Here is a 447,439-nt window from a genome sequence, read left to right as displayed (position 1 = left end):
TGATTATTTTCAGAAGCTTTCGAAGATTTCTTCAACAACTTCAACCACTTGCGCTTCTGATCTCTCATCAGCGGGAGGCGAATTCTACAGCGTTACACGCTGCTGTCAACACCTCTTTTTCAACTTCTTTTTGGCTTCGATGAACTGAAGCAACTTGCTGCCGAAAACTTCATAACTCGTTGTTTACCAAGGAGTTTTCCGTTTCGACTGCGCCGGAAGTGGGGCGAATTATAGGCTTCCAGAATCTGCCGTCAAGGCTTAATTCAGCTTTTCTATCAATAAGTTAGGATTGATCAAAAAAACGAGCATTCTCTAGAAGAACACTCTTCGTGCTTCTATATAGAGGGAATAGCTCAGATGACACCTGCCGCCTTCAACGCAGCCACATTAGCTGCCCCCAACCCCAGAACCCCCTGCAACACCTGAAGCGTGTGCTCCCCCAATAGAGGAGGCGCACTACGGTACTCCACAGGTGTCTTGGACAAACGTATCGGGCTGGCAACCTGAGGCACCATCCCCGCCAGCGCATGAGGCAGCTCCATCGCCAAGCCCCGCGCCTTGACCTGAGGATCAGCAAATACCTGCGCCAGATCATTGATCGGTCCGCACGGCACACCCACTCTCTCCAACCCTGCCACCCATTCAGCAGTCGTCTTGAAGACCGTAGCCTGGCGGATCAATGGAATAAGCACCGCACGATTAGCTACTCGAGCCCTGTTGGTGGAGAAACGCGCGTCATCCGCCCACTGTGGCTGCCCAGCGACTTCGGCGAATTTACGGAATTGGCCGTCATTACCCACGGTGAGGATGAAATCCCCATCAGCCGTGGGAAAGTCCTGATAGGGCACTATATTAGGATGGGCGTTCCCCAGGCGCTTCGGCGACGCTCCGGTTGTCAGGTAATTCATCGCCTGGTTAGCCAGGCAAGCCACCTGTACATCCAGCAGTGCCATATCGATATGTTGACCACCACCATCGTGATCGCGATGCGCCAGCGCCGCCAGGATCGCCACGGTTGAATAGAGCCCTGTCAGGATGTCCGTCAGGGCGACACCAACCTTGACCGGCCCGGCCCCCTCTTCCCCCTCAGGCTTGCCCGTCAGACTCATGAGCCCACCCAGCCCCTGAATCATGAAGTCATAGCCGGCACGCGTTGCATAGGGCCCCGTCTGGCCAAACCCGGTGATTGAGCAATAAATCAGCTCCGGGTTGGTCTCCTTGAGCGATTCATAGTCCAGGCCATAGGCTGCAAGCCCCCCCACCTTGAAGTTCTCGATCAAGATATCCGACTTGGCAGCTAGATCGCGCACCAACTTTTGCCCCTCCGGTCGCGTGAAGTCGATAGTCACCGACTCTTTATTGCGGTTAGCCGAAAGGTAATACGCTGCCTCACTGGTGTTTTCGCCATCAGCATCTTTCAGGAAGGGCGGCCCCCAGGCGCGCGTGTCATCACCACTGCCGGGTCTTTCGACCTTGATCACCTCGGCCCCAAGGTCTGCAAGGATCTGCCCGGACCAGGGTCCCGCCAGTACTCGCGACAAATCCAGTACCCGCAGATGCGAAAGCGCGCCCATGCCCATGCTCCTATTAATAGAACGCCTGAAGACCGGTTTGTGCGCGCCCCAGAATCAAGGCATGCACGTCATGGGTCCCCTCGTAGGTATTGACCACCTCCAGGTTGACCAGGTGACGCGCCACCCCGAACTCATCGGAGATGCCGTTGCCACCCAGCATGTCCCGGGCCATACGCGCAATGTCCAAGGACTTGCCACAGGAGTTACGCTTCATGATCGAGGTAATTTCAACCGCCGCCGTACCCTCATCTTTCATTCGGCCCAGACGCAGGCAACCTTGAAGCGCCAGGGTGATCTCGGTCTGCATATCGGCCAGCTTCTTCTGGATCAACTGCGTGGCGGCTAATGGCCGACCGAACTGCTGACGATCAAGGGTGTACTGACGCGCCGTGTGCCAACAGAACTCCGCAGCTCCCAGCGCCCCCCAGGAAATCCCGTACCGTGCCGAATTAAGACAGGTAAAAGGGCCTTTCAAACCACGCACATCCGGAAAAATATTCTCTTCTGGCACGAATACGTTATCCATGACGATTTCACCGGTGATGGAGGCCCGCAGGCCGACCTTGCCGTGAATGGCAGGTGCGCTCAGGCCTTTCCAACCCTTCTCCAGGACGAAGCCACGGATATCGCCCGCATCGTCTTTGCCCCACACCACAAACACATCTGCGATCGGACTGTTGGTGATCCACATCTTCGCGCCGGTCAGGCTATAGCCGCCATCCACTTTGCGCGCCCGGGTAATCATCGCGCCTGGGTCGGAGCCATGGTCGGGCTCGGTCAGGCCGAAGCAGCCGATCCATTCGCCAGAGGCCAGCTTCGGCAGGTACTTTTGCTTCTGCGCTTCAGTGCCAAACTCATTGATCGGCACCATGACCAGTGACGACTGCACACTCATCATCGAGCGATAGCCGGAATCGACACGCTCCACTTCACGCGCAATCAATCCATAGCTGACGTAGTTCAAGCCACTGCCACCGTACTGCTCGGGAATCATTGCACCCAGCAAACCGGTTTCCCCCATCTCACGGAAGATCGCCGGGTCAGTCTTTTCATGACGGAAGGCTTCGAGCACACGCGGGGCCAGCTTGTCCTGAGCAAATTGCTCAGCGCTGTCGCGCACCATGCGCTCTTCTTCGGTGAGCTGTTGATCCAGCAGCAGCGGATCGATCCAGTTGAAGCTTGCCTTGCCAGCCATGAATAAGTCCTCGCGCAAAACATCAGAAGTCGTAGATGCAGACTAGGCCGGGTCGGCCCAGAGGGCAAACGAGGTTTCCGCATAGCCTTGTGCTAATTTCTCACTTCGTAACACTCAACCAGGCCAGAAATGCGCTTTATCTGTGAGGGCAATGTACATGCGCAGAAAAATTCCCAGCACCACCGCGCTGATAAGCTTTGAAGCAGCAGCCCGTCACGAGAGCTTTACCAAGGCGGCGCAAGAGCTTTCGATCACCCAGGGCGCCATCTGCCGACAGATCGCCAGCCTAGAGGAGTTTTTAAGTGTCGAACTGTTTCGCCGCTCACGACGCGGTGTGAAGTTGACGGAGGCTGGCCTGTCTTATAGCCGCAGAGTGGCAACACAGCTAGACGCTGTGGAGCGAGACACCCTGTCCGTCATGGGCCAGCAGGGGGCCAACGCCATCGAACTGGCAGTGGTGCCGACTTTCGGCACGCAATGGCTGATCCCGCGCCTCAAGGACTTTCAACGTAAGCACCCGGAAGTAACGGTCAACCTGACCAACCGCACGCGCCCCTTCCTATTCGCCGACACGGAGTTCGACGCTGCAATCTATTTCGGCGATGCCGATTGGTCCGGTACAGAGTCCCACAGACTCATGGGCGAAAACCCTATACCCGTGTGTAGCCCACGCTTACTCGGTGGCCGCACGCATTTCACCCCCCAAGAGATCGCCGAACTGCCGCTACTGCAGCAGACGACACGTCCCTATGCCTGGCGCCAATGGTTCAACGCTCGACAGCTGAACGTTCCCCGCGACATGACAGGCCCTAGATACGAGCTATTCTCGATGTTGTCCCAAGCGGCCATGCATGACATGGGCGTTGCGCTGATTCCGCCCTTCCTCATCCAGCGGGAGCTGACGGAGCAGCAGTTGGTCATTGCCAGCACTGAAGCGTTGAGCAGCGAAAAGGCTTATTACCTGATGATTCCCGATAAAAAGGTCGAGTCAGCCTCATTACACGCTTTCAGGGATTGGCTGGTCGACCAATCACAGCGCTACAGTCCCAGTATCTGAGGGAAATACCTCAAATTATTGACCCTGTAGTCAGTTAATTATTAATCCTACAGATATAAATATATGTCGCATTTGAACAGACTGTACCCATGAAGCAAAAACACCGCTACAAGCCATGATTTTCATGGCTTGTAGCGACACCTACCAGCCAATAACCGACTATTCACGCCAAAGATGGAAAAAGCAGCGAAAGACACCTGCAGCCCTTTAATTACTTGTATTTAATGAGGTTATTCCGTGGTGTTGCGACAATCAGTCACAGGGTGACTTGTAGTTAATTTTTCGTCACCCGTCATAATCCCTTGAAGGCCGTAAAGTTCGCCTGCAAAATGCCGCGCCCCGCTGTCATTTCAGCGGGACCGTGCTGATCGGCCGCCCCAGTTGCACCACTCGCGGTGCACTGGCCTTTTTACAAAAAGATCAAAAGCAAAAAGATCATGCAGGAGATTTGACGTGCACATTGGTGTTCCTCTCGAAACCCAGACCGGTGAAACGCGGGTGGCTGCCACCCCGGAAACCATCAAGAAGCTGATCGGCCAGGGCCATAAGGTCACTGTACAAAGCGGCGCAGGCATTAACGCCAGCATCGTCGACAGTGCCTATGAAACGGCAGGCGCAACCATTGGCAGCGCCAACGATGCATTTGGCGCAGAGCTGATACTCAAGGTGGTTGCCCCCAGCGACAGCGAACTGGCGCTGATCAAAAGTGGCACCGTGTTGGTGGGCATGCTCAATCCGTTCAGCAACGAAACCATCGCCAAGCTCGCAGAGCGCGGCATCACCGCTTTCGCCCTCGAAGCCGCGCCGCGCACTTCACGGGCCCAGAGCCTTGATGTGCTGTCTTCGCAAGCCAACATCGCCGGTTACAAGGCCGTGTTACTGGCCGCTCATCACTACCCGCGCTTCATGCCGATGCTGATGACCGCCGCCGGCACCGTAAAAGCTGCACGTGTGCTGATCCTCGGCGCCGGCGTTGCGGGCCTGCAGGCCATTGCCACGGCGAAACGCCTGGGTGCGGTGATCGAAGCGTCCGACGTACGCCCAGCGGTTAAAGAGCAGATCGAATCCCTCGGTGCAAAATTTGTCGACGTTCCCTACGAAACCGATGAAGAGCGTGAATGCGCCGTCGGTGTCGGTGGTTACGCACGCCCGATGCCGACCAGCTGGATGCAGCGCCAGGCGCTGGCCGTACACGAACGCGCCAGGCAGGCCGACATCGTCATCACCACAGCGTTGATCCCAGGCCGTAAGGCTCCAACCCTGCTCAGTGCCGATACCGTGGCGCAAATGAAGCCCGGCTCAGTGGTCATCGACCTCGCCGCCGCCCAAGGCGGCAACTGCCCGCTGACCGTCGCGGACCAGGTGGTGGTGGAAAACGGCGTGATCATCTGCGGCCCGACCAACCTGGCGGGCGCTGTCGCCGCCGACGCGTCGGCGTTGTATGCACGCAACCTGCTGGACTTCCTGAAGCTGGTCTTCACCAAGGAAGGGCAGTTTGAAATCAACCTCGAAGACGACATCGTCGCCGCGTGCCTGATGTGCCGCGACGGCCAAGTCATCCGCAAAAACGCCTAAGCAGGGATTCAGTCGATGGAAGAGCTTATCTCCCCCGGTATCTACAACCTGATCATCTTTGTGCTGGCGATTTATGTCGGTTACCACGTGGTCTGGAACGTAACACCCGCGCTGCACACGCCTTTGATGGCAGTGACAAACGCGATTTCCGCAATCGTGATTGTGGGCGCCATGCTGGCCGCAGCCCTCACCGTGACGCCGCTGGGCAAGACTATGGGCACCCTGGCGGTAGCCCTGGCGGCGGTTAACGTATTCGGTGGTTTCCTGGTTACGCGTAGGATGCTTGAGATGTTCAAGAAGAAAGCCCCGAAAGTAAAAGAAGAGGCGCCGAAGTAATGAGCATGAATCTCGTGACGACGCTCTACCTGATCGCGTCGATCTGTTTCATCCAGGCCCTCAAAGGCCTGTCGCACCCCACCACCTCGCGACGCGGCAACCTGTTCGGCATGCTCGGCATGGCGCTGGCGGTGCTTACTACTGTGGGCCTGATCTATAAACTGGGCGCCGAACTTGCGACTGCTGGCATCGGCTATGTGATTGTGGGCCTGTTGGTCGGCGGTACAGCCGGTTCGATCATGGCCAAGCGTGTTGAAATGACCAAGATGCCGGAGCTGGTGGCGTTCATGCACAGCATGATCGGCCTGGCAGCGGTGTTTATTGCGATTGCCGCCGTGGTTGAGCCGCAATCCCTGGGTATCGTCAAACACTTGGGCGATGCGATTCCTGCGGGCAACCGCCTGGAGTTGTTCCTCGGTGCCGCCATCGGTGCAATCACCTTCTCCGGCTCGGTGATCGCCTTCGGCAAGCTGTCGGGCAAGTACAAGTTCCGCCTGTTCCAGGGCGCACCGGTACAGTTCGGCGGCCAACACAAGCTGAACCTGCTGTTGGGCCTCACTACGCTGGGCCTGGGATTGGCGTTCATGTTTACCGGCAACCTCACCGCTTTCGCGCTGATGCTGGCCCTGGCCTTCGTGCTCGGTGTGCTGATCATCATCCCGATTGGCGGCGCCGACATGCCGGTGGTGGTGTCGATGCTCAATAGTTACTCCGGCTGGGCGGCGGCGGGCATCGGCTTCTCGTTGAACAACTCGATGCTGATCATCGCCGGCTCCCTGGTGGGCTCGAGCGGCGCGATCCTGTCGTACATCATGTGCAAGGCGATGAACCGCTCCTTCTTTAATGTGCTGCTCGGCGGTTTCGGCAATGCGCCGGACGCCGGTACTGCTGCCGGTTCTAAAGAAGCACGCCCGGTGAAGTCCGGTTCGGCCGACGACGCGACCTTCCTGCTGACCAACGCCGACACCGTGATCATCGTCCCAGGCTACGGCCTGGCGGTGGCACGGGCACAGCATGCACTGAAGGAACTGACCGAAAAGCTGACCCACCGTGGCGTGACCGTGAAATACGCGATCCACCCGGTGGCAGGCCGTATGCCCGGGCATATGAACGTGCTGCTGGCCGAAGCCGAGGTGCCCTACGATCAGGTGTTCGAAATGGAGGACATCAACTCCGAATTCGGCCAGGCCGATGTGGTGCTGGTGTTGGGTGCGAACGACGTGGTCAACCCGGCCGCCAAGAACGATCCGAACTCACCGATCGCCGGCATGCCGATCCTGGAAGCGTTCAAGGCCAAGACCATCATCGTCAACAAGCGCTCGATGGCCAGCGGTTATGCCGGGCTGGATAACGAACTGTTCTACCTGGACAAGACCATGATGGTCTTCGGTGACGCCAAGAAGGTCATCGAAGACATGGTCAAGGCCGTCGAATAACACTGCTTCAGCGCAATACTCCAAACCCCGGCCTCGCGTAGGCTGGGGTTTTTTATTGCTGCATGAAACCCGACCAAAGGCTCTAAATCGCTGCCTTGCATTCGACCATGGTAGCGGGCCGAAATCTTTTGAAATCACTACACTGCCCACCTTGCTTCCGCAGCCTGAGATAAAAATTCATGTACCGTGATCGTATCCGCTTGCCTTCGTTGTTGAACAAGGTCATGAGCGCGGCAGACGCCGCCGCACTGATCGAGGACGGCATGACCGTCGGCATGAGCGGCTTCACCCGCGCCGGTGAAGCCAAGGCCGTCCCCCACGCCCTGGCCGAACGCGCCAAGACTTCGCCTCTGAAAATCACCCTGATGACCGGCGCCAGCCTGGGCAATGACCTGGACAAGCAGCTGACCGAAGCCGGCGTGCTGTCGCGACGCATGCCATTCCAGGTCGACAGCACCCTGCGCAAGGCGATCAACGCCGGCGAAGTCATGTTTATCGACCAGCACCTGTCGGAAACCGTCGAGCAGCTGCGCAACAACCAGCTCAAACTGCCGGACATCGCGGTGATTGAAGCCGTCGCGATCACTGAGCAAGGGCACATCGTGCCCACCACCTCCGTAGGCAACTCGGCCAGTTTCGCGATTTTTGCCAAGCAGGTGATCGTCGAGATCAACCTGGCGCACAACCCGAACCTGGAAGGGTTGCATGACATCTATATCCCGACCTACCGGCCGACCCGTACGCCGATCCCGCTGGTGAAGGTCGACGACCGCATTGGCAGCACCGCAATTCCGATCCCGCCGGAGAAGATCGTCGCCATCGTGATCACCAACCAGGCCGACTCCGCCTCCACGGTGACGCCGCCTGACAGCGACACCCAAGGCATTGCCAACCATCTGATCAACTTCCTCAAGCAAGAAGTGAACGCCGGGCGCATGACCAACAAGCTCGGCCCGCTGCAGGCGGGGATCGGCAACATTGCCAACGCGGTGATGTGCGGCTTGATCGACTCACCGTTCGAAGACCTGACCATGTACTCGGAAGTGCTGCAGGATTCCACGTTCGACCTGATCGACGCCGGCAAGCTGAGCTTCGCCTCCGGCAGTTCGATCACCCTGTCGGAGCGACGCAATGCCGACGTGTTCGGCAACCTGGAGCACTACAAGGACAAACTGGTGCTGCGCCCGCAGGAAATCTCCAATCACCCTGAAGTGGTGCGGCGCCTGGGCATCATCGGTATCAACACCGCGCTGGAGTTCGATATCTACGGCAACGTCAATTCCACGCATGTGTGCGGCACGCGGATGATGAACGGCATTGGCGGCTCCGGTGACTTCGCGCGCAATGCGCACCTGGCGATCTTTGTCACCAAGTCAATTGCCAAGGGCGGCGCGATTTCCAGCGTGGTACCGATGGTCAGCCATGTGGACCACACCGAGCATGACGTGGACATTCTCGTCACCGAAGTGGGCCTTGCCGATTTGCGCGGCCTGGCACCACGGGAGCGCGCACGGGTGATCATCGACAACTGTGTGCATCCGGCCTACCGCGACGCGCTCAATACCTACTTTGAGGCCGCGTGTGCCATCGGCGGGCACACACCGCATATCCTGCGTGAAGCCCTCAGTTGGCACATCAACCTTGAAGAGACCGGGCACATGCTCAAGGCTTGATCGATACAGATCCGGGCTGATGCAAATACAGTTTCATCAGCTCGGAGATCCAATGGGCATCCTCGTAAAAAACTGTACTGCTGTACTGGTCAATTCCTACTGAAATATCTCACGTTTTTCCTAAAAAACACCTATTTCGCACCTTTAAGGTGCAGATAGGTACAGTTGCCCCATTTTCGTACCGTACAGCCTGATTAAACAGTTAACTGGCCTCTCACAATACAGGTGAACTGTATCTAGAGAGTCTTGCGTCGGAGGAGGATCATTGGCATCAGTTAAACCACTACCTAATCCCGCCACAAGCGGAAGGATGTCATCATGGAACGTACACTCAGTTCCGAACTGTTCTTCGAAGATAAAGCTGTAAACACCAACGCTTCCCTGCCTTTGCGCGTTCTCGCCAACCTGATGTTGTGGCAGCGCCGCATCTCCAGCCGCCACCAATTGGCTCGCCTGGATTCGCGTCTGCTGGCTGACGCCGGTATCAGCGAAGCTCAACGCTACGAAGAGCTGAGCAAGCCGTTCTGGCGCTGATAGGCGCCCGCTGGCCCTGACCCGCCGGGTCCACCGCCAGCACCCAGATTTGTCAAAACAAAGCCCGCCCCGGATAACCGGAGGCGGGCTTTGTTGTTTCTGCGACATGGACTTGAAACTGCAGAATTTCTTTCGATAGGTACAGTTTAATAAACAACAAAATTGACAAGCACAGTTAAATGATTGGCTTCCGAATAGACAGGCGCGAGGCTAATATCCACTCACCACGTGGCGAACCTTGTAGAGCGTGCGTCTGATGCTCACAGTCCCAGTCCGTTCGCGGTGGCCGCTTCGCGCCACCTTATTATTCGTCTACAGGAGTTACCCTCATGTCCCGTCTTCGCCTGCTGTGCACTGTCGCTGTGTTGACCCTGGCTGCCAATGCCAATGCGAGCAGCTTTATCATGACCACCGACTCGATCGTCGGCGCACTTAAAGCCACCTCCGACGCCAGTTCCGATGCTACTTCTTCCCTGCGCGACAACAAGGTCGTCCAGGCCGCGCGTGACGATGCTGCAAGCTTTGTCGCCAGCGAAGGCGCCATCCGTGGCGTGAAGCTGGAAAGCGCCCTCGCGCAGATTCGCCAACAAGCGCCGCAACTGAACACCGCAACCGATGCACAGCTGGCACAGGCCATCCTGGCGATCTGATCCGCAGCAACCAGAAGGGGGCGCCAGCCGCTCCCGGATGCCTGCGCGCTGGCTCTCGCCCGGGCATTGCGCTAGCCTTGACGCTCGCTTTCAGTTGTCGAGTCCCATGGCTTTTTCATACCGCCTGTTGATTGTCCCTATATTGTTTTCCGCCTGCTGGTCACCCGTGGCTTCGGCCCTTGATGTGTCCACCCAGAGCACTGTTGTCAGCGTGTACGCCACCAGCAAGGTGACCTCTGCACCGTTCGACAACAAGTTGGTCATGGCCGCCCAGGATGATGCTGCCGCTTTCATTGCCACTGACGGAAAATGGCGGGGCGCACGCCTGGAGTCCGCACTGGATTATCTGCGCCGCACCCAACCAAAACTTCATGCAAGCGACCTTGAACTGGCGCAAGCAATTCTCGTCCAATAATCATCTTTGTATTTGGAGTCACCGCAATGCGTAGCCCGTTGATCGTCGCCGCCCTCGGCCTGCTGTTTTTGGCCGATGTCGCCCAGGCGCAAACCTTGAAGGCCACCAGCAACATCGTCGTGCGTGCTTCGGCGCGCACTATTGATTTCACCTCGGACACCACCACCTCCATCCGCGATTCCAAAATCGTGCGCGAAGCCCACGATGATGCCGCCAGTTTCGTCGCCACCAACGGCCAGATCCGTGGTGCGCAGCTCGAGGCTGCGTTCGACACCCTGCGCACCCGCGTACCACAAGCCCGTGATGCCAGTGACCAGACCCTCGCCGAAGCTATTCTCGCTCTGTGAGGCGTATCAAAGCCTGGCTTCTGGCCGGAGCTGTGCTGCTGTGTGCAACTACAGCCCAGGCCAGCCTGCAATTGCGGCTCAAGACCGATGGCTTGAGCCCCGCTGAACAGCAGGCCAGCCAGGCATTGCTCGATGATGCCATGCGCGCCTTGCCGCCACGCTTCATCGAGCAGTTGGATCGCCGCATCGATGTCGGCTGGACCGACAAGATGCCAGCAAACGCTTACGGCCAAGCCTCTCTTGTGTCCGAACTGGACTTGAACCAAAACCTGCTCGCCAGCCTGACCGACGGCAGCGCCGCCACCCAGAAAACCAATCGCCCACACGGCACTGTGCGCCGGGAAATGCTCGCCACCGTGCTGCATGAACTGACCCACATCTATGACCGTGCGCGCCTATGGTCCAAAGATGAACGCGCCCTGATCCAACGCTGCAGCCGTCAGAACAACATCACCGGCTTGATCGGTTTGCCCGACCAATGCCGTGGCCAGAACGGCCGTCGCTTTACCCTAAGTGACGATCCGCGCCTGCTGGACCTCGCCGGCTGGCCGCAATACGTCGGCCGCCGCGGCGAACGCGAACAGCACAATAATCAGGTGGTGCGCAGCCCGGATATCTACGAAACCACCAGCCCGTTGGAGTTCGTGGCGGTCAACATGGAGTATTTCCTCCTCGACCCCAGCTACGCCTGCCGACGCCCCGCGCTGTTCCGCTATTACAAGGAACATTTCGGCTGGGCACCGCCCGTGCAGGACACCTGTGCCACGACCTATCCGTTCCTGAACGCCGGTAACGATTTCGCCAAGACGCCCCTGGGCCAGATTGACCCGGAACGGGTGTATGAAATCGATTATCTGCTCGCCGAGGCCAACCAGAATCTGGTCAGCCGCTGGGGCCATAGCATGCTGCGCCTGGTGATTTGCGCCCCAGGTCGCCCGCGTGGCCCGGATTGTCGGCTGGACCTGGACCGACACCTGGTGTTGTCCTACCGCGCCTTCGTCGGCGACGTACAGTTGTCGAGCTGGGATGGCCTGGTCGGCAAGTACCCGTCGCGGCTGTTCGTACTGCCGCTGGCCCAGGTCATCGACGAATACACCAAGACCGAACTGCGTGGCCTGGCGTCGGTGCCGCTGAAGCTCAACCGTCAGGAAATCAACGACACCGTCGAACATGCCGCTGAAATGCACTGGAGCTATGACGGCAACTACTTCTTTATCTCCAACAACTGTGCTGTGGAGAGCCTGAAACTGTTGCGCAGTGGCAGCGCCAACCCGCAATTGACCGGCCTGGACAACATCACCCCCAACGGTTTGCTCGAGGTCCTCAGCGCGCGCGGCCTGGCCGACACCAGCGTGTTGAATGACAAACGCGAGGCACTGCGCCTGGGGTATCACTTCGACTCGTTCCGCGAGCGTTACCAGGCCATGTTCGATGTGCTGCGCAAGCGCCTGCCGATCAAGCAGACCCAGGTCGAAGACTGGTTGGCTCTGGATGCGCAAGCGCGTCGCCAGTGGTTCAGCCAGGCCGACCTGCGCACCAGCGCCGCGCTGCTGCTGCTGGAGCAGGCCAGCTATCGCAGGCAACTGATGCTCGCCCAGGACGAGGTCAAACAGCGCTACCTCAATGCTCGCGAGCTGAAAAACGGTGGCATGGAGAAAGCCAACAACACACTGCAACAAATCCTCGCCAACAGTGGCTTTCTCAGTCGCCCGGCCGAGTTGCTGGACAGTGGCGGCTATGGCCTGCCGCAGCCTTCGGAAGCCAAGCGCCTGGAATCGGAAAGCGCCGAGCGCCAGAAGCAACTGCAGTCGTTGACCGGCGAGTTGGATAAGGAGGTGAGGGCGCTGCTCGATCCCTCCCGCGCTGCCGAGATTGCCGCCAGTGAAGCCAACCTCAAGCAAGTCGGTGAACACCTCCGAGTGCTGCATAAAGCCGCCGGTGGCCTCGAACTGCCCTGAATTTTATTAGCAACCACCTTCCAAATGTGGGAGCTGGCTTGCCTGCGATGACAGTGGCACAGCCATAAGAGATATTGGCTGACACACCGCTATCGCAGGCAAGCCAGCTCCCACATTTTGTTCTGCGCCAACCTGAAGAATGGTGCCTGCCCTTCATCAGCTGTTTTCTCAGCGAAAGCTGGCTGAAAGCTTCCCCGTCTAGGATCGCCCTCACTGCCGGCAACAGACCGGCTGTTAACAACAACAATGGTGATTCCCGATGTCCGCTCGTACCCGCCTGTTCGCTGCAACTCCCCCCGTACGCCTCGTGCCTTTCGTTCTGCGCTGACCCTCACCCGGTTTGCCATTCCCTAGCCGCGCTACGCCTGGAGTATCCCTATGCTGACTTTCCTTGGCTTTGCCATGGTCATCACGTTCATGTTCCTGATCATGACCAAGCGCCTGTCCGCGCTGATTGCCCTGATCATCGTGCCCATCCTGTTCGCGTTGTTCGGCGGTTTCGCGCCGAAGATCGGCCCGATGATGCTCGAAGGCATCACCAAGCTCGCGCCGACCGGCGTGATGCTGATGTTCGCCATCCTTTACTTTGCCTTGATGATCGACTCCGGCCTGTTCGACCCGGCCGTGCGCAAGATCCTCAAGATGGTCAAGGGCGACCCGCTGAAGGTCTCGGTCGGCACCGCCGTGCTGGCCCTGGTGGTATCCCTGGACGGTGATGGCGCCACTACCTACATGATCTGCGTCGCCGCCATGCTGCCGTTGTACCAGCGCATCGGCATGAGCCCGCGGATCATGGCGGGCCTGATCATTCTCGCCGGTGGCGTGATGAACATGACCCCTTGGGGTGGCCCTACGGCCCGCGCCGCCAGTGCGTTGCATGTGGACCCCTCGGACATCTTCGTTCCGATGATCCCGGCCATGGCCGCCGGCGTCGTGGCGATCCTGGTGATTGCCTACATGTACGGCAAGCGCGAGCGTGCGCGCCTGGGTGAACTGCACCTGCAAGGTGACGAGATTGACCACAGCGAAATCAGCGTGTCGCAGTTCCCTGACGCTCGCCGCCCGAAGTTGATCTGGTTCAACGGCGCCCTGACCCTGGCGCTGATGTGCACCCTGATCGCCGGCTTGTTGCCGTTGCCAGTGCTGTTCATGGTGGCGTTCAGTATCGCGATGATCGTCAACTACCCGTGCCTGCAACAGCAGAAAGACCGCGTCGCGGCCCACGCCGGCAGCGTATTGGCGGTGGTGGGGCTGATCTTCGCCGCCGGCATTTTCACCGGCATCCTGTCGGGCACCGGCATGGTCGACGCCATGTCCAAGAGCCTGCTGGCGGTCATCCCCGAGGCCATGGGCCCGTACCTGGCGGTGATCACCGCGCTGGTGAGCATGCCGTTCACCTTCTTCATGTCCAACGATGCGTTCTACTACGGCGTGCTGCCGGTACTGGCCGAAGCCGCCAGCCACTACGGCATCACCGCCGTGGAAATGGCCCGCGCGTCGATTGTCGGGCAACCGGTACACTTGCTCAGCCCGCTGGTACCCTCGACTTACCTGCTGGTGGCCCTGGCCGGTATCGAGTTCGGCGATCATCAGCGCTTCACCCTCAAGTGGGCAGTGCTGGTGTGCCTGTGCATAATGTTCGCTGCATTGCTGATGGGGATTTTTCCGCTGTTCAGCACTCTATAATCGTACCGACTCACTCACCGCGCGGCGCTGCAGCTGACGCGGTATAACATTTGCTCAAAGGAATACACATGGAATGGCTGACCAATCCGGAAATCTGGATTGCCTTCTTCACCCTGACGGCCCTAGAGATCGTCCTGGGCATCGATAACATCATCATGATTTCGATCCTGGTCAGCCGCATGCCCAAGCATATGCAGGCGCGCACCCGGATCTTCGGGCTGGCGCTGGCCATGGTCACGCGCATCCTGTTGCTGCTGTCGATCACCTGGGTCATGCAACTGACCGCAGACCTGTTCGTGGTGCTTGGCCAGGGCATTTCCGGCCGTGACCTGATCCTGTTCTTCGGCGGCCTGTTCCTGCTGTGGAAAAGCTCCCAGGAGATGTACCACGCCCTGGAGGGTGAAGACGAAACCCACGACGAGCCCAAGGGCGCCGGTGGCAAGTTCATCTACACCATCATCCAGATCGCGATCATCGACATCGTCTTTTCTCTGGACTCGGTGATCACCGCCGTCGGCATGGTTTCCCATGTGCCGGTAATGGTGGCTGCAATCGTCGTGGCCGTACTGGTGATGATGCTGGCCGCCGGCACCATCAGCGAATTCATCGACAAGCACCCGTCGCTGAAGATGCTGGCGCTGTCGTTCCTGCTGGTGGTGGGTACCGTGCTGATCGCCGAATCCTTCGACGTGCACGTGCCAAAAGGCTACGTCTACTTCGCCATGGCGTTCTCCCTGGCAGTGGAGGCGGTGAACATCAAGATGCGCACCGCCATGGCGAAAAAGAAAAAACAGCAGGATCCAGTGAAACTGCGCAAGGACATGCCGGGTCAATAAACCTGACCCCGCTGCTGAAATGGGGCGCTTGCGCCCCATTTTTTTTCATCTGCAAAAAACTGATGTCATGACAGTTTTGTTTCAATCCCGACTTTAGCTATGCGATGCTGGCGCAGAGCCCATTCGCCAACTACAGCTTAAGTACAAGACGTAGAGCGGCACGCGGCAACTTTCCTTCGCTCCTTCTGGAGCGCACCCACACGGGGGGCCGAGCATGCTGACCTTGCTCAATCTGCTTTCCGCCGTGACCCTGCTTATCTGGGGCACGCATATCGTCCGTACCGGCATCCTGCGGGTCTACGGCTCCAATTTGCGCCAAGTCATCGGGCAGAACATGTCCAAGCGCTGGCTGGCCTTTGTCGCCGGCATCCTGGTAACAGCCATGGTGCAAAGCAGTAACGCTACCGCGATGCTGGTGACGTCCTTTGTCGGCCAAGGGCTGATGAGCCTCACGCCGGCCTTGGCCACCATGCTTGGCGCCGACGTTGGTACTGCGTTGATGGCCCGGGTGCTGACCTTCGACTTGTCCTGGCTGTCGCCGCTGCTGATCTTCCTCGGGGTGATTTTCTTCCTGTCGCGCAAACAGACCCGCGCCGGGCAGTTGGGCCGGGTCGGAATCGGCTTGGGACTGATCATCCTCGCGCTGCAATTGATCGTCGAAGCCGCCGGGCCGATCACCCATGCCCAGGGCGTGAAAGTCATCTTCGCCTCGCTGACCGGCGATATCTTGCTGGACGCCCTGGTCGGCGCGCTGTTCGCCATGATTTCCTATTCCAGCCTTGCAGCTGTGCTGCTCACGGCAACCCTGGCCGGCGCCGGCGTGATCGGGTTGCATGTGGCTATCGGCTTGGTGATCGGCGCCAACATCGGCAGCGGCGTGCTGGCCTTTCTCAGCACCAGCATGCAAAACACTGCCGGGCGCCAAGTGGCCCTGGGCAGCTTGTTATACAAATTGATTGGTCTGTTGCTGATCATTCCCGTGCTTGACCCACTCGTCCTCTGGATGGATGGCCTGGACTACAGCGCCCAAGGCATGGTCATCACCTTCCACCTGCTCTACAACGTCACGCGCTGCTTGATTCTGCTGCCCACCATTGGCCCTATGGCGCGGCTGTGTGCCTGGCTGCTGCCCGAGCGCGAAGAAACCAATGGCAAGGCCAAACCACGCCACCTTGACCTGGCCGCGCTCACCACGCCGAGCCTGGCCTTAGCCAACGCCGCGCGAGAAACCCTACGCCTGGGCGACCTGATCGACAATATGCTCACTTCGATGCAAGAGGTCCTGCGCGGCAACCAAACCGCAATTACTCAGGAGATGCGCAGCCTCAGCGATGACGTCGAGGCGCTCTACAGCGCGATCAAACTCTACCTGGCGCAAATGCCCCGTGAAGACCTCAGCGAACAAGACAACCGCCGTTGGGCGGAAATCATCGAGCTGTCGATCAACCTGAAACTGGCGGGTGACCTGATCGAGCGCATGCTGCGTAAAGTCCAGCAGCAGAAAACCTCGCAACGCCGGCAATTTTCCGAAGTGGGCCTGGAAGAACTCAGCGGCTTGCACAGTCAGCTGATTTCCAACCTGCGTCTGGGGCTCTCGGTATTTCTCAGTGGCGACCCGGAAAGCGCCCGCCAATTGCTGCGTGAAAAGCGCCGCTTTCGCGCCCAGGAACGTCGCCTGGCCCACGCCCACGTCAGCCGCCTGCAACGCAAGATCGTGCAGAGCCTGGAGACCAGCTCACTGCATCTGGAGCTGATTGCCGACATGAAACGCTTGAATTCGTTGTTTTGTAGCAGCGCTTATGTAGTGTTGGAAACATCCGACACTGGCGCACTCTCCGCCGAAGATATTGCCGACATCACCCATTCACCCTGAACGTACGACGGCGAGTGAAGTCAGTTAACAATGGACCTTATTCGCCAGGAAGCTTGTTATGCGTCGCCTGTTACTCGCCTGCCTGCTCCTGGGCTCGGCACATACCTTTGCCTTTGACCGCCTGCAAGTCGAAGGCTACACCTTGCCCAACGGTCTGCAACTGCTGCTCAAGCCGGGCACCGAACGCGGGCACGTAGCGATTCGCCTGGTAGTGGGCGTGGGCCTGGATGACTTCGGCTGCGAAGACAAAGAACTGCCGCACCTGCTCGAACACTTGCTGTTCAGCGGTATCGACGGCGGCGCAGAAGGCGACCTCGAAGACCGCATGCAAGCCCTGGGCGGCGAGTGGAACGCCTACACCAGCAACGCCGACACCACTTTCGTGATCGAGGCCCCTGCGCAAAACCAACGCAAGGTACTGGACCTGTTACTGGCCATCCTCACCCGCACGCAACTGACCGACGCCAATATCGATGCGGCCAAGCGGGTGGTCGAACGTGAAGACGGGGGCCATTACTCCCATTTGCAACGCCTGCTGGACCGCCAGGACCTCGGCCACAACGCCAGCAACCAACTGGCCGTCGAACTGGGCCTTAAATGCGCCGAACGCGCCGAGGCCAATCACCTGACTCGCGATCAGTTGGAAGCGGTGCGCAAGAACTGGTACGCGCCGAACAACATGACCCTGATCGTCGTCGGTGACCTCGACAAACTGCTGCCCGCCTACCTGGAACGTACCTACGGCCAACTCGACCCGGTGGAGCCCAGCGAACATCGGCCGCTCCCGGCGATCCGGCACACTGCCGCCAGCCACCGCGACCTGATCCACGGCTGGGTCGGCGATGGCGCCAAGCTGCACTGGCTGTTCGCCGAGCCGGTACTGGATGACCAGCATGACGAAACCTACAACCTGCTCAAGGATTACCTGGACTGGGCGCTGTACCGGCAACTACGCCTCAAGCACGGCTTATCCTATGGCCCGTGGACTGAACGCGAAGTGCTCGGCGGCGTCGGTTTCCTGAGCCTGAATGCCGACCTCGAACGGGAAAATCTGCCCGAGGCCGAACAGGTGCTGCAAGACCTCAAGGCAAAACTGCTCAAGGACGGTCTGGACCCAACGGTATTTGCCCGCCTGCAACACGCGGCCATTGCCCGCCAGGCCTGGGCTGTACAGGGTAACAGCGCGCTGGCGGACTATTATTGGAGTGCCTCCGGCGACTACGCCGATGGTCATTTCAGCGACCCGGTCAAACGCATCAAGGCCGTGAGCCTGGCGCAAACCAACCAGGCCATGCGCGAGGTCTTCAAGCAACCGGGTTATTGGCGCACCGAAAAGCCGTTGTTGAGCTATGACGCCCTGACCTGGATCGGCGCGGGCATACTGGGTCTGATCGCCATAACGTTGTTTGGCGTTCGGCGTTATCGCCAACGGATCGTGGAATGAGACACCGGACCCAGGGCTAAGACGTTATTCTGTCTGGGATTTTTCATACAAGACTGCGAACCGCCGAATGCCAAACCTGACCCACTTAATCCAGCGCATCCTCGAACTGATGAAGCGCTACCCAGGGGTGATTGCACTCGGCGGTTTCATCTCGGGCGTGGGCAGCTTTATCCTGGTGGACCGCCAACAGGGCATGGCCAGCTGGATCGCGGTGATCATGCTGGTGAGCTGGCTGTGGCTGATGCTGGAAAACAGCTTCACACAGCTGTTCACCAAGCTCTTCAAGCGCGAAATCCCTGAACCACTGCTGCGCTACGCCACCCAGATGATCCACCAGGAAAGTCTGTTTTTCGTACTGCCGTTCTTCTTCATCACCACAGCCTGGAACAGCGGCCAATCGGTGTTTACCGGCCTGCTCGGCGCGGCTGCGCTGGTGTCGATCATCGACCCGCTGTACTACAAGTGGCTGGCGCCCAAGCGTTCGCTGTTCCTCGCGCTGCATACCCTGACCTTATTCGCCGCACTGTTGACCGCGTTGCCGATCATCCTGCACCTGACCACTGCCGAGAGCTACAAACTGGCGCTGGGCGTGGCGATGGCCCTGTCGATTCCCAGCCTGGCCGTTAGCCTGCCGCTGCGCAGTCTCAAAGGCTGGGCGATGCTGCTGGGCGTCACGGCCGCCATTGGCTGCGCCGGCTGGTTCTTGCGCAGCTGGGTGCCGCCCGCCACCCTGTGGATGACCGAAGTGGCGATCAGCACCCAGCTGCAAGACCGCACACCCGGCGATCACCTCAAGGAAGTCACTGCCGCCCAACTGCGCAGTGGGGGGCTGTACGCCTACACCGCTATCAACGCACCGCGCGGGCTGGATGAGCGGATCTACCATGTGTGGAAATTCAACGGCCAGGAAGTCGACCGTATTGCCCTGGATATCCATGGCGGTCGCAAGGAGGGCTACCGCGCCTGGACCCACAAGCAGAATTTCCCAGGTGACTCCGCAGGGCGCTGGCAGGTCCAGGTGCTGACCGAAGACGGGCAAGTCATCGGTGTATTGCGCTTCAAGGTGATAGACACAGCACAAGCGGACAACCCAAAGTAGGCCAGTGTGTGCTATTACGTAGCCATTGTGGATAGCCATACAAGCTCGGAGCTTATGACCACTCGCACGACGGCCGGCACGGCCCATCTTGATACGTCCAGCACCCCACCTTTGCTCCGGATTACCGGCGACTGGACGCTTGCCCACTACGCCAACCTGAAGAAGCTGTCGGATACGCTCGACGGCCAGTACGACGCTGGCGCCCGCATCGACCTCAACGGCCTCGGCGCATTGGATACCGCCGGCGCCTCGCTGCTGGTGGAGCTGCTGGGGCCGGAGCGTATCGAACAGTCCGCCGAGCAGACCGATTGCAGCCTGCCAGCCGCGGACCGTGCATTGCTCAAGACGGTCTACCGTTCCCTGAATGATTTCTGCGTGCCGACCAAAGAGCCGGAAGAGGCTGTCGGCATCCAAGTACTGGCGCGCATTGGCCGTGCCGTGGACACCGTCTGGCAAGACGCGATGAAGCTGCTGGGCTTTATCGGCCTGATCCTCGAAACTTTCGCCCGTGGCATCTTGCGGCCCAAGCGCTGGCGCCTGACACCGATGGTCGCGCATATCGAACAGACCGGCCTCGACGCAGCGCCTATCGTAGCTTTGCTGACCTTCCTGGTCGGCGCGGTGGTGGCGTTTCTCGGCGCCACGGTGCTCAAGAGCTTCGGCGCGACGATTTTTACCGTGGACCTGGTGGCGTTCTCCTTCCTGCGGGAGTTCGGCGTATTGCTCACTGCAATCCTGATTGCTGGCCGTACCGCCAGTGCGTTCACCGCACAAATCGGCTCAATGAAGGCCAACGAAGAAATCGACGCCATCCGTACCTTGGGCCTGGACCCCATGGAGCTGTTGGTATTGCCACGGGTCCTGGCGCTGCTGGTGGCGCTGCCGATGCTGACCTTCCTGGCGATGCTCTCGGGCATCGTCGGCGGTGGCGTGGTGTGTGCGGTGGCCCTGGATATTTCACCGGCGATGTTCCTCTCGCTGCTGCAATCGGACATTGGCGTGCAGCACTTTCTGGTAGGCATGGTGAAGGCGCCGATCTTCGCCTTCCTGATCGCGGCCATTGGCTGCCTGGAAGGCTTCAAGGTCAGCGGCAGTGCCGAGTCAGTTGGCGCGCACACCACTTCCAGCGTGGTGCAATCGATCTTTGTGGTGATCGTGCTGGATGCAGTCGCCGCGATGTTCTTTATGGAGATGGGCTGGTGAGTCGTCTACACCGTGCGCCCACTGAGGCGGTGATTGAAGTGCGCGGCTTGTGCAACCGCTTTGGCAGCCAGAGCGTACACGAGAACCTCGACCTGGATTTGTACAAGGGCGAAATCCTGGCGGTGGTCGGCGGCTCCGGCAGCGGCAAGTCGGTGCTGTTGCGCAGCATCGTCGGGCTGCGGCGCCCCAGTGAAGGTGAAGTGCGGGTGTTCGGCAAGAACCTGCCGAGCCTGCCTGAGCATGAACGCTCGCTGGTGGAACGGCGCTTTGGCGTGCTGTTCCAGAAGGGCGCGCTGTTTTCCTCGCTGACCGTCACCGAGAATGTTGCCCTGCCGTTGATTGAACACGCCGGCCTCAGCCGTGCCGACGCCGAGCACTTGGCGGCGGTCAAGCTGGCGCTGGCCGGGCTGCCACTGTCGGCGGCCGACAAATACCCGGCCTCATTGTCCGGCGGCATGATCAAGCGCGCGGCCCTGGCCCGTGCACTGGCATTGGACCCGGACATCCTGTTCCTCGATGAACCCACCGCTGGCCTCGATCCGATTGGCGCCGCGCAGTTCGACCAACTGATCCTGACCCTGCGCGACGCGTTGGGCTTGAGTGTGTTCCTGGTCACCCATGACTTGGACACGCTGTACACCATCACCGACCGCGTGGCGGTGCTGGCGCAGAAGAAAGTGCTGGTGGCCGACGCCATCGATGTCGTCTCGGAAATCGACGACGCCTGGATTCACGAATATTTCCACGGCCCCCGGGGCCGCGCGGCATTGGATGCCGCTCAATCGCTCAACGAGGTATGACATGGAAACCCGAGCCCATCACGTGATGATCGGACTGTTCAGCGTAATAGTGGTGGTCGGCGCGATGCTGTTTGGCCTGTGGCTGGCCAAATCCAGCGTCGACAGCGCCTTCCAGGATTACGAAGTGATCTTCAACGAGGCGGTCAGCGGCCTATCACAAGGCAGTGCGGTGCAGTACAGCGGGATTAAAGTGGGCGACGTCACCAGCCTGCGCCTGGACCCCAAAGACCCGCGCCGCGTCCTGGCGCGCATCCGCCTGGCCGGGCAGACGCCGATCAAGGAAGACACCCAGGCCAAGCTGGCGCTGACCGGCATCACCGGCACCTCGATCATCCAGCTCAGCGGCGGCACCCCGCAGAGCCCGGAGCTCAAGGGCAAGGGCGGCAACCTGCCGGAAATCATCGCGTCGCCATCGCCCATCGCGCGCCTGCTCAATAACAGCAACGACCTGATGACCAGCGTCAACCTGCTGCTACACAACGCCAACCACATGTTCTCCCGGGAAAACGTCGAACGCCTGAGCAACACCCTGGATAACCTGCAACAAACCACCGGAGCCATCGCCGAGCAACGTGGCGATATCAAGGTGGTGATGCAGCAACTGATGCAGGTGAGCAAACAGGCCGGTGCCGCCCTAGAGCAAACTACCGTGCTGATGCGCAGCGCCAATGGCCTGCTCAACGAGCAAGGCAAGCAAGCCTTTGGCAGCGCCGAGCAGGCGATGAAATCCCTGGAGCAAAGCACCGCCACCATCAACAGCTTGCTGACCAACAACCAGGATTCAGTGAACAGCGGCATGCAGGGCCTTAACGAACTGGCGCCGGCGGTGCGCGAGCTGCGTGAAACCCTTGGCTCGCTGCGCGCCATTTCCCGCCGACTGGAAGCCAACCCCAGCGGTTACCTGCTGGGCAGTGACAAGAACAAGGAGTTCACGCCATGAAGCGTGCTTACCAAATAATCGCCCCTGTGATCTTGGCACTGGCCAGCGGATGCTCGATCCTGCCCAAGCCGGACCCATCGGACGTGTACCGCCTGGTGTCCACTCAGCCAACCACCCAAGGCACACCGGTGAATTGGTCGCTGCGCGTAGCCAAACCCCAGACCAGCGAGTTTCTCGACAGCCCACGCATTGCCGTGGTGCCTGACGGCAACCTGATCAGCAGCTATGCAAACTCACGCTGGAGCGACCCGGCGCCGGTGCTCTTACGCAATCGCCTGCTGGACGGCTTCCAACGCGACGGGCGAGTGACGTTGTTGAGTACCGACGAGACCAACCTGCAAGCCGACTATGAGCTGGGCGGGCAGTTGCAGGCGTTTCAAAGTGAGTACCATGGCAAAGCGGTGGAAGTCGTGATTCGCCTCGACACGCGGTTGGTGCGCGGCAGTGACCAGCGGATTATTGCCAGCCGGCGGTTTGAAGTGAGGCAGCCGGTGAGTGGTACCCAGGTGCCGGCGGTGGTGGCTGCTTTTGGCCAGGCTGGGGATCAGTTGAATAAGCAGGTGGTGGATTGGGTGGTGAGTCAGGGCAATACCGCACTGAAACCTTGAGGACCTCATCGCAGGCAAGCCAGCTCCCACATTTGACTGTGTTCACACATCAAACTGTGGGAGCTGGCTTGTCGGGTCGCCGCATCGCTGCGATAGCGATTGTGGCCTTAACCAAAAAACCAGTAGCACACCGCGATAGCCGCCACCACGCCAGCAAACTCCGCCAACAACGCACATCCCACCGCATGCCGCGCTCGCTGGATGCCTACCGAGCCAAAGTACACAGCCAACACATAAAACGTAGTTTCCGTACTACCCTGAATCGTCGCCGCCACCAACGCCGGGAAGCTATCCACCCCCTGGGTCTGCATGGTCTCGATCAGCATCGCCCGCGCCGCACTGCCGGAGAATGGCTTGACCATCGCCGTTGGCAGCGCGTCGACAAAGCGCGTGTCCATGCCGGTCCAGGCCACCACATGGCGAATCCCCTCCAGGCCGAAATCCAGGGCCCCCGAAGCACGCAGCACGCCAACGGCACACAGCATCGCCACCAGATAGGGCAGCAGGTTCTTGGCTACATCGAAGCCTTCCTTGGCGCCTTCGACAAAGGCCTCATACACCTTGACCTTGCGCAGGGCGCCGATCACCAGAAACAACATGATCAAGCCAAACAGCGTGAGGTTGCCCAGGATCGACGACAAACCGGCCAACGCCGTGGCAGACAAGGTCGCCAGCAGCGCCATGAAGCCGCCCAGTACCAACGCACCGGGGATCAGGTACGCCAGCACCACCGGGTCCCACAACCGCAGGCGCTGCATCACCGCCACCGACAGCAGGCCCACCAGGGTCGACGCGCTGGTGGCCAGCAGGATGGGCAGGAATACCAGGGTCGGGTCTGCGGCGCCTTGCTGGGCGCGGTACATGAAGATGGTCACCGGTAACAGCGTCAGCGAGGACGCATTAAGCACCAGGAACAGGATCTGCGCGTTACTCGCGGTGTTGGGGATGGGATTGAGTTCCTGCAGCGCCTTCATGGCCTTCAAGCCGATGGGCGTGGCGGCGTTGTCCAGGCCCAGGCCGTTGGCAGCGAAGTTGAGGGTGATCAAGCCGATGGCGGGGTGGCCGGCGGGCACTTCCGGCATCAGGCGGCGAAACAGCGGGCCAAGGGCCTTGGCCAGCCAATCGACGATCCCGGCTTTTTCGGCGATGCGCAAAAAGCCCAGCCACAAGGTCAGGGTGCCGAACAGCAGCACCATGACTTCCACCGACAATTTGGCCATGGCGAAAATGCTTTCCACCATCGCTGCGAAAATCCCGGCGTTACCGCCCACCAGCCATTGCGCCAGTGCTGACACCATTGCCACGACAAAGAAGCCAAGCCACAGGCCATTGAGCATCAGTTAAATCCCCCGAAAGATGGGGCGAATGATAACGGGGCTGGCAGAAACGACAAACCCCGGAATTTTCCGGGGTTTGTGTCAGCACAATCGAGCGATCAGCCGCGAGTGATCTCGCTGGCCGGCAGCGCTTCCTTGCTGCGCCAGTGCGGCAGGGAATTCCAGTAGCGCTCGCCCTTGGCATCATCGTACATGCCTTCCCAGCGGGAGATAACCAGTACGGCCAAGGCATTACCGATCACGTTCAGTGCAGTACGCGCCATGTCCATCACACGGTCGACACCGGCAATGAACGCCAAGCCTTCCAGGGGGATGCCCACACTGCCCAGGGTGGCCAGCAATACCACGAAAGACACACCCGGCACGCCGGCGATACCTTTGGAGGTCACCATCAGGGTCAGGACCAGCATCAGTTGCTGGCCGATCGACAGGTCGATGCCATACAGCTGTGCGATAAAGATCGCGGCGATGCTCTGGTACAGGGTCGAACCGTCGAGGTTGAACGAGTAACCGGTCGGCACTACGAAGCTGCAGATCGCCTTCGGCGCGCCGTAGGCTTCCATTTTCTCGATCACACGTGGCAATACGGTTTCGGAACTGGCGGTGGAGTACGCCAGCACCAGCTCATCCTTGAAGATGCGCATCACTTTCAGGATCGAGAAGCCAAACAGGCGAGCGATCAAGCCCAGTACCGCAAAGGCAAAGAACAGGATGGCCACGTAAACCAGGATCACCAGCTTGGCCAGCGGCAGCAGCGAGGCAAAGCCAAAGTTGGCGACGGTCACCGCGATCAAGGCAAAGACGCCGATAGGGGCGTACTTCATGATCATGTGGGTAACTTTGAACATGCTCTCGGAAACGCCCTGGAACATGGTCACCAGGGGCTCGCGCAGCTCAGGCTTGAGGCTCGACAAGCCCAGGCCGAACAACACGGAGAAGAAGATGATCGGCAGCATTTCGCCACGGGCCACCGCCGCAAAGATATTCGATGGGATCAGGTTGAGGATGGTCTCGATAAACGCGTGTTCATGCTGTACCTCGGCGGCGGTCGCCTGGTACTTGGAGATATCGACGGTACCCAGGGTACTCATATCGATGCCGGTGCCCGGGTGGAACAGATTGGCCAGCAACAGGCCGACCACGATGGCGATGGTGGTGACCACTTCGAAGTAAAGGATGGTTTTGACGCCGATACGTCCGAGCTTTTTCGCATCGCCTACACCGGCAATGCCGACGATCAGCGAGGAAATCACAATCGGGATCACGATCATCTTGATCAGGCGGATAAAGATATCGCCTGCCGGCTGCAACACATTGCTGATCCACCAGGCCTTTTCAGCACTGAAATGGTTGAGCACTGCACCGATTGCGATCCCCAGTACCAAACCGATGAGGATCTGCCAGGCGAGGCTTAGCTTTGCCTTCTTCATGTCATTACCCTTACTTCAAGTGGACTTAAGGCGAATGCGCCAGCTGGAACGCCCGAAAGCGAAAAAGTGTGAGCATCAGCCTCCATGGAAGGTCACCGCAGCGTGGCCGAAATGGCTTACTGGCAGGCGAAAAAAGGCGCAACTATTCCCATGCAAGGGGGCGACGTCTAATGCCGTAAACGCCTACCCTATGCCGAATCGGCATGGCTTTTTTTGAAAATTATTGTCCGAATGGTCAGTTCGAATACGCCATTCAGGCGGGTGAATATGCCGTGAAGCTGCCAAATCAGGCTCGCTCAGCGAAGCAGGACGACGTGACGTGATTGGCAGAAATGCGTGAGAAATCCACCACCTAGCGCCAGAAAAGTCCTATGGCGAAGGCGAAAATTTCTAGATAGATGGTCACGCCGACATACCCAGTAATGGTTGGCGTGAAGCAAAAAGTAAAATCGCGGCTATGGGAGGCATGAAGTGAGGGCATGAGAGTCATAAGCCCGCCGCAAGTTCAGCAAGCTTGAGGACTTGTGAACTTGCGTCGCAGCTTTTCGCCTGACCCGGCCCTTGCGCAGGCACTCCCTGTACCCGTAGGTCGCGCCGATCTCGGTTGATCAGAGCAACCCGGCCCCCTGGTCATGCATCACTCTTGGCGAGCGATGCAGACAGAAAGAAGCGTAGGAGCTTCTTTCTGTAGATTCAGGCTCCGCCTCATACGGAACCTAGTACCAATTCGGATCTTTCTTCAGTTGTTCCATCAACAGCTTTTGCATGCCTTCATCCGGCTTACCAAGGAAACGGTAATCGGCATGCCGTGTCGGGGACTTATCGGCCGGCAGACCGGCTGGGACTTCCACCAACATCGCGTAGGCATCTTCCTTATCGAAACTGAAGGCCACGATAAGGCGCTTGTTCAAGCAGGTATCCGCAGTTTCGCAAAGCGGCCCCACCAGATACTTGTCACCGTCCTCTTCAACAGCATTCATTTGTTCGGCCGTACCCGACAGGTTCATCACCCATTCCGGCAGGCGCTGTTCTTTCTTCACCACGTCTTGCCAGGTCTCACGGTACTGCGGGTCCGCGCTGAGCAATTGGTTAGCCCGGGACTGGCCGTCATTGGCGGCCATCGCCAGGCTGCTGCCGCCCAAGAGCAGGGCGGCAGCAATGGCTTTAAACGGCAGAATGGTCATATTCAGCCTCGGCCTTTACGACCAAAGAAGAACGAAGCGATAAACATCACCAGGAAGACGACAAAGAGAATCTTGGCGATACCCGTGGCGGTGCCCGCGATACCACCAAAGCCCAGGACTGCAGCCACAATGGCGATGATCAGAAATGTGATTGCCCAACTCAACATGGTGATTCTCCTTATGCTTCTATAGGGGTAACAGCGGTAGTGCCGTACAGCCGCTCAATTCAAGCGACCTTGTCTTGCCTAGAACACCCAGCGCTCTTGGGTCGGCAGTTCGTCCAGGGTGGAATCCTGATCGACCAGGCTCAATTGCGGGGCAGTTACATTAGCGCTGGCGCTGCCAATGGAACGGAAGTGGGTCTGGGTCATGGCCGGACGTTCAAATTGCGGGGCTGGCTTCGCACTCTGCTGCCAATGCTGCATCTGCTGGCCAGCAATCAGCGTGACCATCAATGCCAAACTGGCAAGCAGGCCCTGCTGCACACGAAGCGGAGATACACGCAATGGGCTGAGGCTTTGGCGAGTCATGCTGCTTATCTCCCGCATTCTGATTATTCGTTCATGACACTCTTGGGAGAGGTATTGCAGAGTGCATGCCAGCTTTATTGCAAAATAAAACTCAATAAAATCAAATAGTTAAATACACCACATAGATCTATCGCCTCGCATCCTGCACGATGCCCCGGCGTTGCCCGTGCGAAATGCACGATGGCCAATGGTCGGGTCGAGGGATCTAACCCACCCACCTCGTTGCCGAAGTGGCGGGAAGGCATGAAAACGCCATCAGCCGGATCCTGTGCAGCAGGCGTGCAGATATCTGCACGGACACGTCTTTTATGAATCAGAATAAACCATGCAACTTGCCCGATTATTCCGGGACTAAACATCATCACTTTTTTATAGTTAAGGAGCGCGGGACAGATGGGATCAGCCAAGGAACTTCAAGGCCGCATTCTTTTAGTGGATGACGAATCCGCGATCCTGCGCACCTTCCGTTATTGCCTGGAAGACGAGGGCTACACCGTAGCCACCGCCAACAGCGCCGCCCAGGCTGACACGCTGATGCAGCGCCAGGTGTTTGACCTGTGTTTCCTCGATTTGCGCCTTGGAGAGGACAACGGCCTGGATGTACTGGCCCAGATGCGTATCCAGGCACCGTGGATGCGTGTGGTAATTGTCACTGCGCATTCCGCCGTGGATACCGCCGTAGACGCGATCCAGGCCGGTGCCGCCGACTATCTGGTCAAGCCCTGCAGCCCGGATCAGTTGCGCCTGGCCACCGCCAAGCAACTGGAAGTGCGCCAGCTTTCGGCGCGCCTGGAAGCCTTGGAAGGTGCGGTGCGCCAGACCAAGGATGGCCTGGACTCCCACAGCCCATCAATGATGGTGGTGTTGGAGACCGCGCGCCAAGTGGCTGGCACCGACGCCAACATTCTGATCCTCGGCGAGTCCGGCACCGGTAAAGGTGAGCTGGCCCGGGCCATCCATGGCTGGAGCAAACGCTCGAAAAAATCCTGCGTGACCATCAACTGTCCATCGCTGACCGCCGAACTGATGGAGAGCGAGCTGTTCGGCCACAGCCGCGGCGCGTTCACCGGTGCCAGTGAAAGCACGCTGGGCCGGGTCAACCAGGCGGACGGCGGCACCCTGTTTCTCGACGAGATCGGCGACTTTCCGCTCACATTGCAGCCAAAATTGCTGCGTTTCATTCAAGATAAAGAGTATGAGCGTGTGGGCGACCCCGTTACCCGGCGCGCCGATGTACGTATCCTTGCAGCCACCAACCTGAATCTGGAAGACATGGTGCGCGATGGCCGCTTCCGTGAAGACTTGCTGTACCGCCTCAACGTCATCACCTTGCACCTGCCGCCGTTGCGCGAACGCAGTGAAGACATCCTGGCCCTGGCCGACCGCTTCCTGGCACGCTTCGTCAAGGAATACGCCCGTCCCGCTCGCGGCTTCAGTGATGATGCTCGAGAAGCGCTGCTCAACTACCGCTGGCCCGGCAATATTCGCGAGCTGCGTAACGTGGTGGAACGCGCCAGCATCATCTGCCCGCAGGAGAAGGTCGAGATCAGCCACTTGGGGATGGCCGAACAACCGACCAACAATGCGCCGCGTATCGGCGCCGCACTGAGCCTGGACGAACTGGAAAAAGCCCACATCGGCGCGGTACTCGCTACCAGTGACACCTTGGACCAAGCAGCCCGCACCCTCGGCATCGATGCGTCGACCCTGTACCGCAAACGCAAACAGTACAACCTGTGAGCAGGACTTTATGAAGCTCGCGATGAAACTGCGCACTCGTTTATTCCTGAGTATCTCAGCGCTGATCACCGTGGCCTTGCTGGGGTTGATCCTGGGCTTGGTCAGCGTCATGCAAATGGCCAAGACCCAGGAATCGTTGATCCGCAGCAACTTCATCACCCTGGATCTGGGGCTCAAGTTGCGCCAGAGCCTGGGCGACCAGCTGATTATGATGCTGGAGAAACGACCCGACCCCGAGGCCCTGCAAGCCTCCAAGCGCCACTATTTCGAGCTGCTGGACGAAGGCGTCACCCATGAGCAGCTCGATGGAAGAAGCCATGGTTTCAGCCAGGCACGGGCCGATTACCAGAACCTGCTCGAGGCGTTTGACCAATCTCAACAAGCCTCACCACCTGCAGGCAGCAAGGAAAAGCTGACTGAAACCTTCAACGTGTTGCGCAACGGCCTGATCGCCGATCACAAGCGGGCGCTGGAAAATATCAGCACCAGCGAGCATAAATCCCGCGAGCGGGCGCTATTGATCGCCAGCCTCCTCGGATTGGTGGGGCTTGCGGTGCTGATCATCGGCTTCGTCACGGCCCATGGCATCGCGCGGCGTTTCGGTGGCCCCATCGAGGCGCTCGCCAAGGCCGCCGACAAGATCGGCCAGGGCGATTTCGAGGTTACGCTGCCTATCTCTTCGGCGGCGGAAATGAATCAGTTGACCCGCCGTTTCGGCATCATGGCCGAAGCATTACGCCAACATCAGGCAACCAACGTTGATGAGTTGCTGGCCGGTCAGCAGCGCCTGCAAGCGGTACTCGACAGTATCGATGACGGCTTGCTGATGATTGATCGCCAAGGCTGCCTTGAGCACCTCAACCCCGTCGCACAGCGCCAACTGGGCTGGGATGAGGAACGACTCGGACAAGGGCTGGGCGAAGCCCTGGGCCGTGCGGAAATGGATGAACAACTGCAACTGGTGCTGCGCGGCGGCAATCTGGAGCGGGCGCCGGACGACCTGGAGGTGGAAGTCGAGGGCGAGCTGCGTCTGCTGACTTACAGCCTGACGCCTGTCAGCCATACACAGGGACATATTCTCGGCGCGGTGATGGTGCTGCATGACGTCACCGAACAACGCGCCTTCGAGCGGGTGCGCAGCGAGTTCGTGCTGCGCGCCTCCCATGAGCTGCGCACACCGGTGACCGGCATGCACATGGCCTTCGGCCTGTTTCGCGAACGAGCCAAATTCCCGACGGATTCCCGCGAAGCAGACCTGCTGGATACGGTCAATGAAGAAATGCAGCGCCTGATGCAACTGATCAACGATCTGCTCAATTTCTCGCGCTACCAGAACGGCCTGCAAAAACTCACCCTTGGGTCCTGCGATGTGACCGACCTGCTGGAGCACGCACGGGCCCGGTTCGTCGAACCTGCCAACGCGCAGAGCATTGAGTTGCTGGTGGAAACCCAGCCTGACTTACCGCGCCTGTATGCCGATCAAGTGCAACTGGAGCGTGTGCTCGACAATCTGCTGGGCAATGCCCTGCGCCATACCGCCGAAGGCGGGCAGATTCGCCTGCAGGCGCGACGTCATGGCGAGCGGGTGATTATCAGCGTTGAAGATAACGGTGAAGGCATCGCCTATGGCCAGCAAGGGCGCATCTTCGAGCCCTTTGTGCAGGTCGGCCGCAAGAAAGGCGGGGCGGGCCTGGGGTTGGCACTGTGCAAAGAGATCGTGCAACTGCACGGCGGCCGCATGGGCGTGTATTCACGGCCGGGGCAGGGCACGCAGTTCTATATGGCCTTACCGTTGTAGGAACGAGCTGCCTCGCGAAAAGGCATGAACGACGCGGGCTGCCTGACAGTGCAGCGTTATCGTTAAGGTGCTTCGCGAGCAAGCTCGCTCCTACATGTACACAATCAGCGCTGGTTCAGGGCCCGCAGGATCGCGGCGCTTTCAGCATCCGGGGTGCCGTCGAACAATGATGGACGAAAGCGCATCTGGAACGCTGCGATCACATGGCGCGTGGCTACATCCAGCTCCCCGGTCTGCGGCGTCTGGTAGCCCAGGCGAGCCAATTCTTCCTGGAACCAGGTAATGCTTGGCAGCTGTGCGGCGTACTGCACCTGGAATCGGGCCACCGCCTGGGCATCCGGCCAAATGGCCAGGCCTTCTGCAGCCAAGCGCTTCCAAGGGAACAACGGGCCCGGGTCCAGCTTGCGCAGCGGGGCAATGTCGCTATGCCCAATGATGTTCTTGGGGTCGATGCCATTTCGCTTGCTGATGTCCTTGAGCAGCACGATCAGTGATTTTACCTGCGCCTCGGAGTACGGATACCACACGCGCCCCGTCGGCGTATCGCTGAACCCTGGGTTGACGATCTCAATACCGATGGAGCTGGAGTTGAGCCAGGTGCGTCCCATCCACTCGCTTTCACCGGCATGCCAGGCGCGCTGGCTTTCATCCACCAGCTTGTAGATGGTGCCTGAGGCGTCGTCGCCGATCAGGTAATGGCTGCTGACCTGGCCATGGGTCAACAACGCCAGGGAGCGTTCAAGGTTGGTGGAGGTGTAATGCACGACAACGAACTGTATGCGGTTGTCGTGGTTCACCGAAGGATGGCTGGTGTTCAGGCGCGGGCCGCTGGCGCAGCCGGTGAGCAGCAGAAACGCAAAAGCGATATACAAAGATTTCATGGCAGAAGCATTACACTGAAAGTCGATAATGCAACAGTGTAACGTAACGTGTATGCCCAGGCGGTCAAATCACAAAATGGAACATCTTTTATGCCGCCTGTACCTGGTTCCGTCCCGCCGCCTTCGCCCTATACAGCGCTTCGTCGGCGCGCTTGAGTGCCAGGTCGCTGCGCTCGCCGGGCTGAAACTGCGCCACGCCCATGGACACCGTGATTGTCACCGGTTCGCCCTTGAAGTGGAAAGGGCACGCGGCAATGGCCCCGCGCAACACTTCACCCACGGCCAAGGCATCTGCCAGCGTTGAATCGGGCATCAGCAGCACGAACTCTTCGCCGCCGAAGCGTGCGATGAAGTCGGTGGGCCGCAGGCGCTTGCTCAGCACATTGGCAATGATCTTCAAGACCTTGTCGCCCGCCAGGTGACCGTAGCCGTCGTTGATACGCTTGAAGTGATCCAGGTCGAGCATGGCTAGGGAGAGGCTGTTTCCACGCTGATGCCAGGCGTTGACCTCATAATCGAGGCGCTCGCTCCACGCGGCTCGGTTGGGCAAGCCAGTAAGCGGGTCGAGCAAGGCCTTCTGGCGCTGCACTTCCAAGTGCTCGCGGTAACCCAGGGCTTCCTGTTCCATGTTGGCCACCCGCTCCGCCAGGCCCTTGAGGCGTGCGGCCACTTCCTGTTCGCGCTGGTCGCGCTGCTGCTGATGGGCGTCCATGGTGCCGAGCAAGCCCTCGAGGTGGCTTTCGAGCACTTGCTTGAGGCTGTCCAGGTCGGCGGCGTCCTGCACGCTGCTTTGCAGCCCGTCGACCTGTTCACGGATCTGCGTATCCAGTTCCCGCGCAGCCAGGCTGCTATCGGCGTGGTCTTCGCTGGCGACCTGCAGGTGGCCCTGGAATGCCTCGAGGCGCTCGTTGAGCTGCTTGAGATAAGCCTCGAACTCATGCTGGCCGCTGTCAGTGATCGCCAGCATCAGCACCGCCAAGTCATCGAGGATCGGCAGCAGTTCGTACCAGTTCAGGCCATGGGCGAGGCGCTCACGCATGGCCTCGGCCTGAGGCCGGTGACGCTCGGGCAGCGACAGGTCTTCCAGCAAGCCGAGTAAAGTGTCTTCGATGTGCTTGGCCACCGAGCTGTAGGACGGTTCGGGCGAATCAGGCAGGGCGTATATCCCACCTGATGGCAGGTCGTCTGGCTCGGGGCCTTCCAGCACGGGCGGCAGGGACAGGCTGCCGATGGTGGTTTCATCGGGTATGTCGACTTGAACCTGCGGTGCTTCGATAAAGGCGGCGAGGGCACTTTCATGCGCAGGCTCCGCAATCGGTGGCTCCTGCTCGTCGGGCTCAATTACTGGCACAGTCGCTACCGTGGGTTGCCCTTGAGCGGGGACCTCGAATACAAATGTGTCACTGGTGGCCTCTTCCACCTTGGCCTGCGCAACAGCCTCTGGCTTAAAGGCGACGGGTGTTTGCGGCGCTGGCGCAAAGGCACGCAAGGCTTGTGTCAATTCGTCCGCTTGCGTGGGCTCTTGGGGCTCAGGCACGGGTTTTGGCACTACAGGCTTTGACGGCGCCACTTCTAGTGGAGCCAGTGGCGCGACGTCAGCCTCTGGGGCTTCACTCGAGGCGTCTTTACTACCAAACAAACGCTGCAGCAGGCCCGGCCCCGGCCGTGCGGTTTCGCTCTCAGGCTCCAGGTTATTCAGCGCCTGGCCTTGCAGGCTGCTCAGCTCACTGAGCAACAGCGGTATCTCCCGCGCTTGCCCGACGCGGCCATCGAGCTGCTTGGCGAAGGTTTTCAGCGGCCGCGCCACCTCGCGGGGCAGCGGGAGCTTTTGCAACTGGGCAACCAAGGCGGTGAGCGCGGTGCTGATCTGGTCGACCCGGGTTTCGCGACGCTGCTCGGAATCGAGCACGGCCTTTTCCAGGCGTGGCAGCAAGGCGGCGAGGGCAGCGTCCATATCGTCAGTACGCACGACGTCACGCATTTCCTTCATGCATTGATCGACGGCGCGATCGGTGCCTTCAGCGGCAAGCGTGCTGCGTACCAGCCCGCGGCGCAGCAGGTCGAGACGGGCAGCCCAGCGGCGTTCGAGCTTGTCTTGCTGCTCGATGCTCTTGAGGTATTTCTCTTTCCAACGCTGGGCGTCGTCGCTCATGCAAGGGGCCCGCTGGTGCCTGGGCTCAACGCGGGGAATGCATCAGCCGTGAGCGAACCCGGCAGACGAATCTCTACTGCGACCGGCAGGTGATCGGAAATAGGCTGCGCCAGTACCTGCACGCTTTCGAGCGTAAGGGTCGGGCTGAGCAAAATATGATCAAGACATCGCTGTGGGCGCCAGCTGGGGAACGTGGCCTCGACTTGCGGCGCCAATAGTCCAAGGTCGCGCAGCGGGGAATTCTGCAACAGGTCATTGGCATGGGTGTTCATGTCACCCATCAGCACCTGATGCTTGTAGTTGCCAATCATGTCACGCACGTAGGCCAGCTGCAGATTGCGCGTGCGCCCGCCGAGCGCCAGGTGCATCATCACCACCACCAAGGCCTCCGGGCCCTCGCCGAAACGCACGAGGATCGCCCCGCGCCCTTTGGGGCCTGGCAACGGATGATCTTCGATGGCGGTGGGCTTCAGGCGGCTGAGCACACCATTGCTGTGCTGCGCCAGGCGCCCGAGGTTGCGGTTGAGTTGCTGGTACCAATAGGGGAAAGCACCGAGCTGGGCAAGGTGTTCCACCTGATTGATATAACCGGAGCGCATGCTGCCGCCATCGGCTTCCTGCAAGGCGACCAGGTCAAAGTCATTGAGCAGGGTGCCGATTTTCTGCAGGTTACCGGCCCGACCATTGTGGGGTAGCAGGTGTTGCCAGCCTCGGGTCAGATAGTGCCGGTACTTCTCGGTACTGATACCGACCTGGATATTAAAGCTGAGCAGGCGCAGACGGCTGTCCGGCGGCAGCCCCGTGGACTCCAGGTGGTGCTCGTTGACCTGCGGGTCATGCAGGCCAACAGCGCGTTCGGTACGCCAGCGGCGCATAACGGGCCCCTTACTTGGCTGCCCGCTCTTTGGCGATCAGCTGGTCGGCGACATTGAGGGTCTGCTCAGGACCACCGGTAGTGCCCAGGTCGAAACGGTACTTGCCGTTGACGATCAGTGTCGGAACGCCTTGCACGCCATACTTCTGTGCGAGTTCCTTGGCCTGCTTGATCTGGCCCTGGATGGCGAAGGAGTTGAAGGTGGCCAGGAACTTGTCCTTGTCGACACCCTGGGTGGCGACGAAGTCAGCCATTTCGTCCGGTTTGGTCAGGCGCTTGCCTTGTTTCTGGATTGCTTCGAAGACGGCGTTGTGGACCTTGTGCTCCACGCCCATGGCTTCCAGGGTCAGGAACAGTTGACCGTGCGCGTCCCACGGACCACCGAACATGGCAGGAATACGCTTGAAGTTAACGTCCTCCGGCAGTTTTTCCGCCCATGGATTGATGGTTGGTTCAAAAGCGTAGCAATGCGGGCAGCCATACCAGAACAGCTCCACCACTTCGATCTTGCCTGGCACCGAAACCGGAACCGGGTTGCTCAGTTCGACATAGGTTTTACCGGCTTCAAGCGGCACATCAGCAGCTTGTGCGGTCATGCCGAAGAGGCTGGCAGTGACGAGAGCGGCGCTGAGGATCAGATTACGCATGCTTTACTCCTGGACAAATAAAGTCGCCTCACGCGACCTTTGTTGTGACAGGTCTACGCGGGCATGAGTTCGTTAGTGTAACGGCAGCGGCCACAAAAAAGGGCGGCCTGGGCCACCCTTTTTATGCTTGCATCGCGGGATTAATCGAGTGTTAACGTTGCGTGCAACTTAATGCAGGCCCTGGATGTAACTGGAGACAGCTGCGATGTCTTCGTCGCTCAGCTTGCGAGCGATGGTGCGCATGATTGCCGCGTCGCCGTCGTTAGCTCGTCCAGCCTCTTCCTTACGGAAGTCGGTCAACTGTTTGGCGATATAGGTAGCATGCTGACCACTCAAATGCGGGAAGCCGGCGGAGGCTATGCCAGCGCCGTTCGGCGAGTGGCAACCCGTGCAGGCAGGCAGGCCCTTTTCCAGATCGCCACCACGGAACAACTTCTCTCCGCGGGCGACCAGTTTAGGATCAGCAGCTCCCACACTGCCTTTCTGGCTGGCAAAATACGCCGCGAGGTCCGCCAGGTCCTGATCGTTGAGGTTGGTCAACAAACCGGTCATTTCCAGCACCGTGCGCTTGCCATCCTTGATGTCGTGCATCTGCTTGCTCAGGTAGCGTTCACCCTGGCCCGCCAGTTTGGGAAAGTTCGGCGCCGGGCTGTTGCCATCCGGCCCGTGGCAGGCACCACACACGGCGGCCTTCGCTTGACCGGCAGTGGCATCACCTTTGACGGGGCCCTCTGCAGCGACGGCAGCGCCTGTGATGCCCAAGGTCAACAGCAGACTCACGATCAGTTTGTTCATCAGCTAATCCAACTACGGCTAAGGGTTTAAGAGTTATCTACCGGGTTTACTCACCATCAACTCAATGACGGCCTGGTAATCCTCAGTACTGCAGTCCATGCACAAACCACGCGGCGGCATTGCCTTGAAACCCTGGGTCATGCGTGGCAACAGCATGACCACGCAAACTCGGTTGTACAGCGCTTGCGGATCCTGTGTAGCCTGAGCGCCATAAAGCGGGTCCAGGACACCAGAAGCGGCAACCATTGAGGCCATACATCGACCTTTTCAGGGTTTGAGAGCGTTTTGCGTTCTAATGCGCAATAAAGGTCTATCGCTCCCGTGAACTTCATCCTTCGCTGGGACAAAGCACACACAAAATCTGCGGCATTATATACTGGCGCTACTGAAACGGAAACGACACCGCTTGCCGCACCCTTTTTCGGCACCGCCCACATCGGAAATCTCATGCAACTCAAGAATCCCATCCTCGGCCTGTGCCAACAGTCCACGTTTATGCTCAGCGCCGCCAAAGTGGACCAATGCCCCGATGACGAGGGCTTTGAAGTCGCCTTTGCCGGCCGCTCCAACGCCGGTAAATCCAGCGCACTGAACACCCTGACCCACGCCAGCCTGGCACGCACCTCGAAAACCCCGGGCCGCACGCAACTGCTCAATTTCTTCAAGCTAGACGATGATCGGCGTCTGGTCGACCTGCCGGGCTACGGTTATGCAAAAGTACCCATCCCGCTGAAGCTGCACTGGCAGCGTCACCTCGAGGCTTACCTGGGTGGTCGCGAGAGTTTGAAGGGCTTGATCCTGATGATGGACATCCGTCATCCAATGACCGACTTCGACCTGTTGATGCTCGACTGGGCGGTCGCCAGCGGCATGCCGATGCATATCCTGCTGACCAAGGCCGACAAGCTCACCTACGGCGCAGCCAAGAACACCTTGCTCAAAGTGCAGTCCGAAATCCGTAAGGGCTGGGGCGACGCGATCAGTATCCAGCTGTTCTCAGCGCCAAAACGCATGGGGCTGGAAGAGGCTTACACCGTACTGGCCGACTGGATGGAATTGGCGGACAAGGGCGCAGAAGTTACCGAGTAACTTTCCTGCGGGCAAAAAAAACCCCGGACTTCGTATGGGGAGGGAAGTTCGGGGTCCAAGTTCCGGACCGCTAGGGCGGGGTCCAGATATCTGCCAACACTTAACACAACATAGGAGCATTGAAGGGCTTCACCACCCATTCAGTAACTCTGAGTCGCAATTCACGGGTTAAGTTCCGGCTGGCCCGAAAAACTATTGGAAATAACTGACGGCGATTTCCGATCTAAAGTGCTGCACCACCCCACGCAGTGGTGGTGCAACTGCAGGATCAGTGCGCTTCGTCCCAGTTGTCGCCCACGCCCACATCCACCACCAACGGCACATCCAGCTGTGCCGCGGCGCTCATATGTTCGCGAATCTTCTCGCCGACTTGCGCCACCAAGTCTTCCCGCACCTCAAGTACCAGTTCATCGTGCACCTGCAGGATCACCTTGGCATCCAGGCCCGATTCGGTCAGCCAGCTATCCACCAACACCATGGCTTTCTTGATGATGTCCGCCGCCGTGCCCTGCATCGGCGCGTTGATCGCCGTGCGTTCTGCTGCAGCGCGCTCCTGAGGCTTACTGGAGTTGATATCCGGCAAGTACAGCCGGCGCCCGAAGAACGTTTCCACATACCCCTGGTCGGCAGCCTGGGCACGGGTGCGCTCCATGTACTCGCGAACTCCGGGATAACGGGCAAAGTAGACATCGATATAAGCCTTGGCAGTCTTGGTATCGACGCCGATGTCCTTACCCAGCTTCTGGGCACCCATGCCGTAAATCAGGCCGAAGTTGATCGCCTTGGCGCTGCGGCGCTGGTTGGACGTGACCTCATTCAACTCAACCTTGAACACTTCGGCCGCCGTGGCCGTGTGCACGTCCAGGTCATTGCGGAAGGCATTCATCAAGCCTTCGTCCTTGGACAGATGCGCCATGATCCGCAGTTCGATCTGCGAGTAGTCCGCCGCCAGCAGCTTGTAGCCCTTGGGCGCGACAAACGCCTGGCGAATGCGCCGCCCCTCGGCGGTGCGCACCGGGATGTTCTGCAAGTTCGGATCGCTGGAGGACAAGCGCCCGGTCGCCGCGACGGCTTGATGGTAAGACGTATGAATACGCCCAGTGCGTGGGTTGATCTGTTCCGGCAGGCGGTCGGTATAGGTACTTTTGAGCTTGCTCATGCTGCGGTACTGCATCAGCACCTTGGGCAGCGGGAAATCATCTTCGGCCAGTTTGGCCAGTACTTCCTCAGCCGTGGATGCCTGGCCCTTACCGGTTTTTTTCAGCACCGGCATGCCGAGCTTCTCATACAGGATCGCCCCGAGCTGCCTGGGCGAACCCAGGTTGAATTCTTCACCGGCGATCTCGTACGCCTGGCGCTCCAGCTCAACCATCTTGTTACCCAACTCGATGCTCTGGATGCCGAGCAGGTCCTTGTCTACCAGTGCGCCCTGGCGCTCGATGCGTGCCAGCACCGGCACCAGCGGGATCTCGATGTCCGTCAGCACACTGGCCAGGCTCGGGATCGCCGTCAGCTGCGCGTACAGGTGCTGGTGCAGGCGCAATGTCACATCGGCATCTTCGGCCGCGTAAGGGCCGGCTTGCTCAAGGGCGATCTGGTCAAACGTGAGTTGCTTGGCACCTTTGCCGGCGATGTCCTGGAAACTGACCGTGTCGTGGTCCAGGTACTTCTTCGCCAGACTGTCCATATCGTGCCGCGTCGCGGTGGAATTGAGCACGTAGGATTCGAGCATGGTGTCGAAGGCGATGCCGCGCACGGTAATGCCCTGGGCAGGGTCGCCACCAATGGCGCAGTTGGCCAGGATGTTCATGTCGAACTTGGCGTGCTGGCCCACCTTGAGCTTGGTCGGATCTTCCAGCAGCGGCTTCAAGGCCAGCAGCACGGTGTCGCGGTCCAATTGATCCGGCGCGCCGATATAGGAATGGGTCAGCGGGATGTAGGCGGCTTCATGGGGCTGCACAGCAAACGAGACCCCAACCAATTGCGCCTGCTGGGCGTCGATGCCGGTGGTTTCGGTGTCGAAAGCAAACAACGGCGCATCGTGGAGTTTTTTCAGCCACACGTCGAAGGTGGCCTGGTCCAGAATGGTGGTGTAAACCGCCTCTACCGGTACCGATATAACAGCCTCGACCGCCATTTCGGCGGCAGGCGCAACCTCGCTCGCCGATTTGAGCTCGACACGCTTGGCATCGCGCTGGATTTCGTCGTACCAGCTCTTGAACTCAAGCAACGTGTACAGCTCCAGCAGCTTTTCGCGATCCGGTTCGATCAGGTGCAAATCATCCAACCCAATATCCAGCGGCACATCGACCTTGATCGTCGCCAACTGATAGGACAGGAATGCCATCTCCTTGTGCTCTTCCAGCTTGGCCGGCAAGGTCTTGGCCCCACGGATAGGCAGGGTCGGCACAATATCGAGCTGCTCATAAAGCTCTTTGAGACCGCCATTGACCCCTACCAGCAAGCCCGAAGCGGTCTTCGGGCCAATGCCCGGAACGCCTGGGATGTTGTCGGAGGAGTCTCCCATCAACGCCAGATAGTCGATGATCTGCTCCGGAGCGACGCCGAATTTCTCCTTTACGCCCTCGACGTCCATCGAGCTACCGGTCATGGTATTGACCAAGGTAATGTGCCCGTCGACCAGCTGCGCCATGTCCTTGTCGCCGGTAGAAATCACCACTGGGCGGCTTGCGGCCGCGCTGCTGCGGGCCAGGGTGCCGATCACGTCATCGGCCTCGACGCCCTCGACGCACAGCAACGGGAAGCCAAGAGCGATCACGCTTTGATGCAGCGGCTCGATCTGCAGACGCATGTCATCAGGCATGCTCGGGCGGTTGGCTTTGTATTCGGCGTACATCTCATCGCGAAACGTCCCACCCTTGGCGTCGAAGACCACCGCAAATGGGCTGTCCGGGTACTGCTTGCGCAGGCTTTTGAGCATGTTCAACACGCCCTTGACCGCACCGGTCGGCAGGCCTTTGGAGGTGGTCAGCGGTGGCAGCGCGTGGAAGGCGCGGTACAGATAAGAAGAACCGTCCACCAGGACGAGGGGCGATTGGCTCATGAGCAGGATCAACCTTTTCGGCGGGTCAGGCGCTAGAATAGCCGGACCAATGAAAACAAAGGGACAAGGTTATCATGCGTACATTCAATCGCCTGCTGCTGACCGGTTTGATTGCACTCGCTCCGATGGCTGCCATGGCGGCAGACAGTGCCCCTGGGGGTGATCCGGAAGTTACCATTCGCACGGAAGGCGACAAAACTATCCAGGAATACCGCCAGAACGGCTTTCTGTACGCGATCAAGGTCACCCCGAAGGGCGCACCACCGTACTTTCTGGTACGTGCGGACGGCACCGACGCGAACTTCATCCGCTCTGACCAGCCGGATATGCTGATCCCGTCATGGAAGATCTTCGAATGGAAATGATTTCTTAATTTTAACCGGCGCTGCCCACCGCAGCGCCCGTAACGGCAGTTTTAACCATGTCTGTGTTCACCCCCCTGGCTCGGCCCGAGCTGGAAACTTTTCTCGCACCCTACGGGCTCGGCCGCCTGCTTGATTTCCAGGGGATTGCCGCCGGCAGCGAAAACACCAATTTCTTCATCAGCCTGGAACAGGGCGAGTTCGTCCTGACCCTGGTTGAACGCGGCCCGGTGGCGGAAATGCCGTTCTTCATCGAACTGCTTGACGTGCTCCACGATGCTGATCTGCCGGTGCCTTACGCTCTGCGCACCACCGATGGCATCGCTTTGCGCGAGCTCAAGGGCAAACCGGCCTTGCTGCAACCGCGCCTGGCTGGCAAGCATATCAAGGACGCCAACGCCCAGCATTGCGCCCAGGTTGGCGACCTGCTCGGCCACCTGCACCTGGCCACCCAGGGCGCAAAGGTACTGGAGCGCAAGACCGACCGCGGGTTGGATTGGATGCTCAGTGAGGGCGCGCAGCTGATTTCGCACCTCAACGAGGCCCAGCAACGCCTGTTGCGCGATGCGCTGGCCGAGATCGACGCTCACAAAGCCGACATCCTCGGCCTGCCACGGGCGAATGTGCACGCCGATCTGTTTCGCGATAACGCGATGTTTGAAGGCACGCACCTGACAGGCCTGATCGACTTCTACAACGCCTGTTCGGGGCCGATGCTCTACGACGTGGCAATCGCCTTGAATGACTGGTGTTCGGATGCCGACGGCGTGATTGACGGTCACCGCGCGCGAGCACTGCTGGGCGCCTACGCGGGGCTACGGGGGTTTACCGCGAAGGAAGCCGAGCTATGGCCGACCATGCTGCGCGTGGCGTGTGTACGGTTCTGGCTGTCCCGACTGATCGCGGCCGAGTCATTTGCCGGGCAGGATGTTCTCATTCACGATCCCGCTGAGTTCGAACACCGTCTGGCTCAACGCCAGCAGGTCAGTGTCCACCTGCCATTCGCGCTCTAAAGAAGATCTGCTCGGTCAAAAATGTGGGAGGGGGCTTGCCCCCGATTATGGTGGGTCAGTCACTGATGTATTCACTGACACTCCGTCATCGGGGGCAAGCCCCCTCCCACATTTGAACCTCATTGAAGCTTAGAGCGACTCCAGGCAACCGGCCAGGTCATTGCCGAGCTTTTCCAGCACCTGCTCATAACCTTGCGCGGTAGCTGGCGTATAGCCACCCAACGCATCCAACTCCGCCAACTTCACCGGCAACCCGGCCACCAGGGTTTCGGCCAAGCGAGGTCGCAACGGCGGCTCGCTGAACACGCAAGTCTTGCCCACTTCCTGCAAACGCGCGCGCATCGCCGCTACGTGCTGCGCGCCCGGCTGTACTTCGGCGGCCACGCTGAACACGCCCGCATGCTTCAAGCCGTACGCCTCTTCAAAGTAATCAAAGGCTTCGTGGAACACGAAGTAAGGTTTGCCATCAACCCCCGCCAAACGCTGCTTCAGGCGCGCATCCAGCGCATTCAGGCGTTCTTCGAAGGCTTTGGCATTGCTCTGATAACGCTCGGCATTGGCCGGGTCGGCGGCGCTGAGGTCGGCCGCCATCCGTGCGGCGATCACGCGCGCATTGATGGTCGACAGCCACAGGTGCGCATCCACACTGCCTGGGCGGTGATCGTGGTCATGTTCGTCGGCTTCGTCAGCATGAGAATGGCTATCTTCGCCGAAAATGCGCAGCTTCATGCCCGGCAGGTCCTGCACAGCTACCGTTGCTGCCGTACGGCCTTTGAGCACACGCGGCAAAAACGTCTCCATGTCGGGCCCGATCCAGTACAGCAGGTCCACCGACTGCACGCGCCGTACGTCGGATGGGCGCAAAGCGAAGTTATGCGGTGATGCGCCCGGCGGCAGCAACACCTCTGGAACGGCTACCCCGTCCTGCACAGCAGCGGCAATCAGCTGCAACGGCTTGATGCTCGTCAGCACCTTGACCTCGGCCTGGGCGGCACTCGCAACGAACAAACTGGTGACAAATACGACAAAAACGGCAAAAAGTCGGGACACGATGACCACTCGATGGCGTAGGAACGGGTAACATAATAACGTCTCTATCAAATATCTGTCGCCGCTCATGCCAAAAACACCGCTTGCCAGCCGTCCCCACGACCACTCTCACTGCGTGCACACCGCATTGTCGGAGGCCGATACCCTGTGCGCGCAGAAAGGCTTGCGCCTGACCGCCTTGCGTCGCCGGGTGCTTGAGCTGGTATGGCAGAGCCACAAGCCGCTGGGCGCATACGACATTCTTGGCGTACTCAGCGAGCAGGACGGCCGTCGCGCCGCGCCGCCTACCGTATACCGCGCGCTGGATTTCCTGTTGGAAAACGGCCTGGTGCACCGTATCGCCTCGCTCAACGCCTTCGTCGGCTGCAACCACCCGGAGCATTCGCATCAGGGTCAGTTTCTGATCTGCCGCGAGTGCCACGCCGCCATCGAGCTTGAACAAAAAAGCATCAGTGACGCCATTATCAAAAGTTCTGCCGAGGTCGGCTTCAAGGTCGAAGGGCAAACGGTCGAAGTAGTCGGCCTGTGCGCGGGCTGCCAGGGGGCTTGATGAGCAATGCCTTAATCCGCCTGGAGCAGGTCGGTGTCACATTCGCCGGGCAAAAGGTGCTGGACAACATCGCACTGAGCGTGGAGCCGGGGCAAATCGTCACCTTGATCGGCCCCAACGGCGCCGGCAAGACCACTCTGGTACGCGCCGTACTTGGCCTGCTCAAGCCCGACAGCGGCAGTGTGTGGCGAAAACCCAAGCTGCGCGTGGGCTATATGCCGCAAAAGCTGCATGTGGACCCGACATTGCCGCTGTCCGTATTGCGCTTCCTGCGCCTGGTGCCTGGTGTCGACCGCGCCCGAGCACAGGCCGCGCTCAAGGAAGTGGGTGCCGAGCAAGTGATCGACAGCCCGGTACAAAGCATCTCAGGCGGCGAAATGCAGCGTGTGCTGCTGGCCCGCGCCCTGTTGCGCGAGCCAGAGTTGCTGGTGCTCGATGAACCCGTACAAGGCGTTGACGTCGCCGGCCAGGCCGAGCTGTACAGCCTGATCACCCGCTTGCGCGACCGCCATGGCTGCGGCGTGCTGATGGTCTCCCACGACCTGCACCTGGTGATGAGCACCACCGACCAGGTTGTCTGCCTCAACCACCACGTATGCTGCTCCGGCCATCCGGAGCAGGTCAGTAACGACCCGGCTTTCGTCGAGCTGTTCGGCAAGAATGCCCAGAGCCTGGCGATCTACCACCACCATCACGACCACGCCCATGACCTGCATGGTGCCGTCGTCGATACTCCCCACATTCACGGAGATAGCTGCAAGCATGGCTGATTTTCTGCTCTACGCCCTGCTGGCAGGCTTGGCTTTGGCATTGGTGGCGGGCCCATTGGGCTCGTTCGTGGTCTGGCGGCGCATGGCCTATTTCGGCGACACCTTGTCCCATGCCGCGCTGCTGGGCGTGGCCATGGGCTTCTTGCTGGATGTAAGCCCGACCATCGCCGTGACCGTGGGCTGCCTATTGCTGGCGGTGCTGCTGGTGACTCTGCAACAGCGCCAGCCGCTGGCCTCCGACACGTTGCTGGGCATCCTCGCGCCGAGCACCCTGTCCCTGGGCCTGGTGGTGCTGAGCTTCATGCATGAAGTGCGCATCGACCTGATGGCTTATCTATTCGGGGACTTGCTGGCGATCAGCCCGACCGACCTGGCCTGGATCCTCGGCGGTAGCGCGGCCGTGCTGACCCTGCTGCTGACCCTGTGGCGACCGTTGCTGGCGATCACCGTGCATGAAGAGCTGGCCACGGTGGAAGGCTTGCCGGTGCCTGCCCTGCGCATGGCCCTGATGTTGTTGATTGCGGTGGTGATTGCTGTCGCGATGAAGATAGTCGGCGTATTGTTGATCACGTCGCTGCTGATCATTCCCGCCGCCGCCGCCCAGCGCCATGCTCGCTCCCCGGAGCAGATGGCAATCGGCGCCAGCTTCCTGGGGATGCTGGCAGTGTGCGGGGGCCTGGCGCTGTCATGGTTCAAGGACACCCCGGCCGGACCGTCGATTGTGGTGACGGCGGCCGCCCTGTTTCTGCTGAGTTTTGTCCTGCCCCGTCGAGGGGTGTAGACTTGCTCGCTTTTTGCGCAAATAGAGAGTCGCAGGAATGAAGCCGTTCACCTCCCGTTATCTGCTCCTTGCCGCATTTTCCCTGCTGCTGGGCGCCTGTCAAAGCACACCGCCCGCCGCCCCCGAGGCGCCGGACGCACGCGCTGCGGCTATCGCACAGCTGGAGCAAAACCTGGCCAGCAACGAGCTGGCCACCGCCGAAGACCAGCTCGCGGCGTTGCAGGCGCAATCGCCCAACGACCCAGCCCTTGAGCCTTACCAGCGCCAACTGGCCGAAGCCTACTTGCAACGCAGCCAGATCGTGCTGCAAAAAGGCGACGTCAACGCTGCCGCTACGGCCCTGAGCCGTGCCCGCGCCTTGATGCCCAAGGCCCCTGCGCTGACCGGTGGCGTCAACAGCGCCATCAGCCATGCGCGCAAAGCCGAACTGGATCAGGCAGAGGCAGCATTGAAAGCCGCTGAAGCCAAGCCTGCCGCCAAGGTCATCGACCCGGCAGCGCCGAGCACCACCGTGGCGCTGAACCTCGCGGATGTCGAAGACATGCGTCATCAGTTGGACGCAATCGCCACGGATGTGGTGAATTACCAGTGCGATGTCAGCATCCAGGTGCCACGCACCCAGGATTACCCGTGGCTGGCCACGCTACTGACCAAGCGGGTGAAGCGGATTGATTCGGAGTATGACCTGAAGATTCACCGGCAAATCCTGAAACACATTCCGGCGCAGGTTGTGCTGATTCCTCGCAAGGCGGACTAAAAGCATCGCAGGCAAGCCAGCGCCCACATTTGAACGGTGTGGGAGCTGGCTTGCCTGCGATGACGACCTAACAAACAACCGATAATTTAAGCCGGAATCGCCTTGGATTTCGGCTCACGCTCCCACACCCGATGCTGGGCAATCGCCGCAAAGAAGGCCTTGAACGCCTTGGCATCCGCGCCCACGATCAACCCTGCATCCGCCTCCAGTTTCAGCTGATCCAGCAAGGGTTTCACATCACTGGCTACCGCAATCGCCTTCAGGTGTTTGTAGGCTTCCAGTACGTAATGCAACGCCACACCATCACCGCTCAGCGCCTTCACCGACTCTTTACCGCCCGGGATAAACACTGCGTCGAAGGCAATGGACGGCATGCCTTCCATCGAGGCGTCTACCGGTAGCGTCTTGCCATCTGCGGTAGTCACAGGCGCCGACGTCGGCCCCAGCAATTTAGCATGGGCGCCTTCAGCCTCCAGCGCGGCCTTAAGCGCGTCAATCGCCACACCATCAACGCCGTTAGCCGCCAGAATCGCCACTTTGCGCGTCTTGATATCGCCCGACAGCAAGTTCACCTGGCTCAACGCTGGTGATTCTTTCAGCGATGTCTCACGCGCAGGGACTGTGCCTTTGGTCGGCGCCGGCACGCCCAGGTTTTGCGCAACGCGCTTGGCCAGTTCCAGATCGATATTGGCCAGAATCTCATTCACCTGGCGCGCACGGATAAACTCACGCTCCACCTTGCCCAACTCGAAGCTATAGGCCGCGATGATGTGCTCCTTCTCGTGATGGCTCATGCTGTTGTAAAACAGCGTGGCCTGGGAGAAGTGATCACCAAACGACTCACTGCGCTCGCGCACTTTGTTAGCGTCGACACGCTCGTAATAGGTTTCGAAGCCACCATCCTGTGGCGCAGGCGGGGTTTCTTTCGGCCAACCGCCGTCGATCGAGTTCGGCTCGTACGAAGCACGGCCTTTGTCGATGACCGTACGATGCTGGGCGTCGCGCTGGCTATTATGGAAAGGCACCACAGGTCGGTTGATCGGGATCTCGTGGAAGTTCGGCCCGCCCAGACGGCTGATCTGGGTATCCGTATAGGAAAACAGACGGCCTTGCAGCAGCGGGTCGTTGGTAAAGTCGATACCCGGCACGATATGACCTGGGCAGAACGCGACCTGCTCTACCTCAGCGAAGAAGTTATCCGGGTTGCGGTTGAGTACCATCTTGCCCAGAGGCGTGATCGGCACCAGCTCCTCGGGAATAATCTTGGTCGGGTCGAGCAGGTCGAAATCGAACTTGTGTTCGTCTTCTTCCGCCACGATCTGCACGCCCAGTTCCCACTCAGGGTAGTCGCCGCTTTCAATCGATTCCCACAAGTCACGACGGTGGTAGTCGGTATCTTTACCGGCAAGTTTCTGCGCTTCGTCCCACACCAGGGAGCAGGTGCCTACCTTCGGCCGCCAGTGGAATTTGACGAAGCTGGATTTGCCCTCGGTATTGATCAGGCGGAAGGTGTGCACGCCAAATCCCTGCATGGTCCGCAGGCTCTTCGGAATGGCCCGGTCAGACATGGCCCAGATCACCATGTGCGCCGACTCCGGCTGCAGCGAAACGAAATCCCAGAACGTATCGTGGGCCGAGCCACCGGTAGGAATCTCGTTGTGGGGTTCAGGTTTTACCGCATGCACGAAGTCAGGAAACTTGATCGCGTCCTGAATGAAGAACACCGGCATATTGTTGCCGACCAGGTCAAAGTTGCCTTCCTCGGTGAAGAACTTCACGGCAAAGCCACGTACATCACGTACGGTATCGCCCGAGCCGCGCGGGCCTTGCACCGTGGAAAATCGCGCGAACACCGGGGTCTTATGCTCCGGGGTACGTAAGAAACCCGCCTTGGTCAGTGCCGAATGGTCCCCATAGGATTGGAAATAACCGTGGGCGCCAGTACCGCGAGCATGCACGATGCGCTCCGGGATACGTTCATGGTCAAAATGCGTGATCTTTTCACGCATGATGAAGTCTTCCAGCAGCGAAGGGCCACGAGCGCCGACTTTGAGGGTGTTCTGGTTATCGGCAATCTTTACGCCTTGGTTGGTGCGCAGGGCCTGGCCGGTCGCATCGGAACGAAATTCTTCCAGGGCCTGCAGCTTGGCGTTGGTGTTGCCACGGTCCAGCGTATCGGTACCCGCGACTTCACTCTTGGCCGGGGTGGCTGGCTTGTTGATACTCATCAGTCAAAACTCCTTATTCAAAGTGGCCAGAGCGGTCCCCGGCTCGTATGAGCAAAACCCCAGGCACGGCACCTGGGAAATCGAGTTGCTTAAGTAGTGACTGACTTGGTTTTGTACCGTTCCTTTTTTATGACCTTTGATCGCGTTATTGCCAAATGACTGGATGAATACGAAATAAATGCTAAGAAACGCTATACGGACAGGCTAAAATGCGCGCCCGGCTAACCGCTGATCCCTTTTCAATGCGCCCCACAAGGTTCGCTACGTGATCGAGTTTCAAAACGTTCATAAAACCTACCGCGTCGCCGGTAAGGATATCCCCGCACTGCACCCCACCAGCCTGCGCGTCGAGAACGGCCAGGTGTTTGGCCTGATTGGCCACTCGGGTGCAGGTAAGAGCACTCTGCTGCGCCTGATCAACCGACTCGAGGAACCGAGCGGCGGTCAGATCACCGTGGATGGCGAAGAAGTCACCGCCATGGACGCCAACGGCCTGCGCCGTTTTCGTCAGCAGGTCGGCATGATCTTCCAGCACTTCAACCTGCTGGCGTCCAAGACCGTCGCCGACAACGTGGCGCTGCCGCTGACCCTGGCCGGTGAGCTGTCGCGCAAGGCCATTGACCAGCGCGTCGCCGAACTGCTCGCCCGCGTCGGCCTGTCGGACCATGCCAAGAAGTACCCGGCCCAGTTGTCCGGTGGCCAGAAGCAGCGCGTCGGCATTGCCCGCGCCCTGGCGACCAAGCCAAAGATTTTGCTGTGCGACGAAGCCACCAGCGCCCTCGACCCGCAAACCACCGCGTCGGTCCTGCAGCTGCTGGCCGAGATCAACCGCGAGCTGAACCTGACCATCGTGCTGATCACCCATGAAATGGATGTGATCCGCCGCGTGTGCGACCAGGTCGCCGTGATGGACGCCGGGGTGATCGTCGAGCAAGGCTCGGTGGCCGACGTGTTCCTGCATCCCCAGCACCCGACCACCAAACGCTTCGTGCAAGAAGCCGAGCAGGTCGACGAAGGCGAGCAGCGCGACGACTTCGCCCATGTACCAGGCCGTATCGTGCGCCTGACGTTCCAAGGGGACGCGACCTACGCGCCATTGCTGGGTACCGTCGCCCGAGAAACGGGTGTGGACTACAGCATCCTTGCCGGCCGTATCGACCGCATCAAAGACATCCCTTACGGGCAACTGACCCTCGCCGTCACTGGCGGTGACATGGAAGCCGCGTTTGCGCGCTTCACCGCCGCAGACGTTCACATGGAGGTCCTGCGCTGATGGACGTTTTCCTGAGTTTCTTTGCCAACATCGACTGGTCCGAAATCTGGCTCGCCACCGGCGACACCATGACCATGCTGTTCGGCTCGCTGTTCTTCACCGTGCTGCTGGGTTTGCCCCTGGGCGTGCTGCTGTTCCTGACCAGCCCGCGCCAGCTGTTCGAACAGAAAGGCCTGTATGCACTGCTGTCGCTGATCGTGAATATCCTGCGCTCGCTGCCTTTTATCATCCTGTTGATCGTGATGATCCCGCTGACAGTACTGATCACTGGCATATTCATGGACCAAGGTACCTCCCTGGGCGTGGCGGGAGCGATTCCACCACTGGTCATCGGCGCAACGCCGTTCTTTGCGCGCCTGGTGGAAACCGCCTTGCGTGAAGTGGACCGCGGCATCATCGAAGCCACCCAATCCATGGGCGCCAGCACCCGCCAGATCATCACCAACGCCCTGCTGCCCGAGGCCCGCCCCGGCATTTTCGCGGCAATTACGGTAACGGCGATTACACTGGTTTCCTACACGGCCATGGCCGGTGTCGTCGGTGCCGGTGGCCTGGGTGACCTGGCGATCCGCTTCGGCTACCAGCGCTTCCAGACCGATGTAATGATCGTCACCGTGGTGATGCTGTTGATCCTGGTGCAAATTCTGCAAACCGTCGGCGACAGGCTGGTGGTGCACTTTTCTCGAAAATAACGGCCATTGCCGGCCCAGAGCCGGCAGATGCCCGAACAAGGAGCTTGCTGGATGAAAAAACTACTGGTTGCCTTCGCTGCCGTTGCCGCGTTTTCCGCCCATGCCGAGACTATCAAGGTCGCTGCCTCGCCGGTGCCCCACGCGCAGATTCTCGAATTCGTGAAGCCTGCCCTTGCCAAAGAAGGCGTGGACTTGCAAGTCAAAGTCTTTACCGACTACGTGCAACCCAACGTGCAAGTCGCCGAAAAGCGCCTGGACGCCAACTTCTTCCAGCACCAGCCGTACCTGGATGAATTCAACAAAGCCAAGGGCACTCACCTGGTAAGCGTTGGCGGCGTGCACCTGGAACCCCTGGGCGCCTACTCCAGCAAGTACAAGAAACTGGACGAGCTGCCAAGCGGCGCCAACGTGGTAATCCCGAACGACGCCACCAACGGCGGTCGTGCGCTGTTGCTACTGGCCAAGAACGGCCTGATCACCCTGAAGGACCCGACCGACATCCTGTCGACCATCAAGGACATCACCGCGAACCCGAAAAACCTGAAATTCCGCGAACTGGAAGCCGCCACCTTGCCGCGCGTGCTGACCCAGGTCGACCTGGCGCTGATCAACACCAACTACGCCCTGGAAGCCAAGCTGGATCCATCCAAGGACGCCCTGGTAATCGAAGGCAGCGACTCGCCTTACGTGAACATCCTGGTGACCCGCGAAGATAACAAGGATTCGGACGCGGTGAAGAAGCTGGTTGCAGCCCTGCACACACCTGAAGTGAAAAAATTCATCGAAGAGAAGTACAAAGGCGCGATCAAGCCAGCGTTCTAATCCGCCTCAATCTCCAAAACACTGAAGATCAAAATGTGGGAGGGGGCTTGCCCCCGATAGCGGTGGGTCAGTCAACATCTTCATCGACTGACACCCTGCTATCGGGGGCAAGCCCCCTCCCACATTTGCTTTGTGTTGTTTTTATTTGCGCTGTAGCAAGGCTGGCAACTGCGCTACCAGCTTCTGGTTGTTCAGCGGCGCACGGATAAACCCACGCTGGGTACCGTCCGGACCGATCAACGCCAGGTTGCCGCTGTGATCCACGGTGTAGTTCGGCTTGCTCGTATCCGCCGGAATAAAAGGAATACTCACCGCATTCGAGACCTTCTGCACATCTTCCACATTCGCGCCGGTCAGCCCTTCGAACTGCGGATCGAAGTAGCCCAGGTACTGCTTGAGCTGCGTCGGGGTATCGCGGTTCGGATCGACGCTGACCAGGATCACCTGCAACTTACCCACAGCCTCTTTGGGCAGCTCGCTCTTGATCTGGCGCAGTTGGGCGAGGGTGGTCGGGCAAATATCCGGGCAGAAGGTGTAGCCAAAGAACAGCAGGCTCCACTTGCCTTTCAACTCATTGACCAGCACCGGCTGGCCGTCCTGGTTGGTCATGCTCACCGGCGGTAACTGGCGGCTTTGCGGCAGCAGGATAATGCCGGCGTCGATCAGCGCAGTGGGGTCGCCCTGGCCTTTGCCCGAGAGCACTTTGTTAACGGTCAGGCCCATGATCAACGCCACCAGGGCCACGAGGATGAAGACGGTTTTTTGAGTTCGAGTCATAGGTTCAACAGTAGGTAGTGGTCTACGAGCAGGGCGATAAACAACAGGAACAAGTACCAGATAGAGTACTTGAACGTGTTGATCGCCGCGTGCGGCTGGCTGCCACGGTACAGCACCCAGGCCCATTGCAGAAAGCGCGCTCCCAATACCAAGGCACAAGCCAGGTAGAGCGGGCCGCTCATATGAATGACGTAGGGCAACAGGCTCACCGCCAGCAAAGCGAAGGTATACAGCAGGATATGCACCTTGGTGTAGTGCTCGCCATGGGTGACCGGCAGCATCGGAATGTCAGCCATGGCGTATTCCTCTTTGCGGTGGATGGCCAGGGCCCAGAAGTGTGGCGGGGTCCAGGCGAAGATAATCAGTACCAGCAGCAAGGGTTCGGCGCTGACATGTCCCGTAACGGCAACCCAACCCAGCAGCGGCGGAGCAGCACCGGCCAGGCCACCGATGACGATATTCTGCGGCGTCGCGCGCTTGAGAAAACCGGTGTAGATCACTGCGTAACCGAGCAGCGAGGCCAACGTCAGCCAGGCTGCCAGCGGGTTGGTGAACGCCAGCAATAGAGCCAAGCCGGCAACAGCCAGTAACAATGCAAAGGCTAACGCCGCAATCGGCGACACACGCCCCTCAGCCATCGGTCGTTTATGGGTTCGCGCCATCACCGCATCAATCCGCCGATCGACCACGTGGTTCACCGCCGCCGCTGCGCCGGCACATAGGGCAATGCCCAGGTTGCCGAAAACCAGCACTGTCCACGGCACCCCGGCGCGGGTGGCAAGGAACATGCCCACCAGCGAGGTGATCAGCATCAGCACCACCACTTTCGGCTTGGTCAGCTCCAGGTAGTCACGCCAGATCGTCTGGTAGCGACGTGCGCCGATCAAGGTCGCCATGGCATCTCTCCTTTAAGGGTGATCAGGCCCGAAACCCGTTTGCGCGGGCTGAAACGCCAGCCGAACGGTAGCGGGTGGCGAACTCGGACCAGGCTGGTACGCGCATGGTAATTGACCAATACCAGGGTCAGTAACAACGCCGCTCCACCCGCGTTATGCCCCACTGCCACCGGCAGCGGCAGGCCGAAAGCCACATTGCTCACCCCCAGGCTGATTTGCGCAGCCAGGGCGATCAACAGCAAACCCGCCAGCCGCGTCATGCCCACGACACGCAGTTGCCAGGCCAGGCCCAGCAGCACCAAGGTCACCAGTACGGCGCCGATGCGATGGGTCAGGTGGATCGCCGTGCGCGCCTCGCTGTCGAGCTGGCCGCCCAGGTAATTGGGGCCGATGTGCTGGGTCAGATGAAAGCCATTGGTAAAATCCGCTGCCGGCCACCATTGGCCGTGGCAGGTTGGCAGGTCGACACAGGCCACGGCCGCGTAGTTGGAACTGACCCAACCGCCCAGCGCGATCTGCCCGATCACCAGCACCAGGCCCGCCGTCGCCCAATATTGCAGGCGCTTGGGCACGACTAGCGCAGGCAGCACGCCAGATAAACGCAGGGTCAGCAAAAACAGCAGGCTCAAGGTCGCAAAACCACCCAGCAGGTGCCCGGTGACGACTTGCGGCCACAACTTCAAGGTCACCGTCCACATGCCAAAGGCGGCCTGGGCGAATACCACCGCCAACACAAACAAGGGTAATTTCACCGGCTGGCCCGGGTCACGCCGATGGCTCCACGAGCGCGCCGCCAGCAGCGCGATCAATAGCCCCAGGCTGCCAGCGAAGTAGCGATGGGTCATCTCGGCCCAGCCTTTGTCAGCCTCTACCGGTGTGTCGGGAAAATGCAGTTCGGCATGGGCCAGTTGGGCTTCGCTGTTGGGCACGCTGATAAAACCGTAGCAACCCGGCCAGTCCGGGCAACCCAGGCCGGCATGGGTCAGGCGCGTGTAGGCACCGAGCAGTACGACAATCAGCGCCAGTAACGTGGCAAACAGCGCGAGGCGAAATCCAGGCTTGGCCATGACGATGCCCTTATCCGATATTCGATAGTTTCAGCAGCAGGCGCAGGTCGTTGAGCAAGTCCTTGCCCTTGACCTTGGCGTCGTAGCGCAGCACCAGGTTGCCGTGGGGGTCGACGATCCACAGTTGCGCCTCTGCGGGGGCGGCAGCGCTCTTGGTAAAGGTCGGCAGATCCAGCGGGTAACGCTGCAGTTGTGGGTATTCGGCCTTGAGCTTGGCGTCGTATTGCGCAGCGACAGGCTGCGCGCTGGCCAGGGCGTGGCTGGCACGGGAGGCGTCGCGACCGAGGCCGATCTGCAGTTGCCGAGCGAGGTAGACCAATTGCTGGCAATCGGCAGCGCACGTGGCAGGGGCAGTAACCAGCAGCTGCCAGCGATCTTCATCTGCCTGTACACCGATGTCGGCACGGGTCTGGCCGTTGCCAATCAGTTCGCCGTGGTAGCTGCGACTGTCCGGAACCCAGAATTGCAGTTTGTACATCAGGGTCGCCAGCACCATCGGGCCGACCACCATGAGCAGGATCAGGACCAGTTGCCAGCGACCTTTGCGGCGGTCAGGCACCTCAGACATGTTGGGTGGATTCATGGCCGCTCCCATGGGGCTTCTCCTTTTTGTTGTGCCATCCGAAGTAGAGGTAAAGCACCAGCAACGCCAGTGCCATGGCAAACCACTGCACCGCATAGGCCAAGTGTTTTTCCGGGCCCATGGCGACGATTGGCCAAGTGGTGTCGTACGTACCAGGACCCGCTTCAGCGCGCAGTTCATAGGCAAAACCGCTACGCCCCAACTCGTCCCACAGCGCGGCGGGGTGCAGCGCTGTGAGCAGACGTGGCCATTGCGCGCTCGCAGGGTCGGCATGCAGCTGGAAAGTCTCGCCGGGGGCGACATACACCCAGGCGTCGAGATTCAGTGCCTGTCCGGGGGTGGAAAAAGCCGGCGGTGTACGCCGGTCAGGCCATGGCAGCCAGCCGCGGTTGAGCAATAACCATTGGCCGCTGGCCTGGTCGTGGAAGGGCTGCAGCAGTTCGACACCCGCCTTGCCGTCGCGCATACGGTTATCCAGCAGCACACTGTGCTCGGCATCGAATTGACCACGAAGATGGACGCGGCGAAAGGCAGGGTCGGCCATGTCATTGAGCTGCACGCTGCTCACCGGCTCGGCGGCGCGGCGCTCGGCATAGCTGTCCACCAGTAGCTGTTTTTCATGTCCTCGAGCCAGTTGCCAGAACCCCAGGCTCACCATCAATGGCAGCAACACCAGTACCACCAGCGTCGGCGCGATACCCGGACGAAAGCGCTGCATGGCACTGGCTATACTGGATCTCATCGCCCCTCCCCCTATAGTCCTGGAGCCAGACCATGCTCAAAGCAGCCATTGCCCTGATGCTGATCGCGACTGTCGTGAGCCTGTTCAGTGGCTTGTTCTTCCTGGTCAAGGACGAGGGCAACTCCAACCGCCTCGTCACTGCCCTGACCGTGCGCGTGGTACTGGCCGTGATCACCGTGAGCTTGATCGCCTGGGGCTTTTTCAGCGGCCAACTGGTCTCTCATGTGCCGTGGTAACCCGCCTCACAGCACATAGACGAAGAAAAACAGCCCGATCCACACCACATCGACAAAGTGCCAATACCAACTGGCCGCCTCGAAACCAAACTGATGCTCGGCGTTGAAATGCCCGCGCAGGATGCGCATCAGCATCACAAACAAAATGATGGTGCCGATGGTCACGTGGGCACCGTGAAAGCCCGTGAGCATGAAGAAGGTCGCGCCGTACACGCCAGAGCCCAGGGTCAGGCCCAGCTCTTTATAGGCGTGGATGTACTCCTCAGCCTGGAAACCGAGAAATGCCAGGCCCAGCAGCACAGTGATCGCCAGCCAGATCTTCAGCGCACCGCGATGGCCTTTGCGTAGCGCATGGTGAGCGATGGTGATGGTCACGCTGGAGCTCACCAGCAGAATGGTATTGACCAACGGCAGGCCCCAGGGGCTGATGGTGCCTTTGGGCGCCGGGTAGAGCTTGGGATCGGGGTTGTTGAGCAGCGGCCAGGCAAATTCGAAATTCGGCCACAGCATATGGGCGACGCCTTTGGGGCCTTCGCCCGCCAGCCAAGGGCCCGCCCACACGCGTACATAGAACAGCGCACCAAAAAAGGCGATGAAGAACATCACCTCGGAGAAGATGAACCAGGTCATGCCCCAGCGAAACGAGCGATCCATCTGCGCGCTGTACAACCCGGCGCGACTTTCCTTGATCACCGCGCCGAACCAGCCGAACAGCATGTAGGCCAGCAACAGCCCGCCGACGAAAAAGATCCACGGGCCATGGGATTCCGGGCGCGCCGCCTTTAAGTCGTTGAACCACACGGCCAGGCCATACACGGTGACCAGCAGGCCAATTGTGGCAATTATCGGCCATTTGCTTTGCGCTGGTACGTAGTACGTATCATGAGTCGACATGTATTCGCTCTCCTGATTGAGGGGGCAAACAGTAGCTAGCCGCCGCTGTTCGCGGCCACCGGCGCTTGCCGCGCAGTGATATCAAACAGCGTGTACGCCAGGGTCAAATGCTTCACATCCTTGGGCATGGCGCGGTCGACGATAAAACGCACCGGCATTTCAATACGCTCGCCTGGCTGCAGCACCTGCTGGGTAAAGCAAAAACACTCGGTCTTGTGGAAATACATCGCCGCCTCGGCCGGGGAAATGCTCGGGATCGCCTGGGCCGTCATCGGCTTATCGGTGGGGTTGTAGGCCACGAACAGCATCTCGTTGACCGCCCCGGGGTTGACCACGATTTCATCGGCCTTGGAATGAAATTCCCAGACCATGTCGATGGCATTGGTTGACAGAAACTGCACCCGCACCTGGCGCGAAGGGTCAACGATTTGCTCACCCTCGTACTGCCCGGCGGTCTTGCCGTTGATGCCGAACGCCCTGCACATCACGTCGTAGATCGGCACCAGGGCGAAGCCGAAGGCGAACATCGCCAGCACCAGGATCAGCAGGCGGGTGACCAGGCGTTTGAGGGGCACGGAGTCAGCCATGACGATCACCCGAGACGAACCAGGAAAGTGTGGGAGGGGGCTTGCCCCCGATTGCTGCCCCACAACCAATAATGATGTCGGCTGGCACACCGCTATCGGGGGCAAGCCCCCTCCCACAAGGTATCAGCGATGACGTGTTCATTTGACCTCCGGTGGCGTGGTGAAGGTGTGATACGGCGCGGGCGACGGCACGCTCCATTCCAGCCCTTCGGCGCCATCCCACGGCTTGGCGGGTGCCGGTGTGCCGCCACGGATGCACTTGATCACAATGAACAGGAAGAAGATCTGCGTAGCACCGAACATGAAGGCGCCCACGGATGAGACCATGTTGAAGTCGGCGAACTGCAGGTTGTAGTCCGGTATCCGGCGCGGCATGCCAGCCAGCCCCACGAAGTGCATGGGGAAGAACGCCAGGTTCATGCCCACGAAGGACAGCCAGAAGTGCAACTTGCCCAGGGTTTCGTCGTACATGTGGCCGGTCCATTTCGGCAGCCAGTAGTAGGCCGAGGCGAAGATCCCGAAGATCGCGCCGGGCACCAGTACGTAATGGAAGTGCGCCACCACGAAGTAGGTGTCGTGGTACTGGAAGTCCGCCGGGGCAATTGCCAGCATCAGCCCAGAAAAACCGCCGATGGTAAACAGGATCACAAAGGCGACCGCAAACAGCATCGGCGTCTCGAACGTCAGCGAGCCTTGCCACATGGTGCTGACCCAGTTGAACACCTTCACCCCCGTGGGCACGGCAATCAACAGCGTGGCGTACATGAAGAACAACTCACCCACCAGCGGAATGCCTACCACGAACATGTGATGCGCCCACACGATGAACGACAGGAAAGCAATACTGGCGGTGGCGTACACCATCGAGGTGTAGCCGAACAACGGCTTGCGCGAGAAGGTCGGGATGATCGAGCTGACGGCACCAAAGGCCGGCAGGATCATGATGTACACCTCAGGGTGGCCGAAGAACCAGAAAACGTGCTGGAACAGCACCGGATCACCGCCGCCAGCCGCGCTGAAGAAACTGGTGCCGAAGTGGATATCCATCAGCATCATGGTCACGCAGCCCGCCAGCACCGGCATCACCGCAATCAGCAGGAACGCGGTGATCAGCCAGGTCCATACGAACAGCGGCATTTTCATCAGGGTCATGCCCGGCGCGCGCAGGTTGAGGATGGTGGCAACCACGTTGATCGCGCCCATGATCGAACTGATGCCCATCAGGTGGATGGCGAAGATGAAGAACGTCACGCTCTCCGGTGCGTAGGTGGTGGAGAGCGGCGCATAGAAGGTCCAGCCGAAATTCGGCCCGCCACCGGGGCTGAACAGGGTGGACACCAGCAGAAGGAATGCCGCCGGCAGCAGCCAGAAGCTGAAGTTGTTCATGCGCGGCAAGGCCATGTCCGGCGCGCCGATCATCAACGGGATCATCCAGTTTGCCAGCCCGACAAAGGCTGGCATCACTGCGCCGAACACCATGATCAGGCCATGCATGGTGGTCATTTGATTGAAGAACGCCGGCTCGACGATCTGCAGGCCCGGCTGGAACAGCTCGGCACGGATCACCATGGCGAACGAGCCGCCGAGCAGGAACATGGTGAAGGCGAACCACAGGTACATCGTGCCGATGTCTTTGTGATTGGTGGTCAGCACCCAACGCATCAAGCCTTTGGCGGGGCCGTGGGCGTGGTCGGCATGACCATGGTCGATCACAGTGCTCATGGCCGTTCTCCTGCAAGCGAGTCAGCGGGGCGATTCAGGGCATTCGCAACGAAGGTAGTCATTTGCTTTCCGCCTGTTTCAGAGCCAGCACGTCTTTGGGCGTGACCATGTCGCCTTTGTTATTGCCCCAGGCATTACGCTCGTAGGTCACGACAGCAGCGATATCCACTTCCGAAAGTTGTTTGCCGAAGGCCGCCATCGCGGTACCGGGCTTGCCGTGATAGACAATGCCCAAGTGATCGGCTGCTGGGCCGGTGGCGATTTTCGAGCCCTTGAGCGCGGGGAACATCGGCGGCAAACCTTGGCCTTCAGCCTGGTGACAAGCCACGCAGGTGGTGTGGTAGACCTTGTCGCCACGGGCTACCAGCTCATCCAGCGTCCACTCTTTGGAGGTCAGCTCCTTGAGTTTGGCGGCCTCTTCCTTGCGCTCGCCGAGCCAGGTGTCGTAGTCGGCCTTGGATTTGACCTCGACCACGATGGGCATGAAGCCGTGGTCCTTGCCGCACAGCTCCGCGCATTGGCCACGGTAGATGCCCGGCTTCTCGATACGGGTCCAGGCCTCGTTGACGAAGCCTGGGATGGCGTCGCGCTTGACCGCAAAGGCCGGCACCCACCAGGAGTGGATCACATCGGCGGCGGTCACCAGGAAGCGCACCTTGGCGCCCACCGGCAACACCAGCGGCTGGTCGACCTCCAACAAGTAATGTTCGCCTTTGGTCGCCTGGTTATGGATTTGCTCGGCGGGCGTGGCCAGGTTGCTGAAGAACTCCACATCCTGGCCCAGGTACTTGTAGTGCCACTTCCACTGGTAGCCGGTGACCTGGATATCGATATCCGATTCACTGCTGTCGTAGATGTTAATCAGGGTCTTGGTCGCCGGAATGGCCATGGCCACCAGGATCAGCAGGGGCACCACGGTCCAGAGAATCTCCACGGTAGTGCTCTCGTGGAACTTGGCCGCAACCTGGCCCGTGGACCGGCGGTGCAGAATCATCGACCAGAACATGGCGCCAAACACGACGATGCCGATCACCACACAGATCCAGAAGATGGTCATGTGCAGGTCAAACACGGCGTGACTGACTTCAGTAGCCCCTGGCGCCATATTCGTTGTCCAGGCGGCGTGCGCCTGGCCGAATACCGACCACAACAGTAGGCCCATCCAAACGTGTGGATGTCGCGTCATTGCGGGTTCCCCTTTATGTTTCTTGTTATCCCGCCGGTTTGCACCTGCGGCGAAGGGAGCGGCTTCCATACTGCTTACAACCGCCAAGCCTTGCCTGCGTCATGCAGTTGGGCGTCATCAGCTAATTGCGTACAAAACCGAGTATAGACAGCCAGGGCAACCCCGCAATGTGTAGGGGCAAATGAGCTAAAACAGACAGCTGGGCTCAATAATCCCAGGAGCGCAAACGTTTATCCGACGAACGATGGCATTTCGATATAACACACCTGCATAACCATGAAATAATTATGACAAATGCGTCTTAGGCGCCCGTATAAACGAACTACCTTATCCTCTCCCTTTTCCTATACCTGTTTCACTGGAGCCTTCATGAACACCGCCGCATTGCGCGAGCAGATTTCCCGTGCCCATCAACACGAAGCCAGCACTGGCCAGCTTGCCACACAGCTGGAAAAACAATTGCCGCACCTGCATTCGGCCATATCCTTGGCTGACGGTGATAGCAACATTGTCATGACGCGCTTTGTCACCGCTTATATCGATCTGGTTCCCGATTTGCTGGACGCCGCCAATGACGTGGCCCGCGAGGCCGGAATTGAAAGCCAAATCAAGCCGGTGCTGAAAATCGCCGAACACTTCTTCCTGCAACCGCCCGCGATCATGGCTGGGCACGAGGGCCTCGACGGCCTGCTGGACGAGGCTTACCTGGCCCATCGTCTGGTGGAGGAGGTCAACGATCTGTATATCAAACATTTCGGCCAGCCGTTGATTCCCGCGGATACCACCGTGGCCAATGTGATTGCTCACCGATTGATCGGCGAAACATTTGCCAACCAGTTGGATGAAGCCGTACACCACGCGGTAGATGAAATGCTTAACGAAGACAGCTTTGCGCTGGAGTCGGTCGAGGCGTACCGCGAGACACTGAAGAGCCCGAGCACCGAAGCGGCATGGAAACGCTGGCCGTGCCTGTCGCGCCAGCTTGGGGTTGAACTGACGCTGGATCAGCCGGCGTAAATCGTCCGGTTTACAAAGATCAAATGTGGGAGGGGGCTTGCCCCCTCCCACATTTTTTGATCCGGTTTCGTCAGGTAGTAGACGGCGCCGAACCTATCCCCACCGTTGTGCGTACCCGGCCTTCCAACCGGCGCTTGAGCCCACGCGCCTCAATCACCAGCGTCGAGCCCTTGGCCGCATTGGCCCGGCCCCACTCCTCCAGTAACTCCAGGCAAGAGTGGTCGATATAACTCAGGTTACTCAGCGGCACGTGCAACGTGGTCCCCGCAGGCACCGTCGACAGCACCTGAGTCAACGCCGGCACTTTCAGAAAGGTCGCCGCACCCGTCAAGCGCAGCTCCATCTCACCCTCTTGAGGCAGGTCGATCAGACTGACTTTCAATCGCGAAGCCTTGAAGGCCAGTTTAAGCAACGTCAACCCAAAGCCCACCAGCACACCGGTCAGCAAGTCGGTAAAGATGATCGCCAGCGCCGTAGCCGCATAGGTAAACATCGGCATCCGCCCATAGCGCCCCAGTGCCTTGAACGCCTTGACGTCCACCAGCTTGATCCCGGTGTACACCAGCACACCCGCCAGGCTTGCGACCGGAATGCTTTGCAGCACGCTCGACAGCAAAAGTACAAAGCCCAGCAGCCACAGGCCGTGGAACATCGCCGATAAACGCGTGGTAGCACCGGCCTGGACGTTGGCCGAGCTGCGTACAATCACGCCGGTCATCGGCAAGGCGCCAACCAGGCCGCAAAGCATGTTGCCGACACCCTGGGCAGACAACTCCTTATCGAAATCGGAGCGCTGGCCGCTGTGCATACGGTCGACCGCTGCGGCAGACAGCAGGGTTTCGGCACTGGCAATAAACGCGACGGCAAACGCCGCGATCAACAGCTGTGGGTCTGCCAGATTGAGCAGGTCGCTGGGGCGCAGCCAGTCGATGGCATCCGCGAGATTTTCCGGGACTTCCACACGCTTTACCTGCAAAGCCAGCACCAGGCTGGTGACGGTCGCAAGGCCCACGCCGAGCAAGGCGCCCGGCACGAACCGTAGCCGTTGCGGACGGAATTTATCCCACAGGTACATCACCAACATGGTCGACAGGCCGAGCAGGCCGGCTTGCCAACCCAGCCCGCCGCCGAGGGTCGGAATTGCTTCAGCCACAGCCGCCGGGAAACCTGCCAGGTTATCCAGCCCAGACGGCTTGGGCGCCCCATCGAGCATCACATGGATCTGCGATAACACAATCAATACGCCGATCCCCGCCAACATGCCGTAGACCACAGCCGGTGCCGTGACACGAAACCAGCAGCCCAGGCGTAGACGCCCGGCCACCAGTTGCAGGAAACCCGCCAGCAACAGGATCGGCCCCAGCATCAGCATGCCGTGTTGGCGCACCAGCTCGAACACCAGCACCGCCAGACCCGCTGCCGGGCCGCTGACCTGCAGCGGCGACCCTGCCAACCAGCCCACCACCAGGCCACCGATGATACCGGTGATCAGCCCTTTGGCCGGCGGCATGCCGGACGCGATCGCGATCCCCATGCACAGGGGCAGGGCGACCAGAAACACAACCACGGAGGCGAGCAGCTCCCGCGGCAGTACAGCTTTCAATTGAGCAGCACGCATGATGGCTCTCCCGAGGCATTCGCCGGGCACGGCAAAGCCTGGCTGCATCCATGGCAGCCACCGCTTTACCCGGCGGGGAAGTGTTTTAGAAGCGCGCTCTAGGCGTCGCGGACGGGATCGGCTCGGTGCCGTTCAACGGTCGAAACGCTGCCTTTTCCGCATCGTAGGCCCGAATTTCGCTGGTCTCGATGTTGTAGATCCAGCCATGGATAAACAGATGACCATTGGCCATGCGCGAAGCCACCGAAGGGTGGGTGCGCAAATGCTGCAACTGGGCGATGACGTTTTCTTCGGTCAACACCTTCATGCTCTCGCCTTCATTGGCGCAGTCGCAGTTGTCATGGACCATGGCCTTGGCGACCTCGGCGTGACGCAACCAGGCCCTGACCGTCGGCATCTTTTCCAGGCTATCGGGGTTGAGTACCGCGCGCATGGCGCCGCAGTCGGAGTGCCCGCACACGATGATGTGCTGTACACCCAGGGCGAGCACCGCGTACTCGATGGCCGTGGATACGCCACCGTTCATCTGGCCGTAGGGAGGCACCACGTTACCGACGTTACGGGTTACGAACAGGTCGCCGGGGGAGCTTTGGGTAATCAGCTCGGGCACGATGCGCGAATCGGCACAGGTAATGAACATCGCCCGCGGGCTCTGCGCCGTGGCGAGTTTCTTGAAGAGTTCTTCCTGCTGGGGGAAGACGTCGTGATGGAAATGCAAAAAGCCGTCAACGATATGTTGCAACGCTGCATCGGCGGACTCCGCCCCAGGGGCTGAAACCGACGCAGCCAACGGCTGTTTATCCTTGTCACTCATGATTCATCCTCTTGATTAATGCAGGGGAGTGTTCACCACCATTCGACGCCGGGTGAGTGGAATAGTTGAGACCCACACAACCCACGGCGGCGACTTATGAGTCACTCGCTGAACAAGGTAACCGCCGAAACTTAACTCAAACTGAATGAACCGCTCTAGCTCGGGGCTTTCAGTGATATCAAAACGCGACCACTCATACAGTAATGGTGCTGTCTTATTCATCAGTCTACAACAATGCCATTTGCCTGCCCGGCGGACAGAACGCCGCGCAATCCAGATTGAAACCTTCACGACGATTCAGCCCCAGGCGCTTGATCGCCTTGCTGAAGCGTTGCGCCAGCAGGTCCGCAAATGGTCCTTCACCACGCATTCGCACACCGAAGCGGCTGTCATACACCTGGCCACCGCGCACCTGGCGCACCAGGCTCATGACATGGGCGGCACGCTGAGGATAATGGGCCGCCAGCCATTCCTCGAACAGCGGCGCAACCTCCAACGGCAAGCGCAGCATCATATACGCCGCGCTTTGTGCCCCGGCCGCGTGAGCCTCGGCAAGCAGGCTCTCCAATTCGCTGTCGTTGATCATCGGAATCATCGGCGAACACAACACGCCCACCGGGATACCCGCCTCGCGCATGACCCGAATCGCCCTCAGCCGCGCCTTGGGCGCCGCCGTGCGTGGCTCCAGGATGCGCTTGAGCTCATCGTCCAGGCTGGTGAGGCTGATCATCACTGCCACCAGGCGTTGGCGGGCCAGCTCGGTCAGCAGGTCGAGATCGCGCAATATCAACGACCCCTTGGTGATGATAGTCACCGGGTGCCGGTAGCGCAGCAGCACTTCCAGGGTTTGCCGAGTGATCTTGTATTCACGCTCGATAGGCTGGTACGGATCGGTATTGGAGCCCAGGTTGATCGGCGCGCACACGTAGCCAGGCTTCGACAGCTGCTGTTCCAGCACATCAGCCGCGTTGGTCTTGGCGATCAACCTGGTTTCGAAGTCCAGCCCCGGGGACATGTCCCAATAGGCATGACTGGGCCGCGCATAACAGTAGATGCAACCATGCTCGCAGCCGCGATAAGGGTTGATGGAACGATCAAAGGGCAAGTCCGGCGAGTTATTGCGCGTGATGATGGTCTTGGCCGTTTCAATACGCACTTCGGTGCCTTGGGTCTCGGGCACCTCCTGATACCAGCCGTCGTCCTCAGCCACGCTGACAGTAGGTGCAAACCGGTTGTGCAGGTTGGTGGCCGTGCCCCGACCCCGGGGCGGCAACGCAGTAGACATGAAAACGCCTCGATACTGTTTTTATATACAGTATCGAGGCGTGAGCTTTCTGACCAGTGCCGTTGGGCGGCCAGGGAGAGGTCAGTGCTTTTGCGTCACCTGCCCCAAGTCATCCCCCGAGGTCGTGCGCATAGTGCTTTTGCGCAGGTCCGCCACCTCACCGGCATCGATCGGTGCCCCTTTGTTGCCCCAGCTGCCACGGATAAAACCGACCACATCCGCCACTTCCTGGTCCGACAGGCGCCAGGCGAAAGCCGGCATGGTGAAGGTCGATGGCGCCGTATGGGTCGCAGGCAAAGTACCGCCGTTCAACACGATGTTGATCAACGATGTGGCATCCGCCGTCTGCAATACCGGGTTGCCCGCCAGTGCCGGGAACACACGCGTATAGCCATGGCCATCGGTACGGTGGCAGGCCGCGCAGTTATCGATATACACCGACGCGCCTGGCTTACTGTCATCGCCTTTCCAGAGCGCTTGGGCTACCTGCTTGTCGTACTGGTGTGGCTGGTCCTTGGGATCGACCGCCGGCAGGCTCTTTAGGTAACGGGCGATAGCGGTCAGGTCGTCCTGCGACATGTACTGCATGCTATGGACGACAACATCGCTCATGCCACCGAACACCGCGCTGCGGTCACTGCGACCGGTCTTGAGGAACTGCACCAATTGCTCCTCGCTCCAGCTGCCCAGGCCATCCTTGTGGTCACCGCGCAGGCTTTTCGCGATCCAGCCTTCCAACGGTGCACTGCCGGACAGGAAGGCGTTGCCATCAGCGGCACTCAGGGCTTTTTCCTGCATGGTAAGGGCACGAGGCGTATGGCAGGCGCCGCAGTGGCCGAGGCCTTCAACCAGATAAGCACCACGATTGATCACCGGATCAGCAGCGGTTTGCGCCTGATGCTCCTCGACCGCTGGCGCGAACATCCAGCGCCAAGCCGCCAACGGCCAGCGCATGCTCAAGGGCCAGGGAATATCGCTGTCCTTGTTCTCCTGGGCAACCGGCTCAACGCCCTTCATGAAATACGCATACAACGCCTGCATATCGCTGTCGCTGACACGCGCATAAGACGGATAGGGCATTGCCGGGTAAAGCGTACTACCGTTCTTGGCGACGCCATGGCGCACGGCCTTGTCGAAGTCCTCGAATCTATAGTCGCCCAGGCCGGTCTTGTCCGGGGTGATGTTGGTGGAATAGATCACGCCGATGGGGGTTTCCATGGGCAGGCCTCCGGCGAAGGGTTTGCCACCCTTGGCGGTATGGCAGGCCACGCAGTCACCGGCACGCGCCAGGTATTCACCCTGCTTGATCAAGTCGGTTTCGGCAGCACTGACCGAGCAACTGCTGAAGAGCGCCAGGGAGGCGATAACGAATGCTTTCATGGTTATCGCTCCTTATGCCTGAACCAGTGGGCCAGGGTTTTTCAGATACTGCTCGCGGATCGCTCGAGCCGACCAATAGGTCAACGCTGCTACCAGCCCCGTAGGGTTGTAGCCCAACCCTTGTGGGAAAGCAGACGCACCCGGGACAAACACGTTGTGTACATCCCAGCACTGCAGGTAGCGGTTCAAAGCACTGGTTTTTGGATCGGTGCCCATGATCGCGCCACCGTTAAGGTGGGTGGTCTGGTATGAGGCGGTATTGAAGTGCTCGCCGACTTTTTTACCCAACACCGCGATGGCCTTGGGGTTCATGGCTTGGGCGACCTTGCCCATTTTCTCGATCATGAAGCGGTTCATCTTGATGTCGTTTTCTTGCCAGTCGAAGGTCATGCGTAGCAGCGGCAAACCGTAGGCATCGCGGTAAACCGGATCCAGGTCCAGGTAGTTACTGCGGTAGGACTGATGGGCGCCGTGGGCATCCATCGACACCTGATGGGTGTAGTAATCGGCGGTGGCGCGCTTCCAGGCGCTGCCCCAGGCCGGCGTGCCCGGCGGGTTGGAGGTACCGGCAATCGGCCGGCTGCCGGCCTGGTTGACCCACATCGGCGAGCCACCCACGAAGCCGTGGGGGCCGTGGTCGAAGTTGTCGGCATTGAAGTCGTCGATGGCCACGCCATTGCCGCCCGCGCCGATGAAGTTGTTGGTGTGAGTGTCCTTGTCGAAGAACGCCTTGATGGTGCCCATGTTCTGGTAGGCGAAGTTGCGGCCCACCACGCCCTCATTGGTGATCGGGTCGTAGGGCTTGCCGATGCCCGACAGCAGCATCAGGCGCACGTTATGGAACTGGAACGCGCCAAGAATCACCAGGTCTGCCGGCTGCTCGCATTCGCGGCCCTGGGCGTCGATATAAGTCACGCCGGTGGCTTTTTTCCGGGTGCTGTCGAGGTTGACCTTAAGCACGTGGGAATTGGGCCGCAGCTCGAAGTTTGGCACTTGGCGAAGGGCCGGCAGGATGTTCACGTTCGGTGACGCCTTGGAATACATGTAGCACACGTAGCCACTGCAAAAACCGCAGAAATTGCACGGGCCCATCTGCGCGCCGTAAGGGTTGGTGTAGGGCCCCGAAGTATTGGCCGACGGCAGGTTGTAGGGTTTGTATCCCACTTCAGCCGCGGCTTTTTGAAACAGCTGTGCGGAGACCGTATTTTTCTGCGCCTCCAACGGGAACGGGTTGGAGCGATCCGGCGCATACGGGTTGCCCCCACGACCTTCGCCTACCAACTGCCCCTTGACGGTCCACGCCTGACCGGAGGTGCCGAAGACTTTTTCCGCATAGTCGAAAAATGGCTCCAGCTCTTCGTAGCTGACACCGAAATCCTGGATGGTCATGTCCTTGGGAATAAAATTCTTCCCATAGCGCTCTTCGTAATGGCTGCGCATGCGCAGTTCGATGGGGTCGACACGAAAATGCACACCTGACCAATGCAGGCCCGCCCCCCCTACGCCGTTACCCGGCAAAAACGCACCGAGCTGACGATTGGGCAGGGCAACATCATTCACGCTATGGCGAATGGTCACCGTCTCTTTGGAGATATCCTGGAACAGCTTTTTACGCACGCTGTAGGTCAATTCGTCGATGACCTGGGGATAGTTGCCGTCCGGATAGGTGTCCTGCATCGGGCCGCGCTCCAGCGCTACCACGTTGAGGCCCGCTTCCGTAAGCTCCTTGGCCATGATCGCGCCGGTCCAACCGAAGCCAACAATCACCGCATCCACTTTCTTCATGATGGTCGCCACGTTTATGCCCTCTCGCCGCGAATGGAAACAGCCGGGAAGGGGTATTGCTCGTTGCGTTCCACCCAATCCATGAAGTCGGCGCGTGCGCCCGGGAAGCCGATCATGGTCCAGCCGACCATGCCCTTATTGCCGCCGTGGATGGGATCGCAGAAGAAACCCTCCTTGGTGTTTTGCAGCAACAGGTTGAAGAATATCTTCGCTGGCACTGCCTCGAAATGCGCTGCGACTTCACTGCCGCCAGCCTCCAAGCGCCGCAGCATATCGTCCCGGGTAGCGCTGTCTTGCGCAGCAAAAACTTTACCGTTGAACGCCTTCGACCATGCATCCGTCGCAGCAATACCCAGGCGGTAGATTTCCTTGGGCACTAATTTGCTCTGCCAGCCCATCTCCGGCGCTGCATCGGCATTGAACGGTCCCTGCATGTACCACAGCGCGCCACTGGCGTACGGCGTGTTCATCTGACGGTCAATGTATTCCGGCGCGCCAGCCTCCAAGGCACCAGGCCCCTGGGCGTCGGCGGGAATCAAGCGCTCCACGGCGGCATTGATAAACGCCCATTCCTCAGCCGTGAAATAGCTCGGTTCATAGGTCTTTTCGTTTGGCGCAGGCTTGACCGGCGCTGCCTGGGCAGGCTCCGGCGTGGCCATCAGCATCGAACCGCCAAGGCCGGTGCTGGCAACCGTGACCACCGGGATCAAGGTCAAGGATTTGCGTAGAAAGTCACGCCGGGGGTTGTCTTGATCTTGATCAGACATGGGTACACCTCATCATGTGGGCACGGGTTTGGCAGCCGCTTCTGAGAACGGTTTGTCTTTTTTTAGCGGCACACTGGATCCAACCGATCCTATGAGATAGAGCGCAGCCGCAATCAATGGTTACAAATGATAGCAGGCTAAGGATGTAGAGGAGAGATTCAGCGACCTAAGTCGCATAAAAAGTGGAAGAGGGCTTGCCCCCGATAGGGTCGTGTCAGCCAAGTTGTGCATGGCTGAAACGCCGCTATCGGGGGCAAGCCCCCTCCCACATTTTGGTACGCGTACGGGTTGTCAGTCTTTCTTCAACTTGGGGTTGGGAAAGAACTGCACGGCTTGCACTTTTGGATCCGCAGGTGCTTTCAACGCAGACGTATTGACCCGCGTACCCAATTCCTTGGGCACAGACAAGCCTTGATCATTGAGCGTATCGGTATAGCCGCAGGCCACGCATTCACGGTGCGGCACGCTGTCTTCGGTCCACATCTTCAACTTGTCCGGCTCGCTGCACGCCGGGCAGACCGCCCCGGCGATAAATTGTTTTTTGGTCATCACAGGCCCTTCACTCATGCTGCCGCGTCCTCACTGAGGCCGCTGTGGCGCAAGAGTGCGTCAATCGACGGCGCCCGTCCGCGGAAGTCGACGAACAACACCATCGGCGCCTGGGACCCCCCACGCGCCAGGATCGCTTCGCGGAAGGCGCGACCGGTCTGGGCGTTGAGCACTCCGTCTTCTTCGAACTTGGAAAATGCGTCCGCGGACAGCACTTCCGCCCACTTGTAGCTGTAGTAACCCGCCGCATAACCACCGGCAAAGATGTGCGCGAAGCTGTTAGGGAAGCGGTTGTAGGCCGGTGGACGCATCACCGAGACTTCGTCACGCACGCCTTCAAGGACCTGCGCCACGCTGCGGCCATCGCCATGGGTGGCGTGCAGCTCGAAGTCAAACAGCGAGAACTCCAGCTGGCGCACCATCATCAGGCCGGACTGAAAGTTTTTCGCGGCGAGCATTTTTTCCAGCAGGTCCTGGGGCAGCGGCTCGCCGGTTTCATAGTGGCCGGAAATCAGTGCCAGGCCCTCGGGCTCCCAGCACCAGTTCTCCATGAATTGGCTCGGCAACTCCACCGCATCCCACGCCACGCCGTTGATACCGGATACGCCGGCATGTTCGACGCGGGTCAGCAAGTGATGCAGGCCGTGACCGAATTCGTGAAACAACGTGGTGACTTCATCGTGGGTCAGCAGGGCAGGCTTGCCGCTGTCGGCTGGAGTGAAGTTGCACACCAGGTTGGCTACGGGGCTTTGCAACACGCCATCGACGGTGCGGCGGCGGTCACGGGCTCCGTCCATCCAGGCACCGCCGCGCTTGTTGGCGCGAGCGTACAGATCGAAGAAGAAGCGCCCGACGTGCTCGCCGTTTTCCTTGATTTCGAACAGGCGGACATCCGGGTGCCAGGTGTCGAAGCCTTTTAGCTCGGCGATCTCAATGCCATACAGGCGCTGAACGATGGAAAACAGCCCACCCAGCACCTTGTCGATGGGGAAGTAGGCGCGCAGGGCTTCCTGGGACACGCTGTAGCGCTGCTCACGCAATTTTTCGCCGTAGAAACCGCTGTCCCAGCTCTGCAGGTCGGCGCAGCCTTGTTCGGCGGCGTAAGCCTTGAGCTGCTGCAGATCCTGGGCGGCAAACGGCTTGCTGCGCTTGGCCAGGTCGCGCAGGAAGCTCAGCACCTGGTCACTGGACTCGGCCATCTTGGTCGCCAGGCTCAGCTCGGAGAAGGATGCAAAACCCAACAACTGGGCCAGTTCCTGACGCAGGTCGAGGATCTGCTCCATCACCGGGCCGTTATCGTTCTGGCCCGCGTTCGGGCCTTGATCCGACGCACGGGTACAGTAGGCGGCGTACACCTCCTCACGCAAGGAGCGGTCCTGGGCGTAGGTCATTACCGCGTAGTAGCTGGGAAACTCCAGGGTGATCAACCAGCCATCAAGGCCCTTGGCCTGGGCCGCGGCGGCCATTTGCGCCTTGGCCGAGTCGGTCAGGCCGGCGAGGGTGGCTTCATCGGTGACGTGCTTGGTCCAGGCCTGGGTGGCGTCCAGCAGTTGGTTGGAAAATTTGCTGCCCAGCTCGGAAAGCTTGCTCTGCACTTCGGCGTAGCGCTTTTGCTGCTCCGGCGGCAGGTCGATGCCCGACAGGCGGAAATCGCGCAGGGCGTGTTCCAGGATGGTTTTCTGCGCCACGTCGAAACCGGCAGCCTCTGGGCTGTTGGCCAAGGCTTCGAAGGCCTGGAACAGTTCGCGGTTCTGGCCCATTTCGGTGGAGTAGGCGCTCAATGCCGGCAAGCAAGCCTCGTAGGCTTCGCGCAGCTCGGCGCTGTTGCACACGGCATTGAGGTGGCTGACCGGGCTCCAGGCAGCGCCAAGACGATCATTGAGTTCATCCATGGCAAGGACCAGACCGGCCCATGTCGGATTTTTACCCTGGCTTTGCAGGATCTCTGCGATTGCCACACGGTTGTCGGCGAGGATCTGTTCGATGGCCGGCTGGACGTGCTCGGCACGGATCGCCGAGAACGGCGGCAGGTCGTAGGGCTGCAAAAGAGGGTTGTTCGCGCTCACGGTTGGCACCTTGGCTGAAGAAACATGTAAGAACAAAGATGGGGCCATCTTAATTACAATCAACACCCACCGCAGCTATCAGCAGAAGAGAGAGAGGCTATCGTGACCCTTCGCACCTATCAGAATCACACGCCAACCCTGGGTACAGGGGCTTTTGTCGATATTTCGGCGGTGGTGATCGGCGATGTCGAAATCGGCACCGACAGCTCGGTATGGCCGCTGACAGTGATACGCGGCGACATGCACCGCATCCGCATCGGTGCACGGACCAGCGTGCAGGACGGCTGCGTGCTGCACATTACCCATGCAGGGCCGTTCAATCCTGACGGTTTCCCGCTGCTGATCGGTGACGACGTGACCATCGCCCACAAGGTCATGCTGCATGGCTGCACCGTGGGTAACCGCATCCTGATCGGCATGGGCAGCATCGTGATGGACGGTGCCGTGGTCGAGGACGACGTGATCATCGGCGCCGGCAGCCTGGTGCCGCCAGGCAAGAAACTCGACAGCGGCTTCTTGTACGTGGGCAGCCCGGTTAAACAGGTCCGCGCCCTGACTGACAAGGAGCGTGCCTTTTTCACCTACAGCGCCGCGAACTACGTGAAACTCAAGGACCTGCACCTGGCTGAAGGCTTCGATCAATGATCCTGAACCACTCCACCGTGCTGTTCGACCTGGACGGCACCCTGACCGACCCGCGTGAGGGCATTACCCGGTCGATCCAGTATGCCCTCGGCAAGTTGGGCATCGACGAGCCCGATCTGACCAAGCTCGAACACTTCATCGGTCCGCCCTTGCTGCAGGCGTTTATGCAGTTCTACGGCTTCGACGAGGCCAAGGCCTGGGAAGCGGTGAATTTCTATCGCGAACGCTTCAAGGTCACCGGGCTGTATGAAAACCGCGTATTCGACGGCGTCATGCCATTGCTGGAAGAGCTGAACAGCCAGGGCCGCCAGCTATACGTAGCCACCTCCAAGCCGTGGGAATTTGCCCGTGAGATTGCGCGGCATTTCGACTTCGCCAAGCACTTCAAGGTGATCTACGGCAGCGAGCTGGACGGCACGCGCACCAACAAGGTCGAGTTGATCGCCCACTTGATGCGTGAGCAAGGGCTGGACCCGGCCACCACCTTGATGATCGGTGATCGCAAGCATGACCTGATCGGCGCACGCAGCAACGGGCTGGATTCGGCGGCGGTGGGGTATGGATTCGGCAGTTTTGAGGAGTTGAATGCCGAGGCACCGACCTGGCATTTCGAAACGTTGGCGCAGATGCACCAGGCGTTTTTGCAGCGTCCTTGAGACCGCTTTCGCAGGCAAGCCAGCTCCCACAATTGACCGATTTTCAACATGAGAATGCGGTCAGCTGTGGGAGCTGGCTTGCCTGCGAAGAGGCCCTAGCGGCCAACCTTTTCCAACTGCCGCAACGCCGCCTTGCGCTGCTCCACCGGCAACCCACCCAACCGCTCCACCGCCGCATAAAACCTCACCCATTCCCCGCCTTCCTGGGCAAACAACGCCGCAAACGCCGGCACCCATTGGTCATACAACCCAAACGGCAACAGTCGGGCATTGTTCATCGGCTGGTTGATCCAGGCGTCATAACGCTTGTCGCCGCCCCATTGGCTATCACGCATCTGCCGGTATTCACTGCGCAAGCGCTCGAACTGCGCCGCTTTGGCCCGTCGCATCGCGTCCGCTGCCAACGGCTGCGCATACAGCGCTTCCAGGCGTTTGCGGGTTTCGAGAATCAGCCGGATAAACTGGTCGCGCTGCTTCAACGCCGCATCGCTGACGGGCGCCAGGCCCCGTGCCGCCCGCCATTGACGAGTGCCTTCCTGCTCGACGAAGCTGGCATAGGACTCATTGAACTCGGTGTCGTCTTTTACGTAAAAGCGTTGGTGGGCCAGTTCATGAAAAATCAGCGTGGCCAGGCGCTCATCGCCCCAGCTCATCATCGAACTCATGATCGGGTCGTTGAACCAACCCAAGGTGGAATAGGCCTCGACGCCACCAATCGACACGTCCATGCCCCGTTGCCGCAACAGCGCCGCTTCGCCACGCGCCGCACCCTGGCGGTAGTAGCCGCGATAGGCGACGCATCCGGCAATGGGAAAGCAGTGGTTTTCAGCGGACAGGGAAAACTCCTGCGTGGCAAAGACATTCCACACCACATAGGGCCGACCGATGTCGGCATATAGCCGGTAACTTTGGTTGTCGGGCAGATGCAGGTGCTCACTGGCAAAGGCTCGGGCTTTCTGCGATTGAACCAGATGCTCGCGCAGCAATGGCGGGCGAGAGGGGTCGGCAATGATCTCGGCAACCGGTTCCCTGGCCCGCAACAATTGCCACTGGCCGCTCGCCAATTGGCTGTAATAACTGACGCTGGAACAACCACTGAGTAGCACAACCATCAACCCTGGAAGAAAACGCCTGATCATGCCCCGACTGCTCCTGGCTGATTAATTCGCCAAACTATCGCGCTTGTATGGAATTTTTCTACGGCGCGGCGTGTTTATACTCAAACCTCTCCCTGCGTTGAGTACCTGCCATGCGTCAGTTTCTGTTTCCCGTCGCCGCCCTGTTCCTCAGCGCCTGCACTTCGACGCCGCTCCCGCCAGTCGACCCGCAGCAGGCCTGGGTCGACTTCACTACGCCGACACCCGGTTCCAAGTTGGTCATGGCCCAACGCCTGGATGGAAAGAACCTCGACGACGGGCGCTTTTTCCAGATGCCCCCCGGCCCTCACGAGCTGATGGTGCGCTTTGACTTTGAAGTGCCCGCCGGCGGTGGTTTGGGTGGCCTCAGCCAGATGATGTATCGAACCTGCTTCATGACCTTGCAGTACGACCACTTCCAGGCCGGCCAGCGCTATATGCTCGAAGGCCGCTCGCTGGCGTTCACGCCCAATATCCGGCTGTATGACTCAGCACGGCAGCTGCTGGCCGAAGAACGCAGCGTGAACTGCATCTGATCAGTCGTTGTTCTTCTGATAGATGATGCGCTTGGTGCCGTTTTCGCACGAACCGACAATCATGGCTTCGTCATGATTCTTGGCTTCTTCGGCAGTGATGATTTCCAGGGTATAGGACGGAATCGCCTTGGCCTGGAGCTGTACTTCAATTTCCTTCCTGAGCTCTTCACAATCTTTTGGAGCGGCCACGGCCGAAGTGGCCAATACAGCGCAGATGATCGCCAAGGCAAAACGTTTCATGTGTGTAGCTCCCTGAATGCATGCGCACGAGTGTGCGCCTAAGGCTGCATAGGCTATAGGACCACATAGGGGAAACACGAGTTCTGATTTAACGCATAACTATATGAGGAGGGGGCTTTTGCCCGATAAAGGTGTATCCGTCATCCAACTATCGGCTGACTCACCGTTATCGGGGCAAGCCCCCTTCCACAAGGAAGTGCTGAGTTAGTTAACCAGGGTGCCATCCAGGGTGATGGTCGCATTCAGCACCTTGGACACCGGGCATCCTTCCTTGGCCTTTGTGCTCAGTTCATCGAACTGCGCCTGGCTGGCGCCGGGGATCTTGGCTTTCAGGATCAGATGCACCGCAGTAATCGCAAAGCCGCCATCGACCTGATCCAGGGTCACTTCGGCCTGGGTGTCGATGCTGTCGGCCTTGAGTCCGGCATCGCCGAGAATCATGGAAAACGCCATGGAAAAGCAGCCGGCATGAGCCGCGCCGATCAGTTCTTCTGGGTTGGTGCCCTTGCCGCCCTCGAATCGGGCCTTGAAGCCGTAGGGCGCTTCGCGCAGTACGCCGGTTTCCGTGGAAATGGAACCCAGGCCGGTCTTCAGATCACCTTCCCAATGCGCGGATGCCTTTTTAACGATGCTCATAGCTTTCTCCTCGAACGGTGGTTTTGTCTCAGTAAGGGTTCTGAGGATAGACGCCACGGCAAAGTTCACTCGTAAGAAAAACCTAGTGATTAAGTAGGAAAATTCTCGCGTACTATTGAAACTCGGGTATATGCCCTCATTGCATAGGGCATGCACATGCCGCGGCAGGTTTTGGCTCGATTAAAAAAGCCTGTGCGCCCCTTTGGAGAAGCAGGCTTATGAAATCGCTGTCCGACGTAAAATTTTCGACCCTCGACCTGGTGCCCGTGCGCGCCGATGGCAACCCAGCGCAGTCGCTGCGCAATTCCCTGGACCTGGCCCAGCACGTTGAAAAATTCGGCTACCACCGTTTCTGGGTAGCTGAGCACCACAATATGGACGGCATCGCCAGTTCGGCCACCTCGGTACTGCTCGGCTACCTGGCCGGCGGCACTTCGACCATCCGCGTGGGTTCCGGCGGAGTCATGCTGCCTAACCATGCGCCGCTGGTGATCGCCGAGCAGTTCGGCACCCTGGAAAGCCTCTACCCTGGCCGTATTGATCTGGGTCTGGGCCGTGCGCCCGGCTCCGACCAGATGACCGCCCGCGCCCTGCGCCGTGAACGCTCAGGCAGTGCTGATGATTTCCCCGAGGATGTGGCCGAATTGATGGCCTACCTGGGCCCACGTACGCCCGATCAACGGGTGATCGCCGTACCGGGTACAGGCACCAACGTGCCGGTGTGGCTGCTGGGTTCAAGCTTGTTCAGCGCACAATTGGCCGGTGAGCGGGGTTTGCCCTACGCCTTCGCATCCCATTTCGCACCGCGCTTGATGCATGAGGCGATTCGCGTGTACCGCAATCACTTCAAGCCGTCGGCAGTGTTGGACAAGCCCTACGTGATGCTCGGCATTCCTCTGGTGGCGGCGGATACCGATGAACAGGCCGATTATCTGGCCACCTCGGTGTACCAGCGCATCCTCGCGCTGATGCGCGGCCAGAGCCTGGTGCAGCGCCCACCAGTGAAAACCATGGATGGCCTGTGGTTGCCCCATGAAAAAGACGCGGTCGCAAGCTTCCTCGGCCTGGCCATGGTCGGCAGCCCGGCGAAGATCCGCGCCAAGCTGGAGGTGTTGATCGAGCAGACCGGCGCCGATGAGCTGATCTTCACCAGTGACCTGTACGAGCACGCTGACCGGATTCATTCCTACGAGTTGCTGGCACAGGTGATGAAAGGCTGAACCCAGACGAAAAAAAAACCGACGCACCTGCGTCGGTTTTTTATGTCTGCAACACGGGATTAACCGCGTTTATAGACGATTTCCTTGGTGCCACCTTCGCAGGTGCCGACCACTTGAGCGTCGGTCGAAGCGCCTTTATCCACTACTTCCAGCGAATAACCCGAAGCGCCCTTGGCGTCAATTTTCGCTGCTATTTCGCTTTTCAGCTCTTCACAAGGCTTGCCCGCCGCCAGGGCCGTGCCCGCAATGCTCAACAAACCTACCGCCAACAGAAACTTCTTCATCCGTTACTTTCCTTGCGCTGATCCAAAGAGCGTGCCGGCGCTCATTGCGTCGGCACCCGTTGTTTGTAGCGCAGGTTATGGCAATCGGCCAGCGGTCAAAGTTCAACTCAGCCGATCAACTACTGGCAATTCGGAATCCCACCTTAAGCGTGACCTGGAAATGCGCAGCCTTGCCATCCTTGATGTGACCGCGGGTTTCGGTCACCTCGAACCACTCCAGATGCTTGATGCTTTTGTTGGCTTCAGCCAGGGCATTGTTGATCGCGTCTTCGATGCTGGTGGTGGAAGAACCCACCAGTTCGACTTTCTTGTAGGTGTGATGATCAGTCATGGCATTTCTCCTAGGGGGTCGTTAATCAAGACTAGCAGTGAATGTTCTTACTGCTTCTGGCGACCGCTGGGAGGCGAAAGTTCAGAATTACTGCACTTTCTGAAACCGCCGCAGTCGGTATCTACACACGCCACTCAATCACTTCAGGAGATGTTCACATGGCCAACACTTCTTTACGCAAAGCGTCGCTGGAAAGCATGGAAGCCGAGATCTCGAGCCTTCTCAAGTCCCTTGAAAGCCTCAAGGATGATGCATCCGATGAGTCGCGCAAAACGCTGAAGGCCCTGAAAAGCAATGCCGAGAACGCCCTCAAGCACTCTCGTCATCTGATCAGCGATGCCTATGAAGAAAGCAAAGTCAAAATCCGCGAAACCGGTGTTGCGACCCGGGACTACGCACAAGAGCATCCATGGACCACCGCCGGAGTCGCCGTTGGCGCGCTGGGTCTGCTGGCGGCTTACCTGCTGTGCAAGCGCGGCGACTGATTTACCGGCTATAGCGGTTGGCGCATCAGCTCAGCCTTGAGCCATTGCGCCAATTGCCCGGCGCGCCCGTCCGCGGCGCGCTTGGGTAGCCACAACGCCAGGTGCGCCGGGGTTTCGCTGAAACCCCACGGCGCCACCAGGCGACCCGCACGCAGGTCCTCTGCCACCAGCGGTTCTGGCGCAATCGCCACGCCCAACCCTGCAACTGCCGCTTCCAGCAAATAATACAAATGCTCAAATCCCTGGCCGAATTTCAACGCGCCCGGCTCGATACCCTGTTGACGCGCCCAACTGGGCCAGGCTTGGGGCCGCGACGTGGTGTGCAACAGCGCTTCATCAGCCAAGGCCGACGCCGGTGCCAGGCGCAACTGTTCATAACCATCAAAACGCGGGCTCATGACCGGACCGATGCGTTCGCTGACCAGTTCATAAACCTGCATATCCGCCGGCCACGGCGGCTCGGCAAATACCAGCAGCGCGTCCAACCCAGGGCGACGAGGGTCAAGGTCACCTTCGCCGGCAGACAGGTGCAAGCGCAAGTCCGGCAAATCCGCATTCAAGCGCCCCAGGCGCGGAATAAACCAACGCGCCAGCAAACTGCCCGAACAACCGAGTACGAAAGGCGCATCGGCGCTGCTCTGGGTGAGCTCAGCGCACACATCCCGCAAACGCTCGAACGCCTCGGCGCTGGCATCTCGCAGCCTTACGCCCGCATCTGTGAGTTTAAGGCCTCGTCCGTCCTTGACGAACAGGCTTACCCCCAAGTGCTCTTCAAGCACTTTCAACTGGCGGCTCACCGCGCCATGTGTCACATGCAATCGCTCGGCGGCCTGGCTGACGCTGTTGACGCGGGCGGTGGCTTCGAATGCGCGCAAGGCATTGAGGGGTGGAAGGTCGCGGCTCATCTGTGAGTTTCCCTGACAGGTTGAGGCGATCTTATCGGTTTTCAGGCTACAGCGTCAGGGGTAGAGTGGCCGTCATTGCCTCTTAAACACATTCTTCCCTGGAGCGTCCCATGACTCAGTCCCAGACCGATCTACGCAACGGCCCTGACGCCAACGGCCTGTTTGGTGCATTCGGTGGTCGCTACGTCGCTGAAACCTTGATGCCGTTGATTCTCGAGCTGGCCCGTGAATACGAAGCGGCCAAGATTGATCCGGCGTTCAACGAAGAACTGGCCTACTTCCAGCGCGACTACGTCGGACGCCCCAGCCCGCTGTACTTTGCCGAACGCCTGACCGAGTTCTGTGGCGGCGCCAAGATCTACCTCAAGCGCGAAGAGCTGAACCACACCGGCGCGCACAAGATCAACAATTGTATTGGCCAGATCCTGCTGGCGCGGCGCATGGGCAAGAAGCGCATCATCGCCGAGACCGGCGCCGGCATGCACGGCGTGGCAACCGCAACCGTGGCGGCGCGCTTTGGCCTGCAATGCGTGATCTACATGGGCACCACCGACATCGAGCGCCAGCAGGCCAACGTGTTCCGCATGAAGCTGCTGGGCGCCGAAGTAATTCCGGTGGTCGCCGGCACCGGCACTCTGAAAGATGCGATGAACGAAGCCCTGCGTGATTGGGTAACCAACGTCGACAGCACCTTCTACCTGATCGGCACCGTGGCAGGCCCACACCCTTACCCGGCGATGGTGCGCGACTTCCAGGCCGTGATCGGCAAGGAAACCCGTACCCAGCTGCAAGCCCAGGAAGGCCGCCTGCCGGACAGCCTGGTGGCGTGCATCGGCGGCGGTTCCAACGCCATGGGCCTGTTCCACCCGTTCCTGGATGACACCAGCGTCGAGATCATCGGTGTTGAAGCCGCAGGCCATGGCATCGAAACCGGCAAGCACGCCGCCAGCCTCAATGGTGGCGTACCGGGCGTGCTGCACGGCAACCGCACCTTCCTGCTGCAGGACGACGACGGCCAGATCATCGACGCCCACTCGATTTCCGCCGGCCTCGACTACCCCGGCATCGGCCCTGAGCACGCCTGGTTGCATGATATCGGCCGCGTCCAGTACACCTCGGTGACTGACGACGAAGCCTTGGACGCCTTCCACAAATGCTGCCGTCTCGAAGGGATTATTCCTGCACTGGAAAGCGCCCACGCCCTGGCAGAAGTATTCAAGCGGGCACCGACCTTGCCGAAGGATCACCTGATGGTGGTCAACCTGTCCGGCCGTGGCGACAAAGACATGCAGACCGTGATGCACCACATGGAACAGTCTCAGCAGGAGAAACACTAAATGAGCCGCCTGCACACCCGCTTCGCGCAACTCAAGGAACAAAACCGCGCTGCCCTGGTGACTTTCGTCACCGCCGGCGACCCGGGTTATGACACCTCGCTGGCGATCCTCAAAGGCCTGCCGGCCGCCGGCGCCGATGTAATCGAGCTGGGCATGCCCTTCACTGACCCGATGGCTGACGGCCCGGCCATTCAACTGGCCAATATCCGTGCGCTGACCGCTAAACAGAACCTGGCGAAAACCCTGCAAATGGTCCGCGAGTTCCGCCAGGACAATAACGACACCCCGCTGGTGTTGATGGGCTACTTCAACCCGATTCACAAATATGGCGTGCCGCAATTCATTGCCGATGCCAAGGCAGCTGGAGTCGACGGCCTGATCGTGGTCGACATGCCGCCTGAGCATAACGGCGAGCTGTGCGACCCGGCCCAGGCCGCTGGCATCGATTTTATCCGCCTGACCACCCCGACCACCGATGACGTACGCCTGCCTACCGTGCTCAACGGCAGCTCCGGCTTTGTCTATTACGTGTCGGTGGCCGGTGTGACCGGTGCCGGTGCCGCCACCCTGGAGCACGTCGAAGAAGCCGTGAACCGCCTGCGTCGCCATACCGACCTGCCGATCAGCATCGGCTTTGGCATCCGCACGCCTGACCAGGCAGCAGCCATTGCGCGTCTGGCCGACGGTGTGGTGGTGGGGTCGGCGCTGATTGATCACATCGCCAGCGCCGAGAATGACCAGCAAGCCATTGATGGGGTATTGAGCTTGTGTGCGGCGCTGTCGGAAGGTGTGCGTAACGCTCGCAAGTAAAATTCTTCCAGCCGAGCGCCTCTCGGCTGATCAGCTAGGCTTCAAGGGAGGCGGGCATGTCGCCCGCCTCCTTTTAACGCGCTTCATGCCCTTTGCCGTCTAACCACCCTCGCAGGCCACGCAGTCCTTGCCCCCGGTCGTTAAGTTAGCCGCATCAGAAGTCATCTTTGTCTCTTCAGGAGCACATCATGGCATTTGATCTCGTCACCCCTTCAGACCGCCGTCATTCAACATTACAAAAAGGTTTCAACCTGCGCTGGCCGCTCGGCAACGTGCAGGGCCAGTCCTCGCCCAATGGCGCCAACCTGATCTACCTCTGTCACAGCTCGCAAGACATCATAGACGCCGCCGCGCAGGCATTGGCCCAACCCAACGGACGCATTACCGTGCGCAGCGGGGGGCATTGCTACGAAGGTTTTGTCGCCAACAAGATGCCCGACAGCCCCGATGAGGTGCTGTCGATCCTGGATATCAGTGCGCTGAACCGAGTGGTCTACGACGCTGCCGGGCAAATCGGTTCCGATCTGGACCCCGACGCAACTGAACGCTATAGCTTTCGCCTGGAAGCCGGTGCCCAAAACTGGGATGTCTACGTGGCGTTATACAAACTGGCCAACAAGACCCTGCCAGGGGGGTCGTGCTATTCGGTGGGCCTGGGCGGGCACATTTGCGGGGGCGGCTATGGGCTGTTGTCACGCAAATACGGACTGGTGTGTGACTGGCTGAGCGGCGTGGATATCCTGGTGCCCGATAGCGAAGGTAAGGGCCTTGTATCGCGCCATGTCTGCCGGGACAGCATCGGCCACGAACTGGACTTGTTCGCCGCGTGCTGCGGTGCAGGTGGCGGACAGTTCGGTATCATCACCAGTTATTACTTCAAGGACCTGCCTGCTGCACCGAAGGAAGTGCTGTGGCTGGTGTTGGAATGGGACTGGTCAGTACTGACCAAACCCGCACTCGACAACCTGCTGGTCGCCTATCAGTCATGGTTTGCCAACAATCAAGACAACCCGGACACTTGGGGGCTGGCGACCAAGCTCGAGATGCGCCACCGACACACGGGCAACGTTACCTTGGGCATTCACTATGTGGACAAGGATGGCGAACTGAACGACCGGGTGCCCTTCGATGACTTTGTCAGCAGGATGCTTACAGCCATTGGCCTTCCCGCTACAGAGTCGCTGGTGCCGTTTCATGTCATCCATCTGCCGCCCGGCACCGCCACCGGTCGTACCATCGACTCAGTCCCAGCGGCGAAGGCAGCCGAGCAGCGCCTGGATTGGCTGGTGTGCCAACAGACGTTGAATGGCTCAGGGGACAACCAGCGGGGGCGCTATAAGTCGGCTTACCAAAAGGGTTCATTCACCTCGCAGGTACTAGACGCCATCTGGACCACACTGAACTGGCCAGACCCAGGCAAACACCTGACGCAAAGCCTTATCCAGATCCAGTCTTTCGGCGGCCAGATCAATGCCGTCAGTGACGCAGTCCGTGATCAATCGTCGGCCGCGCAGCGCGCCTCATACCTCAAGTGGCAACCGCAATGTTACTGGCGCGATGACAGCCCCGTCGCGGACAAAGCTCATGCGGACTGGATCCGGGGGCTGTACATCAACGCGTTCGCCGATGATCAAGGCGTACCGGTCAACAACGAGTTCGAAGGTTGCTACATCAACTACCCCGATCTCGACATGACCTACATCGGAGGCGTCCCGGCCATTGATAAGAAAAATCCTGATTGGTACAAGATCTTTTTTCCCAAGCCGTACATCAAAGACCGCTTGTTGCGCACCAAGCAGCACTGGGACCGGCACAATATTTTCCGTAACGAAATGTCGGTGCCGTGCGACTCAAAAAAAGGGCGACCCTAAGGTCGCCCCATTCACAGCTCGATCCGCTCGACTCTGCCTACGAGCAATATGTAGGAAAGCGCACCAAGCAATGCCAGTACCGCAATATAGGTAATCGCCGGCGCAAACGAATCGCCGCTGGCCAGAAAGCCAATCACGATAGGCGTGGCAATCGCTGCCAGGTTACCGATGAAGTTGAACACGCCCCCGGTCAGCCCCAGCAACCGCGCAGGCGCCAGGGTCGACACCAATGACCAGGTGATCGATGCCAGGCCATTGCCGAAAAACGCTACCGCCAGGAACGCGATGACCCACGCTGTGGAGTCCACGTAGTTGGCGCCGATGATCGCCGTAGAAATCAGCAGGCCGCTGATGATCGGCAGCTTGCGCGCAAAGCCCACCGAGGCTCCACGGCGAATCAGCCAGTCGGAAAACACCCCCGAACACAGCACGCCCACAAACGCGGCGAGGAACGGCAATGATGCCAGCAAGCCTGACTGGATGAAGTCCATGCCGCGATACTTCACCAGGTACGTCGGGAACCAGGTCAGGAAGAACCACAGCGTGGAGTTCAGGCAGAACTGGCCCAGGTAGATGCCCCAGAGTTTGCGCTTGCTCAGTACGATACCCAGGTCGACCCAACTGAAGGGCGCCTTGGCGGTTTGTGCCTGCATGTCCACCAGGCCGCCGCCATCACGGATCAACTGGATTTCAGCCGCATTGGCGCCCTTGAAATCCTTCGGCTCACGGTACACCGCGTACCAGATCGCCGCCCACAGGATGCCGACGCCCCCAGTGACGACAAACACCATGTGCCAGCCGTATTGGTGTTGCAGCCAGGCCAGGACCGGCGTGAGGAACGCAAGGCCAACGAATTGCCCGGAGGTGTAGACGCCAATCGCGGTCGCGCGCTCGCGCTCAGGGAACCAGGTGGTGACCACACGACTGTTGATCGGATAGGCCGGTGCTTCCAGTGCGCCCACCGCCATGCGCAACACGAACAGCGCGATGAAGCTGGCGGCGAAACCGAGCATGACGGTGGCAATCGACCACAGCAGCAGGGCGACCGTATAGAGAATACGCGGCGGCACGCGGTCTACCAGCCAGCCGCCCGGGATTTGCATGGCTGCGTAAGTCCAGCCGAACGCCGAGAAAATCAGCCCGACCTGCACCGGGTCGATGCCCAGGTCGCTGGTCAGCGCCGGGGCGGCAATCGACAGGTTGCTGCGGTCGAGGTAGTTGATCACCACCGTAATGAACAGCAGCACCATGATGAAGTAGCGCTTTCTGCTGGGCGTCACTAAAGAAGCCTGGCCGGTGAGGGATTCAGGGTGCATGGGGTTGCCTCTTCTTATGTTTATTGAGGATAGGGCTTACTGAAGGAACCGGATCAAATGTGGGAGGGGGCTTGCCCCCGATGGCTGAGTGTCAGTCGACATCTCCGGTGGCAGATTTACCGCTATCGGGAGCAAGTCGAATCGTCGCACCGCCCCTCCCACATTTTTGAACCGCAGTTGCGTCAGTCAGAAATCACCACTCGGCAAAGCTGCCATCGGCATGACGCCAGATCGGGTTGCGCCAACGATGGCCGATAGCCGCACGCTCAATCACATATTCCTCGTTGATCTCGATGCCAAGGCCCGGCCCGTTCGGAATCTTCACAAAGCCCTGGTCATAGTCGAATACGCCCGGGTCACGCACGTAGTCGAGCAGGTCATTGCTCTCGTTGTAGTGAATGCCCAGGCTCTGCTCCTGGATAAACGCGTTGTAGCAAACCGCATCCAACTGCAGGCATGCCGCCAACGCGATTGGGCCGAGCGGGCAATGCAGGGCCAAGGCCACGTCGTAGGCTTCGGCCATGTTGGCAATCTTGCGAGTCTCGGTAATACCGCCCGCGTGAGAGGCGTCCGGCTGGATGATGTCGACATAACCTTCGCTGAGTACGCGCTTGAAGTCCCAACGCGAGAACAGGCGCTCGCCCAAGGCAATCGGCGTACTGGTCAGCGGTGCCAGTTCTTTCAACGCCTCGTAGTTTTCACTGAGCACCGGCTCTTCGATGAACATCAGCTTGTACGGATCGAGCTCTTTCATCAGCACTTTGGCCATCGGCTTGTGCACACGGCCATGGAAGTCGACGCCGATACCCACGTTAGGGCCGACTGCATCGCGTACGGCCGCGACGTTGGCCAGGGCCAGGTCGACTTTTTCGAAACTGTCGACGAACTGCAACTCCTCGGTGCCGTTCATTTTTACCGCGGTGAAACCACGGGCCACGGCGTCTTTGGCGGCGCGGGCGGTGTCGGCAGGGCGGTCGCCGCCGATCCACGAATACACGCGGATCCTGTCGCGCACCTGGCCACCCAGCAGATCGCTGACCGAGACGCCGAGGGCCTTGCCCTTGATATCCCACAGCGCCTGGTCGATGCCGGCGAGGGCGCTCATGTGTACGGCACCGCCACGGTAGAAGCCGCCGCGATAGAGCACGGTCCAGATGTCTTCGATATTGCGTGGGTCTTTGCCGATCAGGTAGTCGGACAGTTCTTCGACAGCGGCCGCGACGGTGTGAGCGCGGCCTTCGACCACAGGCTCACCCCAGCCAGTCACACCCTGGTCGGTTTCGACCTTGAGGAAGCACCAGCGCGGCGGGACGATAAAGGTCGTCAGTTTGGTGATTTTCATCTCTTGTCTCTCTTATAGATGCAGCGCCTGTAGGCGCGGAACTTGATATCAGCTCAGGGCTTTCCAGGCGGCGACATAAGCCTGGGCATGGCTCGCGACCTGATCCACTGTCATTCCCGGCTTGAACAGCCCGGAACCCAACCCAAACCCCTTGGCGCCGGCGTCGATGAACACCTGCATGTTGTCCGGGGTAATGCCGCCCACCGGCAGCAACAAGGTGTCCGCCGGCAGTACCGCCAGCCATGCCTTGATCACTGCCGGGCCGACTTGCTCGGCCGGGAACAGCTTCAATACATCGGCGCCTTCGGCCAATGCAGCGAACGCTTCGTTGGGCGTCGCTACCCCTGGTGACAGGTACAAACCCTTTGCCTTGGCGACACGCAAGACCTTGGCATCGCTATGAGGCATGACGATTACCTGGCCACCCGCAGCCTTGACCTGCTCGACCTGTTCCGGCGTCAACACCGTGCCGGCGCCGATCAGGCAATCGGCGGGCAGGCTGTCGCGCAGTGTGCGGATGCTGGTGTACGGGTCGGGCGAATTGAGCGGGACTTCGATCACACGAAAACCCGCGTCGTACAGCACCTTACCGATAGCCTGGGCTTCATCCGGGCGTATGCCGCGCAGGATTGCGATCAAACCGTTTTGCGCGAGTGCTTGCTTGAGCATGTCAGGCCTCCGTTACAGGTTGAATGAGCCCAGCCGCCACGGCCAATTGCCACAGGCCGCGTTCGGTGGCTTCCTGCGCCAGGCTCACATGGGCAAAACCGCAAAGGGCGAGGGCGCGTTGATAGCGGGCGCAGAGGGGGGCCGCGCCCACCAGGATGATTGGTTTGTGTTTGGCGCTGTCTGGCAAGCCGGCGAGTTCGTGGCCGATCAGCAGGCCGGAGAGGTAGTCGGGCTGCTGCTCGGGCGCCAGTTCAGCGGTCAGCCCCAGGGTGCGGGCACTGAACAGCGTCGACAGCACGCCACGCTCGCTGTCTTTTGAAAGCGCCACCTGCACACCGCGATCGAACGCCACGGCCTGGAATTGCTCGCACGGTTGCTGGGTGCGGCCCAGGATGCTGTGCTTGCTCAATACCGCAAACAGTTCGCCGGTCATGAAAGTGTCGAAATGGGTAATGCGACCTTCGACCACCTCGACCCATTTGGAATGGCTGCCAGGCAACCCAATCAGCACCTGGGCCCCAAGGCCTTGCAGCACGCCGAGCACCTGGGTTTCTTCGCCGCGCATCACATTGGGCAGGCCAACCTGTTCGATTACCCCCGGCACGATATGCACATCCATCCCGCGCAAGCTACGCACGCAGTGCAGCGCCTGGCCGAGGCTGGCGACGTCCACAGGGGTACTGCGATAAGCCGCCTCGCTCCAACCCTGGGCGCTGCCGACCATGCCGCAGGCGATCACCGGCAGGCTCGGCTGGGCGTCGAGCCAATCGCCGCAGGCGTCATCGAACGCCAACTCAAAACCGTCAGCACAGTCAACGCCGGCGATCTTCCGGGGTTCGCTGGGCAAATGCATGATGCCCAAGGCCAGCGAGCGTTGTTCCAGCACCACACCTGCGGAGCCGAGTTTGTAAGCACGAAGGGAGCTGGTCCCCCAATCGAGCGCGATCAATTGCGCCTGCATCGCTTCACCTGAAATGAGTGGGTGCTGAAAAAAGCAGATGGGCGAATATAAACCTACGACCAGTGATATCTCAATATATAAATATCAATCCCATATAGTGAGACAAGACAAGATAAGTCCTACAGCTCTCCCGGATTTCTGCGACAGAGACGCAAGGCTTTATCTGATAAGGAAGGTTAAAAAATCGACAAATCCAACTCGCGCATGGCACCCATCCAAATCGCGTAGTCGGTGTGGTCCTTCAAGTCATCGCCGGTTTCAGGGTGCAGGAACACCACCAAACCATTGCGGTGCAGCGCCAGCCACGGCAACACCACACCAATGTATTCCGGCTCGAACGCCAGCTGGCAGCTCCAATCCGGGTGCGGGCCCACCGGCTTCTCGTGCACACGGCCCATGCGCAGGGGAAACAGCCTGGCCGCGTCTTCACATAGGGTACGGGCCTGTTCGATAGTGCTGGCATCGAAGTAGATGTGGGCGTGGTAGCCCTTGATACGTTGCATGACGGACTCCGGATCCAATATGCGCCGATCCTAGACCGCAATCGATGGCAGGGCCAGCCCGGTCAACGACTGCGCACTGCTGGCCTGTTCAGCGACCAGCCACTCGACAAAGCGCTCGACCAACTGCCCCCGGCGTTTGCGCTGGGGTTGCACCACGTAATAGCCAAACCGCGAGGTCACGGTGTCGCTGATCGGTCGACACAGCCAGTTTTGCTCCAGCAGGTTATCCACCAGGTGGCGCCAGCCGATGGCCACACCCTGGCCGGCAATCGCGGCCTGGATCAGCAAGGTGTGGTTGTCGAAACGCAACTGACCAGGGGTCGGCGCGGCCGTGATACCCAGTTCACGGAACACCCCGCTCCAGTCGAACCACCGGCTGTTGTTTTCCTGGCGCAGGTGCAACAACGGGCAATCTTGCAAGGCCTGCACGGTCAGCGGTGCTGCCTGGTCCTTGAGCCATTGCGGACTGCACACCGGGAACACTTCCTCGTTGAACAACCACAGGCTGTCGCCCTGCTTGAAGCGGCCATCGCCGAACAACACCGCCACATCGATATCGCTGCGCAGGGTGGCGTGGTTGCGCTCACTGGTCACCAGGCTGACATCCACCTGCGGGTTGGCCTGGTGGAAGCGGTGCAGGCGCGGCATCAGCCAATAGGCAGCGAAGGCGAAGTCGGTGGCCACTTGCAGCACTTCATGCTGGTCTTGCTGGGAAATGGCGCCGAGGCCCTGGTTGATGCTCTGCAAGCCGCTTTGCACATGCTCGAACAGCAACGCGCCGGCGTCGGTCAGTTCGATACCGCGATAAATGCGGTCAAACAGGCGGATCGCCAATTGCTCTTCAAGACGCTTGATCTGCTGGCTGACGGCCGGTTGAGTAGTGCCCAGCTCCATCGCGGCGGCGGTGAAACTACGATGCCGCGCTGCCGCTTCAAAGGCACGCAGCAGGTCGAGAGAGAGGTTACCCAGCGCGTTATACATAAGCTCAACTTATCCTAGACATTGCTTTGCATGGGCTTTACCCCATGTTTAATGGGCCGCATGCTCATTCGCATAAATACCGCCTATGGAATGCTGAGAAACCATGAAGCGCAAGAACATTCTTTTCATCATGGCCGATCAAATGGCCGCGCCAATGCTGCCGTTCTACGGGCCGTCCCCGATCAAGTTGCCCAACCTCAGCCGCCTCGCCGCTCAAGGCGTGGTGTTCGATGCTGCCTATTGCAATAGCCCGTTATGCGCGCCGTCGCGCTTCACCCTGGTCAGCGGCCAGTTGCCGAGCAAGATCGGCGCCTACGACAACGCCGCCGACTTCCCCGCCGATGTGCCGACCTATGCCCACTACCTGCGGCGCCTCGGCTACCGCACCGCGCTGTCGGGAAAGATGCACTTCTGCGGCCCCGACCAATTGCACGGCTACGAAGAGCGCCTGACCAGCGACATCTACCCCGCCGACTATGGCTGGGCAGTGAACTGGGATGAACCGGACGTACGCCCCACCTGGTACCACAACATGTCCTCGGTGCTGCAAGCCGGCCCGTGTGTGCGCACCAACCAGCTGGATTTCGACGAAGAGGTGGTGTTCAAGGCCCAGCAGTACCTGTTCGATCATATTCGCGAGGACGGCGACCAGCCGTTCTGCCTGACCGTGTCGATGACCCATCCCCACGACCCCTACACCATTCCCAAGCCGTTCTGGGATCTGTACGACGACGCCGACATCCCTTTGCCTGCAACGCCGGCGCAAGGAGATTTGGATCCACACTCCCAACGGCTACTCAAGGTCTATGACTTGTGGGACAAACCGCTGCCTATGGACAAGATCCGCGATGCGCGCCGCGCCTACTTCGGGGCGTGCAGCTACATCGACAGCAACGTCGGCAAGCTCCTGCAAACCCTGGAAGACACCGGCCTGGCCGAGGACACCCTCATCATCTTCTCCGGCGACCACGGCGATATGCTCGGCGAACGCGGCCTCTGGTACAAAATGCACTGGTTCGAAATGGCCGCCCGCGTACCGCTGCTGATCAGTGCGCCGGGGCAGTTCGCCGCTGGCCGCGTCACTCAGGCCGTGTCCACCGCTGACCTGTTGCCGACCCTGGTAGAACTGGCCGGCGGCGAACTGGACCCTCGCCTGCCACTGGACGGCCGTTCGCTGGTCCCACACTTGCAGGGGCAGGGCGGGCACGACGAAGTGTTTGGCGAATACATGGCCGAAGGCACTATCAGCCCGTTGATGATGATCCGCCGGGGCGCCTACAAATTCATCTACAGCGAAGACGATCCTTGTCTACTGTTCGATGTGCACAACGACCCGCACGAGCGGGAGAACCTCAGCGAGTCACCGGAACACCGGGTGTTGTTCGAAGCGTTTTTGCGTGAAGCGCGGGCTAAATGGGACATACCGGCGATCCATCAGCAGGTGCTCGCCAGTCAACGCCGTCGTCGCCTGGTGTTCGAGGCGCTGACCCAAGGCAAGCTGAAGAGCTGGGACCACCAGCCACTGGTGGACGCCAGTCAGCAGTACATGCGCAACCATATCGACCTCGACGACCTGGAGCGCAAGGCACGTTATCCACAACCCTGCCAAAACCAATAAATAAACAGAGGGAAGGCCATGCAAAAGTTGACTGTGGTGCTAAGCGTAGCGGTACTCGCCTTAAGCAGCGCCCATGTGTACGCGGACGCCCGTTGTGAAGCGGTAAAAATGGCCGATCCGGGCTGGAGCGACATTGCCGCCACCAACGCCATCACGGGTTTCCTGCTGATGGGCATGGGCTACAAGCCCAAGGTCGACACCCTGGCGGTGCCGATTATCTTTGGCGGGCTCAAGGACGGCCAGGTGGACGCGTTCATGGGTAATTGGATGCCCGCGCAGCAGGGCTTCTATGACAAGTTCGTGGCCAACGGCGAGGTGGTGCAGTTGGCGAAAAACCTCGAGGGCACCGAGTTCACCCTCGCCGTGCCGGATTATGTATGGGACGCCGGGGTGCATGACTTTTCAGACCTGAACAAGTTTGCCGACAAGTTCGACAAGAAAATCTACGGCATCGGCTCTGGCGCGCCAGCGAATATCTCGCTGCAGGAGATCATCAAGAAAAATGACTTTGATCTCGGCCAGTGGAAGCTGATCGAATCCAGCGAACAGGCGATGCTCGCCGAAGTCTCGCGGGCGGTGAAGAGACAGCGTTTCGTCACCTTCCTCGGCTGGACTCCACACCCGATGAACGTGCAGTTGAAAATGCGTTACCTCAAGGGCGGCGAAAAGTACTTTGGCGACACCGGCAGCGTGTATACCTTGACCCGCAAGGGTTACGCACAAGCCTGCCCGAATGTGGGAAAACTGCTCACCAACCTGAGTTTTACCCAGGAGATGGAGAACAGCATCATGGCTGAGGTGGCCAATAACAAGGTCAGCAATGCCGAGGCGGCAAAGGCGTGGATCAAGGCCAACCCGGCGGTGCTGGACAAGTGGCTCGACGGCGTGAAAACCATCGATGGCCAGGATGCATTACCGGCGGTAAAAGCCAAACTCTAAGAGGCGCCGCGATCCAAATGTGGGAGGGGGCTTGCCCCCGATGACGGCCTATCAGCTATGAATGTATGGGCTGAAACACCGCTATCGGGAGCAAGCCCCCTCCCACAAGGAGCCGGTGTGTACTGATACCCTGAGTCAAACCTTTTCAGCCGAGTTATAAATGCCCCGGCCCAACCGCCATACACTCTTCCCCTTCCTCAGCTGGCTCCCGCGCCAAACCCGCGCCAGCGTCGGCCGGGATGCGATCGTCGGCCTCAGTGGCGCCGTGCTTGCCCTGCCGCAGTCGATTGCCTACGCACTGATCGCCGGCCTGCCACCGGAATACGGGCTCTATGCCGCGATCATCCCGGTATTGATCGCCTGTCTGTGGGGCTCATCCTGGCACCTGATTTGCGGGCCTACGGCAGCCATTTCCATTGTGCTTTATGCCAGCATCAGCCCATTGGCCGTGCCAGGTTCCCAGGACTACATCACCCTCATCCTGTTGCTGACCTTCCTCGCCGGGGTATTCCAGTGGCTGCTCGGCTTGCTGCGCTTCGGCGCGCTGGTGAATTTTGTCTCCCATTCGGTGGTGCTGGGTTTCACCCTGGGCGCGGCCGTGGTCATCGCCCTGGGGCAGTTGCCCAATCTGATGGGGCTGGATTTGCCGAGCCAGGCCACAGCCATCAATAGCCTGCTGACGCTGATCGACCATGGCGCAGAATGGGACCACGCGTCCCTCGCCCTTGGGCTTGGCACTTTACTGGCCGGTGCATTACTCAAGTATCTGGTGCCAAGCTGGCCAACGCTGCTGATCGCCCTGGCCCTAGGCAGCCTTGCGGTATGGCTGTGGCCGGCACTGTTCGGGCATGTGGCGCTGGTCAGTGCATTTATCGGCAAGCTGCCGCCGTTCAGCCCGTTGCCGATGGACCTGGACCTGGTGTTACGCTTGCTGCCCAGCGCCGTAGCGGTGGGGATGTTGGGGTTGGTGACCAGCCTGTCGATTGCCCGTTCGCTGTCAGCCCGCTCGCAACAGTTGCTCGACGCCAACCAGGAAGTGCGCGCCCAGGGTTTATCCAACATCGTCGGCGGATTTTTCTCCGGTTACCTGTCGGCGGGCTCCTTCACCCGCTCGGGCCTCAGCTACGAGGCGGGCGCCTGCTCGCCGTTGGCGGGGGTGTTTTCCGCCCTCTGGGTGGCGTTATTCGCGTTATTTGGCGCAGCGTTGATCGCGCATATCCCGATCCCGAGCATGGCGGCGAGCATCCTGCTGATTTGCTGGGGCCTGATAGACCACCGGGGCATTCGAGCATTATTCCGAGTCAGTCGCGCCGAATTCGTGGTGATGAGCCTGACGTGTGTCGCCACCTTGCTGCTGGAACTGCAAACGGCCATTTATGCGGGGGTGCTGGCGTCGCTGTTTTTCTACCTCAAGCGCACCTCGCAACCACGGGTTCAGCAATGGCGCGACGGTGAGGAGGATGTGTTGCGGGTGGGCGGCTCGATCTTTTTTGGTGCCAGCCATTACCTGCAAGTGCGACTGCAAAGCCTGCAGGGCGAGCGGGTGGTGATCGAGGCGCAGCAGATCAACTTTATCGACTATTCCGGGGTGGAGATGCTGCATCAGGAGGCGCGGCGGTTGGCGGGGTTGGGCCGTAGCTTGACGTTGCGTGGGGCCAGGCCGCAGGTGGTTGAGGAATTGATGAAGCTGGAGGGGTCGGATAACTGCCCCCTCCATTTCGAAGACTAAACCCGATCAACTGTGGGAGCTGGCTTGCCTGCGATAGCGGTGGATCAGCCAGCACATGGGTAACTGACCTATTGCTATCGCAGGCAAGCCAGCTCCCACATTAATTGTGCCCACATCAGCGTGTGGGATCAGGCCAATTGACGGCGCAGTTCGGCTAACACCGGCGCCGAATCCGGGCGCACGCCGCGCCACAGGAAGAAGGCTTCGGCCGCCTGTTCCACCAGCATGCCCAGGCCGTCCATTGCCACCGCTGCGCCGTGTTCCGTGGCCCAACGGCAAAATGCGGTGGGTTCCTTGGCGTACATCATGTCGTAGCAGAACGTCTTGCCCGGTTCGACCAGGCTGCCGGCAATCGGCGGTACATCGCCTGCCAGGCTGGCCGAGGTAGCGTTGATGATTACATCCACCGGCTCACGCAACCAGTCGAAACCACTGGCAGACACCGGGCCCAGGTCATCGAACAGCTCAGCGAGCAGCTCGGCCTTTTCCACGGTGCGGTTGGCAATGATCAACGATGAGGGTTGCTGCGCCAGCAACGGCTCCAGTGCACCGCGCACCGCACCGCCGGCACCCAGCAACAGGATGCGCTTGCCATGCAGGTTAAGCCCTGCGTTCACCGTCAGGTCGCGCACCAGGCCGGCGCCGTCGGTGTTGTCGCCCAGCAATGTGCCGTCAGTCAATTTGCTCAGGGTGTTCACCGCCCCGGCGCGCTGGGCACGCTCGGTCAAGGTGTTGGCCAGACGGTAGGCTTCTTCCTTGAAGGGTACGGTCACGTTGGCGCCACGGCCCTGTTGGAAAAACTCACGGGCGCAATGGGTAAAACCCTCCAGCGGCGCGAGCAAGGTGCTGTAGTCCAGTTGTTCGCCGGTCTGCTCGGCGAACATACGGTGAATCAGCGGCGATTTGCTATGGCCGATGGGGTTGCCGAACACGACATAACGATCCATCACACCGCCGCCTTGGGCGCGACGGCGCCGAGCCAATCGCGGTCTTGCAGGAAATAGTCGGTAAGGCGCGCTTCTTCGCTGCCGACCTCGGCCTTCCAGTCATAGCTCCAACGTACCTGGGGTGGCAGCGACATCAGGATCGACTCGGTGCGCCCACCCGATTGCAGGCCAAACAAGGTGCCACGGTCATAGACCAGGTTGAACTCAACGTAGCGGCCGCGGCGGAACTCCTGGAACTGGCGCTGCTGCTCGGTATAGGCCATAGCCTTGCGGCGCTGCACAATCGGCAGGTAAGCGTCGATATAGGCATCGCCGATGGCGCGAATGAAGGCAAAGCAGGTGTCGAAGCCCCACTCGTTCAAGTCATCGAAGAACAGGCCGCCGATACCACGAGGCTCATTGCGATGCTTGATGTGGAAGTAGGTGTCGCACCAGGCTTTGTAGCGCGAGTACACGTCCGGGCCAAACGGCGCACAGGCCTGCTCGGCCACGCGGTGCCAGTGGACGCAATCTTCTTCATTGCCGTAGTACGGGGTGAGGTCAAAGCCGCCACCAAACCACCACACCGGTTCTTCGCCGTCTTTTTCTGCGATGAAAAAGCGCACGTTGGCGTGGGAAGTCGGTACATGCGGGTTGTGCGGATGGATCACCAACGACACGCCCAGGGCCTCGAAGCCGCGACCGGCCAGCTCAGGGCGATGGGCGCTGGCCGACGGTGGCAGGCCACTGCCAAACACGTGGGAAAAGTTGACGCCGCCCTTTTCGATCACCGCACCGTTCTCGATCACACGGGTGCGACCGCCGCCCCCGGCAGGCCGGGTCCAGGCGTCTTCGATAAAGCGAGTGTCCGTCTCGAAGGTTTCCAGGGCGCTGCAAATGCGATCTTGCAGGTCAAGCAGGTAGGCTTTAACAGCCTCGGTGCGGGTAGTCATGGCATCACCTTGAATCGGGCAAAGCTACGCGAGGCCATTGGGCGTCGGCGGCAAATGGGCGCACAGGATACCACTGCATTCCATTGCGCCGCAGTTGACGAAGGTCAAGCTTAGGAGTGGGATAGGGGGCTACGCGAATGCAACCTCAGGAGAAATGCAAATGGCCAAACGTATCCAGTTCAGCGCCCATGGCGGCCCCGAAGTTCTCGAATATGTGGACTACACGCCGGCGGAGCCTGGCCCGCAGCAGGTTCGCGTGCGTAACGAGGCGATCGGCCTGAACTTCATCGATACCTATTTGCGCAGTGGCCTCTACGCACCGCCCGCCCTGCCATCGGGCCTGGGCGCGGAAGGCGCCGGTGTGGTGGATGCCGTTGGCAGTGAAGTCACCCAGTTCAAGGTCGGCGACCGCGTTGCCTACGGCAGCGGCCCGCTGGGGGCCTACAGCGAGTTGCATGTGCTGCCCGCCGCAAACCTGGTGCACTTGCCGGAGGACATCAGCTTTGAACAGGCCGCCGGCGCTATGCTCAAGGGCCTGACCGTGCAGTACCTGCTGCGCCAGACCTACGAGCTGAAAGGCGGCGAGACTATCCTGTTTCACGCCGCTGCCGGTGGCGTCGGTTCCTTGGCCTGCCAATGGGCCAAGGCCCTGGGTGTGAAGTTGATTGGTACGGTCAGCTCCCCGGAAAAGGCCGCCCTGGCCAAATCCCTCGGTGCCTGGGAAACCATCGACTACAGCAAGGAAAACGTCGCACAACGCGTTCTGGAATTAACTGACGGCAAGAAGTGCCCAGTGGTGTACGACGGCGTCGGCAAGGATACCTGGCTGGCCTCCCTGGACAGCACGGCGCCAAGGGGTTTGGTCGTAAGCTTTGGCAACGCGTCAGGCGCGGTAGATGGCGTGAACCTGGGCATCCTGTCGGCCAAGGGCTCGCTGTACGTAACCCGGCCGACGCTGGCGACCTATGCCAGCAACCCGCAGGCCTTGCAGGCGATGGCGGATGACCTGTTTTCGATGATAAAAAGCGGCAAGGTGCGCATTGATATCAACCAGCGGTTTTCGTTGGCGGATGCAGCCAAGGCGCAGACAGAGTTGTCGGGGCGCCGTACGACCGGCTCAACAATCCTGTTGCCATAAGCGAGTCATCGCGGGCAAGCCCACCCCCACATTTGATCTGTGTCCGTCATGACAACGCGGCCAACATGTGGGAGGGGGCTTGCCCACGATGGCCGCACCTCGGTCTTAGGAGGGCCGCACCACATCCCCCGTCACCAGGTCACGAATCAGGCTCGGGTTCTTGCGCCCACCCAGGGCGCCACCCAACACCAGGTCCAGTTGCCCGCGGAAATACTGCTCCACGCGAATCCGCGTGCGTGCCGCCGGACGACCTTGAGGATTGGCCGACGTGGAAATCAGCGGCCCGACCTGCGCGCACAAATCCCGCACCAACGGGTGGTCCGTGACCCGCAAGGCCACCGTGTCATGCATGCCTGTGACCCATTCCGGCAGCAAGTCCTGATGGGGCACCAGCCAGGTGTTAGGTCCAGGCCAGGTGCTGGCCATGCGTTCGATCCAGGTGTCCGGGAAGTCTTCAAACAGAAAGTCGAACTGACGGATATTGTCCGCCACCAGGATCAGGCCCTTGTCCACTGACCGGTTCTTGATCGCCAGCAGCCGATCCACCGCTTCTTCATTCCACGGGTCGCAGCCCAGGCCCCAGACCGCTTCGGTCGGATAGGCAATCACCGCGCCTGCGCGAATTTCCCGTGCGGCTTCCAGCACACGCCACCTGTTGACCATTGTTTACTCTCCGAACTAAAGCTCTGGGCAGTTTACCGATCTTCGTTACAAAACCCAGCTCCAAAGAACTGACGGCTACAAAAGCTGGCAACGCGCAAGCCAGCGTCCGCTTTCGCAGGTCACCTGGCCCTCAAGCTCCAGTTCCGTAAGGGCTGCCAGCACGTGAGACAACGGCCGACCGCTGGCAATCGCCAGGGCTTCGCTGCTATGCGGCGCCGCATGCAAAAGCGCTACCAGTGGGTGAATAACCGGCAGCGGCGCGGGACGCGACACCGCTTGCCAACCGCGCAAGCCTTCAAGAATGTGTTCGATGGTTTCCACCAGCACTGCGCCATCGCGAATCAGCTGATGACAGCCCTTGGCCCCGGGATGATGGATGGAACCCGGGATCGCATACACCTCACGCCCTTGTTCCGCCGCCAGCCGCGCAGTGATCAGCGAACCGCTGGCCATGCTGGCTTCCACCACCAGGACGCCCAGCGAGAGCCCGCTGATAATCCGATTGCGCCGTGGGAAATTGCCGGCCTGAGGCGGCGCATCCAGCGGAAACTCGGAAACCACCGCGCTGCCCTGGGCAATCATTGCCGCCGCAAGCTTACGATGGCGCTGTGGATAAAAATTTTCCAGGCCCGTGCCGAGCACGCCGATTGTATGGCCGCCCACATCCAGTGCCGCCTGATGCGCCGCGCCGTCTATGCCCAATGCGAGACCGCTGGTGATGACAAAACCGGCGCTCGCCAGGCTGCGGGAAAACGCAGCGGCCGTGTCCATTCCCGGGCGCGACGCCCGCCGACTACCGACCATGGCCAACTGGGGTTTTTCCAGAATGCCTGGATTACCCGCGACAAATAACAGCGGCGGCGCGTCATCGATCTGGGCGAGCAGTGCAGGGTAGTCAGGCTGGTCCCACATCAGCAAATGCTGGGCCGGGTGGCCCAGCCACGCCAACGCCTCACTGGCGCCGTCACGAATTTGCGGGCTACGCCGGGCATCAGCACTGATGGCGGGCAAGCCGAGGGAACGCCAGGCACTGGCAGGAGCACTGATGGCCTTGGAGGCACAGCCGAAGGCTTCAATCAACGTATGAAAACGCTTCGGGCCCAGTTCCGGCAGCCTGTGCAAGCGTAGCCGGGCTTCCAGTTCTGCCGGAGAGATTTCACTACTGTTTATCGGATTCATTTGATCATCCTTGACCGGAACAAGCTGTGGATAACTCTGTTGGTAACTTATTTAGCAGGCTATTTATTGTGATTGTTGAGCGACCTCAAAACGGTCCCTTATCGCCAGGGCGCGTGAAGCACTGAGCACCAGGGCATAACTGAGCTTTTCATAGGTGCGAAAGACCTGCAGGGTGCCGGCCCGCTCATCGGGAAGTCGGGTCGGCACGCCCGTAAGGGCGTCTCGCACAGTGGCGCCAGTCTTGATCACCGTGAGCAATTGGCCTTCTACCAGGCCATCGCGACGTCCCTTGTTCAGGGTCACGGCATCCAGCACGCCGAACTGAGTGATGCCCCTGGGAATATCGATAATTTGCCCTTCGATGAAGGGAGCTGATTTGGCTGCTTGCAGGTTGGCCAGCTCGACAGGCGGTTCGGCACGGAGCAAACGGTCGCCCGGGCGGATTTCCTGGGTCACCCTCTGTACCGTCAAGGTGGTGAGGTTGTCGGCGAGCAAAAAGCGCGCGGTGCCGATGTCATTGGCGTTGATTCCCAGTAGCTCCTGGGTGTCAGGGTCGATGTAGGCCTTGCCCCGACGAAAGATCCCATAGCTGGGCTGGGCCGGGTCCAAGCTACCGCGAGCATGTATACGCTCGCCGTTGGCGCCCAGCACACGACCGCCTTGTACCGCGACAATGTAAGGTGCGTTGTCCAGGTCCTGGGGTGAATCGAGAATACGGTTATGCAGCAGGAAGTGCTGGATAGCCTGTTGCGGCACCTGGCCCAGGCGCTCGGTGGGCTGCGCAATCAGTGCCGTGGCAAGCGGGGCCCATAGCAGCAAGACGAGTAGCGATTTCCTCATGGGGTCAATCTCCTTTATTATGTGCGTTCGCGTGAAATGTCATGGCCTTCGCGGCTTCCGAGCGTTTCACACCGGCCGTGTGGGTCCATCCCACCGCCGATTGGTCTCTACCTCACATGTGCAGCAATTACGCTTATGGCTATTTTGAACATCCTCGAATTTCCCGACTCGCGCCTGCGCACGATCGCCAAGCCGGTGGCCGTAGTGGACGACAAGGTTCGTCAGTTGGTCGATGACATGTTTGAAACAATGTATGAAGCCCCGGGCATCGGCCTCGCCGCCACCCAGGTCAACGTGCATCTGCGCGTCGTAGTCATGGACCTGTCGGAAGATCGCAGCGAGCCTCGGGTATACATCAACCCCGAGTTCGAACCGCTGACCGAAGAGATGGGCGAATACCAGGAAGGCTGCCTGTCGGTGCCGGAGTTCTACGAGAACGTCGAACGCCCGCTGCGCGTGAAGATCAAGGCCCTGGACCGTGATGGCAAGCCGTTCGAACTGGTTGCCGAAGGCCTGTTGGCGGTATGCATCCAGCATGAATGCGACCACCTCAACGGCAAGCTGTTTGTCGATTACCTGTCCACGCTCAAGCGTGACCGGATCAAGAAAAAGCTGGAAAAAAAGCATCGCCAGCAAGCTTGATACCCTTCTTCCAAAGGCTTGCTGCGGCAAGCCTTTTTCTTTTGTGACTGCTTTTAACCGAGAACGCCCATGACCGAGCCATTGCGCATTGTTTTTGCCGGCACCCCTGAATTCGCCGCCGAACACCTCAAGGCGCTGCTTGCCAGCCCTTATGACATCGTCGCGGTGTACACCCAGCCGGATCGACCGGCCGGTCGTGGGCAAAAACTGATGCCGAGCGCGGTGAAGCAATTGGCACTGGAGCACAATATCCCAGTGCTGCAGCCACCGACCTTGCGCAATGCCGAGGCCCAGGCCGAAATGGCCGCGCTGAAACCGGACCTGCTGGTGGTGGTGGCCTACGGCTTGATCCTGCCCCAGGCGGTGCTGGATATCCCGCGCCTGGGTTGCATCAACAGTCATGCTTCACTGCTGCCACGCTGGCGCGGTGCGGCGCCGATTCAACGCGCCGTTGAAGCCGGCGACAGCGAGAGCGGCGTGACCGTGATGCGCATGGAAGCCGGCCTGGACACCGGGCCGATGCTGCTCAAGGTCACCACGCCGATCACCGCCCAAGACACCGGCGGCAGCCTGCATGACCGCTTGGCTGAACTGGGCCCGCCCGCCGTGATCCAGGCCATCGCAGGCCTTGCGGCCGGCACCCTGCAAGGCGAAATCCAGGACGACAGCCTGGCCACCTACGCCCACAAGCTGAACAAGGACGAAGCGCGCATCGACTGGAGCCGCCCGGCCGTGGAACTGGAGCGCCTGGTCCGTGCCTTCAACCCATGGCCGATCTGCCACAGCACTTTGAACGGCGAAGCCTTGAAAGTGTTGGCCGCGACCCTGGCCGATGGCAAAGGCACTCCCGGCGAAATCATCGGCGCCAGCAAAGATGGTCTGCTGGTGGCTTGTGGCGAACAGGCGCTGTGCCTGACTCGCCTGCAATTGCCCGGCGGCAAAGCGCTGAACTTCAGCGATTTGTTCAACAGTCGCCGTGAGAAATTTGCCCTGGGCACCATCCTTGGGGTGGCCGCTCAATGAACCCACGTCTGGCCGCCGCCAAGGCTCTCGCTGCTGTCCTCAACGGCAAGGCTTCGCTGAACAGCTCACTGCCAACCCAGCTGGATAAAGTCGAAGACCGCGACCGCGGCTTCACCCAGGACCTGGCCTTTGGCACCGCCCGTTGGCAGCCTCGGTTGTCTGCGCTGGCGGCAAAGCTGCTGCAAAAACCGTTCAAAGCCGCGGACGCTGACGTCGAGGCGCTGTTGCTGGTGGGCCTCTACCAGTTGCTCTATACCCGAGTGCCGGCCCACGCCGCCATTGGGGAAACCGTCGGTTGCGCCGACAAACTGAAAAAGCCTTGGGCCAAGGCCCTGCTCAATGCCGTGCTGCGCCGCGCCCAGCGCGAGAGCGATGCGCTGCTGGCCGAGCTGGAGCATGATCCGGTGGTGCGCACCGCCCACCCGCGCTGGCTGCAAAAGTCCCTTAAAGCCTTTTGGCCTGAGCAATGGGAGGCTATCTGCGCGGCCAACAACGCACACCCGCCGATGATCCTGCGGGTCAACCGTCGTCACCACAGCCGTGATGCGTATCTGCAGTTGCTGGCCGACACCGACATCAACGCCACACCCTGCGCGTACAGCACCGACGGCATCGTGCTCGAAGCCGCCACCGATGTGCGCAGCCTGCCGGGCTTTGCCGAAGGCTGGATCAGCGTGCAGGACGAGGCCGCGCAATTGGCCGCCGACTTGCTCGACCTGGCGCCCGGCCAGCGTGTACTCGACGCCTGCTGCGCGCCGGGCGGTAAGACGTGCCACATTCTCGAAGTTGAAAAAGACCTGGCCGGGGTAGTGGCCGTGGATCTTGAAGCCAAGCGCCTTGTACGCGTACGAGAAAACCTCGCACGCCTGGGCCTGAGCGCCGACCTGATTGCCGCCGACGGCCGCGATACCGCAGCGTGGTGGGACGGCAAGCCATTCCAGCGCATCCTGCTGGACGCTCCTTGCTCGGCCACCGGCGTGATCCGCCGTCATCCGGACATCAAGCTGACCCGCCAGCCCGACGACATCGCCGCCCTGGCGGTGCTGCAAGGCGAACTGCTCGACGCGCTGTGGCCGACCCTGGAAGTCGGCGGCATCCTGCTTTACGCCACCTGCTCCACGCTACCCACCGAAAATACCGAGGTCATCCAGGCCTTCCTCGCCCGTACCAGCGGCGTGCGCGAGCTGGACCTGGCTACCAGCGCCGGTATCAAGCAGCCCCACGGCCGCCAACTGCTCGCGCAGGAAGGCGGGCACGATGGCTTCTACTACGCCAAACTGATCAAGATCGCCGCCGTGCGCGGCTGAATGGTTTTAAGGGAGTGACTGGATGAAAATCATCATCCTTGGGGCAGGGCAGGTCGGCGGCACGCTGGCCGAACATCTGGCCGGCGAAGCCAACGACATTACCGTGGTCGACACTGATGCCGAGCGCCTGCGTAACCTGGGCGACCGCCTGGACATCCGCACGGTGCAAGGCCGCGCATCGTTTCCGACGGTGCTGCGTCAGGCGGGTGCCGACGATGCCGACATGCTGGTCGCGGTGACCAACAGCGACGAAACCAACATGGTCGCCTGCCAGGTGGCCCATACCTTGTTCCATACTCCGACCAAGATCGCCCGCGTGCGCGAGGCGGCCTACCTGACCCGCGCCGGCCTGTTCGATAACGATGCCATTCCCGTCGACGTACTGATCAGCCCGGAACAGGTCGTGACCCACTACATCAAGCGCCTGATCGAGATTCCGGGCGCCTTGCAGGTGATCGACTTCGCCGAAGGCAAGGCACAATTGGTGGCGGTGAAGGCTTACTACGGTGGGCCGTTGGTGGGCCAGCAACTGCGCCAGCTGCGCGAACACATGCCGAATGTGGAAACCCGCGTAGCGGCAATTTTCCGACGTGACCGGCCGATCCTGCCCCAGGGCGATACGGTGATTGAAGCCGACGACGAAGTGTTTTTCATCGCCGCCAAAGCGAATATTCGCGCCGTCATGAGCGAAATGCGCAGGCTCGATGAAAGCTACAAGCGCATTGTCATCGCTGGCGGTGGGCAGATTGGCGAACGCCTGGCCGAAGCCATCGAAAGCCGCTACCAAGTGAAGATCATCGAGATGAGCCCGGCGCGTTGTCGGCATTTGTCCGACACCCTCGACAGCACCGTCGTACTGCAAGGCAGCGCCTCGGACCGCGACCTGCTGATGGAAGAGAACATCGCCGACGCCGACATCTTCCTGGCCCTGACCAACGATGACGAAGCCAACATCATGTCGTCGCTGCTGGCCAAGCGGCTGGGGGCGAAGAAGGTGATGACCATCATCAACAACCCGGCCTACGTCGACCTGATCCAGGGTGGCGATATCGATATCGCCATCAGCCCGCAGCTGGCCACCATTGGCACCTTGCTCGCCCACGTGCGCCGTGGCGATATCGTCAGCGTGCACTCATTGCGCCGGGGCGCGGCGGAAGCCATCGAGGCCATCGCCCACGGTGACTCGAAGTCGAGCAAAGTGATCGGCAAGGCCATTCGCGATATCGGCCTGCCGCCGGGCACCACTATTGGCGCAATTATTCGTGATGAAGAAGTGATCATTGCCCACGACGATACGGTGATCGCCACGGGTGACCATGTGATTTTGTTCCTTGTGGATAAGAAACATATCCGCGATGTGGAGAAGCTGTTCCACGTGGGGCTGAGTTTTTTCTGATTAAAAAATTGAGTGAGCCTGCCGCCGTCATCGCGGGCAAGCCCGCTCCCACATGTGATCGCGTTCCAAGTGTGGGAGCGGGCTTGCCTGCGATGACGATATCGAAACCGCTATGTAGCTAAAGGACGCACAGCCATGCTCGAATCCCTGGAAAAAATGCTCGCCAAGGGTGTGGATAATTCATTGCTGCGCTTTGGCCTGGGCAAGGGTTACCTGGACCTGAAGGACAACGCCAAGGCGGCCGAGCATTTGCAAAAGTGTGTCGAGTTCGACCCACAGTATTCGGCGGCGTGGAAGCTGTTGGGCAAGGCGCAGTTGGGGCAGGGTGATAACGCTGGAGCACGACACGCTTGGGAAAAAGGCATAGAAGCGGCTTTGGCCCATGGCGACAAACAGGCCGAGAAAGAGATGGCAGTGTTCCTGAAGAAACTAGATCGCCAGGCCTGAATGGAGATCAAAATGTGGGAGCAAGCCCGCTCCCACATGGGTTTCGCATAGACCTTGAGTCAGCGGTGAATCAATACCACCGCGCCTCACCCGGCGGGCGCTTCTTGAAGCGCTTCATGCTCCACATGTACTGGCTCGGGTAGGCGCCGACATAGCGCTCCACCACCTTGCTCATCGCCGCGCAGGAGGTGGCGGTGTCTGTGCTGTACATGTCTTCCGGCGCCGCTTCCAGGATCACCTTGTAGCCCGAGCCGTCCGGCAGGCGTAGGGCATGCAGGAATACGCCCACCGCCTTGTGGCCCGCGAGCATGTTCGGCACGAATTTGCTGGTGAGTGCCTGGGTGGCAAAGAATGGTACGAAGATGCCGGCCGACTCAGCCGGCTCCGGGTCGGCAGGAATGCCCACCTGGCCGCCTTTGCGCACTTCCTTGATCACGCTGAGAATGCCTTCCTTGGTGGAGGCCGCCACGCGGTTGCCCAACTGTACGCGCTGTTTGCGCAACAACTCGTCCACGGCCTTGAGCTTGGGCGGGCGATAGAAAATGATCGGCTTGCACTGGCTGCAATAGAAGTGGTTCAACACTTCCCAGTTGCCCAGGTGGCTGGTGATCCCCACCACGCCTTTGCCGGAGGCCAGGGCTTCGTGCAGCACTTCCAGGCCCTCGACTTCACGGACCAGGTCGATTGAACGCTGCGCCGGCCAGATCCACGCACAGGCGCTTTCGGTCAGGGATTTGCCGATGTCCATCAGGCTGCGGCCCACCAGGCGCTCGCGCTCGGCCGGGTCCATGTCCGGGAAACATTTGGAGAGGTTGATCCGCACCGTGTCGCGGGAACGATTGGGGGTTTTCCACATGATCCAGCCGATGCCCGTGCCGACGGCCTGTACGGCGCGCCAGGGCAGCAGGGCAAACAACCGGAGAGCGCCTACCAGCAAGGCGCCTTTAAACTTTTCCACAGGTCACTCCTGATCGTGTGTGGTGCGCAAAGCTGGCATTCTAACCGGCGTTGGCCAAGTCCGCGTAGCGGTCGCAGTCCTGGGTGTGGTCCATGACCATGCCCGAGGCCTGCATGAAGGCGTAGCAGATGGTCGGCCCGACGAAAGTGAAGCCTGCCTTTTTCAAGGCGCGGCTCATGGCTTCGGCTTCGGGCGTGATCGCCGGGACGTCGCTGCGATCCTTGAAGTGATTGACCTTGGGTTTGCCGCCGACAAACGACCACAGCAACCCCACCGGGTCTTCCAGCGCCAGCCAGGCCGTGGCGTTGCGCCGGGTAGCGTTGAGCTTCAAGCGATTGCGCACGATGCCCGGGTCCTGCATCAGCACCTCGATTTCCTCATCGCTCAATTGCGCCAGACGCTGCGCGTCAAAGCCGAACAACACCTTTCGATAATGCTCGCGTTTGCGTAAAACGGTGATCCAGGACAGGCCTGCCTGGAACCCTTCGAGCAAAAGCAACTCGAACAAACCCTGCGCATCGCGCAGCGGCGTTCCCCACTCCTGATCGTGATAAGCCATGTACAGCGGATCTTCAGAACACCAAAAGCAGCGTGGCATAAGGCTCCAGGGAGTGGTGGCAGGGCCGAATCGGGTATACTCCCGCTCTTTAAATCGCAGCCCAAGTAACAGGTGAATTTCGTGAGCCAGCCTACGCCAGCCGTGCGTACCTTCCAAGACTTGATCCTCGCCCTCCAGCAATACTGGGCCGAGCAAGGTTGTGTGGTACTTCAGCCCTACGATATGGAAGTAGGCGCCGGCACTTTCCACACCGCTACATTCCTGCGGGCCATCGGCCCGGAAACCTGGAACGCCGCTTATGTGCAGCCCAGTCGTCGCCCGACTGACGGCCGCTACGGCGAAAACCCGAACCGTCTGCAGCACTACTACCAGTTCCAGGTGGTACTGAAGCCCAACCCGGATAATTTCCAGGAACTGTACCTGGGCTCGTTGAAGCATGTGGGCCTGGACCCACTGGTGCACGACATCCGTTTCGTCGAAGACAACTGGGAATCGCCAACCCTCGGCGCCTGGGGCCTGGGCTGGGAAGTCTGGCTCAATGGCATGGAAGTGACGCAGTTCACTTACTTCCAGCAGGCGGGCGGCATCGAGTGCTACCCGGTGACCGGCGAGATCACCTACGGCCTCGAGCGCCTGGCCATGTACCTGCAAGGCGTGGACTCGGTCTACGACCTGGTGTGGGCTGACGGCCCGTTCGGCAAAGTAACCTATGGCGACGTGTTCCATCAGAACGAAGTGGAGCAGTCCACTTATAACTTCGAGCATGCCAACGTCGATAAGCTGTTCGAACTGTTCGACTTCTATGAAAGCGAAGCCAAGCGCCTGATCGAACTCGACCAGCCGCTGCCGTTGCCGAGCTATGAAATGGTGTTGAAGGCGTCCCATACCTTCAACCTGCTGGACGCCCGCCGTGCCATCTCGGTTACTGCGCGCCAGCAATACATCCTGCGTGTACGCACCCTGGCGCGTTCCGTCGCCCAAGCCTACCTGCTGGCTCGCGCCAAGCTGGGCTTCCCGATGGCAACCCCGGATTTGCGTGATGAAGTGTTGGCTAAGCTGGAGGCTGCACAATGAGTGCTCAAGATTTCCTGGTTGAACTGGGCACCGAAGAGCTGCCACCCAAGGCGCTCAATACACTGGCCGATGCGTTCCTGGCCGGTATCGAAAAAGGCCTGCAGACCGCCGGCCTGAAATTTGAAGCCAAGAAAGTCTACGCCGCGCCACGTCGCCTGGCGGTGCTGCTGACCGCGCTGGAAACCCAGCAGCCGGATCGCAGCATCAACCTGGACGGCCCACCGCGCCAGGCGGCTTTCGATGCCGAAGGCAACCCGACCCAGGCCGCCCTTGGCTTTGCCAAGAAATGTGGCGTAGAGCTGAGCGAGATCGACCAGAGCGGCCCGAAACTGCGTTTCAGCCAGGTCATCACCGGCAAGCCGACCGCCAGCCTGTTGCCGACCATCGTCGAAGATTCCCTGAACGACCTGCCTATCCCCAAGCGCATGCGCTGGGGTGCGCGCAAGGAAGAGTTCGTGCGTCCGACCCAATGGCTGGTGATGCTGCTCGGCGATCAGGTCATCGACTGCACCATCCTCGCCCAAAAGGCCGGTCGTGATTCCCGTGGGCACCGCTTCCACCATCCAGAAAGCGTGCGTATCACCTCGCCGGCCAACTACCTCAACGACCTGCGCGCTGCTTATGTGCTGGCCGATGCCAATGAGCGTCGCGAGCTGATCAGCAAGCGCACCGAAGAGCTGGCGCGCCTGCAGGAAGGCACCGCCATCGTGCCGCCAAGCCTGCTGGACGAAGTGACCGCCTTGGTGGAATGGCCGGTGCCGCTGGTGTGCTCGTTCGAGGAGCGCTTCCTTGAGGTGCCGCAAGAAGCGTTGATCACCACCATGCAGGACAACCAGAAGTATTTCTGCCTGCTCGACGCGGACGGCAAGTTGCTGCCGCGTTTTATCACCGTGGCCAACATCGAAAGCAAAGACCCGCAGCAGATCATCGCCGGTAACGAAAAAGTCGTTCGCCCGCGCCTGACCGACGCCGAGTTCTTCTTCAAGCAAGACAAGAAGCAGAAGCTGGAAGACTTCAATCTGCGCCTGCAGAACGTGGTGTTCCAGGAAAAACTCGGCAGTGTCTATGACAAGGCCGCACGGGTTTCCAAACTGGCGGCCTACATTGCCCCACGCATTGGCGGCGACCCGGCCTGGGCCGCACGCGCCGGCCTGCTGTCCAAGTGCGACCTGGCCACCGAGATGGTCGGCGAATTCCCCGAGATGCAAGGCGTTGCCGGTTACTACTACGCCCTTAACGACGGTGAGCCGCAAGAAGTTGCCCTGGCCCTGAACGAGCAGTACATGCCGCGCGGTGCCGGTGCAGAGCTGCCGACCACCCTGACCGGTGCGGCGGTAGCCATCGCCGACAAGCTGGATACGCTGGTGGGCATCTTTGGCATCGGCATGCTGCCCACCGGTAGCAAAGACCCCTATGCCTTGCGTCGTGCGGCCTTGGGCGTGCTGCGCATCCTGATCGACAAGAAGCTGGACCTCGACCTGACCCAAGCCGTGGTGTTCGCCGTCGGCCAGTTCGGCGCCAAGGTCAAGCAAGCCGGCCTGGCCGAGCAAGTGCTGGAGTTCGTGTTCGACCGCCTGCGTGCGCGTTATGAAGACGAAGGCGTGGACGTTTCCGTCTACCTGTCGGTGCGTGCCTTGCAACCGGGTTCGGCCCTGGACTTCGATCAGCGTGTACAAGCCGTACAGGCCTTCCGCAAGCTGCCGGAAGCTGATGCCCTGGCCGCCGTGAACAAGCGCGTGTCGAACCTTCTGAGCAAGGCCGACAACCTCGGCAATGCTGAAGTCGACCCAGGCCTGTTTGCCGATGCCAAGGAGTTTTCGCTGAACTCGGCCATTGCCAAGGCCGAAAACGCCGTGAAGCCGCTGATCGCCGAGCGTAACTACGCGCAAGCGTTGGCGCGCCTGGCGTCGTTGCGTGAGCCGGTGGATGCGTTCTTCGAAGCAGTGATGATCAATGCCGACGATGCCGGCGTGCGGAAAAACCGCTACGCCATGCTCGCGCGTCTGCGTGGCCTGTTCATCAATATCGCTGACATTTCCGTACTGGGCTGATCATGTTGAAACTGCTGATTCTCGATCGGGACGGGGTGATCAACTACGACTCCGACGCTTACATCAAGTCGGTGGATGAGTGGATCCCACTGCCCGGCTCGATCGAGGCCATCGCGCAGTTGAGCAAAGCCGGCTGGACCGTGGCCATCGCCACCAACCAGTCCGGCATCGCCCGGGGTTACTACGACATCCATACCCTGGAGGCCATGCATGCGCGTTTGCGCACGTTAGTGGCCGAGCAGGGAGGCGAGGTGGGGCTGGTGGTGTACTGCCCCCATGGGCCGGATGAGGGCTGCGATTGCCGCAAGCCCAAGCCTGGCATGTTGAAAATCATTGCAGAACATTACAAGGTGCCGTTAGCTGGGATATGGTTCGTCGGGGACAGCCTCGGTGACCTGGAGGCAGCCAAGGCCGTCGACTCTCAGCCAGTTTTGGTTAAGACCGGAAAAGGCGAAAAGACCCAGGCGAAAAACCTGCCGGTAGGCACCTTGATTTTTGACGATCTGGCGGCCGTTGCCGCAGAACTTATCAACAACTAGCCGCCCTCGACTTCCTGACCAAGGATTGTTCGGGAGTGCGCTTTTAACAGGCGGGCCGTGTCCCGCAACGGTAAATGCCGCCATGTCGATCTTGCAGGCCATCAGAACCTTTTTCTTTTACCTGCTGCTGGGCACCAGTTCGTTTCTCTGGTGCACCCTGAGCTTTTTTATTGCGCCATTCCTGCCTTTCAAGGCGCGTTATCGCTTCATCAATGTCTATTGGTGCCGCTGCGCGTTGTGGCTGAGCAAGGTATTCCTCAATATCCGTTTCGAGATCAAGGGCGCTGAAAACGTCCCGGAGCAGCCCTGTGTGATTCTGTCGAACCACCAGAGCACCTGGGAGACGTTCTTCCTCTCGGCCTATTTCTCGCCACTGAGCCAGGTGCTCAAGCGCGAGCTGCTGTATGTGCCGTTCTTCGGCTGGGCCATGGCTATGCTCCGGCCGATCGCCATCGACCGCGACAACCCCAAGGCAGCGCTCAAGCATGTCGCCAAGAAAGGTGATGAACTGCTCAAGGATGGCGTGTGGGTACTGATCTTCCCGGAAGGCACACGGGTGCCCTACGGTACGGTGGGCAAGTTCTCACGTGGCGGTACCGCACTGGCGGTCAATGCCAACTTGCCTGTGCTGCCAATTGCACATAACGCCGGCAAGTTCTGGCCCAAGACCGGCTGGGCCAAACGCGCCGGCACCATCACCGTGGTAATCGGCGAACCGATGTACGCAGAAGGCGAAGGGCCACGTGCCATTGCCGCACTGAACGACCGCGCAGCGGCGTGGAATGAAGCGCAACAGCGGGCCATGGGCTCCTTGCCTCCGGAACCCGTAGTGGTAGAGACCCCCGTCGTTTGAGCATCTGTGGATAACCTGTGTACGCTTTGTTGGCGAATTGGCTTTTTTTCTTCCTAAAAGACTGATTTTATTACATATTTCTTGATCTCATAAAATCTTGAAAAACGTGCATAAGTTTTTTCTTCATTAAAAAACCGGTCCTTGAGACCGGTTTTTTATGCACCAGAAAAGTCTATTTTTCAGTCGTCCAATTGGGGCAGTTGCAATATGAACGTTGAGCCTTTGCCCAGCTCACTTTCACAAGTAATGCGCCCACCATGCCGTTCTACCACGGCTTTGACCATGCTCAGGCCAAGCCCAAGACCGTCACTGCCCTGGGCGGAATCGAAACGCCGGTATTGGCTGAACAGCTCCGGTAAATCCTTAGGCGCAATCCCCGGCCCTTGGTCGCTGATGCGGCATTCCAACCAACCTTGTGCGCTGGCATGCCTCAGCCTGACGGTAGTACCGGATGGGGAATACTTGATCGCATTCTCCAGCACATTGAACAACGCCCGGGTGAGCAGTGATTGGTCGGCGTAGACCATGGCCTCATCGGCCTCATCCAGATCGTGGACCAGATGAATGCCCTTGAGCTGCGCAATCACCGCTACCTGATCAAAGGCGTCCATCACCAGCATGGCGAACAGGGTCGGTTGGAACTGATACCCGTCAGCCTCGGCCTTGGCCAATTGCACAAAGGATTCGGTAAGGCTCAAGGCCCGGCGGACCTGCTGCTCGATCTGGGCAAAGACCGGCGATTCGCCGTTATGCACATCCAGCAAGGCAAGGATCGCCGAATGCGGTGCACGCAGGTCATGGGAAAGGAAACGCAACATAGTCTCGCGGTGCTGCTGGGCTTCGCGCTCTTTGCTCAGATCAGTCAGGCTGAGTAACCAGCCGAGGGCAAAATCACCTTCCGCGGGAAGCAAAGGTGCAAGCTCCATGCGCAGACTGCGTTGGTGGATGTCGCGGAACTCCACCAGTTCCAGTGCTGACAGGGCAGGGCGTACGCCGTTGTGCAGCGGGGGATAGCCCAAATCGGCGAGTTGTTCGACGAGGTTTTCGCCGACCAGGTCATTGCCGAATACGTCACGGGCCACACGGTTGGCCAACAGAATATTGCCCTGGGGGTCGGTGATCAGCGTCGCGACCGGCAGGCATTCGAGTCCGTCAGCCATAAAGCGCCGTGTATCTCGCGTGCGGCTGACGGCTTGCTCAAGGGCAAAGATCCGCCCCTGCAGTACGTCGCCCTTACTGGCAGGCGCACGGCGGCGCTCAGGAAGCACCTTCGGTTCGTTATCCAGGCGGGCCAATTCCCAGCCAAAATAGGCGAGAATCACGCTCAAGCGTCGCCAGTTCCAGATCAGATAACTGAGCAACAAACCAATCAGGCAGGCCGCAGGGGACCACCAGTGTCCCAGGCGTAGCAGCGCCCAAGACCCCAGCAACGCGACGGCCATGCCTGCCAAGGTCATCCACAGGGCGTAACGTGGGCGATAAAGCAAAAGACCCAGCAGCAGCTTTACCAATGATGTTGCCAACAACGCTGCCAGCCACCCGGGCAAGTCGACAATGCTGCGGCCCTGCAATAAGCCATTGAGCACGTCGGCTTGGATCTCCACACCAGCGGTAGTACCAACGGTGGAGGAGAGCGGCGTCACGAAACGATCGGCCATTCCATAGGCCGTGGCACCTATCAGAATCAGTCGACCACGCAGCGACTCTGGAGGTACTTCGCCGCGTAATACGCTGACATAGGAGACACTGGGAAAGTGCTCGGCCTCGGAGGTGAATGGAACACGAATCTCATGCTCCTGGTGCCATCGCACATTGCTGGGCGCTTGAGACAATCCAGGCATGGTCGGGGCTTGTCCACTCAGCGTGAATGCCAGCCAGGCCAATTGCGGAAGCGTACTTCCGGGGGGGCCTTCACGCAGATACACACTGCGCACCACGCCGTCGTTATCCGCCTCGACGTTAATATGCCCAACCCCCTTGGCGCATTTGAGCAATGGCGATAACGGCTCTTGCGGCGGGCCCGGGCTCCCGCCGCTATCACCGATGATAGGCAGCAATACATTCCCGGCTTTACACACGGCATCGGCCAATCGCTGGCCATCGGCGTCCTTTCCGGACTCACTGAAAATGACATCAAACAGAATGGCCGCAGGCTGGGCGGCACTCAGGCGTCCAATCAGGTCGGCATGCACACTGCGCGGCCAAGGCCATGGGCCGAGTACTTCCAGGCTGGGGGCGTCAATAGTCACCAGCAGGATCCGCGGATCTACCGGCACAGGTGCCAGCCGACGCAAGCTATCGTAGAGCGGGTTATTGAGGGCCAGGCCTGGGCTCAAGGACAAGTACGCGGTGAAGGGCAGCAGTACCAAGCCGATCAACAGCCATTCCCGCACCAGCCCATGAAACAACAGCTGTGCTCGGGTAGGTTGGCGTTTCTCGGCTTTGCGCCATAATTTCACAGGGCTACCGCCGCACTTAGACAAAAGCGAAGATGGTTTGCAGGTAAAGCTGCCATAGGCCCAGGCTCCAGGTGGTTACGATGAAACGCATACGATGCTCTGAAACAAGTGAAGCTTATTTCGGTCTCATCGGAAGGCTTTGTGTAGGCCCGCCAAACAGACGTACCGGGGAGGCTATCGGCACGGCGCCTTTTCCTTATACACAGGAGCCGGTATCTTTCCTTTAAGCATCGAGAGCGCGTCAAGTTAACAGCCCTTTGATATCAGCGTATCGAGAGATTCCCGAAGTGTAGAATCCATCCATAATTATTCAGATTCAGAGGCCGGCATTTGCACAGCAGTGCCTCCCATTCAAAGCTCTTGTATTTTTGTAGGAAGGACCCACCCATGCGCGTCGCAATACTGGATGACGAGCCCGCCGAATTGAGACGGGTGGAACAGACACTGCGACAGATTCCCAGCCAAGCGGAACAGCCCTGGTCCCTGCATTTCTTTGAGCGCGGTGAGGACCTGCTGCGCCAACTGCGTCGGGAGACCTTTGACCTGCTGATACTCGATTGGCAACTGCCGGATATCTCGGGGATCGCACTGTTGCGCTGGACCCGCGAACATATGGAATCCCCTCCCGCCGTCATCATGCTCACCAGTCGTGATGCCGAGAGCGATATCGTCACAGCATTAAATAGCGGCGCGGACGATTACGTCAGCAAGCCCTTTCGACCTAATGAACTCAAAGCCCGAGTCAGTGCTGTCTTGCGGCGCCATGGCCTGCAGAAGTCGGCTACTCAGGAAGTGCAGAGCTTCAACGATCTGACCTTCGACGATGCTGAATTGACCGTCACCCGCGCAGGCAAACCTATCAACCTGACGGAACGGGAGTACCGCCTTGCCAGTTGCCTGTTCGCCAATTTGGCCCGACCGCTCTCTCGCGAGTACCTGTATGAGCGATTCTGGAGCCACGAAGAAATGGTTTCTTCCCGGCCTTTGGATACGCACATCTACCGTCTGCGCAATAAGCTGGGACTGACGGCGGATCGCGGTTGGCAGCTGTTGACGATTTATGGGTACGGGTATCGGTTGGAGAGTGTGGCAACGAACTCCCAAAGTTAAATTTCGTGATGTTCCACGTGGAGCATTTTCAAAAATACACCCAATAAAAAAGGCCAACGCTATGCGTTGGCCTTTTGGGTTTTAGCCGGCATACCTGATCAGAAGTCCAGGTTGGACACCGCCAACGCATTGCTCTCGATGAAGTCACGGCGAGGCTCGACCGCATCACCCATCAGGGTGTTGAAGATCTGGTCTGCGCCAATAGCGTCTTCGATGGTCACGCGCAGCATACGACGCTGAGCTGGATCCATGGTGGTTTCCCACAGCTGATCCGGGTTCATCTCGCCCAGACCTTTGTATCGCTGAATGGTATGGCGCTTGGTGCTTTCAGCCATCAGCCAGTCCAATGCTTCCTTGAACTCCTTGACTGCCTTCTTACGCTCACCACGTTGAATATAAGCACCGTCGTCCAGCAGCGTGCTCAGTTGCGCACCGAGGGTAACTACCGTCTTGTAATCGTTGCTGCCGAAGAAGTCGCGGTTGAAGGTGACGTAGTTCGATAAGCCGTGGGAGATCAGTTCGACCTCTGGCAGCCAGACGTTACGTTCACGGTCTTCGCGCAGACTGGCTTTGTACACCAGGCCAGACTTCTCGACGGTACGCAGGCGCACTTCGTACTGGGCCAGCCAATCCTGCATGTGTGCGTGGTCACCCAACTGCTCCAGGCTTACGGAAGGCAGGTAGATGAAGTGTTCGGTCAGCTCCTGAGGGTACAGGCGCGACAAACGCTTGAGGGTCTTCATCACCATGCGGAAGTCGTTGACCAGGCGTTCAAGCGCCTCACCGGAGATGCCCGGGGCTTCGTCGTTCAGGTGCAGGCTGGCGTCTTCAAGGGCCGACTGCGTCATGTACTCTTCCATGGCGTCGTCGTCTTTGATGTATTGCTCTTGCTTGCCCTTTTTCACTTTGTACAACGGCGGCTGGGCGATGTAGATGTAGCCACGCTCGATCAGCTCAGGCAACTGACGGAAGAAGAAGGTCAGCAGCAGGGTACGGATGTGCGAACCGTCGACGTCAGCATCGGTCATGATGATGATGTTGTGGTAGCGCAGCTTGTCGATGTTGTACTCGTCGCGCCCAATACCGCAGCCCAGCGCAGTGATCAAGGTGCCGACTTCCTGGGAGGAAATCATCTTGTCGAAGCGAGCCTTCTCGACGTTGAGGATCTTACCCTTCAACGGCAGGATGGCCTGGGTGCGACGATTGCGACCCTGCTTGGCGGAACCGCCAGCAGAGTCACCTTCCACCAGGTACAGTTCGGAGAGGGCAGGGTCTTTCTCTTGGCAGTCAGCGAGTTTGCCTGGCAGACCGGCGATATCCAGCGCGCCTTTACGGCGGGTCATCTCACGGGCCTTACGCGCGGCTTCACGGGCGCGGGCAGCATCGATCATCTTGCCAACGACCAGCTTGGCTTCGTTCGGGTTTTCCAATAGGAAGTCGGAGAAGTACTTGCCCATTTCCTGTTCAACAGCGGTCTTCACTTCGGAAGATACCAGCTTGTCTTTGGTCTGTGAGCTGAACTTCGGATCCGGCACCTTGACCGAGATGATCGCGGTCAAACCTTCACGGGCGTCGTCACCGGTGGTGGCGACTTTATGCTTCTTCGCCAGGCCTTCCGCTTCAATGTAGGTGTTCAGGTTACGCGTCAGTGCAGAACGGAAACCCACCAAGTGAGTACCGCCATCGCGCTGCGGAATGTTGTTGGTGAAGCACAACAGGTTTTCGTTGAAGCTGTCGTTCCACTGCAAGGCGATTTCCACACCGATGCCATCTTCACGCTGGATGTTGAAGTGGAACACCTGATTGACCGCAGTCTTGTTGGTGTTCAGGTATTCAACGAATGCACGCAGGCCGCCTTCGTACTTGAACAGTTCTTCCTTGCCGCTGCGTTCATCCTTGAGGACGATACCGACACCGGAGTTGAGGAAGGACAGTTCACGAATCCGCTTGGCCAAGATGTCCCAGCTGAAGTGAATGTTCTTGAAGGTTTCCGCCGATGGCTTGAAATGAATCTGGGTACCGGTGGTTTCACTGTCGCCAACGATTTTCATCGGCTCTTGTGGCACACCGTGGACGTAGGTCTGTTCCCAAATCTTGCCGCTGCGGCGAACGGTGAGAATCAACTCTTCGGACAGCGCGTTCACTACCGACACACCTACACCGTGCAAACCACCGGATACTTTATAGGAGTTGTCGTCGAACTTACCGCCGGCGTGGAGCACGGTCATGATGACCTCTGCCGCCGAAACGCCTTCTTCTTTGTGTACGTCTACCGGGATGCCACGACCGTTGTCACGCACGGTAATAGACTCATCCGGGTGGATGATAATGCTGATGTCGTCGCAGTGACCGGCCAGAGCTTCGTCGATGGAGTTATCGACCACCTCGAACACCATGTGGTGCAGACCGCTACCATCATCGGTGTCGCCAATGTACATACCGGGACGTTTGCGTACGGCATCCAAACCTTTCAGCACTTTGATGCTGGTCGAGTCGTACGTGTTTTCTTCGCTCATGCCTTCACTCCCGATGGTCGTGGGTCTGGGTGATACGGCCTTGTTCCACGTGGAACAAAGCGACTGGCGTTTCCGTCTGCCAGCCTTCCCTCAATAATTCGTGATCTACACAGGTGATAAAAACCTGGCAGCGTAAGTCTTCCAACAAGCGGCATAGCGAACGGCGGTGCTGCTCGTCGAGTTCCGACGGCAAGTCATCCACCAGATAAATACACTGGCCGCGACGGGCCTGGCTAACCAGATGCCCCTGCGCGATACGCAACGCACAGACCACCAACTTCTGCTGGCCACGGGACAAGATATCCGCGGCATTGTGTGCACCTAATCTAAGGCGCAAATCAGCGCGTTGGGGTCCGGCCTGGGTGTGGCCGATTTGCTGATCCCGCTGCAAGGACGTAGCGAGCACTGCGCTCAGCTCGCGTTCTTTGTCCCAACCGCGGTAATAACTCAGCGTCAGCCCCTCGAGATCCAACAACTCGCTCAAGGTCTGCTCAAAGACTGGTTTCAAGGCTTTGATATAGGCACGGCGGTATTCATCTATTTCATCACTGGCCAGGCACAGCTCCCGGTCCCAGGCTGCTTGCGAAGCGGCGTCAAGTGTACCATGCCGCAGCCATGAGTTCCGCTGCCGCAGGGCCTTCTGCAGGCGCTGCCAGGTGGCCATAAAGCGTGGTTCCACGTGGAACACGCCCCAATCGAGGAATTGCCGCCGAATTTTCGGTGCACCTTCCAACAATCGGAAACTGTCTGGGTTGATTAGCTGCAATGGCAATATTTCCGCCAATTGCGCTGCGCTGCGAGCATTTTGCCCGTCAATTCGGATTTGAAACTCACCGCCGCGATCACGGGATATCCCCAGGCTGCTATGACCGCCTTCAGCCAGTTCAACTTGACCAAACACTGTGCACGCCAATTGTTCGTACTGAATGACGGGTAGCAGGCGGGCACTGCGGAAAGAACGAGCGAGCCCCAACAAGTGGATCGCTTCCAGCACGCTGGTTTTGCCACTGCCGTTGGCGCCATGGAGGATATTGATGCGAGGGGAAGGGGAGAAGGTCACCGGGTGCAGATTGCGCACCGCGGTGACCGAGACGCGACTGAGGGACATCTAGCTTCTGCTGAGCATGGTTACAGGCGCATCGGCATGACAACGTAAGCCGAGTCGTCGTTGTCGGATTCTTGCACCAGGGCGCTGCTGTTGGAGTCAGACAGAATCAGGCGAACCTGTTCAGTCGTCATCACCCCCAGTACGTCCAACAAGTAGCTCACGTTGAAGCCGATTTCCAGTGAACCGCCGTTGTAGTCGACGCCGACTTCTTCTTCCGCCTCTTCCTGTTCCGGGTTGTTGGCCTGGATTTTCAATTGGCCGTTGGCCAGTTGCAGGCGAATACCGCGGTACTTTTCGTTCGACAGAATGGCAGTACGGCTGAACGCCTCACGTAGCGCCTGGCGATCACCGATTACCAGCTTGTCACCACCTTTAGGCAACACGCGTTCGTAATCCGGGAACTTGCCGTCAACCAGCTTGGAAGTGAAGGTGAACTCGCCAGTGGTTGCGCGGATGTGATGCTGCCCCAACACGATGCTGACGTTGCCGTCCGGCTCGGTGAGCAGGCGGGCCAATTCGAGGATACCTTTGCGCGGCACGATCACCTGGTGGCGATCCGGCTGGCCGATATCGGCGCGCATCGAGCACATCGCCAGACGGTGGCCATCAGTGGCCACGGCACGGATGATGCCTTCCGATACTTCCAGCAGCATGCCGTTGAGGTAGTAACGCACGTCCTGCTGGGCCATGGCAAAGCTGGTGCGCTCGATCAAGCGACGCAGCTTGCTCTGCTCCAGGCTGCAGGTCAGCGAGCCTGGGCCTTCTTCCACGGTAGGGAAATCATTGGCCGGCAAGGTCGACAGGGTAAAACGGCTGCGACCAGCCTTGACCACCAGCTTTTGCTCATCGACCTTGATATCAATCAGCGCGTCGTTCGGCAGGCTTTTGCAGATATCCATCAGCTTGCGCGCCGGCACGGTGATCTCGCCGGGTTCGGCGGGCTCTTCGAGCTGTACGCGACCCACCAGCTCGACTTCCAGGTCGGTACCGGTCAAGGACAACTGCTGGCCTTCGACCACCAGTAATACGTTGGAAAGCACCGGCAAGGTCTGTCGGCGCTCGACGACGCCTGCGACCAGTTGCAGGGGTTTCAACAGGGCTTCGCGTTGAATGGTGAAATGCATGGTCTAGTCCCTTGCCTTAATAAGCTGCGCTGGTGTCATCACGTAGTCAGTGTACGCAGCAGGTTCTTGTAGTCCTCGCGAATATCCGCGTCGGATTCCTTAAGTTCGTTGATCTTGCGGCATGCGTGCAGGACCGTGGTGTGGTCGCGTCCGCCAAATACATCACCGATTTCCGGCAGGCTGTGGTTGGTCAACTCCTTGGAGAGAGCCATGGCTACCTGACGGGGGCGCGCAACCGAGCGCGACCGACGCTTGGACAGCAGGTCGGAAATCTTGATCTTGTAGTACTCGGCCACGGTGCGCTGGATGTTATCCACACTCACCAATTTGTCCTGCAAGGCCAACAAGTCTTTCAGGGATTCGCGAATCAACTCGATGGTGATATCGCGGCCCATGAAGTGCGAGTGAGCGATGACCCGCTTGAGCGCGCCCTCGAGTTCACGCACGTTGGAACGAATACGTTGGGCAATGAAGAACGCAGCGTCGTGGGGCAAGTCGACTTTGGCCTGGTCGGCCTTCTTCATCAGGATCGCGACGCGGGTTTCCAGCTCCGGCGGTTCCACCGCAACGGTCAGGCCCCAACCGAAGCGCGACTTCAAGCGTTCTTCAAGGCCCTCGATTTCCTTCGGGTAACGGTCACTGGTCAAGATGACCTGCTGGCCACCTTCAAGCAGGGCGTTGAAGGTATGGAAAAACTCCTCCTGGGAGCGTTCCTTGCGCGCGAAAAACTGAATGTCATCGATCAGCAAGGCGTCAACGGAACGGTAGAAGCGCTTGAATTCGTTGATTGCATTGAGCTGCAAGGCCTTGACCATGTCCGCCACGAAGCGCTCCGAGTGCAGGTACACGACCTTGGCATTCGGGTTCTTCTTTAACAGGTGGTTACCCACGGCATGCATCAAGTGCGTCTTACCCAAGCCAACGCCCCCATAAAGGAAGAGCGGGTTGTACCCGTGCTTGGGATTATCGGCGACCTGCCAGGCGGCAGCCCGAGCCAGCTGGTTCGACTTACCTTCGACGAAGTTTTCAAAGGTGAAGGTGCGGTTCAGGTAGCTGGTGTGCTTGAGCGCACCTTCAACCTGAACAGTGCGCTGTTCGGCGCGGACCGGCGCCTGCTGGGAACTGGCACCCGCCATCGGGTCGAAGCTGTCACGGGATGGCTCTTGATTTTCTGGCGCATTTTTTTGCGCTGAGGATTTGGAAGGCGTCGCCGCAGGCACGGGGGAAGCGGCAACCGGCGTCGCTGCGGCCTGGGCTTGCGACGCCGCGGCAGCCAAAGGCGCATTCGGCGCGGCCCGTGGTACCGAGCTACGTTTGCTGCCTATTAATAAGGAGAGCACGGGCGCGAGGCCGTTGCCATGTTCATCGAGCAATTCGAGAACGCGGCTCAGGTACTTCTCGTTGACCCAGTCGAGAACAAAACGATTGGGTGCGTAGACACGCAACTCGTCGCCTTCGGCTTCGACCTGTAGCGGACGGATCCAGGTGTTGAATTGCTGGGCAGGCAGCTCATCGCGCAAAAGCTCCACGCACTGCTGCCAAAGTTCCACTGACACGGATATCCCCTAAGTTGAAAGCCGGTGAGGCAAAAACAGCCGCCATTGTAGCGGCCAGCCGCCCACTTATCCACATGTAGGTTGCTCACAGGCCAGCCAAAATCAATGTCTTAACGGCAAAAAAGGCGACCAATGGTCTGTGCATAAGCTCTGTGGATAAGCCACCCTGAGCTCGTTGTACAAGTGGGGTCGAAACTCTGTGGGTAACTGGCCTGTGGATAACAACCCATTCCACACACAGCTTATCCGACAGCGCAGCACAGGCAGAGCACCGCTTCTCCCCCGTGTTGTCATTCTCTGTACATCACGTACAACAAGGGCTAAAGGTAGTTATCCACAGACGATCGCGTGCCTAGCTTTTATAAGCTTTACAGAAAAGCTTTAAATAACTTCCTTCTTTATTTTTATATCTATGGCAAGGCTGATGGAAGCCGGACGACCCGAAGCGGGTCGTGACGCCATGAAGAACTAATTAAAGGAAAAGCTGGTTGGAAATTGACCTAGAGGCTTGCTTTCTCTAGAATCGCCGGTCTCTTAAAACGGGGGCCATTCCGGCCCGTTGTGGACGAACCAGGTAACAACGCCATGAAACGTACTTTCCAACCAAGCACCATCAAACGCGCCCGTACTCACGGCTTCCGTGCTCGCATGGCTACCAAGAACGGCCGTGCTGTCCTGTCGCGTCGCCGCGCCAAAGGTCGTGCGCGTCTGGCAGTTTGATAATCCGGTACTGGTGGTGAGTCAGGACTTCAGTCGGGAAAAGCGTCTGCTAACCCCCCGGCATTTCAAGGCAGTCTTTGACTCCCCCACCGGCAAGGTTCCGGGGAAAAATCTCCTGCTCCTTGCGCGTAACAACGATCTTGATCACCCTCGTCTCGGGTTGGTGATCGGCAAGAAGAGCGTAAAGCTCTCCGTTGAGCGCAATCGCCTCAAGCGTCTGATGCGCGAATCGTTTCGCCTCCACCAGGACACTCTGGTTGGTTGGGATATTGTTATCGTCGCGCGCAAAGGCTTGGGTGATGTAGAAAACCCCGAATTGATTCAGCATTTCGGCAAGCTCTGGAAACGTTTGGCGCGTACCCACAAGCCAGCACCAGCAGTCAGCACCGAAACTGTAGGGGTAGACAGCCTTGATGCGTAAACTGGCAATCGTTCCGATCCAGTTTTATCGCTATGCCATTAGTCCTCTGATGGCCAGCCACTGTCGTTTCTACCCCAGTTGTTCCTGCTACGCGTTAGAGGCCATAGAAAATCATGGTCTTCTGCGCGGTGGCTGGCTGACCTTTCGTCGTTTAGGTCGCTGTCATCCGTGGAATCCCGGTGGTTATGACCCGGTTCCACCTATCCCTACCTCCCGTTCTTCTTCGATGGCCGAGTAATCATGGATATTAAACGCACGATCCTGATCGTCGCCCTGGCAATCGTGTCCTACGTCATGGTTCTTAAGTGGAACCAGGACTACGGCCAGGCTGCCCTGCCGACTCAGAATGTTGCTACCAATCAGGCCGCGCCGGCTATTCCGGACGCCCCGCTGGGTAATAATAATGCGTCCGCGAGTGCCGATGTTCCCAGCGCGAATGGCGAGACCAGCGCACCTTTAGAAACGCCAGTGGTCACAAACAAAGACCTCATCCACGTGAAAACGGATGTGCTCGACCTGGCCATCGACCCGCAAGGTGGTGATATCGCACAGCTGAAGCTGCCGCTTTATCCACGTCGCCAGGATCATCCGGATGTTCCGTTCCAGCTGTTCGATAACGGCGGTGAACGTACTTATCTGGCGCAAAGCGGCCTGACTGGCACCAACGGTCCGGATGCACGTGCTACCGGTCGTCCGGTTTATTCGACCGAACAGAAGACTTATCAACTGGCTGACGGCCAGAACCAGTTGAACGTCGACCTGAAATTCAGCCTCGACGGCGTCAACTACATCAAGCGTTTCAGCTTTACCCGTGGTTTGTACGACTTGAAGGTCACTTACCTGATCGACAACACCAGCGACAAGCCCTGGAGTGGCAACCTGTTTGCCCAGCTCAAGCGTGATGGCAGCTCCGATCCTTCTTCCAGTACTGCCACCGGCACCGCGACTTACCTGGGCGCAGCCCTGTGGACAAGTGGCGAGCCGTACAAAAAAGTGTCGATGAAAGATATCGACAAGGGTTCGCTGAAAGAAACCGTGCAAGGCGGCTGGGTTGCCTGGTTGCAACACTACTTCGTGACCGCCTGGATCCCGAACAAGGGTGAAGCCAACCTGGTTCAGACCCGTAAAGACAGCCAAGGCAACTACATCATTGGTTTTACTGGTCCGGCGTTGAACGTCGCTCCAGGTGCCAAGGCTGAAACCAGCGCTACGCTGTATGCCGGCCCGAAAAGCCAGGCCGTGCTGAAAGAGTTATCCCCAGGCCTGGAACTGACTGTCGATTACGGCATTCTGTGGTTCATTGCCCAGCCGATCTTCTGGTTGCTGCAACATATCCACAGTATCGTCGGTAACTGGGGTTGGTCGATCATCTTCCTGACCATGCTGATCAAGGGGATCTTCTTCCCGTTGTCGGCAGCCAGCTACAAGTCGATGGCACGTATGCGTGCCGTGGCGCCGAAACTGGCCGCATTGAAAGAACAACATGGTGATGACCGGCAGAAAATGTCGCAGGCCATGATGGAGCTGTACAAGAAAGAGAAGATCAACCCGCTGGGTGGATGCTTGCCGATTCTGGTACAGATGCCGGTGTTCCTGTCGCTTTACTGGGTACTCCTGGAAAGCGTGGAAATGCGCCAGGCGCCGTTCATGCTGTGGATAACTGACCTGTCGATCAAAGACCCGTTCTTTATCCTGCCGATCATCATGGGCGCGACCATGTTCATCCAGCAGCGCCTGAACCCGACCCCGCCGGATCCGATGCAGGCCAAGGTAATGAAAATGATGCCAATCATCTTCACCTTCTTCTTCCTGTGGTTCCCAGCCGGTTTGGTACTGTACTGGGTGGTCAACAACGTGTTGTCGATCTCTCAACAGTGGTACATCACACGTAAAATCGAAGCGGCTACCAAGAAAGCCGAGGCGTAATTTACTCTGTGGATAACCACTCAAGACGCCCCCTAGTGGGGCGTTTTGCTTTCCGTCACTTTTGTTCTGGAACCTGCTGATGAGTGCTCCCCGTGAAACCATCGCTGCTGTGGCCACCGCTCAAGGTAGAGGCGGTGTGGGTATCGTTCGTATTTCCGGGCCGCTTGCGGGTGTAGCAGCCAAAGCTATCAATGGCCGAGAGCTGAAACCCCGCTATGCCCATTACGGCCAATTCCTGGATGCCGACCAAAGCGTGTTGGATGAAGGTCTGGCTATCTACTTCCCTGGGCCGAACTCCTTCACTGGAGAAGACGTCCTGGAATTACAGGGGCATGGCGGCCCTGTCGTGCTGGATATGCTCCTGCAGCGTTGCCTGCAACTGGGTTGCCGCTTGGCGCGACCTGGGGAATTCAGCGAACGCGCGTTTCTGAACGATAAGCTCGATCTGGCCCAGGCCGAAGCCATCGCCGATTTGATCGAAGCCAGTTCTGCCCAGGCTGCGCGCAACGCATTACGCTCGTTGCAGGGAGCTTTTTCCCTGCGTGTGCATAACTTGACCGAGCAACTGATCAATCTGCGTATTTACGTCGAAGCGGCAATTGATTTTCCGGAAGAAGAAATCGACTTCCTCGCGGATGGCCACGTCTTAGCCATGTTGGATAAAGTCCGCGAGGAATTATCCACAGTATTGCGTGAAGCCGGGCAGGGCGCGTTGTTGCGCGATGGTATGACAGTGGTGATTGCCGGCCGGCCCAATGCCGGCAAATCCAGCCTGCTCAATGCCCTGGCAGGACGCGAGGCGGCGATTGTCACCGAGATTGCCGGCACTACCCGGGATATCCTGCGCGAACATATCCACATCGACGGCATGCCGCTGCACGTGGTCGACACCGCCGGCTTACGCGACACCGATGACCAGGTGGAAAAAATCGGCGTGGAGCGGGCACTCAAGGCGATCAGTGAAGCCGATCGGGTGTTGCTGGTAGTTGATGCCACGGCACCGGAAGCTGTGGATCCGTTTGCACTGTGGCCTGAATTCCTCGAGCAACGCCCGGACCCGGCCAAAGTCACTCTTATTCGTAACAAAGCCGACCTGACAGGTGAATCAATCGCCCTGGAAACCAGCGAGGACGGGCATGTCACGATCAGCCTGAGCGCCAAGTCGGCAGGTGAAGGTCTGGAATTGCTGCGTGAGCACCTCAAGGCCTGCATGGGCTACGAACAGACCTCGGAAAGCAGCTTCAGTGCACGCCGCAGGCATTTGGAGGCGTTGCGCCATGCGAGCGCGGCGTTGGAGCACGGTCGCGCGCAATTGACCTTGGCGGGGGCAGGGGAGCTGCTGGCAGAGGATTTGCGTCAGGCGCAGCAGCTCCTGGGGGAAATCACCGGCGCATTCAGCTCCGATGATTTGTTGGGGCGGATTTTTTCCAGTTTCTGTATCGGCAAATAGCCTGGTTATCCACAGGCCTCTACCAGTTGTACGACACCGTACCGAGCAAGGTACGGCTGTCCCCCCAGTAGCAACGGCCGGCGTCGTTGCAGCCGGCTACATATTCCTTATCGAGCAGGTTCTTGGCGTTCAGGTCGACTGACCAGTGTTTATCAATCTGATAGCCAACCGCTGCGTCTACCAACGTGACGCTACCTGCGTCCAACTTCCCGTACAGCGTAGGTGCGGTGTAAGAAAAGGTGCTGTCGAAATAACGCACACCGCCGCCCAGGGATAAGCCCTTGAGTTGGCCATTGAGGAAACGGTACTTGCCCCAGATCGAGGCCTGGTTGCGCGGCACTCCCGTCATCTGGTGCCCCTCGACCAATGAGGTCGCCGAATCCTTGGTAATCCGAGCGTCCGTATAGGTGTAAGCCGCCGTCACATTCAGATTGGGCGTGACATTGCTGTTCACCTCAACCTCTACACCCTTGGCCCGGCTCTCGCCCACCTGGCGGTAACTGTTGGTGGTGGCGTCCAGGTAGGTATCGTCTTGCTTGCGCAAGTCATACAGCGACAGGGTCATTGCGGTATCCCAGCCGATCGGCTCGTACTTGACCCCCACTTCGTACTGGCTGCTGGTGATCGGCTTCAAGGGTGAACCGGCATTGGAGATTTGCTGCACGGGAACGAAAGCAGTGGAATAGCTGACATACGGCGTCAGACCGTTGTCGAACTGGTACATCACCCCGCCCTGGTAAGTGAACTTGCGGTCCTCGGCGTCGGTGTTGCTGGCCTTGTTGACCTTGTCACGGAAATGACTGTCCACCCAGTCCTGACGGCCTCCAAGCAGGAACAGCCAATGGTCGTACTTGCTCTGAATTTGTGCATAGACCCCTTTCATCTGTTGTTCGAGCAAGGTGTTTTGCACGGCAATCGGGGTCAATGGATCACGCAGGTAGACGGGGTTATACACATTGATGGTGCCGGCAGAGCCAGCGTCCCAATCCTGGTTGAACGAGGTGCGGTCGTAGCTGGCGCCGAGGAGCACAGTATTGTCGAGACCACCGAGCTGGAATTTGCCTTCCACCTGGTTATCCAGGGAATAGACCATCGACTTGTTGTAGCGGTCATAGGCAGTCATGTTCAGCTGAGTACCGAAGCCACGGTTATTCAGCGCGCCAGGCCAGGTTTCATGGCGGTTGATGCGCGACTGCATATAGCGTGAGTTCTGGCGGAACTGCCAATCGTCGTTGAAACTATGGCTGAACTCGTAGCCGGTGCTCCAGGCTTCACGTTCGAACGTATTCCAGTCCGGGTCGCCGAGCATGGTGTGCTTGGACAGTTTGCCATTGGGGTTGGTAAGCAAGGTACCGGCGGCGGGTAGGCCTAGTTCGAGATTAGTGTGGTCTTTTTGGTAATTGGCCAACAGGGTCAGGCTGTTGTAATCGTCGAAATTCAGGGTCAGGGAGGGCGCGATATACAGGCGATCATCTGGAACATGGTCAGTCTGCGTGCCAGATTTGCGGCCCAGCATCACCACGCGTCCAAGGATGTTGTCGCTGTCGTTGAGCGGACCCGAGATATCCACACCCAATTGACGCCGATTATTCGAGCCATACCCCAGTTGCACCTCACCTTGCGGGGTGGCGGTGGGGTGTTTGCTCACCAGATTCACCAAGCCGCCAGGCGCATTCTCACCGTAGAGCAGGGACGAGGGGCCGCGAAAGATTTCGACGCGTTCCAAGCCATAAGGCTCACTGGTCGTATCGTAGCGATTGCCTTGTACCCGTAGCCCATCTCGCAGGAGGCCGTAGCCGTAATCCGTGGCATTGAAACCGCGAATAAAGAACAAGTCGCCTGCCAGACCGTCACCGGCAGCAAAAGGGGGCGCGAAGATACCCGGCACATAACCCAACACTTCAGTCAGGGTTTGGGACTTCTGGTCCTTTATGCGTTGGCCGGTGACGACCGATACCGAACGTGGCGTTTCGGATAAAGGCGTGCTGGTCTTGGTACCGATGCGACTATTTTGCGCCTTGTAGCCCACATCCCCGGCGATGTCTTGATTGAACCCCGCCTGTTGGTAACCGCTGACCGTGGTAGGGGCGAGCACTAGTTGCCCTGCGGGAATGGCCTGCAGAACATAACTGCCGGGAGCCTGGGATAGCACTTGTAGCCCCGAGTTCTGCAGCAGCAGCGCGAAGCCTTGTTCCACCGAATAATCGCCTTCCAGCCCTGCTGTAGTCAGCTGCGCGGTTTGCCGAGGCGAGAAAGACAGAATCACATTCGCTCTGGCAGCGAATTGACTCAAGGCATTGTCCAGCGGGCCAGCCGCGATGATGAAATGCTGCACCCCATTGGCGGCCATGGCGCCAGGGGCAAGCAAGACACTGGCGATGTTTGCGGTACCGAGCAGCAGGCCGCACATCATACCGTGGCAGGAAAGTCGCAAGCGGAGTTTGGTGGGGAGGCGCATAGGTGGGTAAGCCCTGAAGGTGGTCGTAATTACCTGTAGGGCCGCATCAGGTGAAAAAAAGATAACCCCCGTGTGCGAATTTTTTTCAACCGATTCGCGTCACTGAAACCCAATAGCGCGTGAAGTACTTCACCTGAATCGGCAAGGTTGCCTGTAGGTTAGCCAGTACTGCATCGGTTGAATCCAGTCGGAAGGTGCCGGAGATACGCAAGCGCGCCGAAGCCGAATCGTATTTCAGGACACCTGGGCGATAGCGGGCGAGTTCGTCCATCACCTCTGCGAGGCGAGCATCCAATACGATTAACTGTCCGTCGACCCAGGCAGACCGGGAGCCACGATAAGTCGTGTTAGGCCCCACGTTTTGGCGATCAAAGTCAGCGCTCTCACCGGCACCGAGCAACCGCGCGTGGTCAGGCTGGTCACCTGGCGACACGCTCACCCGATCCTCCAGGACGCCGACACGCGTGGAGCCTGGCAACTGGCGCACGGTGAACCGAGTACCCAATGCCTGGACGCGGCCCTCGCGGGTTTCGACATAAAAGGGCATTTGCCCGCCAAACTTACCGGTGTGGATAAGTACCTCACCTTCGCGCAAGCGGATCAAGCGCTCGTGCCCATCGAAAATCACGTCAATCGCAGTACCGGTATTAAGATCAATCCGCGTACCGTCAGCCAGTTCGATACGCCGGCGTTCACCCACGGACGTTCGGTAATCAGCCCAAACATTTGCCAGGGGCGTGTGTTGCTGAACATTCCAGCCTAGATAACCGGTACCGCCCAACACCAGCATCCACTTCAGTACTTGGCGGCGTTGCTGCGCGGCCGACAATGCACGGCGGGTTAAATCCTGGGGCAGCGCGCCAAGACTGCGCTGTAATTGTTCCATCTGGTCCCACGCAGCCTGGTGGGACGGATCGCCGTTCAGCCATTGTTGCCAGGCCTTACGGTCAGCGGCCGTAGGTGTCTCGGACTGGAACTGTACATACCAACTGGCAGCGGCTTCGAAGGTCTTGCGATCGGGGACCGCCATTACAGGCTGGCCACGATCAGCGAACATTCAGTCAATGCACGGATCATGTGCTTCTTCACTGTGGTGAGTGATACCTGCAGCTGATCTGCGATCTGTTGATAAGTCAGACCCTCGATCTGCGACAGCATAAAGATCCGCCGTGTTCGCTCGCCGAGTGTGGCCAAGGCTTTATCCACAGCCACCAGGGTCTCAATGATGATGGCCTTGTCTTCTTCGCTAATGACGTTGGCTTCAGGACGTTCGGCCAAGGTTTGCTTGTAGGCCTGCTCAATGGCGTGTCGACGGTAACGATCAATCAACAGGCCCCTGGCGATAGTCGCCAGATAATCCCGCGGCTCAATGATCTGGGCCGCATGTCGCCCGCCCAGAATACGCACAAACGTATCGTGCGCCACATCGGCCGCATCGCAGGCGTTATGCAACTTACCTTTGAGCCACCCATGCAACCAGCAATGGTGTTGCTCATAGATGTTCTGGACCGCAGCCGTGTGTGATGGAAGGGACATAGGGCATGACAAGGCAGGTTAATGATAATCGCTATTATTAACTGCCGAGCCGTTTTCTCACAATAGATCTCTTTTTGAAGCACTCACCCCCCGGGTAAAGGATTCGGCTGCCTTCGTGCAGAAGGAAATGCCAGCGGATTTGCGGTTTTCTGTGGATTAAGCCCTGTGAATAACCGTCCCTGTGCCCAGTTGATAACAGGGCTTGAAACCTGAGCAAAAACCCCTCTGTGGATAACCACCTGTTTAATCCACAGGCTTAAAGCACTTATCCAAGGGCCTCATTGGCACATGACCACAGACTTTTGAACCTCTGTACACATTGAAAATAAAGGCCCGTAGCAATCTATCCACAGAAAAGTAGCTCAGTAGAAATAAACATAAAAACAAAGATTTAATAAATTTCTCTCTTTTAATTTCTATTGTCTGTGATTCATCCACAGCTGGTTAAATTTTGTGCAAAGGGTTCTTTAGGAAGGGCGAAGTCCCTATACTTGCCGCCAAAGCTGTAAAACTCTTTCAACAAACAATTCCTGATTACCTACATAAGCAGGCACGAGGTGCGTGGTGGATTTCCCTTCCCGTTTTGAAGTGATCGTCATCGGCGGCGGTCATGCCGGTACCGAGGCAGCACTGGCGTCAGCACGCATGGGCGTAAAAACCCTGCTGCTCACGCACAACGTGGAAACCCTCGGTGCCATGAGTTGCAACCCCGCAATTGGCGGGATTGGCAAAAGCCACTTGGTCAAGGAAATCGACGCCCTTGGTGGTGTGATGGCCATGGCCACCGACATAGGTGGTATTCAGTTTCGCGTCCTCAACAGCCGCAAAGGCCCGGCGGTGCGTGCAACCCGGGCTCAAGCTGACCGCATCCTGTACAAGGCGGCCGTACGTGAAACCCTGGAAAACCAGCCGAACCTGTGGATATTTCAGCAAGCCGCCGATGATCTGATCGTCGAGCAGGACGTGGTGAAAGGCGTGGTCACCCAAATGGGCTTGCGTTTCTTCGCAGAATCCGTCGTGCTGACCACCGGTACCTTCCTCGGTGGGCTTATCCACATCGGTATGCAGAATTATTCAGGTGGTCGCGCCGGTGATCCGCCGTCGATCGCCCTGGCAAAACGCCTGCGCGAATTGCCCCTGCGTGTTGGTCGCCTGAAAACCGGGACCCCGCCACGTATTGACGGGCGTTCTGTGGATTTTTCGGTGATGACCGAGCAAGCCGGTGACACACCGATTCCGGTTATGTCGTTCATGGGCTCCAAGGAGCAGCACCCCAAGCAGGTCAGTTGCTGGATTACCCACACTAACGCCCGAACCCACGAAATCATTGCCGCAAACCTCGACCGTTCGCCAATGTATTCCGGGGTAATCGAAGGTATTGGCCCGCGTTACTGCCCGTCGATCGAAGACAAGATCCACCGCTTTGCCGACAAGGAAAGCCATCAGGTCTTCATCGAACCCGAAGGCTTGACCACGCACGAGTTGTACCCGAACGGGATTTCCACCTCCTTGCCGTTCGATGTGCAAATCCAGATCGTGCAGTCGATCCGCGGTATGGAAAATGCGCACATCGTGCGGCCGGGCTACGCCATTGAGTACGATTACTTCGACCCGCGTGACTTGAAATACAGCCTGGAAACCAAGGTAATTGGCGGCTTGTTCTTTGCCGGGCAAATCAATGGCACCACCGGTTACGAAGAAGCCGGGGCCCAGGGTTTACTGGCCGGAACCAACGCTGCATTGCGCGCTCAAGGCAAAGACAGCTGGTGCCCGCGTCGCGATGAAGCCTATATCGGTGTATTGGTCGACGACCTGATTACCCTCGGTACCCAGGAACCGTACCGGATGTTCACTTCCCGGGCCGAATACCGTCTGATCCTGCGCGAAGACAACGCCGACCTGCGCTTGACCGAAAAAGGTCGCGAATTGGGCCTGGTCGATGACGCCCGTTGGGCTGCGTTCTGCAAGAAACGCGAAAGCATCACGCTCGAAGAGCAACGGCTGAAAAGTACCTGGGTTCGCCCGGGCACCGAACAAGGCGATGCGATTGCGGAAAAATTCGGCACGCCGCTGACCCATGAGTACAACTTGCTGAACCTGCTGTCCCGCCCGGAAATCGACTACGCTGGCCTGGTCGAAGTGACAGGCCAGGGCGCGGAAGATCCACAGGTTGCCGAACAGGTCGAGATCAAGACCAAATACGCCGGGTACATTGACCGCCAGCAGGACGAGATCGCCCGCTTGCGCGCCAGTGAAGACACCAAGCTGCCTGTGGATATCGACTACACCGGGATTTCCGGGCTGTCGAAAGAGATTCAAAGCAAGCTGGGGATAACTCGGCCGGAAACGCTCGGCCAGGCTTCACGCATCCCTGGGGTTACCCCGGCAGCCATTTCGCTGTTGATGATTCATTTGAAAAAACGCGGCGCGGGCCGTCAGTTGGAGCAAAGCGCTTGAGTTCGTTGGTCACATCGCAACACGCCGAAGAGTTATCCACAGGAGCGCGCCAGTTGGGCGTGGCCCTCACCGAAGCCCAGCACGAATTGTTGCTGGGCTATCTGGCCCTGTTGATCAAATGGAACAAGGCTTACAACCTGACCGCCGTGCGTGATCCGGACGAGATGGTGTCGCGGCATTTGCTCGACAGCCTCAGCGTGATGCCGTTCATCGAAAACGGTCGTTGGCTCGACGTCGGCAGTGGTGGTGGAATGCCTGGCATTCCTTTGGCGATCCTGTTTCCCGAGTCCCAAGTGACCTGCCTGGACAGCAACGGCAAGAAAACCCGCTTCCTGACCCAGGTCAAACTCGAACTCAAGCTGGATAACCTGCAAGTTATCCACAGCCGTGTCGAAGCCTTCACGCCTGAGCTGCCTTTCAACGGCATCGTGTCCCGGGCATTCAGCAGCATGGAGAACTTCAGCAACTGGACCCGTCACCTCGGCGACCGCGATACCCGTTGGCTGGCAATGAAGGGCGTCCATCCAAGCGACGAGCTGTTAGCATTGCCGGCAGACTTCCACCTCGATAGCGAACACGCCTTGGCCGTACCCGGTTGCCAAGGCCAACGCCATCTGCTGATACTGCGCCGCACGGCATGATTGGGAACACAAGCAAGAATGGCTAAGGTATTCGCGATTGCGAACCAGAAAGGTGGCGTGGGTAAGACCACCACCTGTATCAACCTCGCAGCATCCCTGGTCGCCACCAAGCGTCGGGTGCTGTTGATCGATCTCGATCCACAGGGCAACGCCACCATGGGTAGCGGTGTGGATAAACACGGCCTGGAAAACTCGGTCTACGATTTGCTGATTGGCGAATGCGACCTGGCCCAGGCCATGCACTATTCCGAGCATGGTGGTTATCAACTGCTGCCAGCCAACCGCGATTTGACCGCGGCGGAAGTGGTGCTGCTGGAAATGCAGATGAAAGAAAGCCGTCTGCGCAGCGCCCTGGCGCCCATTCGCGAGAATTACGACTACATTCTGATCGACTGCCCACCGTCGCTGTCGATGCTCACGCTCAACGCCCTGGTGGCCGCCGATGGGGTGATTATCCCCATGCAGTGCGAGTACTTCGCCCTCGAAGGCTTGAGCGACCTTGTGGATAACATCAAGCGTATCGCCGAGTTGCTCAACCCGAACCTGAAAGTCGAAGGCCTGTTGCGGACCATGTACGATCCGCGTCTGAGCCTGATGAACGATGTGTCGGCGCAGCTCAAGGAACATTTTGGCGATCAACTGTATGACACCGTGATCCCACGCAACATCCGCCTGGCCGAAGCGCCAAGCTATGGCATGCCCGCGCTGGCGTACGACAAGTCCTCGCGTGGTGCCATTGCCTATCTGGCGCTGGCCGGCGAGTTGGTTCGCCGTCAACGCCGCAATTCACGCACTGCTGCAGCCCAGCCAACTTAAGGAATCCCCATGGCCGTCAAGAAACGAGGTCTCGGACGTGGACTGGATGCACTCCTGAGTGGTCCGACCGTCACATCGCTTGAAGAGCAAGCGGTGCAGGCCGACGAGCGCGAGCTGCAGCACTTGCCCCTGGACCTGATCCAGCGCGGCAAATACCAGCCACGCCGGGACATGGATCCCCAGGCGCTGGAAGAGCTGGCTAACTCGATCAAGGCCCAGGGCGTGATGCAACCCATTGTGGTGCGCCCGATTGGCGGTGGCCGCTTTGAGATCATCGCCGGTGAACGTCGCTGGCGCGCCAGCCAACAGGCCGGCAAGGACACCATCCCGGCGATGGTGCGCGATGTATCGGATGAAACCGCTATCGCCATGGCGTTGATCGAAAATATCCAGCGCGAAGACCTCAACCCGATCGAAGAAGCGATCGCGTTGCAGCGTTTGCAGCATGAATTCCAGCTGACCCAACAACAAGTGGCCGACGCAGTGGGGAAATCCCGCGTCACCGTGTCCAACTTGCTGCGCCTGATCGCACTGCCGGAAGTCATCAAGACCATGTTGTCCCACGGCGACCTGGAAATGGGCCATGCCCGGGCTTTGCTCGGTTTGCCGGAAAATCAACAGGTTGAAGGGGCGCGACACGTTGTCGCACGAGGTCTGACTGTACGTCAGACCGAGGCCCTGGTTCGCCAGTGGCTCAGCGGCAAACCTGCACCGGTCGAAGCGGCCAAACCTGATCCGGATATCGCACGACTCGAGCAGCGCCTGGCCGAGCGCCTGGGCTCTGCGGTGCAAATTCGTCACGGCAAGAAGGGCAAAGGGCAATTGGTCATCGGATATAACTCCCTCGATGAGCTGCAGGGCGTCCTTGCCCACATCCGCTGAAACATTTGCTTATGTAGCGTGTGATCGGAAATCACTACCCGACAGTTGAATAGGGGCAGAACCGCCCCTATACTCTGCGCGCATTTTGTCGGCACAAATTATGCCAAGTTATTGATTTCCGGCAGCCGACCATTGAGGAGCAAGAGTGATGGAAACCCGCACGCCAAACACGTTGCCGTTCCATCGCTTAGCTGTTTTTCCGGTTTTATTGGCTCAATTTGTCATTTTGCTGATCGCCGCTTTGGCGCTCTGGTACTGGCATGGAGTCGTAGCCGGATATTCAGGACTCTGCGGAGGCCTGATAGCCTTGCTGCCCAATATGTATTTTGCTCACAGGGCCTTTCGGTTTTCCGGCGCCCGAGCAGCCCAGGCTATCGTCCGGTCTTTTTATGCCGGCGAGGCGGGGAAACTGATTTTGACGGCAGTGCTGTTTGCACTGACCTTTGCAGGTGTGAAGCCATTGGCGCCGCTGGCTGTATTCGGCGTCTTCGTGTTGACCCAACTGGTCAGCTGGTTCGCTCCCCTGCTAATGAAAACAAGACTTTCGAAACCTTAGGGCGTTTGAGGCAACCATGGCAGAAACAACCGCTTCGGGCTATATCCAGCACCACTTGCAGAACCTGACCTTCGGTCAGCTTCCCAACGGCGGCTGGGGCTTTGCCCACACCGCAGCAGAGGCCAAAGAAATGGGTTTCTGGGCTTTCCACCTGGATACTCTGGGTTGGTCGGTCGCATTGGGCCTGATCTTCGTCCTGATTTTCCGCATGGCGGCAAAGAAGGCGACCTCCGGTCAGCCAGGTGCTTTGCAGAACTTCGTTGAAGTACTGGTCGAATTCGTCGATGGCAGCGTGAAAGACAGCTTCCATGGCCGTAGCCCGGTGATCGCACCGCTGGCGCTGACCATCTTCGTCTGGGTGTTCCTGATGAACGCCGTCGACCTGATCCCGGTGGACTGGATTCCTCAGTTGGCCATCCTGATCTCCGGCGATGCGCACATTCCATTCCGCGCCGTGTCGACCACTGACCCGAACGCCACCCTGGGCATGGCTCTGTCGGTGTTCGCGTTGATCATTTTCTACAGCATCAAGGTCAAGGGTATCGGCGGCTTCATCGGCGAACTGACCCTGCACCCGTTCGGCAGCAAGAACATTTTCGTTCAAGCCCTGCTGATCCCGGTGAACTTCCTGCTGGAATTCGTGACCCTGGTCGCCAAGCCGATCTCCCTGGCCCTGCGACTGTTCGGCAACATGTATGCCGGCGAGCTGGTGTTCATCCTGATCGCTGTGATGTTCGGCAGCGGCCTGCTCTGGCTTAGCGGCCTGGGCGTAGTTCTGCAGTGGGCGTGGGCTGTGTTCCACATCCTGATCATTACCCTGCAGGCCTTCATCTTCATGATGCTGACTATCGTCTACCTGTCGATGGCGCACGAAGAGAACCATTAAGACCAGTCTCGACTAGTCTGATGTCCTTCCCGGTCAAACGGGAAGGTGGCCCAACAGGGCTATGAAACGATTTGTTTTACCGCTTTAAAATCTAAAAAACCTAAACCATACGACGTAAAAGTCGGGAGGAAAGATGGAAACTGTAGTTGGTCTAACCGCTATCGCTGTTGCACTGTTGATCGGCCTGGGCGCCCTGGGTACTGCCATTGGTTTCGGCCTGCTGGGCGGCAAATTCCTGGAAGGCGCAGCGCGTCAGCCAGAAATGGTCCCAATGCTGCAAGTTAAAATGTTCATCGTCGCCGGCCTGCTCGACGCCGTGACCATGATCGGCGTTGGTATCGCACTGTTCTTCACCTTCGCGAACCCCTTCGTTGGTCAACTCGCTGGCTAATCACTCGACTTTTCGAGTGATTGGGGTGATGGACAACGAATGAGCGAGGTGTTGGCGTGAACATTAATGCAACCCTGATTGGCCAATCCGTTGCGTTCTTCATTTTTGTAGTGTTTTGCATGAAGTTCGTGTGGCCTCCGGTCATCGCGGCTTTGCACGAACGTCAGAAGAAGATCGCGGATGGTTTGGACGCTGCCAGCCGTGCAGCTCGCGACCTGGAGTTGGCCCAAGAGAAAGTGGGTCTTCAACTGCGCGAAGCTAAAGCACAGGCAGCTGAAATCATTGAGCAAGCCAAGAAACGCGGTAACCAGATCGTCGAAGAGGCTGTTGAAAAAGCCCGCGTCGAAGCTGACCGTGTGAAGGCTTCGGCTCATGCCGAGATCGAACAGGAACTGAACGGTGTCAAAGACGCGCTGCGTGCCCAACTGGGTGCTCTGGCCGTCGGCGGTGCTGAGAAGATCCTCGGTGCCACAATCGATCAAAACGCGCACGCGGAGCTGGTTAACAAACTGGCTGCTGAAATTTAAGCGAGGGCGATCATGGCAGAACTGACCACGTTGGCCCGACCTTATGCTAAGGCAGCCTTCGAGCACGCCCAGGCCCACCAGCAGCTGGCCTCTTGGTCAGCCATGCTCGGCCTGGCTGCAGCAGTGTCGCAAGACGACACCATGCAGCGCGTGCTCAAGGCCCCGCGCCTGACGAGCGCAGACAAGGCCGCCACTTTTATTGAAGTGTGCGGCGACAAGTTTGATGTGAAGGTGCAGAACTTCATCCACGTCGTTGCCGAAAACGACCGTCTCCCGCTATTGCCGGAGATCGCCGCTCTGTTCGACCTGTACAAGGCCGAAGCAGAGAAATCGGTAGACGTTGAAGTGACCAGTGCTTTCGCATTGAACCAAGAACAGCAAGACAAACTCGCCAAGGTTCTCAGTGCACGACTCAATCGGGAAGTGCGCCTGCAAGCTTCGGAGGACGCATCGCTTATTGGTGGTGTTGTTATCCGTGCCGGCGACCTGGTTATCGATGGCTCGATTCGCGGCAAAATCGCGAAACTTGCCGAAGCATTGAAATCTTGAGTTTGAAGGGGCAGCAGAGCAATGCAGCAACTCAATCCTTCCGAAATAAGTGAAATTATCAAGGGCCGCATCGACAAGCTCGATGTGACCTCCCAAGCCCGTAACGAAGGCACTGTCGTCAGCGTATCTGACGGCATCGTGCGGATTCACGGTCTGGCCGACGTCATGTACGGCGAGATGATCGAGTTTCCGGGCGGCGTCTACGGTATGGCCCTCAACCTGGAGCAAGACTCCGTAGGTGCCGTTGTATTGGGCGCGTACACCAGTCTGGCTGAAGGCATGAGCGCCAAGTGCACCGGCCGCATCCTGGAAGTTCCGGTTGGTAAGGAACTGCTGGGTCGCGTAGTCGACGCACTGGGTAATCCTGTTGACGGCAAAGGTCCACTGGGCAACACCGAGACCGATGCGGTCGAGAAAGTTGCTCCAGGCGTGATCTGGCGTAAGTCGGTAGACCAGCCAGTACAAACTGGCTACAAGGCTGTCGATGCCATGATCCCAGTCGGCCGTGGCCAGCGTGAGCTGATCATCGGTGACCGTCAGATCGGTAAGACCGCCCTGGCGATCGACGCGATCATCAACCAGAAAGACAGCGGCATTTTCTGCGTCTACGTAGCCATCGGTCAGAAGCAATCGACCATCGCCAACGTGGTTCGCAAGCTGGAAGAAAACGGCGCCCTGGCCAACACGATCATCGTGGCTGCCAGTGCTTCGGAATCTCCTGCGCTGCAATTCCTGGCACCGTACTCCGGTTGCACCATGGGTGAATTCTTCCGCGACCGCGGTGAAGACGCGCTGATCGTTTATGACGATCTGTCCAAGCAAGCAGTGGCCTACCGCCAGATTTCCCTGCTGCTGCGCCGTCCACCAGGCCGTGAAGCTTACCCAGGCGACGTGTTCTATCTCCACTCCCGTCTGCTGGAGCGCGCATCCCGCGTTTCGGAAGAGTACGTAGAGAAGTTCACCAACGGCGCAGTGACCGGCAAAACCGGTTCCCTGACCGCACTGCCGATCATTGAAACCCAGGCTGGCGACGTTTCCGCGTTCGTTCCGACCAACGTGATTTCCATCACCGACGGTCAGATCTTCCTGGAATCGGCCATGTTCAACTCCGGGATCCGTCCTGCTGTGAACGCCGGTGTTTCGGTATCCCGTGTGGGTGGTGCCGCTCAGACCAAGATCATCAAGAAGCTCTCCGGTGGTATCCGTACCGCTCTGGCTCAGTACCGTGAACTGGCGGCATTCGCCCAGTTCGCTTCTGACCTGGACGAAGCGACCCGTAAGCAACTTGAGCATGGTCAGCGCGTTACCGAGCTGATGAAGCAGAAGCAATACGCCCCGATGTCGATCGCTGACATGGCGTTGTCGCTGTATGCCGCTGAGCGTGGGTTCCTGACCGACGTTGAAATCGCCAAGGTCGGCAGCTTTGAACAAGCGCTGATTGCTTACTTCAACCGCGATCACGCCGAATTGATGGCGAAGATCAACGTGAAGGGTGACTTCAATGACGATATCGACGCTGGCATGAAAGCCGGTATCGAGAAGTTCAAGGCCACCCAAACCTGGTAAGCCGCAGCGGGAGCCGCAAGGCTCCCGCTTGCTAACCTGATAGGTGTTACATGGCAGGCGCAAAAGAGATTCGCAGTAAGATTGCGAGCATCAAAAGCACGCAAAAAATTACCAGCGCCATGGAAAAAGTGGCGGTCAGCAAAATGCGCAAGGCACAAATGCGCATGGCTGCTAGCCGTCCTTATGCGGAGCGTATCCGCCAGGTAATTGGGCATCTGGCCAACGCCAACCCGGAATACCGCCACCCGTTCATGATCGAGCGCGCCGTCAAGCGTGCAGGTTATGTGGTAGTGAGCAGTGACCGTGGTTTGTGTGGTGGTCTGAATACCAACCTGTTCAAGGCCCTGGTCAAGGACATGGCGGTAAACCGCGAAAACGGCGTCGAGATTGATCTGTGTGTTGTTGGTAGCAAGGGTGCGGCCTTTTTCCGCAACTTCGGCGGTAACGTCGTTGCAGCTATCAGCCACCTGGGTGAAGAGCCGTCGATCAATGATTTGATCGGCAGTGTGAAGGTGATGCTGGATGCGTACCTGGAAGGCCGGATTGACCGCCTGTCCGTGGTATCCAACAAGTTCATCAACACCATGACCCAGCAGCCAACCGTGGAGCAATTGATTCCACTGGTGGCGACCCCGGATCAGGAACTCAAGCACCACTGGGACTACCTCTACGAACCAGACGCCAAAGAGCTGCTTGACGGCTTGATGGTGCGCTACGTGGAGTCGCAGGTGTACCAGGCGGTGGTCGAGAACAACGCAGCTGAACAAGCGGCGCGGATGATCGCGATGAAAAACGCTACCGATAACGCCGGTGATCTGATCAGCGATTTGCAGCTGATCTATAACAAGGCGCGTCAGGCTGCGATCACCCAAGAGATCTCGGAAATCGTCGGCGGCGCTGCCGCGGTTTAACGGTTCAAATATTCAGAGGATCCAGCTATGAGTAGCGGACGTATCGTTCAAATCATCGGCGCCGTTATCGACGTGGAATTTCCACGCGACAGCGTACCGAGCATCTACAACGCGCTGAAAGTACAAGGCGCGGAAACTACCCTGGAAGTTCAGCAGCAGCTGGGCGACGGCGTAGTTCGTACCATTGCGATGGGTTCCACCGAAGGCTTGAAGCGCGGTCTGGACGTTGTCGACACTGGCGCTGCCATCTCCGTACCGGTCGGTAAAGCGACCCTGGGCCGGATCATGGACGTACTGGGCAACCCGATCGACGAAGCTGGCCCGATCGCCACCGAAGAGCGCTGGGGCATTCACCGCGCCGCGCCTTCGTTCGCAGAACAAGCGGGCGGCAACGACCTGCTGGAAACCGGCATCAAGGTTATCGACCTGGTTTGCCCGTTCGCCAAGGGCGGTAAAGTCGGTCTGTTCGGTGGTGCCGGTGTAGGCAAGACCGTAAACATGATGGAACTGATCCGTAACATCGCCATCGAGCACAGCGGTTATTCCGTGTTCGCAGGTGTGGGTGAGCGTACTCGTGAGGGTAACGACTTCTACCACGAGATGAAGGACTCCAACGTTCTGGACAAAGTGGCACTGGTTTACGGTCAGATGAACGAGCCGCCGGGAAACCGTCTGCGCGTAGCCCTGACTGGCCTGACCATGGCCGAGAAGTTCCGTGACGAAGGTAACGACGTTCTGCTGTTCGTCGACAACATCTACCGTTACACCCTGGCCGGTACTGAAGTATCCGCACTGCTGGGCCGTATGCCTTCGGCAGTAGGTTACCAGCCGACCCTGGCTGAAGAGATGGGCGTTCTGCAAGAACGTATCACTTCGACCAAGGAAGGTTCGATCACCTCCATCCAAGCGGTATACGTACCTGCGGATGACTTGACCGACCCGTCGCCAGCCACCACCTTCGCCCACTTGGACGCCACCGTCGTTCTGTCCCGTGACATCGCTTCCCTGGGTATCTACCCAGCGGTCGATCCACTCGACTCGACTTCGCGCCAGCTGGACCCGAACGTGATCGGCCAGGAGCACTACGACACCGCTCGCGGCGTTCAGTACGTGCTGCAGCGCTACAAAGAACTGAAGGACATCATTGCGATCCTGGGTATGGACGAGCTGTCGGAAGCCGACAAGCAGTTGGTAAACCGTGCTCGTAAGATCCAGCGTTTCTTGTCGCAGCCGTTCTTCGTGGCTGAAGTCTTCACCGGTGCCTCGGGTAAATACGTTTCCCTGAAAGACACCATTGCTGGCTTCAAAGGCATCCTCAACGGTGACTACGACCACCTGCCAGAACAAGCGTTCTACATGGTCGGCGGCATCGAAGAAGCGATCGAGAAAGCCAAGAAACTGTAATCCTGGCGCCCGGAAACGGGCGCTCATCAGGTTGAGGCAATCAGATGGCTATGACAGTCCATTGCGATATCGTCAGCGCGGAAGGGGAAATTTTCTCCGGTCTGGTCGAGTTTGTAACAGCGCACGGTGACCTGGGTGATCTTGGTATCGCCATGGGTCACGCCCCGCTGATCACAAGCTTGAAGCCAGGTCCGATCACTCTGACCAAGCAAGGCGGGGAACGTGAGGTGTTTTACATCTCCGGTGGTTTCCTCGAGGTTCAGCCGAACATGGTCAAGGTACTTGCCGACACCGTGCAACGTGCTGGCGACCTGGATGAAGCCTCCGCTCAGGAAGCCGTCAAGGCTGCCGAGAAGGCGCTGAACGAAAAAGGCGCAGACTTCGACTACAGCGCTGCTGCAGTCCGTCTGGCCGAGGCCGCAGCCCAGCTGCGTACTCTCCAGCAGATCCGCAAGAAGTAAGCGGCCACGCCGTTTTGCTTGATGCGTGATTGATTAAAAAGGGTAGCCTCGGCTACCCTTTTTCTTTTTTTGCAAAACACTTCTTTGGTCTGAACCCGGACCGCCCAGGATTGGTAGCCATTCATGTCTCTTGAAATCGTCATTCTCGCCGCAGGCCAGGGCACTCGTATGCGTTCGGCCCTGCCCAAGGTGCTGCACCCGGTAGCCGGCAACTCCATGCTGGGTCATGTTATCCACAGTGCCCGGCAGTTGGACCCTCAGCGTATTCACGTGGTGATCGGCCACGGTGCCGATGTAGTACGTGAGCGCCTGGCTGCGGACGACTTGAATTTCGTATTACAAGACAAGCAGCTGGGCACCGGCCACGCCACCGCGCAGGCTGTGCCCTTCATCACCGCCGAGACGGTGCTGATCCTCTACGGCGATGTACCGCTGATTGAAGTGGAAACCCTGCAACGTCTGCTCAAGCATGTCGTGCCTGGCCAGATGGGCCTGCTCACCGTTGAGCTGGATGACCCTACCGGCTACGGCCGCATTGTGCGTAATGCCGACGGCAAGGTTGCCGCTATCGTCGAGCATAAAGATGCCAGCGAAGCCCAGCGCGCCATTACTGAAGGCAACACCGGCATTCTTGCCGTGCCTGCCGATAAGCTGGGCGACTGGATGAGCCGCCTGTCCAACAACAACGCCCAGGGCGAGTACTACCTCACCGATGTGATCGAAATGGCGGTGAGTGACGGCCTGCTGGTCGCCACCGAACAGCCTCACGACCCGATGGAAGTGCAGGGCGCCAACGACCGCAAGCAGCTCGCAGAGCTGGAGCGTCACTACCAACTGCGCGAGGGCCTGCGCCTGATGGCCCAGGGCGTGACCCTGCGTGACCCGGCGCGTTTCGATGTGCGTGGCGAAGTGACGGTGGGCCGCGACATCCTGATTGATATCAACGTGATCCTCGAAGGCCGCGTGATCATTGAAGACGGTGTGGTGATCGGCCCGAACTGCGTGATCAAGGACAGCACCTTGCGCAAAGGCGTGGTGGTCAAGGCTAACAGCCATATCGACGGTGCCGTGATGGGCGAGGGTAGCGATGCGGGGCCGTTTGCACGGTTGCGTCCGGGTACAGTGATGGGCGCCAGGGCGCACGTTGGCAATTTCGTCGAGCTGAAAAACGCGAAGATGGGTGACGACGCGAAGGCCGGCCACTTGGCTTACCTCGGTGATGCAGTGATCGGTGCCCGCAGCAACATTGGTGCTGGCGCTATCACCTGTAACTACGACGGCGCCAATAAATATCAGACGACTATTGGTGAAGACGTATTTATCGGCTCCAACAACTCGTTGATTGCGCCAGTCTCCATTGGTGATGGTTCAAACACCGCGGCAGGTTCCACCATCAACCAGGATGTGGATAAGTCGCAGTTGGCCGTTGCCCGCGCTCGCCAACGCAACATCGACGGCTGGAAACGCCCGGTCAAAATCAAAAAGACCTGAGTTATCCACAGTTCGATGGGCTGATGGGCTCTCCTGTGGGAGCTGGCTTGCCTGCGATAGCGGTCTGACATTCAACAGTGATGTCGCCTGACACGCCGCTATCGCAGGCAAGCCAGCTCCCACAGTTGTTTAGTGGCATGTCCGAAAGCTCTATAAAAATGCCCTCCGCCCCTTGACGATCTTTCGCCAATAGGTTTTGATTGCCTTCGTTATCTTTCGAAACGAAACTTATCATTACCATGTCGAAACGAAATACACCCCAACGGCGCCACAATATCCTCACTCTGCTCAATGAACAGGGCGAAGTCAGTGTGGACGAATTGGCCAAGCGTTTCGAAACGTCGGAAGTGACCATCCGCAAGGATCTGGCCGCCCTCGAAAGCAATGGCCTGCTCCTGCGTCGCTACGGTGGCGCAATCACCATGCCCCAGGAGCTGGTAGGCGACGCCGCACAACCCATCTCGGCTTACAAGCGCGCCATCGCGCGTGCGGCAGTGGTGCGTTTGCGCGAACACGCACGCATCATCATCGACAGCGGCAGCACCACCGCCGCCATGATCCCCGAACTGGGCCATCAGCCCGGCCTGGTGGTGATGACCAACTCCCTGAACGTGGCCCGCGCCCTGAGCGAACTGGAACACGAACCGGTGTTGTTGATGACTGGCGGCACCTGGGACCCGCATTCGGACTCGTTCCAGGGCCAGGTCGCCGAGCAGGTGCTGCGTTCCTACGACTTTGATCAACTGTTCATCGGCGCCGATGGCATCGATCTGCAACGCGGCACCACCACCTTCAACGAGCTGCTGGGCCTGAGCCGCGTCATGGCCGAGGTCGCCCGTGAAGTGGTGGTAATGGTCGAGTCCGACAAGATCGGCCGCAAGATTCCCAATCTGGAGCTGCCCTGGAGCAGCGTCCATACCCTTATTACCGATGATCGCCTGCCGCTTGAGGCCCGCGACCAGATCCAAGCCCGCGGCATTACGCTGATATGCGCGGCAATCATCTAGGAGAAGCACCATGTGTGGAATTGTTGGCGCAGTCGCCGAACGTAACGTTACTGCCATCCTGATCGAAGGCCTCAAGCGCCTCGAATACCGCGGCTACGACAGCGCCGGTGTTGCCGTCTTCACTAACGCCGGCAAGCTGGAGCGCATGCGCCGCCCAGGCAAGGTCAGCGAACTGGACCAGGCTCTGGCCGGTGAGCCGCTCGTAGGCCGCCTGGGGATTGCCCACACCCGTTGGGCCACCCACGGAGCGCCGTGCGAGCGTAACGCTCACCCACACTTCTCCGGTGACCTGGCGGTGGTGCACAACGGCATTATCGAGAACCACGAAGTGCTGCGTGAGCAACTCAAGGGCCTGGGCTACGTCTTCACCTCGGACACCGACACCGAAGTCATCGCCCACCTGCTCAACCATAAACTCAAGGACCACAGCGACCTGACCACCGCCCTCAAGGCCACGGTCAAGGAACTGCATGGCGCCTACGGCCTGGCCGTGATCAGCGCCAGCCAGCCTGATCGCCTGGTTGCTGCACGCAGTGGCAGCCCACTGGTAATCGGCCTGGGCCTGGGCGAGAACTTCCTCGCCTCCGACCAACTGGCTCTGCGCCAGGTGACCGACCGCTTCATGTACTTGGAAGAAGGCGATATTGCCGACATCCGTCGTGAAAGCGTGCAGATCTGGGACGTTAACGGGCAGTCCGTCGAGCGTGAAGCCGTGCAATACCGCGACGGTGCCGAAGCCGCTGACAAGGGCGAATTCCGCCACTTCATGCTCAAGGAGATCCACGAGCAGCCGTCCGTGGTGCAACGCACCCTGGAAGGTCGCCTGAGCCAGAACCAAGTGTTGGTGAACGCTTTCGGCCCGCAAGCCGCTGAACTGTTCGCCAAAGTGCGCAATGTGCAGATCGTCGCCTGCGGCACCAGCTACCACGCCGGCATGGTCGCCCGTTACTGGCTGGAAGAACTGGCCGGCATCCCATGCCAAGTCGAAGTCGCCAGCGAGTTCCGCTATCGCAAGGTGGTGGTGCAGCCCGACACCCTGTTCGTGACCATCTCCCAGTCCGGCGAAACCGCCGATACCCTGGCGGCTCTGCGCAACGCCAAGGAGCTGGGTTTCCTCGGCAGTCTGGCAATCTGCAACGTCAGCATCAGCTCTCTGGTGCGTGAATCCGACCTGACCCTGCTGACCCAGGCCGGTCGCGAAATCGGCGTGGCCTCCACCAAAGCCTTCACCACCCAACTGGTGGGCCTGTTGCTGCTGACCCTGTCCCTGGGCCAAGTACGCGGCACCCTCGCCGAAGGTGTCGAAGCCACCCTGGTGGAAGAACTGCGCCGCCTGCCGACCCGCCTGGGCGAAGCCTTGGCCATGGACGGCACCGTGGAAAAAGTCGCCGAACTGTTCGCCGACAAGAACCACACCCTGTTCCTCGGCCGTGGCGCGCAATACCCGGTGGCAATGGAAGGCTCGCTGAAACTCAAGGAAATCTCGTACATCCACGCTGAAGCCTACCCGGCCGGTGAGCTGAAGCACGGCCCGCTGGCCCTGGTGGATGACGACATGCCCGTGGTTACCGTTGCGCCAAACAACGAACTGCTGGAGAAGCTCAAGTCCAACCTGCAGGAAGTACGCGCCCGCGGCGGCCAACTGATCGTCTTCGCCGATGAGAAGGCCGGCATGACCAATGGTGAAGGCACGCACGTGATCAACATGCCGCACATCCACGACACGCTGTCGCCGATTCTCTACACCATCCCGCTGCAGTTGCTGTCGTACTACGTCGCCGTGCTCAAAGGCACCGACGTTGACCAGCCGCGTAACCTGGCGAAGTCGGTGACGGTGGAGTAAGCCTTACTGATGTACCCAAAAGGGGCTGTTTTAAACAGCCCTTTTTTTCGTTTTGGATTCGCTCAATTCAAGGATTCATATTGATGCCAAGCCCTTCTGCCGCTATCCAAGCACGTTTGCACAATCGTCGGTTCGTGGTCGCGAATAACGCCCAAGGGTTGTCCGGTACCGGCACCGTGTTTCATTACAAAGTCGAAGACGGGATGATTTCGAGCACTTATCAGGGTGGCCGAATTCGCCTGGGAACGCAGGTCGGGCGGGTGACCGGTCCAGATACAATCGAGCTGCTTTATCAGTGCGTAACCCTGGACGGGGAACTGCTCGCGGGGTGGTCGCGTGGCACGGTAGGCGTTGATCATGCCGGGCGCACAACGCTGAGTTTCGTTTGGGGCTGGCTATCGGGTGCGACAGGAGGCGGAGAGTCTAGCTATGTCGAGATCGCTGGCTAGAAGTCCTGAAAGCACCACAAAACCTACAGGTAAGCGCAAATCCCCTGTGGGAGCGGGCTTGCCCGCGAAGGCGGCGTGTCAGTGGCTGCCTCTGTTACTGCACCAGCGCTTTCGCAGGCAAGCCAGCTCCCACATTTTGATCTCCATCGGGTTTGAGAAAGAAGTGGCTCAGGTCCACCAGTAACGTACGAGGTGAAAGAAGATCGGCGCCGCAAAGCACACCGAATCCAGCCGATCCAGCATCCCGCCGTGCCCTTCGATCATGTGCCCCCAGTCTTTCACGCCGCGGTCACGCTTGATCGCCGACATCACGATCCCGCCGGCAAAGCCCAGCAAGTTGATCAACAGCGCAATCAGGAACGACTGCCACGGGTTGAACGGTGTGGTCCACCACAAAGCGGCACCGATCAGGGATGACAACAGAATGCCGCCAACAAAACCTTCCACGGTCTTGGACGGCGACAGATTGGGCGCGATCTTGTGTTTGCCGAACAGCTTGCCGCATACGTACTGCAGCACGTCCGATAGTTGCACCACGATCACCAGGTAGGCGATCAACAGCAGGTTGCGGCCTTCGTAGCCTGGTATGTCCAACGTCAGCAGAGCCGGTACGAAGGACACGCAAAACACCGCGATCATCAGCCCCCATTGCACCTTCGAGGCGCGTTCCAGGAAGTGCGTGCTGTCGCCGCCCAAGGAGGCGAGGATCGGCAGCAGCAGGAACACGTACACCGGGATGAAGATCGAGAACAGCCCATACCAGTCGGCGTAGATCAGCACATATTGCAGCGGCAGGGCGAGGTAGAACGCGGCCACCAGGGCCGGGTAGTCGCTACGCCGGGTTGGGGTGAGGGTGAGGAATTCGCGCAGGGCATAGAACGACACGGCGTAGAAAAGCAGGATCACCGCGCCAGTGCCGAGCCAGAAGGCGATGCCGATCACCACCACCATCACCCACCAGGCGTTGATGCGGGCGTTGAGGTTGTCGATCACCGCATTTGGGCTGCCACGGGTGCGCAGCTTGAGGATCAGGCCGATCAGCGAGGCGATGACCAGGATCGCGCCGATGCCGCCGAATAACATCAGGGTTTGGCTATCCATCTCAGGAATGCTCCGGGGCAAGGGCGAGCAGGGCGTCGCGGGTACGGGCAAGGAATGCGGCTTTGTCTTCGCCCTCTTCCAATTGCAGGGGAGCACCGAAGCTGGTTGTGCATAACAAGGGCAATGGCAGTACACGACCCTTGGGCATGACCCGGTTAAGGTTGGCTATCCACACGGGCACCAGTTCGGCCTGTGGGTAACTTTTTGCCAAGTGGTACAAGCCGCTCTTGAAGGGCAGCAAGCCATCCTCCAGATTGCGCGTGCCTTCCGGGAAGATGATCAGCGAGTCACCGCCTTCCAGCGCCGCGAGCATGGGCTGCAATGGGTTATCCACAGGCTCCTTGCGCTCGCGGTCGATCAGCACGCCATTGAACACGCGGTTGATGATGTAGCGGCGCAGGGCGCTCTTGTTCCAGTAATCACTGCCGGCCACCGGACGCGTGAACTTGCGCAGGTTCTGCGGCAGCGACGCCCATACCAGCACGAAGTCGCCGTGGCTGCTGTGGTTGGCGTAATAGATGCGTTGCACCGGCACCGGCGCGCACCCCAGCCATAGGCTGCGGGCGCCAGTGACGGTGCGGGCCATGGAAGTAATCAGCGTGGCGACCACGGGTTCGAACATGGGGATTCCTTATCCGGCGAAAGGCAGCCAAGGGCTGGCGAGGATGACGCCCAGGGTCAGCAGCGCTTGCGCGCCCAGCAGCCAGGCTTGTTTGCGCAACAGTTTGAGCGCGCCACGACGACGTTCGCTCCAGGGCCGACCGGCTCGTTTAGGTGATTGCAAGCCAAGGGTTTGCAGGGCCTGGTCGAGGTCCGGTGTGCGTGTAGTGTCGCGGGCCAGCAGGGCAAACAGGTCGGCGTCGAAGGCCACGCGCAATGCCCAATATTTTTGCAGCAGGCCCAGTACGATCATCCACAGGGCCAGCAGCAGGCAGATCGTCGAGATACTGGCCAACAATAGCTGGGCAAGGCCGAACAGTACGCCGAGCAGCGTCAGGCCTGTGGATAACTGATCCAGCGACTGGCCACGGCGCAGCAGGCTGGCGACCACCTGGAGTTCCATATCAGCGGGCATGGGGCAAACCCTCCAAAGCTTCTCGGTGCGCAGGGTGCAGGACCACATTGGACCGTGCTGTACGAATGATAGCCAGCGCTTGATCAACCGTGGCGGCGCGCCCTGTGTTCAGCAGCCAGGCGGCAACGGCGGTAGCGCTGCGGGAGTAACCAAGGGCACAGCACACCAGCAAAGGCCCGTGCTGGCGCAGTTGCTCGATAGCATGCGCGGCTTTCAGGCACTCCTCGGGGGTCGGTGCGATCAGGTCAAGTACTGGCACGCAGGCATACGCGCGGCGCTGTGGATTAATCGGCAGCTCGGCGCACAGATCGACAATAGCCTTGAATGAACCCTGCTGTTGCGATGTGGGAATACGCCCAAGCCAGACGTTATCCACAATCATGTCGGGCTGTGGGTGTCTGCATGTCCATAGGCGCGAGTTGATCCACGCGCCAGCCACGTAAGGGGCATACAGCCAGCGTGCGGCGGGACTAAGACGACCGTCTTCGCGTTTTTGAAAGCCTGACGCGCCTAGCACGAAGTAATTGGCCTTGACCAACCCCAGGGAAACCGCCGGCCACAGCAGCCACAGCCAGCCGCCGCCGAGTACGACGGCAGGCACCATCAGTATTAACGCGCCCAGCCCATAGCGCATGCCCAGCCGCCAGCGTTGGGTGTCCCGCGTCAGTCGCGCATTCAACAAAGGGCTTGGGTGTTCTATGGGCCATAGCCACACGCATAACCATCCGGCGAGGGCGCCTGTGGGTAAGTCGATAAAGTGATGTTGATAAGTAGTCAGTACCGAAACGCCGATCAGCGCAAACCAGCCATGCACTACCCAGCGCCAGAATCCTTGAGTGTGCCGCTGGTACATCACCCACAGGATCACCAGCAGCGCGATATGCAGGGACGGTGCCTGGTTGAATGGCTTGTCAAAACCTGCCAGCACCGCGAACAGCCAGCCAAACACGCCGTCCAGTTCCGGCCGCTCGAAAGTGAAGCGCAGTGGCCAGATCAGGAAGCAACTGACGGCAATAACCTGCGCGCTCAGCAGGCGCAGAGCATGTTGTTTCAGCTCATGACGGGTATTGGGCAACAGCAGCGAGAAGCCGTAGAGCAGGTCGATGGACCAATAGGGCACGATGGTCCAGGCCCAGAACGGCATATGGGTTTCCCAGCCGAATACCAGCGTGCCGACGTCGCTGCGCTGGCTGGTGACCCAGGTGGCAAAGCCGTAAGTGCTGAAAAACAGCGGCGCCAACAGCAGCAGCCAGAGGACCGCTGGTTTCAATAAACCGGGTTCACGCATGTTCAGATCTTCTGTGCCAGAGAGACCGTAAAGATGCCCCACTCATCCACCCGCTGGGTGATCTTGCGAAAGCCCGCGGCTTCGACCAACTGGTCCATTTCCGCCTGGCTGCGGCGACGCATTACCCAGGCTTGGCCCTGGCGGTGGCTGGTAAGTGCGCGGGCAATCAGTTCCAGTTGCGGGTGCCATGGCTGGCCGGTGTACACCAGGTAACCGCCTGGTTCCACGGCTTCGGCCAAGCCCGCCAGTGAACCGCTGACCATGGCGTTATCGGCAAACAATTCATACAGGCCCGACACCACGGCCAGGGTCGGCTTGGGTTCCAGGGCGGCCAGGTCGGCGCGGTCGAACGCATCGGCTTTGACGAACTGGGCGATGTCTCCCAGGCCCTTCTCGCGAATCAACGCGCCACCGTCGCGCACGTTGATGTCGCTGTAGTCGCGCAGCAGGATCGATTCCGGCAACGGCGACACACCTTGCAAGGCTTCAAGGATGTAACGGCCGTGGCCGGCGGCGATATCAACGATACGGACTTCGCAATGGTCATCACGCAACTTGGCCATGGCCAGGCGCAGCAACTCCTCGACGTTAAGCTTGCGCTGACGAATACCGCGCCAGCCGATGGAATTGAGGTAGTTGGTATCGATCATCCGCCCCAGGCCGCCCTTGCCGGTGGGTTTGTTGCGGTACACGTAGTCCAGGGTGCTGCCGGAGTCGAAACCGGTGTCGAAGCCCAGCTTTACTCCGTCCGACAGGTTCCTGCCCAGGCCCATGCTGGCGCGGGTCATGCGCCAGTACAGGTCGCGCAGGGAATTGCGTGGCAGCGGTGCGGCAAGGGATTCGGATTCGGCACAGGTGGCGCCGAGTTTGTCGGCGTCCAGCAGGCAGGCGCGATCCAGCGGGTGGGCGAAGTTCTGCAGGATAAAGCGCTTGGCGCTGTTCACGGCCACGGCACGGTCACGTTCGCCGAGGGTGTCGTGGAAAAAACCGGGGAGGATATGCAGCTCTTTTTTCAGGCTGCCAAGCCGGTCGAAAAATTGCTGCTGGGGTTTACGGTGCACCACAAAATCGGAGCCGGAGATCAGCAGTTGGGTCGGCACCTGGATCGCCTGGGCATCGGCTACAACTCGGTCGGCCGCTTCGTACAGCCCCAGCAGCACATTCACCGAGATAGCCTTGGTGATCAGCGGATCGCTGTCGTATGACGCCACGCGCTCCGGGTCATGGCTGAGGAACTTGGCCTTGACGTAGCTGTTGACGAAAAAGTTGCCGCGAAACCTGCGCATCAAGGCCAGGCCCGGGCGGGCGAAGGGTACGTACAGCTTGACCTTGAAGGCTGGCGAGGCGAGCACCAGGGCGCGGATCTTTGGCGCGTAGTCGTGGACCCAGGTGGCCGCGATCACCGCGCCGACGCTTTGGGCGATCACGGCGAGGTTTTGCTCTTCGATGCCGTAGGTGGCGCCGATGTGGTCACAGAAGGTCTGCACATCACGGGCACTGGTGGCAAAGCTGGGGCTGTCGCCGCGCTCGCCGGGCGATTGGCCGTGGCCGCGGGCGTCCCAGGCGAAAAAATCAAACTCCGGCAAGCCCAGTTCATCTACCAGGTGGGCAATACGCCCGGAGTGCTCATGGCCGCGATGGAACAACAGGATTGCCTTGCGCGGCCCGGTGGCGGCCGTAGCCGGCCAGTGCCGGTAGAAAAGCTCGACGCCATCATGGGTACTGAAGGTGTGCTCTTGCTGTTCGCGCATCGCAAAATCCTTATGCAGAAGGGGAAGGGTGTTGTTGTTCTTTGAGGCCCTGACGCACCCGGTTGACCAAGGTGTAGGCAAGCAGGGCAGCCACCAGCCACATCACCGCATCGACCCAGCCGGCGCCGAGCCAGCCCAGCGCCACGCCGGTGGCCAGCACACCGAGTACGAAGGCCCGATCACTCTTGCCCATCGGCCCGTCGTAGCGGCGCGATGCACCCACCATCGGCCCCAGCACCCCGGCGTATTCGCTGAATACCGCCAGCAGCGTCACCAGCAATACCGGCGCCAGGCTCACGCCGGGTATCAAGGCAAAGGGCAGGATCAACGCGCTGTCGGCGATCACATCGCATAGCTCATTGAGGTAGGCGCCGAGGCGCGACTGCTGGCCGAATTCCCGGGCGAGCATGCCGTCGATGGCGTTGAGCGCCATGCGCACAATCATCCACAGTGGGATCAGCGCAAACAGCCAGAGCTGCTGGGCGAAAGCAGCGATCAGCAAGCCGACCAGCAAGGAAATCACCCCCGCCAGCACGGTAATCTGGTTGGCGGTGGTGCCGTTGTCATAAAGACGCTGCACGAGGGGGCGCAGCAGGTTCTGGAACCGCGGTTTGAGTTGGTAGATGGAAATCATGGGGGTGGCGCTTCCTTGTCCGTGAACCCGCAAAAAACTATTTTGAAGTGTGCCGACTAATCGCAGCCGACACCAGTGATGGCTCGTGTTTATAGGGGGTTAGTCACAATTCGGAGAAGACGGTGAGATAAATGTGGGAGGGGGCTTGCCCCCGATAGCGGTGCATCAGCCACACATCCACCAACTGACCCAATGCCATTAGGGGCAAGCCCCCTCCCACAAGGGTTTTGGGTTGGATTCAAAAGCAAACAAAAATTTCACGCTTCGTGTTATATCGTAACGAATTATGTACACGCGGGCGTTGAGTGGATGCAAGTGGATCTAGAAGCTGACGGCGCTTCGGTAGAGGGCCTTCCGCGTTTTCAGCAGGGGTTGTTCCATGCCCGTCGACTGCGCCAGGCCGGTATCAGCCTGACGGCCCTGGCCATCAGTGCTTGGGTACTGGCGTTGTTCGTGGCGTTGTTTGCGCCACTGTCGATCTGGCCGGTGGTGTTGATCAACTGCGCTTCGGCCCTGTTGGTGCTGGTAGCCGGGTTACAGTCGGCCTGGTGGGTGGCCGATTGGCGCGCCCAGGCGCTGGAGGCGCCAAGCGCTGAACTGTTCGAAGAACCCAGCGAGCCCACCACTTGGCACAAGGGCCTGGTCAACCGTTTCGGCAATGGTTTGCTGGCCCAGGTCGGCGCGCCGGTATTGTGGCTGGGTGGCTGGTCGCTGCTGGCGTTGGTCAGTGTTACCCAGTTCTGGAACCTGGCCTTGCCCGCTGCGGCCATCGGTCAATCGGCAAGCATCGGCGCGGCGCTGGCGTTGGCACTGGCGTTCGGTCTGCTGGTGTTCGAACGTCGCCTCGCCCAGGAAACTACAGCCCAATGGCCCGAAGCTACACAGCTGGCGCAGTTGAGCCGGGTGGCGATTATCTGCCTGGTGGTCAGTGCAATCTGCCTGCTGTTCGCCAATGCCGAGTCGGTTTGGCCGCTGCGTCTGGCGACACTTGTCGGCCTGTTGCCGGCCCTGGTGGCGTTGGAATTCCTGCTCAGAGGCTTACTGTCGCTGTTCAGCCCACGCCAGCCGCGTCTCGAACCGCGCTTGATGGCGCAGAGTTTCATCGCCGGCCTGCTGCGTTGGCCGCCACAACCCTTGCTGGCGTTGCAGCATGAATTGCACAACCGTTTCGGTATCGATCTGCGCCAGATCTGGGCCTTTACCTACATGCGTCGGGCGTTTTTGCCGGTGCTGCTGGTGGTGCTGGCGGTCGGTTGGGCGCTGACCGGCGTGCATGAGGTGCCCCTGCAAGGCCGTGGGATTTATGAGCGCTTTGGCAAACCGGTCGAGGTGTTCGGCCCCGGCCTGCATGCGGGTTTGCCGTGGCCCTTGGGCCGTGTGCTGAACGTCGAAAACGGCGTGGTGCATGAGCTGGCGACCAGCGTCAGTGAAGCCGCCACTGCGCCGTTGGCCGCTGCCGAAGGCCCGGCGCCGTTGATCGCCGACCGCCTGTGGGACGCCAGCCATGTAAATGACAAATCCCAGGTCATTGCCAGCAGCAGCGGCGATAAGCAGGGCTTCCAGATCGTCAATATGGACGTGCGTTTTGTCTACCGTATCGGCCTTACCGACCAGGCCGCGCTCGCCGCCACCTATAACAGCGCTGATATCCCGACCCTGATCCGCAGCACCGCCAGCCGCATCCTGGTGCATGACTTCGCCTCGCGCACCCTTGACGAATTGCTCGGTGAACAACGCACCAGCCTCGCCGACGAAATTGGTCGCAGCGTGCAAGCCGATCTGCAAACACTCGACAGTGGCGTGGAGATCCTTGCCACGGTGGTCGAAGCGATTCATCCGCCCGCTGGAGCCGCCAACGCTTACCACGGTGTGCAAGCCGCGCAGATCGGCGCCCAGGCCCTGATCGCCCGGGAACGCGGTGCAGCCAGCGAGCAGACCAACCAAGCGCTGTTGCAAGCCAGCACTGCCCGGGATCAAGCCCAGGCCAACGCCCGCGAGGTGAATGCCGGCGCGCAAGCGGCGAACCTGCGCTTTACCGCCGAACAAAAAGCCTACGCCGCCGCCGGCCAGGCCTTCGTGCTGGAACAGTACCTGGGCCAACTGAGCCAGGGCCTGGCCCACGCCAAGCTGCTTATTCTGGATCATCGTTTGGGCGCCGACAGTGCGCCGACGATCGATCTGCGTTCTTTTAGTTTGCCCGCCGACCCGTCGGTGCCGCGCAAAGCCGTTCAATAAGGAGTCTGTCTGTTGAGCGCTCATTCTCACGATCACGGTCATCACCATCATCACGGCCACCACCATCACCATCACGGCGATGAGCAGGCGAGCGGGCCTTTTCCCTGGCGTCGTATGGCCTGGGCGGTATTGCTGGTGCTGTTTGCCGTGGCAGCGGCAAGCCTTGTGCAGGTGCGCTCCGGCGAGGCCACGGTGATTACCCGCTTCGGCAACCCCGCACGGGTGCTGTTGGAACCGGGCCTGGGCTGGCGCTGGCCAGCGCCGTTCGAAGCGGCGATCCCGGTGGACCTGCGCTTGCGCACCACGTCCAGCGGCCTGCAGGACGTTGGCACCCGCGATGGCCTGCGGATTATCGTGCAGGCCTATGTGGCGTGGCAGGTGCAGGGCGATGCCGACAATGTGCAGCGCTTTATGCGCGCGGTGCAGAACCAGCCGGATGAAGCGGCACGGCAGATCCGCACCTTCGTCGGTTCAGCGCTGGAGACCACCGCGGCCAGCTTTGACCTGTCCAGCCTGATCAATACCGATGCCAGCCAAGTGCGCATCGCCGATTTCGAAGCGCAGTTGCGCCAGCAGATTGATCAGCAGTTACTCACCACCTATGGCGTGCGTGTGGCCCAAGTCGGCATCGAGCGCCTGACGTTGCCTTCGGTGACCCTCACCGCCACCGTTGACCGCATGCGTGCCGAGCGTGAAACCATCGCCACCGAGCGCACTGCCGTGGGCAAGCGCGAGGCGGCGCAGATCCGCTCCGCCGCCGAGCGTGATGCGCGCATCGTGCAGGCCGATGCCACGGTGAAAGCCGCCGATATCGAAGCGCAGTCGCGGGTCGAAGCCGCGCAGATTTATGGCCGCGCCTACGCCGGTAATCCACAGCTGTACAACCTGCTGCGCTCGCTGGACACCTTGGGCACCGTGGTTACGCCGGGCACCAAGATCATCCTGCGCACCGACGCTGCGCCGTTCCGCGCCCTGGTGGATGGGCCGAAGGACATCCAGCCATGAGCGAGCGTGACAGCCCGGACAGCCCATGGATCCAGGCCGGGCGCCTGACGTTCCTGGCGCTGTACGCGGTCACCGTGTTGGCGGCGTTGGCCTGGGCCTTTTCCAATGTGCGTCAGATTGACCCGCAGAATCGCGCCGTGGTCCTGCACTTCGGCGCCCTTGATCGCATTCAGAACGCCGGGTTGTTGCTGGCCTGGCCGCAGCCCTTCGAGCAGGTGGTGTTGCTGCCAGCGGCGGACCGGGTGATCGAGCGCCGGGTAGACAACCTGCTACGTTCCGACGCGGCGCTGCAGGCTGATCGCGTGGCCAGTTTTGCTACGCCGTTGAGCGATGCCCTGGCCGGCTCCGGTTATCTGCTGACTGGCGATGCCGGGGTGGTGCAGTTGGACGTGCGGGTTTTCTATAAGGTGACCGAGCCCTACGCTTTCGTATTGCAAGGCGAGCATGTGTTGCCTGCCCTGGATCGGCTGGTGACCCGCAGCGCTGTGGCCCTCACCGCGGCGCGGGATCTGGACACCATCCTGGTAGCCCGCCCGGAGCTGATCGGCAGCGACAATGGCGCCGCCGAACGCCGTGAGCGGCTGCGCGGCGATCTGGTGCAGGGCATTAACAAACGCCTGGCGCAGTTGGCCGCCAGCGGTTTGGGCCTGGGCATCGAAGTCACCCGCGTCGATGTGCAATCGAGCCTGCCGAGCCCGGCGGTGAATGCTTTCAATGCGGTGCTGACCGCCAGCCAGCAAGCCGATAAAGCTGTGGCCAATGCGCGCACCGAAGCGGAAAAACTCACCCAGAGCGCCAATCAGGAAGCTGACCGCCAGGTGCAGGTCGCCCACGCCCAGGCCAGCGAACGCTTGGCCAATGCCCAGGCGCAAACGGCTACCGTCGCCAGCCTGGCCCGGGTAAAAGACCCAGGCCTGCTGTTGCGCCTGTACCGCGAGCGCATGCCGAAGATTCTCGGCCAGGCCGGTTCCGTCACCACGGTCGACCCCAAGGACGACTCCCGCTTGATCATCCAGGGAGCCGAACAATGAGCGCACCCATGCTGACTTCCGCCGAACAGCGTAGCGCTGCCCGGCAATTGACCCTGGCCATGCTCGCCTTGGGGCTGCTGGTACTGGGCCTGGTTTGGCGCTGGCTGGCGCCGGACCAGAGCGGCGTGAGCCAGTTGCTGCTGGGCGTGGCTTCGTTGTTGGTGGCGGTGCCGGTGATGCGTTCGGCCTGGTACAGCCTGCGCTTCCCGAGCCTGCACGGCATTACCGACCAATTGATTGCCCTGGCCATGCTCGGCGCCTGGGCTACCGGCGATCTGCTCACCGCGGCGCTGTTGCCGATCATCATGATCTTCGGGCATGTGCTGGAAGAGCGCAGCGTGATCGGCTCTCAGGAAGCGATCCATGCCCTGGGCAAACTCACCCGCAGCCACGCCCGCCTGGTGCAGGCGGACGGCACCATTACCGAAGTGGATAACGGCACCCTGAACACCGGCGATATCGTCGAAGTGCGCGCCGGTGACCGCGTGCCGGCCGATGGTGTAGTGCTGTCCGGCCAGGCGAGCCTGGACACGGCGCCGATTACCGGCGAGTCGGTGCCATTGGAAGCCAGCGTCGGCGTGCAGGTGTTTGGAGGCGCGATCAACCTCGATGGTTTGTTGCGCCTTGAAGTGACGCGCACCGGCAATGAGTCGACCCTGGGCAAAGTCATCGCACTGATGCAGAACGCCGAGCGTTCCAAACCACCGATCACCCGGCTGCTGGAGCGTTATGCCGGCAGCTATATGGTGCTGGTACTGTTGCTGGCGGCGGTGACCTGGTTTGTCACCAATGACGCCCAGGCCATGCTCGCCGTGCTGGTGGCGGCGTGCCCGTGCGCCCTGGTGTTGTCGGCGCCGGCCACAGCGATTGCCGGGATCGCCGTGGCGGCGCGCCACGGGATTCTGATTCGCAGCTCTGCGTTCCTTGAAGAGCTGGCCGACCTGACGTCGCTGGTGGTCGACAAGACCGGCACCCTGACTTTTGGCACTTTGCGCCTGCAGTCTATCGACACCACCGCGCCGGATCGCCAGGCGCTGCTGAACCTGGCGGCCAGCCTCGGTTCGGCGAGCAGTCACCCGGTCAGCCGAGCGTTGGCGGGGTTGGCGACCCAGGAACAGATGCTGGTACTTACCGACATCCGCGAGCGCCAGGGCTTGGGCGTGGTAGCACAGACCGAGCAGGGCGAAGCGGCGCTCGGGCGCCCGGAATTGTTCGAACAGTTGGGCATCGTCACTACCGGCGTTCCCACCCATGACGGCCCGATCGCCGGGCTGGCCTTGAACGGGAAGTTCCTGGCCTGGCTGTTGCTGGCCGACAGCGTCAAGCCGGAAGCGCGCCAGGCCCTGCGAGAACTGCGCGACTTGGGCCTGGGCCGCCAGCTGCTGCTGACCGGTGACCGCCAAAGCGTGGCCGACAGCCTGGCGCTGGATGTGGGCATCAGTGATGTCGAAGCCCAGGCCCTGCCGGAAGACAAGCTCAACCGCGTGCTGGGGGAAATCAGCAGCGGCTTCCGGCCGATGGTGGTGGGCGATGGCATCAACGACTCCCTGGCGCTCAAGGCCGGTGTGGTCGGCGTGGCGATGGGCGCGGGCGGTGCGGATATCGCCCTGGCGTCGGCGGACGTGGTGTTGATCGGCAGCGACTTGCGCCGCCTGGGCACCTGTGTGCGCTTGAGCCGCCAGTGCCGGCAGACGTTGCAGGTGAACGTGATCATCGGCTTGGGCTGGACCCTGGCCATTGTAGTGTTCGCAGCGTTTGGCTGGCTCGGTGCGGCGGGCGCCATGATCGCGGCGGTGTTGCATAACCTCAGCACCTTGCTGGTGCTGGGTAACGCCGGGCGTTTATTGCGCTTCCAGGAGCCGCTGTTGAAGCTTGAGGATTAATTTCGGAAAAATTTGCTCACAGCTGTAACGCCGATAAGGGGCCTCACTCTAGTGGTGTGTCGAGACTGAGCAATCCGTTCAGACCGGCTCCACTACCGATCATGAGGAATACAACAATGAGCATTAAATCCGCTGCTGCTGGTGCCGCCCTCGCGATGGCCGCCGCTTCTCTGTTTGCCGGTGTTGCTACCCAGGTCCAGGCCGCAGACGCCAAGGTTCATTGCTATGGCGTCAACGCCTGCAAAGGTAACAATGACTGCAAAACCAAAGACCACGCGTGCAAAGGTCAGGGTTCTTGCAAAGGCCAGGGCTTCCTGTCCATGAGCAAAGCTCTGTGCGACAAGACTGGCGGCACCGTCGGCGAGTAACGGCAACTGAGTGTCACCGCAGCGATCGCCCCCCATCGCTGCGGACACTTTCCCCTGGAGTGTCTTATGCCCACTTCTCTTTCGAGCCTTGGTTACGGCCTGGGTTTGCGCAGTGAGTATTATCAACAGATTCTTGAGCAGTCGCCGGCCGTGGATTGGTTCGAAGTGATCTCCGAGAATTATCTGGTGCAGGGCGGCAAAGCCTTGTACTACCTGGATGCCATAGCCGAGCGTTATCCCCTGGTGATGCATGGCGTGTCCTTGTCCATCGGCGGGCCCCATGCCCTCGATACCGATTACCTGGAGCAAATCAAACAGCTCGCCGAGCGCATCCAGCCGGCGTGGATTTCCGATCACCTGTGCTGGAGCCGCGGCAACGCGCACCAGTTACACGACCTGTTGCCGCTGCCCTACACCGAAGAAAGTCTCTACCACGTGGCCGGCCGTGTGCGTCAGGTACAGGACGTGTTGCAGCGCCCGCTGGTACTGGAAAACGTCTCCAGCTATGTGCGCTCCAAGGCCGATGACTTTACCGAGTGGGAGTTCCTCAACGCCCTGGCCCACTTGAGCGGATGCCAGTTGTTGTTGGACGTCAATAACGTCTACGTCAGCTCGCGTAACCATGGGTTCGATGCCTGGACGTTTATTCGCAACCTGCCGCCCCAGAGCATTCGCCAACTGCACTTGGCGGGGCATGTGGACTACGGCGACTACGTGGTCGACACCCATGATCATCCGGTGTGCGACCCGGTATGGGCGCTGTATCAGCAGACCCTGGAGCGTTTTGGCCCGGTGTCGACACTGTTGGAGCGCGATGACCATTTCCCGCCGTTCGACGAGTTACTCACCGAATTGAGCAAGGCCCGTGAACTGGGTGCCAGCGCCTTGGCCCGGAGATCGCTATGCGCCTGATCGACTGGCAATTGGCTTTTGAGCAGCATCTGTTATCCGAAACGTCAGTCGCCAATAGTGACTTTGCCGCAACGCTGTTGGGTGGGCCGACGCTGGACGTAGACACGGGCCTGGCGATTTATCACAACGCCTACTTGTCGCGCTTGCAGGAGGTATTGCGCCATGACTTCGGCGCCATTTGGTATTGGCTGGGAGATGATGAGTTTGCCTCGCTGACGCAAGACTTTATCCGTCGATATCCCTCGGCCCACTACAGCCTGCGCTGGCTGGGTGAGCGCTTTGCACTGTTTATCCTTGAGCACTTGGTCGCAGAACAAAGTGCGCCGCTGGCTGAAATGGCGCGCTTGGAGTGGGCGTTCACCCTGGCGTTTGACGCGCCCCAGGGTGCGCCGCTGACCTTGAATGACATGGTGCAACTGGCGCCTGAAGACTGGCCGACGTTGCAGGTCATCCTCGCGCCTTCAGTGCAGGAGTTGCTTTGCCGTTTCAATACGGTGGCGATCTGGCGGGCCAGCAAGGATGAATCGGATTTTCCTGGTAGCCAGGCGCTGGACCCGGCGCAAATCTGCCTGGTGTGGCGCCATGAGAATGTGTGCCACTACCGCAGCCTGGAGCCCGGAGAAGCCTGCGCTCTGGCGGGGATGGTGACCACCGGTTGGAGTTTTTCAGAACTGTGTGCGCAGTTGGCAGTCACTTATGAAGAGGGTGCACCACTGCAAGCGGCCACATGGCTGAAACAGTGGATCCAGGAAGGTTTGCTCGAACGACGAGTGCCATAGAAAGGTGCTATCGATCGATAGCTTCCTACTTTGTTTAGGATGGTCTACCCTCACAGCAGACGTCTGAAACAAGGGGGGACTACTCATGCTCGCGCAACTTCCACCGGCCTTACAGAATCTTCAGCTACCGCTGCGTCTTCGACTCTGGGACGGCCATGAATTCAACTTGGGCCCCGAGCCCAGTGTGACCATCGTGGTCAAGGATCCCACGATCGTGTCCAAGCTGAGCCATCCAACGCTCGACTCTCTGGGCGCAGCTTTCGTCGAAGGCAAACTGGAGCTGGAAGGCTCCATCTCCGAAGTGATCCGGGTCTGTGACGAATTGAGTCACGCCTTGGTCGATGACGACGAGGGCAGCCGTCCGGTGCGCTCGATCCATGACAAGGCCACCGACGCGGCAGCCATTTCCTATCATTACGACCTGTCCAACGAGTTCTACCAGCTCTGGCTGGACCAGGACATGGCGTACTCCTGCGGCTATTTCGAAACCGGCAGCGAATCCATCGACCAGGCCCAACAGGATAAATTTCGTCACCTGTGCCGCAAGCTGCGGCTGCAGCCGGGAGAGTACCTGCTCGATGTGGGCTGCGGTTGGGGCGGACTGGCGCGGTACGCGGCGCGGGAGTTCGGGGTCAAGGTGTTTGGCATAACCCTAAGCAAGGAACAACTGGCGCTGGCCAAAGAGCGCGTAAAAGCCGAAGGCCTGGAAAACCAGGTCGACCTGCAACTTCTTGATTATCGCGATCTGCCCCAGGACGGTCGTTTCGACAAAGTGGTGAGCGTGGGCATGTTCGAACACGTCGGCCACGCCAACCTGGCGCAATATTGCCGAACCTTGTTTGGTGCCGTACGCGAAGGTGGCCTGGTAATGAACCATGGCATTACCGCCAAGCACACCGATGGCCGCCCAGTAGGCCGTGGCGCCGGGGACTTTATCGAACGCTACGTATTCCCCAATGGTGAGCTGCCGCACCTGGCGATGATGACCGCTGAGATCAGTGAAGCCGGGCTGGAAGTGGTCGATGTCGAAAGCCTGCGTTTGCACTACGCACGCACCCTGGATCATTGGAGCGAGCGCCTGGAAGACAACCTGGAAGCAGCGGCGAAGATGGTTCCGGAGCAGGCGTTGCGTATTTGGCGCCTGTACCTGGCCGGTTGCGCTTATGCGTTTGCCCGGGGCTGGATCAACCTGCACCAGATCCTGGCGGTGAAACCTCACGCCGATGGCAGCCATGAACTGCCCTGGACGCGGGAAGACCTCTACCGCTAACCCGTTTGCCAGAACACTGGAGATCCAGATGTGGGAGGGAGCAAGCCCCCTCCCACATTTTCCCTATTTTGTCTGTTAGAGGATCGGTGAGATCAGGCGTGCCACCCGCATGCCCAATTGCTGCAGGCGGCGAGTCTCACGGCTTTCCTCCTGGCTGACTTCATGGGACAGGGCGAAATCGTTCAGCAGCATGCGTTCAACCTGGCTGGCGAAAGCTTCATCCACCGTCAGCAACATCACTTCGAAATTCAGCCGGAATGAACGGTTGTCCAGATTGGCGCTGCCAATGGCGCTGATTTCCCTGTCCACCAACACCACCTTCTGATGCAGAAACCCTGGCGTGTAGCGGAAGACCCGCACGCCTGCGCGCACCGCTTCGATGGCGTAAAGGCTGGAGGCGGCATACACGATGCGGTGGTCGGGCCGCGATGGCAGCAGCAGGCGCACGTCCACCCCGCGCAGCACTGCCAGGCGCAGGGCGGCAAACACCGCTTCGTCGGGAACGAAGTATGGGCTGGTGATCCAGACCCGTTCGGTCGCCGCGTGGATGGCCTCGACGAAAAACAGCGAGCAGGTTTCATAGGGGTCGGCCGGGCCACTGGCGAGCAGTTGGCAGAGCACGCCGTCTTCAGGATAGGCGTCCGGCAGAATCAGCGGCGGCAGTTCCCGTGCAGCCCAGAACCAGTCCTCGGCAAACGATTCCTGCAGGCACGCCACCACCGGGCCGGTGACCTGCACATGGGTGTCGCGCCATGGCGCCAACGGTGGTTTCTTGCCCAGGTATTCATCACCGACGTTATGCCCGCCGACAAACCCGGTAAGACCGTCCACCACCACGATCTTACGGTGGTTACGGAAGTTGACCTGGAAACGATTGAGCCAGCCGCTGCGGGTGGCGAACGCCTTGACCTGCACCCCGGCGTCGCGCAGAGACTGCACGTAGCGATGAGGCAGCGCATGACTGCCGATACGGTCGTACAGCACGTAGATCGCCACGCCTTGGGCGGCCTTTTCCTTCAGCAGGGCCTGCAACTGGCGGCCCAGTTCATCATCGTGAATGATGAAGAATTGGAACAGCACGGCGGTTTTGGCGTTGCCAATGGCCTCGAAGATCGCGCCGAACGTGGCGTCGCCATTGATCAGCAAGCGCACTTCGTTATTGGCCAGGCACGGCATGCGCCCCAGCTTGGGCATGGCGCGCAGGGAGGCATAGGCGCTGGAGTTGCGTGCCGCGAGGGCTTCCTCTACCCATGGGCGCCAGTTAAGTTCGTTGATCGCCTTGTGCATTTCCTGGTTGGCCTGGCGCCGGGCCTGGATGTACGCGTCGAAGGTGCTGCGGCCGAAAATCAGGTAGGGGATCAGCGTCAGGTAAGGCATGAACATCAGCGACAAGGCCCAGGCGATCGAGCCTTGGGCGGTGCGGACGGTCAGTACCGCGTGAATTGCGGCGAGGCTCCCGAGAACGTGCAGCGTGGCAATGAAGTAGGCGAGCAGGTGCGGGCCAAAGAAATCCATGAACGACATAACTCCAGGCAGTCCAGTGCGTAACAGACCATGAACGAAGGCGAATGTCGCTATTTTATTTGCCGTGCAACACTGGCCGCTTTGCGACGTCTAACGCCGACAATTACCCAGGAGTTACCCGATGAATGCTCGTCTGCTAGGTTTGGCCATGGTTGTTGGGTTGTCGCTGCCGGTGGCGGTGCAGGCGCAGATGTTGGCGCCGGGCTTGTGGGAATTGACCACCAGCAATATGAAGGTCGATAACCAGGACCTGCCGGACCTGTCGCTGATCCTCGGTCAGCTCAAGCAACAGATGACCCCTGAACAGCGCGCCATGCTCGAAAAGCAAGGCATCAACATGGCCGGTAAGGGCGTGCAGGTGTGCCTGACCCCTGCCCAGGTCGCCTCCGACTCCATCCCGCTGACCGACCCTCAATCGGGGTGCAAACAGGAAGTGACCGACAAGAGCGGCAACCAGTGGAAATTCCGTTTCAGCTGCCCGAAAGCCCAAGGCACAGGCGTGGCGACGTTCCAGAGCCAAAAAGAATTCACCACCACCGTCAACGGTACGTTCAATGCCACCGGCATCCAGCAGAAGGGCAGCCTGGACAGCCACGCCCAATGGCTAGGCAACGATTGCGGTACGGTCAAGCCCCGCGCTTAACGCAGAACATGCAGGGACGGCCCTGGCCGTTGTGACAGGCCAGGTGCCCGGAAACCCGCGCGTGCTGGCTCAGAACTCATTTTGCAAGGCTTTGTAGCCGCGCACGAGGTCGACGTTGGTGCGCGCCACGTCTTCGGAAAACTCCGAGGCACTGACACTCACCGGCGGGAATTGCGACAAGTCGGTGTTGGGCCCGATGCGGGTGGTGGAGGGCACGTAGAAGGCGGCGGGCAGGTCGCGGCCGTCGACTACCGAGTTGTGGCGCACCACGCAACCATCGCCCACGGCGCAGTTGAACAGCACGCTGTTGAAACCGATAAACACGCGGTCGCCGACCGTGCAGGGGCCGTGGACGATGGAGCGGTGGGCGATGGAGGTGAACTCGCCGATGGTCACCGCCGCGCCGGATTTTGAATGGATAACCACGCCGTCCTGAATGTTGGAGTTGGCGCCGATGGTGATAGGGTCCATGGCGCCGCTGGCGTCGACTTCGTCTGCGCGGATCACGGCATAGGGGCCGACGAACACGTTCTCGCCGATGATGACTTTGCCGCAGATGATCGCGGTTTTGTCGACGTAGGCCGATTCGGCAATCAGCGGCAGGTCGCCGGAAGGGTTCTTGCGGATCATGGTTTGCCCAAGGCCTTGCACAAGGTGTTGAGGTTGTATTCGAACAACCCGGTAAAGGTGCTGGCCGGGCCTTCGGCGGCGAGGGCGTCGGAGTACAGCGTGCCGCCGATCTGTGCGCCGCTTTCATCAGCGATCTGCTTGAGCAGGCGCGCATCCTTGATGTTTTCCATGAACACGGCTTTGACCTTGTCCTTGCGGATTTGGGTGATCAGCGCGGCGACTTCGGCGGCCGAGGGGTCACGCTCGGTGGACAAGCCTTGGGGCGCCAGGAACTGAATACCATAGGCCTGGCCCAGGTAACCGAAGGCGTCATGGGAGGTGACGATGCGACGGTTGCCCGGCGGCAGTGCGCCGAACTTGGCCTTGGCATCGGCCAGCAGGCGGTGGATTTGTTTCAGGTAGGCCTGGCTATTACGCAGGTAGGCGTCGGTGTTGGCCGGGTCGGCGGCCACCAGCGCCTTGGTGATATTGCTCACATAGATTTCGGCGTTGGCCAGGTTGTGCCAGGCATGTGGGTCGGGAATGGTTTCGCCATCTTCGTCCATGGTGTGGGAAATCACGCCTTTGCTAGCGGTGACCACCGTGGCCTTGGTTTCGGTGCTGGTCACCAGGCGATCCAGCCATGGCTCGAAACCAAGGCCGTTCTTGATGATGACTTTGGCCTTGAGCAGTGCCTTGGCATCATCCGGGGTGGGTTCATAGGTATGGGCGTCAGCGTCCGGGCCGACCATGTTGCTGATCTGAATATGATCGCCTCCGATCTGGTGGGTGATGTCATCGAGAATACTGAAGCTGGTGACCACCTGGAGTTTGTCCGCAGCGTGGGCCATCGAAAGCGGCAGTAGCAGACTGAACAGCACGAGTAGGGCGCGCATCGGGAAACACCTCATTGGGATGAAAGCAAAGGCGGGCGGCGCAACAAGCCGTGCACCGGACCGAACACCACGGACAGCAGATACCCGGCGCCCGCCACCAGCACAATGGCCGGGCCGCTGGGCAGTGAGTAGTAGAACGACAGCAACAACCCCAGCCATACCGACAGGCATCCCAGCACTGCCGATACCGCAATCAATACCGGCAGGCGTCGGCTCCAGAAGCGTGAAGCGATGGCCGGCAACATCATCAAGCCCACCACCATCAAGGCGCCGATGGCTTGGAAACCGATCACCAGATTCAGCACCACCAAAGTCAGGAACACGCCATGGGCCAGCGGACCGAGACGGCTGACGGTTTGCAGGAACAGCGGGTCAAGGGTGTCGAGCAGCAGCGGCTTGTAGATCAGTGCCATGGCGATCAGGCTGAAACCTGAGACCCAGAGCATGCCGGTGAGGGTGGTTTGATCCACCGCCAGGGCTGAACCGAACAGCAGGTGCAGCAGGTCCAGGCGTTTGCCGGCAAGGCCCAGGATCAGTACGCCGGCAGCGAGGGAAATGGGATAGATGGCGGCGAGGCTGGCGTCTTCGCGCAGGCCGGTGCGACGGGTGATCCACGCGGCCAGGCCGGCCATGCTCAGGCCGGCGCCCAGGCCGCCAATGGTCAGCGCGGGCAGGCTCAGGCCTGCGAACCAGAAGCCCAGGGCGGCGCCGGGCAAGATGCCGTGTGCCACCGCGTCACCGATCAGGCTCATGCGCCGCAGGATCAGAAACACCCCCAGCGGCGCGGTGCTACAGGCGAGCACCAACCCGCCGATAAGTGCACGGCGCATAAACACGAAGTCATGGAACGGCATCCACAGGTGGGCGCTAAGGTGCATCAGGCCACCTGCATCTGTGGTTGCGGGCGGATCAGCGCTTTGCTGGGGCCGAAGACGCAGCCGGTGTTCTTGATCTGCACCACCTGCTGGGTGTGATGGCGCACAGATGCCAGGTCATGACAGACAACTATTAACGTGCGGCCTTCATTATGCCAGGCGTGGATATGTTGCCAGCACAGGGCCTGGCCGTCCTCGTCGAGGGCGGCGTGGGGTTCGTCAAGCAACAGGACCGGCGCCTCGGCCAGGCTCATGCGGGCGAGCAGCGCACGTTGCAGTTCGCCTCCAGACAACGCCATCAACGGCCGATGTTCCAGGCCACTGAGGCACCAGTCGTCCAGTACCGCTTGCAGGCGTTGGCTGCGTTCCTCGCTGGTGTGCCGGGTGCCCCAAAAACCGGCGGCGACCAATTCTTGCAGGCTGATGGGGAATTGGCGATCCAAGTGTTGCTGCTGGGGCAGGAACGACAGGCCACCACGGCGTGGAACATCCATGCTGACCTTTCCCGACAATGGCTTTTGCAGGCCAGCAATGACTTTGAGCAGACTGCTCTTGCCCGTGCCGTTGGCGCCGATGATGCCGGTGAGGCTGCCTTTTTCCAGCGTCAAATCCAGTGCCGGCGTCAGTGGTTGACCGGGAGCGCCCCAACGCAGGGCGTTACAGGTGATCATGCCAGGTCTCTCGTCCAGCGGCTTTCAGCCACGGCATCATGCGCGTGCAGGCTTTCGGCGTGGATCACTTTGAGGTGGAAGGCTTTGACCGCGTCCGAGCGTTTCAAGGCGAGGTTCAGGCGGCGAGCGGCGTCTTCGCAGAACATCAGGTTCTGCCCGTTGGCCAGGGCGAAGGCTTGTTCATCCGCACGTTTCACTGCGGTTTGCACGGCGGTGCCGAGGGCGGCTTCGGCGCCGTTGATCAAGTCGACTATCGTCAGCTCATTACCTTGCAGATGAACATGTAACTGCGCGCTGCTGCGCTGGCTATGAGGCGTAGCGACAATGCCGTTGGCGCTGCCGAGCCAGGCCAACACGTCTTCGTGCTGCAACGGTGAGTTGGCGAAATCCTCGAGAAATTGCTGCTGAATCAACTGCCTGGCGAGGGCGGCAGAACATGGGCAGGTTGAGGAATAAGTAACGTCAATTTTAAGTTCCACGTGGAACATCTGGTTTTCCAACCGTGCTTCGATGCTCACCGGGTAACTTTTCCAGCCCGCTAACGGGCTGACCAGCGCCGGGCGCTTAAGCAGTAGATCGGTGTGGATACGCAGATAGGCGTTCTTAGATAAACCTTCATGACTGTCGAGAAATCGAAGCAGTACATTACGCAAAAGTGCAGGTGTGAGCGGCTGCTGGTCGAGCATTTCCAGGGCCAGGTAAAGGCGTGACATATGAATGCCACGGGCCGTGCCATCGTCCAGGCTGACGCCGGCATCGGCAGTGGCGGTCAGGCGCTGATCGTCAATCAAAATAGGCAGGGCGATGCCGCACATGCCCACCCAGTCGAGTGGCAGGGCTTGGCGTGAAGCCTGCGCGGCGATATCCGGCAGAGTCAGCGCATTCATAAGCAGGTCCATCGTTGGAAATAATTAGTCATGTTATAGTATAACAATAACCGCCACGATGAAATTTCTACTCCAGCCTTTGTTCAGTCATGTCGAGCAGGGACGCTCCTTTATCTGCGGTATATGTCATGCACAGACGTCAGCTCCTCAACCTCCTGCTGGTCAGCCCCTTGTTCACCTTGCCTTTGGGGGCCTACGCCACGCAGATTCGCAATGCACGCCTGTGGCGCTCGGACGACAAGCTGCGCCTGGTGTTCGACCTTAGCGGCCCGGTGCAATACAAGACCTTTTCCCTGACGGCTCCCGACCGCTTGATCATCGACTTAAGCGGTGCGGGCCTGAGCGGCGACTTCTCACAACTGGTGTTGAAGAACAGTGGGATCACGTCGATCCGCTCCGGGCATTTTGGTAAGAGCGACACGCGCATTGTGTTGGACCTGGCCGCGCCGATGCAGCTCAACAGTTTCGTGCTGCCGCCCCAGGATGGCCAAGGCCATCGCCTGGTGCTGGACCTGACCAACGCCACTCGCGCCCCCGTCAAATCGCTGCTGAATCGCCGCCGCTAGTGGCACCGGTGGGCAAGGGGCATCCCAAGCGCGACATCATCGTGGTGGTCGACCCCGGGCATGGCGGCAAAGACCCGGGTGCCGTCGGTTCCAAGGGCCAGCGCGAAAAGGATGTGGTGCTGTCGATCGCCCAGTTGCTGGCTAAACGTTTGAAGCGCGAAAAGGGCTTTGACGTCAAACTGGTGCGCAACGACGATTTTTTTGTGCCGCTGCGCAAACGCGTGGACATCGCCCGCCAGCACAAGGCCGATATGTTTATCTCAGTGCATGCCGACGCTGCCCCACGGCTTACCGCATCGGGCGCTTCGGTGTATGCATTGTCTGAAGGCGGTGCCACCTCCGCCACGGCGCGCTTTATGGCTCAGCGCGAAAACGGCGCAGACCTGCTGGGCGCCACGACGTTGCTCAATTTGAAGGACAAGGACCCGATGCTGGCCGGGGTGATCCTGGACATGTCGATGAACGCTACCATCGCCTCCAGCCTGCAATTGGGCAGCTCGGTATTGGGCAGCCTGCAAAGCATCACCAGCCTGCATCAGAAGCGTGTGGAGCAAGCAGGGTTTGCGGTACTCAAGTCACCGGACGTGCCTTCGATCCTGGTGGAAACCGGGTTTATCTCCAATGCGCGGGATGCCCAGCGACTGGTCACCGCGCGCCACCAGCAAGCGGTGGCGGATGGACTGTTCGAAGGTTTGAAAAGTTACTTCCAGAAGAACCCGCCGATGGACAGCTACATGGCCTGGGTGCAGGAGCAGAAGAAAGCCCAGGCTTAACAGCCGGTCATTCGGCTGCAAGTGAACTTGGCACTGGCGCCACCTGAGCTGGAAAAGCGGTTGAGGGTGGTCCAGCCCACACGCCGCGTGTAACCGACCCAGGCCTCGCCATCGGATGCCAACCCGGTAAAGAACGTCAGCTGCCCATAGCGGCTGTTGGTCTGCGCCCAGTAGCGTTTGCCGACCACTTCAAAACCGCGCAAATACGTGGTGCTGCCCACGGTTGCCACGCTGTAGGCGTTTCCCAACGGGTCTACGCACGCCAGCAGGTTGGCGCTGCGTGTGCAGGTGGCCAACAGGCTGGGCGCTTGGGCGCAGGCAGGCCCTGCGGCTACCACGAGCAGGGCGCACATCAGGTATCTCATCGAATTTCTCTGGGTAAGAAGATGATCAAGCATTGCGCCCTTTGTCGCATCGAACAAGGGGATTGGCTTATTTGTATTGTTATACTATAACATAAAAGCACAGCCTGACCCGTGAACCGCTTCCCATGACCGGCTGGTGCCGTGAAACCGGCGAGCCCATTGGCCTGCAACGCCTGCTGCTGCGCCCCACTGCGACCCTGTGCATTGAAGCCAAAGAACGTGAAGAGCTGCGCGAACGCCATAAACGGGCAGTTTGACCGGCCAACCCTGATGAGGAATACCTGATGCCCAATCGTCTCCCCGTGACCGTGTTATCCGGCTTTCTCGGTGCCGGTAAAAGTACGCTGCTCAACTACGTCTTGCGTAACCGCGACAACCTGCGGGTAGCGGTGATCGTCAATGACATGAGCGAAATCAACATCGACGGCAGCGAGGTACAGCGCGACGTCACGCTCAATCGCTCGGAAGAAAAACTGGTGGAGATGAGCAACGGCTGCATCTGCTGCACCTTGCGTGAAGACTTGCTCGAGGAAGTCGGAAAGCTCGCCAAGGAAGGTCGGTTTGATTACCTGCTGATCGAATCCACCGGCATATCAGAGCCGTTGCCCGTGGCCGAAACCTTCACCTTTCGCGATGAAAACGAGCAAAGCCTGGCCGACATTGCCCGGCTGGACACCATGGTCACCGTGGTCGACGGCATGAACTTCCTGCTCGACTACCAGGCCGCTGAAAGCCTGGCTTCACGGGGCGAAACCCTGGGTGAAGAGGACGAGCGCTCCATCACCGACCTGTTGATCGAGCAGATCGAGTTTGCCGACGTCATCCTGATCAGCAAGATCGACCTGATCAGCAGCCGCGAGCGCGAAGAGCTGATGGCGATCCTCGAGCGCCTTAATGCCCAGGCGGAAATCATCCCGATGGTCATGGGCGAGGTGCCGCTGCACAAGATCCTCAACACCGGCCGTTTCGACTTCGACCGCGCCGCCCAGGCTCCGGGCTGGTTGCAGGAGTTGCGTGGTGAACATGTGCCGGAAACCGAAGAGTATGGGATCGCCTCCACCGCTTATCGTGCGCGTCGACCCTTCCATCCACAGCGCTTTTTCGACTTTATCGACCGCCCGTGGGTGAACGGCAAGCTGCTGCGTTCCAAGGGCTTCTTCTGGTTGGCCAGCAAACATCAGGACGCGGGCAGTTGGTCCCAGGCCGGCGGGTTGATGCGCCATGGGTTTGCCGGGCGTTGGTGGCGCTTTGTGCCAAAAAGCCAATGGCCCCAGGACGAAGAAAGCGTCGCGGCGATCATGGGTAACTGGCAATTGAACACCGGTGATTGCCGGCAGGAACTGGTGTTTATCGGGCAAAACATCGACTTCAACCAGATGCGTGCCGAGCTGGATGCCTGCTTGCTCAATGATGAAGAAATGGCCTTGGGCGTCGAAAGCTGGCGCCTGCTGCCTGATCCTTTTGGCCCTTGGTATGAGCAGGTAGCCTGATGCTGGCCCCGGTCATTCCCCTGCGCCCCGTGATCCGCCAGACCCGTGGGGGAACCCCGCTGGCGCTGTCAGACATTCTCGAAGATGGCGTCAACCTGGCGCTGTGGCAACGCCAACTGCCCCTGCATATCGCCGAATTCGGTGCCTTGCTGGTGGCGCTCAATGAGCCGTTGGCCGAATCCTTGGTGATTGAGCTCGACAACGAAGACGCCGTACCGAACTTGCAGGGTTTGGCATCCAGTTGTCGTGATCTTGAAGGTTACTACGGGTTTATTGCCGATGTGTCGTGGCTGGTCAGCGCATTCGCCTGCCTGCTCGGCGCCAGGCGTATCGGCGTGCGCCTGCGGCTGTTGGACAAGGCCATGTGCCCGCGCTTTCACGTCGACCATGTGCCGGTCAGGCTGATCACCACCTATGCCGGTATCGGCAGCCAATGGTTGCGCGAAGGTGTCATGGACCGCCGCACATTGAGCCACGCAGACGCCGAGCCCACCGAGCCCACCGAGCGCATCGAGCAGATCCACTGCGGCGAAGTGGCGCTGCTCAAGGGGACGAAATGGCACGGTAACGAAGGGCATGGCCTGATCCACCGTTCGCCAGCGCTCCAGGCCGATGAGCGACGGTTGATCCTGACGCTGGATTGGCTGGCATAACCGGGTAGGATCAAGCTCTCTACACGGTCTGAATGATGCTTCCCATGCTGCAGAATATTCCCACCCACGTGATTGCTGGCCCGTTGGGCGCCGGCAAGACCAGCCTGATCCAGCACCTGCTCGCCCAGCGCCCGGCCAACGAGCGCTGGGCGGTGCTGATCAACGAGTTCGGGAAGATCGGCCTGGACGCTGCCTTGCTTACCCAAGACGACGACGGCATCGCCCTCGGTGAGGTGGCCGGAGGCTGCCTGTGTTGTGTGAATGGCGCACCGTTCCAGGTCGGGCTGGGCCGCTTGCTACGTAAGGCCAAGCCGGATCGGTTGTTTATCGAACCTTCGGGTCTGGGCCATCCGGCGCAGCTGCTCAAACAGCTGCGAGAGGCGCCGTGGCAAGGCGTGCTGGCGGTGCAGCCCTGTGTCCTGGTGCTGGATGCCCAGGCCTTGGCGGCTGGCAAGCCTTTGCCACAGGCACAGCAAGAGGCATTGGCCAGCGCCGGCCTGCTGGTGCTGAACAAGGACGAGGCGCTGGATGCTGCGCAGCGTCAGGCGATTGAAGCGCAATTACCCGCATGCGCACTGTATTGGACACGCCAGGCGCAATTGCCGCTTGAACGGTTGCCAGGCTTGGATGCGCAGGCCCAAGGCACTGTGGATAACTTCGATGCCCCTGAGGGGCTGGCACAAATGCCGGCCATGTGGAGTGATCCTGCGTTGCCGATCTGTCTGAGCCAGGGCCAGGAGGGCGGCTGGAGTATCGGTTGGCGTTGGCACCCGAGCCAGCAGTTCGAGATCAGCCGGCTGCATCACTGGCTATCAGGCCTTGAATGGCGGCGTGCCAAACTGGTTATCCACAGTGTCGACGGCTGGGTCTCGGCCAACGCTGTGGATAACAGCCCTCTAGCCTGGCGACCCAGTGAGTGGCGGCGGGATTCGCGGCTTGAATTGATCTTCAGCGAGCCGCAGGACGTAGCGGTATTGCAGGGTGCGCTGGCGGCCTGCCGTTATTGACGTTTCTTGGTGGCGTGGTCCTGGCGCCATTGGCTCAGTTCGATCACCTCGGCGCTGGGCAACGGCTCCTTGGCCTCGAACGGGTAGGGTGCCAGTTCAATCTGCGCACTGTGGGCGCCGAACTGGGTGATGACCCCGGCATGCCGGGTTTCCCCGGTCACGGTGAACTCGAAATTGTAGACACGTGCCAGGCGCCGCCGGCCATTGGCATCCTTGACGAATCCGATGCGTTTCAATGCCACCGCACCATCGAGCAGTTCGATATCAAGCTTGGCGCAATGCTGCTTGACCCGCTCCAGCGCGCGCTCACGAAGGCCGTGATTGTGCCAGACCCAGGCGGCACCGGTCGCCAGCAGCATCAACACGAACATGTTTCCCAAGGTCAGCATTCCATGAACTCCAACAAAGTGAGAGCAGCTTAACTGTGTCGCCGGTCTGTCGTACAGGTTGCGTTTAGTCGCATACTGCGCGGCCAGAATTTCAACGGCTTTACGGAAATCTCCCGCATGAAACGCACACCTCATCTGCTTGCGATCCAGTCTCATGTGGTCTTCGGCCACGCCGGAAACAGCGCCGCCGTATTCCCCATGCAGCGGGTCGGGGTGAACGTCTGGCCGCTCAACACGGTGCAATTCTCCAACCACACACAGTATGGACAGTGGGCGGGAGAAGTGTTGGCGCCGCAGCAAATTCCGGCGCTGGTGGAAGGCATCGCCGCGATTGGTGAGCTGGGCAACTGCGATGCGGTGCTGTCCGGCTACCTCGGCAGTGCAGACCAGGGCCGTGCCATTCTCAGCGGTGTAGCCCGCATCAAGGCGATCAACCCCAAGGCGCTGTATCTGTGCGACCCGGTGATGGGCCACCCGGAAAAGGGCTGCATCGTGCCACAGCAGGTCAGCGATTTCCTGCTGGATGAGGCCGCAGCCATGGCGGATTTCCTCTGCCCCAATCAGCTGGAGCTGGACAGTTTTGCCGGGCGCAAGCCGCAGTCGCTGTTCGATTGCCTCGCAATGGCCAAGGCCTTGCTGGCACGTGGGCCCAAGGCGGTGCTGGTCAAACACCTGGATTACCCGGGCAAACTGCCGGACGTCTTCGAGATGCTGTTGGTGACCGAAGACGGCAGCTGGCACTTGCGTCGGCCGTTGCTGGCGTTCCCGCGTCAGCCGGTGGGTGTGGGCGACCTGACGTCGGGCCTGTTCCTGGCGCGGGTGCTGCTGGGCGACAGCCTGGTCGCGGCCTTTGAGTTCACCGCCGCGGCAGTGCATGAAGTGCTGCTGGAAACCCAGGCCTGCGCCAGTTATGAACTGGAACTGGTGCGGGCCCAGGATCGCATTGCTCATCCTCGTGTACGCTTCGAAGCCACACCGATCAGCTTGTAAGCACAAAGAACCCAATGTGGGAGCGAGCAAGCCCGCTCCCACATTTTGATAGGGTTTACAAATTACGGCGCGTCGGCTTTGATTTCCTGATAACGCTTTTCCAGCTCCTGGCGAATCTGCCGACGCTGCTGGGCCTGCACAAAGCGGCGTTTGTCCTCGCTGTTCTGCGGCAGCAAGGGCGGCACGGCGGCGGGCTTGCGCTGGTCGTCCACGGCCACCATGGTGAAGAAGCAGCTGTTGGTATGGCGCACCGAGCGCTCGCGGATGTTTTCGGTCACTACCTTGATGCCCACTTCCATCGACGTATTGCCGGTGTAGTTGACTGACGCCAGGAAAGTCACCAGCTCACCGACATGGATCGGCTCGCGAAAAATCACCTGGTCCACCGACAACGTCACCACGTAACGGCCGGCATAACGGCTGGCGCAGGCGTAGGCCACTTCGTCGAGATACTTGAGCAGCGTGCCGCCATGTACATTGCCTGAGAAGTTGGCCATGTCAGGGGTCATCAATACCGTCATCGACAGCTGGGCGTTTCCGGGTTCCATAGCACACTCACGGGTTGTAGGCATTGGTTGGGGGGGGGCGGGCACCTCTGCGGGTGCTGGAGTCTTTGCAGCGCCATCCCTAACGGGACGCCAGTGGGCGGCTTGCCGTCACGCGCGCGGCGATCTGTTTCCATATATTGCACCGGCTTTCCAGCAGAAGTCGCGGTGTTAACCTTCAAAAGCCCATCTCAGGGCTTTTCTTACGTTCAAGGCAGACTTTTCCTTCCGCTCTTTGCGACCCTACAAAGGCGCGACCGGAAGTGGGAAAAGCGCCGGTACCCTCAAGGAGCCCCTCGCCATGCACGCCATCAGCTTTATCCAGGACCTGGCCGTGATCATGCTGGTAGCAGGGGTCGTCACCATCCTGTTTCATCGCCTCAAGCAACCGGTGGTGCTGGGCTACATCGTCGCGGGCTTCATTATCGGCCCCCATACTCCGCCGTTTGGCCTGATCCACGACGAAGACACCATCAAGACCCTGGCCGAGCTGGGGGTGATCTTCCTGATGTTCTGCCTGGGCCTGGAGTTCAGCCTGCGCAAGCTGTTCAAAGTGGGGGCCACGGCGTTTATCGCGGCGTTCCTAGAGATCGTCCTGATGATCTGGATCGGCTACGAGATCGGCCGCTGGTTCGATTGGAGCACCATGGACTCGCTGTTTCTCGGCGCGATCCTGGCGATCTCCTCGACCACCATCATCGTCAAGGCCCTCAATGACCTTAAGATGAAAGACCAGCGTTTCGCCCAGCTGATTTTTGGCGTGCTGATCGTCGAGGACATCCTGGGTATCGGCATCATTGCCTTGCTGTCGAGCATCGCCGTCAGTGGCACGGTCAGCTCCGGCGAGGTGTTCTCCACGGTCGGCAAGCTGTCCTTGTTCATGATCGTTGCGCTGGTGATCGGCATTTTGCTGGTGCCGCGCCTGCTGGCTTATGTGGCCAAGTTTGAAAGCAACGAGATGCTGCTGATCACCGTGCTGGGCTTGTGCTTCGGGTTCTGCCTGTTGGTGGTGAAGTTGGAATACAGCATGGTGCTCGGGGCCTTTCTGATTGGCGCGATCATGGCTGAATCCCGTCAGTTGATTAAGATCGAGCGCCTGATCGAGCCGGTTCGCGACATGTTCAGTGCAATCTTCTTTGTCGCGATAGGGTTGATGATCGACCCCCATATCCTGCTGCAATACGCCTGGCCGATTGCGGTGATCACCGTGGCGGTGGTGCTGGGCAAGATGCTGTCCTGCGGCCTGGGAGCCTTTATCGCCGGCAATGATGGCCGCACTTCGCTGCGGGTCGGCATGGGGCTGTCACAGATCGGCGAGTTTTCTTTCATCATTGCAGCATTGGGGATGACCCTGCAGGTGACCAGCGACTTCCTGTATCCGGTGGCGGTGGCTGTTTCGGCGATTACCACGCTGCTGACCCCCTACCTGATTCGCGGTGCCGATCCACTGTCATTGAAGATCGCAGCGGTAATGCCCAAGCGCATGAGCCGGGTCTTTGGCATGTATGGCGAGTGGCTGCGCAGCATCCAGCCTCAGGGCGAGGGGGCGATGCTGGCCTCGATGATTCGCAAGATCATCCTGCAAGTAGGGGTAAACCTGGCACTGGTGATCGCGATTTTCTTCGCCGGTAGTTATTTCGCCGCACGTATCGGCGGGTACCTGGAGGGATGGATCAGTGATCCGAGCTGGCAGAAGGCATTGATCTGGGGTGGGGCACTGCTGTTATCGCTGCCGTTCCTGATTGCGGCGTATCGCAAGCTCAAGGCGCTGTCGATGTTGTTGGCAGAGATGAGTGTGAAGCCAGAGATGGCCGGGCGGCATACCCAGCGCGTGCGGCGGGTGATTGCGGAGCTGATCCCCATCTTGTCGCTGCTGGTGATCTTCCTGCTATTGGCAGCCTTGTCGGCCAGCATTCTGCCGACCAACAAGTTACTGGTGCTGATTGCCGTGGTCACGGCGGCGGTGGCGGCGGTGCTCTGGCGCTGGTTTATCCGTGTGCATACGCGGATGCAGGTGGCCTTGTTGGAAACGCTGGATAACCATAAGGATACGCAGTAGGAGCGAGCTTGCTCGCGAAGATCGTTAGCGATAACGCGGGAAACCTGACACCCAGTGGCGCCCTCAGGTTTCTCGCGAGCAAGCTCGACTCCTGCAAAGGCCTCAGCTTTCGAGCCAGACGTCCCGCGCCCAGTGCCACACCGATTCCCAGGTTTCTTCGGTAACGAGTTCTTCTTCGCCGGACCACAGCACCACGGTGCCGTCTTCTTCGACGCAGTAGTAGTCATCGCCGTCCTGGCAGATCGGGATCATGCTGCGGTCGACGCCGGCATCCCAGGCGTTGGCGGCAACGTCCGGCAGGTAGGTATGGGATTGTGGGTCGGTGACGGTCACCGGCTCCAGGCTGCCGTACACCACGTCACTGACGGTCAGCAGGAATTCGCGAAAGACAAACGGGATGTCGATGAACAGTTGTTCTTCGATCTCAACCAGTTGGTCTTCGTCAGGCAGCTCCAAGGGAACCGGGACCGGTTCGTTGGCTTCACGCAATTGTTCGATGATTTCTTCCACGGCCGGGATCCTCTTGCTAGATGGCGCGGTTTATAGGGGCGTTTTATACAGTAGCTCGCTATAAGTGCAACCGTGAAATAGAAAACCCCGGACATGTCCGGGGTTTTGTTACCGCTTGCTCAAACTTGCAGGTTTCAGCCGTTCTGGCGGATACCGGCCACCAGCCATGGCTGGTCCTCGCCCTGTGCACGTTCCATGTTCCAGCTTTCGCTGAACACTTCGCCCTGGTCGAAGCGCGAGGTCTTCGACACGCCGCTGAAGGTCAGGGTGGCGATGGTCTTGTCGGCGCGATCATCCACACCGTCCAGTTGTACGCGCAGGTCGTCGATGTAGGTCGACTGGAACGCGTCACCGATCTCGGCACGTTCGCGCTTGAGGAACTCCAGCAGTTGCGGGGTCACGAACTCGGAGATCTTGTCCATTTCGTTGGCATCCCAGTGCTGTTGCAGGGACTGGAAGTGGCTGCGGGCCGCTTCGACGAAACGCTCTTCGTTGAACCAGGCCGGTGCGTTGATCACCGGACGGGCGGCAGCGGCAGGTGCTGGCGAACCACCGAAGATCGAACCCATGGCAGGCTTCTGCTCGAATACTTCACGCTGCATCGGCGCGCCGGCTGGAGCCAGGTGCTCCTGCTGCTTGCGACGACGGGCAGCGATAAAGCGGAAGATCACGAAAGCAATGACGGCCAGGATCAGGATATCGAAGATCTGCATGCCCTCGAAGCCGCCGCCCATGAACATGGAGGCGAGCAGGCCACCGGCGGCGATGCCGGCCAGCGGGCCCAGCCAGCGCGAAGCACCGCCGGCCTTGGCAGCAGCGCCAGCGGCACCGGCTGCGCCCGCAGTGGCGGCAGCACCGCCGGCACCGGCGGTTGGAGCCATCTGGCTGGTCTGGTGAGTCGGCGCCGCGCCTGAGCTTTTGCCGCCACCGAAGCGTTTGGCGTTGGCGTCGAGGCTCATCGTCAAGCCGATGCACAACGCCATGGCGATGCTAAGAAAACGTTTCATAAAGGGAATTCCCATTTGTGGATTGCACGCGCGCCATGTTGCACAGGTGTCGTGACAGTGGCTAGCGGCATAATGTTTCGGGCTTTTGCGTAAGACCGAATCCGAAGGGTCTGTAGGACGTATTACAGATATTGGCGCGCCCTCGTGAAATACAAGGGCGCAGCCGTAACCTTCATGTTGAACCGTTCTCTTTAGGAGCGTGTCAGACCGCTTCGAGCTTTGCGTAGCCCATCATCAGCCACTTGCTGCCTTCGGCGAAGTTCACCTGCACCCGCGCCTGGGCACCGGCGCCTTCGAAGTTGAGGATCACGCCCTCGCCGAAGATCGCATGCCTGACCTGCTGGCCCAGGCTGAACGGGGTTTGCGGAATCTCGGAGCCGGCGAACATGGTGCTGGAGTTTTGCTGCTGACCACCGCCGAACGGGCGGCTGACGCTGTTGGAGAGGCGCACTTCCTGGATCAGCCCTTTCGGTACTTCACGTACAAAGCGCGACACCTTGTTGTAGGTTTCGCTGCCGTACAGGCGTCGGGTCTCGGCATAGGTCATCACCAGGTTCTGCATCGCCCGGGTAATGCCCACATAGGCCAGGCGGCGTTCTTCCTCGAGGCGGCCGGGTTCTTCCAGGCTCATCTTGTGGGGGAACAGGCCTTCTTCCATGCCCACCAGGAATACGTAGGGGAATTCCAGGCCCTTGGCGCTGTGCAAGGTCATCAGCTGAATGCTGTCTTCGTGCTCATCGGCCTGGGTATCGCCGGCTTCCAGCGACGCATGGCCCAGGAAGGCGGCGAGCGGCGTCAGCTCCTCGTCCTCGTCGGCATTTTCGAAGGCGCGGGCGGCGCTGACCAGTTCCTCAAGGTTTTCTACCCGGGCCTGGCCTTTCTCGCCTTTTTCCGCTTCGTGATAAGCGATCAGCCCGGACTGCTCGATTACGGTCTGGGTCATCAGGTGCAGGGGCATTTCGGCGCACTTGGCGGCCAGGTTCTCGATCAGCTCGACAAACACACCCAGAGCCCCGGCGGCGCGGCCGGTCAGGCCTTTGTTGGCGATCAGCAAACGCATGGCTTCCCACATCGACACATCGGCATGGCGTGCATGGTCGCGGATCGCCTCGACGGTTTTCTCGCCGATACCGCGGGCCGGGATGTTGATCACCCGCTCCAGCGCCGCATCGTTGCCACGGCCCTCGAGCAAGCGCAGGTAGGCCATGGCGTTCTTGATTTCGGCCCGTTCGAAGAAGCGCTGGCCGCCATAGATACGGTAGGGGATGCGTTCGCGCAGCAAGGCCTCCTCCAACACCCGCGACTGGGCGTTGGAACGGTACAGGATCGCGATATCGCTGCGCGCCAGGCCGGTTTTCAGCGCGCTTTCGATGGTTTCCACCACGTAGCGCGCTTCATCGTGCTCGTTGAACGCCGCGTACAGGTTGATCGCTTCGCCTTCGCCGCCGTCGGTCCACAGCTCTTTGCCCAGGCGCCCGGTGTTGTTGGCGATCAAGGCGTTGGCAGCCTTGAGGATCCCGGCGGTGGAGCGGTAGTTCTGCTCCAGGCGGATGGTCACCGCGTCCGGGAAGTCTTCGGAGTACTGGTAGATGTTCTCGATTTTCGCGCCGCGCCAGCCGTAGATCGACTGGTCGTCATCGCCCACCACCATCAGGCTGTCGCCGCCCTTGGCCAGCAGGCGCAACCAGGCGTATTGCACGGCATTGGTGTCTTGGAACTCGTCCACCAGGATATGGCGGAAGCGCTTCTGGTAATGGGCCAGCAAACCGGGGTTGTCACGCCACAGGTCGAGGGCGCGCAGCAACAGTTCGGAGAAGTCGATCACGCCGGCACGCAAGCACGCCGCCTCGTAGGCTTCATAAATGCTGCGCATGGTCGCCAGGAAAAGATCGCCGCTGGCCTGGATATGCTGCGGGCGCAGGCCCTCGTCCTTCTGGCCATTGATAAACCATTGGGCCTGGCGCGCCGGCCAACGCTGCTCGTCGAGGCCCAGTTCGCGGATCACGCGCTTGACCAGGCGCTGCTGGTCGTCGCTGTCGAGAATCTGGAAGGTCTGGCTCAGCCCCGCTTCCTGCCAATGCGCCCGCAACAGGCGGTGCGCCAGGCCGTGGAAGGTGCCCACCCACATGCCGGCCGGGCTGATGCCCATCAACTGCTCGATGCGATGGCGCATCTCGGCAGCGGCCTTGTTGGTGAAGGTCACCGACAGGATGGAATGTGGGGACGCGTTTTCGACCTGGATCAACCAGGCGATACGGTGCACCAGCACTCGGGTTTTACCGGAGCCAGCACCGGCCAGGACCAACTGACGGCCAACGGGGGCCGCTACGGCCTGGCGTTGGGCATCGTTGAGGGAGTTCAACAAAAGAGAGAGATCATCGCGCATCGACGCATTCTATGGGCCTAAGGGGGCTCGGGCAAATCCCAATGCCAGGTGGTCGACGCAAAACATCCGGAACGCTGTCGACCGGGCAGACATTCTGCCGAGAGGGATGACTGGTTGGTCATGGGCCGCAGCCCGCGCTGCGTCTTGCTCAAGCCGTCTGCGCCAAAGGTTTGCGGGCCATTGCCGAGGTTTTTTATGACTTAGAGCAGTTTGGCCCAGGCACTTGCTTGTGTATGCTCCGTCGACGTTCCGGGCTCACCATTATAAGAACACCGCCTATGACCCTCAGCACCGACCTGTTAGGCCCCTCGGCGGCGCCTGCGCAGCTCATCCGTAAACACTATGCAACCGAAATGGCGGTCGAGCGCACACGCCTGCTCTATCAGGGGTCGCTGCTGCCGACCTTGCTGATGTTGGTCAACGGCCTGGTCTGTGCCTGGTTGCTGTGGAACCCCGAGCAGTACCTGCTCGATAGCATCTGGCTGCTCTGGTTGCTGGCTCTGGTGGCGATACGTGTGATCCAGGTGGCGGCCTTTGATTCGGCGATGCCCAGCCGCCAGGCCCAACCGGTGTGGCGGCGTATGTTCATGCTCGGCTCGGCAGTCAGTGGCCTGACCCTGTCCGTTGCGGCTATTGCCCTGGTGCCCGCCGACAGCTTTATGCACCAGGCCTGGGTGTTTGGCCTGATCGGCGCGGCCTCATTGTCGGCCAGCGTGGCCTATGCCGTGAGCCTTTGGGCCTTCCTGTCGTTTGCCTTGCCGTGCCTGGTGCCGGCCATCGTCTATCTGTTCTGGAATGGCACCGCCCAGCAGCAGGGCTGGGGTGTGCTCGGCCTGATCCTGCTGGCGTCCCTGAGCCTGGTGGCCTGGCAAATCAACCGCCTGATCCAACGCGGGCTGTTGCGACGCTTCCAGAACCAGGCCCTGATCGAGCATTTGCAACAGGCGCAGCAACGCAGCGAACAATTGAACCTGGAACTGGTGCGTGAAGTCGAGCAGCGCCGCCAGGTTGAACAGGACTTGCGCGACGCCCAGGTCGGCCTCCAAGACGGTATGGCGCGACGCAGCCAGGAGCTGGATGCCGCCAGCCTCGCCCTGAATAAAAGCGAAGCGCGCCTGGCCATGGCCCTGCAAGCCAGCGAACTGGGTCTGTGGGATTGGAACCTGCAAACCGACGAAGTCCACCACACCCAACTCAAGGAGCTGTTCGGCCTGGAGCCCGAGTACGTCACGGCGATGCTCGGCCACCTCAAGCCGCGCCTGCACCCCGACGACCTGCCGCTGCTCAAGCGTGCGCTGGTGGAGCATCTCAAAGGCCGTAGCGAGGACTATCAGGTGGAATACCGGGTGCGCCATGGTGACGGGCATTGGGTGTGGATCCAGGACCGTGGCCGTGCGGTGGAGCGTGCGCCCAACGGCCGCGTGACTCGCATGCTCGGCACGCGCCGCGACATAAGCGCCAGTAAGGCGCTGGAAGAACAGCAACGGCTCGCCTCGACGGTGTTCGAGGCGGCCAGCGAAGGCATCGTGATCCTCGATCCCGAATACGTGCTGATCGCGGTGAACCAGGCATTCAGCCGTGTCACCGGTTTTGACATCGACGACATGCTTGGCCGCAATGTGGTGGAACTGCCCAGCAGCCGCGATGCGCGACGCCACTTCCCGGTGATTCGCCAGGCGCTGCTCAGCCACGGTACCTGGCAGGGCGAGTTGGTGGAAACGCGCAAGAACGGCGAGCTCTACCCGCAGTGGCTGCAACTTAACGTAGTGCGCGATGTTCGGGGAAACGTCAGCCATATCGTGGGTTTTTTCGCCGATCTGTCGGCGCGGCGCGAATCCGAGGAGCGTATGCGCTACCTCACTCACTACGATGAACTGACCGGCCTGGCCAACCGCTCGCTGTTTCGCGAACGCCTGCGCGAGGCCCACCAGCGTGTGCGTCAGGGCGGGCGCAGCCTGGCGCTGCTGCACATCAACCTGGACCGCTTCAAGTTGCTCAATGACAGCCTGGGCCATGAGGTAGCCGACCAGTTATTGCAGAAAATGGCCCGGCGTTTGATTAACGCGTTGCCTGAAGCCGACACCATTGCGCGGCTGTCCGGTGACGAATTTGCCGTGCTCTTCGACGCCTACGGCAACTTGTCGAGCCTGGCACGGGTAGCGACGCGGCTGCTGGCAAAACTGCGTGTACCGGTGACGGTGGAGGGGCATGAGCTGGTGGTCAGCGCCTCAATGGGGGTCAGTTTGCTGCCGGATAATGCGCGGGAAATTTCTGCATTGGTCAGCCAATCAAATATGGCCATGCAGCACGCCAAGCACTTGGGTGGGAATAATTTCCAGTTTTACACCGACAGCCTGCAAGCCAGCACCCTGGAGCGTTTGCAGCTGGAAAATCACCTGCGTAAAGCCATCGAAGAGCGTCATTTGAGTGTGTTCTACCAGCCTAAACTGTGCCTGGCCACCGGCAAGCTGAATGCCGCCGAGGCGCTGATCCGCTGGGAGCATCCGCAATGGGGCATGGTGCCGCCGGGGGACTTTATCGGCCTGGCCGAAGAAACCGGCTTGATCGTGCCGTTGGGCGAGTTCGTGCTGCGCCAGGCGTGTTGGCAGGCTTGTGAGTGGCAGCGCCAGGGGCTCGCGCCGATTCGGGTATCAGTCAACTTGTCGGTGCATCAGTTGCGCCAGGGCAAGCTGGTCAGCCTGGTGCGCCAGGTCTTGGAAGAAACCGGCCTGGACCCTCAATACCTGGAGCTGGAGCTGACTGAAAGCCAGTTGCTCGACAGCGTTGAACACATCATCGCCACCTTCCAGCAGTTGCGCGACCTGGGGGTGAAACTGGCCATCGACGACTTTGGCACAGGTTATTCCTCCCTCAGCTACCTCAAGCGCATTCCGGTGGACTACGTGAAGATCGACCAGACCTTTATCCGTGGCCTTGGCCAGGGGCGTGAGGATGCGGCTATCACCCGTGCAATCATCGCCATGGCCCATGGGTTGGCGCTCAAGGTCGTGGCCGAAGGTGTGGAAGATCAGCAGCAGCTGGAATTTCTCCGCGGTGAGCAGTGCGACGAAGTGCAAGGTTATCTGATCAGCCAGCCGATGCCGGCCGAAGGGCTGGCGGATTTGTTACGCAAAAATGCAGATTTTTCTTAACGCAGCGTAGGCCGAATTTATGGCTACATAGCGTCTGCCCGCTGAAACCAGAGGGGGAGCAGGGCGATTTAGTGATGCATCGAACGGGCAAAACGAGATTTCTTGTAGTATAACTACAAGCTTGCTACATCCCTGGCGCCTGCCAATAACAAGAGTCCTGCCCTTTGAACCTGTTGCAACATATCGCCCAGTCGCGCCACCTGTTACGCAAATCGGAACTCAAGGTTGCCGATCATGTGCTGCTTGATCCTGCGGCCGTAATGCACAGTTCCATGGCCGACCTGGCCCACAGCGTTGGCATCAGTGAGCCGACCATCGTGCGCTTCTGCCGCGCCATTGGCTGCTCCGGGTTTCAGGATCTGAAACTCAAGCTGGCGCAAAGCCTGGCTGCTGGTGCGAGCTTCGGCCAGTTTGCGATCCATGAAGACGACTCTGTTGCCGACTACAGCCTGAAAATCTTCGACACCACCCTGCATACCCTGATGGAAGTGCGCGAGAAGCTCGACCCGGTGGAGCTGCAAAAGGCTGTGACCGCCATGTCCCAGGCCCAGCGTGTCGAATTCTATGGCTTTGGTGCCTCGGGCGCGGTGGCGGCCGATGCCCAGCACAAGTTCTTTCGCCTTCTGCTGACGGCTGCGGCCTACAGCGACCCGCACATGCAGGCAATGTCGGCAGTGACCTTGAAGCCCACTGACGTGGCGATCTGCATATCCCAGTCCGGTCGTTCCAAAGACTTGCTGATCACCGCCAACCTGGTGCGTGAGAGCGGCGCTTCGCTGATCACCCTGTGCCCGAGCCAGACGCCATTGGCGGAATTGTCCACGGTGAACCTGGCGATCGACGTGCATGAAGACACCGAAATCTATACGCCGCTGACCTCGCGCATCGCTCACCTGGTGGTGATCGATGTGCTGGCGATGGGTGTGGCCATGGCCCGTGGCCCGAGCCTGGTCAACCACCTCAAGAGCGTGAAGCGCAGTTTGCGCAGCCTGCGGTTGTCGCCCAAGTCCGTCAAAGCCCTCGACGACTAAGCCCAGGCCACTCGGTCAAAATGTGGGAGCAGGCAAGCCAGCTCCCACATGGATTTGTGTCAGCTTTGGAAGATTCATCATCTTGTAACCCTTGCGCCGCCAAACCGTCATCCCCCGCGCCCATCCTGTACTCCCCGTACTCGCATTGGGAGACTCCAAATGACCCGGCCCTACGAAGACAGCAACAGCACCGTCAAGACCCGTCGTCAGCAGGAAGACCAGCGCCGCATGGCGTTCCGTCGCGCCATCGAAGACCGTTGCGAAGAGCGCCAGTTGCTCCAGAGCATCACTGACTACCCGGAACTCCATTGGCAGGCACCCGTGGCCGCCCAGCGAAACGCTCAGCCAGCGCGCTGATCTGCACCCGTTCGCTGCGGATAAAGCCCAGGAACGCGTGGGCCACCGGTGACAGGCGTTTAGCCTTGGCCTGCACCAGGCACCAACTGCGGTACAGCGGCAGTTCTTCCACCGGCAGCTCCTTGAGCCCGCCGGTGGCCAGTTCCAGGTTGACCGCGTGGCGCGTCAGCAATGCCACGCCCAACCCTGCGCTCACACATTCACGCTGTGCCTCGGCCGAGGCCACTTCCACCGTCTGGGTGAAGTGCACGCGTTTTTCCTTGAAGTATTCCTCGCAGGCCAGCCGTGTACCGGAGCCCGGTTCGCGCAGCAGCAATGTGTAAGGCTCCAGGTCTTGCAGGCGTAGCGGGCCTTGCAGGCTCAAGGGGTGGTCGAAGGGCGCCACGGCGACAATCGGGTTGTTGAGAAACGGCAGGAACTCCAGGCCCATGTCCTGGGGCACCATGGACATGATCACCAGGTCATCGCGGTTATCCGAAAGCCGGCGAATGACCTGGGCGCGGTTGACCACGGTCAGATGCAATTGCACTTCCGGATGCTGGCGCTTGAAGGCGGCAAACAGGTGCGGCACGAAATACTTGGCGCTCGATTCCACCGCCAGTTTCAGCTGGCCCTGCAGCGAGCCCTGCATGTCCGATAGCTGCATGTCGAGGTTTTCCAGGCGCCCGAAGATATCGCGGCTGGCGCGCTGCAGGGCTTCGGCCGCCTCGGTCATGTAAAGTTTTTTGCCGACATAATCGAACAACGGTTGGCCGATCAGCTCTTCCAGCTGGCGAATCTGCAGGCTGACAGCGGGTTGCGTGAGGGACATTTCCTCGGCTGCGCGGCTGTAGGAGCGCAGATCGCAGACCTCATGAAAGATCTGCAATTGACGTAATGTCAGTCTCATCAGTGACTTACGCATTATTTATATCCCCTCGCCCCAGGCTATTCGGCCAACTATAAGTCTTTGCTTATGCATGACCCAATAATTATTGATTTTTGTTAATCCCTTGGCGGGCTTAGTGTGTGTCTCGCGACTGTCATGAAACATTTGGTCACGCGCCGACCCAGTTCCATCAGGTCGAAGACGCAGCAATCGGCTCAAGGGAATTTCCAAGTGATAAAAAAGATCCTGATCGCCAACCGTGGTGAAATTGCCGTACGAATCGTACGTGCCTGCGCCGAGATGGGCATTCGCTCGGTCGCGGTCTACTCGGACGCCGACCGCCACGCGTTGCACGTCAAGCGTGCCGACGAGGCTCACAGCATTGGTGCCGAGCCCCTGGCCGGCTACCTGAACCCGCGCAAGCTGGTGAACCTGGCGGTGGAAACCGGTTGCGACGCCCTGCACCCCGGTTATGGCTTCCTGTCAGAAAATGCTGAACTGGCGGACATCTGCGCCGAACGCGGGATCAAGTTCATTGGCCCGTCGGCCGAAGTGATCCGCCGCATGGGCGACAAGACCGAAGCGCGCCGCAGCATGATCAAGGCCGGTGTGCCGGTTACGCCGGGCACCGAAGGCAACGTTGCTGACATCCATGAAGCCCTCACCGAAGGCGACCGCATCGGTTACCCGGTGATGCTCAAGGCCACTTCCGGTGGCGGCGGTCGTGGCATCCGCCGTTGCAACAGCCGCGAAGAGCTTGAACAAGCCTTCCCCCGTGTTATCTCCGAAGCCACCAAGGCGTTCGGTTCGGCGGAAGTTTTTTTGGAAAAATGCATCGTCAATCCCAAGCACATCGAGGCGCAGATCCTCGGTGACAGCTTTGGCAACGTGGTGCATTTGTTCGAGCGTGATTGCTCGATCCAGCGTCGCAACCAGAAACTCATCGAAATTGCCCCAAGCCCCCAGCTGACCCCCGAACAGCGCGCCTATATCGGCGACCTGTCGGTGCGCGCCGCCAAGGCCGTTGGCTACGAGAACGCCGGCACCGTGGAGTTCCTGCTCGCCGAGGGCGAGGTGTACTTCATGGAGATGAACACCCGGGTGCAGGTGGAACACACCATCACCGAAGAAATCACCGGGATCGACATCGTGCGTGAGCAGATCCGCATCGCCTCGGGCCTGCCGCTGTCGGTGAAACAGGAAGATATCCAGCACCGTGGTTTTGCGTTGCAGTTCCGTATCAACGCCGAAGACCCGAAGAACAACTTCCTGCCCAGCTTCGGCAAGATCACCCGTTACTACGCACCCGGCGGCCCCGGCGTACGCACCGACACGGCGATCTACACCGGCTACACCATCCCGCCGTTCTACGACTCCATGTGCCTGAAACTGGTGGTGTGGGCGTTGACCTGGGAAGAAGCCATGGACCGCGGCCTGCGAGCCCTGGACGACATGCGCCTGCAAGGCGTGAAGACCACCGCCGCCTACTACCAGGAAATCCTGCGCAACCCGGAATTCCGCAGCGGCCAGTTCAATACAAGCTTCGTGGAAAGCCACCCTGAGCTGACCAACTACTCGATCAAGCGCAAACCCGAAGAGCTGGCCCTGGCCATCGCCGCCGCCATCGCCGCCCACGCAGGCCTGTGAGGAATATAACAATGAGCAAGAAAATCTTTGTCACCGACACCATCCTGCGCGACGCCCACCAATCGCTGCTGGCCACCCGCATGCGCACCGACGACATGCTGCCGATCTGCGACAAGCTCGACAAAGTCGGCTACTGGTCCCTGGAAGTCTGGGGCGGCGCGACCTTCGATGCCTGCGTGCGCTTCCTCAAGGAAGACCCGTGGGAGCGCCTGCGCAAACTGCGCGCGGCGTTGCCCAACACGCGCCTGCAAATGCTGCTGCGCGGCCAGAACCTGCTGGGCTACCGTCACTACAGCGATGACGTGGTAAGGGCTTTCGTGGCCAAGGCGGCGGTTAACGGTATCGACGTGTTCCGTATCTTCGACGCCATGAACGACGTGCGTAACCTGCGCGTGGCCATCGAAGCTGTCAAAGCCGCTGGTAAACATGCCCAGGGCACCATCGCCTACACCACCAGCCCGGTGCACACCGTCGAGGCCTTCGTGGCCCAGGCCAAGCAGTTGGAATCCATGGGTTGCGATTCGATCGCCATCAAAGACATGGCCGGCCTGCTGACCCCGTACGCCACCGGCGAGCTGGTCAAGGCGCTGAAAGCCGAACAGAACCTGCCGATCTTTATCCACTCCCACGACACCGCCGGTTTGGCTGCGATGTGCCAACTCAAGGCCATCGAAAACGGTGCCGATCATATCGACACCGCCATTTCCAGCTTCGCCTGGGGCACCAGCCACCCGGGTACCGAGTCGATGGTCGCGGCGCTTAAAGGCAGCGAATTCGACACGGGCCTGGATCTGGAGCTGCTGCAGGAGATCGGCCTGTACTTCTACGCCGTGCGCAAAAAGTACCACCAGTTCGAAAGCGAGTTCACCGCCGTTGACACCCGTGTGCAAGTCAACCAGGTGCCGGGCGGGATGATTTCCAACCTGGCCAACCAGTTGAAAGAGCAGGGCGCCCTCAATCGCATGAGTGAAGTGCTGGCCGAAATCCCCCGTGTGCGTGAAGACCTCGGCTTCCCGCCGCTGGTCACCCCAACTTCGCAGATCGTCGGCACCCAGGCGTTCTTCAACGTGCTGGCCGGCGAGCGCTACAAGACCATCACCAACGAAGTGAAGCTTTACCTGCAAGGCGGCTACGGCAAGGCACCGGGCACTGTGAACGAGAAGCTGCGCCGTCAGGCCATCGGCAGCGAAGACGTGATCGACGTGCGCCCGGCAGATCTGCTCAAGCCAGAAATGACCAAGCTGCGCGGCGAAATCGGCGCCTTGGCCAAGTCCGAAGAGGACGTGCTGACCTACGCCATGTTCCCGGACATCGGGCGCAAGTTCCTCGAAGAGCGCGATGCCGGCACCCTGGCTCCTGAAGTTTTGTTGCCGATCCCGGAAGCGGGCGGCGTGGCCCGCGCTGGCGGCGAAGGCGTACCGACCGAGTTCGTCATCGATGTGCACGGCGAGAGCTACCGTGTGGATATCACCGGTGTCGGTGTGAAGGCCGAAGGCAAGCGTCACTTCTACCTGTCCATCGACGGCATGCCGGAAGAAGTGGTGTTCGAACCGCTCAACGAGTTTGTCAGCAGCGGCGGCAGCAAGCGCAAGCATGCGACCGAACCGGGCCATGTCAGCACGGCGATGCCGGGCAATATCGTCGATGTGCTGGTCAAGGCCGGTGACGTGGTCAAGGCCGGCCAGGCCGTGCTGATTACCGAAGCCATGAAGATGGAAACCGAAGTGCAGGCAGCGATTGCCGGCAAGGTCACCGCTGTTCATGTGGCCAAGGGCGACCGGGTGAACCCTGGCGAAATCCTGATTGAGATCGAAGGCTGATCACAGCCTTCGAAACTAACGTTTAATCCTCGGGGGGGCAGGTGCTCCCCTTTTTTTTCGCCCGCAATCAGGGTTTCGCGGGGATTAGAAGCTCATTTTCCACTGGCCCGTCAGGCCTTGATCGCGGCTATGGGTGCCGGCTTGGCGAGTGTAGGTCAAACCGACCCTGTGCCGGGGCGACACGGCAAGGTCCAGGCCCGCTTGCAGGTCCAGGCTATCGCGGTCCAGGGCGGCGCCGGTGATGGTAAAGCCGTCAATCAGGGCTGGCGCACGGCGCGAGGATTGGCGGACCTGGCTGTCGACGTCGCCATAGAGGTGCTTCCAGCTCGTGCTCAGGTGGGGCGTGAGGCTCATGTTGTTATCGAAGCGATACAGCGTTGCCAGGCGCAGGCCGAGGGTGCTGTTCAGATTTTGTTGGGTCTGGGGGCCGACGTTCAGCGCGGCCAGGCCACCGCTCTCTTTGAAGCGGTCGCGTTGATAGCGTTGGTAGCCGAGACCGGCGAAGGGCTCGACACTGGAATCACCGCTGCCCAGTTGATAGCCCAGTTCAGAGAACAGTGTCTGGCTGCTGGCGTTGTAATTGCCTTTGAGCGAGTCGTGGTAATTGAGCAGGCTGACGCTGCGTTTGTTCTGTCCTGCATGGTTGCTGTAAATCCCCCCCAGGCGCAGGGCCAAGGGGCCGTCCTGACGCACGGCGTAACCGCCCAAGTGCCAGCTGTCTACCTCGGCGGCATAACGTGGGGCATCGAAGCGGCTGGAGGTCTTGGCGCCCATCACACCCACCCGCCAGGCATGATCGATCGCCCAGTCGGCACCCAGCAACAGGCCTTGGGTATCGTGTTTCAGGCCGGCGCTGCCACGTTGCGATTCAAGGCTGCCGCCGTTACCCAGGCCCTTTACCCAGAAGTGGCCGTCGTTGTCAGTAGGCAGTGTGCGCAGGGCGGCGAGCAATTGTCGGCTCAGGTGCTGGGTGGTGGCCTGGGTTGCGGTGGCCAGGTTGGCGTTTTGGCTGGCGGCCAGTTGCTCAAGGGCTGCGCCGATCCCCCCGGGTTGTTTGCTCAATTGGTCGAGTGATTGCTGCAGTTCCTTGAGGTCTTGCGAGTCCAGTTCGCCGGAGGCCACGAGTTGAATCAATGCCGGCTCCAGCACCTTGGCGACCTGCAGGCCATTGTGCGAGGTAGCCTGCTGGGTGAGGAATCCGTCGAAGGGCGGTGGAAGGGGCGGTGCATCGAACTCGGATGTAAACGCCCAGCTATAGTCGTCCGCGTCGTAGGGATGACTCCCATAGGGCCTGTATTCAATATCGCCTCGCGCGTGGGCGGGCGGAAAACTGGCGGCCACCGCCAGGCCGATGACGATTGCGACTCTTTGAAGTGTAAAGGGCATGAATTCCCAACCTCTGATGAATGAGGCCGGGAATTTAGGCGAGGTGAGGGGGGATAACTGTCAGGTTATCGACCGCTGATTTGCGGGAGTTGTCTCTAGTACGGCGCGATTAAAAACTCATCTGCCATTGGCCTGTCAGTGCATGGTTACGGCTGTTGCTACCCACTTCGGCGGTATAGCCCAGGCCCAGGCGATGACGCGCCGATAAGCCTACGTCCAGTCCCGCTTCCAGCAACAGGCTGTCCCGATCCAGGGCGCTGCCTTCCACATTGAAGGCTGTGCCACCGCCCAGGAAAGCCTGGCGGGTGGTGCTGTCGACATCGCCGTAGGTGTGCTTCCAGCCAACGCTGGCACGGGGTGTCAGGCTGACGCCGTTGTCCAGTTGGCTCAGGTGTGCCATACGCAGGCCGAAGGTGCTGCTGAAGTTGTCTTGGGTCTGGGCCTCGATGTGCAGTGCCGCAGCGCCGCCTTTTCCTTGTAGCTGTCGCGCTGGTAGCCGAGGTTGGCGAACGGCTCAGCGCTCAAGCGACCCCTGCCCAGGGCGTAGCCAATCGGCGCCGAGCACTGTGCCTTTGGTGCGCTGGGTCAAACCGTTGCTACCGTGCTCGCCATCGAGCTTGCCGTAGCTGGCGATACCTTCGCTGCCGTTGGCAAAGCCGTTCTTGTCGACACCCCCGGCGCCGACACCCTGGATGACCCCGTAATTTTCGATATGGGCGATCTTGTCGATGTCCACGCCGTCACCGTCGCTATCCGGTTGCAGCCCGGAGAACGCGCCGGTGAGGGTGCCGTGGTTGATCACGGTGCCGTCGACATCGGAACCAAAGCCCGAGCCGTTGCGGCCGATCACTGTGCCGTAGTTGGTCAGCGTGGCACCCTCGTCCGTGGTGATGCCGTGGCGGTCGCCGGAAATCAGGCCGTAGTTGGTGACTGTCACGCCGCTGGCATGCAGGGCGACCTTGTTATGGCAAGCGAGTCGATTGGTATAGCGCAAGGTCGTTGCAGGAATGTGTCGCAGTGATAACGGTTAAGCCGTTTGCATTAAATTGCACATTTTCAGGTATTTTTCCTCGATATCTGCATTTTAATGCGTATATAAAAGCTCGTCATTCGTAAAAAATGCACTATATTGCATGTGTCGCTCTCGTTTCCGCCTCGCAGGTGCACTAAATTGCAGAAAGACACCGCTTACTCTTTGACGTTGCAGATTTTCACCGCCGGGCACTGGCATGATGCTCTGCGGCTTGAATTTCCTGAACCGCAACAGGGTTTTGTCGGGCCCTGCAGGTTTCATTACCGCCAGGATTATCTTGTCGATCACCTAGAAGATATCCAGCAGCCTTTCTGCACCGCTGCCAGTGCCCGGTTCCCACTGGATTGGGACGTTACAGTGCTCAAGTCAGCCCCCGCTTTTTTGCACGATATCGCGCCAGCCGGCGCGGCCAAGCGTTTTTTGATGCAGCGTCTTGGTCGTGAGAAACCCCTGGCCATCAATGACGATTTGTTCTTGCTGGGGCGCAGTACGCCGGCACCTATTGGCAACATGCGGATCAAGGAGTCCATCCAAGCGCTGGGCGGTGAAACACCGATGGGATTTGCACGACATGACGTCATCAGTCGCGACAGCCGCTTCCTGGAATATGCCTATGAACAAGGTGCTGCCATAGGCGGTGCTACCGGAGCAGGTGGCGAGGCACCGAAATTGTTGATGACCCAAGACGTAGATGGCTTGTTGTATCCAGACGCGATCCTGAATGACGATGACGTCGCTCAGCACTGGTTCATCAAGTTCGCGCGCAACCAGGCCACGCAGACTGATCAAGATATCCTGAGAAGCGAGTACCACTATTACCGGGCGCTAGAGTCTCTTGGCATCGAAACGGTTGCCACCGAAGGGCTGGCGCTGGAAGAGGCGACAAAACCCAGCCTGTGGATGCATCGTTTTGACCGCAGGTTGGGTGAGGGTGGTGTTGAGCGGCTGGCCGTCGAGTCGATCTATTCCTTGGCCGGCGTGACGAACCCTGGCAGCTACATGGATCATCTGGAGGTGGTGAGGCTGTTGGTTGCTCAATGGCGAGCCGTGGGGCAAGAGGACCAAACCGCAGATCTGGTTGCAGAATACCTGCGCCGGGATTTGTTGAATAAAGTGCTGGGTAATTCGGATAACCACGGTCGCAATACGTCGATCATCCGCGAGCCCAAGGCGCTGCGCCTGGCCCCCATTTATGACTTGGCGCCCATGGTAATGGATGCTGAAGCAGTCACTCGAACCACCAAATGGCCCAAACCCTTGGAAATCGCCGGGGATATCAATTGGAGAGCGGTATGCGAGGCTCTGGCCGACCTCGTCGACCCCGAGCAAAGCTTTGAACGCCTGCGACAAACAGCCGAGCACCTGCGTGCATTACCGGATCTTCTGGTGGCCAGTGGCGTGCCCGCTGTGACCTTGAATCATCCAAGCATCCCATTAGGGAAACTGGACCTGCGCCTCAGGCAGTGGGGGTTGAGATGACGATCAGCATGGATGCCCGTGCGTTGTTAATCGAAAGCGTCGAACAAGGCTTGGCCGATGGCTCGCTCGAGCTGGGCGCCGCCGTACGCCGCCTGCGCACCGAAGTGACCGGTCTGCACCAAAGCCAGTTCGCCAAAATGTGCAAAATCTCGGTGCGCACCCTGGTGCATATCGAACATGGCGAGGGCAACCCAACCCTGAAATCGCTGAATGCCGTGTTTCGGCCCTTCGGTTTGCAGATGGGTGTGATCAAGGTACGGCGCAACAGGCTCTGACCGTCAACCGCGCCGCACGTAGCCCTTGCCGAAATGCCGTTCCATCCGCGCCTGGATCAATTCCAGCCCCAGGGACATCACCCAGTAAATGATCGCCGCGGTCGTGAGCATCTCGATATAGCGGTAGCTGGAGCGGCCATAGGACTGGGCCAGAAACATCACTTCCCACACGCCCATCACCGAGATCAGGGACGAGTCCTTGAGCATCGAGATGAACTGGTTGGTGGCCGGCGGGATGATGGTGCGCATGGCCTGGGGCAGGGTCACGTGCCAGAAGATCGCCCTGTCACGCATGCCCAGGGCCAGCGCGGCCTCGCGTTGGCCATGGGGCACGCCGAGGATGCCGGCACGGAAAATCTCGCTCAGGTAGGCACCGTAATTCAGCGACAGCGCGATGATCCCGGCGACGATAGCGCCTGGCACCAGCCCCAGCTGCGGCAGGCCCAGGTAGATCAACAGGATCTGGATCAGCAGCGGGGTGCCGCGAAAGAACGAGGCGTAGAAACTGGCGATGCCGAACGCCACCGCACTTTTCGACAGACGTCCCAACGCCGTGATAAAGCCCAGCGCCGACGACGCGACGATGGCGCACAGGCACAAGAACAGCGTCAGCGCCGCGCCTTGCAGGAAGCCGTTGGGCGCAAGGTGCAGGCCGACCAGGTTGGGCAGCTTGTCGAGGATGATCGAGAACTTCAGGTCAAAGCTCAGGAAGAAACTCGCAAACAGGGCGAACAGCGCCGCCCAGGTCAGGTAAAGCCGTAGGCGAAAGCTCATCGGCTGATATCGGCGCCGATCCATTTTTGCGACAGCGCGCTCAAGGTGCCGTCCTGCTTGAGCTGAGCGAAGACCTCACGCACTTTGCTGTCCCACTGCGGGTCGCCTTTCTCGATAGCCACCGAATTGGGCTCCGAGTACAGCGGCGCACCGGCGAGCTTGAAGCGCTTGTCCTGGGTCAGGCGCGGCTGCGCGGTGACCAGGTTGGTGAGGATCGCATCCAGGCGCACGCCGGCGCCCAGGCCCAGATCTTGGAACGCCACGTTGTCGGTGTCGTAAGGGGCGATCTGCACCTCTTCGAACGGGTACTGCAGTTGCGTGTCTTCGGCGCCCTCGATCACCAGGTTCTTGTTCAGGTAGCTTTCATAGCTGGAAGCGCTGGTGAGGCCGACCTTTTTGCCGCTCAGGTCCTTGGCCTCGTGGATACGATCGTCCTTGGCATTGACCACGATCACGGCCGGCGAGGCGTAGTACTCCACCGGGAAGTCGAACACCTCGGCGCGTGCCTTGCTTGGGGTCATGGAGCAGATGCAGATGTCGTAGCGCCCGCTCCAGCGGCCGGCGGCGATCACGTCCCAGGACGGGGTTTCCAGGCGCAGCTTGACCCCTAGTCTTTGCGCCACGGCCTTGGCCACGTCCACGTCGAAACCGTCGAGCTGGTTCTGGTCATTGAGAAATGAAAACGGCGGGTAGCTTTCCATCAGCACGCCGACCAGCTCTTTCTTCTGCTCGACACGATCCAGGGTGGCACCGCCAAAGGCTTGGGTTGAAGCGGCCAACATCGTCAGGCCCAGGGCCAACAGCGGTCTGAATTTCAAAATCGAGCACCTGAATAAAAAAGAGGTTGTTATTAACCGAACGGTACGCATTAAATAGTTATAAGAACGACTCTCATAGTGAGTTATTTTCATAAGCATATGAGTAAAAAGCATATGGGCGCAGTAAGCACAGTAATTCTTGATGGCGGCATGGGCCGTGAACTGCAACGCCGTGGCGCGCCGTTCCGTCAGCCGGAATGGTCGGCACTGGCCCTGAGCGAAGCGCCGCAAGCGGTGGAAGCCGTGCATGCGGCCTACATCGACAGCGGGGCCAATGTGATCACCAGCAACAGTTACGCGGTGGTGCCGTTCCATATCGGCGAAGCGCGGTTTGCCGAGGAAGGCCAGGCACTGGCCGCCTTGGCCGGTGAGTTGGCGCGACGGGCGGTGCAGGCCTCCGGTAAAGCCGTGCGGGTCGCCGGCTCGCTGCCGCCGCTGTTTGGCTCTTATCGCCCTGATCTGTTCCAGGCCGAGCGCGTCAGTGAACTGCTGACACCGCTGGTCAATGGCCTGGCCCCGCATGTCGATCTGTGGCTGGCGGAAACCCAAAGCTCAATCGCTGAAGCACGGGCGATCCATGCCGGCCTGCCGCAGGATGGCAAGCCGTTCTGGCTGTCGTTTACCTTGAAAGACGAAGACACCGACGAGGTGCCGCGCCTGCGCTCCGGCGAACCGGTGGTGGACGCAGCCGAGGCGGCGGCGCAACTGGGCGTGCAGATATTGCTGTTCAACTGCAGCCAGCCGGAAGTGATCGGCGCGGCTATTGACGCGGCGCGGGCAACCTTTGAGCGATTGGGCGTAGCGATTCAGATCGGCGCCTACGCCAACGCTTTCCCGCCGCAACCCAAGGAAGCCACGGCCAACGATGGCCTGGACCCGTTGCGCGACGACCTCGACCCGCCGGGTTACCTGCACTGGGCGGCGGATTGGCAGGCACGCGGCGCCAGCCATTTGGGCGGTTGCTGTGGCATCGGGCCGGAGCATATTGCGGTGCTGGCCCAGAAGTTGGCTGGCTGAGCCTAAGTTCCGAGAGTGTCCAACATCCAATGTGGGAGCTGGCTTGCCTGCGATGGCATCAACTGGTTTTGCCTGATACACCGAGGTGTCTGTATCGCAGGCAAGCCAGCTCCCACAAATGTGAGCATCAATCCCGACACTCTGTGAGTGTCTTCAATTGGCCCGAACCACTCTGGTTCGCCTCCGACAACCAAGCCTCAAACCCTTCACCCACCTTCGGCCATTCCGAATCCAGAATCGAATACCACGCCGTATCGCGGTTCTGTCCCTTGACCACCATGTGCTGGCGGAACACCCCTTCAAAACTGAACCCCAACCGCTCCGCTGCGTACTTGGACCGCGCGTTGCCGTTGTTGCACTTCCACTCCAGCCGACGGTAGCCCTGCTCGAACGCGTACTTGGCCAGCAGGTACACCGCTTCGGTACTTTTCGGTGAGCGCTGCATCGGTGCGCCGAAGGTGACGTGGCCGATTTCGATACGGCCTTGCGCCGGGACGATGGACATCAGGCTGAGGATGCCCTGGACCTGGCCGGTTGTGCGGTCGATCACGCTGAAAAAATACGGGTCGCTATTGGCTGCGTGGTTGTTCAGCCAGGCATCGAAGGCGCTGCGCTCGGAAAAGGGGCCGTAGGGCAAATAGTCCCACAGCTTCGGATCGGCACCGGGGCCTTCGAGGGCCTGCCACAGTTGATCGGCGTGGCGCGCCGGGTCGAGTTTTTCCAGGCGGATAAAGCGCCCTTCGAGCAGTTGCGCGCAAGGCGCCGGAGCGCCTTTCCAATCGGCGAGGGAAGTGGACATGCTGCGCTCCTTAAAGACCTTTGCGAAATTGGATGAACCCTGGGCGTTCGGCGATGCGTTCGTAGAGTTGGATCGCGGTGGCGTTGGTCTCGTGGGTCAACCAGTGCACCTTGCAGCAGCCATCGGCCTTGGCGGTGGCGTAGACGAATTCGATCAGTTTGCGGCCGACACCGGTGCCGCGTTGGGCCGGATCCACCAGCAGGTCCTGCAGGTAGCAGGAATTCTCGATGCTCCAGTTGGAGCGATGGTAGATGAAGTTGACCATGCCCACCGCCTTGCCATCCTGCCAGGCCAGCGCCGAATGGGTCGGCTCGCCGGCATCGATCAGACGTCGCCAGGTGCTCTGGCTGACGGCGTCCGGCAGTTCGGTGTTGTAGAACTTCAAATAGGCCTGCCACAGCGGTAGCCAGGCGGCGTGGTCGGCCGCTGTAACCTTGCGAATGTCGATCGGGCTCATTCTGCAACTCCTTGGGGAATAAAGCGGGCGAGGGTCTGGTCGCGTACATCGGCACTGGCGGCCAGGCCTCCACGCACACCGGCCATGTCGGCTGCGCTGCGATTCTGGCTGAGCTTGCGTTGGCCGATCACACGGTCGATCGGCAGGGCAAAGCCGACGATGGCCTTGAGCATGCCGTCAATGTAGTCCGCCGGTGCGTCGCTGACACGCCAGGGTTGGGCGCGGCCGCTTTCATGGCGGTCGGTGAGGGCGGTGACCACCTTGAGCAAGCGCTCGGCGTCGCTGAATACCGCGGGCGTGCCATAGGCGTGCACGGCGATGTAGTTCCAGGTAGGCACCACTTTGCCGTGCTCGGCCTTGGCGGGGTAAAACGCCGGGCTGATATAGGCGTCGGCACCGGCGAAGATCACCAGCGCTTCACCGCCATTTTGCAGCTCGCGCCATTGCGGGTTGGCTTTGGCCAAGTGACCGTACAGCGTGCCGTTGGGCCCTTCATCGGGGTTGAGCAGCAAGGGCAAGTGGCTGGCTTGCAGGCCGTTTTCACCCACGGTTACCAACTGCGCCAGACGGGTGTGCTGGATCAGTTGCTGGATTTGGGGCAAGTCATCGAGAACAAAGGCGCGGGGTGTGTACATGGAGATTTTCCTTGGCGAATGCCTGCATCCTAGGCAGGCTATTGGTTCGTTGTAAGAGCCATCTAGTGCTATTTTCATAGGTCCAATATGCCGCCTGTTTCGCCGCCGTTGTCCTTCAACCCAGCCGGTATCGAGCTGGACCGCCGCCAGGGCCTGACGCGCCAGCTCTATGAGGCCTTGCGCCAACGGGTGCTGGACGGGCGGTTGGTCAGTGGTACGCGGTTGCCCGCTACCCGCGATCTGGCGGCGGCATTGTCGATTTCCCGCAACAGCGTGGTACGTGCCTACGACCAGCTGTATGCGGAGGGATTTATCGAAAGTCGCGTGGGTGATGGCACCTACGTTGCTCAATTGCCGATGACAAAAAAACTATCCACAAATGTATCCACAGGGTTGTCAACAGGCTTATCCCCAGGGTTATCCACAAAATGGGTGGATTTGTCTGAAGATTTGAACGATGAAGTTATCCACAGTACAGGGTTAGCGCGGGTAAAAGACCATTACCTGCCTCAGCCGCCGTCGGGGCCACCCCGGGCCTTCCGGGTGGGTGTACCGGCCTTTGATCTGTTCCCGTTTGAGGTATGGGCCAAGCTGAATGGGGCGTTCTGGCGCAAACCAGACTTGGAACAGCTCTGCTATGGCGACCCGGCAGGCGACGGCCGCCTGCGCGGTTTGATCGCCGCATACCTGCGCAGCTCACGCGGCATGCAATGCACGGCTGAACAAATTGTGATCACCAGTGGCGCACAGCAGGCGATCAGCCTTTGTGCACAGTTGCTGGTGGAGCCTGGGGACGGCGTGGCGGTGGAAAACCCCGGCTACCGCGCGGCCGGCCATGCATTCGCTTTGGCGGGCGGGCGACTGCATGGCGTACCGGTCGACGGCGAGGGCATGGATTGCCAGGTGCTCAATACCCTCAATGGCTGCCGCGTGGCGTATGTCACGCCTTCCCATCAGTACCCGCTGGGCGTGGTGATGAGCCTGGCACGACGCCTGGAATTGCTGGCTTGGGCCGAGCGTTCAGGCGGCTGGATCGTAGAGGACGATTACGACGGCGAGTACCGCTACAGCGGCGCGCCGCTGTCACCGTTGGCCGCGCTGGACCGCAATGGCCGCGTGCTGTACGTCGGCACCTTCGGCAAGGTGGCGTTCCCGGCGTTGCGTCTGGGTTACCTGGTGTTGCCACCGGGCCTGGTGCAAGCCTTCACCCGACGCCGCGCCGTGGACGTGCGTCATTCCGAAGTCAGCACCCAGGCGGTGATGGCCGAATTCATGGCGGCGGGGCATTTCCAGCGCCACATTCGCCGCATGCGCCGCGCCGCGTTGAGCCGACGCAATGCCTTGTTGGCCGGTTGGCCCGACGGATTGCCCGGCGTCGGGGCCTTGCCTGGCGTCGCGGCCGGGCTACACATGACGGTGCGCGTGGACAGCCTGGCCCGTGAACAGGTGTTGCTCGCCCAGGCCCACTCTGCAGGGGTCGAAATCAACGGCCTGAGCAGCTATTGGCTGGCAGGCACCGGCCCATCTACGGACCAGCGTGCCGGCCTGGTGATGGGGTTTGCCGCTGTACCCGAAGCCGACATCGCGCAGGCGCTGGCACGTTTGCGTCAGGCGTGGTTGCCGTAAAGACATTCAGGTTTTGAAGAACAGCGACTTGGCCAGTGGCTTGCCGATCCTGCGGCGGTGAATGTCAATGATGTCCCAGTCGCTCGGCCCGATGCGTTGGCGAGCACCTCCGAGCCGTTGTTGTTCGCGGGTCTTGAGGTGGTCGGCGCTAAAGTCCTCCAGCTCCGCACCTTTGGCGTCATAGTGAAAGTGCGCGTACCACAGCACCGCACCGCTCTCTTTATCGCGAATCTCGTATTCGTCCAGGTAGTCTTTGTTGGGCCCTTTGAGCGCGCGTCGGCTAACGACCTTGACGATGCTGATCAGCCCTTGGCTGTGCAGCCATTCAACACGCTCGGCAGTGGGTGCTTGATGCTTGACCATCTCGATATAGGTTTTTTCACCTAGCCGATAGAAACGTTGTGCCGCATCGTTGAGCTTGCGGTTGACCGAAGCGGCGGAAGCATGATCACTTTCCGTCAGGTTGCGTTGGGTCAGGGCTTGCTCGATGCTGTTTGATGCCTTCTCAAGTTGCCTGGCGTAATCATCGAACCTGTCTTTAATATCCTGCGGCGCATGCCAGGGTTTCCTGGAGAAACCCTTGTTTTTGCCGATTTCAGTCTGTTCACCGTCCAATAGCGTTTGCCCGGCGTTGATGCTGGCGTCCAGGTCCACGGCAACAGCTGCGGGTGGATGTGACGGGTTTTTCTGGCGTTTGACCCAGACGCCGGGTGCCTTCTCGTGGAACGTAGCGATTACCTTGCCGGTCAGGGCTGCCTTGACGTCGACCAAGGTACCGTCGGTTTCACGAGGCTCACCCATCACCAAGCCGTGGTGACGTGTCTTGATCACTTTGCGCCGTGGCGGCGGTTCTGCCTTTGAGCTGCCTGGCTTGGGCTCCAGGGCTTTTTTCTCGCGCAGCAGGTAGGCCAGGTCACGGATGGCCCGCTGGCTGAACTCGCCGATATGCTGGCGAAAAATCTCCAGGCGGGGTTTGAGCAAGTGCTGCGGGTAATCGGCATGCAGGTCCAGCAGGCGTTGATCGGCGCTGGAGAATTGCTCAACCAGGCTGTTCAGCACGTCAATCCGTTCGTCCGGTGACGCGCCGTTACCGCGTTCGACAATTTCGCTGAAACTTCCGACGTTGAGTTCGGCAGTGTCGACGATCTGGCCCATCTGCTCACGCAGCGTGTCTGGGATCTGGCGTTGCGATTCATCGATACACAAGTAGCGGCTCAAACTGATCTCAAGCGATTTGAGTTCGATGAGCGTGAACTGCGGCAACTCCGCTATGGTTTTGCGAATGAGCTTGGCGCCCTCGTCACCCAGCTCTTTGAGATCGTTGAAGCGGTCGTTAATAAACTCCAGGCGCTTGATGATCTCCTGATTCAGGGTGGACAGGGCCTGTGCGCTTTGCTTTTGATTTTTATAATCAATGTCTACCTCGGCGTCGAGGGTTGGAAACGATGACTGCAAGGCTTCCTTGTAGCTCACCAGTTGTTGCTCCAAGGCAATCTGCGTCAGTTGCACCTGTTGTTTCAGGTAACTCGTCATATTGCTCTGGTAGGTGGCCACGGTGTCGATGATGCTCAAGGACTTGAGCTGGCCGATCACTTCGTCGTACTCCGCCAGTCGGCTGTCGACTTTACCAACGAACTCCGTACGCAGCAGGTCGGTAGACGGGCCGGGCGTTGCGTCCAGCGGAGGCTTTGATTCAAGCACGTCCAGTTGTTTATGGGCGGCAACTGCGTCAAAGGCATTGAGCTTGGTCTTGAGCTGCCTGATGCGCTCAGGCTGATCGACCTTCACCGCTCGCCGTCGGTTGCGAAGACCTCCGCCGCGCAGTCGTAAACGAACATCGACAAACCATTGGCCCGCCAGGTTACCTATCAGCGGTGGGCCGGTACGCAAGGGGCTATCGGGATCGATGACGATGACACTGTCGTTGTCATCGACCATCACCTCGAACCAACGCTTGCCCACTGGTGCGTACCACTTGTCTGCCAAGGGATAGAGATTGAGGTGGCGACCGGGGGTTTTGTTTTGCTCGCCAAGGGCCTTGGGTTTGGCGACGCTGAAACTGTCCAGTGCCGTGGCCAGGCCAAGGGGGCTATGACTCAAGGCCCCCTGGGTGTGCACGGCGCCTTGATGCCTGGCGGGAAGTTGGTTGTCGGGAAAACTGGTTTGTTGCACGCCGGTGTATTTTTTCTTGGCAATTGACGGCTCACCGGACGTTTCGATGGTCGCGGGCTCTGCTTCAGTCTTGAGCCCGGGGGCCTTGAATGGCTCCCGTGGTCGAGGGTGGCGCAGGGCGATGTGCAGGGTCAGGGCCATACCCAGATTAAGGAGTACATCCACCAAGGCTGTCCAGGTAGAGGGCTGGTCGCCCTTGTCCACGGCCTCCTCGGCAGCCTGCAAGTCATCCATGATTTGCCAGATCCAGGCGGCGATTCCTAGGGTGCGGCCCATGAAGGGCAGGGCGATATTGAATATCTGCCAGCCAGCATGCCGCAAGGTCGCCCAGCGCTTTTGCACGTTGGATACCGATTGGCGTGTCGCCAACTCGATCAGGGCATTGGCGTTGGCCTTGAACAGCGTCGCCAGGTTGTCATTGCCCACGACTTCATCGGTCAGCGTTATCGGGCCGCTCATGTACAGCACGGTCAGCGGTTCGACCAGCGCGCGCACCACGGTCCAGGGCGAGGGCACCGTATCGGGGAAAACGTACTGGGCGTAGTTGAACCTTTGCGCTTCCGGCAGCCAGGCCAATACCGATTCGCGCAAGGAACGTTCATGTTTGATGGCGTACAGCAGGTTTTGCCGCGATGCAAACTGCATCAGGGCCGGTTCAAGCAGGGGCCGATACAGCACGCAGGGACCAGTGCCGGACTGTCTGGGGCCGATCACGAACATGTTGGCGACAACATCTTGCTCATGGCCCGGGTGCAAGGTGGGCACGAAGGCCAGGTTGCGGATCACGATGGGCTGCCCGTCTACCTGACGCTCATGTTCATCGGCGTGCATCACGGCGGCGACGTAGCGGTAACCAAGCTCATCGATGCCGCCCTGCTTGCGGATTTTCATCTGCAGCGCCAGCAGCGGCAATTGCACCTGCAGGTGACTGGTGTAGAGCTGCTGTCGGTGGCTCGATTGCAGCGGGTCATCGAGTAGTTTCTGTTTGACCAGGGCTGGGTAGTATTGGCCGATATCGATGTCTTCGATCACGTCTTTCAGATAGCGATAGGTCAGCCAGGCGGGTACGCCATTGTCCTTGCCGTTGTAGTGCACCGTTGTGTTGCCGGTGGGCAGGCCGGTGAGGTTTTCCAGGGCCAGGTCGATCAGGCTGCGACGGGTGATGTCCACGGCGCCCGGGATGACAAAGGTGCCCCACAGCACCGGGCTCTCGATCACGATCTCGATTTTGTCCAGGTTAAGGCGGGCTTCCTTTTCAGGCGCGCGGATGCGGCTTTGCAACTGGCTCCTTGCATAGTCACGGATGGCGGGAACACCGTCCTGAAATGTCTCGCCGTGGTAATGGGTGTGCAGGTGGGCCAGGTCGATCAGGTAGCGGCTGTAGGCGGCGGTGTCGGAGTCGGATGCCGAGGCCAGCCATTCGGGAAGTTGTTGGTGGATGTCGCGAATATTGGACAGTCGATGATCGCTCATTTCTTCAATGCTGGGCACGATGCGCACCGCGCCAGGGGCGCGTGGCTGTTCCTGCACATCGGCTCCGCCGAGCTGGCCGATTATCTGGATTTGCACGGCGATCAAGGTGCAGGCCAACGCGTCGAAGAAGTTGCCATCAGGTTCATACAGGCGCCATTGCAAGCTAGTGTCCTGCTCTGGCGCGCTCATCCGGGCAGGCAGCGAGGCGCCGAAAGCGGCCAATGATGTGAAGCTCTCATACCCGCTTACCAGTGAGTAAGTGAGGATCATCTGGCGATTCTCGTGTTCGCCCACCAACACAGTCATGTCCAGGAAGCTGATGTGGTTGGACTCGCCGTTCTTGAGGATATCCACGTCGACCAGGTAGGCATGGCTCTTGTACGGGTCTTTCAGCGAACGCTTCGCTCGGTCGGGCTCCTGGAAAACCGTGCGGGCCATGGCACATTCGTGTTCGTTCAGGCCTTGCTCTTCGGTGATGTTCCATACCTTCCTCAACGAGTTGGAAAAGGCCTGCCAGCGCGGGCCCGTGGCGCCGTTGGATGCGTTCCAGTAGTCCAACTGCTGTTGCTGGAAGGCCGTGAACAGCAGGCCCGACAAGTCATTGATCAGCCGGGCGACGGCATCGATTTTCACCGCTATGTGTACCGGTACTTCAGCGTACGGTTGCAGCGTGAGGAAGTGCAGGCCGTCGATGTACGTGACTCTGTCATTGGACAGTGCCTGACGGGCCAGTACCGAGGTGAGCGATTCGACGATGGCCGGCGCAGGCTCGACGGCGCTGCCGACCACCTCCCATTGGGGGCTGACCACCTTGGCCAGGTCGGGGTCGATATGCAGCGTCGGGTACAGCTCTTTGAGTGCCGCGCGCAGTGTGGTGGCGGCGACTTCGCGAGTCGTGGGGCCTGTGGTCAGCTGGGTGAGCAGTTCATAGGCCGTCGGTGGGCGGTGGTTATTAGCGATGTCATTGGGCATGTGCAGCTCCTGCGCATTCGATGGCCCGGGCGGGCTTCAGGAATGGCAAGGTAGCGAGCGCCGCTGCGGCGAGGGCGGTAGATACGTCGAGACACAGCGGTGAAACGCGCTGTGATTGTGGCGAGGGGTCAAGCTCCCTCGCCACAGGTCGGTGAGTTACTTCACGTTGAAAAACAAACGCCGCGCCTGCTCCAGGTTGATCTCGCTGAGATAGACCGCGGTTTTCTGCTTCTCGCTCAGGCCGTTGAGAGTGTCAGCTTGCGCGCCCCTGGCCTGCTCTTGTGGCGTCTTCAGGCGCGCCCGCAGGAACGACTTGGCGCGCACCCAATCGGTTGAATAATGAAAGTGCGCATACCACAGCACGCTATGGTCGTTGCGATTACTGATGGTGTACTCGTCCAGATAATCGCTTTCAGGGCTTTTGAGTCGGCGCCGCTTCACGGTTTTCTTGATGACGATCTCATCATTTTGCAGCAACCATTCCAGCCCCTGCACGGTGGGTGGGTGTTTTTTGATCAAAAGCGATTTATAGCGCCGCGCCTCGCTGTAAAGCCCTTGCGCCGCGTCGCTGAGCTGTTTGTTGACGACGGCTGCCGAGGCTTGGCGACTGTCCGTAATATTGCCTGCGGTCAGGGCCTGCTCGATGTTGGCGGAGGCTTGTTCCAGTTTCTGCGCGTGCAGGTGATACAGCAACTCGATCCCGATGGCACTGCGTTCGGGTTTGGCGGCTTGTTCGTCGGCACGTTGCTTGAAGCTCTCCAACCCGTCCAGCAGATCCTGGGCCTGGTTGACGCAGGTAGCGATGTCGACGGCGGTGGCCGGCGGTGCTTCGACGGGGCTCACGTGCTGCACCCAGACGCCGGCGGTTTTTTCATGGAATGTCGCCATGACCTGTTGGTTGAGCGGCGATCGGATATCGACCAACCCGGTTTCATTGCCCGTCGCTGACAGGCGAGGCTCACCAATCAGAACGCCGTTGTAGCGCGTATTAATCACCTTTTTTTGGGGTTTGGGCGGCGTAGGCGCAGGTGTCGGCCGGCCTCTCAGGGTTTCGCGATCATTGTGCAAAAGCTCCAGGTGACCAACGGTTTCGTTGTAGAAACCGCGGATCTTTTCACGCAGGCGCGCCAGGGGAGAGGTGAGCGCGACGTCGGTAAACTCCTGGGGAAAATCCTGCAGGCGTTCATCGAGGATATTGAACTGTTCCACCAGGCTGCCGAGGGTCTCGATACGTTCATCCAGGCGCGACTCGCTACGCTCCAGCAGGGTCTCGTGCAAGGTCTGGATGGACAGGTCGGCGTTGTCGACAATATGGTCAATGGCATTCCAGGCATCCTGCGTAGTGGTGGCGCTGTCTACGCACAGGTTGCGCGCTATCGTCACCTGCAGGGCTCGAAGATGGCGGGCGGTATAGACCGGCAAGCTCTTGCGGTGTTCGCGGATGACCTTGAAGCCGGTTTCGCCCATGGCCCTGAGTTGGGTGAAGCGCGATTCGACGTAATTGAGGTGCTCGATCATGTCCTGGCTCATTGTCGTCATGGCCTGGGCATCGTCGATGTTCCGGTCTTGCGGATGGCTGATCTGGTGTTCAATCTGTTCCAGCACGGTTTTGAGCTTGGGCGTGAAGGTGACTTGGGTCTCGCGTATCCTGGTTTCGGTCAGGTCCAACTGGGCGCCTACATAGCGCACGGCTTGCTCCCGATAGTTCGCGGTCGGGGCGAATATATTCAGAATCTTGAGTTGTTGCAGCGCCGTTTCGTAGTTATTTCTCTGGGCCTGGAGCTTTTGCAGGTAGGTCTGTCGACGGGTCTCGGCTGATGTGCTGGCCGTGGGGTCGTCCATCGCCATCCGCGCCTGTTGCACTTCCAATTGCGCCGCGGCTTTGTCGTTCTCGAACTGCGACAGGCGTCGTTGGGCCTGCGCTACCTTGATTTCCGCTTCGGATTTTGATCTTTGCTGCTGGCGCTTGGGGCCGCCGCCGCGCAGGCGCAGGCGGGTGTCGATGAACCATTGGCCCTGGGCGTTGTGAATCAATGCCGGGCCTGTGCGTTCAGGTGTTTTGGGGTCGATGATGATCACTGTTTCATCTTCATCGGCGCTGACTTCGAACCAGCGGTCTCCTACGGGGGCGTAGTATTTCTGAGCCTGATGGTAAAGGTGCTGGTACTGGCCTTGCGCGGTTTCAGCGGCGCCCAGATCTTTGGGTTTACTGACCTTGAAGCTGTCGAGCAGGACGCCGAGTTCCCCAGGGGCGCGCTTGATGGCGCCACTGATGTGCAAGTGGGGTGAATGCTTGGTCGGCAACGCTTCGCCCAGCGGCAGCAGTTGTTTGACCGTGACCTCTTTGGCGGGCGTTACCTTCGCCAATGTGGGACGGGCCTTGCGTGGGTAACCGGGGCGGTGGCTGCGGCTGGCGACGTGCAAGGTAATCGCCATGCCCAGGTTGAGCAGGACGTCCGTGAGTGCTGACCACTCGGCCTGTTTATCACCGTGCTCCTGCGCCTCGACAAAATTTTGCAGTTGATCGACCACCTGCCAGATCCAGGCTGCCGTACCCGCGCTACGCCCGACAAAGGGCAATACAAGGTTGAATATCAGCCAGCCGGCGTGCTTGAAGGTCGCCCAGCGGCTTTCGGCGTTGGAGACCGATTGCCTGTCAGCCAGTTCGATCAGGGCGTTGGCGTTGGCTTCGAACAGCGTCGCCAAGCGATCTCCGCTGAGTATTTGCTCACCCAACGCCATTGGCCCGCTCATGGTCCACAGCTTATCGGGCTCCACTAGGTAATCGGCGACCTGCCAAGGCGAGGGCAGCGCGCCGGGAAATACATAATTGGCGTAGTCATTGCGCACTGCGTCCGGCAGCCAGGCCAGCACCGACTCGCGCAGGCTGCTCGACTGCGAGATTGTATAGAGCAAATTGGCCGGTGAGGGGAACTGCATCAGCGACGGGGTGAACAGCGGTCGATACAGCAGGCATGGGCCGGCTGCCCAGTCATCAGGGCCGATCACATACATGTTGGCGACCTCGTCCAGGGACGCATCCGTGCGCCTCAGGGGCCGGAAGGCCAATCGCCGGAGCACAATGGTTTGCCCGTCCACCCGACGGTCTGTGGTCTCGTCCTGCAACACGGCGGCTACGTAGCGGTAGCCACGTTCGTCGATACCTTCTTGCCGATTGATCTTGGCTTGCAACGCCTGCATCGGTAGTTGGATACGCAGGTGCTGGCTGTAGAGGGTTTGGCGGCGCGAGGATTCCTGTGGATCGTCCAGCAGTTTTTCTTTGATCAACGCGGGATAGGTGCTGCCGATATCGGCGGCGGTGACCATTGATACAAAATAGTCTGCGTCCAGCCACTCAGGCAGGTTGAAGCCGTTTTGAGTCTTGAGAGAGCGGTTGCCGGTCGGCAGGGCAATGAGGTTTTGCAGGGCCAGTTCAGCCACGCTGAAGGTGCTGGTATCAAACTGACCCGGTACAACGAAGGCGCCCCAGATGACCGAACTCCTCACTTCCAGCCGGATTTTATCCAAGGGCACGTTGGCGCTGTCAGGATGCTCCTTGAGCATTTGCGCCTTGGTCATCTTCAAGGCATACGCTTCGATGGCAGGGATGTCGTCCAGGTAGGAGCGGCCAGCGTTCTGGTTGTGCAGCGCGGCGAGGTCCTTGAGATGGCGGGCAAAGAAGTTCTGGTCGGCGTTCGAGGCATTCATCAACCAGTCGGGCAACCGGTTCTGATACCACATCAAGTCCGGGCTTTTATCTGTGGCAAGGGGGACCACGGCCGGCGGTGTGCCCAGGGCAACATCAGTATTACGGGTTTTTCGCAGGTCTGAAAAGTCGATATCGCCCACGGCCTCCACCAACACGGACACTATTGCGCAGGCCTGCTGATCAAAGAAATCGCCATCGGGTTCGTACAGGCGCCACTGGATTTCCTGCTTCGAGCTAGCGGCGGGCACATGCGCAGGCAGTGAATGACCCAGTTGCTCCAGCGAGGGGAATTTTTCATACCCCTTGAGCAGCGAATGCATGAGGATTGACGTTCGCCCTTCATGTTCACCGCGCAGTACCGCGATCACCACTTCATTATGGTGGACCACTTGCTCTGGGTCGACGCGGCCGATTTCGATCAGGCACGCCTTGAGGCTGTAAGGGTCTTTGCCCTTGCGGTCGGCCTTATCGGGATGGGCGAACAGGGTGCGCGCCATGGCGCACTCGGTGGCGCTCCAGTCATCGGCGGTTTCGACGTTCCAGACCGCCCGCAACTTGCTCGACAACTCATGCCAATGAGGGCCGTTGCCGTTGGTCTGGTTCCAGTAGGCGACCAACTGTTGCTGGAATGCCCGCAGCATGACAGGCGCCAGCAAATTGAGGGTCTTGGCCAGTTCACATATGCGCACGGGCAGGTGCAGGGCCGGTTCGACGATCGGTTGCTGGGTGAGAAAGTGCTCGCCCTCGATGTACAAGGCGGGTTCTGCCACGACCGCCTGTATGGCCAGGATTTCGCTAAGAGCCTGATAGTGCGTGGGCCCGGCGACGATTTCATCGCCGATCAATTGCCAGGTGGGCGTACCGACCATGGCGATGTCGGGGTCGATTTCCAGCGCCGGGTATTGCTCGCGCAGCGACTGGCGCAGCAGGTGGGACGCGGTCTCCCTGAAGGAGGGACCGACGTAGAGTTGAGTGAACAGCGCTGCGCGTTCATCCAGGCGCTTGGCGTTCGTGTGGGTACTGTTTGACGCGGGTGAGGTCATGGCGGGGCTTCCCTGTCTGGCCGGTAGATGGAAAAAGCCCGAGGTACGGGCTTGGCATTTCCATGCTAGGGCGCGGCCAGACCGGGAAGCGGTGCTTACGTAGGCCTGCTGTAAAATTTACAGGGCGTTACCTCCCGGATTTAATCTTGGTCCAGGCCCGCGTCCTGGCGCGTTCGGCTTTGCTGTCCAGGGGCTTGAGGGTGTAGAGCGTGGCCATGGCCGCATCGGTCGGGTACAGGTTGGGGTTGTTGCGAATGGCCGGGTCGACCAACCCGCTGGCGTCCTTGTTGGGGTTGGGGTAACCGACAAAGTCGCTGATCGGCGCGATCACGTTGGGTTGCAGCAGGTAATTGATAAAGGTGTAGGCGTCGCCCGGGTTGCTCGCGCCCTTGGGTATGGCGAGCATGTCGAACCAGATCGGCGCGCCTTCCTTGGGCAGGCGCATATCCACGGTCACGCCATTCCTGGCCTCCTTGGCGCGGTTGGCGGCCTGGGAAAAACTGCCGGAATAGCCCACCGCCACGCAGATATCGCCGTTGGCGATATCGGCCATGTATTTGGAGGAGTGAAAGTAAGTGATGTACGGGCGGATCTTCATCAACAGCGCTTCGGCCTTTATGTAGTCCTTGGGGTTGCTGCTGTTGGGGTCCAGGCCCAGGTGCTGCAAGGCCAGGGGCAGGATCTCCGAGGGCGAATCAAGCAGGGCGACGCCGCATTGCTTGAGCTTGCTGAGGTTTTCCTCCTTGAAGATCAGGTCCCAGCTGTCCACTGGCGCGTTGTCGCCCAGGGCCGCCTTGACCTTGGCCGGGTTGAAGCCGATCAGGATGGTGCCGTACATGTAGGGCACGGCGTACTGATTGCCGGGGTCGTTGGCCTCGATCAGCTTCATCAGCTTGGGATCGAGGTGGTTCCAGTTGGGCAATTGGCGGCGGTCCAGGGGCTGGAACACGCCGGCTTCGATCTGCTTGGCCAGGAACACGTTGGACGGTACGACCACGTCATAGCCGGAGTTGCCGGTGAGCAATTTGGCTTCCAGGGCTTCGTTGGTGTCGAAGATGTCGTACACCAGCTTGATCGACGGGTGCTGGGCCTTGAAGTCTTCCAGCGCCTTGGGCGTGATGTAGTCGAACCAGTTGAGGACCTTGAGGGTTTTTTCTTCGGCCTGGGCTGCGCCGCTGACAACCACGGCGCACAGGGCGAGCGACTTGAGCATGTTCATTGGGCTGCTTCCTCGAAACCTTCCAGTACGTTGACGGCATTGATGCCGATTTCTTCCACCGCGTAACCGCCTTCCATCACGAACAGCGTGGGCTTGCCCAGGCGGGCAATGCGTGCGCCCATGGCCAGGTAGTCCGGGCTGTCGAGCTTGAACTGCGAAATGGGGTCGTCCTTGAAGGTGTCCACGCCCAGGGACACCACGATGATGTCGGCGGCGTAACGCTCGATTTCGGCGCAGGCCTGTTCCAGCGCGGCGCTCCAGGCCTGCCAGCCGGACCCGGCCGGCAACGGATAGTTGAAATTGAAACCGGCGCCTTCGCCTTCGCCGTGCTCATCGGCATAACCGAGGAAGAACGGAAACTCTGCCTCCGGATGGCCGTGGATCGAGGTGAACAGCACGTCGCTGCGCGCATAGAAAATCGACTGCGTGCCGTTGCCGTGATGGTAATCCACATCGAGGATAGCGACCTTTTTACAGCCCTGATCAAGGAACGCCTGGGCCGCGATGGCCGCGTTATTGAGGTAGCAATAACCACCCATCAAATCGCTGGCGGCGTGATGCCCCGGTGGGCGGCATAGGGCGAAGGCGCTGTGGGCGCCCTGGGTGATAGCGGCCTGGGCCGTGAGGGCAACTTGCGCCGCGCTGTAGGCCGCTTGCCAAGTGCCGGCGGTAATCGGCGCACCACCGTCGAAACTGTAATAGCCCAACTGGCCGTGCAGGCTGGTGGGTAACACGCGGCGCAACGTGCGCGCCGGCCAGGTGTAGGGCAACAGGTCGCCGTCCTGGCCGTATTCGGTCCAGCGCTGCCAGGCGCCTTTGAAGAAGTCGAGGTAGTCGCGGCTGTGGATACGTTGCAACGGCACCAGGCCGAAATCCTGCGGGGCCTGCACCGGGCCCAGTTCGCGGTCCTTGGCCCGTTGCAGCACGTGGTCGGCACGCGAGGGCATTTCGAAGCAGGGCATCAGTTGCCCGTCCATCAGTTCACAGCGGCCATGGTGCAGATGATGATCGTCCGAGTAGATCGTCAGCATTTGTTGTTCTCCGCAGGCTGTATTCGTGAGTGCAGTCTTGCGGCGGGCGCGGTTTATGAGAACGACAGGAGCGGCCAAAAGGGGATCAATATGGCCAAAGTGTGTGTCCGCAATTCGCCCCTCATTGGCGCGTCATGCACGAAATTGGCTCGGCGTTACGCCGCTCCAGCGCACGAACGCATGCCTGAAACTCGCCGTTTCACTGAACCCCAGCGTCTCGGCAATCCGGTGGATCGGCCACAGGTCGTTAGCCAACAACTGTTTGGCGCGTTCGAAACGCAGCTCATCGAGCAGTTCCTGATAGCTGCATCCCAGGTTGTGCAAGTGCCGGCGCAGGGTGCGCGCAGAACAGTTCATCTGCTGGGCCAGGCCATCGAGCCCAGGTGCGGCGTGCAATTGTGCAGCCAGCAGCTGGCGGATTCGCCCCAGCCAGGCCTCGCGCCCGGTGAATTCGGTGTTCTGTTTGCGGCAACGTTCGACCATGGCCTGGTGGGTGACCGCGTCGGCCAGGGGCAAAGGTTGGGCGAGCCAGCGTTTATCAAAGGCGAATGCATTGGTGACAGCCTGAAACTGTAGCGGGCAGTCGAAGCACTCGTTGTAGCGCGCCTGATAATCCGGCGCATCGTGCTCGAACCGAGCGCCCAGCAACGGCAGTGGATGGCCGAGCAGGTCGTCGCAAATGACCTTCAGTGATCCCAGGCACAGCTCGACATTGAAGGCAGTCAGTGCCGGGTTTTCGCGGTAATCGCCGGCCGTGAACCAGATACGCTCGCCGTCCTCTTCCAGGCTCAGTTCGAAGAGTGTTCCCAACAGCGCCGGATAACGCAGGGCCAGGCGCAAAGCGTCACCGAAAGTGGCACTGGTGAGCAGGGCATAGCCCAGTATGCCGTACGAAGAAACATGCATACGCCGCCCAACGATCAGGCCGATATCGCGCTGACGGGCCACGGCATTGGCACACACTTGCATTTCCTGGTGCGTGGCGATGCGCGTGTCGGCACGACTCAAGTCCGCAGCGCGGATGCCGCTGCCGGCCAGCAGCGCTTCATGGGGCAAGCCTTCGGCCTCGAAGGTACGCAGCACCAGGGACACGGCATTGAGGGTGGTGAGGTGGGAATGCAGCATGGGAACTTCCAGCCAGGGGGTGGCTGGAAGTAGAGCAAGTTACATGCCGGTCAGCTCAGCTCGCCGCACAGGTCCAGTTCCACCAAGCGGCGGACTTCGGCGCAGTGCAGCCCGGCGCCAAGCAAGGCGTTGAGCTTGCCGAAGGCCGCTTCTCGGGTCATGCCGCCGCCGGACAGTACACCCACGCCGCGCAGGCGACTGCCGGCTTCGTAGACATCCAGTTCCACGCCGCCTTCATGGCATTGGGTGATCGCGACCACCACCACATCCTGGTCCTGCGCACGCTGGAGACTGGCCAGGAAGGCTGGGTTGTCACTTGGGCCGGTGCCGCTACCGAAGCACTCGAGCACCAGCGCCTGGATGCCGCTGTCGATCAGTGCATCCAGTTGCGCGGCAGTGATGCCAGGAACCAGCGGCAGGACGCCGATGTTGGCCGGGGCCTTGTCGTTGCAGTAATCCAGGGCGGCGGGAAGTTTGTCTGCCAGGGCTACACCACCGTTACGTTGCAGTGCGGCGAACGGATTGCGCCCAAAACTGCGAATCTTCGCGCAGCGGGTCGGCGCCATCAGCGCGCCGTGGAAGTATAGGTGCACACCCGGCTTCAGGCCTTCGCCCAAGGCCGTCAATGCACCGCTGACGTTCTCCCAGGCATCGCTATCCGGTACACCCGCCGGCAGCATCGAGCCGGTAAACACTACCGGTGCGGGCAAGCCCAGCAATTGGAAACTCATGGCCGCTGCGCTGTAGGCCAGGGTGTCGGTGCCGTGCAGGATCAGTACGGCGTCGCAGCCGTCATCCACAGCCTCTACCACTGCGGCACGCAGGCGCTGCCAATAGGCAGGCGTCATATTGGCGCTGTCGATCAGAGGTGACATTTCCCGAAAGCGCCAAGCGGGCAGCGGTTGGTCGGCCAGCTGTTCGCGCATGCGCGCTTCAAAACCAGATGCGGGTGCCAGGCCATTGGCGCTGGCCTGCATGCCGATGGTGCCGCCGGTATAGAGCACCATCACGTTGTTGGCTGAATGCATTGAAGAATCTCCTGAACGAAAAACGCCGCCGGGCCCAGAGCATGCCCAAGGCCGGGCGGCGTGTCATCTAGCGGTGATTAACGTTGCGCTTGAGCGCTCAGTTCTGCCGCCGGCGCCGCTTCCGGTTTTACCGGATTGGCCGGCCACGCCTTGCGGTCCAGGTCCAGGTCGGGGAACTGGCTGGAGTCGAACACCGGGGTCTTGATACCCGCCGCGCGCTGGTTGTCGTAGTCGTTGAGGATGCGCATGGCAATCTTGAACAGGAACGCCAGGGCGAACAGGTTGACGAACGCGAGCATGGTCATGGTGATGTCGGCAAAGGCGAACACCGTGCTCAGGTTCTCGATGGAACCCCAGAAAATCAGCACCAGCACCAAGGCGCGATAGCCCATCAGCACCTTGCGGTTGTCGCCGACCAGAAAGCGTAGGTTGCTCTCGCCCAGGTAGTAGTTGTACATGATCGAGGTGAACACGAACAACGCCAGGGCCACCGAGATGAACATGCGGCCCCAGTCGCCCACTACCGCCGCCAGGGAGTTCTGGGTCAGGGCAATGCCGTCGCCTTCAAAGCCTGGGGTGTAGAAGCCGGACAGCAGGATCAGCAACGCAGTGCAGGTGCAGATCACGAAGGTGTCGAGGAACACGCTGAACGCTTGCACCACGCCCTGGGCGATCGGGTGTTCTACCGACGCCACCGCCGCCACGTTAGGCGCACTGCCCAAGCCTGCTTCGTTGGCGAACACGCCGCGTTTCACACCCATGATGATCGCGCTGCCCACCAGGCCACCGAAGGCTTGGTCGAGGCCGAACGCGCTCTTGACGATGGTCGCGAGCATGGCCGGTACATGGTCGAATTGCAGCACGATCACGTACAGGGTCACGGCGATGTACACCAGGGTCTTGACCGGTACCAACAGGTCGGCAATCGAGGCGATACGCTTGATCCCGCCGATGAACACCAGGCCCAGCAACACCGCCAGCGCGAGGCCGGTGTAGGTGGTGTCGAGGCCGAAGGCGTTGTTCAGCGAGTGGGTCACTGCGTGGGCTTGCAGGCCGTTGAACGCAAAACCGAAGGTCACCAGCAACAGGAACGCCATGACCATCCCCAGCCAGCGCTTGTGCAGACCGTGCTGGATGTAATACGCCGGGCCGCCACGGTAGGTGCCTTCAGCGTCGGTGCGCTTGTACAACTGGCCGAGGGAGCACTCGATAAAGCTCGAAGACATGCCCACCAGCGCGGTGACCCACATCCAGAACACCGCACCCGGGCCACCCAGGGTTACGGCAATGCCGACGCCTGCGATGTTACCGGCCCCCACGCGGCCCGCCAGGCTGAGCATCAGCGCCTGGAACGAGCTGAGTTGGCCGGCACTGCTCTTGAGGCTGTCTTTAAACACCGAGAACATGTGGAAAAAGTGACGCAATTGAACGAAACGCGAGCGGATCGTGAAATAACCGCCGAGCCCGACAATGAGCACGATCAGTACTTTCCCTGAGAGGAAGTCGTTGATGACTTCGAGCATGGAGTGTTCCTCGCTGATTTTTCTGATGGCAAACGCAGGACGGTCCGACGCATCGCTCGGCACCAGGCAGTGCACGACGCTCGATCCCCATCCTTTTGCGGGTGTTGTTATTCATGCGCTTTCGCGGTGTACCCGGGCCTCGTTACCGACGGCCGCAGACGCGAAGAGGGGCGGCACTATACCTAGCTGCGCGCCAGCCGTCTGCAAGGGGCGCGATTGACCGAGGAACGGTCAATAGGAAAAGGCGCGCTGGAGACGATAAATAGCTTACCTGTGGCGAGGGAGCTTGCTCCCGCTGGACTGCGCAGCAGTCCCATTTTCCGGGGCCGCTTCGCGTCCCAGCGCAAGCTTGCTCTCTCGCCACAACAGCCATTTGACGACCGTGCCTGGAAACGTAGTGGCAACGAGTAATACGCGCCCGGTGCACGGCATCGGACGCCGCAGTCTCATCGGACTTATACGACGAAACTCACGGAATCGTCCGACTTTACCCTAAGTAAACCCCTCTCCAAAGTTTGGCTTGCCGCTGACTTTTGCTTACTCGATTACCTCGATTGAAATGCTTCATGCATCAGTTTTCTTATCGAGACGAGAAGAAAAGTATGGCCAAACACCATATGGATAAAGGGCAAAACAATGAGTGAAGGGTACTTTGTTGGTCTAGGTGATAATACAACCTGCGGTGGGAAAATTATCGAGGGCGATCCTAGAGTTAATATATATGGCGTTCTCCATGCTCGCGAAGGCGACCTGGTTACCTGTGGAAAACATGAAGGGACTTACCAGATCGTAGGCGGCATTTCTCATATTGAAAGTCATGGGAAACGTGTGGCCGGCACGCTGGACAGCTTCAGCAGTTGCCCCTGTCGAGCTCGGCTTATTCCTTCGGTGTACTCAGCCACCTATGAAAATGAAAATTCAGAGCCGCCAATTAGCTCGCGAGTCGCTCAACCGAGCACATCATCCGCGAATGGCAGCCCTGTAGCGCCGCGTCAGTCTGGTTTCGCGCCGTCGGGTCGTACAGTTCCAACTGTATCCAACGGCGTGAATGGCCAAGAGCCAGGCTTCTATATCGTGCCCCAGAGCATGACCCGCGAGGCGCTGGAAGCCACACTTTTTCCGACGCTCGACCCGGCGGTAATGCGCAAGTTTCAAGCACTTAATCCGAATACGAGCCACGTCAAAGCCGGCTCGATGATCGTGCTCAGCGATCCGAACAACACCTCCTGCACTTATCAGGAAGCGCAGCTTATGCAGGCCGCACAACAAGTCAGCGCATCTCTAGACTCGCTGACGCCGGACGAGGCCGACTTTCTGTATCGCCACGGTGCCGAGATCGCTGGCGTTATCGGCCATACCTCAACCTGGCTCGGTGTCAGCGCTGTGGTGATGGAAACGCACCTGAACAACCTGCGCGACACCCTCCAAGCCATCGAGCGCCTGCATCAACAAAATTATCGTCAGCACGGTCACCTTAAATCGCCCCAGTTCTTCGCGGATCGACAGCGTCTTATGAACCATCTGGATGCCCACCTGCTTAACTCCACGCGCTTACGTGGCCAAACCACCTTGGGCGATCACCCCAAGTTGAAAACGGCCCTAGGTATATCCAGTCGCAGCTTGGTACATCACTGGGACAAAGCGGGTGGGCCTGGGCAGATTCCGGGTTATTCGGCGCATGTGGAAGCCACCAGCCGCGCGGCCAGATACATGAAGGCAGGTGGTTACATCGGAATTGCCCTTGGCGGCGTATCCGCTTCATTGGCAATACAACAGGTTTGCAATAACGATTCCGGAGCGGCTTGCGAAAAGATCAAGTTTACAGAGACTGGAAAGTTCGCTGGCTCGGTTGGCGGCGGTGCTGCTGGCGGGTGGGTCGGTGGTGTTGCTGGTAGTACGATCTGCCTGGGGCTGGGTGTTACGACAGGTATTGGGGGCGTTATCTGTGTAGCGGCTCTGGTTGGGACAGGCGCTTGGGCGGGTACGACTATCGGTGGCAAAGGTGGCGAAATGGGCGGAGAAATTTTGTATGAGAAATCTTTGCCATGACGACGGAAGAGTTTTGGAAGTCCTGGCTGGCTTTCTGGATGGTTGCCGGTGGCCCGCTTCTGCTTTGCTTTGCTGGCCTTGCATTCAGTCTGTATCTCACCCGCCGTCATTTGGACGCCATAAAGGAAGCTTTGAAAAACAGCCGTTATATCTACCTTTGGGGAGACAGTCTCGGGAAACGAGGTTTGATTTGGTCTCTTTTGGAAATGTCACAAATAGCTGGAATGATCCTGATGCCAAAGTTGCATATCCAGCATGGCAAGTTGGATCCGGTGGACTTTGAAAACTTCCCACCCTATCTAAAACGTCTTCTCACAATCGTTACGACGATGATCTCTACCGCCCTGATTTGGATGGCTGTTGTAGCCATTGCGCTGGAGTTCAGGTAACCAAAACGGGCCTCCCCCGAGGCCCGACATCAGCAAAAGCCAACTGCCAGCGCACACCCCCCTGTGGGAGCGGGCTTGCTCGCGAATGCGCCATACCAGCCACTGCATATGTTGACTGACCCACCGCCTTCGCGAGCAAGCCCGCTCCCACAAGGAGGTCTACGTCAGAAGTAGTAACCGATGTTGACGTTCGTGCGGTAATACCAATCGTTGCTACCCACCGAATTGGTGCTGGTAAAACCGCTGCCATTCTCTGCACCGCCGTAAGGGTTGGCATTGCGCGCCCAGGTGAGGTCGACCCAGGCCATCACCGGCATCGCCAGGAACTGGGCGCCCACGGTGAACATCTGCGAGTCGTCCCAGGCGCTTTTGTCTTTCATCATCCGGCTGTAATCGCTGTACAGCTTGATCTTCTTCAACTGCCCCAGCCGGGGCGTGTGGATGTCGTAGCCGACGTTGAGCGAAGCCAGGCTGGCCTTGGAGGCGATCAGGTACGCAGGTGTCAGGCCGTTGCCGCCCATCAGCACCGAGTCGTTGCTCACGCCGGTCGGGTTTTCGGGGTCGTATTCGTAGCGGATGGCTTGGGTGGTGACCGTCCACAGGCCCTTGCTGATGATGGCGTGCACGCCGGCGGCCCAGTAGTCGCCGTTGTCTTTGGTGGTGGCGTTGTAGAGCTGAGCGGTGGCGAGCGAGGCGCCGACTTCGGTCTTCCAGCCCTCGTTGTTGAAGGTGCGCGCCACGCGGGCGTTGAATTGGTTGCGCTTCTCGTTGTCCTGGCGCGACTGGGTGAAGGCAATCGCGTTGTCATTCAAGTCGGCGTAACGCCCCACTTCCGGCGAGTAACGCAAATCGCTGGGCAGCATGCGCGGGAAAAATCCGAGCTGTACGTCCCAGTCCTGATCCTTGTAGCTGTATTTGAGGCCGGTGCCGGCACTCACCGCGTAGCCCATGAAAAACGGCAAGTGGTAGCTCCAGCCAAATTGCGGATAAGGCTCCAGGCCGAAGGGTTTGAACGGCGCTCCCAGTTGCAGGTTGGAGTTGGCATTGAGCCGGTATCCCACGAAGCCGCGATCGATCGCGCGCTTGCCGTCGTCCTGGAACCAGTAGCCGATATCGCTGTAAAGGTTCTTGTAGGTGGCCTGCACATCCAGGCGGAACGTATCGAACAGAAACCGACCGTTGTTTTCGGTGGTGTCCCAATGTTCGTCGCGATAGTTGGTGCGCAGTGCACCGCCGATGTCCAAGCTGCTGTCGCCGCTATCGCTGCGCCAGGAAATATGCGGGAAAGGTTTGTTGGCGGCGTTGGCCCGCACCGGTTCGGAAGGAATGGGTTCTGCGGCGAAACTGCTGAAACTGGCAAACATCAATCCTGCACACAAGACGCGCTTCATAGAGACCTCTCTACCGGGTGATCGGCAACACTCGTCCGCTTGCCTTTAAAGGCAACTAAGGAGGGAGCGGGTCTTACCGAGTTTAAGTGTTGGTTCTTATTGTTTTATCGGCGAAACGCCGTTTAATCAGTGAATGCGCAGGAGTAGAGCAGGAAGTGTGCCAGGCGGCTTGTTAGTTTGTGTTTTATAAAAATATCATTAGAAACAATTGTTTATATGGAAAACGAAGCTGGTTGTATAACCCATGAAACAACCCGCAAGTGCGGTAACAAAGTTGCCCGTGATAGGTGCGTATTTATTGCACGCTGCCAATGAAACGGGCATTTTGCGGATGATCTTGTAGAAGCGAGCTTGCTCGCTCCTACAAGGGGTAGGGGGCTAGAGGTCGAGCACCAACCGTTGGCTCTTGCAGCCGGAAACGCACACCATCATCGACGTGTTCGCTGCCCGCTCGGACTTGGTCAGCACCCCATCGCGGTGGTCGATTTCGCCTTCCACCACCCGCGTCTCGCAGGAGCCACAGACGCCTTCGCGGCAGCTGTGATCAATGTCGCAGCCCGCCTCCAGCAGCACATCCAGCAAACTCAAGCCGGGTTCCACCGCCAGGGTTTTGCCGGACCTTTTCAATTCAACACGGTAACTGCTCTGGGCGTCTTCGCTGGGGGGCAGTTCGGCGGCGGCAAAGCGCTCGATGTGGGCATGGGGATAACCCAGGCGCTCACAGGTACTTTCGAAGGCGTCGAGCATCGGCGTCGGGCCGCAGCAATACAGGTGCGTATCCGCAGGTTGGCCGGCGAGGTAGGCGGCAAGATCGGGGGGCACGCCTTTTTCGTCGTTGAAGTGGTAGGTCACTCGCGCATCGAGCCCACTCAAGGCTTCCACCAGCGCCGCTTCCTGGCGTGAGCGGGCGCAGTAGATCAACTCGGCGGATTTTCCCAGCGCCAGCAACTGGCGGAACATGCAGTAAATCGGCGTGATACCGATACCGCCGGCCACCAGCACACTGTGGCTGGCGCTCAGGTCCAGCTCGAAGTTATTGCGCGGCGGCGAGATCGACAACGGCATGCCGACCCGCAACTGGCTGTGCACGTATTCCGAACCGCCACGGCTGTTGCGGTCACGCAGGATACCGACCACATACCGCCCACGGTCGCTGGGCGAATTGAGCAGCGAATAACTGCGCACCAGGCCGTTGGCCAGGTGCAGGTCGATGTGCGAACCCGCGTCGAACGGCGGGAACACGGTATCGCCCAAAGGCCGCAGCTCGACGCTGATGATGCCTTCGGCTTCATAGCGCAGGGTGTGGACGCGGGCGTTGAGGAGCGCGGCTTTATTCATGGCAATTGCTTCGCGTCGATCAGTTCGAGCTGGGCTTTGGCGGCGTTCTTCAGGTAGCGCCGCAGCCGCACCACGCCCAAGTCGTGCTGGTAGAGGTTTTCACGTTGGTTGGCATCCGGCTCCATGAACTCCAGTAGCACCCGGTCTTGTTCCAGCACCGCCCAATGCCGCGCTTCCAGACGGTTCTTGTACAGGAACCGCCAGGTGTCGCGCTGCCAGCCGGTCAGCGGGCGGCAGCGCCAGTGGAACGCTGCGGCCAGCGAACGACTGCTGGGGGTGTAACTGCCGATGATGGTGAAGTTGCCGCCGGGTCCACCGGTTTTCGGATAGGGGATTTCCAGGCGCAGCCAGTGGCAGCCGTTGTCCACGAACTCGGTCCAATCGAAGTTCACGCCGCGCTGGCCTTCCTTCTCGAAGAAAAAGCCGGTGTCGGTGTCGCGGGTGACGAACTTGGCGGTGGCTTCGCCTTCGCTCATCGAGTGCGACATCTTGTGCAGGTAGGTGCCGTGCATCGGGTCCATGACGTTGTCGATCACGTAGCGATAGTCGCCTTTCCACTCGGTGTAGCAGACGAAGCTGCTCCACTCGGGCGAGGTCAATTGTTCGGGCAGCACCAGCTCCGGCGCAACGTCCAGGTGCGGGTCGGTGGCGTTGAACAAAAAGATCGCACCTGCGGCTTCGCGGGTGTGGAACATACGCGTGGGCCGGCTGCCTTCAAGCTTGCAGCCGGGGCTGCCGGGGACTTTGGTGACGGTACCGTCGCAGCGCACCTCAACGCCGTGATACGGGCATTGCAGGCGATCGCCCAGCACCGGCCCTTGGGACAGCGGGGCGCCGCGATGGGGGCAATGGTCTTCCAGCGCGTGGACGCTGCCATCGTTGTCGCGCCACAGGGCGATCTTGTAGCCCAGGCGGCGTATCGACAGCGGCTTCTCACCCAAAAGGTCCGACGGCAATACCGGGAACCAGAGGTCTTTGAGGCCATTGGCCAAATGCTGTTCAACAGGGTCGACGGTCAGTTGCATGTTCATTTTTATTCCTTCTGCCGGGTCATTCGCCCAGCCGGGCCATCAGGGTTTTGTAGGCATCTTCGGTCCATTCGCCGCTGGTCAGCGGGCACGGCGGGCCGGCCAGGTTCAAGTGCGCGAGCAGGGCCGGCAGTTCGGTCACGCCACTGCCAAAGGCGCGCTCGATGGAGTCGCCCAGCAACTCTTCGAACTGGGTGTTGGGCCGTTTACGTGCCTGATGGGGTTGCAGATAGGGTTCGTGAGTACTCATGGTGTTGACCTCCGTATTCAGGCTGCGTGAGTGGTCGAGACGCCCCAGGCGTCGTAGCCGTAGACCCAATCGGCGTTACCGCCGTCCTTGAGCCACTGGTTGCCCCGCGAGCCGATCTGGATCTGGCTGGTGCGTTCCAGGCGCGCTTGCTGGTAAGCCTGCAACGCGTCGGCGACCGAAGCCTGGCTGTCGAGGTCTTGCAGGTGGCGGGCAAGCACCACCGCATCTTCGATGGCCTGGCCCGCGCCCTGAGCCATGAACGGCATCATCGGGTGGCAGGCATCGCCCAGCAGGGTGATCGCGCCCTTGGACCAGAACGGCAGCGGGTCGCGCTCATACAGCGCGGTCTTGAGCACATCGGTGCAGGCATCAAGCAGGGCGCGGGCGTCCGGATGGAACGCCTGGTAGTGACTACGCAGCTCATCGGCATCGCCGGCGCTGGTCCACGACTCTTCGTGCCAGCTGTCCTGGGCGGTGGTGGCGAAGATGAAGATGTCTTTGCCCTGGTTCAGCGGGAAAGTGACGATCTGGCTTTGCGGGTTCGGCCCCCACCATTTGGTGAACGCCTGGATGTTTGGCACATGCGCGACGTGCTCGGCCGGCACCACAGCGCGATAGGCCACCACACCGGTAAAACGCGGGTGTTCTTCGCCAAACAGCGCGTTGCGCACCACCGAATGGATACCGTCGGCGCCGATCAATACGTCACAGCGGTGCTGGCTGCCATCCTTGAAGTGCAAGGTGATGCCGTCATCAGCTTGTTCTACCCGTTCGGCACGCTTGGCGAACTGCACCTGGTTCAGTGGGAACACCTTGGCCAGGGCTGCGAGCAGGTCGGCGCGGTGGATGGTCAATTGCGGCGCGCCGTATTTCTGTTCGGCGGCGTCGGACATTTCCAGGCGCGAAGTCTCCTCGCCGGTGTCCCACATGCGGCTGATGCGGTGAGTGGGGCGAGCGGCCGGGATGCGTACGGCAGGGCCAATGCCCAGGCCATCCAGTGCACGGACCGCGTTGGGTGTGAGGTTGATATCGGCACCGACGCGCAAAAAAGCCTTGGACTGTTCGAACACGGTGACCTGGTGACCGGCGCGATGCAGGGCGATGGCGGCGGTCAGGCCGCCGATACCGGCACCGGCGATAGCAATATTCAGGGAAGGCATGGGCGACTCCTGCTCAAGATTTCGGTTTGTCGGTGAGGAACTTGCCTTGCGGCGCCTCGACGTGTTGCTGGCGCCGGGTGTTGCCGTCGATACCGCCAGCGATTGCCCATTCAGCAAACACCGTGGGGCCGGGCTCAAAGGTGCGGGGCTGCCATTCGCCGGTCAGTTGGTCTTCATCGGCGTAGTACTCCACCAGCGCGCCCGCCGGGTTCTTGAAGTACCAGAAAAACGCTGATGACACCGGGTGGCGGCCCGGCCCGATTTCGGTCGGCCAGCCGCTGCGGGACACATGCATGCCACCGCCAAACACTTCGTGAACATCGCGCACGGTAAACGCCACATGGTTCAGTCCGGCCCGTGGTGCCGGCAGTTGCAACATGAACAGGTCGTGGTGGCCGCCTTCTTCGGCGGTGCGCAGGAAGGCGCCGCGGTCCGGGTAACGGTCCGAGGCCTGGAAGCCGAAGCGCTCGTGGTAGAAGGCTTCGCAGGCGTTCACGTCCTTGACGAAAAACACCACGTGGCCAACTTCAATCGGCGTGGCGCGCTCATAGATCGGCGCCGCCTTGTTGATCCGGCCCTTGGTCTGCCAGGTGTTGTGGCCGCTGCATTCAATCTCCAGTTCACGCTTGCGCGTGACTTGCAGGCGGATCGCCAGGCCGTTGGGGTCGGTGCAGCCGATGCGCCCGTCACATTCGACAAACCCCGGGTCATTGGCGATGCGTTGGCTGTACAGCGCCAGGTCGGCGGTGCTGGCCACGCCCCAGACTACTTCGCGCACCGTGGAGCCGGCTTCGATGGCCGGCGGCAGGCCCGGTTTGTTCAGGTCCGCGAGCACTACGCGGCAGCCATTGAGGGTCTCGAACACCACTTCGTCCGGTTGCGCGCTGACTTGGGTCAGGCCCCAGTCCCTGAAAAAACGTACGCAGGTGTCCAGGTCCTCGACGCCATAAGTGACTTCATCAATACCTAAAACGCTCATTGCGCTACCTCTCGTGGCACACCGGCCCAGGCCAGTGGCTGTTCGTTCATGCCCCAGTAGAGGCTCTTCTGTTCCATGTACTGCAGGATGCCCAGGCGACCTTTTTCACGGCCCAGGCCGCTGTCGCGCCAGCCGCCGAATGGCGTGGAAATCGAGAACTGCTTGTAGGTGTTGATCCACACCGTACCGGCCTGCAAGCGCCGGCCCAGGGCCCAGGCGCGTTTGTAGTCACGGGTCCAGATTCCGGCGGCGAGGGCGTAGACGCTGTCGTTGGCTTGTTCCAGCAGTTGGGCTTCGTCGTCGAACGGCATTGCCACCAGCACCGGGCCGAAGATTTCCTCCTGGCACACCTGCTGGTGGTTGCTCAGGCCCTCCAGGATGGTCGGCGGGTAGAAGTAACCCTGGTCATACATACCACCGCTGGGGCGCTGCCCACCCAGGCGCAGGCGCCCCCCTTCGGCCAGGCCGAGGGCGACGTAACGCTCCACGGATTCGCGATGACTGGCGCTGATCAACGGGCCCATCTGTGTATGCTCGTCGGCCGGGTCGCCCACCCGCAGGTTCGCGGCGGCGGCGACCAGGCGCTGCATGAACGGCTCGTACAAGGCGCGGGCGATAAACAATCGCGAGCCGGCGATACAGGCTTCGCCCGACGAACTGAAAATACCGTACAGCACCCCGGCCACCGCATGCTCAAGGTCGGCGTCATCGAGGACGATGGTCGGTGATTTGCCGCCCAGTTCCAGGGACACCGGCATCATTTTGTCGGCGGCAATATGGGCGATGTGCTTGCCAGTGCGCGTACCCCCGGTAAACGACACGCGCTTGATCAGCGGGTGGCGCGTCAGCGCATCCCCCAGCAACGAACCCTTGCCCGGCAGCACGCTGATCAAGCCCTTGGGCAGGCCCGCCTCTTCACACAGACGCGCCAGGCGCAGGGCCAGCAGCGGGGTAATTTCCGCAGGCTTGATCACCACCGCATTGCCCGCCGCCAGTGCCGGCGCAACCTTCTGCGCCTCGCTGGCAATCGGCGAGTTCCACGGGGTGATCGCAGCGACCACGCCCATCGGTTCATACACGCTCATGCTGACGAAATCACCGCGTGACGGCGTGATGGTTTCTTCCAGGGTTTCGCAGGCTGCGGCGAAAAACTGAAAGGTGCCGGCCGCACTGGCTACCAGGGCGCGGGTTTCATTGATCGGCTTGCCGTTGTCCTGCCGCTGCAGTTGCGCCAGCTCTTCGCTGTGCAGGCGGATCAACTCGGCGATGCGATACAGCACGCCGGCCCGCTCGTGGGGTTTGCGCTGGGCCCAGCCGCTGTGCAGGAATGCCTGGTGCGCGCCCTGGATGGCCTCCTCTACATCCTGCAGGTCGGCGGCATTGAGCCAGGCCACGGCTTCGCCGGTGGCCGGGTAGCGGCTGGCATAACGCTCGCCACGGCCTGGGCGCCACTGGCCGGCGATGCAGATGGGTAATGTCTGTTCGGTGTTCATCGACGGCTCCTAAATGGAAATCGCGTGGGCATGGTTGCCCAAGGCACGGACCACGCTATACACGGTCAGCGCCGAGGTCTTCGGGTTGGCCAGCAAGGGCTTGCCGCGCAGGCTCAACTCGAAGCGGCCAAAGGCGCCCCGGGCTTCGAAGTGGTGAACGTTTTCATCGCTGTGAGGGTCGGCGATCAACGTCACATGGGTGCGGTCCAGGCCCAGCCCGGCCAGCGACAGAGTGGCCGCGACGTTGGCGTTCTTGGGGTACAGCCGCGCAGCCTCGCGGGCGCTGCCCTGGAAGATCACCGTGGCTTCCTCGATGGTGTCCAGGTCGCAGGCCTGTTCGCCGGGGGTGTTCTTCCAGGCGCGAGCCGGCTTGCGGCCGGTGTAGTTGACCGCGTCCAGCCCGCCGACCTTGGCCGCCGACAGCGCATCGATGCCGCCGATGGCGCCGGGCAGCAACTCGATGCGGGTCTTGCCGCGTTCGGCGGCCGCCTCCAGGCGTTCCACCAGGCCGACTTCGGACAGCGCGCCCACCGACACAATCAGGCAGGCAATGCCACGCTCCAGGGCCGGCAGCACATGTTCTTCAATGGCGAGGTGCCCGGCGCATTCCACCAGCAGGTCCGGGCGGGCATTGGCGGGCAAGGCCGTCAGCACCTGCGGCGGCTGTTTGAAACTGGCCAGGCGCTGGCGCACCAAGGCCTCGGAACCCTCGGACGCGATGACGTAATCCACGCACAGCTGTGGATCGTTCTCCAGCAGCTCCAGCACACCGACGCCAATGGCGCCGCAGCCGATCATGGTGATATGCAACATGGTGCGATCCTCAGGCGGTGGCCTTCTGGGCTTTGGTTTCGCTGTTGGGCGGGCCGGCAAACTGGGTGGCGAAGTTGCCGACGCTGAGCATGTCCACTTCCAGCAGGAACGGGCCTGGCTGGCTCAGGGCGCTGTCGACCACCGTGCCGAAGTCCTTGAGGTCGGTGACCAGGCCATGGCGCAGGCCCAGGGAATCGGCGAGCTTGGTGTAGTCCGGGGTGTGCAGGTCGACGTAGCAGTGGCGGCTGCCGTAGACCGCATCCTGAATATTGCGGATCACCCCGTAGCGCTGGTCGTTCATCAGCAGGATCACCAGGTTGGCGCGCTCTTGCACCAAGGTTGCCAGCTCACCCAGGTTGAGGATGAAGCCGCCGTCACCTGCGATTGCGAACACTTTGCGCTCAGGCGCCGTTTCCGCTGCGGCGACCGCTGCGCCGATGCCCATGGCCAACCCCTGGCCAATCCCGCCGCCCAAGGCATGAACACCCGCCCGTGGGTGATACAGGGTCAGCAGGCGGTTGCCCCAGATGCTGTTGGACAGGGTCACATCACGCACCCAGGAGAAGTTGCGCCCGGTCACTGCCTGCAATTGCTCGACCATGGCCGAGTACGGCCCGAGGTCGGCCATCAGTTGGCTACGTGATTGTTCGCGTACGGCTTTGAGTTCAGCGAGAAAGCTCGGGTCGGCGTGCAAGCGACCTTCCAGGCGATCAGCCAGGCCTTCGAGCGCCAGTGCCGCGTCGCCGCAGACAAACAGTTCGCTGGCGTAACTGCGACCTTCGATCGCCGGGTTGGCGTCGATGCGCAAGAGGTTCGAAGGCAGTTTCAGGGCGTACTTGAAGGTTTCGTTACTGCGCAGGCGCGAGCCGGCGATCAGCAGTGCATCGCAGCTTTGCAGGAACTGTTCGACCCGCTTGTTCTGCGAAAAAGCCCCCAGGCAACGCTCGTCGTCTTCATTGACCACGCCGCGACCTTGCGTGGAAGTGATCACGCCCACGCCCATCGCCAGCAGGCGCTTGACCTGTGCGCCGGCATGCCGGGCGCCGCCGCCGAGCCAGAGCATCGGCCGCTTGGCGCTGGCCAGGCGGTCTGCCATCAGGTCGAGGGCTTCCGGTGCAGGCACGGCCACGGGAATCGGCAGGGGCGACAGGTCGGTCGGCATCGGGATAAAGGTGGACTGGATGTCGATGGGGATTTCGACGCTGACCGGCCCGGTGGGCGCGGTCAGGGCGGTCTGCACCGCGAGCTTCATGGTGCTCAGGGCGGTCTCGACACTGCGTACGCGAAAGGCAGCCTTGGACACCGCCTTGAGCATGTTCAGCTGGTCGCGGGCTTCGTGGATGTAAGCCAGTTCCTGGTCCAGGTATGGCGTTTCGATTTGGCCGGTGATGTGCAGCAGCGGGGTGCCGGCGGTCTGGGCTTCGACCATCGCGCCGGCGGCATTGCCAGCGGCGGTGCCGGTGGAGGTCAGGCACACACCCAGGCCGCCGGTGGTGCGGGCATAGGCGTCGGCCATGTTGGCGGCGCCGGCTTCACCCCGGGCCATGACGAAACGGATATTGCCGCGTACCGCAAAGGCATCGAGGATCGGCATGTTGTGGATCGAGATCACACCGAACACAGCCTTGACGTCGCATTGCTCGAGAAAGGCGGTGATGGCAGCGCCTACGGTGACAGTGTTGTTTTCATTACGCATGGCGGGACAGGCCTCCGGATACATCGATATGGCTGCCTGTGGTGTAAGCCGACAGAGGCGAGGCCAGAAACAGGATCGCGCGGGCCGCTTCAATCGGCAGGCCCAGGCGCCCCAAGGGAATGTGTTTTTGTTGTGCCAGGCGTGCGGTCCATTGCGCCCAGCCGAGGTCGCGTTCTTCGCGCGCTTCGAAACGCCTGCGCCATTGGCCGGACTCCACCAGGCCAATCAGGATGCCGTTGACACGGATGCCCTGCGGGGCGAATTCAGTGGCCATCGAGCGCACCAGGTTCTTGATCCCGGCCCGTGCGGCGGAGGTGGCGACCATGTGCGGTTCGGGCTGGCTGGCCAGCAGCGAATTGACGCAGACGATGGCGGCGTCAGGCTGGTTTTCCAGCTGAGGCTTGAAGGCGCGGACCGGGTTGATCACCGAGAAAAACTTCAGGTTCAGCTCTTCGGTCCAGGCGCTGTCGGTGGTGTCGGCAAAGGTCGAGACCCGGCCTTGCCCGGCGTTGTTGATCAGCACGCTGGCCGCCCCAAGCGCAGCCAGGCTGGCGCCGGCAAACGCGCTGACCGACTCGGCATCGAGCACATCGCAGGCCTGGGCCAACAGGCGGGCCCGTGGGAAACGCTCGCGCAAACCCGCTTCTGCATGGCGCAGGCGCTCTTCATCACGACCGCAGAACGCCACGGCCACACCGGCTTGCAGCAGCAGTTCGACACAGGCCAGGCCGATGCCTGAAGAGCCGCCGGTGACAATGGCGACGCGGCCCTGCAATTGATAAAGGCTCATGTCAGTCTCTCATCAAGGCTGTGACGCGGGGCTGCCCGTTGTGGGCGCCGCCGTTGTAGTTGAGCAGTCGCGACAGCTCGTCGGCGCTGCGACGTACCTGATTCAACAGTTCTTCAAAGTTGACGTGGCCGATCTGCGTCGTGGGAATGGTCACGCCCAGAGCCGCGACGATGCCGCCACTCTGGTCACGCACCGGCGCGGCCACCGTGGAAATCGCCGACTCGAAAAAGCCTTCGCCGCTGACAAACCCGCGCTGGCGGTCGGCCTGGACCAGGTCGAACAGCGCCATCACGGTTTTCGGCGTGCAGGGCGAGTGTTGTTCCAGGTGCTCTTCGGGGTACAACTCGCGCAACTCGGCCAGCGACAGGTCTTCGAGCAGGATGCGCCCCAGCACGGTGGCATGGGCGGGCAGGCGGGTGCCGACGTTGACCGCGTTGGAGAACACCGAAGGCGGTGAGACCTTGGCCACGTAGACAATCGAGCGACCGTCACGCACCACCAGGTTGCTTGGGTAGTTGACCCGGTCGCACAAGCGCGCCAGGAGCGGCTGGCCAAGTTCGGTCAGCTCCAGCGACGCCAGGTACTCGAAGCCCAGGCGCAGCACGGACATGCCGAGGCGGTATTCATTGCCGCTGCGGGTGACGAAACCCATGGTTTCCAGGGTGGTCAGCAGGCGGAAGATGGTCGAGCGTGGCAGTGCCAACCGGCGTGCCAGCTCCGGTGCGGTCAGGGTGCGGTTGCGCCGGCTGAACTCACAGAGCAGGAGCAGGCCGCGCTCGAGGCCTGGAACGATGTATTTGTCCTGAGCGTCTTTGAGCAGATCGGAATCGTTCATTGGGTTCTACCTGTCAGGGATTGTTGGAGGGCATAGGCCAGGCGCCCGGCAACCACTTGCGGTTGCTCGATGGGGCTGGCGTGGCCGGCGTCGGCGATCAGGTTGAAGCTGGCGCCCAGCGCCTTGGCCACGCTCAGGCAGGCCTCGGCGGGGGTGATGCTGTCGGCTTCACCGCAATGCACCTCGCAGGGCATGGCCGGCTGGCCATGACGCAGCAGGTCATCGCCGCACAGCAATTCAATGGCCTGGCGATAACCACCGGGGTTCAGGCGCGCCATGTTCCAGCGCACCCAGGCCAGGGCCTGGGGCGTGGCACGGGGCGACAACATATGAGCGCTGCGTTGTTCGGCCAGGCCGGCGATACCCAGGCGTTGCAGGTTGTCCAGGCGTTGCTGGCGTACCTGTTGGCGCTGTTGGGTCAGATGCGGTGCGCCGTAACCGCGAGCCGGGCTGATCAACACCAGGCGGCTCACCCGATGAGCCTGCGAACTGCGGGCGAACGCCAGGGCGGTGAGCGCTCCCAGTGAGTGACCCACCAGCACGCAGGTTTCAACCTCCAGTGCATCGAGCATCTGTACCAAACGGGCCGCGTACTGTTCGGCCTTGGGAACATCCGATTCCAGTGCGCTGGAGTCGCCGTAGCCGGGTGCATCCCAGGCAACGACCCGGGTTTCGTGGACCAGTTGCCGAGCCACTTGCAGCCAGGACGCCGCCCCGGAGCCGATACCGTGCAGCAACACCACCACTGGCCCAGCACCACATTCGCGCAAGGCCTGTTGCCCTCCGGCGGCAGCCACCAGGCGCTGAGGAAAATCGCGCTCCAGTTGGGCTTGCAGGCCGGCCGTCGGCGCGGCTTGAGAGAGTCCTGGCTGCATGGGCTTATCCGCGCTTGATCGAAGCCAGAGGGTGCTCTGGCGGATAGGTCGGGGTGATGGGTTTTTTCGCGCCGAGCATCACGCACATCAACGCATCTTCATCGCCGATGTTGATCTCTTCGCGGTACACGCCCGGTGGTACGGAAATCACGTCGCGGTCGGTGAGGATGGTCTCGAAGCGCTCGCCATCTTTCTCCAGCACCACCTTGAGCTTGCCGCGCAATACGAAAAACACTTCTTCGACGTCGATGTGCAGGTGCGGCGGACCTTCGTGGCCGGCCGGGATCACCATGGTGGAGAAAGTGAAATGCTCCGACGGGATGGTGTTCATATCGGTACTGATGCCGGTGCCGCCGGTGCCGATGTAGCGCATCTGTGCGCGGCGGAACTTGGGGTCGTAGTCGGCCTGGAACTTCAGCGCATCCCAGTCGTACTTGCGCGTTTCGTAACGGGCGATACGGGTGTTCATCCAGCTTTCCAGGCTGGCGCCGGCCGGGCGGTCCCAGCTTTTCGGGGTGTCGTTTTGGGCAGATAGATCAGTCATGACAGTCTCCAGATCAAGGCATGACGAACCCGCCGTTGACCGGCAGGGTTTGTCCAGTGATGAAGCGAGCAAGGTCGGACAGCGCGAACAGCACCGCGCCGCTGACGTCTTCGGGCAGTTGCGGGCGTTGGATGGCCCGCTGGTCGTTGTACAAACGGTGGCGAGCCTCGGGCACGTAGGCGGTGGCTTCCACCAGCACCAGGCCAGGGGCGATGGCGTTGACCGTGATGTTGTCGGCGCCCAGCTCGCGGGCCAGGCTGCGGGTCATGGCGATGATCGCGCCCTTGCTGGCGACATAGGCCAACAGGTTCGGCGCGCCCCACAGGGGCGTGTCGGAGGCCAGGTTGACGATGGCGCCGTGGCCGCTGGCGCGCAGCGCCGGCAGGCAGGCGGTGGTCATCAGCCAGGTGCCGCGCACGTTGACCTGCATCACCTGGTCCCAGGTGTCGATGCTCAGGTCTTCACAGCCTTTGCCACCGGAGTTGGTGATGGAGGCGTTGTTCACCAGGCCATCGAGACCGCCCAGCAGATCGACTGTCGCGTCGACGCACGCCTGGATCGACTCAGGCTGGGCCAGGTCGACCGTGACCGCGTGAACATCCAGGCCCAGGGCCTGTAGTTCACAGGCCGCCTGTTGCACACGTTCTTCCAGCACATCGGCAATCACCACGCGGGCACCGGCCTGGCCGATGGCCTGGGCAAAACCATAGCCCAGGCCACGGGCGCCGCCGGTTACCAGCACGCGGCGACCTTCGAGCAAACGATTACGGTCGTTCATCATTGCGTGCTCAACATGGCTTTGGGCATGTAGTGCAGGACGCGTTTTTCCGCCCATACCACGGCGCCGTAGGCGACCACCCCAATCAGGGTGAGCATGACGATGGCGACGAACACACCGGCCGTGTTGCCTTGGCCCTCGGCGTCCACCAACAGGAAGCCAAGGCCCTGGTTGCCGCCGACCAGCTCACCGACGGTGACGCCGATCACGGCCAAGGTGGAGGCGATGCGCAGGCCGGAAAACAGCGCGGCCATGGCGGAGGGGAATTCCACCAGGCGGAAAATCTGCCAGCGGTTGGCGTTCATGGTGCGCACCAGGTTGATCATGTCCGGATCGACCGTGCGGATCGCCGAGAGCACGTTGATCATCACCGGGAAAAATACGATCAGGATTGCAATCAGAATCTTCGGGTAGATGGTGTAGCCCAGCCACATCACGAACAGTGGCGCAAAGGCGACCTTCGGTGCAATCTGCAACGCCAGGATGTAGGGCGACAGCATCGCTTCAGCCGCGGGCGACAGGCCCAGGGACACACCAATCATCACGCCCAGCAAGGCGCCCAGGGCGAAGCCGACGACGATCTCCATGGCGGTGATCAGGGTGTGTTCCAGCAGGCCGCCGCTGTGCCACATCACCAGGCTTTCCTGGGCTACGCGGCTGAGTTTGGGCATGACGAATTCGGGCATGCCGAGCAGCCCGGGGCCCCATTGCCAGAGCGCCAGGAACAGGATCAGCAGCGCCACGCTACCGAGCACGGAGGGGTTCAGGTTTTTCATCGTATGCGTACCTTGTTGTCCGGTGCGTTATTGCGCGGCGACCGGGCTGTCGACGAATTGGTTGGTGAACAGCTCATCCAGCGGGGTTTCCCGGGGCACGATGCCTTCGCTCACGTAGAACTGGCGGACCTTGTCCAGGCGCTCGGGGTCGATGTGCCCCAGCACGCGCTGGTTGGCGTAGACGTGCTCGACATAGAGCTTGAAGATCTTCTCCAGTGAGTCTTCCTTGCCGGCGTAGGTCGGGACCGCCTTGGCAAAGGTGACGGCGGCGGCGCGTGGGTCCTGGATAATGTCGTGCATGCCTTTGAGGGTGGCCTGCACCACGCCGCGTACCACTTGGGGGTGGTTTTTGATGGCGTCATCCGAGGCGAGGATGGCCTGGGCCATGCTTTCGAAAATCTGCTCTTGGGGAATCAGCTTGATCTGCGCGCCGGCTTCTTCGGCGGTGACCATCCAATCCGGGACGCCGGCCATGGCCTGGGCCTTGTTGGCCGTGAATAACTGCCAGACTCCGGCAGGGCCCGCGGCCTGGATGTCCACGTCATTCTTGCCAAGGCCTGCCTTGCGCAACGAAGCGAGCAGCGCGTAGTAGGTGGTGTCGGAATACGACATCACCGTCATGGTCTTGCCCTTGAGGTCGCTGACGTTATTGATGTTGTCCTTGGCGTGAGTGGCGATCATGGTCACGCCGCCCGCGCCCAGCACCGCCACGGCGCGCACCGGGATACCGTTGCCGCGCACCATGATCGGCGTGTCGCCGATGGCACCGCCGAGCAGGGCATTGCCGGCACCGATCTGCTTGGCCACGTCCACGCCACCTTTGGCTGCAATGAACGTCAGGTTCAGGTCCTGGTCCGCGTAATAGCCTTTTTCCTTGGCGATGATCCAGGGTGCAAAGGCTGGCAAGTTAGGCGGTGCCGGCAGCAGGTAGGTAACGTCGGTTGGCTGCGCCTGGGCCGCGCAGGCGAGGCCGAGGCCAAGGCTGAGCGCGCAAAAACGTTGGAACAGAGACTTGAGCATGGGAACTCCTGAATCGGTTGGGGGCCGCAAGCGCGGTAATCAGTGCAGTTCGGTGTCGGCGCCGACGTGCAGCAGCTCCATCAGGCGGCCGACCAGCGGGCCGATCTCCGGTAGCTTGCGGCGCTCCAGCGGGTTATCGCGAAACGGCAGGTCGATGCTGATTTCTTCGATGATGGTGCCGGGGCGTGCGCTCATGACCAGCAACCGGTCGGACATGGCGATGCCCTCGATCAGGTCGTGGGTGATGAACAGCGCAGTCTTCTTTTCATCGAACAGCATCCGTGCCATGTCCTGCTGCAGGATCATCTTGGTCTGGGCGTCGAGGGCGGAAAACGGCTCGTCGAGGAACAACACCTGGGGGTCGATGGCCAGGGTGCGTGCCAGGGCGGCGCGCTGGCGCATGCCACCGGAGAGCTGGAACGGGTAATGGTCGGCGAAGCCGTTGAGATGGCAACGGTCGAGCAAGTCCAGAGCCACCTTCTGCCGGGTCGCACTGGGCACGCCTTGAATTTCCAGGCCCAGTTCTACGTTGCGGCGAATGCTGCGCCATGGCATCAGCAAATCTTTTTGCAACATGAACGCGACTTGAGGCACGGGCCCGGTCACTGGCTCACCGCCCACGAAGACTTCGCCTTCACTGGGGCGATACAGGCCAGAGCCCATATTGAGGATGGTGCTCTTGCCGCAGCCGGACGGACCGATGATCGACACGACCTCGCCGCGACGGATCTTGAAGTTCACATCGCGAATGGCAAATGGCGCTGCTGTTTTACCTTTGGCTGGGAAACATTTACCGACATTACGGAATTCAATTTCAGTCGGCTCCAGCTCTTCCTTAAGTGCGGGCGTATTCCATTGGGGCGTCACGGCGTACATCTCTTTCACAGCCATCAGGAAGGTACTCTGGTCTGTTTTATAGGTGATACGCCGTTTAGTGCATGAACAATGCCAGTGAGTTAATTCCTACAAATTTTTGTTGAATTCCCTTTTAAATTAATTAGTTGCGAGATTAAGGTTGATTAACGATCGTTTCATATATGAAACCATTGTTTTTATATGGCACGAAACTGCACACCATTTGTGCATACGATGGGAACTTGCAATGAATGAATGCTTTTTCAAGTAACGCCGCAGGTGTGATGTTTTATAGGTGAAACGCACTAACAGCGCTTTATATAAGGAGAGGAATTGCGGGCAAAAAAAAGGGCCTGAAGAACGAGTCTTCAAGCCCTCAAAAGGTGAGAGGTGTCTAGTCCCTCAGCCTGGTGAGCGGTGCAACAAACGCTTAGGCCTTCAGCGGGACCAAGCGTGGGGCAATCATGTTTTCGGGGCGCAGGATGTCGTCGAGCATGGCGTCGTCGAGCAAGCCTTCTTCACGCACCAGTTCCAGCACGCCGCGCCCGCTTTCCAGAGCGATACGCGCGATGCGGGTGGCATTTTCATAGCCGATGTAGGGGTTCAGCGCGGTGACCAGGCCGATGGAGTGCTCCACCAGTTCGCGGCAGCGCGCTTCGTTGGCGGTGATGCCGACGATGCAGTGCTCGCGCAGCATGTCCATGGCGCGTTGCAGCAGGCGGATCGAGTCGAAGATCTTGAAGGCGATCAGCGGCTCCATCACGTTCAGTTGCAGTTGGCCGCCTTCGGCAGCCATGGTCAGGGCCAGGTCGTTACCGATGACCTGGAACGCTACCTGGTTGACCGCTTCCGGGATCACCGGGTTGACCTTGCCGGGCATGATCGAGCTGCCGGGCTGGCGCGCCGGCAGGTTGATCTCGTTGATGCCGGTGCGTGGGCCGCTGGACAGCAGGCGCAAGTCGTTGCAGATCTTCGACAGCTTCACGGCGGTACGCTTGAGCATGCCGGAGAACAGCACGAAAGCGCCCATGTCGGAGGTGGCTTCGATCAAGTCGGCCGCCGGTACCAGCGGCTGGCCGCTGATGGTGGCCAGGCGTTGTACGGCCAGAGCCTGGTAGCGCGGGTCGGCGTTGATGCCGGTGCCGATGGCGGTGCCGCCCAGGTTCACTTCGGTGAGCAACTCCGGCGCCAGGGTCTTCAGGCGCGCCAGGTCTTCGCCCAAGGTAGTGGCGAAAGCGCGGAATTCCTGGCCGAGGGTCATCGGCACGGCGTCTTGCAACTGGGTGCGGCCCATTTTCAGCACATGGCTGAACTCGGCGCCTTTGGCGGCGAACGCCTGGATCAGGCTGTCGAGGCTGGCCAGCAGCGCGTCGTGGCCCAGCAGCAGACCCAGGCGGATCGCGGTCGGGTAGGCGTCGTTGGTCGACTGCGCCATGTTCACGTCGTTGTTGGGATGCAGGTACTGGTATTCGCCTTTCTGGTGACCCATGGCCTCCAGCGCGATGTTGGCGATGACTTCGTTGGCATTCATGTTGGTTGAAGTGCCGGCGCCGCCTTGAATCATGTCCACCACGAACTCTTCGTGGAAATCGCCGCGGATCAGGCGGGCACAGGCTTCGCTGATGGCGGCGTGCTTGGCATCGCTGAGCTGGCCCAACTCACGGTTGGCGTCAGCTGCGGCTTGCTTGACCATTGCCAGGCCGACCACCAATTTCGGGTAATGCGAAATCGGAACGCCCGAGAGGCGGAAGTTATTCACCGCTCGCAGGGTCTGGATGCCGTAATACGCTTGAGCCGGTACTTCAAGTACGCCAAGCAGGTCTTTTTCTGTGCGGAATGATGCAGCGGAGGACATGACGGAAATCATCTCGATATGGACCCGGAACTGGCCGGAACGCTGCGAATGCTAGGCTTGTAGAACTTTTTGGGCCAATGCTGTTAAGCACTGGCCTATGCACAAACGGCATAATGTGGATGTGACCCAGCTATGATGGCGGGCGTGTGTGCCAAAATGGTGCATACCCTTGGGAGGAAGTGATGAACCTTGAGAGCAAATGGCTGGAAGACTTCAGCGCCCTGGCGGCCACCCGCAGTTTTTCCCAGGCAGCGGAACGGCGCTTTGTCACCCAACCGGCGTTCAGCCGCCGTATCCGTAGCCTTGAGGCCGCGTTGGGCCTGACCCTGGTCAACCGCTCGCGTACGCCAGTGGAGTTGACGGCGGCGGGGCAGCTGTTCCTGGTGACCGCGCGCACGGTGGTCGAACAGCTGGGCGAAGTACTGCGCCATTTGCATCACCTGGAAGGCGGGCAGGGCGAAGTCATGCAGGTGGCGGCCGCGCACTCGCTGGCACTGGGGTTCTTCCCACGCTGGATCGCACAGCTGCGCAACGAGGGCCTGAACATCGCCACGCGACTGGTCGCCACCAACGTCGGCGATGCGGTACACGCCCTTCGCGAAGGTGGCTGCGACCTGATGCTGGCGTTCTACGACCCGGATGCCGCGATGCAGATGGACGCCGAGATCTTCCCGTCCCTGCATCTGGGCAACACCGAGATGCTCCCGGTCTGCGCCGCCGATGCGGACGGCAAGCCGCTGTTCGACCTGGAGGGTGAGGGCAGTGTGCCGCTGCTCGCCTACAGCGCCGGGGCGTTCCTTGGCCGCTCGGTGAATCTGCTGCTGCGCCAGCGGGCCCTGCGTTTCACCACCATCTATGAAACCGCCATGGCCGACAGCCTAAAGAGCATGGCGCTCGAAGGCTTGGGGATCGCCTGGGTGCCGCAGTTGAGCGTACGTGCGGAGTTGGCGCGCGGCGAACTGGTGGTGTGCGGCGGGCCGCAATGGCATGTGCCGCTGGAGATTCGCTTGTATCGCTGCGCGTTGGTGCGCAAGGCGAATGTGCGGTTGTTGTGGCGCAAGCTGGAAGGTGGGGCCGCGCAAGGGGATCGAGGTCTCGCTTGAATTAAATTGAGTAGTTTACTGCTCAATAGATCGCTTTTTATCATTTTTGATCATTTTTCTGCCCAAAAAGTATTGTTCAATACGTGATCACTTGCCGGATAAATATTGGCTAGAATACTGATCAAAGATTTGTGTAAATCCATCTTTTGATCAGGAAACTGCACAAAATGCGAATGACGACGATGAGTGAGCAAGCTATCGCACAAGCGATTGGCTCGCGCGTTGAAGCCTTGAGGGTGAAGAAGAACATCAATCAGGAAACGATTGCCGAGGAGGCGGGTATTTCCCGCACGACGTTACGGCAGTTGATGGCGGGCAAGGGCACCTTGGTCAATCTGATTGCGGTGTTGCGGGTGATCGGGGAACTGGATCGGTTGAGTTCTCTGGTCGAGGAGGTGCGTTCAAGCCCCATCCAGATGGCGAAAATGGGCGGGAAAAAACGTCAGCGCGCCTATACCACCCGCAAAGACTCATCCGAAACCACCTCCGTACCGGGCCAGAAAAAGCGCCTTGTGCCCGACACAGTCAAGAAGGACACCCGTTGGTGATTGCACAGATCTATTTATGGGGTTTATACGTCGGAGCGCTCAATTGGGACGAGACAACCCAGGTGGGCGAGTTCGAGTTTTCACCCGAGTTTGTCTCCACGGGGCTTGAGATCTCGCCCATTCACATGCCCGCCCGCGCCGGGTACACCTACGCATTTACCAACCTGAACCGGGAAACCTATAAGGCGCTTCCGGCGATTTTTGCCGACTCGCTTCCGGATGACTTCGGTAATGCATTGATCAACGCTTGGTTGGCGCAGCAGGGGCGCGACAAGCTTTCGTTCACACCGGTGGATCGACTCCTCTACCAAGGTAATCGCGGTATGGGCGCGCTGGAATATCGGCCGGCCATGAATACTGAGGCCAACGAGGCCGAAACCATCGAGATCGCGGCGCTGACCCAGTTGGCTGGGGAGGTGCTCTCGGGGCGACAAAGCCTGGAGGACCGGCTGACATCCAATGACCCTAGCGTCGACGACGCCGCGTTGCAGCGCTTGATCCAGGTGGGCACAAGTGCCGGTGGCGCTCGCGCAAAGGCGATCATTGCCATCAATCGCGAAGGACATATCCGGTCAGGGCAGGTTCCAGCGCCCAAAGGCTATAGCTACTGGTTGCTCAAGTTCGATGTCGCAAAAAACACTGACGTGCTTGCCGATAGCCAGGGGTTTGGTCGCATCGAGTACGCCTACTACTTGATGGCCAGGCAAGCCGGTGTGGTAATGACGGAGTGCCGTCTGCTTGAAGAGGGCGGGCGTGCTCATTTCATGACCAAGCGATTCGACCGGACCGATGACGGTGACAAGATTCACACCGCGACCTTGTGCGCACTGGATCATGCTGACTACAAAAAACCGGGTGAGTACTCCTACGCCGAGGCCCTGAACGTGTTCAGGGCGCTGAAACTGGGGCGTCGGGAAGCGGAGCAGTTTTTTAGACGCATGGTATTCAACGTGATCGCCCGGAATCAGGACGACCACACCAAGAACATCAGCTTTTTGCTGGACACTGACGGTACCTGGTATTTGTCGCCTGCCTATGACGTTACCTGGTCCTATATGCCTGGAAACTTCTGGGTCGACAGCCATCAGATGAGCATCAACGGTAAGCGCGACAATTTTGTGGTGGATGACTTGCTCAGTGTGGGCAGCCAGATCAAAGGGCTGAAGGCCAAGCAGGTCATTCGCGAGGTGCATGAGGCGGTGATGCAATGGCCTGTGATCGCTGCAAAAGTGGGGGTCTCGTCGGTCATGATCGATGCGATTGCCAAGACCCATCGACTGGACCTCGCGCCTGACTCTTAAGTCAATAAAACCGCCACTTTGCGCCGCTAGACAGATGGTCATCCCAGGGGCTGTTTATCTGGATTATTACGGTATACTGCGCGGCCTTCGGCCGGTCCAACCGGCCTTAATTCGTACTCCAAGCCACGCCGGTCTCCCGCGTGGCTTGTTGTTTTTTGACGCGCCTGCGGGCGCCCAGAGAGAAGAGGCACGACGATGAGTGCATTGGTTGGCGTGATCATGGGCTCCAAGTCCGATTGGTCCACCCTTAGCCACACCGCCGATATGCTGGAAAAACTCGGCATTCCGTATGAAGTGAAGGTGGTCTCCGCCCACCGCACGCCGGACTTGCTGTTCCAGTATGCCGATGAAGCAGAATCCCGTGGCATCGAGGTGATCATCGCCGGTGCCGGTGGCGCGGCGCACCTGCCAGGCATGTGTGCAGCCAAGACCCACCTGCCGGTGCTGGGTGTGCCGGTGCAGTCGGCGATGCTCTCGGGCGTGGATTCGCTGTTGTCCATCGTGCAGATGCCAGCCGGTATCCCGGTGGCGACCCTGGCAATCGGCAAGGCCGGCGCGATCAACGCCGCCTTGCTGTCCGCCAGCATCCTGGGCGCCAAGCACCCGCAGTTCCACGCGGTGCTGAAAAAATTCCGTGCCGAGCAGACAGACAGCGTGCTGGACAATCCGGACCCACGTATCGCCTGAGGTTGTTGACGATGAAAATCGGTGTAATCGGTGGCGGCCAACTGGGCCGCATGCTGGCCCTGGCGGGCACTCCGCTGGGAATGAATTTCGCTTTCCTGGACCCGGCGCCAGACGCTTGCGCCGCCGCCCTGGGTGAACACCTGCGCGCTGACTACAGCGACCCGGATCACCTGCGCCAACTGGCCGACGAAGTCGACCTGGTGACCTTCGAGTTCGAAAGTGTCCCGGCCGAAACCGTGGCCTTCCTGTCGCAGTTCGTGCCGGTTTACCCGAGCGCCGAAGCCTTGCGCATCGCCCGGGACCGCTGGTTCGAGAAGAGCATGTTCAAGGACCTGGGCATCCCTACCCCGGCTTTCGCCGACATCCAGTCCCAGACAGACCTGGACGCCGCTGTCGCCAGCATCGGCCTGCCGGCCGTGTTGAAAACCCGCACTTTGGGTTACGACGGCAAGGGCCAGAAAGTCCTGCGCAGCGAAGCCGACGTGGTCGGTACTTTCGCCGAACTGGGCAGCGTTCCTTGCCTGCTGGAAGGCTTCGTGCCGTTCACCGGCGAAGTCTCGCTGATTGCCGTGCGGGCTCGCGATGGCGAGATCCGTTTCTACCCCTTGGTGCACAACACCCACGTCAACGGCATTCTCAAAGTGTCGGTGGCCAGCACTGATCACCCGCTGCAAGCCCTCGCCGAGGACTACTCCAGCCGTGTGCTCAAGCAGCTGGATTACGTCGGCGTGATGGCGTTCGAGTTCTTTGAAGTCGACGGCGGCCTCAAGGCCAACGAGATCGCGCCCCGTGTGCACAACTCCGGGCATTGGACCACCGAAGGCGCCGAGTGCAGCCAGTTCGAAAACCACCTGCGCGCGGTGGCCGGCTTGCCGTTGGGCTCTACGGCCAAGGTCGGCGAGAGCGCCATGCTCAATTTCATTGGCGTGGTACCGCCGGTTGAACGGGTGATCGCGATCGACGACTGCCACCTGCACCACTACGGCAAGGCCTTCAAGGCGGGGCGCAAAGTCGGTCATGCCAACCTGCGTTGCAAGGACCGTGCGACCCTGCAGGCACAGATCCTCAAGGTCGAGGCGCTGATCGCCGAGCAATAACCCGAGGTTCGGCGGGAACCATTGGTGGCCGTCGTCTCTCTGATTGCAGGATGACAAAGCCTGACTAGGCTTTGTCATGACTCATATTCAATCAGAGGGAAATGCCATGGGTATCATTGGAACCATCTTTATCGGCTTGATCGTTGGCCTGCTGGCGCGTTTCCTCAAGCCTGGCGACGACAGCATGGGCTGGATCATGACCATCCTGTTGGGTATCGCCGGCTCCCTGGCCGCGACGTACGGCGGCCAGGCACTGGGGATCTACCAGGCAGGCCAGGGTGCGGGCTTCATCGGCGCACTGGTGGGTGCCATCGTGTTGCTGGTGATCTACGGCCTGATCAAAAAGAAGTAATCAGCCGACAAAGTCCTCTGCGCTGCGCAGGCGCAGAGGGCTAGAATGCTCGGCACTTGTATTTGCCGAGCCTCTACATGCGCCGTCTTCTATTGACCCTTCTGCTGCTGGCCCCTGGCCTGACCCATGCTGGCGAACTGCCGGAAACTGACTGGCTTGAGCTGATGCCGCTTTCGGACCAGAAAGCCCTCGAAGCCATGCCCGAGATCGACCACAATTCCCCCGAAGCCCAAGGCACGTTCACCGAAAAGGGTGGCTTGAAACAGAGCAAAGGCTTGCCCGCGGTAATGTATTCCACCAAGACTGTGGCGGCCATGAACGGCAAAGACATCCGTATCGGCGGCTATCCAGTGCCGTTGGAAACCGATGCCAAAGGCCGCAGCACGCTGTTCTTCCTGGTGCCGTATCCGGGCGCCTGCATCCATGTGCCGCCACCGCCGCCTAACCAACTGGTGCTGGTGCGATATCCCAAGGGGTTGAAGCTGGATGATATCTACACGCCGTTGTGGGTGACGGGCACGTTGAAGGTGGAGAAGGTCAACAATGACTTGGCCGATGCAGCTTACGCGCTGGAGGCCGGGAAGGTGAGGGTAGTGAAGGAATCCGATCTCTAAAGCCCAACACATAACCAATGCGGGAGGGAGCAAGCCCCCTCCCACATTTGATTGGGTTTACGAGGTGATACTGGTGATGCTCACGCCCAGAGTGTGGCTTTCACCGGGCGCCAGGCTCACCACATCATCCAGCACATTCGCCGTCTCGATGCACAACATGCCCTGCCAGCCGTCATTGGCCATGTCATCAAGCGCCTTGGCCCGTTCGGTCCAGGGGTTCCAGACTACCGTCGAGTTCGAGCCCTGGCTGGTGAGTTGAACGCGGCGCTGCCAGTCTTTATCGACAATGCTCAACTGCGCCGGCGTATCCAGGTAGATGCGATCGGTCTCGGCGGTGAACTGCAGCTGGCCGGCTTGCTGCTTCTCGGTCCAGCCGTCGGCGGTATCGATATACGCCAAGCCATCCAGGCCCTCGACCTGCACACTGCGCACATCGCTCACAGCAAAGTAGGTGTGCAGCGCCTGGCTGAGGGTCACGGTGTCGGTGCCTTGATTGTGGCTGGTCAGTTGGATATGCAGTTGGTCGTCCAGCAGCAGGCTTAACGTCAAGTTGACCTGATGGGGCCAGTCGGGAAAGCCGCCCGCAGGAACCGGCAGCACCAGCTCGATGCGCAGGGTTTCACCTTCAATTGCAGTCTCGGTCAATTCCCAGAGGGCGGTGCGCACAAAACCATGCGCACCAGCCGGTTGATCGCTTTGACGCATCGTCTTGACGCTTTGCGGGTTGCGATCGAACACGCCAAACCACGGCCAGCACACCGGCACCCCGGTACGAATGCCCTTGCCCGGCTTGAACACCGCTTCAGGGTTCGGCCAGATCAGCGGCTGCTCGCCCTGGCGCTGGTAACTGAAGATATGCGCACCCTGCCGGGCCACCATCAGTTCGGCGCCGTTGTGGCGAATGCGCCAGCAGTCCAGCTCGTCGACTTTCACCGTTTCAACGTGGGGCGTAGGCATAACAAAGCTCTCTCAAGGGCGGGCAATGGGGCAATTGACCGTGAAAACCCGGGGATGTTTAACGCGCCCGTGACGGTACCGACCGCGTGCGGCCGCTGCCATCGATGGCGACGAACACAAATACCGCCTCGGTCACCTTGCGCCATTCGCTGGACAGCGGGTCATCGCTCCACACCTCGACCATCATCTGGATCGAGCTGCGGCCAATTTCCAGGGCCTGGGTATAGAAGGAAAGCTGCGCGCCCACTGCCACCGGTACCAGGAAGGCCATGCGGTCAATAGCCACAGTCGCCACTCGCCCACCGGCAACCTTGCTGGCCATTGCCGTGCCGGCCAGGTCCATCTGCGCGACCAGCCAGCCGCCGAAGATATCGCCAAAACCGTTGGTTTCACGAGGGAGTGCAGTGATTTGCAGGGCGAGATCGCCTTGCGGGATAGGATCTTCTTGTTCGAGTTCGATCATGCCGGGGGTGCCTCTGACCCGTGACGCTTCTTATAAGTGGTGCAAAGTGGATAGCCGACTATTGGAAAAACGTTTCAGCACAAACATACGCGTTCGATGCGTTTCTCGTAAGGCGTGCTAAGGGAAACTCTGGCAAACCGGCTGGGCGGCCCCAACGGCGTTTGGCACAGCAGCCCTCAAGACCGCGGTTCTGCGCTTGCAAGGGCCGAGTATATCGAGACGCTGGCGCCGCGACGACCTCCCAAGGCTCATTTGGTCGGTAAATAGGCGCTGTATCGGGGCTTTTTCCGGCAACTGTGCTTCTGGCCGAGTTGAGCGCTGGCCTGCGCCGGTAAGATTGCCTGCCACTGAACTGTTATAGGCTCGGCGCTGTGCTTTTTGGAGCGATTTGCTATCTTGCCAAGCCTGCCGCAAGTCCCGGGCTTGCCGTCCTGACTACTATAAGAGAAACCTTGCCATGTCCTCCGTGCCCGCAAGCAGTGCGCAACCCTCGCGCCCGCTGACCCGCAACGACTACAAAACCCTGTCGCTGTCTGCCTTGGGCGGGGCGCTGGAGTTCTACGACTTCATCATCTTCGTGTTTTTCGCCACCGTGGTCGGGAAGCTGTTCTTCCCCGTCGACATGCCCGAATGGCTGCGCATGATGCAGACCTTCGGCATCTTCGCCGCCGGCTATCTGGCGCGCCCTCTGGGCGGCATCATCATGGCGCACTTCGGTGATCTGCTGGGGCGCAAGAAGATGTTCACCCTGAGCATCTTCATGATGGCCGTGCCGACCCTGATCATGGGCCTGCTACCGACTTACGCGCAGATTGGCCTGTGGGCGCCGCTCCTGCTGCTGCTGATGCGCGTCATCCAGGGCGCGGCGATTGGCGGCGAGGTACCCGGCGCCTGGGTGTTCGTCTCCGAGCACGTCCCGCCGCGCCACATCGGCTACGCCTGCGGCACCCTGACCAGCGGCCTCACCGCCGGTATCTTGCTGGGCTCGCTGGTGGCCACCGCCATCAATACGGCCTATACCCCGGAGCAGGTCTCCGATTACGCCTGGCGGATCCCGTTCCTGCTCGGCGGTGTATTCGGCCTGCTGTCGGTGTATCTGCGCCGCTGGCTGCATGAAACACCGATCTTCGCCGAGATGCAGCAACGCAAGACCTTGGCTGCCGAGCTGCCGTTGCGCGCAGTGCTGCGCGATCATCGCGGCGCCATTGTGTTGTCGATGCTGCTGACCTGGCTGCTGTCGGCCGGTGTCGTGGTGGTTATCCTCATGACCCCGACCGTGCTGCAAACCGTCTATCACTTCAGCCCTACGGTTGCGCTGCAAGCCAACAGCCTGGCCATCGTGACGTTGAGCCTGGGTTGCATCGCCTCGGGTGCCCTGGCCGATCGTTTTGGCGCCGGCCGCGTATTGGTCACCGGTTGCGCGTTGCTGCTGGCAACCTCCTGGACGCTCTATCACAGCCTGATGGCTCACCCGGACTGGCTGTTCCCGTTGTACGCCTTGACCGGCCTGTTTGTCGGCACCATCGGTGTAGTGCCCTACGTGATGGTAAAAGCGTTCCCGCCAGTGGTGCGTTTCAGTGGCCTGTCGTTCTCCTACAACGTCGCCTATGCCGTGTTCGGTGGGCTGACGCCATTGGCGGTGTCACTGCTGATGAAGGAGAGCCCCATGGGGCCGGCCTACTACGTTGCTGCTCTGTGTTTGATGGGGATGCTGGTGGGTGGATATCTGTGGAGGCGTTCCCGCTAAGATTGATCGTTCCTCCGATAGTGGCCTTTCATCTAATTGTCATATTTAAGACATAGAGTGTTCACACGGCCTCCCGATACTTGGCCCCGATCCAATTATCCCTATCTGCTAGGAGCAAGGCATGAAACTGAAACGTTTGATGGCGGCAATGACTTTTGTCGCTGCTGGCGTTGCGACCGCCAACGCGGTGGCCGCTGGTGTTGATCCGGCAATCCCGGCTTACGTCAAGACCACTGGTGTGTCGGGCAACCTGTCCAGCGTCGGTTCCGATACCCTGGCCAACCTGATGACCCTGTGGGCCGAGGGTTACAAGAAGGAATACCCGAACGTCAACATCCAGATTCAAGCTGCCGGTTCCGCCACCGCGCCACCTGCGCTGACTGAAGGCACCTCCAACCTGGGCCCGATGAGCCGCAAGATGAAGGACACGGAACTGGCGGCCTTCGAGCAGAAGTACGGCTACAAGCCAACCGCTATCCCGGTTGCCGTGGACGCCCTGGCGGTGTTCGTGCACAAGGACAACCCGATCCAGCACCTGACCATGGAGCAAGTGGACGCGATCTTCTCCTCGACTCGCCTGTGCGGCGCCAAAGCTGACGTTAAAACCTGGGGCGACCTGGGTGTGACCGGCGACCTGGCCAACAAGCCAGTGCAATTGTTCGGTCGCAACTCGGTATCCGGCACCTACGGCTACTTCAAGGAAGAAGCCCTGTGCAAAGGCGACTACAAGCCTAACGTGAACGAACAACCTGGCTCGGCTTCGGTCGTGCAGTCGATCAGCTCCTCGCTGAACGGCATCGGTTACTCGGGCATCGGCTACAAGACCGCCAGCGTGAAGACCGTAGCCCTGGCCAAGAAAGGCAGCACTGACTTCATCGAAGACAGCGAAGAAAACGCCCTGAACGGCAAATACCCGCTGTCGCGCTTCCTCTACGTTTATGTCAACAAAGCCCCGAACAAGCCGCTGGCACCGCTGGAAGCCGAGTTCGTGAAACTGGTGCTGTCCAAGCAGGGCCAGGAAGTCGTGGTGAAAGACGGCTACATTCCGCTGCCAGCCAAAGTGGCCGCCAAGGCACTGGCTGACCTGGGTCTGAAAGAAGGCAACTAAGCCTGCGATACCTGATGTAGACGCATGCTTTTCTGTGGGAGCGGGCTTGCCCGCGATGCTGGCGACGCGGTTTAGCGTTGAAATCGTGTTGATGCCATCGCGGGCAAGCCCGCTCCCACATAAGCAGTCTGCATCCCTAATTTTTTATCCGCTGCCAGCCTTGCTTCGCGGCGGATTTGTTGCGTCACTGCACTGTCATCTTTCTGTCATACAGGATCGCTAGGGTGTGCGCATGAATGATCTGGCCAATTCCACCATGACGACAACTTCTCCCCCCAAGCGCATTGATTTCAATACGCCTGAGCTGCAACGCAAGCGCCGCATGCGCGCGCTCAAGGATCGCCTGACCCGTTGGTACGTGCTGGTCGGCGGCCTCGCCGTTCTCGGTGCAATCACCCTGATTTTCTTCTTCCTCGCCTACGTGGTCGCACCCTTGTTCCAAGGTGCTTCGCTGACCAAGGAAGATGCGCTCACACCAGCCTGGATCCAGGATGCCGGCAAGCCGCTGATGATCTCCCTGGAAGAACAGAACCAGGTCGCCATGCGGGTTTCCGACAAGGGCCAGGCGCTGTTCTTTGCAGTCGACACCGGTGCTGAGCTCAAGCGCGTTGACCTGCCGCTTCCGGCCGGTACCAGCGTGGCCTCCATTGGTGAAGACCAGCCAGGCAGCCCGTTGGTGATCCTTGGCTTATCCAATGGCCAGTCCCTGGTGTTTCGCCACACCTATAAAGTGTCGTACCCGGACGGCAAGAAAACCATCAGCCCGGCGATCGAATACCCCTACGGCGAAACGCCAATCGTGCTGGATGACGCCGGTCGCCCGCTGGAGCACGTCGCGCTCAATGCTACCGACACCTCCCTGGTGGTGGCGGGTTCGGCCGGTTCGCACTTGAACGTGCTGACCCTGAGCCGCGAAGAAAACATGATGACCGGTGAAGTCACCAGTGAGCAGAAGCGTGTCGAGCTGCCACAGATGACCGAACCGGTGAAGGCGATCTTCATCGACCCGCGCCAGCAGTGGCTGTATGTGATCAACGGTCGCGCCCTGGCCGACGTGTTCAGCCTGCGCGACAAGAGCCTCAACGGGCGCTACAAGCTGCTGGAAGACGCCGACACGGAAATCACCGCCAGCACCCAGTTGGTCGGCGGTATCTCGCTGATCCTGGGTAACTCCAAAGGCGGCCTGGCCCAGTGGTTCATGGCCCGCGACCCGGATGGCGAGCAACGCCTCAAGCAGATCCGTACCTTCCAGATGGGCACTGCGCCCATCGTCGAAATCAGCGCTGAAGAGCGCCGCAAAGGCTTCACCGCCCTGGATGCTGCTGGCCAGTTCGGCGTGTTCCACAGCACCGCCCACCGCACCTTGCTGGTGGACCCGGTGGTCGACGGCCAGGGCTTGTTCGGCATGTCGCCACGGGCCAACCGTGTGATCGTCGAGGCGGGCGGCAAGCTGCAACCGCTGTTGCTCGATAATCCGCACCCGGAAGTCTCGTGGAGCGCGTTGTGGAGCAAGGTCTGGTACGAAAACTACGACGAGCCTAAATACGTCTGGCAGTCCACGGCCGCCAACACTGACTTCGAACCCAAGATGAGCCTGGCCCCGCTGACCTTCGGGACCTTGAAGGCTGCGTTCTACGCCATGCTGCTGGCGGCGCCACTGGCGGTTGCCGCCGCAATCTACACCGCGTACTTCATGGCCCCGAGCCTGCGCCGCAAGGTCAAGCCGGTGATCGAGCTGATGGAAGCCATGCCGACCGTGATCCTCGGCTTCTTCGCCGGCCTGTTCCTGGCGCCGTATGTGGAAGGGCATCTACCGGGGATTTTCAGCCTGTTGATGCTGTTGCCGATTGGCATCCTGGTGGCCGGTTTTGTCTTTAGCCGCTTGCCCGAGTCCATTCGCCTGCGGGTGCCGGATGGCTGGGAAAGCGCGATCCTGATCCCGGTGATCCTGTTCGTGGGCTGGCTCTCGCTGTACATGAGCCCGTACCTGGAGACCTGGTTCTTTGGCGGTGACATGCGCATGTGGATCTCCCACGACTTAGGGATTACCTACGACCAGCGCAACGCCCTGGTGGTTGGCCTCGCCATGGGCTTTGCGGTGATCCCGAACATTTACTCCATCGCCGAAGACGCCGTGTTCAGCGTGCCGCGCGGCCTGACCCTGGGCTCCCTGGCCCTGGGCGCCACGCCCTGGCAGACCATGACCCGCGTGGTCATTCTCACCGCCAGCCCGGGCATCTTCTCGGCGCTGATGATCGGCATGGGCCGTGCTGTCGGCGAGACCATGATCGTGCTGATGGCCACCGGTAACACCCCGGTGATGGAGATGAACCTGTTCGAGGGCCTGCGCACGCTGGCGGCCAACGTCGCGGTGGAAATGCCCGAGTCGGAAGTCGGCGGCAGTCACTACCGCGTGTTGTTCCTCTCGGCACTGGTGCTGCTGTTGTTCACCTTCATCATGAACACCCTCGCGGAGCTGATTCGTCAGCGTCTGCGCAAGAAATACTCGTCGCTTTAAGAAAGGTAGAAGTCTGTGAAACAGAACTCCCTGAATGGATGGTTCAAGAGCGGCGCCCCCGGTGTCTGGATCAGCGGTGGCGCGGTGTCCATCGCGGTCATCATGACCATTGGTCTGCTGGCTGTGATTGCGGTGCGGGGCTTGGGCCATTTCTGGCCGGCCGACCTGATCCAGGCCAACTACAACGTACCGGGCCAGGCCAACCACATCGTCATCGGCGAAGTGGTTCAGAAAGAAGAAGTGCCGCGTGAGCGCCTGAAAAGCGCCGGCCTGCCGGTGCCGGACGAAGGCCCTGAGTTCATGACCCGCGAGCTGATCAAGGTCGGCAACCGCGACCTGAACGGCAACGACTTCACCTGGATTGTCGGCGAGTGGTTGAAGGATCAGACCAAGCCGAGCAACCTGATGGCCATCGAGCGTCGCGAATGGGGCAATTTCTACGGCACCCTGGTCAACGTCAAGCAGGACGGCAAGGTCATTGCTGAAGGCGAAGCCGCGTGGCCGGAGTTGCAAGCCCGGGTCGCGCGCGTCAATCAGCTCGCCGCCCAGCTCAAGACCCTGGAAAAATCCGATATCGGCGCGATCAACGCCGGCCTCGAGCGCATCCGCCTGCACGGCCGCAAACTGGAACTGGAAGGCAAGCTCGACGCCGCCGCCCAGGCCGATATGGATGCCGACCGCGCCGAGCTGAACGCCCGCTACCAGGACATCGAAGCACGCCTGGCTGACCTGCACGCCCAGTTCAACCGCGACGCCCTGACAGCCCGCGACGGCAACGGCAAGGAAGTGGAGATCGGCATCGGCAAGGTGGTGCACGCTTACCAGCCTAACGCCATGGGCACGATGACCAAGATCGGCTTCTACTTCAGCAAGGTCTGGGAGTTCCTCAGCGACGACCCACGGGAAGCCAACACCGAAGGCGGGATCTTCCCGGCCATCTTCGGCACCGTGATGATGACCCTGATCATGGCGATGATCGTAACCCCGTTCGGCGTGCTGGCGGCCGTGTACCTGCGTGAATACGCCAAGCAGAACACCCTGACGCGGATTATCCGTATCGCCGTGAACAACCTGGCGGGCGTACCGGCCATCGTCTACGGCGTGTTCGGCCTGGGCTTCTTCGTCTATGTATTGGGCGGTTCGGTTGACCGCCTGTTCTTCGCCGAAGCCCTGCCGGCGCCGACCTTCGGTACCCCAGGCTTGCTGTGGGCCTCGCTGACCCTGGCGCTGCTGGCGGTGCCGGTGGTGATCGTGGCCACCGAAGAAGGCCTGGCGCGGATTCCTCGCACCGTGCGCGAAGGCTCCCTGGCGTTGGGCGCGACCAAGGCGGAAACGCTGTGGAAGATTGTGTTGCCGATGGCCAGCCCGGCGATGATGACCGGCATGATCCTCGCCGTGGCCCGCGCCGCCGGTGAAGTGGCGCCGCTGATGCTGGTGGGGGTGGTGAAACTGGCGCCGTCGCTGCCATTGGACGGTAACTATCCGTACTTGCACCTGGACCAGAAGATCATGCACCTGGGCTTCCATATTTATGACGTCGGCTTCCAGAGCCCCAACGTCGAAGCCGCACGACCGCTGGTGTACGCCACCGCCTTGCTGCTGGTACTGGTGATCGCCACGCTCAACCTGTCGGCGGTGTGGATTCGTAACCACCTGCGCGAAAAATACAAGGCGCTGGACAGCTAATGCGATCCAATGTGGGAGCTGGCTTGCCTGCGATGGCATCACCGCGGTTTTACTGCAATACCGCGCCACCCGCATCGCAGGCAAGCCAGCTCCCACAGGGCTCGGCGTCAGGCACAGAATTTGAGTAAGCCGCCCCGGCGGTTCAACGAAATGAATTGGTAGCACAGGGAGCATCCCATGCAACACGAAAACCATCCCCACGGCATCAACATGTCCGCCTTGGGTCGCGACAAGCAGAGCCTGAGTCTGGCCCAGGAAACCGTGGCCATCGAAGTGCCGGGCCTGAGCCTCTACTACGGCGACAAGCAGGCACTGTTTGACGTCAGCATGAACATCCCCAAGCAGCGCGTCACTGCCTTTATCGGCCCGTCCGGCTGCGGCAAGTCGACGTTGCTGCGTACGTTCAACCGCATGAACGACCTGGTCGACGGTTGCCGTGTGGAGGGTGCCATCAACCTCTACGGCACCAACATCTACCGCAAGGGCGAAGACGTGGCCGAGCTGCGCCGCCGCGTGGGCATGGTGTTTCAGAAGCCCAACCCGTTCCCCAAGACCATCTATGAAAACGTGGTCTACGGCCTGCGCATCCAGGGTATCAACAAGAAGCGCATCCTCGATGAAGCGGTTGAATGGGCCCTCAAGGGCGCGGCCCTGTGGGACGAGGTCAAGGACCGCCTGCACGAATCGGCCCTCGGTCTGTCCGGTGGCCAGCAGCAACGCCTGGTGATCGCCCGCACCATCGCCGTGGAGCCGGAAGTGCTGCTGCTCGACGAACCCTGCTCGGCCCTCGACCCGATCTCGACCCTGAAAGTCGAAGAGCTGATCTATGAACTCAAGTCCAAGTTCACCATCGTTATCGTGACCCACAACATGCAACAGGCGGCACGGGTTTCCGACTACACCGCGTTCATGTACATGGGCAAGCTGGTGGAATTCGGCGATACCGATACCCTGTTCACCAATCCGGCGAAGAAACAGACCGAAGACTACATCACCGGTCGCTATGGCTAGGAGGCCGTAGTTCTCCTCATTGCACTGACGCTGCGGTTCTCCGCACCTTACCGGACGCTCCAAGGACGCCAACATGATTAGCAAAGAAGGCCTTACCCATCACATCTCCGCGCAGTTCAACGCCGAGCTTGAGGAAGTGCGCAGCCACCTCCTGGCGATGGGTGGGCTGGTGGAGAAGCAAGTCAACGATGCGGTCACCGCGCTGATCGAGGCCGACTCGGGCCTGGCCCAGCAGGTGCGCGAGATCGATGACCAGATCAACCAGATGGAACGCAATATCGACGAGGAGTGCCTGCGCATTCTCGCCCGTCGCCAGCCGGCGGCCTCCGACCTGCGTTTGATCATCAGCATCTCCAAGTCGGTGATCGACCTGGAGCGTATCGGCGACGAAGCCACCAAGATCGCCCGCCGCGCCATCCAGTTGTGCGAAGAAGGCGAAGCGCCCCGCGGCTACGTGGAAGTGCGCCACATCGGCGACCAGGTGCGCAACATGGTGCGTGATGCCCTCGACGCCTTCGCCCGTTTTGACGCCGAACTGGCGTTGTCGGTGGCCCAGTACGACAAGATCATCGACCGCGAATACAAGACCGCATTGCGCGAACTGGCCACCTACATGATGGAAGACCCGCGCTCGATCTCGCGGGTGTTGAACATTATCTGGGTGCTGCGTTCCCTGGAGCGTATCGGCGACCATGCGCGCAATATCTCGGAATTGGTGATTTATCTGGTGCGCGGCACCGACGTACGGCACATGGGCCTCAAGCGCATGAAAGCCGAAGTTGAAGGCACTGCTGATCTAATCCCTAATGTTCCGGGTGAAACTGACGATAAGTAAGTTGCCCGAGAAATTAACGCCCGGCCTTTGGCCGGGCGTTTTTGTTTGTGGCACCGAATTTTTTGCGCGGGCTGAATTTGAACGTAATAGTGAAAAAAGCCCCGCTGTGACTGGCGAGTTTTGGCAAAATGCCATTAGTCAGGCGTTTTGCGTGCCGAAGTTTTTATAGGATAAAGGGTCGATGAGCAAAGTCAGTGTGTTGGTGGTGGATGACGCCTCGTTCATTCGCGACCTGGTGAAGAAGTGCCTGCGCAATTACTTCCCCGGGATCAAGATCGAAGATGCGGTGAACGGCAAAAAGGCGCAATCCATCCTGATGCGCGAAACCTTCGACCTGGTGCTGTGTGACTGGGAAATGCCGGAGATGTCCGGTCTTGAGCTCTTGACTTGGTGCCGCGGGCAAGCACATTTGAAGGCCATGCCGTTCGTGATGGTGACCAGTCGTGGCGACAAGGAAAACGTGGTGCAGGCGATCCAGGCCGGCGTTTCCGGTTATGTGAGCAAGCCGTTCACCAACGAGCAGTTGCTGAACAAGGTCAAGCAGGCCCTGCACAAGATCGGTCGCCTCGATGCACTGATCGCCAGTGCGCCGACCAAGATGAACTCGGCCTTCGGCAACGATTCCCTGAGTGCCCTGACCGGCGGCAAGCCCGAAGCGGTCAAATCGGCTCCCGTCGCGGCGGCCCCCAACAAAGGCCTGCTCAACAACCCGCCCGTGCAGGCGCCTGCGGCAGCGTCGCCGGCTGGCGGTCGCGGCCAGGGGCAGTTGCGCCTTTCAAGTGGCACCCAACAATGCGTGATCAAGGCCCTGAGCATCAAGGAAGCGTTGCTGGTGGTGCGGCGCAGCGAAGTCCTGCCCCAGGTCCTGGAAAGCGCCGTGCTCGACCTTGAGCAGGGTGAGAACGCCGAAGTCGCACGCCTCAATGGCTACCTGCACGCCATCGTCGCCTTCGAACCCAGGCCGGATAGTGATTGGCTGCAGCTGACCTTCCGCTTTATCGACCAGGATGCGCAGAAGCTGGACTACATCTCGCGCCTGATTGCGCGCGGTACGGCGCAGAAGCATTTTGTGCCGGGTGCTTGATCGCCTTAATAGCGGAAATTGACCGAGTATCTGATTCCCGTCAGTAGGCTTGATTTATATCTGTTTCAATATAGTCTCTCGGTAAGACCCCAGTGGACTTGAGCCTTTGCTATGCCTTGAAACAAACCTCCACCGCTTTTGGCTGAATCGTCGATTACGCTTTTTCTTTCCAGGAAAGGAGAAGCTAATGCCAAGGCACAAGGATGTGGTGTTTCTAGGAAGCTCGCTCAAGGATCTCAAGAATTTTCCTCTCGACGCCCGAAGGGCAGCTGGTTTTCAGTTGGATCTATTGCAACAGGGTGAACAGCCCTTTGATTGCAAACCGATGAAAACGATCGGAAGGGGCGTCAAGGAGATCCGGATCACTGAGGAATCGGGAGCGTTTCGAGTGTTCTATGTGGTCAATCGGCCGGAAGCTGTCTACGTGCTGCACGCGTTGCGCAAGACCACACAGAAAACCGAAGGGCGGGATATCGAGCTGGCTCGCGCCAGATTGCAGGAGTTAGGTTAAGCCCATGACAAATCAAAAGTTACATACCGAGCGTTTCAACTGTGTGTGGGATGCTCTGGAAGACACGCCCGTGCAAGCTGCCAATATGCGCCTGCGCTCAAAGTTGCTGTTGGAATTGTGCAACACCATTCGCAGCTGGGAGCTTTCCCAGAAGGATGCGGCGCAAAGACTGGGTATCAGCCAACCCCGCCTGAACGATGTGCTCAACGGTAAGATCAATAAGTGTTCTCTGGATGCGTTAGTCAATCTTTCGGCTGCCGCCCAGATGAATGTGGATATCTGTTTTAACGCGCTGCCTGCTTGACGATCGTTCAAGGGCGTCACGACGCTCGGGACATTGCCCAATTTTGCATTGGGCAATCGAAGGTCAGTCCAGCAGCAACACCTTGGCCAACACGATCTTCGGCCCTTTCATCTTCTTGATGATGATCCGCAGGCCTTCAACTTCCAGCACTTCTTCCTCTTCCGGCACGCGCTTTAGGGTGTCGTAGATCAGCCCGGCGAGGGTTTCTGCTTCGATGTGGTCCAGGTCGACGCCCAACAGGCGTTCCACCTTGAACAGCGGCGTGTCGCCACGCACCAGCAGTTTGCCGGGCTGGTAGGCGAGGATGCCGCGCTCGGCCTTGCGGTGCTCGTCCTGGATATCGCCCACCAGCACTTCCAGCACGTCTTCCATGGTCAGGTAGCCGATGATCTTGCCGTCGGCTTCCTCCACCAGGGCGAAGTGCGCGCCGCCTTTGCGGAACTGCTCCAGCAGTTGCGACAGCGGCATATGCCGCGATACGCGTTCCAGCGGGCGGGTCAATTCGGCCAGGTTGAACGATTCGGGGATATGGTCCAGGGCGGCCAGTTCCAGCAGCAAATCCTTGATATGCAACAGGCCGACGAACTCATTGCGTACCGCGTCGTATACCGGGTAACGGCTGAATTTGTGGCGACGGAACAGCGCGAGGATTTCCTTGAGTGGGGCGTTGAAGTCCAGGGTTACCAGGTCTTCCCGGGAGTTGGCCCAGTCGACCACTTCCAGCTCGCCCATTTCCACCGCCGAGGCCAGTACGCGCATACCTTGGTCGCTCGGGTCCTGGCCACGGCTGGAGTGCAGGATCAGCTTGAGTTCTTCGCGGCTGTAATGGTGCTCATGGTGCGGGCCAGGCTCGCCTTGGCCGGCGACGCGCAGGATGGCGTTGGCGCTGGCGTTGAGCAGGTAGATGGCCGGATACATTGCCCAGTAGAACAAGTACAGCGGTACCGCCGTCCACAGCGACAGCAGTTCGGGCTTGCGAATCGCCCAGGACTTGGGCGCCAGCTCACCGACCACGATGTGCAGGTAGGAAATCACGAAGAAGGCGGCGAAGAACGACACGCCCTTGATCACTTCCGGCGACTGCACGCCGATGGCGCCCAGCATAGGCTCGAGGATGTGCGCAAAGGCCGGCTCACCGACCCAGCCCAGGCCCAGGGAAGCCAGGGTGATACCCAGCTGGCAGGCCGACAGGTAGGCGTCGAGCTGGCTGTGCACGGTGCGCAGGATCTGCCCGCGCCAGCCGTTCTTGTGGGCGATGGCCTCGACCCGGGTGGCGCGCAGCTTGACCATGGCAAATTCCGCCGCAACGAAGAAACCGTTGAGCAGTACCAGGACCAGTGCAAAAAGAATCATGCCGAAATCGGCGAAGAGTGTTGCGAGGGTAATACCAGGGGAAGGGTCCATGATGGGGTTTTGCAGGTTCCGTGTGTTCAATAAGGGATGAAAGGTGGGCCTGAAAGGCAGGCGCAAGTCGGCCAATGTAGCGGCTGACGGGGCGCTTGCCTAGTGCCCGCTGCCGGGTGGGGCTGCAAAGTCGTGTCGCAGAACCCGTGTGGGAGCTGGCTTGCCTGCGATTGCGGTCTGCCTGCTACCGATGATTTGGCTGGCCCACCGCTATCGCAGGCGAGCCAGCTCCCACATTGGGCCGTGCTCACTTCAACTTAATCATCGGCCTCGACCGCTCGCTCACGTGTGACCTGCGCTGGCGGAAAATGGCAAGTAAAGGTACTGCCATGCCCCAGCACGCTGCTGATTTCCAGGCGCGCCCGATGGCGCAGCAGCACATGCTTGACGATGGCCAGTCCCAAGCCGGTGCCGCCGGTATTGGAGTTGCGGCTGGAGTCGACACGGTAGAAGCGCTCGGTCAGGCGCGGCAGGTGCTTGGCGTCGATGCCGATGCCGGAGTCCTGCACACTCAGGTGTGCGCCGTGTTCGTCGGCCCACCAGCGGATACGGATATTGCCCTGGTCCTGGGTGTACTTCACCGCGTTGAACACCAGGTTGGAAAACGCACTGCGCAACTCGCCTTCGCTACCCTTGAGCAACACCTGTGGGTCGGCTTCCAGGGTTATCTGTTGGCCGCGCTCACCGGAGAGGGCCTGGGCATCGTTCTTGATGGTCTGCAGCAAGCTGTGTACGGCCACCGGCTGGTTATCCGAGGGATAATCGGTGGCCTCCAGCTTGGCCAGCAACAGCAGGTCGTTGAGCAAGGTCTGCATGCGTGAGCCCTGCTGCTGCATCTGCTGCAGGGCACGGCTCCAGCGCGGGTTGATCTCATCGACATTGTCCAGCAACGTCTCCAGGTAGCCGCAGATCACCGTCAAGGGCGTGCGCAACTCGTGGGAGACATTGGCGACGAAGTCTTTGCGCATCTGTTCCAGCTGGTGGATACGGGTCACGTCACGTACCAGCATCAAGTGTTCGTTGTTGCCGTAGCGCGTCAGGTACAGCTGGATGCGTACGCGGTCATTGGTGGGCGAGGGAATTTCCAGGGCTTCTTCGTAGTTGTCCTGCTCGAAGTATTCCTTGAAGCGCGGGTGGCGTACCAGGTTCGTTACCGGCTGGCCGCTGTCCTGGGGGGTCTTGAGGCCCAGCAGGGTCTCGGCGGCGCGGTTCCACCATTCGAGGTTGCCGTCGCTGTCGAGCATGATCACCGCGTCCTTGAGTGCGGCGGTGGACTCCTGCACCCGGTCGATCACCGCTTGCAGGCGTCCGCGTACCCGTTGGTCGCGGCGCTGCAGGTGGTAGATGCTGTCAAACACTTCGCCCCACAGACCATAGCCATCGGGCGGTGCTTCGTCGGGTTTGTGCTGGCGCAGCCATTCATGCAGGCGCAGCAATTGTTTGAGGGTCCAGCCCAGGTACAACGCGATGCCGGCGGCCAGGCTCCAGCCGTAATAGCCACTGATCAGCCCGACCAGCAGGCAGGCAGTGATCAACAGAAGCATGTGGCGGATCAGGGTGCCGTGCCAGTTCTGGTTCACTTAAACATGCGTCCTTGTCAGCTGTTAAGGGAGGAAAGGGACTGGCTCAGCCTTTGGTAGAAAACCGATAGCCGGTGCCGCGCACGGTTTGTACCAGATTCTCGTAGGCATCGCCCAAGGCTTTGCGCAGGCGACGGATATGCACGTCAACGGTGCGCTCCTCCACATAGACGTTGCCGCCCCATACCTGGTCCAGCAATTGGCCACGAGTGTAGGCGCGCTCCTGGTGGGTCATGAAGAATTGCAGCAGGCGGTATTCGGTCGGGCCCATCTCCGCAGGCTTGCCGTCGATGGTCACGCGGTGGCTGATCGGGTCCAGCAGCAGGCCACCGACTTCGATTGGCGCCTCGCCATCGGTCGGGCCGGCGCGGCGCAACACGGCTTTGAGGCGTGCGACCAGTTCCCGTGGGGAAAACGGCTTGGTGATGTAGTCATCGGCACCGACTTCCAGGCCCTGGATCTTGTTGTCCTCTTCGCCCTTGGCGGTGAGCATGATGATCGGGATATCCCCGGTCAGCTCGTCACGCTTGAGGCGGCGGGCCAGCTCAATGCCCGAAGTGCCGGGCAGCATCCAGTCGAGCAGGATCAGGTCGGGCTTGCGGTCGACGATAATGGCATGGGCCTGCTGGGAGTTCTCCGCCTCCAGGCAGTCATAGCCGGCCATTTCCAACGCAACGGCGATCATCTCGCGGATGGGCGCTTCGTCGTCAACGATCAGAATGCTCCTGCCAACCATGCTCAATCCTCTTGTCATTTAACTGTCTTGCGCCGCATTAGATAACGGAATTATTGCAGTCGTGTGACAGTAATTTAGTCGCCTGGGCAATTTACGGCACTCTGGACTACCCTTTGGGTCCGAATCCTGACAACCACAAAAGGAAGGTTCCGATGACTTACAGCACTGTTTCCTGGAAAGCCCTGCTGGTTACTGCGGTGTTGACCCTGCCGGGCCTGGCGTTTGCGGCAGAGCCGGCGATGACCCACGAAGGGTTGTTGGTGGATCACAAGGGCATGACGCTCTACACCTTCGATAAGGATGCTGACGGCAAGTCAGCGTGCAAGGACCAGTGTGCGACCAATTGGCCGCCGTTGAAGGCAGAATCCACCGACACCAAGACCGGCGATTGGACGGTGATCACCCGCGACGACCAGACCAGCCAGTGGGCCTACAAAGGCAAACCTGTCTACACCTACAAGGACGACAAGAAGGCTGGTGACAAGACGGGTGATGGCAAGGGTGGCGCCTGGCACATCATCAAGCCTTGAGTCTGCGGCGCAGCTGAATCCATCGGGGGCAAGCCCCCTCCCACACTTGAATGTATTCACAAATCAAAAATGTGGGAGGGGGCTTGCCCCCGATGGCGTCAGTCCTGCACTACCGCAACGCGTAATCCACCACAATCCCGACAAAAATCGCCAACCCCGCCCAGTGGTTGTGCAAAAACGCCTTGAAGCACTTCATACGGTCCCGATCACGGGTGTACCAGAACTCCCAGGCAAAACAGCCCGCCGCCGCCAGCAACCCCAGTTGGAACCACCCGCCCAGCTCGAACCGCGCACCGGCCAGCAACAGGCACACCAGTGACAGCCCCTGCAGCGTGAGGATGATCACGCGATCAGCATCGCCAAACAGAATGGCCGTGGATTTCACCCCGATCTTCAAGTCGTCATCGCGGTCGGTCATCGCGTAATACGTGTCGTAGCCCACCGTCCACAATAGATTGGCGATATAGAGCAACCATGCCGTGGCTGGCAGATCGCCGGTCTCGGCCGTGAACGCCATCGGCATGCCCCAGGAAAACGCAGCACCCAACACCACCTGCGGGTAATAGGTGTAGCGCTTCATGAACGGGTAGCTGGCCGCCAGCGCAAGACCGCCCAGAGAAAGCAGGATGGTAGTGGCGTTGGTCAGCAGCACCAGCAGGAAACTGATGCCCATCAGCACGGCAAAAAACACCAATGCTTCTTTCGAGCTGATCTTGCCGCTCACCAGTGGGCGTTGCTCGGTGCGCTTCACATGGCCATCGACCTTGCGGTCGGCCCAATCATTGATGACACAGCCGCCGGCGCGGGTCAGCACTACACCCAGTACAAAGATCACAATATTGAGCAGAGACGGCGAACCCTTGCCGGCGATCCACAGCGCCCACAGCGTCGGCCATAGCAGCAAATAGATGCCGATCGGCTTGTCCATGCGCGTCAACTGAATGAAGTCCCAGGCCCTGGGGTTCAGGCGGTTCAGGGACTTGAGCAGACGTTGGTACATCAGCAGTTCTCCGGATGGTCATGCAGAGCGTGCCAGAAACCCGGCAGGAAGACTTCCGCCACCAGCACGCTCAACGAGCCGCGGTCGAAGCGTGAGCGGCGCGCCCATAAATCGTCGGTCTGGTCCTCTGCTGGCAGCCATGGGCGAGGGTATTGACACACCTCAATGGCCTGGCGGGTAAACGCGCGGTCGCAGAACAGCAACTCGCCCAGCGAACGGCTGCCCAGCTCGTCCATGTGCAGGCCATCGCCCTGCAAGGCACTGCGGGCCGCCACACTGCGGGCGAACACCCACGGCTGGCCATGCCCACGCAGATACACCTCGCGCACCCAGCCGACATTGGCCTGGGCCAGGCCCAGGGCGGCGCATTCATCATCGCGCAACGGCTGCCAGCCTTCGAACAGCGGCGTCACGCTGAAACCGTCGTTGGACAGCCACGTCAGCCGTCGCGTCAGCGAGCCTTCGTCAAACAGCCAATTGAGGGTCAGGGGCGAGGGCAAAGGGCTCAGAAGGCTCTGGGTCAGCCATTGGCCAGCATCGGGAAGGGCGATTGAGTGCGGCACGGTGAGTCAGTATTAGCAGCAAAAGAGGCGGCGAGCTTACCATGGCACCCTGAACATTTGCCGCGCCAAACCGGCCGTTTGCGCCGATCGTGCTTGCATCTGCCGGCCCCGATCAGTACAAAACGCCCTGAGCCGTGCGGCAACGCTGGATCTACCGACCGCCGGCCAAGATGCCTGACCCTGAGGAAGCAAGTAATGAAGAAGTGGCAATGTGTAGTCTGCGGCCTGATCTATGACGAAAAAGACGGCTGGCCGGATGACGGAATCGCTCCGGGTACCCTGTGGCAGGACGTCCCGGAAGACTGGCTATGCCCTGACTGCGGCGTGGGCAAAATGGATTTCGAAATGATCGAAATCGGCTAATCATCGAATTAAGAAACGTACTACAAGGAGAAAGGAATGAACGCACCTGTCGTGATCATCGGCACAGGATTGGCCGGTTACAACGTCGCCCGGGAGTTTCGCAAGCTCGACAGCGAGACCCCGTTGCTGCTGATCACCGCGGATGACGGGCGCTCCTACTCTAAGCCCATGCTCTCCACCGGCTTTGGCAAGAACAAGGAAGCCGATGGCCTGAGCATGGCTGAACCCGGCGCGATGGCCGAGCAACTCAAGGCCCAGGTGCGCACCCATACGCGCATCAGCGGCATCGACCCGGGCCACAAGCGCCTGTGGATCGGCGAGGAAGCGGTGGCCTACCGCGACCTGATCCTGGCCTGGGGCGCAGAAACCGTGCGTGTACCGGTCGAAGGCGATGCGGCTGAACTGATTTTCCCGATCAACGACCTGGAAGACTATGCGCGCTTCCGTGCCGCCGCTGCCGGCAAACGTCGCGTATTGCTGCTTGGCGCGGGCCTGATCGGCTGCGAATTCGCCAATGACCTGATCCTCGGCGGCTATGAAATCGACCTGGTGGCGCCGTGCGAGCAAGTCATGCCGACCTTGCTGCACCCGGCGGCGGCCGCGGCGGTGCAGGCCGGGCTGGAGGGGATTGGCGCGCGCTTCCACCTGGGCCCGGTGCTCAATCGCCTGCAACGCACGGCTGATGGCCTTGAAGCGCACCTGTCGGACGGTGAAGTGATCCATTGTGACCTGGTGGTGTCCGCCATTGGCCTGCGCCCGCGTGTAGACTTGGCCGCGGCCGCCGGCCTGCAAATCAATCGCGGGATCATGGTGGACCGCCACCTCAAGACCTCTCACGCCAATATCTACGCCCTGGGCGACTGCGCCGAGGTCGATGGCCTGAACCTGCTGTACGTGATGCCGCTGATGAGCTGCGCTCGCGCCCTGGCGCAAACCCTGGCCGGTAATGCCACGGCGGTGAGCTATGGGCCAATGCCGATTACGGTGAAAACCCCGATCTGCCCGCTGGTGGTATCACCTGCGCCACGGGGCACCGAAGGCGTATGGAGCGTCGAAGGGCAGGGCGCCGACATCAAGGCGCTGTGCCGCGATGCCAGCGGCCGTCTGTTGGGTTACGCGCTGACCGGCAGTGCTGTCATGGAAAAACTGGCCTTGAACAAAGAACTTCCGCCGCTGCTGGCGTAAATGGCGGTTGTTCTGTCGGAATCAGCACGTTCTGGCCCCGAGAAAGGTCGCCGCGAGACTGGCGCGGCGCCCGAGGGCATGCCATCCTCACTCCCGTCTGCCGCAGAGTAGAGCCTGCGGCGCCTTGGGCGCTGCTCCACCAGAGAGCAGCACGGACATAACAACAAAAAACCGTCAAAGAGGCTTCATATGCGTAAACCAGATCTCGCAGCCGCCATCGCTGAAAAAGCAGACCTCACCAAAGAACAGGCTAACCGCGTGCTCAACGCCGTTCTAGAAGAAATCACCGGCGCCCTGCACCGCAAGGACAGCGTCACCCTGGTCGGCTTCGGCACTTTCCTGCAACGCCACCGTGGCGCCCGCACCGGCAAAAACCCGCAAACCGGTGAGCCAGTGAAAATCAAGGCCAGCAACACCGTAGCGTTCAAGCCGGGCAAGTCGCTCAAAGACAGCGTCAACCCGTAAGTTAAGCGGTGCCGTCTCGAAGGGAGGCGGGGCGGTAAAGAAAATGGGCATGCCGACGGGGTCGGGTGCCCATTTTTGTTGGGCGCCGGAAAGTTTGCTGGCAAAACATAAGTAGTTGCCCCTTGCATTTGCTACGAATAATAGGCGTGAGAAGGAGGCAGAGTAAAAACTGTGTTGGGTTTGCCAAGTTTATCGCTTCGATTTGGAACGCTATTTGTCTTCGATGACACATAGAGTGCGAGACAGCAGGGAGCGCTCTCTAAACTAAATGTTAGAGGTGTATTTATGAACGTTATTGATCGGCCTTTTCTTCCAACGTCGACGCTATTAACCCAAGAGAAAAAATCAGAGGCGAAGGTGCTGTCTGAATCGAGCACTACCGGGGAAGCCGCAAACAGTTCGAACGCTCAACCTGACTCCAGTCAGGTCAACGCGAAGACCTATAAGTACCCCGCCGCTAACCCTGAGGAGATCAATGCAAAAAACAGGCGTTCTGATGATGCGGTTGCTGAGAGCCTCGGCTTCGGAGAGCTCAATACTCTGAAAGCACGAAGCAGCAATTCTAGATCTGGTGGATCTAGATCTAGTGGATCTAGATCTAGTGGATCTACATCTGGCGATTCTAGATCTAGTGGATCTACATCTGGCGATTCTAGATCTAGTGGATCTACATCTGGCAATTCTAGATCTAGTGGATCTACATCTGGCAATTCTAGATCTGGTGGATCTAACAACGGCATATTCAGACGTAAGCCAGCGGGCGGATCGAACGGTCCAAGGGCGGCAGTCAATACCGGCAAGGACATTGCAGCTTTGCCAAATGCCTTCCCGCCTGCTTCTCCCTCAATCGTGAAGACGATGCGTGATACTTTTTTAACTTCAATGGTCAGTAACTTTGTGAATAGCTCCTTTACTGTGGTGCAGCAGTTAGCTTCGAAAGGCCTTGAGGAAAGGATTGACGCCCAGTCTAAAATGCCCGGGGCGCAAGTGAAGAAGCCAGATGGCACAACGGGAACCGTAGATCCTACCGCGACGCAAGAGCAAAAAATGCAGGCGAGTCTCACAAGCGCTGAAATAAAGACTGAAACGTTGACCAACAACATTATTTTTATCAACGAAGGCCCAGACGCAAAGGCTGTGGAAGCTAGTCCCGACGCGCCGAAGGATACACAGGGGCGTTTGACCAACCTTGAGAAGCGGATGGACGCGATAGAAAGCCAAATGCCAGGGCTTGCCGAGCGCTATGGACTTGTCTATGAGTCGTATGTGGCGTCTGAGTCATCGGAAACGCCGACTAATGAGTCGCGTATGCAGACCATCGAAAAGCGCTATGAGTTTATGAACAAGATGATTAAAACATTAGTGCGATTTAAGCAGATCGAATCAGAAGAGGACTAGGTTTTTTACGTGCAAGATTAAAAGGTTGAAGGGGGCGAGTTTATTTGATTTGCTTGGTCTAAATAATTTGTCCCCTTATTTCATCCTGCGATGAACTTGCTGGGAGCCGAGTATCAGGTTTATTTATTCAAGGCTGTCCTGTCACACAAGAATAATAGAGTGAAATTCCAAAAAAGAATGGTCAAAGTCAAGGCTCAGCAACTTATCTTTATACGCTTCGCAAATGACGATGTTGAAAGCTCCGCCCCAGCCCTCTAAGCGAAAAACCTCTGTATTTTTTGGAATTTTTTCTCTGCTTAATGTTGGGTTGAAAAAGAAACGACCTCTTGGATTTTGCCACTCTTTGACTACGTGTGATTCGGGCCAAGCCTCGTATTCAGATAGCGCCCAATCGACGCAATCGACATATTGGTAAGCATGAAGAAGACGATAACGCACGTTTTGCGTTTCGTGGCTGATGGGTAAAAATTGCACATGCTCCGTCAGCAAGTTATCCAATCCTTGGAGAGCTTCGTCGAATACAAAAAAGTCAGTCCCGATGGTGTTGACCGGAGCTGTTTTTCCATCTACGAGAATCTCATAGTGCAGAGGTTCGAAGGCACAAGGCGTTCTACTATTAGACAGCTCAACATCGTCTATTTCCTCTCCTTTATAAACGAGCCCTCCCAGGTTTACATAACCTTCCCACTGTTTACTGGTGACGTTTGGATTAAGTTTGAAGTAATTCATAAGTCTACTTTCCTCAAAATCTTATTAAGCGTGGAGGTAGGGTCCAGTGCCTCCTTCCTAAGCTCTGCGAGCTCGGCCTTGAATTGATCCGGCCCTTTTCGGCTTGCATTTTGCAGTCGTTTATAAATCTCTGCATGCATTCCCTCGGGGTGCGGACCTTTATGCCCGGGCACGTCCACTTTGTTTAACGGGTCATTGAGTACGTCCCTGCGGGATTTTCCGTTTTTAAATTTACCCAACCCATTTTTCTCAAAAAGAACACGGTATTTAGGTGTCCATTTTGCATGTTTATTCGTGGCGATATGGTGTGTCGGGGCGCAGGCGGAGAGCCCCCAAGGATCAAGCCAACCTATCGGGTTTGCTGCGTACTGGTAGAGGTTGAAGCCGCCGGCCAGCCCGATAGGGTCCGTCGTTGTGAAGCGTCCCACATCGGGGTCATAAAATCTAAATATGTTGTAATGCAGTCCAATCTCTCGATCCAGGTATTGCCCCTGGAATCTCAGATTCTGTTGCTCAAGATAATAAGGCTCACTTATTTCCTCGACGGTATTGCCCCATACGCGATATTTGGCTTGCCAGACGATATGACCGTCGGCTTCGGTAAGCTGCTCTGGGAGGCCAATGATATCGTTATGGTAGTAACGGATACTTTGTAGTACGCCGAAGCCGTCGATTCGGGCCAGCGGCTCATAATCGCCTTCTTCGTAGACGTACACGCTTGATTGATTGTTTCGTTGCTCTTGCAGGAGCTGCAGGCCGTCCCATGTAAAAGAGCTGCGTCCCAGCGGATAGTCATTGGCACCATGCTCGCTCTTTTCAATGCGTCGCCCCAGCGGGTCGTAGGTCATCCTGACGACACTGCCGTTTTCATTTCGCACTTCTACCAGTCGGCTTTCTGAATCATACGCAAACCGCTGTAAGCCACGCGCAGCGCTACGTTTTTCAATCATCCGGCCAAGAGTGTCGTACTTGTAACGTTTGTCCTGATGAGTCAGCAGCCGGTTATACCGTACCAGCCCGCTCTGTTGCGGCGCATCCAGCAGGTTTGCCGCTGCATCGTATGCGTATGTTTCGCTCCGTCCTATCGAATGGCTGACTAGGATACGCCCGGTACTGTCATAGCCCAGTAGCTCTTGACGGTCGTATTGGCGGCTTATCCGACGTCGCCCGATCAGGTTGTCGCTGGGATCGTAGGTGTAGTCCGTCTCGACTAACGGGGGCAGTTGCCACGGCTGGTCAATACTGCGGCGTTGGCGTGAGCGAACTCTACCGCTTCGGTCATAAGCGGTACTCGTCTTGAATTGGCCCTGGGTACGCTGCACTTCGCGATGCACGCGATCACGCTCGAAGTCGCTGATGACTTTTCCATCGATGTTCAACTGATGCAGGTGGCCGCTACCGTAGTACAGCCTGTTCAACCATCGACCGTCGGGCAAGCCGGTTTGAATCAGATTTCCCAGCTCGTCGTAACGATGCTGCACAGACCCTGCCGCGCTTTGCTCTTCAAGTAACTGACCCAACGCGTCATAGCTAAAGGCGAGTGCCTGCTGGCGACCGTCCAGAGCGGTGAACCTGACACCCACCAGATGGTCGTTCAGATCATGTTCATAAACGGTGGTACCGTCTGAAGTAACTTTGCTGATCAGGCGTCCTAGAGGATCCCGCTGAAACTGGTGGGACAGTGGAGCAACTGGCTCGCCTTCGATTCCCGGCAGGTAGTCTACGGCGATAACGTCGTCCAACTGATCGTAGGTGTAGCAGCGCCGGCTTTGGTCCAGGTCTTGCTGCTGCACCAGACGATCTGCTGCATCCCACTCGAAGCGATAGCTTTCACCATTTTCATTCGTCAGTCTGCGCAGTCGCCCATAGGCATCGTGATCGAACATGACCGTCCGGTTGTGTGCATCCCAGCGTTGTTTGACCAGGCCGCGTACGTCATAGGCATAGCGCGTGGTGCTGCCGGCCGGGTCGATATAGGCCGTCAAATAGCCGCTGGTGCTACGTTGAAGTTGTTCCACGCGGCCATCCGCAAGCCTGCATTCCAAGAGCAGTCCCTGCGGGCTATACCGATAGCGCACCGATTCACCCTCGGCATTGGTCTGCACCACCAAATTGCCGAAGGCGTCGTACTGATAGCGAGTGGGATAACCCGAGCAGTCCACTTCTTCGACCAGTTGGCTCCATTCGTTCCAATGCAATGTTCTGGCTTTTTCCGTCGCATCGAAGATGCGCACCGGCTGGCCGAAACCGTCGTAGACATAGCGCGTACGGTTGCCAAGAGGGTCGACTTCCTCGATGCAGTTGCCACGCTGATCGTAGCGGTAATGCCAACTGTGGCCCGCAGTGTCGGTTTCTACCTCGGGCAATGCCCAGTGTGCCAGCCATCGCGTAGCACTGGTCCTGCCCAGCGGGTCGATCACCGCGCTCAAGTTACCTGACTCGTCGTAGTTGAAGCTCCACTGGCCGCCTTGCGGGTCAATTGCGGCCAGCAGTTGGCGGTCGTCGCTCCACTCGAACTGCCAGATATGGCCTAGGTTGTTGACGTAGCGAGTGATCTGGAACTGTGGGTTCCAATGCCGGGTGCTGACGCGCATCAGGCCATCGGTCACGCGGGTAATGCCGGCATCGAGATCGTACTCGAAGGTGTATTCGTCTCCAGCGTCTGTCCAGTGCCGACTCACGCGCCATTCCGGGCCGCCTGGCCCCTCCACTTCAGCCCATTGGTAGAAACAGCGCAGGCCACTCGGCAGTTGGTGTTCGATCAAGCGCCGACTGGCGTCGTAAGCGAAGCGTCGTTGGGTTGTACTTTGTGCGTCCAAGACCTCGGCAAGATCGCCGTTGCTGTCATAGCGATAACTGACGAGCACGTCGCTGCGCGCATCGAAATGATCCTGGCGCAGGTAACGTCGTTCGATATGGCTCACGCGCCCAGGATGCTCTGCGGAGTAGATCAGGTCGACGTGCATCAAGTCATGGGTGTCGCGTAACCGGCACAATCGGCCCTGAGCGTCGTAGTCGAGGAAGATCCGCCCTTCGTTACGATCACCCAGAAGGTGCAAGCGCATCCGCGTGCTGTTCAACGGGTCGGTTTCGAAGAGCCGGTACAAGCCTTCCGTACTCTCGATCAGTACCGCCCCCTCCGCGCTGCGCCTGACGGCCAAGCCCTCGCCAGGGCTGAAAGCGCCGCCAGACAACGGGATATAGCCAATTTCCAGGCGGCGCCCTTGCTCATCGATATAGGTCAGGTTTTCATCGGCATCAATCTCTACGGCTACCTCATAGCCGACACTCCAACCCGCACCGAAAAGGCTGCCCTGGCGTGTGTCGAGGCTACTGTAAAAACGCTGCCATACGATGTTGAGCAGGCCTGGCAGGATGAAATCCAGCTCCTCTTCCCCGCCCAGTACCTTGGCCCCCGTTGCGCTGTGCACCGGATTGGGCGAGCCATTGATGGCGCTCTTGAGTGCCGAGGTGACCTTGGCGGTCCCGTAAGCGATCGCGCCACCCACCAACGCACCTCCGATCATGCACGGCAGCTTGGTCCAGAAACATTTCAGGTTGCCCCGCAACGCCATCACCACGGCAATCGCCAGCCCCACCCCTGGCGTTTTCCCGCTACGAATCTCCTGCACCACAATGGTCTCACCACCAATGCGCACGTCCGGCGAAATCAGACCCTGGGCGGTGCCAATCTTGGCGTCACAGGTACTGCGATCACCGCTGCGTGCCGCAGGCTGCCCGTTGATGAACACCGAGCTGGAACCTTCGGCAATAAACTGCAGAGGCATGGGCGGGTGCTTGTTGCACGCCACGGTGTCCAGCGGGCACGGCTCGGTGCCGGGGGCGGGCGAGGCGACGGTCGGGCGCCACATCTGCGAGAAAAACTCGCCGGCCATGTCCAGGAAGCTTGGCGCTGGCGGCTCGCTGGGCGCGACGGGCACGGCCGTCATCTTGCCGGCGGCGCGGGCAGCCTTTTTGCCATTGATGAACACGTTGTGCGAGCCGCTGGTAATGAACGCATCGATTACCGGCGGGAACACCCAGTTGGCGGCGGACTCGCACCAACTGGATATCTTCAAGTCCGCTCCCGTGAGGCCCGCGGTAATGCCGACGACCGCGCCGACCACCAACACCAGTGCCACACCGCCGGTGGCAATGGTCGCACCGGTCGCGAGGAAAACCGCTCCGGCAACGGCCAGGCAGCCCACGGTAGTGATCGCCGCATAGGCAGCCACTTCCAACACGCCGCCGAGAATATCGGCCATCACCGAGGTGTGCAGCAGTGCGTCGCCTTCGCGGGCAGCCCAGAGGTCTTCACTCATTGCTCAGGCTCGACTCAAGGCGTAGCGCAAAAGGTGAGCGTGTTTTTCAGCGTTGCCCAATGCGCCGCCTCGGCAGGCCCCAGGGGCTGGGTCTTGACGTAACTCAGGGCGACCAGGTTGCGTGTGCCAGGTACCTGCATTGCCAACTGATATTGGTAAATGTTGTCGCTGCCCTTGTTGAAACGGTTCTGCACTTCAAAGGCGTCGATGTCCTGCGCCGGCCCGACCTTGACAGCCTGGGCCGGGGAATAGCGAAGGTCCTTGACCTGCTGTTCGAGTTTTTTCAACTGGCCTTCGAAATTGCTTTGCAGGCTTTCGCCATCCGCCAACGGGCTGCGGCTCACCACCAGGGTGGTACCCAGCTTGGCGAACTTGAGGATATTGATCGAGGTGTCTTGTACCTCAGCGTCGGGCAAGGTGAACTGGGCTTCGTTGATCAGGTAATTCATGGTGAAGAAATCTCGTTATTGACCAGCGCCGGGCTTGCCGGGGAATTTTGACTCGACGGCGGACTTGATCGTGCTTTGCACGCCCTGGGCGCCGGGCGAGGTGCCTTTGTCGCTGCCCAGGTTGATATCCAGCTTGCCCTTCGTCTGGATCTTGCTGCTGCCGGTGGAAAACAGGTTGAACGAGCCACAGGTCAGGTTGATGTCCCCGCCCGCCTTGAGCTCGATCACGCTGTCGCCGCACACCAGGCGAATACTCTCGCCGGCCTCGATGGTGTAACTCGTGGCGGCGCTGTCGGACTTGGCTGCGCCCACGATCACCGTGTCGTTATTGCGTACTACCCGCAGGCGGTTACTCCCGATGGTCACCGTCTCGTTGTGGCCAATGCTCTTGTTGCGGTCATGGCCCACCGAGTGGCTTTCATCCACCTCCACTACGATGTCCTGATTGCGCTCGGCATGGATGTACAACTGCTCCAGCCCCTTCTTGTCCTCCATGCGGATTTCATTGAAGTTGGCCGGTGTGCCGCCTTTGCTCGAGCGGCTTTTCATGCCGCTCTGGGTCGCGTTTTCCGGCAGATCGTAGGGCACGGTCTGCTCGGCGTTGTAGACGCGGCCGGTGATGATCGGCCGGTCGGGGTCGCCTTCAAGAAAGCTGACGATCACTTCCTGGCCGATCCGTGGAATCTGCATCGAACCCCAGTTCTTGCCGGCCCAGGATTGCGATACGCGGATCCAGCAGGAGCTGTTCTCGTTGGACTGGTCGTGACGGTCCCAATAGAAGTGCACCTTTACGCGGCCGTATTGGTCGGTCCAGATTTCTTCGCCCTTGGGGCCGACCACCAGGGCGGTCTGCGGGCCTTTGACGATGGGGCGGTGGGTGTTGGCCAGCGGGCGGAAACTCTGTTGGGCGTCGATGCAGGTCAGGCTGCTTTCGAACTGCGCCGAGCCCGAGCCACCGCCGCTTTCCAGGCTTTCCTGGACGATGTAGTAGCGGCAGCCGACGATCAGGTATTCGCGGTTCTGGTCCTGGCGGCTGAAGCCGGTGAGGCTGAACAGATGGCCGGAGCCCAGGCCCCGCGCATTGCCGGCAAACTCGATCTGCTCATGCAGGGTTTGCAGCGCTTCGATGCGGGTGCGCGCGTAGTGTTCGCCATCTGCGCTTTGCACGTAGGTACCCGGGTAGTCATACAGCGGGTAGTCGCCGGCGGTGTGCGGGCGTGGCATGGCCGAGCGCACGTCGATGCTGGCGCTGGGGCGCTGGAAGTCGTAGTCGTTGAGCTCCAGCGACCCCGGTTGTACCTCCTGCGCCAGGTGCCAGTTGTGCATATGGTCGCGTTCGCGCTGCTGCTCGTCCTTGGGGTAGTAGGGGATCGACGCGTAGCCCGGCACCGTGGTGTGGGCGCCGTAAGCGTCGGCCAGCACCAGCACATGGCGGTCCTGTTCATGGCGGAAGAAGTAGTAGATACCTTCCTGTTCCATCAGGCGGCTGACGAAATCGAAACTGGTCTCACGGTACTGCACGCAATATTCCCATTCGCGATACGGCCGGCTCAGGGCGTCTTCGAAATCGGAAAAGCCCAGGTCGCGGAACACCTGCTTAATGATCTGCGGGATGCTCAGGTTCTGGAAAATCCGGCAGTCGGAGGTGCGGCTGAGCAACCATAGCCATGGGCGCAGGGTCACCTGGTAACTGGCGAACTGGCCCTGGTCGATGTTCTGGCTGCAGCGGGCGACAATGCCGTGGAAATGTCGTTCGCCACCGTCGGCCAATTGCAGGCCTACGCTCATGGGTTTGCCGAGCAGCTGGTTGAGGTCGATGTTGGCGTCCAGGGACGTCAGTTGCAGCTCATAGTTGAACAGCCGGCCGAGCTCTTCACCGCCACCCATTTCATTGAGCAACAGCACATCCGGCCCGAGGGGGCTGGTGATCTTGGCCAGGCGTGAGGCTTGGTTGAATAGCATCGGTAGTCCCGTAATTACCGTCATCACTGACGGAACCGGATCAACTGTGGGAGCTGGCTTGCCTGCGATAGCGGTGGATCAGTCAACATCAATGCTGAATGTCAGACCGCTATCGCAGGCAAGCCAGCTCCCACACTGACCGTATTCCAACAATAGTTATTCTGTGTCGCTGAAGTCGTAGTGCAATTCATTATCCCGACTGCTGATTCGCACCCCCGCCAGCGCCTTGCCTTCGAGCATGCGCGTGAGGAACTCGCGACTCATGTCCGGCAGCAGGCTGTTGGTGAGGATGGTGTCGATCATGCGCCCGCCGCTTTCGGTTTCGGTGCAGCGCGAGACAATCAGGTCGACCACTGCGTCGTCGTAGTCGAAGGCGACTTTGTGGGTGTTCTCCACGCGCTTCTTGATGCGGTTCAGTTGCAGGCGGGTGATTGCCTTGAGCATTTCGTCGCTCAGCGGGTAGTAAGGAATGGTCACCAGGCGCCCGAGCAGGGCCGGCGGGAAAATCTCCAGCAGCGGCTGGCGCAGGGCCTTGGCGATCTCTTCCGGCTCGGGGATGTTCGCCGGGTCTTTGCACACCCGGGAGATCAACTCTGTCCCGGCGTTGGTGGTCAGCAGGATCAGGGTGTTCTTGAAGTCGATCACCCGGCCTTCGCCGTCTTCCATCACGCCCTTGTCGAACACCTGGAAGAAAATCTCGTGCACGTCCGGGTGGGCTTTTTCCACCTCGTCCAGCAGCACCACGCTGTAGGGTTTGCGCCGCACCGCTTCGGTCAGCACGCCGCCTTCGCCGTAGCCGATATAGCCCGGTGGCGCGCCCTTGAGGGTGGACACGGTGTGGGCTTCCTGGAACTCGCTCATGTTGATGGTGATCACGTTCTGCTCGCCGCCGTACATGGCTTCGGCCAGGGCCAGGGCGGTTTCGGTCTTGCCCACCCCCGAGGTGCCGGCGAGCATGAACACGCCAATCGGCTTGCTCGGGTTGTCGAGGCCGGCGCGGGAAGTCTGGATGCGCTTGGCGATCATTTGCAGGGCGTGGTCCTGGCCGATGATGCGTTTTTTCAGGTGCTGGTCGAGGTTGAGCACGGTCTCCAGTTCGTTGCGGGCCATGCGGCCCACCGGGATGCCGGTCCAGTCGGCGACCACCGAGGCCACGGCCTGGTAATCCACGGTCGGCAGGATCAGCGGGGTTTCACCTTGCAGGGTGGTGAGGCGCTGTTGCAGGTCGACCAGTTGCGAGCGCAGTTCATCGTTGCCGCTGTCCACCACGCCGGCTTTTTCGCGCAAAGTCGCTCGGGTGGCGAGCAGCTCATCCACCAGGGCTTTCTCATCGGCCCAACGGCTTTCCAGGGTCGCCAGGCGTTCACGTTCGGCGCTTAACAGGGCTTCGCTGTTGCTCTGGCGCGCACCAATGGCAATGCCGATGGCATGTTCGCGGGCGATGATTTGCAGCTCTGTCTCCAGCGCTTCGATACGGCGGCGGCTGTCGTCCACTTCGGCGGGCACCGCGTGCAGGCTGATGGCGACGCGGGCGCAGGCGGTATCCAGCAGGCTCACGGATTTATCCGGCAACTGGCGCGCCGGGATGTAGCGGTGCGACAGCTTCACCGAGGCTTCCAGGGCTTCATCGAGGATCTGCACCTGGTGGTGTTTTTCCATGGTCGAGGCCACGCCGCGCATCATCAGCAGCGCCTTGTCTTCCGACGGCTCGGCAACCTGCACCACCTGGAAGCGGCGGGTCAGGGCCGGGTCTTTCTCGATGTGCTTTTTGTACTCGGCCCAGGTGGTGGCGGCCACGGTACGCAAGGTGCCACGGGCGAGGGCGGGCTTGAGCAGGTTGGCGGCGTCACCTGTACCGGCAGCACCGCCGGCACCCACCAGGGTATGGGCTTCGTCGATAAACAGGATGATCGGCTTGGGCGACGCCTGCACGTCTTCGATGACCTGGCGCAGGCGCTGTTCGAACTCGCCTTTCATGCTGGCGCCGGCTTGCAGCAGGCCCACATCAAGGCTGCGCAGTTCCACATCCTTCAAGGCCGGTGGTACGTCACCGGCGACAATGCGCAGGGCGAAACCCTCGACCACGGCAGTCTTGCCCACCCCGGCTTCACCGGTGAGGATCGGGTTGTTCTGGCGCCGACGCATGAGGATATCCACCAGTTGGCGGATCTCTTCGTCACGGCCGACGATGGGGTCGAGCTTGCCGCTGCGGGCCTGTTCGGTCAGGTCGACTGTGAAGCGCTTGAGGGCTTCCTGCTTGCCCATCGCACTTGGTGCCATCGCGCCACTGGCTTCGCCCGGCACCGCGCCGGCATTGAAACCGTCGCTGGCAGTCAGTGCGTTTTCCGGCGAGTCACCGACGTATTCGTCAAAGCGCTCGCTCAAGGCTTCGGCCTTGATCTTGTCGAACTCGGCCGACAACCCCAGCAGCGCATGGCGCAGGCTCGGCGTCTTGAGAATACCCAGCACCAAATAGCCGGTGCGCACCTGGCTTTCGCCGAACATCAGGCTGCCGTAGACCCAGCCGCGCTCCACGGCTTCCTCTACATGGGAGGACAGGTCGGTGATCGAGGTGGAGCCGCGTGGCAGGCGGTCCAGGGCTTCGGTCAGGTCTCGGGCCAGGCGCGCCGGTTCGACGTTGAACTGGCGGATGATGCGGTGCAAGTCCGAGTCCTGCAGTTGCAGCAACTGGTGAAACCAATGGGCCAGTTCCACATACGGATTACCGCGCAACTTGCAGAACACGGTGGCGGCTTCGATGGCCTTGTAGGCCACGCTGTTGAGTTTGCCGAACAGTGCGGCGCGACTGATTTCACCCATGCTCTGGATTCCTTGAGGTGGTGGCGTGCTCGGCGTAATGCCGGGCCAGGATTAGGTCGTTGGCGTCATGCGCAGGGCGGCCGAGCCAGGTGTTGAAGCCCAGGCGGAACTGGCCGTTGAGTTGCAGCGCCGGTACTTCGGGTTGTTGCAAAACCAGGTTCAAGTCCCAGTCCAATTCATGGCCCAGGTACTCGGCCACCCACGCCACCAGCTCGTTGAACGGCTGGCGGCCGGGCAGCATGCCCATGTAGTCATTGAGTTTCAGTGGGCCGAGGCGAATACGGAATTTGTGCTGGCGGTCCCACACAAAGCGGCCCAGGCAAAAGTCCACGCCCAGGCTATTGGCGCTCACGCCCACGCGGCTACGTTCGGGCAGCTCCAGCCATTGGCCGACGTACTCTTCGATCTCCACCGGCAGGCCGAAGTATTCGCTGAGAATGGCTTTCAAACCGTCCGGGTAGCGGGTCTGTGCCGACAGGTGGCCGCTGTAGTGCAGCTTGGCGGTATCCGGGATAAGCCCCTGATTCTGCAGGCTTGGCATGCCACGGCCACTCAAGGCGGCGAGGCGTGCAGACCAGTAGTCATCATCCGGGCGGTCATGGCTGACCGTCGGCCGCGCCTCGGCCCAGGCCCGGTAGAACAGGCTCAGCAAGCGGTGGTGGAACACATCCAGGAACTGCTTGCTGGTGCTGTCGGCATTGTTGCGCTGGCGTTCGCGCACGTATTCGGTGATGTGCAACGGCAGTGGGCCGTTGGGGCCGCCCAGGCCGAAGAAGAATTGCTCGAGCCGCGCCGGCTTGCCGTCGCCACCGGGATCGACTGACGCCAGCGTGGCCGGGGCGAAGGTGCAATCGGCTTGTTGCCCCAGGCGCAACGGGTCATCCGCCAGGCGCAGGGAATGGCCCAGGCGCGGCAGGTCCGGCGATTCGCACTCGATGCGCCGCAGCGCCTGGAAGAAGTCATATTCCCAGGGCTCCTGGTGCATCGCATCCAGGGTACTCACAGGGTCGGACGCCGTCCGGGCTTGGCTTTCCATCGCATGATCTCGCCGCGTTCGGTGGTACGGATCACCGTCTCGGTAAAACTGTTGATCGACACATAACGTGCCAGGAAGCGCTCCAGCACCGCGCCGAGCAAGAACACGCCGGTGCCGCGAAACGCGTTTTCATCGAACTCCAAGGTGATTTCCAAGCCACGGCCAAACACAATCGGGCCAGGCATCGGCAGGCGTCGGGTCACGGCCTTGCTGCTGACTTCGCGCAGGCCCTCGATCTGCAATTGCAGAGCGGCATCGTTGCTGTCGCCGTACAGGCGCAGCAGTTCACGCAAGGCCCCGGCCCCCTGGCCCTGTTCGCTCAACGACAGGTAGTTGAGCGACAACTGGCTGATCAAGCGCCAGGCCTTGGCGTCATGGGCATGGCTGGCGCGCGGCCGGCTTGGCCCGGCGACGCAGCGTACGGATAGCACCGGGGCGCTGTCGGCCAGGGTGAAATCAGTCTTGCCATTGCCTACGCTCATGAACAACGGCAGGTCGCGGTTGGTGCACAACGCTGTGACGCCCAACTGGCGCAGGTCATGGCCGTAGGGCGCCTGGCGGCTGTCCACCAGGCTGACGAAGGTTTCGCTGCCTACATAGGTGGAGCGCGGGCCGTTGCGGCGCTGGTCGCTGGATAACACCCGTGGCTCACGGCGCACGGTGTAGTAAGCCAGGTCACGGCCATAGCGCGAGGGGTCACGCACTGCGTAGAACGGCAAGAACGGCTGCTCCGGCCCAGTGCCATGGCCGGTGATGCCGCTCAATGAGTGAATCTCGAAATCCATTGGCCGTGTGCGGTCGGCGATCACATGGTGTTCGTTGACCCGGTCGGACAAGTGGATACGGTCCACGCGCTTGGGGAACAGGTTGATCGCCGGGGTGCAGAACGGCAGGAACTGCGCCGCACCGACGCTGCCTTCCAGGCTCGGCTCATGACGGTCGAACAGCACGATCAGCTCCAGCTCCTGGCCGTCGCAACGCTTGACTGCACGGCTCAGCTCGGCGAACTCGACGAACAGGAAGCGATGGGGCAGGGCGAAGTACTCCTGCAACAGGCGATAGCCCTGGAATGCCCGCGCCACCACCGGCATGGCTGCGTCGGCATCGTCGAAACCCCGCGAGCGCAACGCGCCCTGGGGCAGGCGCTCGACCCAATCGCCACCGGGTTTGCGTGCAAACACTGCGCAGGCGTTGCCTAACAGTTGTTCGTAGAGGCGGAACGGCTGCTCATCGGCACCACTGAGGTACAGCGGCAGGTTATCCAGCTCAAGGCTGTTGAACGGCAATTCGGCGCCGGTGCGCAAGGTCAGGCGCAAACCCGCCTTGGCTTTTGGCTCGCTGGCGGCCAGGCGCCCGAGTACGGCGGCGGGGTTGCCGAAGTATTCGGCGGCGCTGACCTGCAATGGCCACAACGTCACCGGGTGGGCGGTGCGGTACTCGCAGCAGGTCTGGGTTTCGCGGCCCAGGGCAGCACGTAATACGGTGTCGCGGGGCAGCGGGAAACCGCTGGCCAGGGAGCCTTCATCCGGGTCGGTCTGCAGCTGCACCACGGTCATCGACGGCGTCGGCGCCAGGTAGTGCGGGTAGGCGATTTCCAGCAGGTTGTGGGTGAAGGTCGGGTACTCGGCGTCGAGCTTGAGCTGCACCCGGGCCGTCAGGTAGGCGAAACCTTCCAGCAAGCGTTCGACGTAGGGGTCGGCGCAGTCCATGCCGGACAGGGTCAGCCGACTGGCAATCTTCGGGTATTCCTTGGCGAACTCGGCGGCGCTTTCGCGCACGTGGTGCAGTTCCTGGTTGTACAGCTCCAGCAGGCGCGGGTTCATGGGCGTCTCCGCTGATCGGCGTTGACCACGCGTACATGGCCCGACTCCAGGTCCAGGTCGGTTTGCAGCAACAGGCGCAGCGGCACCGGCTGCGCCCACAGGTCGCCTTCGATCTCGAAGCTCAGGGCGTTGTGGTTCATTTCGCCATGGCCGACCCGGGCTTTGACCCGCAGGGTGTGGCGCAGGATGCGCGGCTCGAAGGTGGCGATGGCCTGGTAGATCAGGGCTTCCAGGGCCTTGATGTCAACGCTGGAAACGCTGTTGCCCGCCAGCGCCGGCAGGCCGTAATTGACCACCGATGTGCCGGCCGGAGTGTGCAGCGTGGCATCGGCGTCGAGCAACGACGTGGTGTTGAGCAGCCACGCCAGGTCACGCAGCACCGAGGCCTTCAATTGGGTCAGGGACAGCACGCGTTTATCGGCGCTTTCCTTGGGATTGGTCGGGTCGTCGTCGGTCAACCGGTCCAGCAGGGACGGTTGCAGACGGTCGCGGGAAGCGATTTCAGTTACCACCAAAGCAGCTCCACGGACGGGTTGCGAGAGGGACAAAGTATCTGTGGCCGTGGCCCAGGGCCACGGCCACAGGGGCTGTCAGCGCTTGGTGTTGGAACGGATGTTCCAGCCAAACTTGATCGCGCCGCCGTCTTTGGTGCCGTCGGCTTTCTGCGGCTGGTAGTCGACCATCACCTGGGCGAAGTTCAGGGTGACGTTCTCAGTCAGGCGATCATCGGTGCCCGAGCCGCCGGTGCTCAGGGACGTGACCAGCACTTCTTCCAGGTTGATCACCATGTACTCGACCTGGCTTTCGCCACCGGCCTTGCGCACGGTCAGCTTGACCTTGTCGATGTGCTTGCCGCTGGCGCAGTGCATCATCAGGTTGGGCGAAGCCTTGTCGACGTACTTGGTCAGCGACAGGTCCTGGATATTCACCTTGCCTGCGCCGCCGCCGCCACCGACGTGCATGTTGCCGGACTGGGCCATGCCCCAGCTCCAGTTCAGTACGTCGATTTCGTCCTTGTGGGCCTTGTCCATGGACTCGCCCTTGATGTCGCCGATCTTGATGAAAATATCAACAGCCATGTTTTCTCCCTGTGTGGACTCAGCCACGAAATTTGGTTAAGCCCAATGGGGCTTTGCTTTTCTGTGGGAGCTGGCTTGCCTGCGATTGCATCACCGCGGTCTGACTGGCAGACCGCGTCGCCTGCATCGCGGGCAAGCCCGGCTCCCACAGAGGAGCCGGTTCATGAGTTAGTTAGGCGCTTTTAGCGGAAGGCAGCTTCGATACCAAACGCAACGACACCGTCAGCCCTTCCAGCTGGTAGTGCGGGCGCAGGTAGAACTTGGAGTTGTAGTACCCCGGGTTGCCTTCGACTTCTTCCACGATCACTTCGGCAGCTGCCAACGGGTGCTGGGCCTTGGTGGTTTCGGTGGAGTGCGCCGGGTCGCCGTCGACGTAGTTGAGGATCCAGTCCTGCAACCAGCGCTGCATCTCGTCCTTCTCTTTGAAGGAACCGATCTTGTCGCGCACGATGCACTTCAGGTAGTGGGCGAAACGGCAGGTGGCGAACAGGTACGGCAGGCGTGCGGCCAGGTTGGCGTTGGCGGTGGCGTCCGGGTCGTCGTATTCGGCCGGTTTCTGCAACGACTGCGCACCGATGAAAGCGGCGAAGTCGGTGTTCTTCTTGTGCAGCAGCGGCATGAAACCGTTCTTCGCCAGTTCCGCTTCACGGCGGTCGCTGATGGCGATTTCGGTCGGGCACTTCATGTCCACGCCGCCGTCATCGGTCGGGAAGGTGTGGGCCGGCAGGTTTTCCACTTCACCGCCGGACTCGATGCCACGGATGCGCGAGCACCAGCCGTAGTGCTTGAACGAACGGTTGATGTTCACCGCCATGGCGTAGGCGGCGTTGGCCCAGGTGTACTTGGAGCTGTCGGCGCCGTCGGTGTTTTCTTCGAAGGCGAAGGCTTCCACTGGGTCGGTCTTGGCGCCATACGGCAGGCGCGCCAGGAAGCGCGGCATGGTCAGGCCGATGTAGCGCGAGTCTTCCGATTCACGCAGCGAGCGCCAGCCGGCGTATTCCGGGGTGGTGAAAATCTTGGTCAGGTCGCGTGGGTTCGACAGCTCCTGCCAGGAGCCCATGCCCATTACGGTCGGCGAGGCGGCAGCGATAAAGGGCGAGTGCATGGCGGCGCAGACTTTCGACAGCTCGCCCAGCAGTTCCACATCGGGTGGCGACTGGTCGAAGTAGTAATCGCCTACCAGGCAACCATAAGGTTCGCCGCCGAACTGGCCGTATTCTTCTTCGTACATCTTCTTGAAGATCGGGCTCTGGTCCCACGCGGTGCCCTTGAATTTCTTCAGGGTCTTGTGCAGGTCCGGCTTGGAGATGTTGAGCACGCGAATCTTGAGCTGCTCATCGCTCTCGGTGTTGTTGACCAGGTAGTGCAGGCCACGCCAGGCGCTTTCCAGCTGCTGGAAATCCTGGTGGTGGATGATCTGGTTGACCTGGGCGGTGAGCTTGGCGTCGATGGCGGCGATGATCGATTCGATCGACTTGATTGCGTCGTTGGACACCAAATCGGTTTGCGCCAGGGCCTGTTCGGCCAGGGTGCGCACCGCAGTTTCCACGGCCTCGCGGGCACGTTCGGTCTTGGGCTTGAACTCTTGCATCAACAGCGAGGCGAACTCGCTGGTTTCTTCGGTGGCGCCCAGGCTGGATGCGCCTTCGCGTACGGTATTGTCAGTCATGCTTACTGCTCCCCTGCAGGCTTGGGCGCGCTGGCAAGTGCCTGAAGCAATGCCGGGTCCTTGATCGCCTTCATGATGATTTCTTCAGCGCCGGTCTTGCCGTCCATGTAGGTCAGCAGGTTGGCCAACTGAGTACGGGCTTCGAGCAGCTGGTTCAGGGAATCGACCTTGCGCGCCACGGCGGCCGGGCTGAAGTCGTCCATGCTTTCGAAGGTGATGTCCAGGCTCAGGTTGCCTTCGCCGGTCAGCTCGTTGGGTACGTGGAACGCTACGCGAGGCTGCATGGCCTTGAGGCGTGAGTCGAAGTTATCGACATCCACTTCAAGGAACTTGCGGTCGGCCACGGGTGCCAGAGGCTCGGCGGGCTTGCCGGCGAGGTCGGCCATCACACCCATCACGAAGGGCAGCTGGACCTTTTTCTCGGCGCCGTAAAGCTCGACGTCGTACTCGATCTGCACTCGAGGCGCACGGTTGCGCGCGATGAATTTCTGAGAACTTTGCTTCGCCACGTTGCTGCTCCTGGTCGCTTGAGCGACGGTGTTGTTACTGCACGGTCCGGCGGCTTAGTCGCTGTCCGGGCCGCGCAGGTTTTCAAATTGGGACATGCCGTCGGGAATCAGATTGCGCACGATGGCCGCGAAGTCGGCGTGCACCAGGTTCTTGGCCCGGTTCAACAACACTGGCAGCGGGCTCGATGGCTCGTGCCGGGTGTAGTACGCAAGGATCTTGTCGAGGCTGCGCAGCACGTCATCGCGGGTGGCGATATCGCCCGTCGGGCGTGGGGCTGCGGGCGCAGCGGCGTAATCGACCGAGGGGGCATTGTCGTCACTGACGGCCTCGGGATCGCTGCTGTTGTCGGTGCCGGGCACCGCTTGATTGAGGATTTGCAGGGCCTGCTTGAGCGGTTGCTTCAAGGCGCTGAGGTCCACGCCCTGGGCGGAACCGACCTGGTCATTGACCTGTTGTTCGATGGCTTCACAGGCCGTACGTGCTGCGCTCAAGGCGTCACGAGTGGCTTGCAGGAGTTCGGGGTCGCTGTCGAGGAACGCGGCATTGAGCTGCTGGCTGCCCAGTTGCTCATCGGGGAAGCTCAGCAGGCCGCTGGCGTTGAGCGCGGCGCGCAAACTCACGGGGCCGAAGGTGCGCGAGCGCGTGAGGATACTTTCGCGCAGCAGGCGAATCGTCGTGTCGCTGGTCAAGCCGGACAGGGCATTGACGCGCACGGTGGGGTCATTATCGTCGTCGGCATCCAGGCGCGGATGCAGGTCCGCCCAATATTCGCGCAGCAGGGCGTTGATCAGCGTAAGGACTTCGGCCAGCCCGGCCACACCCTGGAGGGCGAGGGAGCTTTGCAGCAGGAAGTGGGTGATGCGCAGGTCTTTGCTGCGCTGCAACAGGTCGAGGCTTTGCTGCTGGATGCTGCGCCATTCCGGCGGTTCAGCGGGCAGGATCGAGTCGCCCATGCTGCGCTCGGGCTGGCCCTTGGCATCACGCTCCAGTTGCAAGAATTGCGCGTCATACTCCATGTCTTCGCCACAAGGCGAAGTCGCAGAAACGGCGGTGAGCAATAACGGCACATCCACTGAATTCGATCTCCTTATCAGCCCGCTGAACGACGAGCAACGCATGCATGAGTTACGCGATGAACTTTGCATGTTTTCTTGGTCATAACATCAGAGTGCTACTATTGCGCCATCACTGATGTTCAAGAAGTTGTGCATTTTTGGTGTAGTACTTATGCCTTGTCAAGGTAAGCTATTCGCCCTCTGTGACAGATGTGCGGTGTTTAACAACCTGCGCGACTGACGGGTCGAAAGGCGTACCCGTAGAGGATTTTTGTCATGCAAGCCAGTTAAGATCATCGATCATGCTGGTAAAGACAGTTTTGGCGGTCGTTTTTTGCGCGACCGTGGGCAAGTCTTCAGGGAAGCGTGTCCCTTTGGATAGACCGCGCGCGATGTATCAGCAAGGAGGCAAGATGGCGCTGTGTTTGACTATCACTAGTTATCACAAGATTACCCCTGGGCAGTGCCCCGAGAAGTCTATGGATCAGGGCGTGATGGCTATCGGCCGCAGTTCAGAGAATGACTGGGTATTGCCTGACCCGGAACGTCTCGTCTCCTCCCAACATTGCGTTATTCAATACAAAGATGGTCGTTATTACTTAACTGATAACAGTACCAACGGTGTGGAACTGGTAAACGCCGGTATTCGTTTGCGCAGGGGTAATAGCGAGCCGCTGCAAGATGGTGAGCTGATCCGCATTGGCGATTACGAAATCCAGGCGCGTATCGACTTCAACGTGCAGGCGGTTGGCAGCCAGCCGTTTGCCGGTGATTCGCCGAACAGCTTTGAAGCGCTGATGGGCGCCGTGGCGAGCCCGCCCGGGCCAACGCCGATGATCGCACCGCAGTTCCACGGCGCCTCGTCGATGGAAACCTTGCCCGACCTGTTCGACTTCCTCAGCCCCACCGCCGTGCCGCCGCCCACCGTGGCCGACCATGTGCCATCCGAGCAACACGATTTCCGCCCGCCGGCGCCGGTTGCTGTGCCTGCGCCCGAGCCTGAAAAAGCTCAGGTGCAAGGCTCGGTTATTCCCGAAGACTGGGACCTGTTTGGCGACGCGCCCGCGCCGGTCGTCAATACTGCACCGCCTGCTGTCCCTATTGCCCCGCCGCCACCTGTGGTCGAGCCTGTTGCGCTCCCCGTGGCCGGCGCCGAGCCACAACCCGATCTGTTGCAAGCCTTCCTGCGCGGTGCCGGCCTTGACCAGCTACGCCTGGATAAAGCCGACGCCTGCGCCCAGATGGAACGCATTGGCCGCAGCTACCGGCTGATGGTCGAGGGCCTGATTGACGTATTGCGCGCCCGGGCCAGCCTCAAGGGCGAGTTCCGTATGCAGCAGACGATGATCCGTCCTGCCGAAAACAACCCGTTGAAATTCGCCCCGAATGCCGATGAAGCCTTACTGCTGTTGCTTCGTCACGGCAACCAGGCGTTTATGGCGCCGGACGTTGCGGTGCGTGACAGCTTCGACGACTTGCGCGCCCACCAATTGGCGGTGATGGCCGGGGTGGAAGCGGCGATCAAGCACCTGCTCATGCGCTTTGAACCGGCGCAGTTGGAAGAGCGCATGGGCAAGCCCGGTGGCCTTTCGAGTATTTTCAACGGCTCGCGTCAGGCCCAGTACTGGCAGCAGTTCACCGAGCTCTACAGCAATATTTCCCGCGAGGCCCAGGAGGATTTCCAGGACCTGTTCGGCCGCGAATTCAGTCGGGCCTACGAAGAACACAGCGCACGACAGCGACGCTAAAAACGCGTTGTACGAATGGATAAAACGGATAGCTAAGTACGTCATTGAGGACGCAGGATGATTCCCAGGTTTTTACTCGCAGCCGCTACCGCGCTGCTGCTGACGGCGTGTGCCAACGACGCGGTCAAACCCGAAGCGGTTGCCGGCGCGCAAGCCACCACCACCGCCGTCGAGCTGCACTTTCACGCCATTGCCGGGCTTAACCCCGGCGCCAACGGCCAGGCCGCGCCGGTGCGGGTGCGCATTTTCGAACTGAAAAACGCCGCGACCTTTTCCCGCTCCGATTACTTCGCCCTGGCTGATCGTGCGCAATCCACCCTCGGCCTGGACCTGCTGGACCAGGATGAAGTGATGGTGCAACCCGGCCAGCAACTGAGCATCCAGCGCGACCTTGACCCGGCCACGCGCCAGATCGGCGTGCTGGTGGGCTATCGCGAGCTGGACCGTGCGCAATGGCGCACGGTCATCAACGTGCCGCCGCGCCAATCCAGTGCATACCAGATCAGCCTCGATGTGCGTGCCGTGCGCGCCGATGTCGTGGCTCCCCCATCCAGCCCTGCCCAATAACAAGCAATCGGAGCCCCCATGTCCTGGAACAATCGCGTGGTCTGGTCGGAAGGCATGTTCATCGGAACGCAGCACTTCCAGCAGCATGACCGTTACCTGGAAAACCTGATCGACGCCCGCAGCCGACCGTTGTCGGCAGGAGCCTGGGGCTTTTCCGAATTGCTGATCGACCAGGGCCTGCTGGCCCAGGGCAAGCTGGCGATTGTGTCGGCCCGTGGCCTGTTGCCGGACGGCACGCCGTTCAATATCCCCCAGGATGACCTGGCGCCGAGCCCGTTGAATATCGACGACAATCTGCGCGATGGCCTGGTGTACCTGGCCCTGCCGCTCAAGCGTGCCGGGGCCCGTGACACGGTGGACGAGGGCGAGGCCCTGGAAGCCGCGCGCTACGTGAGCCAGGTGCGTGAAGTGCGCGACGACAACGCCCCGTTCGAAAACCGTGCACCGGTGGCCGTGGGATCGCGGGCGTTGCGCCTGTTGACGGCGCAGGACGGCATCAGCGACTACGCCGCCATCGGCCTGGTACGCATCAAGGAAAAACGCGCCGACCGTGCCTTGGTGCTGGATGACACCTATATCCCGCCGGTGCTGGATGTGGCCGCAAGCAAACCGTTGACGGCTTTTCGCAGCGAACTGCTCGGCCTGTTGCACCAGCGTGGCGAAGCCCTGGCCGGCCGCGTTGTGGCTTCCGGCGCTGGCGGCGCCTCGGAGATTGCCGACTTCATGCTGTTGCAACTGGTCAATCGCGCCCAGCCGCTGATCCAGCATTTCAACCAGTTGAGCCCGCTGCACCCGGAACGCTTCTTCAGTGAACTGGTGAGCCTGGCCGGTGAGTTTTCCACCTTTTCAACTTCAGGTCGGCGCCCCCAGGAATACCCGCAATACCAGCACGACGACCTGGCCCTGAGCTTCAGCCCCGTGATGGCGGCCCTGCGTGAGGCGCTGTCGATGCTGATCGACAGCAAGGCCACGCCAATCCCGATTGTGGAGAAAGCCTACGGCATCCACGTGGCCATGTTGGCCGACAAGACCTTGCTCGACAACGCCAGTTTCATCCTTGTGGTGCGTGCCGATGTGCCTGGCGAAACCCTGCGTGCGCGCTTCGGCCAGCAAAGCAAGGTCGGCTCGGTGGAGCACATCCGCGACATGGTCAACCTGCAACTGCCGGGCATTGGCCTGCTGCCGTTGCCGGTAGCGCCGCGCCAACTGCCGTACCACGCCGGCAGCACCTATTACGAACTGGACCGGGGCAGCGAGCACTGGCAGCAGTTGAGCAATTCCGGCGGTTTTGCCTTCCATATCGCCGGGCAGTTCCCGGGCTTGAACCTGGCCTTCTGGGCGATCCGAGGATAATCCGCGATGCATCCCAATGATGATGACCGCACCCAGTTCATGCCGCGCCCCGGGGGCCGTGCGCCAGAACCTGCACGTGCAGAGCCGGCACCTTTGTCGATGCCGGCCGCGCCGATCCTCACCGGCAAGAGCCAGGGCCTGAACCCGCTGGAAAGCGCCGCTGGCCCGCTGTTGGCACTGTTGACGCGGCTGCGCAACACCATCGCCCACCCGGCGCCGGCCAGCCTGCGTGCGCAGTTGCTGGCCTACCTGCGCCAGTTCGAAGAGCGCGCCGAAGCCGCCGGCGTAGCGCGCAATGAAGTGCTGCTGGCCCGTTACGCGCTGTGCACTGCATTGGACGAAGCGGTATTGAGTACGCCGTGGGGCAGCACCAGTGACTGGGGCAAACAAAGCCTGCTGATCACCGTGCACAACGAAGCCTGGGGCGGCGAAAAGGTCTTCCAGTTGCTCGACCATTGCCTGCAAAGCCCACGGGAACGCCTGTACCTGCTGGAGCTGCTGTACCTGTGCATGTGCCTGGGTTTCGAAGGCCGCTACCGCGTGATGACCGATGGGCGCAGCCAATTGGAAGCCTTGCGCGAGCGCACCGCCGCAGCGATTCGCAGTGCCCGTGGCGAACACGAGCGTGAGCTGTCGCCGCACTGGCGCGGCGTGACCGTGGCCCGTGACCGCCTGGCGCAATTCATGCCGCCGTGGATCGCCATAGCGATTGGCCTGGCGCTATTGCTGGCGTTGCTGTTCGGCCTGCGCATGAAGCTGGCCTCGGATGCCGAGCCGGTATTCAAGAATATCCATGCCCTGGGCGAGATCCCGGTGCAGGCCATCGACCGTCCGGTGGCGCAACCGAAAGTCATCGAGCGGCCGCGCCTGGCCGGCTTCCTGGCCGAAGACATCAAGGCCGGTCGCGTGGCCGTGGAAGACAAGGTGGACCGCTCAGTGGTGACCATTCGTGGCGATGAGCTGTTCGCGTCCGCCAGCTCCAGCATCGTCGATGACTACCAGCCGCTGATGCTGCGTATCGCTGACGCCATTCGCAAGGTCAAGGGCCAGGTACGCGTCACCGGCCACAGCGACAATCGCCCGATTGCCACGTTGCGCTTTCCGTCGAACTGGGCGCTGTCCGAAGCCCGGGCCAAGTCGGTGCTGGAGATCCTCGCGGCCAAGACCGGCCAGGCTGAGCGCTTCAGTGCCGAAGGCCGCAGCGACACCGAGCCGTTGGCCAGCAACAGTACTGCCGAAGGCCGTGCCCGCAATCGTCGGGTTGAAATCACCGTATTGGCGGAGGGCGTCGAGTGAAGGCGTTTTTCAGTTTCATGATTCGCTGGGTGATCCCCGTGCTGGGCCTGATTGCCCTGAGCCTGATCATCTGGTTTGTCGGGCCGTTGCTCGATGTGCTGATGCCCGAAGGGCGCCGTTGGGCGCTGATCGTCCTGGTATTTGCGCTGTGGGTCGCTTACCGCGTGTTCCGTATTATCCAGGCCCGCCGCCAGGCCGCCGAAGTGATGCGCAGCCTGGCCGCCGAAACCCCGGCCGACCCCAACAGCGTCGCCACTGCCGAAGAATTGTCGACCCTGCGCCAACGCATGGACGAAGCCCTGACGCTGCTGAAAAAAGCCAAGCTTGGTGGCGATGAGCGGCGCAACCTCTACGAGCTGCCGTGGTACGTGATCATCGGCCCGCCGGGTTCGGGCAAGACCACCGCGCTGGTCAATTCCGGGCTGCATTTCCCGCTGGCGGCGCAATTGGGCGCCGGTGCGGTGCGCGGCGTCGGTGGTACGCGCAACTGCGACTGGTGGTTTACCGACCAGGCCGTATTGCTCGACACCGCTGGCCGCTACACCACCCAGGACAGCAACTCCACGGTGGACAAAGCCGCGTGGCTGGGCTTCCTTGACCTGCTGAAAAAGCAGCGCTCGCGCCGGCCTATCGACGGGGCGTTTATCGCCATCAGCCTGTCGGATCTGCTGCTGGGCACCGACGCCGAGCGCGCAGCCCATGCCGCCGCGATTCGCCTGCGCATCCAGGAGTTGTATACGCAGCTGGGCGTGCGTTTCCCGATCTACCTGATGCTCACCAAGCTCGACCTGGTGCCGGGCTTCATGGAGTTCTTCGACAACCTGAGCAAGGAAGAGCGCGCTCAGGTGTGGGGCATGACCTTTGCCCTGGACGACGGCAAGCACAGCGACAGCCCGTTGGCGCACCTGCAAAGTGAATTTGCCGGGCTGGAACAGCGCCTCAATGAACGCTTGGTCGAACGCCTGCAACAGGAGCGCGACCCTGCGCGGCGCGACCTGATCTACGGTTTCCCGCAGCAGTTCGGTGCATTGAAGGACTGCCTGCAAAGCTTCCTCGAAGGCGTGTTCAAACCCAATGCCTTTGAAGAGCGCGTGTTGCTGCGCGGCGTGTACTTCACCAGCGGCACCCAGGAAGGCAGCCCGATTGACCGCTTGATCGGCGCCATGGCCCAGAGCATGAACCTGGACCGCCAGCACCTGGCGCGCCAGAGCGGCACCGGGCGCAGTTACTTCATCGAAAAACTCTTCACCGCCGTGGCCTTCGCCGAGCGTGGCTTGGTGGGGGTGAACCCGAAAGTCGAACGGCGCCGCAAGTGGATCGCCCGTGGCGTACTGGCCGCCACCGTCGCCTTGGTCGTAGTGGTCAGCAGCCTGTGGTGGGTGAGTTATCGCGCCAACCAGGCGTATATCGCCCAGGTTGACCAGAAGGTCGCGCCCCTGGGGCAGACGGTGCAGAACCTGAGCCCGGCACAACGGGAAGTGCTTGCCGTGCTGCCGTTGCTCAATGCAGTCAAGAACCTGGCGGGGGACTCGCCAAGCTGGTCCGAAGGGCTGGGGTTGTATCAGGGCGATATGCTCGAAGCCGAGTCCGCCAGCGTCTATCGCAAGCTGTTGATCGCCGTGTTCGCGCCGCGCCTGGTGACGCGTATCGAAGAGCAACTGCACGGCGGCGGTAACTCTGACTTCCTCTATGAGGGCCTCAAGGCTTACCTGATGCTCGCCGACACCGAGCATTACGACCCGGACTTTATCAAGGCCTGGATCGCTTTGGATTGGGACCGCAACCTGCCCCGTGACCTGCCGGCCGACCAGCGCCAGGCACTGGCCGGGCACTTGCAGGCACTGTTCGAGCGGCACCCGCCGAGTGCCCGCCTGGACCCGCGCCTGATCGATGACCTGCGTCGCCAGTTGCAGCAACTGCCGGTGGCCCAGCGCGTATATGACCGGGTCAAGCGCCAGAAACTGCCGGAAGGCATCCCGGACTTTCGCCTCAACGAAGCCGCCGGGCGTGACGCGGCGTTGGTGTTCAGCCGCAAAAGCGGCAAGCCCTTGGGCGAGCCGCTGAGTGGTTTCTTCACCGCCAAGGGCTATCGCCAGGCGTTCCTGCTGAGCAGCCTGAACCAGACCGGCACCCTGGCCGAGGAGCAGTGGGTACTGGGCCATGAACAGGCCGATCAGCAGAACGTGGTGAGCCTGGCCGCGGATGTGCGCCGCCTGTATTTCCAGGACTACCAGCGCCAGTGGGATGCGTTGCTCGCCGACATCGACTTCGTGCCGATCACCAGCGTGGCCCAGGCCGCCGATGTGCTGCGGGTGATCTCCGGCCCGACCTCGCCGTTGAAAAAGCTGTTGGTGGCGGTGGCCAAGGAAACCGACCTGCAAGCCGAAGAACGCCAATTGGCCGCCAAAGGTGTGCCAGTTGAAGGCGGCGTCGACAAGCTTAAGGAGCGCCTGGGCAGCTTGCTCGGCCAGGAACAACCCACGGCGAATACCCCGGTGGCTGCGGATGATCCAGTGACCGCGCACTTTGCCGAACTCAACAGCATCGTCAGTAAAAACGAAGGTGAGCCGGCGGCCATCGACGGCCTGCTTTCGGATATGAATGCGCTGTATGTGCAGGTCAGCGCCATGGTTGGTGCCAGCGGCGATGCGCTGCTCGGGGAGGCCAAGAACCAGGCGGCGGCCGCGGCCACGCGAGTCAGCCTGAATGCCGAGCGTCAGCCGCCGCTGGTGCAGGGCATGGTCAAGTCGGTGGTCAATTCCACCACCAACAGCATGATGGGCGGGGTGCGCAACCAGCTGAACGCGGCGTGGGTCAGCGAGGTGGTCAACGTGTATCGCCAGTCCCTGGCCGGGCGCTACCCGATGTCGCCGGGCAGTGCGCGGGACGCCACCCTGGATGACTTTGGCCAGTTCTTCGGCGTGGGCGGGGTGATGGATAACTACTTCCGCAAATACCTGCAGCCCTATGTGGACACATCGGCCCAGACCTGGCGCTGGCAGCCGGGCGCGGCGCAGAAGCTTGGGATTGCCCCGGGCGTGCTGCAAACCTTCCAGCGTGCAGCGACTATCCGGGATGCGTTCTTTAGATCCGGGGGCACCCAGCCCATCGTGCGTTTCGAGCTCAAGCCGGTGTCGATGGACCCGACCATCACCCAGTTCCTGCTCGATCTGGACGGCCAGCAATTGAGCTACGACCACGGCCCGAGTCGCCCGGTGGCGATGCAATGGCCTAACCCCGGCAGTATTGGCGTGGTGCGCATTTCCATCATGCCGCCGTCGGCCAGTGGTCGCTCCGGCATCACCCTGGATGGCCCATGGGCCTGGTTCCGCCTGCTGGAGCAATCGGATCTCACCGCCGGCAACTCGCCGGACCGCTTCAACCTGCGCTTGCGGGTCGACGGCGCCAGCATCGCCTACGAATTGCGCGCCAACAGTGCGTTCAACCCGTTCAAGAGCCGGGTACTCAGCGGCTTCAGCCTGCCGGAGCGCCTATGACGACCCTGGGTTTCTACGGCAAGCTGGCCAGCCGCGGGGACTTTGTCAGCCGCGCCTTGCCCCAGAGTTTTATCGGCCCCTGGGACAGCTGGCTGGCGGCGGGGTTGCTCGCCAGCCAGAACAGCCTGTGCGGTGACTGGCTCAAGGTATACCTGGTCAGCCCGTTGTGGCGTTTTGTGCTGGCACCGGGCGTGTGCGGGCCGGATGCGGCGGTGGGGGTGGTGATGCCGAGCATTGACCGGGTCGGGCGGTATTTTCCGTTGACGGTGGTCAGCTTGCTGAATCACGACACCAACCCCGCCTCCCTGGTGGGCGGCCCGGACACTTGGTTCGAGCAGGCCGAAGCGCTATTGCTCGCCACCTTGGACAGCGGCGCCACCTTCGAAAGCTTCAACGCTGGCCTCGATACCCTGGGCGTGCCGGCGACTGAGCCGCGTGCAGTGGACAGCCGTTTCGCCAGCCTGCAACGGGTGGCAGCCAGCGAGCCCCATCAGCGCATGACCGCACTGGCCGAACAGGCGTGCGAGGGCGCGAGCCTTTGGTGGGGCCGGGGTTCGCAGCGTATTGCCCCAGGTTTATTACGGTGCCAGGGTTTGCCTGCCGCCGACGATTTTGCGCAGTTTTTGCTCGGACAAGAAGGTGTGGTGTAGATGGGGGCGACGTACAAATCCGCGAGCAAAAGCCATGTGGGCATGGTTCGCCAAGTCAACGAAGATGCCTGCCTGGAGCTGCCGGAACACCGTCTGTGGGTGGTGGCCGATGGCATGGGCGGGCACGCGGCGGGGGATTATGTCAGCAGCTTGATCGTCGACAGCTTGCGTAACGTGCCGCTGGGCCGCTCCCTCGACGAATACGCGGCGGCGCTGCGCAACGACCTGTTGCGCATCAACACCGCTGTGCGTGAAGAAACCGCCAACCGTGGTGTGACCATGATGGGTAGCACCGTGGTGGTTTTCGCTGCACGCGGCTTGCGCGGGGTGTGCCTGTGGGCCGGCGACAGTCGCCTGTATCGCCTGCGCGACGGTGTGCTGGAAAGCATTTCCCGCGACCACAGCTACGTCCAGGATTTGCAAGACAGCGGCTTGCTCAGTGAAGCCGACGCCCGCACCCATCCACGCTCCAATATCGTCACCCGCGCTGTTGGCGTGGAAGCCCAGTTGGATGTCGCCTCGGTGGACCTGTTGATCGCCCCCGGCGACAGCTACCTGTTGTGCAGCGATGGCCTGAACAAGACCGTCGAAGACCATGAAATCCGCGAGGTGCTCAGCCATGACGCGCCGGATGAAATCGTGCGCAGCCTGGTGCACCTGGGGCTCAATCGCGGCGCACCGGACAACATCACCGCCATTGTCGTGAAGGTCTCGTCATGAACATCGTCATCCCGGGTTATGACATCGAAGGCGAGATCGGCGAAGGCGCCATGGCCAGCGTGTACCTGGCGACCCAGCGTTCGCTGGAGCGCAAGGTGGCGTTGAAGGTGATGGCGGCAGCGCTGGCGGCCGACCCGACGTTCTGCGAACGCTTCCTGCGCGAGGGCAAGACCCTGGCGCGCTTGTCGCACCCGCACACGGTGACCATCCATGACATCGGCAACGTCGGTGAGCTGTATTACATGGCCATGGAATACCTGCCCAACGGCACGCTCAAGGAGCGCATTGCCGCCGGCCTGACGCCGGAGCAGGGCGTGACGCTGATCCGCCAGATTGCCTCGGCGCTGGGTTATGCCCATGCCCAGGGCCTGGTGCACCGCGACGTCAAGCCGGCGAACATCCTGTTCCGCGCCGACGGCACCGCAGTGCTCTCGGACTTTGGCATCGCCAAGTCACTGGACGACCGCACCCAATTCACCCAGGCCGGGTTTGCCGTGGGCACGCCAAGCTACATGAGCCCGGAGCAGGCGCGAGGCCAGGAGATCGATGGTCGTGCCGACCTCTACGCGCTCGGCGTGGTGTTGTACGAAATCCTCGTCGGCAAGCTGCCCTACAGCGGCACCGATGCGCTCTCTACCGCACTGGCGCACCTGACCGAGCCGTTGCCGGAGCTGCCGGTGCACCACGGGCGTTATCAGGGCGTGCTGCGCAAGTTGCTGGCCAAGGACCCGGCGGAGCGCTTCCCGAATGCGGCGGCGTTGCTGGAGGCACTGGATCAACTGCCGGCGGACTCGGCAGAAGCCACCTTGGTGCGGCCGCTGCCGATTCCATTAAGTTTTGACCTGGCGGGCATGACGCCCGTCACCATCGACATTCCGACCGATAAACCACAGCCGCAGCCGATAGTGCGCCAGCCGGTGGTGACGCCGACGCAGCACAACGCCCCGTCCGAGCAGCGTCGTGGGCCAGTGTTGGCGTTGGCCGCCGTGGCGGTGGCGGTTGCCTTGGCCATTGGGGGCGCCAGCTACTGGTGGTTGAGTGGCAGCGATGAACCGGCCCAGCCGCCGGCTGCCGTAGTGCCCAAGGTGACGCCACCCGTGGCGGCCGCCGAAGTAGACGGCGGCCAAAGGCCTTTGCTGATGGCGGGTAAGAAGACCCTGTTCCAGCGCGTGCTCAGCAAGCCCGGCGCCAAGCTTTCAACAGATGCGGGCAGCCCGTCAGGCAAAACCTTGCCGGCGTTCTCGGTGCTCTACGTGTACCAGCGCAAGGACGTCGATGGCAGCCCGTGGGTGCGCGTCGGCGCGGCCACCGATGGCCGCAGCGACGGTTGGCTGCCGGCCTCCCAGGTCAGCGATTGGAAGCAGAGCCTGGTGCTCAAGTTCACCGAGCGCTCCGGTCGGGCGCCGGTGATGTTCCTGCGTCAATCGGCCGAAGTGGAAAAACTGCTGGCCGATCCTGCTGCCGCGAAAAGCGTGTTGGCCAAGGCGCAGAACAACCGTGAAGACAACCAGCAAGTCCTGGCCCTGGAACCCACCGCCAGCGCGGTGCCGCAGGACCAGTTCTACCTGCTGCCGATCTTCGACGCCAAAGAAAGCTTCGATGAAAACGGCCAGCCCGTGCAGTTGCTTAACATCGCCTCCATCGACCCGGGCAGCAGCGCGCAGGCCAAACCGGCCACGCCGCTGATCAGCGCCAACGCCGACGCCTTCCGCACCGCCGTGGTGCTGGTGGTGGACACCACCGTGTCGATGCAGCCTTACATCGACCAGATCCGCGACGTGGTGCATGAGCTGCAAACCCGCATTGCCGAGCGTGGCGAGTTGGACAGCGTCAGCTTCGGCATGGTCGGCTTTCGCAGCAGCATCCAGAAAACCCCGGGGCTGGAATATGTCGCCAAAACCCTGATCAGCCTCGACCAAGGCCGCGACCCGCAGCGTTTTCTGGACATGGCGCGCCAGGTCAAAGCGTCGACGGTGTCCAGCCACTCGTTCAACGAAGATGCGTTTGCCGGCGTGATGCAGGCGGTGGACGGCATGGATTGGTCGGGCTATGGAGGGCGCATCATCCTGCTGGTTACCGACGCGGGCGCGTTGCGTAAGAACGACCCGTTCGCCGCTACCCAGATGAACGAAGCCGAAGTGCGCCAGGCGGCGCTGGGCAAGCAGATCAAGATCTATGCGCTGCACCTGCGCACCGACGCCGGCAAGAAAACCCACGCCGGTGCCGAAAGCCAATACCGCATCCTTACCGCCGACGCCAACCCGCAGATCGGCGACCTCTATACGCCGGTGCCGGGTGGCGATGTGCGCAAACTGGGCGAGCGCGTGGATGAGATCGGCACGGTGTTCGCCAACCTGGTGCATCAGGTGCGCAGTAACACGCCACAACCGGTGCCGCTGCTCGGTTCGGCGCCAAGCCTGGCGGACAAATCCGCCGCGGTCGGTTATGCCATGCACATGGACTTCCTCGGGCGCAAAACCGCCAGCCAGGCGCCGCAACTGGTCAGCGCCTGGACCGCCGACCGCGACCTCACTAACCCGGCGCTGCCGGCGTTCCAGGTGTGCGTGATGCTGACCAAGCTGCAACTCAACGACCTGCAGCAATCGTTGAAGCTGATCGTGGATGCGGCGCGCAAGACCCAAAGCTCACCCAAGGACTTCTTCCAGGAAATTGCCAGCGCCTCGGCCTATATGAGCCGTGACCCCCAAGCCCTGCGCAAGGGCGGCAACCTGGCTGACGGCGGCCTGCTCGGTGAATACCTGGAGGGCTTGCCGTACCGCAGCAAGTCGCTGAACATGACCCAGGATTTGTGGTTGTCGTTGAGCGTGGCCGAGCAGGAAGACTTTATCGACGAGCTGGATTCGAAAATCCGCCTGTATGAAACCTTCCATAACGACGTGGCCAACTGGGTCCGTTTCGGCGATGCCGAACCGGGCGATGCGTTGTACCGCGTGCCGCTGTCGACGCTGCCGTAATGCTGAGCCTGAACGCGGTGCACAAGAGCCGGGGTGTCGGCAGCCAGCGCTATAGCCTGGTGATTGCGGCGCTGCACCTGGGCGCAGGTGAACAACTGGCGATTGTCGGGCCCAGCGGTTGTGGCAAAAGCACCTTGTTGGACCTGCTGGCGCTGGTCTTGGCGCCGGATCAGGCCGGGCAGTTTGACTTCAACCAGCAAGACATCGGCGCGCTGTGGCGTGCCGACCGGCAATCCGACCTGGCTGCATTGCGCAGCCAGCACCTGGGCTATGTGCCGCAAACCGGTGGCTTGTTGGGGTTTCTCGATGTGCGCGGCAATATCGCCTTGTCCCGGCAATTGCTGGGTTTGAAAGACGACGGCAGCGTGGCGCGCCTGGCCGAGCAGTTGCAGATCAGCGACCAGTTGGCCAAGCAGCCGGCGGCCTTGTCGGTGGGCCAGCGCCAGCGTGTGAGCTGTGCCCGGGCCTTGGCCCATGCACCGCAACTGGTGCTGGCGGATGAGCCGACCGCTTCCCTCGACCCGCTCAACGCCGAGCGTGTGATGCAGGCGTTGCTGGCCCAGGCCCGCGAACACCGTACGGCCTGTGTGATCGCCACACACGACGAACCCCTGGCCCGCGCCAGTGGCTTGCAGGTGCGGCGCATCAGTTGCCGTCGCGATCCTGACGGCGGCGTCACTGCGACCCTCGGGGAGGTGTGCTGATGCGCATCGGCCTGATCACATCGCTCGCCTGGCAGGACTACCGCAACGATCGCTGGCTGTCGGCCTGTTCGGTGCTGGCCCTGGTGGCGGTTATCGCGCCGTTGCTGGTGTTGTTCGGCCTGAAATTTGGACTGGTCAGCAGTTTGACCGAACGCTTGGAGACTGACCCCGCCACCCGTGAAATCATCCCGTTGGGGGGTGGTCGATTCAGCGCGGTGTTTATCGAGCAGCTGGGGCAGCGCAGCGATGTGGCGTTTGCCTTGCCGCGTACTCGGCAGATCGCAGCAACCGCCCAGGTGGGCGCGCTGACCCTGGAAATGCTGCCGACCGCCGCGGGTGATCCGTTGTTGGCCGGCTTGCCGATACCCCACGGCCTGGACCAGATCGTGCTGAGCCATACCGCCGCTGAAAAGCTCGCGGCCAGGCCTGGCGACTGGTTGGAAACCAGTTTTGCGCGGCAGGTGGCCGGGCAGGTCCAAGCCCAGCACACGCGGTTGCAGGTGTTAGCCGTGTTGCCGTTGGAAGTGTTCGCCCGTGACGGCTTGTTTGCCGACTTGGGCCTGTTGGAAGCGGCGGAAGATTACCGCGATGGTCGTGCAGTAGCGGCGTTGGGCTGGGCGGGTGATGCGGTGGGGGTGAGCGAGCAGCGGGTGTACCCGGCGTTTCGCTTGTATGCGCGCAGCCTCGCGGATGTAGAGCCGTTGCGGGTGTTCTTCACCGGGCAAAATCTGCTGGTGTCGACCCAGGCGAACACCATCGCCCAGGTGCAGTCGTTGAGTCGCAACCTGTCGATTGTGTTCTGGATCATCGCCGGGCTGGCCCTGGCCGGGGCGTTCGCGGCGATCTTCGCCGCAACCCTGGCGGCGGTGGTGCGCAAGCGCCGGGAATTATCGGTGTTGCGTCTGCTGGGGTTTTCCACCGGGGCGCTGTTGTTGTTTGTGTTGTTGCAGGCGCTGTACAGCGCGGGCTTTGCCGCCGTGCTCAGTGGTGGGCTGTATGGCTTGGCCGAGGCCGCGCTGAATAAGCTTTTCGTGCAGGTGCCGGGCGAATACGCCAGCCACCTGTTGGCGCGTCATTACGGCCTGGCCCTGGCTGCTGTGTTCGGCGTCAGCGCCGTGGCGGCGGCCTGTGGTGGTTGGCGGGTGGCGCGTATCCAGGCTTCTGAGGGAATCAGAGATGTATAAGTTATTGGGCGCCTGTGTGGCGCTGAGCCTGGCCTCGCTGGCCTGGGCGGATGAGGCAAGCGACAAGCTCGACAACCCCAAGCCGTTGCCCGATGACGTCAGCCTGCCGCTGCCCTGCGACGGCAACATGGTGTTCCGCTACGCCTATGTGTTGGCCCAGGGCACCCTGGATGACCGCGAAATCAGCCTCGGCTACCCGTTCGCCGAAGGCGAGGCGGGTTATCAGCAGTCGTTTATTTCCGGTTACCGCCGCGACTTCATCAATGGCCAGTTCACCCTCAAGGACTTGCCCAAGGACTGGAATAAAGTCATCGCGCCGCTGATGCCGAAGACCGACGCCAAGACCCCGCTCAAGCCCATGCTGTACTTCATCGGCAAGTACGAGGTGACCGCACGCCAGTACGCCCAGGTGATGGCCCAGGCGCAGTCCCTGGCCAGCGGCGAGCCGGCCCCGGCCTGTGACGCGCCTGCCGGTATGGCCGGGCGTTTGCCCAAGGTGAAACTGTCGCGCTTTGAAGCCGAGCGCTTTTCGGCGGTGTACAGCGCCTGGCTGATGAAATACCACCGTGAATTGCTGCCGGTGAGTGGGCGCGGTTCGTCGGCCGAAGATGGCGGCCTGGGCTTTGTGCGCCTGCCCACCGAAGTGGAGTGGGAATACGCCGCACGCGGTGGCCAGGCGGTCAGCCGCCAGGACCTGGAAGGGCGCCTGTATCCACGCCGCGCCGAGGGCAGCGAAAGCGATGGTCCGTTGGCCGACTACGCAGTGTTCAACCAGGTGGCCGGCGGCACGGGTCAGGCAGCACGGCTGATGCCTATCGGCACCAAGTTGCCCAACCCCATCGGCCTGTTTGACGTGATTGGCAACGCTGCGGAAATGGTCCAGGAATCCTTCCAGCTGGTGCATGCCGGCCGGCGCCAGGGCACCTATGGTGGCTTTGTGGTCAAGGGCGGCAACTACCTGGAAGGCGAGGGCACGCTGTTTACCGGCATGCGCCGAGAGTATCCGTTGTTCGCCGCCGACGGCACCGAACAAAGCAACGAGACCACCGGTTTTCGCGTAGCGATTGGCGCGTTGTCGGCGCCGCGCTCGCGCTACAAGGAATTGTTCGCCCAATGGCAGAAGGAAGGCCGTTTGGCCTCACTGACCGACGCCATCGACGATGCCCAGGACCCGACCAAGCGCCTGGACAGCATCATCGCCGCCAGCGTCGACCCCAAACTGCAAGCCGAGCTTGGCCTGGTCAACGAAGAACTCAAGCGCAACGTTTCGCTGATCGCCCAGCAACGCGAAGAAGCGGCGGGCAACCTGATCCAGTCGGCGGCGTTGGTGGCCGAGACCATCAGCAACTACAACATCCGTCTGGCCAACCTGCAAAAGAGTCGTCAGCAGGCCGTGGACAGCAAGGACGAGGCCAGCGCGCAGCTGTTCGCCACGGCCATTACCAATGGACGCAGCGCCCTCGACGGCGCGGTGGCGATCTATATCGACAACCTGGCCACCGGCACGCGCTATACCGATGCAGTGATCCAGGCGCAGTTTCAACGAATCAAGGAAGAGTTGGATCGCAAGCCAGTGCTCGGCAAGAGCCTGGTGACGCGCGCGACACTGTTCGTTCGCCATGTCGGCAACTACCGCAAGCAACAGCGGGCCGACCCGGCAACGATCTTGAAGGAATTGCTCGCAGCGAGCGGTCAGCGGTCTTGATCGTTGGCTGTCTAGCGAGCTTGGAAAGGACTCAGGCGGCGGTGGGCCGTGCTGGGCAAGTCAAACTTAATAGAGATCACACCTATGCTTTTTTCCCGTAAGGCGGTTTCCAAGCGTCACCTGCTGCTGATCGCAGCCGGTTTCAGTACCGTGCTGACTGGTTGCGCTACGTCGCCAGCCTCCAAGGTCGCGTCGAGCACCAAGGTCGAGTACTACCCCAACTGCTACGAGCCGGTGCAGCACCTGCGCGCTACCGATTCGAACATGACCAAGTCGGTGGTGACCGGTGCCGCCATCGGCGCGGCCGGCGGTGCGTTGTTGGGCGCCCTGACCGGCGACAAGGAAAAGCGTGGCCGTAACGCCGCCATCGGCGCTGCGGGCGGCGCCCTGGCTGGCGGCGCGGCGGGCTACTACACCGAGCGTCAAAAGCAGATCGCCGATGATAACCAGCGCATCGCCTCCTATGCCGCCGACGTGAACAAAAGCGTCTCCGACATCGACCGCAGCACCGCCTACGCCAAGGCCTCGCAACAGTGCTACCAGAGCGCGTTCACCAAGCTGGTGGCCGACCGCAAGGCCAAGACCGTCAACGATACCGAAGGCCGCAAGCGCCTGGCGGAAATCGTTGCGGGCCTGAAGGAATCCAATGACCTGATCGTCGCGGTCAACGGCAAAGCCAGCGAAGATCTGAACAACTACACCCAGGCCTACGAAAAAGACCTGCAACAAGTCGGCGTACAGCGTGCCGACGTGGTCACCGTGGCCCAGGCCGATGTGGCGCCTGTTGCGACGCCGACCAAGAAGAAAGGTGCGGGCACCAAGCCACCGAAAAAACCGTTGCTGCCAACCGTGCCAAAAGAAGCGGTCACCACCGAGAAGACCTTCCAGACAGCCCAGGCCAAGCAGGCTGAAAGCAAGCAGGTTGCCAATGCAGGTGATTCGCAGCTCAAGCTCAACTGCACCAACCCGAACCTGGTCGATTGGGCACCGGTGCCTTGCCCTAACGTCTAAGCACTTGTTGCTATAAGCGTTAAACGCCCGCCGATCTGCGTCTAAAGCGCGAGATCGGTGGCGTTCTTTTTGCAAATCGTTACACTGCTGCGGCCACTCCAATAAATACACCGAGGCCGTGTGCATGAAATTTCGTCTTCTCTTGTGGGTGCTTGGCCTGATGATGGGCAAAGCCAGCCGCACCAATCCCGCCTTCCAGCAACAGTTGGGTGACAAAGACCTGGCGTTCCAGTTGCAGACCCTCGACGGCAAGGTTGCCCGTCACTTCATCGTCAAAGACCAGCGCATTACCAGCCGTTCAGGTGTTCACCCTGAGCCTGCCTTTGCGATTGCCTTCAAGGATGCCGCCTACGGGTTTGCCACGATGCAGGCGAAGAACAAGCAACTGGCGTTCATGACGGGGATTCAGGACAAGTCGATCCAGATCAAGGGCAACCCGGCGCTGGTGATCTGGTTCCAGGGGTTGACCAAGTATTTGAAACCGAAGAAAAAGAAGTAACACCTAGGGGGTTCAGGTAGACCGAGTTGAATTCATCGCAGGCAAGCCAGCTCCCACAGTGACCGCGTTCCAACTTTGAAATACGGTCAACTGTGGGAGCTGGCTTGCCTGCGATAGCGATGTAACAGGCGGCAGGTTTACCCCTGGCTGCGCAACAGGCGCACCGCCAGACATACCAGGTTCGGATACGCGGGGTATTGCCCGTCATCTCACCGGGTTACTTGCCCCGAGACATTGAGTACCCGATCAGCTAGCAACTGTGCCAGTTCGATTAACTGCGCAATGCCCAGCAGTTCCTCTCGTTTTGGCCCTTCAAGGTCAAAGGCCAGATCGCAACTCAGCGCATTGGCCGAGGCCAGTGTTTCGCTGAGGTTGACCAACAGGTCTTCGGTGCTGATGCCTGCGGCTACAGTGAACAAGCGGATGGGGGGATTGGGGGTAGGTTTGATCATTGTGAACTTCCTGATTTAAGTGGAGCTGCCACAGATCGCCGCGACGCGATCGGGTGGTAGCTGTACGCAGGTTCGCGGACCGGAATCAGGAAACCGGCATACCCGAAGGTATCCCGCGCACAGCCACCATAACGCCGCACAGTAGACGATAAAAAAGCGTCACCTGAAAGCGGAAATGGCTCTTTGCGTCTGATTAAACCGGGTCGCGACGCCCAACCGCTGCGTGTGCAGCGGTGTACGAAGACTAGAGGTCGAGTGTCCTAGGGACAACCTCAAAGCCTTGTCAGACGTTTCTGTTTTTCCTACTACCTAGCCGAACGGACAGTTGTTTGGCTTTGCGCTCGTCAGCAACATCTTCCTTGCGCCATTTCGGAACCCTTCCCTTTGCATAACAACGCCACGACCGCGTTTGAGCATTCTTGCGCGCTAAAAAAGGACCAAACATGAAGAGCATTGATTTTCAAGTTCAGCAGCCAGTTGGACCGACCAACGCCAGCCTCATCGACTGCATGGAGAACCCAATGTGAGGCGCTACAACATCACGACTGGTTCAACCACCACGGCGGGCAGCAAGGTAGCGTAGTACCAAAGCAAAGCAAAGCAGGTGCAGGATGCCTCCGACCTGAGGGCTGCGGTGGACAGCAACTTCAATGCGATTAAACGCGGACTTCTGGAGGAAGGCTTCACCGAAGCTGACGTTGAAGTGGCTCGGGAGCAACTGCATAGGCTCAGTAAAGAACAGGGGTGGTATTGATGAGTGCGCAAACTATTGACGGCTGGATCAGAAATCTGGGCAAACGCTACGAAGATTTGATTACCGAAGGGCTGATACCGAACCAGCCATTACAAGAACTCTATGACGGGCGGGATCGCCTGCACTTAGAACTTGCATGGGGCCTTTCCTTGAGTTTCTGGGCAGAAACCAAGCGATTGGAAACGCTGTTCATCACTCTGATTAAAAGCACTCCTTCGACGTTGGAATATAAGGGCGAACTGCCCAAACCGCTCGCTTCTACCATGACGAAATCCGACATTCGGTCGCATTTCGGCGCCCCTGTAGAATCAGGTGTTCCTGTAAAAATGCCACAGCCCGGGGGTATGACTGGAGGGTGGGATGCCTATCATCTTGATCCAGGCACACATCCGAATACCAAGCTGGTTTGCAAGTACACCTCCACTTTGCAGGTAAAAGCGTTGGTGTTTACATTGATTGATAAGAACCACGACTGATCTGCGTTCTGTTCCTAACTGGTGCTCGTTCCCTCGCCCAGCGTGGGAACGAGCTTCAAAGACATAGAGAGTTAAGGTACACCGAGTTGGATTCATCGCAGGCAAGCCAGCTCCCACAGTGACCGCGTTCCAACTTTGAAATACGGTCAACTGTGGGAGCTGGCTTGCCTGCGATAGCGGTTTAACAGGCGGCGGGCTTACCCCTGGCTGAACTGCGAAGCCAATTCGCGCAACAGCACTTCGGCATCCAGCACTTTACCGACCACATCCTCCGCCTTCTCGCGGCTCAAGCCCAGGCGCTCAAGCAACGCGTCCGGAATGGATTCATCCGGCCCGGAGCCAATCCCCCGGCTACGCAACAAGCGCACAGCCAAACACACCAGGTTGGGATACTCAGCGTATTGCCCATCATAGGTCGGGTCGTGCTGGAAGCGCAGGGCGGTGCACAGTTCGTCCGGCATGTCCCAGTAGCGCATCAGCCAGGCACCGATCTGTTCGCGGGTGATGCCCAGCAAGTGCTGTTCGACGTAGCTGTGGCACAGGTGCGGGTTGACCTCCAGGTGTCGGCAGATCAGCGAAAAGTGCGGCGGGAACACATGGGCCAGCAGCAGGTAGCCGAAGTTGTGCAGCAGACCGGCCAGGTAGGTCAGGCCGGCTTCCGGACGCTGGGCGCGGGGCATGGCACGGGTCAGGCCTTCGATCACGGCGGCGGTGTAGATCGACTGGTGCCAGTACGGCGTGGACAGGTGCGGGCGGTCCTTGGGCAGGCTCAGGGTTTTGCCCAGGGCCAGGCCCAGCGCCAGGTTGATCACAAGATCAAAGCCCAGCACGCGGACGATGGCGTCTTCGACTGAGCGGATCTTGCCCGGCGAAGCGTAGTAGGGCGACGCGGCCCAGCTTACGACCTGGGCGGCGAGAGCCGGATCGGTTTCCACCACGCCGGTGATGTCATCAATGGTGGCGTTGGGGTCGACGCGCAGCTTGATGATCTTTTGCGCTGTGTCGGCCAGCGGTGGAATCTCGATGGTCGCTTCCAGGCGCTGCTGAATACGACGCGCGGTGAAGGCTTGCATCGCCTGGGTGATTTCCTCACGGTCATCATTGGGGCGGTCCAGGTTCGGGCGGATATTGCTCAGCGGTTCACCGAACTGCGCGGCGCTGGCCTTGGTCAGCATGCCCTTGAACGCGTCGCCCGGGATTTCCAGCAACAGTCCGGCTTCGCCCGAATGCACCAGCAGGCTCGGCTCGTTGAGCAGGCTGCCTTCATACAGGCACGGTGAACTGGTGAGTGCCGGCAGGCCCGGCAGCAGACTCAGGGCATGCTTGCCGAGCATGCGTTCGACGCGCTCAGGGGCAACGGCCGTGAGGCGCCGACCCGTGAGTTCGGCGAGGCGGTTGAGGTCGAGCAACTGGCTTTGGGGGAACAGCACCATGAGTGCGCCAACCGCATCCTCAAGCAACACCGCCTGGACCTTTCGCGCAGGGTTCAGGCCAGGTTGTTCGATGACTTCCGTGTAGGGGACGGCGAGCTTGGCGAGCAGCGCCCGAATGACCGGCGGGGCGGTCAGTGGGGCTGTGGCGAGGGCAACTTCTGACATGGCCTGATCCAATTTCTTACATTCATTGGAGTATAACCAGCTTGATACAGGTGTTGGTCGGATAAGTGCGTCAGGCGTCACACTTGGCCGTATTGCTGCCCGTGCCGCAGCCAGCGATCCAGCAACGGGCTGACGTGATCGGGCCAGCGTTCGAGCAGGGCCTGGGCAGCGTCGCGCACCGCAGGCAGCAGATCGGCGTCGCGCATCAGGTCGGCAACCTTGAATTGCAGCAGGCCGGTCTGGCGCGTGCCGAGCATTTCACCCGGACCGCGCAGTTCGAGGTCTTTTTCGGCGATGACAAAACCGTCATTGGTTTCGCGCATGATACCCAGGCGCTGGCGACCAATCTGTGACAGCGGCGGGTGATACAGCAACACGCAGTGGCTGGCAGCACTGCCCCGGCCGACCCGCCCGCGCAGTTGGTGCAGTTGCGCCAGGCCCAGGCGCTCGGGGTTTTCGATGATCATCAGGCTGGCGTTGGGCACGTCCACGCCCACTTCGATCACCGTGGTCGCCACCAGCAATTGCAGGTTGCCGGCCTTGAACTCGGCCATCACTGCGGCCTTCTCCGCAGGTTTCATGCGCCCATGGATCAGCCCGACCTTGAGCTCGCCCAAGGCGCTGGTGAGATCTTCGTAGGTGGTCTCGGCGGCCTGGCAGGTCAGCTCTTCAGACTCTTCGATCAAGGTGCATACCCAGTACGCCTGACGGCCTTCGGCACAGGCGCCGCGCACGCGCTCTATCACTTCGACGCGCCGGGTGTCGGTGACCAGCACGGTGTTGACCGGGGTACGCCCGGGCGGCAATTCGTCGAGGATCGAGGTGTCGAGGTCGGCGTAGGCGCTCATGGCCAGGGTGCGTGGGATCGGGGTGGCGGTCATGATCAACTGGTGCGGGTTCATGCGCCCGCCCACGCCTTTCTGGCGCAGGGCCAGGCGCTGTTGCACGCCGAAGCGGTGCTGTTCGTCAATGATGACCAAGGCAAGGTTCTTGAACTGCACTTCGTTCTGGAACAACGCGTGGGTACCCACCACCATCGGTGCGCCGGCGGCGATTTGCTCCAGGGCGCTGGCGCGGTTCTTGCCCTTGAGCTTGCCTGCCAGCCACGCGACTTCCAGGCCCAGGGGTTCGAGCCAGCGTTTGAAGGTAATGAAATGTTGTTCGGCAAGGATTTCCGTCGGCGCCATCAGCGCCACCTGGTAACCGGCTTCCAGCGCCTGAAGGGCGGCGAGGGCGGCGACCACGGTCTTGCCCGCGCCCACATCGCCCTGGATCAGGCGCAGCATGGGTTCCTGTTGGCTTAAGTCGTAGGCGATTTCATTACCTACGCGCTGTTGCGCTCCGGTCGGCGCAAAGCCGAGGTTGGCCAGGTATTGCGCGGGCAGCCGCGTGGCCTTGGGCAACGCTGGCGCACGCAAGGAGCGCATGCTCTCGCGCAGGCGCTGCTGGGACAGCTGATGGGTCAGCAGTTCTTCGAAGGCCAGGCGATGTTGGGCCCAGTGATGGCCGAGGGCGAGTTCGTCCACATCGGCGTCGGCGGGCGGGTGGTGCAGGTAGCGGATCGCATCAGCCAGGGGCGCCAGTTGATAATCGCGGGCCAGCTCCAGGGGCAGCCAGTCGGGCAGGCTTTGCGGGCCGAGCATGGTCAGGGTCTGCATGCACAGCTGGCGCAGGCGTTGCTGGGTCAGGCCTTCGGTCAGCGGGTAGATCGGTGTGAGCGTGGTATCTACCGGTGGCGGCTCATCGCCGGTAATGGCGCGGTATTCCGGGTGGTAGATTTCCAGGCCCGAAGCGCCTGGGCGCGCCTCACCGTAGCAGCGCACGCGTGTGCCACGCTTGAGGCCCTCTTTCTGCGCGTTGCTGAAATGGTAGAAGCGCAGGCTCAAGCCGCCGGTGCCATCCTGCAGGCGCACCACCAGGCTGCGGCGCTTGCCCATCACCACGTCGGCGCCGCTGACGGTGCCTTCGATCACCGCGTCCTGCCCGGGGCGCAAGTGGCCGATGGGCACCACGCGGGTGCGATCCTGGTAGCGCAGGGGCAGGTGAAACAATACATCCTGAAGGTTTTCCAGGCCGACCTTGGCCAGCTTTTCGGCCATGGCTTCACCGACACCCTTGAGTGCCGTCACCGGTACCTGCGACAGCTCAGTCATACGGTTGCTTAGCTCGCAACGGGCGGCTTGGCCACCGAACACAGGCGGATCGAGTCGGCGAGGATCTCAATCGCTTTGGGGCGTGGGAAGCTGGCGCGCCAGGCGATCGCCACGGTACGAAACGGCACCGGAGGGGTGAGTGGGCGCACTTCGATCACGCCCTGGGCGTAGTGATGGCTGTCTACGGCTGACAGCGGCAGGATCGAGATGCCCAGGCCGGAAGCGACCATATGGCGAATGGTTTCCAGTGAGCTGGATTCCACCGTGGTGTGCTTGGCGCCGTCGTTGCCCTTGGTCAGGGTCGGGCAGGCTTCCAATACCTGGTCGCGGAAGCAGTGGCCTTCGCCAAGCAGCAGCAGGCTCTTGTCGTTGAGCAGGGCGGCGTCGATGGTGTCCTTCTTGGTCCACGGGTGGGAGGCCGGCATCAACACGTAGAACGGCTCGTCGTAGAGAGGTAGCGTGAGTACGTCCGCCTCGTTGAACGGCAGGGCGATGATGATCGCGTCCAACTCGCCGTTGCGCAGTTTGTCGCGCAGCACGTGGGTGAAGTTTTCTTCGATATACAGCGGCATCTGCGGCGCGACGCGATGCAGTTGCGGGATCAAGTGCGGGAACAGATATGGGCCGACAGTGTAGATCGCGCCGACCTTGAGCGGCGCGGTCAGTTGGTTCTTGCCGGCCTGGGCCAGTTCGCGAATGCTTTGCGCTTGTTCCAGCACCTTCTGGGCCTGGGCCACGATGCCTTCGCCCACCGGAGTGAGGCGCACGGCGCTCTTGCTGCGCTCGAAAATCAGCACACCGAGTTCGTCTTCAAGCTTTTTCACACCCACCGACAGCGTCGGCTGGCTGACGTGGCAACGCTCGGCTGCATGGCCGAAGTGCTGTTCCTGGGCGAGGGTCACGATGTAGCGTAATTCTGTAAGAGTCATAGCAGGCGTCCATGAGGTTGCAGGCCAAGCATACCGGCTGCAATCGATAGACGCACGTTATCAGAACTTTGCTGGGGATTGAGTGAGGAGTGTCGGAAATTTTGCTGGTGTGGCGCCAGCGTATGCGGGAGAAAAAACGTCTCCCGCATGGCTGTATAGATGGAACTAGCGGCGACGTTTGTCGATGTTGTAGACGAACGGCGCAACGAGTTCGACGCTGCCATTTTTCAGCAGGTCGGCTGGTGGCTTGGGCAGCGGCTGGGCCTTGCGGATCATCTCCAGGGTCGCACGGTCCAGGTCGGCGTTGCCGGAGCGGCCTTCCAACTCGTAGGACAATACGTTGCCCTCGGCATCGACCACGAAGCGCAAGCGATTCATACCTTCCTTGCCGCGCTGTTGGGCGGCGGGTGGGTACTTCTTGTACTTCTGCAGGTGCGCCAGCAGAGTGCTTTGCCAGGATGCCTGGGCCGCTATCTGCTGTGCCGATGGGCCAGGCGCGGGCTGGGCCGATTTTTCCGCCGGTGTATTGGTCGGTGGAGTTTCGCTCGGTGGCTCCTCGGAAGGTTTTTCCTTGGGTGGCTCGGGCTTCTTCTCCACCGGCTTGGGCGGTTGCGGCTTAGGCTTGGGCTTGACCGGCTTGGGCACCTGGATCGTTGGCTTAGGCGCCTCGGCCATTTTGGGCAGGGGCAGCTCTTCCACGGGGGCAGGCGGCTGCGGCGGCGTCACCACCTTGGGCGGTGCCGGAGGTGGCGGTGCCGGCATCGGCGCCAGGTCGATGACCATGGCGGCGGGTGGCAACTGGATCACCTGCGGCGCGGACCATTGGAGCGCGATGATGATCGCGACGGCATGCACGCCCAGCACGACGGCGAGGCTGGTGCCATAACGCGTCAGTTTGTGGCGCGTCGTGATCATTTCTTGGCTGCCGTCTCAAGTCCGACCAGGCCCACCTTGAGGTAGCCGGCTGCCCGCAGGGCATCCATCACGCTCATCAGGTCGCCGTAGTCCACGCCTTTGTCGGCCTGGAAGAAGATCGTCGTGTCTTTCTTGCCCTGGGTCTTGGCATCGAGCACCGGGCCCAGGCTTTCAGTTTTGACTTCTTCTTCGCCCAGGAACAGGCGTTGGTCTGCCTTGACGCTGAGGAAGATTGGTTTCTCAGGCCGCGGCGCCGGCTTGGCGCTGGATGCTGGCAGGTCCACCTTGATGTCCACGGTGGCCAGCGGTGCCGCCACCATGAAGATGATCAGCAGCACCAGCATCACGTCGATAAACGGTGTGACGTTGATTTCGTGGTTCTCGACGAGCTCGTCGTCGCCTTGATTCAAATGCAGGCCCATGGCCGATTACCCCACTTTCACCATGTGCGGTTGCGAGCTGCGCTCGGTAGGCAGGTGATCGAGGTCACGGCTGACCAGCAACAGGACTTCTGCCGATGCATCCGAAACCTGGGCCTTGTAGCCGGCAATCGAACGGGCGAAGACGTTGTAGATCACCACCGCAGGAATCGCGGCAACCAGGCCCAGGGCGGTAGCCAGCAGGGCTTCGGCGATGCCGGGGGCAACGACGGCGAGGTTGGTGGTCTGGGTCTTGGCGATGCCGATGAAGCTGTTCATGATGCCCCATACGGTGCCGAACAGGCCGACGAAAGGCGCGGTGGAGCCAATGGTGGCGAGTACACCGGTGCCGCTGCTCATGTTACGGCCACAGGCCGCAACCAGGCGCTCGAGGCGAAAAGCCACGCGCTCCTTGATACCTTCTTTTTCGCGGGTATTGGCCGACAGGCGCATTTCTTCCAGCGCGTCGTGCACCAGGGTGTTGGCCAGGGTGCCCTTCCTGGTCGCGGTTTCGCTCGCTTCCTTGAGGGTATTGGCTTTTTTCAGGTGGACGATTTCAGCACGCAGGCGGCGCTTGGCGCCCAGCAGCTCGAAGCCTTTGGCAATCCAGATAGTCCAGGTAATGATCGAGGCGATGGCCAGGCCGATCATCACGGCCTTCACCACCACGTCGGCATTCTGGTACATGCCCCATGGCGACAAGTCGTGGGCCATGCCCAGGGTGTTGTCTTCTTCCAGCACCACGCCGGTTTCGTCGGCAGGTGCGGCGTCGCCCGCAGTCTGGGCTGGGTCGGTAGCGGCTGGAGCTGGAGCTGGAGCGGCCGCCGGGGCAGCAGCATTTTGCTCAGTGGCAGCAGCCGGAGCGGCGGGGGCCGTGGCATCAGCGAATGCGGCGGTCGGTGCCAGCAGTACGCTGAACAGCATCGCAGCAATCGCACGCCAGGCGCGGGATGGGCTGTGAAGCTTGGTTGGCGAAGCGGGGTTTGTATTACGTGTCATGCTGGCCGGACCTGAGAGAAAAAATGAGTGATCGTCCTTCCAGACCCATGGGGTCGAGGACAAATGGGCGGTTATTATTGCAAGTAATTCTTGTTAACAGAAGTAATACAGTAACTTTATTTGTGCTTTTTCTGGCCGCTGGTCATGTCTGGCGGCTAATCTGCGCCTTTAAGAACGGAGTTTTGTGATGTCTGTGCCTTCTGTTGTGATTGCCGGTTGCGGCGATGTGGGTAGTCGGCTGGCTAGCCAATTGCTGGCCTCGGAATGGGAGGTTCATGGCCTGCGCCGCGATATTTCGCGCCTGCCCGAGGGGGTGATCGGCATCGCCGGCGACCTGTTCGACGAGGATTGCCCTGATACCTGGCCCATCGGCGGGGTGGATTACCTGGTGTATTGCGCCGCTGCCACCGAACACGACGAAGCCGGCTATCGCGCCGCTTACGTGCAGGGGCTGCAGCATGTGCTGGAGTGGTTGAAGGACTACGGCCAGGAGCCGAAACACCTGTTGTTCGTATCCAGCAGCAGTGTGTATGGGCAGCAGAACGGCGAGTGGGTCGACGAAACGTCAGAGACGCAAGCGAAGGGTTATTCCGGGCAGGTGATGCTGGAGGCAGAGCAAGTGGCGCTCGACAGCGGCATCCCCGCCACTATTGTACGGCTGACCGGGATTTACGGTCCGGGGCGCGAATGGCTGTTGACCCAGGTGCGCCAAGGTTATCGGGTAGCGATTGACCCGCCCTTATATGGCAACAGGATTCACGCCGATGATGCGGCCGGGCTGCTGGCCTTTTTGCTGCGGCACGTGGAACAGGGCGGTGCACTGGGCAAGGTCTATATCGGCGTCGACGATGCGCCGGCGCCATTGGCCGAGGTGGTGGCCTGGTTACGTGAATACCTGGGTGTGACCGAATGGGCGGAGGACGCGAGTGTGCGGCGTGCGGGGAGCAAGCAATGCAGTAATGCGCGTATCAAGGCGTTGGGCTGGGTGCCGATGTATCCGACTTACCGGGAAGGCTATGCCGCGATCCTGAAAGGCTGAAACGCGGTCAAAGATGTGGGAGGGGGCTTGCTCCCGATAGCGGTGAGTCAGCCAAGGAAATATTGACTGATGTGATGCCATCGGGGGCAAGCCCCCTCCCACATTTAGTTTTATGCAAGGGCGGTTATTGCTTTTCCAGCAGCCACTGGCGCGGGCCTGGAGTAAACGAAGGCACTTCATCCGCCTGCGCGGTGTTGATCGCCTGGAAGATTTCCAGCTGCTCACCCTTGCGTACGAAGATCCATGGGTTGCCCTGGCCGTTCAGTTGCAGCCAGATGCTGTCGTAGCCGCCGCTCATGGAGGCGCAATCACCCGCCAGGCACAGTGAGTAACGGTCAACGCCAGGCAAGCCGGCGACCTTGCCGTCAGCCTGGAACTGCACCGTGGCGCCGTTGCCGGTGCCGTCGGTTATCTTCCAGTCGCCGCCCATGTAGGCCGCATACAGTGCCCGTTCGAAGTTGGCACCCAGTGGTGCGCCTTCGGGGGCCGGGTCTTTGGCGCGGGCGAACAGCTGCTCTGGCTCATTGTCGTTGGCCACTTGCAGCAATTGTTTGCCTTTGCGCTTGAGTTCGGTGGCAGAGCTGCCATAGAAGTCCACGCTCCACGCACCGGGTTTTTCAGCCGACAACTTGCCTTCCGCCACTTCAAAACCGTTGTAGTAGCGCGCCTGCAAAGCCTTGGTGTTGACCTCCCACTCAAGGTTGGGGCCATAGGACTGCAGGGCTTCACGCAAAGGGCTGCCCTTGGCTGCCGCATCGATGGCGGCCTGGTTGATCCAGGTACCGCTCACATCCAGGTCGGCGGGGTTGCTGGCACAGCCGCCCAGCACCAGGGCGAGCAACGAAGAGGCTACAAGCGCTTTGCGCATCACGAAATCCTTCTGAAACGAAGTCGGCGCAGCCTGCTGGGCTGCGCCGGGTGTTTTACTCGATGACCAGAATGGCGTCCATCTCAACCTGTGCGCCCTTTGGCAGGGCGGCAACGCCAATGGCGGCGCGGGCTGGGTAGGGTTGTTCGAAGTACTTGCCCATGATCTCGTTGACCTTGGCGAAGTGACTCAGGTCGGTGAGGAAGATGTTCAGCTTGACGATGTCCTTGAACGAGCCGCCGGCGGCTTCGGCCACGGACTTGAGGTTTTCGAAGACCTGTACGGTCTGGGCTTCAAAGCCTTCAACCAGTTCCATGGTCTTTGGGTCCAGTGGGATCTGGCCGGACATGTAGACGGTGTTGCCCGCCTTGATCGCCTGGGAATAAGTGCCGATGGCGGCTGGAGCTTTATCGCTGGTGATAACTGTCTTGGTCATGAATGACTCCTTGTAATGGATCGGTTATGCACGCATGCGGGTGATGCGGATCACACCGGTCAAGGCGCGCAACTTTTTGATTACGCGGGCCAGGTGCACGCGGTCGTGCACGCTGACCACCAGTTGGACCACGCTGATGCGACCATCGCGTTCGTCCATGCTGATTTTCTCGATATTGCCGTCGGCGGCGTTGACGCTGCTGGCCAACAGGGCGATCAGGCCGCGCTGGTGTTCCAGCTCCACCCGCAGCTCGACGTTGAATTCGCCGGTGACATCCTTGGCCCACGAGAGCTGGATGCATTTTTCCGGGTTGTGGCGGATTTCGGTGATGTTGCGGCAGTTGTCCAGGTGCACCACCATGCCTTTGCCAGCGGACAAGTGCCCGACAATCGGGTCGCCAGGGATCGGCGTGCAGCATTTGGCGTAGCTGAGCACCAGGCCCTCGGTACCACGAATCGCCAGCGGGCCTTCCGGGCTCGGCAGCTGTTCGCCCTCGCCCAGCAGACGGCGGGCGACCACGTAGGCCATGCGGTTGCCCAGGCCGATATCTTCCAGCAGGTCTTCGATGGTCTCCTGGCGGTATTCGTGGAGCATCGCTTGCACGCGTTCCTGCGGGATCTTGTCTAGGGCGCTGTCGAAACCGTTGAGTACCTTGTTCAGCAGGCGTTCGCCCAGGCTGATTGACTCGGAACGGCGCTGCAGTTTCAGGGCATGGCGAATATGCGTACGTGCCTTGCCGGTGACCACGAAGTTGAGCCACGCCGGGTTTGGGCGTGCACCCGGAGCACTGACGATCTCGACGGTGGAGCCGCTTTGCAGCGGTTCCGACAGCGGTGCGAGACGACGATTGATGCGGCAGGCTATGCAGCTGTTGCCGACGTCGGTGTGCACCGCGTAGGCAAAGTCGACCGCCGTTGAGCCTTTTGGCAGCTCCATGATCCGGCCCTTGGGCGTGAACACGTAGACCTCGTCCGGGAACAGGTCGATCTTCACGCTTTCGATGAATTCCAGGGAGTTGCCGGCACGTTGCTGCATTTCCAGCACGCCCTTGACCCATTGGCGGGCGCGGGCATGGGTGCCTTTGGGCTGCTCGTCGCCGCTGGATTTGTACAGCCAGTGGGCGGCGATGCCGTTGTTGGCCATCTCTTCCATTTCGCGGGTGCGGATCTGGATCTCGATGGGCACGCCATGCATACCGAACAGCGTGGTGTGCAGCGACTGGTAGCCGTTGGCCTTGGGGATTGCGATGTAGTCCTTGAAGCGGCCCGGCAGGGGTTTGTACAAATTATGCACAGCACCCAGCACGCGGTAGCAGGTATCGACCTTGTCGACGATGATCCGGAACGCGTACACGTCCATGATCTCGTTGAAGGCCCGGCGTTTGCCGCGCATCTTCTTGTAGATGCCGTAGATGTGCTTCTGCCGGCCGCTGACTTCGCCCTCGATCTCGTCGATTGCCAGGCAATGGCTCAGGGACTCTTCGATCTTGTTGACGATTTCCTTGCGGTTGCCCCGGGCGCGCTTGACCGCCTGGTAGATGCGCGCCGAACGCATCGGGTGCATGGCTTTGAAGCCGAGGTCTTCGAATTCGATGCGAATGGCGTGCATGCCCAGCCGGTTGGCGATGGGCGCGTAGATTTCCAGGGTTTCCTTGGCGATGCGCCGGCGTTTCTCGCCGGACAGCACTTCAAGCGTGCGCATGTTGTGCAGCCGGTCGGCCAGCTTGACCAGGATCACCCGGATATCCCGGGCCATGGCCATGGCCATTTTCTGGAAGTTTTCCGCCTGGGCTTCGGCCTTGGTCTCGAAATTCATCTGGGTCAGTTTGCTGACACCGTCGACCAGTTCGGCCACGGTTTCGCCAAACTGCGCACTGAGCGCTTCCTTGGCAATGCCGGTGTCTTCGATCACGTCATGCAGCATCGCAGCCATCAGGCTCTGATGGTCCATGTGCATGTCGGCAAGAATATTTGCCACCGCAAGAGGATGGGTGACATACGCCTCGCCACTGCGGCGGCGTTGGCCATCGTGGGCTTGTTCGGCGTAGAAATACGCTCGGCGGACCAGGTTGACCTGGTCTGGGCCGAGGTAGGTCGATAAGCGATCGGCGAGGGCGTCTATGCTCGGCAAAGTATGAACTCCTGCCGATGGCTGTGACCCCGTGCCGTGCTACGTCGACCAGGCATAGGCTTAGACGTCCTCGTTGGACTCGCCTTCGAACGCTGCAAACAGCGGCTCGTCTTCAACGATTTCGGCGTTGGCGATGAACTCGTAGCTCATCAGGCCTTCAGCAATTTCACGCAGGGCTACAACGGTAGGCTTGTCGTTTTCCCACTGGACCAGGGGCTCTTTGCCGCCAGTGGCCAGTTGACGGGCACGCTTGGTAGAGAGCATGACCAGCTCAAAGCGGTTATCCACGTGTTCTAGGCAGTCTTCAACGGTTACGCGGGCCATGGTATTCCTCGGAGCGAATGCAAGATGCGCGCTGCCCGGTTGGGCGAGCGGACTGAGCAGTTTAAAAAATCACCAGCGTTTAGGGAAGCGCTGATTTTTCGCAGACCCTCGCAAAACCGCTGCAAGTGCCAATGTAAGGCCCTTGCAGCGCTTTTGGGAAGAGCCAATCAGCCGAGCAGTTCGGCAAGTAATTTGCCGAAACGCTGCTGTTGACGCTTTTGCTGGAGCTGATTGGCGCGGAAAATCGCCTTCAAATCGTCCAGGGCATGGACGAAATCGTCATTGATGATCAGGTAGTCATAGTCGACGTAGTGGCTCATTTCGCTGACGGCCTCGCGCATGCGGCCTTCGATGATCTCGTCGCTGTCCTGGCCGCGGTTGGTCAGGCGCTGGTGCAAGGCTTCGAGCGACGGCGGCAGGATGAAGATCGAGCGAGCCTTGGGCATCAGCTGGCGTACTTGCTCGGCGCCCTGCCAATCGATTTCCAGGATCAGATCGTGGCCTTCGTCCAGAGTTTGCTGCAAGTGACTTTGGGAGGTGCCGTAGAGGTTGCCGAAGACTTCGGCACGTTCGAGGAAATCGCCATGTTCGATCATCTTGACGAACTCGGTGCGCTCGACGAAGTGATAGTGCACGCCATTGACCTCGCCCGGGCGCATGGCGCGGGTGGTGTGGGACACCGAAATGCGGATCTGCTCGTCAGCGTCGGTCAAAGCTTTGACCAGGCTGCTCTTGCCCGCGCCCGAAGGGGCGGAAATGATGTAAAGGGTGCCGGTGCTGTGGGTCATGGAGGTTGCCTTACTCAATATTCTGTACTTGTTCGCGCATCTGCTCGATCAACACTTTGAGGTTGACCGCGGCCGTAGTACTGCGCGGATCGAACGCCTTGGAGCCCAGTGTATTGGCTTCGCGGTTGAGTTCCTGCATCAGGAAGTCCAGGCGCCGACCGGCGGCACCGCCAGATTTGAGGACGCGGCGCACTTCAAGGATGTGGGTGCTCAGGCGATCGAGCTCTTCGGCCACATCGCTCTTCTGTGCGAGCAGGACCATTTCCTGTTCCAGCCGCGTCGGGTCGAGGTCGGCCTTCATGTCGGTGAAACGGTCGAGAACCTTCTGGCGCTGGGTGGCGAGCATCTGCGGCACCAGTTCACGCAGGGTGATCACGTCTACTTCGATCGCGGTCAGGCGCTCGTTGATCAGGCGCGCCAGTTCGGCGCCTTCGCGCTCGCGACCGGCCTTGAGTTCCTTCAGGCCCTGGTTGAACAGGGCGAGGGCTTCGGCATTCAAGGCTTGCGGGTCAGTTGCGTCGGCCACCAGCACGCCGGGCCAGGCCAGCACTTCCAGAGGGTTCAGCGCGGCCGGTTGCTTGATCAGGCCGGCGATGGTTTCGGCGGCGGCCACCAGTTGCGCGGCGCGGTCGCGGTCGACCTGCAGTGGCTTGCCGGTAGTTTCTTCGGTAAAGCGCAGGGTGCATTCCAGCTTGCCACGGGAGATGCCCTGGCGCAGCGCTTCACGGACGGCGCCTTCGAGGTCGCGGAACGACTCCGGCAGGCGCAGGTGCGGCTCCAGGTAACGGCTGTTGACCGAGCGCAATTCCCAACTGAGGGTGCCTTGGGCCCCGGCTTTTTCGACACGGGCGAAGGCGGTCATGCTGTGCACCATGGAGGTACCTCTTGTTGGATAAATAGAGATTGGCCAGGCCGACCTGTAGGAGCGAGGCGCAGGATTGTAGCGCAGTGCGCAGGAGGCGCCCAAACATGCGCATTCGTAACCGAATTTTTAGAAGTGCCCCGAACCGGCTGGCGGCTCTATAATGCTCGGCAGTTTTTCGTCCTTCGTACAGGTATCCCCTATGAAACGTCCAAGTGGTCGCGCTGCCGATCAGCTCCGCTCGATCCGCATCACCCGCAACTACACCAAACACGCCGAGGGATCCGTACTGGTCGAGTTTGGCGATACCAAGGTGATCTGCACCGTCAGCGTCGAAAACGGCGTGCCGCGGTTCCTCAAGGGCCAGGGCCAGGGTTGGTTGACCGCTGAATACGGCATGCTGCCGCGCGCCACTGGCGAGCGTAACCAGCGTGAAGCCAGCCGTGGCAAGCAAGGCGGGCGCACCCTCGAAATCCAGCGCCTGATCGGTCGTTCCCTGCGCGCCGCCCTGGACATGTCCAAGCTGGGCGACGTGACCCTGTACGTCGACTGCGACGTGATCCAGGCGGATGGCGGTACCCGTACTGCCTCCATCACCGGTGCCATGGTGGCCCTGGTCGACGCGTTGAAAGTGATCAAGAAACGCGGCGGCCTCAAGGCCGGTGACCCGCTCAAGCAGATGATCGCCGCGGTATCGGTCGGCATGTACCAGGGTGAGCCTGTGCTGGACCTGGACTACCTGGAGGATTCGGCCGCCGAGACTGACCTGAACGTGGTCATGACCAGCACCGGTGGTTTCATCGAAGTGCAGGGCACCGCTGAAGGCGCGCCATTCCAGCCGGCTGAGCTGAACGCGATGCTGGCCTTGGCCCAGAAAGGCATGACCGAAATTTTCCAACTGCAGAACGCCGCGCTGGCCGACTGAGCCGGCGCCAAGGAGAAACGCCATGAGTGACAGCCAGTTGCCGGTTCCGGCACCGTCCAAGGAAGTACGCCAGTTGGCAATGTTGTGTCACTTCGCGGCGTTTGCGGGGTTGGTATTTCCCTTCGGCAGCTTGTTGGGGCCGCTGATCCTGTGGCAGTTCAAGAAGGACGTGGACCCGCTTATCGATGATCAGGGCAAGGAAGCGCTGAATTTCCAGATTACCGTGGCGATCGCCTGGCTGGTGTGCCTGGTGCTGGGCTTCGTGGTCATCGGCTTTTTGCTGATGACCGTGTTGGTGATCGGGGCGCTGATACTGACGATCATCGCCGGGATCCAGGCCAACAAAGGCGTTGCTTACCGCTATCCGTGGACCTGGCGCCTGGTCAAGTAACCGACCGGCCACAAAAAAACCGACATCGCTGTCGGTTTTTTTGTGCCTGGAGTACGACCTCAGATGGTCAATGTCCAGTCGTAGTCCACGATCAATGGCGCGTGTTGCGAGAAGCGTGGCTGACGCGGCAGGCGTGCACTGCGCACGAACCGGCGCAGTCCTGGGGTCAGCAACTGGTAGTCGAAGCGCCAACCCAGGTTGAGCATCTCGGCCTGTTCGTTGTCCGGCCACCAGCTGTACTGGTCGCCTTCACGGCTGACTTCACGCAGGGCGTCGACATAGCCCATGTTGCCGACAATCTCGTCCATCCAGGCCCGTTCCGGCGCCAGGAAGCCCGGGGACTGCTGGCTGTCGCGCCAGTTCTTGATATCCAGCTTCTGTTGCGCCACGTACAGCGAGCCACAATAAATGTACTCGCGACGTTTGCGTCGCTGTTTATCCAGATAACGGGCGAAGTCGTCCATTAGCTTGAACTTCTGGTTCAAGTCTTCATCGCCGTTCTGCCCCGAGGGAAGCAGCAAGGTCGCGATGCTGACCTTGTCGAAATCGGCTTGCAGGTAACGCCCGTAGCGGTCGGCTGTCTCGAAGCCGAGGCCGCTGATGACCGCCTTGGGTTGCAACCGCGAGTACAAAGCCACGCCACCTTGGGTGGGCACTTCGGCATCGCAGGCATAAAGGAAGTAGCCATCCAGTTGGAAGGCTGGGTCGTCCAGTTCAAAGGCGGAGGCGCGGGTGTCCTGCAGGCAGATGACGTCGGCATTCTGTGCTTGCAGCCAACTGAGCAAACCACGCTCGACTGCAGCCTGAATACCATTAACGTTCACACTGATGATCCGCATAAATGGCCCCAAAAATCGCGTGCGTGTATGATACACGCCGTCCACCTAATTAGCTAAATCCGTGGTATCTGAGGCTTTTTTCATGCAGGCGTATCAACGCGATTTCATTCGTTTTGCCATCGATCGCGGCGTTCTACGCTTCGGTGAGTTCACTCTCAAGTCCGGGCGCACCAGCCCGTACTTCTTCAATGCGGGCCTGTTCAACTCGGGTTCGGCCCTGGCTCAGCTGGGTCGTTTCTACGCGGCAGCCATCGTTGAAAGCGGTATTTCCTTCGACGTGCTCTTCGGCCCGGCCTACAAGGGGATTCCCCTGGCTGCGGCTACAGCGGTGGCCCTTGCGGAACATCATGGGCAGGATCTGCCATGGTGTTTCAACCGCAAGGAAGCCAAGGCCCATGGTGAAGGCGGCAGCCTGGTCGGCGCTCCGCTGACTGGCGATGTGCTGATCATCGATGACGTGATCACCGCCGGCACCGCGATTCGTGAAGTGATGCAGATCATCGCGTCCCAGGACGGCGCCAAGGCCGCCGGTGTGCTGATCGCCTTGAACCGCCAGGAGCGCGGCAACGGTGAGTTGTCGGCGATCCAGGAAGTGGAGCGGGATTTCGGCATTCCGGTGGTGAGTATCGTGTCTTTGAACCAGGTGTTGCAGTTCCTGGAAGATGACCCGCAGCTCAAGCAGCATTTGCCGGCGGTACGGGCGTATCGCGAGCAGTTTGGCGTCTGATACTGACCCCAGTGGGAGCGGGCTTGCCCGCGATAGCGATGTGTCAGGCGGTGCATTTTTTTGAATGCACTGCCGTCATCGCAGGCAAGCCAGCTCCCACATTTGAACTGCGTACAAACAAAAGGCCCCGTTCGATTTGATCGAGCGGGGCCTTTTTAATTGCAGCGATTAAGAACGCTTGCGGTTGCTGATCAGCGTACCCATGCCGGTATCCGTGAAGATCTCCAACAGCACCGCATTCGGTACACGGCCATCCAGGATCAGCGCGCTACCCACGCCGCCCTGTACCGCGCCCAGTGCGCAACCGATCTTCGGCAGCATGCCGCCGTAAATGGTGCCGTCGGCGATCAGTTCGTCCACTTGCTGGGTGGACAGGCCGGTCAATACCTTGCCTTCCTTGTCCATCAGGCCGGCAATATTGGTCAGCAGCATCAGCTTTTCAGCCTTCAGTGCTTCAGCCACCTTGCCCGCTACGAGGTCAGCATTGATGTTGTAGGACTCGCCGTTGGCGCCCACACCGATAGGTGCGATCACCGGGATGAAGTCGCTCTTGACCAGCAGATTCAGCAGATCAGTGTTGATGCCGATCACTTCGCCCACCTGGCCGATATCGATGATTTCCGGCTGGGTCATCTCGGGAGTCTTGCGGGTAACCGTGAGTTTTTTCGCACGGATCAGCTCCGCATCCTTGCCGGTCAGGCCGATGGCACTGCCGCCGTGGCGGTTGATCAGGTTGACAATGTCTTTGTTGACCTGGCCGCCGAGGACCATCTCCACCACGTCCATGGTCTGCGCGTCAGTGACGCGCATGCCATCGATGAAGTGACTCTCGATTGACAGGCGCTTGAGCAGGTCGCCGATCTGCGGGCCGCCACCGTGCACCACCACGGGGTTGATCCCTACGGCTTTCATCAGCACGATGTCGCGGGCAAAGCCGGTTTTCAGCTCGTCGCTTTCCATGGCATTGCCGCCGTACTTGATCACCAGCGTCTTGCCGACGTAGCGTCGAATGTAAGGCAACGCTTCGGACAGGACCTTGGCGGTGTTGGCAGCGGCTTCGCGTTCGAGGGTCATTCAGGGCTCCGGGCAAAAAATCAGAACGGTAATTGGAGATCAGGGGCAACACGTTTCAACTGGGCGTGGAACACGTCCTTGATGCGCTGCAGCTCAGCCTCGGTATCCGCCTCGAAACGCAGGACCAGCACCGGCGTAGTGTTGGACGCGCGTACCAGGCCCCAGCCTTTGGCGTAATCGACTCGCACACCATCAATGGTGGTCAGATTGGCGCCTTCACCCCATTGCGCATCATGCAGTGCGTCAATGATGCTGAATTTGCTCTCTTCGGTCACATGGATATTGATCTCTGGCGTAGAAATATCATTCGGGAAGGTCTGAAACAGCTCTTCTGCCGTAGATTTTTCCTTGCTGAGGATTTCCAGCAGACGAGCGGCGCTGTAAATACCGTCGTCAAACCCGAACCAGCGCTCCTTGAAGAATACGTGGCCGCTCATCTCACCGGCCAACAGCGCGCCGGTTTCCTTCATTTTCTTTTTGATCAACGAATGACCGGTCTTCCACATTAGCGGGCGACCGCCGTATTCCTTTATCAATGGTGTCAGGCGGCGGGTGCATTTCACGTCGAAGATGATCTCGGCGTTGGCATTGCGCGCCACCACGTCGCGGGCGAACAGCATCAGCAGGCGGTCCGGGAACACAATCTCGCCGGTTTCGGTCACCACGCCCACGCGGTCGCCGTCGCCATCGAAGGCCAGGCCCACGTCGGCGCCCACTTCCTTGACCTTGGCGATCAGGTCCACCAGGTTTTCTGGCTTGCCTGGGTCCGGGTGATGGTTGGGGAAGTTGCCATCGACGTCGCAGAACAGCGGGATCACCTCGCAGTTCAGGGCTTCGAGCAACTGCGGGGCGATCACGCCGGCCGCGCCGTTGCCGCAGTCCACCACGACTTTCATGCGGCGGGCGAGCTTGACGTCACGGGTGATTTCATCGGAGTAGCGCTGGAGGATGTCGACCTTGGTAATGCTGCCGGTGCCACTGGTCAAGTCGTTGGTTTTCAGGCGGGTGTGCAGGGCCTGGATCTGTTCGTTGGCCAGGGTGTCGCCTGCGATGACGATCTTGAAACCGTTGTAGTCCGACGGGTTATGGCTGCCGGTGAGCATCACCCCGGATTTGCCGGCCAGGACATTGGCGGCGTAATACAGCGCGGGTGTCGGCACCAGGCCGACGTCGCTGACGTGGCAGCCGCTGTCGGCCAGCCCCTGGATCAATTGCTCGACCAGCTCCGGGCCGGACAAGCGGCCGTCACGCCCCACTGACACGTTGGGTTCGTCCTGGGCCAGGCTCTGGGAGCCGATGGCGCGGCCAATCCAGTAGGCGGTTTCGGCAGTCAGGGTCTTGGGTACCACGCCCCGAATGTCATAGGCGCGAAAAATGCTGTCGGGGAAGGTTGGGGCTACGCGGGCTGCAGTACTCATCGCGGGGGAAACTCCATCTGAAAGGGGCGGGGCTGGCCTGAATGGGGCTGGCCGGCAGGCTCAAACTGAAGGGTATGACGGCGTTTTCGGCAGAGAGTTCGTGGTGTAAAAGTGCCATCGGGGCCTTTGGCTTGCCCGTACGGTCATGTAATGCATTGATTTCCCCGGATAAATCTAGTTTGTGAGCTCCGCGCATTCTTCATCCTGAACGCCAGGCGGTGGCATCGGGCCGGACCCGGGTGTCCGGCCTGATTCAGCTTAGTCAGTGACTGCCGGAATGCCCAAAACCGCCTGCGCCGCGCTGGGTTTCGTCGAACTCTTCTACCAGTTCGAAGTGCGCCTGTACCACGGGCACCAATACCAGCTGGGCGATGCGTTCGCCGACTGCGATGTTGAACGCGGTCTGGCCGCGGTTCCAGCACGACACCATCAGCTCGCCCTGGTAGTCGGAGTCGATCAGGCCGACCAGGTTGCCCAGCACGATCCCGTGTTTATGGCCCAGGCCGGAGCGCGGCAGGATCAGCGCCGCCAGGCCAGGGTCGCCGACATAGATCGACAGGCCGGTGGGGATCAGGATGGTCTGGCCCGGTTCAAGGACGGTGTCTTGCTTGAGCATGGCGCGCAGGTCCAGGCCGGCGGAGCCTGGAGTGGCGTAGGCCGGCAGGGGGAATTCGTTGCCGATGCGGGGATCGAGGATCTTGGCTTGCAAAGCGTGCATGGAAATTAAACCTGGTTCAGCCGTTGGGCGATAAAAGAGATCAGTTGGCGGGCAATCTTGCCCTTGCTGGTCTGGGCGAAAAGGGTGGCGTGCAGCTCGCGGTCGATCACGCTGCACGCATTTTCCTCGCTGTTGAAGCCGATGCTCGGGTTGGCGACATCGTTGGCAACGATCAGGTCGAGGTTTTTGTCTTTCAGTTTGCGTGCGGCGTAGTCCAGCAGGTGCTCGGTTTCGGCAGCAAAACCTACACTGAACGGGCGATCCGGACGAGTGGCGATGGTGGCCAGGATGTCCGGGTTGCGCACCATTTGCAGGAGCAGGCCGTCGCCGCTTGTGGGGTCTTTCTTGAGCTTTTGCGGGGCGACGACTTCCGGGCGGTAATCCGCAACCGCTGCCGAGGCGATGAACAGGTCGCAGGGAATGGCCGCTTCACAGGCTGCCAGCATGTCCCGGGCGCTGACTACGTCGATTCGCGTGACGCGGTCAGGGGTGGGCAGATGCACCGGGCCGGTGATCAGGGTGACCCGTGCGCCTGCCTCGACCGCTGCTTCTGCCAACGCGAAGCCCATTTTCCCTGAGCTATGGTTGGTGATGTAGCGCACCGGGTCGATGTTTTCCTGGGTCGGGCCGGCGGTGATCAGCACGTGCTTGCCGGTCAGGGCCAGGTGCTGGAAGCACTCGGCGGCGCATTGTGCCAGGTCGGTGGCTTCGAGCATGCGGCCCATGCCGACATCGCCGCAGGCTTGGCTGCCGGAAGCGGGGCCGAACACCTGGAGGCCGCGGCTTTGCAGGAGCTGGGTATTGGCCTGGGTAGCCGGGTCGCGCCACATGGCCTGGTTCATGGCCGGGGCGATGGCGACGGTGGCGTCGGTGGCCAATACCAGTGTGGTCAGCAGATCATCGGCAATGCCCTGGGCCAGGCGGGCGATCAGGTCGGCGGTGGCCGGGGCGATCAGTACCAGATCGGCCCATTTGGCCAGCTCGATATGGCCCATGGCGGCTTCGGCCGCCGGGTCGAGCAGGTCCAGGTGAACCGGGTGGCCGGACAGGGCCTGCATGGTCAGTGGGGTGATGAACTCACTGCCGCCACGGGTCATGACCACGCGCACTTCGGCGCCCTGGTCCAGGAGCCTGCGAACCAGCTCTGCGCTCTTGTAGGCGGCAATGCCGCCGCCGACGCCGAGAACGATGCGTTTCCGATACAGACGCTGCATTGGTTTGCCTTTCCAGTTCAGTGATGCCAGTTCAGTGACGCCTGCGATGACCCCTCCCCAGGTGAAATCGCACGCAAAAAAGAGCGCCTACGATAACACAGCGCCCGCTGGGCAACAGCGGAGCAGGTACACACGGAGGTAGGATGAGTATTCGTGATTGGCCCGTGGCGGAGCGCCCGCGGGAGAAACTGTTGGAAGGCGGCGCGGCGAGCCTGTCCGATGCCGAGTTGTTGGCGATCTTCCTGCGTACAGGGGTTTGCGGTAGAAGTGCGGTCGATCTGGCGCGCCATCTGTTGGCGCAATTCGGTGGCTTGCGTCCACTGCTGGAGGCCAGCCAGACGCTGTTCAGCCAGCACCTGGGGCTGGGGCCGGCGAAGTTTGCCCAGCTGCAGGCGGTGCTGGAAATGTCCCGGCGCCACATGGCCGAGCGCTTGCGCGCTGATTCGGTGCTGGAGAGCCCGCTGGCCGTGCGCGAGTACCTCAAGGCACTACTACGCCATGAACCCCATGAGATTTTTGGCTGCCTGTTTCTTGATTCAAAACATCGGGTGTTGGGTTTTGAGGCAATGTTTCAGGGCACCATCGACACCGCGATTGTTTATCCGCGGCAAGTGGTCAAGCGCGCGCTGGCGTACAACGCGGCGGCGCTGATCCTGTGTCACAACCATCCGTCCGGGAGTGTAGAACCCAGTGCCGCTGATCGAAAATTGACCAAGTTGCTGCAAAAGGCGCTGGAGGCGGTAGATGTGCGCGTGCTGGACCACATCATCGTCGGAGATGGTGACCCGCTGTCGATGGCTGAATACGGGTGGATATAACGACACCTGTATGTGTAGGAGCGAGCTTGCTCGCGAAAACCTGATGATCTCGCGGGGCATCAGGGTTTTCGCATTATCGTTAACGATCTTCGCGAGCAAGGTGTTGCGCCTTACGGTTTGACACTGACTTTCGAATAATCCTGACGCCCGAACGGGCTCACCTGATAGCCCTCGACATTCTTGCGGGCCAGGGCAAACGCCGTCGGATGTGCCAGCGGCAGCCACAGTGCCTGCTGCTGGATCTGCGCCTGGGCCTGTTGATACAGCTTGCTGCGCACACCTTGCTCGCTGGTGGTCTTGCCGGCGCGGATCAACTTATCCAGCGCGGGGTCGCAATAGCGGGCGAAGTTGGTGCCGGACTTCACTGCTGCGCAGGAGAACTGCGGGGTCAGGAAGTTATCCGGGTCGCCGTTGTCGCCAGCCCAGCCCATGAACAGCAGGTCATGCTCGCCGGCCTTGGCGCGGCGAATCAACTCGCCCCATTCGATCACACGGATTTCGGTCTGGATGCCGACCTTGGCCAGGTCGGCCTGCAACAGCTGTGCGCCAAGATTCGGGTTGGGGTTCAGCAGGCTACCGGTTGGGCGAGTCCATATCGTGGTCTTGAAGCCGTCCTTGAGCCCGGCACGGTCGAGCAGCGCCTTGGCTTTGGCGAGATCTTGTGGATAGCCCGGTAAATCCTGGGCATAGCTCCAGGTGTTCGGTGGGTAGACGCCATTGGCTGCTTCGGCGGTGCCTTCGAATACGGCCTTGAGGTAGCTGTTCTTGTCAAAGGCCAGGTTGATCGCCTGGCGCACCTCGGGCTTGTCCAGCGGTGGGTGCTGGCTGTTGATGGCGATGAATGCGGTCATGAATGCGGCGGTTTTTTCCACTTTCAAGGCTGGGTCTTTTTCGGCCTCGCCCACATCCAATGGCTTGGGCGAAAGTGCGATCTGGCATTCATCGCGGTGCAGCTTCTGCAGGCGTACGTTGGCATCCGGAGTAATGGCGAAGATCAAGTTATCCACCGCCGGCTTGCCGGCGAAGTAGTCCGGGTTGGCCTTGTAGCGCACCACGGCATCTTTCTGGAAACGCACGAAAACGAACGGGCCGGTGCCGATTGGCTGGCTGTTGAGCTTTTCGGGCGTGCCGGCCTTGAGCAGTTTGTCGGCATATTCAGCCGGGTAGATCGAGGCAAAGCCCATGCTCAGCGACGGGAGAAAGGTGGAGTCGGCGTGGTCGAGGGTGAAACGCACGGTCAACGGGTCAAGGGCGTCAATCTTCTTGACCAGTGCTGGCAATTGCAGGGATTGGGCGTGGGGGAAGCCGCTTTGGGCGATTTTGTGCCACGGGTTGGCCGGATCAAGCATGCGCTCGAAGCTGAAGCGTACGTCTTCGGCGGTCAACGTACGGCTGGGGTTGAAATAGTTGGTGCGGTGGAATTTCACGCCCGGGTGCAGCTTGAAGGTGTATGTCAGGCCATCGGATGAGACTTCCCAACTGTCCGCCAGGCTCGGTACCAGTTTTCCGCTGGCTGCGTCGAAGTCCACCAGGCGGTTCATCAGCACGTCCGCTGAGGCATTGGTGGTCGTCAGCGAGTTGTACTGCACCACATCGAACCCCTCGGGGCTGGCCTCGGTGCAGACGCTCAAATTGGTGGCCGCGATAGCCGTCGGCGCGATAAAGAGAGGGGCAAGCAATAGCGGTAGGGCAGCGAGGCGCATATTTGGTTTCCTGTGCAGATCGAAGGCCCATCTGCGAGTGCAGTCTGGAAAAAGCCTACCGTAGAGGTCTGATTGATAAATGACTAGCCCATTTTTGCCTGTGCTTTTGGCCCAAATGCTGTTTTGATGGCGCCTCAGCGCGTTTCGCCGTGTACTTCCCCGTGCCTGTGGGCGCTGTAAACCATTCTGTGCGACGAGCGGTCGGCTGTCACAGCGGCCCCTCCTGGCAGTGGTTCAGGCGTCTGCCGCTAAGATTTACGGTGGTAAAAACACACGAGCTGTTGTTGCACTGGGGTCTTTCTGGTATAAAGCAGCGCTCTTTTCTAGGGGCCCGGTTCCTTCGCTTGTAGGTGTAGCCGGTAAGACCCTAAAGAAACGCGGCGCCTGGCGCCAAATGACTGAGAGATTAAGCGGCCAACCCATGCCGGGTTGGGCATGTGGTTTTAGAGGGCTGAGGCATGTCGAGAGTCTGTCAAGTTACCGGTAAGGGTCCGGTGACTGGGAATAACATTTCCCACGCAAATAACAAAACCCGTCGTCGTTTCCTGCCGAACCTGCAGCATCACCGCTTCTGGGTTGAAGAAGAGAAACGTTTTGTTCGCCTGCGTGTATCTGCCAAAGGCATGCGTATCATCGACAAGCGCGGCATCACTGTCGTGCTGGCCGAAATCCGCGCCGCTGGCAAGATCTAAGGAGCTCTATCATGCGTGAATTGATTCGAATGATCTCTAGCGCCGGTACTGGTCACTTCTACACTACCGACAAGAACAAGCGTACTACCCCGGACAAGCTCGAAAAGAAAATGTTCGACCCGCGCGTTCGCAAGCACGTGATCTACAAAGAAGGCAAAATCAAGTAATTGATTTTCTTCCTTGTGAAAAAAAGCCCGTATCTCACGATGCGGGCTTTTTTTTGCCTGTGATTTGCTGATCAGGCTTTTTGTTCGAATACCACATAGATCTTGCGGCACGGCTCCAGTACTTCCCAGGTACCGCTGAAACCAGCGGGAATCACGAAGCGGTCGCCGGCACGCAAGGTCTTGGCGTTGCCCTCGGCGTCGCGCAGTACCGAAACCCCCTGCACAATCTCGCAGTACTCATGTTCGGTGTAGTTGACCTTCCATTGCCCGACTTCGCCTTCCCATACCCCGGCATTCAGCTGCCCGCACGGACTGTTGTAGTGGTTATAGAGCGTCTGCTCCGGATCGCCCTTGAGAACTTTTTCGGCGGCGGGGCGGTAGCGGTCGGGGGCCGTGTTGGCTTGGCTGAAATCGACGATATCCTGGATGCTCATGTGCGTGTCCCGTCTGGCCTGGGGTTGGAGAGCCCAAAGTCTATGTTTATTAAAATGAACATCGCAAGGGCGTTTGCCGCCGTTATGTCAAATATATTGAAACACCCCCAGCCGCTGGTTTAGGGTGGCAGCTGCCTTGAGCCGAACAGCAGGCTGGCCGGGCAAGAATTCGTGAAGGTGCCGGGATGAACCCCAGGCCCCTTGTATTCAATAAGAGGAGGACACTCGCATGACCACCCTGACCCGTGCCGACTGGGAACAACGCGCCAAGGATTTGAAGATTGAAGGCCGTGCCTATATCAATGGCGAATACACCGCCGCCGTTTCCGGCGACACCTTCGAGTGCATCAGCCCGGTGGATGGCCGCTTGCTGGCTACCGTCGCCAGCTGTGACGCCAGCGACGCCCAGCGTGCCGTGGAAAATGCCCGTGCCACCTTCAACTCCGGTGTCTGGTCGCGCCTGGCACCGGCCAAGCGCAAGTCGGTGATGATCCGTTTCGCCGCGCTGCTCAAAGCCAATGCCGAAGAGCTGGCGTTGCTTGAAACCCTGGACATGGGCAAGCCCATCAGCGATTCCCTGAACATCGACGTCCCCGGCGCGGCGAATGCCCTGAGCTGGAGCGGCGAGGCCATCGACAAGATTTACGACGAAGTCGCAGCCACCCCGCACGACCAACTGGGCCTGGTGACCCGCGAGCCAGTCGGCGTGGTGGGTGCCATCGTGCCGTGGAACTTCCCATTGATGATGGCCTGCTGGAAACTCGGCCCGGCGTTGTCCACCGGTAACTCGGTGATCCTCAAGCCGTCTGAAAAGTCCCCGCTGACGGCCATCCGTATTGCTGCCCTGGCCGTTGAAGCCGGCATTCCAAAAGGCGTGTTCAACGTATTGCCTGGCTATGGCCACACCGTGGGCAATGCGCTGGCGGTGCATATGGACGTCGATACCCTGGTGTTCACCGGTTCTACCAAAATCGCCAAGCAACTGTTGATCCGCTCCGGCGAGTCGAACATGAAGCGTGTGTGGCTGGAAGCCGGTGGCAAGAGCCCGAACATCGTGTTTGCCGATGCGCCGGACCTGCAAGCGGCCGCTGAGTCTGCCGCTGGCGCCATCGCCTTCAACCAGGGCGAAGTCTGCACCGCCGGCTCGCGCCTGCTGGTGGAGCGTTCGATCAAGGACACCTTCCTGCCCCTGGTGATCGAGGCGCTCAAGGGCTGGAAGCCGGGCAACCCGCTGGACCCGGCCACCAACGTCGGTGCGCTGGTGGATACGCAGCAGATGAACACCGTGCTCTCGTACATCGAGGCCGGCCACGCCGACGGCGCCAAGCTGGTCGCAGGCGGCAAGCGCACTCTGGAAGAGTCCGGCGGTACCTACGTTGAGCCGACGATTTTCGACGGCGTGACCAATGCCATGAAGATTGCCCAGGAAGAGATCTTTGGCCCAGTGCTGTCGGTGATTACGTTTGACAGCGCCGAAGAAGCCATCGCCATCGCCAACGACACCCAATACGGTCTGGCCGCAGCGGTGTGGACGGCGGATATCTCCAAGGCGCACCTGACGGCCAAGGCCCTGCGTGCCGGTAGCGTGTGGGTCAACCAGTACGACGGCGGCGACATGACCGCGCCGTTTGGTGGGTTCAAGCAGTCGGGTAATGGCCGCGACAAGTCGCTGCATGCCTTCGACAAGTACACCGAGCTGAAGGCGACCTGGATCAAGCTCTAAGCAACACTGCTGATCCCTCTGTAGGGGCGAGCTTGTGTGGGAGCTGGCTTGTCTGCGATAGCATCACCGAGGTGTGGCTGACACACCGAGGCGTCTGTATCGCAGGCAAGCCAGCTCCCGCACAGGTCCGCTCCTACAGTTCGTTTTGCAAACCAGAATTATCCACAGGAGCGTGGCAATGCGTTGGGCGACTTACTTCGCCGTCCTGGCCTCGGTACTCAGCGTCGGCCTGGCGTTGGGCGTCAGCATGCCGCTGGTATCCCTGCGCCTTGAAAGCTGGGGCTACGGCAGTTTCGCCATCGGTGTGATGGCGGCGATGCCGGCATTCGGCGTATTGCTGGGGGCCAAGGTCTCCAGTCGAATGGCGTCCTGGCTTGGCACCGCCAACCTGATGCGCCTATGCCTGTGGGCCGGTGCAGTGTCCATCGGCCTGCTGGCGATCCTGCCCAGCTACCCGGTGTGGCTGGTGCTGCGATTGATGATCGGAGTCATCCTGACCATCGTATTTATCCTCGGCGAAAGCTGGATCAACCAGTTGGTAGTGGAGCAGTGGCGTGGCCGCCTGGTGGCGCTGTATGGCTGCACTTATGCCTTGAGCCAACTGTCGGGGCCATTGTTGCTGGGCCTGATGGGGACCGACCATGACTACGGTTTCTGGGTGGGCGTGGGCCTGTTGGTGGTGGCGCCGCTGCTGTTGCTGGGGCGTGCCGGGGCACCGACGGCGGATGCGTTCAGTGTCACGTTCAGCGAGCTGTGGCGGTTCTGCCTGAGCCTGCCGGCGATTGCCTGGGCAGTGGCATTATTCGCTGCGTTTGAAGCGATGATTCTGACGCTGTTGCCGGTGTACTGCCTGCAACAGGGCTTCACTGCCGAAATCGCCTTGGCGATGGTCAGCACGGTGGTGGTGGGTGATGCGCTGTTGCAATTGCCCATTGGCGCGCTGGCCGACTACCTGCCACGGCGCACGCTGTTCCTGGGCTGTGCGCTGCTGTTGCTGGCGTCGAGCCTGGCGGTGCCGTTGTTGATGCACACACTGCTGATCTGGCCGGTGTGGGTGCTGTTCGGCGCCAGCGCGGGTGGGTTGTTTACCTTGTCGCTGATTTTGATTGGCGAGCGCTACCGTGACGATGCGCTGGTGCGTGCCAATGCTCATGTGGCGCAGCTGTGGGGCATTGGCTGTCTGGTCGGGCCACTGGTGGCGGGTGCGGGCAGCCAGTGGATCAGCGGGCATGCGTTGCCGTTGCTGATGGCAGTTGGGGCGTTGGGGCTGGTGGTGTTGTTGCTGCGCCAGGGGGCGTTTGGAGCAGCGCAACCGGTCTGAACTTGTGGGAGGGGGCTTCGTTGGTCTTAGAGCATGCGTTCCAAGCCAATTGAAGTGGCGAACCAGGCATTGAACCTGCGCCACCAACTGCCCGGTTCACGGGTCAGGGAGTGCAGTTGACCATTGTCTTCGGTCACCCACACTATCTGGCCATCCTGCAGTTTCGCCTCGTAGCTCAACGCCGGCGCCATACCTTGCAGTGCCAGGTTGCGCACATGTTCTGCCAGTTCCGGGCTGTCTACCATCACGCCGACTTCGGTGTTCCACAGAACTGAGCGTGGATCGAAGTTGAACGAGCCGATAAACGACTTCTTTCGATCGAAGATCATCGCCTTGCTGTGCAGGCTGGAGTCCGAGCCCTGGAAGCTGCCTCGACGAAACAAGTGTGGGCCGCTACCAGCGCTTGGATCGCCCGGTTGCCGACGCAGCTCGTAGAGTTTCACCCCGTGCTCCAGCAATGCCTTGCGATAGGGCGCGTAGCCGCCGTGCACGGCCGGTACGTCGGTGGCTTCAAGGGAGTTGGTCAGCAGCCTTACCGAGACACCTGCATCGGCACGCCCCGTCAGGTACACCAGCCCGGAAGGCCCCGGAACGAAATACGCCGAAATCATGATCAGCTCCTGGCTGACCCCTTCCAGCTCCGGCGCCAGTTGGGTGGTGAGCAGCAGGCGTGGGTCAGGGTCAGCCTTGGCCAGTACTTTGCTCGGTGCGTCCCACAGCGCCTGGTTCCAGGCCCAGATCAGCTCGCGACGCCAGATGTCCATGCGCGGCTGGGTTTGGTAGGTACGCAAGCGGTTATACAAGGCATGGTTCTGCTGGCGCGATTCGGCCAGGGATGCTTCCAGGCGCACGCGGGCAGTAGCGAGGTCGAGCCTAGAGGGCTTGTTGGAGACGAACTCGTCGATCGGCTTGCTCAGGGCGCTGTTCCAGTACTGGTCGAAACTGTGACCTAACTGCTCGGCCACGGGCCCCACACTGAGCATGTCGATATCGGTGAAATTCAGGTTAGGCTCGGCGTCGAAGTACTCATCGCCCAGGTTGCGTCCGCCAACGATCGCCACGCTGTTGTCCGCCAGCCACAGTTTGTTATGCATGCGCCGATGTTGCAGTGACAGGTCGAACGCACGCGCCAGGGTGCGCGTGATGCCGGTGCTGCGGCCCAGGTGCAGGGGGTTGAACAGGCGAATCTGGATCTGGGGGTGGGCGGCGAGGGTGGCGATGACCTGATCGAGGCCGCCGCTGGTGGTGTCATCCAGCAGGATACGCACGCGCACCCCGCGGTCAGCCGCCTTGAGCAGTTCATCCACGAGCATGCGCGTGCTGATGCCGTCGTGCACGATGTAGTACTGCAGGTCGAGGCTGGTCTGGGCGTTGCGGATCAACTCGGCGCGAGCCATGAAGGCTTCGCTGCTGTTGGGCAACAGGCGGAAGCCCGAACGCCCCTGGTACGGCGCTGCCTGGGCCTGGATCGAGCGGCCGAATGACGACTGCGTCGCCGGCAGGGCATCGCTGGGAATGCGCGGTGCGCTGACCGTCGCGCAGCCACCCAGGGCCAGGGCTCCCAACAGGAAAAACGGTAAAAGCCGTCGAATCATCAAGGGAGCTGCTTCCAGATCAGGGCGTTTGTCGGCATATGACGGCAATTGAGCGGGAAAGGTCAGTCCGCCGTTTCTGCCAGCAGTTTGCTTGCGGCGGCGCCGACCTTGCGCACGGCCTCTTCAATCTGTGGCGTTGGCTTGGCAGCGTAGTTCATGCGCAGGCAATTACGGTACTTGCCGGAGGCGGAAAAGATACTGCCTACGGCTATTTGTACACCTTGTTCCACCAGCACACGGTTGAGCTTCAAGGTGTCGAAGCCCTCCGGCAGTTCAACCCACAGCATGAAGCTGCCCTGAGGCCGACTGGCGCGGGTGCCGGCGGGGAAGTAGCGGCTGACCCAGTCGAGCATCAAGTCGCGATTGCGCTGGTATTGCGTGCGCATCCTGCGCAAATGCGGCTCGAAATGGCCGCCCTTGAGAAATTCGGCAATCGCGATCTGCGGCTGGGTGGCGGTGGAGCCGGTGCTGATGTATTTCATGTGCAGCACCCGTTCCAAATACCGCCCGGGGGCGACCCAACCAATGCGCAGGCCCGGCGCCAGGGTTTTCGAGAACGAGCTGCACAGCAGCACGCGGCCATCTTCGTCGAAGGATTTGATCGTGCGCGGGCGCGGGTAGCTGTAGGCCAGTTCGCCATACACATCGTCTTCAATGATGGCCACGTCGAAGCGTTGGGCCAGGGTCAGCAGTGCGCGTTTACGCGCCTCCGGCATGATGTAGCCCAACGGGTTGTTGCAGTTCGGGGTGAGCTGGATGATTTTGATTGGCCACTGCTCCAGCGCCAGCTCAAGGGCCTCGAGGCTGATGCCGGTGAGCGGGTCGGTGGGGATCTCCAAGGCTTTCATGCCCAGGCCCTTGAGAGTTTGCATAGCGCCGTGGAAGCTGGGCGAATCCACCGCGACGATATCCTCGGGCTCACAAATCGCATGGATACTGGCGGACAGCGCTTCGTGACAACCGGTCGTGATCACGATGTCTTCGGCGCTCAGCTGGCAGCCGGAATCCAATGACAGTCGGGCGATTTGCTCGCGCAGTTCCATACAGCCAAGGATATTGTCGTAATACAGCCCCGGCAGATCCTGGCGCCGGCTCACGCGGGCCAGGCTGCGTAGCAGCGGCTTCAAGGTGGGCGACAACACATCCGGCATGCCACGGCCCAGCTGTATGACGTCCTTGCGCGGCACCGCGCGAATCAGCTCCAGCACCAAGTCCCATTGGGAAATTTCCACCGGCCGCTGAGCCGGGCGACCGACCTCGGGCAGCGCCGGCAGCTCGCGGCTGGCTGGCACAAAGTAACCAGACTTGGGTCTAGGCGTCGCCATGCCATTGTCTTCGAGCAACCGGTAGGCTTGCTGTACGGTGCTCAGGCTGACCCCATGTTCAACACTCAAGGCTCGCACCGAAGGCAGTCGATCCCCCGGACGGTAGAAACCCTGCTCAATGCGGGTGCCAAGCAGTTCGGCAAGGTTGACGTAGAGGGTCATGATGGTCGCTCCCGAGAGACCAGTACAGATAGGGGGAAAATACAGGATTCAGCCACCCATAGGCAGTATCTGTATTGGTTTAATAAAAATAGGTTGAATCTGTAATGGTTTTGACCGCTCGCGCATGCTGTTCACTCAAGGCAACACGCCAATGAGGGACAATAAATGAACGGTATGAGCGATGTGCGGCTGGCGTTACGCAGCCAGGAACTGGAAGCGGGGCAAGCGCGGACGATGACCGCGTCGACCGAGAGTCGCTGGGGGTTGTTCTGGCGCCGTCGTCATACACGCAAAGCCCTGCTGGACCTGACCAGTGAGCAACTGCGCGACGTAGGGCTTAGCGCTGAGCAGGCGCGCCAGGAAGGCTTGAAGCCGTTCTGGCGCAGTTGATCACACCAGTTCTTTGAGGCGGTGCCAGAGCATCCCCAGCGCCAGCAGCGGTGAACGCAAGTGTTTGCCGCCGGGGAAGGTGATGTGTGGCACCTGGGCGAACAGGTCGAAGCGCCCCTGTTGCTCGCCGCTGATAGCCTCGGCCAACAGCTTACCCGCCAGGTGGGTGGCGTTGAGGCCATGACCGGCATACGCCTGGGCGTAATACACGTTGGGGTGATCGGCCAGGCGACCAATCTGTGGCAGCCGATTGGCACCGATGCCGATCATGCCGCCCCATTGGTAGTCGATCTTCACCTCGGCCAATTGTGGGAACACCTGCAACATCTTCGGCCGCATATAGGCGCCGATATCCTTCGGGTCACGACCGGAATAGTGGCAGGCGCCGCCGAACAACAGGCGGCGGTCGGCGGACAGACGGAAGTAGTCCACCGTCACGCGTTGGTCGCACACGGCCATGTTCTGCGGCAACAGGTTGGTGGCTTGCGCCTGGCTCAAGGGCTCGGTGGCGATGATATAGCTGCCGGCGGGCAGCACCTTGCCGCTTAGTTGCGGGTTGAGCCCGTTCAGGTAGGCATTGCAGGCCAGTACCAGGGTCTTGGCGCACACACTGCCTTGGGCCGTGCGCACCTTGACCTCGGGGCCGTAGTCGATGCGGGTCACTTCTGATTGTTCATGCAGCCTCACGCCCAACTGCTGTGCGACGCCGGCTTCACCCAGCGCGAGGTTCAGCGGGTGCAGGTGGCCGGAGCCCATGTCGATCATGCCGCCGACATAGCGGTCGGAGCCGATCACACTGCCCATCTCGCTGGCTTTCAGCAGGCGCACCTCATGGCGATAGCCCAGGCTGCGCAGCTCTTCGGCGTCTTCGGCCAGACCCTGCAGGTCGCGGGGTTTGTTGGCCAGATCGCAGTAGCCCCAAGTCAGGTCACAGGGAATCTGGAAACGCTCCACGCGCTCGCGCACGATCTCCACGGCTTCCAGGCCCATCAGTTTCATCTGGCGCACGCCTTCGCTGCCAATTACGTTGGCGAATTGGTCCAGCCCGTGACCAACACCGCGAATCAACTGGCCGCCATTGCGCCCGCTGGCGCCCCAGCCGATCTTGCGCGCTTCCAGCAACACCACGCTGAAGCCGCGCTGGGCCAGTTCCAGGGCGGTATTGAGCCCGGAGAAACCACCGCCGATCACGCACACATCGGCACGCACATCGCCCGTCAATGTCGGGTAATCCGGTTGCGGCAGGCTGCTGGCGGCATAGTAGGACGCGGTGTGCCGAGCGCTGGCGGTCATGGGGAAGCCTCCCTGTTTGGAAAATTTGACGCAGGATACAGCGGTCGGACGAAGCTGTCTGCGCAGGGCGTTTTGCGTCAGAATCCACGCTTATTCGCGGTTCGGTGTGTGTTTCGATGAGTTGCAACAGGCAGAAAATCAGCGCGCTGCGTCGACAGATTCCTTCGTTCGAGTGCGTCCCAGGTTGCCACGACTGCTGTGGGCCGGTGACGACGTCGCCTGAGGAAATGTCGCGCCTGCCGCGCAAGACCGCCGCAGAGCAGGAGGCAGCCATGGACGAGTTGAACTGCGTGCACCTGGGGCCCAGCGGTTGCACGGTGTATGACGAGCGGCCGCTGATCTGCCGGTTGTTTGGCACCACCAAGACCTTGCCGTGCCCCAATGGACGGGGGCCGGTGGAGCTGATTCATCCAAGGGTGGAAAAGCAGATCCATGAGTACATGGCGAGCACCCGGCAGGTATTGGTCTAGCGGATGTACTCGGTCAAAACTGTGGGAGCTGGCTTGCCTGCGATAGCGGTAGGTCAGCTAGCATCTATGCCTCTGAACCAACGCTATCGCAGGCAAGCCAGCTCCCACATTTGACCGTGTTGTGCCAGTGGGTCAATCCGGGATCGGCAGGTTAAGGCTCTCCTTCACCTCTTCCATCACGATATAGCTCTTGGATTCGCGCACATGGGGCAGCTTGAGCAAGATATCGCCGAGCAATTTGCGGTACGACGCCATCTCGGAAATCCGCGCCTTCACCAGATAGTCGAAGTCCCCTGACACAAGGTGGCACTCCAGCACATGTGGCAGTTTCAGCACCGCCCTGCGAAACTCTTCAAAGGTATCGCCGGACTTGTAATCGAGGCTGATCTCGACAAATACCAGCAAACTTCCCTTCAAATGCTGGGGGTTGAGCCGCGCGTTGTAGCCCATGATGATCCCTTCGCGCTCCAGGCGTCGCACCCGCTCGGTACAAGGTGTGGTGGACAGCCCAACCTTCTCTCCCAACTCCGTGAACGAAATACGCCCATCGGTTTGCAGGATGCGCAGGATATTGCGGTCGATCTTGTCCAGCTCCCGCTTGGTCTGGGTGTTGGTACGCATAGGGGATACGCCTCTGTGAAAAGGGTTTTTGCCGAGAATTGTCGCCAAATATAAGCATTTATATAGTGAAATGCACTGGTGATTGCTTTTTATACTGCGCCCATCATTGCTCGAATAACACACGTCAGCGGCTAAGCCCGTGATGAGGATATAAAAATGCGCGTTCTGGTCTTGGGTAGCGGTGTCATTGGGGTGACCAGTGCCTACTATTTGGCGCGGGCTGGCTTCGACGTCGTTGTGGTCGACCGCCAGCCTGCTGCTGCCATGGAAACCAGTTTCGCCAACGCCGGCCAGGTGTCCCCTGGCTACGCCTCGCCATGGGCCGCGCCGGGCGTACCGCTCAAGGCCATCAAGTGGCTGCTGCAACGCCACGCGCCGCTGGCGATCAAGGCCACCGCCGATGTCGATCAATACCTGTGGATGGCGCAGATGCTGCGCAACTGCACGGCCAGCCGCTATGCGGTGAACAAGGAGCGCATGGTGCGCCTGTCCGAGTACAGCCGTGACTGCCTCGACGAATTGCGCGCCGAGACCGGCATTGCCTACGAAGGCCGTAGCCTCGGTACGACCCAGCTGTTCCGCACCCAGGCCCAGCTCGACGGTGCCGCCAAGGACATCGCCGTGCTGCAGGAGTCCGGCGTGCCGTTCGAACTGCTTGATCGCGCCGGCATTGCCCGGGTTGAGCCGGCCCTGGCCAGCGTCACGGATATCCTCGCCGGTGCCCTGCGCCTGCCAAATGACCAGACTGGCGATTGCCAGATGTTCACCACACGCCTGGCCGAAATGTGCAAGCAGTTGGGTGTGGAGTTCCGCTTTGAACAGGACATCCAGCGCCTCGACTACGCGGGCGATCGCATCAACGGCGTGTGGATAGACGGCAAGCTGGAAACCGCCGACCGCTACGTCCTGGCCCTTGGCAGTTATTCACCGAAGCTGCTCAAGCCATTGGGGATCAAGGCTCCGGTGTACCCGCTCAAGGGCTACTCGCTGACCGTACCGATCACCAACCCGGCCATGGCGCCAACCTCGACTATTCTCGACGAGACCTACAAAGTCGCGATCACCCGTTTCGACAACCGCATTCGTGTTGGTGGCATGGCTGAGATAGCCGGTTTTGACCTGTCGCTGAACCCACGTCGACGTGAAACCCTGGAGATGATCGTCAACGACCTTTATCCTCATGGCGGCGATTTGGCCCAAGCCAGTTTCTGGACCGGCTTGCGCCCGACCACGCCCGACGGCACGCCGATTGTCGGTGCCACCCCATTCAAGAACCTGTTCCTGAATACCGGCCACGGCACGCTCGGTTGGACGATGGCCTGTGGCTCCGGTCGTTTGCTGGCCGACCTGATGGCCAGGAAAACCCCGCAGATCAGCGCCGCAGGCCTCGATATTTCCCGTTATGGCAACCACCAGGAGTCCGCAAAACATGTCAATCCAGCGCCAGCTCATCAATGAGCGCATGAGCCAGATCGTTGTCCACAGCGGTACCGTGTATCTGGCAGGGCAAGTCGGCGACGACATGAGCGCCGGGATTGAACAGCAGACCCGTGAAACCCTGGCCAATATCGAGCGTCTGCTGGACCTGGCCGGCACTGACAAGAGCAAGTTGCTGTCGGTGACGATCTATTTGAAAGACATCGACGCTGACTTCGCCGGCATGAACGCGGTGTGGGACAAGTGGCTGCCCAAGGGCGTCGCCCCGGCCCGCGCTACGGTTGAAGCCAAGCTCTGCGAGCCGCAAATCCTGGTCGAGCTGTCCGTCGTGGCTGCGCTGCCTTAATAATGATCCCTCTCCCGGCGCCGACGCTGTTGGTCGGCACCGGTTTTTTCTTCACCTTGCTGCCTAGAAGCCTGCCGCCATGCGTCCAGCCCGTGCCCTGATCGACCTCCAGGCCCTGCGCCATAATTATCAACTGGCCCGTGAAGTCACGGGGGCCAAGGCCCTCGCCGTGATCAAGGCAGACGCCTACGGCCATGGTGCCGTACGTGTGGCCCAGGCGCTGGAAGCCGAGGCCGACGGGTTTGCCGTGGCGTGCATCGAGGAAGCCCTGGAATTGCGTGCTGCCGGCATTCGTGCGCCGGTGCTGCTGCTGGAAGGGTTTTTCGAGGCCGACGAGCTGCCGCTGATCATCGAACATGACTTGTGGTGCGTGGTGCATTCGCTATGGCAGTTGGACGCCATCGAACAGGCCCGCCTGAGCAAGCCGTTGACGGTATGGCTCAAGCTGGACTCTGGCATGCACCGCGTCGGCCTGCATCCCAAGGATTACCACGAGGCCTATCAGCGCCTGCTGGCCAGCGGCAAGGTCGCCAAGATCGTGTTGATGAGCCACTTCGCCCGCGCCGATGAACTCGATTGCGTGCGCAGTGATGAACAGGTGGCCGTATTCGAAGCGGCGCGAAAAGGCCTGGCGGCGGAAGTCAGTCTGCGCAATTCGCCGTCGGTGCTGGGCTGGCCGACGATGACCAGCGACTGGGTGCGCCCGGGCATCATGCTCTATGGCGCAACGCCATTTGGTGAAGACCAAGCGCTCGCTGCCCGTTTGCAGCCAGTGATGACCCTGGAGTCCAAGGTTATTTGCGTACGCGAGCTACCAGCCGGTGAGCCCGTGGGCTATGGCGCCAAGTTCGTCACGCCCAAGCCGATGCGTGTTGGTGTGGTTGCCATGGGCTATGCCGATGGCTACCCCCGCCATGCGCCAACCGGCACGCCAGTGCTGGTGGCGGGCCAGCGCAGCCAACTGCTGGGGCGCGTGTCCATGGACATGCTCTGTGTCGACCTCACCGACGTACCCCACGCAGGCCTCGGTTCCACTGTGGAACTGTGGGGCAAGACTATCCTCGCCAGTGACGTCGCCGTGGCCGCCGAGACCATTCCCTACCAGATCTTCTGCAACCTGCGCCGAGTGCCACGCCTCTATTGCGGGGCTTAGCCGTCGGCTAGGAACCAAGCTGCCCGGGATTTAGGCCCAAGTGTTGTAAATACTGAACGCTGTCGCCATGATAACGCTCAATTACAACAAAGCCTGAATCCTAGGAGGCTCCTGCATTGGACGTCGGCGAACGACTGCAATCCATCCGTAAACTCAAAGGTCTTTCCCAGCGTGAGCTCGCCAAGCGTGCGGGCGTCACCAACAGCACCATTTCGATGATCGAGAAAAACAGCGTCAGCCCCTCGATCAGCTCCTTGCGCAAGGTGCTGGGCGGTATCCCCATGTCCATGGTCGAGTTCTTTTCCGAGGAGATTCTCCAGGAAATACCGACGCAGATCGTCTATAAAGCCAATGAGCTGATCGACATCTCCGATGGTGCCGTCACCATGAAACTGGTGGGCCGGGCGCACCCGAGCCGGGCCATCGCATTTCTCAACGAAATCTACCCGCCGGGCGCCGACACAGGCGAAGAAATGCTCACCCACGAAGGTGAAGAAACCGGGATCCTGCTGGAGGGGCGCCTGGAACTGGTGGTCGGTCTTGAAACTTTTGTGCTCGAAGCTGGCGATAGCTACTACTTTGAAAGCACCAAGCCTCATCGTTTTCGCAACCCGTTCGACGTGCCGGCGCGACTAATCAGCGCAGCCACGCCCGCGAACTTTTAACAGAAGAGGCGTCCTGCCAACGTTGTAGAGACGCCCGTGCAGTATTCCGTGAGGTTGAATCTCCCTTTATTTAATAGGGTTGTTTCGGCCAGGCGGGCTAACCGTTATACTTTCGCCGCCTGCGAAACCGTGGCCGCAGGCGTGAATAGCCACCATTGAGGGTGAACGCGTGAACCTAATTATGAAAATGCTGGCTGCACCAGCAACCGTACTGGTCCTATGGGCTGTCAGCGCCCAGGCTGCGACCAATGATGACATTGCCAAGCGCCTGGAGCCTGTGGGCCAGGTGTGCGTCCAGGGCCAGGAATGCAAGGGTATGGAGGTCGCTGTGGCAGCGGGTGGTGGCGGTGGTGCGAAAACGCCGGATGAGGTGATCGCCAAGCACTGCAATGCGTGCCATGGTACCGGTCTGCTGAACGCGCCGAAGATTGGCGATACGGCCGCGTGGAAAGAACGCGCCGATCATCAGGGCGGCCTTGATGGCATCCTGGCTAAAGCCATCACCGGTATCAACGCCATGCCCCCTAAAGGCACGTGCAATGATTGCTCCGATGACGAGCTTAAGGGCGCTATCCAGAAGATGTCAGGTTTGAAATAAGCTTAAGTTCGCCAAAAAGCCGCTTACGAGCGGCTTTTTTGTGCGCGCGATTTTGTGTTTCGAGGCTGTTCATTGCAGCAAAGACCCGGCAAGCTCGGTCCAACTCCAATTCATGGAATGTTCGGGAGCAGTCGGATGGTGCAGTTGTGTTCAATTGAGCAAGCAGTTGACGACGTACTGGCGCGGTTGCCTGCGCATATCCACATGGGTATGCCGCTGGGCCTTGGCAAGCCCAACCTGTTTGCCAATGCGCTATACCGGCGCATCGCCAAGTTGCCGGAGCGGGCACTGACGATCTACACCGCCTTGAGCCTGGGTCGGCCAACCTTGGGCGATGGCTTGCAGAAGCGCTTTCTCGAACCTTTCATCGAACGGGTGTTTGGCGACTATCCCGAGTTGGATTTTCTCGCCGACCTGCATAAAGACAGCCTGCCGAAGAACATCCAGGTGCAGCAGTTTTTCATGCAGCCCGGCAGCCTGCTCCACAGCACGTCGGCGCAGCAGGATTACGTCAGCAGCAACTACAGCCATGCCGCCCGCGACATCAATGCTGCCGGCCTGAACCTGGTGGCGCAACTGGTGGCCAGCAGCGCCGAGCATCCCGACCGCCTGAGCCTGAGCTGCAACCCGGATATCACCCTCGACCTGCTGCCGATGATCGCCAAGCGCCGCGAAGCCGGGGAAACCATCCTCGTTGTCGGCCAAGTCCATAGCGATCTGCCCTACATGCCTGGGGATGCCGAACTGGGCATGGACGCCTTCGACTACCTGCTCGATGAAAAAGACAGCACCACGCTGTTTTCTACCCCGAACATGCCGGTGGGTTTCCAAGATCATTTTATCGGCCTGCATGCCAGTACCCTGGTGCGTGACGGCGGCACCCTGCAGATCGGCATCGGTTCCATGGGCGATGCGCTGACCGCCGCCTTGCTGGCGCGCCAGGCCGATAACGAAGCCTACCGGTTGCTGCTGACGGACCTGGATGTGTACCAGTGGGCGCCGTTGATCAGCCGTGAAGGCGGTGTCGAGCCTTTTGCCCGTGGCCTTTACGGTTGCAGCGAAATGTTCGTCAACGGCCTGCTGGTGCTGGCGGATGCCGGGATCATCCGGCGCAAGGTGTACCCGGATGCAGCGACCCAGGCGCAGGCCAATGCCGGCTTGCTGGATGACGCGTCCCAGCCCGATGGCGTGTCGATCCATGGCGGTTTCTTCCTGGGGCCACGCAGCTTTTACCAGCGCTTGCAGGAAATGACCCACGCCAAGCGCCTCGAATTCAACATGACGGGCATCAGCTATATCAACGAGCTATACGGCCAGGAAGAACTCAAGCGTTTGCAACGCCTGGATGCGCGATTTATCAACAGCGCGATCATGGTGACATTGCTCGGTGCCGGTGTGGCCGACCAATTGGAAGACGGTCGCGTGCTCAGCGGTGTGGGCGGGCAATACAATTTCGTTGCCCAGGGGCATGCGCTGGACGGTGCGCGTTCGATCCTGATCCTGCGTAGCTGGCGCGAGGCGGCGGGGGAGGTCAGTTCCAATATCGTCTGGGAGTACGGCCACTGCACCATTCCCCGGCACCTGCGGGATATTGTCATTACCGAGTACGGCATTGCCGATTTGCGGGGTCAGACGGATGCCAAGGTGATCGAAGCGCTGCTGAATATCACCGACTCACGGTTCCAGGACGAGTTGATCGAACAGGCGCAAAAGGCCGGCAAGTTGCCCAAGGATTTCCGGCTGGAACCGCGTTTCAGTGATAACACGCCTGAGCGCCTCCAGGCGATTCAGGCCAGGCATCGACGACTCTTCCCTGAATACCCGCTGGGCAGTGATTTCACAGGTGAAGAGCGGGACTTGTTGCGGGCGCTGAACTGGCTCAAGAGCAAATTCAAGCTCACGGAGATTCTGGAGTTGGGCAAGGCGGCACTCGACGCGCCGGAGCCTGAGGCATTTCCCGAGCATTTGCAGCGCATGCGCTTGGATAAGCCGGAGGGCATCAAGGAAGACCTGTATCAACGCTTGCTGCTGGCCGGCTTGCAGGCCACCACGGATTGAAATTCAGTGCAAAACCAAGTGTGGGAGCGGGCTTGCTCGCGAATGCGGAGTGCCAGTTGATACATTTATCACTGACCCACCGCCTTCGCGAGCAAGCCCGCTCCCACATGTTTAACCGTGTTCAGGCAGACGTTATTCGATGAAAGTGACGACACCACCGGCCAGCGACTTCACCCGCGCCAGCGATTCAACCCGATAACCCTGCGCATCCAGCTCCGCACGCCCACCCTGGAACGACTTCTCGATCACGATCCCCAGGCCGGCCACGGTTGCGCCGGCCTGCTTGATGATCGAGATCAGCGCCTGGGACGCCTTGCCATTGGCCAAGAAGTCATCGATCACCAGCACGCGGTCACTGCTGGTCAAGTGGCGCGGGGAGATCGCCACGGTGCTCTCGGTTTTCTTGGTGAAGGAATACACCGTCGCCGACAGCAGGTTTTCCGTCAAGGTCAACGACTGCTGCTTGCGGGCAAAGATCACCGGTACGCCCAGGTTCAGCCCGGTCATGATCGCCGGGGCGATGCCTGAGGCCTCGATGGTGACGATCTTGGTGATGCCCGAGTCCTTGAACAGTGCGGCGAACTCGTCGCCGATCAGTTTCATCAGTGCCGGGTCGATCTGGTGGTTCAGAAAGGCATCAACCTTGAGGACCTGATCGGAAAGCACGATGCCTTCTTCGCGAATTTTCTTGTGCAGTGCTTCCACGGAAACTTCCTCTGATGGCGCAACAGGCGCCGAAAGTAGATTAAAAAGTAGTCGATTCTAGCGCTTTAACATCGCGCGTATATCCGCCAAGGCGGTGTTGCCGCGCACGGCCTTCACCTCGGTGGGGGTGTCGTCGTTGCCTTCCCAGGCGAGGTCGTCCGGTGGCAGCTCGTCAAGGAAACGGCTAGGGGCACAATCGATGATTTCGCCGTATTGCTTGCGCTTGGCAGCGAAGGTGAAGGCCAGGGTCTGGCGCGCGCGGGTAATGCCCACGTAGGCCAGGCGCCGTTCTTCCTCGATGGTGTCGGCTTCGATGCTGGAGCGGTGCGGGAGGATTTCCTCTTCCATGCCCATGATGAACACGTAAGGGAATTCCAGGCCCTTGGAGGCATGCAAGGTCATCATCTGCACACCTTCGGCGCCGTCTTCTTCTTCCTGCTGGCGCTCGAGCATGTCGCGCAGCACCAGCTTGCCGATGGCGTCCTCGACGGTCATTTCGCCGTCTTCGTCTTTTTCCAGGGTGTTCTTCAGCGCTTCGATCAGGAACCAGACGTTGCCCATGCGGTAATCCGCGGCTTTGTCGCTGGAGCTGTTGGTGCGCAGCCAGTTCTCATAGTCGATGTCCATGACCATGCTGCGCAGGGCGCTGATCGGGTCTTCACCTGCGCATTGCTCGCGGACCTTGTCCATGAAGCGCTTGAAGCGGGACAGGCGGTCGGTGAAGCGCGTATCCAGATGCTCGCCCAGGCCGATTTCGTCGGTGGCGGCGTACATGGAAATCTTGCGTTCGGTGGCGTAGTTGCCGAGCTTTTCCAGGGTGGTGGAGCCGATTTCCCGACGCGGCACGTTGATCACGCGCAGGAAGGCGTTGTCGTCGTCCGGGTTCACGATCAGCCGGAAGTAGGCCATCAGGTCTTTCACTTCCTGGCGCCCGAAAAAGCTGTTGCCGCCCGACAGGCGATACGGCACCTGGTGGTGTTGCAGTTTCAGCTCGATCAGCTTGGCCTGGTAGTTGCCGCGGTACAGGATCGCGAAATCGCTGTAGGGCCGGTCGGTACGCAGGTGCAGGCTGAGGATTTCCACGGCCACACGCTCGGCTTCGGCATCCTCGTTGCGGCAGCGGATCACGCGGATCTCATCGCCATGACCCATCTCGCTCCACAGTTGTTTTTCAAACTCGTGGGGGTTGTTGGCGATCAGCACGTTGGCGCAGCGCAGGATGCGACTGGTGGAGCGGTAGTTCTGCTCCAGCATCACCACTTTCAAGGACGGGTAGTCGACCTTGAGCAGCATCAGGTTTTCCGGGCGGGCGCCGCGCCAGGCGTAGATCGACTGGTCGTCGTCGCCCACCACGGTGAACTGGTTGCGCGTGCCGATCAGCAATTTCACCAGCAGGTACTGGCTGGCGTTGGTGTCCTGGTATTCGTCCACCAGCAGGTAGCGCACCTTGTTCTGCCACTTCTCCAGGATGTCCTTGTGTTCCTGGAACAGCTTGACCGGCAGCAGGATCAGGTCGTCGAAGTCCACCGCGTTGAACGCCTTGAGCGTGCGTTGGTAGTGGGTGTAGACGATGGCGGCGGTCTGTTCCTTGGGGTTGCGTGCGGCTTCCAGGGCCTCGGCGGGCAGGATCAGGTCGTTTTTCCAGGCGCCGATCATGTTCTTGATCTCGTCGACGCCGTCGTCGCCCGCGTATTCCTTCTGCATGATGTCGGTCATCAGGGCCTTGACGTCGGTCTCGTCGAAGATCGAGAAGCCCGGCTTGTAGCCCAGCCGCACATGCTCCTTGCGGATGATGTTCAGGCCCAGGTTGTGGAAGGTACACACCGTGAGGCCACGGCCTTCGCCGCCCTTGAGCAAGGTGCCGACCCGCTCTTTCATTTCCCGCGCCGCCTTGTTGGTAAAGGTCATGGCGACGATGTACTGGGCACGGATGCCGCAGTTCTGGATCAGGTGCGCGATCTTGCGGGTGATCACGCTGGTCTTGCCGGAGCCGGCGCCGGCGAGCACCAATAGAGGGCCGCCGACGTAGTTCACGGCCTCTTGCTGCCGGGGATTGAGTCGGGACATACGGAATTTAAGGAGTCGTTGTTCAAAAGGGCGGGCATTTTAACAGGCTGGAAAGATTCTGCTGCCATAGAACGACGGTGTGACGTACCACTCGATCTAAATTTGCCGGTTTTGCTACTTTGCCGCAGGATGTGGGGAATACTCAGACTATTTTTCACAGTCTGCGTGTTTGATAACACCTATCATCTGTCATGCATTTGTCATTGCCAGGCCGCACGTCATAATGCCACCGCCAACGAAATTTTGCCGAGTCTAGGGAGTTAGCGTGTCTACGCCTGTCGAACCCTTGCGTTTGCTGCTGCTGGCCGAAGAGCCTGCGTGGGCAGCGTTGTTGCGCGAGTGCCTGGCGCCGATGGGCGAGGGGGCTGTGCTGATCAGTGCGCCCAACTGGGACTCGGTGAGTCGTCTGTTCGATGACGACCAGGGTGCTGTGCTATTGACCACACCGAGCCTGCAACCCGGCCCCGGCCGTTGCAGCTTGCCATGTGTATTGCTGCTGGAGCAGGAGCCGTTGGTTGCGCCGCTGGGTGTCAGCGACTGGTTGATCCGGGATGCGTTGGACGCCGACACACTGCGGCGCTGCTTGCGCCATGTGCGCGAGCGCGGCGTGCTGGAGAACACCTTGCAGCGCCTGGCCGAGCAGGACCCGCTTACCGGTATCGCCAATCGCCAGGGTTTCCAGACCCTGCTGGCGGCGCGGCTGGTGGAAAACGAAGGTCGCGGCCTGGCCCTCGGCCATCTGGACCTGGACAACTTCCGTCATGCCAACGACGCCCTCGGCCATCAGGCTGGTGACCGCCTGATCCTGCAAGTGGTGTCGCGACTCAAGAGCCAGCTCGAGGCCGGCGACCAACTGGCACGCCTGGGCAGCGATGAATTCGCGTTGCTGATCGATACCCGCCGGGCGCCGCAGCGCGCCGAGTGGATGGCTGAGCGGATCACCGAAGTGATGGCCGAGCCCTACTGGGTGGATGGTGAAAGCCTGCTGATCGGCTGCAGCCTGGGCGTGGCCCATGCCCGCGCCCGAGCCGGCGCCGACCCGTTGATGTGGCACGCCCATATCGCCATGCAGCAGGCCAAAAGCACCCAGGGCTGCACCTTTCATATCTTCAACGAACGCATCAACCGCAATGCCCGCAGCTTGGCCGACCTGGAGAGTGAACTGCGCCGGGCCCTGCGCCGCGACGAGTTGGAACTGCACTACCAGCCGCGCCTGGACCTGGACGACGGTCATATCGTCGGTCTCGAGGCCTTGGTGCGTTGGCGCCACGGTGAGCGCGGCTTGTTGCCGCCCAGCGAGTTCGTGCCGCTGGCCGAGCAGAGCGGCCTGATCGTGCCATTGGGCTACTGGGTGATATCCCGGGCCTTGCGCGACATGCAAGACCTGCGCGAACGCGGTCTGCCGCCGCTGCACATGGCGGTCAACCTGTCGTTCCGCCAGTTCCAGGACAGCCAGTTACTGTCAACGCTCAGTCGCCTTATTGCCGAGCGCGGTGTGGAAGCGCAATGGCTGGAGTTCGAGCTGACCGAAACTGCCGTGATGCGCCGCAGCGACCTGGTCAAGCAGACCATGGACGCCCTTGGCCGACTCGGTGTGCGGTTCTCCCTGGATGACTTCGGCACCGGCTTTTCGTCGTTCGTGCACCTCAACAGCCTGCCGATCGCCTTGTTGAAGATCGACAAGAGCTTTGTCGGTGGCATGGAAGAACGCGAGGAAAACCGCAAGTTGGTGCACGCGATGATCAACCTGGCCCACAACCTCAACTTGGAAGTGGTGGCTGAAGGTGTAGAGACGCCGGAGCAGTTGGCATTGCTGCGCTTGTTCGGGTGCGACCAGGCCCAGGGTTACCTGATCAGCAAGCCGTTGCCATTGCCAGAACTGGTGGAATACCTGATGTTCGGGCAAGGCCAGCAGGCGCTGTTGGGTTGAGCTTTGTAAACCCGGTCAAGTGTGCACCCGCTAGTCAGGCAGGGCCGCTCGGAATCCAACAGAAGCATCCGGCTCCTGCCGAATCATCCGCTTCATCTTCGCCTCAAATGCCCACGTCAGGCTCACCGCCGCACACGCCAGGCCCAGCGCCAGGCCCCACCACACGCCGGTTGGCCCCCAGCCTAACGTGAACGCCATCAGCCAGGCCGAAGGTGCGCCAATCAGCCAGTAGCAGCCCAGCCCCACCAGGAAGGTGGTCTTGGCGTCCTTCAAACCACGGATGCAGCCCATGGCGATGGTCTGCACCCCGTCGAACAATTCAAACCAGGCGGCGACGGCCAACAGGCTGACGGCCAGGACGATGACGTCATGGAACGCCGGGTCGTCATGATCGAGGAACAACCCTATCAACGGGTCGGAAAACAGCCACAGCACAACGGCAAACCCCAGCATCACCATGGCGCCAAAGCCGATGCCGACCCGGCCGGCCATGCGTGCCTGCAGCAACTGGCCGGCGCCGTAATGCTGGCCGATGCGCATGGTCACTGCGTAGGACATTCCCGCCGGCACCATGAACGCTACCGAGACAATCTGCAGGGCGATCTGATGCGCCGCCAATTGCGTACTGCCCATGGTGCCCATGCACAGCGCCGCAAAGGCGAACAGCCCGACCTCCACCGCATAGGTGCCGCCAATCGGCAGGCCCAGGCGCCACAGCTCGCGCAGGTATTGGGTATTCAGGCGCAGCAGGCCGGTGCTCAGCGGGTAGGCCGCGTAGGCGCGGTTGCTGCGGATGTACCACATCAGGGCCAGCGCCATGCCGTTGGCAACGACGGCGGTCACCAGGCCAATACCCATCAGGCCCAGCTTCGGCAGGCCGAACATGCCGTCGATCAACGCGTGGTTGAGCAGGTAATTGACTACCGTACCGCACAGGCTGATCACCATCACCGGCGTGGCTTTGCCGATGGCGCTGGTGAAGCCGCGCAGCGCCATGAAGCTCAGGTAGCCGGGCAGGGCGAAGGGCAGGATCGTCAGGAATTGCCCGGCCGCGTACACGTTGGTTTCGGTCTGGCCGAACATCAGCAGCACCGGTTTCAAGTTCCACAGCAGCAACGCCGCCGCCAGAGCCATCAACCATGCCAGCCACAGCCCGGCCTGGGTCAGGCGGGTGGCTCCGTCGATATCACCCGCGCCATGGCGAATGGCGACCAGGGTGCCCACGGCGGCAATCACGCCGATGCAGAAGATCGCCACAAACGAATAGCTCGCCGCGCCCAGGCCACCACCGGCCAGGGCCTCGGGGCTCAGGCGCGCCATCATCAGGGTGTCGGTCAACACCATCAGCATGTGCGCCAGCTGTGAAGCAATCAACGGCCCCGACAGCCGCAGAATGGCCCAGAGCTCGGTACGTGCCGGATGTTGCATGATCATCACGCTCGAATAGTCAGAGTGTTGGGGAGGGTTGATTCTCGGCGCTTTGCGTCCACTGCACAAAAGGATAAATGTGATCGTTCCCATGATTAAAACTCATGCTGGATTGATTCTGGTAGGGTGCCGATATTGCGCCGTCGGAGCTTTCCCTATGTCTCGTCGTCTTCCTCCGCTGTATGCCCTGCGTGCATTTGAAGCCGCTTCGCGACACAACTCCTTCACCCGTGCGGCCCAGGAGTTGTCCATTACCCAGAGTGCGATCAGCCGCCATATCCGCACCCTCGAAGAGCATTTCGCCTGCCGCCTGTTCCAGCGCAGCGGCCGCAACCTGCAGCTCACCGAAGCCGCACGCCTGTTGTTGCCCGGGGTGCGCGAAGGATTCGCCGCGCTGGAGCGCGCCTGTCATACCCTGAATGCCGAAGATGACATCCTGCGCATGAAAGCGCCGTCCACATTGACCATGCGCTGGCTGCTGGCGCGGTTGAGTCGCTTCCGTGCGTTGCAGCCGGGCAATGAGGTGCAACTGACCAGCGCGTGGATGAGCGTAGACGAGGTGGACTTCAACCAGGAGCCCTTCGACTGTGCGGTGTTGCTGAGCGACGGGCACTTTCCGGCGGACTGGGAAGCCAGCTATCTGTTCCCGGAATTACTGATTCCCGTGGGCGCGCCGAACCTGCTGGACGATGGCCCCTGGGACGCAGCCCGACTGGCGAGTGCCGAGTTGCTGCACCCCACCCCCGACCGTCGCGACTGGCGCAACTGGCTGGAACGCATGGGCTTGTCATCCCAAGTGTCCCTCAAGGGCGGGCAGGTGTTCGATACCCTCGAACTGGGCATGATCGCTGCGGCGCGGGGCTATGGCGTTTCCATGGGCGATCTGCTGATGGTGGCTGAGGATGTGGCGCAAGGTCGACTCAGCCTGCCGTGGCCAACGGCAGTGGCGAGTGGGGAAAATTATTACCTGGTGTGGCCTAAAACCCGCCCCGGTGGCGAGCGTTTGCGCAGGCTGGCGGAGTTTCTTCAAGGTGAAGTCAAGGCGATGGAGTTGCCCCAGGTGGAGCACCTCGATTGAGCGTGGCCAGGTCTATGGTGCAATCGTTTGCGCGATACCCCTGTGATTCGCTCAAGTATTGGCAAATGCCGCCGAAGAAAGAATGTTGGAACTATCGTGCACCAACGCTTCCCACTAGATAATTTGCCGAGCATCGCTATGAGATCAGGATGATCCTGGCCTCGGCCAGGAGCTCTCATGTCTCAACCTCGTGCCCGGATTGCCTCCCAGTTAGGTCTCGCACTTGCCGTGATTCTGGCTATCGTTATCAGCGGCAGTACCGTCTTCGCTCTGCGTTCCCTCGACTCTGCCAACCTCGACACCCGTGAGGAACACCTGGCCAGCGAGGCGCGTTTGCTTGCCGACCAACTCAATACCTTCCACAGCACCTTGCGCGAAAGTACCCAGCGTTTGAGCGGGCTGTTTGAAAAGCGCTTCGTCGCCGGCTTGAGTGTGCGTGCTGACCAACCGGTGGCGGTGGCCGGCGTGCAGACCCCGAGCCTTTACCTGGGCGACGAGGTGCTGAACAACAATTTCGAAGAGGTGGATGAGTTCAAGCAGATGTCTGGCGGCGTGGCCACGGTGTTCGTGCGCAGCGGCGACGACTTTATCCGCGTCAGCACCTCGCTGACCAAGCAGGATGGCAACCGCGCCATCGGCACTGTGCTGGACCGTCAGGGCGCGGCTTACCAGCGCGTTGCCGAGGGGCAGACCTATATCGGTCGTGCGGTGTTGTTCGACCGTTCCTACATGACCCAATACAGCCCGGTGCGTGACAGCAGCGGCAAGGTCATCGCCGTGCTGTTCATCGGTTTCGATTACACCGACGCCCAGAACGCCCAGTTTGAAAATCTCAAGCGCTTCCGTATCGGCCAGACGGGCTCCCTCGCGCTGCTGGATGAACAGAAGCATTGGCTGGTGGCGCCAGCTGGCGTGCAGGGGCCGGATGAGGCCATTGCGGTGATGCTCGACCTGGCGAAGAAACCGGGAGCTGGCCGCTTCTGGAGCGACAAGCACGAGGACTTCTACAGCGTCTCGGTACCGTTCGACGGCGGCCCATGGGCGGTGGTCGCGAGCATGCCCAAGGCTGAGATTCGCGCCGTGACTTGGGAAGTCGGTATCCGCCTGGTAATCGGCAGTGTGCTGGCGATGTTGCTGGCAGTGGGTGCCACGGTGTGGTTGTTGCGCAGCAAGCTGGCGCCATTGAGCGACCTGGTACGCCAGGCAGAAGCCCTGGGCGCGGGCGACTTGAGCGCACGCCTCAACGTGTCCAGCCATGACGAGATCGGCCAGTTGGCGCGCAGTTTCAACCAGATGGGTGACGCGCTGTCGACCATGGTTTCGCATATCCGCAACGCTGCCGAACAGGTCAACAGCCGCGCCCAGGCGCTGTCAGGTTTGTCCGGTGGTGCCTATGAAGGCATGGAACAGCAGTCCGGCGAAATCACCAGCATGGCCGGCGCGGTGGAAGAATTCAGCGCCACTTCGTTGAACATCGCCGACAACATGGGCAATACCGAGCGCCTGGCGCAGGAGAATGCCCAGCAGACCCGCATTGGCCGCGATTCGATGCAGGAGGCGTCATCTTCCCTGGAGCATATCGCCACCGCCCTGAACAGCACCGCTGCGGTGATCAACACCCTGGGCCAGCGCTCCCAGGAAATCGGCGGGATCGTTGGCGTAATCACGGCCATCGCCGAACAGACCAATCTGCTGGCGCTCAACGCCGCCATCGAAGCCGCCCGCGCCGGTGAGCAGGGTCGGGGTTTCGCCGTGGTCGCCGACGAGGTGCGCAACCTGGCGTCGCGCACCCGTCAGGCTACCGATGAAATTTCCACGATGATCCAGAGCATCCAGCAGGAAACCGGCAATGCCATCAGCACCATGGAACACGGCAATGTGCTGATGCAGGAAGGCCTGTCGCGTAACGCCGCCGTGGCCTCGGCCCTGGCACGTATCGACGAGCAAAGCCGCTCGGCCGGCCAGCAGTTCGCTGCGATCACCACCGCGACCCAGGAGCAGAGCAGTACCGCCACCTTGCTCAGCAGCAACTTGCAGAGCATTGCATTGGCCAACAGCGAGCAGCGCGAAGTGGTGTCGAACCTGGCGGTTACCGCCAAGGAGCTGGAGACGTTGGCGGCAGGCTTGCGGCAGGAGGTCGACCGGTTTCGTTGAGGCTCAGGGCTCCCCAAGCCCTGGATCCACGCGCTTGCCTATGTCCTTGAGCCGCGCCAGTTGGTCGACCATGCCTGGCGCTTCGTCCAGGCTGGTGACGAAGGTCCACAGATAGGTCATGACCGCGTAGATGTGGCCAGCCTTGATCGCTGGGGTCATGGCTAATTGGCTGATCGCAACCACGAACAGTAAGGCTGCGATCACGCCGATAAACAGGAACGCCGCGGCCTCGCGGTCTGACAGCCAGATACGCAGGCGTGACAGCACTTGGTAGTGGCGTCGCAGGGTCGACGCGCCGACCTTTTCGACCAGGCCGATTTCTTTTTCCAGGCGATTATTCAGGCGCTCGTGCAGCGCCTGATTACGTTGGGCAAAGCGTGGCAACAAGGTCATGCACAGCAGCAGCGCGGCCAGGCACGCCATGCCTACCCATGGCTCAATCACGATCAACATCACCGCCGCGCCCACAATCGATACCAACGCCGTGGCAATGGTTGGCACGTGTTTTTCAAAAAAGTCGACAAACTCCCGTGCAAGCACCACCCGTGCCGCCGATTTCGAGGTGCTGTGGTTCTGTAGGCGCTGGTTGAGAATGACCGGTACCGCGAGGTCGGCGTAGATGCGCGTGAACGTGCGCGTGTCCAGCGCCCGTCGCGCCGCCCCCACGGCCCAGAACGCCATGACCACGGCGGCATAGAGCAATGCACTGGCGGTATCGCCGCGGATAATCGAATCCACCGCGAACCCGGCAAACAGCGGGTAAGCCAACAACAGTGCGTTCTCCAGCGCCACCAGCGACAAGGTGCAAGACAGCTTGCGGGGATAGGCTTTGGCAATAGCCTTGAGCGTCTGACTGGCGGACTGTTGGCCGATTTTCTTGCTTTCTTCGATCAGAATGTGTGGGGTGACGGATGTCATGGGTGCACCAAAGAAGTGATAGACGCTATTATTGAGCGACTGCTCAAGTATCCTTGAGCGATCGCTCAAAAAGCAAGCGCCGCTTATCTGTCCACGCTTGAAGGAATTGCTCAATGTCGCGTATCGACCGTAAAGACCAGATCATCGCTGCCGCCCTGGAGCTGTTTCGCAGCAAGGGTTTTGCCGATGTATCCACCCGTGACCTGGCCGAACATGCCGGGCTATCGCGCAGTCATGTCTATCACTACTTCAGCGATTGGAATGAACTGCGCCGCGAAGCCTTTGTACGCTTTGCCAATGAGCAATTGGACGAAGTGCGCGAGCCCTTGGCCGATGCGCCACCGCTGGAGGCGCTCGTGGGGTTCTTGCACGACTGCCTGCCCAGCACTGCCGATGCCGGTTGGGCGCTCTGGCTCGACGCCTGGGACGAGGCCATGCACGACGCGCAAATGGCCCAGGCTTACCTGGTGATCAACGCCCAATGGCAAGGCATGCTTGCCGAGGTGATCGAGCGCGGCGTTGCCGCCGGTGTGTTTCACTGCGAGTCGCCCCAACGCGCAGCCCGGCAGATTTTTGCCCTGGCTATGGGCTATGCCGATGACCTGATGCTCAAGCCTTCCACCGAGTCGGCAGAGGCGGCATTGGATGAGGTGCTGGAAGTGGCGAGGCTATTGCTGGGATTTTCCTGAACGCTGCTAGCCAATCGCGGCCGGTCGGTATTGCAAGGCTTCTGCCAAATGATGGCGAGCGATGCTGTCTACTTGCTCAAGGTCCGCTAGTGTTCGCGCTACCTTGAGCAGCCGGTGTGCGGCGCGCAGGGATAGGGTCAGCCGTTCACACGCGGCCTCCAGCCAGTTTTCATCGGCTTTTGCCAGCAGGCAGTGTTCGCGCAGCCGCGGCAGATCGAGGAACGCATTCGCACAGCCCTGGCGCTGTTGCTGACGCTCGCGGGCTTGCGCTACCTGGGCGGATGCCTGAGCGGTGGTTTCGCCGACCTGTTGAGAGGGGTTCAGCGCAGTGGTCTCCCGGGCCACCGTCAGGTGCAAGTCAATGCGGTCCAGCAACGGCCCGGAGAGTTTGTTGCGATAGCGCTGGATCTGCTCCGGCGTGCACCGGCAACGCCCACTGGGCTCGCCCATGTAGCCGCAAGGGCAGGGGTTCATCGCCGCGACCAGTTGAAAGCGCGCCGGGAAACTCACCCGGTCACGGGCTCGGGAGATCACGATATGCCCCGACTCCAATGGCTCGCGCAGCACTTCCAGCACCTTGCGATCAAACTCCGGCAGTTCATCCAGGAACAACACCCCGTGGTGGGCCAGGGTGATTTCCCCCGGTTGCGGCTTCGAGCCGCCACCCACCAGCGCCGGCCCGGACGCCGAGTGGTGTGGTTGGCGGAACGGGCGGTTAGGCCATTGGCTCAGGGGCTGGAGGCTGACCACGGATTGGATCGCTGCCACTTCCAGGGCTTCCTGCTCGCTCAGCGGCGGCAGCAAACCCGGTAACCGGCTGGCGAGCAGGGTCTTACCGGTGCCCGGGGGGCCACTGAACAACAGGTTATGCGCGCCGGCCGCCGCGATCAGCAGCGCACGCTTGGCCGCCAATTGGCCCTGTACCTCACTCAGGTCCGGGTAGGGTTTGTTCGAATACAGCAGGCCGTCGGATGTGTACGGTTCAATCGGCATGTGTCCATTCAGGTGCGCCACCACCTGCAGCAAATGATCCACGGCAATCACTTTCAACCCAGACGCCAGACACGCTTCCTCGGCATTGGCTCGGGGCACTATCACGGTGCGCCCAGCCTTGCGCGCTGCCAGTGCTGCCGGCAGTACGCCTTTCACCGCCCGCACCTCGCCGGATAGCGCCAGCTCTCCCAGGCACTCCACCTCATCGAGCATCAACGCCGGCACCTGCACGCTGGCCGCGAGGATCCCCAGGGCAATCGCCAGATCAAAACGCCCGCCGTCCTTGGGCAGGTCGGCGGGCGCGAGGTTGAGGGTGATGCGACGTGCTGGGTATTGCAGCGCCGAATTCAGGATGGCACTGCGCACGCGGTCTTTGCTTTCCTTCACTGCGGTTTCGGGCAAACCCACCAAGGTGAGAGACGGAAGGCCATTGGCCATATGCACTTCGACAGTGACGGCTGGGGCTTCTACACCGACCTGGGCGCGGCTGTGGACGATGGCGAGGGACATGCTCGTTCCTTGAATGGGAGGGCCGCTTCCTGCGGGTTCTTCAAGGGTAGACGAGGGGGGGTGGAGCGGGTCGGGGGAGGTTTTACAGAACGTATCCGGGCGGCAACGCAAAACAAATGTGGGAGCTGGCTTGCCTGCGATGGCGGTGTGTCAGCAAAGAATCGTCCGCTGATGCACCGCCATCGCAGGCAAGCCAGCTCCCACACTAACCGTGTTTATTCAGCAGAGGATGGCGCCAACCGTGCTTCAAGTTCGGCGACTTTGGCCTCCAGGCTCTCCAGCCGCGCACGTGTGCGGGCCAGTACCACCATCTGGCTATCGAATTCTTCGCGGCTGACCAGGTCGAGCTTGCTGAAGCCACTTTGCAGCAAGGCCTTGAACTGGCTTTCGATTTCATTGCGGGGCAGCGGAGTGTCGCCGCTGAACAGGCGAGAGGCGTGGCCGCTCAGGGCGTCGAGGAGGTCTTTGGGCGCGAGCATGGGACATATTCCGGAAAAACAGTTGGCCGGCAGTGTATCACGCAGCGTCTATAGTCTTTTCACGTCCCCGCTGCGCACGCTTTTCGCGCAGTGGGGCGGGCAGTCGCGCACCGTTTTGATGCGCATTGCCGCCGCGCAAACGCCCCGAGGGTGGGCACAAGTGGGCAAAGGACTGTTTTCAGTGGTTTTTACGGAGCTGGCAAGGTTTCTGCTTAGACGATCATGACCCATGCACTGACGCAGTCGCTGTGACGAATGCAGTGCGCCGAGGGATCAGGGGGTAAAGGTTTCGTCACCAGTGGTTCGCTGGCGTCGCGACGGCATATGCCGAGGCGACGATGCGTTACAAAGCCAGGCGCTGCGCTTAGACTTGAGACGGGTTTGTTTTCCTGGGGCAAGTCCACCAATTCGGGAGAGAGTTTTCATGAAGCTAGTCACTGCCATCATCAAGCCGTTCAAGTTGGACGATGTACGCGAGTCACTGTCCGAGATCGGCGTGCAGGGCATTACCGTTACTGAGGTCAAGGGCTTCGGTCGGCAGAAGGGTCATACCGAGCTGTATCGCGGCGCGGAATACGTGGTCGATTTCCTGCCGAAGGTGAAGATCGATGTCGCCATTGACGACAAGGATCTTGACCGGGTTATCGAGGCGATAACCAAGGCGGCCAACACTGGCAAGATCGGTGACGGCAAGATCTTCGTGGTCAATCTGGAACAGGCTATTCGCATCCGTACCGGCGAAACCGATACCGACGCAATCTAAGCCGCCAAACCCCAACGCCCCAGGAGAAAACAATATGACTCTGCGTAAATTCGCAGGGCTCGGAGCCCTGCTGTCCATCGTAATGCCAGGCCTGGCCATGGCGGCAGATGAAGTGGCTGCTCCAGTCCTCAACTCTGGCGACACTGCCTGGATGCTGACCGCCACGGCACTGGTGCTGTTCATGACTATCCCTGGCCTGGCGCTGTTTTACGGCGGCATGGTCCGCTCCAAGAATATCCTGTCGGTAATGATGCAGTGCTTTGCCATCACTGGCCTGATCAGCATCCTGTGGGTCGTCTACGGCTACAGCATCGCGTTCGATACCACCGGTATGGAACAGGGCGTGGTCAATTTCAATTCCTTCTTCGGCGGCATGGGCAAGGCGTTCCTGGCGGGTGTCACCCCGGCCAGCATTACCGGGCCTGCGGCGCTGTTTCCGGAGGCGGTGTTCATCACGTTCCAGATGACCTTCGCCATCATCACCCCAGCGCTGATCGTCGGTGCTTTCGCCGAGCGTATGAAGTTCTCCGCGATGCTGATCTTCATGGCGATCTGGTTCACCCTGGTCTATGCGCCGATCGCGCACATGGTCTGGAGCGGCAACGGTGGCCTGATGTGGGATTGGGGTGTGCTGGACTTCGCCGGCGGCACCGTCGTGCATATCAACGCCGGTGTGGCTGGCCTGGTGGCGTGCATCGTGCTCGGCAAGCGCAAAGGCTTCCCGACCACGCCAATGGCCCCGCACAACCTGGGCTACACCCTGGTGGGTGCGGCCATGCTCTGGATCGGTTGGTTCGGCTTCAACGCCGGTTCTGCTGCGGCGGCCAACGGCACTGCGGGCATGGCGATGCTGGTTACCCAGATCGCCACCGCCGCTGCGGCACTGGGCTGGATGTTTGCCGAGTGGATCACCCACGGTAAACCAAGCGCACTGGGGATCGCCTCGGGCGTGGTGGCCGGTCTGGTCGCTGTCACACCAGCCGCTGGCACCGTAGGGCCGATGGGCGCCCTGGTGATCGGTCTGGTCGCCGGCGTGGTGTGCTTCTTCTGCGCTACCAGCCTCAAGCGCAAGCTTGGCTATGACGACTCCCTGGACGCCTTTGGCGTACACGGTATCGGCGGTATCGTCGGTGCGATCCTCACGGGTGTGTTTGCAGCACCCGCCCTGGGTGGCTTCGGCACTGTGACCGACATTGCTGCGCAAGTCTGGATCCAGTGCAAAGGCGTCGGCTTCACTGTGATCTACACGGCGATCGTGACCTTCGTCATCCTCAAGGTACTGGACATGGTCATGGGGCTGCGTGTCACCGAAGAGGAAGAGGCGGTAGGCCTCGACCTGGCGCAACACAACGAGCGCGGCTACAACTTGTAAGCACATGAAAAAAGATGCCCGGCTTGCCGGGCATTTTTTTGCCTGGCGTTTGTCTGTGGCTAAAGGTGCGTGGGTTTTTTGTCGACTTTTTGATGGGATCCACGCGGCACTTTCAAGGGTGCAAATGTCTTACAGCTATGAAGGCGTATTCGGCACTTTGTTTTTTCCCAGAGCGCGCTAGAATGCGCGCCGATGGGCGGAGAACTGTATGTGGCAACAGACCCTGATTACCCTGCGGGCCAAGCCCCGGGGCTTTCATCTGGTAACGGACGAGTTGCTTGCCGGCTTGCCTGAATTAAAGGCGTGTCGTGTGGGCCTGTTGCATCTGTGGCTGCAGCACACCTCGGCCTCGTTGACCATTAACGAGAATGCCGACCCGGCGGTTCGCCGTGACTTCGAGCGGTTTTTCAACCTGCTGGTGCCGCAAGGCAGCGCCGGGTTTGAACACAACGACGAAGGTCCGGATGACCTGCCGGCGCACTTCAAGGCCAGTCTGCTGGGCTGCCAGCTGAGTTTGCCGGTCAAGGCCGGCCGCTTGGCGATAGGGACCTGGCAAGGTGTTTATCTGGGCGAGCACCGTGATCATGGCGGTGCTCGTAAAGTCCTCGCCACCTTGCACGGTGAAGGGGCATAAGCCACTGGTTATCCGGTGGATGTTGATTTTTTTCCGGCGACCTCGACAGAGGGTGAAGCTGGGCTATAACTAATCTGCTTTTCGCAAGTCATGAGGTAGAACATGAGCGACGATGATCTGGAACAAGACGACCTCGAAGTAGGTGATGAAGACGAAACCGAAGACGGTCTTGAGGTAGCAGCCGAAGACGTTGCTGAGGACGTCGATGAGAGTGTTGGCGATGACGTGGCTCCCAAAGCCAAAGGCAAAGCCAAGGCTGCTGTTTCGGTAGACGAGCTGCCGAGCGTTGAAGCCAAGAACAAAGAGCGCGATGCCCTGGCCCGTGCGATGGAAGAGTTCCTCGCTAAAGGCGGCAAAGTGGTCGAAGTCGAGCCCAACGTGGTGGCTGACCCACCGAAGAAGCCGGACAACAAGTACGGCAGCCGACCCATCTGAGGTCTGCCTCCTGCTTGCCGGAAAAGCCCGCCGTCGCTGCGGGCTTTTTCACGCCTTATGATTTGTCCGAGCCTTGGCTATCCCAATGTGGGAGGGGGCTTGCCCCCGATAGCGGCGTATCAGCACCAAATTTACTGGCTGACCCACCGTAATCGGGGGCAAGCCCCCTCCCACATTTTGTCCTCAGTGTTGTCGCTATAGCGTTACTGCCAGCTGTGGAGCAACTCCGGCAACTCCGTCAGGCTGCGAATCTGGGCATCCGGGCGCTTGTCACCCTCCCAGGTCTTGCCCGTGGGGTTGAACCACACCGCCCGCAGTCCCGCCTGCTGCGCGCCGGCGATGTCATCCCCAGGATGATCGCCCACATGCACTGCCGCGCTGGCGTCCACACCGCCACGTTGCAGCGCCTCCTGAAACAGCCGTGCATCCGGCTTGGCGATGCCGATATCTTCAGCGCGCAGGGCAAAGTGAAAGTAGTCCGCCAGGCCCACACGCTGCACATCGGCATTGCCATTGGTGATCACCCCCAGCAGGAAGTGCTGGCGCAGCGCCTTGAGCATCGGCTCGGCTTCCGGGAACACGGTGAGTTGGTGACGTGCGTGGATGAACGCTTCGAAGCAGACATCCGCCATCTCTGTGGCCTCAGGCTGGGGATAACCGGCTTCCTCGAACGCATGCATCAACACGCGATGGCGCAGCAGGCTGATGCGATGCTTGAGCTCGGGATGACGCTGCAAAACCTGCTGGCGCAGGCTGGCAAAATGCTCAAGGGGCAAGTCGCCTACCTTGGACGCATTGACCGCCAGCCATTCACGCATCGACGCTTCGGCGCTGATGATGACGGGTACGTTGTCCCAGAGGGTGTCGTCCAGGTCGAAGGTGATCAGCTTGATACTCATAAGTCGTCGCCCTTGATGCGTTTGGCCCGTGGATGGGCGCTGTCGTAAACCGTTGCCAGGTGCTGGAAGTCGAGATGGGTGTAGATCTGCGTGGTCTTGATATCGGCGTGGCCGAGCAGTTCCTGGACGGCGCGCAGGTCCTGGGAGGACTCCAGCAGATGGCTGGCGAAGGAGTGGCGCAGCATATGTGGATGCAGGTTCTGTCCGAGTTCCCGCGCACCGGCGGCCTTGACCCGCAGCTGAATCGCCCGTGGTCCCAGGCGCCGGCCTTGCTGGCTGACAAACACCGCATCGTCCTCAGGATTGGTCAACAGGCGCAGCGGCAGCCATAGCTCGAGAGCTTCCCGGGCCTTCCTGCCCACGGGCAGTACGCGGGTCTTGCTGCCTTTGCCGAGGACTTGCACCAGGCCATCTGCGAGGTCCAGTTGATCGAGGTTAAGGCCGGTCAGCTCCGACAGGCGCAGGCCCGAGGAATAGAACAGCTCCAGGATCGCCTGGTCGCGATGGGCCAGGAAGTCATCTTCCACGGCGCCATCGAGCAACTGCAGGGCGCGGTCGGTATCCAGCGTCTTGGGCAGGCGTCGTTCGCCTTTGGGCGGGGACAGGCCATTGGCCGGGTCGTGGTCGCACAAGCCTTCGCGATTGAGGTAGTGGTAGAGACCACGCACCGCCGACAGCAAGCGAGACAAGCTGCGCGAGGACTGGCCTTGCTGGTGCAGCCGTGCGATCAGACTGCGCAGGGCCTGTATATCCAGGGCTTTCCAGCTGCTGACGTGCTGTTTTTCGCAATAGGCCAGGACCTTGTTCAAGTCCCGCCGATAGGCTTCGAGGGTGTGGGGCGACACCTGGCGCTCGTTGCGCAGATGAGCGCAGTAGGCGTCCAGTTGCCGCTCCATGGTCAGCGCACCGCGCGCAGGGTGGTGGTGTGGCGTGGCAGGACGCGGCCCAGCACTTCTGCGATGTAGGTCAGGAACAAAGTGCCCACCGAGCTCTTGTAGTGTGCAGGGTCGCGGCTGGCAATGGCCAGTACGCCGTGTAAGCCCTGATGGCTGAGGGCAATGACTGCAGTAGAGCCGATCTGCTTGCGCTGTTCGGCCCCGAACAGGAAGTCCAGTTCATGTTCGCGCAAGGTGCCGCTGACGGTCTTGCCTTCGGAAAGAAGGCCACCGATGGCGGTCTGCGCCTCGCCACCTGTGACCCAGCGACCCACCGGCATTGGGTTATCGCTGAACAGGATCAGGCTGACAAAAGGCACCTGGAAATCCTCGCGCAGGCTGTCTTCCACGGCGATTACCGTTTCTTCCAGGCTGACGGCGTCCATCAGGGTCAGGATCAGGCGGCGGGTCTTGTCGAACAAGCGGTCGTTGTCGCGGGCCACGTCCATCAGATGGGAGAGCCGATGGCGCATTTCGATATTGCGCTCGCGCAGGATCTTCATCTGCCGCTCCACCAGCGACACGGTATCACCGCGCTGGTGGGGGATGCGCAGGGCCGGCAGCAACTCTTCGTGCTCTACGAAGAAGTCCGGATTAGCCTCAAGGTACGCCGCGACAGCAGCGGCCTCCAGGCTTTCACTCGGGGTAGCGTGTGCGGGTACTTGAGGCTTATCGGTCATTAGCTTGGCTCACTCATAGACGGACCTGTCCTTCGTATACACGCGAGGCCGGCCCGGTCATCATTACCGGGTGGCCTGGGCCTGCCCACTCGATGGACAAGCGTCCGCCGGGCAGGTCGATCAGCAGCGGCGAATCCATCCACCCCTGGCTGATCGCGGCCACGGCAGCGGCGCAAGCACCGGTGCCGCAAGCCTGGGTTTCGCCGGCGCCACGTTCCCATACGCGCAATTGCGCACGGGTACGGTCGATCACCTGCAGGAAGCCCACATTGACCCGTGCCGGAAAGCGCGGGTGATGTTCGATCTTCGGCCCCAGTTCGTGTACCGGGGCGTTATTGATGTCGGTGACCCGCAGTACGGCATGGGGGTTGCCCATGGACACGGCAGCGATATCCACAGTCTTGCCATCCACATCCAGCGGGTAACTGAGGGCCTGCTCGGTGGCCTGGAACGGAATATCCGCCGGCACCAGGCGTGGCGCGCCCATGTTGACGCTGATCTGGCCGTCACTGCGGATATCCAGTTCGATCACGCCGCCCTTGGTCTCGACGCGAATCTGGCGCTTGGCGGTCAGGCGCTTGTCGAGCACAAAGCGCGCAAAGCAGCGCGCACCGTTGCCGCACTGTTCCACTTCGGAACCGTCGGAGTTGAAGATCCGGTAGCGGAAATCCACCTCCGGGTTGCTCGGCGCTTCAACCAGCAGCAACTGGTCGAAGCCGATGCCGGTGTGGCGATCGCCCCACTGTTTGGCGTGCTTAGGCAGGATGTGCGCGTGCTGGCTGACCAGGTCGAGGACCATGAAGTCATTGCCCAGCCCGTGCATCTTGGTAAAACGCAGCAGCATGGCTTACTCCGGCAGCAGGCTTTCGCCAGCATACAACTCGGCTACCGTCTCGCGGCGACGCACTTCAAATGCTTGATCACCGTCCACCAGCACCTCGGCGGTACGCCCGCGGGTGTTGTAGTTGGAACTCATGACAAACCCGTAGGCACCGGCCGAATGCACGGCCAGCAGGTCACCTTCTTCCAAGGCCAACTGACGATCCTTGGCCAGGAAGTCGCCGGTCTCGCAGATCGGGCCGACGATGTCATAGGCGCGGGCCACGCTTGCGCGAGGCGTCACGGCGGTGACATTCATCCAGGCCTGGTACAGCGCCGGGCGGATCAGGTCGTTCATCGCCGCATCGACGATGGCGAAATCCTTGTGTTCGGTGTGCTTGAGGTACTCGACCTGGGTCAGCAGTACACCAGCGTTGGCAACGATATAACGGCCCGGCTCGAACATCAGGGTCAGGTCGCGGCCTTCGATGCGTTCGCGCACGGCCTGGATATAGTCGGCGATCGCCGGTGGTTCTTCATCGCGATAACGCACGCCCACGCCACCGCCCAGGTCGATGTGGTGCAGGTAGATGCCGCACTCGCCCAGGCGGTCGATCAGCGCCAGCAGGCGGTCGAGCGCATCCAGGAAGGGTGGCAGGGTGGTCAGTTGCGAACCGATATGGCAGTCGACGCCCAGCACTTCCAGGTTCGGCAGTTGGGCGGCGCGGATGTACACGTCTTCGGCGTCGGCGATGGCGATGCCGAACTTGTTCTCTTTGAGACCGGTGGAAATGTACGGGTGGGTGCCGGCGTCGACATCCGGGTTGACGCGCAGGGAGATCGGCGCGCGAACGCCCATTTCGGCGGCAACGACCTGCAGGCGCTCCAGTTCGTCGGTGGACTCGACGTTGAAGCAATGTACGCCGACTTCCAGGGCGCGGCGCATGTCATCGCGGCTCTTGCCGACCCCGGAGAACACGATCTTGTCAGCCTGGCCGCCGGCGGCCAGTACGCGTTCCAGCTCGCCACGGGACACGATGTCGAAACCGGCGCCCAGGCGCGCCAGGACATTCAGTACGCCCAGGTTGGAGTTGGCCTTGACCGCGTAGCACACCAGGTGCGGTACGCCGTCGAGCGCGTCGGTGAACGAGCGGTATTGGGTTTCGATATGCGCACGGGAGTACACATAGGTCGGGGTGCCGAACTGCTGGGCAATCGCGGACAACGCCACGCCTTCCGCGAACAGCTCGCCGTCCCGGTAGTTAAAAGCGTCCATAAGTGTCCCTTAGTAGGTGTCGTGCTTATGCGCTTTTGACGGCTTTTGCGACGATTGCGCCTGTTCATTCGGGTCTTTGCTGTCATCGGGAAGGTACAGCGGGCCTTTTTGACCACAGGCACTGACGAGACAGGCGACCGCGACGAGCGCAGCAAGGGAAGAGATCAGGCGCTTCATGGCGAAATCCTTGAATATGCATTAATTGCGCCCGAGTATACCGACCACCCGCCAGCTTGCCTATGCGCCGCACTACCCGTCCGGCGGGGGTTTGCCGAGATGACTGGGAAGCGGGTTACGCTGTTAGAGGATATTTCGTACTGCCATCTGTAATGAAATCGGTATCCTTTGCAATCGGCGAAGCGCGTCCGTATCGTGCGGCGCTTGAGCAAAACCAGACACTTTTGAGGTTGCCACGATGAGTTTGACCGAAGCCCGTTTTCACGACCTGGTGGATTCGACCCAGCAGGCGCTGGAAGATATTTTCGACGACAGCGGCCTGGATGTGGATCTGGAGAACTCGGCGGGTGTGCTGACCGTTAAGTTCGAGAACGGCACTCAGTTGATCTTCAGTCGCCAGGAGCCGTTGCGCCAACTGTGGCTCGCAGCGCGCACCGGTGGTTTTCACTTCGATTACGATGAAGAGGAAAACCGTTGGGCGCACGACACCACTGAGGAGTTGCTGAGCGAAATGCTTGTTCGTCTCACGAAGGAACAGTCCGGCGCTGACCTGGACTTCGACGAGATCTGATCGTGACCGAGCCTGCACCCGTACGCCCGCCCAAGCCGCTGTTCAGCAATGTCAGCCCGGCGGTGCCGTCACCTTGTATCAGTTTCTGTCGCCTGGACGAACAGAAGGTCTGCCACGGCTGCTTCCGCCATGTGGAAGATATCCGCGAATGGCGCTCCGCCGACGATGCGCGGCGCCGGGTGATCTGCGCCGAAGCCGAGCAACGCAAGGCACGCGCCTGACGTCGTCTTGTTTATTTGTGTCGCTGTGGTAGTGTCCGGATACACCTCAACGCATCGAGGTCCGTGAGAACCCCGCCTTTTCCTGGCGGGGTTTTGCTTTTTTTGTGCAGAAAAAAGGAGTCTGCCTGAATCATGACCGCACCTTCCATCATTCTTACCCGTCTTGACGTGCAGCGTCTTGAGCAACTGATCGACCGCTTGGGCGACGAGTTTCCCGGCGTCGCAGCGTTGCAAACCGAACTCGACCGCGCCGACGTGGTTGGCCACGATGAAGTGCCCGCAACTGTCGTGACCATGAACTCCAGCGTGCACTGCCGTGAGCAAGGCAGTGGCAAGGACTATCACCTGACCCTGGTCTACCCCAAGGACGCGAATGCCGACGAAGGCAAGATCTCGATCCTCGCGCCGGTGGGCAGTGCCTTGCTGGGCTTGCAAGTGGGCCAGCATATCGACTGGCCTGCGCCGGGCGGCAAGACCCTCAAGCTTGAACTGCTCAACGTCGAAGGCCAGCCCAAAGATGGCGGCGCCTTCACGCTCTAAATCTGATCCAGCGCCGCATTGAGTGACTGTTCCAGTTCTGCCTTGTAGCGCAGGTACAGATTGCTCGGGCTTTGCACGTCCCCCAGCAGGCCCGACAAATCCAGATCGGTGATATAGCAGCGGTATCGTTCGGTTTCCTGGCGTTGCGCGACGATCTCCCGGGCTACCACGGCAAACAGTTGGTCGCCAAATTCCAGCTCGGAAAATTCCCGCTGATTGCAGTACAACGTAATCCCCACCTGGCCCGGCGCGCCCTTGCCGATAATCGCCTGCACGTCATAAAACGGCTTGTCGGCAGGATTTTGCGGGGCTGGCCTTGGCTCGACGCGGCGCGCGCGGGAGTTGCCTGAGGGCAATAGCTGGTAGTACAGGGTGTGAATCTCACCCAGGGGTGGCTGTGCGTCCAGGGACGATAACGCCTCCCGGCGATAGAGGATCGATTGCAGGAAACGTTGCAGTGGCGCCAACAGACTCTGTTCATCGTGGAATGGCAGGCGCTGCTGCCAGAGGGCATTGAATTCGTCGAGCACATACAGCTCGGCGAAGCCTTCGTTGACCCGATAGAACACCTGCACGCAATCGGCCTGGCCCATGGGCAGCAGCAGCGCCAGGTCGTGGTCTTCCAGGGCCATGGCGTCAAGGTGCCACGGGCTATAGCTGGCCAGTTCCTCACTGAGGTAGGCAATCAGTGCGTCCTGTGTGGGCAGCGGCACATGAGTAGCCTGGCCCGGTGTCAGTTCCATCACGTGATAGTGCTGCTGCACCTGAAGCAGGTAGCGGTAATTGCCGTGGCTGAGCAGCAGGTTCTGCGCAGTGTCGAATACCTCCTCCACACGCTGGGCAATGAACTGCGCACGGTTGTGACAGAAGCAGCGCACCCGCAGCCGTGGCAGATGATCCGGCGGCAGTTGGTTGAGATAGTCGCGCAGGCAGTCGAGCAGCGCGTGGGGGCCGTCGTAGCGGCTGACCATCACCTCGTTCCAGCTATTGAGCGTGACCTGGTCCAGGGTCAGCACCAGGTTGTCGCGTACACCGGCATAGCTCAGGGAGTCGGTGCGCTCGGTGGTCATCAGGATATTCAGCTCGCGATGATGCTTGAGCGGGTCGACGCCGACGTTGATCAGCAACAACACCTCTTCCGGCACTGCCGGACGCAGCAGGCGGACTTCATCGACGCTGGCCAGGGGCAGGGCGATGGTCTGCTGCAGGCTGCCCAGCAGGTTGAACAACTCGAACTCGGTCATGTCGCTGGTGCCGGGGTGCAGCGCCAGGCGCGTACTGCTGTCGATTACCCCGTTGCGGTGGCACCAGGTAAGCATTTCCAGCAGGTCGCGGCTGCGCTTGATCGGCGCGAAGTGCTCCCATTCCAAGGCCGTGAGGTTGCCGTTATACAAGCCCCAATGGTACTGGCCAGCTTCCTTGCGGTTGGGCGACTGCACCAGTGTCAGGGTATCTTCGGCCAGGTCGGGAGCAATACCGGGGTTGATGAACTCAACCTTGCCGGCTTTGCGCTCAAACGCTGCATACAGGCGCCGGCCCAGCACATTGAGGTCACGCTTGTTTATCAGGCTGACGGTCTGTTCGGTACGGGCGAACTGGGTGAGGAAGCGGTAACTGTAGTTCAGCTCACTGACCAGGGCTCGGCGCTCGGAAGCGACCTGGCGCACTTTCCACTGGCTGCGGCTGTCCAGCAGGGCCAGTTGGCGTGGGTCCCAACCCCACTCTAGAGCCAGGCGCTCGAGCAGCAGCCGTTGCCAACGGGTAGTGCGCTGGCCGACGCTGAGCTTGCGGTTGACCTTCAGGTACAGGCTGCGCCGCACCAGTTCCAGGCGCTCTGGCTCGTTACGAGCCTTGAGGTACTCCTCGATGCGGCGGTAGACCATGATGTAAGGGTCCAGCTCATCCAGATCGACCTGGTTGGCGAACACCGCCTGTTTAAAACGCAGGCTCAGGCATTGCACGTTTGGGTGTTCGCTGGCGTAGACCTCGGTCAGCAGCAGCTTGAGCACCGACTTGTAGGGGGATTCGATGCCCTTGAACAATTGCCACAGCCCGGCACCCATGAACTCGCCCGGCGGGATGTGGGCCAGGTGGCCGAGGTCCAGGGTCTCGTCGGCGCGGATGAAACGCTTGGACAGCAGTGTGTGGGTAAATTCGGCGTAGCGGCTTTCTTCATACACCGGCACCAGCCACCAGATCGGCGTGCGCCCGGCCAGCCATATGGCGGTGCGGTAGAACTCGTCCAGCAGCAGGTAGTGCTGGGTGGTGCCGCAATCGTCGGAACTCAGTTGCGTGTCGCGCTCACCCAATACGAAGCGCGTCGGCTCGATCAAAAAGAAATGCGCTTCGGCGCCCATGCCGAGGGCCCAGGCCTCCAGCAATTGGCACTTCTTGCGCAGCTCGGCCAGTTCGTTGTCGTTCAGATCGGGCGCATGGCACACCCACACATCCATATCGCTTTGATCGGCCTGGGCCAGCGTGCCGAGGCTGCCCATCAGGAATAGGCCGTGGATCGGTCGGGGCGGGTTGCCGTGGCGGGGCTTATAAGAGAACGAGCGGGTCAGGCGCTGGGCTTCGGTCAGGGCCTGATCGTCAGGCTCGAAATTCGACAGCCCGGCCGGGGTGGTGCTGGAGACGTAGCCCGGTAACAACGGGTGATTGACGTGGAAAAACAGCGGCAGCAGGGTCAGCACGCTTTGCTGGCGCGGGGTCAGCCCCTCGACGGCACGGGCCATGCGCTCTTCATTGAGTGCCATGAAGCGCGCGCGCAACTGGGTCAGCACCTTGCGGTCGATGCCTTCGTCCAGGTCGGGGCGGATTTCATGGGTGCGGGTCATGTCGAACTCGGCGGCTCGCAGGGCCCGACGTGGGCGGCCGTGTAGGAGTTTACAGTCAGAAGCGTAGGAGGTTTAGAGGGGAAATGATTTTGGTGTCAGAATTTTCGCCGTTGCGCAGCAAGACCCTTGGAATCCGCAAGGACGGACTCCACGGGCGGTATCAGTTATCAGGCGGCTTCTTTGGTCGAGCTGGTGGTCAGGATAGTCAGCAGGGTTTGCGCTTGTTCGGCGGCGTCGCGACCCAGGCTGGTCAGATAACCGCCATCCGGCTGGTCGATCAGTTTTTTCTCGAACAGGCGCTTGGCAGCGGCAATGGCGGCAGGAGCGGCAGTCTGGTGGACTTTCAGACCTTCCTGGGAGCTGCCCAGGTTGAAGAGTGCAAGGATTTCCAGTTCGGCAACCAACTCGGGGGTATACGACATAAGGACTCCAGACTTTCTAAAATTTATTAGAGGCTAGCAGGCCATAAGGTGAACGCACTTTGGCGGGCTGTCCAGTGAGAAAGTCGTAGGTATTGATATGGCGCAGATTTGTGGCGAGGAAGCAGGCTTCCCGGCCACGCCAAGGCTGGTTTCAGTTGTTTTCAGGCGGTAGCTCAGGGAGCGCTCGCAGCGCCGTTTCATACCATTCGGTATCGAAAGCACGGTCTTCTTCGAGCATCTTGTCTATCTCAACGGCCAGCACATGGGCCATGAGGTTCAAAATGTCTTCGCGCTCGTAACCTACCAGGGTCAGTTTATTGAAAGTGGCCTTGGCGGCAGGCGGGTTGTCGCTTTCGATCTGGTTTTCAATGGCCTGGGTCAGCGTGCTTTCGGTGAACTCTTCTTCGTCGTTATCAATATCGGTCGGCTCGCTCATGGCAGGCTCCTCAAGGAAAGGACGCCAGTCTACCGCCATTCAGGTAGATGATGCTGCTGGTCAGCCCGGCTTCGGGCATCTATAACGCTTGCAGCCAACCCCGCACCCGGCCTGGAGGCTTTGCGATGCTCAAGCTTTACGGATTTTCGGTCAGCAACTACTACAACATGGTGAAACTGGCGTTGCTGGAGAAAGGGCTGCCTTTCGAAGAGGTGCCTTTTAATGCCGGGCAAACCCCCGAAGCGCTGGCGATAAGCCCCCGCGGCAAGGTGCCGGTGCTGGGCGTGCCCCGGGGATTTATCAACGAAACCAGCGTGATCCTCGAATACATCGAGCAGACTCAGGAAGGCCCTGCGCTGCTCCCGGCCGAGCCGTTCCAGCGTGCCCAGGTGCTGGCGTTATGCAGGGAGATCGAGCTGTACATCGAATTGCCTGCCCGTGCCTGTTTCGCCGAGGCTTTTTTCGGCATGCCGGTGCCGGAGGCGATCAAGGAAAAATCCAAGGCCGAGTTGTTGCTTGGGATCGCTGCGTTAGGTCGGCACGGTAAGTTCGCGCCTTATGTGGCGGGGGACAGTTTCACGATTGCGGATTTGTATTTCATGTACAGCTTGAACCTGGCTTGCGGCGTGGGCGAGAAGCTGTTTGGGCTGGACCTGCTGGCTCAGTTGCCGCAGGCGAAGGCATTGCTGGGGCGCCTGAATGAAATGCCCAACGCGCAGAAGGTGGAGGCGGACAGGCAGGCGGCGATGCCGGCATTCATGGCGATGATTGCGGCCAAAAAATAATCAATGTGGGAGGGAGCAAGCCCCTCCCACAGTTTTTTAACGGCTGGCGAGCAATTCTTTGCCGCGTACTACGGCAGCCTTGACCTGTGCTGGTGCAGTACCGCCCACATGGTCGCGGGCATTCACCGAGCCTTCCAGGGTCAGCACGGCAAACACATCCTGCTCGATCTGGTCGCTGAACTGGCGCAGTTCTCCCAGGCTCATTTCTGCCAGGTCCTTGCCGGTGTCTACGCCATATTTAACCGCGTGGCCGACGATTTCGTGACAATCACGGAACGGCAGGCCACGGCGTACCAGGTAGTCAGCCAGGTCGGTCGCGGTGGAAAACCCGCGCAGGGCCGCTTCACGCATCATCGCGTGCCTGGGCTTGATCGCCGGGATCATGTCGGCAAAGGCACGCAGCGAGTCGCGCAGGGTGTCGGCGGCGTCGAACAGCGGTTCCTTGTCTTCCTGGTTGTCCTTGTTGTAGGCCAGGGGTTGGCCTTTCATCAGGGTCAGCAGGCCCATCAGTGCGCCGAATACCCGGCCGCTCTTGCCTCGTACCAGCTCGGGCACATCGGGGTTTTTCTTTTGCGGCATGATCGAGCTGCCGGTGCAGAAGCGGTCCGGCAGGTCGATGAACTGGAACTGCGCGCTGGTCCATAGCACCAGTTCTTCCGAGAAACGCGACAGGTGCATCATCGCAATGCTGGCGGCGGCGCAGAATTCGATGGCGAAGTCACGGTCCGACACGCCATCCAGGGAGTTTCCACCCACGGCGTCAAAGCCCAGCAGTTGTGCGGTGTACTCGCGGTCGATCGGGTAGGTGGTGCCCGCCAGCGCGGCGCTGCCCAATGGCATGCGGTTGGCGCGCTTGCGGCAATCCACCAGGCGCTCGTAGTCGCGGCTGAGCATTTCGAACCAGGCCAGCAGATGGTGGCCGAAGGTCACCGGCTGTGCGGTCTGCAAGTGGGTGAAGCCGGGCATGATAGTGTCCGATTCACGCTCGGCCTGCTCCAGCAAACCTTTTTGCAGGCGGGTGATTTCGGCCAGGATCAGGTCGATTTCATCGCGCAGCCACAAGCGGATATCGGTGGCTACCTGATCGTTACGGCTGCGGCCGGTGTGCAGTTTCTTGCCGGTCACGCCGATGCGGTCGGTCAGGCGCGCCTCGATGTTCATGTGCACATCTTCCAGGTCGACGCGCCAGTCGAACGTACCGGCCTCGATCTCACCGCGGATGGTGGTCAGGCCGTCGATGATGCTGTCACGCTCGGCGTCGGTCAGCACGCCGACCTTGGCCAGCATCGTGGCGTGGGCGATGGAGCCCATGATGTCGTGGCGGTACAGGCGCTGGTCAAAGGTGACGGAGGCGGTGAAGCGGGCGACGAAGGCGTCGACGGGTTCACTGAAGCGGCCGCCCCAGGACTGGTTGGTCTTGTCGGTGCTCATGGATTCGCTCGTGATCTGTTTGAAAGAGGCATGGAGGTGTGCCGGCGATAATAACAGGGTTGCCCTTGGTGGCGGTGTTGCGGGTGCCTGGCAATTTTATTTGCGCCGTAGATGGCTAAGTGCCTTGCCGCCGGCCGCATCCGGGACGAGACTGGAGGCAGGTACTTATTGAAACGATATTTGACGATTGAGCAATATCGTCTCGGTGAGCGTCTACAGTTGCACTGATAGTGTGTGAATGCACCAAAGTCGACTGATGCGGTCATAACCAGACTATCCATTAAACAGGGGGGTATTCGGATTGTGTATCAGTGAACCCTACGACGATGCCCGACGGCAGCAGGTCCTGGGCGCAATTGAACAGGTCCGGGTAAATTTGGGTGCCACTCTCAGGGCACTTTTTGCCGCTCGCGCTAGTCTTAGCGTGGATCGCTGTGACGTAAGTCACCGCACCTGTCTACGCTATCCTTGTGCGAGACTCACGCAGGAATCCAGCGCAATATGAATGTCCTGATCGTTGATGACGAACCCCAAGCCCGCGAGCGACTGAGCCGTCTGGTCAGTGAACTCGAGGGTTATACAATCCTTGAACCGAGTGCCGCCAACGGTGAGGAGGCGTTGACCCTGATCGACAGCCTCAAGCCGGACCTGGTGCTGCTCGATATCCGCATGCCGGGCCTCGATGGCCTGCAAGTGGCCGCTCGCCTGAGCGAGCGCGAATCGCCACCGGCCGTGGTGTTGTGTGCGGCCCAGGATGAGTTTTCTGCACAGACGCTCGAAGACAGCACTGTCAGTTTTCTCGTCAAGCCGGTCAGTGCCGAAGCCTTGCTCAAGGCTTTGAAGAAAGCCGAGCGACCCAATCGCGCCCAACTCGCTGCCTTGACCCAGCCGGCCGCCCAAAGTGGTAACGGGCCACGCAGCCACATCAGTGCGCGTACTCGCAAGGGCATCGAGCTGATCCCCCTTAGCCAGGTCGTCTACTTTATTGCCGATCACAAGTACGTGACCCTGCGTCACGAGTTGGGCGAGGTGTTACTCGATGAGCCGCTCAAGGCTCTCGAGGACGAGTTTGGCGACCGTTTCGTGCGCATCCATCGCAACGCGCTGGTAGCCCGTGAACGTATCGAGCGCCTGCAACGTACGCCCCTGGGGCACTTTCAGCTATTCCTGAAGGGGCTCAACGGCGATGCACTGATTGTCAGCCGACGCCACGTCGCCGGCGTGCGCAAGATGATGCAGCAGCTTTAGCCCAAGGGCTGCGGCGCGGTCTGCATTCCTTATCCCGGTGCGATGTGGCCAGGGAGGCCCCGCACTTGCTGATTCAAATCAAAGCGTATTTGCCTGAGCTGTTATTATCCGCTGTAACTATTCAGTTCGGATTGATCCATGTCCTCTCGCGAAATCCGCATCGCTACCCGTAAAAGCGCCTTGGCCTTGTGGCAGGCCGAATACGTCAAAGCACGCCTTGAGCAGGCCCATCCGGGTCTCAAGGTATCCCTGGTGCCCATGGTCAGTCGTGGCGACAAGCTGCTCGACTCGCCACTGTCGAAAATCGGCGGCAAGGGCTTGTTCGTCAAGGAGCTGGAAACCGCGCTGCTGGAGAACGAAGCCGACATCGCCGTGCATTCGATGAAAGATGTGCCCATGGACTTCCCTGAAGGCCTGGGCCTTTTTTGCATCTGCGAGCGCGAAGACCCGCGTGACGCCTTTGTTTCCAACACCTACGCATCGCTGGATGAATTGCCGCTGGGCAGTATCGTCGGCACCTCCAGCCTGCGTCGCCAGGCTCAGTTGCTGAGCCGGCGCCCCGATTTGCAGATCCGTTTCCTGCGCGGCAACGTCAACACTCGCCTGGCCAAGCTCGACGCCGGCGAATATGACGCAATCATCCTTGCCGCTGCCGGCTTGATCCGCCTGGGCTTCGAAGAGCGCATCACGTCGGCCATCAGCATCGAAGACAGCCTGCCCGCGGGCGGGCAGGGCGCGGTCGGCATTGAATGCCGCACCGCCGACAGCGAAATCCACGCACTGCTCAAGCCCCTTGATCACGCGGATACTGAAGTGCGTGTCACCGCCGAGCGGGCCTTGAACAAGCATCTCAATGGTGGCTGCCAAGTGCCAATCGCCTGCTATGCCGTGCTCGAAGGTGAAAACCTGTGGCTGCGTGGCCTGGTCGGCGACCCGGACGGCGGTACGCTGCTGACCGCCGAAGTGCGCGGCCCGCAACGTGATGCCATGGCCCTGGGCATCCAGGTCGCCGAGGAGTTGCTGGACAAAGGCGCCGGCGCCATCCTGCAGAAAGTCTATGGCGAGGCCGGCCCGCAGTGACCGACTGGCGCGTGCTGCTGACGCGGCCTGCCGAGGAGTCGATGGCCCTGGGGGCCTTGTTGTCCGAGGTTGGTATCTACAGCAGCAGCCTACCCTTGCTGGAAACCGAAGCGTTGCCGGTCACGCCCGAGCAACAAGCGTTGTTCGGCGCGCTGCAGCGTTATTGCGCGGTCATTGTGGTGAGCAAGCCGGCCGCGCGCCTGGCGTTGCAACGATTGGGGAGTACACCGGCGCCAATGCCCTGGTTCAGCGTTGGGGCGGCGACGGGGCAGATACTGGCCGATCATGGCCTCGATGTTCACTATCCAGCCATTGGCGATGACAGCGAGGCCTTGCTTCAATTGCCTGCATTGCGCGAGGCTACTGCCCGGCCGGGTGCGAGGGTGCTGATCCTGCGCGGCGAAGGCGGGCGGGAGCTGCTGGCAGAGCGTTTGCGCGAGCAAGGTGCTAGTGTCGACTATCTGCAATTGTATCGACGTTTTCTCCCGGCTTACGAGACGGGCACGCTGATGCAGCGCATCCAGTTGGAACGCTTGAACGGCCTGGTGGTCAGCAGTGGGCAGGGTTTTCTACACTTGCAGGCCATGGCCGGCCTCGATTGGCCAGAGGTGGCACAGCTGCCATTGTTCGTGCCCAGTCCGCGCGTCTATGCGATGGCGCGGGCTGCTGGCGCAGAAAAAGTTGTGGATTGTCGTGGCGCGAGTGCCGCGGCTTTGTTAGTGGCGTTAGGGAGCTATCCCGTTCCCACTCTCTGATACGCAAAGGACGGATACGTGAGCGAAACAGCCTTGCCTAAAGATGAAGCTCAGCCCGCGCTCGATGCGCCGGTCGAGACACTGGTCAGCGCGCCACGCCGTGGCAATGGCCTGGCCATTGTCGCCTTGCTGCTGGGCGCTGCGGGCGTAGCCGCCGGCGGCTGGGGGATTTGGCAGGTCCGCGCCCTGCAAGCCAGCAGCCAGCATCAGCTGGGCCAGGTGCAGACCCTGGATGACCAATCCCAGAGCCTCAAGCAAAGCCAGCAACAGTTGGCCGCGCGCCTGGCGCAGTTGCCGGGCGCGGATGAGCTTGAAGAGCGCCGCCGTCTGGTCGCCCAACTACAGGGTGATCAGCAGCGTCTGAACCAGCGTCTGGAAACCGTATTGGGCGCCAGCCGCAAGGACTGGCGCCTGGCCGAAGCCGAGCACCTGATCCGCCTGGCCAGCTTGCGCTTGTCCGCCTTACAAGACATCAACAGCGCTCAGTCGCTGGTCCAGGGCGCCGACGAAATTCTTCGCGAGCAGAGCGACCCAGGCGCTTTCGCCGCACGCGAGCAACTGGCCAAGAGCCTGGCCGCGCTGCGTAGCACCGAGCAACCGGATCGTACCGGCCTTTACCTGCAGCTGGCGGCCTTGCGTGACCAGGTCGTGCAGTTGGCGGCGATTGCGCCCGAGTATCAACTCACCGAGCCTTCCTCCCAAGGGCGTCCTACCAGCGATACGGAGAACTGGTTGAGCCAGTGGTGGGAGCAGATTTCCCGTTACTTCCGCATCGACTTCAACCCGGATGACAACATCCGCCCATTGTTGGCGGGCCAAGGCTTGAACCAAGTGCGCCTGGCCCTGAGCCTGGCGCTGGAGCAAGCACAATGGGCCGCGCTGAATGGCGAATCGGCGGTGTACAGCCGCTCGCTGGGTGAAGCGCGCAGCGTGTTGCAAGACAACTTCAACCAGGACAACCCGCAGAGCAAGGCGATGCTGGCGCGTATCGCTGAACTCGAATCCAAGGCCGTTTCGGTGGTGACGCCAGACCTGGCGGCGAGTCTGGCCGCAGTGCAGGCGTACCTCGAACGTCGTCATCAGTCTGCCGATGATGCCAAGGCCTCGGCTGGCCAACCGGCGACCCAGGAGTAGAGCTGATGAAGCGTTTCTATGTGATCCTGGTGCTGGCGATTGCGGTCGCACTGGCGCTGGGCGTGGGCATTTCGAAACACACCGGCTACGTGCTGATTACCTATCCCCATTTGCTGCATTACGAATCGAGCCTGTGGGCTACCTTGGTGGCGGTATTTGCCATCGGCCTGGCGATCTACCTGGTGCGCGTGTTGTTGAGCCTGGTCACCACATCCAGTGGCGTGGTCAATCCCTGGTCGCGGCGCAACCGCAGCCGCCGTGTGCAGATTGCTATCGAGCAAGGCCAGATGGACCTTGCCGAGGGCCGCTGGGCCAGCGCCGAACGCCATCTGCACCGCGCCGCGGAAGCAGAGCGCCAGCCGTTGTTGTATTACATCGGCGCCGCCCGTGCGGCCAATGAGCAGGGCCGTTATGAGGAGTCCGATGGCTTGCTCGAGCGCGCCCTGGAGCGCCAGCCCCAGGCCGAACTGGCGGTTGCACTGAGCCATGCGCAATTGCAGATGGACCGAGGCGATACCGAAGGCGCCCTGGTTACCTTGCAGGCGATGCACGAGCGTCATCCGCATAACGCGCAGGTGCTGCGACAGTTGCAACGCCTGCATCAGCAACGTGGCGATTGGTCGTCGGTGATTCGCCTGTTGCCTGAACTGCGCAAGGACAAAGTGCTGCCCGCCGGTGAACTGGCCGAGCTGGAGCGTCGCGCCTGGGGCGAGAACCTCAGCCTGGCTGCCCAGCGTGAAGAGCAAGGTGAAGCGGGCTTGCAGTCCCTCGAACGGGCCTGGGAGCAATTGACGTCGGCCCAGCGCCAGCAGCCACAGCTGGTGCTGGCGTATGCCGACCAGCTGCGTCGGCTCAGTGCGGATGCCAAAGCCGAGGAGGTGCTACGTGGCGCGCTCAAGCGCGACTATGACAGCCACTTGATCCGGCTGTATGGCCTGCTGCGCGGCAGTGACCCTGCACGTCAATTGAAGTTTGCCGAAGGCTGGCTCAAGGATCATCCTGGCGATGCCAGTTTGCTGTTGACGCTGGGCCGCCTCTGCCTGCAAAACAGTCTATGGGGCAAGGCACGGGATTATCTGGAAAGCAGTCTGCAAGTGCAGCGTAATCCTGAAGCCTGCGCCGAGCTGGCTCGCCTGCTGGCCCAACTGGGCGACACTGAGCGCAGCAACCAATTGTTTCAGGAGGGGCTGGGGTTGTTGGACAATCGTCTGCTGTCCTCGCCGCTGCCAGTCCCTGTGCGAGTTTGAAGTAGGAAAGGGTGAACAGATTGGCTCCGACCTATCTGACACCCGGTCCGCCAAGCCCCCGTAAACACTTGGCTTAAGCGGTGTTGTTACTAATTCCTACTTGTTGCAATTGAATTTCCTCCGCGCTCTGGCGGGATGTCCTTACGTTTTCGCGGAATAGTCTGCTCTAGGGCGTATTGAAAGGGGTCGGGCCTTTACTCTACCGTAGCGTCCTATCTCTTGCAGTGCGGATAAACAATGTCTTTGGCCCCTTTACGCTCTTTGTTTTTCCTGGCGTTCATGGCAGGTGCGCTGACGTTGGGCGCGTCCTTTTATCTGGAATATGGCGCGCTGCTACAGCCTTGTTTTTTATGCCAGGTACAACGCCTGTTGCTTGCCACGTTTACGCTGATCAACCTGGTCGCTGCTCTTTATAACCCTGGGCGCTTGGGCGTTTGCCTGTATGGGCTGGCGAGCATGGGATGTGCGCTGCTTGGCGCCATTACCGCAGGGCGCCAAGTACTATTGCAGAGTATGCCGTCAGGCCAGGTCCGGGATTGCTGGCCCAACCTGCAATCCATGATTGAGAGCCTGTCGTTCTGGCAGGCCATGCGCGCAGTGTTCAACGGCACTGTCGATTGCGTCGAAATCACCTGGACGCTATTTGAACTGAGCCTTCCCGAGTGGAGCCTGTTGTTCTTCGTAACCATGCTGATCCTGGGCACCATGCAATTTTCAAGGTTGTTATTTTGTAGGCATTTGCGCCCTGCAAGGCCATGAAAACCCAACGCAGGTTGTAGGAGTGGATTAAACACTTGTATGAACTTTCTCTCCTGCGTACCTTGAAGCCACAGTCGTGCGGGCATAATCTGGCCCGCACGCGTTATCCAAACCGTTTGTCAGACGCGGCCTTGTCCGGCTGCTGCTTTATCCTCGAAGTGTTGCGCAGGTACATAGCAGCAGCACCCCTATAGGGAAGAGAGATCATCATGCTGGAAAGTTGTCAGAATGCTCAGGAACGCTGGGGTGGGGTGCACAAGCTGATCGATAGCTGGTTGAAGGCACGCCACGAACTGGTTCGGGCCTTTGATGCTCTCGGTGCCAAACCCGAAGCATTGGGTGAGAATCGCGAGCCATTGCAGGATTTCTGTGGGGTATTGGTGGACTACGTATCGGCAGGCCATTTCGGCGTCTACGAGCAACTGACCAAAGAGGCGCAAGCCTTTGACGACCAGCGTGGCCTCGAGCTGGCAGAGACTATTTACCCGCGCATCGATGTGATCACAGAGAAACTGCTGGCGTTCACCGACCTGTGTGATGCTGGGAAATGTGTTGCGGAAAAATTCAAAGAATTGGGTGCGCTGCTACATGAGCGTTTTGAGTTGGAGGACTGCCTGATCGAAGTGCTGCACAACGCCCATAAGGAAGAGGCGGCCACCCAGGTCTGAGCCTTGGCGACGATATAAAAAAACGGTGCGCATGTCGCACCGTTTTTTTATCGGTCAGTGGCGAGTGCCGAGCAGTTCGATCTCAAACACCAGCGGCGTATAGGGTGGGATCAACTCACCCGCCCCATCTGCGCCATAGGCTTGCGGTGAAGGAATTACCAGGCGCCATTTCGCACCCACCGGCATCTGTTGCAACGCGCTGCTCCAACCGCTGATCACGCTGTCCAGGCGAAACCATTGCGGCTGCGTACTTTTGTCGAAGACGGTCCCGTCGGGCAGGCGCCCCACGTATTTCACCTGCACCTCATCGCTGGCCAGTGGCTTGTTGCCTGTGCCAGGCACCAGCTCGGTGAGCAGGATCCCGTCTGCCAATTCGCGCACGCCAGTGACGGTTTTTTCCTGCGTCAGGAATTGTTGTTCGGCGGCGAGTGCTTTTTCGCTTTGAGGGATTTGGGCGTCGGCGGCGTTCTGTGCTTCGTGCTGGGCGAGTATCTGTTCGATACGAGCGTTGTCCAGCGCAAGCGGCTTGCCTTGGTAGGCCTGCCTGAGGCCGTCCACCAGTGCCTGGATCTGTAGGTCAGGGACTTCCTGGCGCAACCGTTCGCCGAGGCTTGCGCCGAGACTATAGGCAAGATCGTGCGGATCCGAGGCGGTGATTTTTGACGGCGGTTGCTCGCTCGCATCGGCTACGCAGATCACCAAGCCAAGCACTAGAAAAAAGTAACGCGACATGGACAGTCTCCCGGCGAAAGTGCGACGGATTATGCCAGTGTGAGTGAGTAAAAAGTGGCGCGGTTTTTCGTTATATCGATAAGAATTTTCGTACGGTGCAACGCAAGGCAAACGATACTGTCAACATGCCCTAGCGGCGGTAAGAGCAGAGGGCTAGTATGAGCCGCACCCACGTCAGCCAGGAGGTAAACCATGTCGGCCAAACAGAAGCCTGTAAATACCCCGTTGCACTTGCTCCAACAACTTTCGGGCAGCCTGCTCGAACATCTCGAAAGCGCATGTACCCAGGCGTTGGCCGATGCAGAAAAACTGCTCGCCAAACTGGAAAAACAACGCGGTAAAGCCCAAGAAAAACTGCACAAGTCCCGCACCAAACTGCAAGACGCCGCTACAGCCGGCAAGTCCAAGGCGCAAGCCAAAGCCAAGGACGCTGTTAAAGAACTTGAGGACCTGCTGGATGCCCTCAAGGATCGTCAAGCTGAGACCCGCAGCTACATTTCCCAACTCAAGAAAGACGCTCAGGAAAGCCTGAAGCTGGCCCAGGGCATTGGTCGTGTGAAGGAAGCCGTAGGGAAAGCACTGGGCGCTCGTACCCCTGCAAAAGTTGCAGCCAAGCCGGTTGCGAAAACTGCTGCTGCGAAACCTGCTGTCAAGCCAGCTGCCAAAACCGCTGCCGCGAAACCAGCCGCCAAACCAGCTGCCAAAACCGCTGCTGCGAAACCAGCCGCCAAGCCAGCTGCCAAAACCGCTGCTGCGAAACCAGCCGCCAAGCCAACTGCCAAAACCGCTGCTGCGAAACCAGCCGCCAAGCCAGCTGCCAAAACCGCTGCTGCGAAACCAGCCGCCAAGCCAGCTGCTAAAGCCGCTGCTGCGAAACCAGCCGCCAAGCCAGCTGCCAAAACCGCTGCTGCGAAACCAGCCGCCAAGCCAGCTGCCAAAACCGCTGCTGCGAAACCGGCCGCCAAGCCAGCTGCTAAAGCCGCTGCTGCGAAACCGGCCGCCAAGCCAGCTGCTAAAGCCGCTGCTGCGAAACCAGCCGCCAAGCCAACTGCGAAACCAGCTGCCGCGAAACCAGCCGCCAAACCCGCTGCTGCAAAACCAGCACCCGCCAAGCCAGCCACTCCAGCAGCACCTGCTGCCACTGCGACCGCCTCAACCGCTCCAACCGCATCGACCAGCAGCACCCCTGCACCGATAGCGCCAAGCACCGCCCAAACCAACGCTTCCTAAGTGTTGGTGACCACGACTCGCAGCCGCTGCAGCGCGTCGTGGTCCAGGTTGGCGGCCTCGGTCGCCAAGCCTTCAAGCCATCCGTACTGACCCACCCCCTCATTGATAGGCCATGCTTGCGCCAGCGTTTCCAAGCGCATCAGCAATGCTCGCTCGGCTTCCACCTCCAGGGTCTTGACCCGCTCCCGTAGCGATGCCAGTTGCGTATCCTGCTGCGCCATGGCTCGCCATTGCACACGCACTTGTCGCAACGGTTCGACCACCTGTGTCCGCCAGGGGCGAGCTAGCTGCTGCAATGCCTGCACGCGTTCGGACGTATACGCCACACCTCGTTGTTCCAGCCATGCACCACACAGCAACAGGCACACATCCGCCCCTTGCTCCTGCAAGCGCAGGCACTCGGCCTCCACACCCGGGCGGGCATAGGTCGAGAGGGCAAAGCTCCACAGGTCAGCGCACATATTCACACCCAAGCCAGCGGCCAACGAAGCTGGTAGACTCCGCCGCCATTATGATCCGACTTCAAAGCCTAACATTACAGCGTGGCCCGCAACGTCTTCTTGAAGACGCCGAGCTGACCCTGCACGCCGGTCACAAAGCCGGCCTGATCGGTGCCAACGGCGCCGGCAAATCCACGTTGTTCGCCTTGTTGCTGGGTGAGCTGACCCCGGACTCCGGGGACTGTCTGCTGCCGGCCGACTGGCGCATCGCCCATATGCGCCAGGAGATCGACACCCTGGACCGCATCGCGATCGACTACGTGCTCGATGGCGACCTGCGCCTGCGCCAGGTGCAACACGACCTCGCCGAAGCCGAAAAAACCCAGGACGGTGCCGCCCAGGCCCGCCTGCACGCCGAGCTGGACAGTGCCGACGGCTATACCGCCGACGCCCGTGCCCGCAAGATGCTTGCCGGCCTGGGTTTTACCAACGAACAGATGGACCGCCCGGTCGCCGACTTCTCCGGTGGCTGGCGCATGCGCCTCAATCTGGCCCAAGCGCTGATGTGTCCTTCGGACCTGCTGCTGCTCGACGAACCGACCAACCACTTGGACCTTGATGCGATCCTGTGGCTGGAAGACTTCCTCAAGAACTATCAGGGTACGTTGCTGCTGATTTCCCACGACCGGGACTTCCTCGACGCCGTGGTCGATAACATCGCCCACGTCGAACAGAAGAAGATCACCCTTTACCGCGGCGGCTATACCGCGTTCGAACGCGCCCGCGCCGAGCGCCTGGCCCAGCAGCAACAGGCCTATGAGAAGCAACAGGCGCAGCGTGCGCACATGGAAAGCTACATCGCCCGGTTCAAGGCCCAGGCCACCAAGGCCCGCCAGGCCCAGAGCCGGATCAAGGCCCTGGAGCGCATGGAAGAGCTGTCGGCGGCCCACGTCGATTCGCCGTTCGACTTTGTATTCCGCGAATCGGTGAAGATCTCCAGCCCGTTGCTGGACCTCTCCGATGCCCGCCTGGGTTATGGCGACAAAACCATCCTGGAGAAGGTCAAGCTGCAGCTCACGCCAGGCGCTCGTATCGGTTTGCTGGGCCCCAACGGCGCGGGCAAATCGACGCTGATCAAGAATCTCTCGGGCGAGCTTGAGCCTCTGTCCGGCCGCCTGACCCGTGGCGAGAACACGGTGGTGGGTTACTTCGCCCAGCACCAACTGGACTCGCTCGATTCCAAGGCCAGCCCGCTGTTGCACCTGCAACGCCTGGCGCCGACCGAACGCGAGCAGACCTTGCGTGATTTCCTCGGTGGTTTTGACTTCCGTGGCGCGCGCATCGACGAGCCCGTGCTGAATTTTTCCGGTGGCGAAAAAGCCCGACTGGCCCTGGCCCTGATCGCCTGGGACCGCCCGAACCTGCTGCTGCTCGACGAACCGACCAACCACCTGGACCTTGAAATGCGCCTGGCGCTGACCATGGCCCTGCAGGAGTTCAGCGGTGCGGTATTGGTGGTGTCTCACGATCGCCATCTGCTCAAGAGCACCACCGATAACTTCCTGTTGGTGGCCGACGGCAAGGTCGAAGAGTTCGACGGCGACCTGGACGACTATGCGCGCTGGCTGACCGATTACCGCCTGCGTAATGCGCCGGCCAGTAACACGCCGGTTAATCCGGACAAGACCGACAAGAAAGCCCAGCGCCAGGCTGCCGCCGCATTGCGCCAGCAGTTGGCCCCGCACAAGCGTGAAGCCGACAAGCTGGAAGCCGAGCTGGGCAAGGTGCACGAGCGCCTGGCCAGGATCGAAGCCAGCCTGGGCGACAGCGCCGTGTACGAGGCGGCACGCAAGGATGAACTGCGCGACCTGCTGGCCGAACAGGCCAAGCTCAAGGTGCGCGAAGGGCAGTTGGAGGAAACCTGGATGGAGGCCCTCGAGTTGCTCGAAACCCTGCAAGCGGAGCTGGAGGCGCTGTCCTGATGGAAGCGTTGCAACTGCCTTTGCCGGCGCAATGGGTCGAGCCCGTATGGATCGGCGTGCAAATCCTGCTGATCCTGCTGGCCGGCTACCTGGCCCAGCGCTTTGTCGCCAAGGGCCTGACCCGCCTGGGCGAGCGCTACCCGCTGCCGCCGCAGTTACTGATGCCTCTGCGTGGCGGCCTGCGCTGGCTGATCATGGGCAGTGCGCTGATCTTTGTATTGGGCCGCCTGGGTGTGTCCGCCACTGTCTTATGGACGGCGCTGTCGGGGTTTGTCGCGGTGGCGGCAGTGGCGTTCTTCGCCATGTGGTCGGTGCTGTCCAACCTGTTGTGCGCGATCCTGATCTTTACGGTCGGGCCGTTCCGTCTCGGTGACATCGTCGAGCTGGTGGACACCGTCGACAAACCCGGCGTGAAGGGTCGGGTCGTGGCGATCAACCTGCTCTACACCACGTTGATCGAAGTCGAGGAAGCCGGCACCAGCAGCGCGATGGTGCAGGTGCCCAACAGTTTGTTCTTCCAGCGTTCGGTGCGACGTTGGCCAGGGACACATATGTTTCCAGGCGACCGTTAGCGTTTCATCTAACAAAAATCTATAGCCAGCCTTCGCTCGGTGGAGTTAGCTTAAGGCACAACCGCTAACTCCCATCTGAGGTGCGCAATGGCTCTCGACACATGGCTGGCCTTCTTCCTGGCCAGTTGGATCATTTCCCTTTCCCCCGGCGCCGGTGCCATCGCCTCGATGTCCAGCGGCCTGCAATACGGTTTCGTGCGTGGCTACTGGAACGCCATCGGCTTGCAGATTGGCCTGGCGATGCAAATTGCCGTGGTGGCGGGCGGCTTGGGCGCCATTCTTGCGGCGTCGTCTACCGCGTTCTATGCGATCAAATGGTTTGGCGTGGCCTACCTGGTGTACCTGGCCATCAAGCAATGGCGCGCCTTGCCCATGGACATGACCGATGACGCCGCCGTGCGCCCGATCGGCAAGCCGATGGCGATGATGTTCCGGGGTTTCCTGGTCAACGCCAGCAACCCCAAGGCCCTGGTGTTCATGCTGGCGGTGCTGCCGCAGTTCGTGAACCCGCAGGCGCCGTTGCTGATTCAATACCTGATCCTCGGTGCGACCATGATCAGCGTCGATATGATCGTGATGGCGGGGTACACGGGGTTGGCCTCTAAAGTTCTGCGTCTGTTGCGCACGCCCAAGCAACAGAAGCGTGTGAACCGCACCTTCGCCGGTTTGTTTGTCGGTGCCGCCGGTTTCCTCGCAAGCTTGCACCGCGCCACGGCGTAACTGAACAAGCCGGATCAAAATGTGGGAGGGGGCTTGCCCCCGATAGCAAGGTGACAGTCAGCTAATTTCTTGCTGAACCACCGCTATCGGCGGCAAGCCCCCTCCCACATTGGTTTTGTGGCGATATGAAATAACACCTTGAGTCCAAGCCCTTTAAGCTCAACAATAGTGTTACTTCGTATTTCCACTTGAGATCCATTCATGACTGCCCCTTTCCGCTTTCTCGCCTGGCTGCTGTTGCCGGCGATGATGTCGTGCAGCTTCAATCTCTTGGCCGCAACCGCCGAGGGCGCGCCACAAGCCCTGCATTTGCTGGACTACATTGGCGCCGACTACCCACCGACGGTAGAAGCGGGCAAGGTGGTGGACGACTCGGAATACCGCGAGCAGGTAGAGTTTCTCGGGGTATTGCAGGGCTTGGTAGCCGATTTGCCGGATAAGCCCGAGCGCGCCGAGCTGGTAACCGGCGTTGATGAACTGCTGGCGGCGGTCACCGCCCGCCAGGACGGCGCAGGCGTGGCCCGTCAGGCCCGTCAGTTGGGCGCCAAGCTGGCGGTGGCCTATGAAGTCAGCCAGGCCCCGGCCATCACGCCCGACCCAACACGCGGCGCGCCGCTGTACGCTCAGCATTGTTCGGTCTGCCACGGCACGGCCGGTGCCGGTGATGGCCCGGCGGGCGTGGGCCTCACGCCGCCACCCGCGAACCTGCGCGATGCTGCACGCCTGGATCGCCTGAGCCTGTATGCGATCTACAACACCCTCGGCCTGGGTGTCGAAGGCACCGATATGCCGTCGTTCGCTGATCAACTGGACGACCGCCAGCGCTGGGACCTGGCCACCTACATCGCTGGCTTCACCGCCGACCCGGCTGCCGCCAAAAGCGCGCAGGCGTTCAACTTGGCCGACCTGGCGCGCCAGACACCTAATGAAGTGCTCGCCGCCAATGGGCCGGGCGCCGCCGCGGCTTTCCGCGCCCAGCGTGCGCAGCCGCCGCAGGTCCAGCGTGGCCCCGCGCAGTTGCTCGACTACACCGCCACCACCTTGGACAAGAGCCTCGCCGCCTTCCGCAACGGTGATCACGAGCAGGCCTACGACCTGTCGGTCGCCGCTTACCTCGAAGGTTTCGAGCTGGTGGAAAGCTCCCTGGATAACGTCGATGCCAATGTGCGCAAAGACACCGAGAAGGCCCTGATGGCCTATCGGCAATCGTTGCAGGACGGCTTGCCTATCGAGCAGGTGCAGCAACGCCTGGACGCGGCCAAGGGCAAGCTTACCGAGTCCGCCGACCTGCTGGGCGGCGATGGCTTGAGCTGGTCGCTGAGCTACATTTCCGGCCTGTTGATCCTGCTGCGCGAAGGCCTGGAAGCGATCCTGGTGCTGGCGGCGATCCTGGCCTTCCTGCGCAATACCGGCCAGCAATCGGCGGTGCGTAGCGTCAACGTCGGCTGGGGCCTGGCGCTGTTGGCCGGCTTGGCCACCTGGGCCTTGGCGGCGTATGTAGTTGACGTCAGCGGTGCCCAGCGCGAACTGCTCGAAGGCTGCACGGCGTTGTTTGCCAGCGTGATGGTGTTGTGGCTCGGCGTATGGATGCACGATCGGCGTCACGCGGCGGCCTGGCAGGACTACATCAAGAGCAGCCTGGTGGGCGGAGGTGGGCGTTTCGGTTTTGCGGTGCTGGCGTTCTTCTCGGTGTATCGCGAGCTGTTCGAGGTGATCCTGTTCTACGAAACCCTGTGGCTGCAAGCCGGCCCAGCCGGGCATAACGCGGTATTGGCGGGTGGCGCCACGGCGCTGGTGCTGCTGGTGGGCCTGGCCTGGGTGATCCTGCGCGGTTCGGCGAAGCTGCCGCTGGCCTTGTTCTTCGGCATCAACGCCGCGTTGCTGTGCGCGCTGTCTGTGGTATTCGCCGGCCACGGTGTCAAGGCGTTGCAGGAAGCCGGCATTTTCGGCACGCGGCCGGTGGCGTTCTTTGAGTTCGACTGGCTGGGCATCCACGCCGATGCGTACTCGTTGAGTGCGCAAGCCGTGGCTATCCTGGCGATTGTGGTGCTGTATGGCCGTAGCCGGCTGACCGAGAAGCGCCGGGCGGCGGCGTAGCATGCGAGTATGGATCGACGCCGACGCCTGCCCACGGGCGGCCAAGGACCAAGTGGTGAAGTTTGCCCTCAAGCGCCAGTTCGAGGTGGTGCTGGTGGCCGGGCAGAGCCAGATCAAGCCGAGCTTCGCCTGTGTGAAGCTTATCGTGGTCCCCAGCGGCCCGGATGCGGCCGATGACTACTTGGTTGAGCATGCTGTGCCCGGTGAACTGGTGATCTGCAGCGATGTGCCCTTGGCCGACCGGCTGGTGAAAAAGGGCGTCACGGCCCTTGACCCGCGGGGCAAGGAGTTCAGCCCGGCGAACATGAGTGAACGCCTGGCGGTGCGTAACCTGTTCACCGACCTGCGCGAGCAGGGCCAGATGGGCGGCGGGCCACCGCCCCACGGGGAAAAGGACAAGCAAGCGTTTGCCAATGCCTTGGATCGCCTCCTTACCCGTCTTATGCGCACGGGTTAGTCATTTTCGTGGGTCAGCTCCAACACACGATCCACCAGCTTGTTGATGCCTGACGCGACCTCGCTGATGTTTTTGCCGAGCATATAAGCCGGCGTACTCACCAGCTTGCGCGCCTTGTCCTCGACGATGTCCTCCACCGCGCATTCATGATGCGTGGCGCCCATCTTGTCCAAGGCTGCCGCTGTGTCGGCATCGTTGCCGATGGTGCAGGTCACGCCAGGGCCGTAGATCTTCGCGGCCAGGGCCGGCGAGATGCAGATCAAGCCCACTGGCTTGCCTGCTTCGGCAAACGCTTCAGCCAGCTCCAGCACCTGCGGGTTGACGCTGCAGCCAGCGCCTTCCACGGCAAAGTTCGACAAGTTCTTCGCCGCGCCAAACCCGCCCGGAACGATCAAGGCGTCGAAGTCTTCGGCGTTGGCTTCGCGAATGTCCTTCACTGCACCGCGGGCGATGCGCGCCGACTCCACGAGTACATTGCGTGTTTCGGGCATTTCCTCACCGGTGAGGTGATTGATCACGTGCAACTGGGCAATATTCGGCGCAAAACATTCAACTTGAGCGCCGCGCTGGTCCAGGCGCAGCAGGGTGATCACGCTTTCATGGATTTCTGCACCGTCGTACACGCCACAGCCGGAAAGGATCACTGCAATCTTTTTGCTCATGGGCATTTCTCCTGATTCATGGCGTTAAATGTCTACTAATTTGTAACCTGTTGCCAATGGGATCTCACGTCGCTGCACCTAATCTTGATGTAACAAAAATAGACCGGACTAGCCCATGGACTTCGTGCCTTACGCGGTACCGTTTTTCATCGTCCTGATTGTGGTTGAACTGCTGGCCGACCGTTGGCGCGGCGCACGCAACTATCGAGTGGCGGATGCCATCAACAGCCTCAGCACCGGCGTGCTGTCCACCACCACCGGGTTGTTGACCAAGGGTGTGGGCCTGCTGACCTACGCATTCGCCCTCAAGCACCTGGCGCTGTTGGAGTGGTCGACCCAGAGTGCCTGGACCTGGGTGTTCGCCTTCGTGTTCTATGACGTGTGCTACTACTGGCTGCATCGCATGGGTCATGAGCGCAATATCCTCTGGGCCGCGCATTCGGTGCATCACCAGAGCGAGGACTACAACCTCACCACTGCCTTGCGTCAGACCAGCACCGGTTTCCTGCTGAGCTGGATCTTCTACCTGCCCCTGGCCGTGGCCGGTGTGCCGCTGGTGGTGTTTATCAGCGTGGCGTCGCTCAACCTTCTGTATCAGTTTTGGGTCCACACCCGTCACGTTCCCAAGCTTGGCTGGTTTGAGTGGTTCTTCGTCACACCGTCCAATCATCGGGCCCACCATGCACAGAACGCTCTCTACATGGATCGCAACTACGGCGGGGTGTTCATTATTTGGGACCGACTGTTCGGCACGTTCCAGGAGGAAGACGACAACGATCCGGTCATTTTCGGTGTGACCACGCCCTTGGCCAGTTGGAATCCGTTGTGGGCCAACCTGCAGTTCTACGCGCAGTTATGGAGTGACGCCCGGCGTACTGAAAGCTGGTGGGACAAGTTACGTATCTGGTTCATGCGCACCGGCTGGCGCCCGGCGGACGTCAAAGCCAAGTACCCGATGCCCAAGCCGGATCTGAGCCAGTTCCGCAAATTCGAGGTGCAGTTGGATGCGCGACAGCAGGTGTATATCGCCTTGCAGTTTGCGGCGTACGTGGGGTTTGGCAGCTATCTGATGAATTTCGGCGAGGCGATGCCCTCGGCGGCGCTGGTCCTGGGCTGGGGAGCCATGGCGCTGGGCCTGTTTACCTTGGGGGTGGCGTTGGAGAATCGCCCGTGGGCATTGAAGGCCGAGCTGGCGCGGTTGGTGCTGAACGCGCCGTTGGTATGGCTGGCACCGTTGGTCGGTCTGTGGCCCGCCAGCAACCTGGCCTGGCTGGCGCTGGCGAGCTACAGCCTGTTCAGCGTGATCGGCCTCTATTGTTGCAGAAGCCGGCTTACTCGACTGGTGTCTTAGGTGTTTCCACCGGGGCTGGCTCGGCAGCCAGCCGGGCCTTGGCCTCGGCACACGCCTCGCGGGCGATACGGGCATTCTTGAAGCGGCGGCGCAGCCACAGGACAAGGCCCAGCACCAGCAAGGCCCCCAACACCCACAGTTCGTATTTCTTGACGCTGCCGAGCATGCCCTCCAGCACCGCGCCAAAGTGGTAGGCCGCAGCCCCCAGCGCAGCGGCCCAGATCGCCGCGCCGATCCCGTTGAGGATCAGATAGCGCAACGGCGGGTAGCCGGACAGGCCAATCGCCACGGGCATCACCGTGCGCAGCCCGTAGACAAAGCGGAAACTCAATACCCAGATATCCGGGTGCTTGCGGATATGTTCCAGCGCCTTGTCGCCCATCAATTGCCAGCGCGGCTTGCGTGCCAGCAGCTTGCGGCCATGCTTGCGCCCCATGTAGTACCAGAGCTGGTCGCCGGCGTAGCTGCCAAAGAAGGCAACGACCACCACGAGGTTGATATCCATGTAGCCACGGAACGCCAGGAAGCCTGCGAGCACGAGGATGGTCTCGCCTTCGAAGAACGTGCCGAGGAAGAGGGCAAAGTAACCGAAGTCATGCAGAAATTGTTGAAGCATGGTCTGGGGTGCTGGCGAAATGAACGCGCAGCCTACGCCTTCACGAAGATTCATGAAAGTATCGAGATGTGTCACGAAGTGAACAATTCCTACATAAATGACGAATGCGGCTACAGGTCGCATCGATAAGCACAACTGTCATTCCTTCGTCATAATGGCCGCTTATAACTGCAACGCTCGCCCGTAAACGCGGGCTCAGGAGTCTGTCGTGAGCTTTACCCCTGCCAATCGCCTGTTCCCCGCTACCCGTCTGCGTCGCAATCGCCGTGATGATTTTTCTCGTCGCCTGGTACGTGAAAATGTACTGACGACGAATGATCTGATCCTGCCGGTTTTTGTGCTCGACGGTGAAAATCGTCGGGAAGCGGTAGCATCGATGCCGGGTGTGGAGCGTTTGACCATTGATCAGTTGCTGATCGAGGCGGCCAATTGGGTCGAGCTGGGGATCCCGGCACTGGCACTGTTCCCGGTGACGCCGTCGGAACTCAAGTCCCTGGACGCCGCCGAAGCCTGGAACCCGCAAGGGATCGCCCAGCGTGCCACCCGCGCCCTGCGTGAGCATTTCCCGCAGTTGGGCGTGATCACCGACGTGGCCCTGGACCCGTTCACCACCCACGGCCAGGATGGCATTCTTGACGAAGACGGTTACGTTCAGAACGACATTACCGTCGATGCGCTGGTCAGACAGGCGTTGTCCCATGCCGCAGCGGGCGCTCAGGTGGTTGCGCCGTCGGACATGATGGACGGGCGCATCCAGGCAATTCGTGAAGCGCTTGAACTGGCCGGCCATGTCAATGTGCGGATCATGGCTTACTCGGCCAAGTACGCCAGCGCCTACTACGGCCCGTTCCGCGATGCGGTGGGCTCGGCCCTGAACCTGGGCAAGGCTAACAAGGCCTCGTACCAGATGGACCCGGCCAACAGCCATGAAGCCCTGCACGAAGTCGCGGCGGACCTGGCCGAAGGTGCCGATATGGTGATGGTCAAGCCCGGGATGCCTTATCTGGACATCCTTTATCGGGTCAAAGAGGAATTCAAGGTGCCGACCTTTGTCTACCAGGTCAGCGGTGAATACGCCATGCATATGGCCGCAATCCAGAATGGTTGGTTGAGTGAAGGGGTGATCCTCGAATCCCTGACTGCCTTTAAACGTGCCGGCGCCGATGGCATCCTGACCTACTTCGCCGCCCGCGCCGCCCAATTGCTTAGAGAGCAACAATAGCCCTCACAGGAACACTCGATGAATACCGAAGGACTCTCAGAAGTGGCTGTAAAAGACGCTCACCCGGTGGTTGAACAAGTCACCGAGACCCCGCCGGAACTGGAGCCGGCCGCGCCTGCGGTGGTCGCTGAAGCGACTGCGCCTGCGCCTGCACCGGCGCCGGTGGCCGTGGTCACCAACCTGGATGACAGCAGCCTGTACATCCATCGCGAGCTGTCACAGCTGCAATTCAACATCCGCGTGCTGGAGCAGGCGCTGGATGAGTCCTACCCCTTGCTGGAGCGGCTGAAATTCCTGCTGATCTTCTCCAGCAACCTGGACGAGTTCTTCGAGATCCGTGTCGCCGGGCTCAAGAAGCAGATTACCTTCGCCCGCGAACAAGCCGGTGCCGACGGCCTGCAACCGCACCAGGCCCTGGCTCGCATCAGCGAGCTGGTGCACGGCCATGTGGATCGCCAATACGCAATCCTCAACGACATCCTGCTGCCGGAGTTGGAAAAGCATCAGGTCCGCTTCATTCGTCGTCGCCACTGGACCACCAAGATCAAGACCTGGGTGCGCCGCTACTTCCGTGACGAGATTTCCCCGATCATCACCCCCATTGGCCTCGATCCGACGCACCCGTTCCCGTTGCTGGTGAACAAGAGTCTCAACTTTATCGTTGAGCTGGAAGGTATCGACGCCTTTGGTCGCGACTCCGGCCTGGCAATTATCCCGGCACCGCGCCTGTTGCCACGGATCATCAAGGTACCCGAGGAGGTAGGCGGCGCTGGCGACAATTATGTATTCCTGTCGTCGATGATCCATGCCCATGCCGACGACCTGTTCCAGGGCATGAAGGTCAAGGGCTGCTATCAGTTCCGCCTGACCCGTAACGCCGACCTGGCGCTGGACTCCGAAGATGTCGAAGACTTGGCCCGTGCCCTGCGCGGCGAGCTGTTCTCGCGGCGCTACGGCGACGCTGTACGCCTGGAAGTCGCCGATACCTGCCCGAAACATCTGTCGGATTACCTGCTCAAGCAGTTCAACCTGGCCGAGTCCGAGCTGTACCAGGTCAACGGCCCGGTGAACCTGACGCGCCTGTTCAGCATCACCGGCCTGGACAGCCACCCCGAGCTGCAATACAAGCCGTTCACCCCGCAGATCCCGAAACTGCTGCAAAACAGCGAGAACATCTTCAGCGTGATAAGCAAGCAGGACATCCTGCTGCTGCACCCATTCGAATCCTTCACCCCGGTGGTCGATTTGCTGCGCCAGGCCGCCAAAGACCCGCATGTCCTGGCCGTGCGCCAGACCCTGTACCGCAGCGGCGCCAACTCGGAAATCGTCGATGCGCTGGTGGATGCTGCGCGTAACGGCAAGGAAGTCACCGCAGTGATCGAGCTGCGTGCGCGCTTTGACGAAGAGTCCAACCTGCAACTGGCCAGCCGACTGCAAGCGGCCGGGGCGGTGGTGATCTACGGCGTGGTCGGCTTCAAGACCCACGCCAAGATGATGCTGATCCTGCGTCGTGAAGCCGGTGAGATTGTGCGCTACGCCCACTTGGGTACCGGCAACTACCATGCCGGCAACGCCAAGCTCTACACCGACTACAGCCTGCTGACTTCCGACGACGCGCTGTGCGAAGACGTTGGCAAGTTGTTCAGCCAGTTGATCGGTATGGGCAAGACCTTGCGCATGAAGAAGCTGCTGCATGCACCGTTCACCCTCAAGAAGGGCATGCTCGACATGATTGCCCGCGAGACCCAGTTCGCCCTCGACGGCAAGCCGGCGCACATCATTGCCAAGTTCAACTCGCTGACCGATCCGAAGATCATCCGCGCGCTGTACAAGGCCAGCCAGTCCGGCGTGCGCATCGACCTGGTGGTGCGGGGCATGTGCTGCCTGCGCCCGGGCATTGTCGGCGTGTCGCATAACATCCACGTGCGCTCGATCATCGGTCGCTTCCTGGAGCACACGCGAGTGTTCTACTTCCTCAACGGCGGCGAAGAGCAGATGTTCCTCTCCAGTGCCGACTGGATGGAGCGCAACCTCGACAAGCGGGTGGAGACCTGCTTCCCGGTGGAAGGCAAGAAGCTGATCATGCGCGTCAAGAAGGAACTGGAAAGCTACCTCACCGACAACACCCACAGCTGGAGCCTGCAGTCGGACGGTCGCTACGTGCGTAACACGCCGACCGGCAACCAGAACCCGCGCAGCGCGCAGGCGACATTGTTGGAGAAGTTGGGTAGCCCGATTCTTGCGGTGAACTAAACCACTGCGCGGTCTAAAAATGTGGGAGGGGGCTTGCCCCCGATGGCGGTAGGTCAGTCACGAATAATTTGACTGAGCCACCGCTATCGGGGGCAAGCCCCCTCCCACATTTATCTATCGGTGTGCTTTTTATCGCAGGTTAAGACTGAACCCCACCCGGGTCAGCCATTCCGCTTCCTGAGCGAAGTCCGCCTGGGTCAACTGGTGTTCATCCAGCCAGCCCTTGGGGAACACCACGTCAAGGCTGTCGCCATCGGCATGCAGTTTCACCTGGGGCATTTCCTGGGTACCGCGGATGTGATGGAACAGGATCGCAAAGCGCAGCAACGCGCATAGGCGAATCAGCTTGATGCCGTCTTTGCCGAACTCGGCAAACTTGTCCTTGGGAATATTGCGACGATGGCCGCGCACCAGCAGCGCGAGCATCTGCTGGTCTTCCCGGGAGAAGCCGGCCAGGTCCGAATGCTCGATCAGGTAGGCGCCATGCTTGTGGTAGTGGTAGTGGGCGATGTCCAGGCCCACTTCATGCACCTTGGCGGCCCAGCCGAGCAGCTCACGCCAGACACCGTCTTCAAGGTCCCAATCCTCGGCGACCTGGTCGAAGGCGTGCAAGGCTTTGCGCTCCACACGCGCAGCTTGTTCCAGGTCGACGTGGTAACGCTCCATCAGCGAGCTGAGGGTGCGCTCACGCACGTCTTCGTGGTGATGACGGCCCAGCAGGTCGTAGAGCACGCCTTCGCGCAGGGCGCCGTCACAATGGTCCATGCGTTGCAGTTCGAGGGCGTCGAAGATGGCCTCGAGAATCGCCAGGCCCGCAGGGAAAATGGCGCGACGGTCGGGCTTGATGCCGTCGAAGTCGATTTTTTCCGCATCCCCTAGCTTGAACAGTTTGCGCTTGAGCCACGCCAAACCTTCGGCGTTTACCTCGCCAGTGCCATGGCCGCCGGCTTTCAAGGCCAGGCCGATAGCGCGGATGGTGCCGGACGAGCCGATGGCTTCATCCCAGGTCAGGCGGTGCAGGGCGTGTTCGATACTCATGATCTCCAGCCGTGCCGCCGTGTAGGCCTGGGCATAGCGCGCCGGTGTGATCTTGCCGTCCTTGAAATACCGTTGGGTAAAACTCACGCAGCCCATCTGCAGGCTTTCACGCAGCAGTGGTTCGAAACGCTGGCCGATAATGAACTCGGTGCTGCCGCCGCCGATGTCCGCCACCAGGCGTTTGCCGGGAGTATCGGCCAGGGTATGGGATACGCCGAGGTAGATCAGGCGGGCTTCTTCACGGCCCGAGATGACTTCCACCGGATGCCCGAGGATGTCCTCGGCACGATGGATGAACTCGTTGCGGTTGCGAGCTTCGCGCAAGGCGTTGGTGCCGACGATGCGCACGGCGCCAGGGGGCATGCCGTTGATCAGTTGCGCAAAGCGCTTGAGGCAATCGAGCCCGCGCTGCATGGATTCTTCATTGAGCTTGCGCTCGTCGTCGATCCCGGCGGCCAGTTGCACTTTCTCGCCGAGCCGCTCGAGGATGCGGATCTCGCCGTTCTGGGCCTTGGCCACGACCATGTGAAAGCTGTTGGAGCCCAGGTCGATGGCGGCGATCAAGGACAGGTTCTTGGCTTGGGATTGCGGCATGGTTTGGGGATCTCGGTCGATAACCTCGCCATCGTGCCACGATCGACCGCTGACGCCAACGCGTTGTGCTTCGGTAATTTTATGAATGCTGTCTGTAAGGGTCTTTCATTATAAATGTAGGAGAAATTTGTATGTGGCCGTTGAAGAGGTGCTTCGGAGGTGTAGAAGTATTTAATAATATGAGGTTGCCAAGGTACCTATGACTTTGCTTACAGTAGTTGGGGTTGTTTTTTGTCCGATATCTTGCTTGGGACTACTCTGTAAATGGATAAAGGTTGTTGCTTGATTTAACCCGATACCACAATAATTGTCGTGTTGTCTGATTCATTTGATAAGTGCCAAGGCGCCAGACTGTCAGTCGGCAATTCTGCCTGGGTGTTATTTATTTATAGTTTTGTATTACGGAAGATAAGGCGTTGGGCGACGGAATCGCCGGGACCGAAATAAAGAGCGCCTGAAAACTTCAAGTGACAGGACAAACATGAAAAAGATTATTGGATTGACCTTGGGTTTTGCGTGTCTGGCTGCGACCCTGAGTGCCCAGGCCACCACCAGTGCTCAGTTGGTCGTCAGGGGCACCATTACCCCCGCTGCATGCAATCTCAGTCTGGCAGGCAGTGGCATTATTGACTACGGTACGATTCGCTCCGGCGAGTTGTCCCGCACATCGTTCAACCCGCGCGAGGAGCGGACCACTTCCGTCGTCATCAATTGCGGCACCACACCTGCCAGGTTCGGGCTCACCCTTACTGACCTGCAAGCGGGCAGCAAGGTGACAGGTATCCTGGGGTCAGGCTTTACCGAAGCGCAGAACTTTGGCTTGGGCATGGTGGGAGGCCGGCGAACCGGTGGTTATTCGGTGACCCTCAGGGACTTGCGGTCTTCCGCAGCGGTGCTGCATCCGATCATGCGCACAGGCCTGGGGGCCTGGCAGAACAGTGATGGCAAAGTTGCCCAGTCGCCAAGCCAATATTCCTGGCGTAACAGCGTGGCTATCACACCTGCCTCTATCAGCCAACTGACGGCCACACTTGCAGTGAAGGCGGTCATCAACAGGGCTCAGGACTTGGACCTGAGCCGTGACATTTCTATTGATGGTCGCGCCACGCTGGTATTGAGTTACATCTAAACAACTGAAAACAGCCGATCAAGAAACCACTATTTCTTGTTGGCTGTTTTTCTGTGGACGGTTGATAGCCGATCGTCAACTTCATGAGTTGCGGAGAATGCCGAGTGCGTGGTTTTTTAATAAGTTGTACGCTGCTGTGGAGTGTTTGTTTCAGCGCTGTTGCCACGGCAGACGGTATGTTGCCGGAAACAACAGTGGTGGTGCTATATGAAGACGACGGCGAAGCCACGATCAATATCAAGAATACTGATGAGGGACCGGCGCTGCTTCATTCAGTTGTTGAAAACGTGCCTGAGGACCTGGAGCCGCTACTGATTGTCACACCGCCTATCACTCGAGTGGAGGCGGGGGAGACGCAACTGGTGCGCTTCGTCAGTACCTTGAAGGAGCCGCTCAAGACCCAACGGCTCAAGCGTATCTCCTTCGAGGGCATCCCTCAGGCTCGGGCCGCCGGTGGTGCGACCATCGGCATTACCCTGCGTCAGAATTTGCCGCTGATCCTGCATCCGCGGGGGCTGCCGCGGCACCATACGCCTTGGGAGTTGCTGAAGTGGAAACGCACGGGACAACAACTGGCCGTCCATAACGACAGCGCCTATGTCGTGCGCCTGGCGCCGGATGTGCAACTGCTGCCAAACGATATCTTGGCCACGTTGCCGCGCACCTACATCTTGCCGGGCGAGGTGCTGGTGGCGAAGGTTGACGTAGCTTTGGACGGCGCCGCCGAAGTTCAGATTCAGCCAGCTACGGTCTATGGGTTTTCGGTCGATAGCTACCGGGCTCCGATCAATACCGATGAGGGTTGATCGACCCATGATGCCTCTGAATAACCGTGTCGCCGCCCCTTCGTGGCCTTGCAAGCCCACGTTGCTCGTCGGGTTTGCGGCGCTATGGAGCTTGCCTGGTCTCGTGGCTGCGCTGGAGGTCGGTGAGGGATTCGATCTTGCAGCGCTTACCACCCACGGCATAGACCCCAAGGTTTCCGACTATTTCCGCAGTGCGGCGCGCTTTCGCGAAGGCGTCCAGGTGGTGGGGTTGCGCGTCAATGGAAACCCCCTTGGATTGGTAGATGCCCGGTTCGACGCACAGGGGGGGCTGTGTTTCACCCCCGGGCTGCTGGAGAAGGCTGGACTGGTCAAGCCCCGGGGCATTCTTCTGGAAGGCGTCACGCCGGACCAGGCTTGTCATGATTTCCTCGGGCAGTTTCCGGCGACGATGGTGCGCCTGCGCCCCGGTACTGACGAAGTGGTGCTCGTGGTGCCCTCCCAGGCCCTGCGTGAGCCGCAGTGGGAAGCCGGAAGTTTTTCCAGGGGCGGGGCGGCGGCCTTGTTCAACTACGATGTGCTGGGGTATGACAGCCACTCGCGCAGCGGGCCTACACGGTTCGTGTCGGCCTATACCGAAGCGGGGTTCAACCTGCAAGACTGGATCGTCCGCAGTCGCCAGTTCTCTGTGTCTGACAACGGCAAGACGCGCACTGAACACCTGCATGCCTATGCCCAGCGGGATATCGCCGCGTTGCATTCGACATTCCAGGCGGGCCAGCTGTCCAGTAATAACCCGCTGTTTGGTGGCATCCAGCTCTCCGGCTTGCAGTTCTTTCCCGATGGGCAGTCCCGGGCACCCGCAGGCAGCAACAATGCGGTGGTCGAAGGTTTGGCCCAAAGCCAGGCGCGGGTTGAGGTGCGCCAGTCCGGCGTGTTGATCCACAGTACCCTGGTGCCCGAAGGACCGTTCCGGTTGACCGGGTTGCCCCTGCTCAATAGCACCAGTGACCTTGAAGTCAGTGTGATTGACGTGCGGGGTGCCAGGCGCAGTTTTGTTGTGCCGGCGGCGTCGTTCGCGGGGGCTGCCCCGGCGGCGCCTGGCTATTATTTCTCGCTTGGCGAACTGCGCAGAACGGCGGGTGAAGAGGGCCCGTCACCGGTGATCGCCATGGGCAGTGGCACCTGGGGGCTGGGGCGCGATTCATCCGCGGGTTTTGGTTTGTTGAGCACCGATGACTATTGGGCTGCAGGTGGCAGCCTCAGCAGTGTGTTTTTCCAGCGGGTTTCGGTTAACGCACGACATAACCTGTCCCGAGACAGCCACAAGGCTGTGTCCGGTTCACGTAGCAGCCTGTCCGTGAGCAGCCCGGTGGTCGCCAATATCGATGTCAACTTAAGTGCAACCACCCAAACGCGCGGTTACCGCGAAGTCACTGAAGTGGGGCATTCGCTCAGGGCCGATGAGCTGGATTCGTACTTCAAACACCAATACACGGCGGGCATGAGCTGGAACGACGCCATCCTGGGCATATTTTCTCTGAACTACACGCGAAGTGCTCAATTTGGCGGGCAAACTACCGAGCATGTGTTCGCATCATGGAACAAGACATTTGGCCGCGTCGATGTTGCATTCATCGCGGATTCGCAAGTGGGTGGCAAACGGGCCCGCCGTGACGCTTCACTTGCCCGCAGTGGGCCTGGCAGTTCCCTGGATAACGACCTGTCCTTGCGGTTGCAGGTCAGTGTGCCGTTGGGAGGGGATCGTCGTGTAAGCAGCTTCACCAGTCGCCGTGGGGACCAGTTCACTGCGGGGACCGCGCTGAGCGAAAGGATCAACGAGTATGTGAATTACGAAGTAGGCGTCGAGCGCGACATCCGGGCCCGGGAGCAATCGGTGCATGCTCAGGTTGACCTGCTGCCACGCTATACCCGGGTAGGCCTGGGTGTCAGCCGCGATCCCCTGGGCACCAGCTACACAGGGCAGTTGCAGGGCGGAGCAGTGGCTCACCCAGGTGGCCTGACCTTCTCGCCTTATACCGTACAGGACACGTTCGGCGTCGTCTCGATCGGTGATATAGGTTCCGCGAAAGTCCAGACACCACAGGGCCCGGTCTGGACCGACTTCAGCGGGCGAGCCGTGATCGCGGGCCTGCCGGCCTACACCAACAGCCGAGTCGAGGTGCAGACCCAATCGTTGCCCAAGCGGGTGGACCTGAAAAACGGCACCCAGGTACTTGCCGCGGGTCGAGGCTCGTTCAACTCCGTGGATTTCGACGTAGTGAAAGTGCGTCGAATGCTGGTCACCGCGAACGATCAGCACGGCCGGCCATTACCTCAGGGCGCCTCGGTATTCGGCAAAGGCAATCGTTTCATCACCAGCGTGGTGGGCGAGGGCATGATTTTCCTCAACGACGTCACTGAGTCGCAAAGCCTGCGGGTTTCATTGCCGGACTCTTCCACTTGCCTGTTGAACATTGACCCCGAGACCAAGCCAGACAATGACAAATTCTATGAAGCCGCATCGGCGGTTTGCCAAGGTGGTTAAGGCTGCAAGCCTGCCCTTGGCGCTGTGTTGCACGTTGCTGGCGCCGTCTGGTGCGATGGCTGAAAACTGTCGTCTATCGCTGAGTCAGCCGCGCATCGACTATGGCCCGATACGCAGGGATGCACAGGCTCAAAGCACCACAGTGGTACTGGCTGTCCGCTCGCTCAGCGTGAATGTACTCTGCATTGAGCCAGCGGCCATGGCCCTGCGTTTTGTTGGCGTTGCCGCCGACGGGCAGGGTTTTCGGTTTGGCGGCGAGGGGCGTTACCGGTTGAGTCTCAAAAATGCCCAGGTGGACGGCCGCCCCGTCGATTGGGCGGTTGCCCATGTGCCTGGCGCGCCAGCCAGCGGCCAGTTGCTGCCCGGCCAGGTGGTGGTAGCGCACGCAGCCGGCCGGGCGGTGGTCGGTCGGCGCCTCACGGCCCTGGTGGATATCCATGCCGAACTGCCCTCTAACGCCTTGGCGGTACGCAGTGAAATCCACTTGGAAGGGCAAGGCAGCTTTGAGCTGGTCAGCTCGGTTGTTCCACCGAGCCAATGAAATGGGCAAGCTCGGCGGTTCCTGGGTTGGCAAACAACATTTTTGGGTCACCGGTTTCATGCACTTTGCCCTGGTGCATGAACACCAGTTTGTCGCCGACTTCCCGGGCAAAGCGCATCTCGTGAGTGACCATGATCAGGGTCATGCCGTCCTGGGCCAATTGGCGCACCACACTGAGCACTTCGTTAACCAGCTCCGGGTCCAGGGCCGACGTAATCTCATCGCACAAGAGCACCTTGGGTGACATCGCCAATGCCCGGGCAATGGCCACCCGTTGCTGCTGGCCGCCGGACAAGCGATCGGGGAAGGCATCGAACTTCTCGCCCAGCCCGACCCGCTCGAGCATCTGCCTTGCCAGCTGTGCCGCCTTGGTCTTGGGCACTTTCTGCACCACCTGCGGCGCCAGCATCACGTTTTCACCAACGCTCAGGTGCGGGAACAGGTTGAACTGCTGGAACACCATGCCGACTTTCTGCCGCAGGCTACGCAGGTCGGCGCGAGCGGCATCCAGGTATTCGCCATCGACTTCGATCACGCCGTCGTTGATCGACTCCAGGCCGTTGAGGGTGCGCAGCAAGGTGGACTTGCCCGAGCCGCTGCGGCCGATGATCGCCACCACCTGGCCTTCATCCACCGTCAGGTCAATACCCTTGAGGACGTGGTGATCACCGTAATACTTATGCAGGGCCGAAATTCTAAGCAGAGGCATGCAGTCTCCTTTCCAGGTAGCGCGCACTGAGGGACAAGGGGTAGCAGAGCAAGAAATAACCGAGGGCCACCAGGCCGTAGACCATGAAGGGTTCGAAGGTGGCATTGGCGAGCATGCCGCCGGTCTTGGTCAGTTCGGTGAAGCCGATGATGGAGGTCACGGCGGTGCCTTTGACCACCTGCACCGAAAAGCCCACTGTGGGCGCGACGGCAATGCGCAGCGCTTGCGGCAGGATCACATAGCGAAGTTGTTCAAGTGGGTTCAGGGCCAGGCTGGCGGAGGCCTCCCATTGGCCGTGGGCGATGGAGTCCACGCAGCCGCGCCAGATTTCGGCCAGGTAAGCGCTGGTAAACAGGGTCAAGGCGATTGCCGCAGCCAGCCAGGGCGATATATCCACGCCGAGCAGGGCGACGCCGAAGAACACCAGGAACAACTGCATCAGCAACGGCGTGCCCTGGAACAGTTCGATATAGGTGCGGGCACTATTGCGCAGGAACGCTGCACGGCTGATGCGCATCGTCATCACCAGCAGGCCGATCAGGCCGCCGCCCACGAACGCCACCAATGACAAGAGCAGCGTCCATTGCAGGCCAGTGAACAGGTTGCGCACGATGTCCCACAAGGTGAACTCACTCATCGGCTGTTCCTCATCACAAATCGCCGGCCGATCCAATTGAGCAATTGGCGAATCATCAGCGCCATGCACAGGTAAACAAGGGTGGTCAGGGCATAGGTTTCAAATGCACGGAAATTGCGCGACTGGATAAAGTTGGCGGCAAAGCTCAATTCTTCAGTCGCGATCTGCGAACACACCGCCGAACCAAGCATCACGATGATGATCTGGCTGCTCAGGGCCGGCCACACCTTGCCCAGCGCCGGCAGCAACACCACATGGCGGAACGCTTCGAAGCGCGTCATCGCCAACGCTGCTGCTGCTTCCAGTTGCCCGCGTGGGATGGCCAGGATCCCGGCGCGGATGATCTCGGTGGAGTAGGCCCCGAGGTTGATCACCATTGCCAGCACTGCGGCTTGCCACTCGGTGATTTTCAGCCCCAGGGACGGCAGGCCGAAGAAGATGAAGAACAACTGCACCAGGAAGGGTGTGTTGCGGATCAATTCAACATACACACCAAAGATCCACGCAAACGGCTGGATCTTCCACGCCCTTACCACGGCGCCGAGGGTGCCCAGGGCAACCCCGAGGATCGCGCCGATGGCCGTCAGCTCCAGGGTGAACAGTGCGCCGCGCAGCAGCAGGTCGGTATTGGCCAGCACTGGCACGAAGTCGAATTGATAGGCCATCTGTCAGCTCCGCTTCAGAGATCGGCAGGCAGCGGCTCTTTGAGCCATTGCAGTGCGTTCTTTTCCAGGCTGCCGTCAGCCTTGGCCGTGACCAGGATTTGGTTGACCTTCTCCAGCAACGCCGGCTCGTTCTTGTTCACGCCCACGTACACCGGCGAATCCTTGAGCTTGACCTTCAGCGCAGGTACGCGTTTGGGGTTGCGTTCGCTGATGGCGACCATGACGACGTTGCCGCTGGCGATCAGGTCGACCTGGCCGGCCAGGTAGGCGGCGATGGTCGAATTGTTGTCTTCGAAGCGCTTGATCGTAGCTTCCTTGGGGGCCACTGCGGTCAGCTCGATATCCTCGATGGCGCCGCGGGTCACACTGATCGTCTTGCCCTTGAGGTCATCGGTGCTGCCAATGGCGGCCTCGGGCGGCCCGAACACGGCCAGGTAGAACGGGGCGTAGGCCTTGGAGAAGTCGATGACCTTTTCACGCTCGGGGTTTTTGCCCAGGCTGGAGATCACCAGGTCGACCTTGCCGGTGGTGAGGAACGGAATACGGTTGGTGCTGTTGACCGGGGTCAGTTCCAGCTTGACCTTGAGCTGGTCGGCCAGCAGCTTGGCGGTGTCGATGTCCAGGCCGCGTGGCTGCATGTCGGGGCCGACCGAACCAAATGGCGGGAAGTCCTGGGGCACGGCGACCTTGAGGGTGCCACGGGCGACGATGTCATCCAGACCATTAGCCTGGACGGGAGCCTGGCTCAGCATCAGGCTGGCAAACAGGGCAGTGAGCAGGGCGCTGTAGCGCTTGGTCATGACAACTCTCCGAAAAAGGCGAAGGGATTTTCTGGATTTGCTCAGTGCACAGCCCATGCCACTCCTCTTGCAATGGCCTGCAACGCTTGGATTTGCTGGCTGCGGCGGTCTTACTGGTCTGAACAGTTGTAGCCCGTTTCGCACTCTTTTCGGGCGTCGACAAAACCGTGCGAGCCCCTTTGGGGCGTGGCTTGCAGCCGGTTGTAAATAGCTTTACAACTAGCTGCACAATGACCTGGAAACCTGGTTTTTTATGAATTCCATTGCCCAAGCCGTACCGGAGGCGGCCCTGCAAGCCATCCGCAAGCTGATCAAGGAGCAGGGCTTCGGGCCGGGCGATGCGTTGCCTTCCCAGCGTGACCTGGCGGTGCAATTAGGGGTGAGCCGGGCGTCGTTGCGCGAGGCATTGTCGTCCCTGAGTGCCTTGGGCGTGGTCAGCGTGCAGCCGGGTAAAGGCGTGTTCGTGCAAGCCCTGCAAGACGTGCCGGGGTTCGCCTGGCCCTTCGCGGCGCAGGCCACACCCCTGGATATCTTCCAGTTGCGCTACGCATTGGAGGGGTTCGCCGCGGGTTTGGCGGCGGTGACACTGACCATTGATGAGCTGGACAGCCTGGAGGACAATGTTGCTGCGATGCGCAACGTGCTCAAGGCTGGGGATTTCGAAGCGGCCGCCCGTCTGGACTTCGAGTTTCACCAGCGCATCCTGCTGGCCAGCGGCAACCAGGCCATGGTGAGCATCCTCAGTGCCAGCGCCGAGGTGTTCCTGGAGAGCCAGAAACTACCGTTCATCCGACCGGAACGAGCCATGGAAACCTGGCAGGAGCACCGCAAGATCCTGCGTGCCCTGGCCCGACGCGCCAGTGCGACATCACAGAAAACCATGCAGGAGCACGTACGCAATGCGGCGTTGCGCACGGGTATCGTGTTCGTGACACCCGTTACGCCGTGAGTTGGGCTATACCCAAACTCATGGGGCACCATAGCAAGACTCAATCAGACGCGACTTCCTGAACGAGGGAAGGGCGGCTATGATGGGTCACGTTTTTTTTGCTTACATTCCGGAGACATCCATGAGCAACGATCTTATCAAGCACGTCACCGACGCGACCTTTGAGGCCGAAGTACTCAAGGCTCAAGGCCCGGTGCTGGTTGACTACTGGGCTGAATGGTGTGGCCCTTGCAAAATGATCGCTCCGGTCCTGGACGACATTGCAACCACCTACGAAGGCAAGTTGACCATCGCCAAGCTGAACATCGACGACAACCAGGAAACCCCAGCCAAGCATGGCGTGCGCGGCATTCCTACGCTGATGCTGTTCAAGAACGGCAACGTCGAAGCCACTAAAGTGGGCGCACTGTCGAAGTCCCAGCTGCAAGCTTTCCTCGACGCGAACATCTAAGCGTCATCGAAAAAGCCCCGCAAATCGCGGGGCTTTTTCGTGAAACAGGGCTAGACGCTCAGAAACTCAGGTGGTACATTCGGTCCCGCACTGGTTTCTCCACTGCCCCCTGCAAGCCGTCGCCGACGCATTCCTTTTTCGATTAGTACGCGATCCTGTCGCCTTCTCTGCGGCGCGGCCTCATTAAGCCAAAAGCTTAATTTCCCCCCTCCATAAAATGATTACGTCATTCCTATATGAATCTGACTGAACTCAAGCAAAAGCCGATTACCGACCTGCTCCAGCTGGCCGAAGAAATGGGCATAGAAAATATGGCCCGTTCGCGCAAGCAGGACGTGATTTTCTCCCTGCTCAAGAAGCACGCGAAAAGCGGCGAGGAAATCTCCGGTGATGGCGTGCTGGAGATTCTCCAGGACGGCTTCGGCTTCCTCCGCTCCGCAGACGCCTCCTATCTCGCCGGCCCAGACGACATCTACGTCTCGCCGAGCCAGATCCGTCGCTTCAACTTGCGCACCGGTGACACCATCGTTGGCAAGATCCGTCCTCCGAAGGAAGGCGAGCGTTATTTCGCCCTGCTCAAGGTCGACACGATCAACTTCGATCGTCCCGAGAACGCGAAAAACAAGATTCTCTTCGAGAACCTGACTCCGCTGTTCCCGACCGTGCGCATGAAGATGGAAGCCGGCAACGGTTCCACCGAAGACCTCACTGGTCGTGTAATCGACCTGTGTGCCCCGATCGGCAAGGGCCAGCGTGGCTTGATCGTCGCACCGCCGAAAGCCGGCAAGACCATCATGCTGCAGAACATCGCAGCGAACATTGCACGTAATAACCCTGAAGTTCACCTGATCGTGCTGTTGATCGATGAGCGTCCGGAAGAAGTGACCGAAATGCAGCGCACCGTGCGCGGCGAAGTGGTTGCCTCGACGTTCGATGAGCCGCCAACCCGCCACGTGCAGGTTGCCGAGATGGTGATCGAGAAGGCCAAGCGCCTGGTCGAACACAAAAAAGACGTGGTGATCCTGCTCGACTCCATCACCCGTCTGGCGCGTGCCTACAACACCGTGATCCCAAGCTCCGGCAAGGTGCTGACCGGTGGTGTCGATGCCCATGCCCTGGAGAAGCCCAAGCGTTTCTTCGGTGCGGCTCGCAACATCGAAGAAGGCGGCTCGCTGACCATCATCGCCACCGCGCTGGTTGAAACCGGTTCGAAGATGGACGAAGTGATCTACGAAGAGTTCAAGGGTACCGGTAACATGGAACTGCCCCTGGACCGTCGCATCGCTGAAAAGCGTGTGTTCCCTGCGATCAACATCAACCGTTCCGGCACCCGCCGCGAAGAGTTGCTGACCGCAGACGACGAACTGCAGCGTATGTGGATCCTGCGCAAGCTGCTGCACCCGATGGACGAAGTGGCTGCCATCGAGTTCCTGATCGACAAGCTGAAAACCACCAAGACCAACGACGAGTTCTTCTTGTCGATGAAGCGCAAGTAATACAGCGTTTCAGGTCCAAAAAAATGGCACCCCTCAAGGGGCGCCATTTTTTTTGCGTCGAGATTCGTACGTATTTGTGGCATAAGTATCCGATTAGTAACAAAAATTGACGCGTGACTACGCTCATCCTTTTCGTCACAGACTGACCACATCCTTATGACCACTCTTGCTTACCGCAGAGACATCGACGGCCTGCGTGCCATCGCTGTCCTCGCAGTCGTATTATTTCATTTTGGCGTTCCTGGCATTACTGGCGGTTTTGTTGGCGTTGATGTGTTCTTCGTCATTTCCGGCTTTTTAATTACGTCAATTATCTGGCGTGAGCGCCAGGCTGGCCGCTTCAGTTTCATCGATTTCTGGGCTCGCCGCGCCCGGCGTATCCTGCCCGCGCTGTTTGTGATGATCGCTGCGACACTGGCAGTGGGTTGGTTTCTGTTGGCGCCCAAAGACTACGAGGAGTTGGGCCGGTCGGCGCACTATCAGGTGACGTTTACCTCCAACTTGCTGTTCTCGCGTCAGCATGGCTATTTCGATGTGTCTTCAGACATCAAACCCTTGCTGCATACCTGGTCGCTGGCGGTAGAGGAGCAGTTCTATATCTTCTTCCCGCTGTTGCTGGCGTTGCTGTCGAGCCGCCTGAAACACTGGCGCCTGGCGCTGTTCGCGGTGTTGCTCGGGTCTTTTGGCATGAGCGTCTGGGCGGTTGAGCATGAGCCGCAAAAAGCTTTCTTCCTGTTGCATCTGCGCGCCTGGGAATTGCTGGCCGGCGCGATGCTGGCAGTGTTGCCCAAGCATGAGTGGCGCGCTTCGCCCGCTTTGGCGCAAGGGGTCAGCCTGGCCTCCATGGCACTGATACTGATCGCTGTATTGGGTTATGACGCAAAAACACCGTTTCCCGGCGCAACCGCTCTATTGCCTGTGCTGGGGGTCGTCGGCTTGATCTGGGCCAACGGCCAGCAGCACACCTGGGTCGGCCGCCTATTGAGTACGCGGGTGATGGTAGGTATCGGGCTGATTTCCTATTCCTGGTACCTCTGGCACTGGCCGGTTTTCGTGTACGCCAACTATGCCGCAGTGGATGGCTTGAGCGCCCTGGAACTGGCCGGGTTGATGCTGCTGTCGCTGGTGCTGGGCTACCTGTCCTGGCGCTTCGTGGAAACGCCGTTCCGGGAAAAACGCCTGCTGGCCGGGCGCAAGGCGATTCTGGCTTCAGCCTTGGTCGGCATCCTGGCCCTTGGCTTTACCGGCTTGGCGATACGTGAGTTCGATGGTGTGCCTTCGCGCTTGTCTGAACAGGCATTGCGTTTTGCCCAGGCCAAGAAGTGGAGCCCGGACCTGCTGGCGTGCATGGCTGACAAAGACACCCCCGATGATCGGCTGTTCTGCCATTTCGGTCCGAAAAGCCAATCTGTTTCAGCGCTGGTATGGGGCGACAGTCACGCCACTGCGCTGATACCCGCGCTCAAAGAGGGTGCTGATCGCCACGATATCAGCTTGGTAGAGGCCAGTTTTGCCGGCTGTATCCCGCTGGATGGCCTGGAGAATATTGCTCGATGCGCGCACTTCAACCGTCGCGTCGAGAAGGCCATGGCCGAGCAGGCGTTCAGCGACGTGGTGCTGGCGGCCCGTTGGAGCCTGTACGTCTATGGGCAAATGTCGGGTGACAAGGAGCATGCGCTTAAGGACCCCGGCACTGGCCAGTATGTGCGTGCCGTCGCCGAGCAACGTTTTGCCCAGGGCCTGCGTGAACGCATCCAGAGTTTGCGTGCTGCCGGGCATCAGGTATGGCTGGTCAAGGAAGTGCCGCTGCAGGAAATCATCGTGCCTTACCGTCTCAGCCGCCTGGCGATGATGAACCGGCCAGTGGAGGGTGAAGGGCTCGCCGTAGCCGAGCATGTGAAGCGCCAGGCCTTTATCACGCAGTTGTTTGACGAACTGGCGGCGGGCGACAGCGGTGTCAAGGTGCTGGACCCTGCGCCCCTGCTGTGCGGCGCCGATGGTTTGTGCCGGGTCGAACTCAATGGTCGAGCGTTGTATACCGACGATAACCATCTGTCAGACGTTGGTGCCCGGCACATCGAAGCCTTCCTGGAACCATTGTTCAGTTCCTTGCAATCACGAGGGCTGACGGCCAATTAAGCTGCCAGCCGCCCTCAGAGCAGGTAGGATGTACGCCTATTTTACGGGTGGCATGGTTAATGAAATTCAAGGATCTTCGGGATTTCGTGCAGCAACTTGAGCAGCGCGGAGAGTTGAAACGTATCCAGATGCCGATTTCTCCGGTGCTGGAAATGACTGAGATTTGCGACCGCACCTTGCGCAGCAAGGGCCCGGCGCTGCTGTTCGAAAAACCGACCGGCTTTGACATTCCGGTGCTGGGCAACCTGTTCGGTACTCCCGAGCGTGTGGCCTTTGGCATGGGCGCCGAGTCGGTCAGCGAACTGCGCGAGATCGGCAAATTGCTGGCCTTTCTCAAGGAACCCGAGCCGCCCAAGGGCTTGAAGGACGCCTGGTCGAAGCTGCCGATCTTCCGCAAAATCATTGCCATGGCCCCCAAGGTGGTCAAGGACGCGGTATGCCAGGAAGTGGTCATCGAGGGCGATGATGTCGACCTGGCCATGCTCCCGGTGCAAACCTGCTGGCCGGGCGACGTTGGGCCGCTGATTACGTGGGGCCTGACCGTTACCAAGGGCCCGAACAAGGACCGCCAGAACCTCGGCATCTACCGTCAGCAAGTCATCGGCCGTAACAAGGTGATCATGCGCTGGCTGAGCCACCGTGGCGGCGCTCTCGACTTCCGTGAGTGGTGCGAGAAGCATCCCGGCCAGCCATTTCCGGTTTCAGTCGCTTTGGGTGCCGATCCGGCCACCATCCTCGGCGCCGTGACGCCTGTGCCCGACAGCCTGTCCGAATACGCCTTCGCCGGTTTGCTGCGCGGTAACCGCACCGAATTGGTCAAGTGCCGCGGTAACGACCTGCAAGTACCGGCCACCGCCGAAATCATCCTCGAGGGCGTGATTCACCCGGGCGAGATGGCCGATGAAGGCCCTTACGGCGATCACACCGGCTACTACAACGAAGTCGATAGCTTCCCGGTGTTTACCGTCGAGCGCATCACCCATCGGATCAAGCCGATCTACCACAGTACCTACACGGGCCGTCCGCCGGATGAGCCGGCCATCCTCGGCGTGGCGCTCAACGAAGTGTTCGTGCCGATCCTGCAAAAGCAATTCCCCGAAATCACCGACTTCTACCTGCCGCCGGAAGGTTGCTCGTACCGCATGGCGATCGTGACCATGAAGAAGTCGTACCCGGGACATGCCAAGCGGGTCATGTTGGGTGTGTGGTCGTTTTTGCGACAGTTCATGTACACCAAGTTCGTTATCGTCACTGACGACGACATCAATGCCCGGGACTGGAACGACGTGATCTGGGCCGTCACCACGCGCATGGACCCCAAGCGCGACACGGTGATGATCGATAACACGCCGATCGACTACCTCGACTTCGCCTCGCCGGTCTCGGGGCTGGGCTCGAAGATGGGCCTGGATGCCACCCACAAGTGGCCGGGTGAGACCACTCGCGAGTGGGGCCGGGTGATCGTCAAGGATGAAGCCGTCACGGCGCGTGTCGATGCGATCTGGAACGAATTGGGAATAGATTGATGCGTGTAACCCTGCAACCTTCCGGCGCTGTGCTGGAGCTGGATCCTGGCGAGCGAATCCTCGACGGCGCACGTCGCCTGGGCTATGAGTGCCCCCAAGCCTGCCGCAATGGCGTATGCCATGTGTGTGCGGCGTTGCTGGTGGAAGGGCGGGTACGCCAAGCCGGCGAGGTGCGTGATCATGGTGAGTTCTACACCTGTATCGCCGAACCCTTGGAGGACTGCGTTGTGTTGTGGGATGGGGTACTGGCGCCGGGAGAGTTGCCGTTGCGCAAATTGTCGTGCCAATTGATTGAGTGCGTAGACGTCGGTGGCGATGTGTGGCGTGTACGCCTGCGTGCCCCGGCGGGCAAGGCAGTACGTTACCACGCCGGGCAATACCTGATGATCGAGCGGGAGAATGGCGAGAAATCGGCGTTTTCCCTGGCCTCGGCGCCCAACGCCGGACGCGAGTTGGAGCTGCATGTACTGGCCCGCGAGGACAGCGCGCGCAACCTCATCGACCAATTGCAGCGTAACCAGATGGCTCGCGTCGAACTTCCGTTCGGTGACACCCACCTGGCCGAGTTGCCGGACGGGCCGCTGGTGCTGATGGCTGCCGGCACCGGCATGGCGCAGATGCATAGCCTGATCGAGCACTGCCGTGCGTCCGGCTTCAAGCACCCGGTGCACCTGTACTGGGGCGTACGCCGCCCGGAAGATTTCTACCAGATCGAGCATTGGGAGCAATGGCAGCAATTGCCCAACCTGTTCCTGCACAAGGTGGTCAGCGACCTGTGCGGCTGGGAAGGCCGCTGTGGTTTGCTGCATGAAGCGGTGTGCGAGGACATTGCCGACCTCAACAGCGTGCATGTCTATGCCAGCGGTTCACCGGCGATGATCTACGGCACCCTGGATGCATTGGTCAACGCCGGCATGGATGCGCACCGCATGCGTGCCGACGTCTTCGCCTATGCCCCAAGACCCTGAAACCTTACGCTGGATAATGTGGGAGCTGGCTTGCCTGCGATAGCGGTGGGTCAGTGTCTCATTTGCCGACTGGCACACCGCCATCGCAGGCAAGCCAGCTCCCACAGCGGACGGTGTCGTGTCAGAAGCGTAAGCCAGTCGTCACCATCGCCGCATTGAACCCCAGCAGCACCAGCTCCGCCGCCACCGGCCCATAGTGGGCGCCCACGGACGGAATGATCACTGGCGCCACGCCGAATCGATTCAACGGAATCTTGTCGCGATACTCGCCGCGATAGCCCTGGAGCAGCCCGCCGGTCAATTTCGCATACACCGGGTAGTCGACCATGTCATAGCGCTTGCCCGCGTAGGCGTAGTACGAGCGCTGGCGGAACGAGTTGCGAAAGGTCACCCCGCCATACACCAGGCCCGACGCCTCATTGCGCTCCAGGCCGATCAGGTCCTGTTTGTTGTTGTGTTGCGGGTCGGGTGCGAAGTGCCGGGTGTAGACGCTGGTCTGGGCGTACCAGAAGCCTTTGTCGTCAGTCGCCGTTGGTGTTTCGCTAGCCAGTGCAGTGGTGGCCTGGGCAAGCAATAACAAGCCAGGCAATCGGAATTTTTTCATGGCGACCTCGGTAGTCGATTTGATGAGCGGCTAAGTGGGTCGTTATAGGCGCGCCAGTTTGACGGCTTGGCACGCGCCCAGGCTGAACCGGGGCTGAAAGTACCGGGATTAGCTGCGTGGATCCTGACGAATGGGCGAGCGTGCTTATGCTTTTGCTTATTCTTTTAAGGTATTTATTCTGGTTGATGAATATCTTTAAGCTATATCGCAACGGACTACCGACTTCACCGACCATAACCAGATACTGACCGCCACCGCCCGCCAGTCGGATCGATCGTACGAACTTCACGCATTGCAGTTCTATTTTTGATTCAAAGGGGAGCGGTATGGGGAGCTACAAGAAACACACGCTATACACGGCGATTTTGTCGGCCAACTTGCTGACCGTTGTGGGGTTCAATCCAGTGCAGGCAGACGAAACATCCGCCGCCGATGCGCCCAGGCTCGACACCGTCATCGTGACCGGCACCCGAGCCCAGGAGCGCACGGCAAGTGCTTCGCTGTCGCCAATCGATGTGATCTCCGGTGAGACGCTACGCAGCACCGGCTCCGACGAACTGGGCGCCGTATTGGCGCGCTTGATTCCGTCGATCAACTTCCCACGGCCAAGCCTGGTGGATGGCGCCGAGCTGGTGCGCCCGGCGCAGTTGCGCGGCTTGTCGCCGGACCAAGTGTTGGTGCTGGTCAACGGCAAGCGCCGCCATACCAGTGCTTTCGTCAACCTGGGCGGTGCCGTTGGGCGCGGTTCGGCCCCGGCGGACTTGAATGCCATCCCACTGTCGGCGGTGGACCATATCGAAGTGCTGCGCGATGGTGCTTCTGCACGTTACGGCTCTGATGCGATTGCCGGGGTGATCAACGTGATCCTCAAGCAGGCCGACCATGGCGGGTCGATTTCCACCAAGTTCGGCGAGTACAAGAAAGGCGACGGCATCCAGCGTAATGTCAGCGGTAATACTGGCTTGGCGTTGGGCGACAACGGCTTTATCAGCCTGTCGGCCGAAGGCGCCGACAACGATTATACCAACCGTGCCGGTAACGATTACCGACCAGGCAGCATTGGCTCCACCACCTACGGCCAGCGTGTGTTCCGTCAAGGCGAGCCGGCTACCAATGAGGGGAAATTCCAGTTCAACTCGGAATATTCCTTCAGCGATGCAGCCGAGTTCTACACCTTTGGTGGCTACAGCAAGCGCCGCGGTGAAACAGCGGCGTTCTACCGGGCCAGCAACGCTTCCAATAACATTGCCGCACTCAACCCCAACGGCTACTTGCCGCTGATCAAGGGCAACCTGGAAGACACTTCTTTGGTGGTGGGCCTGCGCGGCCAATTGGCCTACGACTGGCATTACGACTTGTCGGCAAACTACGGCAAGAATCAGTACGAGCTGGGCACCGAAACCATCAACACCTCCCTGGGCCTGGCGACGCCGCGCAAGTTTAACAACGGCACCCTGAGCAACGACCAGAAACAAGTCAGTTTGGACCTGTCCCGTGAGTTCGACGTGGGCTTGCTGCCGTACCCGGTCTCCGTGGCGTTCGGCGGTGAATACCTGCATCAGGGCTATGAAATCGAAGCGGGCGAGCCTGCCTCCTATTACCAGACCGGCAGTTCGGGCCTGGGTGGTTTCCGGGATGCCGATGCCGGTACCAGTACCCGGCACAACTGGGCGCAATACCTGGACCTGGAAACCAAGTTCACCGAAAAACTCAGTGCCTCGGCCGCCGTGCGCCACGAGGATTACAGTGACTTCGGCTCCAACGTCAGCGGCTCGCTGTCAGCCCGCTATGACTTCACCCCTCAAGTGGCCTTGCGTGGCAGTCTCTCCAACGGTTTCCGTGCGCCGTCCCTGGCCCAGCAGAACTTTGCCTACACCTCGTCGCAGCTGATCGGCAGCACCATCCAGGAAGCTGGCACCTTCCCGGCCAACAGCCAGGTGGCCCGCCTGCTCGGTGCCGAGGACCTCAAGGCCGAGAAGTCGCGCAACTACAGCCTGGGCCTGGTACTGGAGCCGGCCGATGACCTGACCGTCACGCTCGACGTGTACCGCATCGACATTCGCGACCGCATCAGCCTGTCCTCCAACCTCAATCTCAACCCGGCGACGGTTGCCTACCTGCAAGCTAACGGTGTCGGCAATATCAACTACACCTCCGCCCGTTACTTCACCAACGCCACGGACACCAGCACCGATGGTGTCGACCTGGTGGCCAACTATCGTTACCAGTTCGATAACGGCATCCGTTGGAACAGCACCGTGGGCTATAACTACAACCACACCAAAGTCACCGACGTGAAAGCCAACCCGGCGATCCTCGACAGCCTGGGGGCCAATCTGGTGCGAGTGGATCGTCGCGAGCGTATCGGTTTGCTCGGTGACACCACGCCCCAGCACAAGCTGAGCCTGGGCAACGACTTCACCTTCGGCCGTTGGGCGCTGCACAGCAACCTGGTGCGCTATGGCGAGTTCACCAGCTATCAGGCGGACAAGATCAACGACCAGACTTTCAAGGCCGCCTGGGTGCTGGATCTGTCAGCCGACTACAAGCTCAAGAATTGGACCTTTACCCTGGGGGGCGACAACGTTACCGACAAATACCCAGAAAAGGTCAATGCCTACGCCAGCAGTGGCGGCAATCTGGCCTATAGCACTTTTTCGCCGTACGGTTACAGCGGCGCGTTTTATTACGGTAGAGTTGCTTACAACTGGTAACACACAGGAGGCGCACCGCTTTTCGCCATGACCGCCATTGAAACCGATCTTTTGCAGTTGGCTTACCCTCCGCGGCTCGATCTTGGGCCGCAACTCACTCACGAACAATTAATGAGCTCGATGCAGGCCACCATGGCCCGGCACAAGGGGGGGCCGGTGTGGCTGTTTGCCTATGGTTCGCTGATCTGGCGCCCTGAATGTTCGTCGACCGAACGGGTGCGCGCACGGGTTCACGGTTATCACCGCGGCTTGTACCTGTGGTCCCACGAGCATCGGGGTACGCCGGAGTTGCCGGGGTTGGTGTTCGGGCTGGATCGCGGCGGATCCTGCAGCGGGTTTGCCTACCGCTTGCCGGAGGACCAGTTGGAGGCCTCGCTGTACGCCTTGTGGCAGCGCGAGATGCCTTACCCTTCTTATCGGCCACACTGGCTCAGCTGCCGATTGGAGGATGGCAGTACCGTGCAGGCGTTGGGGTTTGTGTTGGAGCGGCACTTGCCCAGCTATGCCGGCAACTTGCCCGATATTGTGCTCAATCACGTGCTGCAAAGCGCTTGCGGGCGTTACGGCACCACTCGCGATTATGTCGAGCAGACCGTGAACGCCCTGCGTAGCCACGCCATGCCAGATAAGAACCTGGAGGCGCGGCTCAAGCGTTGTGCCAGGGATTGCCCGGGTGCTTAACGCGCCGAGCTGACGCTGTTGGTGTGCCACAGCGTGGGGATCAGGAACGCGATCGCCAGTACGCAGGCACCGACCAGCAACACGAACCCACCGTCCCAGCCGAAATGGTCAACCGTGTAGCCCATGGCCGCACTGGCTGCCACCGAACCACCCAGGTAACCGAACAAACCGGTGAAGCCCGCTGCGGTGCCGGCGGCTTTCTTCGGTGCCAGTTCCAGCGCCTGCAGGCCAATCAGCATTACCGGGCCGTAGATCAGAAAGCCGATGGAGAACAGCGCGATCATGTCGATCATCGGGTTGCCCGGCGGGTTGAGCCAGTAAACCAGGGTCGCCACGGTCACCAGGGCCATGAACACGATGCCGGTCAGGCCGCGGTTGCCACGGAAGATCTTGTCCGACATCCAGCCGCACAACAGCGTGCCAGGGATACCGGCCCACTCATAGAAGAAATACGCCCAGGACGACTTATCGACCGTGAAGTGCTTGGCTTCTTTCAAGTAGGTCGGCGCCCAGTCCAGCACGCCGTAGCGCAACAGGTAGACGAACACGTTGGCGAAGGCGATGTACCAGAGCATTTTGTTGCGCAGCACGTACTTGACGAAGATTTCCTTGGCGCTGAATTCGTCTTCGTGGCTGGCGTCGTAGCCTTCCGGGTAATCGTTCTTGTACTGCTCGATCGGTGGCAGGCCCACCGATTGCGGGGTATCGCGCATGGTGATGAAGGCAAACGCCGCCACCGCCAAGGCCACCGTAGCCGGCACATAGAACGCCGCATGCCAGTCGTTGAACCACGCCATGCCCAGCAGGAACAGCGGGCCAATCAGGCCACCGCCGACGTTGTGCGCCACGTTCCATACCGACACCACGCCGCCGCGTTCTTTCTGCGACCACCAGTGCACCATGGTTCGTCCACTCGGCGGCCAGCCCATGCCCTGGGCCCAGCCGTTGATGAACAGCAGGATGAACATCATGGTCACGCTGGACGTTGCCCAAGGTGCGAAACCGAAAATGAACATCACACCCGCTGAAACAAGCAGGCCGAAGGGCAGGAAGTAGCGTGGGTTGGAGCGGTCGGAGACCAGGCCCATGAGGAACTTGGACAAGCCGTAGGCAATCGCAATCGCCGACATCGCCAGGCCCAGTTCACCGCGGGTGTAACCCTCGTCGATCAGGTAGGGCATGGCCAGGGAGAAGTTTTTGCGCAGCAGGTAATAGCCTGCGTAACCGAAGAAAATACCGGCGAAGATCTGCCAGCGCAGTCGTCGATAGGTACTGTCTATTTTTTCTTCAGGCAGGGGCGCCTGGTGTGCGGCAGGACGAAAGAAAGCAAACATTCAAGAGCTCCAAATTTCTTGTTTTGACTGCGGATGCGAATGTTACAGTTTCGTTACCGAAAATAGCATCGCCTCTTATCTGCAAACACAGGAAACGCGAGCAATTGCATGTTCTTTTACGAACATGTCGCTAATGGATAAGTGGTGGTCGTGATTAGGTCCTAAGACCACTGAGTAACTACTGTGGTGGCTTGCCTGCGATGGCGGTTTTTCAGGTTCATCTGTAGCAGCTGACCCACCGCTATCGCAGGCAAGCCAGCTCCCACATGGGTTGCATTCCAGGTGTGTTATCGGGTTTGGACAACTATTTTACCCACTGCCTTGCGCTGCCCCAGATCATTGATCGCCTGGGCCGTCTGCTCCAGCGGATACACCTGCGACACCAACGGCTTCAACCTGCCCTCGGCATACCACCCAAACAACTGCTGAAAGTTCGCCGCGTTATCCTGCGGCTGGCGCTGGGCAAACGAGCCCCAGAACACCCCGACCACCGCCGCGCCCTTGAGTAATGCCAGGTTCACCGGCAGTTCAGGAATGCGCCCGCTGGCAAACCCCACCACTAGCAGGCGGCCGTTCCAGGCGATGGCGCGGATGGCCTGGTCAAACAGGTCGCCGCCCACCGGGTCGTAGATCACATCGGCGCCATTGCCATCGGTCAGGCGCTTGACCTCGTCCTTGAGGCTGGCTTCGCTGTAGTTGATCAGCTCATCGGCGCCGGCCGCCTTGGCCACCGCGAGTTTGTCGGCGCTGCTGGCGGCGGCGATCACCCGGGCGCCCATGGCCTTGCCGATTTCCACGGCGGCCAGGCCCACGCCGCCGGAGGCACCGAGCACCAGCAGGGTTTCACCGGGTTGCAGGTTGGCGCGCTGTTTGAGCGCGTGCATCGAGGTGCCGTAGGTCATGCTGAAGGCGGCAGCGGTGTTGAAGTCCATGCTTGGCGGGATCGGCAGCACGTTATAGCCGGGCACCGCGACCTGCTCGGCAAAGCTGCCCCAACCGGTCAGTGCCATCACGCGGTCACCGACTTTCAGGTGGCTGACTTTCTCACCCACTTCACTGACCACGCCCGCCGCTTCGCCACCGGGTGAGAATGGAAAGGGCGGCTTGAACTGGTACTTGCCCTCGATGATCAGGGTGTCCGGGAAATTCACCCCGGCCGCGTGCACGTCCAGCAGGATCTCGTTCTTCTTGATCGCAGGGCTCGCGATTTCTTCCAGCACCAGGGTTTCGGCGGGGCCGAAGGCTTTGCACAGCACAGCTTTCATCGGACTATTCCTTTTGGTGTCGTGGCCGATAAGTGTAGGAGGGTACGCCCGCGGGTCAACGAGCATGCCCGGGCCTGATAAGCCGCCATAAGCTTGTGCTCAGCCTTGCTAGCGTTATGCTACCGGGCAACCGAATTCGAGGAATGAACTGTGAAAGCGTGGATCCTGATGATGCTGGCCCTGACGTTGCCGATGGCAGCCCAGGCCGAGGAAGCCAAAGAAGGCGAGGCGCCGAAGGTCAGCTATATCAGCCTGACGCCGCCGTTTGTAGGCAATTACGGCCTGGATGGCACCGCGAAGCTCAAGGTGTACAAGGCCGACATCGCATTGCGCGTGACCGGCACCGAAGCAGCCGCAGCGGTCAAAGCCAACGATCCACTGATTCGCAACCAACTGGTGGCGCTGTTCACCCAGCAGACCAGCGAGGCCATGAGTACGGTCGAAGGCAAGGAAAAGCTGCGCCAGGAAGCTCTGAAACAAACCCAGCAAGTGATGAACGATGAGACCGGCAAGCCGGTGGTCGAGGACCTGCTCTTCAACAACCTGATCATCCAGTAAAGCCGGCGCTTCGCGCCATTCGCGAGCAAGCCCGCTCCCACATTTGATCGAGTTCGAATGCGATCAAATGTGGGAGCGGCTTGCTCGCGAAGAGGTCCTGCCAGGCGCCTCAGGAAGCCAGGCTTTTGCGAAACCGCACCAACGCCACCGCAAAAAACACCAAGCCAATCCCCGCCAGCGCCAGCAAATCCGGCCACACCACGCTCACCCCAGCATCCCTGAATAAAATCGCCGCACTCAAGCTCACAAAGTGCGTCGACGGCGAGCCCTGCATCACCCACTGCAACCATTCGGGCATGCTGTCCAGCGGCGTACTGCCGCCTGAGAGCAACAGCATCGGGATAATCACCGGGATCGCCAGCAAGCCGAACTGCGGCGTCGAGCGGGCGAGGGTGGCGAGGAAGATACCCAGTGCCGTGCTCGCAAACAGATACAGCGCCGTCACCAGCAGGAACAGGCTCAACGAGCCGGCCAACGGCACGCCGAGCAAGCCTTTGACCACCAGTTCCAGGGACAGCCATGTACACAACACCACCACCAGCATGTTGCTCCAGATTTTTGCCAGCATGATCTCCAGCGCGGTCAGGGGCAGCACCAGCAGGTGGTCGAGGGTGCCGTGTTCGCGTTCGCGCAGCAGGGCGGTGCCGGTCAGCACGATGGCGAGGATGGTGATGTTGTTGACGATCTGGATCACCGCCAGGAACCAGCCACCTTCCAGGTTGGTATTGAACAGCGCCCGGGTAGTCAGCAGGGCGGGGACTTTGCCGGCAGCGTCGGCCCGGCCGCTGTAGGTCAGCAGTTCGCGTTGGAAAATCCGCCCGATATAACCGGCCCCCATAAAGGCCTGGCTCATGGCCGTGGCATCGACGTTCACCTGCACACCCGGCTGGCGCCCCGCCAACAGGTCGGCCTGGAAATTCGCCGGGACATTGACGACGAAGGTGTACTGGCCGCTGTCCATGACCTTGTCCAGTTGGTCATAGGCCAGTGGCGCCGGCGCCTGGAACTCTGGTGGCTGCAGGGCCTCGGCCATTTGCCGCGAGAGCGCGCTGTGGTCTTCATCGACAAAGGCCACGCTGGCGTTGTGCACACCAATCACCGAACCGGCAGCGGGCATGTAGATCGCCACGGTGAAGGCGTAGAACAGAAACAGCAGCAACACGCTGTCGTGGCGCAGGCTGGTAAGTTCCTTGAGCCCCAGGCGCAGGATATGGGCGAGCTTGTGCATCAGGCCTCCTGCTTCTTGAGCATCACCAGGCTCAGCCCGGTGAAACCGACGAAAAACCCGAACAACGCCAGGCACTGCGGCCACAGCTGCCGCAGGTCCAGAGCCTTGGTGAAGGTGCCCACCGCAATATCCAGGAAGTGCCCGGCGGGGAACAGCATGCCCATCAGCGCCGCTGCGCCTTCCAGGGAGGAGCGCGGCACGATCAGCCCGGAAAACTGGATGGTCGGCAGGCTGGTGATGATCATGGTGCCGAGGATCGCTGCGATCTGGGTGCGGGTGAATGCCGAGATCAACAGGCCCATGCTGGTGGTCGCCAGCACGTACAACAGGCCACCGAAGGCCAGGGTCAAGCCGCTGCCTTTGAACGGTACACCGAACAACCAGCGGTTCATCGCCACCAGCAGCGCCAGGTTGACCAGGCTGACGGCCAGGTAGGGCGCCTGTTTGCCCAGGAGGAACTCCAGGCGTGTCAGCGGCGTGGCATAGAAGTTGGTGATTGACCCCAGCTCCTTCTCCCGCACGATACCCAGGGCGGTGAGCATCGCCGGAATAAATGCCAGGATCAGCGCCATCACGCCCGGGCCGATAGCGTTCACGCTGACCACGTCCTGGTTGTAGCGAAAGCGTGTTTCCAGCTTGACGGCGGCTTGAGTATTGCGGGGCAGGCTGCTCAACTCGGCCAACTGCTGGAGATTGCTTTGGTGTACCGCTTCGACGTAGTTACGGCTGGTTTCGGCGCGAAACGGCATGCCGCCATCGATCCATGCAGCCACGGTCGGTTGGCGCCCGGCGTACAGGTCGCGGCCAAAACCCGGTGGGATCTCCAGGGCCAGTTTGATTTCCGAGCGTTGCAGGCGCCGGTGCAATTCGTTGGCGTCGCGGATGGGAGCTTGCTCGGCGAAATAGCGTGAACTGCGAAATGCTTCCAGGTAGGCGCGGCTTTGCGGGGTCTGGTCCTGGTCATAGACGGCGAAGGCGAGGTTTTCCACATCCAGGGAGATGCCGTAGCCGAAGATCACCATCATGAACATCGCCCCGAGCAAGGCGAAAGCCATGCGTACTCTGTCGCGCAGCAACTCCTTGCCTTCGCGACTGGCCACGGCCGACCACCGTGCCAGGCTGAAGCCGCTTTTGCTCACCGGCGGCGCGTGGGTGTCGTTAACGGTTGCACGGGGGGCGGCGGGTTCGGGTTCACCTTGGGCCTGTTCCAGGCAGGTGACGAAAGCCGCTTCCAGGGTGTCGCCGTGGAACTGCTGTTGCAACGCCTCGGGTGTGTCGCAGGCCAGCACTTTGCCGGCATGCATCAAGGAGATGCGGTCGCAGCGCTGGGCTTCATTCATAAAGTGGGTGGACAGGAAGATGGTCACACCTTGTTCCCGCGACAACTCGATCAGCAACCGCCAGAAATCATCCCGCGCCGCCGGGTCGACGCCCGATGTGGGCTCATCGAGGATCAGCACTTCCGGGCGATGCAGCACCGCAACCGCCAAGGACAAACGCTGGCGCAGGCCAAGGGGCAACTCGCCGGAGGGCTGCTCGGCGACTCCACCGAGGTCGAAGCGTTGGATCAGTTCATCAATACGCGGGCCGCTGTCGGCCTTGGGCAGGTCGAACAGTTGCGCATGCAGCACCAGGTTCTGGCGCACGCTCAGCTCGCCATACAGCGAGAAGCTTTGCGACATGAAGCCCACGCGCTTGCGGGTGGCCAGGTCCTTGGCGTCTACCGGTTTGCCCAGCAGGATTGCACTGCCCTCGGTGGCCGGCATCAACCCGGTCAGGACTTTCATGGTGGTGGTCTTGCCGCAACCGTTGGAACCGAGGAAGCCGAAGATCTCGCCGCGGCCAATGGCAAAGCTGACCTTGTTCACCGCGGTGAAATCGCCAAAGCGCAGGGTCAGGTCGTGGGCCTGGATGGCGATATCGGTGTTGTCGCCCGTGCGTGGTGGAATCACCAGTGGTTGGTTGTCGTGGGCGCTGTCGCCCTGGAAGTGAGTAAAGGCTTCATCCAGCTTGCCGCTGGGCGTAATCATCGCCAGTTCGCGGCTCAGCCCATCGGCGATCAACCTGCCACGGTCGAGCATCAGGCAATGCTCGAACTGCTCGGCCTCTTCCATGTAGGCGGTAGCCACCAGCAGCGTCAGTTGCGGGCGCTCACTGCGTACACTGTCGACCAGCTCCCAGAAGCGCCGGCGTGACAGCGGGTCGACGCCGGTGGTGGGCTCGTCGAGGATCAACAGGTCCGGATCATGGATCAGTGCGCAGCACAGGCCGAGCTTCTGCTTCATACCCCCAGAGAGCTTGCCCGCCGGGCGCTCGGCAAAGCGTGCGAGGTCGGTGGCGAGCAACAGATTGTGCATACGTTGGTCGCAATCGGCTTTCGACAGGCCAAACAAGGTGGCGAAGAAACGGATGTTTTCGCTGATGGACAACTCGGGGTACAAGTTACCGCCCAGACCCTGAGGCATAAAGGCGATGCGCGGGTACAGGCTGTTGCGATGGCGACGGTCTTGGATGGAGCCGCCGAGCACCTGCAACTGGCCGTCCTGCAGCTTCTTAACCCCGGCGATCAACCCCAGCAGGCTTGATTTGCCGGCGCCGTCCGGGCCGATCAACCCGCAGCGGGTGCCGGCCGGCAGGCTGAAGGCAATGTCGAGCAGTGCCTGTTGCTTGCCGTAGCGGTGGTTGATCCCCGTGGCGTGCAGCGCCAGGCCGCTCATTGCAGGTTGGCCGGCCAGTCGATATCGGCTGTGCGCACATAACCCGCGCCAGGCATGCCCGGTTTGGCTTGGGGCACGGCACTGGGTTGAGTCAGGTGCAATTTGACGCGGAACACCAGTTTCTGCCGCTCATCGCGGGTTTCCACTTCCTTGGGGGTGAACTGGGATTTGGCCGCGACAAAACTGATTTTGGCCGGCAACGCCTGCTGGGGCAGGGCGTCGAGCAGAATGCGCGCTTCACTGCCGACGGTCAGGCGACCGGTGACGGAGGCGGGCAGGTACAGGTTCATGTACTGGTCATTGGGGTCAATCAGCAGCAACACGCGCCCACCCGCGCCGAGCACTTCACCTGGCTCGGCCAGGCGCAACTGGATGATGCCGTCGATGGGCGCACGCAGGCTGCTGTCATCGATTTCGCTGGTGAGCTGGGCCACCTGGGCCTGGGCTGCGCCGATGGCGGCCTTCACCGCGTTGACCTGGGCCTGGGCGGCGATCACCGCGGCATTGCCGGTGTTCTGGCGCGCCTGCTGCTGGTCGATCAACTGGCTGCTGGCGAAGCCGCGCCGGTACAGCTCCTGGGTACGCTTGAGTTCCTGGCTGGCCAGCAGTTGCTCGCTTTGGCGCAACTGCACGTTGGCTTCGGCGGCGGCGAAGTTTTCCTTGGCGCGCAACACCTCGGCTTCGGCCTGGGCGCGCTGGGCTTGCAGGGTGCGAGTGTCCATGCGCGCCAGCAGCTGGCCCTTGAGCACGGTGTCGCCTTCATCCACGCGCACTTCTGCCAGCCGGCCCGGAATCTTGGCGGCGATCTGCACTTCGGTGGACTCCAGCCGCCCGTTACCCATGCTCAAGCCTTCGGGCAGGCGGTCCTGGGTCGAGCGCCAGTAACCAAAGGCGCCGGCCCCCAGCAGCAGGACGATCAGGGCGATGGCGAAAAGACGGGAGGTACGGTGGTTCGTAGACATGGCTGCATCCTGCGGCGTTAGCGTCCCAGTGTGACGGGTTTACCCCGTGAGGGTCTTGATATCGGTCAGTTAAAGCAGATGAAGGATGGCCGCCCACTGTTCAGGCGTGACAGCCATGACCGAAAGCCGGCTGCCTTTGTGCACCAGCGGCATTTCGGCAAGGGCGGTTTGCTGCTTCAGATAGCCCAGGCTCAGCACCTTGGGGAAGGTGTTGACGTGGGCCACCGTAATTGCGCTCCACGGGTTTTTCTCTGCGCTGGCCTTGGCGTCGAAATAAGGGCTGTCCGGTTCCAGGGCAGTGGGGTCCGGGTAGGCAGCCTCGATGATTTTGCCGATACCGGCAATACCCGGCTGCGGGCAACTGGAGTGGTAGAAGAAAAATTCATCGCCCACGGCCATCGCCCGCAAAAAGTTGCGCGCCTGATAGTTACGCACCCCATCCCAGCGCGCTTGGCCCAGCGTTTCCAGGCCGGTGATGGAGAGTTCGTCGGGCTCGGATTTCATCAGCCAGTAGGCCATTTTTGGGCTCCTGAAAAAGTCATTGGGCAAGTTGTCAGGCAATTCCATCAGCAAACCGACAGTCGGTTGGCGTCAAGGTTTGCGTGTTGGTTCACGTTACCGCAGAATGCGCGCTTTTAGGCTTGACGCAGCTGCAACGGACTACTTTGGAACGTTGTTGTCATCGTGTACGAGGTGCCTGAAGGGGGGCAATCGATGCAACGTAAACCGGATTTACTATGGATTTTGGTTATTTTGTTTGGTCTGGGCGTCGTGACCACCGGTTATGCCCAGAGCCTTTGGTCGAACAAGACCGATGCACCGGTTGAACTGGCTCAGCAGCAGCCACAACCGTTCAAGCGTTAACTCGAAGCATTAACTAAGGCGCCGCTGTTTCCAGCGGCGTTTCTGCGACATACCACTGCTTATCGGTCACCGTCCCCGCCAACGGCACATCCCAGCTTGCCTGCGCCAGTCGCCCGACTTTCTGGCATTCGTGGGCCAGCCCCAGCAGCGTCGGCTTGCGCCAGCTATGGCGGCGGGCCAGATAGGCCAGGCTGCGGTCGTAGAACCCGCCTCCCATGCCCAGGCGCCCGCCCGCATCATCGAAGCCCACCAGCGGCAACAGCACCAAATCCAACGCCCAGACCTGGCGTTGGCGATGGGCATTAACCCGTGGCTCAAGAATGCGAAAGCGGTTGGGCAACAACTTTTCCCCAGGCCGCACGCGCTGGAACACCATCTTGGTGCGCGGCCAGGCGCTGAGCACCGGCAGATAGGTGGCCTTGCCCCGGCGCTGGGCAGCACGCAGCAGCAGGCGCGGATCGATTTCACCGTCCGTCGGTAAATATAAGGAAATATGTTTGGCCCGGCGAAACAGCGGGTGCTGTGCCAGTTGCCGATACACCCCAAGGGCGGCCTGGCGCTGCTCGCTCGGCGTGAGTGCCCGGCGGGCCTTGCGCAACATGCGTCGAAGTTGCGGACGGGAAAGCGGCGCAGGTTCGGTCATGGTTTTCGGCTCATAAAACAATGCCAGTCCTGGGACTGGCATTGAGTTTGAAAATTCAGGCTCCCCGACAGAGCCGCTGTCGACTTAGCCCTTGAACCCGAAAGTTCAAGGTGGAAGAAGCAGTAGGCTTTAAGGCTTTCCGTCTAGCGGACATGCACACCAGCCCAACGTGCAACTTCCAGGGTAGTGCGAATCGGCTCAGGGACATCGCCGACTGGCAAACACGCCAGGGAGTGACGCGAGTATACCTTAAACAGACTCGGCAATCAGCCCTTGGGTGCGTCGGAATCGGTGGAAAGCACCAGATCCACGCGTTCGAGCAGGTCACGTACCTGCTCACGCGTCGAGCCGCTGGCCTGCACGTCAGGGCGTTCCTGCCTGTGCAGCAGGTCGTGGGTAATGTTCAGCGCGGCCATCACGGCGATACGGTCGGCGCCGATGACTTTGCCGCTGCTGCGGATTTCACGCATCTTGCCGTCCAGGTAACGGGCAGCACTCACCAGGTTGCTGCGTTCTTCCTGGGGGCAGATGATCGAATATTCTTTGTCGAGGATCTGCACGGTTACGCTATTGCTTGAACTCATGAGTCTTGCTCCAGGGCCTTCAGGCGCGAAATCATCGATTCGACCTTACGCCGGGCGATTTCGTTTTTTTCAATGAGGTGAGCGCGTTCCTCGCGCCAGGTCTTTTCCTGAGCTAATAGGAGTCCGTTTTGACTCTTTAGTTGCTCGACCCGATCAATTAGCAGTTCGAGTCTGGCCATCAGCGCTTGCAGGTCGGTGTCTTCCATTGGGTTCCACTGGATTTGTCTGATGAATGGCAACTGCAGGATAAACGATCTGACGCCCTCGATAGTCTTGGTGCGTCTGCCGGTGCTAGGATACAGCGCTCCATTCTAGACATTGCGCCGTCTGGCGCCTAGCTCACCATGCCCATTCAGAATTCCCCGTACGACGCTTTTTCCAAACTGCTGAGCACCAGCGGTCACCCATGCTCGCCTGCCGAACTGCACGGCGTGCTGTTGGGCCGCAGTTGCACCGGCGTGGGCTTTGATGCCGACAACTGGCTGGCTGATGTAGCCGAGCTGCTGGAAACCGAACCCAACGAAAACGTGCGCAACGCGCTGATCGGCCTGCAGGAGATGGTCAAGGGAGAGCTGACCGGTGACGACGTCACCGTGGTCCTGCTGCTGCCGACCGATGACGCGCCGCTCACCGAGCGCGCTGCCGCCCTGGGCCAGTGGTGCCAGGGTTTCCTCCACGGTTTCGGCGTTAACGCCGGCGGCCTGGAGCTGAGCACCGACGCCAAGGAAGTGCTGCAGGACCTGGCCGCCATTTCCCAGGTGCAAGATGCCCTGGAGGAATCCGAAGACGGCGAAGGCGACTACATGGAAGTCATGGAGTACCTGCGCGTCGCGCCGTTGCTGCTGTTCACTGAGACCCGAAAGTCCGCTGAACCGGTCGCGGTCAAGCCGTCGTTGCACTAAGAAAGGAAGCCCATCTGCCCATGATTCATATCCCCAAAGCGGAATACACCCGTCGCCGCAAGGCGCTCATGGCGCAGATGGAACCCAACAGCATCGCGATCCTGCCGGCCGCCGCCGTGGCCATCCGCAACCGCGATGTCGAGCACGTGTACCGCCAGGACAGCGACTTCCAGTACCTGAGCGGCTTCCCCGAACCCGAAGCGGTGATCGTGCTGATGCCCGGTCGCCAGCACGGCGAATACGTGTTGTTCTGCCGTGAGCGCAACGCTGAGCGCGAGCTGTGGGACGGCCTGCGCGCCGGCACTGAAGGCGCGATCCGCGACTTTGGCGCCGACGACGCATTCCCTATCACAGATATCGACGACATCCTGCCCGGCCTGATCGAAGGCCGCGACCGGGTATATTCGGCCATGGGCAGCAACGCCGAATTCGACCGGCATGTGATGGAGTGGATCAACGTGATCCGTTCCAAGGCGCACCTGGGCGCCCAGCCACCGAACGAATTCGTTGCCCTGGATCATCTGCTCCACGATATGCGCCTGTATAAATCGGCGGCAGAAGTGAAGGTGATGCGCGAGGCGGCGCGAATTTCCTGTGCGGCCCACGTCAAGGCAATGCAGGCCAGCCGTGCCGGGCTGCATGAGTTCAGCCTGGAAGCCGAGCTGGATTACGAATTCCGCAAGGGCGGCGCGAAAATGCCGGCCTATGGCTCCATCGTCGCCGCCGGGCGCAACAGCTGCATCCTGCATTACCAGCAGAATGACGCGCTGCTCAAGGACGGCGACCTGGTGCTGATCGACGCCGGTTGTGAGATCGACTGCTACGCCAGCGATATCACTCGCACCTGGCCGGTCAACGGCAAGTTTTCGCCCGAGCAAAAGGCGATCTACGAGATTGTGCTGGCCTCCCAGGAAGCCGCCTTCAAGCAGATCGCGCCGAACAAACATTGGAACCAGGCCCACGAGGCGACCGTGCAGGTCATCACCGCCGGGCTGGTGAAGCTGGGGCTGCTGCAAGGTGACGTCGACGAGCTGATCGCCAGCGAGGCCTACCGCGCTTTCTACATGCACCGCGCCGGCCACTGGCTGGGCATGGATGTGCATGATGTGGGCGAGTACAAGGTCGGCGGTGAGTGGCGGGTGCTGGAAGTTGGCATGGCCTTGACCGTGGAGCCGGGCATCTATATTTCCCCGGATAACCAGAACGTGGCAAAGAAATGGCGTGGCATTGGCGTACGCATCGAGGACGACGTGATAGTGACCAAGCAAGGCTGTGAAATCCTGACTGGCGGCGTGCCCAAGACCGTTGCCGAGATCGAAGCGCTGATGGCGGCTGCCCGATGAGCCGGGTCAACCTGGCGATTATCGGCGGTGGCCTGGTGGGCGCCAGCCTGGCGCTGGCATTGCAACCCGGGGCCAAGGCGCGGGGCTGGAAGATTGTGCTGATCGAACCCTTTGCACCGGGCGACAGCTACCAGCCGAGCTACGATGCGCGCTCTTCTGCGCTGTCATTTGGTGCGCGCCAGATTTACCAGCGTCTGGGCCTGTGGCAAGCCATTTCCCGACGTGCAGAGCCGATCAAGCAGATCCATGTATCGGACCGTGGTCGTTTCTCCACCGCACGTTTGTCTGCGATAGAGGAGGGCGTGCCGGCCCTGGGGTATGTGGTGGAAAACGCCTGGCTCGGCCAATGCCTGTGGCAAGGCCTGGACAAGGACGTGGTGAGCTGGCGTTGCCCGGCAGAGGTCACGCGCATGGAGCCGCTGCCCGATGGCTATCGCCTGACCCTCAACGATGAAACCGTGCTGGAGTGCGACCTGGCGGTACTGGCCGATGGCGGCCGCTCCGGCTTGCGTGAGCAACTGGGCATTGGCGTGAAGACCCGGCCCTACAACCAGAGCGCACTGATCGCCAACATCACCCCGAGCGAAGCCCACAATGGCGAAGCGTTCGAGCGCTTTACCGATGAAGGGCCGATGGCCTTGCTGCCGCTGCCGGACAACCGTTGCGCGCTGGTCTGGACCCGCGTCGGCATGGACGCCCAGCGCCTGGCCAGTCTTGACGAGCGCAGCTTCCTGAGCGAATTGCAGGGTGTGTTCGGGTATCGCCTGGGCACCCTCAAGCAGGTGGGTGCCCGTCACCTGTACCCGCTGACCCTGGTGGAAGCCGAAGAGCAAGTGCGCTCGCACCTGGCGGTGCTTGGCAATGCGGCGCACAGCCTGCACCCGATTGCCGGGCAGGGCTTCAACCTGTCCCTGCGCGATGCCAATGCCTTGGCCGAGGCCTTGCTGGCCGGCCCGGCCGTGCCGGGCGACCTGGCGACCCTGCAAGGCTATCGCGAGCGCCAGCGCCTGGACCAGCAACTCACCGTGGGTTTCTCTGACCAGGTCACGCGCCTGTTTGGCAGCGGCCAGCCGCTGATGGCGCTGGGTCGCAACCTGGGCCTGCTGGGCCTGGACCTGTTGCCGCCGGCCAAACGCTGGTTCGCCCGCCAGGCCATGGGCCTGGGCACGCGCGCCGATGTTTGAACCGGCCCACTACTTTATCGGCGGCCTGTGCCGCACACGAGACAAGGCTTAAAGCATGGACATGCACGCAGATGTGCTGATTGTCGGGGCCGGAATGGTCGGAAGCGCCCTGGCGCTGGCGTTGCAGGGCAGTGGGTTGCAGGTGCTGCTGCTCGACGGCAGCCCGTTGAGCGTCAAACCGTTCGAGCCGGATGCGGCGTTTGAGCCGCGGGTGAGCGCGTTGTCGGCTGCCAGCCAGCGCATCCTCGAGCGCCTGGGCGTGTGGGACGGCATCGTCGCACGTCGCGCCAGCCCCTACGGCGAGATGCAGGTGTGGGACGGCAGCGGCACCGGGCAGATCCACTTCTCGGCGGCCAGCGTGCATGCCGAGGTGCTCGGGCATATCGTCGAAAACCGCGTCGTGCAGGATGCCTTGCTGGAGCGCCTGCACGACTGCGACCTCGGCCTGCTGGCCAATGCGCGCCTTGAGCAGATGCGCCGCTCCGGCGATGACTGGCTGCTGACCCTGGCCGACGGCCGCAAGTTGCGTGCGCCGCTGGTGGTGGCCGCCGATGGCGCCAACTCCGCAGTACGCCGCCTGACCGGCACCCCGACCCGCGAGTGGGATTACCTGCATAACGCCATCGTCACCAGCGTGCGCAGCAGCCAGCCGCACCAGCGCACGGCCTGGCAACGCTTTACCGATACCGGTCCGCTGGCGTTCCTGCCGCTGGTGCGTGATGGTCAGGAAGACTGGTGTTCGATTGTCTGGTCGACTACCCCGGCTGAATCCGAGCGCCTGATGGCCTTGGATGATGAACGCTTCTGCCGGGAGCTGGAGCGCGCCTTCGAAGGGCGCCTGGGCACTGTGATCAGCGCCGACCCGCGCGTCTGCGTGCCGTTGCGCCAGCGCCATGCCAAACGCTATGTGGCCGAGGGCCTGGCGTTGATCGGCGACGCGGCCCATGTGATCCACCCGTTGGCAGGGCAGGGCGTGAACCTGGGCTTCCTCGACGCGGCGGTGCTGGCCGAAGTGTTGCTGGCGGCCACCGAGCGCGGCGAGCGCCTGGCGGACGTGAAGGTGCTGAGCCGTTACGAGCGGCGGCGCATGCCGCACAACCTGGCGTTGATGGCGGCGATGGAAGGCTTTGAGCGTCTGTTCCAGGCTGATCAACTGCCGCTGCGCTGGTTGCGTAACGCCGGCTTGAAAATCGTCGACCAGATGCCCGAAGCCAAGGCGGTGTTTGTGCGCCAGGCGCTAGGTTTGACTGGCGATCTACCAGAACTCGCTAAACCCTGAATTGAAATACAGTCCCCTGTGGGAGGGGGCTTGCCCCCGATAAGGCACTCAATCCTCGCGCATATTCAGGCTGTGCAACATCTGGTAACGCCTCCACCGAGCGTTACCAAATGTGAGTCCTTATCATTTGCCCTCAATTTGCAAATGAGAGAGACCGCACCCATGTTGGCACCCAAGCGCCTCCTGACTGCCCTGGCACTCACCCTGATCGGCAGCACTACCGTGCAGGCGGCCGACGAAGTGGTGGTCTACTCCTCGCGTATCGACGAACTGATCAAGCCGGTTTTCGATGCCTACACCAAGAAGACCGGCGTGCAGGTCAAGTTCATCACCGACAAGGAAGCGCCGCTGATGCAGCGCATCAAGGCCGAAGGCGAGAACGCCACCGCCGACCTGCTGCTCACCGTCGACGCCGGCAACCTGTGGCAGGCTGAACAGATGGGCATCCTGCAACCCTTCACCTCCGCCGTCATCGACAAGAATATTCCGCTGCAATATCGCTCATCGGCCCACGCCTGGACCGGTTTGAGCCTGCGTGCACGGACGATCGCCTATTCCACCGACCGGGTAAAACCGGGCGAACTGACCACCTACGAAGCCCTGGCCGACAAGCAGTGGGAAGGCCGCCTGTGCCTGCGTACCGCGAAAAAAGTCTACAACCAGTCGCTGACCGCCACGTTGATCGAAACCCATGGCGCGGCCAGGACCGAAGAGATCGTCAAGGGCTGGGTCAACAACCTGTCCACCGACGTGTTCTCCGATGACATTGCCGTGCTGGAAGCCATCAACGCCGGGCAGTGCGACGTGGGTATCGTCAACACCTACTACTACGGCCGCCTGCACAAGCAGAAGCCGGACCTGGCGGTGAAACTGTTCTGGCCGAACCAGGGCGACCGTGGCGTGCATGTGAACCTGTCGGGCATCGGCCTGACCAAGCACGCGCCGCACCCGGAAGCGGCCAAGGCACTGGTGGAGTGGATGACTACGCCTGAGGCGCAGAAAATCTTTGCCGACGTGAACCAGGAGTTCCCGGCCAACCCGGCGGTGCCGCCGTCGGCGGAAGTGGCGAGCTGGGGCAAGTTCGTGGCCGATACATTGCCGGTGGAAGTGGCGGGCAAGCGTCAGGCCGAGGCCATTCGCCTGATGGATCGCGCCGGCTGGAACTAAACATATAAATCGCATCAGATCAAAATGTGGGAGGGGGCTTGCCCCCGATAGCGGAGTGTCAGTCTAATCATCAGTGACTGACACTCCGCCATCGGGGGCAAGCCCCCTCCCACACTGTTTTGTGTTTGTCTTCGAATAGTCTGTTCATAGAGAGCTTTCCTTGGCCCACCCCGCCCAACGCCGCTGGTACCCGCCGGTCTTCACCGTTGCCGCCCTGGTCCTGCTGCCGCTGAGCGTGCTGCTGCTGTCCTGGCAAAGCATCGACCACCAGATATGGTCCCACCTCTGGGATACCCAGATGCCGCGGCTGCTTGGCAACACCTTGACCCTGGTACTCGGTGTCGGTCTTGGCGTGACACTGCTGGGCGTCAGCCTGGCCTGGTTGACCAGCCTCTGCCAATTCCCCGGGCGACGCTGGCTCGATTGGGCGCTGATGCTGCCCTTTGCGATCCCGGCTTATGTGCTGGCCTTCGTATTCGTCGGCCTGCTGGATTTCGCAGGGCCCGTGCAGACCTTGTTGCGTGAATGGTTCGGTAGCGGATTGCGTTTGCCACGCGTGCGCTCCACCAGCGGCGTGATCATCGTGTTGGTGCTGGTGTTCTACCCTTACGTCTACCTGCTGGCGCGCACCGCGTTCTTGGCCCAAGGCAAAGGCTTGATGGAAGCGGCGCGAGTGCTGGGGCAGTCGCCCTGGCAAGCGTTCTGGCGCGTGGCCTTGCCGATGGCGCGCCCGGCGATTGGTGCTGGCGTGGCCTTGGCCTTGATGGAGACCCTGGCGGATTTCGGCGCCGTCTCGGTATTCAACTTCGACACCTTCACCACCGCCATCTACAAGACCTGGTACGGCTTTTTCAGCCTTTCCAGTGCCGCTCAACTGGCCAGCCTGTTGCTGCTGGTGGTGATGCTGGTGCTGTATGGAGAACGGCGCGCGCGTGGGGCGAGCCGACCGAGCAATGAGCGACCACGAGGCAAGGCGTTGTACCACCTGCGCGGGCTCAAGGCGGCTGCGGCCAGCGCCTGGTGCGGCCTGGTCTTCGCCTGCGCGTTTGTGATCCCGATGCTGCAACTGGTGGCCTGGTTCTGGCAGCGCGGCCGCTTCGACCTGGATGAGCGCTATACCGGCCTGATCATCCACACCCTCTACCTGGGCGGTATCGCGGCGCTGATCACCGTCAGCGTGGCGCTGGTACTGGCCTTTGCCAACCGCCTGGCGCCGACCCGGGCGATTCGCTCCGGCATCAGCCTGGCCAATGTCGGCTATGCCTTGCCGGGCTCGGTGCTGGCGGTGTCGATCATGCTGGCGTTCAGCTACCTTGACCGTGAGCTGGTGGTGCCGTTCTCCGGCTGGCTGGGCGGTGCGGGCAAGCCCTTGCTGCTGGGCAGCCTGTCTGCATTGGTGTTGGCGTACCTGGTGCGGTTTCTGGCGGTAGCGTACGGGCCGCTGGAAAGCAGCCTGGCGCGCATTCGCCCATCGCTGCCCGAAGCCGCACGCAGCCTTGGGGTGAGCGGCCCACGACTGTTTTGCAAAGTGTATCTGCCGTTATTACTGCCGGGCACCTTGAGCGCGGCGCTGCTGGTGTTCGTCGACGTGCTCAAGGAAATGCCTGCAACCCTGCTGATGCGCCCGTTCGGCTGGGACACCCTGGCGGTGCGGATCTTTGAAATGACCAGTGAAGGCGAATGGGCGCGGGCGTCCTTACCGGCCCTGACCCTGGTGCTGGTCGGGTTGTTGCCGGTCATCGGGCTGATTCGCCGCTCTGCCCGACAAATCGGTTAGGTGCCAGTCCTACAGCTTGAGGCTACAATGCGCGGCATTCGGTGCGCTCCGTATTTCGGATCGACCTGCTGTATGTGCCTGTGGGCCTTGTAATTCAAGGTGTTCGGCGCAGGTGGCAGCTCTGCGCACCTTCGCCAAGCCCGGAAGGAGAAACCCATGGGACAGCGTACGCCTCTGTATGACCTGCATCTCGCCCTCGGCGCGAAAATGGTCGATTTTGGCGGTTGGGATATGCCTTTGCATTACGGCTCGCAAGTCGAAGAGCATCATCAGGTGCGACGCGACTGCGGGGTTTTCGATGTATCTCATATGACCGTAATCGATGTCAGCGGCCTTCAGGCCAAGGAGTGGCTCCAGCACCTGTTGGCCAATGATGTCGATCGATTGCACGGCTGTGGCCGTGCGTTGTACAGCGCCATGCTCAACGAGCAGGGCGGGGTGGTGGACGACATGATCGTCTACCGCACCGAAAGCGGTTACCGACTGGTGGTCAACGCCGCCACCCGCGATCAGGACATGGCCTGGATGCAAGGGCAATTGGGCAGCTATCAAGTGCAACTGCAAGAGCGGCCCGAGTTGGCCATGCTCGCCATCCAAGGCCCCCACGCCCGGCAGAAAATCGCTGAACTGGTGACCCAGTCCCGTGGCACCCTCATCCATCAGCTCAAGCCGTTCGAAGGCCAGGCCGACGGTGACTGGTTCATCGCCCGCACCGGCTATACCGGTGAAGATGGCCTGGAAATCGTCCTGCCCGCCGACCAGGCCCCGGGGTTTTTCAACGATCTGGTGGGTGCCGGCATTTCCCCTATCGGCCTCGGCGCCCGCGATACCTTGCGCCTGGAGGCCGGCATGAACCTGTACGGCCAGGACATTCATCAGGCTGTTTCGCCCCTGGCGGCCAACATGGCCTGGAGCATCGCCTGGGAGCCCGCCGGGCGCAACTTCATTGGCCGCGCCGCGCTGGAAGCAGAAAAAGCCGCCGGTGTGCAGTTCAAACTGGTGGGGCTGGTACTTGAAGAGCGCGGGGTTTTACGGGCTCATCAGGTGGTTCGTATCGCCAATGTTGGCGAAGGAGAGATCACCAGTGGTAGTTTCTCGCCTACGCTAAGCAAATCCATTGCCTTGGCGCGTGTGCCGACGGCGACTGCCGACCGGGCCGAAGTGGAAATCCGCGGCAAGTGGTACCCGGTGCGAGTGGTCAAGCCGACCTTCGTGCGCCATGGCAAAACCTTGATCTAACTATTTTTCTGGCAGGCCGAAGGCCGCTGACATTTCTTCTTGAGGACACAGACTATGAGCAATATCCCTGCCGACCTGCGTTTTGCCGAAAGTCATGAGTGGGCGAAAAAGGAGGGTGATCTTATCGTAGTGGGCATCTCCGACCATGCACAGGAAGCTCTGGGCGATGTGGTGTTTGTGGAACTGCCGGAAATTGGCAAGGTGTTTGCCGCGGGCGATGCCGCAGGTGTGGTTGAGTCGGTGAAGGCTGCGTCGGATATTTACTCGCCGGTTGCTGGAGAAGTGATTGCGGTCAACGAAGAGTTGGGTGGTAGTCCGGAGCTTCTGAACAATGACCCTTACGGTGCCTGGATCTTCAAGCTCAAGCCAAGCAACCCGGCTGAGCTGGACAAGCTGCTTGACGCTGCCGGCTACGCAGCCGCTATCGGCGAGTAAACGCAGAGGCCATGTGGGAGGGGGCTTGCCCCCGATGGCGGAGTGTCAGTCAGTATATTTTTAACTGACCCACCGCTATCGGGGGCAAGCCCCCTCCCACATTTAATTGCACCGGCAGTAAGCGATCAGTCTTTTTTCAATACGGCTTTAACCGCCGCTACAGCCCGCTCCACATCCGCCTCTGTCATCGCTGTGAACATCGGCAACGACACGATCAAACGCCCGACACGCTCTGCCACCGGGAACATGCCTTCCTTGAAACCCTGCGCCCGATACAGGCTCAGCAGGTGAATGGGTGGGTAGTGATAGCCAATGCCGACGCCCTGGGCCTGCATCTGCTCCATGAACGTCGCACGTGCAGGCAGGCCATCGTGACGCTCCGGCAGCACCAGTTGGAACAGGTGCCAGTTGCTATTTTCGAAGTCCGGCGGCGGTAGTTGCGCGCCGTATTTCTCTTCAAAATCACTGCCAAAGCACTTGAAGTAATGGCGCGCCAGGTTCTGGCGGTGGGCGGTGATCTTCTCGATATGCGCAAACTGCCCCAGGCCAATGGCTGCGGCAATGTCGGTCATGTTGAACTTGCCGCCCAACACATCCACATCCAGGCCGTCGAAACCGCTGCGGGTCACGCCCTGCAGGCGATACTTCTCTGCCAGGCGGGCCTCCTCGGCGCTGTTCAACACCAGGCAGCCGCCTTCGGACGAAGTGATGTTCTTGTTCGCCTGGAAGCTGAACGATACGAAGTCGCCGGTGGCGCCAATTCGCTCTCCATCCCAACTGGACCCCAGGGCCTGGGCTGCATCTTCGACGATACGCAGGTTGTACTTGTTGGCCAGCGCGTAAAGCATCGGCATATCCAGGGGCAAACCGGCCAGGTAGACCGGGATGATCGCCTTGGTTCGCGGGGTGATGGCCGCTTCAACCTGGGCCAGGTCAATGTTGCGGGTCACCGGGTCGATATCGGCAAATACGGGCGTGGCGCCTACCTCGAGGATGACGTTGGCCGTGGCAACCCAGGAGATTGGCGTAGTGATGACCTCATCCCCAGGCCCGATGCCGGCGATGCGCAAGGCGATCTCCATGGTGCAGGTGCCCGAATTGAAGGTGCGCACCGGGCGCCCGCCAAAGTACTCCGACAATTGCGCTTCGAACGCCTGCACCTTCGGCCCGCTGGTGATCCAGCCGGAACGCAGGACATCGCCCACCGCCGAGATGGTGGCTTCATCAATGGTAGGTTTGGAAAACGGCAGGAAGGGCAGTTGGCTCATGTCGAAGAGGGCATCCGTTTCAGGTAGGCGACAGGTACTAATAGGCGAGTCAGTAACGCATGGTTGCACGGCGAGACTGAATATAGCCTGTCGCTCATGAACGATTCGTCAGCGTGCAGGCAAAAAAATGCCGCTTGTAAAAGCGGCATTTTTATCGGGCATGGTTACTCGGCTACGGCATTCTTCGCGAGGATGGCGTTGGCCAGCTCCATGTCCGTGGCCTTGAGGCCAGGGTTATCGGCGCGGACTTTCTGCATGGCCGCTTCCAGGTACGGGCCGCGAATGCCGCCGTCGCTGGCAACGAAGCTGCCTGCATCATCCTGGGCGGCAACGACCAGCTTGTGGTCCTTAAAGGTCAGGTAAGTCGAGCCGGTGGTGGCGCCCGACGAGATGACATTACGCCAGAAGCTATCGGCCATGGCTGAGCCGACAGGAAGGGAAAGCACAGCGAGGGTGGCGACAGCATATTTGAGACGCATGATGGGTGACTCCGGTGGGTTATCTGTACGTTTTGATTGTAGTTAAGCCAATCGAGTTCCATCACTGACTAAACAGTTTCAACCTTTAAAATCACCCCTTCCCGGCCAACCACGCGTACTTGAGCGCCTGCAGGCGTGTCGGCGCCAGTGACCATCCATACCCCATCGCCGACCTTGACCTTGCCACGGCCATCCACAATGGCCTGATGCACCACGAAGGTGCGCCCAATCAACTCGGTACCACGCTCATTCAGCCCCGGTTGATCGCTGGCCTTGGCACTGCTGCGCTGGCGTTTCCACCAGTACACCGCGGTCAATATTGACAACACGGCAAACAGCAGCAGTTGCCATTCCAGCCCGAGTGGCGGCACCAGGAACTTGATTACGCCCACAACGGCGGCGGCGATACCCATCCACAGCAGGTAACCTCCGGCACCGAACACCTCGAGAATCAACAGCACGGTGCCCAGCGCCAACCAATCCCAGAACGACAAATGCAGCAGGAACTCCCACATAGTGATCGCCTCAGACTTTCTGGTTGCCGAAAGTTGCTTTGACGATCTCGCCGATACCACCCACGGCGCCAATCACCTGGCTGGCTTCCAGCGGCATAAGGATGACTTTGCTGTTGTTGGCCGATGCCAGCTTGCCCAGGGCATCGATGTACTTTTGCGCGACGAAGTAGTTCACCGCCTGCACGTTACCCGACGCGATTGCCTCCGACACCACTTGTGTCGCCCGGGCTTCGGCTTCGGCCTGGCGTTCACGGGCTTCGGACTCCAGGAACGCCGCCTGGCGGCTACCTTCGGCTTCGAGGATCTGCGCTTGCTTCTTGCCTTCGGCCGTCAGGATCGCCGACGCTCGCAGGCCCTCGGCTTCGAGGATCTGTGCCCGCTTGATCCGCTCGGCTTTCATCTGGCCGGACATGGCCGCCATCAGGTCGGCGGGCGGGCTGATGTCCTTAATCTCGATACGGGTGATCTTGATACCCCACGGCGCGGTGGCTTCATCCACGGTGCGCAGCAGTTTTTCGTTGATACCGTCGCGCTGGCTCAGCATGGCATCCAGCTCCATGGAGCCGAGTACGGTACGGATATTGGTTTGCAGCAGGTTGCGGATGGCATGTTCGAGGTTGTTGACCTCGTAGGCGGCCTGGGCGGTGTTGACCACCTGGAAGAAGCACACGGCATCGATCTGCACAGTGGCGTTGTCGGCCGTGATGACTTCCTGGGGCGGGATATCCAGCACGCTTTCCATCACGTTGATCTTGCGACCGATGCGGTCCATGACCGGGATGATGATGTTCAGGCCGGGCTTGAGGGTGTTGGTGTAGCGACCGAAACGTTCGACGGTCCACTGGTAGCCTTGGGGCACCACTTTGAAGCCCATGAACAGGATGGCGATGGCCAGGCCCACGAAAAGAAGCAGTACGGTTCCGATCTGCATAACGATTCCCTATCTGAAGGTGTCAGTGAACGACATTAGGACGATTGTAACGGTCTGGTCACGAATAAAGACGGTTTCACGGCCCAACAAACAAAGGAATTGTTTCCGGATCCCCAGGTGTGATCCGTAAGACCTCCGTCATCGTGGTCAGGCCGGCCTGCACTTTATCGATGCCGGCCATGCGTAGGCTGTTCATCCCTTGGGCCAGTGCGCCACGGCGCAGCGCCTGTATGTCGGTGCCCGGGGTGACCATTGCCTTGAGCGCCGGGTCCATGGGCATGATTTCGTAGAGCCCGGCTCGGCCTCGATAACCGCTGTCACGGCATTCCACACAGCCGACGGCCTCGTAGCCGCCAACGTCTTCCAGTTTTGCCGGGCGCTTGCAGTGGGTACACAACACCCGCACTAGGCGCTGCGCCATAACGCCTATCAGCGTAGCTTTGATCAAATAATGAGCAATACCCAGCTCCTGTAACCGGCTGATGGCGCTGGGCGCGTCGTTGGTATGCAGGGACGAGAGCACCAAGTGCCCCGTCAACGCGGCCTGGATCGCCATCTCTGCGGTTTCCTGGTCGCGGATTTCGCCGATCATGATGATGTCGGGGTCCTGGCGCAGCAGAGCGCGGATGCCGCTGGCGAAGGTCAGGTCGATGTTGTGCTGCACCTGCATCTGGTTGAAGGCCGGCTCGACCATTTCGATCGGGTCCTCCACCGTGCATAGGTTGATCTCTCGGGTCGCCAGTTGCTTGAGGGTGGTGTAGAGGGTGCTGGTCTTGCCCGAGCCGGTCGGGCCTGTGACCAGGATGATTCCATTGGCTTGCTGGGTCATGGCGTGCCAGCGCTGCTGGTCTGTGCTCGACAAGCCCAACTGGTCGAAATTTTTGAGCAATACCTGGGGGTCAAAAATCCGCATCACCAGCTTTTCGCCAAACGCCGTCGGCAGGGTCGACAGGCGCAACTCCACCTCGACGCCCGCCGGGTTCCTGGTCTTGACGCGGCCATCCTGGGGCTTGCGCTTCTCAGCCACATTCATTCGCCCGAGGCTTTTTAAGCGGCTGACCACCGCCTTGGTGACCTGAGGCGGAAATTGATAGACGTCGTGCAACAGCCCATCAATGCGAAAGCGTACCCGGCCCTGCTCGCGGCAGGGCTCGATGTGGATATCGCTGGCCCGTTGGGCAAAGGCGTACTGCAACAGCCAGTCGACGATGTTGACGATATGGGCGTCATTGGCATCCGGCTCCTTGTCGCTGGCGCCGAGGCTAAGCAATTCGACGTTGCCGGGCGTCGCCATCTTTTGATCGGCGCCACTGACTGACTTGGCCAGGCGGTAAAACTCGTTGATGCAGCGCTGGATATCCCGGGGGTTGGCAACGACGCGCTTGATCGAACGCTTGAGTACCTGGGCGAGCCCGGCTTCCCAGGCGCTGACATGGGGCTGGGCGCTGGCGACCGTGACGCTCTGCGCATCCACGGCCACTGCAAGGATGCCGTGGCGTTGGGCGAAGGCATGGGACATCAGGGGCACCACCGCCGCTACGTCGATCTGCAACGGGTCGATGCGCAGGTAAGGCTGGCCGACATGCCGGGCCAGCCATTGGATCAAGGTCTCAAGGCAAGGGCCTTCGGCCGCGATGCATTCCAGAGGATGCAGGCTGCAGGGCGCTGCCGAAACGTTTTGCGCCGCCTGCGCCGTGATCAGCCCTTGCTCGATCAATGCCGGCAACAATTGATGCAGTTCCAAGGGGTAATCGCGGGAGGCAACGGACATGCAGGTTTTCCTGGGAGGTTTGGGACGTAATCCCAGGCTAGCCAACCCCTGAAATTCCTCCTCCCTGGGTGTTTTGCAGGCTGTTACCCAGCACTTACGGCCAGCGCTTGAGGCCGCTCGGAATCAGCCGGCCACAGCTCCAAGGCGCACACGCTGATCAGGTTTCGAATCTTTTCACCGATCACTTGGGCGCGGTGCCAACTCAGGCCGTCCATCACGATATCGATGTTCAGCAGGTCGGCTGCCCGGCTCACACTGACCTGGGCAGGGGTCAGGAACTGCAGCGCAAAATAGTTCAGCACCCGGCACAGCACGTCCGGTTCCGCTTCGGCGACGATGCGATAGTGCGCCTGGCAATGGGCGCTGTTGACGGCCCAGGCATCGACGCGCGTGGCAGGGTGGGTGGTTTCGACGGCATGCATGCTGACTCTCCAGATTCGACTGGAGAAATTTTTACATTCGTGTCGGGAGAATTCTTATCTAAGATGAGCTTCTTTTGTGGTTAATCAAATCGATCAATTCAAAATAAGCTTATTTACAGGTATTTATATGCACAGCGAGTTGGACGTCTATGACCGCCGCATCCTGGCCCTGCTGCAAGAGGATGCCTCGCTCTCCAGCGCACAGATCGCCGAGCAGGTCGGCCTGTCGCAGTCTCCCTGTTGGCGGCGCATTCAGCGGCTCAAGGAGGAGGGGGTGATCCGCGGCCAGGTCACCTTGCTGGACCGCAAGAAAATCGGGCTTAACACGCAGATTTTCGCCGAGGTCAAACTCAATGCCCATGGCCGCTCCAACTTCACCGAGTTCACCGAGGCGATCCGTGGGTTTCCGGAGGTGCTGGAGTGCTATGTGCTGATGGGAGCGGTGGATTTTCTGCTGCGTATCGTCGCGTCGGACATCGAGGCGTACGAACGGTTTTTCTTTGACAAGTTGTCGATGGTGCCGGGGATCCAGGAGGTCAATTCGATTGTGGCGTTGTCGGAGATCAAGTCCACTACCAGCCTGCCAGTATTGCGCTGACAGGGAGGGCCCCGTCGGGGGCAAGTCCCCTCCCACGTTGGAGTGCATTCCAATGTGGGAAGGGGCTTGCTCCCGATGGCGATATTACAGGCGCAGAAGCGTCTTCCAGGCCCGATTTTGATACACCGCAATCGCCTGATGCATACGCGCATCCAGCGACTCATCGGTAATCGGCTGGTTAGCCAGGTGCGCCAGCTTGTTCAGCTCACCGTACAAGCGGTCCAGTTCTGGAATGTCCACCACATGACGCGCATGGTGCAGCCAGGCCTGGATGCGTTCGATGCGCGGCAGTTGCTCGGCCAGGTCTTCCGGCTGTTGCTGGTAACGTGGCAGCTGCAGGGCGACGGCGTCGTCGGCCAACAGGCGTGGCAGCCAGTTGGTGATTTGCGCAGCGCCCTGGCGGTTACCGCGCACGTTACGCTCGGCGGTCCAGGTGCGGGCCAGCAGCCAGCGCGAGGTGTTCAGTGAGAACAGGCCCCAGCGCACGTCGGTCAACTCTTCGACGAACTGCTCCGGTGCGGCTTTACGAATGTCTTCATCGTCGTCACCGGCCTGGACCAGCGGGCGCCAGTCTTCCAGCAGTGCATCCAGGGCGCTGCGCAGCTCGCTGGTGGACTGACGCGGGGCGGCCTGGCCGAGGCTGCCGATCAGGGCGCGCAGTTCGCCGAGGTTTTCGACCCAGTCCTGCAGCAGGCGCCAGTGGCCGTTGAAACGGTATTGCTCGGCCAGGCGCTGGCTGCTGCCCAGCAGGTGCCACATGATTGCGGCGAAAGCATCGTCCAGCGGCATTTCGGCGTGGATCTGCGGCGCAGGCAGGCTCAGGGAGTAGCTGCTGGCGTCGTACAGGCGATAGCCACGCTCGGCCTTGCTGATGTCACAGGGCATCAGCGCCAGGGTCGCGGCCAGTTCGGCGGCCAGTTCCAGCAGGGCTGCGGGTTCGCCTTCGCGCAGTTCCAGTTCCAGCTCGCAGATTTCTTCCTTCTGCTTGCCGGCCACCACATGGCCCAGGTCCAGGGCGGCTTCGATCACCACCTTGGCCTTGCCGCGGCCCCAGGCGATTTCGGCGCGTTCGCGGACGAAGTCGGTGGTGAAGATCGGCTTGAGGGTTTTCTTGTCCAGCTCGGCCAGTTGCTCGGGCCAGCATTCGCCGTCGAGTTTCTTCACGTCGAGCTTGGCTTTAGGCAGGTCCCAGTTGTACTCGTTGCGTTCGGACAAGCCGGCGACGCTTTGGCCACGGGTCTTGAGGGTCTGGATGACGTCGTCACCGTCCTTGCGCAGGCGCAGGGCAACCTTGGCCTGGGCCAGGTCGCGCTCGGGAGTGTCGAAGTACTGGTTCATCAACTCTCGGCGTTCCCAGCCACTTTTGTTGCGTTTTTTCAGTAGCGGGTGCTCACGCAGCGCGGCGAGTGTTTCGCGGCTGACGCGGAGCTTGATTTCGGTTTCTTTCTGCATGGCCGGAAAATCCAGGATCGGGAGCGCAGCCGGGGAAAAGTGTGGCTGCCAAGGTCGTGCAGTGTACAGGACTGAGCCCGGCAACGTGCCGCAACGGTTTATTGTGTCGTGCAGATGCCTCTATAGTGAGCTTCATCCGGGAAGTTGGGAGACCGCGCATGCCGTTACCGTCCATGAAAGAGCAGTTCGCCGCCTTGATCGCCGCACCGTCGGTGAGTTGCACCCAAGCGTCGCTCGACCAGACCAACCGCCCGGTGATCGATCTGCTCGCCGCTTGGTTGGGCGATCTGGGGTTCGCCATCGATATCCAGCAAGTCAGCCCTGGCAAATTCAATCTGCTCGCCAGTTTCGGCAGCGGCCCCGGTGGCTTAGTGCTGGCGGGTCATAGCGATACGGTTCCTTATGATGCGGCGCTGTGGAAGACCGATCCGCTCAAGCTGACGGAAGTCGATGGCCGCTGGGTAGGACTGGGCAGTTGCGACATGAAGGGTTTTTTTGCCCTGGCCATTGAAGCGGTGTTGCCGTTGCTGGACCAGCCGTTCAAGCAGCCGCTGCTGATCCTCGCCACCTGTGACGAGGAAAGCTCCATGTCCGGTGCTCGCGCCCTGGCCGAGGCGGGGCGGCCTCTGGGGCGGGCGGCGGTGATTGGTGAGCCGACGGGCCTCAAGCCGATCCGACTGCACAAGGGCGTGATGATGGAACGCATCGACATCCTCGGCCGCAGCGGCCACTCGTCGGACCCAAGCCTGGGCCACAGCGCCCTCGAAGCCATGCACGATGCCATGGGCGAATTGCGTGGCCTGCGCCTGGCCTGGCAGCGCGAGTATCGCAATGCGCAATTCAGCGTGCCGCAACCGACCCTGAACTTCGGCTGCATCCACGGCGGCGACAACCCCAACCGCATCTGCGGCCAGTGTTCCCTGGAGTTCGACCTGCGCCCTTTGCCGGGCATGGACCCCGAGGTGCTGCGTGCGGCGATCCGGCAAAAGCTTGAACCCCTGGCCGAGCGCCACAAGGTCAAGATCGATTACGCGCCTTTGTTTCCCGAAGTGCCGCCTTTCGAGCAGCCCGAAGACGCCGAGTTGGTGCGGGTGGCGGAACGTTTGACCGGTCATCGTGCCGAAGCAGTAGCGTTCGGCACCGAAGCGCCTTATCTTCAGCGCCTTGGTTGTGAAACCCTGGTGCTTGGCCCCGGCGACATCGCCTGTGCCCACCAGCCGGGCGAGTACCTCGAAATGTCACGCTTGACGCCTACAGTGCGTCTATTGCGGGAACTGGTCGAACATTACTGCCTGAAACCTGCATAAATTAACCTTTGCCCATTCGTACATAAGGAGAGCGAGCGTGTCGCCAAGCCTGTTCCGACGATAACCATCAGCCCGCTGTGCGTTTTTTCGACTCATCCTTTTTCGGCTGCTTTTTATTACAGGCCCAGGTTCCATGCCCGAATACGTCAATTGGCTTCGCCACGCTTCGCCCTACATCAACGCCCACCGCGACTGCACCTTTGTGGTCATGCTGCCCGGCGATGGTGTGGACCACCCCAACTTCGGCAATATCGTCCACGACCTGGTGCTGCTCCACAGCCTGGGTGTGCGGCTGGTGTTGGTACACGGTTCGCGCCCACAGATTGAAACCCGCCTGCAGGCCCGCGGCCTGACCCCGGCTTACCACGAAGGCTTGCGTATCACCGATGCGGCAACGCTGGAGTGCGTGATCGACGCAGTAGGCCATTTGCGTATCGCCATTGAAGCGCGCCTGTCCATGGACATGGCCTCTTCGCCGATGCAGGGCTCGCGCCTGCGGGTGGCCAGCGGCAACCTGGTGACCGCGCGGCCGATCGGTGTGCTTGAGGGCGTCGACTACCATCACACCGGCGAAGTGCGCCGGGTCGACCGCAAGGGCATCAATCGCCTGCTGGACGAGCGTTCCATCGTGCTGCTGTCGCCATTGGGTTATTCGCCCACCGGTGAGATCTTCAACCTGGCCTGCGAAGACGTCGCCACCCGCGCCGCCATCGATTTGGGCGCCGACAAGCTGCTGTTGTTTGGTGCCGACCTGGGCCTGATCGATGAAAACGGTCGCCTGGTGCGTGAGCTGCGCCCACAGCAAGTGCCAGCGCACCTGCAACGCCTGGGCAGCAACTATCAAGCCGAGCTGCTCGACGCCGCCGCGCAAGCCTGCCGGGGTGGAGTGGGGCGCAGCCATATTGTCAGCTATGCCGAAGACGGCGCCTTGCTCACCGAGCTGTTCACCCGGGACGGTGGCGGTACGCTGGTGGCCCAGGAACAATTCGAGCTGGTGCGCGAAGCGGCGATTGAAGACGTCGGCGGCTTGCTCGACCTGATCAGCCCGTTGGAAGAGCAGGGCATCCTGGTACGGCGCTCGCGGGAAGTGCTGGAGCGTGAGATCGAACAGTTCAGCGTGGTCGAGCGCGAAGGCATGATCATCGCCTGCGCAGCGCTCTACCAGATCGCGGAGTCGGATGCGGGGGAGTTGGCTTGCCTGGCGGTTAACCCTGAATATCGCCACGGTGGGCGCGGCGATGAACTGCTGGAGCGCATTGAGACCCGAGCCCGGGCCCAGGGGTTGAAAACATTGTTCGTACTCACCACCCGTACCGCCCACTGGTTCCGAGAGCGCGGGTTTGTGCCGAGCAGCGTGGACCGGCTGCCGTCGGCGCGGGCGTCTCTTTACAACTATCAGCGCAACTCCAAGATCTTCGAGAAGGCGTTGTAAATGTGGGAGGGGGCTTGCTCCCGATAGCGGTGTTAACTGACCCACCGCTATCAGGAGCAAGCCCCCTCCCACATTTGATCTGCTTAGCGGCTGATAAATTTGTCGGTCACATACGCTGAATAGTCCGGCAACACCGTCTCCACCTTGCCTTGCTCCTTCAAGAACTTCGCCGTCTCCCCAATCGCCTTCGCCGTGCCGCCTTTAAGCAGCGCATCGGTTTGCTGCGCCTGTGCATCCGGGAACGTCCCAATGCTTCAGCGCACCGAGCAGGCTGTAATGGGAGGTTGAGACGAAGGGCGTGGCGATGGTTTTGCCGATCAGGTCTGTGGGTTTGTCGATGCCACTGCCATTGCGCACTACCAAGGCTTCAGAAGCGTTGATCTGTGCCGATACGATAAACGCGACGATGGGTAGATTGCGCGAAGCGGCTGCGGCGAGGGGGCTGGAACCAAGGTTGCCGATTTGTACATCGCCCGAGGCAATGGCCGTGACCACCTCCGGTCCGCTGTTGAACCGGCGCCAGGCGATTTTCTCGCCAATGGTTTTTTCATAGAGGCCGTCGACTTGGGGGACTTTGCTGGGGTCGATGCCGGTTTGATAGCCGACGGTTAAATCGGCGGCACTGACACTAAAAGAAAGTATTAGCGATACAAAAACTGTAACAAATTGACGGGAGGATGTGCGTTTGGCCATGATGGCGTCGCCTTTTTGATCGTGAGTGACGTATGCAACCGTGCGGTCACACTAATCGATCTAAAAAAGCACTGGTAAATACCCTTTAGGAATTAGCTTATGGAGCGGAGCGTCTATCCTGACCCGTCTGCTGCATGGAAAGTCTTATTCCTGGATCGTATGAAAAAGAATGAAATAATTCTTTTTGGGTGTATGAAAAACTCATTACCCTGCAGGGACCAAATCAACTGCGATTAGACCAAGGTAGTAGACATACAAGGTTACGATTGACTTGGCAGTCACTATCTGGCGCTAATCGCGCATCTGTGGATCCAGGGCGTCAGACCCGGGACCAAAGAAATACAAAAATTAGAAATGAGAGGAGCGGTACATGAAGAAGTCCACCTTGGCTGTGGCTGTAGCATTGGGCGCAATCGCCCAGCAAGCAGGCGCCGCCGGTTTCATCGAAGACAGCAAGGCCACACTGGGCCTGCGTAACTTTTACATCAACACCGATAACCGCGAAGGCGCTGGTGCAAACAAGAACGAAGAGTGGGGCCAAGGCTTCGATCTGCGTTTCATCTCCGGTTATACCCAAGGCACCGTTGGCTTCGGTCTTGACGCTATCGGCCTGCTGGGTGTTCGCCTGGATTCCGGCGGCGGCACCAACGGCGCGACTGCCAGCTCTTACGGCGGCACTATCTTCCCGAGCAAGTCCAATGGCGAAGCCGTTGATAACTACTCGAGCCTGGGCCTGACCGCCAAGGCCAAGATCTCCCAGACCGAACTGAAGCTGGGTACCTTGCAGCCCAAGCTGCCGGTCATCGTCACCAACGATGGTCGTATGCTGCCGCAGACCTTCCAGGGTGGCCAGATCACCTCCAGCGACATCAAGGACCTGACCTTGGTCGCCGGCCAGATCGAAAAAGCCAAGGGCCGTAACTCCAGCAACAATGAAAGCCTGTCCATCTCCGGGGCCAACAGCCGTGGTGCGAACTGGCGTTCGAGCAACAAGTTCTACTACGCCGGTGGTGACTACAAGATCACCAAGGACCTGACCGCCCAGTACTACTACGGCAACCTGGAAGATTTCTACAAGCAACACTTCCTGGGCCTGACCCACAACTGGGCTATCGGCCCTGGCGTGCTGAAGTCTGACCTGCGTTACTTCAACAGCTCCGACGACGGTAACAACGGCAACCAGTCCGCCTACTTCTCAACAGGTAACTACGGTGGCGTCAACTCCGGTCGTGGCAAAGTCGACAACAACCTGTACAGCGGCCTGTTCCTGTATTCGGTTGCCGGCCACACTTTCGGTGGCGGTTACCAGGTCAGCAATGGCAGCAGCGACTTCCCTTGGCTGAACCAGGGTGACGGCTCGTCGGCCTACATCACCACTGACATGCAGATCCAGAAGTTCGCCCGTGCCGGCGAGCGTACCTGGCAAGCTCGCTACTCCTACGACTTCGCCAAGGTTGGTGTACCTGGTCTGACCGCTGGTGTGGTTTACCTGAAAGGTGATCATATCGACACCGTTTCCGGCAACCGTACCGAGTTCACCGGCCAGTCCGAGTGGGAACGTGACATCACTGTTGCCTACGTCGTACCGGAAGGTCCGCTGAAGAACGTTGGCGTGGCGTGGAAAAACGCTATGTGGCGCAGCGATATCGCCAGCACGCGTAACCAGGACGAAAACCGCCTGATCGTCAGCTACTCGATCCCGCTGTTGTAAGCCTGTAAAACCTCGCCCGGCGCAATGCCGGGCAAGGTGTGTTGCTTTTTCAAGTCGGGCTCAACCCCCGCAAGCCCTTCCTGAACCCCTCTTTTTACAGCGTCTCAAGGCCTTCTCGAACCTTGAAAACAATGTTGATCCCCGCTTGTACCCAAGTCCAGTGAACACATTTTTAATATTCCTTTATCGTCTAAATAAATCGATATTTATTCTTTTTAAATAATCCCAGATCCATGCACAGTGGGCTCCATAAGCACTCACCAGGAGCTACACCATGAGCCTACGACTGGGCGACATCGCCCCCGACTTCGAACAGGATTCCAGCGCCGGCAAGATTCGTTTCCACGAATGGCTGGGAGACAGCTGGGGTGTGCTGTTTTCCCATCCGGCGGACTTCACTCCGGTGTGCACTACCGAGCTGGGCTTCACTGCCAAGCTCAAGGACGAATTCGCTAAACGTGGCGTCAAGGCCATCGCCCTGTCGGTAGACCCGGTGGATTCGCACCACAAGTGGATCGAAGACATCAACGAAACCCAGAACACCATCGTCAACTTCCCGATCCTGGCCGATGCCGATCGCAAGGTCTCGGACCTCTACGACCTGATCCATCCGAACGCCAGTGACACCCTTACCGTGCGCTCCTTGTTCGTGATCGACCCGAACAAGAAGATCCGCCTGACCATCACCTACCCGGCCAGCACCGGGCGTAACTTCCATGAAATCCTGCGGGTGATCGACTCATTGCAACTGACCGACAACCACAAGGTCGCTACCCCGGCCAACTGGCAGGATGGGGATGAAGTAGTGATCGTGCCGTCGCTCAAGGATGAGGAAGAGATCAAGAAACGCTTTCCCAAAGGCTATCGTGCGGTGAAGCCTTATCTGCGCCTTACACCGCAGCCTAACCGTTAAGGCTGATATCGCTATCGCGGGCAAGCCCGGCTCCCACAGGGGAATGCGGTCCACTGTGGGAGCCGGGCTTGCCCGCGATAGGGTCTTATAGGCAATACATATTTCCAGTTGCAAACCGTCTCACACAGCAGGGGTTTTCAGGCCGTTTCGACGGCTTTTTTTTCGCCTGGCGACTGATCAAATGCTTATGTATTTATGGAATAAACAAATGAATAAATAAGATTTATAGATATATAAATCTGCTGCTAAGGTCTGTCCCATCTTGGCGCCATCGCCACACGGCGAAGCGCCGACACTTGCTTGAGGAATTCCCTACATGCTGGTCGTAACACTTGGAGGCAGTCCCAGCCAGCGTTCCCGCTCCGGGGTGCTGCTGGATAAAACCCGTCAGTGGCTGCAACGCCAGGGCGTGGAAGTGGTGAGTTACCAGATACGGGACTTCCCGGCCGAGGACTTGCTGCATGCGCGCTTCGACAGCCCTAAAGTCATCGACCTGCTGCAACAGGTGGCCAATGCCGACGGCCTGGTGATCGCCACGCCGGTGTACAAAGCGTCGTTTTCCGGCGCGTTGAAAACCGTGTTGGACCTGCTGCCCGAACGCGCCCTGGCCCATAAGGTGGTGTTGCCAATAGCCACCGGGGGCAGCATCGCCCACATGCTGGCGGTGGACTACGCCTTGAAGCCGGTGTTGTCGGCCCTCAAAGCCCAGGAATTGCTCCACGGTATCTTTGCCGAAGACAGCCAGATCGCCTATGGCGAAGGCAGCGTCCAGGCGCAACTGGTGCCAGTGCTGGAGCAGCGTTTGCACGAGGCCCTGGAACAGCTCTACAGCGCCATGGCCCGGCGCCCGAAACCACTGGACCCAGATGTATTGAATGAACGTTTGTTGAGCGCTCGCTGGAGCATCTGAGCCTTACCAATATCGAGAAACACTCACCTTACTCAGCCGCCAACGGCCAAGCAGGTGCAGCCAAAACCCTAATCGCAACTGTGGAGAGAGCGCCATGCGCACTGTCATCTTGCGTCGTGGTCTGGTCGCACTGTTTGCTGCGGCTGTGTCCTTCGGCGCCATTGTTCAAGCCCAAGCCGCCGAGACCCTGCGGATCGGTTATCAGAAGTACGGCACCCTGGTGCTGCTCAAGGCCAAGGGCTCCCTGGAAAAACGCCTCGCCGCCCAGGGCGTGCAGGTGCAGTGGACCGAGTTCCCCGGCGGCCCGCAGTTGCTGGAGGGCCTGAACGTCGGCGCCATCGACTTCGGCGTCACCGGCGAAACCCCGCCGGTCTTTGCCCAGGCTGCCGGCGCTGATCTGCTCTATGTCGCCTACGAACCGCCAGCGCCCACCAGCGAAGCGATCCTGGTGCCCAAGGACTCGCCGATCAAATCGGTGGCCGAGTTGAAGGGCAAAAAGGTCGTGCTCAACAAAGGCTCCAACGTGCATTACCTGCTGGTGCGTGCCCTGGCAGATGCCGGCCTCAACTACACCGACGTGAAGACGGTATTCCTGCCGCCCGCTGATGCCCGCGCCGCATTCGAGCGCGGCAGCGTGGACGCCTGGGTGATCTGGGACCCCTACCAGGCTGCCGCCGAGAATCAACTGCAGGCCCGTACCCTGCGCGACGGCACCGGCATCGCCGACAACCATCAGTTCTACCTTGCCACCAAGCCCTATGCCGAGCAACACCCTGAAGTGATCAAGGCATTGGTGGAAGAAGTGCGCGCAGTGGGCGAGTGGTCCAAGGCCAACCCTCAGCAGGTCACCGAGCAAGTCGCACCACTGCTGGGCCTGCCGCCCGACATCACCCTGACCTCGGTGAAACGCCAGGGTTACGGCGCGCTGTTCCTGACGCCCGAAGTAGTCGCCGCCCAGCAAAAAATCGCCGACACCTTTTACCAACTCAAATTGATCCCCAAGCCCTTGAGCATCAAGGACGTGATCTGGACGCCACCCGCCGCGGTTGCCAAAGCGCCGTAATTCGACTTCTTCAGGAGACAACTCCATGAGCCTCAATATTTTCTGGTTCCTGCCTACCCATGGCGACGGCCATTACCTTGGCACCGCCGAAGGCGCTCGCGCCGTCGACCACGGCTACCTGCAACAAGTGGCCCAGGCCGCTGACCGCCTGGGTTTCGGTGGAGTGTTGATTCCCACCGGTCGTTCCTGCGAAGACTCGTGGCTGGTGGCGGCCTCGCTGATTCCAGTGACCCAGCGCTTGAAATTCCTCGTCGCGCTGCGCCCCGGGATCATTTCCCCGACGGTGGCCGCACGCCAGGCTGCAACCCTGGACCGCTTGTCCGGGGGGCGCGCGTTGTTCAACCTGGTCACCGGCGGTGACCCCGAAGAGCTGGCCGGCGACGGCTTGTTCCTCAGCCACGAAGAGCGCTACCAGGCCTCGGTGGAATTCACCCGCATCTGGCGCCGGGTGCTGGAGGGCGAAACCGTGGACTACGACGGCGAGCACATCAGCGTCAAAGGCGCCAAGTTGCTTTACCCGCCAATCCAGCAACCACGCCCGCCGCTGTACTTCGGTGGTTCCTCCGAAGCCGCCCAGGACCTGGCAGCCGAACAGGTGGAAATGGTGCTGACCTGGGGCGAGCCCCCGGCTGCGGTCGCGGAAAAAATCGCCCAGGTTCGCGCCAAGGCCGAAAAACTCGGACGTACCCTGCGCTTCGGCATTCGCCTGCATGTGATTGTGCGCGAGACCAACGAAGAGGCCTGGAAGGCCGCCGACAAACTCATCTCCCATCTGGACGACGACACCATCGCCCGCGCCCAGGCATCCCTGGCGCGCTTCGACTCGGTCGGCCAGCAACGCATGGCGGCCTTGCATGGCGGCAGCCGTGACAACCTGGAAGTCAGCCCCAACCTGTGGGCCGGCGTCGGCCTGGTGCGGGGCGGTGCCGGGACTGCGCTGGTCGGCGATGGTCCGACGGTTGCAGCACGGGTCAAGGAATACGCGGACCTGGGCATCGATACCTTTATCTTCTCCGGTTATCCGCACCTGGAAGAGTCTTATCGGGTCGCCGAGCTGTTGTTCCCGCATTTGGATATCGAACGTCCCGAGTTGCCGAAAAGCGCTGGCTACGTCAGCCCGTTCGGCGAGATGGTCGCCAACGATATCCTTCCCAAAGCTGCGTCACAGAGTTGAGGCGCCGCCATGGACTTTGAAAAATTCAGTCATCGCGTGGCGCCCTGGGTGCTGCCGATCTTGTTGTTGGCGGTGTGGCAGCTGTCAGTCTCGGCGGGTTGGCTGTCGACGCGCATCCTGCCAGCGCCGAGTGCGGTGATCGAAGCCGGGGTCAACCTGGTGGTCAGCGGCGAAATCTGGACCCACCTGGCTATCAGCGGCTGGCGTGCTGGCCTGGGCTTTGTGATCGGCGGCAGCATAGGTTTGGCCCTGGGCTTTATCACCGGGTTGTCGAAGTGGGGCGAGCGCTTGCTGGACAGCTCTGTGCAGATGATTCGTAACGTGCCGCACCTGGCGCTGATCCCGCTGGTGATCCTGTGGTTCGGCATTGACGAAACCGCGAAGATTTTCCTGGTGGCCCTGGGCACGTTGTTCCCGATTTACCTGAACACCTACCACGGCATCCGCAACGTTGACCCGGCGCTGGTGGAAATGTCGCGCAGCTACGGCTTGTCCGGGTTCAGCCTGTTCTGGCAAGTGATCCTGCCGGGCGCACTGCCGTCGATCCTGGTGGGCGTGCGTTTTGCCCTGGGCTTTATGTGGCTGACGCTGATCGTGGCGGAAACCATTTCGGCCAGCTCCGGTATCGGCTACCTGGCGATGAATGCCCGTGAATTCCTGCAAACCGACGTGGTGGTGCTGGCCATCGTCATGTACGCCATCCTCGGCAAACTCGCCGACCTGGCCGCCCGTGGCCTGGAACGTGTGTGGCTGCGCTGGCACCCTGCTTATCAAGTGAATAAAGGAGGTGCGGCATGACCGCTCAACAACCTCCACGCCTGTTGAAAGGCATTCCGCTGGCGGTGCGCAAGTTGCGCAAGGCCTTTGGTGTGCGGGAAGTGCTCAAAGAGATTGATCTGCATATCCCGGCGGGGCAGTTCGTGGCCGTGGTCGGTCGCAGTGGCTGCGGCAAAAGTACCTTGCTGCGCCTGTTGGCGGGCCTGGACAAAGCCAGTGGCGGCGAGCTGCTGGCCGGCTCCGCGCCGCTGCACGAGGCCATTGAAGACACGCGGTTGATGTTCCAGGAAGCGCGTTTGCTGCCGTGGAAAAAGATCATCGACAACGTCGGCCTTGGCCTCACGGGCAACTGGCGCCCTCGAGCGCTGCAAGCCTTGGAAGCGGTGGGCCTGGCCGAGCGCGCCAATGAATGGCCGGCGGCCTTGTCTGGTGGCCAGAAGCAGCGTGTGGCACTGGCCCGTGCGTTGATCCACCAACCGCGCCTGCTGTTGCTCGACGAGCCGCTGGGGGCGCTGGATGCCCTGACCCGCATCGAGATGCAGCAACTGATCGAAAACCTCTGGCAGAAGCACGGCTTTACTGTGCTGCTGGTGACCCACGACGTCAGCGAGGCCGTGGCAATTGCCGACCGGGTGATTCTGATTGAGGACGGCGAAATCGGCCTCGACCTGAATGTCGACCTGCCACGCCCTCGGGCCCGGGGTTCACACCGCCTGGCCGCTCTGGAAGCCGAAGTACTCAACCGTGTGCTGTCGCTGCCCGGCTCACCACCGGAACCCGAACCTGTTTCACCGCTGCCGACGCAATTGCGTTGGGCGCAATAACCCACTTGTCCTTAGAAGGAACAACACCATGACTATCAAAGCTATCAACGTGCGTAACCAGTTCAAAGGCACCATCAAGGAAATCGTGGTCGGCGATGTGCTGTCGGAAATCGATGTGCAGACTGCGTCCGGCATCGTCACTTCGGTGATTACCACGCGTTCGGTGAAAGAGCTGGAGCTGGTGATTGGCAGTGAAGTGATTGCTTTTGTGAAATCCACTGAGGTGTCGATTGCCAAGTTGTGATAACCCCACTGATCGTTCCCACGCAGAGCGTGGGAACGATCAAATGAGGCCGGTCCAGGCTCGCCGCTTGGGCAGATACGCCGGCAAATAAAGCCCCACATAGGCATCAAACACCCTCATCCCTTCTTCCGCCATACGCGGCGTGATCAGCCCATGCTGATGCACCGAGCGCGCATACACGCGGTCGCTCAGCTCCAGCGCCAGGGCAAATACATCCACGTCCTTGGGCAAGCTCGGCACTTCGAAGTGGCGGTTGAACACCTCCAGCATCAAGTCCCCCAGCTCCAGGTCATGCTGACGATCGGCCTGGGTGACTTCGGTCAGCCCGTGCTGGGCCAGGATCAACTGGCGTGCAGCAGCGTCCTTGTCATAAACGGTGAGCATGCGTTGTTCAACGATGCAGGACAGGTCACGCCAGTGCCTGAGTGACTCATGCTCGATGGGCGCCTGGATGGCGGCACGGAAGGCGGCGTGAACGTCAGCAGTCAACGCCTCCAGTAACGCCGGCACACTGGCGAAAAAGTGATACACCGACGACGGTGGAATCTGTGCTCGTTCGGCCACGCTGTAGATCGACAAACTCGCCACGCCTTCGGTGGCCAGCAAGGTGCGGGCGGCTTCAAGGATCGCATCGATCCGGGCCTGGCTGCGGGCGCGGGGTTTGCGAGGCGGGGCGGGGCGAGTGGGCATGGAAGTCTCCTACAAGGCAGCGGGCATTGTATGAGCAGGAAGGTGTGTTGTCTGCCAGGCCGCTATCGCAGGCAAGCCAGCTCCCACAGTGGATCGCATTTCAAGGTTGAAACGCGGTCAAATGTGGGAGCTGGCTTGCCTGCGAAGGCGGCCTTAAAGCCGACCAGGATCTCGGGTCAGATCGCGTACATATCCGTTCCTGCGGTAATGGCTGCTATTGGTTCCGCTTTTACAGCGGGTCACTTTTGAAAAGAGCCCAAAAGTAACCAAAAGGCTCTTGCCCCACCACTCGGCACCTCGCTCAGGCTCGGTGTGCCCGTAATTCGCCAGTGATTTGGGAGGTCGCCGCCACGCGCCATCCATGGCGCGGGGCGGCTAAACCGGCATCCCTGCCGGTTTACCCCCCAAACCCCTGTCGAATTCCGGCCAGCGTGGTTTAACGGGGCGCCGAAGATCAAAAGCAAGCGGCGTTTTTCAAGGTAGTTGTCGCGTCAACCGTTCTGCTATGCCGCTTTTTGTTCGGTCTGCTGTTCCCGATCTGGATTCAGCAGCACCGTTCCTACCGGTTCCCAGTTACGTGTTTGTCCTGACCACCGTTCAGGTCTTTTCCGGCGCTCCCGCTCATACAGCTCATGGCGCAGTGCCAGGATCTGATGATCTTTCCCTCCATGGCGCTCTGATGGGGTGACGAAGCGGATCCGGCTGTGCCGGTGTTCGCTGTTGTACCACCGCATAAAATCCCTCACCCAAGTCCGCGCAGCGTCCAAGCTGGCGAAGCCTTCCAAGGGCCATTGCGGGCAGTACTTCAGTGTCCTAAACAGTGATTCCGAGTACGGGTTGTCATTGCTTACGCGTGGACGACCGCGAGAAGGCGTGATGCCCAGCTCATACATTTTGCTTAACAGCGTCACCGATTTCATTGGCGCTCCGTTATCAGAGTGCAACACCAAGGGCTCACGCAGGCACTTCTCATTGATCACGC

412 protein-coding genes, 1 other RNA gene and 7 pseudogenes are annotated in these 447,439 nt (G+C 60.4%); 218 read left to right on the top strand and 202 right to left on the bottom strand.

Features of this window, described 5'->3' with window-relative positions; genetic code table 11:
- Positions 1-353 precede the first annotated feature (353 nt).
- Together TU73_RS07395 and TU73_RS07390 are read right to left on the bottom strand one after the other, a co-directional pair.
- Positions 354-1,574, bottom strand: a complete 1,221-nt coding sequence (locus tag TU73_RS07395) for a CaiB/BaiF CoA transferase family protein (RefSeq protein WP_057011638.1) — start codon at positions 1,572-1,574, stop codon at positions 354-356.
- 13 nt (positions 1,575-1,587) lie between these two features.
- The gene (locus TU73_RS07390) at positions 1,588-2,769 is read right to left on the bottom strand and encodes an acyl-CoA dehydrogenase (protein ID WP_046070301.1); all 1,182 of its coding nucleotides are present in this window, start codon (positions 2,767-2,769) and stop codon (positions 1,588-1,590) included.
- A gap of 157 nt (positions 2,770-2,926) precedes the next feature.
- On the opposite strand from TU73_RS07390, the gene TU73_RS07385 reads away from it, so the two are divergent.
- The 19 genes from TU73_RS07385 to TU73_RS07295 all read left to right on the top strand — a co-directional run bounded on the left by TU73_RS07385 (position 2,927) and on the right by TU73_RS07295 (position 23,239).
- Positions 2,927-3,826 carry a LysR family transcriptional regulator gene (locus TU73_RS07385; protein ID WP_057011651.1) on the top strand — a complete coding sequence of 300 codons (900 nt, stop codon included), beginning with the start codon at positions 2,927-2,929 and terminating at the stop codon, positions 3,824-3,826.
- Between the two features lie 453 nt (positions 3,827-4,279).
- Complete coding sequence (locus tag TU73_RS07380; RefSeq protein ID WP_057011637.1) at positions 4,280-5,401, top strand: Re/Si-specific NAD(P)(+) transhydrogenase subunit alpha; 1,122 nt, start codon at positions 4,280-4,282, stop codon at positions 5,399-5,401.
- Positions 5,402-5,416: 15 nt separating this feature from the next.
- Positions 5,417-5,737 carry an NAD(P) transhydrogenase subunit alpha part 2 gene (locus tag TU73_RS07375; protein ID WP_003187417.1) on the top strand — a complete coding sequence of 107 codons (321 nt, stop codon included), beginning with the start codon at positions 5,417-5,419 and terminating at the stop codon, positions 5,735-5,737.
- Complete coding sequence (locus tag TU73_RS07370; protein WP_057011636.1) at positions 5,737-7,173, top strand: NAD(P)(+) transhydrogenase (Re/Si-specific) subunit beta; 1,437 nt, start codon at positions 5,737-5,739, stop codon at positions 7,171-7,173. Before TU73_RS07375 ends, TU73_RS07370 begins: the two co-directional genes overlap by 1 nt.
- Before the next feature lie 179 nt (positions 7,174-7,352).
- Positions 7,353-8,846, top strand: coding sequence for a succinyl-CoA:acetate CoA-transferase ScpC (locus tag TU73_RS07365; protein ID WP_057011635.1), 1,494 nt, complete (start codon positions 7,353-7,355; stop codon positions 8,844-8,846).
- 318 nt (positions 8,847-9,164) lie between these two features.
- Positions 9,165-9,380 carry a DUF1127 domain-containing protein gene (locus TU73_RS07360; RefSeq protein ID WP_043048367.1) on the top strand — a complete coding sequence of 72 codons (216 nt, stop codon included), beginning with the start codon at positions 9,165-9,167 and terminating at the stop codon, positions 9,378-9,380.
- Positions 9,381-9,709: 329 nt separating this feature from the next.
- The gene (locus TU73_RS07355; RefSeq protein WP_057011634.1) at positions 9,710-10,030 is read left to right on the top strand and encodes a DUF2388 domain-containing protein; all 321 of its coding nucleotides are present in this window, start codon (positions 9,710-9,712) and stop codon (positions 10,028-10,030) included.
- Between the two features lie 106 nt (positions 10,031-10,136).
- Positions 10,137-10,445 carry a DUF2388 domain-containing protein gene (locus tag TU73_RS07350; protein ID WP_057011633.1) on the top strand — a complete coding sequence of 103 codons (309 nt, stop codon included), beginning with the start codon at positions 10,137-10,139 and terminating at the stop codon, positions 10,443-10,445.
- Between the two features lie 26 nt (positions 10,446-10,471).
- On the top strand, positions 10,472-10,792 hold the full coding sequence (locus TU73_RS07345; RefSeq protein ID WP_057011632.1) for a DUF2388 domain-containing protein: 321 nt from the start codon (positions 10,472-10,474) through the stop codon (positions 10,790-10,792).
- Positions 10,789-12,750 (top strand): DUF7844 domain-containing protein, encoded by a 1,962-nt coding sequence (locus TU73_RS07340; protein WP_057011631.1) that lies wholly within the window; start codon positions 10,789-10,791, stop codon positions 12,748-12,750. The genes TU73_RS07345 and TU73_RS07340 overlap by 4 nt, the downstream gene beginning before the upstream one ends.
- Before the next feature lie 378 nt (positions 12,751-13,128).
- Positions 13,129-14,436, top strand: coding sequence for a CitMHS family transporter (locus TU73_RS07335; RefSeq protein ID WP_003187405.1), 1,308 nt, complete (start codon positions 13,129-13,131; stop codon positions 14,434-14,436).
- 68 nt (positions 14,437-14,504) lie between these two features.
- Positions 14,505-15,272 (top strand): TerC family protein, encoded by a 768-nt coding sequence (locus TU73_RS07330; RefSeq protein ID WP_057011630.1) that lies wholly within the window; start codon positions 14,505-14,507, stop codon positions 15,270-15,272.
- Between the two features lie 214 nt (positions 15,273-15,486).
- A complete protein-coding gene (locus tag TU73_RS07325; RefSeq protein WP_057011629.1) occupies positions 15,487-17,145 on the top strand; it encodes a Na/Pi cotransporter family protein in 1,659 nt (552 codons plus the stop codon).
- Between the two features lie 58 nt (positions 17,146-17,203).
- On the top strand, positions 17,204-18,589 hold the full coding sequence (locus TU73_RS07320) for a M16 family metallopeptidase (RefSeq protein WP_057011628.1): 1,386 nt from the start codon (positions 17,204-17,206) through the stop codon (positions 18,587-18,589).
- Positions 18,590-18,656: 67 nt separating this feature from the next.
- Entirely contained in the window at positions 18,657-19,688 is a 1,032-nt protein-coding gene (locus TU73_RS07315; protein ID WP_043048357.1) for a DUF5924 family protein, read from the top strand.
- 54 nt (positions 19,689-19,742) lie between these two features.
- Positions 19,743-20,891: an ABC transporter permease gene (locus tag TU73_RS07310; RefSeq protein WP_057011627.1), complete on the top strand. Its 1,149-nt coding sequence runs from the start codon at positions 19,743-19,745 to the stop codon at positions 20,889-20,891.
- Positions 20,888-21,691, top strand: a complete 804-nt coding sequence (locus tag TU73_RS07305; protein ID WP_057011626.1) for an ABC transporter ATP-binding protein — start codon at positions 20,888-20,890, stop codon at positions 21,689-21,691. Before TU73_RS07310 ends, TU73_RS07305 begins: the two co-directional genes overlap by 4 nt.
- Before the next feature lies 1 nt (position 21,692).
- The gene (locus TU73_RS07300) at positions 21,693-22,631 is read left to right on the top strand and encodes an MlaD family protein (RefSeq protein ID WP_057011625.1); all 939 of its coding nucleotides are present in this window, start codon (positions 21,693-21,695) and stop codon (positions 22,629-22,631) included.
- Entirely contained in the window at positions 22,628-23,239 is a 612-nt protein-coding gene (locus TU73_RS07295) for an ABC-type transport auxiliary lipoprotein family protein (protein WP_057011624.1), read from the top strand. Before TU73_RS07300 ends, TU73_RS07295 begins: the two co-directional genes overlap by 4 nt.
- Before the next feature lie 107 nt (positions 23,240-23,346).
- Here TU73_RS07295 and TU73_RS07290 read toward each other — a convergent pair whose 3' ends face one another.
- The 6 genes from TU73_RS07290 to TU73_RS28920 all read right to left on the bottom strand — a co-directional run bounded on the left by TU73_RS07290 (position 23,347) and on the right by TU73_RS28920 (position 28,127).
- Positions 23,347-24,576: a nucleoside recognition domain-containing protein gene (locus tag TU73_RS07290; protein ID WP_005783476.1), complete on the bottom strand. Its 1,230-nt coding sequence runs from the start codon at positions 24,574-24,576 to the stop codon at positions 23,347-23,349.
- Between the two features lie 98 nt (positions 24,577-24,674).
- Positions 24,675-26,006 (bottom strand): glutamate/aspartate:proton symporter GltP, encoded by a 1,332-nt coding sequence (gltP, locus tag TU73_RS07285; protein ID WP_057011623.1) that lies wholly within the window; start codon positions 26,004-26,006, stop codon positions 24,675-24,677.
- Positions 26,007-26,722: 716 nt separating this feature from the next.
- Positions 26,723-27,190, bottom strand: coding sequence for an inhibitor of vertebrate lysozyme family protein (locus TU73_RS07280; protein WP_057011622.1), 468 nt, complete (start codon positions 27,188-27,190; stop codon positions 26,723-26,725).
- A 2-nt stretch (positions 27,191-27,192) separates the two neighbouring features.
- Entirely contained in the window at positions 27,193-27,357 is a 165-nt protein-coding gene (locus tag TU73_RS28120; protein WP_003187386.1) for a DUF1328 domain-containing protein, read from the bottom strand.
- Between the two features lie 78 nt (positions 27,358-27,435).
- Positions 27,436-27,720 (bottom strand): hypothetical protein, encoded by a 285-nt coding sequence (locus TU73_RS07275; protein WP_057011621.1) that lies wholly within the window; start codon positions 27,718-27,720, stop codon positions 27,436-27,438.
- Between the two features lie 74 nt (positions 27,721-27,794).
- Positions 27,795-28,127, bottom strand: a complete 333-nt coding sequence (locus TU73_RS28920) for a hypothetical protein (RefSeq protein WP_156421204.1) — start codon at positions 28,125-28,127, stop codon at positions 27,795-27,797.
- Here TU73_RS28920 and algB point away from each other — a divergent pair.
- Complete coding sequence (gene algB / locus TU73_RS07270) at positions 28,114-29,460, top strand: sigma-54-dependent response regulator transcription factor AlgB (protein ID WP_057011620.1); 1,347 nt, start codon at positions 28,114-28,116, stop codon at positions 29,458-29,460. The two genes, TU73_RS28920 and algB, sit on opposite strands and share 14 nt — an antisense overlap.
- A gap of 10 nt (positions 29,461-29,470) precedes the next feature.
- The gene (locus TU73_RS07265) at positions 29,471-31,258 is read left to right on the top strand and encodes an ATP-binding protein (RefSeq protein WP_057011619.1); all 1,788 of its coding nucleotides are present in this window, start codon (positions 29,471-29,473) and stop codon (positions 31,256-31,258) included.
- Between the two features lie 104 nt (positions 31,259-31,362).
- Here TU73_RS07265 and TU73_RS07260 read toward each other — a convergent pair whose 3' ends face one another.
- The 6 genes and pseudogenes from TU73_RS07260 to TU73_RS29605 all read right to left on the bottom strand — a co-directional run.
- Complete coding sequence (locus TU73_RS07260) at positions 31,363-32,139, bottom strand: N-acetylmuramoyl-L-alanine amidase (RefSeq protein WP_057011618.1); 777 nt, start codon at positions 32,137-32,139, stop codon at positions 31,363-31,365.
- 88 nt (positions 32,140-32,227) lie between these two features.
- Positions 32,228-34,291 carry a diguanylate cyclase gene (locus TU73_RS07255; RefSeq protein WP_057011617.1) on the bottom strand — a complete coding sequence of 688 codons (2,064 nt, stop codon included), beginning with the start codon at positions 34,289-34,291 and terminating at the stop codon, positions 32,228-32,230.
- Complete coding sequence (locus TU73_RS07250) at positions 34,288-35,166, bottom strand: endonuclease/exonuclease/phosphatase family protein (protein ID WP_046070282.1); 879 nt, start codon at positions 35,164-35,166, stop codon at positions 34,288-34,290. Before TU73_RS07250 ends, TU73_RS07255 begins: the two co-directional genes overlap by 4 nt.
- Before the next feature lie 10 nt (positions 35,167-35,176).
- Entirely contained in the window at positions 35,177-35,812 is a 636-nt protein-coding gene (gene dsbA / locus TU73_RS07245) for a thiol:disulfide interchange protein DsbA (RefSeq protein ID WP_057011616.1), read from the bottom strand.
- Between the two features lie 168 nt (positions 35,813-35,980).
- Complete coding sequence (locus TU73_RS07240) at positions 35,981-36,607, bottom strand: c-type cytochrome (protein ID WP_043048337.1); 627 nt, start codon at positions 36,605-36,607, stop codon at positions 35,981-35,983.
- A gap of 33 nt (positions 36,608-36,640) precedes the next feature.
- Positions 36,641-36,751, bottom strand: a pseudogene (locus TU73_RS29605) (cytochrome); the annotation flags it as partial.
- A 303-nt stretch (positions 36,752-37,054) separates the two neighbouring features.
- On the opposite strand from TU73_RS29605, the gene yihA reads away from it, so the two are divergent.
- The gene (yihA, locus tag TU73_RS07230) at positions 37,055-37,696 is read left to right on the top strand and encodes a ribosome biogenesis GTP-binding protein YihA/YsxC (RefSeq protein WP_043048336.1); all 642 of its coding nucleotides are present in this window, start codon (positions 37,055-37,057) and stop codon (positions 37,694-37,696) included.
- A 268-nt stretch (positions 37,697-37,964) separates the two neighbouring features.
- Here yihA and polA read toward each other — a convergent pair whose 3' ends face one another.
- The gene (gene polA, locus TU73_RS07225; RefSeq protein ID WP_057011614.1) at positions 37,965-40,760 is read right to left on the bottom strand and encodes a DNA polymerase I; all 2,796 of its coding nucleotides are present in this window, start codon (positions 40,758-40,760) and stop codon (positions 37,965-37,967) included.
- Between the two features lie 74 nt (positions 40,761-40,834).
- Here polA and TU73_RS07220 point away from each other — a divergent pair, with 74 nt between their 5' ends.
- Positions 40,835-41,125: a DUF2782 domain-containing protein gene (locus TU73_RS07220; RefSeq protein WP_016978788.1), complete on the top strand. Its 291-nt coding sequence runs from the start codon at positions 40,835-40,837 to the stop codon at positions 41,123-41,125.
- Between the two features lie 56 nt (positions 41,126-41,181).
- Positions 41,182-42,135, top strand: coding sequence for a homoserine kinase (locus TU73_RS07215; protein WP_057011613.1), 954 nt, complete (start codon positions 41,182-41,184; stop codon positions 42,133-42,135).
- Positions 42,136-42,264: 129 nt separating this feature from the next.
- On the opposite strand, the gene TU73_RS07210 is transcribed toward TU73_RS07215, so the two are convergent.
- Entirely contained in the window at positions 42,265-43,194 is a 930-nt protein-coding gene (locus TU73_RS07210) for a zinc ABC transporter substrate-binding protein ZnuA (RefSeq protein WP_057011612.1), read from the bottom strand.
- Positions 43,195-43,252: 58 nt separating this feature from the next.
- On the opposite strand from TU73_RS07210, the gene zur reads away from it, so the two are divergent.
- The 4 genes from zur to TU73_RS07190 are packed head-to-tail and all read left to right on the top strand — an operon-like array spanning position 43,253 to position 46,043.
- A complete protein-coding gene (gene zur / locus TU73_RS07205) occupies positions 43,253-43,735 on the top strand; it encodes a zinc uptake transcriptional repressor Zur (RefSeq protein ID WP_057011611.1) in 483 nt (160 codons plus the stop codon).
- Positions 43,735-44,505: a zinc ABC transporter ATP-binding protein ZnuC gene (gene znuC / locus TU73_RS07200; RefSeq protein ID WP_057011610.1), complete on the top strand. Its 771-nt coding sequence runs from the start codon at positions 43,735-43,737 to the stop codon at positions 44,503-44,505. The genes zur and znuC overlap by 1 nt, the downstream gene beginning before the upstream one ends.
- Positions 44,498-45,286 (top strand): zinc ABC transporter permease subunit ZnuB, encoded by a 789-nt coding sequence (gene znuB / locus TU73_RS07195; protein WP_057011609.1) that lies wholly within the window; start codon positions 44,498-44,500, stop codon positions 45,284-45,286. The genes znuC and znuB overlap by 8 nt, the downstream gene beginning before the upstream one ends.
- Before the next feature lie 37 nt (positions 45,287-45,323).
- On the top strand, positions 45,324-46,043 hold the full coding sequence (locus tag TU73_RS07190; RefSeq protein WP_057011608.1) for a PA5502 family lipoprotein: 720 nt from the start codon (positions 45,324-45,326) through the stop codon (positions 46,041-46,043).
- 86 nt (positions 46,044-46,129) lie between these two features.
- Here the strand turns inward: TU73_RS07190 and katE are convergent, their stop codons facing one another.
- Positions 46,130-48,271, bottom strand: coding sequence for a catalase HPII (gene katE / locus TU73_RS07185; RefSeq protein WP_057011607.1), 2,142 nt, complete (start codon positions 48,269-48,271; stop codon positions 46,130-46,132).
- Positions 48,272-48,536: 265 nt separating this feature from the next.
- Here katE and TU73_RS07180 point away from each other — a divergent pair, with 265 nt between their 5' ends.
- The 3 genes from TU73_RS07180 to TU73_RS07170 are packed head-to-tail and all read left to right on the top strand — an operon-like array spanning position 48,537 to position 51,058.
- Entirely contained in the window at positions 48,537-49,544 is a 1,008-nt protein-coding gene (locus tag TU73_RS07180) for a methionine ABC transporter ATP-binding protein (RefSeq protein WP_057011606.1), read from the top strand.
- Positions 49,544-50,236: a methionine ABC transporter permease gene (locus TU73_RS07175; RefSeq protein WP_057011605.1), complete on the top strand. Its 693-nt coding sequence runs from the start codon at positions 49,544-49,546 to the stop codon at positions 50,234-50,236. The genes TU73_RS07180 and TU73_RS07175 overlap by 1 nt, the downstream gene beginning before the upstream one ends.
- 51 nt (positions 50,237-50,287) lie before the next feature.
- Positions 50,288-51,058 (top strand): MetQ/NlpA family ABC transporter substrate-binding protein, encoded by a 771-nt coding sequence (locus tag TU73_RS07170; RefSeq protein ID WP_057011604.1) that lies wholly within the window; start codon positions 50,288-50,290, stop codon positions 51,056-51,058.
- Positions 51,059-51,199: 141 nt separating this feature from the next.
- Here TU73_RS07170 and TU73_RS07165 read toward each other — a convergent pair whose 3' ends face one another.
- From TU73_RS07165 to TU73_RS07145, 5 genes are read right to left on the bottom strand one after another with little or no spacing between them, the layout of a single operon-like run.
- Positions 51,200-51,835, bottom strand: coding sequence for an SCO family protein (locus TU73_RS07165; RefSeq protein ID WP_057011603.1), 636 nt, complete (start codon positions 51,833-51,835; stop codon positions 51,200-51,202).
- Positions 51,832-52,731 carry a heme o synthase gene (gene cyoE, locus TU73_RS07160; protein ID WP_057011602.1) on the bottom strand — a complete coding sequence of 300 codons (900 nt, stop codon included), beginning with the start codon at positions 52,729-52,731 and terminating at the stop codon, positions 51,832-51,834. The genes TU73_RS07165 and cyoE overlap by 4 nt, the downstream gene beginning before the upstream one ends.
- Positions 52,719-53,798 (bottom strand): COX15/CtaA family protein, encoded by a 1,080-nt coding sequence (locus TU73_RS07155; protein WP_057011601.1) that lies wholly within the window; start codon positions 53,796-53,798, stop codon positions 52,719-52,721. Before TU73_RS07155 ends, cyoE begins: the two co-directional genes overlap by 13 nt.
- Before the next feature lie 10 nt (positions 53,799-53,808).
- The gene (locus tag TU73_RS07150; RefSeq protein ID WP_057011650.1) at positions 53,809-54,393 is read right to left on the bottom strand and encodes a hypothetical protein; all 585 of its coding nucleotides are present in this window, start codon (positions 54,391-54,393) and stop codon (positions 53,809-53,811) included.
- Positions 54,359-55,123 (bottom strand): SURF1 family protein, encoded by a 765-nt coding sequence (locus tag TU73_RS07145; RefSeq protein ID WP_057011600.1) that lies wholly within the window; start codon positions 55,121-55,123, stop codon positions 54,359-54,361. The genes TU73_RS07150 and TU73_RS07145 overlap by 35 nt, the downstream gene beginning before the upstream one ends.
- A gap of 32 nt (positions 55,124-55,155) precedes the next feature.
- On the opposite strand from TU73_RS07145, the gene TU73_RS07140 reads away from it, so the two are divergent.
- Positions 55,156-55,359: a twin transmembrane helix small protein gene (locus tag TU73_RS07140; protein WP_057011599.1), complete on the top strand. Its 204-nt coding sequence runs from the start codon at positions 55,156-55,158 to the stop codon at positions 55,357-55,359.
- A gap of 6 nt (positions 55,360-55,365) precedes the next feature.
- Here TU73_RS07140 and TU73_RS07135 read toward each other — a convergent pair whose 3' ends face one another.
- The 4 genes from TU73_RS07135 to coxB form a co-directional block, all read right to left on the bottom strand.
- Positions 55,366-56,253, bottom strand: a complete 888-nt coding sequence (locus TU73_RS07135) for a cytochrome c oxidase subunit 3 (protein WP_057011598.1) — start codon at positions 56,251-56,253, stop codon at positions 55,366-55,368.
- 35 nt (positions 56,254-56,288) lie between these two features.
- Entirely contained in the window at positions 56,289-56,840 is a 552-nt protein-coding gene (locus TU73_RS07130; RefSeq protein ID WP_057011597.1) for a cytochrome c oxidase assembly protein, read from the bottom strand.
- A 138-nt stretch (positions 56,841-56,978) separates the two neighbouring features.
- Positions 56,979-58,562, bottom strand: coding sequence for a cytochrome c oxidase subunit I (gene ctaD / locus TU73_RS07125; protein ID WP_043048306.1), 1,584 nt, complete (start codon positions 58,560-58,562; stop codon positions 56,979-56,981).
- Between the two features lie 58 nt (positions 58,563-58,620).
- On the bottom strand, positions 58,621-59,748 hold the full coding sequence (gene coxB / locus TU73_RS07120; RefSeq protein WP_057011596.1) for a cytochrome c oxidase subunit II: 1,128 nt from the start codon (positions 59,746-59,748) through the stop codon (positions 58,621-58,623).
- Between the two features lie 369 nt (positions 59,749-60,117).
- Here coxB and TU73_RS07115 point away from each other — a divergent pair, with 369 nt between their 5' ends.
- Positions 60,118-60,765 (top strand): hypothetical protein, encoded by a 648-nt coding sequence (locus tag TU73_RS07115; protein WP_043048304.1) that lies wholly within the window; start codon positions 60,118-60,120, stop codon positions 60,763-60,765.
- A gap of 70 nt (positions 60,766-60,835) precedes the next feature.
- On the opposite strand, the gene TU73_RS07110 is transcribed toward TU73_RS07115, so the two are convergent.
- The 8 genes from TU73_RS07110 to prlC form a co-directional block, all read right to left on the bottom strand.
- Positions 60,836-62,383, bottom strand: coding sequence for a SulP family inorganic anion transporter (locus TU73_RS07110; protein ID WP_057011595.1), 1,548 nt, complete (start codon positions 62,381-62,383; stop codon positions 60,836-60,838).
- 85 nt (positions 62,384-62,468) lie between these two features.
- Positions 62,469-63,197, bottom strand: a complete 729-nt coding sequence (locus tag TU73_RS07105) for a carbonic anhydrase (RefSeq protein ID WP_057011594.1) — start codon at positions 63,195-63,197, stop codon at positions 62,469-62,471.
- A gap of 226 nt (positions 63,198-63,423) precedes the next feature.
- A complete protein-coding gene (locus TU73_RS07100; RefSeq protein WP_057011593.1) occupies positions 63,424-64,482 on the bottom strand; it encodes a PA0069 family radical SAM protein in 1,059 nt (352 codons plus the stop codon).
- 81 nt (positions 64,483-64,563) lie between these two features.
- The gene (locus tag TU73_RS07095) at positions 64,564-65,862 is read right to left on the bottom strand and encodes a cytochrome c (protein ID WP_057011592.1); all 1,299 of its coding nucleotides are present in this window, start codon (positions 65,860-65,862) and stop codon (positions 64,564-64,566) included.
- Between the two features lie 12 nt (positions 65,863-65,874).
- Entirely contained in the window at positions 65,875-67,659 is a 1,785-nt protein-coding gene (locus TU73_RS07090; RefSeq protein ID WP_043048299.1) for a GMC family oxidoreductase, read from the bottom strand.
- Between the two features lie 2 nt (positions 67,660-67,661).
- The gene (locus tag TU73_RS07085) at positions 67,662-68,414 is read right to left on the bottom strand and encodes a gluconate 2-dehydrogenase subunit 3 family protein (protein ID WP_057011591.1); all 753 of its coding nucleotides are present in this window, start codon (positions 68,412-68,414) and stop codon (positions 67,662-67,664) included.
- Between the two features lie 291 nt (positions 68,415-68,705).
- Positions 68,706-68,981, bottom strand: coding sequence for a YheV family putative zinc ribbon protein (locus tag TU73_RS07080; RefSeq protein WP_057011590.1), 276 nt, complete (start codon positions 68,979-68,981; stop codon positions 68,706-68,708).
- Complete coding sequence (prlC, locus tag TU73_RS07075; RefSeq protein WP_173668893.1) at positions 68,978-71,077, bottom strand: oligopeptidase A; 2,100 nt, start codon at positions 71,075-71,077, stop codon at positions 68,978-68,980. Before prlC ends, TU73_RS07080 begins: the two co-directional genes overlap by 4 nt.
- Positions 71,078-71,131: 54 nt before the next feature.
- Here prlC and TU73_RS07070 point away from each other — a divergent pair, with 54 nt between their 5' ends.
- Together TU73_RS07070 and TU73_RS07065 are read left to right on the top strand one after the other, a co-directional pair.
- A complete protein-coding gene (locus TU73_RS07070; RefSeq protein ID WP_057011588.1) occupies positions 71,132-71,674 on the top strand; it encodes a gamma carbonic anhydrase family protein in 543 nt (180 codons plus the stop codon).
- Entirely contained in the window at positions 71,671-72,330 is a 660-nt protein-coding gene (locus TU73_RS07065; protein ID WP_057011587.1) for an HAD family hydrolase, read from the top strand. The genes TU73_RS07070 and TU73_RS07065 overlap by 4 nt, the downstream gene beginning before the upstream one ends.
- Before the next feature lie 95 nt (positions 72,331-72,425).
- Here the strand turns inward: TU73_RS07065 and TU73_RS07060 are convergent, their stop codons facing one another.
- Positions 72,426-73,469, bottom strand: coding sequence for an aminopeptidase (locus TU73_RS07060; RefSeq protein WP_057011586.1), 1,044 nt, complete (start codon positions 73,467-73,469; stop codon positions 72,426-72,428).
- A gap of 110 nt (positions 73,470-73,579) precedes the next feature.
- On the opposite strand from TU73_RS07060, the gene TU73_RS07055 reads away from it, so the two are divergent.
- Positions 73,580-74,002, top strand: a complete 423-nt coding sequence (locus tag TU73_RS07055) for a PA0061/PA0062 family lipoprotein (RefSeq protein WP_057011585.1) — start codon at positions 73,580-73,582, stop codon at positions 74,000-74,002.
- Here TU73_RS07055 and TU73_RS07050 read toward each other — a convergent pair whose 3' ends face one another.
- Both TU73_RS07050 and TU73_RS07045 read right to left on the bottom strand, forming a co-directional pair.
- Positions 74,003-74,242 carry a DUF1161 domain-containing protein gene (locus TU73_RS07050; protein WP_057011584.1) on the bottom strand — a complete coding sequence of 80 codons (240 nt, stop codon included), beginning with the start codon at positions 74,240-74,242 and terminating at the stop codon, positions 74,003-74,005.
- 204 nt (positions 74,243-74,446) lie between these two features.
- On the bottom strand, positions 74,447-74,878 hold the full coding sequence (locus tag TU73_RS07045) for an OsmC family protein (protein WP_057011583.1): 432 nt from the start codon (positions 74,876-74,878) through the stop codon (positions 74,447-74,449).
- A gap of 218 nt (positions 74,879-75,096) precedes the next feature.
- On the opposite strand from TU73_RS07045, the gene TU73_RS07040 reads away from it, so the two are divergent.
- Positions 75,097-76,098: an LLM class flavin-dependent oxidoreductase gene (locus TU73_RS07040; protein WP_057011582.1), complete on the top strand. Its 1,002-nt coding sequence runs from the start codon at positions 75,097-75,099 to the stop codon at positions 76,096-76,098.
- A gap of 59 nt (positions 76,099-76,157) precedes the next feature.
- Here TU73_RS07040 and TU73_RS07035 read toward each other — a convergent pair whose 3' ends face one another.
- Both TU73_RS07035 and TU73_RS07030 read right to left on the bottom strand, forming a co-directional pair.
- Positions 76,158-76,382 carry a DUF1161 domain-containing protein gene (locus TU73_RS07035; protein ID WP_057011581.1) on the bottom strand — a complete coding sequence of 75 codons (225 nt, stop codon included), beginning with the start codon at positions 76,380-76,382 and terminating at the stop codon, positions 76,158-76,160.
- A gap of 115 nt (positions 76,383-76,497) precedes the next feature.
- A complete protein-coding gene (locus TU73_RS07030; protein WP_057011580.1) occupies positions 76,498-76,713 on the bottom strand; it encodes a dodecin in 216 nt (71 codons plus the stop codon).
- 158 nt (positions 76,714-76,871) lie between these two features.
- Here TU73_RS07030 and TU73_RS07025 point away from each other — a divergent pair, with 158 nt between their 5' ends.
- Positions 76,872-77,198 carry an ElaB/YgaM/YqjD family protein gene (locus TU73_RS07025; RefSeq protein ID WP_003170746.1) on the top strand — a complete coding sequence of 109 codons (327 nt, stop codon included), beginning with the start codon at positions 76,872-76,874 and terminating at the stop codon, positions 77,196-77,198.
- A gap of 8 nt (positions 77,199-77,206) precedes the next feature.
- Here the strand turns inward: TU73_RS07025 and TU73_RS07020 are convergent, their stop codons facing one another.
- Positions 77,207-78,103 carry a LysR family transcriptional regulator gene (locus TU73_RS07020; RefSeq protein ID WP_057011579.1) on the bottom strand — a complete coding sequence of 299 codons (897 nt, stop codon included), beginning with the start codon at positions 78,101-78,103 and terminating at the stop codon, positions 77,207-77,209.
- A gap of 110 nt (positions 78,104-78,213) precedes the next feature.
- On the opposite strand from TU73_RS07020, the gene trpB reads away from it, so the two are divergent.
- The 3 genes from trpB to TU73_RS07005 all read left to right on the top strand — a co-directional run bounded on the left by trpB (position 78,214) and on the right by TU73_RS07005 (position 82,121).
- Positions 78,214-79,440: a tryptophan synthase subunit beta gene (gene trpB, locus TU73_RS07015; protein WP_057011578.1), complete on the top strand. Its 1,227-nt coding sequence runs from the start codon at positions 78,214-78,216 to the stop codon at positions 79,438-79,440.
- Entirely contained in the window at positions 79,441-80,250 is an 810-nt protein-coding gene (gene trpA, locus TU73_RS07010) for a tryptophan synthase subunit alpha (RefSeq protein WP_057011577.1), read from the top strand.
- 188 nt (positions 80,251-80,438) lie between these two features.
- Positions 80,439-82,121, top strand: a complete 1,683-nt coding sequence (locus tag TU73_RS07005; RefSeq protein ID WP_057011576.1) for an FAD-binding oxidoreductase — start codon at positions 80,439-80,441, stop codon at positions 82,119-82,121.
- An 11-nt stretch (positions 82,122-82,132) separates the two neighbouring features.
- Here the strand turns inward: TU73_RS07005 and TU73_RS07000 are convergent, their stop codons facing one another.
- The 6 genes from TU73_RS07000 to TU73_RS06975 form a co-directional block, all read right to left on the bottom strand.
- Positions 82,133-83,437: an MFS transporter gene (locus TU73_RS07000; RefSeq protein WP_057011575.1), complete on the bottom strand. Its 1,305-nt coding sequence runs from the start codon at positions 83,435-83,437 to the stop codon at positions 82,133-82,135.
- Between the two features lie 193 nt (positions 83,438-83,630).
- Positions 83,631-84,779, bottom strand: coding sequence for a galactonate dehydratase (gene dgoD, locus TU73_RS06995; protein ID WP_057011574.1), 1,149 nt, complete (start codon positions 84,777-84,779; stop codon positions 83,631-83,633).
- A 48-nt stretch (positions 84,780-84,827) separates the two neighbouring features.
- The gene (locus tag TU73_RS06990) at positions 84,828-85,448 is read right to left on the bottom strand and encodes a 2-dehydro-3-deoxy-6-phosphogalactonate aldolase (protein WP_057011573.1); all 621 of its coding nucleotides are present in this window, start codon (positions 85,446-85,448) and stop codon (positions 84,828-84,830) included.
- Position 85,449: 1 nt separating this feature from the next.
- Positions 85,450-86,409 carry a 2-dehydro-3-deoxygalactonokinase gene (locus tag TU73_RS06985; protein ID WP_057011572.1) on the bottom strand — a complete coding sequence of 320 codons (960 nt, stop codon included), beginning with the start codon at positions 86,407-86,409 and terminating at the stop codon, positions 85,450-85,452.
- Between the two features lie 176 nt (positions 86,410-86,585).
- Positions 86,586-86,912, bottom strand: coding sequence for a DOPA 4,5-dioxygenase family protein (locus TU73_RS06980; protein ID WP_057011571.1), 327 nt, complete (start codon positions 86,910-86,912; stop codon positions 86,586-86,588).
- 30 nt (positions 86,913-86,942) lie between these two features.
- Positions 86,943-87,893, bottom strand: a complete 951-nt coding sequence (locus TU73_RS06975; RefSeq protein WP_057011570.1) for a choline sulfate utilization transcriptional regulator — start codon at positions 87,891-87,893, stop codon at positions 86,943-86,945.
- 103 nt (positions 87,894-87,996) lie between these two features.
- Between TU73_RS06975 and betC the strand changes: the two genes are divergently transcribed.
- The 3 genes from betC to TU73_RS06960 all read left to right on the top strand — a co-directional run bounded on the left by betC (position 87,997) and on the right by TU73_RS06960 (position 92,179).
- On the top strand, positions 87,997-89,511 hold the full coding sequence (gene betC / locus TU73_RS06970) for a choline-sulfatase (RefSeq protein WP_057011569.1): 1,515 nt from the start codon (positions 87,997-87,999) through the stop codon (positions 89,509-89,511).
- Between the two features lie 18 nt (positions 89,512-89,529).
- Positions 89,530-90,450 carry a choline ABC transporter substrate-binding protein gene (gene choX, locus TU73_RS06965; protein ID WP_057011568.1) on the top strand — a complete coding sequence of 307 codons (921 nt, stop codon included), beginning with the start codon at positions 89,530-89,532 and terminating at the stop codon, positions 90,448-90,450.
- A gap of 160 nt (positions 90,451-90,610) precedes the next feature.
- Positions 90,611-92,179: a SulP family inorganic anion transporter gene (locus TU73_RS06960; RefSeq protein WP_057011567.1), complete on the top strand. Its 1,569-nt coding sequence runs from the start codon at positions 90,611-90,613 to the stop codon at positions 92,177-92,179.
- A gap of 128 nt (positions 92,180-92,307) precedes the next feature.
- Here the strand turns inward: TU73_RS06960 and aroE are convergent, their stop codons facing one another.
- Complete coding sequence (gene aroE / locus TU73_RS06955; protein WP_057011566.1) at positions 92,308-93,126, bottom strand: shikimate dehydrogenase; 819 nt, start codon at positions 93,124-93,126, stop codon at positions 92,308-92,310.
- Entirely contained in the window at positions 93,126-94,058 is a 933-nt protein-coding gene (gene hemF, locus TU73_RS06950) for an oxygen-dependent coproporphyrinogen oxidase (RefSeq protein WP_057011565.1), read from the bottom strand. Before hemF ends, aroE begins: the two co-directional genes overlap by 1 nt.
- Positions 94,059-94,218: 160 nt before the next feature.
- Here hemF and TU73_RS06945 point away from each other — a divergent pair, with 160 nt between their 5' ends.
- On the top strand, positions 94,219-95,196 hold the full coding sequence (locus tag TU73_RS06945; protein WP_057011564.1) for an NADPH:quinone reductase: 978 nt from the start codon (positions 94,219-94,221) through the stop codon (positions 95,194-95,196).
- 105 nt (positions 95,197-95,301) lie between these two features.
- Here the strand turns inward: TU73_RS06945 and tsaC are convergent, their stop codons facing one another.
- The 3 genes from tsaC to TU73_RS06930 form a co-directional block, all read right to left on the bottom strand.
- Positions 95,302-95,859, bottom strand: a complete 558-nt coding sequence (gene tsaC / locus TU73_RS06940) for an L-threonylcarbamoyladenylate synthase type 1 TsaC (protein ID WP_043048265.1) — start codon at positions 95,857-95,859, stop codon at positions 95,302-95,304.
- Between the two features lie 75 nt (positions 95,860-95,934).
- Complete coding sequence (gene dprA / locus TU73_RS06935; protein ID WP_057011563.1) at positions 95,935-97,038, bottom strand: DNA-processing protein DprA; 1,104 nt, start codon at positions 97,036-97,038, stop codon at positions 95,935-95,937.
- Positions 97,039-97,101: 63 nt separating this feature from the next.
- Positions 97,102-97,878 (bottom strand): hypothetical protein, encoded by a 777-nt coding sequence (locus TU73_RS06930; protein ID WP_057011562.1) that lies wholly within the window; start codon positions 97,876-97,878, stop codon positions 97,102-97,104.
- 135 nt (positions 97,879-98,013) lie between these two features.
- Between TU73_RS06930 and def the strand changes: the two genes are divergently transcribed.
- The 5 genes from def (at position 98,014) to TU73_RS06905 (ending at position 102,693) form a co-directional block, all read left to right on the top strand.
- Positions 98,014-98,520, top strand: a complete 507-nt coding sequence (gene def, locus TU73_RS06925; RefSeq protein WP_020301426.1) for a peptide deformylase — start codon at positions 98,014-98,016, stop codon at positions 98,518-98,520.
- A gap of 69 nt (positions 98,521-98,589) precedes the next feature.
- Positions 98,590-99,543 carry a methionyl-tRNA formyltransferase gene (gene fmt / locus TU73_RS06920; RefSeq protein ID WP_057011561.1) on the top strand — a complete coding sequence of 318 codons (954 nt, stop codon included), beginning with the start codon at positions 98,590-98,592 and terminating at the stop codon, positions 99,541-99,543.
- A complete protein-coding gene (rsmB, locus tag TU73_RS06915) occupies positions 99,540-100,850 on the top strand; it encodes a 16S rRNA (cytosine(967)-C(5))-methyltransferase RsmB (RefSeq protein WP_057011560.1) in 1,311 nt (436 codons plus the stop codon). Before fmt ends, rsmB begins: the two co-directional genes overlap by 4 nt.
- Before the next feature lie 22 nt (positions 100,851-100,872).
- Positions 100,873-102,246, top strand: a complete 1,374-nt coding sequence (gene trkA / locus TU73_RS06910) for a Trk system potassium transporter TrkA (protein WP_005783380.1) — start codon at positions 100,873-100,875, stop codon at positions 102,244-102,246.
- Positions 102,247-102,381: 135 nt separating this feature from the next.
- The gene (locus TU73_RS06905; RefSeq protein WP_057011559.1) at positions 102,382-102,693 is read left to right on the top strand and encodes a tetratricopeptide repeat protein; all 312 of its coding nucleotides are present in this window, start codon (positions 102,382-102,384) and stop codon (positions 102,691-102,693) included.
- Between the two features lie 70 nt (positions 102,694-102,763).
- Here TU73_RS06905 and TU73_RS06900 read toward each other — a convergent pair whose 3' ends face one another.
- Positions 102,764-103,651 carry a lysophospholipid acyltransferase gene (locus TU73_RS06900; RefSeq protein ID WP_014716285.1) on the bottom strand — a complete coding sequence of 296 codons (888 nt, stop codon included), beginning with the start codon at positions 103,649-103,651 and terminating at the stop codon, positions 102,764-102,766.
- Positions 103,652-103,691: 40 nt separating this feature from the next.
- Positions 103,692-104,249 carry a DNA-3-methyladenine glycosylase I gene (locus tag TU73_RS06895; protein ID WP_057011558.1) on the bottom strand — a complete coding sequence of 186 codons (558 nt, stop codon included), beginning with the start codon at positions 104,247-104,249 and terminating at the stop codon, positions 103,692-103,694.
- Between the two features lie 81 nt (positions 104,250-104,330).
- Between TU73_RS06895 and glyQ the strand changes: the two genes are divergently transcribed.
- From glyQ to TU73_RS06875, 4 genes are all read left to right on the top strand, one after another.
- Positions 104,331-105,284 carry a glycine--tRNA ligase subunit alpha gene (gene glyQ, locus TU73_RS06890; RefSeq protein WP_003187265.1) on the top strand — a complete coding sequence of 318 codons (954 nt, stop codon included), beginning with the start codon at positions 104,331-104,333 and terminating at the stop codon, positions 105,282-105,284.
- Positions 105,281-107,335, top strand: a complete 2,055-nt coding sequence (glyS, locus tag TU73_RS06885; RefSeq protein ID WP_057011557.1) for a glycine--tRNA ligase subunit beta — start codon at positions 105,281-105,283, stop codon at positions 107,333-107,335. Before glyQ ends, glyS begins: the two co-directional genes overlap by 4 nt.
- Positions 107,335-107,874, top strand: coding sequence for a D-glycero-beta-D-manno-heptose 1,7-bisphosphate 7-phosphatase (gmhB, locus tag TU73_RS06880; RefSeq protein WP_173668910.1), 540 nt, complete (start codon positions 107,335-107,337; stop codon positions 107,872-107,874). Before glyS ends, gmhB begins: the two co-directional genes overlap by 1 nt.
- 82 nt (positions 107,875-107,956) lie before the next feature.
- Entirely contained in the window at positions 107,957-108,727 is a 771-nt protein-coding gene (locus tag TU73_RS06875; RefSeq protein WP_057011556.1) for a lysophospholipid acyltransferase family protein, read from the top strand.
- A 179-nt stretch (positions 108,728-108,906) separates the two neighbouring features.
- Here TU73_RS06875 and TU73_RS06870 read toward each other — a convergent pair whose 3' ends face one another.
- On the bottom strand, positions 108,907-111,186 hold the full coding sequence (locus TU73_RS06870; protein ID WP_057011555.1) for a CHASE2 domain-containing protein: 2,280 nt from the start codon (positions 111,184-111,186) through the stop codon (positions 108,907-108,909).
- A gap of 387 nt (positions 111,187-111,573) precedes the next feature.
- Between TU73_RS06870 and TU73_RS06865 the strand changes: the two genes are divergently transcribed.
- Positions 111,574-112,296: a response regulator transcription factor gene (locus TU73_RS06865; protein ID WP_046070219.1), complete on the top strand. Its 723-nt coding sequence runs from the start codon at positions 111,574-111,576 to the stop codon at positions 112,294-112,296.
- Positions 112,297-112,394: 98 nt separating this feature from the next.
- Here the strand turns inward: TU73_RS06865 and gyrB are convergent, their stop codons facing one another.
- Genes gyrB through dnaA form a run of 4 tightly spaced genes read right to left on the bottom strand, consistent with a single transcriptional unit; the run spans position 112,395 to position 118,600 of the window.
- On the bottom strand, positions 112,395-114,812 hold the full coding sequence (gene gyrB / locus TU73_RS06860; RefSeq protein ID WP_046070218.1) for a DNA topoisomerase (ATP-hydrolyzing) subunit B: 2,418 nt from the start codon (positions 114,810-114,812) through the stop codon (positions 112,395-112,397).
- A 4-nt stretch (positions 114,813-114,816) separates the two neighbouring features.
- Positions 114,817-115,920: a DNA replication/repair protein RecF gene (gene recF / locus TU73_RS06855; protein WP_003187251.1), complete on the bottom strand. Its 1,104-nt coding sequence runs from the start codon at positions 115,918-115,920 to the stop codon at positions 114,817-114,819.
- A gap of 20 nt (positions 115,921-115,940) precedes the next feature.
- On the bottom strand, positions 115,941-117,044 hold the full coding sequence (dnaN, locus tag TU73_RS06850; protein WP_005783345.1) for a DNA polymerase III subunit beta: 1,104 nt from the start codon (positions 117,042-117,044) through the stop codon (positions 115,941-115,943).
- Between the two features lie 38 nt (positions 117,045-117,082).
- Positions 117,083-118,600: a chromosomal replication initiator protein DnaA gene (gene dnaA / locus TU73_RS06845; protein WP_057011554.1), complete on the bottom strand. Its 1,518-nt coding sequence runs from the start codon at positions 118,598-118,600 to the stop codon at positions 117,083-117,085.
- A 585-nt stretch (positions 118,601-119,185) separates the two neighbouring features.
- Between dnaA and rpmH the strand changes: the two genes are divergently transcribed.
- From rpmH to mnmE, 5 genes are all read left to right on the top strand, one after another.
- Positions 119,186-119,320, top strand: coding sequence for a 50S ribosomal protein L34 (gene rpmH / locus TU73_RS28115; RefSeq protein ID WP_003213577.1), 135 nt, complete (start codon positions 119,186-119,188; stop codon positions 119,318-119,320).
- 13 nt (positions 119,321-119,333) lie between these two features.
- Positions 119,334-119,741: a ribonuclease P protein component gene (gene rnpA, locus TU73_RS28110; protein WP_020302575.1), complete on the top strand. Its 408-nt coding sequence runs from the start codon at positions 119,334-119,336 to the stop codon at positions 119,739-119,741.
- Entirely contained in the window at positions 119,734-119,979 is a 246-nt protein-coding gene (gene yidD, locus TU73_RS28105; RefSeq protein ID WP_019816912.1) for a membrane protein insertion efficiency factor YidD, read from the top strand. Before rnpA ends, yidD begins: the two co-directional genes overlap by 8 nt.
- A gap of 2 nt (positions 119,980-119,981) precedes the next feature.
- Positions 119,982-121,667 carry a membrane protein insertase YidC gene (gene yidC, locus TU73_RS06835; protein WP_057011553.1) on the top strand — a complete coding sequence of 562 codons (1,686 nt, stop codon included), beginning with the start codon at positions 119,982-119,984 and terminating at the stop codon, positions 121,665-121,667.
- A 79-nt stretch (positions 121,668-121,746) separates the two neighbouring features.
- Entirely contained in the window at positions 121,747-123,117 is a 1,371-nt protein-coding gene (mnmE, locus tag TU73_RS06830; protein WP_057011552.1) for a tRNA uridine-5-carboxymethylaminomethyl(34) synthesis GTPase MnmE, read from the top strand.
- Positions 123,118-123,136: 19 nt separating this feature from the next.
- Here mnmE and TU73_RS06825 read toward each other — a convergent pair whose 3' ends face one another.
- The 3 genes from TU73_RS06825 to TU73_RS06815 form a co-directional block, all read right to left on the bottom strand.
- A complete protein-coding gene (locus tag TU73_RS06825; protein ID WP_414860432.1) occupies positions 123,137-125,527 on the bottom strand; it encodes a TonB-dependent siderophore receptor in 2,391 nt (796 codons plus the stop codon).
- A gap of 133 nt (positions 125,528-125,660) precedes the next feature.
- Positions 125,661-126,605, bottom strand: a complete 945-nt coding sequence (locus tag TU73_RS06820; RefSeq protein ID WP_057011550.1) for a FecR domain-containing protein — start codon at positions 126,603-126,605, stop codon at positions 125,661-125,663.
- Positions 126,605-127,111, bottom strand: a complete 507-nt coding sequence (locus tag TU73_RS06815) for a sigma-70 family RNA polymerase sigma factor (RefSeq protein ID WP_057011549.1) — start codon at positions 127,109-127,111, stop codon at positions 126,605-126,607. Before TU73_RS06815 ends, TU73_RS06820 begins: the two co-directional genes overlap by 1 nt.
- Positions 127,112-127,675: 564 nt before the next feature.
- On the opposite strand from TU73_RS06815, the gene mnmG reads away from it, so the two are divergent.
- The 17 genes from mnmG (at position 127,676) to TU73_RS29310 (ending at position 143,948) form a co-directional block, all read left to right on the top strand.
- Positions 127,676-129,568: a tRNA uridine-5-carboxymethylaminomethyl(34) synthesis enzyme MnmG gene (mnmG, locus tag TU73_RS06810; protein WP_057011648.1), complete on the top strand. Its 1,893-nt coding sequence runs from the start codon at positions 127,676-127,678 to the stop codon at positions 129,566-129,568.
- Positions 129,565-130,209 carry a 16S rRNA (guanine(527)-N(7))-methyltransferase RsmG gene (rsmG, locus tag TU73_RS06805; protein ID WP_057011548.1) on the top strand — a complete coding sequence of 215 codons (645 nt, stop codon included), beginning with the start codon at positions 129,565-129,567 and terminating at the stop codon, positions 130,207-130,209. Before mnmG ends, rsmG begins: the two co-directional genes overlap by 4 nt.
- Before the next feature lie 18 nt (positions 130,210-130,227).
- The gene (locus TU73_RS06800; RefSeq protein WP_057011547.1) at positions 130,228-131,025 is read left to right on the top strand and encodes a ParA family protein; all 798 of its coding nucleotides are present in this window, start codon (positions 130,228-130,230) and stop codon (positions 131,023-131,025) included.
- A gap of 9 nt (positions 131,026-131,034) precedes the next feature.
- On the top strand, positions 131,035-131,907 hold the full coding sequence (locus TU73_RS06795) for a ParB/RepB/Spo0J family partition protein (RefSeq protein ID WP_057011546.1): 873 nt from the start codon (positions 131,035-131,037) through the stop codon (positions 131,905-131,907).
- A 148-nt stretch (positions 131,908-132,055) separates the two neighbouring features.
- On the top strand, positions 132,056-132,463 hold the full coding sequence (locus TU73_RS06790) for a F0F1 ATP synthase subunit I (protein ID WP_010565865.1): 408 nt from the start codon (positions 132,056-132,058) through the stop codon (positions 132,461-132,463).
- A 16-nt stretch (positions 132,464-132,479) separates the two neighbouring features.
- Positions 132,480-133,349, top strand: coding sequence for a F0F1 ATP synthase subunit A (atpB, locus tag TU73_RS06785; protein ID WP_046070210.1), 870 nt, complete (start codon positions 132,480-132,482; stop codon positions 133,347-133,349).
- Between the two features lie 133 nt (positions 133,350-133,482).
- Positions 133,483-133,740, top strand: a complete 258-nt coding sequence (gene atpE / locus TU73_RS06780) for a F0F1 ATP synthase subunit C (RefSeq protein WP_002555987.1) — start codon at positions 133,483-133,485, stop codon at positions 133,738-133,740.
- Positions 133,741-133,796: 56 nt separating this feature from the next.
- Complete coding sequence (locus TU73_RS06775; protein ID WP_010565867.1) at positions 133,797-134,267, top strand: F0F1 ATP synthase subunit B; 471 nt, start codon at positions 133,797-133,799, stop codon at positions 134,265-134,267.
- Positions 134,268-134,279: 12 nt separating this feature from the next.
- The gene (locus TU73_RS06770) at positions 134,280-134,816 is read left to right on the top strand and encodes a F0F1 ATP synthase subunit delta (RefSeq protein ID WP_015886646.1); all 537 of its coding nucleotides are present in this window, start codon (positions 134,280-134,282) and stop codon (positions 134,814-134,816) included.
- Positions 134,817-134,837: 21 nt separating this feature from the next.
- On the top strand, positions 134,838-136,382 hold the full coding sequence (gene atpA, locus TU73_RS06765) for a F0F1 ATP synthase subunit alpha (RefSeq protein WP_003195831.1): 1,545 nt from the start codon (positions 134,838-134,840) through the stop codon (positions 136,380-136,382).
- Positions 136,383-136,432: 50 nt separating this feature from the next.
- A complete protein-coding gene (atpG, locus tag TU73_RS06760) occupies positions 136,433-137,293 on the top strand; it encodes a F0F1 ATP synthase subunit gamma (protein WP_005792602.1) in 861 nt (286 codons plus the stop codon).
- A gap of 27 nt (positions 137,294-137,320) precedes the next feature.
- A complete protein-coding gene (gene atpD / locus TU73_RS06755; RefSeq protein WP_003195827.1) occupies positions 137,321-138,697 on the top strand; it encodes a F0F1 ATP synthase subunit beta in 1,377 nt (458 codons plus the stop codon).
- 44 nt (positions 138,698-138,741) lie between these two features.
- On the top strand, positions 138,742-139,158 hold the full coding sequence (locus TU73_RS06750; protein WP_003195825.1) for a F0F1 ATP synthase subunit epsilon: 417 nt from the start codon (positions 138,742-138,744) through the stop codon (positions 139,156-139,158).
- A gap of 123 nt (positions 139,159-139,281) precedes the next feature.
- The gene (gene glmU / locus TU73_RS06745) at positions 139,282-140,649 is read left to right on the top strand and encodes a bifunctional UDP-N-acetylglucosamine diphosphorylase/glucosamine-1-phosphate N-acetyltransferase GlmU (protein ID WP_057011545.1); all 1,368 of its coding nucleotides are present in this window, start codon (positions 139,282-139,284) and stop codon (positions 140,647-140,649) included.
- A gap of 239 nt (positions 140,650-140,888) precedes the next feature.
- Positions 140,889-141,656 carry a DeoR/GlpR family DNA-binding transcription regulator gene (locus TU73_RS06735; protein ID WP_043048216.1) on the top strand — a complete coding sequence of 256 codons (768 nt, stop codon included), beginning with the start codon at positions 140,889-140,891 and terminating at the stop codon, positions 141,654-141,656.
- Between the two features lie 10 nt (positions 141,657-141,666).
- Complete coding sequence (gene glmS, locus TU73_RS06730; protein ID WP_057011543.1) at positions 141,667-143,499, top strand: glutamine--fructose-6-phosphate transaminase (isomerizing); 1,833 nt, start codon at positions 141,667-141,669, stop codon at positions 143,497-143,499.
- An 83-nt stretch (positions 143,500-143,582) separates the two neighbouring features.
- On the top strand, positions 143,583-143,948 hold the full coding sequence (locus TU73_RS29310) for an avidin-fold protein (RefSeq protein ID WP_057011542.1): 366 nt from the start codon (positions 143,583-143,585) through the stop codon (positions 143,946-143,948).
- Positions 143,949-144,116: 168 nt separating this feature from the next.
- On the opposite strand, the gene TU73_RS06720 is transcribed toward TU73_RS29310, so the two are convergent.
- Genes TU73_RS06720 through TU73_RS06695 form a run of 6 tightly spaced genes read right to left on the bottom strand, consistent with a single transcriptional unit; the run spans position 144,117 to position 149,797 of the window.
- Entirely contained in the window at positions 144,117-145,049 is a 933-nt protein-coding gene (locus tag TU73_RS06720) for a phosphatidate cytidylyltransferase (protein ID WP_043048213.1), read from the bottom strand.
- Position 145,050: 1 nt separating this feature from the next.
- Positions 145,051-145,671: a lysophospholipid acyltransferase family protein gene (locus TU73_RS06715; protein ID WP_057011541.1), complete on the bottom strand. Its 621-nt coding sequence runs from the start codon at positions 145,669-145,671 to the stop codon at positions 145,051-145,053.
- Positions 145,672-145,680: 9 nt separating this feature from the next.
- Positions 145,681-146,124: a hypothetical protein gene (locus TU73_RS06710; RefSeq protein ID WP_057011540.1), complete on the bottom strand. Its 444-nt coding sequence runs from the start codon at positions 146,122-146,124 to the stop codon at positions 145,681-145,683.
- Positions 146,114-147,412 (bottom strand): phosphatase PAP2/dual specificity phosphatase family protein, encoded by a 1,299-nt coding sequence (locus tag TU73_RS06705; protein ID WP_057011539.1) that lies wholly within the window; start codon positions 147,410-147,412, stop codon positions 146,114-146,116. Before TU73_RS06705 ends, TU73_RS06710 begins: the two co-directional genes overlap by 11 nt.
- Before the next feature lie 2 nt (positions 147,413-147,414).
- The gene (locus TU73_RS06700) at positions 147,415-149,163 is read right to left on the bottom strand and encodes a bifunctional alpha/beta hydrolase/class I SAM-dependent methyltransferase (RefSeq protein WP_057011538.1); all 1,749 of its coding nucleotides are present in this window, start codon (positions 149,161-149,163) and stop codon (positions 147,415-147,417) included.
- A 10-nt stretch (positions 149,164-149,173) separates the two neighbouring features.
- Positions 149,174-149,797 (bottom strand): CDP-alcohol phosphatidyltransferase family protein, encoded by a 624-nt coding sequence (locus TU73_RS06695; RefSeq protein WP_057011537.1) that lies wholly within the window; start codon positions 149,795-149,797, stop codon positions 149,174-149,176.
- Between the two features lie 309 nt (positions 149,798-150,106).
- On the opposite strand from TU73_RS06695, the gene hflK (TU73_RS06690) reads away from it, so the two are divergent.
- The 8 genes from hflK (TU73_RS06690) to cfaB all read left to right on the top strand — a co-directional run bounded on the left by hflK (TU73_RS06690) (position 150,107) and on the right by cfaB (position 159,280).
- The gene (hflK, locus tag TU73_RS06690) at positions 150,107-152,032 is read left to right on the top strand and encodes a protease modulator HflK (protein ID WP_057011536.1); all 1,926 of its coding nucleotides are present in this window, start codon (positions 150,107-150,109) and stop codon (positions 152,030-152,032) included.
- A 9-nt stretch (positions 152,033-152,041) separates the two neighbouring features.
- Positions 152,042-153,037, top strand: a complete 996-nt coding sequence (hflC, locus tag TU73_RS06685) for a protease modulator HflC (protein WP_162252761.1) — start codon at positions 152,042-152,044, stop codon at positions 153,035-153,037.
- A complete protein-coding gene (gene hflK, locus TU73_RS06680; RefSeq protein WP_057011535.1) occupies positions 153,034-154,068 on the top strand; it encodes a protease modulator HflK in 1,035 nt (344 codons plus the stop codon). Before hflC ends, hflK (TU73_RS06680) begins: the two co-directional genes overlap by 4 nt.
- A complete protein-coding gene (locus TU73_RS06675) occupies positions 154,065-155,951 on the top strand; it encodes a cation-translocating P-type ATPase (RefSeq protein ID WP_057011534.1) in 1,887 nt (628 codons plus the stop codon). Before hflK (TU73_RS06680) ends, TU73_RS06675 begins: the two co-directional genes overlap by 4 nt.
- 116 nt (positions 155,952-156,067) lie before the next feature.
- Positions 156,068-156,319: a BufA2 family periplasmic bufferin-type metallophore gene (gene bufA2 / locus TU73_RS06670; RefSeq protein ID WP_057011533.1), complete on the top strand. Its 252-nt coding sequence runs from the start codon at positions 156,068-156,070 to the stop codon at positions 156,317-156,319.
- A 66-nt stretch (positions 156,320-156,385) separates the two neighbouring features.
- Entirely contained in the window at positions 156,386-157,231 is an 846-nt protein-coding gene (gene bufB, locus TU73_RS06665; protein ID WP_057011532.1) for an MNIO family bufferin maturase, read from the top strand.
- The gene (locus TU73_RS06660; RefSeq protein WP_057011531.1) at positions 157,222-158,010 is read left to right on the top strand and encodes an HvfC/BufC N-terminal domain-containing protein; all 789 of its coding nucleotides are present in this window, start codon (positions 157,222-157,224) and stop codon (positions 158,008-158,010) included. Before bufB ends, TU73_RS06660 begins: the two co-directional genes overlap by 10 nt.
- Positions 158,011-158,095: 85 nt before the next feature.
- Complete coding sequence (gene cfaB / locus TU73_RS06655; RefSeq protein ID WP_057011530.1) at positions 158,096-159,280, top strand: C17 cyclopropane fatty acid synthase CfaB; 1,185 nt, start codon at positions 158,096-158,098, stop codon at positions 159,278-159,280.
- 75 nt (positions 159,281-159,355) lie between these two features.
- On the opposite strand, the gene cls is transcribed toward cfaB, so the two are convergent.
- Positions 159,356-160,795 carry a cardiolipin synthase gene (gene cls / locus TU73_RS06650; protein WP_057011647.1) on the bottom strand — a complete coding sequence of 480 codons (1,440 nt, stop codon included), beginning with the start codon at positions 160,793-160,795 and terminating at the stop codon, positions 159,356-159,358.
- 130 nt (positions 160,796-160,925) lie between these two features.
- Between cls and TU73_RS06645 the strand changes: the two genes are divergently transcribed.
- Complete coding sequence (locus TU73_RS06645) at positions 160,926-161,447, top strand: DUF3617 domain-containing protein (RefSeq protein ID WP_057011529.1); 522 nt, start codon at positions 160,926-160,928, stop codon at positions 161,445-161,447.
- Positions 161,448-161,516: 69 nt separating this feature from the next.
- Here TU73_RS06645 and TU73_RS06640 read toward each other — a convergent pair whose 3' ends face one another.
- The 5 genes from TU73_RS06640 to folE2 are packed head-to-tail and all read right to left on the bottom strand — an operon-like array spanning position 161,517 to position 165,385.
- Positions 161,517-162,077: a gamma carbonic anhydrase family protein gene (locus TU73_RS06640; RefSeq protein ID WP_057011528.1), complete on the bottom strand. Its 561-nt coding sequence runs from the start codon at positions 162,075-162,077 to the stop codon at positions 161,517-161,519.
- Positions 162,074-162,952: a metal ABC transporter substrate-binding protein gene (locus TU73_RS06635; RefSeq protein WP_057011527.1), complete on the bottom strand. Its 879-nt coding sequence runs from the start codon at positions 162,950-162,952 to the stop codon at positions 162,074-162,076. The genes TU73_RS06640 and TU73_RS06635 overlap by 4 nt, the downstream gene beginning before the upstream one ends.
- 11 nt (positions 162,953-162,963) lie before the next feature.
- Entirely contained in the window at positions 162,964-163,830 is an 867-nt protein-coding gene (locus tag TU73_RS06630) for a metal ABC transporter permease (protein ID WP_057011526.1), read from the bottom strand.
- Positions 163,830-164,498: a metal ABC transporter ATP-binding protein gene (locus TU73_RS06625; RefSeq protein ID WP_057011525.1), complete on the bottom strand. Its 669-nt coding sequence runs from the start codon at positions 164,496-164,498 to the stop codon at positions 163,830-163,832. The genes TU73_RS06630 and TU73_RS06625 overlap by 1 nt, the downstream gene beginning before the upstream one ends.
- Entirely contained in the window at positions 164,495-165,385 is an 891-nt protein-coding gene (folE2, locus tag TU73_RS06620) for a GTP cyclohydrolase FolE2 (protein WP_057011524.1), read from the bottom strand. The genes TU73_RS06625 and folE2 overlap by 4 nt, the downstream gene beginning before the upstream one ends.
- 128 nt (positions 165,386-165,513) lie before the next feature.
- Between folE2 and TU73_RS06615 the strand changes: the two are divergent.
- Positions 165,514-166,724: pseudogene (locus TU73_RS06615) on the top strand (N-acetylmuramoyl-L-alanine amidase).
- On the opposite strand, the gene TU73_RS06610 reads toward TU73_RS06615, so the two are convergent.
- A complete protein-coding gene (locus TU73_RS06610; protein ID WP_057011523.1) occupies positions 166,721-167,089 on the bottom strand; it encodes a hypothetical protein in 369 nt (122 codons plus the stop codon). The pseudogene TU73_RS06615 and the gene TU73_RS06610 overlap by 4 nt on opposite strands.
- 131 nt (positions 167,090-167,220) lie before the next feature.
- Here TU73_RS06610 and TU73_RS28100 point away from each other — a divergent pair.
- The 4 genes and pseudogenes from TU73_RS28100 to TU73_RS06595 form a co-directional block, all read left to right on the top strand.
- Positions 167,221-167,346, top strand: a pseudogene (locus tag TU73_RS28100) (TraR/DksA C4-type zinc finger protein); the annotation flags it as partial.
- Positions 167,347-167,373: 27 nt separating this feature from the next.
- Complete coding sequence (gene zigA, locus TU73_RS06605) at positions 167,374-168,579, top strand: zinc metallochaperone GTPase ZigA (protein ID WP_057011522.1); 1,206 nt, start codon at positions 167,374-167,376, stop codon at positions 168,577-168,579.
- Positions 168,579-169,232: a DUF1826 domain-containing protein gene (locus tag TU73_RS06600; RefSeq protein ID WP_057011521.1), complete on the top strand. Its 654-nt coding sequence runs from the start codon at positions 168,579-168,581 to the stop codon at positions 169,230-169,232. The genes zigA and TU73_RS06600 overlap by 1 nt, the downstream gene beginning before the upstream one ends.
- A gap of 44 nt (positions 169,233-169,276) precedes the next feature.
- A complete protein-coding gene (locus TU73_RS06595; protein ID WP_057011520.1) occupies positions 169,277-170,239 on the top strand; it encodes a CobW family GTP-binding protein in 963 nt (320 codons plus the stop codon).
- Here the strand turns inward: TU73_RS06595 and TU73_RS06590 are convergent.
- Positions 170,233-170,628: a DUF3301 domain-containing protein gene (locus TU73_RS06590; protein ID WP_057011519.1), complete on the bottom strand. Its 396-nt coding sequence runs from the start codon at positions 170,626-170,628 to the stop codon at positions 170,233-170,235. The genes TU73_RS06595 and TU73_RS06590 overlap by 7 nt on opposite strands.
- A gap of 117 nt (positions 170,629-170,745) precedes the next feature.
- Between TU73_RS06590 and pdxY the strand changes: the two genes are divergently transcribed.
- Complete coding sequence (gene pdxY, locus TU73_RS06585; RefSeq protein WP_057011518.1) at positions 170,746-171,618, top strand: pyridoxal kinase PdxY; 873 nt, start codon at positions 170,746-170,748, stop codon at positions 171,616-171,618.
- Positions 171,619-171,680: 62 nt separating this feature from the next.
- Here the strand turns inward: pdxY and TU73_RS06580 are convergent, their stop codons facing one another.
- Positions 171,681-172,166 carry an acyl-CoA thioesterase gene (locus TU73_RS06580; protein WP_057011517.1) on the bottom strand — a complete coding sequence of 162 codons (486 nt, stop codon included), beginning with the start codon at positions 172,164-172,166 and terminating at the stop codon, positions 171,681-171,683.
- Positions 172,167-172,464: 298 nt separating this feature from the next.
- Here TU73_RS06580 and TU73_RS06575 point away from each other — a divergent pair, with 298 nt between their 5' ends.
- Entirely contained in the window at positions 172,465-174,222 is a 1,758-nt protein-coding gene (locus tag TU73_RS06575) for a cation:proton antiporter (protein ID WP_057011516.1), read from the top strand.
- A 102-nt stretch (positions 174,223-174,324) separates the two neighbouring features.
- On the opposite strand, the gene TU73_RS06570 is transcribed toward TU73_RS06575, so the two are convergent.
- From TU73_RS06570 to uvrD, 3 genes are all read right to left on the bottom strand, one after another.
- On the bottom strand, positions 174,325-174,732 hold the full coding sequence (locus TU73_RS06570) for an SMI1/KNR4 family protein (RefSeq protein WP_017739032.1): 408 nt from the start codon (positions 174,730-174,732) through the stop codon (positions 174,325-174,327).
- Between the two features lie 134 nt (positions 174,733-174,866).
- On the bottom strand, positions 174,867-175,739 hold the full coding sequence (locus TU73_RS06565) for a Tim44 domain-containing protein (RefSeq protein WP_057011515.1): 873 nt from the start codon (positions 175,737-175,739) through the stop codon (positions 174,867-174,869).
- Positions 175,740-175,941: 202 nt separating this feature from the next.
- On the bottom strand, positions 175,942-178,125 hold the full coding sequence (gene uvrD / locus TU73_RS06560) for a DNA helicase II (protein WP_057011514.1): 2,184 nt from the start codon (positions 178,123-178,125) through the stop codon (positions 175,942-175,944).
- Between the two features lie 278 nt (positions 178,126-178,403).
- On the opposite strand from uvrD, the gene TU73_RS06555 reads away from it, so the two are divergent.
- The 3 genes from TU73_RS06555 to TU73_RS28095 all read left to right on the top strand — a co-directional run bounded on the left by TU73_RS06555 (position 178,404) and on the right by TU73_RS28095 (position 182,665).
- Positions 178,404-181,277, top strand: coding sequence for an EAL domain-containing protein (locus TU73_RS06555; protein ID WP_057011513.1), 2,874 nt, complete (start codon positions 178,404-178,406; stop codon positions 181,275-181,277).
- Between the two features lie 164 nt (positions 181,278-181,441).
- The gene (gene hexR, locus TU73_RS06550) at positions 181,442-182,308 is read left to right on the top strand and encodes a transcriptional regulator HexR (RefSeq protein ID WP_003177007.1); all 867 of its coding nucleotides are present in this window, start codon (positions 181,442-181,444) and stop codon (positions 182,306-182,308) included.
- Positions 182,309-182,467: 159 nt separating this feature from the next.
- Entirely contained in the window at positions 182,468-182,665 is a 198-nt protein-coding gene (locus TU73_RS28095) for a PA3496 family putative envelope integrity protein (RefSeq protein ID WP_082642554.1), read from the top strand.
- Here the strand turns inward: TU73_RS28095 and TU73_RS06540 are convergent.
- Positions 182,595-183,569, bottom strand: a complete 975-nt coding sequence (locus tag TU73_RS06540) for a LysR family transcriptional regulator (RefSeq protein ID WP_057011511.1) — start codon at positions 183,567-183,569, stop codon at positions 182,595-182,597. The genes TU73_RS28095 and TU73_RS06540 overlap by 71 nt on opposite strands.
- A gap of 195 nt (positions 183,570-183,764) precedes the next feature.
- On the opposite strand from TU73_RS06540, the gene TU73_RS06535 reads away from it, so the two are divergent.
- Both TU73_RS06535 and oadA read left to right on the top strand, forming a co-directional pair.
- On the top strand, positions 183,765-185,180 hold the full coding sequence (locus tag TU73_RS06535) for an acetyl-CoA carboxylase biotin carboxylase subunit (RefSeq protein WP_003195732.1): 1,416 nt from the start codon (positions 183,765-183,767) through the stop codon (positions 185,178-185,180).
- 11 nt (positions 185,181-185,191) lie between these two features.
- On the top strand, positions 185,192-187,000 hold the full coding sequence (gene oadA, locus TU73_RS06530) for a sodium-extruding oxaloacetate decarboxylase subunit alpha (protein ID WP_057011510.1): 1,809 nt from the start codon (positions 185,192-185,194) through the stop codon (positions 186,998-187,000).
- A gap of 84 nt (positions 187,001-187,084) precedes the next feature.
- On the opposite strand, the gene TU73_RS06525 is transcribed toward oadA, so the two are convergent.
- The 3 genes and pseudogenes from TU73_RS06525 to TU73_RS29595 form a co-directional block, all read right to left on the bottom strand.
- Positions 187,085-188,386, bottom strand: coding sequence for an autotransporter outer membrane beta-barrel domain-containing protein (locus TU73_RS06525; protein ID WP_057011509.1), 1,302 nt, complete (start codon positions 188,384-188,386; stop codon positions 187,085-187,087).
- A gap of 109 nt (positions 188,387-188,495) precedes the next feature.
- Positions 188,496-188,944: pseudogene (locus tag TU73_RS29600) on the bottom strand (autotransporter outer membrane beta-barrel domain-containing protein); the annotation flags it as partial.
- Positions 188,901-189,380, bottom strand: coding sequence for a hypothetical protein (locus TU73_RS29595; protein WP_057011507.1), 480 nt, complete (start codon positions 189,378-189,380; stop codon positions 188,901-188,903). The gene TU73_RS29595 and the pseudogene TU73_RS29600, both read right to left, overlap by 44 nt.
- A gap of 177 nt (positions 189,381-189,557) precedes the next feature.
- On the opposite strand from TU73_RS29595, the gene TU73_RS06510 reads away from it, so the two are divergent.
- Together TU73_RS06510 and TU73_RS06505 are read left to right on the top strand one after the other, a co-directional pair.
- On the top strand, positions 189,558-190,898 hold the full coding sequence (locus TU73_RS06510; RefSeq protein ID WP_057011506.1) for a type II toxin-antitoxin system HipA family toxin: 1,341 nt from the start codon (positions 189,558-189,560) through the stop codon (positions 190,896-190,898).
- Complete coding sequence (locus TU73_RS06505; RefSeq protein ID WP_057011505.1) at positions 190,895-191,173, top strand: helix-turn-helix domain-containing protein; 279 nt, start codon at positions 190,895-190,897, stop codon at positions 191,171-191,173. Before TU73_RS06510 ends, TU73_RS06505 begins: the two co-directional genes overlap by 4 nt.
- 3 nt (positions 191,174-191,176) lie before the next feature.
- Here TU73_RS06505 and TU73_RS06500 read toward each other — a convergent pair whose 3' ends face one another.
- Together TU73_RS06500 and TU73_RS06495 are read right to left on the bottom strand one after the other, a co-directional pair.
- Positions 191,177-191,947, bottom strand: a complete 771-nt coding sequence (locus tag TU73_RS06500; protein ID WP_057011504.1) for an amino acid ABC transporter permease — start codon at positions 191,945-191,947, stop codon at positions 191,177-191,179.
- Positions 191,944-192,765 carry an ABC transporter substrate-binding protein gene (locus TU73_RS06495; protein WP_057011503.1) on the bottom strand — a complete coding sequence of 274 codons (822 nt, stop codon included), beginning with the start codon at positions 192,763-192,765 and terminating at the stop codon, positions 191,944-191,946. The genes TU73_RS06500 and TU73_RS06495 overlap by 4 nt, the downstream gene beginning before the upstream one ends.
- Positions 192,766-192,879: 114 nt before the next feature.
- On the opposite strand from TU73_RS06495, the gene TU73_RS06490 reads away from it, so the two are divergent.
- Positions 192,880-193,782 carry a homocysteine S-methyltransferase family protein gene (locus TU73_RS06490; protein ID WP_057011502.1) on the top strand — a complete coding sequence of 301 codons (903 nt, stop codon included), beginning with the start codon at positions 192,880-192,882 and terminating at the stop codon, positions 193,780-193,782.
- Between the two features lie 127 nt (positions 193,783-193,909).
- On the opposite strand, the gene TU73_RS06485 is transcribed toward TU73_RS06490, so the two are convergent.
- From TU73_RS06485 to TU73_RS06475, 3 genes are read right to left on the bottom strand one after another with little or no spacing between them, the layout of a single operon-like run.
- Positions 193,910-194,581: a GNAT family N-acetyltransferase gene (locus tag TU73_RS06485; protein ID WP_057011501.1), complete on the bottom strand. Its 672-nt coding sequence runs from the start codon at positions 194,579-194,581 to the stop codon at positions 193,910-193,912.
- 10 nt (positions 194,582-194,591) lie between these two features.
- Positions 194,592-195,038 (bottom strand): GNAT family N-acetyltransferase, encoded by a 447-nt coding sequence (locus TU73_RS06480; protein ID WP_057011500.1) that lies wholly within the window; start codon positions 195,036-195,038, stop codon positions 194,592-194,594.
- Positions 195,035-195,673: an FMN-binding negative transcriptional regulator gene (locus TU73_RS06475; protein ID WP_057011499.1), complete on the bottom strand. Its 639-nt coding sequence runs from the start codon at positions 195,671-195,673 to the stop codon at positions 195,035-195,037. Before TU73_RS06475 ends, TU73_RS06480 begins: the two co-directional genes overlap by 4 nt.
- Positions 195,674-195,760: 87 nt before the next feature.
- Between TU73_RS06475 and pdxR the strand changes: the two genes are divergently transcribed.
- On the top strand, positions 195,761-197,299 hold the full coding sequence (gene pdxR / locus TU73_RS06470; RefSeq protein WP_057011498.1) for a MocR-like pyridoxine biosynthesis transcription factor PdxR: 1,539 nt from the start codon (positions 195,761-195,763) through the stop codon (positions 197,297-197,299).
- A 6-nt stretch (positions 197,300-197,305) separates the two neighbouring features.
- Here pdxR and TU73_RS06465 read toward each other — a convergent pair whose 3' ends face one another.
- From TU73_RS06465 to TU73_RS06435, 7 genes are all read right to left on the bottom strand, one after another.
- Positions 197,306-201,916: a dermonecrotic toxin domain-containing protein gene (locus TU73_RS06465; protein ID WP_057011497.1), complete on the bottom strand. Its 4,611-nt coding sequence runs from the start codon at positions 201,914-201,916 to the stop codon at positions 197,306-197,308.
- 156 nt (positions 201,917-202,072) lie between these two features.
- Complete coding sequence (locus tag TU73_RS06460; protein ID WP_057011496.1) at positions 202,073-206,668, bottom strand: hypothetical protein; 4,596 nt, start codon at positions 206,666-206,668, stop codon at positions 202,073-202,075.
- Between the two features lie 127 nt (positions 206,669-206,795).
- A complete protein-coding gene (locus TU73_RS06455; protein WP_057011495.1) occupies positions 206,796-207,887 on the bottom strand; it encodes a polyamine ABC transporter substrate-binding protein in 1,092 nt (363 codons plus the stop codon).
- A complete protein-coding gene (locus tag TU73_RS06450; RefSeq protein WP_057011494.1) occupies positions 207,884-208,918 on the bottom strand; it encodes a histone deacetylase family protein in 1,035 nt (344 codons plus the stop codon). The genes TU73_RS06455 and TU73_RS06450 overlap by 4 nt, the downstream gene beginning before the upstream one ends.
- Before the next feature lie 132 nt (positions 208,919-209,050).
- Positions 209,051-210,043, bottom strand: a complete 993-nt coding sequence (locus tag TU73_RS06445) for an AraC family transcriptional regulator (protein WP_057011493.1) — start codon at positions 210,041-210,043, stop codon at positions 209,051-209,053.
- A gap of 50 nt (positions 210,044-210,093) precedes the next feature.
- Positions 210,094-211,071: an asparaginase gene (locus TU73_RS06440; RefSeq protein WP_057011492.1), complete on the bottom strand. Its 978-nt coding sequence runs from the start codon at positions 211,069-211,071 to the stop codon at positions 210,094-210,096.
- Positions 211,072-211,148: 77 nt separating this feature from the next.
- The gene (locus tag TU73_RS06435; protein WP_057011646.1) at positions 211,149-212,594 is read right to left on the bottom strand and encodes an alanine/glycine:cation symporter family protein; all 1,446 of its coding nucleotides are present in this window, start codon (positions 212,592-212,594) and stop codon (positions 211,149-211,151) included.
- Between the two features lie 636 nt (positions 212,595-213,230).
- Here TU73_RS06435 and TU73_RS06430 point away from each other — a divergent pair.
- A complete protein-coding gene (locus tag TU73_RS06430; RefSeq protein WP_057011491.1) occupies positions 213,231-214,643 on the top strand; it encodes a PAAR domain-containing protein in 1,413 nt (470 codons plus the stop codon).
- Complete coding sequence (locus tag TU73_RS06425; RefSeq protein ID WP_057011490.1) at positions 214,640-215,032, top strand: hypothetical protein; 393 nt, start codon at positions 214,640-214,642, stop codon at positions 215,030-215,032. The genes TU73_RS06430 and TU73_RS06425 overlap by 4 nt, the downstream gene beginning before the upstream one ends.
- A 164-nt stretch (positions 215,033-215,196) precedes the next feature.
- Here TU73_RS06425 and TU73_RS06420 read toward each other — a convergent pair whose 3' ends face one another.
- From TU73_RS06420 to aspA, 18 genes are all read right to left on the bottom strand, one after another.
- Complete coding sequence (locus TU73_RS06420) at positions 215,197-216,423, bottom strand: hypothetical protein (protein ID WP_057011489.1); 1,227 nt, start codon at positions 216,421-216,423, stop codon at positions 215,197-215,199.
- A 378-nt stretch (positions 216,424-216,801) separates the two neighbouring features.
- Complete coding sequence (locus TU73_RS06415; RefSeq protein ID WP_057011488.1) at positions 216,802-217,761, bottom strand: PDR/VanB family oxidoreductase; 960 nt, start codon at positions 217,759-217,761, stop codon at positions 216,802-216,804.
- Positions 217,758-218,792: an aromatic ring-hydroxylating oxygenase subunit alpha gene (locus tag TU73_RS06410; protein ID WP_003195686.1), complete on the bottom strand. Its 1,035-nt coding sequence runs from the start codon at positions 218,790-218,792 to the stop codon at positions 217,758-217,760. The genes TU73_RS06415 and TU73_RS06410 overlap by 4 nt, the downstream gene beginning before the upstream one ends.
- A gap of 19 nt (positions 218,793-218,811) precedes the next feature.
- Positions 218,812-219,039, bottom strand: a complete 228-nt coding sequence (locus TU73_RS06405) for a recombinase-like helix-turn-helix domain-containing protein (protein WP_003195684.1) — start codon at positions 219,037-219,039, stop codon at positions 218,812-218,814.
- Between the two features lie 17 nt (positions 219,040-219,056).
- Entirely contained in the window at positions 219,057-220,199 is a 1,143-nt protein-coding gene (locus TU73_RS06400) for an FAD-dependent monooxygenase (protein ID WP_057011487.1), read from the bottom strand.
- Positions 220,200-220,212: 13 nt separating this feature from the next.
- Positions 220,213-221,178, bottom strand: a complete 966-nt coding sequence (locus TU73_RS06395; RefSeq protein ID WP_057011486.1) for a VOC family protein — start codon at positions 221,176-221,178, stop codon at positions 220,213-220,215.
- Positions 221,175-222,671, bottom strand: coding sequence for an aldehyde dehydrogenase (locus tag TU73_RS06390; protein ID WP_057011485.1), 1,497 nt, complete (start codon positions 222,669-222,671; stop codon positions 221,175-221,177). The genes TU73_RS06395 and TU73_RS06390 overlap by 4 nt, the downstream gene beginning before the upstream one ends.
- 9 nt (positions 222,672-222,680) lie before the next feature.
- A complete protein-coding gene (locus TU73_RS06385; protein WP_057011484.1) occupies positions 222,681-223,484 on the bottom strand; it encodes an aspartate dehydrogenase in 804 nt (267 codons plus the stop codon).
- Positions 223,485-223,494: 10 nt separating this feature from the next.
- Positions 223,495-225,180, bottom strand: coding sequence for a thiamine pyrophosphate-binding protein (locus tag TU73_RS06380; protein WP_057011483.1), 1,686 nt, complete (start codon positions 225,178-225,180; stop codon positions 223,495-223,497).
- Positions 225,173-225,970 carry an SDR family oxidoreductase gene (locus TU73_RS06375; protein WP_057011482.1) on the bottom strand — a complete coding sequence of 266 codons (798 nt, stop codon included), beginning with the start codon at positions 225,968-225,970 and terminating at the stop codon, positions 225,173-225,175. The genes TU73_RS06380 and TU73_RS06375 overlap by 8 nt, the downstream gene beginning before the upstream one ends.
- A gap of 1 nt (position 225,971) precedes the next feature.
- Complete coding sequence (locus TU73_RS06370; protein WP_057011481.1) at positions 225,972-226,805, bottom strand: IclR family transcriptional regulator; 834 nt, start codon at positions 226,803-226,805, stop codon at positions 225,972-225,974.
- Positions 226,802-227,680 carry an alpha/beta fold hydrolase gene (locus tag TU73_RS06365; RefSeq protein ID WP_057011480.1) on the bottom strand — a complete coding sequence of 293 codons (879 nt, stop codon included), beginning with the start codon at positions 227,678-227,680 and terminating at the stop codon, positions 226,802-226,804. Before TU73_RS06365 ends, TU73_RS06370 begins: the two co-directional genes overlap by 4 nt.
- Before the next feature lie 4 nt (positions 227,681-227,684).
- A complete protein-coding gene (locus TU73_RS06360; RefSeq protein WP_014720525.1) occupies positions 227,685-228,224 on the bottom strand; it encodes a cupin domain-containing protein in 540 nt (179 codons plus the stop codon).
- Positions 228,225-228,237: 13 nt separating this feature from the next.
- Positions 228,238-229,005, bottom strand: coding sequence for an SDR family oxidoreductase (locus TU73_RS06355; RefSeq protein WP_156421203.1), 768 nt, complete (start codon positions 229,003-229,005; stop codon positions 228,238-228,240).
- A complete protein-coding gene (locus tag TU73_RS06350; RefSeq protein WP_057011479.1) occupies positions 229,002-229,778 on the bottom strand; it encodes an ABC transporter permease in 777 nt (258 codons plus the stop codon). Before TU73_RS06350 ends, TU73_RS06355 begins: the two co-directional genes overlap by 4 nt.
- A gap of 27 nt (positions 229,779-229,805) precedes the next feature.
- Complete coding sequence (locus TU73_RS06345; protein ID WP_057011478.1) at positions 229,806-230,798, bottom strand: ABC transporter substrate-binding protein; 993 nt, start codon at positions 230,796-230,798, stop codon at positions 229,806-229,808.
- A 39-nt stretch (positions 230,799-230,837) separates the two neighbouring features.
- Entirely contained in the window at positions 230,838-231,674 is an 837-nt protein-coding gene (locus TU73_RS06340; RefSeq protein ID WP_057011644.1) for an ABC transporter ATP-binding protein, read from the bottom strand.
- A gap of 409 nt (positions 231,675-232,083) precedes the next feature.
- Positions 232,084-233,508, bottom strand: a complete 1,425-nt coding sequence (gene aspA / locus TU73_RS06335) for an aspartate ammonia-lyase (RefSeq protein ID WP_043048143.1) — start codon at positions 233,506-233,508, stop codon at positions 232,084-232,086.
- Between the two features lie 182 nt (positions 233,509-233,690).
- On the opposite strand from aspA, the gene TU73_RS06330 reads away from it, so the two are divergent.
- The 7 genes from TU73_RS06330 to TU73_RS06300 all read left to right on the top strand — a co-directional run bounded on the left by TU73_RS06330 (position 233,691) and on the right by TU73_RS06300 (position 239,210).
- Entirely contained in the window at positions 233,691-234,611 is a 921-nt protein-coding gene (locus TU73_RS06330; protein WP_003195655.1) for a LysR substrate-binding domain-containing protein, read from the top strand.
- Between the two features lie 167 nt (positions 234,612-234,778).
- Complete coding sequence (locus TU73_RS06325; protein ID WP_057011477.1) at positions 234,779-235,159, top strand: helix-turn-helix domain-containing protein; 381 nt, start codon at positions 234,779-234,781, stop codon at positions 235,157-235,159.
- On the top strand, positions 235,156-236,460 hold the full coding sequence (locus TU73_RS06320) for a type II toxin-antitoxin system HipA family toxin (protein ID WP_082642556.1): 1,305 nt from the start codon (positions 235,156-235,158) through the stop codon (positions 236,458-236,460). Before TU73_RS06325 ends, TU73_RS06320 begins: the two co-directional genes overlap by 4 nt.
- 195 nt (positions 236,461-236,655) lie before the next feature.
- Positions 236,656-237,147 (top strand): 5-(carboxyamino)imidazole ribonucleotide mutase, encoded by a 492-nt coding sequence (purE, locus tag TU73_RS06315; RefSeq protein ID WP_003176980.1) that lies wholly within the window; start codon positions 236,656-236,658, stop codon positions 237,145-237,147.
- A gap of 11 nt (positions 237,148-237,158) precedes the next feature.
- Entirely contained in the window at positions 237,159-238,244 is a 1,086-nt protein-coding gene (locus tag TU73_RS06310) for a 5-(carboxyamino)imidazole ribonucleotide synthase (protein WP_057011475.1), read from the top strand.
- A gap of 106 nt (positions 238,245-238,350) precedes the next feature.
- Positions 238,351-238,596: a GlsB/YeaQ/YmgE family stress response membrane protein gene (locus tag TU73_RS06305; RefSeq protein ID WP_005792540.1), complete on the top strand. Its 246-nt coding sequence runs from the start codon at positions 238,351-238,353 to the stop codon at positions 238,594-238,596.
- A 77-nt stretch (positions 238,597-238,673) separates the two neighbouring features.
- A complete protein-coding gene (locus TU73_RS06300) occupies positions 238,674-239,210 on the top strand; it encodes a DUF3299 domain-containing protein (RefSeq protein ID WP_057011474.1) in 537 nt (178 codons plus the stop codon).
- A gap of 57 nt (positions 239,211-239,267) precedes the next feature.
- Here TU73_RS06300 and TU73_RS06295 read toward each other — a convergent pair whose 3' ends face one another.
- Positions 239,268-240,167 (bottom strand): D-hexose-6-phosphate mutarotase, encoded by a 900-nt coding sequence (locus tag TU73_RS06295; RefSeq protein WP_057011473.1) that lies wholly within the window; start codon positions 240,165-240,167, stop codon positions 239,268-239,270.
- A 58-nt stretch (positions 240,168-240,225) separates the two neighbouring features.
- The gene (locus TU73_RS06290) at positions 240,226-240,630 is read right to left on the bottom strand and encodes an acyl-CoA thioesterase (RefSeq protein WP_003176975.1); all 405 of its coding nucleotides are present in this window, start codon (positions 240,628-240,630) and stop codon (positions 240,226-240,228) included.
- A gap of 457 nt (positions 240,631-241,087) precedes the next feature.
- Between TU73_RS06290 and TU73_RS06285 the strand changes: the two genes are divergently transcribed.
- The 9 genes from TU73_RS06285 (at position 241,088) to TU73_RS06245 (ending at position 251,434) form a co-directional block, all read left to right on the top strand.
- Positions 241,088-242,377, top strand: a complete 1,290-nt coding sequence (locus TU73_RS06285) for an MFS transporter (protein ID WP_057011472.1) — start codon at positions 241,088-241,090, stop codon at positions 242,375-242,377.
- 121 nt (positions 242,378-242,498) lie between these two features.
- The gene (locus TU73_RS06280; protein WP_017135798.1) at positions 242,499-243,485 is read left to right on the top strand and encodes a phosphate ABC transporter substrate-binding protein PstS; all 987 of its coding nucleotides are present in this window, start codon (positions 242,499-242,501) and stop codon (positions 243,483-243,485) included.
- Between the two features lie 484 nt (positions 243,486-243,969).
- A complete protein-coding gene (locus TU73_RS06275; RefSeq protein ID WP_169918549.1) occupies positions 243,970-246,003 on the top strand; it encodes an ABC transporter permease subunit in 2,034 nt (677 codons plus the stop codon).
- Positions 246,004-246,018: 15 nt separating this feature from the next.
- Positions 246,019-247,689: a phosphate ABC transporter permease PstA gene (pstA, locus tag TU73_RS06270; RefSeq protein ID WP_057011470.1), complete on the top strand. Its 1,671-nt coding sequence runs from the start codon at positions 246,019-246,021 to the stop codon at positions 247,687-247,689.
- A 177-nt stretch (positions 247,690-247,866) separates the two neighbouring features.
- Positions 247,867-248,700, top strand: coding sequence for a phosphate ABC transporter ATP-binding protein PstB (gene pstB / locus TU73_RS06265; RefSeq protein WP_057011469.1), 834 nt, complete (start codon positions 247,867-247,869; stop codon positions 248,698-248,700).
- A gap of 73 nt (positions 248,701-248,773) precedes the next feature.
- Positions 248,774-249,535, top strand: coding sequence for a phosphate signaling complex protein PhoU (gene phoU, locus TU73_RS06260; protein ID WP_046070132.1), 762 nt, complete (start codon positions 248,774-248,776; stop codon positions 249,533-249,535).
- A gap of 181 nt (positions 249,536-249,716) precedes the next feature.
- On the top strand, positions 249,717-250,619 hold the full coding sequence (locus tag TU73_RS06255; protein ID WP_057011468.1) for a response regulator: 903 nt from the start codon (positions 249,717-249,719) through the stop codon (positions 250,617-250,619).
- Between the two features lie 187 nt (positions 250,620-250,806).
- The gene (locus TU73_RS06250) at positions 250,807-251,130 is read left to right on the top strand and encodes a type II toxin-antitoxin system RelE/ParE family toxin (protein ID WP_057011467.1); all 324 of its coding nucleotides are present in this window, start codon (positions 250,807-250,809) and stop codon (positions 251,128-251,130) included.
- Between the two features lie 4 nt (positions 251,131-251,134).
- A complete protein-coding gene (locus TU73_RS06245; protein ID WP_043048123.1) occupies positions 251,135-251,434 on the top strand; it encodes a helix-turn-helix domain-containing protein in 300 nt (99 codons plus the stop codon).
- A gap of 63 nt (positions 251,435-251,497) precedes the next feature.
- On the opposite strand, the gene TU73_RS06240 is transcribed toward TU73_RS06245, so the two are convergent.
- The 3 genes from TU73_RS06240 to phoB form a co-directional block, all read right to left on the bottom strand.
- The gene (locus tag TU73_RS06240) at positions 251,498-252,838 is read right to left on the bottom strand and encodes a hemolysin family protein (protein ID WP_057011466.1); all 1,341 of its coding nucleotides are present in this window, start codon (positions 252,836-252,838) and stop codon (positions 251,498-251,500) included.
- A 257-nt stretch (positions 252,839-253,095) separates the two neighbouring features.
- Positions 253,096-254,382 carry a phosphate regulon sensor histidine kinase PhoR gene (gene phoR / locus TU73_RS06235; RefSeq protein WP_231984835.1) on the bottom strand — a complete coding sequence of 429 codons (1,287 nt, stop codon included), beginning with the start codon at positions 254,380-254,382 and terminating at the stop codon, positions 253,096-253,098.
- A gap of 82 nt (positions 254,383-254,464) precedes the next feature.
- Positions 254,465-255,154: a phosphate regulon transcriptional regulator PhoB gene (gene phoB / locus TU73_RS06230; protein WP_003176964.1), complete on the bottom strand. Its 690-nt coding sequence runs from the start codon at positions 255,152-255,154 to the stop codon at positions 254,465-254,467.
- Positions 255,155-255,306: 152 nt separating this feature from the next.
- Between phoB and TU73_RS06225 the strand changes: the two genes are divergently transcribed.
- Positions 255,307-255,684, top strand: coding sequence for a COG4315 family predicted lipoprotein (locus tag TU73_RS06225; RefSeq protein WP_057011464.1), 378 nt, complete (start codon positions 255,307-255,309; stop codon positions 255,682-255,684).
- Positions 255,685-255,793: 109 nt separating this feature from the next.
- Here TU73_RS06225 and ubiA read toward each other — a convergent pair whose 3' ends face one another.
- Positions 255,794-256,684: a 4-hydroxybenzoate octaprenyltransferase gene (gene ubiA, locus TU73_RS06220; protein ID WP_057011463.1), complete on the bottom strand. Its 891-nt coding sequence runs from the start codon at positions 256,682-256,684 to the stop codon at positions 255,794-255,796.
- Positions 256,684-257,247 (bottom strand): chorismate--pyruvate lyase family protein, encoded by a 564-nt coding sequence (locus tag TU73_RS06215; protein ID WP_057011462.1) that lies wholly within the window; start codon positions 257,245-257,247, stop codon positions 256,684-256,686. Before TU73_RS06215 ends, ubiA begins: the two co-directional genes overlap by 1 nt.
- 195 nt (positions 257,248-257,442) lie before the next feature.
- Between TU73_RS06215 and TU73_RS06210 the strand changes: the two genes are divergently transcribed.
- The 4 genes from TU73_RS06210 to TU73_RS06195 all read left to right on the top strand — a co-directional run bounded on the left by TU73_RS06210 (position 257,443) and on the right by TU73_RS06195 (position 260,658).
- Entirely contained in the window at positions 257,443-257,610 is a 168-nt protein-coding gene (locus tag TU73_RS06210; protein WP_003213373.1) for a rubredoxin, read from the top strand.
- A gap of 36 nt (positions 257,611-257,646) precedes the next feature.
- Complete coding sequence (locus tag TU73_RS06205; protein ID WP_057011461.1) at positions 257,647-258,795, top strand: NAD(P)/FAD-dependent oxidoreductase; 1,149 nt, start codon at positions 257,647-257,649, stop codon at positions 258,793-258,795.
- A 189-nt stretch (positions 258,796-258,984) separates the two neighbouring features.
- Positions 258,985-259,260 (top strand): HU family DNA-binding protein, encoded by a 276-nt coding sequence (locus TU73_RS06200; protein WP_003195589.1) that lies wholly within the window; start codon positions 258,985-258,987, stop codon positions 259,258-259,260.
- 858 nt (positions 259,261-260,118) lie between these two features.
- A complete protein-coding gene (locus tag TU73_RS06195) occupies positions 260,119-260,658 on the top strand; it encodes a hypothetical protein (RefSeq protein ID WP_057011460.1) in 540 nt (179 codons plus the stop codon).
- Between the two features lie 141 nt (positions 260,659-260,799).
- Here TU73_RS06195 and TU73_RS29220 read toward each other — a convergent pair whose 3' ends face one another.
- The 12 genes from TU73_RS29220 to tssA form a co-directional block, all read right to left on the bottom strand.
- Positions 260,800-261,387 carry a hypothetical protein gene (locus TU73_RS29220; protein WP_173668894.1) on the bottom strand — a complete coding sequence of 196 codons (588 nt, stop codon included), beginning with the start codon at positions 261,385-261,387 and terminating at the stop codon, positions 260,800-260,802.
- Positions 261,384-265,709, bottom strand: a complete 4,326-nt coding sequence (locus TU73_RS06185; protein WP_057011459.1) for an RHS repeat-associated core domain-containing protein — start codon at positions 265,707-265,709, stop codon at positions 261,384-261,386. Before TU73_RS06185 ends, TU73_RS29220 begins: the two co-directional genes overlap by 4 nt.
- Before the next feature lie 14 nt (positions 265,710-265,723).
- Positions 265,724-266,158, bottom strand: coding sequence for a DcrB-related protein (locus TU73_RS06180; RefSeq protein ID WP_057011458.1), 435 nt, complete (start codon positions 266,156-266,158; stop codon positions 265,724-265,726).
- A 15-nt stretch (positions 266,159-266,173) separates the two neighbouring features.
- The gene (locus tag TU73_RS06175; RefSeq protein WP_057011457.1) at positions 266,174-268,120 is read right to left on the bottom strand and encodes a type VI secretion system Vgr family protein; all 1,947 of its coding nucleotides are present in this window, start codon (positions 268,118-268,120) and stop codon (positions 266,174-266,176) included.
- Between the two features lie 156 nt (positions 268,121-268,276).
- Positions 268,277-270,940: a type VI secretion system ATPase TssH gene (gene tssH / locus TU73_RS06170; protein ID WP_057011456.1), complete on the bottom strand. Its 2,664-nt coding sequence runs from the start codon at positions 270,938-270,940 to the stop codon at positions 268,277-268,279.
- Positions 270,933-271,976, bottom strand: a complete 1,044-nt coding sequence (gene tssG, locus TU73_RS06165; RefSeq protein WP_057011455.1) for a type VI secretion system baseplate subunit TssG — start codon at positions 271,974-271,976, stop codon at positions 270,933-270,935. The genes tssH and tssG overlap by 8 nt, the downstream gene beginning before the upstream one ends.
- Positions 271,940-273,799 (bottom strand): type VI secretion system baseplate subunit TssF, encoded by a 1,860-nt coding sequence (gene tssF / locus TU73_RS06160; RefSeq protein ID WP_056847480.1) that lies wholly within the window; start codon positions 273,797-273,799, stop codon positions 271,940-271,942. Before tssF ends, tssG begins: the two co-directional genes overlap by 37 nt.
- Positions 273,796-274,311 carry a type VI secretion system baseplate subunit TssE gene (gene tssE / locus TU73_RS06155; RefSeq protein ID WP_005792513.1) on the bottom strand — a complete coding sequence of 172 codons (516 nt, stop codon included), beginning with the start codon at positions 274,309-274,311 and terminating at the stop codon, positions 273,796-273,798. Before tssE ends, tssF begins: the two co-directional genes overlap by 4 nt.
- Positions 274,312-274,389: 78 nt before the next feature.
- Positions 274,390-274,878 (bottom strand): Hcp family type VI secretion system effector, encoded by a 489-nt coding sequence (locus tag TU73_RS06150; RefSeq protein WP_005792512.1) that lies wholly within the window; start codon positions 274,876-274,878, stop codon positions 274,390-274,392.
- Positions 274,879-275,050: 172 nt separating this feature from the next.
- The gene (gene tssC / locus TU73_RS06145; protein ID WP_043048103.1) at positions 275,051-276,547 is read right to left on the bottom strand and encodes a type VI secretion system contractile sheath large subunit; all 1,497 of its coding nucleotides are present in this window, start codon (positions 276,545-276,547) and stop codon (positions 275,051-275,053) included.
- 2 nt (positions 276,548-276,549) lie between these two features.
- Positions 276,550-277,056: a type VI secretion system contractile sheath small subunit gene (gene tssB, locus TU73_RS06140; RefSeq protein WP_003195557.1), complete on the bottom strand. Its 507-nt coding sequence runs from the start codon at positions 277,054-277,056 to the stop codon at positions 276,550-276,552.
- A gap of 54 nt (positions 277,057-277,110) precedes the next feature.
- The gene (tssA, locus tag TU73_RS06135; RefSeq protein WP_057011454.1) at positions 277,111-278,130 is read right to left on the bottom strand and encodes a type VI secretion system protein TssA; all 1,020 of its coding nucleotides are present in this window, start codon (positions 278,128-278,130) and stop codon (positions 277,111-277,113) included.
- Between the two features lie 395 nt (positions 278,131-278,525).
- On the opposite strand from tssA, the gene tagH reads away from it, so the two are divergent.
- The 13 genes from tagH (at position 278,526) to TU73_RS06070 (ending at position 296,021) form a co-directional block, all read left to right on the top strand.
- Positions 278,526-279,860: a type VI secretion system-associated FHA domain protein TagH gene (gene tagH / locus TU73_RS06130; protein WP_057011453.1), complete on the top strand. Its 1,335-nt coding sequence runs from the start codon at positions 278,526-278,528 to the stop codon at positions 279,858-279,860.
- A gap of 57 nt (positions 279,861-279,917) precedes the next feature.
- A complete protein-coding gene (gene tssJ, locus TU73_RS06125) occupies positions 279,918-280,427 on the top strand; it encodes a type VI secretion system lipoprotein TssJ (RefSeq protein WP_057011452.1) in 510 nt (169 codons plus the stop codon).
- A gap of 18 nt (positions 280,428-280,445) precedes the next feature.
- Complete coding sequence (tssK, locus tag TU73_RS06120; RefSeq protein ID WP_057011451.1) at positions 280,446-281,780, top strand: type VI secretion system baseplate subunit TssK; 1,335 nt, start codon at positions 280,446-280,448, stop codon at positions 281,778-281,780.
- A 6-nt stretch (positions 281,781-281,786) separates the two neighbouring features.
- Complete coding sequence (locus TU73_RS06115) at positions 281,787-283,076, top strand: DotU family type VI secretion system protein (protein ID WP_057011450.1); 1,290 nt, start codon at positions 281,787-281,789, stop codon at positions 283,074-283,076.
- Positions 283,073-286,573: a type VI secretion system membrane subunit TssM gene (gene tssM, locus TU73_RS06110; protein WP_057011449.1), complete on the top strand. Its 3,501-nt coding sequence runs from the start codon at positions 283,073-283,075 to the stop codon at positions 286,571-286,573. The genes TU73_RS06115 and tssM overlap by 4 nt, the downstream gene beginning before the upstream one ends.
- Positions 286,570-287,223, top strand: coding sequence for a type VI secretion system-associated protein TagF (gene tagF / locus TU73_RS06105; protein WP_057011448.1), 654 nt, complete (start codon positions 286,570-286,572; stop codon positions 287,221-287,223). Before tssM ends, tagF begins: the two co-directional genes overlap by 4 nt.
- On the top strand, positions 287,224-287,943 hold the full coding sequence (locus tag TU73_RS06100; protein WP_057011447.1) for a PP2C family protein-serine/threonine phosphatase: 720 nt from the start codon (positions 287,224-287,226) through the stop codon (positions 287,941-287,943).
- Positions 287,940-290,918, top strand: a complete 2,979-nt coding sequence (locus TU73_RS06095) for a serine/threonine-protein kinase (RefSeq protein WP_057011446.1) — start codon at positions 287,940-287,942, stop codon at positions 290,916-290,918. Before TU73_RS06100 ends, TU73_RS06095 begins: the two co-directional genes overlap by 4 nt.
- Positions 290,918-291,622: an ABC transporter ATP-binding protein gene (locus TU73_RS06090; protein WP_057011445.1), complete on the top strand. Its 705-nt coding sequence runs from the start codon at positions 290,918-290,920 to the stop codon at positions 291,620-291,622. The genes TU73_RS06095 and TU73_RS06090 overlap by 1 nt, the downstream gene beginning before the upstream one ends.
- Complete coding sequence (locus tag TU73_RS06085; RefSeq protein WP_057011444.1) at positions 291,622-292,806, top strand: FtsX-like permease family protein; 1,185 nt, start codon at positions 291,622-291,624, stop codon at positions 292,804-292,806. The genes TU73_RS06090 and TU73_RS06085 overlap by 1 nt, the downstream gene beginning before the upstream one ends.
- On the top strand, positions 292,799-294,511 hold the full coding sequence (locus TU73_RS06080; protein ID WP_057011443.1) for a formylglycine-generating enzyme family protein: 1,713 nt from the start codon (positions 292,799-292,801) through the stop codon (positions 294,509-294,511). The genes TU73_RS06085 and TU73_RS06080 overlap by 8 nt, the downstream gene beginning before the upstream one ends.
- Positions 294,512-294,595: 84 nt before the next feature.
- Positions 294,596-295,522: a type VI secretion system-associated lipoprotein TagQ gene (gene tagQ, locus TU73_RS06075; protein WP_057011442.1), complete on the top strand. Its 927-nt coding sequence runs from the start codon at positions 294,596-294,598 to the stop codon at positions 295,520-295,522.
- Between the two features lie 124 nt (positions 295,523-295,646).
- On the top strand, positions 295,647-296,021 hold the full coding sequence (locus tag TU73_RS06070) for a hypothetical protein (protein ID WP_032803751.1): 375 nt from the start codon (positions 295,647-295,649) through the stop codon (positions 296,019-296,021).
- Between the two features lie 209 nt (positions 296,022-296,230).
- On the opposite strand, the gene TU73_RS06065 is transcribed toward TU73_RS06070, so the two are convergent.
- Positions 296,231-296,473 (bottom strand): DUF6124 family protein, encoded by a 243-nt coding sequence (locus TU73_RS06065; RefSeq protein ID WP_057011441.1) that lies wholly within the window; start codon positions 296,471-296,473, stop codon positions 296,231-296,233.
- A gap of 753 nt (positions 296,474-297,226) precedes the next feature.
- Here TU73_RS06065 and TU73_RS06060 point away from each other — a divergent pair.
- Complete coding sequence (locus TU73_RS06060; protein ID WP_057011440.1) at positions 297,227-297,703, top strand: DUF6392 family protein; 477 nt, start codon at positions 297,227-297,229, stop codon at positions 297,701-297,703.
- Positions 297,704-297,900: 197 nt separating this feature from the next.
- Here TU73_RS06060 and TU73_RS06055 read toward each other — a convergent pair whose 3' ends face one another.
- The 6 genes from TU73_RS06055 to exbB form a co-directional block, all read right to left on the bottom strand.
- On the bottom strand, positions 297,901-299,301 hold the full coding sequence (locus tag TU73_RS06055; protein ID WP_057011439.1) for an aminoacyl-tRNA deacylase and HDOD domain-containing protein: 1,401 nt from the start codon (positions 299,299-299,301) through the stop codon (positions 297,901-297,903).
- A 77-nt stretch (positions 299,302-299,378) separates the two neighbouring features.
- Entirely contained in the window at positions 299,379-301,454 is a 2,076-nt protein-coding gene (recG, locus tag TU73_RS06050) for an ATP-dependent DNA helicase RecG (RefSeq protein WP_057011642.1), read from the bottom strand.
- Between the two features lie 8 nt (positions 301,455-301,462).
- The gene (locus tag TU73_RS06045; protein WP_043048080.1) at positions 301,463-302,383 is read right to left on the bottom strand and encodes a hydrogen peroxide-inducible genes activator; all 921 of its coding nucleotides are present in this window, start codon (positions 302,381-302,383) and stop codon (positions 301,463-301,465) included.
- A 165-nt stretch (positions 302,384-302,548) separates the two neighbouring features.
- A complete protein-coding gene (locus TU73_RS06040; protein WP_057011438.1) occupies positions 302,549-303,298 on the bottom strand; it encodes a TonB family protein in 750 nt (249 codons plus the stop codon).
- Positions 303,295-303,720: a TonB system transport protein ExbD gene (gene exbD, locus TU73_RS06035; protein ID WP_003176926.1), complete on the bottom strand. Its 426-nt coding sequence runs from the start codon at positions 303,718-303,720 to the stop codon at positions 303,295-303,297. The genes TU73_RS06040 and exbD overlap by 4 nt, the downstream gene beginning before the upstream one ends.
- A gap of 6 nt (positions 303,721-303,726) precedes the next feature.
- Positions 303,727-304,716, bottom strand: a complete 990-nt coding sequence (gene exbB, locus TU73_RS06030; protein WP_057011437.1) for a tonB-system energizer ExbB — start codon at positions 304,714-304,716, stop codon at positions 303,727-303,729.
- A 187-nt stretch (positions 304,717-304,903) separates the two neighbouring features.
- Between exbB and TU73_RS06025 the strand changes: the two genes are divergently transcribed.
- The gene (locus TU73_RS06025) at positions 304,904-305,755 is read left to right on the top strand and encodes an SDR family oxidoreductase (RefSeq protein ID WP_057011436.1); all 852 of its coding nucleotides are present in this window, start codon (positions 304,904-304,906) and stop codon (positions 305,753-305,755) included.
- Positions 305,756-305,879: 124 nt separating this feature from the next.
- On the opposite strand, the gene TU73_RS06020 is transcribed toward TU73_RS06025, so the two are convergent.
- The 6 genes from TU73_RS06020 to TU73_RS05995 form a co-directional block, all read right to left on the bottom strand.
- Positions 305,880-306,623 (bottom strand): hypothetical protein, encoded by a 744-nt coding sequence (locus TU73_RS06020; RefSeq protein WP_057011435.1) that lies wholly within the window; start codon positions 306,621-306,623, stop codon positions 305,880-305,882.
- Between the two features lie 55 nt (positions 306,624-306,678).
- Positions 306,679-307,059 carry a RidA family protein gene (locus TU73_RS06015; RefSeq protein WP_003176922.1) on the bottom strand — a complete coding sequence of 127 codons (381 nt, stop codon included), beginning with the start codon at positions 307,057-307,059 and terminating at the stop codon, positions 306,679-306,681.
- A gap of 24 nt (positions 307,060-307,083) precedes the next feature.
- Positions 307,084-309,189, bottom strand: a complete 2,106-nt coding sequence (gene spoT, locus TU73_RS06010) for a bifunctional GTP diphosphokinase/guanosine-3',5'-bis pyrophosphate 3'-pyrophosphohydrolase (RefSeq protein WP_015886535.1) — start codon at positions 309,187-309,189, stop codon at positions 307,084-307,086.
- A gap of 60 nt (positions 309,190-309,249) precedes the next feature.
- Positions 309,250-309,513, bottom strand: a complete 264-nt coding sequence (gene rpoZ, locus TU73_RS06005; protein WP_003195508.1) for a DNA-directed RNA polymerase subunit omega — start codon at positions 309,511-309,513, stop codon at positions 309,250-309,252.
- Positions 309,514-309,680: 167 nt separating this feature from the next.
- Positions 309,681-310,301 carry a guanylate kinase gene (gene gmk, locus TU73_RS06000; RefSeq protein ID WP_057011434.1) on the bottom strand — a complete coding sequence of 207 codons (621 nt, stop codon included), beginning with the start codon at positions 310,299-310,301 and terminating at the stop codon, positions 309,681-309,683.
- 10 nt (positions 310,302-310,311) lie between these two features.
- The gene (locus tag TU73_RS05995) at positions 310,312-311,175 is read right to left on the bottom strand and encodes a YicC/YloC family endoribonuclease (protein ID WP_057011433.1); all 864 of its coding nucleotides are present in this window, start codon (positions 311,173-311,175) and stop codon (positions 310,312-310,314) included.
- A gap of 190 nt (positions 311,176-311,365) precedes the next feature.
- Between TU73_RS05995 and rph the strand changes: the two genes are divergently transcribed.
- Together rph and TU73_RS05985 are read left to right on the top strand one after the other, a co-directional pair.
- On the top strand, positions 311,366-312,088 hold the full coding sequence (gene rph, locus TU73_RS05990) for a ribonuclease PH (protein ID WP_043048066.1): 723 nt from the start codon (positions 311,366-311,368) through the stop codon (positions 312,086-312,088).
- 22 nt (positions 312,089-312,110) lie between these two features.
- Positions 312,111-312,479 (top strand): DUF4870 domain-containing protein, encoded by a 369-nt coding sequence (locus TU73_RS05985; protein ID WP_043048064.1) that lies wholly within the window; start codon positions 312,111-312,113, stop codon positions 312,477-312,479.
- A gap of 59 nt (positions 312,480-312,538) precedes the next feature.
- Here TU73_RS05985 and TU73_RS05980 read toward each other — a convergent pair whose 3' ends face one another.
- Positions 312,539-313,318, bottom strand: coding sequence for an exodeoxyribonuclease III (locus tag TU73_RS05980; RefSeq protein ID WP_003195493.1), 780 nt, complete (start codon positions 313,316-313,318; stop codon positions 312,539-312,541).
- Positions 313,319-313,400: 82 nt separating this feature from the next.
- Here TU73_RS05980 and pyrE point away from each other — a divergent pair, with 82 nt between their 5' ends.
- On the top strand, positions 313,401-314,045 hold the full coding sequence (pyrE, locus tag TU73_RS05975; protein WP_003195489.1) for an orotate phosphoribosyltransferase: 645 nt from the start codon (positions 313,401-313,403) through the stop codon (positions 314,043-314,045).
- Between the two features lie 168 nt (positions 314,046-314,213).
- Here pyrE and argB read toward each other — a convergent pair whose 3' ends face one another.
- The 4 genes and pseudogenes from argB to coaBC all read right to left on the bottom strand — a co-directional run bounded on the left by argB (position 314,214) and on the right by coaBC (position 318,469).
- The gene (argB, locus tag TU73_RS05970) at positions 314,214-315,119 is read right to left on the bottom strand and encodes an acetylglutamate kinase (RefSeq protein WP_057011432.1); all 906 of its coding nucleotides are present in this window, start codon (positions 315,117-315,119) and stop codon (positions 314,214-314,216) included.
- Between the two features lie 20 nt (positions 315,120-315,139).
- Positions 315,140-316,546: pseudogene (locus TU73_RS05965) on the bottom strand (phosphomannomutase/phosphoglucomutase); the annotation flags it as partial.
- A gap of 253 nt (positions 316,547-316,799) precedes the next feature.
- The gene (gene dut / locus TU73_RS05960) at positions 316,800-317,255 is read right to left on the bottom strand and encodes a dUTP diphosphatase (RefSeq protein ID WP_003213270.1); all 456 of its coding nucleotides are present in this window, start codon (positions 317,253-317,255) and stop codon (positions 316,800-316,802) included.
- A 5-nt stretch (positions 317,256-317,260) separates the two neighbouring features.
- Positions 317,261-318,469, bottom strand: coding sequence for a bifunctional phosphopantothenoylcysteine decarboxylase/phosphopantothenate--cysteine ligase CoaBC (gene coaBC / locus TU73_RS05955; RefSeq protein ID WP_057011430.1), 1,209 nt, complete (start codon positions 318,467-318,469; stop codon positions 317,261-317,263).
- A gap of 143 nt (positions 318,470-318,612) precedes the next feature.
- Here coaBC and radC point away from each other — a divergent pair, with 143 nt between their 5' ends.
- Positions 318,613-319,287: a RadC family protein gene (radC, locus tag TU73_RS05950; protein WP_057011429.1), complete on the top strand. Its 675-nt coding sequence runs from the start codon at positions 318,613-318,615 to the stop codon at positions 319,285-319,287.
- A gap of 110 nt (positions 319,288-319,397) precedes the next feature.
- Here radC and TU73_RS05945 read toward each other — a convergent pair whose 3' ends face one another.
- On the bottom strand, positions 319,398-320,990 hold the full coding sequence (locus TU73_RS05945) for an ABC transporter substrate-binding protein (protein WP_057011428.1): 1,593 nt from the start codon (positions 320,988-320,990) through the stop codon (positions 319,398-319,400).
- 458 nt (positions 320,991-321,448) lie between these two features.
- On the opposite strand from TU73_RS05945, the gene rpmB reads away from it, so the two are divergent.
- Together rpmB and rpmG are read left to right on the top strand one after the other, a co-directional pair.
- The gene (gene rpmB, locus TU73_RS05940) at positions 321,449-321,682 is read left to right on the top strand and encodes a 50S ribosomal protein L28 (protein WP_003176907.1); all 234 of its coding nucleotides are present in this window, start codon (positions 321,449-321,451) and stop codon (positions 321,680-321,682) included.
- An 11-nt stretch (positions 321,683-321,693) separates the two neighbouring features.
- Positions 321,694-321,849, top strand: a complete 156-nt coding sequence (rpmG, locus tag TU73_RS05935) for a 50S ribosomal protein L33 (RefSeq protein WP_003176906.1) — start codon at positions 321,694-321,696, stop codon at positions 321,847-321,849.
- 71 nt (positions 321,850-321,920) lie between these two features.
- Here the strand turns inward: rpmG and TU73_RS05930 are convergent, their stop codons facing one another.
- Positions 321,921-322,283 (bottom strand): cupin domain-containing protein, encoded by a 363-nt coding sequence (locus tag TU73_RS05930; RefSeq protein WP_057011427.1) that lies wholly within the window; start codon positions 322,281-322,283, stop codon positions 321,921-321,923.
- A gap of 229 nt (positions 322,284-322,512) precedes the next feature.
- On the opposite strand from TU73_RS05930, the gene TU73_RS05925 reads away from it, so the two are divergent.
- Positions 322,513-324,006: an aldehyde dehydrogenase gene (locus TU73_RS05925; RefSeq protein ID WP_046070084.1), complete on the top strand. Its 1,494-nt coding sequence runs from the start codon at positions 322,513-322,515 to the stop codon at positions 324,004-324,006.
- 178 nt (positions 324,007-324,184) lie between these two features.
- Complete coding sequence (locus TU73_RS05920; RefSeq protein WP_057011426.1) at positions 324,185-325,327, top strand: MFS transporter; 1,143 nt, start codon at positions 324,185-324,187, stop codon at positions 325,325-325,327.
- Positions 325,328-325,353: 26 nt separating this feature from the next.
- Here the strand turns inward: TU73_RS05920 and TU73_RS05915 are convergent, their stop codons facing one another.
- Together TU73_RS05915 and TU73_RS05910 are read right to left on the bottom strand one after the other, a co-directional pair.
- Positions 325,354-326,922 carry a phospholipase D family protein gene (locus TU73_RS05915; protein ID WP_057011425.1) on the bottom strand — a complete coding sequence of 523 codons (1,569 nt, stop codon included), beginning with the start codon at positions 326,920-326,922 and terminating at the stop codon, positions 325,354-325,356.
- Positions 326,923-326,984: 62 nt separating this feature from the next.
- Positions 326,985-328,409: an aminotransferase-like domain-containing protein gene (locus tag TU73_RS05910; RefSeq protein ID WP_057011424.1), complete on the bottom strand. Its 1,425-nt coding sequence runs from the start codon at positions 328,407-328,409 to the stop codon at positions 326,985-326,987.
- 165 nt (positions 328,410-328,574) lie between these two features.
- Between TU73_RS05910 and TU73_RS05905 the strand changes: the two genes are divergently transcribed.
- Positions 328,575-328,799, top strand: a complete 225-nt coding sequence (locus TU73_RS05905) for a DUF1127 domain-containing protein (protein WP_057011423.1) — start codon at positions 328,575-328,577, stop codon at positions 328,797-328,799.
- Here the strand turns inward: TU73_RS05905 and TU73_RS05900 are convergent, their stop codons facing one another.
- A complete protein-coding gene (locus TU73_RS05900; protein ID WP_057011422.1) occupies positions 328,800-330,092 on the bottom strand; it encodes an NAD(P)/FAD-dependent oxidoreductase in 1,293 nt (430 codons plus the stop codon).
- 116 nt (positions 330,093-330,208) lie between these two features.
- On the opposite strand from TU73_RS05900, the gene TU73_RS05895 reads away from it, so the two are divergent.
- Complete coding sequence (locus TU73_RS05895) at positions 330,209-330,562, top strand: YkgJ family cysteine cluster protein (RefSeq protein WP_057011421.1); 354 nt, start codon at positions 330,209-330,211, stop codon at positions 330,560-330,562.
- A 132-nt stretch (positions 330,563-330,694) separates the two neighbouring features.
- Here the strand turns inward: TU73_RS05895 and TU73_RS05890 are convergent, their stop codons facing one another.
- The gene (locus TU73_RS05890; RefSeq protein WP_003176896.1) at positions 330,695-331,183 is read right to left on the bottom strand and encodes an Lrp/AsnC ligand binding domain-containing protein; all 489 of its coding nucleotides are present in this window, start codon (positions 331,181-331,183) and stop codon (positions 330,695-330,697) included.
- A gap of 156 nt (positions 331,184-331,339) precedes the next feature.
- Between TU73_RS05890 and dadA the strand changes: the two genes are divergently transcribed.
- From dadA to TU73_RS05860, 6 genes are all read left to right on the top strand, one after another.
- Positions 331,340-332,641 (top strand): D-amino acid dehydrogenase, encoded by a 1,302-nt coding sequence (dadA, locus tag TU73_RS05885; RefSeq protein WP_057011420.1) that lies wholly within the window; start codon positions 331,340-331,342, stop codon positions 332,639-332,641.
- Positions 332,613-332,966 (top strand): RidA family protein, encoded by a 354-nt coding sequence (locus tag TU73_RS05880; protein WP_057011419.1) that lies wholly within the window; start codon positions 332,613-332,615, stop codon positions 332,964-332,966. The genes dadA and TU73_RS05880 overlap by 29 nt, the downstream gene beginning before the upstream one ends.
- A gap of 79 nt (positions 332,967-333,045) precedes the next feature.
- The gene (gene alr / locus TU73_RS05875; protein WP_057011418.1) at positions 333,046-334,119 is read left to right on the top strand and encodes an alanine racemase; all 1,074 of its coding nucleotides are present in this window, start codon (positions 333,046-333,048) and stop codon (positions 334,117-334,119) included.
- Positions 334,120-334,235: 116 nt separating this feature from the next.
- Complete coding sequence (locus TU73_RS05870; RefSeq protein ID WP_005792468.1) at positions 334,236-334,784, top strand: cupin domain-containing protein; 549 nt, start codon at positions 334,236-334,238, stop codon at positions 334,782-334,784.
- 181 nt (positions 334,785-334,965) lie between these two features.
- On the top strand, positions 334,966-335,382 hold the full coding sequence (locus TU73_RS05865) for a c-type cytochrome (RefSeq protein WP_057011417.1): 417 nt from the start codon (positions 334,966-334,968) through the stop codon (positions 335,380-335,382).
- A gap of 135 nt (positions 335,383-335,517) precedes the next feature.
- Positions 335,518-337,440, top strand: a complete 1,923-nt coding sequence (locus tag TU73_RS05860) for an acetyl-CoA hydrolase/transferase C-terminal domain-containing protein (RefSeq protein ID WP_057011416.1) — start codon at positions 335,518-335,520, stop codon at positions 337,438-337,440.
- A 132-nt stretch (positions 337,441-337,572) separates the two neighbouring features.
- Here TU73_RS05860 and TU73_RS05855 read toward each other — a convergent pair whose 3' ends face one another.
- Both TU73_RS05855 and rep read right to left on the bottom strand, forming a co-directional pair.
- Entirely contained in the window at positions 337,573-338,145 is a 573-nt protein-coding gene (locus TU73_RS05855) for a xanthine phosphoribosyltransferase (RefSeq protein WP_003195447.1), read from the bottom strand.
- Between the two features lie 57 nt (positions 338,146-338,202).
- Entirely contained in the window at positions 338,203-340,212 is a 2,010-nt protein-coding gene (gene rep, locus TU73_RS05850) for a DNA helicase Rep (RefSeq protein WP_057011415.1), read from the bottom strand.
- A gap of 265 nt (positions 340,213-340,477) precedes the next feature.
- On the opposite strand from rep, the gene TU73_RS05845 reads away from it, so the two are divergent.
- Positions 340,478-342,142: a putative bifunctional diguanylate cyclase/phosphodiesterase gene (locus TU73_RS05845; RefSeq protein ID WP_057011414.1), complete on the top strand. Its 1,665-nt coding sequence runs from the start codon at positions 340,478-340,480 to the stop codon at positions 342,140-342,142.
- 30 nt (positions 342,143-342,172) lie between these two features.
- On the opposite strand, the gene TU73_RS05840 is transcribed toward TU73_RS05845, so the two are convergent.
- Positions 342,173-343,576 carry a NorM family multidrug efflux MATE transporter gene (locus TU73_RS05840; protein ID WP_057011413.1) on the bottom strand — a complete coding sequence of 468 codons (1,404 nt, stop codon included), beginning with the start codon at positions 343,574-343,576 and terminating at the stop codon, positions 342,173-342,175.
- A 151-nt stretch (positions 343,577-343,727) separates the two neighbouring features.
- Between TU73_RS05840 and TU73_RS05835 the strand changes: the two genes are divergently transcribed.
- From TU73_RS05835 to TU73_RS29730, 3 genes and pseudogenes are all read left to right on the top strand, one after another.
- On the top strand, positions 343,728-344,648 hold the full coding sequence (locus TU73_RS05835) for a LysR substrate-binding domain-containing protein (RefSeq protein WP_057011412.1): 921 nt from the start codon (positions 343,728-343,730) through the stop codon (positions 344,646-344,648).
- A 177-nt stretch (positions 344,649-344,825) separates the two neighbouring features.
- Positions 344,826-345,899: pseudogene (locus tag TU73_RS29735) on the top strand (Cache 3/Cache 2 fusion domain-containing protein); the annotation flags it as partial.
- Between the two features lie 42 nt (positions 345,900-345,941).
- Complete coding sequence (locus tag TU73_RS29730) at positions 345,942-346,802, top strand: methyl-accepting chemotaxis protein (protein ID WP_483312720.1); 861 nt, start codon at positions 345,942-345,944, stop codon at positions 346,800-346,802.
- Positions 346,803-346,805: 3 nt separating this feature from the next.
- On the opposite strand, the gene TU73_RS05825 is transcribed toward TU73_RS29730, so the two are convergent.
- A complete protein-coding gene (locus TU73_RS05825; protein ID WP_173668895.1) occupies positions 346,806-347,720 on the bottom strand; it encodes an ABC transporter six-transmembrane domain-containing protein in 915 nt (304 codons plus the stop codon).
- A gap of 113 nt (positions 347,721-347,833) precedes the next feature.
- Between TU73_RS05825 and TU73_RS05820 the strand changes: the two genes are divergently transcribed.
- Positions 347,834-348,409: a TetR/AcrR family transcriptional regulator gene (locus tag TU73_RS05820; protein ID WP_057011410.1), complete on the top strand. Its 576-nt coding sequence runs from the start codon at positions 347,834-347,836 to the stop codon at positions 348,407-348,409.
- A gap of 6 nt (positions 348,410-348,415) precedes the next feature.
- Here TU73_RS05820 and TU73_RS05815 read toward each other — a convergent pair whose 3' ends face one another.
- Positions 348,416-349,912, bottom strand: coding sequence for a YifB family Mg chelatase-like AAA ATPase (locus TU73_RS05815; RefSeq protein WP_057011409.1), 1,497 nt, complete (start codon positions 349,910-349,912; stop codon positions 348,416-348,418).
- 215 nt (positions 349,913-350,127) lie between these two features.
- Positions 350,128-350,391 carry an accessory factor UbiK family protein gene (locus TU73_RS05810; RefSeq protein WP_005792456.1) on the bottom strand — a complete coding sequence of 88 codons (264 nt, stop codon included), beginning with the start codon at positions 350,389-350,391 and terminating at the stop codon, positions 350,128-350,130.
- 424 nt (positions 350,392-350,815) lie between these two features.
- On the opposite strand from TU73_RS05810, the gene glnK reads away from it, so the two are divergent.
- The 4 genes from glnK to sutA all read left to right on the top strand — a co-directional run bounded on the left by glnK (position 350,816) and on the right by sutA (position 353,595).
- Positions 350,816-351,154 carry a P-II family nitrogen regulator gene (glnK, locus tag TU73_RS05805; protein ID WP_002555808.1) on the top strand — a complete coding sequence of 113 codons (339 nt, stop codon included), beginning with the start codon at positions 350,816-350,818 and terminating at the stop codon, positions 351,152-351,154.
- A gap of 34 nt (positions 351,155-351,188) precedes the next feature.
- Positions 351,189-352,526, top strand: a complete 1,338-nt coding sequence (locus tag TU73_RS05800; protein ID WP_043046900.1) for an ammonium transporter — start codon at positions 351,189-351,191, stop codon at positions 352,524-352,526.
- Positions 352,527-352,734: 208 nt separating this feature from the next.
- Positions 352,735-353,160 carry a secondary thiamine-phosphate synthase enzyme YjbQ gene (locus TU73_RS05795; protein ID WP_057011408.1) on the top strand — a complete coding sequence of 142 codons (426 nt, stop codon included), beginning with the start codon at positions 352,735-352,737 and terminating at the stop codon, positions 353,158-353,160.
- A 102-nt stretch (positions 353,161-353,262) separates the two neighbouring features.
- Positions 353,263-353,595, top strand: a complete 333-nt coding sequence (gene sutA, locus TU73_RS05790) for a transcriptional regulator SutA (RefSeq protein ID WP_057011407.1) — start codon at positions 353,263-353,265, stop codon at positions 353,593-353,595.
- Between the two features lie 203 nt (positions 353,596-353,798).
- On the opposite strand, the gene TU73_RS05785 is transcribed toward sutA, so the two are convergent.
- Genes TU73_RS05785 through lptM form a run of 6 tightly spaced genes read right to left on the bottom strand, consistent with a single transcriptional unit; the run spans position 353,799 to position 358,381 of the window.
- Positions 353,799-354,494 (bottom strand): HAD family hydrolase, encoded by a 696-nt coding sequence (locus tag TU73_RS05785; RefSeq protein WP_057011406.1) that lies wholly within the window; start codon positions 354,492-354,494, stop codon positions 353,799-353,801.
- The gene (gene xerC, locus TU73_RS05780; RefSeq protein WP_057011405.1) at positions 354,491-355,390 is read right to left on the bottom strand and encodes a tyrosine recombinase XerC; all 900 of its coding nucleotides are present in this window, start codon (positions 355,388-355,390) and stop codon (positions 354,491-354,493) included. Before xerC ends, TU73_RS05785 begins: the two co-directional genes overlap by 4 nt.
- Before the next feature lie 2 nt (positions 355,391-355,392).
- Positions 355,393-356,109, bottom strand: a complete 717-nt coding sequence (locus TU73_RS05775) for a DUF484 family protein (protein WP_057011404.1) — start codon at positions 356,107-356,109, stop codon at positions 355,393-355,395.
- A 13-nt stretch (positions 356,110-356,122) separates the two neighbouring features.
- A complete protein-coding gene (dapF, locus tag TU73_RS05770; RefSeq protein WP_043046906.1) occupies positions 356,123-356,953 on the bottom strand; it encodes a diaminopimelate epimerase in 831 nt (276 codons plus the stop codon).
- A 3-nt stretch (positions 356,954-356,956) separates the two neighbouring features.
- Positions 356,957-358,204, bottom strand: a complete 1,248-nt coding sequence (gene lysA / locus TU73_RS05765; protein WP_057011403.1) for a diaminopimelate decarboxylase — start codon at positions 358,202-358,204, stop codon at positions 356,957-356,959.
- Positions 358,205-358,213: 9 nt separating this feature from the next.
- Positions 358,214-358,381 (bottom strand): LPS translocon maturation chaperone LptM, encoded by a 168-nt coding sequence (gene lptM, locus TU73_RS28080; RefSeq protein WP_003195417.1) that lies wholly within the window; start codon positions 358,379-358,381, stop codon positions 358,214-358,216.
- Between the two features lie 238 nt (positions 358,382-358,619).
- Between lptM and cyaY the strand changes: the two genes are divergently transcribed.
- From cyaY to rnk, 3 genes are all read left to right on the top strand, one after another.
- A complete protein-coding gene (gene cyaY, locus TU73_RS05760; protein WP_057011402.1) occupies positions 358,620-358,952 on the top strand; it encodes an iron donor protein CyaY in 333 nt (110 codons plus the stop codon).
- Positions 358,953-358,954: 2 nt separating this feature from the next.
- Positions 358,955-359,173 (top strand): DUF1289 domain-containing protein, encoded by a 219-nt coding sequence (locus TU73_RS05755; protein ID WP_057011401.1) that lies wholly within the window; start codon positions 358,955-358,957, stop codon positions 359,171-359,173.
- Positions 359,174-359,305: 132 nt separating this feature from the next.
- Positions 359,306-359,713, top strand: a complete 408-nt coding sequence (gene rnk / locus TU73_RS05750) for a nucleoside diphosphate kinase regulator (protein ID WP_057011400.1) — start codon at positions 359,306-359,308, stop codon at positions 359,711-359,713.
- On the opposite strand, the gene TU73_RS05745 is transcribed toward rnk, so the two are convergent.
- The 3 genes from TU73_RS05745 to TU73_RS05735 form a co-directional block, all read right to left on the bottom strand.
- A complete protein-coding gene (locus TU73_RS05745) occupies positions 359,710-362,550 on the bottom strand; it encodes a class I adenylate cyclase (protein ID WP_057011399.1) in 2,841 nt (946 codons plus the stop codon). The two genes, rnk and TU73_RS05745, sit on opposite strands and share 4 nt — an antisense overlap.
- A gap of 167 nt (positions 362,551-362,717) precedes the next feature.
- A complete protein-coding gene (locus TU73_RS05740; protein ID WP_043046912.1) occupies positions 362,718-362,972 on the bottom strand; it encodes a TIGR02647 family protein in 255 nt (84 codons plus the stop codon).
- Positions 362,973-363,123: 151 nt separating this feature from the next.
- A complete protein-coding gene (locus TU73_RS05735; protein ID WP_043046913.1) occupies positions 363,124-363,408 on the bottom strand; it encodes a hypothetical protein in 285 nt (94 codons plus the stop codon).
- A gap of 125 nt (positions 363,409-363,533) precedes the next feature.
- On the opposite strand from TU73_RS05735, the gene TU73_RS05730 reads away from it, so the two are divergent.
- A complete protein-coding gene (locus tag TU73_RS05730) occupies positions 363,534-364,193 on the top strand; it encodes a glutathione S-transferase family protein (RefSeq protein WP_057011640.1) in 660 nt (219 codons plus the stop codon).
- A 36-nt stretch (positions 364,194-364,229) separates the two neighbouring features.
- On the opposite strand, the gene argH is transcribed toward TU73_RS05730, so the two are convergent.
- Entirely contained in the window at positions 364,230-365,624 is a 1,395-nt protein-coding gene (argH, locus tag TU73_RS05725; RefSeq protein ID WP_057011398.1) for an argininosuccinate lyase, read from the bottom strand.
- Between the two features lie 501 nt (positions 365,625-366,125).
- On the opposite strand from argH, the gene TU73_RS05720 reads away from it, so the two are divergent.
- The 7 genes from TU73_RS05720 (at position 366,126) to TU73_RS05690 (ending at position 372,515) form a co-directional block, all read left to right on the top strand.
- Positions 366,126-366,872: a LytR/AlgR family response regulator transcription factor gene (locus TU73_RS05720; protein ID WP_057011397.1), complete on the top strand. Its 747-nt coding sequence runs from the start codon at positions 366,126-366,128 to the stop codon at positions 366,870-366,872.
- A 138-nt stretch (positions 366,873-367,010) separates the two neighbouring features.
- Positions 367,011-367,952 carry a hydroxymethylbilane synthase gene (gene hemC, locus TU73_RS05715; RefSeq protein ID WP_057011396.1) on the top strand — a complete coding sequence of 314 codons (942 nt, stop codon included), beginning with the start codon at positions 367,011-367,013 and terminating at the stop codon, positions 367,950-367,952.
- Positions 367,949-368,707 (top strand): uroporphyrinogen-III synthase, encoded by a 759-nt coding sequence (locus TU73_RS29290; RefSeq protein ID WP_057011395.1) that lies wholly within the window; start codon positions 367,949-367,951, stop codon positions 368,705-368,707. The genes hemC and TU73_RS29290 overlap by 4 nt, the downstream gene beginning before the upstream one ends.
- A gap of 18 nt (positions 368,708-368,725) precedes the next feature.
- Positions 368,726-369,841, top strand: a complete 1,116-nt coding sequence (locus TU73_RS29285) for a uroporphyrinogen-III C-methyltransferase (protein ID WP_057011394.1) — start codon at positions 368,726-368,728, stop codon at positions 369,839-369,841.
- 5 nt (positions 369,842-369,846) lie between these two features.
- Positions 369,847-371,088: a heme biosynthesis protein HemY gene (locus TU73_RS05700; RefSeq protein WP_057011393.1), complete on the top strand. Its 1,242-nt coding sequence runs from the start codon at positions 369,847-369,849 to the stop codon at positions 371,086-371,088.
- Positions 371,089-371,325: 237 nt separating this feature from the next.
- Entirely contained in the window at positions 371,326-371,847 is a 522-nt protein-coding gene (locus TU73_RS05695) for a disulfide bond formation protein B (RefSeq protein WP_057011392.1), read from the top strand.
- Positions 371,848-372,056: 209 nt separating this feature from the next.
- Entirely contained in the window at positions 372,057-372,515 is a 459-nt protein-coding gene (locus TU73_RS05690; protein WP_057011391.1) for an Rsd/AlgQ family anti-sigma factor, read from the top strand.
- A gap of 54 nt (positions 372,516-372,569) precedes the next feature.
- Here TU73_RS05690 and TU73_RS05685 read toward each other — a convergent pair whose 3' ends face one another.
- Positions 372,570-373,247: an FKBP-type peptidyl-prolyl cis-trans isomerase gene (locus TU73_RS05685; protein ID WP_057011390.1), complete on the bottom strand. Its 678-nt coding sequence runs from the start codon at positions 373,245-373,247 to the stop codon at positions 372,570-372,572.
- Positions 373,248-373,439: 192 nt separating this feature from the next.
- On the opposite strand from TU73_RS05685, the gene TU73_RS05680 reads away from it, so the two are divergent.
- On the top strand, positions 373,440-374,477 hold the full coding sequence (locus TU73_RS05680) for an AlgP family protein (RefSeq protein ID WP_057011389.1): 1,038 nt from the start codon (positions 373,440-373,442) through the stop codon (positions 374,475-374,477).
- On the opposite strand, the gene TU73_RS05675 is transcribed toward TU73_RS05680, so the two are convergent.
- Positions 374,474-374,938: a TIGR02444 family protein gene (locus tag TU73_RS05675; RefSeq protein WP_057011388.1), complete on the bottom strand. Its 465-nt coding sequence runs from the start codon at positions 374,936-374,938 to the stop codon at positions 374,474-374,476. The genes TU73_RS05680 and TU73_RS05675 overlap by 4 nt on opposite strands.
- 50 nt (positions 374,939-374,988) lie before the next feature.
- On the opposite strand from TU73_RS05675, the gene TU73_RS05670 reads away from it, so the two are divergent.
- From TU73_RS05670 to TU73_RS05650, 5 genes are all read left to right on the top strand, one after another.
- The gene (locus TU73_RS05670) at positions 374,989-376,899 is read left to right on the top strand and encodes an ATP-binding cassette domain-containing protein (RefSeq protein WP_057011387.1); all 1,911 of its coding nucleotides are present in this window, start codon (positions 374,989-374,991) and stop codon (positions 376,897-376,899) included.
- Positions 376,899-377,471: a mechanosensitive ion channel family protein gene (locus TU73_RS05665; RefSeq protein ID WP_057011386.1), complete on the top strand. Its 573-nt coding sequence runs from the start codon at positions 376,899-376,901 to the stop codon at positions 377,469-377,471. Before TU73_RS05670 ends, TU73_RS05665 begins: the two co-directional genes overlap by 1 nt.
- An 87-nt stretch (positions 377,472-377,558) precedes the next feature.
- A complete protein-coding gene (locus TU73_RS05660; protein WP_057011385.1) occupies positions 377,559-378,191 on the top strand; it encodes a LysE family transporter in 633 nt (210 codons plus the stop codon).
- 201 nt (positions 378,192-378,392) lie between these two features.
- On the top strand, positions 378,393-380,288 hold the full coding sequence (locus TU73_RS05655) for an FTR1 family protein (RefSeq protein WP_057011384.1): 1,896 nt from the start codon (positions 378,393-378,395) through the stop codon (positions 380,286-380,288).
- A gap of 1 nt (position 380,289) precedes the next feature.
- A complete protein-coding gene (locus TU73_RS05650) occupies positions 380,290-380,745 on the top strand; it encodes a YaiI/YqxD family protein (protein WP_057011383.1) in 456 nt (151 codons plus the stop codon).
- On the opposite strand, the gene elbB is transcribed toward TU73_RS05650, so the two are convergent.
- On the bottom strand, positions 380,742-381,407 hold the full coding sequence (gene elbB / locus TU73_RS05645; RefSeq protein WP_057011382.1) for an isoprenoid biosynthesis glyoxalase ElbB: 666 nt from the start codon (positions 381,405-381,407) through the stop codon (positions 380,742-380,744). The two genes, TU73_RS05650 and elbB, sit on opposite strands and share 4 nt — an antisense overlap.
- 115 nt (positions 381,408-381,522) lie before the next feature.
- On the opposite strand from elbB, the gene TU73_RS05640 reads away from it, so the two are divergent.
- Entirely contained in the window at positions 381,523-382,758 is a 1,236-nt protein-coding gene (locus tag TU73_RS05640; RefSeq protein WP_057011381.1) for a sterol desaturase family protein, read from the top strand.
- On the opposite strand, the gene TU73_RS05635 is transcribed toward TU73_RS05640, so the two are convergent.
- The gene (locus tag TU73_RS05635) at positions 382,739-383,374 is read right to left on the bottom strand and encodes a DedA family protein (RefSeq protein WP_056847041.1); all 636 of its coding nucleotides are present in this window, start codon (positions 383,372-383,374) and stop codon (positions 382,739-382,741) included. The two genes, TU73_RS05640 and TU73_RS05635, sit on opposite strands and share 20 nt — an antisense overlap.
- Positions 383,375-383,582: 208 nt before the next feature.
- On the opposite strand from TU73_RS05635, the gene hemB reads away from it, so the two are divergent.
- Together hemB and ppk1 are read left to right on the top strand one after the other, a co-directional pair.
- A complete protein-coding gene (gene hemB / locus TU73_RS05630; protein WP_057011380.1) occupies positions 383,583-384,596 on the top strand; it encodes a porphobilinogen synthase in 1,014 nt (337 codons plus the stop codon).
- 18 nt (positions 384,597-384,614) lie between these two features.
- A complete protein-coding gene (gene ppk1, locus TU73_RS05625) occupies positions 384,615-386,849 on the top strand; it encodes a polyphosphate kinase 1 (protein WP_057011379.1) in 2,235 nt (744 codons plus the stop codon).
- 129 nt (positions 386,850-386,978) lie between these two features.
- Here the strand turns inward: ppk1 and ppx are convergent, their stop codons facing one another.
- Positions 386,979-388,481 carry an exopolyphosphatase gene (ppx, locus tag TU73_RS05620; protein WP_057011378.1) on the bottom strand — a complete coding sequence of 501 codons (1,503 nt, stop codon included), beginning with the start codon at positions 388,479-388,481 and terminating at the stop codon, positions 386,979-386,981.
- Between the two features lie 481 nt (positions 388,482-388,962).
- Between ppx and TU73_RS05615 the strand changes: the two genes are divergently transcribed.
- The 4 genes from TU73_RS05615 (at position 388,963) to TU73_RS05600 (ending at position 393,463) form a co-directional block, all read left to right on the top strand.
- On the top strand, positions 388,963-389,610 hold the full coding sequence (locus TU73_RS05615; RefSeq protein WP_057011377.1) for a DUF1120 domain-containing protein: 648 nt from the start codon (positions 388,963-388,965) through the stop codon (positions 389,608-389,610).
- A gap of 83 nt (positions 389,611-389,693) precedes the next feature.
- A complete protein-coding gene (locus TU73_RS05610; protein ID WP_082642550.1) occupies positions 389,694-390,416 on the top strand; it encodes a fimbria/pilus chaperone family protein in 723 nt (240 codons plus the stop codon).
- A gap of 7 nt (positions 390,417-390,423) precedes the next feature.
- Positions 390,424-392,922 (top strand): fimbria/pilus outer membrane usher protein, encoded by a 2,499-nt coding sequence (locus tag TU73_RS05605; protein ID WP_057011375.1) that lies wholly within the window; start codon positions 390,424-390,426, stop codon positions 392,920-392,922.
- A complete protein-coding gene (locus tag TU73_RS05600) occupies positions 392,888-393,463 on the top strand; it encodes a DUF1120 domain-containing protein (protein WP_156421202.1) in 576 nt (191 codons plus the stop codon). Before TU73_RS05605 ends, TU73_RS05600 begins: the two co-directional genes overlap by 35 nt.
- Here the strand turns inward: TU73_RS05600 and TU73_RS05595 are convergent.
- From TU73_RS05595 to TU73_RS05580, 4 genes are read right to left on the bottom strand one after another with little or no spacing between them, the layout of a single operon-like run.
- Entirely contained in the window at positions 393,435-394,172 is a 738-nt protein-coding gene (locus tag TU73_RS05595) for an amino acid ABC transporter ATP-binding protein (protein ID WP_057011374.1), read from the bottom strand. The genes TU73_RS05600 and TU73_RS05595 overlap by 29 nt on opposite strands.
- Complete coding sequence (locus TU73_RS05590) at positions 394,159-394,809, bottom strand: amino acid ABC transporter permease (protein ID WP_057011373.1); 651 nt, start codon at positions 394,807-394,809, stop codon at positions 394,159-394,161. The genes TU73_RS05595 and TU73_RS05590 overlap by 14 nt, the downstream gene beginning before the upstream one ends.
- Positions 394,806-395,474 (bottom strand): amino acid ABC transporter permease, encoded by a 669-nt coding sequence (locus TU73_RS05585; RefSeq protein ID WP_057011372.1) that lies wholly within the window; start codon positions 395,472-395,474, stop codon positions 394,806-394,808. The genes TU73_RS05590 and TU73_RS05585 overlap by 4 nt, the downstream gene beginning before the upstream one ends.
- 14 nt (positions 395,475-395,488) lie before the next feature.
- Positions 395,489-396,274, bottom strand: coding sequence for a transporter substrate-binding domain-containing protein (locus TU73_RS05580; protein ID WP_057011371.1), 786 nt, complete (start codon positions 396,272-396,274; stop codon positions 395,489-395,491).
- A gap of 253 nt (positions 396,275-396,527) precedes the next feature.
- Between TU73_RS05580 and TU73_RS05575 the strand changes: the two genes are divergently transcribed.
- The 6 genes from TU73_RS05575 (at position 396,528) to TU73_RS05550 (ending at position 403,803) form a co-directional block, all read left to right on the top strand.
- Positions 396,528-397,223 carry a FadR/GntR family transcriptional regulator gene (locus TU73_RS05575; protein WP_057011370.1) on the top strand — a complete coding sequence of 232 codons (696 nt, stop codon included), beginning with the start codon at positions 396,528-396,530 and terminating at the stop codon, positions 397,221-397,223.
- 121 nt (positions 397,224-397,344) lie between these two features.
- The gene (gene trxA, locus TU73_RS05570) at positions 397,345-397,674 is read left to right on the top strand and encodes a thioredoxin TrxA (RefSeq protein WP_003213989.1); all 330 of its coding nucleotides are present in this window, start codon (positions 397,345-397,347) and stop codon (positions 397,672-397,674) included.
- A 236-nt stretch (positions 397,675-397,910) separates the two neighbouring features.
- The gene (rho, locus tag TU73_RS05565; RefSeq protein WP_003176825.1) at positions 397,911-399,170 is read left to right on the top strand and encodes a transcription termination factor Rho; all 1,260 of its coding nucleotides are present in this window, start codon (positions 397,911-397,913) and stop codon (positions 399,168-399,170) included.
- Positions 399,171-399,326: 156 nt separating this feature from the next.
- On the top strand, positions 399,327-401,309 hold the full coding sequence (locus TU73_RS05560; protein WP_057011369.1) for an acyltransferase family protein: 1,983 nt from the start codon (positions 399,327-399,329) through the stop codon (positions 401,307-401,309).
- 59 nt (positions 401,310-401,368) lie between these two features.
- The gene (gene ubiD / locus TU73_RS05555; RefSeq protein ID WP_057011368.1) at positions 401,369-402,835 is read left to right on the top strand and encodes a 4-hydroxy-3-polyprenylbenzoate decarboxylase; all 1,467 of its coding nucleotides are present in this window, start codon (positions 401,369-401,371) and stop codon (positions 402,833-402,835) included.
- Positions 402,835-403,803: a CDP-6-deoxy-delta-3,4-glucoseen reductase gene (locus TU73_RS05550; RefSeq protein WP_057011367.1), complete on the top strand. Its 969-nt coding sequence runs from the start codon at positions 402,835-402,837 to the stop codon at positions 403,801-403,803. The genes ubiD and TU73_RS05550 overlap by 1 nt, the downstream gene beginning before the upstream one ends.
- A gap of 121 nt (positions 403,804-403,924) precedes the next feature.
- On the opposite strand, the gene TU73_RS05545 is transcribed toward TU73_RS05550, so the two are convergent.
- Positions 403,925-404,407 (bottom strand): hypothetical protein, encoded by a 483-nt coding sequence (locus TU73_RS05545; protein WP_057011366.1) that lies wholly within the window; start codon positions 404,405-404,407, stop codon positions 403,925-403,927.
- 326 nt (positions 404,408-404,733) lie between these two features.
- Between TU73_RS05545 and TU73_RS05540 the strand changes: the two genes are divergently transcribed.
- Positions 404,734-407,121, top strand: a complete 2,388-nt coding sequence (locus TU73_RS05540; RefSeq protein WP_057011365.1) for a TonB-dependent receptor plug domain-containing protein — start codon at positions 404,734-404,736, stop codon at positions 407,119-407,121.
- A gap of 27 nt (positions 407,122-407,148) precedes the next feature.
- Positions 407,149-407,802, top strand: a complete 654-nt coding sequence (locus TU73_RS05535) for a gamma-glutamylcyclotransferase (protein ID WP_057011364.1) — start codon at positions 407,149-407,151, stop codon at positions 407,800-407,802.
- On the opposite strand, the gene glpT is transcribed toward TU73_RS05535, so the two are convergent.
- Together glpT and TU73_RS05525 are read right to left on the bottom strand one after the other, a co-directional pair.
- Positions 407,799-409,136 (bottom strand): glycerol-3-phosphate transporter, encoded by a 1,338-nt coding sequence (gene glpT, locus TU73_RS05530; protein WP_043046949.1) that lies wholly within the window; start codon positions 409,134-409,136, stop codon positions 407,799-407,801. The genes TU73_RS05535 and glpT overlap by 4 nt on opposite strands.
- A 287-nt stretch (positions 409,137-409,423) precedes the next feature.
- The gene (locus TU73_RS05525) at positions 409,424-410,401 is read right to left on the bottom strand and encodes an NADPH:quinone oxidoreductase family protein (RefSeq protein ID WP_057011363.1); all 978 of its coding nucleotides are present in this window, start codon (positions 410,399-410,401) and stop codon (positions 409,424-409,426) included.
- A 150-nt stretch (positions 410,402-410,551) separates the two neighbouring features.
- On the opposite strand from TU73_RS05525, the gene TU73_RS05520 reads away from it, so the two are divergent.
- Positions 410,552-410,959, top strand: a complete 408-nt coding sequence (locus TU73_RS05520) for a flagellar basal body-associated protein FliL (protein WP_057011362.1) — start codon at positions 410,552-410,554, stop codon at positions 410,957-410,959.
- Positions 410,960-411,068: 109 nt separating this feature from the next.
- On the opposite strand, the gene TU73_RS05515 is transcribed toward TU73_RS05520, so the two are convergent.
- The 4 genes from TU73_RS05515 to TU73_RS05500 form a co-directional block, all read right to left on the bottom strand.
- On the bottom strand, positions 411,069-412,187 hold the full coding sequence (locus TU73_RS05515) for an ABC transporter permease (RefSeq protein ID WP_057011361.1): 1,119 nt from the start codon (positions 412,185-412,187) through the stop codon (positions 411,069-411,071).
- The gene (gene rbbA, locus TU73_RS05510) at positions 412,187-414,904 is read right to left on the bottom strand and encodes a ribosome-associated ATPase/putative transporter RbbA (protein ID WP_057011360.1); all 2,718 of its coding nucleotides are present in this window, start codon (positions 414,902-414,904) and stop codon (positions 412,187-412,189) included. The genes TU73_RS05515 and rbbA overlap by 1 nt, the downstream gene beginning before the upstream one ends.
- Entirely contained in the window at positions 414,901-415,866 is a 966-nt protein-coding gene (locus tag TU73_RS05505; RefSeq protein ID WP_057011359.1) for an HlyD family secretion protein, read from the bottom strand. Before TU73_RS05505 ends, rbbA begins: the two co-directional genes overlap by 4 nt.
- A gap of 69 nt (positions 415,867-415,935) precedes the next feature.
- Positions 415,936-416,385 (bottom strand): EVE domain-containing protein, encoded by a 450-nt coding sequence (locus TU73_RS05500; RefSeq protein WP_057011358.1) that lies wholly within the window; start codon positions 416,383-416,385, stop codon positions 415,936-415,938.
- A gap of 195 nt (positions 416,386-416,580) precedes the next feature.
- Here TU73_RS05500 and TU73_RS29115 point away from each other — a divergent pair, with 195 nt between their 5' ends.
- On the top strand, positions 416,581-416,730 hold the full coding sequence (locus TU73_RS29115; RefSeq protein WP_010207387.1) for a hypothetical protein: 150 nt from the start codon (positions 416,581-416,583) through the stop codon (positions 416,728-416,730).
- A 13-nt stretch (positions 416,731-416,743) separates the two neighbouring features.
- Here TU73_RS29115 and TU73_RS05495 read toward each other — a convergent pair whose 3' ends face one another.
- The 4 genes from TU73_RS05495 to TU73_RS05485 form a co-directional block, all read right to left on the bottom strand.
- A complete protein-coding gene (locus TU73_RS05495; protein ID WP_057011357.1) occupies positions 416,744-417,373 on the bottom strand; it encodes a 5-formyltetrahydrofolate cyclo-ligase in 630 nt (209 codons plus the stop codon).
- Between the two features lie 57 nt (positions 417,374-417,430).
- Positions 417,431-417,609: non-coding RNA, 6S RNA (gene ssrS, locus TU73_RS28065), on the bottom strand.
- 30 nt (positions 417,610-417,639) lie between these two features.
- Positions 417,640-417,957 carry a cell division protein ZapA gene (locus TU73_RS05490; RefSeq protein ID WP_057011356.1) on the bottom strand — a complete coding sequence of 106 codons (318 nt, stop codon included), beginning with the start codon at positions 417,955-417,957 and terminating at the stop codon, positions 417,640-417,642.
- The gene (locus TU73_RS05485; RefSeq protein WP_003177365.1) at positions 417,954-418,163 is read right to left on the bottom strand and encodes a TIGR02449 family protein; all 210 of its coding nucleotides are present in this window, start codon (positions 418,161-418,163) and stop codon (positions 417,954-417,956) included. Before TU73_RS05485 ends, TU73_RS05490 begins: the two co-directional genes overlap by 4 nt.
- 138 nt (positions 418,164-418,301) lie before the next feature.
- On the opposite strand from TU73_RS05485, the gene TU73_RS05480 reads away from it, so the two are divergent.
- From TU73_RS05480 to gcvH, 8 genes are all read left to right on the top strand, one after another.
- A complete protein-coding gene (locus tag TU73_RS05480; protein WP_057011355.1) occupies positions 418,302-418,859 on the top strand; it encodes a YecA/YgfB family protein in 558 nt (185 codons plus the stop codon).
- Between the two features lie 20 nt (positions 418,860-418,879).
- Entirely contained in the window at positions 418,880-420,202 is a 1,323-nt protein-coding gene (gene pepP, locus TU73_RS05475) for a Xaa-Pro aminopeptidase (protein WP_057011354.1), read from the top strand.
- Entirely contained in the window at positions 420,199-421,386 is a 1,188-nt protein-coding gene (ubiH, locus tag TU73_RS05470; RefSeq protein WP_057011353.1) for a 2-octaprenyl-6-methoxyphenyl hydroxylase, read from the top strand. The genes pepP and ubiH overlap by 4 nt, the downstream gene beginning before the upstream one ends.
- A 61-nt stretch (positions 421,387-421,447) precedes the next feature.
- On the top strand, positions 421,448-422,665 hold the full coding sequence (locus TU73_RS05465) for a 2-octaprenyl-3-methyl-6-methoxy-1,4-benzoquinol hydroxylase (RefSeq protein WP_167347558.1): 1,218 nt from the start codon (positions 421,448-421,450) through the stop codon (positions 422,663-422,665).
- A gap of 162 nt (positions 422,666-422,827) precedes the next feature.
- Entirely contained in the window at positions 422,828-423,832 is a 1,005-nt protein-coding gene (locus TU73_RS05460) for an extracellular solute-binding protein (RefSeq protein WP_057011351.1), read from the top strand.
- A gap of 160 nt (positions 423,833-423,992) precedes the next feature.
- Positions 423,993-425,609 carry an ABC transporter permease gene (locus tag TU73_RS05455; RefSeq protein WP_057011350.1) on the top strand — a complete coding sequence of 539 codons (1,617 nt, stop codon included), beginning with the start codon at positions 423,993-423,995 and terminating at the stop codon, positions 425,607-425,609.
- Between the two features lie 156 nt (positions 425,610-425,765).
- On the top strand, positions 425,766-426,848 hold the full coding sequence (gcvT, locus tag TU73_RS05450) for a glycine cleavage system aminomethyltransferase GcvT (protein WP_057011349.1): 1,083 nt from the start codon (positions 425,766-425,768) through the stop codon (positions 426,846-426,848).
- A 54-nt stretch (positions 426,849-426,902) separates the two neighbouring features.
- Positions 426,903-427,283 carry a glycine cleavage system protein GcvH gene (gene gcvH, locus TU73_RS05445; RefSeq protein WP_057011348.1) on the top strand — a complete coding sequence of 127 codons (381 nt, stop codon included), beginning with the start codon at positions 426,903-426,905 and terminating at the stop codon, positions 427,281-427,283.
- A gap of 125 nt (positions 427,284-427,408) precedes the next feature.
- Here the strand turns inward: gcvH and TU73_RS05440 are convergent, their stop codons facing one another.
- The 6 genes from TU73_RS05440 to TU73_RS05415 all read right to left on the bottom strand — a co-directional run bounded on the left by TU73_RS05440 (position 427,409) and on the right by TU73_RS05415 (position 432,669).
- Complete coding sequence (locus TU73_RS05440) at positions 427,409-428,551, bottom strand: DegT/DnrJ/EryC1/StrS family aminotransferase (protein WP_057011347.1); 1,143 nt, start codon at positions 428,549-428,551, stop codon at positions 427,409-427,411.
- A gap of 164 nt (positions 428,552-428,715) precedes the next feature.
- Positions 428,716-429,030 (bottom strand): DUF2388 domain-containing protein, encoded by a 315-nt coding sequence (locus TU73_RS05435; protein ID WP_034116324.1) that lies wholly within the window; start codon positions 429,028-429,030, stop codon positions 428,716-428,718.
- Between the two features lie 68 nt (positions 429,031-429,098).
- Positions 429,099-429,545, bottom strand: a complete 447-nt coding sequence (locus TU73_RS05430; RefSeq protein WP_057011346.1) for an NfeD family protein — start codon at positions 429,543-429,545, stop codon at positions 429,099-429,101.
- A gap of 10 nt (positions 429,546-429,555) precedes the next feature.
- Positions 429,556-430,476, bottom strand: a complete 921-nt coding sequence (locus TU73_RS05425; protein ID WP_057011345.1) for an SPFH domain-containing protein — start codon at positions 430,474-430,476, stop codon at positions 429,556-429,558.
- A 76-nt stretch (positions 430,477-430,552) separates the two neighbouring features.
- Positions 430,553-432,247, bottom strand: coding sequence for a GspE/PulE family protein (locus TU73_RS05420; protein ID WP_057011344.1), 1,695 nt, complete (start codon positions 432,245-432,247; stop codon positions 430,553-430,555).
- Between the two features lie 83 nt (positions 432,248-432,330).
- Complete coding sequence (locus tag TU73_RS05415) at positions 432,331-432,669, bottom strand: hypothetical protein (protein ID WP_057011343.1); 339 nt, start codon at positions 432,667-432,669, stop codon at positions 432,331-432,333.
- 127 nt (positions 432,670-432,796) lie between these two features.
- Here TU73_RS05415 and TU73_RS05410 point away from each other — a divergent pair, with 127 nt between their 5' ends.
- Entirely contained in the window at positions 432,797-433,267 is a 471-nt protein-coding gene (locus tag TU73_RS05410) for an Lrp/AsnC family transcriptional regulator (RefSeq protein WP_043046970.1), read from the top strand.
- A gap of 84 nt (positions 433,268-433,351) precedes the next feature.
- On the opposite strand, the gene TU73_RS05405 is transcribed toward TU73_RS05410, so the two are convergent.
- A complete protein-coding gene (locus TU73_RS05405) occupies positions 433,352-434,719 on the bottom strand; it encodes a CYTH domain-containing protein (RefSeq protein ID WP_057011342.1) in 1,368 nt (455 codons plus the stop codon).
- Between the two features lie 158 nt (positions 434,720-434,877).
- Between TU73_RS05405 and argE the strand changes: the two genes are divergently transcribed.
- Both argE and argA read left to right on the top strand, forming a co-directional pair.
- Entirely contained in the window at positions 434,878-436,026 is a 1,149-nt protein-coding gene (argE, locus tag TU73_RS05400) for an acetylornithine deacetylase (RefSeq protein WP_057011341.1), read from the top strand.
- Between the two features lie 133 nt (positions 436,027-436,159).
- A complete protein-coding gene (gene argA / locus TU73_RS05395; protein WP_057011340.1) occupies positions 436,160-437,458 on the top strand; it encodes an amino-acid N-acetyltransferase in 1,299 nt (432 codons plus the stop codon).
- Between the two features lie 240 nt (positions 437,459-437,698).
- Here argA and TU73_RS29590 read toward each other — a convergent pair.
- Positions 437,699-438,088 (bottom strand): annotated as a pseudogene (locus tag TU73_RS29590) (ABC transporter substrate-binding protein); the annotation flags it as partial.
- Between the two features lie 433 nt (positions 438,089-438,521).
- Between TU73_RS29590 and TU73_RS05385 the strand changes: the two are divergent.
- From TU73_RS05385 to TU73_RS05350, 8 genes are all read left to right on the top strand, one after another.
- Positions 438,522-439,862, top strand: a complete 1,341-nt coding sequence (locus TU73_RS05385) for an OprD family porin (RefSeq protein WP_057011339.1) — start codon at positions 438,522-438,524, stop codon at positions 439,860-439,862.
- A gap of 274 nt (positions 439,863-440,136) precedes the next feature.
- Complete coding sequence (locus tag TU73_RS05380; protein ID WP_003213910.1) at positions 440,137-440,775, top strand: peroxiredoxin; 639 nt, start codon at positions 440,137-440,139, stop codon at positions 440,773-440,775.
- A 316-nt stretch (positions 440,776-441,091) separates the two neighbouring features.
- Positions 441,092-441,685 (top strand): NADPH-dependent FMN reductase, encoded by a 594-nt coding sequence (ssuE, locus tag TU73_RS05375; protein WP_043046976.1) that lies wholly within the window; start codon positions 441,092-441,094, stop codon positions 441,683-441,685.
- Positions 441,686-441,779: 94 nt separating this feature from the next.
- Positions 441,780-442,748: a sulfonate ABC transporter substrate-binding protein gene (locus tag TU73_RS05370; RefSeq protein WP_057011338.1), complete on the top strand. Its 969-nt coding sequence runs from the start codon at positions 441,780-441,782 to the stop codon at positions 442,746-442,748.
- Positions 442,749-442,773: 25 nt separating this feature from the next.
- Complete coding sequence (ssuD, locus tag TU73_RS05365) at positions 442,774-443,922, top strand: FMNH2-dependent alkanesulfonate monooxygenase (protein WP_043046978.1); 1,149 nt, start codon at positions 442,774-442,776, stop codon at positions 443,920-443,922.
- A 9-nt stretch (positions 443,923-443,931) separates the two neighbouring features.
- The gene (gene ssuC, locus TU73_RS05360; RefSeq protein ID WP_043046979.1) at positions 443,932-444,720 is read left to right on the top strand and encodes an aliphatic sulfonate ABC transporter permease SsuC; all 789 of its coding nucleotides are present in this window, start codon (positions 443,932-443,934) and stop codon (positions 444,718-444,720) included.
- Positions 444,717-445,523: an aliphatic sulfonates ABC transporter ATP-binding protein gene (ssuB, locus tag TU73_RS05355; RefSeq protein WP_057011337.1), complete on the top strand. Its 807-nt coding sequence runs from the start codon at positions 444,717-444,719 to the stop codon at positions 445,521-445,523. The genes ssuC and ssuB overlap by 4 nt, the downstream gene beginning before the upstream one ends.
- 28 nt (positions 445,524-445,551) lie before the next feature.
- Positions 445,552-445,767 (top strand): TOBE domain-containing protein, encoded by a 216-nt coding sequence (locus TU73_RS05350; RefSeq protein WP_003176783.1) that lies wholly within the window; start codon positions 445,552-445,554, stop codon positions 445,765-445,767.
- A 39-nt stretch (positions 445,768-445,806) separates the two neighbouring features.
- Here the strand turns inward: TU73_RS05350 and TU73_RS05345 are convergent, their stop codons facing one another.
- Both TU73_RS05345 and TU73_RS05340 read right to left on the bottom strand, forming a co-directional pair.
- Positions 445,807-446,457: a TetR/AcrR family transcriptional regulator gene (locus tag TU73_RS05345; protein ID WP_057011336.1), complete on the bottom strand. Its 651-nt coding sequence runs from the start codon at positions 446,455-446,457 to the stop codon at positions 445,807-445,809.
- Positions 446,458-446,960: 503 nt separating this feature from the next.
- Positions 446,961-447,439: integrase core domain-containing protein (locus tag TU73_RS05340; RefSeq protein WP_156421191.1), on the bottom strand; the 479-nt coding region annotated here is incomplete at its 5' end.

The organism is Pseudomonas libanensis, assembly GCF_001439685.1.
In the GTDB taxonomy this organism is placed as follows: Bacteria; Pseudomonadota; Gammaproteobacteria; order Pseudomonadales; family Pseudomonadaceae; genus Aquipseudomonas; species Aquipseudomonas libanensis.
The sequence above is the reverse complement of the archived record's forward strand: the minus strand, read 5'-3'. Positions and strand labels throughout refer to the sequence as shown.

Bases quoted from the DNA above. Each gene is read 5' to 3' on its own strand.
- TU73_RS07395 (WP_057011638.1), bottom strand. From the start codon at position 1,574: ATGGGCGCGCTTTCGCATCTGCGGGTACTGGATTTGTCGCGAGTACTG.
- TU73_RS07390 (WP_046070301.1), bottom strand. From the start codon at position 2,769: ATGGCTGGCAAGGCAAGCTTCAACTGGATCGATCCGCTGCTGCTGGAT.
- TU73_RS07385 (WP_057011651.1), top strand. From the start codon at position 2,927: ATGCGCAGAAAAATTCCCAGCACCACCGCGCTGATAAGCTTTGAAGCA.
- TU73_RS07375 (WP_003187417.1), top strand. From the start codon at position 5,417: ATGGAAGAGCTTATCTCCCCCGGTATCTACAACCTGATCATCTTTGTG.
- TU73_RS07370 (WP_057011636.1), top strand. From the start codon at position 5,737: ATGAGCATGAATCTCGTGACGACGCTCTACCTGATCGCGTCGATCTGT.
- TU73_RS07365 (WP_057011635.1), top strand. From the start codon at position 7,353: ATGTACCGTGATCGTATCCGCTTGCCTTCGTTGTTGAACAAGGTCATG.
- TU73_RS07360 (WP_043048367.1), top strand. From the start codon at position 9,165: ATGGAACGTACACTCAGTTCCGAACTGTTCTTCGAAGATAAAGCTGTA.
- TU73_RS07355 (WP_057011634.1), top strand. From the start codon at position 9,710: ATGTCCCGTCTTCGCCTGCTGTGCACTGTCGCTGTGTTGACCCTGGCT.
- TU73_RS07350 (WP_057011633.1), top strand. From the start codon at position 10,137: ATGGCTTTTTCATACCGCCTGTTGATTGTCCCTATATTGTTTTCCGCC.
- TU73_RS07345 (WP_057011632.1), top strand. From the start codon at position 10,472: ATGCGTAGCCCGTTGATCGTCGCCGCCCTCGGCCTGCTGTTTTTGGCC.
- TU73_RS07335 (WP_003187405.1), top strand. From the start codon at position 13,129: ATGCTGACTTTCCTTGGCTTTGCCATGGTCATCACGTTCATGTTCCTG.
- TU73_RS07330 (WP_057011630.1), top strand. From the start codon at position 14,505: ATGGAATGGCTGACCAATCCGGAAATCTGGATTGCCTTCTTCACCCTG.
- TU73_RS07325 (WP_057011629.1), top strand. From the start codon at position 15,487: ATGCTGACCTTGCTCAATCTGCTTTCCGCCGTGACCCTGCTTATCTGG.
- TU73_RS07320 (WP_057011628.1), top strand. From the start codon at position 17,204: ATGCGTCGCCTGTTACTCGCCTGCCTGCTCCTGGGCTCGGCACATACC.
- TU73_RS07315 (WP_043048357.1), top strand. From the start codon at position 18,657: ATGCCAAACCTGACCCACTTAATCCAGCGCATCCTCGAACTGATGAAG.
- TU73_RS07310 (WP_057011627.1), top strand. From the start codon at position 19,743: ATGACCACTCGCACGACGGCCGGCACGGCCCATCTTGATACGTCCAGC.
- TU73_RS07300 (WP_057011625.1), top strand. From the start codon at position 21,693: ATGGAAACCCGAGCCCATCACGTGATGATCGGACTGTTCAGCGTAATA.
- TU73_RS07295 (WP_057011624.1), top strand. From the start codon at position 22,628: ATGAAGCGTGCTTACCAAATAATCGCCCCTGTGATCTTGGCACTGGCC.
- TU73_RS07290 (WP_005783476.1), bottom strand. From the start codon at position 24,576: ATGCTCAATGGCCTGTGGCTTGGCTTCTTTGTCGTGGCAATGGTGTCA.
- gltP (WP_057011623.1), bottom strand. From the start codon at position 26,006: ATGAAGAAGGCAAAGCTAAGCCTCGCCTGGCAGATCCTCATCGGTTTG.
- TU73_RS07280 (WP_057011622.1), bottom strand. From the start codon at position 27,190: ATGACCATTCTGCCGTTTAAAGCCATTGCTGCCGCCCTGCTCTTGGGC.
- TU73_RS28120 (WP_003187386.1), bottom strand. From the start codon at position 27,357: ATGTTGAGTTGGGCAATCACATTTCTGATCATCGCCATTGTGGCTGCA.
- TU73_RS07275 (WP_057011621.1), bottom strand. From the start codon at position 27,720: ATGACTCGCCAAAGCCTCAGCCCATTGCGTGTATCTCCGCTTCGTGTG.
- algB (WP_057011620.1), top strand. From the start codon at position 28,114: ATGGGATCAGCCAAGGAACTTCAAGGCCGCATTCTTTTAGTGGATGAC.
- TU73_RS07265 (WP_057011619.1), top strand. From the start codon at position 29,471: ATGAAGCTCGCGATGAAACTGCGCACTCGTTTATTCCTGAGTATCTCA.
- TU73_RS07260 (WP_057011618.1), bottom strand. From the start codon at position 32,139: ATGAAATCTTTGTATATCGCTTTTGCGTTTCTGCTGCTCACCGGCTGC.
- TU73_RS07255 (WP_057011617.1), bottom strand. From the start codon at position 34,291: ATGAGCGACGACGCCCAGCGTTGGAAAGAGAAATACCTCAAGAGCATC.
- TU73_RS07250 (WP_046070282.1), bottom strand. From the start codon at position 35,166: ATGCGCCGCTGGCGTACCGAACGCGCTGTTGGCCTGCATGACCCGCAG.
- dsbA (WP_057011616.1), bottom strand. From the start codon at position 35,812: ATGCGTAATCTGATCCTCAGCGCCGCTCTCGTCACTGCCAGCCTCTTC.
- TU73_RS07240 (WP_043048337.1), bottom strand. From the start codon at position 36,607: ATGAACAAACTGATCGTGAGTCTGCTGTTGACCTTGGGCATCACAGGC.
- yihA (WP_043048336.1), top strand. From the start codon at position 37,055: ATGCAACTCAAGAATCCCATCCTCGGCCTGTGCCAACAGTCCACGTTT.
- polA (WP_057011614.1), bottom strand. From the start codon at position 40,760: ATGAGCCAATCGCCCCTCGTCCTGGTGGACGGTTCTTCTTATCTGTAC.
- TU73_RS07220 (WP_016978788.1), top strand. From the start codon at position 40,835: ATGCGTACATTCAATCGCCTGCTGCTGACCGGTTTGATTGCACTCGCT.
- TU73_RS07215 (WP_057011613.1), top strand. From the start codon at position 41,182: ATGTCTGTGTTCACCCCCCTGGCTCGGCCCGAGCTGGAAACTTTTCTC.
- zur (WP_057011611.1), top strand. From the start codon at position 43,253: ATGCCAAAAACACCGCTTGCCAGCCGTCCCCACGACCACTCTCACTGC.
- znuC (WP_057011610.1), top strand. From the start codon at position 43,735: ATGAGCAATGCCTTAATCCGCCTGGAGCAGGTCGGTGTCACATTCGCC.
- znuB (WP_057011609.1), top strand. From the start codon at position 44,498: ATGGCTGATTTTCTGCTCTACGCCCTGCTGGCAGGCTTGGCTTTGGCA.
- TU73_RS07190 (WP_057011608.1), top strand. From the start codon at position 45,324: ATGAAGCCGTTCACCTCCCGTTATCTGCTCCTTGCCGCATTTTCCCTG.
- katE (WP_057011607.1), bottom strand. From the start codon at position 48,271: ATGAGTATCAACAAGCCAGCCACCCCGGCCAAGAGTGAAGTCGCGGGT.
- TU73_RS07175 (WP_057011605.1), top strand. From the start codon at position 49,544: ATGGACGTTTTCCTGAGTTTCTTTGCCAACATCGACTGGTCCGAAATC.
- TU73_RS07170 (WP_057011604.1), top strand. From the start codon at position 50,288: ATGAAAAAACTACTGGTTGCCTTCGCTGCCGTTGCCGCGTTTTCCGCC.
- TU73_RS07165 (WP_057011603.1), bottom strand. From the start codon at position 51,835: ATGACTCGAACTCAAAAAACCGTCTTCATCCTCGTGGCCCTGGTGGCG.
- cyoE (WP_057011602.1), bottom strand. From the start codon at position 52,731: ATGGCGACCTTGATCGGCGCACGTCGCTACCAGACGATCTGGCGTGAC.
- TU73_RS07155 (WP_057011601.1), bottom strand. From the start codon at position 53,798: ATGGCCAAGCCTGGATTTCGCCTCGCGCTGTTTGCCACGTTACTGGCG.
- TU73_RS07150 (WP_057011650.1), bottom strand. From the start codon at position 54,393: ATGGGAGCGGCCATGAATCCACCCAACATGTCTGAGGTGCCTGACCGC.
- TU73_RS07145 (WP_057011600.1), bottom strand. From the start codon at position 55,123: ATGAGATCCAGTATAGCCAGTGCCATGCAGCGCTTTCGTCCGGGTATC.
- TU73_RS07140 (WP_057011599.1), top strand. From the start codon at position 55,156: ATGCTCAAAGCAGCCATTGCCCTGATGCTGATCGCGACTGTCGTGAGC.
- TU73_RS07135 (WP_057011598.1), bottom strand. From the start codon at position 56,253: ATGTCGACTCATGATACGTACTACGTACCAGCGCAAAGCAAATGGCCG.
- TU73_RS07130 (WP_057011597.1), bottom strand. From the start codon at position 56,840: ATGGCTGACTCCGTGCCCCTCAAACGCCTGGTCACCCGCCTGCTGATC.
- ctaD (WP_043048306.1), bottom strand. From the start codon at position 58,562: ATGAGCACTGTGATCGACCATGGTCATGCCGACCACGCCCACGGCCCC.
- coxB (WP_057011596.1), bottom strand. From the start codon at position 59,748: ATGACGCGACATCCACACGTTTGGATGGGCCTACTGTTGTGGTCGGTA.
- TU73_RS07115 (WP_043048304.1), top strand. From the start codon at position 60,118: ATGAACACCGCCGCATTGCGCGAGCAGATTTCCCGTGCCCATCAACAC.
- TU73_RS07110 (WP_057011595.1), bottom strand. From the start codon at position 62,383: ATGCGTGCTGCTCAATTGAAAGCTGTACTGCCGCGGGAGCTGCTCGCC.
- TU73_RS07105 (WP_057011594.1), bottom strand. From the start codon at position 63,197: ATGAGTGACAAGGATAAACAGCCGTTGGCTGCGTCGGTTTCAGCCCCT.
- TU73_RS07100 (WP_057011593.1), bottom strand. From the start codon at position 64,482: ATGTCTACTGCGTTGCCGCCCCGGGGTCGGGGCACGGCCACCAACCTG.
- TU73_RS07095 (WP_057011592.1), bottom strand. From the start codon at position 65,862: ATGAAAGCATTCGTTATCGCCTCCCTGGCGCTCTTCAGCAGTTGCTCG.
- TU73_RS07085 (WP_057011591.1), bottom strand. From the start codon at position 68,414: ATGTCTGATCAAGATCAAGACAACCCCCGGCGTGACTTTCTACGCAAA.
- TU73_RS07080 (WP_057011590.1), bottom strand. From the start codon at position 68,981: ATGAGTGAAGGGCCTGTGATGACCAAAAAACAATTTATCGCCGGGGCG.
- prlC (WP_173668893.1), bottom strand. From the start codon at position 71,077: ATGGCCCCATCTTTGTTCTTACATGTTTCTTCAGCCAAGGTGCCAACC.
- TU73_RS07065 (WP_057011587.1), top strand. From the start codon at position 71,671: ATGATCCTGAACCACTCCACCGTGCTGTTCGACCTGGACGGCACCCTG.
- TU73_RS07060 (WP_057011586.1), bottom strand. From the start codon at position 73,469: ATGATCAGGCGTTTTCTTCCAGGGTTGATGGTTGTGCTACTCAGTGGT.
- TU73_RS07055 (WP_057011585.1), top strand. From the start codon at position 73,580: ATGCGTCAGTTTCTGTTTCCCGTCGCCGCCCTGTTCCTCAGCGCCTGC.
- TU73_RS07050 (WP_057011584.1), bottom strand. From the start codon at position 74,242: ATGAAACGTTTTGCCTTGGCGATCATCTGCGCTGTATTGGCCACTTCG.
- TU73_RS07045 (WP_057011583.1), bottom strand. From the start codon at position 74,878: ATGAGCATCGTTAAAAAGGCATCCGCGCATTGGGAAGGTGATCTGAAG.
- TU73_RS07040 (WP_057011582.1), top strand. From the start codon at position 75,097: ATGAAATCGCTGTCCGACGTAAAATTTTCGACCCTCGACCTGGTGCCC.
- TU73_RS07035 (WP_057011581.1), bottom strand. From the start codon at position 76,382: ATGAAGAAGTTTCTGTTGGCGGTAGGTTTGTTGAGCATTGCGGGCACG.
- TU73_RS07030 (WP_057011580.1), bottom strand. From the start codon at position 76,713: ATGACTGATCATCACACCTACAAGAAAGTCGAACTGGTGGGTTCTTCC.
- TU73_RS07025 (WP_003170746.1), top strand. From the start codon at position 76,872: ATGGCCAACACTTCTTTACGCAAAGCGTCGCTGGAAAGCATGGAAGCC.
- TU73_RS07020 (WP_057011579.1), bottom strand. From the start codon at position 78,103: ATGAGCCGCGACCTTCCACCCCTCAATGCCTTGCGCGCATTCGAAGCC.
- trpB (WP_057011578.1), top strand. From the start codon at position 78,214: ATGACTCAGTCCCAGACCGATCTACGCAACGGCCCTGACGCCAACGGC.
- trpA (WP_057011577.1), top strand. From the start codon at position 79,441: ATGAGCCGCCTGCACACCCGCTTCGCGCAACTCAAGGAACAAAACCGC.
- TU73_RS07005 (WP_057011576.1), top strand. From the start codon at position 80,439: ATGGCATTTGATCTCGTCACCCCTTCAGACCGCCGTCATTCAACATTA.
- TU73_RS07000 (WP_057011575.1), bottom strand. From the start codon at position 83,437: ATGCACCCTGAATCCCTCACCGGCCAGGCTTCTTTAGTGACGCCCAGC.
- dgoD (WP_057011574.1), bottom strand. From the start codon at position 84,779: ATGAAAATCACCAAACTGACGACCTTTATCGTCCCGCCGCGCTGGTGC.
- TU73_RS06990 (WP_057011573.1), bottom strand. From the start codon at position 85,448: ATGCTCAAGCAAGCACTCGCGCAAAACGGTTTGATCGCAATCCTGCGC.
- TU73_RS06985 (WP_057011572.1), bottom strand. From the start codon at position 86,409: ATGCAGGCGCAATTGATCGCGCTCGATTGGGGGACCAGCTCCCTTCGT.
- TU73_RS06980 (WP_057011571.1), bottom strand. From the start codon at position 86,912: ATGCAACGTATCAAGGGCTACCACGCCCACATCTACTTCGATGCCAGC.
- TU73_RS06975 (WP_057011570.1), bottom strand. From the start codon at position 87,893: ATGTATAACGCGCTGGGTAACCTCTCTCTCGACCTGCTGCGTGCCTTT.
- betC (WP_057011569.1), top strand. From the start codon at position 87,997: ATGAAGCGCAAGAACATTCTTTTCATCATGGCCGATCAAATGGCCGCG.
- choX (WP_057011568.1), top strand. From the start codon at position 89,530: ATGCAAAAGTTGACTGTGGTGCTAAGCGTAGCGGTACTCGCCTTAAGC.
- TU73_RS06960 (WP_057011567.1), top strand. From the start codon at position 90,611: ATGCCCCGGCCCAACCGCCATACACTCTTCCCCTTCCTCAGCTGGCTC.
- aroE (WP_057011566.1), bottom strand. From the start codon at position 93,126: ATGGATCGTTATGTCGTGTTCGGCAACCCCATCGGCCATAGCAAATCG.
- hemF (WP_057011565.1), bottom strand. From the start codon at position 94,058: ATGACTACCCGCACCGAGGCTGTTAAAGCCTACCTGCTTGACCTGCAA.
- TU73_RS06945 (WP_057011564.1), top strand. From the start codon at position 94,219: ATGGCCAAACGTATCCAGTTCAGCGCCCATGGCGGCCCCGAAGTTCTC.
- tsaC (WP_043048265.1), bottom strand. From the start codon at position 95,859: ATGGTCAACAGGTGGCGTGTGCTGGAAGCCGCACGGGAAATTCGCGCA.
- dprA (WP_057011563.1), bottom strand. From the start codon at position 97,038: ATGAATCCGATAAACAGTAGTGAAATCTCTCCGGCAGAACTGGAAGCC.
- TU73_RS06930 (WP_057011562.1), bottom strand. From the start codon at position 97,878: ATGAGGAAATCGCTACTCGTCTTGCTGCTATGGGCCCCGCTTGCCACG.
- def (WP_020301426.1), top strand. From the start codon at position 98,014: ATGGCTATTTTGAACATCCTCGAATTTCCCGACTCGCGCCTGCGCACG.
- fmt (WP_057011561.1), top strand. From the start codon at position 98,590: ATGACCGAGCCATTGCGCATTGTTTTTGCCGGCACCCCTGAATTCGCC.
- rsmB (WP_057011560.1), top strand. From the start codon at position 99,540: ATGAACCCACGTCTGGCCGCCGCCAAGGCTCTCGCTGCTGTCCTCAAC.
- trkA (WP_005783380.1), top strand. From the start codon at position 100,873: ATGAAAATCATCATCCTTGGGGCAGGGCAGGTCGGCGGCACGCTGGCC.
- TU73_RS06905 (WP_057011559.1), top strand. From the start codon at position 102,382: ATGCTCGAATCCCTGGAAAAAATGCTCGCCAAGGGTGTGGATAATTCA.
- TU73_RS06895 (WP_057011558.1), bottom strand. From the start codon at position 104,249: ATGCCACGCTGCTTTTGGTGTTCTGAAGATCCGCTGTACATGGCTTAT.
- glyS (WP_057011557.1), top strand. From the start codon at position 105,281: ATGAGTGCTCAAGATTTCCTGGTTGAACTGGGCACCGAAGAGCTGCCA.
- TU73_RS06875 (WP_057011556.1), top strand. From the start codon at position 107,957: ATGTCGATCTTGCAGGCCATCAGAACCTTTTTCTTTTACCTGCTGCTG.
- TU73_RS06865 (WP_046070219.1), top strand. From the start codon at position 111,574: ATGCGCGTCGCAATACTGGATGACGAGCCCGCCGAATTGAGACGGGTG.
- gyrB (WP_046070218.1), bottom strand. From the start codon at position 114,812: ATGAGCGAAGAAAACACGTACGACTCGACCAGCATCAAAGTGCTGAAA.
- recF (WP_003187251.1), bottom strand. From the start codon at position 115,920: ATGTCCCTCAGTCGCGTCTCGGTCACCGCGGTGCGCAATCTGCACCCG.
- dnaN (WP_005783345.1), bottom strand. From the start codon at position 117,044: ATGCATTTCACCATTCAACGCGAAGCCCTGTTGAAACCCCTGCAACTG.
- rpmH (WP_003213577.1), top strand. From the start codon at position 119,186: ATGAAACGTACTTTCCAACCAAGCACCATCAAACGCGCCCGTACTCAC.
- yidD (WP_019816912.1), top strand. From the start codon at position 119,734: ATGCGTAAACTGGCAATCGTTCCGATCCAGTTTTATCGCTATGCCATT.
- yidC (WP_057011553.1), top strand. From the start codon at position 119,982: ATGGATATTAAACGCACGATCCTGATCGTCGCCCTGGCAATCGTGTCC.
- mnmE (WP_057011552.1), top strand. From the start codon at position 121,747: ATGAGTGCTCCCCGTGAAACCATCGCTGCTGTGGCCACCGCTCAAGGT.
- TU73_RS06825 (WP_414860432.1), bottom strand. From the start codon at position 125,527: ATGTGCGGCCTGCTGCTCGGTACCGCAAACATCGCCAGTGTCTTGCTT.
- TU73_RS06820 (WP_057011550.1), bottom strand. From the start codon at position 126,605: ATGGCGGTCCCCGATCGCAAGACCTTCGAAGCCGCTGCCAGTTGGTAT.
- TU73_RS06815 (WP_057011549.1), bottom strand. From the start codon at position 127,111: ATGTCCCTTCCATCACACACGGCTGCGGTCCAGAACATCTATGAGCAA.
- TU73_RS06800 (WP_057011547.1), top strand. From the start codon at position 130,228: ATGGCTAAGGTATTCGCGATTGCGAACCAGAAAGGTGGCGTGGGTAAG.
- TU73_RS06795 (WP_057011546.1), top strand. From the start codon at position 131,035: ATGGCCGTCAAGAAACGAGGTCTCGGACGTGGACTGGATGCACTCCTG.
- TU73_RS06790 (WP_010565865.1), top strand. From the start codon at position 132,056: ATGGAAACCCGCACGCCAAACACGTTGCCGTTCCATCGCTTAGCTGTT.
- atpB (WP_046070210.1), top strand. From the start codon at position 132,480: ATGGCAGAAACAACCGCTTCGGGCTATATCCAGCACCACTTGCAGAAC.
- atpE (WP_002555987.1), top strand. From the start codon at position 133,483: ATGGAAACTGTAGTTGGTCTAACCGCTATCGCTGTTGCACTGTTGATC.
- TU73_RS06770 (WP_015886646.1), top strand. From the start codon at position 134,280: ATGGCAGAACTGACCACGTTGGCCCGACCTTATGCTAAGGCAGCCTTC.
- atpA (WP_003195831.1), top strand. From the start codon at position 134,838: ATGCAGCAACTCAATCCTTCCGAAATAAGTGAAATTATCAAGGGCCGC.
- atpG (WP_005792602.1), top strand. From the start codon at position 136,433: ATGGCAGGCGCAAAAGAGATTCGCAGTAAGATTGCGAGCATCAAAAGC.
- atpD (WP_003195827.1), top strand. From the start codon at position 137,321: ATGAGTAGCGGACGTATCGTTCAAATCATCGGCGCCGTTATCGACGTG.
- TU73_RS06750 (WP_003195825.1), top strand. From the start codon at position 138,742: ATGGCTATGACAGTCCATTGCGATATCGTCAGCGCGGAAGGGGAAATT.
- glmU (WP_057011545.1), top strand. From the start codon at position 139,282: ATGTCTCTTGAAATCGTCATTCTCGCCGCAGGCCAGGGCACTCGTATG.
- TU73_RS06735 (WP_043048216.1), top strand. From the start codon at position 140,889: ATGTCGAAACGAAATACACCCCAACGGCGCCACAATATCCTCACTCTG.
- glmS (WP_057011543.1), top strand. From the start codon at position 141,667: ATGTGTGGAATTGTTGGCGCAGTCGCCGAACGTAACGTTACTGCCATC.
- TU73_RS29310 (WP_057011542.1), top strand. From the start codon at position 143,583: ATGCCAAGCCCTTCTGCCGCTATCCAAGCACGTTTGCACAATCGTCGG.
- TU73_RS06720 (WP_043048213.1), bottom strand. From the start codon at position 145,049: ATGGATAGCCAAACCCTGATGTTATTCGGCGGCATCGGCGCGATCCTG.
- TU73_RS06715 (WP_057011541.1), bottom strand. From the start codon at position 145,671: ATGTTCGAACCCGTGGTCGCCACGCTGATTACTTCCATGGCCCGCACC.
- TU73_RS06710 (WP_057011540.1), bottom strand. From the start codon at position 146,124: ATGCCCGCTGATATGGAACTCCAGGTGGTCGCCAGCCTGCTGCGCCGT.
- TU73_RS06705 (WP_057011539.1), bottom strand. From the start codon at position 147,412: ATGCGTGAACCCGGTTTATTGAAACCAGCGGTCCTCTGGCTGCTGCTG.
- TU73_RS06700 (WP_057011538.1), bottom strand. From the start codon at position 149,163: ATGCGCGAACAGCAAGAGCACACCTTCAGTACCCATGATGGCGTCGAG.
- TU73_RS06695 (WP_057011537.1), bottom strand. From the start codon at position 149,797: ATGATTTCCATCTACCAACTCAAACCGCGGTTCCAGAACCTGCTGCGC.
- hflK (WP_057011536.1), top strand. From the start codon at position 150,107: ATGCAAGTGGATCTAGAAGCTGACGGCGCTTCGGTAGAGGGCCTTCCG.
- hflK (WP_057011535.1), top strand. From the start codon at position 153,034: ATGAGCGAGCGTGACAGCCCGGACAGCCCATGGATCCAGGCCGGGCGC.
- TU73_RS06675 (WP_057011534.1), top strand. From the start codon at position 154,065: ATGAGCGCACCCATGCTGACTTCCGCCGAACAGCGTAGCGCTGCCCGG.
- bufA2 (WP_057011533.1), top strand. From the start codon at position 156,068: ATGAGCATTAAATCCGCTGCTGCTGGTGCCGCCCTCGCGATGGCCGCC.
- bufB (WP_057011532.1), top strand. From the start codon at position 156,386: ATGCCCACTTCTCTTTCGAGCCTTGGTTACGGCCTGGGTTTGCGCAGT.
- TU73_RS06660 (WP_057011531.1), top strand. From the start codon at position 157,222: ATGCGCCTGATCGACTGGCAATTGGCTTTTGAGCAGCATCTGTTATCC.
- cfaB (WP_057011530.1), top strand. From the start codon at position 158,096: ATGCTCGCGCAACTTCCACCGGCCTTACAGAATCTTCAGCTACCGCTG.
- cls (WP_057011647.1), bottom strand. From the start codon at position 160,795: ATGGATTTCTTTGGCCCGCACCTGCTCGCCTACTTCATTGCCACGCTG.
- TU73_RS06645 (WP_057011529.1), top strand. From the start codon at position 160,926: ATGAATGCTCGTCTGCTAGGTTTGGCCATGGTTGTTGGGTTGTCGCTG.
- TU73_RS06640 (WP_057011528.1), bottom strand. From the start codon at position 162,077: ATGATCCGCAAGAACCCTTCCGGCGACCTGCCGCTGATTGCCGAATCG.
- TU73_RS06635 (WP_057011527.1), bottom strand. From the start codon at position 162,952: ATGCGCGCCCTACTCGTGCTGTTCAGTCTGCTACTGCCGCTTTCGATG.
- TU73_RS06630 (WP_057011526.1), bottom strand. From the start codon at position 163,830: ATGCACCTTAGCGCCCACCTGTGGATGCCGTTCCATGACTTCGTGTTT.
- TU73_RS06625 (WP_057011525.1), bottom strand. From the start codon at position 164,498: ATGATCACCTGTAACGCCCTGCGTTGGGGCGCTCCCGGTCAACCACTG.
- folE2 (WP_057011524.1), bottom strand. From the start codon at position 165,385: ATGAATGCGCTGACTCTGCCGGATATCGCCGCGCAGGCTTCACGCCAA.
- TU73_RS06610 (WP_057011523.1), bottom strand. From the start codon at position 167,089: ATGAGATACCTGATGTGCGCCCTGCTCGTGGTAGCCGCAGGGCCTGCC.
- zigA (WP_057011522.1), top strand. From the start codon at position 167,374: ATGCCCAATCGTCTCCCCGTGACCGTGTTATCCGGCTTTCTCGGTGCC.
- TU73_RS06600 (WP_057011521.1), top strand. From the start codon at position 168,579: ATGCTGGCCCCGGTCATTCCCCTGCGCCCCGTGATCCGCCAGACCCGT.
- TU73_RS06595 (WP_057011520.1), top strand. From the start codon at position 169,277: ATGCTGCAGAATATTCCCACCCACGTGATTGCTGGCCCGTTGGGCGCC.
- TU73_RS06590 (WP_057011519.1), bottom strand. From the start codon at position 170,628: ATGCTGACCTTGGGAAACATGTTCGTGTTGATGCTGCTGGCGACCGGT.
- pdxY (WP_057011518.1), top strand. From the start codon at position 170,746: ATGAAACGCACACCTCATCTGCTTGCGATCCAGTCTCATGTGGTCTTC.
- TU73_RS06580 (WP_057011517.1), bottom strand. From the start codon at position 172,166: ATGGAACCCGGAAACGCCCAGCTGTCGATGACGGTATTGATGACCCCT.
- TU73_RS06575 (WP_057011516.1), top strand. From the start codon at position 172,465: ATGCACGCCATCAGCTTTATCCAGGACCTGGCCGTGATCATGCTGGTA.
- TU73_RS06565 (WP_057011515.1), bottom strand. From the start codon at position 175,739: ATGAAACGTTTTCTTAGCATCGCCATGGCGTTGTGCATCGGCTTGACG.
- uvrD (WP_057011514.1), bottom strand. From the start codon at position 178,125: ATGCGCGATGATCTCTCTCTTTTGTTGAACTCCCTCAACGATGCCCAA.
- TU73_RS06555 (WP_057011513.1), top strand. From the start codon at position 178,404: ATGACCCTCAGCACCGACCTGTTAGGCCCCTCGGCGGCGCCTGCGCAG.
- TU73_RS28095 (WP_082642554.1), top strand. From the start codon at position 182,468: ATGACCCGGCCCTACGAAGACAGCAACAGCACCGTCAAGACCCGTCGT.
- TU73_RS06540 (WP_057011511.1), bottom strand. From the start codon at position 183,569: ATGCGTAAGTCACTGATGAGACTGACATTACGTCAATTGCAGATCTTT.
- oadA (WP_057011510.1), top strand. From the start codon at position 185,192: ATGAGCAAGAAAATCTTTGTCACCGACACCATCCTGCGCGACGCCCAC.
- TU73_RS06525 (WP_057011509.1), bottom strand. From the start codon at position 188,386: ATGCCCTTTACACTTCAAAGAGTCGCAATCGTCATCGGCCTGGCGGTG.
- TU73_RS06505 (WP_057011505.1), top strand. From the start codon at position 190,895: ATGACGATCAGCATGGATGCCCGTGCGTTGTTAATCGAAAGCGTCGAA.
- TU73_RS06500 (WP_057011504.1), bottom strand. From the start codon at position 191,947: ATGAGCTTTCGCCTACGGCTTTACCTGACCTGGGCGGCGCTGTTCGCC.
- TU73_RS06490 (WP_057011502.1), top strand. From the start codon at position 192,880: ATGGGCGCAGTAAGCACAGTAATTCTTGATGGCGGCATGGGCCGTGAA.
- TU73_RS06485 (WP_057011501.1), bottom strand. From the start codon at position 194,581: ATGTCCACTTCCCTCGCCGATTGGAAAGGCGCTCCGGCGCCTTGCGCG.
- TU73_RS06480 (WP_057011500.1), bottom strand. From the start codon at position 195,038: ATGAGCCCGATCGACATTCGCAAGGTTACAGCGGCCGACCACGCCGCC.
- TU73_RS06475 (WP_057011499.1), bottom strand. From the start codon at position 195,673: ATGTACACACCCCGCGCCTTTGTTCTCGATGACTTGCCCCAAATCCAG.
- pdxR (WP_057011498.1), top strand. From the start codon at position 195,761: ATGCCGCCTGTTTCGCCGCCGTTGTCCTTCAACCCAGCCGGTATCGAG.
- TU73_RS06465 (WP_057011497.1), bottom strand. From the start codon at position 201,916: ATGCCCAATGACATCGCTAATAACCACCGCCCACCGACGGCCTATGAA.
- TU73_RS06460 (WP_057011496.1), bottom strand. From the start codon at position 206,668: ATGACCTCACCCGCGTCAAACAGTACCCACACGAACGCCAAGCGCCTG.
- TU73_RS06455 (WP_057011495.1), bottom strand. From the start codon at position 207,887: ATGAACATGCTCAAGTCGCTCGCCCTGTGCGCCGTGGTTGTCAGCGGC.
- TU73_RS06450 (WP_057011494.1), bottom strand. From the start codon at position 208,918: ATGCTGACGATCTACTCGGACGATCATCATCTGCACCATGGCCGCTGT.
- TU73_RS06445 (WP_057011493.1), bottom strand. From the start codon at position 210,043: ATGCTGCATTCCCACCTCACCACCCTCAATGCCGTGTCCCTGGTGCTG.
- TU73_RS06440 (WP_057011492.1), bottom strand. From the start codon at position 211,071: ATGCATTCAGCCAACAACGTGATGGTGCTCTATACCGGCGGCACCATC.
- TU73_RS06435 (WP_057011646.1), bottom strand. From the start codon at position 212,594: ATGCTCGAAGTCATCAACGACTTCCTCTCAGGGAAAGTACTGATCGTG.
- TU73_RS06430 (WP_057011491.1), top strand. From the start codon at position 213,231: ATGAGTGAAGGGTACTTTGTTGGTCTAGGTGATAATACAACCTGCGGT.
- TU73_RS06425 (WP_057011490.1), top strand. From the start codon at position 214,640: ATGACGACGGAAGAGTTTTGGAAGTCCTGGCTGGCTTTCTGGATGGTT.
- TU73_RS06420 (WP_057011489.1), bottom strand. From the start codon at position 216,423: ATGAAGCGCGTCTTGTGTGCAGGATTGATGTTTGCCAGTTTCAGCAGT.
- TU73_RS06415 (WP_057011488.1), bottom strand. From the start codon at position 217,761: ATGAATAAAGCCGCGCTCCTCAACGCCCGCGTCCACACCCTGCGCTAT.
- TU73_RS06410 (WP_003195686.1), bottom strand. From the start codon at position 218,792: ATGAACATGCAACTGACCGTCGACCCTGTTGAACAGCATTTGGCCAAT.
- TU73_RS06405 (WP_003195684.1), bottom strand. From the start codon at position 219,039: ATGAGTACTCACGAACCCTATCTGCAACCCCATCAGGCACGTAAACGG.
- TU73_RS06400 (WP_057011487.1), bottom strand. From the start codon at position 220,199: ATGCCTTCCCTGAATATTGCTATCGCCGGTGCCGGTATCGGCGGCCTG.
- TU73_RS06395 (WP_057011486.1), bottom strand. From the start codon at position 221,178: ATGAGCGTTTTAGGTATTGATGAAGTCACTTATGGCGTCGAGGACCTG.
- TU73_RS06390 (WP_057011485.1), bottom strand. From the start codon at position 222,671: ATGAACACCGAACAGACATTACCCATCTGCATCGCCGGCCAGTGGCGC.
- TU73_RS06385 (WP_057011484.1), bottom strand. From the start codon at position 223,484: ATGTTGCATATCACCATGATCGGCTGCGGCGCCATTGGCGTCGGTGTG.
- TU73_RS06380 (WP_057011483.1), bottom strand. From the start codon at position 225,180: ATGCGTAATGAAAACAACACTGTCACCGTAGGCGCTGCCATCACCGCC.
- TU73_RS06375 (WP_057011482.1), bottom strand. From the start codon at position 225,970: ATGAGCCTTTATCAATTGCAGGGCCGCGTCGCCATTGTCACCGGCGGC.
- TU73_RS06370 (WP_057011481.1), bottom strand. From the start codon at position 226,805: ATGAACGATTCCGATCTGCTCAAAGACGCTCAGGACAAATACATCGTT.
- TU73_RS06365 (WP_057011480.1), bottom strand. From the start codon at position 227,680: ATGCAGCCAGGACTCTCTCAAGCCGCGCCGACGGCCGGCCTGCAAGCC.
- TU73_RS06360 (WP_014720525.1), bottom strand. From the start codon at position 228,224: ATGACTGATCTATCTGCCCAAAACGACACCCCGAAAAGCTGGGACCGC.
- TU73_RS06355 (WP_156421203.1), bottom strand. From the start codon at position 229,005: ATGATGAACGACCGTAATCGTTTGCTCGAAGGTCGCCGCGTGCTGGTA.
- TU73_RS06350 (WP_057011479.1), bottom strand. From the start codon at position 229,778: ATGAAAAACCTGAACCCCTCCGTGCTCGGTAGCGTGGCGCTGCTGATC.
- TU73_RS06345 (WP_057011478.1), bottom strand. From the start codon at position 230,798: ATGCTCAAGTCTCTGTTCCAACGTTTTTGCGCGCTCAGCCTTGGCCTC.
- TU73_RS06340 (WP_057011644.1), bottom strand. From the start codon at position 231,674: ATGTACGCCGTGACGCCCCAATGGAATACGCCCGCACTTAAGGAAGAG.
- aspA (WP_043048143.1), bottom strand. From the start codon at position 233,508: ATGTCCTCCGCTGCATCATTCCGCACAGAAAAAGACCTGCTTGGCGTA.
- TU73_RS06330 (WP_003195655.1), top strand. From the start codon at position 233,691: ATGAACCTTGAGAGCAAATGGCTGGAAGACTTCAGCGCCCTGGCGGCC.
- TU73_RS06325 (WP_057011477.1), top strand. From the start codon at position 234,779: ATGCGAATGACGACGATGAGTGAGCAAGCTATCGCACAAGCGATTGGC.
- purE (WP_003176980.1), top strand. From the start codon at position 236,656: ATGAGTGCATTGGTTGGCGTGATCATGGGCTCCAAGTCCGATTGGTCC.
- TU73_RS06310 (WP_057011475.1), top strand. From the start codon at position 237,159: ATGAAAATCGGTGTAATCGGTGGCGGCCAACTGGGCCGCATGCTGGCC.
- TU73_RS06305 (WP_005792540.1), top strand. From the start codon at position 238,351: ATGGGTATCATTGGAACCATCTTTATCGGCTTGATCGTTGGCCTGCTG.
- TU73_RS06300 (WP_057011474.1), top strand. From the start codon at position 238,674: ATGCGCCGTCTTCTATTGACCCTTCTGCTGCTGGCCCCTGGCCTGACC.
- TU73_RS06295 (WP_057011473.1), bottom strand. From the start codon at position 240,167: ATGCCTACGCCCCACGTTGAAACGGTGAAAGTCGACGAGCTGGACTGC.
- TU73_RS06290 (WP_003176975.1), bottom strand. From the start codon at position 240,630: ATGATCGAACTCGAACAAGAAGATCCTATCCCGCAAGGCGATCTCGCC.
- TU73_RS06285 (WP_057011472.1), top strand. From the start codon at position 241,088: ATGTCCTCCGTGCCCGCAAGCAGTGCGCAACCCTCGCGCCCGCTGACC.
- TU73_RS06280 (WP_017135798.1), top strand. From the start codon at position 242,499: ATGAAACTGAAACGTTTGATGGCGGCAATGACTTTTGTCGCTGCTGGC.
- pstB (WP_057011469.1), top strand. From the start codon at position 247,867: ATGCAACACGAAAACCATCCCCACGGCATCAACATGTCCGCCTTGGGT.
- phoU (WP_046070132.1), top strand. From the start codon at position 248,774: ATGATTAGCAAAGAAGGCCTTACCCATCACATCTCCGCGCAGTTCAAC.
- TU73_RS06255 (WP_057011468.1), top strand. From the start codon at position 249,717: ATGAGCAAAGTCAGTGTGTTGGTGGTGGATGACGCCTCGTTCATTCGC.
- TU73_RS06250 (WP_057011467.1), top strand. From the start codon at position 250,807: ATGCCAAGGCACAAGGATGTGGTGTTTCTAGGAAGCTCGCTCAAGGAT.
- TU73_RS06245 (WP_043048123.1), top strand. From the start codon at position 251,135: ATGACAAATCAAAAGTTACATACCGAGCGTTTCAACTGTGTGTGGGAT.
- TU73_RS06240 (WP_057011466.1), bottom strand. From the start codon at position 252,838: ATGGACCCTTCCCCTGGTATTACCCTCGCAACACTCTTCGCCGATTTC.
- phoR (WP_231984835.1), bottom strand. From the start codon at position 254,382: ATGCTTCTGTTGATCACTGCCTGCCTGCTGGTCGGGCTGATCAGTGGC.
- phoB (WP_003176964.1), bottom strand. From the start codon at position 255,154: ATGGTTGGCAGGAGCATTCTGATCGTTGACGACGAAGCGCCCATCCGC.
- TU73_RS06225 (WP_057011464.1), top strand. From the start codon at position 255,307: ATGACTTACAGCACTGTTTCCTGGAAAGCCCTGCTGGTTACTGCGGTG.
- ubiA (WP_057011463.1), bottom strand. From the start codon at position 256,684: ATGTACCAACGTCTGCTCAAGTCCCTGAACCGCCTGAACCCCAGGGCC.
- TU73_RS06210 (WP_003213373.1), top strand. From the start codon at position 257,443: ATGAAGAAGTGGCAATGTGTAGTCTGCGGCCTGATCTATGACGAAAAA.
- TU73_RS06205 (WP_057011461.1), top strand. From the start codon at position 257,647: ATGAACGCACCTGTCGTGATCATCGGCACAGGATTGGCCGGTTACAAC.
- TU73_RS06200 (WP_003195589.1), top strand. From the start codon at position 258,985: ATGCGTAAACCAGATCTCGCAGCCGCCATCGCTGAAAAAGCAGACCTC.
- TU73_RS06195 (WP_057011460.1), top strand. From the start codon at position 260,119: ATGCGTGATACTTTTTTAACTTCAATGGTCAGTAACTTTGTGAATAGC.
- TU73_RS29220 (WP_173668894.1), bottom strand. From the start codon at position 261,387: ATGAATTACTTCAAACTTAATCCAAACGTCACCAGTAAACAGTGGGAA.
- TU73_RS06185 (WP_057011459.1), bottom strand. From the start codon at position 265,709: ATGAGTGAAGACCTCTGGGCTGCCCGCGAAGGCGACGCACTGCTGCAC.
- TU73_RS06180 (WP_057011458.1), bottom strand. From the start codon at position 266,158: ATGAATTACCTGATCAACGAAGCCCAGTTCACCTTGCCCGACGCTGAG.
- TU73_RS06175 (WP_057011457.1), bottom strand. From the start codon at position 268,120: ATGCTATTCAACCAAGCCTCACGCCTGGCCAAGATCACCAGCCCCCTC.
- tssH (WP_057011456.1), bottom strand. From the start codon at position 270,940: ATGGGTGAAATCAGTCGCGCCGCACTGTTCGGCAAACTCAACAGCGTG.
- tssG (WP_057011455.1), bottom strand. From the start codon at position 271,976: ATGGAAAGCCAAGCCCGGACGGCGTCCGACCCTGTGAGTACCCTGGAT.
- tssF (WP_056847480.1), bottom strand. From the start codon at position 273,799: ATGAACCCGCGCCTGCTGGAGCTGTACAACCAGGAACTGCACCACGTG.
- TU73_RS06150 (WP_005792512.1), bottom strand. From the start codon at position 274,878: ATGGCTGTTGATATTTTCATCAAGATCGGCGACATCAAGGGCGAGTCC.
- tssC (WP_043048103.1), bottom strand. From the start codon at position 276,547: ATGACTGACAATACCGTACGCGAAGGCGCATCCAGCCTGGGCGCCACC.
- tagH (WP_057011453.1), top strand. From the start codon at position 278,526: ATGGCGCTGTGTTTGACTATCACTAGTTATCACAAGATTACCCCTGGG.
- tssJ (WP_057011452.1), top strand. From the start codon at position 279,918: ATGATTCCCAGGTTTTTACTCGCAGCCGCTACCGCGCTGCTGCTGACG.
- tssK (WP_057011451.1), top strand. From the start codon at position 280,446: ATGTCCTGGAACAATCGCGTGGTCTGGTCGGAAGGCATGTTCATCGGA.
- TU73_RS06115 (WP_057011450.1), top strand. From the start codon at position 281,787: ATGCATCCCAATGATGATGACCGCACCCAGTTCATGCCGCGCCCCGGG.
- tagF (WP_057011448.1), top strand. From the start codon at position 286,570: ATGACGACCCTGGGTTTCTACGGCAAGCTGGCCAGCCGCGGGGACTTT.
- TU73_RS06100 (WP_057011447.1), top strand. From the start codon at position 287,224: ATGGGGGCGACGTACAAATCCGCGAGCAAAAGCCATGTGGGCATGGTT.
- TU73_RS06095 (WP_057011446.1), top strand. From the start codon at position 287,940: ATGAACATCGTCATCCCGGGTTATGACATCGAAGGCGAGATCGGCGAA.
- TU73_RS06090 (WP_057011445.1), top strand. From the start codon at position 290,918: ATGCTGAGCCTGAACGCGGTGCACAAGAGCCGGGGTGTCGGCAGCCAG.
- TU73_RS06085 (WP_057011444.1), top strand. From the start codon at position 291,622: ATGCGCATCGGCCTGATCACATCGCTCGCCTGGCAGGACTACCGCAAC.
- TU73_RS06080 (WP_057011443.1), top strand. From the start codon at position 292,799: ATGTATAAGTTATTGGGCGCCTGTGTGGCGCTGAGCCTGGCCTCGCTG.
- tagQ (WP_057011442.1), top strand. From the start codon at position 294,596: ATGCTTTTTTCCCGTAAGGCGGTTTCCAAGCGTCACCTGCTGCTGATC.
- TU73_RS06070 (WP_032803751.1), top strand. From the start codon at position 295,647: ATGAAATTTCGTCTTCTCTTGTGGGTGCTTGGCCTGATGATGGGCAAA.
- TU73_RS06065 (WP_057011441.1), bottom strand. From the start codon at position 296,473: ATGATCAAACCTACCCCCAATCCCCCCATCCGCTTGTTCACTGTAGCC.
- TU73_RS06060 (WP_057011440.1), top strand. From the start codon at position 297,227: ATGAGTGCGCAAACTATTGACGGCTGGATCAGAAATCTGGGCAAACGC.
- TU73_RS06055 (WP_057011439.1), bottom strand. From the start codon at position 299,301: ATGTCAGAAGTTGCCCTCGCCACAGCCCCACTGACCGCCCCGCCGGTC.
- recG (WP_057011642.1), bottom strand. From the start codon at position 301,454: ATGACTGAGCTGTCGCAGGTACCGGTGACGGCACTCAAGGGTGTCGGT.
- TU73_RS06045 (WP_043048080.1), bottom strand. From the start codon at position 302,383: ATGACTCTTACAGAATTACGCTACATCGTGACCCTCGCCCAGGAACAG.
- TU73_RS06040 (WP_057011438.1), bottom strand. From the start codon at position 303,298: ATGATCACGACGCGCCACAAACTGACGCGTTATGGCACCAGCCTCGCC.
- exbD (WP_003176926.1), bottom strand. From the start codon at position 303,720: ATGGGCCTGCATTTGAATCAAGGCGACGACGAGCTCGTCGAGAACCAC.
- exbB (WP_057011437.1), bottom strand. From the start codon at position 304,716: ATGACACGTAATACAAACCCCGCTTCGCCAACCAAGCTTCACAGCCCA.
- TU73_RS06025 (WP_057011436.1), top strand. From the start codon at position 304,904: ATGTCTGTGCCTTCTGTTGTGATTGCCGGTTGCGGCGATGTGGGTAGT.
- TU73_RS06020 (WP_057011435.1), bottom strand. From the start codon at position 306,623: ATGCGCAAAGCGCTTGTAGCCTCTTCGTTGCTCGCCCTGGTGCTGGGC.
- TU73_RS06015 (WP_003176922.1), bottom strand. From the start codon at position 307,059: ATGACCAAGACAGTTATCACCAGCGATAAAGCTCCAGCCGCCATCGGC.
- rpoZ (WP_003195508.1), bottom strand. From the start codon at position 309,513: ATGGCCCGCGTAACCGTTGAAGACTGCCTAGAACACGTGGATAACCGC.
- gmk (WP_057011434.1), bottom strand. From the start codon at position 310,301: ATGACCCACAGCACCGGCACCCTTTACATCATTTCCGCCCCTTCGGGC.
- TU73_RS05995 (WP_057011433.1), bottom strand. From the start codon at position 311,175: ATGGTGCACAGCATGACCGCCTTCGCCCGTGTCGAAAAAGCCGGGGCC.
- rph (WP_043048066.1), top strand. From the start codon at position 311,366: ATGAAACGTCCAAGTGGTCGCGCTGCCGATCAGCTCCGCTCGATCCGC.
- TU73_RS05985 (WP_043048064.1), top strand. From the start codon at position 312,111: ATGAGTGACAGCCAGTTGCCGGTTCCGGCACCGTCCAAGGAAGTACGC.
- TU73_RS05980 (WP_003195493.1), bottom strand. From the start codon at position 313,318: ATGCGGATCATCAGTGTGAACGTTAATGGTATTCAGGCTGCAGTCGAG.
- pyrE (WP_003195489.1), top strand. From the start codon at position 313,401: ATGCAGGCGTATCAACGCGATTTCATTCGTTTTGCCATCGATCGCGGC.
- argB (WP_057011432.1), bottom strand. From the start codon at position 315,119: ATGACCCTCGAACGCGAAGCCGCTGCCAACACCGCCAAGGTCCTGTCC.
- dut (WP_003213270.1), bottom strand. From the start codon at position 317,255: ATGCACGCTTTGCAAGCCAAGATCCTCGATCCCCGCATCGGCAACGAA.
- coaBC (WP_057011430.1), bottom strand. From the start codon at position 318,469: ATGCAGCGTCTGTATCGGAAACGCATCGTTCTCGGCGTCGGCGGCGGC.
- radC (WP_057011429.1), top strand. From the start codon at position 318,613: ATGAGTATTCGTGATTGGCCCGTGGCGGAGCGCCCGCGGGAGAAACTG.
- TU73_RS05945 (WP_057011428.1), bottom strand. From the start codon at position 320,990: ATGCGCCTCGCTGCCCTACCGCTATTGCTTGCCCCTCTCTTTATCGCG.
- rpmB (WP_003176907.1), top strand. From the start codon at position 321,449: ATGTCGAGAGTCTGTCAAGTTACCGGTAAGGGTCCGGTGACTGGGAAT.
- rpmG (WP_003176906.1), top strand. From the start codon at position 321,694: ATGCGTGAATTGATTCGAATGATCTCTAGCGCCGGTACTGGTCACTTC.
- TU73_RS05930 (WP_057011427.1), bottom strand. From the start codon at position 322,283: ATGAGCATCCAGGATATCGTCGATTTCAGCCAAGCCAACACGGCCCCC.
- TU73_RS05925 (WP_046070084.1), top strand. From the start codon at position 322,513: ATGACCACCCTGACCCGTGCCGACTGGGAACAACGCGCCAAGGATTTG.
- TU73_RS05920 (WP_057011426.1), top strand. From the start codon at position 324,185: ATGCGTTGGGCGACTTACTTCGCCGTCCTGGCCTCGGTACTCAGCGTC.
- TU73_RS05915 (WP_057011425.1), bottom strand. From the start codon at position 326,922: ATGATTCGACGGCTTTTACCGTTTTTCCTGTTGGGAGCCCTGGCCCTG.
- TU73_RS05910 (WP_057011424.1), bottom strand. From the start codon at position 328,409: ATGACCCTCTACGTCAACCTTGCCGAACTGCTTGGCACCCGCATTGAG.
- TU73_RS05905 (WP_057011423.1), top strand. From the start codon at position 328,575: ATGAACGGTATGAGCGATGTGCGGCTGGCGTTACGCAGCCAGGAACTG.
- TU73_RS05900 (WP_057011422.1), bottom strand. From the start codon at position 330,092: ATGACCGCCAGCGCTCGGCACACCGCGTCCTACTATGCCGCCAGCAGC.
- TU73_RS05895 (WP_057011421.1), top strand. From the start codon at position 330,209: ATGAGTTGCAACAGGCAGAAAATCAGCGCGCTGCGTCGACAGATTCCT.
- TU73_RS05890 (WP_003176896.1), bottom strand. From the start codon at position 331,183: ATGCGTACCAACACCCAGACCAAGCGGGAGCTGGACAAGATCGACCGC.
- dadA (WP_057011420.1), top strand. From the start codon at position 331,340: ATGCGCGTTCTGGTCTTGGGTAGCGGTGTCATTGGGGTGACCAGTGCC.
- TU73_RS05880 (WP_057011419.1), top strand. From the start codon at position 332,613: ATGTCAATCCAGCGCCAGCTCATCAATGAGCGCATGAGCCAGATCGTT.
- alr (WP_057011418.1), top strand. From the start codon at position 333,046: ATGCGTCCAGCCCGTGCCCTGATCGACCTCCAGGCCCTGCGCCATAAT.
- TU73_RS05865 (WP_057011417.1), top strand. From the start codon at position 334,966: ATGAAAATGCTGGCTGCACCAGCAACCGTACTGGTCCTATGGGCTGTC.
- TU73_RS05860 (WP_057011416.1), top strand. From the start codon at position 335,518: ATGGTGCAGTTGTGTTCAATTGAGCAAGCAGTTGACGACGTACTGGCG.
- rep (WP_057011415.1), bottom strand. From the start codon at position 340,212: ATGTCCCGACTCAATCCCCGGCAGCAAGAGGCCGTGAACTACGTCGGC.
- TU73_RS05840 (WP_057011413.1), bottom strand. From the start codon at position 343,576: ATGATCATGCAACATCCGGCACGTACCGAGCTCTGGGCCATTCTGCGG.
- TU73_RS05835 (WP_057011412.1), top strand. From the start codon at position 343,728: ATGTCTCGTCGTCTTCCTCCGCTGTATGCCCTGCGTGCATTTGAAGCC.
- TU73_RS29730 (WP_483312720.1), top strand. From the start codon at position 345,942: ATGGGTGACGCGCTGTCGACCATGGTTTCGCATATCCGCAACGCTGCC.
- TU73_RS05825 (WP_173668895.1), bottom strand. From the start codon at position 347,720: ATGACATCCGTCACCCCACACATTCTGATCGAAGAAAGCAAGAAAATC.
- TU73_RS05820 (WP_057011410.1), top strand. From the start codon at position 347,834: ATGTCGCGTATCGACCGTAAAGACCAGATCATCGCTGCCGCCCTGGAG.
- TU73_RS05815 (WP_057011409.1), bottom strand. From the start codon at position 349,912: ATGTCCCTCGCCATCGTCCACAGCCGCGCCCAGGTCGGTGTAGAAGCC.
- TU73_RS05810 (WP_005792456.1), bottom strand. From the start codon at position 350,391: ATGCTCGCGCCCAAAGACCTCCTCGACGCCCTGAGCGGCCACGCCTCT.
- glnK (WP_002555808.1), top strand. From the start codon at position 350,816: ATGAAGCTAGTCACTGCCATCATCAAGCCGTTCAAGTTGGACGATGTA.
- TU73_RS05800 (WP_043046900.1), top strand. From the start codon at position 351,189: ATGACTCTGCGTAAATTCGCAGGGCTCGGAGCCCTGCTGTCCATCGTA.
- TU73_RS05795 (WP_057011408.1), top strand. From the start codon at position 352,735: ATGTGGCAACAGACCCTGATTACCCTGCGGGCCAAGCCCCGGGGCTTT.
- sutA (WP_057011407.1), top strand. From the start codon at position 353,263: ATGAGCGACGATGATCTGGAACAAGACGACCTCGAAGTAGGTGATGAA.
- TU73_RS05785 (WP_057011406.1), bottom strand. From the start codon at position 354,494: ATGAGTATCAAGCTGATCACCTTCGACCTGGACGACACCCTCTGGGAC.
- xerC (WP_057011405.1), bottom strand. From the start codon at position 355,390: ATGGAGCGGCAACTGGACGCCTACTGCGCTCATCTGCGCAACGAGCGC.
- TU73_RS05775 (WP_057011404.1), bottom strand. From the start codon at position 356,109: ATGACCGATAAGCCTCAAGTACCCGCACACGCTACCCCGAGTGAAAGC.
- dapF (WP_043046906.1), bottom strand. From the start codon at position 356,953: ATGCTGCTGCGTTTTACCAAGATGCACGGGCTGGGCAATGACTTCATG.
- lysA (WP_057011403.1), bottom strand. From the start codon at position 358,204: ATGGACGCTTTTAACTACCGGGACGGCGAGCTGTTCGCGGAAGGCGTG.
- lptM (WP_003195417.1), bottom strand. From the start codon at position 358,381: ATGAAGCGCCTGATCTCTTCCCTTGCTGCGCTCGTCGCGGTCGCCTGT.
- cyaY (WP_057011402.1), top strand. From the start codon at position 358,620: ATGAGTTTGACCGAAGCCCGTTTTCACGACCTGGTGGATTCGACCCAG.
- rnk (WP_057011400.1), top strand. From the start codon at position 359,306: ATGACCGCACCTTCCATCATTCTTACCCGTCTTGACGTGCAGCGTCTT.
- TU73_RS05745 (WP_057011399.1), bottom strand. From the start codon at position 362,550: ATGACCCGCACCCATGAAATCCGCCCCGACCTGGACGAAGGCATCGAC.
- TU73_RS05740 (WP_043046912.1), bottom strand. From the start codon at position 362,972: ATGTCGTATACCCCCGAGTTGGTTGCCGAACTGGAAATCCTTGCACTC.
- TU73_RS05735 (WP_043046913.1), bottom strand. From the start codon at position 363,408: ATGAGCGAGCCGACCGATATTGATAACGACGAAGAAGAGTTCACCGAA.
- TU73_RS05730 (WP_057011640.1), top strand. From the start codon at position 363,534: ATGCTCAAGCTTTACGGATTTTCGGTCAGCAACTACTACAACATGGTG.
- argH (WP_057011398.1), bottom strand. From the start codon at position 365,624: ATGAGCACCGACAAGACCAACCAGTCCTGGGGCGGCCGCTTCAGTGAA.
- TU73_RS05720 (WP_057011397.1), top strand. From the start codon at position 366,126: ATGAATGTCCTGATCGTTGATGACGAACCCCAAGCCCGCGAGCGACTG.
- hemC (WP_057011396.1), top strand. From the start codon at position 367,011: ATGTCCTCTCGCGAAATCCGCATCGCTACCCGTAAAAGCGCCTTGGCC.
- TU73_RS05700 (WP_057011393.1), top strand. From the start codon at position 369,847: ATGAAGCGTTTCTATGTGATCCTGGTGCTGGCGATTGCGGTCGCACTG.
- TU73_RS05695 (WP_057011392.1), top strand. From the start codon at position 371,326: ATGTCTTTGGCCCCTTTACGCTCTTTGTTTTTCCTGGCGTTCATGGCA.
- TU73_RS05690 (WP_057011391.1), top strand. From the start codon at position 372,057: ATGCTGGAAAGTTGTCAGAATGCTCAGGAACGCTGGGGTGGGGTGCAC.
- TU73_RS05685 (WP_057011390.1), bottom strand. From the start codon at position 373,247: ATGTCGCGTTACTTTTTTCTAGTGCTTGGCTTGGTGATCTGCGTAGCC.
- TU73_RS05680 (WP_057011389.1), top strand. From the start codon at position 373,440: ATGTCGGCCAAACAGAAGCCTGTAAATACCCCGTTGCACTTGCTCCAA.
- TU73_RS05675 (WP_057011388.1), bottom strand. From the start codon at position 374,938: ATGTGCGCTGACCTGTGGAGCTTTGCCCTCTCGACCTATGCCCGCCCG.
- TU73_RS05670 (WP_057011387.1), top strand. From the start codon at position 374,989: ATGATCCGACTTCAAAGCCTAACATTACAGCGTGGCCCGCAACGTCTT.
- TU73_RS05665 (WP_057011386.1), top strand. From the start codon at position 376,899: ATGGAAGCGTTGCAACTGCCTTTGCCGGCGCAATGGGTCGAGCCCGTA.
- TU73_RS05660 (WP_057011385.1), top strand. From the start codon at position 377,559: ATGGCTCTCGACACATGGCTGGCCTTCTTCCTGGCCAGTTGGATCATT.
- TU73_RS05655 (WP_057011384.1), top strand. From the start codon at position 378,393: ATGACTGCCCCTTTCCGCTTTCTCGCCTGGCTGCTGTTGCCGGCGATG.
- TU73_RS05650 (WP_057011383.1), top strand. From the start codon at position 380,290: ATGCGAGTATGGATCGACGCCGACGCCTGCCCACGGGCGGCCAAGGAC.
- elbB (WP_057011382.1), bottom strand. From the start codon at position 381,407: ATGAGCAAAAAGATTGCAGTGATCCTTTCCGGCTGTGGCGTGTACGAC.
- TU73_RS05640 (WP_057011381.1), top strand. From the start codon at position 381,523: ATGGACTTCGTGCCTTACGCGGTACCGTTTTTCATCGTCCTGATTGTG.
- TU73_RS05635 (WP_056847041.1), bottom strand. From the start codon at position 383,374: ATGCTTCAACAATTTCTGCATGACTTCGGTTACTTTGCCCTCTTCCTC.
- ppk1 (WP_057011379.1), top strand. From the start codon at position 384,615: ATGAATACCGAAGGACTCTCAGAAGTGGCTGTAAAAGACGCTCACCCG.
- ppx (WP_057011378.1), bottom strand. From the start codon at position 388,481: ATGCCGCAATCCCAAGCCAAGAACCTGTCCTTGATCGCCGCCATCGAC.
- TU73_RS05615 (WP_057011377.1), top strand. From the start codon at position 388,963: ATGAAAAAGATTATTGGATTGACCTTGGGTTTTGCGTGTCTGGCTGCG.
- TU73_RS05610 (WP_082642550.1), top strand. From the start codon at position 389,694: ATGAGTTGCGGAGAATGCCGAGTGCGTGGTTTTTTAATAAGTTGTACG.
- TU73_RS05605 (WP_057011375.1), top strand. From the start codon at position 390,424: ATGATGCCTCTGAATAACCGTGTCGCCGCCCCTTCGTGGCCTTGCAAG.
- TU73_RS05600 (WP_156421202.1), top strand. From the start codon at position 392,888: ATGAAGCCGCATCGGCGGTTTGCCAAGGTGGTTAAGGCTGCAAGCCTG.
- TU73_RS05595 (WP_057011374.1), bottom strand. From the start codon at position 394,172: ATGCCTCTGCTTAGAATTTCGGCCCTGCATAAGTATTACGGTGATCAC.
- TU73_RS05590 (WP_057011373.1), bottom strand. From the start codon at position 394,809: ATGAGTGAGTTCACCTTGTGGGACATCGTGCGCAACCTGTTCACTGGC.
- TU73_RS05585 (WP_057011372.1), bottom strand. From the start codon at position 395,474: ATGGCCTATCAATTCGACTTCGTGCCAGTGCTGGCCAATACCGACCTG.
- TU73_RS05580 (WP_057011371.1), bottom strand. From the start codon at position 396,274: ATGACCAAGCGCTACAGCGCCCTGCTCACTGCCCTGTTTGCCAGCCTG.
- TU73_RS05575 (WP_057011370.1), top strand. From the start codon at position 396,528: ATGAATTCCATTGCCCAAGCCGTACCGGAGGCGGCCCTGCAAGCCATC.
- trxA (WP_003213989.1), top strand. From the start codon at position 397,345: ATGAGCAACGATCTTATCAAGCACGTCACCGACGCGACCTTTGAGGCC.
- rho (WP_003176825.1), top strand. From the start codon at position 397,911: ATGAATCTGACTGAACTCAAGCAAAAGCCGATTACCGACCTGCTCCAG.
- TU73_RS05560 (WP_057011369.1), top strand. From the start codon at position 399,327: ATGACCACTCTTGCTTACCGCAGAGACATCGACGGCCTGCGTGCCATC.
- ubiD (WP_057011368.1), top strand. From the start codon at position 401,369: ATGAAATTCAAGGATCTTCGGGATTTCGTGCAGCAACTTGAGCAGCGC.
- TU73_RS05550 (WP_057011367.1), top strand. From the start codon at position 402,835: ATGCGTGTAACCCTGCAACCTTCCGGCGCTGTGCTGGAGCTGGATCCT.
- TU73_RS05545 (WP_057011366.1), bottom strand. From the start codon at position 404,407: ATGAAAAAATTCCGATTGCCTGGCTTGTTATTGCTTGCCCAGGCCACC.
- TU73_RS05540 (WP_057011365.1), top strand. From the start codon at position 404,734: ATGGGGAGCTACAAGAAACACACGCTATACACGGCGATTTTGTCGGCC.
- TU73_RS05535 (WP_057011364.1), top strand. From the start codon at position 407,149: ATGACCGCCATTGAAACCGATCTTTTGCAGTTGGCTTACCCTCCGCGG.
- glpT (WP_043046949.1), bottom strand. From the start codon at position 409,136: ATGTTTGCTTTCTTTCGTCCTGCCGCACACCAGGCGCCCCTGCCTGAA.
- TU73_RS05525 (WP_057011363.1), bottom strand. From the start codon at position 410,401: ATGAAAGCTGTGCTGTGCAAAGCCTTCGGCCCCGCCGAAACCCTGGTG.
- TU73_RS05515 (WP_057011361.1), bottom strand. From the start codon at position 412,187: ATGCACAAGCTCGCCCATATCCTGCGCCTGGGGCTCAAGGAACTTACC.
- rbbA (WP_057011360.1), bottom strand. From the start codon at position 414,904: ATGAGCGGCCTGGCGCTGCACGCCACGGGGATCAACCACCGCTACGGC.
- TU73_RS05505 (WP_057011359.1), bottom strand. From the start codon at position 415,866: ATGTCTACGAACCACCGTACCTCCCGTCTTTTCGCCATCGCCCTGATC.
- TU73_RS05500 (WP_057011358.1), bottom strand. From the start codon at position 416,385: ATGGCCTACTGGCTGATGAAATCCGAGCCCGACGAACTCTCCATCACC.
- TU73_RS29115 (WP_010207387.1), top strand. From the start codon at position 416,581: ATGCAACGTAAACCGGATTTACTATGGATTTTGGTTATTTTGTTTGGT.
- TU73_RS05495 (WP_057011357.1), bottom strand. From the start codon at position 417,373: ATGACCGAACCTGCGCCGCTTTCCCGTCCGCAACTTCGACGCATGTTG.
- TU73_RS05490 (WP_057011356.1), bottom strand. From the start codon at position 417,957: ATGAGTTCAAGCAATAGCGTAACCGTGCAGATCCTCGACAAAGAATAT.
- TU73_RS05485 (WP_003177365.1), bottom strand. From the start codon at position 418,163: ATGGAAGACACCGACCTGCAAGCGCTGATGGCCAGACTCGAACTGCTA.
- TU73_RS05480 (WP_057011355.1), top strand. From the start codon at position 418,302: ATGCCCATTCAGAATTCCCCGTACGACGCTTTTTCCAAACTGCTGAGC.
- pepP (WP_057011354.1), top strand. From the start codon at position 418,880: ATGATTCATATCCCCAAAGCGGAATACACCCGTCGCCGCAAGGCGCTC.
- ubiH (WP_057011353.1), top strand. From the start codon at position 420,199: ATGAGCCGGGTCAACCTGGCGATTATCGGCGGTGGCCTGGTGGGCGCC.
- TU73_RS05465 (WP_167347558.1), top strand. From the start codon at position 421,448: ATGCACGCAGATGTGCTGATTGTCGGGGCCGGAATGGTCGGAAGCGCC.
- TU73_RS05460 (WP_057011351.1), top strand. From the start codon at position 422,828: ATGTTGGCACCCAAGCGCCTCCTGACTGCCCTGGCACTCACCCTGATC.
- gcvT (WP_057011349.1), top strand. From the start codon at position 425,766: ATGGGACAGCGTACGCCTCTGTATGACCTGCATCTCGCCCTCGGCGCG.
- gcvH (WP_057011348.1), top strand. From the start codon at position 426,903: ATGAGCAATATCCCTGCCGACCTGCGTTTTGCCGAAAGTCATGAGTGG.
- TU73_RS05440 (WP_057011347.1), bottom strand. From the start codon at position 428,551: ATGAGCCAACTGCCCTTCCTGCCGTTTTCCAAACCTACCATTGATGAA.
- TU73_RS05435 (WP_034116324.1), bottom strand. From the start codon at position 429,030: ATGCGTCTCAAATATGCTGTCGCCACCCTCGCTGTGCTTTCCCTTCCT.
- TU73_RS05430 (WP_057011346.1), bottom strand. From the start codon at position 429,545: ATGTGGGAGTTCCTGCTGCATTTGTCGTTCTGGGATTGGTTGGCGCTG.
- TU73_RS05425 (WP_057011345.1), bottom strand. From the start codon at position 430,476: ATGCAGATCGGAACCGTACTGCTTCTTTTCGTGGGCCTGGCCATCGCC.
- TU73_RS05420 (WP_057011344.1), bottom strand. From the start codon at position 432,247: ATGTCCGTTGCCTCCCGCGATTACCCCTTGGAACTGCATCAATTGTTG.
- TU73_RS05415 (WP_057011343.1), bottom strand. From the start codon at position 432,669: ATGCATGCCGTCGAAACCACCCACCCTGCCACGCGCGTCGATGCCTGG.
- TU73_RS05410 (WP_043046970.1), top strand. From the start codon at position 432,797: ATGCACAGCGAGTTGGACGTCTATGACCGCCGCATCCTGGCCCTGCTG.
- TU73_RS05405 (WP_057011342.1), bottom strand. From the start codon at position 434,719: ATGCAGAAAGAAACCGAAATCAAGCTCCGCGTCAGCCGCGAAACACTC.
- argE (WP_057011341.1), top strand. From the start codon at position 434,878: ATGCCGTTACCGTCCATGAAAGAGCAGTTCGCCGCCTTGATCGCCGCA.
- argA (WP_057011340.1), top strand. From the start codon at position 436,160: ATGCCCGAATACGTCAATTGGCTTCGCCACGCTTCGCCCTACATCAAC.
- TU73_RS05385 (WP_057011339.1), top strand. From the start codon at position 438,522: ATGAAGAAGTCCACCTTGGCTGTGGCTGTAGCATTGGGCGCAATCGCC.
- TU73_RS05380 (WP_003213910.1), top strand. From the start codon at position 440,137: ATGAGCCTACGACTGGGCGACATCGCCCCCGACTTCGAACAGGATTCC.
- ssuE (WP_043046976.1), top strand. From the start codon at position 441,092: ATGCTGGTCGTAACACTTGGAGGCAGTCCCAGCCAGCGTTCCCGCTCC.
- TU73_RS05370 (WP_057011338.1), top strand. From the start codon at position 441,780: ATGCGCACTGTCATCTTGCGTCGTGGTCTGGTCGCACTGTTTGCTGCG.
- ssuD (WP_043046978.1), top strand. From the start codon at position 442,774: ATGAGCCTCAATATTTTCTGGTTCCTGCCTACCCATGGCGACGGCCAT.
- ssuC (WP_043046979.1), top strand. From the start codon at position 443,932: ATGGACTTTGAAAAATTCAGTCATCGCGTGGCGCCCTGGGTGCTGCCG.
- ssuB (WP_057011337.1), top strand. From the start codon at position 444,717: ATGACCGCTCAACAACCTCCACGCCTGTTGAAAGGCATTCCGCTGGCG.
- TU73_RS05350 (WP_003176783.1), top strand. From the start codon at position 445,552: ATGACTATCAAAGCTATCAACGTGCGTAACCAGTTCAAAGGCACCATC.
- TU73_RS05345 (WP_057011336.1), bottom strand. From the start codon at position 446,457: ATGCCCACTCGCCCCGCCCCGCCTCGCAAACCCCGCGCCCGCAGCCAG.